The 461,373-nt window shown below is 44.8% G+C and carries 419 protein-coding genes, 27 tRNA genes, 9 rRNA genes, 1 other RNA gene, 7 pseudogenes, 1 riboswitch and 2 other annotated features (2 of these 466 only partly in view); of the genes and pseudogenes, 178 read left to right on the top strand and 285 right to left on the bottom strand.

What is annotated here, in order from left to right; translation table 11 throughout:
* From clpB to rluD, 3 genes and pseudogenes are all read right to left on the bottom strand, one after another.
* Positions 1-1,692: the 5' portion of an ATP-dependent chaperone ClpB gene (gene clpB, locus PK654_RS02835; RefSeq protein WP_271697562.1), read on the bottom strand. 882 nt of this gene lie to the left of the window's left edge; the window shows 1,692 of its 2,574 coding nt (coding positions 1-1,692); the start codon lies at positions 1,690-1,692; its stop codon lies beyond the left edge, outside the window.
* A 98-nt stretch (positions 1,693-1,790) separates the two neighbouring features.
* A pseudogene (gene pgeF, locus PK654_RS02830) lies at positions 1,791-2,518 on the bottom strand (peptidoglycan editing factor PgeF).
* Positions 2,518-3,493 (bottom strand): annotated as a pseudogene (rluD, locus tag PK654_RS02825) (23S rRNA pseudouridine(1911/1915/1917) synthase RluD). Before rluD ends, pgeF begins: the two co-directional pseudogenes overlap by 1 nt.
* Positions 3,494-3,631: 138 nt before the next feature.
* Between rluD and PK654_RS02820 the strand changes: the two are divergent.
* The 4 genes from PK654_RS02820 (at position 3,632) to yjjX (ending at position 7,128) form a co-directional block, all read left to right on the top strand.
* The gene (locus PK654_RS02820) at positions 3,632-4,357 is read left to right on the top strand and encodes an outer membrane protein assembly factor BamD (RefSeq protein WP_271697561.1); all 726 of its coding nucleotides are present in this window, start codon (positions 3,632-3,634) and stop codon (positions 4,355-4,357) included.
* 432 nt (positions 4,358-4,789) lie between these two features.
* A complete protein-coding gene (gene hpf, locus PK654_RS02815; RefSeq protein WP_271697560.1) occupies positions 4,790-5,122 on the top strand; it encodes a ribosome hibernation-promoting factor, HPF/YfiA family in 333 nt (110 codons plus the stop codon).
* A 156-nt stretch (positions 5,123-5,278) separates the two neighbouring features.
* Positions 5,279-5,400 (top strand) — a sequence feature (Phe leader region).
* Between the two features lie 22 nt (positions 5,401-5,422).
* Entirely contained in the window at positions 5,423-6,601 is a 1,179-nt protein-coding gene (pheA, locus tag PK654_RS02810; RefSeq protein ID WP_271697559.1) for a prephenate dehydratase, read from the top strand.
* Positions 6,601-7,128, top strand: a complete 528-nt coding sequence (yjjX, locus tag PK654_RS02805) for an inosine/xanthosine triphosphatase (protein ID WP_271697558.1) — start codon at positions 6,601-6,603, stop codon at positions 7,126-7,128. The genes pheA and yjjX overlap by 1 nt, the downstream gene beginning before the upstream one ends.
* A 59-nt stretch (positions 7,129-7,187) precedes the next feature.
* On the opposite strand, the gene trpR is transcribed toward yjjX, so the two are convergent.
* Both trpR and sltY read right to left on the bottom strand, forming a co-directional pair.
* Positions 7,188-7,502 (bottom strand): trp operon repressor, encoded by a 315-nt coding sequence (trpR, locus tag PK654_RS02800; RefSeq protein ID WP_271697557.1) that lies wholly within the window; start codon positions 7,500-7,502, stop codon positions 7,188-7,190.
* A 100-nt stretch (positions 7,503-7,602) separates the two neighbouring features.
* Positions 7,603-9,531 carry a murein transglycosylase gene (gene sltY, locus PK654_RS02795; protein ID WP_271697556.1) on the bottom strand — a complete coding sequence of 643 codons (1,929 nt, stop codon included), beginning with the start codon at positions 9,529-9,531 and terminating at the stop codon, positions 7,603-7,605.
* Between the two features lie 222 nt (positions 9,532-9,753).
* Here sltY and ettA point away from each other — a divergent pair, with 222 nt between their 5' ends.
* Positions 9,754-11,421, top strand: a complete 1,668-nt coding sequence (gene ettA / locus PK654_RS02790; protein WP_271697555.1) for an energy-dependent translational throttle protein EttA — start codon at positions 9,754-9,756, stop codon at positions 11,419-11,421.
* Positions 11,422-11,593: 172 nt separating this feature from the next.
* Positions 11,594-11,962: a PilZ domain-containing protein gene (locus PK654_RS02785; protein ID WP_271697554.1), complete on the top strand. Its 369-nt coding sequence runs from the start codon at positions 11,594-11,596 to the stop codon at positions 11,960-11,962.
* Positions 11,963-12,041: 79 nt separating this feature from the next.
* On the opposite strand, the gene PK654_RS02780 is transcribed toward PK654_RS02785, so the two are convergent.
* The 3 genes from PK654_RS02780 to erpA all read right to left on the bottom strand — a co-directional run bounded on the left by PK654_RS02780 (position 12,042) and on the right by erpA (position 16,769).
* Complete coding sequence (locus PK654_RS02780; protein WP_271697553.1) at positions 12,042-15,176, bottom strand: efflux RND transporter permease subunit; 3,135 nt, start codon at positions 15,174-15,176, stop codon at positions 12,042-12,044.
* 14 nt (positions 15,177-15,190) lie between these two features.
* A complete protein-coding gene (locus tag PK654_RS02775; RefSeq protein ID WP_271697552.1) occupies positions 15,191-16,288 on the bottom strand; it encodes an efflux RND transporter periplasmic adaptor subunit in 1,098 nt (365 codons plus the stop codon).
* Positions 16,289-16,427: 139 nt separating this feature from the next.
* Complete coding sequence (erpA, locus tag PK654_RS02770; RefSeq protein WP_271697551.1) at positions 16,428-16,769, bottom strand: iron-sulfur cluster insertion protein ErpA; 342 nt, start codon at positions 16,767-16,769, stop codon at positions 16,428-16,430.
* A gap of 253 nt (positions 16,770-17,022) precedes the next feature.
* Between erpA and hemL the strand changes: the two genes are divergently transcribed.
* The 3 genes from hemL to rsmC all read left to right on the top strand — a co-directional run bounded on the left by hemL (position 17,023) and on the right by rsmC (position 20,873).
* Positions 17,023-18,306 carry a glutamate-1-semialdehyde 2,1-aminomutase gene (gene hemL, locus PK654_RS02765; protein ID WP_271697550.1) on the top strand — a complete coding sequence of 428 codons (1,284 nt, stop codon included), beginning with the start codon at positions 17,023-17,025 and terminating at the stop codon, positions 18,304-18,306.
* Between the two features lie 378 nt (positions 18,307-18,684).
* Complete coding sequence (locus PK654_RS02760; protein WP_271697549.1) at positions 18,685-19,770, top strand: AI-2E family transporter; 1,086 nt, start codon at positions 18,685-18,687, stop codon at positions 19,768-19,770.
* Positions 19,771-19,850: 80 nt separating this feature from the next.
* Positions 19,851-20,873 (top strand): 16S rRNA (guanine(1207)-N(2))-methyltransferase RsmC, encoded by a 1,023-nt coding sequence (gene rsmC, locus PK654_RS02755; RefSeq protein ID WP_271697548.1) that lies wholly within the window; start codon positions 19,851-19,853, stop codon positions 20,871-20,873.
* On the opposite strand, the gene PK654_RS02750 is transcribed toward rsmC, so the two are convergent.
* From PK654_RS02750 to glnK, 5 genes are all read right to left on the bottom strand, one after another.
* Complete coding sequence (locus tag PK654_RS02750; RefSeq protein ID WP_271697547.1) at positions 20,851-21,891, bottom strand: ABC transporter ATP-binding protein; 1,041 nt, start codon at positions 21,889-21,891, stop codon at positions 20,851-20,853. The genes rsmC and PK654_RS02750 overlap by 23 nt on opposite strands.
* Positions 21,891-23,516, bottom strand: a complete 1,626-nt coding sequence (locus tag PK654_RS02745; RefSeq protein ID WP_271697546.1) for an ABC transporter permease — start codon at positions 23,514-23,516, stop codon at positions 21,891-21,893. Before PK654_RS02745 ends, PK654_RS02750 begins: the two co-directional genes overlap by 1 nt.
* A 52-nt stretch (positions 23,517-23,568) precedes the next feature.
* Positions 23,569-24,582: a Fe(3+) ABC transporter substrate-binding protein gene (locus tag PK654_RS02740; RefSeq protein WP_271697545.1), complete on the bottom strand. Its 1,014-nt coding sequence runs from the start codon at positions 24,580-24,582 to the stop codon at positions 23,569-23,571.
* A 144-nt stretch (positions 24,583-24,726) separates the two neighbouring features.
* Positions 24,727-25,956: an ammonium transporter gene (locus PK654_RS02735; RefSeq protein WP_271697544.1), complete on the bottom strand. Its 1,230-nt coding sequence runs from the start codon at positions 25,954-25,956 to the stop codon at positions 24,727-24,729.
* A gap of 18 nt (positions 25,957-25,974) precedes the next feature.
* Positions 25,975-26,313 (bottom strand): P-II family nitrogen regulator, encoded by a 339-nt coding sequence (gene glnK / locus PK654_RS02730; protein WP_271697543.1) that lies wholly within the window; start codon positions 26,311-26,313, stop codon positions 25,975-25,977.
* Positions 26,314-26,662: 349 nt separating this feature from the next.
* Here glnK and PK654_RS02725 point away from each other — a divergent pair, with 349 nt between their 5' ends.
* On the top strand, positions 26,663-27,502 hold the full coding sequence (locus PK654_RS02725) for an aldo/keto reductase (protein WP_271697542.1): 840 nt from the start codon (positions 26,663-26,665) through the stop codon (positions 27,500-27,502).
* Between the two features lie 95 nt (positions 27,503-27,597).
* Here the strand turns inward: PK654_RS02725 and PK654_RS02720 are convergent, their stop codons facing one another.
* The 7 genes from PK654_RS02720 to xerD form a co-directional block, all read right to left on the bottom strand.
* Positions 27,598-27,813, bottom strand: a complete 216-nt coding sequence (locus PK654_RS02720; RefSeq protein ID WP_271697541.1) for a hypothetical protein — start codon at positions 27,811-27,813, stop codon at positions 27,598-27,600.
* Positions 27,814-27,906: 93 nt separating this feature from the next.
* Positions 27,907-28,266 (bottom strand): YacL family protein, encoded by a 360-nt coding sequence (locus PK654_RS02715; protein ID WP_271697540.1) that lies wholly within the window; start codon positions 28,264-28,266, stop codon positions 27,907-27,909.
* Positions 28,267-28,346: 80 nt separating this feature from the next.
* Positions 28,347-29,867 carry a lysine--tRNA ligase gene (gene lysS / locus PK654_RS02710; protein WP_271697539.1) on the bottom strand — a complete coding sequence of 507 codons (1,521 nt, stop codon included), beginning with the start codon at positions 29,865-29,867 and terminating at the stop codon, positions 28,347-28,349.
* A gap of 24 nt (positions 29,868-29,891) precedes the next feature.
* A protein-coding gene (gene prfB / locus PK654_RS02705) for a peptide chain release factor 2 (protein ID WP_271697538.1) occupies positions 29,892-30,990 on the bottom strand; the annotation gives its coding sequence in 2 pieces (ribosomal slippage) (positions 29,892-30,914 and positions 30,916-30,990; 1,098 coding nt in all).
* Positions 30,991-31,143: 153 nt separating this feature from the next.
* Complete coding sequence (recJ, locus tag PK654_RS02700) at positions 31,144-32,883, bottom strand: single-stranded-DNA-specific exonuclease RecJ (protein ID WP_271697537.1); 1,740 nt, start codon at positions 32,881-32,883, stop codon at positions 31,144-31,146.
* 97 nt (positions 32,884-32,980) lie between these two features.
* Positions 32,981-33,784, bottom strand: coding sequence for a thioredoxin fold domain-containing protein (locus tag PK654_RS02695; RefSeq protein ID WP_271697536.1), 804 nt, complete (start codon positions 33,782-33,784; stop codon positions 32,981-32,983).
* A gap of 26 nt (positions 33,785-33,810) precedes the next feature.
* Positions 33,811-34,707, bottom strand: a complete 897-nt coding sequence (gene xerD / locus PK654_RS02690) for a site-specific tyrosine recombinase XerD (protein ID WP_271697535.1) — start codon at positions 34,705-34,707, stop codon at positions 33,811-33,813.
* Between the two features lie 95 nt (positions 34,708-34,802).
* On the opposite strand from xerD, the gene fldB reads away from it, so the two are divergent.
* The gene (gene fldB, locus PK654_RS02685) at positions 34,803-35,321 is read left to right on the top strand and encodes a flavodoxin FldB (RefSeq protein WP_271697534.1); all 519 of its coding nucleotides are present in this window, start codon (positions 34,803-34,805) and stop codon (positions 35,319-35,321) included.
* 70 nt (positions 35,322-35,391) lie between these two features.
* On the opposite strand, the gene brnQ is transcribed toward fldB, so the two are convergent.
* Complete coding sequence (brnQ, locus tag PK654_RS02680; RefSeq protein WP_271697533.1) at positions 35,392-36,705, bottom strand: branched-chain amino acid transport system II carrier protein; 1,314 nt, start codon at positions 36,703-36,705, stop codon at positions 35,392-35,394.
* Between the two features lie 292 nt (positions 36,706-36,997).
* Here brnQ and PK654_RS02675 point away from each other — a divergent pair, with 292 nt between their 5' ends.
* On the top strand, positions 36,998-37,717 hold the full coding sequence (locus PK654_RS02675; RefSeq protein ID WP_271697532.1) for a tRNA1(Val) (adenine(37)-N6)-methyltransferase: 720 nt from the start codon (positions 36,998-37,000) through the stop codon (positions 37,715-37,717).
* A 66-nt stretch (positions 37,718-37,783) separates the two neighbouring features.
* Positions 37,784-39,013, top strand: a complete 1,230-nt coding sequence (srmB, locus tag PK654_RS02670) for an ATP-dependent RNA helicase SrmB (protein ID WP_271697531.1) — start codon at positions 37,784-37,786, stop codon at positions 39,011-39,013.
* 80 nt (positions 39,014-39,093) lie between these two features.
* Here srmB and yaaA read toward each other — a convergent pair whose 3' ends face one another.
* Both yaaA and PK654_RS02660 read right to left on the bottom strand, forming a co-directional pair.
* On the bottom strand, positions 39,094-39,867 hold the full coding sequence (gene yaaA / locus PK654_RS02665; protein ID WP_271697530.1) for a peroxide stress protein YaaA: 774 nt from the start codon (positions 39,865-39,867) through the stop codon (positions 39,094-39,096).
* A 127-nt stretch (positions 39,868-39,994) separates the two neighbouring features.
* Positions 39,995-41,428, bottom strand: a complete 1,434-nt coding sequence (locus tag PK654_RS02660; RefSeq protein ID WP_271697529.1) for an alanine/glycine:cation symporter family protein — start codon at positions 41,426-41,428, stop codon at positions 39,995-39,997.
* Between the two features lie 751 nt (positions 41,429-42,179).
* Between PK654_RS02660 and PK654_RS02655 the strand changes: the two genes are divergently transcribed.
* Positions 42,180-42,365, top strand: a complete 186-nt coding sequence (locus PK654_RS02655; protein WP_271697528.1) for a DUF3545 family protein — start codon at positions 42,180-42,182, stop codon at positions 42,363-42,365.
* Positions 42,366-42,418: 53 nt separating this feature from the next.
* Here the strand turns inward: PK654_RS02655 and PK654_RS02650 are convergent, their stop codons facing one another.
* From PK654_RS02650 to nfo, 3 genes are all read right to left on the bottom strand, one after another.
* Entirely contained in the window at positions 42,419-42,970 is a 552-nt protein-coding gene (locus PK654_RS02650) for a hemerythrin domain-containing protein (RefSeq protein WP_271697527.1), read from the bottom strand.
* Between the two features lie 83 nt (positions 42,971-43,053).
* Positions 43,054-43,731 carry a uracil-DNA glycosylase gene (gene ung / locus PK654_RS02645; RefSeq protein WP_271697526.1) on the bottom strand — a complete coding sequence of 226 codons (678 nt, stop codon included), beginning with the start codon at positions 43,729-43,731 and terminating at the stop codon, positions 43,054-43,056.
* A gap of 327 nt (positions 43,732-44,058) precedes the next feature.
* Positions 44,059-44,925: a deoxyribonuclease IV gene (gene nfo, locus PK654_RS02640; protein ID WP_271698765.1), complete on the bottom strand. Its 867-nt coding sequence runs from the start codon at positions 44,923-44,925 to the stop codon at positions 44,059-44,061.
* 346 nt (positions 44,926-45,271) lie between these two features.
* Here nfo and grcA point away from each other — a divergent pair, with 346 nt between their 5' ends.
* Positions 45,272-45,649 (top strand): autonomous glycyl radical cofactor GrcA, encoded by a 378-nt coding sequence (gene grcA / locus PK654_RS02635; protein ID WP_271697525.1) that lies wholly within the window; start codon positions 45,272-45,274, stop codon positions 45,647-45,649.
* A 180-nt stretch (positions 45,650-45,829) separates the two neighbouring features.
* A complete protein-coding gene (locus PK654_RS02630; RefSeq protein WP_271697524.1) occupies positions 45,830-46,120 on the top strand; it encodes a hypothetical protein in 291 nt (96 codons plus the stop codon).
* A 32-nt stretch (positions 46,121-46,152) separates the two neighbouring features.
* On the opposite strand, the gene thrC is transcribed toward PK654_RS02630, so the two are convergent.
* From thrC to thrA, 3 genes are read right to left on the bottom strand one after another with little or no spacing between them, the layout of a single operon-like run.
* The gene (gene thrC / locus PK654_RS02625) at positions 46,153-47,436 is read right to left on the bottom strand and encodes a threonine synthase (protein WP_271697523.1); all 1,284 of its coding nucleotides are present in this window, start codon (positions 47,434-47,436) and stop codon (positions 46,153-46,155) included.
* A complete protein-coding gene (gene thrB, locus PK654_RS02620; RefSeq protein ID WP_271698764.1) occupies positions 47,433-48,389 on the bottom strand; it encodes a homoserine kinase in 957 nt (318 codons plus the stop codon). The genes thrC and thrB overlap by 4 nt, the downstream gene beginning before the upstream one ends.
* A gap of 16 nt (positions 48,390-48,405) precedes the next feature.
* Positions 48,406-50,865: a bifunctional aspartate kinase/homoserine dehydrogenase I gene (gene thrA, locus PK654_RS02615; RefSeq protein ID WP_271697522.1), complete on the bottom strand. Its 2,460-nt coding sequence runs from the start codon at positions 50,863-50,865 to the stop codon at positions 48,406-48,408.
* 26 nt (positions 50,866-50,891) lie between these two features.
* Positions 50,892-51,012 (bottom strand) — a sequence feature (Thr leader region).
* A 345-nt stretch (positions 51,013-51,357) separates the two neighbouring features.
* Here thrA and PK654_RS02610 point away from each other — a divergent pair.
* Positions 51,358-51,825 carry a ribonuclease regulator gene (locus PK654_RS02610; RefSeq protein WP_271697521.1) on the top strand — a complete coding sequence of 156 codons (468 nt, stop codon included), beginning with the start codon at positions 51,358-51,360 and terminating at the stop codon, positions 51,823-51,825.
* 10 nt (positions 51,826-51,835) lie between these two features.
* Here the strand turns inward: PK654_RS02610 and PK654_RS02605 are convergent, their stop codons facing one another.
* Together PK654_RS02605 and PK654_RS02600 are read right to left on the bottom strand one after the other, a co-directional pair.
* Entirely contained in the window at positions 51,836-52,318 is a 483-nt protein-coding gene (locus PK654_RS02605; protein ID WP_271697520.1) for a putative 4-hydroxy-4-methyl-2-oxoglutarate aldolase, read from the bottom strand.
* Positions 52,319-52,395: 77 nt separating this feature from the next.
* Positions 52,396-52,800 (bottom strand): DUF3293 domain-containing protein, encoded by a 405-nt coding sequence (locus tag PK654_RS02600; protein WP_271697519.1) that lies wholly within the window; start codon positions 52,798-52,800, stop codon positions 52,396-52,398.
* A 333-nt stretch (positions 52,801-53,133) separates the two neighbouring features.
* On the opposite strand from PK654_RS02600, the gene arcA (PK654_RS02595) reads away from it, so the two are divergent.
* Positions 53,134-53,850 carry a two-component system response regulator ArcA gene (gene arcA / locus PK654_RS02595; protein ID WP_271697518.1) on the top strand — a complete coding sequence of 239 codons (717 nt, stop codon included), beginning with the start codon at positions 53,134-53,136 and terminating at the stop codon, positions 53,848-53,850.
* Between the two features lie 88 nt (positions 53,851-53,938).
* On the opposite strand, the gene arcB is transcribed toward arcA (PK654_RS02595), so the two are convergent.
* From arcB to PK654_RS02580, 3 genes are all read right to left on the bottom strand, one after another.
* Positions 53,939-56,290 (bottom strand): aerobic respiration two-component sensor histidine kinase ArcB, encoded by a 2,352-nt coding sequence (gene arcB / locus PK654_RS02590; RefSeq protein ID WP_271697517.1) that lies wholly within the window; start codon positions 56,288-56,290, stop codon positions 53,939-53,941.
* 74 nt (positions 56,291-56,364) lie between these two features.
* Positions 56,365-58,107, bottom strand: a complete 1,743-nt coding sequence (locus PK654_RS02585) for a diguanylate cyclase domain-containing protein (protein ID WP_271697516.1) — start codon at positions 58,105-58,107, stop codon at positions 56,365-56,367.
* A gap of 81 nt (positions 58,108-58,188) precedes the next feature.
* Positions 58,189-59,142 (bottom strand): TIGR01212 family radical SAM protein, encoded by a 954-nt coding sequence (locus tag PK654_RS02580; RefSeq protein WP_271697515.1) that lies wholly within the window; start codon positions 59,140-59,142, stop codon positions 58,189-58,191.
* A gap of 521 nt (positions 59,143-59,663) precedes the next feature.
* On the opposite strand from PK654_RS02580, the gene gltB reads away from it, so the two are divergent.
* From gltB to PK654_RS02550, 6 genes are all read left to right on the top strand, one after another.
* Complete coding sequence (gltB, locus tag PK654_RS02575) at positions 59,664-64,211, top strand: glutamate synthase large subunit (RefSeq protein WP_271697514.1); 4,548 nt, start codon at positions 59,664-59,666, stop codon at positions 64,209-64,211.
* Entirely contained in the window at positions 64,211-65,683 is a 1,473-nt protein-coding gene (locus PK654_RS02570) for a glutamate synthase subunit beta (RefSeq protein ID WP_271697513.1), read from the top strand. The genes gltB and PK654_RS02570 overlap by 1 nt, the downstream gene beginning before the upstream one ends.
* A gap of 133 nt (positions 65,684-65,816) precedes the next feature.
* Positions 65,817-66,512: a 5'-methylthioadenosine/S-adenosylhomocysteine nucleosidase gene (gene mtnN / locus PK654_RS02565; protein WP_271697512.1), complete on the top strand. Its 696-nt coding sequence runs from the start codon at positions 65,817-65,819 to the stop codon at positions 66,510-66,512.
* A gap of 7 nt (positions 66,513-66,519) precedes the next feature.
* Positions 66,520-67,473, top strand: a complete 954-nt coding sequence (locus tag PK654_RS02560; protein WP_271697511.1) for a cobalamin biosynthesis family protein — start codon at positions 66,520-66,522, stop codon at positions 67,471-67,473.
* Between the two features lies 1 nt (position 67,474).
* Entirely contained in the window at positions 67,475-68,296 is an 822-nt protein-coding gene (gene btuF, locus PK654_RS02555) for a vitamin B12 ABC transporter substrate-binding protein BtuF (RefSeq protein ID WP_271697510.1), read from the top strand.
* 75 nt (positions 68,297-68,371) lie between these two features.
* Positions 68,372-68,992 carry a TRIC cation channel family protein gene (locus PK654_RS02550; protein WP_271697509.1) on the top strand — a complete coding sequence of 207 codons (621 nt, stop codon included), beginning with the start codon at positions 68,372-68,374 and terminating at the stop codon, positions 68,990-68,992.
* A 54-nt stretch (positions 68,993-69,046) separates the two neighbouring features.
* Here PK654_RS02550 and pncC read toward each other — a convergent pair whose 3' ends face one another.
* The gene (gene pncC, locus PK654_RS02545) at positions 69,047-69,535 is read right to left on the bottom strand and encodes a nicotinamide-nucleotide amidase (RefSeq protein WP_271697508.1); all 489 of its coding nucleotides are present in this window, start codon (positions 69,533-69,535) and stop codon (positions 69,047-69,049) included.
* A 94-nt stretch (positions 69,536-69,629) separates the two neighbouring features.
* Between pncC and mutS the strand changes: the two genes are divergently transcribed.
* A complete protein-coding gene (gene mutS / locus PK654_RS02540) occupies positions 69,630-72,191 on the top strand; it encodes a DNA mismatch repair protein MutS (protein WP_271697507.1) in 2,562 nt (853 codons plus the stop codon).
* A gap of 65 nt (positions 72,192-72,256) precedes the next feature.
* Here mutS and rpoS read toward each other — a convergent pair whose 3' ends face one another.
* The 13 genes from rpoS to rlmD form a co-directional block, all read right to left on the bottom strand.
* Positions 72,257-73,258, bottom strand: coding sequence for an RNA polymerase sigma factor RpoS (gene rpoS / locus PK654_RS02535; protein WP_443088721.1), 1,002 nt, complete (start codon positions 73,256-73,258; stop codon positions 72,257-72,259).
* 39 nt (positions 73,259-73,297) lie between these two features.
* Positions 73,298-74,242: a murein hydrolase activator NlpD gene (gene nlpD / locus PK654_RS02530; protein ID WP_271697505.1), complete on the bottom strand. Its 945-nt coding sequence runs from the start codon at positions 74,240-74,242 to the stop codon at positions 73,298-73,300.
* Position 74,243: 1 nt separating this feature from the next.
* Positions 74,244-74,870 carry a protein-L-isoaspartate(D-aspartate) O-methyltransferase gene (locus PK654_RS02525; RefSeq protein WP_271697504.1) on the bottom strand — a complete coding sequence of 209 codons (627 nt, stop codon included), beginning with the start codon at positions 74,868-74,870 and terminating at the stop codon, positions 74,244-74,246.
* The gene (gene surE / locus PK654_RS02520) at positions 74,867-75,616 is read right to left on the bottom strand and encodes a 5'/3'-nucleotidase SurE (RefSeq protein ID WP_271697503.1); all 750 of its coding nucleotides are present in this window, start codon (positions 75,614-75,616) and stop codon (positions 74,867-74,869) included. Before surE ends, PK654_RS02525 begins: the two co-directional genes overlap by 4 nt.
* 30 nt (positions 75,617-75,646) lie before the next feature.
* Complete coding sequence (truD, locus tag PK654_RS02515; protein WP_271697502.1) at positions 75,647-76,693, bottom strand: tRNA pseudouridine(13) synthase TruD; 1,047 nt, start codon at positions 76,691-76,693, stop codon at positions 75,647-75,649.
* Positions 76,694-76,696: 3 nt separating this feature from the next.
* The gene (ispF, locus tag PK654_RS02510; RefSeq protein ID WP_271697501.1) at positions 76,697-77,173 is read right to left on the bottom strand and encodes a 2-C-methyl-D-erythritol 2,4-cyclodiphosphate synthase; all 477 of its coding nucleotides are present in this window, start codon (positions 77,171-77,173) and stop codon (positions 76,697-76,699) included.
* Entirely contained in the window at positions 77,170-77,886 is a 717-nt protein-coding gene (gene ispD / locus PK654_RS02505; protein ID WP_271697500.1) for a 2-C-methyl-D-erythritol 4-phosphate cytidylyltransferase, read from the bottom strand. Before ispD ends, ispF begins: the two co-directional genes overlap by 4 nt.
* Before the next feature lie 30 nt (positions 77,887-77,916).
* Positions 77,917-78,198 (bottom strand): cell division protein FtsB, encoded by a 282-nt coding sequence (gene ftsB / locus PK654_RS02500; protein WP_271697499.1) that lies wholly within the window; start codon positions 78,196-78,198, stop codon positions 77,917-77,919.
* Positions 78,199-78,401: 203 nt separating this feature from the next.
* Positions 78,402-79,700 (bottom strand): phosphopyruvate hydratase, encoded by a 1,299-nt coding sequence (eno, locus tag PK654_RS02495; protein ID WP_271697498.1) that lies wholly within the window; start codon positions 79,698-79,700, stop codon positions 78,402-78,404.
* A 75-nt stretch (positions 79,701-79,775) separates the two neighbouring features.
* Positions 79,776-81,416 (bottom strand): CTP synthase, encoded by a 1,641-nt coding sequence (locus PK654_RS02490; RefSeq protein ID WP_271697497.1) that lies wholly within the window; start codon positions 81,414-81,416, stop codon positions 79,776-79,778.
* A 361-nt stretch (positions 81,417-81,777) separates the two neighbouring features.
* Complete coding sequence (gene mazG, locus PK654_RS02485) at positions 81,778-82,581, bottom strand: nucleoside triphosphate pyrophosphohydrolase (protein ID WP_271697496.1); 804 nt, start codon at positions 82,579-82,581, stop codon at positions 81,778-81,780.
* Positions 82,582-82,675: 94 nt separating this feature from the next.
* Positions 82,676-84,895 (bottom strand): GTP diphosphokinase, encoded by a 2,220-nt coding sequence (gene relA / locus PK654_RS02480; protein WP_271697495.1) that lies wholly within the window; start codon positions 84,893-84,895, stop codon positions 82,676-82,678.
* A 100-nt stretch (positions 84,896-84,995) separates the two neighbouring features.
* Complete coding sequence (rlmD, locus tag PK654_RS02475) at positions 84,996-86,312, bottom strand: 23S rRNA (uracil(1939)-C(5))-methyltransferase RlmD (RefSeq protein WP_271697494.1); 1,317 nt, start codon at positions 86,310-86,312, stop codon at positions 84,996-84,998.
* A 230-nt stretch (positions 86,313-86,542) separates the two neighbouring features.
* On the opposite strand from rlmD, the gene barA reads away from it, so the two are divergent.
* On the top strand, positions 86,543-89,329 hold the full coding sequence (gene barA, locus PK654_RS02470) for a two-component sensor histidine kinase BarA (protein WP_271697493.1): 2,787 nt from the start codon (positions 86,543-86,545) through the stop codon (positions 89,327-89,329).
* Positions 89,330-89,359: 30 nt separating this feature from the next.
* On the opposite strand, the gene acpS is transcribed toward barA, so the two are convergent.
* The 11 genes from acpS to rpoE all read right to left on the bottom strand — a co-directional run bounded on the left by acpS (position 89,360) and on the right by rpoE (position 98,646).
* Positions 89,360-89,740: a holo-ACP synthase gene (gene acpS, locus PK654_RS02465; protein ID WP_271697492.1), complete on the bottom strand. Its 381-nt coding sequence runs from the start codon at positions 89,738-89,740 to the stop codon at positions 89,360-89,362.
* 86 nt (positions 89,741-89,826) lie between these two features.
* Entirely contained in the window at positions 89,827-90,558 is a 732-nt protein-coding gene (gene pdxJ, locus PK654_RS02460; RefSeq protein ID WP_271697491.1) for a pyridoxine 5'-phosphate synthase, read from the bottom strand.
* A complete protein-coding gene (gene recO / locus PK654_RS02455; RefSeq protein ID WP_271697490.1) occupies positions 90,555-91,295 on the bottom strand; it encodes a DNA repair protein RecO in 741 nt (246 codons plus the stop codon). Before recO ends, pdxJ begins: the two co-directional genes overlap by 4 nt.
* A 92-nt stretch (positions 91,296-91,387) precedes the next feature.
* Complete coding sequence (gene era, locus PK654_RS02450; RefSeq protein WP_271697489.1) at positions 91,388-92,359, bottom strand: GTPase Era; 972 nt, start codon at positions 92,357-92,359, stop codon at positions 91,388-91,390.
* Positions 92,352-93,029 (bottom strand): ribonuclease III, encoded by a 678-nt coding sequence (gene rnc / locus PK654_RS02445; protein WP_271697488.1) that lies wholly within the window; start codon positions 93,027-93,029, stop codon positions 92,352-92,354. The genes era and rnc overlap by 8 nt, the downstream gene beginning before the upstream one ends.
* Positions 93,030-93,039: 10 nt before the next feature.
* Positions 93,040-93,933 carry a signal peptidase I gene (lepB, locus tag PK654_RS02440; protein WP_271697487.1) on the bottom strand — a complete coding sequence of 298 codons (894 nt, stop codon included), beginning with the start codon at positions 93,931-93,933 and terminating at the stop codon, positions 93,040-93,042.
* 118 nt (positions 93,934-94,051) lie between these two features.
* Positions 94,052-95,845: a translation elongation factor 4 gene (gene lepA / locus PK654_RS02435; protein ID WP_271697486.1), complete on the bottom strand. Its 1,794-nt coding sequence runs from the start codon at positions 95,843-95,845 to the stop codon at positions 94,052-94,054.
* Between the two features lie 128 nt (positions 95,846-95,973).
* Positions 95,974-96,456 carry a SoxR reducing system RseC family protein gene (locus PK654_RS02430; protein ID WP_271697485.1) on the bottom strand — a complete coding sequence of 161 codons (483 nt, stop codon included), beginning with the start codon at positions 96,454-96,456 and terminating at the stop codon, positions 95,974-95,976.
* Positions 96,453-97,436: a sigma-E factor regulatory protein RseB gene (rseB, locus tag PK654_RS02425; protein WP_271697484.1), complete on the bottom strand. Its 984-nt coding sequence runs from the start codon at positions 97,434-97,436 to the stop codon at positions 96,453-96,455. Before rseB ends, PK654_RS02430 begins: the two co-directional genes overlap by 4 nt.
* Positions 97,433-98,041 carry a sigma-E factor negative regulatory protein gene (locus PK654_RS02420; RefSeq protein WP_271697483.1) on the bottom strand — a complete coding sequence of 203 codons (609 nt, stop codon included), beginning with the start codon at positions 98,039-98,041 and terminating at the stop codon, positions 97,433-97,435. Before PK654_RS02420 ends, rseB begins: the two co-directional genes overlap by 4 nt.
* A gap of 26 nt (positions 98,042-98,067) precedes the next feature.
* Positions 98,068-98,646, bottom strand: a complete 579-nt coding sequence (gene rpoE / locus PK654_RS02415) for an RNA polymerase sigma factor RpoE (protein WP_271697482.1) — start codon at positions 98,644-98,646, stop codon at positions 98,068-98,070.
* 361 nt (positions 98,647-99,007) lie between these two features.
* Between rpoE and nadB the strand changes: the two genes are divergently transcribed.
* Positions 99,008-100,627: an L-aspartate oxidase gene (nadB, locus tag PK654_RS02410; protein WP_271697481.1), complete on the top strand. Its 1,620-nt coding sequence runs from the start codon at positions 99,008-99,010 to the stop codon at positions 100,625-100,627.
* Between the two features lie 10 nt (positions 100,628-100,637).
* On the opposite strand, the gene PK654_RS02405 is transcribed toward nadB, so the two are convergent.
* Positions 100,638-100,982 (bottom strand): hypothetical protein, encoded by a 345-nt coding sequence (locus PK654_RS02405; protein ID WP_271697480.1) that lies wholly within the window; start codon positions 100,980-100,982, stop codon positions 100,638-100,640.
* Positions 100,983-101,034: 52 nt separating this feature from the next.
* Positions 101,035-101,295, bottom strand: a complete 261-nt coding sequence (locus tag PK654_RS02400; protein ID WP_271697479.1) for an FAD assembly factor SdhE — start codon at positions 101,293-101,295, stop codon at positions 101,035-101,037.
* Between the two features lie 248 nt (positions 101,296-101,543).
* Here PK654_RS02400 and ygfZ point away from each other — a divergent pair, with 248 nt between their 5' ends.
* The 3 genes from ygfZ to PK654_RS02385 all read left to right on the top strand — a co-directional run bounded on the left by ygfZ (position 101,544) and on the right by PK654_RS02385 (position 103,833).
* Positions 101,544-102,530, top strand: coding sequence for a tRNA-modifying protein YgfZ (gene ygfZ / locus PK654_RS02395; protein WP_271697478.1), 987 nt, complete (start codon positions 101,544-101,546; stop codon positions 102,528-102,530).
* Positions 102,531-102,542: 12 nt separating this feature from the next.
* Positions 102,543-103,019 (top strand): aminoacyl-tRNA deacylase, encoded by a 477-nt coding sequence (locus tag PK654_RS02390; RefSeq protein ID WP_271697477.1) that lies wholly within the window; start codon positions 102,543-102,545, stop codon positions 103,017-103,019.
* Positions 103,020-103,626: 607 nt separating this feature from the next.
* Entirely contained in the window at positions 103,627-103,833 is a 207-nt protein-coding gene (locus tag PK654_RS02385; RefSeq protein ID WP_271697476.1) for a DUF1107 domain-containing protein, read from the top strand.
* A 126-nt stretch (positions 103,834-103,959) separates the two neighbouring features.
* Here PK654_RS02385 and PK654_RS02380 read toward each other — a convergent pair whose 3' ends face one another.
* Genes PK654_RS02380 through PK654_RS02370 form a run of 3 tightly spaced genes read right to left on the bottom strand, consistent with a single transcriptional unit; the run spans position 103,960 to position 106,951 of the window.
* A complete protein-coding gene (locus PK654_RS02380; protein WP_271697475.1) occupies positions 103,960-105,189 on the bottom strand; it encodes an FAD-dependent 2-octaprenylphenol hydroxylase in 1,230 nt (409 codons plus the stop codon).
* Positions 105,190-105,192: 3 nt separating this feature from the next.
* On the bottom strand, positions 105,193-106,365 hold the full coding sequence (ubiH, locus tag PK654_RS02375) for a 2-octaprenyl-6-methoxyphenyl hydroxylase (RefSeq protein ID WP_271697474.1): 1,173 nt from the start codon (positions 106,363-106,365) through the stop codon (positions 105,193-105,195).
* A gap of 13 nt (positions 106,366-106,378) precedes the next feature.
* Positions 106,379-106,951 carry a YecA/YgfB family protein gene (locus PK654_RS02370; protein WP_271697473.1) on the bottom strand — a complete coding sequence of 191 codons (573 nt, stop codon included), beginning with the start codon at positions 106,949-106,951 and terminating at the stop codon, positions 106,379-106,381.
* A gap of 168 nt (positions 106,952-107,119) precedes the next feature.
* Here PK654_RS02370 and zapA point away from each other — a divergent pair, with 168 nt between their 5' ends.
* The 5 genes from zapA (at position 107,120) to serA (ending at position 110,425) form a co-directional block, all read left to right on the top strand.
* On the top strand, positions 107,120-107,425 hold the full coding sequence (gene zapA / locus PK654_RS02365) for a cell division protein ZapA (protein WP_271697472.1): 306 nt from the start codon (positions 107,120-107,122) through the stop codon (positions 107,423-107,425).
* Between the two features lie 35 nt (positions 107,426-107,460).
* Positions 107,461-107,646, top strand: a non-coding RNA gene (gene ssrS / locus PK654_RS02360) — 6S RNA.
* 4 nt (positions 107,647-107,650) lie between these two features.
* The gene (locus PK654_RS02355; protein ID WP_271697471.1) at positions 107,651-108,247 is read left to right on the top strand and encodes a 5-formyltetrahydrofolate cyclo-ligase; all 597 of its coding nucleotides are present in this window, start codon (positions 107,651-107,653) and stop codon (positions 108,245-108,247) included.
* 54 nt (positions 108,248-108,301) lie between these two features.
* Positions 108,302-108,958, top strand: coding sequence for a ribose-5-phosphate isomerase RpiA (gene rpiA, locus PK654_RS02350; protein WP_271697470.1), 657 nt, complete (start codon positions 108,302-108,304; stop codon positions 108,956-108,958).
* Positions 108,959-109,195: 237 nt separating this feature from the next.
* Positions 109,196-110,425, top strand: coding sequence for a phosphoglycerate dehydrogenase (gene serA, locus PK654_RS02345; RefSeq protein WP_271697469.1), 1,230 nt, complete (start codon positions 109,196-109,198; stop codon positions 110,423-110,425).
* A 60-nt stretch (positions 110,426-110,485) separates the two neighbouring features.
* On the opposite strand, the gene PK654_RS02340 is transcribed toward serA, so the two are convergent.
* A complete protein-coding gene (locus PK654_RS02340) occupies positions 110,486-111,181 on the bottom strand; it encodes an oxidative stress defense protein (protein WP_271697468.1) in 696 nt (231 codons plus the stop codon).
* 119 nt (positions 111,182-111,300) lie between these two features.
* A complete protein-coding gene (locus PK654_RS02335; RefSeq protein ID WP_271697467.1) occupies positions 111,301-112,197 on the bottom strand; it encodes a LysR family transcriptional regulator ArgP in 897 nt (298 codons plus the stop codon).
* Between the two features lie 115 nt (positions 112,198-112,312).
* Here PK654_RS02335 and PK654_RS02330 point away from each other — a divergent pair, with 115 nt between their 5' ends.
* Complete coding sequence (locus PK654_RS02330) at positions 112,313-112,939, top strand: LysE/ArgO family amino acid transporter (protein ID WP_271697466.1); 627 nt, start codon at positions 112,313-112,315, stop codon at positions 112,937-112,939.
* Entirely contained in the window at positions 112,939-113,421 is a 483-nt protein-coding gene (locus PK654_RS02325) for a YbaK/EbsC family protein (RefSeq protein WP_271697465.1), read from the top strand. Before PK654_RS02330 ends, PK654_RS02325 begins: the two co-directional genes overlap by 1 nt.
* A 60-nt stretch (positions 113,422-113,481) precedes the next feature.
* On the opposite strand, the gene mscS is transcribed toward PK654_RS02325, so the two are convergent.
* From mscS to tkt, 5 genes are all read right to left on the bottom strand, one after another.
* Positions 113,482-114,345 carry a small-conductance mechanosensitive channel MscS gene (gene mscS, locus PK654_RS02320; protein ID WP_271697464.1) on the bottom strand — a complete coding sequence of 288 codons (864 nt, stop codon included), beginning with the start codon at positions 114,343-114,345 and terminating at the stop codon, positions 113,482-113,484.
* 303 nt (positions 114,346-114,648) lie between these two features.
* Positions 114,649-115,725 (bottom strand): class II fructose-bisphosphate aldolase, encoded by a 1,077-nt coding sequence (fbaA, locus tag PK654_RS02315; protein ID WP_271697463.1) that lies wholly within the window; start codon positions 115,723-115,725, stop codon positions 114,649-114,651.
* A gap of 145 nt (positions 115,726-115,870) precedes the next feature.
* Entirely contained in the window at positions 115,871-117,034 is a 1,164-nt protein-coding gene (locus PK654_RS02310) for a phosphoglycerate kinase (RefSeq protein ID WP_271697462.1), read from the bottom strand.
* Positions 117,035-117,171: 137 nt separating this feature from the next.
* A complete protein-coding gene (gene epd / locus PK654_RS02305; protein WP_271697461.1) occupies positions 117,172-118,197 on the bottom strand; it encodes an erythrose-4-phosphate dehydrogenase in 1,026 nt (341 codons plus the stop codon).
* 220 nt (positions 118,198-118,417) lie between these two features.
* A complete protein-coding gene (tkt, locus tag PK654_RS02300; protein WP_271697460.1) occupies positions 118,418-120,415 on the bottom strand; it encodes a transketolase in 1,998 nt (665 codons plus the stop codon).
* A gap of 346 nt (positions 120,416-120,761) precedes the next feature.
* Here tkt and metK point away from each other — a divergent pair, with 346 nt between their 5' ends.
* The 7 genes from metK (at position 120,762) to ruvX (ending at position 126,425) form a co-directional block, all read left to right on the top strand.
* A complete protein-coding gene (metK, locus tag PK654_RS02295) occupies positions 120,762-121,913 on the top strand; it encodes a methionine adenosyltransferase (protein WP_271697459.1) in 1,152 nt (383 codons plus the stop codon).
* Positions 121,914-122,133: 220 nt separating this feature from the next.
* Positions 122,134-122,931, top strand: coding sequence for a DUF2189 domain-containing protein (locus tag PK654_RS02290; protein WP_271697458.1), 798 nt, complete (start codon positions 122,134-122,136; stop codon positions 122,929-122,931).
* 67 nt (positions 122,932-122,998) lie between these two features.
* Entirely contained in the window at positions 122,999-123,499 is a 501-nt protein-coding gene (locus PK654_RS02285; protein ID WP_271697457.1) for a SprT family zinc-dependent metalloprotease, read from the top strand.
* Between the two features lie 136 nt (positions 123,500-123,635).
* Complete coding sequence (rsmE, locus tag PK654_RS02280; protein WP_271697456.1) at positions 123,636-124,367, top strand: 16S rRNA (uracil(1498)-N(3))-methyltransferase; 732 nt, start codon at positions 123,636-123,638, stop codon at positions 124,365-124,367.
* A gap of 12 nt (positions 124,368-124,379) precedes the next feature.
* Entirely contained in the window at positions 124,380-125,327 is a 948-nt protein-coding gene (gene gshB / locus PK654_RS02275) for a glutathione synthase (RefSeq protein WP_271697455.1), read from the top strand.
* Between the two features lie 58 nt (positions 125,328-125,385).
* Entirely contained in the window at positions 125,386-125,949 is a 564-nt protein-coding gene (locus PK654_RS02270; RefSeq protein WP_271697454.1) for a YqgE/AlgH family protein, read from the top strand.
* 50 nt (positions 125,950-125,999) lie between these two features.
* Positions 126,000-126,425, top strand: a complete 426-nt coding sequence (ruvX, locus tag PK654_RS02265) for a Holliday junction resolvase RuvX (RefSeq protein ID WP_271697453.1) — start codon at positions 126,000-126,002, stop codon at positions 126,423-126,425.
* Between the two features lie 21 nt (positions 126,426-126,446).
* Here the strand turns inward: ruvX and PK654_RS02260 are convergent, their stop codons facing one another.
* Together PK654_RS02260 and PK654_RS02255 are read right to left on the bottom strand one after the other, a co-directional pair.
* Positions 126,447-127,571, bottom strand: a complete 1,125-nt coding sequence (locus PK654_RS02260; protein WP_271697452.1) for a PilT/PilU family type 4a pilus ATPase — start codon at positions 127,569-127,571, stop codon at positions 126,447-126,449.
* A gap of 11 nt (positions 127,572-127,582) precedes the next feature.
* Positions 127,583-128,623 (bottom strand): type IV pilus twitching motility protein PilT, encoded by a 1,041-nt coding sequence (locus PK654_RS02255; protein WP_271697451.1) that lies wholly within the window; start codon positions 128,621-128,623, stop codon positions 127,583-127,585.
* 24 nt (positions 128,624-128,647) lie between these two features.
* On the opposite strand from PK654_RS02255, the gene PK654_RS02250 reads away from it, so the two are divergent.
* From PK654_RS02250 to hemW, 6 genes are read left to right on the top strand one after another with little or no spacing between them, the layout of a single operon-like run.
* Complete coding sequence (locus PK654_RS02250) at positions 128,648-129,358, top strand: YggS family pyridoxal phosphate-dependent enzyme (RefSeq protein ID WP_271697450.1); 711 nt, start codon at positions 128,648-128,650, stop codon at positions 129,356-129,358.
* A gap of 23 nt (positions 129,359-129,381) precedes the next feature.
* Positions 129,382-130,200, top strand: coding sequence for a pyrroline-5-carboxylate reductase (gene proC / locus PK654_RS02245; protein ID WP_271697449.1), 819 nt, complete (start codon positions 129,382-129,384; stop codon positions 130,198-130,200).
* Between the two features lie 36 nt (positions 130,201-130,236).
* Positions 130,237-130,794: a YggT family protein gene (locus PK654_RS02240; RefSeq protein WP_271697448.1), complete on the top strand. Its 558-nt coding sequence runs from the start codon at positions 130,237-130,239 to the stop codon at positions 130,792-130,794.
* The gene (gene yggU / locus PK654_RS02235; RefSeq protein ID WP_271697447.1) at positions 130,794-131,081 is read left to right on the top strand and encodes a DUF167 family protein YggU; all 288 of its coding nucleotides are present in this window, start codon (positions 130,794-130,796) and stop codon (positions 131,079-131,081) included. The genes PK654_RS02240 and yggU overlap by 1 nt, the downstream gene beginning before the upstream one ends.
* Positions 131,082-131,114: 33 nt before the next feature.
* Positions 131,115-131,711, top strand: coding sequence for an XTP/dITP diphosphatase (locus PK654_RS02230; protein ID WP_271697446.1), 597 nt, complete (start codon positions 131,115-131,117; stop codon positions 131,709-131,711).
* A 3-nt stretch (positions 131,712-131,714) separates the two neighbouring features.
* Positions 131,715-132,869, top strand: a complete 1,155-nt coding sequence (hemW, locus tag PK654_RS02225; protein WP_271697445.1) for a radical SAM family heme chaperone HemW — start codon at positions 131,715-131,717, stop codon at positions 132,867-132,869.
* A 2-nt stretch (positions 132,870-132,871) separates the two neighbouring features.
* On the opposite strand, the gene glsB is transcribed toward hemW, so the two are convergent.
* Entirely contained in the window at positions 132,872-133,792 is a 921-nt protein-coding gene (gene glsB, locus PK654_RS02220; protein WP_271697444.1) for a glutaminase B, read from the bottom strand.
* A 39-nt stretch (positions 133,793-133,831) separates the two neighbouring features.
* A complete protein-coding gene (gene trmB, locus PK654_RS02215; protein WP_271697443.1) occupies positions 133,832-134,551 on the bottom strand; it encodes a tRNA (guanosine(46)-N7)-methyltransferase TrmB in 720 nt (239 codons plus the stop codon).
* A gap of 166 nt (positions 134,552-134,717) precedes the next feature.
* Here trmB and mutY point away from each other — a divergent pair, with 166 nt between their 5' ends.
* From mutY to PK654_RS02155, 12 genes are all read left to right on the top strand, one after another.
* Positions 134,718-135,770, top strand: a complete 1,053-nt coding sequence (gene mutY / locus PK654_RS02210) for an A/G-specific adenine glycosylase (protein ID WP_271697442.1) — start codon at positions 134,718-134,720, stop codon at positions 135,768-135,770.
* A 9-nt stretch (positions 135,771-135,779) separates the two neighbouring features.
* The gene (locus PK654_RS02205; protein ID WP_271697441.1) at positions 135,780-136,052 is read left to right on the top strand and encodes an oxidative damage protection protein; all 273 of its coding nucleotides are present in this window, start codon (positions 135,780-135,782) and stop codon (positions 136,050-136,052) included.
* A gap of 49 nt (positions 136,053-136,101) precedes the next feature.
* The gene (mltC, locus tag PK654_RS02200; protein ID WP_271697440.1) at positions 136,102-137,241 is read left to right on the top strand and encodes a membrane-bound lytic murein transglycosylase MltC; all 1,140 of its coding nucleotides are present in this window, start codon (positions 136,102-136,104) and stop codon (positions 137,239-137,241) included.
* 117 nt (positions 137,242-137,358) lie between these two features.
* A tRNA-Phe gene (locus PK654_RS02195) sits at positions 137,359-137,434 on the top strand.
* A gap of 53 nt (positions 137,435-137,487) precedes the next feature.
* A tRNA-Thr gene (locus PK654_RS02190) sits at positions 137,488-137,563 on the top strand.
* Positions 137,564-137,570: 7 nt separating this feature from the next.
* Positions 137,571-137,646: transfer RNA gene (locus tag PK654_RS02185), tRNA-Phe, on the top strand.
* 33 nt (positions 137,647-137,679) lie between these two features.
* Positions 137,680-137,755: transfer RNA gene (locus PK654_RS02180), tRNA-Asn, on the top strand.
* Between the two features lie 362 nt (positions 137,756-138,117).
* Positions 138,118-138,193 (top strand) — tRNA-Phe (locus PK654_RS02175).
* A 49-nt stretch (positions 138,194-138,242) separates the two neighbouring features.
* Positions 138,243-138,318 (top strand) — tRNA-Thr (locus PK654_RS02170).
* Between the two features lie 24 nt (positions 138,319-138,342).
* Positions 138,343-138,418, top strand: a tRNA-Asn gene (locus tag PK654_RS02165).
* A gap of 35 nt (positions 138,419-138,453) precedes the next feature.
* Positions 138,454-138,529 (top strand) — tRNA-Thr (locus PK654_RS02160).
* A gap of 21 nt (positions 138,530-138,550) precedes the next feature.
* A tRNA-Asn gene (locus PK654_RS02155) sits at positions 138,551-138,626 on the top strand.
* Positions 138,627-138,897: 271 nt separating this feature from the next.
* On the opposite strand, the gene rihA is transcribed toward PK654_RS02155, so the two are convergent.
* Positions 138,898-139,836, bottom strand: coding sequence for a pyrimidine-specific ribonucleoside hydrolase RihA (gene rihA / locus PK654_RS02150; protein ID WP_271697439.1), 939 nt, complete (start codon positions 139,834-139,836; stop codon positions 138,898-138,900).
* A 273-nt stretch (positions 139,837-140,109) separates the two neighbouring features.
* On the opposite strand from rihA, the gene PK654_RS02145 reads away from it, so the two are divergent.
* On the top strand, positions 140,110-141,648 hold the full coding sequence (locus PK654_RS02145; protein WP_271697438.1) for a phospholipase D family protein: 1,539 nt from the start codon (positions 140,110-140,112) through the stop codon (positions 141,646-141,648).
* A 450-nt stretch (positions 141,649-142,098) separates the two neighbouring features.
* On the opposite strand, the gene PK654_RS02140 is transcribed toward PK654_RS02145, so the two are convergent.
* A complete protein-coding gene (locus PK654_RS02140) occupies positions 142,099-142,494 on the bottom strand; it encodes a VF530 family DNA-binding protein (protein ID WP_443088720.1) in 396 nt (131 codons plus the stop codon).
* Between the two features lie 643 nt (positions 142,495-143,137).
* Between PK654_RS02140 and PK654_RS02135 the strand changes: the two genes are divergently transcribed.
* On the top strand, positions 143,138-144,016 hold the full coding sequence (locus PK654_RS02135) for a P63C domain-containing protein (RefSeq protein ID WP_271697436.1): 879 nt from the start codon (positions 143,138-143,140) through the stop codon (positions 144,014-144,016).
* Here the strand turns inward: PK654_RS02135 and PK654_RS02130 are convergent.
* Together PK654_RS02130 and PK654_RS02125 are read right to left on the bottom strand one after the other, a co-directional pair.
* The gene (locus tag PK654_RS02130; RefSeq protein WP_271697435.1) at positions 144,013-144,975 is read right to left on the bottom strand and encodes a phage integrase; all 963 of its coding nucleotides are present in this window, start codon (positions 144,973-144,975) and stop codon (positions 144,013-144,015) included. The two genes, PK654_RS02135 and PK654_RS02130, sit on opposite strands and share 4 nt — an antisense overlap.
* On the bottom strand, positions 144,962-145,621 hold the full coding sequence (locus tag PK654_RS02125; RefSeq protein WP_271697434.1) for a LexA family transcriptional regulator: 660 nt from the start codon (positions 145,619-145,621) through the stop codon (positions 144,962-144,964). Before PK654_RS02125 ends, PK654_RS02130 begins: the two co-directional genes overlap by 14 nt.
* 143 nt (positions 145,622-145,764) lie before the next feature.
* Here PK654_RS02125 and PK654_RS02120 point away from each other — a divergent pair, with 143 nt between their 5' ends.
* From PK654_RS02120 to PK654_RS02030, 19 genes are all read left to right on the top strand, one after another.
* Positions 145,765-146,013 carry a hypothetical protein gene (locus PK654_RS02120; protein WP_271697433.1) on the top strand — a complete coding sequence of 83 codons (249 nt, stop codon included), beginning with the start codon at positions 145,765-145,767 and terminating at the stop codon, positions 146,011-146,013.
* Between the two features lie 3 nt (positions 146,014-146,016).
* Positions 146,017-146,199 carry a hypothetical protein gene (locus PK654_RS02115; RefSeq protein ID WP_271697432.1) on the top strand — a complete coding sequence of 61 codons (183 nt, stop codon included), beginning with the start codon at positions 146,017-146,019 and terminating at the stop codon, positions 146,197-146,199.
* On the top strand, positions 146,196-148,049 hold the full coding sequence (locus tag PK654_RS02110) for a replication endonuclease (RefSeq protein WP_271697431.1): 1,854 nt from the start codon (positions 146,196-146,198) through the stop codon (positions 148,047-148,049). Before PK654_RS02115 ends, PK654_RS02110 begins: the two co-directional genes overlap by 4 nt.
* 66 nt (positions 148,050-148,115) lie before the next feature.
* Positions 148,116-148,436: a hypothetical protein gene (locus tag PK654_RS02105; RefSeq protein ID WP_271697430.1), complete on the top strand. Its 321-nt coding sequence runs from the start codon at positions 148,116-148,118 to the stop codon at positions 148,434-148,436.
* Positions 148,429-148,944 (top strand): hypothetical protein, encoded by a 516-nt coding sequence (locus tag PK654_RS02100; protein ID WP_271697429.1) that lies wholly within the window; start codon positions 148,429-148,431, stop codon positions 148,942-148,944. Before PK654_RS02105 ends, PK654_RS02100 begins: the two co-directional genes overlap by 8 nt.
* Positions 148,928-149,422, top strand: coding sequence for a hypothetical protein (locus tag PK654_RS02095; RefSeq protein ID WP_271697428.1), 495 nt, complete (start codon positions 148,928-148,930; stop codon positions 149,420-149,422). Before PK654_RS02100 ends, PK654_RS02095 begins: the two co-directional genes overlap by 17 nt.
* On the top strand, positions 149,382-150,164 hold the full coding sequence (locus PK654_RS02090) for a hypothetical protein (protein WP_271697427.1): 783 nt from the start codon (positions 149,382-149,384) through the stop codon (positions 150,162-150,164). Before PK654_RS02095 ends, PK654_RS02090 begins: the two co-directional genes overlap by 41 nt.
* A gap of 117 nt (positions 150,165-150,281) precedes the next feature.
* Positions 150,282-150,458, top strand: coding sequence for a hypothetical protein (locus PK654_RS02085; protein ID WP_271697426.1), 177 nt, complete (start codon positions 150,282-150,284; stop codon positions 150,456-150,458).
* A gap of 44 nt (positions 150,459-150,502) precedes the next feature.
* A complete protein-coding gene (locus PK654_RS02080; protein WP_271697425.1) occupies positions 150,503-151,393 on the top strand; it encodes a major capsid protein P2 in 891 nt (296 codons plus the stop codon).
* An 11-nt stretch (positions 151,394-151,404) separates the two neighbouring features.
* Positions 151,405-151,695: a hypothetical protein gene (locus PK654_RS02075; RefSeq protein ID WP_271697424.1), complete on the top strand. Its 291-nt coding sequence runs from the start codon at positions 151,405-151,407 to the stop codon at positions 151,693-151,695.
* A gap of 9 nt (positions 151,696-151,704) precedes the next feature.
* Positions 151,705-151,896 (top strand): hypothetical protein, encoded by a 192-nt coding sequence (locus tag PK654_RS02070; protein ID WP_271697423.1) that lies wholly within the window; start codon positions 151,705-151,707, stop codon positions 151,894-151,896.
* The gene (locus PK654_RS02065) at positions 151,893-152,102 is read left to right on the top strand and encodes a hypothetical protein (RefSeq protein ID WP_271697422.1); all 210 of its coding nucleotides are present in this window, start codon (positions 151,893-151,895) and stop codon (positions 152,100-152,102) included. Before PK654_RS02070 ends, PK654_RS02065 begins: the two co-directional genes overlap by 4 nt.
* Complete coding sequence (locus PK654_RS02060; RefSeq protein WP_271697421.1) at positions 152,084-152,488, top strand: hypothetical protein; 405 nt, start codon at positions 152,084-152,086, stop codon at positions 152,486-152,488. Before PK654_RS02065 ends, PK654_RS02060 begins: the two co-directional genes overlap by 19 nt.
* Entirely contained in the window at positions 152,478-152,972 is a 495-nt protein-coding gene (locus tag PK654_RS02055; RefSeq protein ID WP_271697420.1) for a hypothetical protein, read from the top strand. The genes PK654_RS02060 and PK654_RS02055 overlap by 11 nt, the downstream gene beginning before the upstream one ends.
* 69 nt (positions 152,973-153,041) lie before the next feature.
* Positions 153,042-153,674: a hypothetical protein gene (locus tag PK654_RS02050; RefSeq protein ID WP_271697419.1), complete on the top strand. Its 633-nt coding sequence runs from the start codon at positions 153,042-153,044 to the stop codon at positions 153,672-153,674.
* Positions 153,674-154,261, top strand: a complete 588-nt coding sequence (locus tag PK654_RS02045; RefSeq protein WP_271697418.1) for a hypothetical protein — start codon at positions 153,674-153,676, stop codon at positions 154,259-154,261. Before PK654_RS02050 ends, PK654_RS02045 begins: the two co-directional genes overlap by 1 nt.
* A gap of 1 nt (position 154,262) precedes the next feature.
* Complete coding sequence (locus PK654_RS02040; protein WP_271697417.1) at positions 154,263-154,523, top strand: hypothetical protein; 261 nt, start codon at positions 154,263-154,265, stop codon at positions 154,521-154,523.
* Positions 154,524-154,585: 62 nt separating this feature from the next.
* Complete coding sequence (locus PK654_RS02035; RefSeq protein ID WP_271697416.1) at positions 154,586-154,996, top strand: structural protein P5; 411 nt, start codon at positions 154,586-154,588, stop codon at positions 154,994-154,996.
* The gene (locus PK654_RS02030; protein WP_271697415.1) at positions 154,993-155,397 is read left to right on the top strand and encodes a hypothetical protein; all 405 of its coding nucleotides are present in this window, start codon (positions 154,993-154,995) and stop codon (positions 155,395-155,397) included. The genes PK654_RS02035 and PK654_RS02030 overlap by 4 nt, the downstream gene beginning before the upstream one ends.
* A gap of 161 nt (positions 155,398-155,558) precedes the next feature.
* Here the strand turns inward: PK654_RS02030 and PK654_RS02025 are convergent, their stop codons facing one another.
* The 15 genes from PK654_RS02025 to PK654_RS01955 all read right to left on the bottom strand — a co-directional run bounded on the left by PK654_RS02025 (position 155,559) and on the right by PK654_RS01955 (position 170,179).
* Positions 155,559-155,909 (bottom strand): hypothetical protein, encoded by a 351-nt coding sequence (locus tag PK654_RS02025; protein ID WP_271697414.1) that lies wholly within the window; start codon positions 155,907-155,909, stop codon positions 155,559-155,561.
* 69 nt (positions 155,910-155,978) lie between these two features.
* Positions 155,979-156,055 (bottom strand) — tRNA-Trp (locus PK654_RS02020).
* Positions 156,056-156,090: 35 nt separating this feature from the next.
* A tRNA-Asp gene (locus PK654_RS02015) sits at positions 156,091-156,167 on the bottom strand.
* Positions 156,168-156,271: 104 nt separating this feature from the next.
* Positions 156,272-156,387: ribosomal RNA gene (gene rrf / locus PK654_RS02010) — 5S ribosomal RNA — on the bottom strand.
* Positions 156,388-156,515: 128 nt separating this feature from the next.
* A 23S ribosomal RNA gene (locus PK654_RS02005) occupies positions 156,516-159,403 on the bottom strand.
* A 320-nt stretch (positions 159,404-159,723) separates the two neighbouring features.
* A tRNA-Ala gene (locus PK654_RS02000) sits at positions 159,724-159,799 on the bottom strand.
* 101 nt (positions 159,800-159,900) lie between these two features.
* Positions 159,901-159,977 (bottom strand) — tRNA-Ile (locus tag PK654_RS01995).
* Positions 159,978-160,040: 63 nt separating this feature from the next.
* Positions 160,041-161,592 (bottom strand): 16S ribosomal RNA (locus PK654_RS01990).
* The 16S, 23S and 5S rRNA genes sit together here with 4 tRNA genes alongside, the layout of an rRNA operon.
* Positions 161,593-162,109: 517 nt before the next feature.
* Positions 162,110-163,363 (bottom strand): HD-GYP domain-containing protein, encoded by a 1,254-nt coding sequence (locus PK654_RS01985; protein ID WP_271697413.1) that lies wholly within the window; start codon positions 163,361-163,363, stop codon positions 162,110-162,112.
* Positions 163,364-163,498: 135 nt separating this feature from the next.
* Positions 163,499-165,061 carry a methyl-accepting chemotaxis protein gene (locus PK654_RS01980; protein ID WP_271697412.1) on the bottom strand — a complete coding sequence of 521 codons (1,563 nt, stop codon included), beginning with the start codon at positions 165,059-165,061 and terminating at the stop codon, positions 163,499-163,501.
* Positions 165,062-165,272: 211 nt separating this feature from the next.
* Entirely contained in the window at positions 165,273-166,547 is a 1,275-nt protein-coding gene (locus PK654_RS01975) for an NRAMP family divalent metal transporter (RefSeq protein ID WP_271697411.1), read from the bottom strand.
* A gap of 388 nt (positions 166,548-166,935) precedes the next feature.
* Positions 166,936-167,550: a LysE family translocator gene (locus tag PK654_RS01970; RefSeq protein ID WP_271697410.1), complete on the bottom strand. Its 615-nt coding sequence runs from the start codon at positions 167,548-167,550 to the stop codon at positions 166,936-166,938.
* Positions 167,551-167,668: 118 nt separating this feature from the next.
* Positions 167,669-168,592: a LysR family transcriptional regulator gene (locus tag PK654_RS01965; RefSeq protein ID WP_271697409.1), complete on the bottom strand. Its 924-nt coding sequence runs from the start codon at positions 168,590-168,592 to the stop codon at positions 167,669-167,671.
* A gap of 147 nt (positions 168,593-168,739) precedes the next feature.
* On the bottom strand, positions 168,740-168,898 hold the full coding sequence (locus tag PK654_RS01960; protein WP_271697408.1) for a hypothetical protein: 159 nt from the start codon (positions 168,896-168,898) through the stop codon (positions 168,740-168,742).
* Between the two features lie 279 nt (positions 168,899-169,177).
* A complete protein-coding gene (locus PK654_RS01955) occupies positions 169,178-170,179 on the bottom strand; it encodes an OmpA family protein (protein ID WP_271697407.1) in 1,002 nt (333 codons plus the stop codon).
* Positions 170,180-170,467: 288 nt separating this feature from the next.
* On the opposite strand from PK654_RS01955, the gene PK654_RS01950 reads away from it, so the two are divergent.
* Positions 170,468-170,989 (top strand): DUF2058 domain-containing protein, encoded by a 522-nt coding sequence (locus PK654_RS01950; RefSeq protein ID WP_271697406.1) that lies wholly within the window; start codon positions 170,468-170,470, stop codon positions 170,987-170,989.
* 85 nt (positions 170,990-171,074) lie between these two features.
* Here the strand turns inward: PK654_RS01950 and PK654_RS01945 are convergent, their stop codons facing one another.
* A complete protein-coding gene (locus PK654_RS01945) occupies positions 171,075-173,006 on the bottom strand; it encodes a methyl-accepting chemotaxis protein (RefSeq protein ID WP_271697405.1) in 1,932 nt (643 codons plus the stop codon).
* A 556-nt stretch (positions 173,007-173,562) separates the two neighbouring features.
* On the opposite strand from PK654_RS01945, the gene PK654_RS01940 reads away from it, so the two are divergent.
* The 3 genes from PK654_RS01940 to PK654_RS01930 all read left to right on the top strand — a co-directional run bounded on the left by PK654_RS01940 (position 173,563) and on the right by PK654_RS01930 (position 177,755).
* Positions 173,563-175,419, top strand: a complete 1,857-nt coding sequence (locus PK654_RS01940) for a methyl-accepting chemotaxis protein (protein WP_271697404.1) — start codon at positions 173,563-173,565, stop codon at positions 175,417-175,419.
* A 213-nt stretch (positions 175,420-175,632) separates the two neighbouring features.
* Complete coding sequence (locus tag PK654_RS01935) at positions 175,633-176,595, top strand: ornithine cyclodeaminase family protein (protein ID WP_271697403.1); 963 nt, start codon at positions 175,633-175,635, stop codon at positions 176,593-176,595.
* 35 nt (positions 176,596-176,630) lie between these two features.
* Positions 176,631-177,755, top strand: a complete 1,125-nt coding sequence (locus PK654_RS01930; RefSeq protein WP_271697402.1) for an aminotransferase — start codon at positions 176,631-176,633, stop codon at positions 177,753-177,755.
* Between the two features lie 74 nt (positions 177,756-177,829).
* Here the strand turns inward: PK654_RS01930 and PK654_RS01925 are convergent, their stop codons facing one another.
* The 8 genes from PK654_RS01925 to PK654_RS01890 form a co-directional block, all read right to left on the bottom strand.
* On the bottom strand, positions 177,830-178,471 hold the full coding sequence (locus PK654_RS01925; RefSeq protein WP_271697401.1) for a helix-turn-helix transcriptional regulator: 642 nt from the start codon (positions 178,469-178,471) through the stop codon (positions 177,830-177,832).
* A gap of 199 nt (positions 178,472-178,670) precedes the next feature.
* A complete protein-coding gene (locus tag PK654_RS01920) occupies positions 178,671-179,018 on the bottom strand; it encodes a RidA family protein (protein ID WP_271697400.1) in 348 nt (115 codons plus the stop codon).
* A 41-nt stretch (positions 179,019-179,059) separates the two neighbouring features.
* Positions 179,060-180,175 (bottom strand): NAD(P)/FAD-dependent oxidoreductase, encoded by a 1,116-nt coding sequence (locus PK654_RS01915; protein WP_271697399.1) that lies wholly within the window; start codon positions 180,173-180,175, stop codon positions 179,060-179,062.
* Positions 180,165-181,616, bottom strand: a complete 1,452-nt coding sequence (locus PK654_RS01910; protein ID WP_271697398.1) for an NAD(P)/FAD-dependent oxidoreductase — start codon at positions 181,614-181,616, stop codon at positions 180,165-180,167. The genes PK654_RS01915 and PK654_RS01910 overlap by 11 nt, the downstream gene beginning before the upstream one ends.
* The gene (locus PK654_RS01905; protein ID WP_271697397.1) at positions 181,603-181,911 is read right to left on the bottom strand and encodes a (2Fe-2S)-binding protein; all 309 of its coding nucleotides are present in this window, start codon (positions 181,909-181,911) and stop codon (positions 181,603-181,605) included. The genes PK654_RS01910 and PK654_RS01905 overlap by 14 nt, the downstream gene beginning before the upstream one ends.
* A 119-nt stretch (positions 181,912-182,030) precedes the next feature.
* Complete coding sequence (gene dctP, locus PK654_RS01900; RefSeq protein ID WP_271697395.1) at positions 182,031-183,035, bottom strand: TRAP transporter substrate-binding protein DctP; 1,005 nt, start codon at positions 183,033-183,035, stop codon at positions 182,031-182,033.
* A 107-nt stretch (positions 183,036-183,142) separates the two neighbouring features.
* Positions 183,143-184,441, bottom strand: a complete 1,299-nt coding sequence (locus PK654_RS01895) for a TRAP transporter large permease (RefSeq protein ID WP_271697393.1) — start codon at positions 184,439-184,441, stop codon at positions 183,143-183,145.
* Positions 184,442-184,443: 2 nt separating this feature from the next.
* The gene (locus PK654_RS01890) at positions 184,444-184,923 is read right to left on the bottom strand and encodes a TRAP transporter small permease (protein ID WP_271697391.1); all 480 of its coding nucleotides are present in this window, start codon (positions 184,921-184,923) and stop codon (positions 184,444-184,446) included.
* Positions 184,924-185,062: 139 nt separating this feature from the next.
* Between PK654_RS01890 and PK654_RS01885 the strand changes: the two genes are divergently transcribed.
* Complete coding sequence (locus PK654_RS01885) at positions 185,063-185,986, top strand: LysR family transcriptional regulator (protein ID WP_271697389.1); 924 nt, start codon at positions 185,063-185,065, stop codon at positions 185,984-185,986.
* Between the two features lie 69 nt (positions 185,987-186,055).
* Here PK654_RS01885 and PK654_RS01880 read toward each other — a convergent pair whose 3' ends face one another.
* Positions 186,056-187,657: an EAL domain-containing protein gene (locus PK654_RS01880; RefSeq protein ID WP_271697387.1), complete on the bottom strand. Its 1,602-nt coding sequence runs from the start codon at positions 187,655-187,657 to the stop codon at positions 186,056-186,058.
* Positions 187,658-188,487: 830 nt separating this feature from the next.
* On the opposite strand from PK654_RS01880, the gene PK654_RS01875 reads away from it, so the two are divergent.
* From PK654_RS01875 to PK654_RS01850, 6 genes are all read left to right on the top strand, one after another.
* The gene (locus tag PK654_RS01875) at positions 188,488-190,041 is read left to right on the top strand and encodes an alanine/glycine:cation symporter family protein (RefSeq protein WP_271697385.1); all 1,554 of its coding nucleotides are present in this window, start codon (positions 188,488-188,490) and stop codon (positions 190,039-190,041) included.
* Between the two features lie 154 nt (positions 190,042-190,195).
* The gene (locus tag PK654_RS01870) at positions 190,196-190,771 is read left to right on the top strand and encodes a TetR/AcrR family transcriptional regulator (RefSeq protein ID WP_271697383.1); all 576 of its coding nucleotides are present in this window, start codon (positions 190,196-190,198) and stop codon (positions 190,769-190,771) included.
* 438 nt (positions 190,772-191,209) lie between these two features.
* Positions 191,210-191,983: a formate dehydrogenase subunit gamma gene (locus PK654_RS01865; protein WP_271697381.1), complete on the top strand. Its 774-nt coding sequence runs from the start codon at positions 191,210-191,212 to the stop codon at positions 191,981-191,983.
* Between the two features lie 12 nt (positions 191,984-191,995).
* The gene (locus PK654_RS01860) at positions 191,996-192,709 is read left to right on the top strand and encodes a 4Fe-4S dicluster domain-containing protein (protein WP_271697379.1); all 714 of its coding nucleotides are present in this window, start codon (positions 191,996-191,998) and stop codon (positions 192,707-192,709) included.
* Positions 192,697-195,759 carry a tetrathionate reductase subunit A gene (locus tag PK654_RS01855; protein ID WP_271697378.1) on the top strand — a complete coding sequence of 1,021 codons (3,063 nt, stop codon included), beginning with the start codon at positions 192,697-192,699 and terminating at the stop codon, positions 195,757-195,759. The genes PK654_RS01860 and PK654_RS01855 overlap by 13 nt, the downstream gene beginning before the upstream one ends.
* A gap of 970 nt (positions 195,760-196,729) precedes the next feature.
* Positions 196,730-197,995: a RidA family protein gene (locus PK654_RS01850; RefSeq protein ID WP_271697377.1), complete on the top strand. Its 1,266-nt coding sequence runs from the start codon at positions 196,730-196,732 to the stop codon at positions 197,993-197,995.
* A gap of 137 nt (positions 197,996-198,132) precedes the next feature.
* Here the strand turns inward: PK654_RS01850 and PK654_RS01845 are convergent, their stop codons facing one another.
* Positions 198,133-198,441, bottom strand: coding sequence for a hypothetical protein (locus PK654_RS01845; protein WP_271697376.1), 309 nt, complete (start codon positions 198,439-198,441; stop codon positions 198,133-198,135).
* Positions 198,438-199,971, bottom strand: a pseudogene (locus PK654_RS01840) (IS3 family transposase). Before PK654_RS01840 ends, PK654_RS01845 begins: the two are co-directional and overlap by 4 nt.
* Before the next feature lie 793 nt (positions 199,972-200,764).
* Between PK654_RS01840 and PK654_RS01835 the strand changes: the two are divergent.
* The gene (locus PK654_RS01835) at positions 200,765-201,934 is read left to right on the top strand and encodes a site-specific integrase (protein ID WP_271697375.1); all 1,170 of its coding nucleotides are present in this window, start codon (positions 200,765-200,767) and stop codon (positions 201,932-201,934) included.
* 64 nt (positions 201,935-201,998) lie between these two features.
* On the opposite strand, the gene PK654_RS01830 is transcribed toward PK654_RS01835, so the two are convergent.
* Positions 201,999-202,739, bottom strand: coding sequence for a helix-turn-helix domain-containing protein (locus PK654_RS01830; protein WP_271697374.1), 741 nt, complete (start codon positions 202,737-202,739; stop codon positions 201,999-202,001).
* Positions 202,740-202,928: 189 nt separating this feature from the next.
* On the opposite strand from PK654_RS01830, the gene PK654_RS01825 reads away from it, so the two are divergent.
* Positions 202,929-204,653 (top strand): DNA methyltransferase, encoded by a 1,725-nt coding sequence (locus PK654_RS01825; RefSeq protein ID WP_271697372.1) that lies wholly within the window; start codon positions 202,929-202,931, stop codon positions 204,651-204,653.
* 86 nt (positions 204,654-204,739) lie between these two features.
* Here PK654_RS01825 and PK654_RS01820 read toward each other — a convergent pair whose 3' ends face one another.
* Positions 204,740-204,967, bottom strand: a complete 228-nt coding sequence (locus tag PK654_RS01820) for a hypothetical protein (protein ID WP_271697370.1) — start codon at positions 204,965-204,967, stop codon at positions 204,740-204,742.
* The gene (locus PK654_RS01815) at positions 204,942-205,952 is read right to left on the bottom strand and encodes a plasmid recombination protein (RefSeq protein WP_271697368.1); all 1,011 of its coding nucleotides are present in this window, start codon (positions 205,950-205,952) and stop codon (positions 204,942-204,944) included. The genes PK654_RS01820 and PK654_RS01815 overlap by 26 nt, the downstream gene beginning before the upstream one ends.
* A gap of 701 nt (positions 205,953-206,653) precedes the next feature.
* On the opposite strand from PK654_RS01815, the gene PK654_RS01810 reads away from it, so the two are divergent.
* Positions 206,654-207,460, top strand: a complete 807-nt coding sequence (locus PK654_RS01810) for a hypothetical protein (RefSeq protein WP_271697366.1) — start codon at positions 206,654-206,656, stop codon at positions 207,458-207,460.
* A gap of 64 nt (positions 207,461-207,524) precedes the next feature.
* Here the strand turns inward: PK654_RS01810 and PK654_RS01805 are convergent.
* Positions 207,525-207,609, bottom strand: a tRNA-Leu gene (locus tag PK654_RS01805).
* Between the two features lie 740 nt (positions 207,610-208,349).
* Between PK654_RS01805 and PK654_RS01800 the strand changes: the two genes are divergently transcribed.
* Positions 208,350-209,513: a S8 family serine peptidase gene (locus tag PK654_RS01800; protein ID WP_271697365.1), complete on the top strand. Its 1,164-nt coding sequence runs from the start codon at positions 208,350-208,352 to the stop codon at positions 209,511-209,513.
* A gap of 62 nt (positions 209,514-209,575) precedes the next feature.
* Here PK654_RS01800 and PK654_RS01795 read toward each other — a convergent pair whose 3' ends face one another.
* Positions 209,576-210,385 (bottom strand): substrate-binding periplasmic protein, encoded by an 810-nt coding sequence (locus PK654_RS01795; protein WP_271697364.1) that lies wholly within the window; start codon positions 210,383-210,385, stop codon positions 209,576-209,578.
* Between the two features lie 279 nt (positions 210,386-210,664).
* On the opposite strand from PK654_RS01795, the gene PK654_RS01790 reads away from it, so the two are divergent.
* Both PK654_RS01790 and PK654_RS01785 read left to right on the top strand, forming a co-directional pair.
* Positions 210,665-211,459: a substrate-binding periplasmic protein gene (locus tag PK654_RS01790; protein ID WP_271697362.1), complete on the top strand. Its 795-nt coding sequence runs from the start codon at positions 210,665-210,667 to the stop codon at positions 211,457-211,459.
* 128 nt (positions 211,460-211,587) lie between these two features.
* Positions 211,588-212,061: an RDD family protein gene (locus PK654_RS01785; protein ID WP_271697360.1), complete on the top strand. Its 474-nt coding sequence runs from the start codon at positions 211,588-211,590 to the stop codon at positions 212,059-212,061.
* A 67-nt stretch (positions 212,062-212,128) separates the two neighbouring features.
* Here PK654_RS01785 and lptG read toward each other — a convergent pair whose 3' ends face one another.
* Positions 212,129-213,199, bottom strand: a complete 1,071-nt coding sequence (gene lptG, locus PK654_RS01780) for an LPS export ABC transporter permease LptG (protein WP_271697358.1) — start codon at positions 213,197-213,199, stop codon at positions 212,129-212,131.
* Positions 213,192-214,301 carry an LPS export ABC transporter permease LptF gene (lptF, locus tag PK654_RS01775; RefSeq protein WP_271697356.1) on the bottom strand — a complete coding sequence of 370 codons (1,110 nt, stop codon included), beginning with the start codon at positions 214,299-214,301 and terminating at the stop codon, positions 213,192-213,194. Before lptF ends, lptG begins: the two co-directional genes overlap by 8 nt.
* A gap of 179 nt (positions 214,302-214,480) precedes the next feature.
* On the opposite strand from lptF, the gene pepA reads away from it, so the two are divergent.
* The 4 genes from pepA (at position 214,481) to PK654_RS01755 (ending at position 220,068) form a co-directional block, all read left to right on the top strand.
* Positions 214,481-215,989, top strand: a complete 1,509-nt coding sequence (gene pepA, locus PK654_RS01770) for a leucyl aminopeptidase (protein ID WP_271697354.1) — start codon at positions 214,481-214,483, stop codon at positions 215,987-215,989.
* A gap of 49 nt (positions 215,990-216,038) precedes the next feature.
* Positions 216,039-216,488, top strand: a complete 450-nt coding sequence (locus tag PK654_RS01765) for a DNA polymerase III subunit chi (protein ID WP_271697352.1) — start codon at positions 216,039-216,041, stop codon at positions 216,486-216,488.
* Between the two features lie 101 nt (positions 216,489-216,589).
* Positions 216,590-219,445 carry a valine--tRNA ligase gene (locus PK654_RS01760; RefSeq protein ID WP_271697350.1) on the top strand — a complete coding sequence of 952 codons (2,856 nt, stop codon included), beginning with the start codon at positions 216,590-216,592 and terminating at the stop codon, positions 219,443-219,445.
* A 137-nt stretch (positions 219,446-219,582) separates the two neighbouring features.
* Complete coding sequence (locus tag PK654_RS01755) at positions 219,583-220,068, top strand: GNAT family N-acetyltransferase (RefSeq protein ID WP_333909654.1); 486 nt, start codon at positions 219,583-219,585, stop codon at positions 220,066-220,068.
* A 14-nt stretch (positions 220,069-220,082) separates the two neighbouring features.
* Here the strand turns inward: PK654_RS01755 and PK654_RS01750 are convergent, their stop codons facing one another.
* Positions 220,083-220,871, bottom strand: coding sequence for a glycosyl hydrolase 2 galactose-binding domain-containing protein (locus tag PK654_RS01750; RefSeq protein ID WP_271697348.1), 789 nt, complete (start codon positions 220,869-220,871; stop codon positions 220,083-220,085).
* 177 nt (positions 220,872-221,048) lie between these two features.
* Between PK654_RS01750 and PK654_RS01745 the strand changes: the two genes are divergently transcribed.
* On the top strand, positions 221,049-222,371 hold the full coding sequence (locus PK654_RS01745; RefSeq protein WP_271696133.1) for an IS4 family transposase: 1,323 nt from the start codon (positions 221,049-221,051) through the stop codon (positions 222,369-222,371).
* A 51-nt stretch (positions 222,372-222,422) separates the two neighbouring features.
* Here the strand turns inward: PK654_RS01745 and PK654_RS01740 are convergent, their stop codons facing one another.
* Positions 222,423-224,429, bottom strand: coding sequence for a methyl-accepting chemotaxis protein (locus PK654_RS01740; protein WP_271697347.1), 2,007 nt, complete (start codon positions 224,427-224,429; stop codon positions 222,423-222,425).
* 211 nt (positions 224,430-224,640) lie between these two features.
* Complete coding sequence (rraB, locus tag PK654_RS01735) at positions 224,641-225,054, bottom strand: ribonuclease E inhibitor RraB (protein ID WP_271697345.1); 414 nt, start codon at positions 225,052-225,054, stop codon at positions 224,641-224,643.
* A gap of 529 nt (positions 225,055-225,583) precedes the next feature.
* On the opposite strand from rraB, the gene arcA (PK654_RS01730) reads away from it, so the two are divergent.
* The 9 genes from arcA (PK654_RS01730) (at position 225,584) to PK654_RS01690 (ending at position 236,417) form a co-directional block, all read left to right on the top strand.
* Positions 225,584-226,804 carry an arginine deiminase gene (gene arcA, locus PK654_RS01730; protein ID WP_271697343.1) on the top strand — a complete coding sequence of 407 codons (1,221 nt, stop codon included), beginning with the start codon at positions 225,584-225,586 and terminating at the stop codon, positions 226,802-226,804.
* 709 nt (positions 226,805-227,513) lie between these two features.
* On the top strand, positions 227,514-228,959 hold the full coding sequence (locus tag PK654_RS01725; RefSeq protein ID WP_271697341.1) for a YfcC family protein: 1,446 nt from the start codon (positions 227,514-227,516) through the stop codon (positions 228,957-228,959).
* An 825-nt stretch (positions 228,960-229,784) separates the two neighbouring features.
* Positions 229,785-231,005: an arginine deiminase gene (gene arcA / locus PK654_RS01720; RefSeq protein ID WP_271697339.1), complete on the top strand. Its 1,221-nt coding sequence runs from the start codon at positions 229,785-229,787 to the stop codon at positions 231,003-231,005.
* Between the two features lie 74 nt (positions 231,006-231,079).
* On the top strand, positions 231,080-231,991 hold the full coding sequence (arcC, locus tag PK654_RS01715) for a carbamate kinase (RefSeq protein ID WP_271697338.1): 912 nt from the start codon (positions 231,080-231,082) through the stop codon (positions 231,989-231,991).
* A 119-nt stretch (positions 231,992-232,110) separates the two neighbouring features.
* A complete protein-coding gene (locus PK654_RS01710; protein WP_271697336.1) occupies positions 232,111-233,121 on the top strand; it encodes an ornithine carbamoyltransferase in 1,011 nt (336 codons plus the stop codon).
* A gap of 382 nt (positions 233,122-233,503) precedes the next feature.
* Positions 233,504-234,433 (top strand): aspartate carbamoyltransferase, encoded by a 930-nt coding sequence (gene pyrB, locus PK654_RS01705; protein WP_271697334.1) that lies wholly within the window; start codon positions 233,504-233,506, stop codon positions 234,431-234,433.
* Positions 234,434-234,448: 15 nt separating this feature from the next.
* The gene (gene pyrI / locus PK654_RS01700; protein WP_271697332.1) at positions 234,449-234,913 is read left to right on the top strand and encodes an aspartate carbamoyltransferase regulatory subunit; all 465 of its coding nucleotides are present in this window, start codon (positions 234,449-234,451) and stop codon (positions 234,911-234,913) included.
* Positions 234,914-235,368: 455 nt separating this feature from the next.
* Positions 235,369-235,860, top strand: coding sequence for an arginine repressor (locus PK654_RS01695; RefSeq protein WP_271697330.1), 492 nt, complete (start codon positions 235,369-235,371; stop codon positions 235,858-235,860).
* Positions 235,861-236,024: 164 nt separating this feature from the next.
* Positions 236,025-236,417, top strand: coding sequence for a RidA family protein (locus PK654_RS01690; RefSeq protein ID WP_271697328.1), 393 nt, complete (start codon positions 236,025-236,027; stop codon positions 236,415-236,417).
* A gap of 77 nt (positions 236,418-236,494) precedes the next feature.
* On the opposite strand, the gene PK654_RS01685 is transcribed toward PK654_RS01690, so the two are convergent.
* Genes PK654_RS01685 through mlaF form a run of 8 tightly spaced genes read right to left on the bottom strand, consistent with a single transcriptional unit; the run spans position 236,495 to position 241,809 of the window.
* Positions 236,495-237,232 carry a 1-acylglycerol-3-phosphate O-acyltransferase gene (locus PK654_RS01685; RefSeq protein ID WP_271697326.1) on the bottom strand — a complete coding sequence of 246 codons (738 nt, stop codon included), beginning with the start codon at positions 237,230-237,232 and terminating at the stop codon, positions 236,495-236,497.
* A complete protein-coding gene (gene murA / locus PK654_RS01680) occupies positions 237,232-238,497 on the bottom strand; it encodes a UDP-N-acetylglucosamine 1-carboxyvinyltransferase (protein WP_271697325.1) in 1,266 nt (421 codons plus the stop codon). Before murA ends, PK654_RS01685 begins: the two co-directional genes overlap by 1 nt.
* Positions 238,498-238,505: 8 nt before the next feature.
* Positions 238,506-238,760, bottom strand: a complete 255-nt coding sequence (gene ibaG, locus PK654_RS01675; RefSeq protein WP_271697323.1) for a BolA family iron metabolism protein IbaG — start codon at positions 238,758-238,760, stop codon at positions 238,506-238,508.
* A 12-nt stretch (positions 238,761-238,772) separates the two neighbouring features.
* Positions 238,773-239,078 carry an STAS domain-containing protein gene (locus tag PK654_RS01670; protein WP_271697322.1) on the bottom strand — a complete coding sequence of 102 codons (306 nt, stop codon included), beginning with the start codon at positions 239,076-239,078 and terminating at the stop codon, positions 238,773-238,775.
* Positions 239,078-239,698: an ABC transporter substrate-binding protein gene (locus tag PK654_RS01665; protein WP_271698763.1), complete on the bottom strand. Its 621-nt coding sequence runs from the start codon at positions 239,696-239,698 to the stop codon at positions 239,078-239,080. The genes PK654_RS01670 and PK654_RS01665 overlap by 1 nt, the downstream gene beginning before the upstream one ends.
* Positions 239,699-239,738: 40 nt before the next feature.
* Complete coding sequence (gene mlaD / locus PK654_RS01660; protein ID WP_271697320.1) at positions 239,739-240,218, bottom strand: outer membrane lipid asymmetry maintenance protein MlaD; 480 nt, start codon at positions 240,216-240,218, stop codon at positions 239,739-239,741.
* A 3-nt stretch (positions 240,219-240,221) separates the two neighbouring features.
* Positions 240,222-241,013 carry a lipid asymmetry maintenance ABC transporter permease subunit MlaE gene (mlaE, locus tag PK654_RS01655; protein WP_271698762.1) on the bottom strand — a complete coding sequence of 264 codons (792 nt, stop codon included), beginning with the start codon at positions 241,011-241,013 and terminating at the stop codon, positions 240,222-240,224.
* Entirely contained in the window at positions 241,006-241,809 is an 804-nt protein-coding gene (mlaF, locus tag PK654_RS01650; protein ID WP_271697318.1) for a phospholipid ABC transporter ATP-binding protein MlaF, read from the bottom strand. The genes mlaE and mlaF overlap by 8 nt, the downstream gene beginning before the upstream one ends.
* A gap of 301 nt (positions 241,810-242,110) precedes the next feature.
* Between mlaF and PK654_RS01645 the strand changes: the two genes are divergently transcribed.
* The 12 genes from PK654_RS01645 (at position 242,111) to mgtE (ending at position 251,380) form a co-directional block, all read left to right on the top strand.
* The gene (locus tag PK654_RS01645; RefSeq protein ID WP_271697316.1) at positions 242,111-243,076 is read left to right on the top strand and encodes a calcium/sodium antiporter; all 966 of its coding nucleotides are present in this window, start codon (positions 242,111-242,113) and stop codon (positions 243,074-243,076) included.
* Positions 243,077-243,095: 19 nt separating this feature from the next.
* Entirely contained in the window at positions 243,096-244,064 is a 969-nt protein-coding gene (gene kdsD, locus PK654_RS01640) for an arabinose-5-phosphate isomerase KdsD (RefSeq protein ID WP_271697314.1), read from the top strand.
* The gene (kdsC, locus tag PK654_RS01635; protein WP_271697312.1) at positions 244,064-244,621 is read left to right on the top strand and encodes a 3-deoxy-manno-octulosonate-8-phosphatase KdsC; all 558 of its coding nucleotides are present in this window, start codon (positions 244,064-244,066) and stop codon (positions 244,619-244,621) included. Before kdsD ends, kdsC begins: the two co-directional genes overlap by 1 nt.
* Positions 244,618-245,181, top strand: coding sequence for an LPS export ABC transporter periplasmic protein LptC (lptC, locus tag PK654_RS01630; protein WP_271697310.1), 564 nt, complete (start codon positions 244,618-244,620; stop codon positions 245,179-245,181). Before kdsC ends, lptC begins: the two co-directional genes overlap by 4 nt.
* Positions 245,162-245,656 carry a lipopolysaccharide transport periplasmic protein LptA gene (gene lptA, locus PK654_RS01625; RefSeq protein WP_271697309.1) on the top strand — a complete coding sequence of 165 codons (495 nt, stop codon included), beginning with the start codon at positions 245,162-245,164 and terminating at the stop codon, positions 245,654-245,656. Before lptC ends, lptA begins: the two co-directional genes overlap by 20 nt.
* A gap of 1 nt (position 245,657) precedes the next feature.
* Positions 245,658-246,383 carry an LPS export ABC transporter ATP-binding protein gene (gene lptB, locus PK654_RS01620; protein WP_271697308.1) on the top strand — a complete coding sequence of 242 codons (726 nt, stop codon included), beginning with the start codon at positions 245,658-245,660 and terminating at the stop codon, positions 246,381-246,383.
* Positions 246,384-246,449: 66 nt separating this feature from the next.
* Complete coding sequence (locus tag PK654_RS01615; RefSeq protein ID WP_271697307.1) at positions 246,450-247,919, top strand: RNA polymerase factor sigma-54; 1,470 nt, start codon at positions 246,450-246,452, stop codon at positions 247,917-247,919.
* Positions 247,920-247,941: 22 nt separating this feature from the next.
* Positions 247,942-248,229, top strand: coding sequence for a ribosome hibernation promoting factor (hpf, locus tag PK654_RS01610; protein ID WP_271697306.1), 288 nt, complete (start codon positions 247,942-247,944; stop codon positions 248,227-248,229).
* Positions 248,230-248,231: 2 nt separating this feature from the next.
* The gene (gene ptsN / locus PK654_RS01605) at positions 248,232-248,678 is read left to right on the top strand and encodes a PTS IIA-like nitrogen regulatory protein PtsN (RefSeq protein WP_271697305.1); all 447 of its coding nucleotides are present in this window, start codon (positions 248,232-248,234) and stop codon (positions 248,676-248,678) included.
* 35 nt (positions 248,679-248,713) lie between these two features.
* Entirely contained in the window at positions 248,714-249,580 is an 867-nt protein-coding gene (gene rapZ, locus PK654_RS01600; RefSeq protein WP_271698761.1) for an RNase adapter RapZ, read from the top strand.
* Between the two features lie 12 nt (positions 249,581-249,592).
* Positions 249,593-249,868 (top strand): HPr family phosphocarrier protein, encoded by a 276-nt coding sequence (locus PK654_RS01595; RefSeq protein ID WP_271697304.1) that lies wholly within the window; start codon positions 249,593-249,595, stop codon positions 249,866-249,868.
* A 144-nt stretch (positions 249,869-250,012) separates the two neighbouring features.
* Positions 250,013-251,380: a magnesium transporter gene (gene mgtE, locus PK654_RS01590; RefSeq protein ID WP_271697302.1), complete on the top strand. Its 1,368-nt coding sequence runs from the start codon at positions 250,013-250,015 to the stop codon at positions 251,378-251,380.
* A gap of 78 nt (positions 251,381-251,458) precedes the next feature.
* Here the strand turns inward: mgtE and pmbA are convergent, their stop codons facing one another.
* Positions 251,459-252,802, bottom strand: a complete 1,344-nt coding sequence (pmbA, locus tag PK654_RS01585; RefSeq protein ID WP_271697300.1) for a metalloprotease PmbA — start codon at positions 252,800-252,802, stop codon at positions 251,459-251,461.
* Positions 252,803-252,919: 117 nt separating this feature from the next.
* On the opposite strand from pmbA, the gene yjgA reads away from it, so the two are divergent.
* Entirely contained in the window at positions 252,920-253,438 is a 519-nt protein-coding gene (gene yjgA / locus PK654_RS01580) for a ribosome biogenesis factor YjgA (protein WP_271697298.1), read from the top strand.
* Positions 253,439-253,520: 82 nt separating this feature from the next.
* Here the strand turns inward: yjgA and tldD are convergent, their stop codons facing one another.
* From tldD to PK654_RS01450, 26 genes are all read right to left on the bottom strand, one after another.
* A complete protein-coding gene (gene tldD, locus PK654_RS01575) occupies positions 253,521-254,966 on the bottom strand; it encodes a metalloprotease TldD (protein ID WP_271697296.1) in 1,446 nt (481 codons plus the stop codon).
* 11 nt (positions 254,967-254,977) lie between these two features.
* Positions 254,978-255,796 (bottom strand): carbon-nitrogen hydrolase family protein, encoded by an 819-nt coding sequence (locus tag PK654_RS01570; RefSeq protein WP_271697294.1) that lies wholly within the window; start codon positions 255,794-255,796, stop codon positions 254,978-254,980.
* 19 nt (positions 255,797-255,815) lie between these two features.
* The gene (locus PK654_RS01565; RefSeq protein ID WP_271697292.1) at positions 255,816-259,697 is read right to left on the bottom strand and encodes a YhdP family protein; all 3,882 of its coding nucleotides are present in this window, start codon (positions 259,695-259,697) and stop codon (positions 255,816-255,818) included.
* 10 nt (positions 259,698-259,707) lie between these two features.
* On the bottom strand, positions 259,708-261,177 hold the full coding sequence (rng, locus tag PK654_RS01560) for a ribonuclease G (protein WP_271697290.1): 1,470 nt from the start codon (positions 261,175-261,177) through the stop codon (positions 259,708-259,710).
* A gap of 18 nt (positions 261,178-261,195) precedes the next feature.
* A complete protein-coding gene (locus PK654_RS01555; protein WP_271697288.1) occupies positions 261,196-261,759 on the bottom strand; it encodes a Maf family protein in 564 nt (187 codons plus the stop codon).
* Between the two features lie 15 nt (positions 261,760-261,774).
* A complete protein-coding gene (mreD, locus tag PK654_RS01550) occupies positions 261,775-262,263 on the bottom strand; it encodes a rod shape-determining protein MreD (protein WP_271697286.1) in 489 nt (162 codons plus the stop codon).
* On the bottom strand, positions 262,253-263,146 hold the full coding sequence (mreC, locus tag PK654_RS01545; RefSeq protein ID WP_271697285.1) for a rod shape-determining protein MreC: 894 nt from the start codon (positions 263,144-263,146) through the stop codon (positions 262,253-262,255). Before mreC ends, mreD begins: the two co-directional genes overlap by 11 nt.
* A gap of 33 nt (positions 263,147-263,179) precedes the next feature.
* Positions 263,180-264,223 (bottom strand): rod shape-determining protein, encoded by a 1,044-nt coding sequence (locus tag PK654_RS01540; protein WP_271697284.1) that lies wholly within the window; start codon positions 264,221-264,223, stop codon positions 263,180-263,182.
* Positions 264,224-264,371: 148 nt separating this feature from the next.
* Positions 264,372-267,062, bottom strand: coding sequence for a DUF6701 domain-containing protein (locus tag PK654_RS01535; protein WP_271697282.1), 2,691 nt, complete (start codon positions 267,060-267,062; stop codon positions 264,372-264,374).
* 1 nt (position 267,063) lies between these two features.
* Entirely contained in the window at positions 267,064-267,516 is a 453-nt protein-coding gene (locus PK654_RS01530) for a hypothetical protein (RefSeq protein WP_271697280.1), read from the bottom strand.
* A complete protein-coding gene (locus tag PK654_RS01525) occupies positions 267,506-268,252 on the bottom strand; it encodes a PilW family protein (RefSeq protein WP_271697279.1) in 747 nt (248 codons plus the stop codon). The genes PK654_RS01530 and PK654_RS01525 overlap by 11 nt, the downstream gene beginning before the upstream one ends.
* A complete protein-coding gene (locus tag PK654_RS01520) occupies positions 268,252-268,815 on the bottom strand; it encodes a type II secretion system protein (RefSeq protein WP_271697277.1) in 564 nt (187 codons plus the stop codon). Before PK654_RS01520 ends, PK654_RS01525 begins: the two co-directional genes overlap by 1 nt.
* The gene (locus tag PK654_RS01515; protein ID WP_271697275.1) at positions 268,805-269,275 is read right to left on the bottom strand and encodes a type II secretion system protein; all 471 of its coding nucleotides are present in this window, start codon (positions 269,273-269,275) and stop codon (positions 268,805-268,807) included. The genes PK654_RS01520 and PK654_RS01515 overlap by 11 nt, the downstream gene beginning before the upstream one ends.
* Positions 269,276-269,381: 106 nt before the next feature.
* On the bottom strand, positions 269,382-269,888 hold the full coding sequence (locus tag PK654_RS01510; RefSeq protein ID WP_271697273.1) for a type II secretion system protein: 507 nt from the start codon (positions 269,886-269,888) through the stop codon (positions 269,382-269,384).
* A 136-nt stretch (positions 269,889-270,024) separates the two neighbouring features.
* Positions 270,025-270,552 (bottom strand): type II secretion system protein, encoded by a 528-nt coding sequence (locus tag PK654_RS01505; protein ID WP_271697271.1) that lies wholly within the window; start codon positions 270,550-270,552, stop codon positions 270,025-270,027.
* 73 nt (positions 270,553-270,625) lie between these two features.
* Entirely contained in the window at positions 270,626-271,084 is a 459-nt protein-coding gene (locus tag PK654_RS01500; protein WP_271697270.1) for a hypothetical protein, read from the bottom strand.
* A gap of 11 nt (positions 271,085-271,095) precedes the next feature.
* Complete coding sequence (locus PK654_RS01495) at positions 271,096-272,322, bottom strand: type II secretion system F family protein (protein ID WP_271697268.1); 1,227 nt, start codon at positions 272,320-272,322, stop codon at positions 271,096-271,098.
* Positions 272,323-274,059 (bottom strand): GspE/PulE family protein, encoded by a 1,737-nt coding sequence (locus PK654_RS01490; RefSeq protein WP_271697267.1) that lies wholly within the window; start codon positions 274,057-274,059, stop codon positions 272,323-272,325.
* Positions 274,049-275,137 (bottom strand): tetratricopeptide repeat protein, encoded by a 1,089-nt coding sequence (locus PK654_RS01485; RefSeq protein WP_271697265.1) that lies wholly within the window; start codon positions 275,135-275,137, stop codon positions 274,049-274,051. Before PK654_RS01485 ends, PK654_RS01490 begins: the two co-directional genes overlap by 11 nt.
* Positions 275,134-275,979 carry an ExeA family protein gene (locus PK654_RS01480; RefSeq protein WP_271697263.1) on the bottom strand — a complete coding sequence of 282 codons (846 nt, stop codon included), beginning with the start codon at positions 275,977-275,979 and terminating at the stop codon, positions 275,134-275,136. The genes PK654_RS01485 and PK654_RS01480 overlap by 4 nt, the downstream gene beginning before the upstream one ends.
* 17 nt (positions 275,980-275,996) lie before the next feature.
* On the bottom strand, positions 275,997-277,652 hold the full coding sequence (gene mshL / locus PK654_RS01475; protein WP_271697261.1) for a pilus (MSHA type) biogenesis protein MshL: 1,656 nt from the start codon (positions 277,650-277,652) through the stop codon (positions 275,997-275,999).
* 15 nt (positions 277,653-277,667) lie between these two features.
* Positions 277,668-277,997: an MSHA biogenesis protein MshK gene (locus PK654_RS01470; RefSeq protein ID WP_271697259.1), complete on the bottom strand. Its 330-nt coding sequence runs from the start codon at positions 277,995-277,997 to the stop codon at positions 277,668-277,670.
* A complete protein-coding gene (gene pilO, locus PK654_RS01465) occupies positions 277,990-278,631 on the bottom strand; it encodes a type 4a pilus biogenesis protein PilO (protein WP_271697257.1) in 642 nt (213 codons plus the stop codon). The genes PK654_RS01470 and pilO (PK654_RS01465) overlap by 8 nt, the downstream gene beginning before the upstream one ends.
* Before the next feature lies 1 nt (position 278,632).
* Positions 278,633-280,099 carry an MSHA biogenesis protein MshI gene (locus PK654_RS01460; RefSeq protein ID WP_271697255.1) on the bottom strand — a complete coding sequence of 489 codons (1,467 nt, stop codon included), beginning with the start codon at positions 280,097-280,099 and terminating at the stop codon, positions 278,633-278,635.
* Between the two features lie 15 nt (positions 280,100-280,114).
* Complete coding sequence (gene csrD / locus PK654_RS01455) at positions 280,115-282,106, bottom strand: RNase E specificity factor CsrD (protein ID WP_271697253.1); 1,992 nt, start codon at positions 282,104-282,106, stop codon at positions 280,115-280,117.
* A gap of 159 nt (positions 282,107-282,265) precedes the next feature.
* Positions 282,266-282,814, bottom strand: coding sequence for a single-stranded DNA-binding protein (locus PK654_RS01450; protein WP_271697251.1), 549 nt, complete (start codon positions 282,812-282,814; stop codon positions 282,266-282,268).
* Positions 282,815-283,485: 671 nt separating this feature from the next.
* On the opposite strand from PK654_RS01450, the gene PK654_RS01445 reads away from it, so the two are divergent.
* The 4 genes from PK654_RS01445 to PK654_RS01430 all read left to right on the top strand — a co-directional run bounded on the left by PK654_RS01445 (position 283,486) and on the right by PK654_RS01430 (position 289,691).
* Positions 283,486-283,863, top strand: a complete 378-nt coding sequence (locus PK654_RS01445) for a response regulator transcription factor (RefSeq protein WP_271697249.1) — start codon at positions 283,486-283,488, stop codon at positions 283,861-283,863.
* A 109-nt stretch (positions 283,864-283,972) separates the two neighbouring features.
* Positions 283,973-284,848: a UTP--glucose-1-phosphate uridylyltransferase GalU gene (gene galU / locus PK654_RS01440; protein ID WP_271697247.1), complete on the top strand. Its 876-nt coding sequence runs from the start codon at positions 283,973-283,975 to the stop codon at positions 284,846-284,848.
* Positions 284,849-285,030: 182 nt separating this feature from the next.
* Complete coding sequence (uvrA, locus tag PK654_RS01435) at positions 285,031-287,874, top strand: excinuclease ABC subunit UvrA (RefSeq protein WP_271697245.1); 2,844 nt, start codon at positions 285,031-285,033, stop codon at positions 287,872-287,874.
* Positions 287,875-287,936: 62 nt separating this feature from the next.
* On the top strand, positions 287,937-289,691 hold the full coding sequence (locus PK654_RS01430) for a PglL family O-oligosaccharyltransferase (RefSeq protein WP_271697244.1): 1,755 nt from the start codon (positions 287,937-287,939) through the stop codon (positions 289,689-289,691).
* A gap of 77 nt (positions 289,692-289,768) precedes the next feature.
* Here the strand turns inward: PK654_RS01430 and PK654_RS01425 are convergent, their stop codons facing one another.
* Entirely contained in the window at positions 289,769-290,887 is a 1,119-nt protein-coding gene (locus tag PK654_RS01425; RefSeq protein WP_271697242.1) for a pyridoxal-phosphate-dependent aminotransferase family protein, read from the bottom strand.
* 224 nt (positions 290,888-291,111) lie between these two features.
* Positions 291,112-291,288, top strand: a riboswitch (Lysine riboswitch).
* A 102-nt stretch (positions 291,289-291,390) separates the two neighbouring features.
* Between PK654_RS01425 and lysC the strand changes: the two genes are divergently transcribed.
* Positions 291,391-292,746: a lysine-sensitive aspartokinase 3 gene (lysC, locus tag PK654_RS01420; protein ID WP_271697240.1), complete on the top strand. Its 1,356-nt coding sequence runs from the start codon at positions 291,391-291,393 to the stop codon at positions 292,744-292,746.
* 69 nt (positions 292,747-292,815) lie between these two features.
* On the opposite strand, the gene metH is transcribed toward lysC, so the two are convergent.
* Positions 292,816-296,496, bottom strand: a complete 3,681-nt coding sequence (gene metH / locus PK654_RS01415) for a methionine synthase (protein ID WP_271697238.1) — start codon at positions 296,494-296,496, stop codon at positions 292,816-292,818.
* 188 nt (positions 296,497-296,684) lie between these two features.
* Here metH and PK654_RS01410 point away from each other — a divergent pair, with 188 nt between their 5' ends.
* Positions 296,685-297,956, top strand: a complete 1,272-nt coding sequence (locus PK654_RS01410) for a cation:proton antiporter (RefSeq protein WP_271697235.1) — start codon at positions 296,685-296,687, stop codon at positions 297,954-297,956.
* 33 nt (positions 297,957-297,989) lie between these two features.
* On the opposite strand, the gene metA is transcribed toward PK654_RS01410, so the two are convergent.
* The 19 genes from metA to dusA all read right to left on the bottom strand — a co-directional run bounded on the left by metA (position 297,990) and on the right by dusA (position 317,204).
* Positions 297,990-298,931 (bottom strand): homoserine O-acetyltransferase MetA, encoded by a 942-nt coding sequence (gene metA, locus PK654_RS01405; protein WP_271697233.1) that lies wholly within the window; start codon positions 298,929-298,931, stop codon positions 297,990-297,992.
* Between the two features lie 327 nt (positions 298,932-299,258).
* Positions 299,259-299,335, bottom strand: a tRNA-Asp gene (locus tag PK654_RS01400).
* A 29-nt stretch (positions 299,336-299,364) separates the two neighbouring features.
* Positions 299,365-299,480, bottom strand: a 5S ribosomal RNA gene (gene rrf, locus PK654_RS01395).
* 131 nt (positions 299,481-299,611) lie between these two features.
* Positions 299,612-302,499: ribosomal RNA gene (locus PK654_RS01390) — 23S ribosomal RNA — on the bottom strand.
* 350 nt (positions 302,500-302,849) lie between these two features.
* A tRNA-Val gene (locus PK654_RS01385) sits at positions 302,850-302,925 on the bottom strand.
* 31 nt (positions 302,926-302,956) lie between these two features.
* Positions 302,957-303,032, bottom strand: a tRNA-Lys gene (locus PK654_RS01380).
* A gap of 2 nt (positions 303,033-303,034) precedes the next feature.
* Positions 303,035-303,110 (bottom strand) — tRNA-Glu (locus PK654_RS01375).
* Between the two features lie 124 nt (positions 303,111-303,234).
* A 16S ribosomal RNA gene (locus PK654_RS01370) occupies positions 303,235-304,786 on the bottom strand.
* A gap of 316 nt (positions 304,787-305,102) precedes the next feature.
* Positions 305,103-305,218: ribosomal RNA gene (gene rrf, locus PK654_RS01365) — 5S ribosomal RNA — on the bottom strand.
* A 128-nt stretch (positions 305,219-305,346) separates the two neighbouring features.
* A 23S ribosomal RNA gene (locus tag PK654_RS01360) occupies positions 305,347-308,235 on the bottom strand.
* Between the two features lie 320 nt (positions 308,236-308,555).
* A tRNA-Ala gene (locus tag PK654_RS01355) sits at positions 308,556-308,631 on the bottom strand.
* A gap of 101 nt (positions 308,632-308,732) precedes the next feature.
* Positions 308,733-308,809 (bottom strand) — tRNA-Ile (locus PK654_RS01350).
* Positions 308,810-308,872: 63 nt separating this feature from the next.
* Positions 308,873-310,425: ribosomal RNA gene (locus PK654_RS01345) — 16S ribosomal RNA — on the bottom strand.
* Between the two features lie 540 nt (positions 310,426-310,965).
* Positions 310,966-311,745, bottom strand: coding sequence for a phosphoadenylyl-sulfate reductase (locus PK654_RS01340; protein ID WP_271697231.1), 780 nt, complete (start codon positions 311,743-311,745; stop codon positions 310,966-310,968).
* On the bottom strand, positions 311,738-313,471 hold the full coding sequence (gene cysI, locus PK654_RS01335; protein WP_271697229.1) for an assimilatory sulfite reductase (NADPH) hemoprotein subunit: 1,734 nt from the start codon (positions 313,469-313,471) through the stop codon (positions 311,738-311,740). Before cysI ends, PK654_RS01340 begins: the two co-directional genes overlap by 8 nt.
* Entirely contained in the window at positions 313,471-315,303 is a 1,833-nt protein-coding gene (locus PK654_RS01330; RefSeq protein WP_443088719.1) for an assimilatory sulfite reductase (NADPH) flavoprotein subunit, read from the bottom strand. Before PK654_RS01330 ends, cysI begins: the two co-directional genes overlap by 1 nt.
* Before the next feature lie 85 nt (positions 315,304-315,388).
* Positions 315,389-315,619: a hypothetical protein gene (locus tag PK654_RS01325; protein ID WP_271697225.1), complete on the bottom strand. Its 231-nt coding sequence runs from the start codon at positions 315,617-315,619 to the stop codon at positions 315,389-315,391.
* A 214-nt stretch (positions 315,620-315,833) separates the two neighbouring features.
* Positions 315,834-316,043 carry an envelope stress response protein PspG gene (pspG, locus tag PK654_RS01320; protein ID WP_271697223.1) on the bottom strand — a complete coding sequence of 70 codons (210 nt, stop codon included), beginning with the start codon at positions 316,041-316,043 and terminating at the stop codon, positions 315,834-315,836.
* A 156-nt stretch (positions 316,044-316,199) separates the two neighbouring features.
* Entirely contained in the window at positions 316,200-317,204 is a 1,005-nt protein-coding gene (dusA, locus tag PK654_RS01315) for a tRNA dihydrouridine(20/20a) synthase DusA (protein WP_271697222.1), read from the bottom strand.
* Between the two features lie 106 nt (positions 317,205-317,310).
* Here dusA and PK654_RS01310 point away from each other — a divergent pair, with 106 nt between their 5' ends.
* The 3 genes from PK654_RS01310 (at position 317,311) to PK654_RS01300 (ending at position 319,801) form a co-directional block, all read left to right on the top strand.
* Positions 317,311-318,372: a site-specific integrase gene (locus PK654_RS01310; RefSeq protein ID WP_271697220.1), complete on the top strand. Its 1,062-nt coding sequence runs from the start codon at positions 317,311-317,313 to the stop codon at positions 318,370-318,372.
* Positions 318,373-318,487: 115 nt separating this feature from the next.
* Positions 318,488-318,751 carry a hypothetical protein gene (locus tag PK654_RS01305; protein WP_271697218.1) on the top strand — a complete coding sequence of 88 codons (264 nt, stop codon included), beginning with the start codon at positions 318,488-318,490 and terminating at the stop codon, positions 318,749-318,751.
* A gap of 12 nt (positions 318,752-318,763) precedes the next feature.
* A complete protein-coding gene (locus PK654_RS01300; RefSeq protein ID WP_271697217.1) occupies positions 318,764-319,801 on the top strand; it encodes a hypothetical protein in 1,038 nt (345 codons plus the stop codon).
* Positions 319,802-319,849: 48 nt separating this feature from the next.
* Here PK654_RS01300 and PK654_RS01295 read toward each other — a convergent pair whose 3' ends face one another.
* From PK654_RS01295 to PK654_RS01195, 21 genes are all read right to left on the bottom strand, one after another.
* Positions 319,850-320,059, bottom strand: coding sequence for a hypothetical protein (locus tag PK654_RS01295; protein WP_271697216.1), 210 nt, complete (start codon positions 320,057-320,059; stop codon positions 319,850-319,852).
* A 203-nt stretch (positions 320,060-320,262) separates the two neighbouring features.
* Positions 320,263-320,661 (bottom strand): hypothetical protein, encoded by a 399-nt coding sequence (locus PK654_RS01290; protein ID WP_271697215.1) that lies wholly within the window; start codon positions 320,659-320,661, stop codon positions 320,263-320,265.
* Positions 320,661-321,089, bottom strand: a complete 429-nt coding sequence (locus tag PK654_RS01285) for a M15 family metallopeptidase (protein ID WP_271697213.1) — start codon at positions 321,087-321,089, stop codon at positions 320,661-320,663. Before PK654_RS01285 ends, PK654_RS01290 begins: the two co-directional genes overlap by 1 nt.
* 53 nt (positions 321,090-321,142) lie before the next feature.
* Positions 321,143-321,349, bottom strand: coding sequence for a hypothetical protein (locus tag PK654_RS01280; protein ID WP_271697212.1), 207 nt, complete (start codon positions 321,347-321,349; stop codon positions 321,143-321,145).
* A 51-nt stretch (positions 321,350-321,400) separates the two neighbouring features.
* Positions 321,401-321,943, bottom strand: coding sequence for a hypothetical protein (locus PK654_RS01275; RefSeq protein ID WP_271697211.1), 543 nt, complete (start codon positions 321,941-321,943; stop codon positions 321,401-321,403).
* Positions 321,940-322,632 (bottom strand): hypothetical protein, encoded by a 693-nt coding sequence (locus PK654_RS01270; RefSeq protein ID WP_271697210.1) that lies wholly within the window; start codon positions 322,630-322,632, stop codon positions 321,940-321,942. The genes PK654_RS01275 and PK654_RS01270 overlap by 4 nt, the downstream gene beginning before the upstream one ends.
* A 3-nt stretch (positions 322,633-322,635) precedes the next feature.
* The gene (locus tag PK654_RS01265) at positions 322,636-323,103 is read right to left on the bottom strand and encodes a hypothetical protein (RefSeq protein ID WP_271697209.1); all 468 of its coding nucleotides are present in this window, start codon (positions 323,101-323,103) and stop codon (positions 322,636-322,638) included.
* A 1-nt stretch (position 323,104) separates the two neighbouring features.
* Entirely contained in the window at positions 323,105-323,515 is a 411-nt protein-coding gene (locus PK654_RS01260) for a hypothetical protein (RefSeq protein WP_271697208.1), read from the bottom strand.
* Complete coding sequence (locus tag PK654_RS01255; protein WP_271697207.1) at positions 323,503-323,745, bottom strand: hypothetical protein; 243 nt, start codon at positions 323,743-323,745, stop codon at positions 323,503-323,505. Before PK654_RS01255 ends, PK654_RS01260 begins: the two co-directional genes overlap by 13 nt.
* Before the next feature lie 157 nt (positions 323,746-323,902).
* Positions 323,903-324,226, bottom strand: a complete 324-nt coding sequence (locus PK654_RS01250) for a hypothetical protein (protein ID WP_271697206.1) — start codon at positions 324,224-324,226, stop codon at positions 323,903-323,905.
* A 10-nt stretch (positions 324,227-324,236) separates the two neighbouring features.
* A complete protein-coding gene (locus tag PK654_RS01245) occupies positions 324,237-325,127 on the bottom strand; it encodes a major capsid protein P2 (RefSeq protein ID WP_271697204.1) in 891 nt (296 codons plus the stop codon).
* 49 nt (positions 325,128-325,176) lie between these two features.
* Entirely contained in the window at positions 325,177-325,308 is a 132-nt protein-coding gene (locus PK654_RS01240) for a hypothetical protein (protein WP_271697203.1), read from the bottom strand.
* A gap of 164 nt (positions 325,309-325,472) precedes the next feature.
* A complete protein-coding gene (locus PK654_RS01235) occupies positions 325,473-326,252 on the bottom strand; it encodes a hypothetical protein (protein ID WP_271697202.1) in 780 nt (259 codons plus the stop codon).
* Positions 326,215-326,685 (bottom strand): hypothetical protein, encoded by a 471-nt coding sequence (locus tag PK654_RS01230; RefSeq protein ID WP_271698760.1) that lies wholly within the window; start codon positions 326,683-326,685, stop codon positions 326,215-326,217. Before PK654_RS01230 ends, PK654_RS01235 begins: the two co-directional genes overlap by 38 nt.
* A complete protein-coding gene (locus tag PK654_RS01225) occupies positions 326,669-327,181 on the bottom strand; it encodes a hypothetical protein (RefSeq protein ID WP_271697201.1) in 513 nt (170 codons plus the stop codon). The genes PK654_RS01230 and PK654_RS01225 overlap by 17 nt, the downstream gene beginning before the upstream one ends.
* Positions 327,174-327,494, bottom strand: coding sequence for a hypothetical protein (locus PK654_RS01220; RefSeq protein ID WP_271697200.1), 321 nt, complete (start codon positions 327,492-327,494; stop codon positions 327,174-327,176). Before PK654_RS01220 ends, PK654_RS01225 begins: the two co-directional genes overlap by 8 nt.
* A 66-nt stretch (positions 327,495-327,560) precedes the next feature.
* The gene (locus PK654_RS01215; protein WP_271697198.1) at positions 327,561-327,881 is read right to left on the bottom strand and encodes a hypothetical protein; all 321 of its coding nucleotides are present in this window, start codon (positions 327,879-327,881) and stop codon (positions 327,561-327,563) included.
* A gap of 185 nt (positions 327,882-328,066) precedes the next feature.
* Positions 328,067-328,258, bottom strand: coding sequence for a replication endonuclease (locus PK654_RS01210; RefSeq protein ID WP_271698758.1), 192 nt, complete (start codon positions 328,256-328,258; stop codon positions 328,067-328,069).
* Positions 328,259-328,361: 103 nt separating this feature from the next.
* The gene (locus PK654_RS01205; RefSeq protein WP_271697196.1) at positions 328,362-328,547 is read right to left on the bottom strand and encodes a replication endonuclease; all 186 of its coding nucleotides are present in this window, start codon (positions 328,545-328,547) and stop codon (positions 328,362-328,364) included.
* Complete coding sequence (locus PK654_RS01200) at positions 328,537-328,884, bottom strand: replication endonuclease (RefSeq protein ID WP_271697195.1); 348 nt, start codon at positions 328,882-328,884, stop codon at positions 328,537-328,539. The genes PK654_RS01205 and PK654_RS01200 overlap by 11 nt, the downstream gene beginning before the upstream one ends.
* Before the next feature lie 13 nt (positions 328,885-328,897).
* Positions 328,898-329,242 carry a hypothetical protein gene (locus tag PK654_RS01195; protein ID WP_271697193.1) on the bottom strand — a complete coding sequence of 115 codons (345 nt, stop codon included), beginning with the start codon at positions 329,240-329,242 and terminating at the stop codon, positions 328,898-328,900.
* A 243-nt stretch (positions 329,243-329,485) separates the two neighbouring features.
* On the opposite strand from PK654_RS01195, the gene PK654_RS01190 reads away from it, so the two are divergent.
* A complete protein-coding gene (locus PK654_RS01190) occupies positions 329,486-329,872 on the top strand; it encodes a hypothetical protein (protein ID WP_271697191.1) in 387 nt (128 codons plus the stop codon).
* 98 nt (positions 329,873-329,970) lie between these two features.
* Here PK654_RS01190 and PK654_RS01185 read toward each other — a convergent pair whose 3' ends face one another.
* Both PK654_RS01185 and PK654_RS01180 read right to left on the bottom strand, forming a co-directional pair.
* Positions 329,971-330,159, bottom strand: coding sequence for a hypothetical protein (locus PK654_RS01185; protein ID WP_271697189.1), 189 nt, complete (start codon positions 330,157-330,159; stop codon positions 329,971-329,973).
* A gap of 7 nt (positions 330,160-330,166) precedes the next feature.
* On the bottom strand, positions 330,167-330,424 hold the full coding sequence (locus tag PK654_RS01180; protein WP_271697187.1) for a pyocin activator PrtN family protein: 258 nt from the start codon (positions 330,422-330,424) through the stop codon (positions 330,167-330,169).
* Between the two features lie 129 nt (positions 330,425-330,553).
* On the opposite strand from PK654_RS01180, the gene PK654_RS01175 reads away from it, so the two are divergent.
* From PK654_RS01175 to PK654_RS01160, 4 genes are all read left to right on the top strand, one after another.
* A complete protein-coding gene (locus tag PK654_RS01175; RefSeq protein ID WP_271697185.1) occupies positions 330,554-331,159 on the top strand; it encodes a LexA family transcriptional regulator in 606 nt (201 codons plus the stop codon).
* A complete protein-coding gene (locus tag PK654_RS01170) occupies positions 331,159-331,695 on the top strand; it encodes a hypothetical protein (RefSeq protein WP_271697183.1) in 537 nt (178 codons plus the stop codon). Before PK654_RS01175 ends, PK654_RS01170 begins: the two co-directional genes overlap by 1 nt.
* 405 nt (positions 331,696-332,100) lie before the next feature.
* Entirely contained in the window at positions 332,101-332,553 is a 453-nt protein-coding gene (zur, locus tag PK654_RS01165) for a zinc uptake transcriptional repressor Zur (protein WP_271698756.1), read from the top strand.
* Between the two features lie 15 nt (positions 332,554-332,568).
* Positions 332,569-333,030: a chemotaxis protein CheX gene (locus tag PK654_RS01160; protein WP_171754841.1), complete on the top strand. Its 462-nt coding sequence runs from the start codon at positions 332,569-332,571 to the stop codon at positions 333,028-333,030.
* A gap of 76 nt (positions 333,031-333,106) precedes the next feature.
* Here PK654_RS01160 and pgi read toward each other — a convergent pair whose 3' ends face one another.
* Positions 333,107-334,759 carry a glucose-6-phosphate isomerase gene (gene pgi / locus PK654_RS01155; protein WP_271697182.1) on the bottom strand — a complete coding sequence of 551 codons (1,653 nt, stop codon included), beginning with the start codon at positions 334,757-334,759 and terminating at the stop codon, positions 333,107-333,109.
* 277 nt (positions 334,760-335,036) lie between these two features.
* Between pgi and PK654_RS01150 the strand changes: the two genes are divergently transcribed.
* The gene (locus PK654_RS01150) at positions 335,037-335,456 is read left to right on the top strand and encodes a secondary thiamine-phosphate synthase enzyme YjbQ (protein WP_271697181.1); all 420 of its coding nucleotides are present in this window, start codon (positions 335,037-335,039) and stop codon (positions 335,454-335,456) included.
* A gap of 87 nt (positions 335,457-335,543) precedes the next feature.
* Here the strand turns inward: PK654_RS01150 and alr are convergent, their stop codons facing one another.
* The 9 genes from alr to PK654_RS01105 form a co-directional block, all read right to left on the bottom strand.
* On the bottom strand, positions 335,544-336,638 hold the full coding sequence (gene alr, locus PK654_RS01145; RefSeq protein ID WP_271697180.1) for an alanine racemase: 1,095 nt from the start codon (positions 336,636-336,638) through the stop codon (positions 335,544-335,546).
* Positions 336,639-336,647: 9 nt separating this feature from the next.
* Positions 336,648-338,042, bottom strand: coding sequence for a replicative DNA helicase (locus PK654_RS01140; RefSeq protein WP_271697179.1), 1,395 nt, complete (start codon positions 338,040-338,042; stop codon positions 336,648-336,650).
* Positions 338,043-338,262: 220 nt separating this feature from the next.
* The gene (gene rplI / locus PK654_RS01135; RefSeq protein WP_271697178.1) at positions 338,263-338,715 is read right to left on the bottom strand and encodes a 50S ribosomal protein L9; all 453 of its coding nucleotides are present in this window, start codon (positions 338,713-338,715) and stop codon (positions 338,263-338,265) included.
* 32 nt (positions 338,716-338,747) lie between these two features.
* The gene (gene rpsR, locus PK654_RS01130) at positions 338,748-338,975 is read right to left on the bottom strand and encodes a 30S ribosomal protein S18 (protein ID WP_000090471.1); all 228 of its coding nucleotides are present in this window, start codon (positions 338,973-338,975) and stop codon (positions 338,748-338,750) included.
* A gap of 68 nt (positions 338,976-339,043) precedes the next feature.
* Positions 339,044-339,442 (bottom strand): 30S ribosomal protein S6, encoded by a 399-nt coding sequence (rpsF, locus tag PK654_RS01125; protein ID WP_271697107.1) that lies wholly within the window; start codon positions 339,440-339,442, stop codon positions 339,044-339,046.
* Between the two features lie 216 nt (positions 339,443-339,658).
* A complete protein-coding gene (gene rlmB / locus PK654_RS01120; RefSeq protein ID WP_271697106.1) occupies positions 339,659-340,396 on the bottom strand; it encodes a 23S rRNA (guanosine(2251)-2'-O)-methyltransferase RlmB in 738 nt (245 codons plus the stop codon).
* Positions 340,397-340,405: 9 nt separating this feature from the next.
* Positions 340,406-342,883 carry a ribonuclease R gene (rnr, locus tag PK654_RS01115; RefSeq protein ID WP_271697105.1) on the bottom strand — a complete coding sequence of 826 codons (2,478 nt, stop codon included), beginning with the start codon at positions 342,881-342,883 and terminating at the stop codon, positions 340,406-340,408.
* A gap of 152 nt (positions 342,884-343,035) precedes the next feature.
* Positions 343,036-343,674, bottom strand: a complete 639-nt coding sequence (gene motX, locus PK654_RS01110) for a flagellar protein MotX (protein ID WP_271697103.1) — start codon at positions 343,672-343,674, stop codon at positions 343,036-343,038.
* A 173-nt stretch (positions 343,675-343,847) separates the two neighbouring features.
* Positions 343,848-345,146 (bottom strand): adenylosuccinate synthase, encoded by a 1,299-nt coding sequence (locus PK654_RS01105; protein WP_271697102.1) that lies wholly within the window; start codon positions 345,144-345,146, stop codon positions 343,848-343,850.
* Between the two features lie 193 nt (positions 345,147-345,339).
* Between PK654_RS01105 and PK654_RS01100 the strand changes: the two genes are divergently transcribed.
* On the top strand, positions 345,340-345,525 hold the full coding sequence (locus tag PK654_RS01100; RefSeq protein WP_271697101.1) for a DUF2065 domain-containing protein: 186 nt from the start codon (positions 345,340-345,342) through the stop codon (positions 345,523-345,525).
* A 73-nt stretch (positions 345,526-345,598) separates the two neighbouring features.
* Here PK654_RS01100 and hflC read toward each other — a convergent pair whose 3' ends face one another.
* From hflC to tsaE, 8 genes are all read right to left on the bottom strand, one after another.
* Positions 345,599-346,567: a protease modulator HflC gene (gene hflC / locus PK654_RS01095; RefSeq protein WP_271697100.1), complete on the bottom strand. Its 969-nt coding sequence runs from the start codon at positions 346,565-346,567 to the stop codon at positions 345,599-345,601.
* A gap of 2 nt (positions 346,568-346,569) precedes the next feature.
* Positions 346,570-347,769: an FtsH protease activity modulator HflK gene (hflK, locus tag PK654_RS01090; protein WP_271697099.1), complete on the bottom strand. Its 1,200-nt coding sequence runs from the start codon at positions 347,767-347,769 to the stop codon at positions 346,570-346,572.
* 45 nt (positions 347,770-347,814) lie between these two features.
* The gene (gene hflX, locus PK654_RS01085) at positions 347,815-349,104 is read right to left on the bottom strand and encodes a ribosome rescue GTPase HflX (protein ID WP_271697098.1); all 1,290 of its coding nucleotides are present in this window, start codon (positions 349,102-349,104) and stop codon (positions 347,815-347,817) included.
* 29 nt (positions 349,105-349,133) lie between these two features.
* The gene (hfq, locus tag PK654_RS01080) at positions 349,134-349,400 is read right to left on the bottom strand and encodes an RNA chaperone Hfq (protein ID WP_271697097.1); all 267 of its coding nucleotides are present in this window, start codon (positions 349,398-349,400) and stop codon (positions 349,134-349,136) included.
* A 171-nt stretch (positions 349,401-349,571) separates the two neighbouring features.
* Positions 349,572-350,504, bottom strand: coding sequence for a tRNA (adenosine(37)-N6)-dimethylallyltransferase MiaA (miaA, locus tag PK654_RS01075; RefSeq protein ID WP_271697096.1), 933 nt, complete (start codon positions 350,502-350,504; stop codon positions 349,572-349,574).
* An 8-nt stretch (positions 350,505-350,512) separates the two neighbouring features.
* Positions 350,513-352,477 carry a DNA mismatch repair endonuclease MutL gene (gene mutL, locus PK654_RS01070; protein WP_271697095.1) on the bottom strand — a complete coding sequence of 655 codons (1,965 nt, stop codon included), beginning with the start codon at positions 352,475-352,477 and terminating at the stop codon, positions 350,513-350,515.
* A complete protein-coding gene (locus PK654_RS01065) occupies positions 352,474-354,147 on the bottom strand; it encodes an N-acetylmuramoyl-L-alanine amidase (RefSeq protein WP_271698754.1) in 1,674 nt (557 codons plus the stop codon). Before PK654_RS01065 ends, mutL begins: the two co-directional genes overlap by 4 nt.
* A 38-nt stretch (positions 354,148-354,185) precedes the next feature.
* Positions 354,186-354,650, bottom strand: a complete 465-nt coding sequence (gene tsaE, locus PK654_RS01060) for a tRNA (adenosine(37)-N6)-threonylcarbamoyltransferase complex ATPase subunit type 1 TsaE (RefSeq protein WP_271697094.1) — start codon at positions 354,648-354,650, stop codon at positions 354,186-354,188.
* Positions 354,651-354,849: 199 nt separating this feature from the next.
* Here tsaE and queG point away from each other — a divergent pair, with 199 nt between their 5' ends.
* The gene (gene queG, locus PK654_RS01055) at positions 354,850-355,962 is read left to right on the top strand and encodes a tRNA epoxyqueuosine(34) reductase QueG (protein ID WP_271698753.1); all 1,113 of its coding nucleotides are present in this window, start codon (positions 354,850-354,852) and stop codon (positions 355,960-355,962) included.
* 694 nt (positions 355,963-356,656) lie between these two features.
* Here queG and PK654_RS01050 read toward each other — a convergent pair.
* The 8 genes from PK654_RS01050 to orn all read right to left on the bottom strand — a co-directional run bounded on the left by PK654_RS01050 (position 356,657) and on the right by orn (position 358,427).
* Positions 356,657-356,732, bottom strand: a tRNA-Gly gene (locus tag PK654_RS01050).
* A 126-nt stretch (positions 356,733-356,858) separates the two neighbouring features.
* Positions 356,859-356,935: transfer RNA gene (locus PK654_RS01045), tRNA-Met, on the bottom strand.
* Between the two features lie 59 nt (positions 356,936-356,994).
* Positions 356,995-357,070 (bottom strand) — tRNA-Gly (locus PK654_RS01040).
* A 125-nt stretch (positions 357,071-357,195) separates the two neighbouring features.
* Positions 357,196-357,272: transfer RNA gene (locus tag PK654_RS01035), tRNA-Met, on the bottom strand.
* Positions 357,273-357,332: 60 nt separating this feature from the next.
* Positions 357,333-357,408: transfer RNA gene (locus tag PK654_RS01030), tRNA-Gly, on the bottom strand.
* A gap of 126 nt (positions 357,409-357,534) precedes the next feature.
* A tRNA-Met gene (locus PK654_RS01025) sits at positions 357,535-357,611 on the bottom strand.
* A gap of 43 nt (positions 357,612-357,654) precedes the next feature.
* Positions 357,655-357,730, bottom strand: a tRNA-Gly gene (locus PK654_RS01020).
* 151 nt (positions 357,731-357,881) lie between these two features.
* Positions 357,882-358,427, bottom strand: a complete 546-nt coding sequence (gene orn, locus PK654_RS01015) for an oligoribonuclease (protein WP_271697093.1) — start codon at positions 358,425-358,427, stop codon at positions 357,882-357,884.
* A gap of 143 nt (positions 358,428-358,570) precedes the next feature.
* On the opposite strand from orn, the gene rsgA reads away from it, so the two are divergent.
* The 5 genes from rsgA to PK654_RS00990 all read left to right on the top strand — a co-directional run bounded on the left by rsgA (position 358,571) and on the right by PK654_RS00990 (position 364,058).
* Positions 358,571-359,626, top strand: a complete 1,056-nt coding sequence (gene rsgA, locus PK654_RS01010) for a small ribosomal subunit biogenesis GTPase RsgA (RefSeq protein ID WP_271697092.1) — start codon at positions 358,571-358,573, stop codon at positions 359,624-359,626.
* Positions 359,627-359,711: 85 nt separating this feature from the next.
* Positions 359,712-360,581 carry an archaetidylserine decarboxylase gene (gene asd / locus PK654_RS01005; protein ID WP_271697090.1) on the top strand — a complete coding sequence of 290 codons (870 nt, stop codon included), beginning with the start codon at positions 359,712-359,714 and terminating at the stop codon, positions 360,579-360,581.
* Between the two features lie 298 nt (positions 360,582-360,879).
* Positions 360,880-362,298: an SLC13 family permease gene (locus PK654_RS01000; protein ID WP_271697089.1), complete on the top strand. Its 1,419-nt coding sequence runs from the start codon at positions 360,880-360,882 to the stop codon at positions 362,296-362,298.
* 88 nt (positions 362,299-362,386) lie between these two features.
* Complete coding sequence (locus PK654_RS00995) at positions 362,387-363,097, top strand: glycerophosphodiester phosphodiesterase (protein ID WP_271697088.1); 711 nt, start codon at positions 362,387-362,389, stop codon at positions 363,095-363,097.
* A gap of 73 nt (positions 363,098-363,170) precedes the next feature.
* On the top strand, positions 363,171-364,058 hold the full coding sequence (locus PK654_RS00990) for a DMT family transporter (protein ID WP_271698751.1): 888 nt from the start codon (positions 363,171-363,173) through the stop codon (positions 364,056-364,058).
* A 50-nt stretch (positions 364,059-364,108) separates the two neighbouring features.
* Here PK654_RS00990 and epmA read toward each other — a convergent pair whose 3' ends face one another.
* Positions 364,109-365,083, bottom strand: coding sequence for an elongation factor P--(R)-beta-lysine ligase (gene epmA, locus PK654_RS00985; protein ID WP_271697087.1), 975 nt, complete (start codon positions 365,081-365,083; stop codon positions 364,109-364,111).
* Between the two features lie 277 nt (positions 365,084-365,360).
* Here epmA and frdA point away from each other — a divergent pair, with 277 nt between their 5' ends.
* The 4 genes from frdA to frdD are packed head-to-tail and all read left to right on the top strand — an operon-like array spanning position 365,361 to position 368,681.
* Positions 365,361-367,184, top strand: a complete 1,824-nt coding sequence (gene frdA / locus PK654_RS00980; RefSeq protein WP_271697085.1) for a fumarate reductase (quinol) flavoprotein subunit — start codon at positions 365,361-365,363, stop codon at positions 367,182-367,184.
* Entirely contained in the window at positions 367,181-367,918 is a 738-nt protein-coding gene (locus PK654_RS00975; RefSeq protein WP_271698750.1) for a succinate dehydrogenase/fumarate reductase iron-sulfur subunit, read from the top strand. The genes frdA and PK654_RS00975 overlap by 4 nt, the downstream gene beginning before the upstream one ends.
* Before the next feature lie 6 nt (positions 367,919-367,924).
* The gene (gene frdC, locus PK654_RS00970; protein WP_271697084.1) at positions 367,925-368,308 is read left to right on the top strand and encodes a fumarate reductase subunit FrdC; all 384 of its coding nucleotides are present in this window, start codon (positions 367,925-367,927) and stop codon (positions 368,306-368,308) included.
* Positions 368,309-368,315: 7 nt separating this feature from the next.
* Complete coding sequence (gene frdD / locus PK654_RS00965; RefSeq protein ID WP_271698747.1) at positions 368,316-368,681, top strand: fumarate reductase subunit FrdD; 366 nt, start codon at positions 368,316-368,318, stop codon at positions 368,679-368,681.
* A 67-nt stretch (positions 368,682-368,748) separates the two neighbouring features.
* On the opposite strand, the gene efp is transcribed toward frdD, so the two are convergent.
* A complete protein-coding gene (efp, locus tag PK654_RS00960) occupies positions 368,749-369,315 on the bottom strand; it encodes an elongation factor P (protein WP_271697083.1) in 567 nt (188 codons plus the stop codon).
* A 34-nt stretch (positions 369,316-369,349) separates the two neighbouring features.
* Here efp and epmB point away from each other — a divergent pair, with 34 nt between their 5' ends.
* A complete protein-coding gene (gene epmB, locus PK654_RS00955) occupies positions 369,350-370,390 on the top strand; it encodes an EF-P beta-lysylation protein EpmB (RefSeq protein ID WP_271697082.1) in 1,041 nt (346 codons plus the stop codon).
* Positions 370,391-370,440: 50 nt separating this feature from the next.
* Here the strand turns inward: epmB and PK654_RS00950 are convergent, their stop codons facing one another.
* The 17 genes from PK654_RS00950 to pilM form a co-directional block, all read right to left on the bottom strand.
* Positions 370,441-371,232 carry a DUF1338 domain-containing protein gene (locus tag PK654_RS00950; RefSeq protein WP_271697081.1) on the bottom strand — a complete coding sequence of 264 codons (792 nt, stop codon included), beginning with the start codon at positions 371,230-371,232 and terminating at the stop codon, positions 370,441-370,443.
* Positions 371,233-371,414: 182 nt separating this feature from the next.
* Positions 371,415-372,872, bottom strand: coding sequence for a succinylglutamate-semialdehyde dehydrogenase (gene astD / locus PK654_RS00945; protein ID WP_271697080.1), 1,458 nt, complete (start codon positions 372,870-372,872; stop codon positions 371,415-371,417).
* Between the two features lie 27 nt (positions 372,873-372,899).
* Positions 372,900-373,919: an arginine N-succinyltransferase gene (gene astA, locus PK654_RS00940; RefSeq protein WP_271697079.1), complete on the bottom strand. Its 1,020-nt coding sequence runs from the start codon at positions 373,917-373,919 to the stop codon at positions 372,900-372,902.
* Between the two features lie 94 nt (positions 373,920-374,013).
* Positions 374,014-375,219: an aspartate aminotransferase family protein gene (locus PK654_RS00935; RefSeq protein WP_271697078.1), complete on the bottom strand. Its 1,206-nt coding sequence runs from the start codon at positions 375,217-375,219 to the stop codon at positions 374,014-374,016.
* A gap of 372 nt (positions 375,220-375,591) precedes the next feature.
* Positions 375,592-376,170 (bottom strand): aminodeoxychorismate/anthranilate synthase component II, encoded by a 579-nt coding sequence (locus PK654_RS00930; RefSeq protein WP_271697077.1) that lies wholly within the window; start codon positions 376,168-376,170, stop codon positions 375,592-375,594.
* Between the two features lie 156 nt (positions 376,171-376,326).
* The gene (gene trpS, locus PK654_RS00925) at positions 376,327-377,331 is read right to left on the bottom strand and encodes a tryptophan--tRNA ligase (protein ID WP_271697076.1); all 1,005 of its coding nucleotides are present in this window, start codon (positions 377,329-377,331) and stop codon (positions 376,327-376,329) included.
* A 115-nt stretch (positions 377,332-377,446) separates the two neighbouring features.
* Complete coding sequence (locus PK654_RS00920) at positions 377,447-378,133, bottom strand: phosphoglycolate phosphatase (RefSeq protein ID WP_271697075.1); 687 nt, start codon at positions 378,131-378,133, stop codon at positions 377,447-377,449.
* 327 nt (positions 378,134-378,460) lie between these two features.
* Entirely contained in the window at positions 378,461-379,135 is a 675-nt protein-coding gene (gene rpe / locus PK654_RS00915) for a ribulose-phosphate 3-epimerase (protein ID WP_271697074.1), read from the bottom strand.
* A gap of 200 nt (positions 379,136-379,335) precedes the next feature.
* Positions 379,336-380,199: a Dam family site-specific DNA-(adenine-N6)-methyltransferase gene (locus PK654_RS00910; protein WP_271697073.1), complete on the bottom strand. Its 864-nt coding sequence runs from the start codon at positions 380,197-380,199 to the stop codon at positions 379,336-379,338.
* 68 nt (positions 380,200-380,267) lie between these two features.
* On the bottom strand, positions 380,268-381,860 hold the full coding sequence (locus PK654_RS00905) for an AAA family ATPase (protein ID WP_271697072.1): 1,593 nt from the start codon (positions 381,858-381,860) through the stop codon (positions 380,268-380,270).
* A 35-nt stretch (positions 381,861-381,895) separates the two neighbouring features.
* Positions 381,896-382,981, bottom strand: a complete 1,086-nt coding sequence (gene aroB, locus PK654_RS00900) for a 3-dehydroquinate synthase (RefSeq protein ID WP_271697070.1) — start codon at positions 382,979-382,981, stop codon at positions 381,896-381,898.
* Between the two features lie 33 nt (positions 382,982-383,014).
* A complete protein-coding gene (aroK, locus tag PK654_RS00895) occupies positions 383,015-383,533 on the bottom strand; it encodes a shikimate kinase AroK (protein ID WP_271697069.1) in 519 nt (172 codons plus the stop codon).
* Between the two features lie 226 nt (positions 383,534-383,759).
* A complete protein-coding gene (locus tag PK654_RS00890) occupies positions 383,760-385,100 on the bottom strand; it encodes a type IV pilus secretin PilQ (protein WP_271697067.1) in 1,341 nt (446 codons plus the stop codon).
* Positions 385,097-385,630 carry a pilus assembly protein PilP gene (locus tag PK654_RS00885; protein WP_271697066.1) on the bottom strand — a complete coding sequence of 178 codons (534 nt, stop codon included), beginning with the start codon at positions 385,628-385,630 and terminating at the stop codon, positions 385,097-385,099. Before PK654_RS00885 ends, PK654_RS00890 begins: the two co-directional genes overlap by 4 nt.
* Positions 385,627-386,211: a type 4a pilus biogenesis protein PilO gene (gene pilO, locus PK654_RS00880; protein WP_271697065.1), complete on the bottom strand. Its 585-nt coding sequence runs from the start codon at positions 386,209-386,211 to the stop codon at positions 385,627-385,629. Before pilO (PK654_RS00880) ends, PK654_RS00885 begins: the two co-directional genes overlap by 4 nt.
* The gene (locus PK654_RS00875) at positions 386,189-386,764 is read right to left on the bottom strand and encodes a PilN domain-containing protein (RefSeq protein WP_271697064.1); all 576 of its coding nucleotides are present in this window, start codon (positions 386,762-386,764) and stop codon (positions 386,189-386,191) included. The genes pilO (PK654_RS00880) and PK654_RS00875 overlap by 23 nt, the downstream gene beginning before the upstream one ends.
* Positions 386,754-387,371 (bottom strand): type IV pilus biogenesis protein PilM, encoded by a 618-nt coding sequence (pilM, locus tag PK654_RS00870; RefSeq protein WP_271697063.1) that lies wholly within the window; start codon positions 387,369-387,371, stop codon positions 386,754-386,756. The genes PK654_RS00875 and pilM overlap by 11 nt, the downstream gene beginning before the upstream one ends.
* Before the next feature lie 137 nt (positions 387,372-387,508).
* Between pilM and PK654_RS00865 the strand changes: the two genes are divergently transcribed.
* On the top strand, positions 387,509-390,127 hold the full coding sequence (locus PK654_RS00865) for a penicillin-binding protein 1A (protein WP_271697062.1): 2,619 nt from the start codon (positions 387,509-387,511) through the stop codon (positions 390,125-390,127).
* A 47-nt stretch (positions 390,128-390,174) separates the two neighbouring features.
* Here PK654_RS00865 and PK654_RS00860 read toward each other — a convergent pair whose 3' ends face one another.
* The gene (locus PK654_RS00860) at positions 390,175-391,548 is read right to left on the bottom strand and encodes an IS4 family transposase (protein WP_271695076.1); all 1,374 of its coding nucleotides are present in this window, start codon (positions 391,546-391,548) and stop codon (positions 390,175-390,177) included.
* Between the two features lie 159 nt (positions 391,549-391,707).
* Positions 391,708-392,595, bottom strand: coding sequence for a DNA-binding transcriptional regulator OxyR (gene oxyR, locus PK654_RS00855; protein ID WP_271697061.1), 888 nt, complete (start codon positions 392,593-392,595; stop codon positions 391,708-391,710).
* A gap of 187 nt (positions 392,596-392,782) precedes the next feature.
* Here oxyR and PK654_RS00850 point away from each other — a divergent pair, with 187 nt between their 5' ends.
* The 3 genes from PK654_RS00850 (at position 392,783) to PK654_RS00840 (ending at position 396,532) form a co-directional block, all read left to right on the top strand.
* On the top strand, positions 392,783-393,511 hold the full coding sequence (locus tag PK654_RS00850; protein ID WP_271697060.1) for a glutathione peroxidase: 729 nt from the start codon (positions 392,783-392,785) through the stop codon (positions 393,509-393,511).
* Positions 393,512-393,594: 83 nt separating this feature from the next.
* Positions 393,595-395,046, top strand: coding sequence for a dihydrolipoyl dehydrogenase (locus tag PK654_RS00845; RefSeq protein ID WP_271697059.1), 1,452 nt, complete (start codon positions 393,595-393,597; stop codon positions 395,044-395,046).
* A gap of 118 nt (positions 395,047-395,164) precedes the next feature.
* A complete protein-coding gene (locus PK654_RS00840; protein ID WP_271697058.1) occupies positions 395,165-396,532 on the top strand; it encodes an MATE family efflux transporter in 1,368 nt (455 codons plus the stop codon).
* Between the two features lie 131 nt (positions 396,533-396,663).
* Here the strand turns inward: PK654_RS00840 and cysE are convergent, their stop codons facing one another.
* From cysE to PK654_RS00820, 4 genes are all read right to left on the bottom strand, one after another.
* Positions 396,664-397,485, bottom strand: coding sequence for a serine O-acetyltransferase (gene cysE, locus PK654_RS00835; RefSeq protein ID WP_271697057.1), 822 nt, complete (start codon positions 397,483-397,485; stop codon positions 396,664-396,666).
* A gap of 43 nt (positions 397,486-397,528) precedes the next feature.
* On the bottom strand, positions 397,529-398,557 hold the full coding sequence (gene gpsA, locus PK654_RS00830) for an NAD(P)H-dependent glycerol-3-phosphate dehydrogenase (protein WP_271697056.1): 1,029 nt from the start codon (positions 398,555-398,557) through the stop codon (positions 397,529-397,531).
* 113 nt (positions 398,558-398,670) lie between these two features.
* Complete coding sequence (secB, locus tag PK654_RS00825; protein ID WP_271697055.1) at positions 398,671-399,135, bottom strand: protein-export chaperone SecB; 465 nt, start codon at positions 399,133-399,135, stop codon at positions 398,671-398,673.
* 110 nt (positions 399,136-399,245) lie between these two features.
* Positions 399,246-399,680 (bottom strand): rhodanese-like domain-containing protein, encoded by a 435-nt coding sequence (locus PK654_RS00820; protein ID WP_271697054.1) that lies wholly within the window; start codon positions 399,678-399,680, stop codon positions 399,246-399,248.
* A 372-nt stretch (positions 399,681-400,052) separates the two neighbouring features.
* On the opposite strand from PK654_RS00820, the gene gpmM reads away from it, so the two are divergent.
* Both gpmM and PK654_RS00810 read left to right on the top strand, forming a co-directional pair.
* The gene (gpmM, locus tag PK654_RS00815) at positions 400,053-401,585 is read left to right on the top strand and encodes a 2,3-bisphosphoglycerate-independent phosphoglycerate mutase (protein ID WP_271697053.1); all 1,533 of its coding nucleotides are present in this window, start codon (positions 400,053-400,055) and stop codon (positions 401,583-401,585) included.
* A 144-nt stretch (positions 401,586-401,729) separates the two neighbouring features.
* A complete protein-coding gene (locus PK654_RS00810) occupies positions 401,730-402,866 on the top strand; it encodes a murein hydrolase activator EnvC family protein (protein WP_271697052.1) in 1,137 nt (378 codons plus the stop codon).
* Positions 402,867-402,901: 35 nt separating this feature from the next.
* Here the strand turns inward: PK654_RS00810 and PK654_RS00805 are convergent, their stop codons facing one another.
* Both PK654_RS00805 and PK654_RS00800 read right to left on the bottom strand, forming a co-directional pair.
* On the bottom strand, positions 402,902-403,900 hold the full coding sequence (locus tag PK654_RS00805) for a DHH family phosphoesterase (RefSeq protein ID WP_271697051.1): 999 nt from the start codon (positions 403,898-403,900) through the stop codon (positions 402,902-402,904).
* Between the two features lie 24 nt (positions 403,901-403,924).
* Positions 403,925-404,563, bottom strand: coding sequence for a TetR/AcrR family transcriptional regulator (locus tag PK654_RS00800; protein WP_271697050.1), 639 nt, complete (start codon positions 404,561-404,563; stop codon positions 403,925-403,927).
* A 212-nt stretch (positions 404,564-404,775) separates the two neighbouring features.
* Between PK654_RS00800 and PK654_RS00795 the strand changes: the two genes are divergently transcribed.
* The 3 genes from PK654_RS00795 (at position 404,776) to PK654_RS00785 (ending at position 407,476) form a co-directional block, all read left to right on the top strand.
* Entirely contained in the window at positions 404,776-406,152 is a 1,377-nt protein-coding gene (locus PK654_RS00795; RefSeq protein ID WP_271697049.1) for a phosphomannomutase CpsG, read from the top strand.
* A gap of 107 nt (positions 406,153-406,259) precedes the next feature.
* Entirely contained in the window at positions 406,260-406,769 is a 510-nt protein-coding gene (locus PK654_RS00790) for a transposase (RefSeq protein WP_271697048.1), read from the top strand.
* Positions 406,682-407,476, top strand: coding sequence for an IS3 family transposase (locus PK654_RS00785; RefSeq protein WP_271697047.1), 795 nt, complete (start codon positions 406,682-406,684; stop codon positions 407,474-407,476). Before PK654_RS00790 ends, PK654_RS00785 begins: the two co-directional genes overlap by 88 nt.
* Before the next feature lie 73 nt (positions 407,477-407,549).
* On the opposite strand, the gene PK654_RS00780 is transcribed toward PK654_RS00785, so the two are convergent.
* From PK654_RS00780 to PK654_RS00770, 3 genes are read right to left on the bottom strand one after another with little or no spacing between them, the layout of a single operon-like run.
* Positions 407,550-408,716 carry a nucleotide sugar dehydrogenase gene (locus PK654_RS00780; RefSeq protein WP_271697046.1) on the bottom strand — a complete coding sequence of 389 codons (1,167 nt, stop codon included), beginning with the start codon at positions 408,714-408,716 and terminating at the stop codon, positions 407,550-407,552.
* Positions 408,717-408,758: 42 nt separating this feature from the next.
* Complete coding sequence (locus tag PK654_RS00775) at positions 408,759-409,307, bottom strand: sugar transferase (protein WP_271697045.1); 549 nt, start codon at positions 409,305-409,307, stop codon at positions 408,759-408,761.
* 34 nt (positions 409,308-409,341) lie between these two features.
* Positions 409,342-410,298 (bottom strand): UDP-glucose 4-epimerase family protein, encoded by a 957-nt coding sequence (locus PK654_RS00770; RefSeq protein WP_271697044.1) that lies wholly within the window; start codon positions 410,296-410,298, stop codon positions 409,342-409,344.
* A gap of 135 nt (positions 410,299-410,433) precedes the next feature.
* On the opposite strand from PK654_RS00770, the gene PK654_RS00765 reads away from it, so the two are divergent.
* The 6 genes and pseudogenes from PK654_RS00765 to PK654_RS00740 all read left to right on the top strand — a co-directional run bounded on the left by PK654_RS00765 (position 410,434) and on the right by PK654_RS00740 (position 417,108).
* Positions 410,434-412,314 carry a nucleoside-diphosphate sugar epimerase/dehydratase gene (locus tag PK654_RS00765; protein ID WP_271697043.1) on the top strand — a complete coding sequence of 627 codons (1,881 nt, stop codon included), beginning with the start codon at positions 410,434-410,436 and terminating at the stop codon, positions 412,312-412,314.
* Positions 412,315-413,356: 1,042 nt separating this feature from the next.
* Positions 413,357-414,175 carry an MBOAT family O-acyltransferase gene (locus PK654_RS00760; RefSeq protein WP_333909661.1) on the top strand — a complete coding sequence of 273 codons (819 nt, stop codon included), beginning with the start codon at positions 413,357-413,359 and terminating at the stop codon, positions 414,173-414,175.
* Positions 414,175-414,627: a hypothetical protein gene (locus tag PK654_RS00755; RefSeq protein WP_271697042.1), complete on the top strand. Its 453-nt coding sequence runs from the start codon at positions 414,175-414,177 to the stop codon at positions 414,625-414,627. Before PK654_RS00760 ends, PK654_RS00755 begins: the two co-directional genes overlap by 1 nt.
* 644 nt (positions 414,628-415,271) lie before the next feature.
* A pseudogene (locus PK654_RS00750) lies at positions 415,272-415,529 on the top strand (transposase); the annotation flags it as partial.
* A gap of 67 nt (positions 415,530-415,596) precedes the next feature.
* Entirely contained in the window at positions 415,597-416,757 is a 1,161-nt protein-coding gene (locus PK654_RS00745; protein WP_271698744.1) for an IS30 family transposase, read from the top strand.
* Positions 416,758-416,853: 96 nt separating this feature from the next.
* Positions 416,854-417,108 (top strand): IS3 family transposase, encoded by a 255-nt coding sequence (locus tag PK654_RS00740; protein WP_443088718.1) that lies wholly within the window; start codon positions 416,854-416,856, stop codon positions 417,106-417,108.
* Here the strand turns inward: PK654_RS00740 and PK654_RS00735 are convergent.
* Positions 417,078-418,612 (bottom strand): IS3 family transposase gene (locus tag PK654_RS00735; protein ID WP_443088717.1). Its coding sequence is split into 2 segments (ribosomal slippage): positions 417,078-418,159 and positions 418,159-418,612, totalling 1,536 coding nucleotides; the frame shifts between segments, so codons are not numbered across the junction. The two genes, PK654_RS00740 and PK654_RS00735, sit on opposite strands and share 31 nt — an antisense overlap.
* Positions 418,613-418,680: 68 nt before the next feature.
* Between PK654_RS00735 and PK654_RS00730 the strand changes: the two are divergent.
* Positions 418,681-419,307: pseudogene (locus PK654_RS00730) on the top strand (IS3 family transposase); the annotation flags it as partial.
* 5 nt (positions 419,308-419,312) lie between these two features.
* Positions 419,313-419,789, top strand: a pseudogene (locus tag PK654_RS00725) (IS1634 family transposase); the annotation flags it as partial.
* Here the strand turns inward: PK654_RS00725 and tnpA are convergent.
* The 20 genes and pseudogenes from tnpA to PK654_RS00630 all read right to left on the bottom strand — a co-directional run.
* Positions 419,780-419,953 (bottom strand): annotated as a pseudogene (gene tnpA, locus PK654_RS22985) (IS66 family insertion sequence element accessory protein TnpA); the annotation flags it as partial. The pseudogenes PK654_RS00725 and tnpA sit on opposite strands and share 10 nt — an antisense overlap.
* 72 nt (positions 419,954-420,025) lie before the next feature.
* Entirely contained in the window at positions 420,026-421,222 is a 1,197-nt protein-coding gene (locus PK654_RS00720) for a glycosyltransferase family 4 protein (RefSeq protein ID WP_271697040.1), read from the bottom strand.
* Entirely contained in the window at positions 421,212-422,096 is an 885-nt protein-coding gene (locus PK654_RS00715; protein WP_271697039.1) for a GDP-mannose 4,6-dehydratase, read from the bottom strand. The genes PK654_RS00720 and PK654_RS00715 overlap by 11 nt, the downstream gene beginning before the upstream one ends.
* A gap of 70 nt (positions 422,097-422,166) precedes the next feature.
* Positions 422,167-423,201, bottom strand: a complete 1,035-nt coding sequence (gene gmd, locus PK654_RS00710) for a GDP-mannose 4,6-dehydratase (RefSeq protein WP_271697038.1) — start codon at positions 423,199-423,201, stop codon at positions 422,167-422,169.
* A gap of 311 nt (positions 423,202-423,512) precedes the next feature.
* On the bottom strand, positions 423,513-424,730 hold the full coding sequence (locus tag PK654_RS00705; protein WP_271697037.1) for a glycosyltransferase: 1,218 nt from the start codon (positions 424,728-424,730) through the stop codon (positions 423,513-423,515).
* A gap of 10 nt (positions 424,731-424,740) precedes the next feature.
* The gene (locus PK654_RS00700) at positions 424,741-426,099 is read right to left on the bottom strand and encodes a glycosyltransferase (RefSeq protein WP_271697036.1); all 1,359 of its coding nucleotides are present in this window, start codon (positions 426,097-426,099) and stop codon (positions 424,741-424,743) included.
* Positions 426,099-427,532 carry an HAD family hydrolase gene (locus tag PK654_RS00695; RefSeq protein WP_271697035.1) on the bottom strand — a complete coding sequence of 478 codons (1,434 nt, stop codon included), beginning with the start codon at positions 427,530-427,532 and terminating at the stop codon, positions 426,099-426,101. The genes PK654_RS00700 and PK654_RS00695 overlap by 1 nt, the downstream gene beginning before the upstream one ends.
* On the bottom strand, positions 427,519-428,778 hold the full coding sequence (locus PK654_RS00690) for a hypothetical protein (RefSeq protein WP_271697034.1): 1,260 nt from the start codon (positions 428,776-428,778) through the stop codon (positions 427,519-427,521). The genes PK654_RS00695 and PK654_RS00690 overlap by 14 nt, the downstream gene beginning before the upstream one ends.
* Positions 428,775-430,163: an FkbM family methyltransferase gene (locus tag PK654_RS00685; RefSeq protein WP_271697033.1), complete on the bottom strand. Its 1,389-nt coding sequence runs from the start codon at positions 430,161-430,163 to the stop codon at positions 428,775-428,777. Before PK654_RS00685 ends, PK654_RS00690 begins: the two co-directional genes overlap by 4 nt.
* A gap of 1 nt (position 430,164) precedes the next feature.
* Positions 430,165-431,406, bottom strand: a complete 1,242-nt coding sequence (locus PK654_RS00680) for an ABC transporter ATP-binding protein (protein ID WP_271697032.1) — start codon at positions 431,404-431,406, stop codon at positions 430,165-430,167.
* A gap of 2 nt (positions 431,407-431,408) precedes the next feature.
* Complete coding sequence (locus PK654_RS00675; protein WP_271697031.1) at positions 431,409-432,236, bottom strand: ABC transporter permease; 828 nt, start codon at positions 432,234-432,236, stop codon at positions 431,409-431,411.
* Complete coding sequence (locus PK654_RS00670; RefSeq protein WP_271697030.1) at positions 432,223-432,936, bottom strand: 6-hydroxymethylpterin diphosphokinase MptE-like protein; 714 nt, start codon at positions 432,934-432,936, stop codon at positions 432,223-432,225. The genes PK654_RS00675 and PK654_RS00670 overlap by 14 nt, the downstream gene beginning before the upstream one ends.
* Before the next feature lie 268 nt (positions 432,937-433,204).
* Positions 433,205-433,870: an acylneuraminate cytidylyltransferase family protein gene (locus PK654_RS00665; RefSeq protein ID WP_271697029.1), complete on the bottom strand. Its 666-nt coding sequence runs from the start codon at positions 433,868-433,870 to the stop codon at positions 433,205-433,207.
* 62 nt (positions 433,871-433,932) lie between these two features.
* Positions 433,933-434,658, bottom strand: a complete 726-nt coding sequence (locus tag PK654_RS00660; RefSeq protein WP_271697028.1) for an inositol monophosphatase family protein — start codon at positions 434,656-434,658, stop codon at positions 433,933-433,935.
* Positions 434,655-435,155, bottom strand: coding sequence for a YhcH/YjgK/YiaL family protein (locus PK654_RS00655; RefSeq protein ID WP_271697027.1), 501 nt, complete (start codon positions 435,153-435,155; stop codon positions 434,655-434,657). Before PK654_RS00655 ends, PK654_RS00660 begins: the two co-directional genes overlap by 4 nt.
* Positions 435,156-435,159: 4 nt before the next feature.
* Entirely contained in the window at positions 435,160-436,119 is a 960-nt protein-coding gene (locus tag PK654_RS00650; protein WP_271697026.1) for a phosphoglycerate dehydrogenase, read from the bottom strand.
* Complete coding sequence (locus PK654_RS00645) at positions 436,088-437,098, bottom strand: Gfo/Idh/MocA family protein (RefSeq protein ID WP_271697025.1); 1,011 nt, start codon at positions 437,096-437,098, stop codon at positions 436,088-436,090. The genes PK654_RS00650 and PK654_RS00645 overlap by 32 nt, the downstream gene beginning before the upstream one ends.
* The gene (locus tag PK654_RS00640) at positions 437,095-437,670 is read right to left on the bottom strand and encodes an SIS domain-containing protein (protein ID WP_271697024.1); all 576 of its coding nucleotides are present in this window, start codon (positions 437,668-437,670) and stop codon (positions 437,095-437,097) included. Before PK654_RS00640 ends, PK654_RS00645 begins: the two co-directional genes overlap by 4 nt.
* A gap of 235 nt (positions 437,671-437,905) precedes the next feature.
* Positions 437,906-439,306 (bottom strand): mannose-1-phosphate guanylyltransferase/mannose-6-phosphate isomerase, encoded by a 1,401-nt coding sequence (locus tag PK654_RS00635; RefSeq protein WP_271697023.1) that lies wholly within the window; start codon positions 439,304-439,306, stop codon positions 437,906-437,908.
* A 33-nt stretch (positions 439,307-439,339) separates the two neighbouring features.
* A complete protein-coding gene (locus PK654_RS00630) occupies positions 439,340-440,455 on the bottom strand; it encodes a glycosyltransferase (RefSeq protein WP_271697022.1) in 1,116 nt (371 codons plus the stop codon).
* Between the two features lie 241 nt (positions 440,456-440,696).
* On the opposite strand from PK654_RS00630, the gene rfaD reads away from it, so the two are divergent.
* The 7 genes from rfaD to PK654_RS00595 all read left to right on the top strand — a co-directional run bounded on the left by rfaD (position 440,697) and on the right by PK654_RS00595 (position 447,991).
* Positions 440,697-441,638 (top strand): ADP-glyceromanno-heptose 6-epimerase, encoded by a 942-nt coding sequence (rfaD, locus tag PK654_RS00625; protein ID WP_271697020.1) that lies wholly within the window; start codon positions 440,697-440,699, stop codon positions 441,636-441,638.
* Positions 441,639-441,735: 97 nt separating this feature from the next.
* The gene (gene lpxM / locus PK654_RS00620; RefSeq protein ID WP_271697019.1) at positions 441,736-442,713 is read left to right on the top strand and encodes a lauroyl-Kdo(2)-lipid IV(A) myristoyltransferase; all 978 of its coding nucleotides are present in this window, start codon (positions 441,736-441,738) and stop codon (positions 442,711-442,713) included.
* A complete protein-coding gene (locus PK654_RS00615; protein ID WP_271697018.1) occupies positions 442,714-443,934 on the top strand; it encodes an O-antigen ligase family protein in 1,221 nt (406 codons plus the stop codon). It begins immediately after the preceding gene.
* Positions 443,931-444,977, top strand: a complete 1,047-nt coding sequence (gene waaF, locus PK654_RS00610) for a lipopolysaccharide heptosyltransferase II (RefSeq protein ID WP_271697017.1) — start codon at positions 443,931-443,933, stop codon at positions 444,975-444,977. The genes PK654_RS00615 and waaF overlap by 4 nt, the downstream gene beginning before the upstream one ends.
* A 2-nt stretch (positions 444,978-444,979) precedes the next feature.
* Positions 444,980-446,263 carry a lipid IV(A) 3-deoxy-D-manno-octulosonic acid transferase gene (waaA, locus tag PK654_RS00605; RefSeq protein ID WP_271697016.1) on the top strand — a complete coding sequence of 428 codons (1,284 nt, stop codon included), beginning with the start codon at positions 444,980-444,982 and terminating at the stop codon, positions 446,261-446,263.
* Positions 446,260-446,979, top strand: a complete 720-nt coding sequence (locus PK654_RS00600) for a CatB-related O-acetyltransferase (RefSeq protein ID WP_271697015.1) — start codon at positions 446,260-446,262, stop codon at positions 446,977-446,979. The genes waaA and PK654_RS00600 overlap by 4 nt, the downstream gene beginning before the upstream one ends.
* A 40-nt stretch (positions 446,980-447,019) precedes the next feature.
* Positions 447,020-447,991, top strand: coding sequence for a polysialyltransferase family glycosyltransferase (locus tag PK654_RS00595; RefSeq protein WP_271697014.1), 972 nt, complete (start codon positions 447,020-447,022; stop codon positions 447,989-447,991).
* Positions 447,992-447,997: 6 nt separating this feature from the next.
* On the opposite strand, the gene PK654_RS00590 is transcribed toward PK654_RS00595, so the two are convergent.
* The 13 genes from PK654_RS00590 to neuC form a co-directional block, all read right to left on the bottom strand.
* The gene (locus PK654_RS00590; protein ID WP_271697013.1) at positions 447,998-448,972 is read right to left on the bottom strand and encodes a polysaccharide deacetylase family protein; all 975 of its coding nucleotides are present in this window, start codon (positions 448,970-448,972) and stop codon (positions 447,998-448,000) included.
* Entirely contained in the window at positions 448,965-450,056 is a 1,092-nt protein-coding gene (locus tag PK654_RS00585; protein WP_271697012.1) for a hypothetical protein, read from the bottom strand. Before PK654_RS00585 ends, PK654_RS00590 begins: the two co-directional genes overlap by 8 nt.
* Positions 450,043-452,526 (bottom strand): LuxE/PaaK family acyltransferase, encoded by a 2,484-nt coding sequence (locus PK654_RS00580; protein ID WP_271697011.1) that lies wholly within the window; start codon positions 452,524-452,526, stop codon positions 450,043-450,045. The genes PK654_RS00585 and PK654_RS00580 overlap by 14 nt, the downstream gene beginning before the upstream one ends.
* Positions 452,517-453,644: an iron-containing alcohol dehydrogenase family protein gene (locus PK654_RS00575; protein WP_271697010.1), complete on the bottom strand. Its 1,128-nt coding sequence runs from the start codon at positions 453,642-453,644 to the stop codon at positions 452,517-452,519. The genes PK654_RS00580 and PK654_RS00575 overlap by 10 nt, the downstream gene beginning before the upstream one ends.
* 1 nt (position 453,645) lies before the next feature.
* Positions 453,646-455,085, bottom strand: a complete 1,440-nt coding sequence (locus PK654_RS00570) for an AMP-binding protein (protein WP_271697008.1) — start codon at positions 455,083-455,085, stop codon at positions 453,646-453,648.
* 7 nt (positions 455,086-455,092) lie between these two features.
* Complete coding sequence (locus PK654_RS00565) at positions 455,093-455,326, bottom strand: acyl carrier protein (protein WP_271697006.1); 234 nt, start codon at positions 455,324-455,326, stop codon at positions 455,093-455,095.
* Between the two features lie 136 nt (positions 455,327-455,462).
* Entirely contained in the window at positions 455,463-456,233 is a 771-nt protein-coding gene (locus tag PK654_RS00560) for an oxidoreductase (RefSeq protein WP_271697005.1), read from the bottom strand.
* Positions 456,230-456,919 carry an acylneuraminate cytidylyltransferase family protein gene (locus PK654_RS00555; protein ID WP_271697004.1) on the bottom strand — a complete coding sequence of 230 codons (690 nt, stop codon included), beginning with the start codon at positions 456,917-456,919 and terminating at the stop codon, positions 456,230-456,232. The genes PK654_RS00560 and PK654_RS00555 overlap by 4 nt, the downstream gene beginning before the upstream one ends.
* A gap of 2 nt (positions 456,920-456,921) precedes the next feature.
* Positions 456,922-457,902 (bottom strand): Gfo/Idh/MocA family protein, encoded by a 981-nt coding sequence (locus PK654_RS00550; protein ID WP_271698742.1) that lies wholly within the window; start codon positions 457,900-457,902, stop codon positions 456,922-456,924.
* Positions 457,902-458,960, bottom strand: a complete 1,059-nt coding sequence (locus PK654_RS00545; RefSeq protein ID WP_271697002.1) for a nucleotidyltransferase family protein — start codon at positions 458,958-458,960, stop codon at positions 457,902-457,904. Before PK654_RS00545 ends, PK654_RS00550 begins: the two co-directional genes overlap by 1 nt.
* A gap of 9 nt (positions 458,961-458,969) precedes the next feature.
* Positions 458,970-459,614, bottom strand: a complete 645-nt coding sequence (locus PK654_RS00540) for an acetyltransferase (protein ID WP_333909652.1) — start codon at positions 459,612-459,614, stop codon at positions 458,970-458,972.
* On the bottom strand, positions 459,607-460,677 hold the full coding sequence (neuB, locus tag PK654_RS00535; RefSeq protein ID WP_271697001.1) for an N-acetylneuraminate synthase: 1,071 nt from the start codon (positions 460,675-460,677) through the stop codon (positions 459,607-459,609). Before neuB ends, PK654_RS00540 begins: the two co-directional genes overlap by 8 nt.
* A 7-nt stretch (positions 460,678-460,684) precedes the next feature.
* A protein-coding gene (gene neuC / locus PK654_RS00530; protein ID WP_443088716.1) for a UDP-N-acetylglucosamine 2-epimerase crosses the window boundary here: on the bottom strand, positions 460,685-461,373 show its 3' portion. 466 nt of this gene lie beyond the right edge of the window; only the last 689 of its 1,155 coding nucleotides appear in the window; its start codon lies off the right edge, out of view — the gene reads right to left on this strand; it ends in the stop codon at positions 460,685-460,687.

Below are 461,373 nucleotides of genomic sequence, written 5' to 3'. Positions count from 1 at the left end.
CTCTTCCATACGCAAGAGCTTTTCTTTTTCGGCTTCCAGCATTTTTGAAACTGGAATACCCGTTTGTTTTGAAAGCACTTCCGCAATTTCGCTGTCAGTCACTTTATTCTTAAGCAGACTCATCTCCTGCATTTCTGCCTGAGTAGCCAGATCGAGTTGCTTCTCGAGTTCAGGAATACGTCCGTACTGAAGTTCAGACATGCGGTTAAGATCACCTGCCCGTCTGGCGAAATCCATGTCCATTCTTGCCTGTTCCAGTTCAGACTTTATATGCTGAGTTCCTGAAAGAGCGGCTTTCTCTGCATTCCAGATCTCTTCAAGCTCTGCATATTCCCGCTCTTTTTCACTCAGCTCCTGATTCAGAGATACCAGACGTTTACTACTGGCATCGTCACTCTCATTCACTAAAGCTTGCTGTTCAATCTTAAGCTGGATAATTCTTCGCTCAAGTTTATCCAGAGACTCTGGCTTAGAATCAATTTGCATGCGGATGCTGGATGCGGCTTCGTCGATCAAGTCGATCGCTTTATCTGGCAACTGTCTGTCAGATATATATCGGTGAGATAAGCTGGCGGCGGCAACAATAGCCGGATCAGTGATTTCAACATGATGATGAAGTTCATAACGCTCTTTCAGACCACGCAAAATAGCAACGGTATCTTCCACACTTGGCTCATCCACCAGCACTTTCTGAAAACGGCGTTCTAAGGCCGGATCTTTCTCAATGTACTGACGATATTCATCCAGTGTAGTTGCGCCTACACAGTGAAGCTCACCTCTGGCTAAAGCAGGCTTAAGCATATTGCCCGCGTCCATTGAGCCTTCACCTTTACCGGCGCCAACCATGGTATGCAACTCATCGATAAAGAGGATGATGTTTCCCTCTTCTTTAGAGAGCTCATTAAGGACAGATTTCAGTCTCTCTTCAAACTCACCACGATACTTGGCACCAGCCACTAATGCGCCCATATCCAGAGAAAGTACCCGGCGACCTCTTAACCCTTCAGGAACTTCATTATTGATAATGCGTTGCGCAAGCCCTTCGACAATAGCGGTTTTACCCACCCCGGGCTCACCAATAATAACAGGGTTGTTTTTTGTTCTGCGCTGAAGAACCTGTATGGTTCTGCGTATTTCATCATCCCGCCCAATCACAGGATCAAGTTTGCCCTGTTCTGCACGTACAGTCAGATCAATAGTGAACTTTTCCAGAGCCTGACGTTTCTCTTCCGCATTTGGGTCATCCACTTTTTGACCACCGCGTACTTGCTCTATGGCATTAGATAGTGATTCTTCAGTTAGCCCGAATTCTCTGAGAAGATCGCCAAGCGGGCCTTTATCTTCAATTGCCGCTAATAAAAATACTTCAGATGAGATATAAGAGTCCTGACGCTGCTGAGCAACTTTATCGCACAGGTTGAACAGTACGCCCATTCCGCCAGAGAGCTGAACATCGCCGCCTATACCACTTACCTTCGGCAGACGATCTAACATTTCCGATAATTTGGATCTTAATTGAACCACATCGACATTCAACATGGTTAACAGAGGGCGAATTGCGCTGCCATCCTGATTCAGTAATGAAACCATCAGGTGGACCGGCTCTATATATTGGTGGTCACGTCCTAATGCCAGTGACTGGGCATCAGAAATGGCAACCTGAAATTTGCTGGTAAATCTATCTAAGCGCATAGCAACCTCAATACAGATAAACTACTAATGCTAGAAAGATGGTAACTAGCGTGGTTAATTTCAAGGGAATCAGGTTGCTAAAACAAGATTTTGAGGTGTTAGTCTTCTATCCAGATAAATGTTGCTTGCCGCCCGGTTACCCCATCGCGCCGGTAAGAGTAGAACAACGAAGGATCATCATAGGTACACATATCACTACGGAATATCGAATCTACACCGACTGCGTTTAACCTCTGAGTGGCAAGCAAGTTCATATCGGCCAGATACTTACCGTCACTTTTTGCCGAAAAAGCCTCTTCGGCTGCGGCATCATACTTAGTAAAAGCATCAAACACATCGATACCGACTTCAAAAGCACTCTTTCCTATCGCTGGCCCCAGCCAGGCAATGACTGGTTTATCAAACTCTTTAACCGCATTCTCAAGTATACCGTCAGCCAAGCCTCTCCAGCCGGCATGAACAGCAGCGACTTTGCTTCCTTCAATGTCTGTCATTAAAACAGGCAGACAATCTGCCGTCATCACACAGCAAACCACTCCCTTACTTGAGGTAAAGCTGCCGTCAGCATCCGCAATTGGTTTAGTAGATTGTTGCAGGTGTACCACTTTTGTGGAGTGAGTCTGGTTCAGCCAGACAGGTTCGGCAGGCATGGATGAAAACTGCTTAAGCAGGGCCCGGTTTTGTAACACCAGTATATTGGGTCATCTTCTACATGAGCCCCGACATTTAACCCCTGATAGGCTCCTTTTGACAATCCGCCTAATCTTGTTGAACTAAACGCTTTTATATTGGCAGGAACTTGCCAGTCAGGGGTTATTAACTCCATTAAATGTCTTCTTCCTTGTTGATTTTTGCATCCACTCTAAGTGCTTCCGCCATCGCCACCATATCGTCAGGAACAGGAGCATGAAACTCCATCTCTTCACCACTTACCGGATGAGTAAACTTCAGCATCACAGCATGAAGAGCTTGTCTGTCGAACTGGCGGATCATATCAGTCAGCTCTTGTGAGGCTCCCTTAGGGATACGGGCACGACCGCCATAAGCGATATCACCCAACAGCGGATGCTGCAGATAAGACATATGAACGCGAATCTGGTGAGTTCTGCCCGTTTCCAGACGCAGGCGAATACGGGTATGTTCTCTGAAGTGCTCAGCAACCCGGTAATGGGTTACCGCAGGCTTACCAAGCTCATTTAACCGCCATCAGTGTTCTTTTGGTTGAATGCCGGCCGATTGGTTTCTCAACCATTCCGCCAGCTGTCATTTTACCAATGGCAATCGCTTCATACTCACGGGTAATATTTCGCTTCTGAAGTGCCCTGACCAGCCTTGTCTGAGCCGGAACTGTTTTAGCCACGACCATTAAGCCGGTGGTATCTTTATCCAGACGATGAACAATACCGGCACGCGGCACTTCAGCAATCGCCGGATAGTGGTGAAGCAGTGCATTCAGTACTGTACCGTCAGGAGTTCCAGCTCCCGGGTGAACGACAAAGTCGCGCGGCTTATTAATAACAATGATGTCCTCATCTTCATACACTATGTTCAGAGGAATATCCTGAGCTTCCCATCTCTCTTCATTTTCCAGTTCAGCAAGCACAGTAATGCTCTCGCCGCCCATCACCTTCACGCGTGGTTTGGTTGCAACGGCTCCGTCAACTGTGACCTTACCATCCAGTAACCACTCTTTTAGCCGTGAGCGGGAAAAATCTGAAAATAACTCTGCTATCGCCTGATCTAATCTTTGACCAAGTTGACTCTGTTTTACTGTTTCCGTTAACTCTATCTGCTGTGCCATATCGAACTTTTTAAAAAACTATGAGACTAATGCTCAGGACTATGAAAAAATGTACCATTGCTTTTTATTCTATCTGTTAACTGTAAGAAAGTAACGGAAGCATCAGATTTATTTACATCCAAGGAATCAAATCCGGACATGAAATACCGCACTTTATCGGGTTTACTTACCCTCACCCTGCTTTTTGGTTGCTCTAGCAGTGATGAAATTGTACCTGATATTCCAGCAGCCGAGCTCTACACAGAGGCGCAAACATCACTGAGAAATGGTAACTGGCAGACTGCAATCAGCAAGCTAGAAGCACTGGACTCTCGTTACCCGTTTGGCCCGTACTCAGAACAAGTACAGTTAGACCTCATTTATGCATACTACAAGAGCAATGACCTTCCGCTAGGTTTGGCGACCATAAAGAGATTTATCAGATTAAACCCGACACATGTAAAGATGGACTGGGTTCTCTATATGCGTGGCCTGTCCTATATGGCGCAAGACAGAAACTATATGCACGATCTTTTCAACCTTGATCGTTCAGACAGAGATCCTGAACCAGCCAAATCAGCCTTTGCAGATTTTAAACGTCTGCTACAGCGCTATCCGGACAGCCCTTACGCCGCGGATGCAGAAAAACGTCTGTTTGCATTGAAAAACCGCCTTGCTAATTATGATCTTGCCACAGCGGATTTTTATCTTCGCCGCGAAGCATGGATTGCAGCAATCAACCGCTGTCAGGAGTTACAAAAGACCTTCCCTGATACGGTTGCAGCAAGAAAGTCACTGCAAATTCAGCTGGAAGCTTATAAGCAACTTGGAATACAAGATGCTGTAGCCAGGACAGAAAAGCTGATAAAGCTAAACCCAATCTAAATTTTCAAAGCCGCTGACTAAAGCGGCTTTTCTTTAACCGCTATTTCTTTCTCTTGCTCAAAACAGATTAACTTTATCCGTTAGATAAGGTTCGTTAGATGATATGTTCAACGGCTCAGAAGTTGCGCCTAGATTAGGAGTGATCTTAATCACATTTTATTATTGATTAGAAAGTAGACAGTGAGGGAGTTTAAATCGAACAAAACCCCTAAAAAAGGAGTTATTTTTAGTACGCTACTGTCTCCCAATCTATAGAGATTCCATAGTACTACAAGCTTTTTTTGTTGGTTAATCTTAAAAGATTTGTATCAGATCACATTTAATAACCATAAGAAATCCCCTCGCCATTTGAGTGACTCAGATCACAATATTTAATCGTTGAAGCAGTAATCTGAAGTTAACCCATAAGGGATGCAACAGAGGAAAACATCTATGAAAATAAACATGACTGGTAAAAATCTTGAAATCACCTCTGCAATCCGTGCTCATATTGAAGCGAAGTTTAAGAAGCTAGAGAAGTGGCAAGTTGATATCATTGGTTGCCAGACTGCAATTAGTGAAGAGCCCGGTAAAAAAATGAAGTTCGAAGCGAGCATTTCGGTACCCAAAGGAAAACTTGTTGCTTCGTCAGTTAATGAAGACCTGTATAAGGCAATCACCGAAGTAGAGCAAAAACTAGAGCGTCAATTAAATAAACTAAGCCATAAGCCTGAAGCAAGACGCGCAACTCATGCTGATATACCTGAAGCCGATGAAGTTGACTAGCTCAGTCCGGTAATCCGAATTCTAAAATCAAGCGCCTTAGGGCGCTTTTTTTTGCTTGACGCATTGTTGCCCCTTGCTTATTGTGTATATCCGGTGACCAGATGACATGGTTTCATAAGGCACAACAGAGTTCAGTACAAGGTATATAGCAAATATGACAAACACTTCAGTGTTCTTTTTTGACTTCTTTTTTCTCTCTTAACCAGAGAGGCTGAGCTCGTTTTAGAAAAATAAGTCAAAAACGAACAGAAAGCCTCCCAAAGGGAGGCTTTTTTATTATAGGGATTGCAGGCGATTAACATGACAGAAGGTAATATTTCTCTTGATGAGATTCGACTTCGTTTAAACGATTTAGATGATCAACTTCTACAGCTGTTGTCTGAGCGCAGGGCGCTTAGTATTGAAGTAGCAAAAAGCAAAATTGAAACATCCAAACCGGTACGGGATGCTCAACGTGAACAACAACTACTGGTTAAGCTGATTGAAAATGGTGATAAAAAATACCAGTTAGATGCTCAGTATATTACTAAGCTGTTTCACACTATTATTGAAGACTCGGTTTTGCTTCAGCAATCCTACCTGCAAAATCTTGCTAATCCGGAACAAAGCCGTAAGCCCCTTGCCCGTGTTGCTTACCTTGGTGCAAAAGGCTCATACTCTCATCTTGCCAGCAGAGAGTACTTCAGCCGTAAAAATACCGAGCTAATCGAACTTAATTGCGACCACTTCAAGGAAGTGACTAAAACCGTTGAGTCCGGTCATGCTGATTATGGCGTGCTACCAATTGAGAACACCAGTTCCGGCTCGATCAATGAAGTGTACGACCTGCTGCAACACACCACCCTTTATATTGTCGGTGAAATTACCCTTCCTATTGAACACTGTATTCTCGCCACGAGCGGTATTCGTCTGGAGGAGATTAAGACTCTATATTCTCACCCTCAACCGCATCAGCAATGCAGCGAATTCCTTGGCCGCCTGAAAGGAGTCGAACTTGAATCTTGTGCCAGCACAGCTGACGCGATGCAAAAAGTAAAAGAGTTAAACAGCCCTACTTCTGCGGCAATCGGTCATGCTTCAAGCGGAAAACTGTATGGCCTGCAGGAAGTTCAGGGCAATATTGCTAATCAAACTGAAAACCATACCCGTTTTATTGTTGTCGCCAGAAAACCAGTTGAAGTATCGGCACAAATTCCGGCCAAGACAACATTGATTATGTCCACTTCTCAGCAAGCCGGTTCGTTAGTTAAAACCCTGTTGGTTCTGCAGAAGTACGATATCAATATGAGAAAGCTGGAAAACCGTCCTATTATCGGCAACCCATGGGAAGAGATGTTTTACGTTGATCTGGAAGCGCATCTGGAGTCAGAGCAGATGCAGCAAGCCATCAGTGAACTTACTCAACTTACCCGTCATCTAAAAGTGCTCGGTTGTTATCCGAGTGAAAACGTCAAGCCAACACAGGTGAAACTAAGCTGATGAAAAAAGTTATTGTAGCTTCACTAAACCCGGCCAAGATTAATGCTGTGAAAGGTGCTTTTGAAGATGTGTTTCCTGATGATAACTTCAGCTTTGAGGGAGTCAGTGTCGCAAGTGAAGTACCTGATCAGCCCATGTCAGATAGCGAAACTAAGCAAGGTGCACTTAACAGGGTAAGAAATGCCAAGCAAGAGATTGAAGATGCCGATTTTTATGTCGGGCTGGAAGCTGGCAATGAAGGTGACTTCACTTTTGCATGGATGATTATTGAATCGCACACTCAGCGGGGAGAGTCTCGTTCATCAAGCCTGATGCTACCGCCTGTGGTACTAGAGAAGCTGAAGTCAGGAATGGAGCTCGGCGATGTAATGGATGAGGTATTCTCTACTGAGAACATAAAACAGAAAGGTGGTGCTATCGGCCTGCTTACCCAACACCTTCTGACCCGCAGTTCCGTTTATCGTCAGGCTTTAATTCTGGCGCTTATCCCTTTTATAAATCGGGAATACTTTCCGGACAATCTTTAACCGGCTTCACCTTTAAGTCAGTCGTCTTTTATCAATGCCAGTGTCAGCTAAATACAATATCAGCTTTCTCTGGCATTTTTATTATCACTCAGCAGCTTGAACAGAGCGGCCTTCTCTTCCTTGGTATGAGATTTCAGTTCATTAGAGCCACGGGTAATAGTCGCAATACCCACTCCCAGCATCTGGCTGATCTGTCTCTGAGAGATATCGCCTTTTAGCAGTTCGTTAAAAATATTGACCCTTGCTACCAGAGCCTCTCTCTCATCCTGCGTAAGCAGCGACGTCAACAGCATTTCATGTTGGTCATTTTCGGCAGCACTTTTTACCAGCTTCAGCAGGTGTTGCCAGTCCGTAAACTCTGGGGTCAAAGACATAATTACACTCTTAGTGATTAATAGAAAATCAAGCCATAATAAGCAGCAAATCCCGACTTATTATAGCTTGAGTATATAGAGTTTTCTGTTTGATTTTAATTTAATATTTAGTCAGTAATTCATTTGGCCGAAGGAAATCTCCCTCTACTCCCATAAGATCACGGTAATAGGTTTCAAACATCAGAATGTTCTGAACGTACCCTCTGGTCTCTTTAAAAGGAATCGCTTCAATAAAGGCAAACACATCCAGACTCTCATTGCTTCTCTTACGCCATCTCTTCACTCTGTGCGGGCCGGCATTGTACGCAGCAAAAGCAAACACCCGGTTATCATCATACTGCTGTAATAAACTATTCAGATAACGGCTGCCGATCTCAATATTTTTACCAACATTGTACAGGTCACCCGCTCCTTTGTAGCTCAGCTTAAATCTCTTCGCGGTATAGCTGGCCGTGGTTGGCATAATCTGCATAATCCCGCGCGCCCCGACAGGAGAACGGGCCTGAACATCTAAAGCACTCTCTTGTCTGGCAACAGACATCAGGGTAATAGGATCAACCTTATGTTTGTCTCCGTAAAAGTTGAACCACCATTGATGGGCAATAGGGAACCTGAGGGCGGTATGATCCCACATTTTAGCTTCTATGGTGGCCTTCACGGTCAGGTGGTGCCAGTCTTTTTCGGCCGCATATACCGCCAGAGCCTGCTGTTCCTGCTTGTTCACCTGCCACAGTAACCAGTTCCACTCACGCTTAGCTGCAGTGATCTTATCCACTTCAATCAGTTCGTTAATGCGAATAAGACTTGTCTGGTAAGGTTGAAGGATATCAGTATCCATCTGAGTACGGATAACCTGATAAGTAACCGGTTTATCGAGCGATTTCGCGGCGGCAACACTGTAGAAGTTGCGCTTACCCAGTAGCTTTTGTAAGCGCGCTATTCCTTCATTGGTTTCGCCGAGGGCAAGTTCGCTGCGCCCCAGCCAATACTGCCAGCGCAGTGAATTCTGACTCTGTTGAGGAAGCCTTTTAACCCAGACAGAGATCATCGGCCAGTCGGCCTGACGTATGGCAAGGCGAATACGTCGTTCAAGGGCAGAAACATCTGAAGAGGTACTTAGCACCTGATCCCGCCATGCCGCCAAATACATTTTCTCGGTATCCAGTAACCGCACAGCGATATAGTCATTTAGCTTCTGAGCCTGCTCTCCCTCAATGTTCTGCGCAGCTATCACAATAGCGACAATCCTCTGCGCCAGCTCAGCATCTTTTCTTGCCAGTTTCTTTACTGCAATTTCAGACTTTTTACGATTATGATCTGTCGGCGGATACTTCTGAGCAAATTCAGTGACATATTCCGGGTTTCTTGCCAGATATTTAAGCTCTTTAGCCTGTAGCTTACTTCTTTCACTGGTGGTCATTTTGGCAAGATAGTTGAGCAGTGTATTACTGTTCCGCTCAAAACTGAGCAGCATACGCCTTAATATCAGGTCATCACTTCTTAAACCTGCCTTCTGCCACTCACTAAACAGCGGCTCGCAATTATCTGAAATACTGTGACCGCTCAGCCAGAGCTGTTCAGCCCCTTTAAAAGCTTTGCTCTCGTTGCCATTCTTCAACTGAGCATAAAAATAACTACAGCGATACTTCTCCATTCTCGGCTCAGTAGTCTGGTACTGGTAGAAAGTCTGCCAGTCACCACTTTTTATTAATGCGTCCAGATAGGCAGCACGAATACTGTTGGAAAAAGGGAACGACTGGTGCTGTTCAACAAACTGATTTACCTCTTCAGGCGTCCGCTTGCCGATATTAAGCAGAAAAGTACGGTAATCCACATAAGGCGTGAGAGGGTAATCCGCGATTTGATCGCGGATCTGCATATATTCGTCTACTTGTTTTTTGTCCAGATACTTCTGGGCTTTCTGGTAAATCACTCGCTGCTGGTCAAGAGACGCTGGTGAAGCAATAACACCAGAAGAGAGAGCCAATAAAGGCAACACAGCAGATACGAGTCGGTTTATCCTAAACATCCGATATCCAATTCCTGATAACTTAACTAATCGTTACATCGACCATTACCGCAAGTTTTCCTTCAACGTATCTCTAATGTTAGGAAACTAGTGGGCTATAAATCAAGCTAAAAAAGCAGAAATGTCGTCTATGATTCTGCTATCAATTTATGCCGTTCTCAGGCGTAGCAAATTGGTATAAAATGCTGCTTTAATTTTTTATCGAAATAGGATCAATCGGCGATGGCTGAATACGTCTATACCATGTCGCGGGTGAGCAAAATCGTGCCACCTAAGCGTCAAATTCTGAAAGACATTTCTTTAAGCTTTTTCCCCGGCGCTAAAATTGGTGTTTTAGGCCTCAACGGTGCTGGTAAATCTACGCTTCTGCGTATTATGGCGGGTATCGATACCGATATTGATGGTGAAGCACGTCCTCAACCGGGCCTGAACGTAGGTTATCTGCCTCAGGAACCTAAGCTTGATGAGTCTAAAACCGTTCGTGAAGTCGTTGAAGAAGCGGTTTCTGATGTAGCCGGTGCATTAAAACGTCTGGACGAAGTTTACGCCGCTTACGCTGAACCTGATGCTGATTTCGATGCTCTTGCCAAAGAGCAGGGTGAGCTTGAAGCACTTATTCAGGCCAAAGATGGTCATAATCTGGAAAACGCTCTTGAACGTGCAGCTGATGCACTTCGTCTGCCTGAGTGGGATGCGAAAATTTCGGTACTTTCCGGTGGTGAACGCCGCCGTGTTGCTATCTGCCGTCTTCTGCTGGAAAAACCAGATATGCTTCTGCTTGACGAACCAACCAACCACCTTGACGCTGAGTCTGTCGGCTGGCTGGAACGCTTCCTGGTTGATTACAACGGTACTGTTGTTGCCATTACCCACGACCGTTACTTCCTTGATAACGCTGCCGGCTGGATTCTGGAACTTGACCGTGGTGAAGGTATTCCTTGGCAGGGTAACTACACTTCCTGGCTGGAGCAGAAAGATGAGCGTCTGAAACAAGAAGCTTCTCAGGAAAAAGCCCGCCAGAAAACCATTGAGAAAGAGCTGGAGTGGGTACGTCAGAACCCTAAAGGCCGTCAGGCTAAATCTAAAGCACGTATGGCCCGCTTTGAAGAACTGAACAGCAGCGACCACCAGAAACGTAATGAAACTAACGAACTGTTTATCCCGCCGGGTGAACGTCTGGGTGACAAGGTTATTGAAGTAAACAACCTGACTAAGTCATTTGGTGATCGTGTACTGATTGATGATCTGTCATTTAGTGTGCCTAAGGGTGCGATCGTCGGCATTATCGGTGCAAACGGTGCCGGTAAATCAACACTATTTAAGATGTTGAGCGGTACAGAACAACCTGATTCAGGTACAGTTGAACTAGGTGATACCGTACATCTTGCTTCCGTTGATCAGTTCCGTGACAGCATGGACGACAGCAAAACCGTCTTCCAGGAGATTTCTGAAGGCGCTGATATCATTAAGATCAACAACTTTGAGATTCCGGCACGTGCATACTGTTCTCGCTTTAACTTTAAAGGCGTCGACCAGCAGAAAGTGATTGGTGAGTTGTCTGGTGGTGAACGCAACCGTGTCCATCTGGCCAAACTGCTTAAAGCGGGCGGTAACGTTCTGTTACTCGATGAACCAACCAACGACCTTGACGTAGAAACCCTACGTGCTCTGGAAGAAGCTCTGCTCGAGTTCCCGGGCTGTGCCATGGTTATCTCGCACGACCGTTGGTTCCTGGACCGTATTGCCACTCATATTCTTGACTACCGTGATGAAGGGCAGGTCAATTTCTATGAAGGCAACTATACTGAGTATAGTGAGTGGCTGAAGCAGACTCTTGGTGCTCAGGCGGCTGAACCTCATCGTATTAAGTACAAGCGTATTGCGAAATAAACTGATTTCACAATATCTAAGCCGCCTAAAATGGGCGGCTTTTTGTTATTCACATGTAAGATGAGAGCCCGTTGGCAAACTGTAACCTGTTTATTTAAGGTTACTTTTGTTGAAAAGAGATATGGTGTTAACCTTATCAATGCATTCAAATAAAAATAGAGAGAGAGGAAATATGAGCGAAAGAAGACGCTTTTCCCGGATTATTTATCAGGCGCCTGCTGAGATACATCAGGGACAGCTTAAGGTCAGTAGTTCAATCATGGATCTCTCTCTACACGGATTATTGCTGACCGCACCAGATGCAGAGCTTGATCAGACTCATCCGGTGGATATTTTCTTCCATATACCGGACAGTGATATTGTTATCTCCCTTCAGGCTCATATTGTTGAAGTAACGGATAAATTTATTAGAACCAGTATCGAACATATCGATATCGACAGCATCAGCCACCTGAAACGTTTAGTGGAGCTGAATGTCGGTGATGAAGAGCTGCTTCACCGTGAAATCGAACATCTTTCCGATCTTGGTGACCACCACTAAAGCAGATCACTACGAACAGTAAGCTTAAAAAAAATGCCAACATAACTTGTTGGCATTTTTTCTATTTCGGCTGTGAAACTTACTCTCTGGCAAGCTCTTCATTTATAGCTGACGAACTTTGCTGAGCCTCCTGCTTCGGCTTATGTTTACTCAACATAAGCAGACACGGCGTCAATACCAGAGTCAAGACAGTGGCAAAGGCCAGCCCGCCCGCTACCGCCGTGGCTAACTGAGACCACCATTGGGTACTCGGCGCACCAAACTCAATCTTCTGATTAATAAGGTCTATGTTCATCTCCAATACCATAGGCAACAAGCCAAGTATGGTGGTGACTGTTGTCAGCATTACCGGTCTTAAACGCTGTACACCGGTTCTGAGTACCGCTTCCCTTCTGGATAAGCCACGTTTAAGCAGTTGGTTATAGGTATCGATCAATACGATATTGTTGTTTACCACAATACCGGCAAGGGCAATCACCCCGATACCGGACATCACAATACCGAACGGCCGCTGGAAGATCAGCAAGCCGGCAAAGACACCCACGGTTGAGAAAAGCACCGCACTCAGGATCAGGAATGCCTGATAGAAGCTATTAAACTGAGTGATGAGAATAAGCGCCATTACTGCCAGAGCGACCACAAATGCAGACTCAAGGAAAGCAGACGATTTTTCCTGATCCTCATTCTGTCCGCGCAGTTTAAACTCAACAGTGTCAGGCAGGTTTAGCTTTTCAAGCTCTGCAGAAACCTTAGGAAGCTCAAGAGCCAGATTGTAGCCCTCTTTAAGATCCACCATTACCTGAATAACCCGCTGACCATCAATACGCTTTATGGTGTCCTGCTTTTTGCTGGGTTTGATTTCAGCAAAGTTAGTGATTGGCACCAATCCCGCAGGCGTTTTCACCCTAAGCTGATCAAAACGGCCAATGTCTCGCTGCTCCTGAGGAAAACGAACCAGAATATCCACCTCTTCACTGGCATCATCGGGCAGATAATCTCCAATCTTCAGACCATTAGTGACAAACTGAACCGTATTACCTACTAAGGTAGCATCCGCAGCAAAGCGGCCGGCATCGTCTCTCTGGATATCAATTTTCCAGTCGATACCCGGTTTGCTGGAGGAATCACTGATATTGGTAAAGGCAGCATAACCATCAGCCCAGTGACGGACTATTTTGGCATTTTCATCCAGAATACTGTTGTCACGGGAAGAGATTTCAATCACCAGATCGTGCTCACTCGGTGGCCCGGCATCGGGCTTTTTAAACTCGATTTCAACACCGGCATAACCAGACAGCTTCTGTTGCAGCTCTTCGATTATTTCACTAACCGGACGGCGGTACTGCCAGTCAACAGGGGTGATCTGAATCTGGCCAATAGAGTCATCCCCTCCGGTTTTGGTGTAAACACTTTCAAACTCTTTGCCGCCCAGTACTCTGGATTCAATATCCGACATAATGTGATCTTTTTCCTGAATGGAGAGATCACCGTATGAGCGAACCTTAATAGTAAACGAAGGAGGATCAACCTCAGGGAAAAACTCAGCCCCCAATCCAGCTTTAAAGTAGGAAAAGCCGATACCGACAGATAGCAAAATAGCGCTAAGCAAAATTTTCCACGGATGACTAACGGCAACAGACAGAGTCTGATAGTAGAGCTTGGTCAGTCCGGTCGCTTTTGAAAAATCACCGTTATGCAGCGCTACCATCTCACTGCGCACTGCCGGACGAATATACTGCTCTTTACCAATTAAACTGCCCAGCACAGGAACAAACAGCAGCGCCATAATCAGGGAGGCTGTCAGGGTGGCAATAAGTGTCATGGGCAAATACTTCATAAACTCGCCGGTCACTTCCGGCCAGAATAGTAACGGAGCAAAGGCGGCAAGGGTGGTGGCCGTAGATGCGATAATCGGCCAGGCCATGCGCTTAGCCGCATCACGATAGGCCTCTCCCCTTGGCATGCCTTCATGCATTCGCCGGTCGGCAAATTCAGTCACCACGATAGCGCCATCCACCAGCATACCTACCGCCATAATCAGGGAAAACAGCACTACGATATTGACCGTTAAACCAAATACGGAGAGTACCAACAAGCCTGTCAGGAAAGACCCGGGGATAGAAACGCCAACCAGAAATGCAGTACGGACACCAAGAATGGCGATAATAACAATAACCACCAGAATAATGGCCGACAGGATGTTATTTTGTAGATCACTCAGCATGATCTTCACATCCTTTGACTCATCCCAGGTGTATTTCACCATCAGGTTTGCCGGCCAGTCTTCCCTCTGCTGTGCCTTTGCCAGCAGAGTTTTAACCAGATCTACGGTTTCAATAATATTTTCGCCGGCTCGTTTTTTTACATCCAGAACAACGGCTGATTCTCCATCCAGACGGGCAAAACTTTCCGGGTCACGGAATGAGCGACGCACAGTAGCAATATCACCAAAGGTAATCACCTGCTTACCGTCCACTTTTACCGGCATCTCCAGTACATCTTTAAGGGACTCAAATACCGAAGGAACCTTGACGGAAAAACGGCCATGGCCGGAATCGACAAAGCCAGCGGCAACAACCCGGTTATTTAGTGAGATCAGGTTATAGATATCGCCCTGATCAAGGTTATAACTCTCCATCAGCAGCGGATCGACCACGATCTCGACAATATCTTCCCGGTCACCGGCAATATCCACTTCCAGAACCTGCTTATAGCCCTCCAGTCTGTCACGCAACTGACGGGCGATTTGTACAATGGTTCTTTCCGGTACTGTGCCATACAAAACGACCGAAAGAATGGGCTGATAGCTGGCCAGAGTCACTTCATTCACCGTAGGCTCATCACTGTCCGCAGGCAGCTTAGGCTTAGCCTGATCAACGGCATCACGCACATCCGCCATTGCCTTATCCAGATTCATACCCACATTAAACTCTAACGTAACAGAAGCGTGTCCTTCTGAAGCGTTAGAGCTCATCTCCTTCACCCCTTCTATAGAGCGAAGTTCCTGCTCTATCGGGCGAACCAGCAGGCGTTCAGCATCATCGGGCGAGATCCCCTGATGGCTGACACTGACATAGATAATAGGTATGGTAATGTCCGGGCTGGACTCTTTGGGAATGGTGATATAGGTAGCCACCCCGGCAAACAGGATCAGTATCAGCAGGGTGATCATAGTGCGCGAGCGGGAAAGCGCGGCGTCAATTATCGCAAACATGTCAGCCTCCGGATCTACTGCGCTGCAGACTGAGCTTCAACAGCAATCACTTCATCACCGTCACGAACAAACCCCTGCCCTACAGTGATGATCTTTGCTGTATCACCCAAGCCGGATAGCCATACACCATCCTGTTCAGCTTTAACAAGCTGGATAGGCACAAACTTAACCCGTTCATCCTGAAGAATTTTTACTCCGAGATCGCCATTTTCAGCCAGTGCCAGCATCGCTGGCGAAACTTTAATGGCTTTTTGCATATCCAGATCAAGATCCACTTCTGCGCTGATACCAGCCGGTACTTTCTGCTGCGGATTGGCAATTTCAATCTCAATAGGGAAGGTATTAGTTGCAGGTGAGGAGACTCTGGAAAGATACCGGAGCTGCCCTTCTACACGCTCACCATTTACCAGACGAATAGTGGCTTTCTGTCCCAGCTCAAGGCTTTGCACATGGCGCTCACTAACATCCGCTTCTATCACCAAAACTTTAAGATCGATAATGGTCGCCACCGGATCACCGATACCAACATAATCCCCGACTTCAATGGAGAGCTGCTCAACAATACCGTCAAAGGGCGCCGTCACCAGACTGTTTTTCAGTGATAGCTGAACCTTGCGTACATCGGTACGGGCTTTTACCAACGCCGCCTGAGCAGAGCTGTAAGCCACCTCCCCCTGAAGGCCTTTGCTTTTAAGGGACTTTGCCGCTTTAAACTCTTTCTCTTTTACATTCAGGTCCGCTTTTGCCTGCTCAAGCTGGATCTCAATATTATCTTTGTCAATCTGAGCTATCGCCTGTCCGTTTTTGACCAGATCACCCTTTTTCACTAATAAGGAGACAACTTTTCCCGCCACTTCAGCACCAAGCCTGGCCTGTTTATCCGGTGCGGTACGGCCATAGAGATCGACAGTTTTAGCAGTCAGCACTGCATCAAAGGTCTGATACTGAACTTTTGCCAGAGGCGCTTCAGATGCTTCGCTCTCAGTCGCGTCATCAGATGCCTGAGCGCCAAACATACCCAGCCCCAGCCAGAGAGAAATAGCGATTAATAGCAGAAAGGAAATTAACCAAGGTCGCTGCGAAAAAAACTGACCCATTTGACGTGCAGGCATAGTAAATCCTTTTTATTGTTTGAGTTCTTTCATAATTTCTTATGAAAATAAAAACCTTACGTAGTTTTATTCACGTAAGGTTTTAACAAATTCCGGATGAAAACTATACCAGTTTGGTAGATTTATTATGTGTTACAGATCAGACACTAAAAGATGCACCACAACCACAGGTAGTTGTTGCGTTAGGGTTGTTAACAAAAAAGCGTGAGCCTTCCAGCCCTTCAGTGTAATCCACTACACCGCCAATCAGGTATTGTAAACTCATTGGGTCAACCACAAGAGTAACACCGCTGTTTTCAATGGTTGTGTCACCATCATTTACACTTTCATCAAAAGTGAATCCATACTGGAACCCACTACAACCACCACCGGTAATATAAACCCTCAGTTTAAGCTCTGGATTCTCTTCTTCTTCAATCAGCGTTTTTACTTTAATGGCTGCGGCATCTGAAAATGACAATGGTACGGCTACTTCACTCACAACGACCTCTCTTCCTGTAATACAAGCGGAATTCTTTATTTTTATAGCAATATGCTGCTTATAATTTGAATATTTGACGATTATCTAATACCTGAGTAATTCATTCAAGTATTCTTGCTTTCTTTATAGCAGCTCATTATCTTGTCTTCTCTCACTATTTTGAAATTTTAATAAAAAAAGCTAAACCAAATCCTTCAGGAATCGTTACAATTCCAAGCTATTGGTCCAGATTATAAAGATTAAGGATAAGCCCATGACCAACTCATCAGAACTATATCAAAAGGCCCAGCAAACCATTCCGGGCGGCGTTAACTCTCCGGTAAGAGCATTTAACGGTGTTGGTGGCTCTCCCATCTTTGTCGAAAAAGCCAATGGCCCATTTATCTATGACGCAGACGGCAAAGAGTACATCGATTACGTCGGTTCATGGGGCCCTATGATTCTGGGGCATAACCACCCCGATATCCGCAACGCGGTAATTGAAGCAGCAGAACGAGGTTTGAGCTTTGGTGCACCTACTGAAGTCGAAGTAGAAATGGCTGAACTGGTTTCAAAAATCGTTCCGTCAATGGAGCAGCTGCGTATGGTGAACTCTGGTACCGAAGCGACCATGAGTGCTATCCGTCTTGCCCGTGGTTACACAGGCAGAGATAAAATCCTTAAGTTTGAAGGCTGCTATCACGGCCATGCCGACAGCCTTCTGGTAAAAGCAGGTTCTGGTGCACTGACTCTGGGTCAGCCAAGTTCACCAGGTGTACCGGCCGATTTTGCTAAGTACACTTTAACGGCAACCTTTAATGATCTTGATTCTGTTCAGGCTCTGTTTGACGCTAACAAAGGTGAAATCGCCTGTATTATCGTTGAACCAGTTGCCGGCAATATGAACTGTATCCCACCGGTAGCTGGCTTCCACGAAGGTCTGCGCGAGATCTGTGACAAAGAGGGCGCTCTGCTGATCTTTGATGAGGTAATGACAGGTTTCCGTGTCGCTCAGGGTTGTGCCCAGGCTTATTACAACATCAAGCCGGATCTGACTACCTTAGGTAAAGTACTTGGTGGTGGTATGCCAGTTGGTGCCTTTGGTGGCCGTAAAGAAGTAATGCAGCATATCGCGCCTACCGGGCCTGTATATCAGGCTGGTACTTTGTCTGGTAACCCTATTGCTATGGCTGCAGGCCTTGCCTCCCTTAAAGCACTAACAGCAGAAGGTAATGAAGAGAAACTGGCTTCAATTACTAACAAACTGGCTGACGGCTTTAAACAGATGGCTGACAAACACAAGATTCCTCTGCTGGTTTCTCAGGTAGGAGGTATGTTTGGTTTCTTCTTTACTGAGCAAGAATCAGTAACCTGCTATGAAGATGTTACTAAGTGCGATGTAGAGCGCTTTAAGAAGTTCTTCCACCTGATGCTGGAAGAGGGTGTTTACCTTGCTCCTTCGGCATTCGAAGCAAGCTTTACTTCTCTGACTCACGGCGAGAAAGAGATTCAGGCGACTCTGGAAGCGGCCGATCGCTGCTTTGCTAAGCTCGCTTAAAATATAAAACCCCGGTTACTATTAACCGGGGTTTCTTTCCTCTACCGTCCGTCCATTACTTCCAGTTAATCACCACCAGAATAAACAACACAAATAACACGATACGAAACCATGGTACTGGTTTGCGGTAGTTTTGTTGTTTAGAGCATGCTTTATCACTTCCGCAGCATCCCATTATACTCTCCCGTACTTATTTCATAACTCTCAAAGAGTTGTACACCGACCAATAACCTAAGTAAAAAACGAATTAACTCGCCCTTAACTTCAATATGTTAAACTGACCTGATAAACAGATATTTGCAGTGAAGTGTTCACTCCAAATTGACAAGCTTCTAGCTACAATACTCCACATGATAGCTAAGTCAAAAGGATTATCCCGTGTCGGAAAATAACAAAATATCCTCCAGTCACTATGTACTGATTGTTGCCCTGCTGACAGCCGCTTACGCCTGCTTTCTGATAGTGCAGCCTTATGTAAACTCAATCATTATGGCATTTATTATTTCACTGCTGATGTTTCCTGTTCACGAGTGGATTGAGAAAAAAGTTCAGGGAAAACCAAACCTTGCCTCCCTGCTCTCTTGTACCGTCTTAACCTTTATTATCGTTATCCCGCTTCTGGCTGTATTTGCTGCTATTGTTCAGCAAGGCTCTGTCGCCTCTCAGGGTATCTATCACTGGGTCACCAGTGGCGGTATTGAAGAGTTCTTCAAGCAGCCATGGATAGTGAAAGGCGTCAATCTGGCCAATGAATATCTGCCGTTTGATAAGATCGAACCACAGAAAATTGCTGAAAAACTCGGTCAGTTAGCCTCTTCCTTTGGCACTAACCTGGTCGCTATCAGTGCCAAAATCCTTGGTGATGCCACCAGCTTTGTCGCCAGTTTTTTGCTGATGCTGTTTGTACTTTTCTTCCTGCTAAGGGATCACGATAAAATTATCCGCTCACTGCGCCACATCCTTCCCCTGTCGCGCAGTCAGGAAGACAGGCTGCTTAGCGAAATTGAACAGGTATCCAAATCTGCAGTACTGGGGTCGTTTTTAACCGCTGTCGCTCAGGGTGTTGCCGGTGGTATCGGTATGTGGATTGTCGGTTTCCCTGCCTTATTCTGGGGCACCATGTTTGGTTTTGCTTCATTTATCCCGATTGTAGGAACGGCCTTAATCTGGATACCGGCAACGGCCTTCCTGTTAATGACAGGAGAAACCAACTGGGCTATTTTCCTGGCGATCTGGAGTATGGCAGTGGTAGGTTCCATTGATAATGTACTTCGCCCTCTGCTTATGCAGGGCAGTGCCGGAATGAACACCCTGATGATTTTCTTCTCTCTGCTGGGGGGCATTCAGCTATTCGGTTTAATCGGATTAATTTACGGCCCGCTGATCTTCGCCATTGCCATTGTGCTGTTTAACATCTACGAAGAAGAGTTTCACGGCTTCCTCAAGAGTCAGGACAAAAGCTAAATTTATTAAAAATACTTCATGAGGTGGGCAGATTATGCGAAAATCTGCCCACTTTTTTATCCGCTTTAGTCAGAGATTTTATGTCCTCCTACACCACTCCCAGTCAGATAGCCCAGCGTCAACTCGCCTTCTTTTCAGGTAAAAAGGTTCTTGTTGCCGGAGAAGCCGAAGACCTGTTTCCTGTGGAGCTTAAGCAGCACTGCGAGTCGGTCTCTGTTTTTACCACTAACTATGGTTACTATCGTCAGATCAGCAGAGATACAGAAATAAACTGCATTTTTGACTCCCGGCTAAACGAAGAAGTTGATGCTGATATGGTGCTTCTTTACTGGCCGAAAGCAAAAGCAGAAGCGGAGTACCTATTAGCCATGTTGCTGGCGAAGTTGGGTAAAGGTACTGAACTGGTTGTTGTCGGCGAAAACCGTTCCGGAGTGAAGAGCATTGAGAAGATGTTCAAACCTTACGGCAAAGTAGTGAAACACGATTCAGCACGACGCTGCTCTTTTTACTGGGGAGAGTGCGTTAACCAGCCTGACACTTTTAAACAGTCCGGTTGGTTTAAAACCTACACACTAAACGTGAACCAGCATACCGTTACGGTAAAAAGTCTGCCGGGGGTGTTTAGTCACGGTCAGTTTGACGTGGGAAGCCAACTGCTTATCGATAACCTTCCTCCCCTGAAAGGCAAAGTACTCGACTTTGGCTGCGGTGCCGGAGTAATAGGCTCTGTTCTTGGCATGCTTAATCCTGATATTGAGCTGAAGATGTGTGATATCAGCGCACTGGCTATTGAATCAAGCAGGAAAACTCTGGAGGTTAATGGTGTAACTGGCGAGGTCTTTGCCTCAGATGTCTACTCTGATACTCAGAAAGGCTACGACTTTATTATCAGTAATCCGCCATTCCATGCCGGACTGGATACCAGCTACAGTGCCACAGAGACTCTGCTGAAAGAGGCGCCAGAGCACCTGAATTCTGCTGGGCAGCTCTATATAGTGGCCAATAGCTTCTTAAAATACCCACCGATTATTGAAGCTCAGTTTGGCCACTGTAATACCGTCAGCAAGACCAATAAGTTTGCTATTTATCATGCGGGAAAATGATGGCGCCACTGCCATCAATTTTCACATCTACCCTGTCGCCTGTATTGAGACGTTCAACTGAGGTAGCTAGCACCTTGTTATCATCAAGTTCAATAACATAACGACAGTGGTCACCCATAAACTGCTGCTCAGTCACACAGGCTTTTCCGTCTGAAGATTTTGTCAGATGAACATGCTGAGGACGTAGTAGCAGTAACGCGCTCTCTCCGATGGCAATATCGTCATTTGCTTCAATATCTACAACTCCGAGTAAGGTATCAAATTCCGTAGCGCCATTACGTTTGGCATTCAGATAGCTGCCTCCGCCTAAGAAATCCGCCACAAAGCGACTGGAAGGCTGGTGATATAGGTCACTGGCACTGCCGAACTGCTCAATCACCCCCTTATTCATCACCGCCATTTTATCGGCAAAGGCAAAAGCTTCTTCACGGCTGTGAGTTACAAAAATCGCCGTCACACCCTGCTGCTTAAAGATTTTTCGGATTTGCAGAATTAACTCATGTCGTACCTGAGTATCTATATTGGAGAAAGGCTCATCCAGTAGTAGCAGATCCGGTTTGTAAGCCAGAGAACGGGCTATGGCAACCCTCTGTTGCTGGCCACCAGACAACTGATGAGGGTAGCGCTGACCGTAATCAGAGAGATGCACCATATTAAGCATCTCCTTTACCCGCTGTTCTTTTTCTTCCTTACTGAACTCCCTCAGTCCGAAAGCGATATTCTCTGCAACAGTCAGGTGCGGAAACAGCGCGTAATCCTGAAAAATCATACCTATATTTCGCTGCTCCGGAGCCAACCAGAACTTACCATCATCCAACAGAGCACCGTTCAGGCTCATGGTACCGCCACTCAGGGGTAACAAGCCGGCGATGGCTTTCAGCAGTGTGGTTTTACCGCAACCACTTGCTCCCAGCAGGCAGACAATCTCTCCCTGATCGACATTAAGGGAAAGAGACTCCAGTACCGTCTGATCCTCATAGCAGCAGATCAGATCTTTAATAAATAATTTGCTCGACATCAGTGGGCCTGCTCCAGAGAACGGTTAACAATAATTAATGGTATTAGTCCGACAACCACCAGCAGTAGTGCCGGCATTGCAGCTAACTCAAGCTGCTCATCAGAAGCGAAGTTATAAACATAGGTGGCCAGTGTTTCAAAGTTAAACGGGCGCAGTAATAAAGCTGCATTAAGCTCCTTCATGGACTCAATAAATACTAGCAAGCCAGCCACCAGCATACCTCTGCGTATCAGAGGAAAATGGATTCTTCTCAGCATTTCCGGAGTGTTGCAGCCCATGGTTTTACTGGCCATATCCAGCGAAGGCGACACCTTGTTCAGGCTGCTTTCCACCGCACCGATCGCGACAGCGGAAAAGCGAACCACCATGGCAAAAATAAGGGCAAACATTGAGCCTGACAGAATCAATCCCGGGCGTCCCCACTCCATATAGCGGGCTATATCATTAATGGCGTGATCCATATTTACCACGGTCGCCATAACGCCAATCGCCAATACCGTGCCCGGAACAGCATAACCAAGAGAGGCCATACGGCTAAACATCTGACTGGCTTTATCTGCCTGAACACGGCCATAAAAGTTAAGTAAAACAGCGATAGCCACTGCAATAACAGCAGCCGACAAGGAGACATACAAGCTGTTCATTGCATACTGCTGAAACTCGGCTGTCCAGCTCTGCTCAAAATAACCGTAAGCAAACAGCGCCAGTTGCATGACAGGGAAAATAAACGCAACGGCAACAAGCCCCCAGCACCAGAAAAGCGCCAGCCATTTCTTCCAGCCGCTTAGAACGTATCGCCCTTGTTCATGGCTGCTGAAAGAGCTCTGATAAAGCTTCTGCTTACGTCGGCTATAGCGCTCTGAACTGATCAGCAGCACTATTACCAGCAGCATAATGGCGGAAATCTTAGCGGCGGCATTCAAGTTAGAATAGCCCAGCCAGGTGTCATAAACCGCTGTAGTTAAAGTATTAACGGCAAAATAACTGACTGTACCGAAATCGCCGAGTGTTTCCATTGCAACCAGAGAAAGACCAACTGCCACAGATGGACGAACTAATGGAAGGGATATGCGTACAAAACTCTGCCACGGAGAGCACTTAAGCAGCCTTGCTGACTGTAGCAGTGAAACGCTTTGCTCCATAAAGGCAGCGCGGCACATCAGATAAACATAAGGGTATAAAACCAGAGAAAGGATGGTAATCGCACCGGGTAAGGTTCGCAGGTCAATAAACCAGTATTCTCCGCCTTTCCATCCGGTGATATCGCGCAGAAGAATCTGAATCGGCCCGGCAAAATCGAACCAGTCGGTATAGATGTAACCGATTATATAGCCCGGCATTGCCAGCGGCAGAACCAGAGCCCACTGCAATATTTTTTCACCGGGCAGACGGCACATGGCCATAAGCCACGCACTTGGAACACCTAAGAAAAAAGTAAGCACTAACACACCTAATACCAGAACCACGGTATTATAGGTATAAGTAGGCATCACAGTTGAAAGCAGATGACTGAACAAGTCGTCTGATTCACCCAGAGATAAATAGAAAATAGCCAGAATAGGCAAAACCAGCAGCAGAGCCAGAGCTCCGATGCTGGTTTTAAAATAAACAGTTTTTGCTTTCATTACCTTCGACAACAAGGTGTTAAAAGGGAGACCAAGTCTCCCTTTAAATTAGTTATAGATCAAACTTCACTTCGTCTACTAGCTTAACAGCTTTGCTGTGGTTTTCTGCGATCTCTTCCAGAGGAAGCTTATCTGCTGCAAAATCACCCCATGATGCAACCAGCTCAGAACGCTTAACGCCCTCTTTTACCGGGTACTCATAGTTCACTTCTGCATACATCTGCTGTGCTTTATCTGCAGTCAGGAACTCCATCAGTTTCTGAGCATTGGCTTTGTTAGGAGCGTATTTCGCCATCGCCATACCACTTACGTTTACGTGAGTGCCAGTGGTGTTTTGGTTAGGGAAGTTGATAAATACAGAATCAGCCCAGGCTTGTTGATCTTTGTTATTTACCATTTTGCCCAGGTAGTAGCTGTTACCCAGAGAAACGTCACAAAGGCCTTCTTTAATCGCTTTAACCTGAGCACGGTCGTTACCTTGTGGTTTACGTGCAAGGTTAGCTTTCACCCCTTCCAGCCATGTTTTAGTGGCTGCTTCGCCTTTATGGGCAATCATGGATGAAATCAGGGAAACATTGTAAGGGTGTTTACCGCTACGGGTACAGATTTTGCCTTTGTACTCTGGTTTAGCAAGGTCGGCATAATCAAACTCAGCGCCCAGCTTGCCAACACGGTCACGTGAAGAGTAAACATTACGGCTTCTTAATGTCAGTGCAAACCACTGATCATTGCTGTCACGGTACTGAGACGGGATGTTCTTCTCAATTGTATCACTCTCTACCGGCTGTACGACTTTCTTGTTTACCAGCTCAACCAAGCGGCTGATGTCAGTGGTCAATACTACGTCGGCAGGACTGTACTCACCTTCCTGAACCAGCTTTTCTGCCAAGCCTTTCTTAGCAAACTGAACATTCACTTTAATACCGGTTTCTTTTGTAAACTCTTTAAACATTGGTTCTACTAAGAATGGCTGACGGTAAGAGTAAACATTCACTTCCTCAGCAGAGAATGCCTGAGGTGCTGCTGTTGCTAGTGCGATAGCTGACAGGGTAAGTACTTTTTTCATTTCACTTCCTTTATAGATACAAATGATAATAATTATCGTTCGTCATTATATTTAAAAAGTACCTGAATGCAATGATTTTGATCAATAAAAATATAAAGCCCGCCATGACGACGGGCCCTACTGATAATATTGTGAACTGTAACGCTATTTCAGAGAAACAAACTCAGGATAAGCGCCAACACCGCAATCGTGCATGTCCATACCCTCAAGCTCTTCATCTTCAGAAACCCGGATACCCACTGTCGCTTTCAGCACTCCCCAAACCAGCAGGCTTGCGCAGAACACCCATGCAAAGATAACGGCAGCGCCAAACAGCTGAGCAGTAAAGCTGGCATCGCTATTACTTAGCGGCACAACCATTAAGCCAAACAGACCACAAACACCGTGTACCGATATCGCACCAACAGGGTCATCAATCTTGATACGGTCAAAGGCGACAATACTGAACACCACCAGTGCACCAGCGACAACACCAATAATCACTGCAGCAACCGGTGAAGGTGACAGCGGATCAGCTGTGATGGCAACCAGACCGGCAAGGGCACCGTTCAGTATCATAGTCAGATCGGCTTTACCCCATGTCGTTTTACACACCAACAGTGCTGCAATGGCACCCGCGGCTGCGGCTGCGTTTGTGTTAAGGAAAATCTGTCCCACAGCGGTTGCATTTTCGAAGTCTGAAACCATAAGCTGAGAACCGCCGTTGAAACCAAACCAGCCAAACCAAAGAATAAATGTACCTAATGTTGCCAGTGGCATATTTGAACCCGGAATCGGGTGTACTTCACCGTGTTTACCGTACTTACCTTTACGTGCGCCCAGCAACAGAACACCAGCTAGCGCTGCAGCAGCACCTGCCATATGTACGATACCTGAACCAGCGAAGTCACTGAATCCCGCTTCAGACAGGAAGCCTCCGCCCCATGTCCAGTAGCCTTCTACCGGATAAATCACGCCAGTTAGTACTACAGCAAAAATAAGGAAAGCCCATAACTTCATACGTTCAGCAACCGCGCCTGATACTACGGACATTGCCGTTGCAACAAACACTACCTGAAAGAAGAAATCAGATTCCAGCGAATGGTCTGCGCCTTCAGCCTGCGAGCCAATTAAAGCTCCGAAAGAAGGAAGAAAGCCGCCTTCGCTGTTATCGACATACATAATGTTGTACCCAACCAGAAGGAACATGGTGCAGGCAATGGCATAGAGTACAAAGTTCTTAGTCAGAATCTCTGTGGTGTTTTTTGAGCGAACCAGTCCCGCTTCCAGCATGGCAAAACCGGCCGCCATCCACATAACCAACGCACCCGAAATAAGGAAGAAAAAGGTATCCAGTGCGTAGCGTAGTTCCGTTACTGTTGTTATCAGTTCCATAATAAATTCTCCAATCCCTTAAAGTGCTTCTGTGTCCATTTCGCCGGTCCGGATACGAACCACCTGACTGAGGTCATAAACGAATATCTTTCCGTCACCGATTTTTCCCGTATGAGCCGCCTGACTGACAGCTTCAATCACACGGTCAACATTCTCTGCCTGTGTAGCAATTTCCAGTTTCACTTTTGGCAGAAAATCAACCTGATATTCTGCACCACGGTACAGTTCAGTATGTCCTTTCTGACGACCGAAGCCTTTCACCTCTGAAACCGTCATCCCTTCGATACCGACATCCGACAGTGCTTCCCTTACATCATCCAGCTTAAAGGGTTTGATAATGGCGTTAATCAGTTTCATTGCATCTCCTTTGCTCTGCTATTCATTTAACAGTTCAAAAGTAATCAAGAGCTGTGCCAAATATTTAACCGGTTGATAAATATAAATTTTATGTATTTTTGATTGGTTTAGTTTCCCAAGTACGCACCAATACAGTGCGTCTGTTTCACATAAATGAGGCGCTGCATCTCTCTGCTGCTACCCATCAAATCTGCATTATATTGTCTCGGAAATAGACATTTTCCGCTTATTCGTTATCCGATACTCTGTGTTGAACTACAGCCAAGTGCTCTCTAGCTGCCGCCCTTAATCTCAGTTGAGATCACTTGAGTGTAAAGGCGTATTAATCCCCCTTTATAAGGAACAACAGATGTCAGAAATCGTACTACCCAGCGGAAATAGCATGCCTAACTTTGGTTTAGGCACCTGGTATATGGGAGAACACAACCGCAGCAGAAAACAGGAAGTAGAAGCACTGCGCTTCGGCATTGAATATGGAGCAAAATTAATAGATTGTGCTGAGATGTACGGAGACGGAGGCGCTGAAGAAGTTGTCGGCGAAGCAATAAAAGGGGTAAGAGAGAACTTGTATCTGGTCAGCAAGGTCTATCCTCACAATGCCGGCAGAAAACAGATTATCCGCGCCTGTGAGAACAGCCTGAAAAGAATGAATACTGATGTTCTGGATCTCTATCTTCTTCACTGGTGTGGTTCTGTACCCTTTGAGGAAACCTTAGAAGGTTTTTATCAGCTTAAGCAGCAGAGCAAGATTCGCGATTACGGTGTCAGCAATCTGGATATAGATGATTTAGCGGAGTGGAAAGAGTGTGACAGTCAGGCTCTGACTGCCACCAATCAGGTGCTGTATAACCTGCAAAGGCGTGAAGCAGAGTGGTCGGTGCTGCCATTTTGCCGGCAGCACTCAATGTCTCTGATGGCCTATTGCCCTCTGGCACAAGGGGATCTTCTGTACGACACCACACTGATGCATATTGCAGAAAAGCATAACGCCACACCGGCGCAAGTTGCATTGGCCTGGTTACTGGCGCAACAGGGGGTTGTTGCAATACCTAAATCCAGCAGCCTGTTACGGGTCAAAGAGAATCTCGATGCTCAGAAATTGCAACTGGATGAAGAGGACATAAAATTACTCAACATCACCTTCCCTTCACCTTCCAGTGCCGGTGAAGCCCGCCTTGGAATAATTTAGTCAGAGAAGATGAGAGCTTTTTTGTCCTGATAATATTGCTTAACTACTGCCGCTCTTAATAGAGAGGGAATCATACCTGTTCCCTCACTATCGTGCTATTTCCACTTATCACTTACCCAGCCATCGACATGAGCATCAAAATGATGGCCGATAAATTCCTGCTTCATATTTCTTTCATTTTCATGCTGCGGATTTTCAGCCAGAATATGCCCTATCCGTCTTGCCATGGGATCATCACTCATGCAGCGTTCACGCTTTTCCACCGTCTCTTTTATCAGCTGTAAACGGTAACCTTTGCTGTTTCTTTTCATGAGATTTTCCTCCATGGCCGCTGGCTAAAATTTAACCATAGGCAGAGATCTGACAGGCGTCAATCTCAGATCAGAGAAGGCGATAAAATGGTTTTAGCGGATAAACTTCAGCCATGAAACAAGTAACTGCTCGAAGTCTTCTAAGCCGCATCCGGCGGTACTTTCACTGTTGTAAAAGTCAAACTCACTGTCATCCAACTCGTCGCTGCTGTGTAAGGCGTTCTCTTCAATTATCACATCGCCCTGTTGCAGCGAAACAGAGATCTCTTTACCGGTAAACAGAAACTCCTCACCGGCGCCGGCTTTAATCTGCTTTATTGCTTCCAGCAGCCTTTCAATCAGAACTTTATCGGTATAAACCTCCTGCTCCAGCCAGCGACCGACCACCTCATGATCCATACTGCACTTAACTTTGTACTCTCCGGTCAGTCCCCGGACGAACTGATATTCCATACTCTTAAATACCCCAAAACAGACAGGGCCAGATCTGTAAAAGATCTGACCCTGTATTTAGTCAAAACAGCGGTTACTGGTTAAGCCTGCGGACGCATTGCCGGGAACAGGATAACATCACGAATGGTGTGCGTGTTAGTAAACAGCATTGCCAGACGGTCAATACCAATACCCTGACCAGCTGTCGGTGGCAGACCGTGCTCTAGTGCAGTGATATAGTCAGCATCGTAGTACATGGCTTCATCATCACCGGCATCTTTCGCAGCAACCTGCGCCTTAAAGCGTGCATCCTGATCTTCAGCATCGTTCAGCTCGGAGAAGCCGTTAGCGACTTCACGTCCGCCGATAAAGAACTCAAAACGATCAGTAATAAACGGGTTGTTATCATTACGGCGCGCCAGCGGAGAGATATCTGCCGGATACTCAGTAATAAACGTTGGCTGAATCAGTTGAGGCTCGGCCGTTTCACCGAAGATCTCTTCAAGTAGCTGACCACAAGTCCAGAACTCTTCAACATCAACGTGTACAGACTTAGCAATAGAAACCATAAAGTCACGATCCTGAACTTTTTCATAAGTCAGTGACTGAATGTCTGCATGATCCGGGTTGTACTGCTTGATAGCTTCCAGCATGCTCAGGCGTGGGTAAGTGCCGCCAAACTCAACCATCTCATCACCGTAAGGCATAGCTGTAGAGCCAAGAACTTCCGTTGCAACTGTGCGAAGCATCTCTTCTGTCAGATCCATAAGATCATTGTAATCAGCATAGGCCATATAGAATTCCATCATGGTGAATTCCGGGTTATGACGCGGAGAAAGGCCTTCGTTACGGAAGTTACGGTTGATTTCGAATACACGATCAAAACCACCTACCGTCAGACGCTTAAGGTACAATTCAGGAGCAACACGCAGATACATATCAATATCCAGCGCATTGTGATGAGTGATAAACGGACGTGCTGTTGCACCACCCGGGATCACATGCATCATTGGTGTTTCAACTTCCATAAACCGCTTAGAAACCATGAAGTTACGAATTGCAGTTACCAACTTAGAACGGATAATAAACGCGGTACGGGAATCTTCATTCACAATCAGGTCAACGTAACGCTGACGGTAACGCATTTCCTGATCTGTCAGGCCGTGGAACTTCTCTGGCAGCGGACGCAGTGCTTTAGTCAGCAGTACGTACTCATCCATATTGACATATAGATCGCCTTTACCAGATTTATGCAGGGCACCTTTCACACCGACGATATCACCGATATCCAGACCCTGATATTTTTCTTTCAGTTCTTTCTGTACTGGTTTTGCAGCATAAGCCTGAATGCGGCCTGAAGTTTCCTGAATTACAAGAAAAGGACCACGTTTCGCCATTACACGACCGGCAATAGCAACAACCTTGTTTAGCTCTTCCAGCTCTTCTTTGCTTTTCTCACCAAACTCAGCCTGCAGATCACCTGCTAAGCTGTCACGACGAAAGTCATTCGGGTGGCCGTTTGCTTTACAGCTTTGACGGATATGCTCCAGTTTTGCACGACGCTCAGCAATCAGTTTGTTTTCTTCTTGCACATTTACTTCTGAGTGAACTTGTTCAGTCATTTTATAGTTACCTTATTAACGCGCTTACAGGCCTGATTTCAGGCTGGCTTCGATAAATTTATCTAAATCACCGTCCAATACCGCTTGCGTGTTGCGGTTTTCAATGCCGGTGCGTAAATCTTTGATACGAGAATCATCCAGTACATAAGAACGGATCTGGCTGCCCCAGCCAATATCTGATTTCGCATCTTCGTTCGCTTGTTTCTCTGCATTCTGCTTTTGCAGCTCAAGCTCAAACAGTTTTGCTTTCAACTGTTTCATCGCCTGATCTTTGTTTTTATGTTGCGAACGGTCGTTCTGACACTGCACCACGGTGTTGGTCGGCAAGTGAGTAATACGTACCGCTGATTCTGTGGTGTTTACGTGCTGACCACCGGCACCAGACGCACGATATACGTCGATACGGAGATCAGCCGGGTTAATGTCGATAGCAATATTGTCATCAATTTCCGGATAGATAAATGCAGAGGCAAAAGAAGTATGACGACGACCGCCTGAATCAAACGGAGACTTACGTACCAGACGGTGAACACCGGTTTCTGTGCGTAGCCAGCCATAAGCGTACTCGCCTGAAATACGAACCGTAGCCGACTTAAGACCAGCCACATCACCTTCAGATACTTCGATAACCTCAGCTTTAAAACCCTTGGCTTCTGCCCAGCGCAGATACATACGCAGTAACATTGAGGTCCAGTCCTGAGCTTCGGTACCACCGGAACCCGACTGCAGATCGATATAGCAATCTGAGCCATCATGGTCACCGGAGAACATACGGCGGAACTCCAGCTTCTCCAGCTTAGCTTCCAGCTCAGCCAGTTCAGGTTCGATCTCATCGAAGGTTTCCTGATCTTCAGCTTCAACAGCCAGTTCAAGAAGGCCCTCGACATCGTCAACACCCTGATCGAGAAGATCGATAGTTTCAACCACCGCTTCCAGTGAAGAACGCTCTTTACCCAAAGCTTGTGCGCGCTCCGGCTCGTTCCATACATCAGGTTGTTCTAGTTCTGCATTTACTTCTTCAAGACGCTCTTTTTTGGCGTCATAGTCAAAGATACCCCCTCAGGACATTTGTGCGTTCAGACACATCCTGCAGGCGGTTTTTGATTGGATTGATTTCAAACATGTTTGCTCAACAATAAGTGTAGATTTTAACCGCAGAATTCTACTGAAAATTGTGATGAAGATACAGGAAAATATTTGGCTCGCGCCTTATATAATCAAGTAACCTCAAGATACAAGATTCAGAACTATTTGATACTGAAAATAGTTACTCCGGTTAATCACCGGATAAATATTCAACCATCAGTTGCAGAGACTGATTTCCGCGAAATTCATTGATGTCTAACCGGTAAGCCATATGAACAGTTTTTGCTGCTGCATCCGGCCAGCGGCGCAGGTCAACATTAAAGGCAATAGCATCCAGTGTCAGATTAGTGGGATGACCTTTAAAAAGCGGCTCAACCATCAGCTTCAGATGCTTTTCGCCCACCAGTTTCTGATGAAGTATGCGGAACTCACCATCAAACACAGGTTCTGGGAAATTCTGCCCCCAAGGGCCACCTTCCCTAATCTGTTGGGCAACATGCATGGAAAACTCTTCAGGAAGCAACTCTCCGTCAGAAAGTACCACGCCCTGCAAGGCAGCCTCATCCAGCTCTTCCCGTACCGCCTTATCAAACAGCTGGCAGAAAACAGAATAGTTATCCTCTTTGATTGTCAGCCCTGCTGCCATAGCATGGCCGCCAAACTTAACAATAATTCCCGGGTTCTGGGTATCAATTCGATCCAGCGCGTCACGCATATGTAGGCCGGGAATAGAACGGCAGGAGCCCTTAATAAAACCATCACCTCCGTCTGCAAAAGCGATTACCGGGCGGTGGAACTTATCCTTAATACGGGAAGCAAGAATGCCAATAACACCCTGATGCCAGTCGCGCTGGAACAGAACCAAGCCATATGGAAGCTGCGAACTTTCATCAAACTGCAGCCGCTCACAGATGGCAACCGCTTCTTGCTTCATACCGTCTTCGATCTCTCTGCGAGTCTGGTTTAGTCCGTCAAGCTCACTGGCCATGCGTCTGGCAGCATGGATATTGTTGCTCATCAAGAGCTCCACACCGAAAGACATATCATCCAGACGACCGGCCGCATTGATTCTCGGCCCGAGGGCAAAACCAAAATCAGCAGAAACTAACCGGCGGGCATCCCGCTTAGAGACTTCAATCAGAGCCTGTATGCCCGGCCGCCCTTTTCCGGCACGGATACGTTGCAGTCCCTGATGCACCAGAATACGGTTATTCTCATCCAGCGATACCACGTCTGCTACCGTGCCCAAAGCAACCAGATCCAGAAACTCCGCCAGATTCGGTTCCTGCACCTGATTAGCAGCAAACCAGTTTTGCTCACGCATATGGACGCGCAAAGCCATCATTAAATAGAAGGCAACGCCAACCCCTGCCAATGATTTAGAAGGGAACGAACACTCCTGAAGGTTCGGATTTACCATGGCATCAGCAATAGGTAACTCTTCTGCCGGTAAGTGGTGATCCGTTACCACCACTGTCAGCCCTTTCTCTTTTGCATAACGGACACCATCAATAGAAGAGACGCCGTTATCCACTGTCATAATCAGTTCTGCACCATGAGCAATGGCCTGATCCACCACTTCCGGGCTCAGGCCATAACCATCTTCGAAACGGTTAGGCACCAGATAATCCACATTGCTGCTGCCCAGACTACGCAGCGCCAGCACTGATAAGGCCGAACTGGTTGCACCGTCAGCATCAAAATCACCAACCACAATAATGCGCTGGTTATTATTAATGGCTGAAAAAAGAAGCTCCACTGCACGCTGAATACCATACAGTTTCTGGTAATTATGCAGGCCTTTAGCCCCTTTATCTAGCTGGCTAAGTGAACGAATTCCTCTTGATAGATAGATTCTCCGCATCAGGGGAGAGATGCTGTCCGGCAGCAGTGACAACTCCTGCTCAGGGCGACGTTCGATTCTTGTCATGAGTTTGTATATCTCTTATTGGGCGGGTTCAGTAAACAGGAAAAGGACTAATAAGCAGAGTAACGCCGAAAAACCTCTTTTCCGGCGTAAGGTCTGGTTACTCACCAAGCTCGGCAGAAATTCTGGCGAATAGCGCTGCTGGCGGCATATAACCGGCAATTAACTTGCCGTTTGGCAGGAAGATAGCTGGTGTACCTGAGATGCCCAGATCACGGCCAAGCAGATATTGATCTTTTACTTTTTCTTGGCACTGCTCGACATTCTCTACCTGCTCAGAGAAATCACGTTCAATCTTGGCTTTATCCATAGCTTTGGCTGGCTCTTTAGCACACCAGATACGGGCCATTTCACCAGCGACCTGACCAACAGGCCCCTGACGAGGATAAGCAAGATAACGAACAGTAATACCAAGAGCATTGTAGCCACTCATCTGGTTATGAAGTTTAACGCAGTAACCACAAGTAATATCAGTAAATATAGTAATGGCGTACTTTTCATTGTCCGCCGGATAAACAATCATATCCTGTTCAAATGCGGCAATTTTCTTGGCATTTAACGGCGCCTTTCTCTCTTCAATTAAGTTAACGTACTTACCTTCATCATCAAGGGAGTACAGAGCCCCCGCGATAAAATGATCACCGGCATAATTAGAGAAAAACAGGCCGCTGTCAGTATCGACTTCCACCAGACCGGAAAAAGTAGCCGGAGCGATACTATTAACCACCACACCCATCTTCTCAAAACGCGCTTTTAACCTGGCTTCGTCATAGGCGACTTCGAGATTTTGTGTCGCTGCCTGAGGAGCTGCACTTTCTGTGGTTTCAGTTTTCACTTCTTCTGCATTACATGCAGTGACAAGTGCGGGTAGGGCCAGCAAAGTTAACCGGCGTAAAATGCTCATTATAAATTCCACCTTATTGTTTGAATTCATGCTCTGGGGTGATGTTGCTCATGAATCAGTTTTAATCTTTCCGTTGCTACGTGAGTATAAATTTGAGTTGTCGATAAGTCACTATGTCCCAGTAACATCTGCACCACCCTTAAGTCTGCACCATGATTGAGCAAATGGGTGGCAAAAGCGTGTCTTAATACGTGGGGAGATAACTTTTCGGTATCAATTCCGGCCATTACAGCATAGTGCTTTATACGGTGCCAGAATGTCTGTCTGGTCATCTGCTTTGCCCTTTTACTGGGGAAAACCACATCGGAACTCTTTTCTCCCAGTAATATTGGTCTGCCTTGTTCGATAAAAGTTTCAATCCAGTCAATAGCATTTTCACCCATAGGCACCAGACGCTCTTTGTCCCCCTTACCGATCACCCGGATAACCCCCTGCCGCAAACTGATGTTTTCCATGGTCAGGCTGACCAGCTCTGTCACCCTAAGCCCGGTCGCGTATAGCAGCTCCAGCATCGCTTTATCTCTTAACTCTATGGGATCATTAACATCAGGCGCTTCCAGCAGATCGTCTACCTGCTGTTCGGTCAGATCTTTAGGCAGCCTTTTTGGTAGTTTAGGTGCAATGAGCAAGGCACTGGGATCGTCTTCACGTATTTTTTCCCGGTACAGATACTGAAACAGCCTTTTAATCGCCGATAACATTCTGGCTCGGGAGGTCTGTTTATACTCTTTATCCACCAGAAAAGCCTGATAGTCCTGAAGGGCTTCAGTCGCTATAGTCATCACCTGATAACCGTTCTTTTCCATCCATTCGTTCAGACGCAGAAGATCATTCCGGTAAGAGGCTAATGTATTATCCGACAGCCCTTTCTCCATCCAGATCGCATCCAGGAACTGTTCAATGGTGGCCCATTCTTTACTCATAAAATTCAACAACAGAAGTCACTTCGGAACTTGAGTATACCTTTTTTACAGGTAGAATCAGCGCAACAACAAATAAAAAGTCACAGACCCTGCTTATGAAAATCGGACTATTTTACGGCTCTTCCACCTGCTATACCGAAATGGCAGCAGAAAAAATACGCGCTATCATCGGCGAAGATCTTATCGATATCCACAATGTAAAAAAGACACCTCTCAGCAAAATGAATGAGTATGATTTTCTGATACTCGGTATCTCTACCTGGGATTTTGGTGAACTTCAGGAAGACTGGAGTGAAGTCTGGCAGGATATCTCTTCGGTTTCCCTTAACAATAAGTGTGTCGCTCTGTTTGGCTTAGGCGATCAGGAAGGCTACGGCGAATGGTTTCTGGATGCCATGGGCTTGCTACACGATGAGCTAATCCCTACCGGCGCAGAATTTATTGGTTACTGGCCTAATGAAGGTTATGAGTTCGAAGCGTCAAAAGCACTAACAGAAGACGGCAAGCATTTTGTCGGTCTCGCACTGGATGAAGATTCTCAGTATGAAGAGAGTGACCAGCGAATTGCCACATGGTGTGAGCAGATACTGACTGAGTATCAGGAACGCCTTTAAGCTTTAAAAACTGATGCAAAAAGGCAAGGCAAATGCCTTCCCTTTTTAATATCTGAGCTAGTTTGCTGGCTTAGGCCGTCTCTTCTGTCAGAGTTTGCTCACTCTGACCACCGATAAACAGCATAGCAACTAAAGTAGCAGCGGTAGGCAGCAACCAACCCATTCCGTAGTCAAATAGCGGAATAAAGTTTAGTGCAGACACGTCCACGCCTGCCACTTTAACCGCATCGATCATCGCAAACAGCAGTGATACCAGAATTACCGTGCGGTATGCCAGTTGACGGTTAGCAACCTTGTTGCGGAAGAAAGTCAGTGCTACCAGAGCAATCGCTACCGGATACAGCAGGAACAGTACAGGTACAGACAAGCTAATTAGCTGTGCAAGGCCAATGTTGGCAACCAGAGTACAAGCCAGACCAACGATAATAACCCAGGCTTTGTATGGAACTTTGCATAGAGAGCTGAAGAAATCCGAACAGGCAGAGATAAGGCCGATAGCAGTAGTCAGACACGCCAGCAGAACAATGCTGGAAAGAACATACTGACCGGAAGCACCAAACAGAGACTGAACATAAGCACTCAGAATTACACCGCCGTTATCAGCATTTACCGTCACACCACCACTGGTTGCGCCAAGATAGAACAGAGAGATATAAATAAATGCCAGACCTGCCGCAGCCACCAGACCTGCAATAATCAGGTACTTAGTAATAGCGCTCTTTTCAGTAATGCCTTTACCACGTAGTGCATCCACAATCAGCATACCGAACATCAGAGAGGCGAAAGTATCCATGGTGTTGTAACCTTCAAGGAAACCTTTCACCAGCGGCTGAGAAACATAGTCACCCTGAGGTGCCATGATTTCACCCTGCGGGCTCATAAATACGCCGACAGCCAGAACCACCAGACAGATGAAAAGTGCAGGAGTAAGCAGCTTGCCGATAACATCAATCAGCTTTCCCTGAGACCAGGCAAAGAACATAGCAATTGCAAAGAAGACGATAGAGAAAATAGTCAGATCCGCCTGAGCAGCATCAATGATAAAAGGTTTAACCGCCATCTCATAAGCTACCAGACCAGTACGTGGAGCTGCGAAAGCCGGGCCGATAATAATAAACATCAGCAACGCCATAATTGTGGCAGCTCTTTTTGGCAGATCCTGAGTCAGTTTATCCCAGGTACCACCAGCAACAGCAATCGCAACAATAGTAATCAGGGGAAGACCTACCGCAGTAACCAGAAATCCGAACATTGCTGGCAGAGAGTTTTCTCCAGCTAACTGACCAGCGAGAGGAGGAAAAATAATGTTTCCCGCGCCCAAGAAAAATGCAAATAGCATAAAACCTACTGCTATTATGTCAGTTACTTTTAAGTTCTGATTCATAAATAAACCTTGTAATAATATGTTACTTTTTAAGCATTAGTTAGATTAATCAACTAATTTTAGGGGCGTGATGATGACGAAATAGAGCTTAGCGGTCAATAGATAGGCAAAAAACGAAATATTAAACCATTTAGCACCTATAACGGCAGTTTATGACACTGGTTATTGATAGTTATACAGATGATCATCAATGAACAGCATTGAAAAAACATTACAGAATAAAGAATATAAAACTATAACAAGATCTCAACATAGTGATTAATTCTTATCCATTTCACCAAATCAGAATAAAATGAATAGAGATAAAAAACGAACTAAAGACTTTAAATTCAAGAAGTTCGGGATATACGGAGGCTTCTCCGGCATGCCGGTAAGTACCGACAGTGTGCTACTGGGTGCATGGATTGATTTAGATCAAGCCGAAACCATTCTTGATATCGGCACGGGTACAGGGCTGCTCACTTTAATGTGTGCGCAACGTTCAGCAACAGCACAAATTACGGCTATCGAGCTGGAAAAGTCAGCCTGTAAAGCAGCTGAAATTAACTTTCAGAATAGCGACTGGGGGGAGAGAATCAGTCTGATTCAGAGTAATATCGTTAGCTGGCAGAACAGTCAGACTTTCGATACCATTGTCTGCAATCCTCCCTATTTTAACTCTGGAGAACAGTCACAATCCGCCCAGCGTGCTATTGCAAGGCATACACAAACATTGAATCACGCTTCTCTTCTACAACAGTGCAGCAAGCGACTTAGCCAATGCGGCAAAGCGAGTTTTGTGTTACCACTGACCGAGGGGGAGCGGTTTATACAACTGGCAAAAGCAGACAATTGGTTTGTTAGCAGACTGTGCAAAGTAAAACCAACACCCAGCAAACCTGTTAACCGGCTTTTAATAGAGTTAACCCGGACTCAGGTAAGCGGTGAGGAGAGCTCACTTACCATCTCGGATCAGCAGGGTTACAGCAAAGAATTTACTCAACTGACAAAAGAGTTTTATTTAAAGATGTAGAAATGATCTTTGATCATCTATAATGCGCGACCAAACTTTTAACTACCCGCTTGTGGAGATCCTATTGTGGTCAGAAAATTTTCCGAACTAGAGCTAGATCCTAATCTATTAGCCGCTATCGAAGAGGCCGGATATGAGCGGCCGACTCAGGTTCAGGCTGAGGCGATCCCTCACGCATTAGACGGTAGAGATATTCTGGCTTCGGCTCCTACAGGCACAGGTAAAACTGCTGCGTTTGTACTGCCAGCCCTACAGTACCTTCAAGATTTTCCGCGTAAAAAAGCAGGACCGGCAAGGGTTCTGATCCTGACTCCTACCCGCGAACTTGCTATGCAGGTTGCCGATCAGGCAAGGGCTCTGGCTAAAAATACTAACCTGAAGATCTTCACCATCACCGGCGGGGTTATGTATCAGGATCACGCCGATATTCTGGCAACGACTCAGGATATTGTTGTGGCCACACCTGGACGCCTTATGGAGTATATCGAAGCAGAACGCTTTGATTGCCGCGCCATTGAGTGGCTAATTCTGGACGAAGCAGACCGCATGCTGGATATGGGATTCGGCCCTGTAGTTGACCGTCTGTCCGGAGAGTGTCGCTGGAGAAAGCAGACGCTTCTGTTCTCTGCAACACTGGAAGGCCGTGGTGTTGAAGGCTTTACTGCCGATCTGCTTAACGAGCCGGCTGAAATTGATGCCCAGCCTTCACGCCGCGAACGCAAGAAGATTACTCAGTGGTACCACAGAGCGGATACATTGGAACATAAAGTAGAACTGCTGAAGCACATTATCAGCAATGAAGCTGAGCGTTCTATCGTGTTTATCAAAACCCGTGAGCGTCTGGGCGAGCTGCGTGCAATGCTGGAAAGTGCGCAAATCCCGTGTAGCTGGATACAGGGTGAAATGCCTCAGGACAGACGTAATAACGCCATCCGTCGTTTCCGTGACGGAGAAGTGAATGTACTGCTGGCAACAGACGTTGCTGCCCGCGGAATCGACTTGCCTGACGTCAGCCATGTCATTAACTACGATATGCCTAGAACGGCAGATGTTTATCTGCACCGTATCGGCCGTACCGCCCGTGCAGGTAAAAAAGGCAGTGCCGTATCACTGGTAGAAGCTCATGATCAGGCGATGCTTGAAAGAGTTGCCCGCTACACCAAAGAAGAGATCAAAGAGAGATTTGTCAAAGGTATGCGTCCGACTCATAAAAAGCCGGTTGTGAAAAAGAAGAAAAAGAGCAAAGACGCCAAAAAGAAAACGGCCACTAAAAAGAAGACCGCTAAAAAGAAGTAAGCTTTAGACAGCAGCGAAAAAGATGTAAAAAACGGGAACATTAGGTTCCCGTTTTTTTATCTTTGCAGATCCCGGCTCAGTTACTGCTCTTCGCGCTTAAATACCAACTCAGTAGCAGTAGACTCTTCTTCAGCAAAGTAATATCCGGCACTATCAAACTTAGTCAACCCTTCAATTGAATCTATTTGATTGTCGATAATATAGCGGGCCATCATACCGCGCGCTTTTTTGGCAAAGAAGCTGATCACCTTGTACTGACCATTTTTGCAGTCTTTAAACACAGGGGTAATTATGCTGCCGTCCAGCTCTTTCTTCTTAACAGCTTTAAAGTACTCATTAGACGCCAGATTAACCAGAACATTGTCGCCCTGCTCTGCCAAGGCCTGATTTAGCTTCTCGGTGATAATAGAGCCCCAGAACTGATATAGATTCGTTCCACGGCTGTTAGCCAGCTTAGTGCCCATTTCCAGACGGTACGGCTGCATCAGGTCAAGAGGCTTCAGCAGGCCATAAAGGCCGGATAACATTCTCAGGTGAGACTGAGCATAGTTGAAATCCTGCGCTGTCATGCTCTGTGCGTCCAGTCCGGTATAAACATCCCCTTTAAAGGCTAAGATAGCCTGTCTGGCGTTTTCAGTGGTAAAGGTTTCGCTCCATTGTTGAAAACGAGCGACATTAAGACCGGCAATCTTGTCGCTTACCGTCATCAGCTCAGAGATATCCTGAGGGGTGAGTTTACGGCACTCTTCAATCAACTCTTTCGAGTGCTGAGTAAGCTCCGGCAGAGTAAATTCCTCAGTAGCAAGGGGGGATTCATAGTCCAGCGTCTTGGCCGGTGAAACAACGATAAGCATAGGTAACTTCCTGACTGATTAGTTTTAGGTATTATTCGCTTTTGTTTGTCAGGATAGAATATAAAAAAAGCCATGCTTAGTCAGCATGGCTTTATCGATTTGTCTGATAGAAATTCTCAATTAACTACTATGAGTCTTTCTTTTCCTCGTACCAGATGCCTTCTTCAAGCTGAGATTTCAGCTCTGGGTAATCATTAGCATCAAAGGTAGGAACCTTGCCCTGAGACAACTGGCGGTTATAGTCTTTAGCCAGTTTAATCACGATACCAGACAGAAGCAGAATCGCCACAAGGTTAACAATCGCCATCAAGCCCATAGAAACATCGGCCATAGACCAGACGATTGGCAGCGAACCGATTGAGCCAAACATCACCATACCAAGAACAACAATACGGAACAGGCTCAGACCCGCTTTATGGTTGTGCTCAAGGAAGATAAGGTTGGTCTCCGCATAAGAGTAGTTAGCAATAATCGAAGTAAAGGCAAAGAAGAAAATCGCCACAGCAACGAAAATAGAACCCCAGTCACCAACCTGAGAACTTAGTGCACGCTGAGTCAGCTCGATACCAGTAACATCACCGTGAGGAACATATTCACCAGAAACAAGGATAATCGCTACAGTAGCCGTACAGATTACGATGGTATCGGTAAAAACACCCAGCATCTGTACATAACCCTGTGACGCAGGGTGTGGCGGATAAGGTGTTGCAGACGCTGCTGCGTTCGGCGCAGAACCCATACCGGCTTCGTTAGAGAACAGACCACGTTTAATACCGTTAATCATCGCCTGGGCAATGGCATAACCTAAACCACCGGCTGCGGCTTCCTGGAAGCCAAACGCACTCTTAAAGATCAGCGCAATGGCACCCGGAACTTTATCCATGTTCATAGCAACAACGAAGATCGCCAGAGCCAGATAGAACAGCGCCATTACAGGTACGATAAGCTCCGCTGTTTTCGCGATAGCACGAATACCACCAAAGATAACGACTGCCGAAATAGCAACGATACCGATCCCAACGTACATAGGATCCCAGCCAAAGGCGGTATTCATTGCACTAGTAATTGAGTTTGCCTGAACGGCATTGAAAACCAGACCAAACGCGATAATCAGGAAAATAGAGAACAGAACGCCCATCCAGCGCATTCCCAGACCTTTTTCCATATAGTAGGCTGGTCCGCCGCGATAGTTTCCGTCGTCATCTTTGGTCTTATATAGCTGCGCCAGAGTACTCTCGGCAAAAGAGGTTGCCATACCCAGCATGGCAATAAGCCACATCCAGAAAATAGCACCCGGGCCACCGGCAGTAAGGGCTACAGCTACACCGGCCATGTTACCGGTACCTACACGTGCAGCCAGACTGGTACACAGTGCCTGAAATGAAGAGATACCTGACTTGTCCGCTTTACGGCTGTTCTTCAGGACACTAAACATGTGTCCGAAATGACGAATCTGAATAAATCCTAGTCGGACAGTAAAGTAGATACCAACACCAACCAGCAGATAAACAAGGATAGATCCCCACAGGAGATCGTTCATTAAGTTAATTATGTCTGTCACAAGGGCCTCTTATTGAGTTAAGCGGCAATATTCCAGAATCAGAGTTATCTCTTGGTATCAGCATATTATTAGAAGTAGAAGGGGGATGCCCCATAGTATGGCTGCTGAAAAATCTGGTTCTGCACTTCAGTTTTCTACAGAGAACTAATGCAGTTGCATATTGCCGTATTGATTGACCGCAGGATAATGCAGCCGGGAAAAAGAAAAATCAATACTAATAAAGTTGCGCATAAATGGCTTTTTTCACCAGATAACAACCAAAATTCAACATTAATACCAATAGAATTTTTCAAAATCCCATACAAGTGCCGGATGATTGAGAATTCTGCTTAGCTCAAATTCTGTAGATGAAAATTGTAACTAAGAATTTTTGGCTAAGGCTTTAATCTAAAGGAGTGGCAGAAAATTTACCCGACTCTGTATTAGCAGTTAATTTTACCTGCTTCAGAATGACCCAATCTGAAATCAAACTGGCACACCAGAATTGCGCCACACAGATATTTAACATCTCAGATACGCGAAATTTTAATTTCCTGCCCCCTTCTGATTGCTTGTTTTTTAAGCAAATTAATTATTCAAATTGTGAATTCTGATAAATTTTCTAATAAAAACTTCATCAAAGAGAAACAAATGAGAAACACATCTCAGTTAATCTGACGCCCGATATGGTACTTAATTGGCCATAATCAAGAGAATCCTGATGGAAGCGATTTGATTATCGAACAATAAATGACAAGCAAGAGAGGTCAACATGGAAGGCTTTCTACTAGATGACATTACGGAAATGGGCAATCATCAGACCCGCGCCAGCAGGTCCAAACCAGCAAAAAGAAAGTGGCGTGAAATTGAAGCGATTAAGGATCGCCAGCGTCTGCAAAAAGAGCTGATGGATATGGATGTCTGCTTAGACTACAATCTGGACGACATCGATTTATAACGAATTTTAAAACAGGCACCGGATGGTGCCTGTTTTTGTTTTCGCTGCTGAAACTAAACGGCTTCCGTTTCTGTTTGCCGTACCCTTTGCGCCAGCTGTTTATACTGATCCGCAATGGTGTCCCCGAATACAGGATCTTCATCACTCTGCGTCCAGAGGCTCTCTACCTTCTGCCAGTCTTCCGTGGTAAATGCCTTTTTGATCAAAGGCAGTATTTCCCGCTCTTCCAGATCCAGATGTTGCTTCTGAGCCAGAATAAATTGCTCAAGCTGATCAGCAAAAACATCAAGCGGAACAACGGCATCCTGAAGAATCATATCTACGGTAAGCAAAAACTCTTTGGTTTTACGGGACAGAAGAATATGTTCCTGCTCCAGATTTTTCACCTGACCGCTGTCCGGGTACTGCTCAGAGAAATGACGATACAGAATATCCTCTTTCGGATGATGGACAGTTTCGGAATGACTGGAAAGGTAGTCTACAATCTCCCTGACCAGCGAGTAATTAATCGGTTCTTCCTCTTTTATGCAGTGCCATTTTTTTCTCAAAATGGCCAGAAGACGAACCATATAACCATGTTCCCGATGGATCTGCTCTAGCATCATAGCTTCCTTCTCCTATATATCCTTATTAACTATAAGTGTATATAAAGATAAGCAAGCGCGCCTGTTTCATATGGAATTTTTATTTAATCCAGCTTTGGCTGCCAGTCTATCGGCTGTAACCCTTTGTCAGACAATATATTATTCGTCTGAACAAAATGGCCGCAACCGAAGAAGCCGCGATGAGCAGACAAAGGAGACGGGTGTGGAGCCATCAAAACGTGATGCCGGCTTCTGTCTATAACCTTACCCTTCTTCTGCGCATGAGTGCCCCAGAGCAGAAAAATCACTCCGTCACAATGCGCATTCACCGCTTCTATTACCCTATCAGTAAATGTTTCCCAGCCGGTTTTAGAATGAGAATGAGCTTTACCCTGCTCCACGGTCAATACGGTGTTTAACATCAGCACACCCTGCTCAGCCCAGCTTTTAAGGTAACCGTGCTCAGGGATCTGAAAGCCCGGAATACTCTGAGCAAGCTCTTTATACATATTGACCAGTGATGGAGGCGTTCTCACCCCCGGCAATACAGAAAAGCAGAGACCGTGTGCCTGATTAGGCCCGTGATAGGGATCCTGCCCCAGTATCACTACCTTTACATCTTCAAGTTGGGTAAAACGAAAAGCATTAAAGACATCCTGAGCCGGCGGAAAAACTGTTTTACCCGCTTCTCTCTCACCATCTACAAATGCCATGGTCTGCTTAAAGTATTCCTGCTGCTTCTCCCGGCCAATAACATTGTGCCAGGTCAGTGGGTTGCTCATTGTAAAACTCCTTGCTGAATTTGCGGCTATTGTACCCCAAATCAGTCAGCAAGGTGTTTTTTCACAGCAAACCGGCCGGCATATGTGATGACGATTCAATCCCTTAGCACTGTATTACGCTACCTATTATTCTGTGGGGTACGGAAATGGCCTCTCCCCTGAATATGTCGGTTTGGTACAGGCATATGTTTTGATGAGACAGATGAGCAGTTAAATGATGTGATGTTCATAGTGGCATCCTCTTTGTTACTTTGACTTTCTCAGGTAACTAGTATGAAAGAAAGATGCCAACTCACAGGGTTAAAGCTTATGCTCTAGTGTAAGCAATTAAGATTCTGCTGTTTTTAGTTCCAGATGGCGAAGCGCCTGAATTTCTTCATGCCATATATCCGGGTCAATTGTTTCCAAAATCAGAGGGATAGAGTCAAATCGCGAATCCTGAGCAATATACTCAAAACAGTCCCAGCCAATTTCCCCCTGACCAAGGGAGTGGTGCCTGTCGACTCTGCTGGCAAATTCTACTTTAGAATCATTAAGGTGCATTGCACGAAGATATTGCATACCAACCACTCTGTCGAACTCTGCAAAGGTTTCCTCACACGCCTGACGAGTTCTCAGATCATAACCGGCGGTAAAGGTGTGGCAGGTATCGAGGCAAACTCCTACCCTGCTCTTATCTTCAACCTGTTCGATGATCTGGGCAAGATGTTCAAAACGCCAGCCAAGATTGGTTCCCTGCCCTGCGGTATTCTCAATAACAGCAATAACCTCAGGCACTGCCTGATGAGCGAGATTTATCGATTCAGCAATCAGGGCTAGACACTCTTGTTCCGATATCTTCTTCAGGTGGCTGCCGGGGTGAAAGTTCAGCAAGGTTAAACCCAGTTGATGGCAACGCTCCATTTCATCAATAAAAGCGGCACGGGATTTTTCCAGTTTCTCCTTTTCAGGCGCGCCCAGATTGATCAGGTAAGAGTCATGGGGAAGGATCTGGTCTGCACTAAAACCATATTTGGTGCAATTTGCCTTAAATTCTCCAATGCTCTCTTCTGTTAGCGGCTTTGCCACCCACTGCCTCTGATTTTTAGTAAAGAGCGCGAAAGCATTGGCACCGATTTCCTTTGCCCTGACTGGAGCATTTTCAACTCCGCCTGCTGCGGAAACATGAGCGCCGATAAATTTATTACTCAAAATTTCTGTTTTCCTTTGTTAAAACACTTTGTTTTATTAGCTGCTAGACGAATTAATCATATCACCAATTAAATAGTAAAATAATTGCTAACTAACTGCTAAAAAATAGCTAAATAATTGTTGTTAAATTACTACAAAATAAATCGTAAAATATTTTTTAATCGATCAAATATAGTTGAAGCCATTGAATTAAAAGAATTTTTGATTCAAATCAAATAATTTGCCATGAAAAAAATAAGGTTTTTAGTTGTATATTGACTTAAATCAATATTATTATAGCCACATAGCGATAAGCAACATGCTCAACAGATTAATAATTACATCACATTAAGTGAATTAGGAGAAAGTTATGATCCAAGGTATCCAAATAACAAAAGCAGCAAACGATGACCTTTTAAACTCTATCTGGCTTCTTGATAGTGACAAAAATGAAGCTCGTTGTGTTGCCGCCACCTCAGGATTTTCAGCCGATCAGGTTGTTGCAACTTCTGAACTTGGTGAGTTCGAAAGCCGTGAAGTGACTATCGAAACCGCACCTCGCGTTGAAGGTGGTCAGCACCTGAATGTAAACGTACTTAAGCGTGAAACTCTGGAAGATGCCGTTGCTCACCCAGAGAAATATCCTCAGCTGACTATCCGTGTTTCTGGTTACGCAGTGCGCTTTAACTCACTGACTCCTGAACAGCAGCGTGATGTTATTGCCCGTACTTTTACAGATTCACTATAATCTGAGAGAATTTCTGTTCAGTAAAAAGCGCCTCTCAGGCGCTTTTTTTATTTCTGTCATTCTCAGGCTCGCTCCCTCGTAATATTTCCTTATAAAAAATCAATTGCATAATAGTTATCTATTGATATGCTGACTATCACTTCACTCGTATAATCAAATAGTTATACAAAAGGGGGCTCTATGCCTAAGTATCAGTTTTTTACCTTTCCTTATAATCAGACAACGGATTTCACCTATCTTGAAATGGGTACAGACTCTTTTCTGGAAGAGAAGGAAAGCTTACTAGCACAAGATTTTGAAGTCGACGGCGAGCCTATTTACGCTAAAAACGCCAAAGAGGCGGTTAAAACATACCAGACCGGTTTTACCCGGGTAGTTGAAGATTACAATAAATCTCTGCCAGTCTACGCTCTGATCCACGGCTTAATTGAACTTTATCGCTCTGTACGCAAAAAAATAGGCGCTAATTAGCGCCCATTATCAATTGCAGAAAGAACTACTCTCTACTTTTGTACTTTTCTTAGTACCTGCTTAAGAGCATCGAAATCAGCATCTAACTCTTCAGAAAGGTTTTCCATCGCTGCGTGTTTTGCCAGCGGAGCAGGAACATCGATATCAGTACCGAGGATCTCATCAACCACTTCTTTAAACTTAGCCGGATGAGCGGTACAAAGGAACAGGCCTGTTTCATCTTCCTGTAGTTGCTGATCCAGACAACGGTAAGCTATCGCACCGTGAGGCTCACACAGATAACCAAGATCTTTCAGCTCTGTTACCGACTCTGCACTCTCTTTATCTGTCACAGCACCTTTACCCAGTTCATCAAGTCCCCAGCCTTTAATACGGCAAAGTTCTTCGATACGTGGCCAGTTATTTGGCTGGCTGACATCCATAGCGTTTGATGTTGTCGCGATAGTCGGCTTAGGCTGCCACTCACCTGTTTCAAGATAACGTGGAACCGTATCATTAACATTAGTCGCGGCAATAAAACGCTTAACAGGCAGGCCAAGGGCTTTAGCCAGTAAACCAGCGGTCAGGTTACCGAAGTTACCGCTAGGAACTGAAACCACCAGGTTTTCACGCTCTTGCTTAGTCATCTGAGAAGCGGCCTCAAAGTAGTAGCAGATCTGCGCCATCAGACGGCTGATATTGATTGAGTTTGCAGAGTTCAGACCTATCTCTTCACGCAGAGCCGGGTCATCGAAGGCTTGTTTTACCAGTGACTGACAAGCATCAAAATCGCTGTTGATCGCCACGGTATGGATATTCTTGCCAAGAGTACAGAACAACTTCTCCTGTAGCGGGCTTATCTTACCTTTAGGGTAAAGGATAACGACATTAATGTTTTCCATACCATAAAAAGCATGGGCTACCGCGGCACCAGTATCGCCGGAAGTGGCTGTCAGAATGGTAATCTTACCGCCATCGGAAACGGCAGCCAGAGACTGAGCCATAAAGCGACCGCCAAAGTCTTTAAATGCCAGAGTCGGACCGTGGAAAAGCTCTAAAGCGTAAACACCTTCTTTAACCTGACTGATTGGAGCCTGAAACTGAAATGCGTTAGAGACCAGTTCGTTTACCTTGTCAGCAGAAAGCTCATCACCAATCAGTGCAGAAAGTATCTTACTGCTACGGGAGATAAAATCTTCATCCAGCAGGGCATCAATATCGTCAAACTTAGGCAGTTCAGACGGGAAAAACAGCCCCTGATTGCGTCCTAAGCCCTGACGGACAGCCTGACCATAAGATACTTGTTCATCGTTTTCTTTTATGTTGTACAGCTTCATAGCTCACTTCCTGTTACTTTCGAACCCTGCTTGTCCAGACGACAAACGTGTACGAATCCTTCATCATTTTGTACATATTCTTGTTCAAGCCAGCGTGCAACACGCTCTGCAACTTGTTTATCTTTACAGATACTAAATAGTGTCGGGCCGGAACCCGAGATACCTGTGGCAAGAGCACCGGCTGAGGCAGCGTATTCTCTGGCTTTTTCAAATCCGGGCAGTAGTTTCGCACGATACGGCTCTGCAATCACGTCTTTGATCATTTTTGCCGCTAATTCAGGCTGACCAGAGTGGCAGGCATGGATAAAACCAGCCAGATGACGTCCGTGGGCAATGATATCCTGTCTGCGATATTGTGACGGCAGAATCTCACGCGCTTCAGCGGTAGAAACCTTTATTCCGGGATAAGCCATTACCCAGTACCAGTCATCAAAACAAGGCACTTCCTGGCTGATAATTCCCAGCTCTTCCAGCATAAGCTGTACACCACCCAGATAACATGGCGCAACGTTATCATAGTGAATACCACCGGAGATCTTACCTTCCATCTCGCCCATCAGAGCCAGGAGTTCCATTTCGTCCAGCGGCTGAGCGTGGAAACGGTTCAGTGCATCGAGTGCAGCAACAATAGAGCAGGCACTGGATCCCAGACCGGAACCAATAGGCATGTTCTTTTCCAGTGTCATCTGTAACGGCTTAAGCTCAACACCTTTTTTAGCCAGTTCACGGGAAAACCCCAGCCAGCAGTCGTAAACAATGTTCTCTTTCGCCTCTTTCGGCAGTTTAGAGACAAAATTACCCGCAGTTTTAAGTTCAAACTCTGAATCCGCACCTTTTACCAGTACTCTGTCTCCCAACAGAGTACCGTCAATTGGTGAAACCGCTGCACCAAGTACATCGAAGCCGACGCTTACGTTACCGATTGATGCAGGGGCATACACTACAACATCCATACCTGATGAACTCATTTTATACTCCCAGTTTCCAGCCTAATGTACGCATCACATCAGCAAACACACCCGCAGCCGTCACCTCAGTACCGGCACCATAACCACGCAGAACCAGTGGAATCGGCTGATAATAACGGCTATAGAATGCCAATGCGTTTTCACCATCTTTGATCTTAAACATAGGATCCTGCTCATCAACAGCAGCGATGCGAACCTTACAACTACCGTTATCGATCTCACCAACATAACGTAGCACCTTACCTTGAGCAGCGGCTTTTTCAGACTGCTCTAGGAAATAGGCATCCGCTTCAGGCAGGCGGGCCATAAAGTCCTCAACGGAACCTGAATCATCAAAGCCCGGCGGCAGAGCCTGCTCAACTTCTACATCATCCAGTTCCAGCTCCAGACCTGTTTCCCTTGCCAGAATAAGTAGTTTACGCGCAACATCCATTCCAGACAGATCATCACGTGGGTCCGGCTCAGTAAAGCCATTATCTTTGGCTATGGTTGTTGCCTGACTCAGGGTCATCCCTTCATCTAGCTTACCGAAGATATAAGAGAGTGAGCCTGACAATATGCCATTAAACTTCTCAAGTTCATCACCGGCAGAGATAAGGTTTTGCAGGTTTTCAATTACCGGCAGACCCGCACCAACGGTGGTTTCATACATAAGCTTACGGCGGGTACTCTGTGCCACGCGACGAAGCTGATGATAGTAAGCCATGCTAGCCGTATTGGCCTTCTTGTTCGGTGTCACCACATGGAAGCCAGCGGCTAGGAAATCGGCGTATTGCTGAGCAATACCTTCACTTGAGGTACAGTCCACCAGTACCGGGTTAATAATGTGGTTACGTTGCACCATAGCAATCAATCTGGACAGGCTAAACTCATCGCTTACGTTGTTCATGCGATCACGCCAGTTTTCCAGCGGCAGACCTTTGCTGTCCATTAATACGCCTTTACTGTTTGCCAGTGCACAAACACGCAAGACAATGCCTTTTTCAGCCAGTTTTGCCTGCTGCCTTTGCACCTGATCAACCAGCTCACCACCAACACCGCCAACACCAACAACAAACAGATCGAGGAAGTGTTTCGAGTTAAACAGATTTTCGTGACAAGCCTTCACCGCTTCTGATACACGGTCTTCAGGAATCACGGCAGAGATTGCCCGCTCAGAAGAGCCCTGCGCAATAGCAACGATATTGACGTTCACTTCTGCCAGAGAAGAGAAGAAACGCGATGCAACACCACGTGATGTACGCATACCGTCACCCACCAGAGTAACAATGGCAACGTCATCCATAAACTCAACCGGTTCAAGCAGGCCGTCTTTTAGTTCCAGTTCAAAGGCGTCACGAAGCACCTGCTCCGCTTTCGGCTTATCAGCTTCTTCAATACAGAAGCTGATGCTGTATTCAGAAGAGGACTGAGTAATAAGAACAATAGAAACACCGGCAGAAGACATAGCACCAAATACCCGGCTTGCCATACCAACCATACCCTTCATACCCGGGCCGGAGACGTTCACCATAGTCAGCTTATTCAGGGTAGTAATACCCTTAATTTCCAGATTATCTTCACCAGTATCCTGACCAATCAGAGTACCCGCTCCCTGAGGGTTAAAACTGTTTTTGATCAGACACGGAATATGGAACTGAGCAATCGGAGCGATGGTTTTCGGGTGCAGAACGGAAGCACCGAAGTAAGAGAGCTCCATCGCTTCCTGATAGCTAAGGGATTTAAGCAGGCGGGCATCATCTACCAGACGCGGGTCACAGTTGTAAACACCATCCACATCAGTCCAGATTTCACAGCAGTCAGCACGAAGACAGGCTGCAAGTACAGCGGCTGAATAGTCAGAGCCATTACGGCCAAGAGTAACCAGTTCACCCTCTTTATTACCGGCAGTGAAGCCCGGCATAATATTGACATGGCCTTGCGGCAGAGGATCTTTTTTAAAGTTCAGGGTTGAAGCGTCTACATCTACCATAGCTTCAAGGTGATCACCTGAAGCAAGCAGATACTTAACCGGATCGATTAGGCTGGCTTTCTGTCCTTTTGCCTGCAAAACAGCCTGCATCAGCTTAATGGAGATTCTCTCACCTTTACTGATGATTCTGGCGTTGGCATTACCCGGGCACATACCCAGCAGGGCGATACCGTGAACAAACTGGCGAAGCTGAGTCAGAGAGACTTTCACCTGCTCATCGAAAGCCACATTATCGAGATTTGGCAGAACCGCTTTAATATCAGCAAAAAGCTGTGCAAATGAGGATTCCAGCTCTGCAATCTGCAGATCGGCGTCTCCGTTCCGCAGCGCCCCTTCTATAACCGCAACCAGCTTATTGGTTGTCTTTCCCGGTGCTGAAAGAACAACAGCGACCTCTTCCTGTTGAGCATTGTTGGCGATGATATCGGCCGCCCTTAAAAAACGGTCCGCATCAGCTAATGATGAACCACCAAACTTGAGTACTCGCATCCCTACCTCCAGTATGTATAAAGCTATAAAAAAAGGCCTGTATCTTTCGGGGATACAGGCCTTTTTTTGAAATTCTTTTCGCTCAGCAGGCCGCCCCAACAATGGTCATGTCGGTAATAATAATGGTGGTGGTCATCATCATTTGGCTGTGTGCTGGCATTATTTAAATTCTATATTTTTTGCTAATGTGTGTTTGCTGATACATACGTTTACCGACTTTCACTCACATAGTCAAATAAAAGTTCAATATTTTTTTGCGCAACTTCAAAATTCTCTCTGTTTACTACAAATGAGACTGAATGCATAAAGTACTGTTTTAAAAAGCAATCGATTCCCTATGATTACTTCAAATAACTAATGGATCTATCTAAAGATCCAAAAGTAAGGATCCACAATGGTTTTTTTGTGTTTTAATTAACGAACAGGCAACAAAATCACACATTACTAATATATCGCCTGAACTAACAGTGGCACATAGATAAGGAGATCGATATGAGAAAAAGTTTGCTCTGCGCTCTCCTTGTGTTTGCCACAAATTCTCAGGCTGAAATTCTGCCTTCCCTGAACTCAGAAGGGGCAGACTCCCCACATAAACTGTTTGTCTCAAGCCAAAACAATATTCTGAATGAGTTCGACAGCTGGAAAATTGATAGCGGCTACGCCTATTCCGTGTTTGGCAATATCGATATATATGTAGGAACCCGGATTGATAACGTCTCTGAAGAATCCACAGAAAGAGGCTTTCTAAGCGGTGTTAGTTACAATATTGGTGAGGCATTTTCTTTGAAAAGCACCCTGCATACAAAGCAGGAACTTCAGGAAAATGGTGAACCGTTCAATACATTCGGTGCTGAAGTATCAAGCAGGGTAAAAATCTCTGATCATTTGGATCTGCACGCAACTCTGGATTATGAAGAGTTACAGCAGGGGTTTGAGTTGGGGCTAGGCTTTCGCTTCTAGCCCCGGTTGATTACCACTGAAGCACTTCACCTGAAACTAATGTTCCGTTCCAGTCGGCATAAATATAGTCGCCGGGATGAATCATCTGACGTTGAATAGTCAGGCAGACATTCACTTCACCAGCCCCTCTTTTTTCTGTTTTAAATGGGCAGGCAGCTAAGGCTTTCACACCAATATCCATTTCAGAAAGAGCTGCAACATCACGTACCGCCCCGTTAACAATGATCCCTTCCCAGCCATTCTCGATAGCAAGAATAGCAAGCTGATCACCCAATAGTGCTTTTTTACAGGAACCATTCCCGTCGACAAAAAGAACTTTACCTTTTCCGTCTTGTGCCAGCACCTCCCTGACTTTCGAATTGTCATGGAAGCAGCGCACTGTGACAATCTCTCCGCTGAAGGCATATCTCTGCCCGAAGCTCTGAAGAGGAAGATCCAGCAGTGTTACCTGATCTTCATATTTATCACAAATATCTGGAAGTATATCGTTCATTTTTTCCTCCTTGATGACTCATAGTTCTCCCCAAATTATCCAGAGATAAGCTATGAATGATTTTAAATTCTTTGTCCTCAACCTTGTTCTTGATAAACAACTTTTTCAGAGAAGCGCCCTAACAGTTTGGAATACTCGCTTCCCATACAGGAGACAAGATAAAGTTGCCCCTCTGATACATAATAGATGGCATTCTGTTGATATTTTTTTACCAGCTCAACAGCAGCGTTTTGGCTCAACTCTACAGCAAAGCTCTCTTCTATCCAGCTTTTTTTACTGTCTCCGACAGATAGAGTCTGGTAGCGATAAGCTGAAATATCCTGCTCCAGTAAGCGGTTGTTTCTTTTATTTTCCCTGTCATTTGTTGGCTGGCTTTGTGGGTTGCAGGCCGTAATAATGGCGAATTTATCCATAGTCAGCGGCTCGTTCAGGAAGAAGTAGCTCAGCTGGTATGCACGCCATAAATCTTTGTTAATTTCCATTGCCTTACCCTGATAGATTGCTTATTTAATATCTACATTTAGAAATTTTTGTCACTTGATGTAAATCAACAAAGTGAACAGAATTAACAAACTGTTATTGTTGCAATACGGTTAAGATAATAAAATCCAACGCATTAATGGCAAATATTTTTAGAGACCTGACAGGAGTGGAACAGTCTCGAAACAAGGTAAAACCCACGGAAGGCGTACCTATTTTAAGTGTTTATCAATGTTTTTTGTTACTTATCGTCGCAAACACTTTACCCATATGTTATTTTTTGCCTAGAATTCTTTTTAAATATTTACAATTTCGTAACAATTTAGGTAACGCCAATGCAAACCCCGCAGATTCTCATTGTTGAAGATGAGCAAGTAACCCGAAATACGCTGAAAAGCATATTTGAAGCAGAGGGCTACAACGTATTTGAAGCGAGTGATGGTGAAGAGATGCACGACGTGCTTTCTGACCATCAGGTTAATTTAGTTATCATGGATATCAATCTTCCTGGTAAAAATGGCCTGCTACTTGCTCGTGAGTTAAGAGAACAAGCTAACGTCGCACTGATGTTCTTAACCGGCCGTGACAATGAAGTCGATAAAATCCTGGGACTGGAAATTGGTGCGGATGACTACATCACTAAACCATTCAACCCTCGTGAACTGACCATTCGTGCACGTAACCTGCTAACCCGCTCAATGAGTGGCAGCGTTGCTCCGGAAGAGAAGCGTAGCGTTGAGAAATATGTGTTTAACGGTTGGGTGTTGGATATCAACAGCCGTTCTCTGGTTAGCCCTCTAGGTGAAGGTTATAAATTACCTCGCTCAGAGTTCCGTGCGCTTCTGCACTTCTGTGAAAACCCGGGCAAGATTCAAACCCGTGCCGATCTGCTTAAGAAGATGACAGGACGTGAGCTTAAGCCACATGACCGTACTGTAGACGTAACTATCCGTCGTATCCGTAAGCATTTTGAGTCTATTACAGATACTCCGGAAATTATCGCCACTATTCACGGTGAAGGTTATCGCTTCTGCGGTGATCTGGAAGAGTAACCACTCTTGCTAAATCAGTGAAAAAAGAAGCTCCTTACGGAGCTTCTTTTTTATCTGCCTTATTATAATTAGGGCGCTTGCCTGTAAATCAGGACTCTCTTTTCTCCAGCCACTGTTTCAGAACCGTAATATCGTGCTGGTACTCGTTTTTAATCTCTTCAACCCAATCTTCAATATTCTCCCACCACGCCGGCATTTGCGGTGACTGTGCTTTCTGCGCTACCCGCTGAATATGCTGCAAGCCGATGGAGCCTGCCGCGCCTTTAATCTTATGAGCTTCGGAAACAATGCCGTCCTGATCTTTGGCCGTCATATTAGAATCAAGTACCTCAATGTAGCCCGGCATCATATCTTCGAACATCTTAATGCTGTCCAGCACCGGCTGAGAGCCGACGATATCAACATAAGATTCCAGCATTTCCAGATCCAACAAAGTCGAGGCAATATCTTTCGCCGGCTTAACCGGCTCAACTACAGGTTTTTCCTCTGTCATATTCTGCTCCCGGTTCAGGCACTGTTTCTCTATCACTTTCTGAATTGCTTTTACGGAAAGGGGCTTACTCAGGGCGTCATCCATGCCTTTATTAATATAGTCCCCTTTGTCTTTCATAACATTCGCCGTCAGGGCAACCAGCGGGGGAAGGTTACTGTATTCATTGCGGTAATGAGCAGCAATATCAAAGCCGGTCATATCCGGTAGTTGAATATCCAGCAATACCAGATCATAGGCTTCAGGAGAGAACTTCTCGATCGCCTCTTCACCGTTCATTGCCACATCCACTGTATGCCCCAGACTCTCCAGCAAAGATCTGGCAACGGTAATATTGAGTTCAATATCCTCAACAATAAAGATTCTCTGACTTTTCTGTTGTTTAGGCTGCTTTTTAATCTCTTCTTCAGACGCTTCACAGACAGGCACACGGATATTAACGGTAAACACACTGCCAAAGCCTTCTTCACTGCTGACAGTAATATCGCCGTTCATCATCTTAATTAGTTGCTTAGAAACTGCCAGACCGATCCCCGTGCCCACTGCATGAAGATTATCTTTGCCTGATTTAACCTGATAATACATGGCAAAAATCTTATCCAGCTCATTTTCCGGAATACCGATACCGGAATCTTCAACCTCAAAGGTAATATCAGCCATACCATATTCAACGTCGGCACTGACACTCATTATCACACTGCCTTCCTTGGTAAACTTAGTGGCGTTACCAATCAGGTTCCACAGCACCTGCCGCAGTCTGGTTTCATCTACTTCTATCAGGGCAGGAAAATCTGTCAGTCTTTCCAGATCAAATCTCAGCCCTTTTTGCTGAGCCATCAGGCCGGAAATACTCTCCATCTCCAGCACAAAGTCTTCAAAGTTAACCGGCTTTGGCAGTAACTCCAGCTTTCTGCGATCAAACTTATCCATATCGATAATATCGTTAAAAATATTACCCAGTGTAATCGCACTCACATTGATAGTCTGAAGCTGCTGACGCTGCTCTTCATTCAGGCGGGTATCTAACAGCATCCGGCTTAAACCGACAATGCCGTTAAGGGGAGTTCTTAACTCATGGCTAATGGTAGAAACAAAAGTAGTCTTATCCCGGCTGGCTTTCTCCAGTGCATCCTGATACTTCTTACGCTCAGTAATATCACGGCCATAACCAACCAGACCAAGGTGGCGGCCCTCTTTGCTGTAGAAAGGCACTTTGCGCAGCTCGAAGTAAACTTTCTTTCCGTCGGGATATTCCAGCCACTGCTCATAGGTAAGTGCTTCGTTGTTTTTAAACACTTTCTGATCAGTTTCAACAATCTGAGTCGCAATCTCTTTGCTGTACACATCCCATGGCGTCAGACCAACCAACTCTGCCTCTGTCTTGCCCGTCAAATCTTCAATGGCTTTGTTACAGCCGGAAAACTGCCCCTCTTCATTACGGTAGTAGATCAAATCGGGAGATGCATCGATAAAGGATCGTAGCAGCGCAGTTCTTTCCGCCAGCTCTAACTGAGTACTTTCACGCTGATAGACCTCGTTTTCCAGATCTTTCATCGCCTCTTCACGGGCTTCTTCGGCCTTCTGCCTCTCCTCAATCTCCTGATTCAGCTTGATAATATTCTGTTGCAGCTGATTATTCAGCTCCTGATCCCTGTCACGCATATCCTTTAGTTTTGCCACCAGCTTTGAGAGACGCTGACGGGACTCCTCCAGTTGATCGACAACAACGGAGAGAAAATAAACAGCCCAGGGGGTGATCAACAAACCGAAGAAAACAGAACGGATAATATCAATATCATCAACAATCCCTCTGAGGCCGAGGGTAATTCCGACCTGAACAAATACCGCTAACGCCACTATCGCCAGCGCCAGTAAAATAGAGAATCGTAAGATGCCTAGTTTTACCAGCAGATCAACATAATACTGCGCTAAGCTTTTGATAGGTTTCATTTAATGCTCCATGCATAACAGGAAGGGACATTCTAATTGCTAGAAAGGCGTTTGTAAGCACTTTGAATCACAACTTACTGATAATAGTACTGGGTCTGGTTTCGTCCCTGTTTCTTCGCCGCATAAAGGGCATCGTCTGCATGAGACAACATCAGCTCCGGGCTCTCTTGTTTCTGAGGAGTAAATGAAGCGACACCAATACTGACCGTAACAAAATCACTAACCTGAGAAAACTCATGTGCGATGGCCAATTTCTTTACTGCCAGATGAATATTGCTGGCAATTATCTGTGCTCCGTTGTGATTGGTATTCGGCAGAATAAAGGCAAACTCTTCACCACCATAACGGGCCACACAGTCCGACGTTCTGGTCAGTGTTGCTTTAAATGCATTAGCTACATCAACTAAAGCCTGATCCCCCTTAAGGTGACCATAGTTATCATTAAACTCTTTAAAGAAGTCGATATCACACAAAATAACAGTAAGAGGGTTTTGCTCACGACGGTGCAGGTTCCAGACGAAATCTAGCTGTTCATCGAACCTTCTCCGGTTAGCTACCTGAGTTAGCCCGTCAACAAAACTTAACCGTGCAAGCTCCTGATTGGCTTCTTCCAGTTTCTGTTCTGTCAGATAACGCTCTGTCACATCCCTTGCCAGTAACAACACACCGGTAATCCCGGTCGAAGGATCCCGGTAAGGGGATTTCACAACATCGTACCATTTAGGTTTGCCCGACTTATCCATAATTTCGTCTATATAACGAAGGGTTTCACCTTGTTCCAGCACTTTTGCATCTGTCTCGATAAACCTCTGTTTCAGGTGAGCGGGCAGAATATCCTCTATCTTTTTGCCTATCAGTTGCTCAGGCTTCATATCGATATCCATTGAGTCAACATAGGCCTGATTACAAGCTTGGTAGACCCGCTCCTCATTAAACAACGCAATCACATCAGGAGAAGATTCCAGAATGGAAGTAAGAATAATCTCCCTTTGCGCCAGTGCCATCTCTGTGCCTTTACGCCGATCCATCTCCTCACGAAGATCCTGCTGCATCTTGAACCAGTCGGTAACATCATGGCTGATACCCAAAGCGCCCAACACATCACCGTCATTGGAAACCAGAGGCGTTTGTGATGTTTCCAGTAAACAGCTTCTGCCTGCAGTATCTGTTGTCCAGCGTCGCTGACTTTTCCGCCCCTGCATCACGCCTTGCATCAGAATATCGCTCTCTTCTTCCCTATCACGCCAGAAAGCATCGAAAGATCGATTGGAATCGATAATGTTACCGTTATTATCGCGTATATAAATCAGCTCACTGAGGGAGTCTAATGCTGTGCGGGTGATCTTTAGTGAGGTTCTCACTTCATCACTTTCAGGTTCCGCCTCCAGATGCTTAACCGCATAAAGTAACCAGACCCAGCGGGTGCCATAGCGCATTTTACGGCCGGTAAACTCAACGGTGAAAGAGTGATGTTCTGAGATTGTCCATGTAGAAAGGTAACTTTTAAAACTGGAACCATTTACCAGAAAAAATACTTCTTTTAACTGAGAACCAGTCATGGTCAGCGGCAGACAGTATTTCTTCCCCACCAGCCTGACCCCGAGTAACTGCATAGCAGGCCGGTTGGATAACAAAAGCTCTCCGGAAGATTCATCTATCGCCATTACAGCAAGGGGGGAGTCCTGAATAAACTTGCGGAACTTATTTTGATAATGTTGCTTAATCAGTATTACGGTAATAAGGGCAATAACGATAACAAGTAGCTCAATACCCAACAGATAGAACCACTCCAGAACCTGATAAAGCATATTGTCCATAGCTGTTCCTGCTACCTTATTAATATTACTGCTTGTTTGCTGTTAATTTCAGCATAGCCGCCTGAAAAAAGCGAGTTCGGCTTAAGCACTATTTGACGATTTCAGTTCTGGCTTTTGATAGACAAAAGGTTGGTCAATCAATGAGCCCTGCGGGCCAAGCCTGTCCAGCTCTCTGCCAATCTCTGTCATTGCCAGCCAGCGGTTTTCACACCACATAGGAGAGAGCAGAGTCGGACGTCTGGCGGCAGCAGACACCCGATGGTAAACAATATCAGGCGGTGTCATACGGATCAGCTCACCGGCCACACTGACATACTCTTCCAGCCCCGGAGCTTCTAACCTCCCGGCACGCCACGCTTTGGCCATGGTACTACCTTCTACTATATGAAGGGCGTGTAACTTAATGCCATCGGTTCCGACTTCAAGCACTTTATTCATTGTATCTATATAGTCTTGTCGATCTTCTTTAGGAAGGCCAACAATTAAGTGAGTACATACTTTTATCCCCAACGCTCTCGCTTTACGGGTGATCTCCGCATAGCACTCAAAATCATGCCCCCGGTTGATTCGCTTTAAGGTATCGTTGTTGGCGGTCTGAAGACCCAGCTCCAGCCAGATTTCATATCCCTGCTCAACATAACCAGACAACAGATCCAGTACCGCCTGAGGAACACAGTCCGGGCGGGTGCCGACACACAAGCCCACCATATCAGCCGCCTTTAGTGCTTCTTCATACATATTTTTCAGTGTCTGAACTTCAGCGTAGGTGCTGGTATAAGCCTGAAAATAGGCCAGGTAGCGTTTAGCCCGGTGAATCTCCCCTGCCCTGTCGGTCAGTTGCTCCTGAATACTCTGGCGCTGGGTCTCTTCATCTGAAAAAGAAGCCACATTACAGAAAGTGCAGCCGCCTCTGCCAATGGTTCCGTCTCTGTTTGGGCAACTGAAGCCACCATGCAATGTCAGTTTATGAACCTTCTCGCCATAACGACGTTGTAAATCCTGCCCTATGGTATTGACGAGTTCGTGTAGCTGCATATCTCTCTGTTACCTGCTGAGTGATGAAAATGAAAATTAATTACATCTATGAAAAATAGTATCGGCAGATTATACGGGAAGCGGTGGTCTGCAATGCTATTAAAAATCAATAAAGATGCGCAATAAATGACTCGAAAGGGCTAAATATGCCGGTTTTATCTACTTGTTATTCATACTTTTAATAAAAAAAACTTAATACACCTCAACTTTTCAATGGAATTAAGCTACACAAAATTGTAGGATACAAGAAGCTTCGCACTCTGACTCTTAATAAAATGGACAAGATAAAAGTGCGGATTTATCTGTGACAATCCGAACCCACCTATATAAACCACTATAAAGTGGCACAAGAATAACGGATTTCACTAGGGAAATGTTTTCTTCACATAAATTATTCCTGTGAAGAACAGAATGGAATCGAGCTCATCACACATGGTGAGCGTTGAATAAGCATAAATAAAAGACAGGAAACAATTGCCTTAGGCATGTTGCGCCTGAAATTTAATTGGAAGGATGTATCTATGGTAGATAGAGAGCAGAAGGCACAAGGTCTTTATACTCCTGAACTGGAGCATGACGCTTGTGGTATCGGTTTTGTTGCTCACTTAAAAAACCGTAAATCTCACGATGTGGTTACTCAGGCATTGGATATGCTTGCGCGAATGGAACATCGTGGCGGACAGGGTTGTGACCCATGCAGCGGTGACGGTGCTGGTATTTTATTACAGAAGCCACACGAGTTTTTACTTGAAGAGACTGTCAAACTGGGCATTAAAATACCGTCATTTGAGAAATACGGTGTTGGTGTAGTACTTTTCCCTAAAGACGAACATAAACGCCAGCAGTGTCGCGACATTTTAGAGCGCAATGCCCGTCGTCTGGATCTTGAAATTCTGGGTTATCGTGTATTACCGACCGACAACTCAATGATTGGTGTCGACCCGCTAAGTACTGAGCCTCAGTTTGAACATGTGTTTATCTCTGGTGGTCCGGGCACAACCCCTGACGAGCTGGAACGTAAGTTGTATGTTCTGCGTAACTACACAGTTCGTGTTTGTCTGGAAAGTGTGTCTAATATTGGTGATGATTTCTATATCAACTCAATGTCTTACAAAACACTGGTTTATAAAGGTCAGTTGACTACGGAACAAGTTCCGCAATATTTCCTCGACCTTCAGAACCCGACCATGGTAACCGCACTGGCACTGGTTCACTCTCGTTTCTCAACCAATACATTCCCTAAATGGCGTCTGGCGCAACCTTTCCGTTATATCGCCCACAATGGTGAAATCAACACAGTTCGCGGTAACCTGAACTGGATGAAAGCGCGTGAAGCGATCCTGAGTTCTGACCTGTTTACTCAGGCTGAAATTGATATGCTTCTGCCTATCTGTCAGGAAGGAAGCTCAGACTCGTCCAACTTTGATATGGCGCTGGAGCTGCTTATCCTTGCCGGCCGTAGCCTGCCTCATGCCCTGATGATGATGATTCCGGAAGCGTGGCAGGAAAACAAAAATATGGATCCTGAGCGCCGTGCATTCTACCAGTACCATGCTAACGTTATGGAACCGTGGGACGGCCCTGCATCTGTTTGTTTCACCGATGGTGTACAGGTGGGTGCCACACTAGACCGTAATGGCTTGCGTCCTTCCCGTTATACAGTAACTAAAGATGATTTTCTGGTGATGGCGTCTGAATCAGGTGTGGTAGAGATCGCTCCTGAAAACGTGGAATTCCACGGCCGCCTGCAGCCGGGCAGAATCTTTGTTGCCGATCTGGAAGAAGGCCGCATCATCTCTGATGAAGAAGTGAAAGACAGCATTGCCAGTGCACAGCCTTATAAGCAGTGGGTAAAAGAGAACCTGCTCAGCCTTAAGAAGCTGCCGGAAGCCGACAACATGCACCACCAGCCATCGGCTGAAAGATTGCTGCATAACCAACAGGCTTTTGGTATCACTTCTGAAGAGGTGAACGAAATTATTGTTCCTATGGCAAAAGATGCCAAGGAACCACTAGGTGCTATGGGTGCTGACTGGCCGCTGGCAGTACTTTCTCATCAGTCACAGCATCTGTCTAACTACTTTAAACAGCTATTTGCACAGGTAACCAACCCACCGATTGACCCAATCCGTGAGCGTATGGTGATGTCGCTGAATACTTATCTTGGTAAAGATCAAAACCTGCTGGCTGAGTCTCCTGAGCACTGTCAGAAAGTAGAACTGGAATCGCCTGTTCTGTCTAACTCAGAACTTGAAAAACTGCGTGCTATCGATAATGAGCACCTGCAGGCGAAAACACTGGATATCGTATTCCGCGCCAGCGAGGAAGAAGGCAAACTGGAACGCGCCCTTAAGCGTATCTGCCAGTATGCAGAAGATGCCGTTATCGACGGTTACTCAATCATCCTTCTGACGGACCGTGCCGTTAACTCAAACCACGCCGCCATTCCGGCCATGCTGGCTGTAGGTGCCGTTCACCACCACCTGATCCGCAAAGGGCTTCGTGCTAAGTGTGATATCGTCATTGAGACAGGTGATGCACGTGAAACACACCACTTTGCTACTCTTGTCGGCTACGGTGCTAACGCCGTTAACCCGTATCTGGTGCTTGAAACCATTGTCGACCTGCAGAAGAAAAACAAACTGGATCCGCAAACACCTTCAGAAGAGCTGTTTAACAACTACCGTAAAGGCGTTAACGGCGGCCTGCTGAAGATCTTCTCTAAGATGGGTATCTCTACCCTGCAGTCCTACCATGGTGCACAGATCTTTGAAGCCCTTGGTATCAGCAAGTCAGTAGTAGACAAGTACTTTACCGGTACGGTTACCCGTATTCAGGGTCTGAGTATCGACGATATTGCCAAAGAAGTACTGGTACGTCACCGCATCGGTTATCCGAGCCGTGAAATCCCTATCCAGATGCTGGATGTCGGCGGTGTTTATCAGTGGAAACAGCGTGGTGAAAAACACCTGTTTAACCCTGAAACTATTTCCCTGTTGCAACAGTCTACCCGTAATAAAGATTTTGCTCAGTTTAAACAATATGCTCAAACCGTTGATGCACAAGGCGACAACGCAGCGACACTTCGTAGCCAGTTAGAGTTTGTTAAGAACCCGGCGGGTGCCGTACCTCTGGCTGAAGTAGAGCCGATTGAAAGCATTCTTAAGCGATTCGCAACGGGTGCAATGAGCTTTGGTTCCATCTCTTACGAAGCACACTCAACACTGGCGGTAGCCATGAACCGGATTGGAGCAAAATCCAACTCAGGTGAAGGTGGTGAAGATCCGGCTCGTTTTGAGAAGAAAGAGAATGGTGACTGGGAACGCTCAGCAATCAAGCAGGTTGCCTCCGGCCGTTTCGGTGTAACTTCATACTACCTGACCAACTCTGATGAAATTCAGATCAAGATGGCTCAGGGTGCGAAACCGGGTGAAGGTGGTCAGCTACCGGGTGACAAAGTCGATGACTGGATCGGTGCAACCCGACACTCCACTCCGGGAGTTGGTCTGATTTCACCTCCGCCACACCACGATATCTACTCGATCGAGGATTTGGCTCAGCTTATCTACGATCTGAAAAACGCCAACCGTAACGGCCGTGTAAACGTCAAGCTGGTATCGGAAGCGGGCGTAGGTACTATCGCTTCAGGTGTAGCTAAGGCAAAAGCCGATGTTGTACTTATCGCCGGTTTCGATGGCGGTACAGGTGCATCACCAATTTCATCTATCCGCCATACTGGCCTTCCATGGGAGCTTGGTCTGGCTGAAACGCATCAGACACTACTGAAAAACGGTCTTCGTAACCGTATCGTAGTTCAGTCTGACGGCCAGATGAAGACACCTCGTGACCTTGCTGTTGCTACCCTTCTGGGTGCAGAAGAGTGGGGCGTGGCAACGGCTGCCCTTGTGGTTGAAGGTTGTATCATGATGCGTAAGTGTCATAAGAACACCTGTCCTGTGGGTATCGCAACACAAAACAAAACCCTGCGTGAACGCTTTGACGGTCGCGTAGAAGACGTGGTTACTTTCTTCCAGTATATGGCTGAAGGTCTGCGTGAAATCATGGCTGAACTGGGCTTCCGCACCATTGATGAAATGGTTGGTCAGTCTCAGAAGCTGAAAGTACGTGACGATATCCAGCACTGGAAATATAAGAACCTGGATCTTTCTCCTGTTCTTTATATCGAACCTGCCCGTGAATCTGACGGCGTTTACAACCAGATTGAGCAGAACCACCTGCTGGAAGAAGTACTCGACCGCAAACTGATCGATCTTGCTAAACCGGCCATTGAGAAGGGTGAAGCCGTTAGTGCGGAACTACCGATTATCAATACCGACCGTTCAACAGGCACCATGCTATCCAACGAGATCTCTAAGGTCTTCAAAGATCAGGGCCTGCCTAACACCATGAAGGTGAAGTTTAACGGTTCTGCTGGTCAATCTTTCGGAGCCTTCCTGTCTAAAGGCGTACAGTTCGAAGTAGAAGGCAACGCCAACGACTACTGGGGTAAAGGTTTATCCGGCGGTACTCTGGTACTTTATCCGGACACTAACTCTTCAATTGTTGCTGAAAACAACATTGTGGTTGGTAACGTCTGCTTCTACGGCGCGACTTCTGGTGAGTCTTATATCCGTGGTCTGGCTGGTGAGCGTTTCTGTGTACGTAACTCAGGTGCCAAGGTGGTTGTTGAAGGTGTGGGTGACCACGGCTGTGAATATATGACTGGCGGTACTGCGGTTATTCTTGGCTCAACAGGCCGTAACTTTGCTGCAGGTATGAGTGGTGGTACTGCTTATGTCTGGGATAAAGAAGGCGATTTTGAAACCAAGCTGAACCCGGAACTGGTTGACTTGGATCCAATCGAGCAGGAAGACAGAGCCTTACTGCAAGAGATGCTAAGCAAGCATATTGAGTTTACAGGAAGTGCTGTTGCTAAAGCGTTCCTTGAAGACTTCGAAGCAAACCTTAAGCAGATGGTTAAGGTAATGCCGCGTGACTACAAAGCGGTACTTCAGAAGCGCAAGGCACAACAGCAAGCAGAACACACGGAAGAGTTGGAGGCAGTATAATGGGTAAGCCTACTGGATTTTTAGAACATGGTCGTGAGCTGCCACAAAAGCTTGATCCAAGTGTTCGTATTCAAGACAACAAAGAGTTCGTCCTAAACGAAGAGTTTGGTGAGAAGATCAATCAACAGGCTTCTCGCTGTATGGACTGTGGTGTGCCGTTTTGTCATAGCGGCTGCCCGATAGGAAATATTATTCCTGAGTTTAACGATGCCGTTTATCGTGACAGCTGGGAAGAGGCATGGAACATTCTGAGCAGCACAAACAACTTTCCGGAGTTTACCGGTCGTGTTTGTCCTTCACCTTGTGAAACTGCTTGTGTTCTGGGCATTAACCAAGATCCTATTACCATCTGTAATATTGAAAAAACCATCGTTGAGAGAGCCTATAAAGAGGGCTACGCCAAGCCGAAAAAACCACGTATCCGTACTGGTAAAACCGTGGCAATTATCGGTTCAGGCCCTGCTGGTCTGGCGGCTGCCGAGCAGCTGAACAGTGCCGGCCACTGCGTTACGGTTTATGAGCGTGACGAAAAAGTGGGTGGTCTGCTTCGCTTTGGTATCCCCGACTTTAAGCTGGGTATGGATGTTATCGATCGCAAAGTGAGCCTGATGGAAGAAGCTGGCATTGTGTTTGAAACCGGTGCTCATATCGGTGTAGATGTGAATGCACTGCAGCTTCGTCAGGAGTATGACGTGGTTCTGCTTACCGTTGGTTCAACAGTGCCGAGAGATCTTCCTATCTCCGGCCGTGAGCTGAATGGCGTGCACTTTGCCATGGAGTTTCTCGGGCAAAACAACCGCCGCGCCAACAATATGGATCTGAAAACCAAAGAGATCCACGCCAAAGGCAAACATGTTGTGGTAATCGGTGGTGGTGATACAGGTTCAGACTGTGTCGGTACTTCAAACCGTCACGGTGCCGCCAGCATCACTCAGGTTGAGATCATGCCAATGCCACCGGAGAAAAGACCGGTAAATATGCCGTGGCCTCAATACCCTATGATTCTTCGTACCTCTACTTCACACGAAGAGGGTTGTGAACGTCACTGGAACATTCTGACCAAAGAGTTTATCGGTGATGACAAAGGCAATGTTACCGGCCTTCGTCTGGCTGATATTGTCTGGGAAGATGCTAAACCGGGCGAGCGTCCTAACTTCAAAGAAATTGAAGGCAGCGAGCGTGTTATTGCTTGTGATATGGCTTTCCTTGCAATGGGCTTCCTGCATCCGGAACCGGATGGGGTACTGGCTCAGCTTGATATCAAGCTGGATGACAGAGGCAATGTGGCAACAGAAGGCTTTATGACTAACCAGAAAGGTGTGTTTGCCGCTGGTGATATGCGTACCGGACAGTCTCTGGTGGTACGTTGTATCAACGAAGGTCGCGAATGCGCCCGTGCCGTTGATGATTACCTGATGGGTAACACTAACCTTGAAGCCAAATCAGATTCATTGATGCTTTCAAATGCATAATTTTTTGTAAAGTTTCCTTCCAAACTTTATTTTGGCCAGCTTTTACGCTGGCCTTTTTTATATCTGTGGCGGCTATCAGGCGATATGCTACAATTCTTAAAATTTTGATTCCGTTAATTAAAAGAGAATAGCTATGAAAATCGGTATTATTGGTGCGATGGAGCAAGAAGTGACCATCCTGAGAGAAGCAATCAGCAACTGCGAAGTGATGCAAAAAGGAGGCTGTACCTTCTATTCGGGCACACTAAACGGTGCTGATGTTGTACTGCTTCAGTCGGGTATTGGTAAAGTTTCCGTAGCGGTTGGTACCACCATACTGATCGATCACTTTGATCCGGATTTGATTATCAACACAGGTTCTGCCGGTGGTTTTGATTCAAGCCTGAACTTAGGTGATGTGGTTATCTCTACTGAAGTGCGTTACCACGACGCAGACGTAACAGCATTCGGCTATGAGATGGGCCAGATGGCCGGTCAGCCTGCAGCCTTTGCTGCCGATGAGAAGCTGATGGAAACGGCTGAGAAAGCGCTGGCTAAAATGAAAGACAAGCACGCGGTACGAGGCCTGATCTGTACCGGTGATACTTTTGTAAACTCAGAGCAACACAACCAGTTTATTCTTAAACACTTCCCTTCTGTTATTGCCGTTGAAATGGAAGCGGCAGCAGTAGGTCAGACGTGCCATCAGTTTGGTAAACCATTTGTTGTGGTTCGCGCCATTTCTGACGTGGCAGATAAAGAATCACCAATGACCTTTGATGAGTTTCTGCCTCTGGCAGCGAAAAGCTCTTCAGAGATGGTGATCAATATGATCGAGCTGCTTAAGTAAGCTATCTATGCAAGCTGCATTTGAGCAATTTTACAGTAATGGTGCCCTGTTAGTGTTATGGGGTGCCATTCTGTTTCATCTGATATTGCCTATTCCTGTATCTGCTCATCCCGCAACCTTATGGCGTGCTTTCGCCCGAATTCTGGCTGATAAAGTCAATACCAATGCAAGCTACTCCCAGAGCCTGATATCCGGCTCTCTGGCATGGCTGTTAATGGTGATACCTGCCTTAGCCGTATTAATGGCACTTAAACCTTTAGTCTGGCAGGAACAGCTGTTTGAACTGGCGTTGTTACTGCTAGCCATTGACTGGCGTAACAGTGAAAAACTGGCTACTCAGTTAACCAGCGCACTGGCCAAAGAAGATAAAAAGCTGGCCCGAAGCCTGCTGAAACCCATTCTGAACCGGGAAACCGGCTCACTATCTCCTCTGGGGTTAGGCAAGGCCGGGGCAGAAACCGTTCTGCTAGGATACGGCCGCAATGTAGTTGCTGTACTGTTCTGGTACGGCATTGCAGGTGGCATAGGTGCTTTCAGCTACCGGTTAATTCAGGAGCTGGCAAGGGCATGGTCTCCGAGTAATGAGAAATTTCTGCCGTTCGGTCTTCCCGCTATTCGTATGCTTGCCTGTATGGACTTTATACCCTTGCGGCTATTTAGCCTGATGATTGCTGTCGGTAAAAATGGCATGACCACCCTGAAGCAGATGTACAGTCAGGGTAAAAACTGGCCGACGCCGGGGCCGGCATGGTTACTCGCTGCAACCGGCAATAAGCTACAGCTGTCACTTGGCGGCCCGGCTATTTATCAGGACAAAAAATCAGTCCGGCCTAAACTGGGCGGAAGAGTGGCTCCATCGGCCATCCATATCGCACAGCTACAAACACTGCTGGCATGGCGGACATATGGCTGGATCATCTTACAAAGCATACTGATGTTCTTGCTTTATCAGGGAGTCTAGCTTGAGGCTTTTACTCACGGTTCTGCTGCTGATTTTCGCACCATTCAGCTTCGCTATAGAGCGCATTATCTCACTTGCCCCCTCCTCTACTGAGCTTGTCTATGCTGCGGGGCTGGCCGATAAGCTAATTGCTGTCAGTGACTTTAGTGACTATCCGGAGGAGGCAAAGCAGCTCGAACGGGTGGCCAGCTTCCAGAGTGTTAATGTTGAAAGGATCATTGCACTTAATCCCGATTTAATCGTCGCATGGCGCTCCGGCGGTGTGAGTAAATCATTAACCCAACTTGAGCAGCTTGGCTATAAGATTTACTACTCAGACACGGACAAACTGTCAGACATTGCTGTCAGATTAGAAGAGCTGAGTCAATACGCCAATAACCCCGATATTGGTATGCTGAATGCGCAGAAATTCAGAGACAAACTGGCGAAGCTTGATGAGAAATTCAGAGACAGAACAAAGGTCCGCTACTTTTACCAGTTAAGCAGCAAACCCATCTATACCATTGCCCAGAGTCACTGGCCCAGTGAAGTGTTTTCACTCTGTGGTGGTATCAATATTTTCAAACAGTCTCCTAACCCTTACCCTCAGGTTGGGTTAGAACAGGTATTAGTCCGGAAGCCTGAAGCCATTTTTACCTCGTCACATACCACCCAAAACCCTGAAATGTGGGATAAATGGCGAGCTCAGCTTCCGGCGGTACAGAACCACAATATCTGGTCACTAAACTCTGACTGGCTTAACCGCCCGACACCAAGGTCACTTATGGCCATAGAAGAAGTATGCAGCCGCTTCGATCAAGTGCGGGCAAAAAATCAGAAATAGCCTAATTTATGAGATTATTTTCTTAATAAATTAGCGTAGAATCGCCTTCAGTTTTTCTAGTCTGAAATTAGCACCATGGACTCTTCACTTCTCTATTTTATCGATCTATTCGGTACTGCTGTATTTGCCGTTTCCGGCGTTCTGCTTGCAGGCCGGTTAAAAATGGATCCGTTTGGCGTTATGGTACTGGCCAGTGTAACCGCCATTGGCGGCGGTTCTATCCGCGATGTACTGCTTGGCGCGACACCAGTATTCTGGGTAACCGATAATGCCTATATCTGGGTTATTTTACTCACCTGCCTGCTGACCATGGCCATTGTACGCCGCCCTAAACGGCTGCCGTGGTATGTACTACCAGTGTGTGATGCTATCGGACTGGCAGCCTTTGTCGGTATCGGTGTTGAAAAAGCCCTCAGCTATAACACCTCGTATCTGATCGCTATTATTATGGGCGTCTCCACCGGTTGTGGCGGTGGTATTATCCGCGATGTACTGGCGCGGGAAATTCCTATGATTTTACGAAGCGAGGTTTACGCTACGGCCTGTATTGTCGGTGGTTTCTTCCATGTTGCAGCTCTACATTTCGGGCTGGATAATCACTCCGCCTTCCTGCTGGGTGCTGTCTCAACACTGGCTATTCGCCTCGGGGCAATTAAATGGCACTTGTCTCTGCCAACCTTTGCCCTTAACCGCTGAATATAATAAAGGAGTGATCACTCACTCCTTTTAATAATTTTTTATTAAGGCAGTTTAAGGCTTGTTAATTAACTCAACCAGGGTTTGCAGGGCAAAGTAGCAAGCCTGCTGCCTGACTTCGCCTCTGTCGCCCTTAAACACTTTTACTTTCTGCACTTCAGTATCATCGGCCAGTTTCCAGCCAAACCAGACTGTCCCTACCGGTTTTTCGTCACTGCCGCCACCGGGACCGGCAATACCACTCACCGATATAGAGACATTGGCCATTGAGCTTTGAATCGCACCGGCTGCCATCTGCTGAACCACTTTCTGGCTCACTGCCCCCTCTTTTTGCAGGGTATAAGGGTCAACGCCTAACATATCCATTTTGGCTTCGTTGCTGTAGGTAATAAATGCCCGGTCAAACCATGCAGAACTGCCGGCAATATCAGTGACTGCACTGGCAATTCCCCCTCCGGTACAGGATTCTGCTGTTGTAAGAACCAGTTTTTCCTGCGCCAGCAACTGACCTAAAGTCGCACTTAGTTCTGTTAGTGTTCCCATGATCCAGAAATCCTCGAATTCATCTTGCCTGTCATTTCTATTCACGTATCCTAAGCCGCTGGAATAAGAAGTTAAAGTGGTAAATTAGGTCAAAATGGCAAAAGCGACTCCAACACATACTCCCATGATGCAGCAATATCTGAAACTCAAGGCCGAGAATCCGGATATCTTGCTGTTTTATCGTATGGGCGATTTTTACGAACTTTTTTATGATGATGCAAAAAAAGCGTCTCAGCTTCTTGAGATATCCCTGACCAAGCGGGGCGCCTCTGCCGGCGAACCAATTCCAATGGCAGGCGTCCCATTCCATGCCGTAGAAGGCTATCTGGCCAAGCTGGTTCAGATGGGTGAGTCAGTTGCTATCTGCGAACAGGTAGGCGATCCGGCCACCAGTAAAGGGCCGGTTGAACGTCAGGTTGTGCGTATAGTGACACCGGGAACCGTAACAGACGAAGCCCTGCTGTCCGAGCGGGTGGATAATATTATTGCCGCGATTTGTCACCGCAACGGCAAGTTTGGTTACGCCACATTAGATATCACTTCCGGACGCTTTCAGCTCTGTGAGCCGGAAACTGAAGAAGCTATGCTGGCGGAGCTTCAGCGTACCTCGCCAACAGAACTTCTGTTCCCTGAAGATTTTGAACCGGTACAACTTATGGAAGGACGAAACGGAAACCGTCGTCGTCCTGTCTGGGAGTTTGAACTGGAAACAGCGAAACAACAGCTCAATAAGCAGTTCGGAACCCGTGACCTGATAGGCTTCGGAGTAGAGCATGCTGAGCTGGGCCTTTCCGCTGCAGGCTGCCTGATTCAGTATGTAAAAGATACCCAGAGAACCGCCCTGCCCCATATCCGCTCCCTGACGCTAGACGCTCAGGATCACTCCGTGATTCTGGATGCTGCTACACGTCGTAATCTGGAACTGACCCAGAACCTTTCCGGTGGTACGGACAACACTCTTGCAGAAGTACTGGATAAAAGTGCCACTGCAATGGGCAGCCGCATGCTTAAGCGTTGGCTACATCAGCCAATGCGCTGCCGCGAGACACTTAACCTAAGGCTAAACGCCATTAGCGAACTGAAAGAGAGCAGTCTGTTTCTCGATCTTCAGCCAACGTTAAAGCAGATCGGCGATATTGAACGCATATTGGCGCGCCTTGCTATCAGAAGTGCCCGCCCACGGGATCTTTCCCGTTTGCGCCACGCGATGCAGCAACTGCCCGAACTTGAAGCTTCACTACAGGGTGTAAGCGACAGTTACCTGAGCAAACTGGCTCAGTTTGCAGCACCAATGGATGATGTCTGCCAGTTACTAGAGAGCGCCATTAAAGAGAACCCGCCTGTGGTTATCCGTGATGGCGGGGTTATCGCTTCAGGCTATAGCGCCGAGCTGGATGAGTGGCGTAATCTGGCAGATGGAGCCACAGAATATCTGGAGCAGCTGGAAGCCGATGAGCGGGAACGCCACGGTATCGATACACTAAAAGTCGGCTATAACAATGTGCATGGATTCTATATTCAGGTCAGCCGCGGGCAGAGTCATCTGGTTCCCCCGCACTATGTGCGCCGACAAACCCTGAAAAATGCAGAACGTTATATTATTCCGGAGCTGAAAGAGCACGAAGACAAGGTATTAAACTCAAAGTCTAAAGCGTTGGCTATTGAGAAAAAACTGTGGGAAGAGCTGTTTGATCTGCTGATGCCTAGTCTGGAGCGATTACAAAATCTGGCTTCTGCTGTTTCTCAACTGGATGTACTGCAGAATCTGGCTGAGCGGGCAGACAGCCTGAACTATGCCAGACCACAACTGACAGAAGATGTCGGCATTCATATCCAGAATGGTCGTCATCCTGTGGTAGAGCAGGTACTGGACGCCCCCTTTATCGCCAACCCAATTGAACTAAGCCCTCAGCGTAAAATGCTGATTATTACCGGGCCAAACATGGGTGGTAAGTCGACTTATATGCGCCAGACAGCGCTTATCGCTCTTCTGGCACATATTGGCTCATATGTACCAGCCGAAGCGGCAACAATAGGTATGATTGACCGTATCTTCACCCGTATTGGTGCCTCAGATGATCTTGCCTCCGGACGCTCAACCTTTATGGTCGAGATGACAGAGACAGCGAATATCCTGCATAACGCCACGCCTCATAGTCTGGTGCTGATGGATGAAATCGGCCGCGGAACCAGCACTTACGATGGCCTCTCCCTCGCCTGGGCAAGTGCCGAATGGCTGGCCAACCAAATTGGGGCAATGACGCTGTTTGCCACTCACTATTTTGAGCTGACTGAACTACCGAATATGTTAGATCACCTTGCCAACGTTCATCTGGATGCCGTCGAGCACGGTGATAGCATCGCCTTTATGCATGCCGTACAGGAAGGTGCTGCCAGTAAGTCTTATGGCTTAGCCGTTGCCGGCCTTGCGGGTGTGCCTAAAACAGTAATCAAAAATGCACGCGGAAAGCTGAACCAGCTTGAGCAGATAGGCAATCAGCCATCCGCTCCGGCTAACAATGTGGATATTGCTAACCAACTCAGTTTAATTCCTGAGCCAAGTGAAGTTGAAGAAGCACTGGCAGGTATTGACCCGGATGATCTGACACCAAGGCAGGCACTGGATGAGCTCTACCGCCTGAAAAAACTACTGTAATCTTTCAGAATTAAGGCATCAAAAAAGGGATCATTATGATCCCTTTTTTCTCTGTATGGATGTAGTTACATCTGCTCGATATCAAACAGGGATTCCATATTCAGCCCCTGCTTAAGCAGGATCTCTCTCAGGCGGCGCAGGCCTTCAACCTGAATCTGACGTACTCTTTCACGGGTCAGACTAATTTCACGGCCAACCTCTTCCAGCGTAGAAGGCTCATAACCCAGCAGACCAAAACGTCTTGCCAGCACCTCTTTCTGTTTAGGGTTCAGCTCGTCAAGCCAGTCAATCAAAGAGAGCTTGATATCATCATCCTGAGTAGATACTTCAGGATCAGAATGGTTGGTGTCAGGAATAATATCCAGCAGTGCTTTTTCACCATCGCCGCCAATTGGCGTGTCTACTGAGCTTACCCGCTCGTTCAGGCGCAGCATTTTGCTGACATCACTTACCGGCTTATCCAGCTTCTCTGCGATCTCTTCCGCGGTCGGTTCATGATCCAGCTTCTGAGAAAGCTCTCTGGCAGTACGCAGATAGATATTAAGCTCTTTCACCACATGGATTGGCAGACGAATAGTACGTGTCTGATTCATCAGCGCACGTTCAATGGTCTGACGGATCCACCATGTCGCGTAGGTGGAAAAACGGAATCCTCTCTCCGGATCAAACTTCTCTACCGCACGAATCAGACCAAGGTTACCCTCTTCAATCAGATCCAACAGTGCCAGACCACGATTGCTGTAACGGCGTGAGATTTTTACTACTAATCTGAGGTTACTTTCTATCATTCTTTTACGTGCCGCTTCATCACCACGCAGGGCGCGACGGGCATAAAGAACTTCTTCTTCTGCGGTTAATAGTGGAGAGAAACCGATTTCACCAAGGTACAGCTGTGTGGCGTCCAGGCTCTTCGCTGTAACTTCAAAATCTTCTTTTGTAGTTTCTTGTGTAGATTGGCTTCCTTGAGAATTGTCAAATGTAGTGACTACTTCTTCAATTTCAAACTCTTCGACTTTCGTTGCTGCATTGCTGATACTCATAGCGCCTCCCCTTGGCGAGTTTAGCAAGACATTACTACCCTTAATGTCGCTGAAATAAACTTAGAGTTAAGGCAAATACCGTTTTGGATTTACAGATTTACCTTGATACCGAATTTCAAAGTGCAGTCTTACGCTACTTGTTCCAGAGCTACCCATGGTGGCTATTTTCTGGCCTGCTTTTACACTTTGTCCTTCTTGTACTAGCAAACGGTCGTTGTGGGCATAAGCACTTAAATAGTTATCATTATGTTTCACGATAATTAAATTACCGTATCCACGTAGTGCGTTTCCCGAGTATACAACGGTACCACTTGCCGTAGAAACAACCGACTGACCTCGCCGTCCTGCAATGTCGATGCCTTTGTTTCCTTGGTCTCCAGCTGAAAAACTTTTAATTATCCTCCCTTTTGTTGGCCATAACCACTTCGATACTTTGCTGTATTGAGGTTTAGGTTTAATGACATTTTTGTTTACAATTTTTTTACTTGGACTTTCAACATACTCCTTTGATTTAGCAGGATCAAGCTTATTTGCCTGAGATTTTTGGCCATTATTTGAATTTTTTGAGCTGGCATTTGTTAAGTTAGCATTTGCTTTATTAGCTGATTTTGCAGCAGTTGAAGCAGATGCATTTACAATGCCAGAACTTATCGTACCAGCGCCTGCCGCAGATGAGGCGGAGGCTGAGGCAGAGCTGGACGAGCTCCTTCCATAAGCAGGCGCTTTATAAGCAGGTCGCCATAGTTTGATTTTTTGACCAGGATGAATGGTGTAAGGGGCAGGAAGATCATTGTAACGAATAAGATCTTTTACATTCTTATCTGTGACGTAGGCTATAAAATAAAGAGTATCTCCTTTTTGCACTTCATAAAAACTGCCGCGATAGCTTCCTCTTTCTATCGAGCTGTAATCCTTATGAATACTTGAAACGGGTGCCGGGGACGTAGCAGCGCAACCTACTAACAAGGCTGACAAAATACTCGTTGCAATCCATTTCAGTGAGACACTCATTCTATGCTAAATCACCTGCAATTAGCGGGACAAACCTGACAGCTTCAATCACGCTTGTGCTGTAAGAGTCACCGTGACGTACAATCTTCAACAGTTCCTGAGAATCATCACCAACGGGAATAATCAACCTTCCCTGATCCGCCAGTTGATCAAGCAAAGCTTCAGGGATCCTTGCTGCTGCTGCCGTTACGACTATGGCATCATAAGGGCCATTGCTTTGCCAACCCTGCCAGCCATCGGCATGTTTTGTTACCACATTATAGATATCAAGCTGCTTAAGGCGTCGTTTCGCTTCCCATTGCAGAGATTTAATTCTCTCCAGTGAGTAGACCTTATCCACCAATTGAGCCAGAACCGCGGTCTGGTAACCAGAACCGGTCCCTACTTCAAGCAGCCGGGTGGTCGGCGTCAACTCAAGCAACTCCGTCATCTTAGCGACAATATAGGGCTGCGAAATGGTTTGTCCATGGGCAATGGGTAAGGCATTGTTATCGTATGCCTGATGCATTAAAGCCTCAGAGACAAACCGTTCTCTGGGAACACGTTTAATCGCATCCAGTACCTTGTGATCCTGAATGCCATATTCAGACAGAAACACTACCAGTCTCTCAGCATGAGGGTTGATCATTTAAGGGCTCCTTGTAACCAGTTACCCATCGCGCCCAAGGATTCGTGAGCGGTTAAATCAACCTGCATCGGAGTGATGGAGACCATCCCCTGCTCAATAGCATAAAAGTCGGTCCCCTCTCCGGCATCCTGCTCTTTTCCCGGAGGGCCAAGCCAGTAGATATCATGTCCTCTGGGATCTTTCTGTTTGATCATGTTTTCAGCATGGTGTCTGGCACCTAAACGGGTAACAGACTCTCCCTTTAGTTTCTTATACGGAACATCCGGTACATTAACATTTAGCAGGCGGTTGGTCGGTATCGGCGAGTTAATATGCTGCTCGACTATCTGCCGTGCAATTTTAGCCGCTGTATCAAAATGATTATTGCCCACCAGAGAGAAAGCGATGGACTGAACCTGAAGAAAGTGCCCTTCCATTGCAGCAGCAACAGTACCTGAGTAGAGAACATCGTCGCCAAGATTGGCACCATGATTGATACCAGATAATACAAGATCCGGAAGATCATCTTTCATCAGTTCATTTAAGGCAAAATGAACACAGTCTGTTGGTGTTCCTTGTACCGAGTAAACATTCTCTTCCAGTTGAGTCACCCTGAGGGGAGTTTCAAGTGTCAGTGAGTTTGACGCACCGGAACGGTTCCTGTCAGGAGCCACCACCACAATTTCAGCAAGATCAGACAATTCATGCGCCAGTGCTTTTATTCCCTGCGCATGTACACCGTCGTCATTGCTAAGCAGAATCTTCATTTTTGTTCCTTTTTCTTCCGTCGCGATGAGTTAATCGTACTTCCGTTCAACGGCGATTTCATTGACTAACTCTCTGACAATCGAGGTAGCAAAGCTGCCTGAGCAGAGAGAAAACTTCAATGTCACTTCATCCTCACCTATGCTGTAACTCAAATCTTCAGGCTTAAGCAAAATATCCCGTCGGTCATGTCTCATCCGGTTACCGCGGATCAGAGCCATTAAATCCGGTTCGCTATCAAGTATCTGTTGTTCCAGCTCTTCTGCTTTCCGCTCTGTCGGCAGAGCATTATCACCGGCTAAAGCAGCAGTAATGGCAGCTTCGCCACTCTGCACAGATTCGTTCAGTGCGACCAAGTTTGACTCATTTACTGTCACTTGCTCTGCATTTAACTCAAGGATGTCACCGGTAACAGGCAGATAAAAACAACCAGACTCTATTCTTTTGCCCACTATCTGGTTAAAGATCCATGAACGGGCAGACGAAAGATACAAACTGCGTTTATTCTGGTTGCGGGTACGTACGTTTTCTCTTCCCCAGCGTCTTGCCTCTTCAACATTATGACCTTCCCGGCCAAATCGCTGCACGCCAAAGTAGTTAGGTACACCCGACTCTAGTACCAGTTCTAATCTGTTCTCCAGCGCCGCAATATCTGTAACCTCTGACAAAGTTAGCTCAAAGTAGTTTCCTTGCAGATCGCCCGGCCTTAGTTTTTTATTGTGTCTGCTGGTTTCCAGTACCTGAACCGACGGATACATGGCTTCAAACTGACTAAAGTCGGGTCCATCAGACTTAGGCAAGTGAATACTCAACCACTGCTCTGTCACTGCATGGCGATCTTTCAGACCTGCCCAGCCGATGTCTTTTGATTTAACACCACAAAAGCGGGCAAGTTCATTAGCGACAAAACTGGTATTTTCACCGCTCTTGCGGATCTTAACCATCAGATGTTCACCTTCACCGGCAAACTCAAACCCAAGATCTTCTTTTACAATAAAATGTTCAGGTTTAGCCTTTAGTTTTGCAGAAGCAACGGGGTTACCATATAGGTACGGCAAATTTTCAAGTATATCTTTCATAGGTTATTTCTTGGTTAACAGGACAACGGCTTCACAGGCAATACCTTCTTTTCGTCCGGTAAATCCGAGCTTTTCAGTCGTTGTCGCTTTAACATTTACATTTTCTAATTCTGTCTCAAGATCACTGGCAATAGCTTCTCTCATTGCCTGAATATAAGGCAACATTTTAGGTGCCTGAGCAATAATGGTGACATCGAGGTTTCCTATCTTATAACCTCTTTGCTGAACAAGGCGGTATACCTCTTTCATCAACTCCCGGCTGTCAGCACCTTTCCATTTATCATCGTTATCAGGAAAGTGAGTGCCAATATCCCCTTCAGCAATGGCCCCCAGCAGGGCATCAGTCAGTGCGTGCAGGGCAACATCGCCGTCAGAGTGGGCTATCAACCCTTGCTCATAAGGAACAGAAACTCCACCTATGATGACGGGACCTGCTCCTCCGAACTTATGTACATCAAAACCGTGTCCAATTCGAATCATAGTTGTTTCTCTCTTTCTCTGCGTAAGTAAAATTCGGCTAAAGCCAGATCTTCCGGCTGTGTAATCTTAAGGTTATCCATTTTGCCGGACACCAGTATCGGCTTTTCTCCCAGCCACTCCATTGCGGAAGCTTCATCGGTAATGAGTACGCCTTGTTGCTTTGCCTCAGTTAACGCCTTAGTCAACGGGGTCACAGCAAACATTTGCGGAGTGAGTGCATGCCAGAGGTTCGACCGGTCAACCGTGCTATCGATACTGTTACTGGCATCCGCTCTTTTCATAGTATCTCGTACCGGTGCCGCCAGAATGCCTCCGCGACCAGAAGCTTGCACCTCTTCTATCAGTTTACTGATATCGTCTGAGCAGACACAAGGTCTGGCAGCGTCATGTACAAGCACCCAACTTTGCGCAGCAAACTGCGACAAGTACTGCAGACCAGACAGTACTGAGTCGGCCCGCTCGTCACCACCATCAACTCTGACTACATCCGGGTTGTCAGCAATCGCTAGCTGAGGGTAATAGGGATCCGTCTTGCTGACAGCAACAATCACTTGTTTTATTGAAGAGTGGGCAAGTAGTTTTTCAACGGTGTGTTCAAGAATGGTTTTACCAAGTAACTGTAAATACTGCTTGGGAAGCCCGGCTTTCATACGCGACCCTACGCCGGCAGCCGGTACAATTGCATACAGTAATTGATCTTTATTATCTGCCATTTAGTAGTGCAACCTATCGGGATATACGATCTATTGGGACGGGTCGCCCACGATACGGTAGAAGGTTTCACCCTCTTTTACCATACCGAGTTCGTTTCGTGCTCTTTCTTCTATTGCATCAAGGCCCTGCTTAAGATCATCAATCTCAGCAAACATCTCATTGTTGCGGCGCTGTAAACCTTCATTAACTGACTTCTGTACCAGAATTTCACTATGGATACTGGCATTGTCGATCAGACCATTTTTACCCCAGACCAAGGTATAGATGAGTACAGAAAACAGTATCAATAAGCCGACAGTAAATAAGCGCAAAGCGAAGGTTTCTTATTCTGCAAATAGGAAGGCTATATATAGCACAGAAGGGCTGACGGTGCGAGTGCTCAGAGATTACAACCGCTTAGCTATCAAATTAAAATGCCCGTGTTTGTCTCTGTAAAACTTGCGGCGTATAAATAGAAAAAGCGCCCCGATTGAGGCGCTTTTTGCAGGAACTAAAGTCCAGTTAATCTAAAAGATTACTGACCTTTAACTTCTTTAAGACCGTTGAAAGGAGCACGCTCACCTAGTGCTTCTTCGATACGGATTAGCTGGTTGTACTTAGCAACACGGTCAGAACGGCTCATAGAACCAGTCTTGATTTGACCTGCAGCAGTACCAACAGCCAGGTCAGCAATAGTTGCATCTTCAGTTTCACCTGAACGGTGAGAGATAACTGCAGTGTAACCAGCGTCTTTAGCCATCTTGATTGCAGCTAGAGTCTCAGTCAGAGAACCGATTTGGTTGAACTTGATAAGGATAGAGTTAGCTACGCCTTTCTCGATACCTTCTGCAAGGATCTTAGTGTTAGTAACGAACAGGTCGTCACCTACTAGCTGAAGTTTGTCACCTAGTAGTTCAGTCTGGTGCTTGAAGCCATCCCAGTCAGACTCGTCCAGACCGTCTTCGATAGAAACGATTGGGAACTGGTTAGCCAGCTCAGCTAGGTAGTGGTTGAACTCTTCAGAAGAGAAAGTCTTACCTTCGCCTTTCATGTTGTAGATGCCAGCTTCTTTGTCGAAGAACTCAGATGCTGCACAGTCCATAGCAAGAGTAACGTCTTTACCTAGTTCGTAACCAGCAGCAGCAACCGCTTCTGCGATAACTTCTAGTGCTTCAGCGTTAGACTTAAGGTTAGGAGCGAAACCACCTTCGTCACCAACTGCAGTGCTGTAGCCTTTAGACTTAAGAACTTTAGCTAGGTTGTGGAATACTTCAGCACCGATACGCAGACCTTCTTTAAGAGTCTTAGCACCAACAGGCTGGATCATGAACTCTTGAATATCAACGTTGTTGTCAGCGTGCTCACCACCGTTGATGATGTTCATCATTGGCAGAGGCATAGAGAACTGACCAGCAGTACCGTTTAGCTCAGCGATATGCTCAAAAAGAGGCATGCCTTTCGCTGCTGCAGCTGCTTTTGCGTTAGCAAGAGACACTGCAAGAATAGCGTTTGCGCCGAACTTAGATTTGTTTTCAGTGCCGTCAAGGTCGATCATAACCTGGTCAACATCTGCTTGTGCTTTCGCATCCTTACCTACTAGTGCTTCAGCGATTGGGCCGTTTACAGCTTCAATTGCTTTAAGAACACCTTTTCCTAGGAAACGTGCTTTGTCACCATCACGTAGCTCAAGAGCTTCGCGAGAACCAGTAGATGCGCCAGACGGAGCTGCCGCCATACCTACGAAACCGCCTTCTAGGTGTACTTCAGCTTCTACAGTTGGGTTACCACGTGAGTCGATGATTTCACGACCTAGAACTTTAACGATCTTAGACATTAATGTTTCCTCTCGTTCAATTTAAATGTCAAAACTAAAAGGCAGCCGCTCAGCCAGAGCAACTGCCCGGATTCTTTACTTCTCTAACTCACCACGCTGAAACTCACCAGCTGCCTTTACAAAGCCGGCAAACAGTGGGTGCCCGTCACGTGGAGTTGAGGTAAATTCTGGGTGGAACTGAGCCGCAACAAACCATGGATGTTCCGGGTTCTCAATAACTTCTACCAGTTTCTTGTCCGAAGAGAGACCAGACACTTTCAGGCCAGCTTTCTCTAGTTGCGGACGAAGATTGTTGTTCACTTCATAACGGTGACGGTGACGTTCATGAATGGTTGCACTGCCATACAGCTCTCTTGCTTTTGTGCCTTTCTCAAGGTGACAAAGCTGAGAACCAAGACGCATTGTGCCGCCAAGGTCTGATTTCTCTGAACGTTCTTCTACTTTACCTTCACCATCGACCCATTCGGTAATAAGACCGACAACCGGGTATTTGGTTTCTTTATTAAATTCTGTTGAATGTGCGCCTTCAAGGCCAACCACATTTCGTGCGTACTCAATAAGCGCAACTTGCATACCTAAACAGATACCAAGGTAAGGTACTTTGTTTTCACGGGCATATTTAGCCGCAAGAATTTTACCTTCAATGCCCCGGTCACCAAATCCGCCAGGAACCAGAATCGCATCTAAACCTTGCAGGGCTTCTTCGCCTTTAGTTTCTACGTCTTGTGAATCAACGTACTTGATTTTAACGCTTAAACGGTTTTTCAGGCCAGCATGTTTTAGTGCTTCATTGACGGATTTATAAGCATCCGGCAGTTCAATATACTTACCAACCATGCCCACAACCACTTCATCGGTCGGGTTGGCTTCTTCATAGATAACCTGTTCCCACTCAGAAAGATCAGCTTCCGGCGCATCGATACCAAAACGAGTACAAACCAGATCATCCAGCCCCTGAGCCTTAACCAGCTGAGGAATCTTATAGATGGAATCAACATCTTTCATTGAGATAACGGCTTTTTCCTGCACATTACAGAACAGAGCGATCTTCTTACGCTCATTGGCAGGAATCATGCGGTCGCTGCGGCAAACAAGAATATCCGGCTGAATACCGATAGAGAGCAGCTCTTTTACAGAGTGCTGAGTTGGCTTAGTTTTCACTTCACCGGCAGCCGCCAGATAAGGAACCAGCGTCAGGTGCATAAACATAGCACGCTCACGGCCAAGCTCTACAGCCAGCTGACGAATTGCTTCCATAAACGGTAGTGATTCGATATCACCAACGGTTCCGCCTACTTCTACGATAGCAACATCATGCCCTTCAGAACCGGCGATTACGCGGTCTTTAATGGCATTAGTAATATGAGGAATAACCTGAATGGTTGCGCCTAGATAATCACCGCGACGCTCTTTTCTGAGTACGTCGGCGTAAACACGGCCGGCAGTAAAGTTATTTCGCTTAGTCATCTTGGTGCGTATAAAACGCTCATAGTGACCAAGGTCTAGATCGGTCTCTGCGCCGTCTTCCGTAACGAAAACTTCACCATGTTGCGTCGGGCTCATTGTGCCCGGGTCAACGTTAATGTAAGGGTCTAGTTTCATCATGGTTACTTTTAAACCACGAGCTTCTAGAATCGCTGCCAAAGAGGCCGCTGCAATACCTTTACCTAGTGAGGAAACAACCCCGCCAGTAACAAAAATATAATTTGTCGTCATGTTTAACCTGAAATTGGTTGAATGAGGGAAATGAGTACTTTCTGGACGGGACGTAAATATACCAGAACCCCTTTACCACCACAACGTGAAACTTATCACAGTTTAATTTTTTATTTTTTGCTTCAAATCAATTGAGCCATTTTTCTATGTATAGCAAACGTTAATACTAGTTTTATTAATATTTTGTTGCTAAAAAAACTCTGACTTAGACTCAACTGAAAAGCTAACTAAATAACTGCTCTCAATTGTGCTTCAGATTTTGTCATCAGGCAGATATCGAAAAGCAAACCCTCCGCGCCAAGGATGGGTTTACGCGTGTTTGTGTTCGATATCTGCCAAAGTGACGCATATTTAGCAACAGTTATTTAGCATCTTTTTCTTCATTTTTCACTTGATCCCAGAAGCTGTCTAACTGTTCAAGGGAGTAATCATCAAGCTTACCGCCCTGTTCAGCCACCTTAGCTTCTACCACCCTGAAACGTTTTTCAAACTTATTGTTGGCTTTACGCAGTGCCGCTTCAGGGTCTTTACCCAGATGACGAACAAGATTAACGGTGGCAAACAGCAGATCGCCCAGTTCCTCTTCTACTCTCTGAGCATTCACTGTTTCCTGCTGTACTTCATCAAGAACTTCCTGAATCTCCTCCTGCACCTTGTCAGCAACGGGCTCTATCTCTTTCCAGTCAAAGCCATGCTTTGCGCAACGTTTTTGCAGCTTCTCGGCGCGGGACAAAGCAGGAAGAGCAGTAGGTATAGAGTCTAGAATACTATTTTCGGTTTTTCCTGCCCGCTGTTTCTCTTTCTGTTTCTCTTTTTGCCAGTTAGCATTGATTTCATCTTCACTGGAAAAAGAAACATCCGAAAAAACATGTGGATGACGACGTGTCAGTTTTTCATTAACTGTCTCTACCACCTGCTCAAAATTAAACAGATCCTGCTCTTTGGCCAGTTGGCTATAAAAAATAACCTGAAACAGCAGATCCCCCAACTCTTCTTTCAGATTTGGCCAGTCCTGCTGATGTATGGCATCAACAACCTCATAGGTCTCTTCGATGGTATAAGGCACGATAGTGTCGAAGGTCTGCTTAAGATCCCATGGACAGCCGCTGTCAGGGTCTCTTAGCTGAGACATTATTGCTTCAAGTTGTTTAATCGGGTGGGACATATTCTGCTCTTTAATTAAAACAAAGGTCTGAAAACTAACTCAGACCTTTGTATATACTTTGTTGGTTTATAGGCTCACAAACAAATCTGGCTTGTTAGTTCAGCCTTTTCACTGACACCACATCTTTGATCTGTTCCAGTCTGGATACAATGCGGCTCAATAACTCGATATTTCTCACTTCAATATCGAAATCCATAATGGAGAGCTGACGTTTATAGTCATTACGGCTCTTCATTGTGGTGACTTTCAGTTTTTCGTTGGCCAGCAGAGTGGTGATATCTTTCAATAATCCACTACGCTCCAGCGCTTCGACACGAATAGTCAGAATATAAGTACCAACAAAGTCGCTACCCCAAACGGTTTCAATTATACGTTCCGGAGCATGCAGGCGAAGCTCGTTTAACTGCTCACAATCATTTCTGTGTACCGAGATTCCGCGCCCCTGAGTGATATAACCGGCAATAGTATCGCCCGGTATTGGCTGACAACATCTTGCCAGATGGGTCATCAGGTTATCGACCCCTTCAACCACAACGGCATCTTTATGTGGACGACTCTGCGCCGGCGCTTTACTTTCCGACTCCTGAAGCTTCTCCAGCGCCTGCTGATCTTCTTCTTCAGCCGTCGGCTTGTTCACCAAGGCATTAATATGATTGACGATCTGATTGATACGTAAATCGCCGCTGCCTACTCCGGCATACAGTTCGTCCGGCGTGTTCACATTAAAGCGTTTCAGCGCGTAGTCATCGGCATCTTTCAGGGTGGCGCCTATTTTCGCCAGTTCTGTCTCCAGAATCTCTTTGCCTGCTTCCAGATTCTTCTCACGGCTCTGTTTTCTGAACCAGGCGTTGATCTTAGCCCTTGCCCGCCCTGAGTGAACGAAACCAAGGCTTGGATTTAACCAGTCACGGGACGGATTAGGTTCTTTCTGGGTGATGATCTCAACTTGATCACCCATCTCCAGCTTATGGGTAAAGGGAACAATACGACCGGCAACTTTAGCGCCGATACATTTATGCCCTACCTCGGAGTGAATATGGTAAGCAAAGTCGAGTGGCGTTGCGCCCATTGGCAGGTCAACCACATCGCCCCTCGGGGTAAAGGCATAAACTCTGTCATCAAATACCTGACTTCTTAGTTCATCCAGCATTTCACCGGAGTCAGACATCTCCTCCTGCCAGTCAAGAAGTTTACGCAACCAGGTGATCTTCTCATCGTAACCACTTCTGCCGGAAGAGGAGCCTTCCTTATACTTCCAGTGAGCAGCGACACCAAGCTCAGAATCTTCATGCATCTGCTTAGTACGGATCTGAATCTCTATGGTTTTCCCTTCCGGGCCAAGTATGACGGTGTGAATGGATTGATAGCCATTAGGCTTCGGATTCGCTACATAATCATCAAACTCGCTGGGAAGGTGTTTGTATTTGGTATGAACAATACCCAGTGCCGCATAACAATCCTGCAGTTTATCTGCAATGATACGTACCGCCCGCACATCAAACAGTTCATCAAATGCCAGATTCTTCTTCTGCATTTTTCGCCAGATACTGTAAATATGCTTGGGTCTGCCACTTACCTCTGCGGAAATATTTGAAGCCTTCATCTCTGAACTCAGGTCAGTAACAAAATCCTCGATATACTGTTCACGGACAATACGGCGCTCGGAGATCTGTTTAGCGATCTGCTTGTAGATATCCGATTGCTGGTAACGGAAGGCGTAATCTTCAATTTCCCATTTCAACTGACCAATACCCAGACGGTTTGCCAGCGGAGCGTATATATTGGCACACTCCTTAGCGACGGTATGGCGGATATCATCCGGTTGATCTTTTACCTCTCTCAGACGACAAATCCTTTCCGCCAGCTTGATAATCACACAGCGGAAGTCATCCACCATCGCCAGCAACATGCGACGAACATTATCCACCTGACCAGAAGCCGCAGAGCCATCAAGGGTGACGTTAAGCTGGCCGATAGCCGCCATCTCTTCAACACCGTCAATTAATTTGATGATCTCTCTGCCGTACGTCTCTTCCAGTTGTTCACGCTCAAAGAAACCACTGGATACCACCGGGAACAGCTGGGCGGAAATCAGTGAGGCTCTGTCCATCGACAGAGTGATCAAGATTTCAATCATCTCCCTGCCGCGCCACAGTAATAGCTCCGCCTGCTCTCTTCCTTCCAACATGGCAGCACACTGCTGGTAAACCTGCGTCAGTTTCTGGCTGGTCTTTTTGTCCTGCCCTAAACTAGAGATCCAGCCTTCCAGTTCAAATTGTTCGTTCGTTAAGTGCGCACCGCGTACCGCAACCATGGTTCTTCCTAGCTATTAATTGAAATTCTGATGTTCAGATGGCGTTAAATCCTGTTATTAGAACCACCACCCGCTCAATTGTTCCGTTACTGATTACTTTCTATTTCTCAAACAACGCCATCGACTCTAAGTGGCTGGTATGAGGAAACATATCCAGCATAGCGAGTTTACTCAGCTTGTATCCCTGCTCAAGCAGGCTCTGACTGTCTCTGGCTAACGTTGCCGGATTACAGGAAACATATACTATACGTTTCGCCCCTGTCTGCGACAACTGTTCAACAACACCTGAAGCCCCTGCTCTGGCCGGATCGAGAATAATTTTATCAAACTTTTCTCCGAACCAAGGCTGAGCAGATAAATCCTCTGCCAGATTGGCCTGATAAAAGCGGCTATTATCTATTCCGTTAACATGGGCATTATTTTGCGCCATATCAACCATCTCCTGTACACCTTCAACGCCAACAACCTGATCCGCTTTTCTGGCAACAGGCAAGCTAAAGTTACCCAGCCCGCAGAACAGGTCTAAAACTCTGTCGGTAGAAGCTAGCTGCAACCATTCCATCGCCTGTTCAACCATCTTCTGGTTGATATGTTGGTTTACCTGAATAAAGTTGTTGGGCAAAAACGGGATTTTCGCTCCGGCTTCATCGTAATATGGCTGCTCTCCTGATAGCCGTTGCAATGGCTCATCTCCTGCATGCAGGTAGAAACTAAGCTGTTTTTCTTCGGCAAATGCGACTAACTTTTCTCTCTCTGCCGGCTTGATATCTTTAATCACCCTAAGCAGGACAACAGACTGTTCTTTTCCCTGAACCAGCTCAAGATGGCCCAGATTCGCCCGGTTCGACAGGCCGGTTAACAGCTGTTTTAGCGGTTCCAGCAGTGCCTCCAGCTCCGGCAACAGAGCTGCGCAGTGAGATATATTGACGATGGCATTGCTCTTTTTCTGCCTGAAACCAAATTGCAGTGTTCCGTTCTTTTTATCCTGCATCAGGCTGATTCGGGCTCTTCGTCTGTAGCCCATGCTTTCACCAGCTATCGGCTGTTCCAGCCGTCTCTCTTCACCGGAAAATTTTTTAATCAGTTGCTCAAGGGACTGCTGCTTATATTTAAGCTGTTCAGAGTGTTTCAGGTGCTGCAGGTTACAGCCACCACACTCTTTGTAGTAGGGACAAAATGGAGCCACCCGCTCTTTACTGGCAGATAAGTTTTTAATTAATTTTGCACGCGAGTATTTGCTTTTACTTTCAGTTAGCTGAATAAGGGCATTTTCCCCCGGTAAAGCGCCCTCTATAAATACCGGTTTTTTGTTCAGATACGCAATGCCTGCACCATGGTGATCAAGCCGCTCAACTCTGACCTGCTTATGCTTGCTGTCTGGTTGAGTTTTCTTTTTGGGATGATAAAAACGCGCCATATTGATTGCCTAATCATTAAAGGTTTTCCCCGCGGCTTCACTATTCTCGCCCGGGAAGATTGTCGAACTGTATCGGTTTAATTACTATACTGTTTTGATAAGCGTTGAAACGGTAATGCCATTTCTGCTGCTATTTTCCTTAAACCAAACATAGATGTCGCTCTGAATTGTGCCATGAGCTCTATCGGGCGTATTTTCCCATATTCAGAACGTATTGTAATTAAAGAAACATGACCAGATACGGCTTACGAGCACGCGTTATAACACTGACTCTGGCACCAACACTCGTTATCGGCTTGTTGTTGAGTGCTTTTTTTACCTCTAATCGTTATAACGATCTGGAAGCACAGCTTATTACCTCAGGAACCAGTATTCTTGAACCTCTGGCCATTGCCAGTGAGTATGGCATGGTAAAACAGAGCCATGAAGCAGTACGGCGCATTATCAGCCATGCCCACCGGAAAAACTCTAAAATTGTGCGCAGTATTGCTGTATTCGATGCTAACAATCAGCTGTTTGTAACCTCTAACTTCCACCCCAATTTTGAGATGCTCACTTTTCCGGCAGAGCAGCCGATTCCTCTGTTAACTGATATTGAGAGACAAGACGCCACCCTGATATTAAGAGCGCCGATAATAATAGAAACGCCCCTTTCAAAGACCGACGGAACCAATACAGAAATCAATCAGCCACTGGGCTATATCGCTATGGAGCTGGATATGTCTCCGTTGCGCCTGCAGCAGTATCAGGAGATATTTTCTGCCCTTATCGTGCTTGTTTTCGGCGTCGGTTTATCCGGTTTCTTTGCTTACCGCCTGATGCACGATGTTACTCAGCCTATTACCAATATGCAGAAAACCGTTGATCGCATCCGCCGAGGACATCTGGACTCAAGAATCGAAGAGAAGATGCATGGTGAACTGGATTCACTGAAAAACGGTATCAACGCCATGGCGAAATCTCTGTCTGAGTACCATGTGGAGATGCAGCAGAGTATCGATCAGGCAACGTCTGATTTAAGGGAAACATTAGAGCAGTTAGAAATTCAGAACGTAGAGCTGGATATCGCTAAAAAACGGGCTCAGGAAGCTGCCAGAGTAAAATCTGAGTTTCTTGCCAATATGTCTCATGAACTGAGAACACCGCTCAACGGGGTGATTGGTTTTACCCGTCAGATGCTGAAAACCAACCTGACCAACAGCCAAACAGATTATCTGCAAACCATTGAACGCTCGGCTAACAATCTGCTGACTATCATTAATGACATTCTCGACTTCTCCAAACTGGAGGCAGGTAAACTGCTGCTGGAAAATATTCCGTTCGAGTTTCAGGAGAGCTTGGAAGAGGTAGTCAGCCTTCAGGCAACCTCGGCTCATGAAAAAGGGCTGGAAATCACCCTTAAAGTCGATCCTAAAATCCCACCCGGCCTCGTGGGAGATCCGTTACGCATTCAGCAAGTACTTACTAACCTCGTCGGTAACTCGATTAAATTTACCGAGAGGGGCAATATTGATATCAGCGTAGAATTAAGATCGAAAAAGAGCGATATCGTTGAGCTGCAGTTTATGGTGCGCGATACGGGGATTGGTATCTCTGAAAGGCAGCAGGCGCAGCTGTTTCAGGCATTTAGTCAGGCAGACGCCAGTATCTCCCGCCGCTATGGCGGTACGGGTCTGGGGCTGGTTATTACCCAGAAACTTGTCGGACAGATGGGCGGTGAAATCAGCCTGACCAGCCGGCTGCATCAGGGATCAACTTTCTGGTTTACCCTGCAACTGGCCACCACAGATCTTCCTCAGTTACACCAGATAGAGAGCCAGTATCTGCAAAACCGCCATGTTCTTCTGATTGAACCTAATATGCAGGCGGCGTCAGTGATACAACAGCAACTGGGTCAGGAAGGACTGCAGGTTACCTATCAGACCAGCGTACCTGAAGAGTTCGAACCGCAAGATTGTGTTCTGCTCAACCTTTCTCCGAAAAAACTTAATGATCTGCAAGAAGTGAAGAGCTGGGTAGAGAAGACACAGCAGTACGCCCAGCAGGTCATCGTCGCCACCCCAAGCACAGAACTGGCACTGGCAGAGCAACTGACGGCAGAGTGTCAGGTTCAGTGTATGACCAAACCTCTGTCACGCAGAAAACTACTCTCTGTCCTTGCAAAGCACCAGCAACAGGCCGGTATACTGCCCAGCCAACCGGCGGTGCCTGTCTCTTCTATTGATGAAAAAATGGCCCTTAAAGTCATGGCGGTGGATGATAATCCAGCCAACCTGAAGTTGATAACCGCCCTACTGACTGAGCGGGTTGAACATGTGGTCTCCTGCTCCAGCGGACAGAAAGCGGTAGATGCGGCAAGAAAACAGAAGTTTGATATCGTCCTGATGGATATTCAGATGCCACATATGGATGGTGTTACCGCAGCGAAAAAGATACGTGAACTACCGATAAACAAACAGACACCGGTTATTGCGGTAACAGCACATGCCATGAGCGGAGAGCGAGACAGGCTGCTTAATGCTGGTATGGATGACTATCTCACTAAGCCGATTGAAGAACATATTCTGCAACAGGTATTAGTGCACTGGAATCCCAATACCAGCGAGCAGGAAGTGGATAAGTTAGAACTACCCGCTGAGGTTGCACAGGAACAGATCAGCAAAGAAAACCCGGATGTGATTGTTGACTGGCAAGCCGCACTTAAGCAGGCCGCTAATAAAGAAGATCTGGCCAAAGAGATGCTGGCCATGCTGATAGAGTTTATCGGTGAGGTTAACGAAGTGGTAGAAAATGCACTGGAAGACGACAACTACTCCAGCGAAGAGCTGACGCACTTTATCCATAAACTTCACGGTAGTTGCTCCTACAGCGGCGTACCTAAGCTAAAAGCGGTTTGTGCCCAGATTGAAAGCTCATTGCGCTCAGGAATGACTATTGCGGATATTGAACCTGAGCTGTTTGAACTGCAGGATGAGATGGAGAAAGTACTGGCCTCCGCAGAGCTCTATCTCAATTAACTCATCAGTGATGAGTGAGATGGAAAAGTATTACTTCTCCATCACTACCGTAGCAACAGCATAGTGCCTCTCGTCAGAGATTGAGAGGTGGATATGGTTAACCTGGAGGTTATCCGCTATCTCTTTTGCCTTAGCGGTTAAGGTAAGAACCGGCTTACCATTTTCATCATTACTGACCACAAAATCATGAAAGGTCACTCCGTGGGCAATACCGGTTCCCAGCGCTTTAGAAGCGGCTTCTTTGGCTGCAAACCGCTTGGCCAGAAAACGGGCCTGTTGTTTTATCTGAGCGTATTTCTGATATTCATCGTCAGCAAGAATCCGTCTGGCGAAGGCATCACCGCTGCGGTTCAATGCTTTTTCCACCCTGTCTATCTCTGCGATATCCGTACCCAGACCAACTATCGACATAAGTCATCCTCATTCGGTAGTTAAAAAAACAGAGCGAGATTAACCGCTCTGTTTTTATCAATCAAATACAAAAGAGAACAGAAAGTTTACTTTCTCGCTTCTGCCATTACCGCTTTCATATCCGCTACGGCTTTACTTAATCCGTCAAACACGGCACGGCCGATAATAGAGTGGCCAATGTTCAGCTCGTAAACTTCAGGCAATGCCGCAATAGGCGCAACATTGTGGTATGTCAGGCCGTGACCGGCATTTACAGTAATACCTAAGTCGTCTGCGTAGCTTGCTGCCGCAGCAATCTTTTTCAGCTCATTTTGCTGCTCAGTTTCTGTTTCGGCATCAGCATAGTGGCCAGTATGCAGCTCAATAAATGGCGCTCCGCACGCTTTGGCTGCATCAATCTGCTCACGATCAGCATCAATAAACAGAGAAACTTTGATTCCCGCTTCAGTCAGTTTCTCAGTCGCTGCTTTAATTTTTTCCAGCTGGCCTTTTACATCCAGTCCGCCTTCCGTTGTCAGCTCTTCGCGTTTCTCAGGAACAAGGCAGACAAATTCCGGCTTAGTATCTAATGCGATGTCCACCATCTCATCAGTCACTGCCATCTCCAGGTTCATACGAGTCTGGATGGTTTCACGTAAAATTCTGACATCACGATCCAGAATATGGCGGCGATCTTCACGCAGGTGAATAGTAATACCGTCAGCCCCTGCTCTTTCAGCCATTTCAGCCGCATGTACCGGATCCGGGTACTTTGTGCCGCGTGCATTTCGAAGAGTAGCGATATGGTCAATATTGACCCCTAACAGGATAGAGCTCATTTTTTATACTCCGTGCTCAGAGAAGAACGAATTCGGTTAGTGAATAGTTCCCGACTTTTTAATGGTTTACCGCCAAGATAAGGCTTTAAAGCTATGCGTGTAAAGCGTTTTGCCGCTTTTAACTGCTCTTTAGTGAGGAAGCGCCGCTCTGCAATAGCAATCAGCTCGTTTCCATAGAAGGTCAGGTTATCTTTTCTGATACTGGCGATAAATCCTTTCTGCTCCCGGTAACGGTAAGTCATCTCCGGCTCAACTAACTCTCCGGTTCCTGCACAGTGCATAAAGTCCACGCCGTAGCCAAGAGCAGATAAAAGAGCCAATTCAAATCGCCTCAGGGCCGGCTCAGGGTTTTCTGCCTGTGCCAGTTCAGTAAGGACGTGCAGGTAGTCGTGAAAAAGTGCCGGATACGGGGTTTCACTCTCAATAACTCTGCCCAGCAACTCATTGACGTACATAGCTGAGTAGAGATGAATACCACTTAAAGGCAGGCCAAGGCTGATGGGTTCAGCCTGCCGCAGAGTTTTCATTGAGCCATTACCTGACCATTTAATTAACAACGGGGTAAAAGGCTGTAAAGCACCTTTCAGATTAGAACGCTTACTTCTGGCCCCTTTAGACATAAGGGAAAGACGGCCATACTCTTCGGTAAACACATCCAGTATCAGGCTGGATTCACTATAGGGACGACGATGCAGAACAAAGCAACGATACAACTGCTGGCTGTTGGCTGCTGTCATGTTTTCTGCCCCTTATATGAAATTTCGCCTGCATTAAGCAGGCGAAAAGTAATTAATAGTAACCTTTGGCTATTCCGTAAAGACTCTGCTGATTATAGATCGTCTATATAGCCAAGTGAACGAAGTGCCCTTTCGTCATCCGCCCAGCCTGACTTCACCTTAACCCAGGTTTCAAGATAGACTTTGCGCTCAAACAGCGCTTCCATATCAAGACGGGCTTCACGGCCGATAGTCTTAATCTTCTCGCCGCCTTTACCGATTACCATCTTCTTCTGGCCGGAACGCTCTACCAGAATCAAAGCGTTTATATGGAATCCATCGGTTTCAGGATTATAGTCAAAACGCTCAATCTCAACCGTTACTGAGTATGGAAGCTCATCACCGGTAAAACGCATTAGCTTTTCACGCACAATTTCCGATGCCATAAAACGCTGAGAACGGTCAGTCACATACTCTTCAGGGAAATGGTGCTCAGCCTGAGGAAGGTGATCACGTACATGCTTGCGGATCACATCGGTATTTTTACCATGTTTTGCCGAAATAGGCACAACATCGACAAACTCCATCTTCTCCGACAACGCCTGCATATGCAGCATCACTTCGTTGCGGTCTTTCACGTTATCAACCTTGTTCACACAAAGCACAACAGGAAAGTTCGATTTCGCCAGCTTAGTCAGCACCATCTCATCGTCATTGGTCCAGTGAGTACCATCAACCAAAAACAGAACTAAATTCACATCACTAAGTGAGCTGTTTGCCGCACGGTTCATCAGACGGTTAATGGCTCGTTTCTCTTCAATGTGCAGCCCGGGAGTATCCACATAGATGGCCTGATAATCACCATCGGTATCAACGCCCATAATACGGTGTCTGGTGGTTTGAGGCTTACGTGAGGTAATAGAGATCTTCTGCCCCAGAATATGGTTCAGTAAGGTCGATTTACCTACGTTCGGCCGGCCGACAATCGCGATAAATCCGCAATGCTGATTCTCTGTATCCTGACTCTGCTCTCCGTGAGTAGCAAAGTAAGCATCCAGATCAAATTCGTTGTTATCATCAGACATTGTTCAATTTCTCCAAGGCAAGCTCTGCTGCAGCCTGTTCAGCTTTTCTGCGGCTGGTTCCCTTACCCACAACTGGTTCAGAAATACCCTCAATTCCGCAGGATACGGTGAACTCCTGATTGTGAGCCTCACCTTTAATATTAGTCACTGTATAGACAGGCAGCGGCTTTTTACGCCCCTGAAGGAACTCCTGCAAACGGGTTTTCGGATCTTTCTGAGAGACACCCGGCTGGATCGCATCAAGACGGGTTTTATACCAACTCAATACAATTTTACGCACCACTTCGATATCACTATCCAGATAGATAGCACCGATAATGGCTTCAACAGCATCAGCCAGAATAGAGTCTCGACGGAAACCGCCGCTCTTCAGTTCTCCTGGACCTAATTTTAAGTAATCTCCCAGAACAAACTCTCGGCCTAGTTCTGCAAGCGTATGGCCACGAACCAGAGTCGCCCTCATACGGCTCATATCCCCTTCATTGACTTTAGGGAATCGATGATACAAATCATCGGCAATAACAAAACTTAAAATTGAATCGCCCAAAAACTCAAGACGCTCATTATGTTTTCCGTTGGCACTGCGATGTGTCAGTGCCAGGTTGATCAGCTCGTTATCATTAAACTGATAGCCGAGCCTTTTTTCTAATTTAGATATAGGAGGATTCATGTTTTCTCAATTAATCAATACCACCGATACGACTGAAACGAACGCCGGTAGGAATCCAAGAAGGCAGTACACTGTCGGCACCACGTTCAAACTCAAAGCTCGTCCAGATAGCAACGGCTTTACCCACTAAGTTCGCTTCAGGAACAAAACCCCAGTAACGACTATCAGCACTGTTGTCACGGTTATCTCCCATCACAAAGTACTCACCCTGAGGAACAACCCACTCGTTCACTCCGTTACGGGGCTGATAAGCCGCTACGTTGTCCTGACGTAACGGATGGACCAAAATCTGATGCGCTACTTCACCTAGCTTTTCATCCATCTGAATCAGAGGAATGTTCTGTTGAACAAACTCACTCTCTACGACGTTTGAAAGCTTAACCGGCTTGCAGCTTGCTTCGCCTTTAGGCTGAATACAAACCTCTTTTTTACTGTAACGCACAGTATCACCCGGCATACCCACTACACGCTTGATATAATCAATGCTTGGGTTAGGCGGATACTTAAATACCACAATATCACCGCGCTCAGGTTTTCCTGTTTCAATCAGTTGTGTTCTGAATACAGGGTCTTTAATACCGTAAGCGTATTTTTCCACCAGAATAAAATCACCCACCAGCAAGGTCGGCATCATAGAACCTGACGGAATCTGAAATGGTTCGAAAATAAACGAGCGTAAAACCAGGACAAAAGCGATAACAGGGAAAATAGAGACACTATTTTCTACCCACCACGGCTGGGCTGCAACCTTAGCCTGAATTTCACTGCTCAACCCGCTGGTCTGAGCAGCAACTTCCGCCACTTTCTGCTCACGTTTCTTAGCCCAGAGCAGCTTCTCTAAAACCCATACCACCCCTGTTACCAAAGTAACGATTACCAGAATGAGTGAGAATGTATTCGCCATTGTTTTTCCTTTCCTAATTACTTGTGCACACTGGCCAGCCCAAAATACACAAGTCGCTTTACCAAAAAAGAAGAAAGGGTGTTAAAACCCTTTCTCTTCATTCCTATATGTTGGTTTATTAGTCCTTACCAACATGAAGAATGGCTAAGAAAGCTTCCTGAGGCAGCTCTACGTTACCTATCTGCTTCATTCGTTTCTTACCTTCTTTCTGTTTCTTCAACAGTTTTTTCTTACGGCTGACATCACCGCCATAACATTTAGCGATTACGTTCTTACGCAGCTGTTTCACTGTTGAACGGGCGATAATGTGGTTACCGATAGCAGCCTGAATAGCAATATCAAACATCTGACGAGGGATAAACTCCTTCATCTTATCTACCAGCAGACGACCACGTGACTGAGCCTGATCTTTATGGGTGATGATAGCCAGTGCATCCACTTTATCACCGTTAAGCAGCACGTCTACGCGAACCATGTTAGACGCTTCAAATCGCTGGAAGTTGTAGTCCAGAGAAGCGTAACCACGCGAGGTAGACTTAAGACGGTCGAAGAAGTCCAGAACCACTTCAGCCATCGGAATATCGTAAGTTACAGCAACCTGATTGCCGTGATAAACCATATCAACCTGCACACCACGTTTCTCAACGCAAAGGGTAATTACGTTACCCAGATAGTCAGAAGGAACCAGAATATTACAGCGGGCAATCGGCTCACGAATCTCTTCAAGATCATTAACTGCCGGCAGCTTAGCCGGGCTGTCTACATACAGCAGCTCGCCATCGGTTTTTTCAACTTCATAGACTACAGTTGGTGCTGTAGTGATCAGGTCAAGATCGTACTCACGCTCAAGACGTTCCTGAATGATCTCCATATGCAACATGCCTAGGAAACCACAACGGAAGCCAAATCCAAGTGCCGCCGAGTTTTCCGGCTCATAAAACAGCGAAGCATCGTTCAGGCTTAGTTTACCCAGAGCATCACGGAAGTTTTCATAGTCATCTGAAGAGACAGGGAACAGACCAGCATAAACTTGCGGTTTCACTTTCTTGAATCCCGGTAACGCCTCTTCACAGCCGTGTTTAGCAAGGGTCAGGGTATCACCTACCGGAGCACCCAGAATATCTTTAATACCGCAGACAACCCAGCCTACTTCGCCTGTTCTCAGCTCAGTGGTGTCAATCTGCTTAGGCGTAAAGATACCCAGACGGTCTACACCCCAAACCTGGTCAGTACTCATTACCTTGATCTTGTCGTTCTTTTTCAGAACCCCGTTCTTAATACGGACAAGGGAAACAACACCAAGATAGTTATCAAACCATGAGTCAATGATCAGTGCCTGCAGAGGCGCATCCGGATCACCTTCAGGTGCAGGAATAGCCGATACAATGTTTTCCAGAACATCATCAACACCCAGACCTGTTTTAGCGGAACACTGAGTCGCTTCCATAGCGTCAATGCCGACAATTTCTTCGATCTCTTCAGCCACACGCTCAGGATCGGCTGCAGGAAGGTCAATCTTATTAAGGATTGGCACAACTTCCAGATCCATCTCAATGGCTGTATAGCAGTTTGCAAGCGTCTGAGCTTCTACACCCTGACCAGCATCAACCACCAGCAGAGCCCCTTCACATGCCGCCAGTGAACGGGATACTTCGTAGGAGAAATCCACGTGTCCCGGAGTGTCGATAAAGTTCAGTTGATAGGTTTCGCCATCTTTAGCGGTATAGTCCAGTGTCACACTCTGTGCTTTGATTGTAATTCCACGCTCTCGTTCAAGATCCATTGAATCAAGGACTTGGGCGTCCATCTCACGTTCACTCAATCCTCCACAAACTTGGATTAAGCGGTCTGATAATGTCGACTTACCGTGGTCGATATGGGCGATAATCGAAAAGTTACGAATGTGCTTCATAGGTTGGTATGACTATACTCTTGCAAATAATAATGGAAAAAATACCTGTCTATTGATGGTATTTCGATCAAGTTGCGCGATTCTACCGAATTTCCGGCGCTGTCGCTATCTTCATTTACAAATGAAGCTTATTTAGCGGCGATATCAATAGTATCACCGAGCACCCGAAGCAGCTTTACCGACTGCTCCGTTTCACCTTTGAGTCTTGTGGCTAAGTACTTAGCAGCAATTACGCCCACTCCCATAAATAACACCGATAGAAGAATGGTTCCTCCTTCGCCGCCGTTTAGCAATGGTGCCAGTAGCAAATCACCTAGAACGGCACCGATAATCAGCATAATCAGCGGCAGTATGTAGACAATGGAGGCAAATTGAATCAGGCGCTTTTCCGGTAAACCGATTTCAACCGTCTTACCAGCCTTAATTTCATGCTCAGAATGTACAACCCAAAGGTGACTTTTGTTTCCTACCGCTTTGGAAATAATGCCTGTGCCGCAGCTTTTCTGCGAAGCACAGTGACTGCAGCTGGTCTGCTGATCACAGCTAAGCTCTATGTTATAGCCTGAGTCAGTCTTGTTAGCAGAAACAACTGTCGCCAGAGCCGTCATCATGGTGCGCTTACCTCACCCGCTGGATTCTCCGCTTTCGGCAGGAACACCACAGACTCAGCAACCTGAACAGCCGTTGACGGAGGTATATCTCCTACAACAGTGATCTCTCTGCTGCCCTTTACAACCGTATGCAGGGTTTTCCTGCCCTGACGAACCAGTTGATTTTTCAGAGAAAGATCATCTTGATCAGAAACATATACGGAAAAATTAAATAGACCATCACTATAGAGCTGGCTTTCTACTACTTTTTGCGTCATGGCTATTTTGTAGCGATTCAGGTTATGAGGTTTAAAGCCTGACGGAATCCAGTTCACTTTCCAGAAAGATTTGGTCGGCTGCTGTTCAGGAAGGTTAAGAACATCCGGAAGCCGGACATCTTTCAGACCACTTAGCATGGTCGCAATACGTTCGGAAACGGAATAAGAGATGGTGCGGTACTGTTCCAGTATTTCACCGTCCCGATCGACAAGATCCGCCCTTAGCGGCAGTTTGGATTTCTCATCTACCCAAAGCAGATACGAGTATCTCTGGCCATCTTTAGGCACGATACGGACAACCTGAGTTGCAACTCCGGCCTCTCTTGCCCGCCCCATCAGGATAAAGTCGTAATACTGGCTAAGTTTTGAGATATCACTATTGAGCAGAGGCATTAACGGGCCAACCATATGCTCTGATTCAATAGAAAAAGGTTCCGCTCCCGGCTCTATATAACTGACCTCATTACCGCGGCGGATAACTTCTCTTACCGGGCCGCTGAGATAGATGAGATGGGCGTAGTGTTTTGTCTCTGCATTGGCATGACGATACAGAAGGGGCTCTATACTGTTTTTCTTAATTAAAATATAAGAAAATTCATAACTTAGTTGCTGACTTGCCTGATTCATTTGAAGCAACAAAGCCTCAGCGGCATTCTCTTCCGCTGAGGCTTGGGTCTGCATCAAACTGAACAGTGCAAGGGCACTGATCAGAAATTTTTTCATTCAATTACCGGTTGTGGTTCTAACTTTTGCTCAACTGAGTTATCTGCAGTCAGCCTTAGTTGTAATTCGTGATCTTGTAGCATCGCGGTAATACGACGACGCTGCTCTTCTTTTTGCGCTTCATTTAGCGAAGGAGAAGGTGTTGAAACTGACTCGCGGGTCAGGGACACAGGTTCAACGCTACCAGCTAAAGGAACGGTTTGTAAAACGGGAAGCTGATCCGCCTGCGGGCTTGTTGTGTTGTCTCCGCCATATTGCTGCACACCAAAAATCACCGCCATAGAAACACAGGCAGCAATACCAACCTGACCAAACTGTGTCAGCCATGCAGGTAAATGACGCCTTGCCTGCTTAGGAGTAGGTTGCGCCTCAATCAGCGGAGTTGTCTCTTTCTTGTGTGATGGTTCATCATCAAGAGCAGCCATAACGCTACCAGCAATGTCCCAGTTTGCAGTTTCGGGGGCTTCCCCCCTCATCACATCACCCATCAGATGGTAATTCTGCCAGGTTTCCTGACTTTCCTGATTCTGTTCAAGCTCAGCGATCAAAGCCTTATCGACGGACTCTCCGTCCATAAGAGCTGAAAGCAGTTCTTTGTCAGCCATTTTCTCACCATTATTCATGTCTGGTATTAGCGTTGTAAAAGTGGTTGAATTTTTTTCTCAACCGCTTCCCTTGCACGGAAAATACGCGAACGTACTGTCCCGACAGGGCAATCCATTACCTCAGCGATCTCTTCGTAACTTAAACCATCTAGTTCACGTAATGTCACTGCGGTTTTCAAATCTTCCGGTAGCGCCTCAATTGCACTGAAAACGACGCTTTTCAGTTCCTTGGACAGCGTTAAGTTCTCAGGGTTCGAAATTTCTTTCAGTGCACTGCCCGTTTCGTAATATTCAGCCTCATCAGCATCCACATCTGTAGCGGGTGGTCTTCTGCCCTGCGCAACAATGTAGTTTTTCGCCGTATTAACAGCTATCCGGTATAGCCAGGTATAAAAGGCACTCTCGCCCCTGAAGTTTGGAATGGCACGATACGCTTTAATAAACGCTTCCTGAGCCACATCCTGAACATCACCTGAATTACCTATATAACGTGAGATAAGGTTACAAACTTTATTCTGATACTTAATCACTAACAGATTAAATGCCTGCTTATCTCCGTTTTGAACCCGCTCAATGAGTACCTGATCGGTCAACTGCTCGTTCATTCGAGCACATACTCCTATTGTTATCGCTCTTACCTTCTCAGATATGAGCATTAATTATGCAAAATGTAGTGTTGACACCACCACTGCCATGAGCACTATTGTGACTCTGATGCAGATAGAAAGTTCAACCCTTTCTATTATTTTTGGAATTTTATTACAAAGTGTGATGAGTTAATCATTTTTTCTCTGGAAACTAGGGAAATACTGGGGTCAGTTGATAGGAAAAGCAACTGTTTTACAAATCTCTGATGTGAAACAAATTTGCTGAGCTGTTAATTTAGCGACATAATCCACTGCGTTGGTAAGTTATTTGAAGCGCAATCTGGATTGCACTTGTTGAAATTGGGAAGTTGATTGTTTTATGAATACACACCAGGAACATCAATGTGATGTATTAGTCATCGGCAGCGGTGCTGCAGGACTTTCGCTGGCTCTCAGGGTAGCGAAACACGGTAAAGTTATCGTCTTAAGTAAAGGGCCGAGAAGTGAAGGGGCAACCTATTATGCTCAAGGCGGTATTGCTGCGGTATTCGACGAATCTGATAGCATTGAGTCTCACGTTCAGGACACTCAAGTCGCCGGAGCCGGTATCTGTGAAGAAGATACGGTAGAGTTTATCGCCAAGAATGCTAAAAAGTGCGTTCAGTGGCTGATTGACGGCGGTGTTCCTTTTGACCGGGAAGAAGATGACTCAGATGAGGCGCCACGCTATCACCTGACCCGTGAAGGCGGCCATAGCCACAGACGAATTCTCCATGCGGCAGACGCCACGGGTATGGCGATGCAAACCTCGCTGCAGGACAATGTTCACAACCACCCCAATATCACCATTCTTGAAAGACATAATGCGCTGGATTTGATCTCTGAAGATAAGGTTGGCGGCGACAAAAATAAAATTGTCGGTGCTTATGTCTGGAACAGAGAAATTGAACACGTTGAAACGGTCAGGGCTAAGTTTGTTGTTCTGGCTACCGGCGGCGCTTCAAAGGTATACCAATATACCTCTAACCCGGATGTCTCTTCCGGTGACGGTATTGCCATGGCCTGGCGTGCAGGTTGCCGCGTTGCTAACCTTGAATTTAACCAGTTTCATCCAACCTGCCTGTTCCATCCGGAAGCAAGAAACTTTCTGCTGACAGAAGCCCTTCGTGGTGAAGGTGCTTATCTGCGCAGACCGGACGGCACCCGCTTTATGCCTGACTTTGACGAAAGAGAAGAGCTTGCACCAAGGGATGTTGTGGCGAGAGCAATCGATTTTGAGATGAAGCGTCTCGGTGCTGATTGCATGTATCTGGACATCAGCCACAAGCCGGCTGAGTTTATAGAGAAGCATTTCCCGACCATACAAGTTCGTCTGATGGATCTTGGTATTGATATGACCAAAGAGCCGATCCCTATCGTACCTGCGGCGCACTATACCTGTGGTGGCGTTATTGTGAATAAGCAGGGGCATACAGATATGACAAACCTGTATGCTATCGGCGAAGTGAGCTATACCGGCTTGCACGGTGCAAACCGTATGGCGTCCAACTCCCTACTTGAGTGTGTGGTTTACGCCTGGTCTGCGGCAAAGGATATCTTAAAACAGTTAGACGACGCCGAGATGCCACCTGAGTTACCTGCATGGGATGAAAGTCAGGTTTGTAACTCCGATGAGGAAGTGATTATTCAGCATAACTGGCATGAACTCAGGCTGTTTATGTGGGACTACATGGGCATTGTCCGTACCGATAAGCGTCTTGAACGTGCTATGCGCAGAATTCAGATGCTTCAGCAGGAAACCCATGAGTATTACAGCAACTTCAGAGTATCGAATAACCTGCTTGAAATGAGAAACTTACTTCAGGTAGCAGAACTTATGGTGCGCTGTGCCATGCAGAGGAAGGAGAGTCGCGGGCTGCACTATACTCTTGATTATCCGGATCTGGCGGAAGAGAGTGGCGCGACTATTCTGGAACCTGAAAAATACCAGAACCGATAAGGTCGACAAATCAACTATTAAGCGACCGAAAATGGTCGCTTTTTTTATGCCTGTCAATCTGCTCAAGAAAGCACTTTAACTGGCGGTATTCAGCCTCATCACAACCATCTCTCCAGATAACAAAGCTTTCCCCTTGCTTAGTTTTCAACAGCAGAGCCAATGCGCTATAAAAGCGAATACAGTAGTCTACTTGTCCTTTGCTTTTTCCTGCACGAAATGAACCATCAGACTTGATACTTACTATTCCAGAGAAAATAAACCGTTCAGGGTAAATATAAGGGGAGAGGTAAACCAGTAACCACAAAGAGGCGATAAGGGGGAGAAAGGAAACCAAAACAGCCCAAACAACAATCAATAAACTAACAATATGAAAGCTAAGGGCTATTCCGGAAAATCTGACAGTAAGGTTAACGGACTTTACTGAGGTTGTGGGCAACAATTTTATCTACCATCGCGGCCAGCCTGTCATTGTCACTGCGGCCATGCTGCATCACCCAGGTAAACAGGTCAGGGTCATCACACTCCAACAGCGCAACAAAATCCTGCTGTTCCTGTTCAGTTAACTTCTCAAAACACTCCTCAAAGAAAGGCATGATGACAACATCAAGCTCCAACATTCCACGACGGCAGGCCCATTTTATTCTTGCTTTATCTTCAGCGCTATACATTGCGATTCCTCAATTCTGATATGACATGAGTGTATCAAGTCGTGCTCAGCTCAACCAGCCGAGAAATTCCGCTATGGTCACGATTTCTGAATTAACATACTTAATACACCCCTGCACTATTGCAGCCTGCTCAGCGGCAATTGCCGTTAATGAAAGAGAAGCCTTTCGCAAGACTTTTTCATGGATATAGAAAGTGACAGCGATTATAGTTAGCGGATATAAAAATAGTCAGCCAAGGTATCTAAATCATGAAATGGCAAGATAAATTCCTACCCCAGCCGCTCAATCAAGGGGAACAAGTTCCGGGCCTCTTTTGCGCTCACCTGACTTCGTGGAAGGCAATTCAGGCAACCGGAAATGATAGTAAAAGTTACCTGCAAGGTCAGCTCACCTGTGACATCGTCAAATTAGAAGCAGACAAGTCGACACTGGGCGCTCACTGTGATGCAAAAGGTAAAGTATGGAGTATTTTCCGTCTGTTTGCTCATAATCAAGGTTATGCCCTGCTGCAACACGCCTCTGCTGTTAATATCGCTTTGGCAGAGATAAAAAAGTATGCGGTATTTTCCAAGGTGGATATCAGCATAAGTGATGAAGTGGTGCTTGGTATCATGGGAGAGCAGGTACAGAGCTATATTAACACTATCTCAGAAGGTAGCGGTGATGTTCGTCAGCTTCAGAACGGCAAAGGCAGTTCAGTAAAAGTTGATGAATCGCGCTGGATATTGATTCTGGATCAGCAGAGTGCAGAAGAGCTGATTGCAGAGAATATAGCCACTGAAAACCATGCTTTCACTCTGACGGATGAAAGCATATGGGATAAATTTGATATTGAAAATGCCATTCCCAGAGTCACCTCTGACAATCAAAACGAGCATATTCCTCAGACATTCAACCTGCAAGCCCTTGACGGTATCAGCTTCAATAAAGGCTGCTATACCGGTCAGGAGACCGTAGCCAGAGCCAAGTACCGGGGTACAAACAAACGCGGTATGTTTATTGTTCAGAGTGAGCAGAGTATCCCAATGGCTGAGAAAATTATTCTGGAAAGAAGTGTCGGCGAGAACTGGCGCAATGCCGGACAACTTATCTGCCAGTATCAGTACGCTGACGGAAAATCCATCGGACTGATAATACTGCCAAACAATCTGGAAAGTGATGTCAAATTCAGGCAAGCGGATAACCCGGAAATTATCTGGTCACTTGTCGACACGCCCTACTCACTGGAAGACTAAGGCGAATATAGGGTGAGCGAGCTACAAACGCCTGTTACTGATTTATTAGCCCTCAGACAGGTGAGGTATCGTATTTTGCCTCACCGGACGCCGGCCGTCAGTGTTGAAGATGCTGCCCGGCAGAGAAGCATCTCTGCGCGGCAGATGGTTAAATCTATCCTGCTAAGAGATATGGGCGGCAACTTCGCCTTAGCCTGTGTGCCGGGAGATTGTGCTGCCGACCCGAAAAAAGTGAGGGCTCTGCTACAGTGCCGCAGAATGACCTGTGTATCTCTGTCTGACGTGGAGCAAGTGACCGGCTATCAACCGGGAACAGTAACTCCGCTTCAGTTGAAAACGGAGATGCCGGTGATATTCGATATGCAGTTTAAACCGATGCAACAGGTAACCATCAGCAGCGGAAGTAATATGGCCGGGCTGATGTTGGATCTGGACGACCTGATAGCCCTCTGTAATCCGGTTTTTGCCCATATCTGTAGGGACAAATGAAACCTAGTGCATGTATCATAGTCTAGAAAATCTTGTAATTCTCTCTCCATTACATAGATCTACTTCCCAAACCAGATAGCAACAAAAAGAATATTTATTCAATCAATAATGAATTTATATTCACACAACAGAAAATAGAGTATGCTCAGCGGTGCTTGCTTTACGGAAGCTTTGATCCTCTTTAATCAAAGAGTTCCGCAGGCAAGACCAAGGCTTAAGCAGACTAACTCTGAGCTTATAGCCTGTTGTGTAATGCATCTGTGACTATTAGCCCGCACAAAAACTGCGGGCATTTTTTTAATTTAGTTCTCCGCTGAAATTTACTTAGAACAAAACTGGTCTATTCTTAAACGGCAACCCTGCATAAGTGATTAAAATTTACTCAACAGCTAAATATGCACACAAATTATCGGAATATTCATATAAGCAACAACTAATTTTGAGGAGATGATCACGCTTAGATGGATAAAATACTTCTAATCTGATGATTTCAGCACAAATCACTAAGTTTGAGAGGTTAAAAGCAGTATTTCTCCGTTTTAGTCACAATTCCGTCATAGTCATTTTTGTATAATCTATGGCGCTTGATAAAAACAAAGGAAAAACTATGCGAATGTTTAAGCGCTATACGCCAAGTATGATAGCTAAACACATCAGTAGGCTCTTTAAGGGAAGAATATATATATACGGTATCGGAAAATTTGAGTTTGATAATGGCAAGTTAATCCTGCCTGAGCGGGCAGAGAAGCGTCACTTCAGAACCGTTAACGAGGTAAATCAGGAAATCATGAAACTACGCGGCTGCTACGCTTAAGTTTCACAGCAATTCAAAACCTGAATAATTAGTTAGAGACAAAAGGGTTGGCAAATGCCAACCCTTTTTCATTGTCGTTACCTATATAAAAGCCATCTATAAATCAGATGCAACGGACATAACAGCTTACTGAACTTTCTGTATACTACTCTGCTTGGCCAGCTCAGGTAGCTCTCCCTTCAGGCCCAGGGCGTGTTTCATGATTTCATCTTTCGCTCCTGGTAACTGACCGGCCAGTGTCATGCCGATTCCCCGAATCAGCTTTTTAGCAGGGTTACCGCCTTCAAACAGATCTTTAAAACCTTGCATTGCCGCTATCATCTTAGCCGCTTCCGCTTTTCTCCAGCGCTCATATCGGCGTAGATTATGCTTGCGGCCAATATCTTCGCCTGACTGCCATAAGCGGATAAGCTCTTGTGCCAGACTAGCGGCATCAAGCAGCCCCAGATTCACCCCCTGACCAGCTAACGGATGAATGGTATGAGCGGCATCTCCCACTAAGGCGATACGCTCCAAAGCAAAATCACGGGCATAGCGCATCTTCAGAGGATACACCTGCCGTTCTCCTACTACTGAGCAGAGACCAAGGCGCATATCAAACTCTGCACTCAGGCGTTTATTAAACTCCGCTTCCGGCATAGCCTGAAGCTGTTCAGCCCTGTTGGGATCCGTTGACCAGACAATGGAGCTCATATCCGGCTCGCTCATAGGCAGAAATGCCAAAGGCCCCATAGGAGTAAATGCTTGTCTGGCTGTCTTGCCGTGAGCATCAGAGGAACGAACATTGGCCACCAAAGCTGAATGGCCATAATCCCAATGGGTAAGAGGAATATCAGCTTGCTCCCTTACCCAGGAGTTCGCTCCGTCAGCACCAACCACCAGTTTCGCCGTTAAGGACTCACCGCTATCCAGAGTCAGCCAGGCCTCACTTTCACCTACTACCAGATTTTTACATCTGTCAGGCATAAACAGCTCAACGTTGCTCTGTTGCACTACCTGTTCAAGCAATGCCAGCTGAATCACTCTGTTTTCAACAATCTGACCAAGATTTGCCTGCCCCATATGCGTGGCATCAAACTCAATTCGGGCAAAGCTATCCTGCTCCCACACTTCCATAGCGGTATAAGGTGACATTCTGCGGTTTTCGATTCCCTGCCACGCGCCGACATTGCGGAGTATTCTCTCACTTGCCCTGCTTAGGGCTGATACACGTACATCAGGTAATTCTGTCAGTTCTTTTTTGGGTGTTACTCCCTCAATGACAGCGATACGCAGATCAGACTGCTTCAATGCGGAGGCGAGCGCCAGCCCGACCATACCACCACCAACAATTGCGATATCAAAACTTTGCATCATAATTTATCTTTCTACCAACCCCATTGTTCGTTTAAGTAGTGGCTCTTTTATAACCGGCACATTGTCCATAACGGACAGTGCCAGATTGCGGCCTGCACATAGCGGCAACCATTCATTTGAAAAAATACTGACCATTCCGGCAGTTAACCCTATTGTGTTTTTCCGGTCTTGGTATCGCCTGTTGCGATATGCCGATAAGCCCGAATACTGTCCGGGGTCTGCCTGACTGGCAACTTCTTCTACTAAAGAAGCGATATCCCTGATGCCCAGATTAAAGCCCTGCCCGGCTATAGGGTGAAGCAACTGACTTGCATTTCCTATTGCCGCAAACCTGTGATGAACCAACTTACGCTTCTTTTTAAGTACCAGAGGATAACTCGCCCTTTCACCGACTTTCTCTATGCAGCCAAGGCGCCAGCCAAATTCGGCCTGCAACTTAGACAAAAATGCTTTATCACTTAAAGCCAGGGTTGGCTCAACTTCAGGCGCAGCCTGACACCAGACCAGAGACATTCTGCCTTCAGACATAGGCAGTAGTGCCAGCGGACCATTGCGGGTAAAACGTTCATAGGCACGGTTTCGGTGCGCCTCACTAACTACAATATTGGCAATGATGGCCGTCTGCTGAAAATCATACTCTTGTTGCTCTATCTGCAACAAACGACAACATTCAGAATCAGCACCATCGGCAGCCACCAAAAGCTTGCCAGAGATCCATTCACCGGAACTAAGTCGTATTTTCTGAGCTGACGGCTCAGATTCAATCTCTTCAACTGAGTCAGGACAAAATAGGGTAATACCTTCTGTCTGCACTAATTTGTCAGTAAAAAGGCGTCCGACATCGGCCAGCTCAACCACATAACCTAAAGCAGCAACATCCCTCTCATGACAGCTAATCTCTGTCATTCCTGCATGTCCCTTGTCTGAGACATGGATATGCTCAATAGGCGTAGCAAGGTCCGAAAGCTCTTGCCATAGTTCAAACTGTTGCAGTAACTGCTGAGTGCCGTAAGAGAGCGCGATTGAACGAGCATCAAAGCCCGGATGGGCACTCTCCTGTACCGAATAGGGCTCAATAACGGCGATTCTGAGGCTGCTGTTTTTCTGCTTTAGTGCTAACGCCAATGTCGAACCTGCCATGGCTCCGCCGGCGATGATGATATCGAACTGTTTCATTGAATCCCTTAAATCAGTGAATCGTCGGGCTGCTCTCTTTGTTGTCCGGCTTCAAACCAAACTCAGCGTGAACCGTTAATACGCAGGCTTTTACATGTTCAATAACCTGCTCCAGCAAGTCGGCCTGCTCTTTCAGATCATCTTCTTCGTCGATGCCAAGTTTAGCAATCTCTTCAAGATCACCCAGAGCCTCTTTTACATCTTCCGCAGCGCCTTTAAGAGAAAGTCCCGCCAGCCCCAGTCCAGAGATAAAATGATTAACCCACTCACTGACAGAATCGGCAAACTCAATCAAATCACCTTCGCTATCGGCTAATAGCAGAGTCATATCCATTCCTGAGCCTGTCAACTCATCCACGGTAAACTCAAAGGTAGCATTGGCCAGTTGTAACGCTTTATCAGGCCAGCCCATACCATCGTTGGTATAGTCAAAAATCAGTGACTGCCAGCTCTTATCACTGACCGACACACCACCACTAATCATTCCTGCAATCAGGCCATGCATCTCAGAGGGGGTCAGGGAAATTGCGCTGGAATGAAGTTGAGCCAGAGTGATCTGATACTCAGGTAAAGTCTTTTTAGTCATTTTGCTATTATATCGGTTCAGGTTAGATGTTCTCTATACTAGCACTTCCTCTGTTCCGGCAAAATAATCAAACCGGATTAAAGCTTGAATCTTAGGGAGGCTTTTTCTATAGTGCACCCTCAATGGCACAACAGTCATTCTTAGTAGCGAGAAAAGAGTTCTGTCACCATGAGTAATCAAGCGGTTGAAGTTGAAATATTAGGTAAACTGACACGAGTTAACTGCCCTGCGGGTCAGGAAGCGTCGTTGCGTCAGGCTGCCAAAGATCTTGATCAACGATTGAAAGCCATGACGGAACGGACTAAAGTATCCAATACAGAAAAGCTACTAACCATTGCGGCTCTCAATGTCTGCTACGAGCTGCAACAGGCGCAGTTAGCAGAAAATGACAGCAAGCAGCAGATTGAAAAACGCATCGAACAATTAACTGCATCACTGGACGATGCATTAAGTAATGTAAACTCAGACAACTAACAGTTTGTCTGAAAGCAAGGATTGCGGCACCAAGTTTTACCCTGGGGTGTTTGTCAGCAGGATTCAAGTCCCTGAGCCGATAAGCAATACCTAAGGGTTAGTACTTGATAGCTATTGAGCAAGCTCGGCCCGTACCGAGAAGCCTACGGTTATCATTGCTGATCCGCCTTGAACCAGCTGGTTCAAGGGCCATTAATCCTCAACGGCACTCTGGGGTACTCATTTATGCAAGATTTACGTTCCACCATACGTAAACAAGTCCGTAGTAAACGTCAAAACCTCTCTTCCCTGAATCAAACCATCGCAGCTGAAGATGCACTGTCACAAGTTAAAAACTTCTCTTTACTGGCACAGGCAGAGAATATCGCCATTTACCTTTCCGCCGATGGCGAACTGGATACTCACCCTATTATTGAGTGGCTCTGGCAGGCAGGGAAAAAAGTCTATTTACCGGTACTGCACCCTTTTTCCAAAGGTCATCTTCTGTTTATCCGCTATGAAGCTGATACGCCCATGACAGAGAACCGCTTTAATATTCAAGAGCCGCAGCTTAACGTCTGCAAAGTCATCCCTCTGTCTGAACTGGACATTATTTTTACCCCTCTGGTGGCTTTCGATAACAGCGGGCAACGTATGGGAATGGGCGGAGGCTACTATGACCGCAGCCTTGAACGCTGGTATCAAACCGGGTTCGGTGCAGTTCCTGTCGGCTTAGGGCACGATTGCCAGCAGATAGATGAAGTGCCTTCTGAGGATTGGGATGTCCCTTTGCCCTATATCATTACCCCATCAAAAACATGGCAATGGGAAATTCCTCATTAAATCGCTATAATCCGCCTGTTTTGCAAACTTATTTAACCTGTTCTGGAGAATGAAATGACACAAGATGAAATGAAAAAGGAAGCCGGCTGGGCTGCACTAAAATACGTTGAGGCAGGAAGTATTGTCGGTGTAGGTACAGGCTCGACTGTAAAACACTTCATCGACGCACTTGGCACAATGAAAGATGACATTAAAGGTGCAGTGTCTAGTTCAGTAGACTCAACAGAGAAGCTAAAAGCCCTTGGCGTTGAAGTATTTGACTGTAACGAAGTCGATAAACTTGATGTTTATGTTGATGGTGCCGACGAAATTAACCCGGCCAGAGAGATGATCAAAGGCGGCGGTGCAGCATTGACACGTGAAAAGATTGTTGCGGCTATCTCTGACAAATTTATCTGTATCGTTGACGGAAGCAAAGCAGTAGACGTTTTAGGTGCATTCCCGCTTCCGGTAGAAGTTATCCCGATGGCCCGCTCATACGTTGGCCGTGAACTGGTTAAACTAGGTGGTGATCCTGCTTACCGTGAAGGCGTTGTCACTGACAACGGCAACATTATTATTGATGTTCACGGACTGGAAATCACTAACCCTAAAGAGCTGGAAGATAAAATCAATTCAATTGCTGGTGTTGTAACAGTCGGGCTATTTGCTCACCGTGGTGCCGATGCCGTTATTACCGGTACTCCTGAAGGTGCAAAAATAGAAGAGTAACTCTATCTTCGTTAACAAAAAATTACAAATACAGTAATCAAATTACGAATGGCACTAATAAGTGCCATTTTTTTATCTCTTATGCTGTAATTTTCTTACCCATAATGGTTTTTTTTTGATAGTTTATTAGGCAGACAAGTGCAGATGGTTGAATCGGTTTATAAGTCAGGTAAGGGCTTGAGGTAGACTTATAATCATTGCGCTGTGAAAAACATTCCATTTTAAGGACGAAGACAAATGGCCAAAGTATCACTGGAAAAAGACAAAATTAAAATACTGCTTTTAGAGGGACTTCACCCATCATCAGTTGAAGTTTTAGAAGCAGCAGGCTACACCAATATCGAATACCACAAGGGCTCACTTTCTGAACAAGAGTTGCTTGAAGCCGTAAAAGATGTCCACTTTATCGGTATTCGTTCCAGAACCCATTTGTCAGAAAAAGTATTTAGTGCAGCCAATAAACTGGCTGCTGTCGGTTGTTTCTGTATCGGAACCAATCAGGTTGACTTAAAGGCCGCCGCCAAGAAGGGCATCCCGGTATTTAATGCACCATTCTCAAACACCCGCAGTGTTGCAGAACTGGTTCTTGGCCAGATCCTGCTACTTCTGCGTGGTATTCCTGAAAAAAATGCCCTTGCTCACAGAGGCATCTGGAAAAAAAGTGCCGAAGGCTCTTTCGAGGCAAGAGGAAAGCGCCTCGGTATAATCGGTTACGGTCATATCGGTACTCAGTTGGGCATTATTGCTGAAAACCTCGGCATGAAAGTCTACTTCTACGATATTGAGAACAAACTTTCACTGGGTAACGCTACTCAGGTTCATACCATGGGTGAACTGCTCAGTAAATGTGACGTTATCTCCCTGCATGTCCCTGAAACGGCTGAAACCAAAAACATGATGGGTGCAGAAGAGTTTGCCCAGATGAAACCGGGAGCGGTATTTATCAACGCCGCCAGAGGCACAGTAGTGGATATTCCGCAACTATGCCATGCCCTTGAAGCCGGTCAGATTGGTGGTGCGGCTATTGACGTGTTCCCAGTAGAACCAAAAACCAATGCCGACCCTTTTGAGTCACCACTGACTAAGTTCGACAATGTAATCCTGACTCCACACGTAGGTGGTTCAACTCAGGAAGCACAGGAGAACATTGGTGTGGAAGTTGCCGGTAAACTGGCTAAGTACTCAGATAACGGTTCTACCCTGTCCAGTGTAAACTTCCCTGAAGTATCTCTGCCTTCTCATAAAGGAGCATCACGTTTGCTGCATATTCATGAGAACCGCCCCGGTATTTTGACTCAGATAAACACCATTTTTGCAGAAGATGGTATTAACATTGCCGGTCAGTACCTGCAAACTAATGCCAATATCGGTTATGTAGTGATTGATGTTGAAGCCAGCCGCTCAGAAGAAGCACTGGTAAAACTTAAGAACATTGACGGTACTATTCGTGCACGTCTACTGCACTAATTGGCTTTCAAGCTAAGAATTGAGTAGAGCCCCGCTTGCCGGGGCTTTTGTTATTCAGCGTTATTTAATCCTGTAGGTCACATTAACCGAGTCACGAATAACAATTTCCGCATCCTGATAAGTTGAAGCAGCGCCCATTTCACTGCTCATCGCCATCGCTTTATACATGGCAGGTCTCTCTTGTATCTGGTTATAACTCACCTTCCAGACACCATCTAACTGAGAGTTAAAACCCTTAGCCAGAGAAGCCGCTTTGGCGTTAGCATCCTTTATCGCCGCCTGACGCGCCTTCTCCTGATAACTTTCTCTCTCTTTCACTTTTAGTTGAATGTTATCTACCCGGTTGATTCCGTCTCCTAAAGCACCGTCAAGATAAGTATTCAGCTTTTCCAGATCCATTACAGTAACGGTGATACTTCTTGAAGCCCGGTAGCCCACCAGCTCAGATACACCCGATTTTGGGTAGTGGTACTGAGGGGAGAGATACAGGTTACTGCTGACAATATTCTCTTTCTTAACCCCTTCACTAGTAAGGCGCTGTACAAATGCGGCAATGACATCATCAACCCGCTTCTTTGCCTGCTCAGCCGTCAGCGTTAACTCTTCGATTTGAACGGTAAATTCAGCCATATCTGGTTTGGCGGTTACCTCCCCGTAGCCTGTGGTTTCAATATGGGGAAAGCTTGGATCGGCCGCAACTGAACTGACGGAAAACAAACAGAAAAACAGAGTAACTATTAGAGGAATTTGTTTCATTAAAGATGACCTTTTAGTTAACGGAACATTTTTACCTGTCTCTACATCTTAGACATTTTTTTGCTGTTAAGAAGTTTAAAAGCCTATGTTTGACACAACTTTAACCCGGAGTTGGACAACTACTGAGGCAAATAGTTTTTCGCGTAATCCACAATTGAGTCAGACAGCTCTTTTAGCAAGCCACTATCCAGTTGCCAGTGATGCCAGTAGATTTTATGAGGAATACTAAACTCCGGTGTGATATTCACCAACAGCCCGGATTCCAGCTCCTGCTCAATCTGAGGCCGGGGGATCAAGCAATATGCGGTTCCTAACAGTGCCAGCTTAACAAAGGCTTCTGAGCTTCTTACTGTATGCTTAACAACATTACTGACCGACAAACCAAAATGCTGCCGGATAAAGGTTTCATGCATATGATCATACTGGTTAAACACCACTGCCGGTGCTTTTAATAGGGCTTCCCTTGAGACCCCATCCGGAAAATAGCGCTGGTAAAACTCCGGGCTGGCAACACACAGATACTCCATAACCCCGAGGTATTCTGCACTACAACCGGGAATGGGTTTCGCATCAATACTGATTGCCCCGACAACCTCTCCGCTTCTTAGCTTTTCTAAGGTTCTGTTTTCATCATCAACAATCAGATTCAGCTCTATCTTACTGTTGTGTAAAAGTTCACTCACGCTGGGCAGCAGCCAGGTTGCCAGACTGTCTGCGTTGGTCGCGACTGATAAGGTCTGGGGAGACTCACTCTCATTAGGCTGAAGCTGAGGAATAAGATCCTGCTCCAGCAGGCAGACCCTACGATAGAGAGCCAATAATTTTTTACCTGACTCTGTCGCCTTTGGCGGCTGTTCCCGAATCAATACCGGCTGAGCAAGCCACTTTTCCAGTTGCTTAATTCTCTGTGATACTGCCGACTGAGAGATATACAACTCTTGCGCCGCTTTCTCAAAACTGCGCTGATTTATTACCGCATCAAGTGCTTCAACCCATCTGTAATCCAGGCCCCGCATCCTTATCTCCCACCATCATTAGAAGAACTTATAATACATTAAAATTATTAGTTTAATTTATACCATTTTTTTAACTATGCTAGCTGTCACTCCAGTCAGATAAATAAGGGAACACGTGAGTTTTTGGATTTTACTTCAGGGGTTTGGCCTGAATGCAGGGATGATTATTCCCATAGGCGCACAAAATGCCTATGTGCTTAATCAGGGCATTAACCGTCAACACCATATCACTACCGCAACACTATGCAGCATACTGGACATTATTCTGGTTTCAGCCGGCATTTTTGGTGGCGGAGCACTACTTTCTCAGAATGAAACCTTGTTAACCTCAGTAACCATAGGCGGTATCCTGTTTCTTGGCTATTACGGTTATCTGTCACTAAAAACGGCATTTAACAATAACTATCTCACTGAACAGGCAGGTGTGGCGACCAAAGGGCGTTTTTCCGTGGTTATCGGTGCATTGGCGGTAACCATACTCAACCCTCAGGTTTATCTGGATACAGTAGTGATACTCGGCTCTATCGGCGGACAGTTCGAAGGCAACGACAGAATAGCCTTTGCGCTGGGTACCGCACTGTCATCTATAGTTTGGTTCTATGGATTATCACTCGGTGCTGCTAAGCTGGCACCGACACTGTCCAAACCTAAAGTGAAAAGAGTTATCGATATAGTTGTTGCCGTCATTATGTTTATCGTCGCCGGTTCACTCGTTAATCTGCTGTGGAGTCAGTATTTGTAATGGAACGAATTAAAGAAATTTATCAGTTTAATAAAGAGCTACTTGAACAAAACGCCATTATTTATAAGCAGTGGCAGCATGAACCCATTCATGATTTTGAAACCGATGAGCGGGTTTCCAGAGAGTTAGGCATAACCGGTACCATGAGTAAGAGTCTGTTTCTGAAGCTCAAGGGCGGCGGCTTCGCCCTGCTACTGACAGAGAAAGATAAGAGACTGGATAAGCATGCCGTTAAAGCAACACTGGGAAAAAGAGTCTCTATCTGTTCACCGGAAGAGATGACTCAGGAGATAGGCTGCCTTCCCGGGGCGGTATGCCCGATAGGGCTTCCTGAGCATGTACAGATTCTTGTCGATAAAGAAATGTTCGACAAAGAAGAGATTCTTTACACTCCGGGTTACCCGGACAGAACTTTCTCCTTTTCAGGCAGCGACCTGCCAAAAGTACTGGATAAACTTCCTAATACCATTCACCTGATCTGAAAAAAGGGGCAAAGCCCCTTTTTAACAGTTTCTATTGCTAAACCAGAATGGCGTCTGGTTCTAACCTTCAACCTTATTCAGGTGAACATCCATTTGCGGGAATGGGATCTCAATGCCCTCTTTGTCCAGAGCCTCTTTAATCCCCTGAAGAGAATCAAAGTAGAGTGGCCAGTAATCGGACGTTTTACACCATGGACGGACAACAAAATTTACCGATGAATCAGCCAGCTCAGAAACACCAATCTGTATTCCCGGCTCCTTCAATACACGCTCATCAGCCTCAAGAACCGACAGAATAACCTGTTTGGTCTTTTGCAGATCGGCGGTATAGGATACACCGATTACATGGTCTATCCTGCGCGTTTCATGCTTAGAGTAGTTAGTGATAGCGCCACCAATAACCGAACCATTTGGTACCACAACCATCTTGTTATCAGGCGTTTTAAGAATGGTCTGGAATATTTGAATAGACTCTACCGAACCGGAAACACCACCGATCTCAACATAGTCTCCTGACTTAAACGGTCTGAAGGCAACGATTAACACGCCAGCAGCAAAGTTAGACAAAGAGCCTTGTAAAGCAAGACCGACTGCCAGACCTGCCGCACCAATGACAGCCACAACAGAAGCAGTCTGAACACCAATTCTTCCCAAAGCGGCGATTAATACAATAATAAACAGCAGGTAACGGACAAGGGCGTGAACAAAGTCAACTACCGCTTTATCCATTTGCTTTTTACTCAGTACGCCGGCAACACCATTGGCGATAGCTTTAACAATGATATTACCCACAAACAGGATCAGAATGGCGGAGATAATATTCACCCCATACTGAATCAATAGATCTGAGTTGCTATTCAGCCACTTTTCAGCAACAGATAGCCCCTCAGTGACCTCTTTTATAACGGTCGGTTCATTTGCCATTACTTTATCCTTATATTTATTTTCACTGCCGCGGCGAGAGAAGTTTTCCGCACAGAGTATTTTTTAATTTATGTTGAGCAGTAATATCAGCGCTTACAATTTTTCCTCTGAATCAACAGACTCCTAGTCTTCTGCAAGCAAAAAAGTATTACATTAGATTAAGATAAACTAACACACGCAATCAGTTCCAGATCAATCTCGAAAAAAACGCAAAAGTCCCGTTATTAACGCCAAAGTTCTGAACGATAGGCACAAAAAAGCCGCTACTCAGTAGCGGCTTTCAGCATTATCAGAAACGATAAATTACAGAACGTCGATAGCGTTCAGGTCAGCAAATGCTTTCTCAAGACGAGCAACCATTGAAGACTGACCAGCACGTAGCCATACGCGAGGATCGTAGTACTTCTTGTTAGGAGCGTCGTCACCAGTTGGGTTACCAATCTGGCCTTGCAGGAAGTCGTGGTTTTCAGCTTCGTAAGTACGGATACCGTCCCAAGTTGCCCACTGAGTATCAGTATCGATGTTCATCTTGATAACACCGTAACCGATAGATTCCTGAATTTCTTCTTCAGTAGAGCCTGAACCACCGTGGAATACAAAGTTAAGAGCATTTGGAGCAATACCAAATTTCTCTGCACAGTATGCCTGAGAGTCACGAAGAATAGTCGGAGTCAGAACAACGTTACCTGGCTTGTATACGCCGTGTACGTTACCGAAAGAAGCTGCGATAGTGAAACGCGGGCTTACTGCGTTCAGTTTCTCGTATGCGTACGCAACATCTTCAGGAGAAGTGTAAAGCTCAGAAGCGTCCATATCAGAGTTATCTACGCCATCTTCTTCACCACCAGTACAACCCAGTTCAATCTCAAGAGTCATGCCCATTTTCGCCATACGCTCAAGGTACTTAGCAGAAATTTCGATGTTCTCTTCCAGAGACTCTTCAGACAGGTCGATCATGTGAGAAGAGAAAAGAGGCTTACCAGTTTCAGCGAAGAACGCTTCACCAGCGTCTAGCAGGCCGTCGATCCAAGGAAGTAGTTTCTTAGCAGCGTGGTCAGTGTGAAGGATCACAGGTACACCGTAAGATTCAGCTACAGCGTGAACGTATTTAGCACCAGCTACAGCACCAAGGATTTGAGCACCCTGACCTTCTAGTTTAACGCCTTTACCAGCGAAGAAAGCAGCACCGCCGTTAGAGAACTGAACAATTACAGGAGCTTTTACTTTAGCTGCTGCTTCCAGTACACCGTTTACAGAATCTGTGTTTACACAGTTAACTGCAGGCAATGCAAAGTTGTTTTCTTTAGCAACTTCAAATACTTTTTGTACGTCATCACCAGAGATAACACCTGGTTTTACGAAATCGAAGATCTTAGACATGGAATGAGTCCTATTTTCTGTCGTTTTAAATTAATTCTTGCGAATCTTGCAAACGTTTGCTCCTTACGCAGGCCAAATTTTAGCAGTAAATCATCGACCCCAGCAAACGCAAAAGCGGGAATATTCATTCCCGCTTTATCAATAATTATGCTTTAGCACGCTCTTCAAGCATCGCTACTGCAGGAAGTACTTTACCTTCAACAAACTCAAGGAAAGCACCACCACCGGTAGAGATGTAAGAAACATCTGCTTTGATACCGAACTTGTCGATTGCAGCCAGCGTATCACCGCCACCAGCAACAGAGAAACCTTCAGAATCAGCAATCGCTTTAGAGATTGACTCTGTACCCGCTTCGAAGTTCTTAAACTCAAATACGCCTACAGGGCCGTTCCAAAGGATAGTTTTCGCATTCTTCAGAATTTCTGCCAGTTCAGCTGAGCTGTCAGGGCCAAGGTCGAAGATCATATCGTCATCTTGTACTTCAGAAACGTGTTTGATTTCTGCTTCAGCATTTTCATCAAACGCTTTTGCACAAGCAACGTCAGTAGCAACAGGAATTGCACACTCTTTCATTAGCTTCTTAGCAGTATCAACAAGGTCTGCTTCGTACAGTGATTTACCAACATTGTGGCCTGCAGCGGCAATAAAGGTGTTTGCGATACCACCACCAACAACCAGCTGGTCAGCAACTTTAGACAGAGACTCAAGTACAGTCAGCTTAGTAGATACTTTTGAACCACCAACGATAGCAACCATTGGACGTGCAGGCTTATCCATCGCTTTAGCAAGAGCTTCAAGCTCGTTTGCCAGAAGAGGACCAGCGCAAGCTACCGGAGCATTCATACCAACGCCGTGAGTTGACGCTTGTGCACGGTGAGCCGTACCGAATGCATCCATTACGAATACGTCACAAAGAGCGGCGTACTTCTTAGACAGCTCTTCGTCATTTTTCTTCTCGCCTTTGTTAAAGCGCACGTTTTCAAGAACAACCAGTTCACCAGTGTTCAGCTCAAGACCGTCAAGGTAGTCTTTTGCCAGCTTAACTTCGCAATCAAGAGCGTCATTAAGGTAGTTAACTACAGGTTGCAGAGAGAACTCTTCAGCATATTCACCTTCAGTCGGACGGCCAAGGTGAGAAGTAACCATTACTTTTGCACCAGCTTCTAAACAAAGCTTGATTGTTGGCAAAGAAGCCAGAATACGTGCATCAGAAGTTACTTTGCCTTCTTTTACAGGTACGTTTAGGTCAGCACGAATAAATACGCGTTTACCTGCCAGGTCCAGGTCAGTCATCTTGATTACAGACATGGTTTGTCCTCTCAATTAAATATAAAGTTTTTAAACAGCCCGGCCTCATGCCAGACATTAGAAATTCTTTAGCTGCTACCTAGGTGGGGATTGTGTAATTTAATTTCAAGACAAATTACACAATATTTCTAAACAACTTACTCACCAGGCATCATTACCAGTGCGGTATCCAGCATCCGGTTAGCGAAACCCCATTCGTTGTCGCACCAAACCAGCATTTTTACCAGATGACCGTTACTTACTCGGGTCTGCGTCCCATCAACAATTGCACTGTGTGGGTCGTGATTAAAATCAATCGAAACCAGAGGTAACTCAGTATAGTCAACAATGTCACGTAATGTACACTGAGATGCCTCTGTTATGGTTTGATTTACGTCATTAACTTTCACATTTGCCTTAATAGTGACGCTTAAATCGATAGCAGTGACGTTTACAGTGGGTACTCTAACGGAAATTGCTTCAAATTTGTTAGAAAATTTCGGAAATATTCTTTCAATTCCTTTATGCAACTTTGTATCGACAGGAATAATCGACTGACTGGCTGCCCGGGTTCGTCGTAAATCAGGGTGATAAGCATCGATCACCTGTTGATCGTTCATCGATGAATGAATAGTGGTAATAGACCCGGATTCAATACCAAAGGCTTCATCCAGCACCTTAATTACAGGAACAATACAGTTAGTAGTGCAAGAGCCGGCCGACACAATAGTATGTTCAGGCAGTAGGGTGTCATGATTAACACCGTAGATAATGGTGTTGTCGATATCATTGGCGCCGGGGTGGGAAAACAGCACTTTTTTAGCACCAGCGGCAATATGCATTAAACCATCTTCTCTGTTGCCGTATACACCGGTACAGTCGAAAACGATATCAACATCCAAATCGCGCCAAGGCAATAATTCAATTTCCGCCAGATGCAGAATGCGGATACTGTCGCACTCGCCGTTTTTATGATGAACAAACAGATGTTCCTGATCATTGGTAATTCGTTTTGAGAAACGGCCGTGGCTGGTATCGTATTGCAGCAGGTGTGCCATGGCATCTGGCTGAGCCAGTTCATTCACCGCCACAACCTGGATCTGGCTGCTTTTATCACTCTCATACAAGGCACGGAGTACATTTCTTCCTATCCGGCCAAAACCGTTAATTGCTATCTTGATCATCTGTTTACTTCACGTGTTACTTGCGGTTTCCGTGTCTGAACTAACGTTTCCGGAACTAAACCGCTTATTATTGATTGAAGGCCTACTTTATACCTATTGCCCAGAGTTGCAACTACACCATCAGAAACATCTGAAGATGCAGCCCTGCCAGCCTCAGAAACGGAAAAGGCCTGCCGGAGTTCACCGGCAGGCCTTTAAAGCGAATCAGTCAGGTGTAAGATTACGCCAGAACTTCTTTTGCTGTTTCTACTACGTTTTCAACGGTGAAGCCGAACATCTTGAACAGCTCGCCTGCCGGAGCAGATTCACCGAAGGTGCTCATACCGATTACACGGCCGTCGAAACCAACGTACTTGTACCAGTAGTCAGCAATACCCGCTTCTACCGCTACACGTGCAGTTACATCAGATGGCAGTACCGCTTCACGGTAAGCTGCGTCCTGCTTGTCAAACACGTCTGTTGCAGGCATAGAGACTACGCGTACCTTCTTACCTTCAGCTGTCAGTTGTGCCGCGGCTTCTGTTGCCAGTTCAACTTCTGAACCGGTAGCAATCAGGATTAGCTCAGGCTTGCCTTCACAATCTTTCAGTACGTAACCGCCTTTAGCGATATCAGCAACTTGTGCTGCGCTACGCTCTTGCTGTGCAAGGTTCTGACGAGAGAAAATCAGTGAGGTCGGACCGTCTTTACGCTCAATAGCAAACTTCCACGCTACCGCTGACTCTACCTGATCACACGGACGCCATGTGCTCATGTTCGGAGTCAGGCGAAGAGAAGAGACCTGCTCTACCGGCTGGTGAGTCGGGCCATCTTCACCCAGACCGATGGAGTCGTGAGTATAAACCTGAATGTTCTGAACCTTCATCAGAGCCGCCATACGCAGTGCGTTACGGGCATACTCCATAAACATCAGGAAGGTTGCACCGTAAGGTACAAAACCACCATGAAGGGCGATACCGTTCATGATAGCCGTCATACCGAACTCACGCACACCGTAGTGGATGTAGTTACCAGACGCATCTTCCGGAGTGATTGACTTAGAGCCAGACCACATGGTCAGGTTAGATGGTGCAAGGTCAGCAGAACCACCCATAAATTCTGGCAGCATCTTACCGAAGGCTTCCAGTGCGTTTTGCGACGCTTTACGTGAGGCAATGTTAGCCGGATTAGCCTGAAGGTCAGCGATGATTTGGTTCGCTTTCTCTTCCCACTCAGCCGGTAGGTCGCCGTTTACGCGACGTTTGAATTCTGCTGCAAGCTCTGGATATGCTGCTTCATAAGCTGCAAATTTCTCGTCCCACGCTGCTTCCTTAGCTGCGCCTGCTTCTTTCGCAGACCACTCTGCATAGATTTCCGCCGGAATTTCAAAAGGACCGTGCTCCCAACCTAACTCTTTACGTGTTGCTGCAATTTCTTCAGCGCCTAGTGGTGCACCGTGACAGTCGTGTGAACCGGACTTGTTCGGAGAACCAAAACCAATGATGGTCTTAGTACAGATTAGGGTTGGTTTGCCTGTCTCTGCTTTCGCTGCTTCAATCGCGGCGTTGATTGCTGCTGCATCGTGACCGTCTACTGCTGGGATTACGTGCCAGCCGTAAGCTTCAAAACGCTTAGGTGTGTCGTCAGAGAACCAGCCTTCCACTTCACCGTCGATTGAGATGCCGTTGTCATCCCAGAACGCGATTAGCTTGCCAAGACCAAGAGTACCCGCCAGAGAACACGCCTCGTGAGAGATACCTTCCATCAGACAGCCGTCACCCATAAACACGTAAGTGTTGTGGTCTACAATGTCATGGCCTTCTTTGTTGAACTGCTCAGCAAGGGATTTCTCAGCCAGCGCCATACCTACAGCGTTGGTGATACCCTGACCAAGAGGACCTGTAGTGGTCTCAACGCCAGGTGCATAACCGTACTCAGGGTGACCCGGAGTTTTAGAATGCAGCTGACGGAAGTTTTTCAGGTCATCAATAGATAGCTCATAACCAGTCAGGTGAAGCAGAGAGTAAATCAGCATTGAGCCGTGACCGTTAGACAGGATAAAGCGGTCGCGGTCAGCCCACTCAGGGTTTTGTGGGTTGTGGTTCATGTGGCCACGCCAAAGTACTTCAGCGATGTCCGCCATACCCATAGGGGCACCCGGGTGACCGGAGTTGGCTTGTTGTACACCATCCATGCTTAACGCGCGGATTGCATTAGCTAATTGTTTCTGAGACGACATGTCTGCTCCTGAATGAAATCGCAAATTCAAATTAAGGGAATTATGCTGAATGATTACCTGAATTTTCAGCGGCGCTATTCTCTCAGAGGAAAATTTCGACTGCAATCGATTTCCCCCTTTATTTTTAAGGCAGCCAAGCCTTCAGCAGTATTAGAAATGCGCCTGTTTATCTCTCCGCTACCCTAGAAACCCTCGCAAGATGTCATAAAAAAACTTGTAATTATCTGGTTAAAAACTAGAATAGACGTCTAGATGTAGAAACACCCAGCAGTGTGTTTCTGATTGATTAAATTTATAAAGAGATGCCAGAAGCATCTTTTTTACTTATAAATCCGGAGCTAACTTTATGGCTAAGCACCTGTTTACTTCTGAGTCTGTATCAGAAGGTCATCCAGACAAAATTGCAGACCAAATTTCTGATGCCGTTCTTGATGCCATCATTGCACAAGACCCTAAAGCTCGTGTTGCGTGTGAAACTTATGTAAAAACCGGCATGGTTATGGTCGGTGGTGAAATCACTACTTCTGCATGGGTTGATATCGAAGAGCTAACTCGTGAAACGGTTCGTGAAATCGGTTATGTACACTCTGACATGGGCTTTGATGCTGATTCATGTGCGGTACTGAATACCATTGGTAAGCAGTCTCCGGATATCAATCAGGGTGTAGACAGAGCAGACCCTAAAGAGCAGGGGGCTGGTGATCAGGGCATCATGTTTGGTTACGCGACAAACGAAACCGACGTACTAATGCCGGCGCCAATTACTTACTCTCACCTTCTGGTTCAGAAGCAGGCTGAAGTACGTAAAAACGGCACGCTTCCTTGGTTGCGCCCTGATGCAAAATCTCAGGTAACCTTCCAGTATGATCAGGGCAAAATTGTAGGTATCGACGCAGTGGTACTATCAACTCAGCACTGTGACTCAATCTCTACACCGGATCTTCGCGAAGCGGTAATGGAAGAGATCATCAAACCGGTACTACCTTCAGAGTGGCTGAACAAAGAGACTAACTTCTTTATCAACCCAACCGGTCGTTTCGTTATCGGTGGCCCAATGGGTGACTGTGGTCTGACTGGCCGTAAGATTATCGTAGACACCTACGGTGGCGCGGCACGTCACGGTGGTGGTGCTTTCTCTGGTAAAGATCCATCGAAAGTAGACCGTTCAGCAGCTTACGCAGCACGTTATGTTGCGAAAAACATTGTTGCTGCAGGTCTGGCTGATCGTTGTGAAATCCAGCTTTCTTACGCTATCGGTGTTGCCGATCCAACTTCTATCATGGTTGAAACGTTCGGTACTGAAAAAGTATCTCACGACATCATTATTGAAGCGGTACGTCAGTTCTTCGATCTGCGCCCATACGGTCTTCAGGAAATGCTTAACCTTCTTCAGCCTATCTACCAAAAGACAGCTGCATACGGCCACTTTGGTCGTGAAGAGTTCCCTTGGGAAGCAACAGATAAAGCCGCTCTGCTTAAAGAGTTCGCTGGTCTGTAACAGACAGTTCTTCAGAGCCTCCATCCGGAGGCTCTTTTATTTCCGCCTTATCTCTTCTCTATTTTTCTTTAGCTTTCATCAGCTTAAAAACTAAACTTTTCACCTTGTCAATTTGGCCTAAACTTAGCTGTAGATGTAAATAAAACTCAATTTTAAACTGGTAATCAGTTGCTACTGATAATTGAGTCATATTCGGGACGCTAAACACTCTGGAGGCCATATGCCTAATTCAACAACGCCAGACAAATTACATGGAAAGCACGATAAGCATCATCACCACAACGACTACGCACGAACCATCCCGTGCCACAAACTAGACACTATGGCGCCACTCAGGTGGGTCAGCATAGGTGTTAAAGATTTCTTCCAACTCCCTTCCATCACCCTCTTTTACGGTTTCTGTTTTATGATGGCAGCGGTTGCAGTGGTTCAGATAACCCAGTGGCAAGGCACTCACCTGATTGTGCTACCTAGTCTGGTGATATTTATGCTTCTGGGGCCTTTCCTTGCTCTTGGCCTGTACGATGCAAGCTGGCAGAGAGAGAAAGGTAACGACGCCAGCCTGCTTCATTCAATCAAAGCGATTAAGCGAAATACAACATCTCAGTGGGCCTTTGCTGTTCTCCTGACTGTGGCAATGATCTTCTGGATGCGCATAGCTGCTCTTCTGCACGTTCTGTATCCACAGGTAGAAGGAGCTCCGTTTGCAGATTTTGTACCCTTCCTGTTGATCAACGCAGCTATTGGTCTGGTGTTTGCTGTCGGCATATTCAGCTTGTCAGCTTTCTCCATTCCATTAATGATGGAAAGGCGTGTTGATATGATGACGGCTGTCTTTACCAGCTTTAATGCCGTTAAAGAAAATGTAGGGGCGATGATTATCTGGGGTCTTATCATCAGTGCCTGTACCCTGTTCGGATTTGTAACATACGGAGTCGGCATGCTATTTGTTATACCGGTTCTTGGTTACGCAACCTGGCACGGTTACAGGGAAACCATCTCCAGAAAAGATGTCTAGCTTGCTTTGAGAGCTGTCAGATTTATAATAAAGCCCCGAATTTCCGGGGCTTTTTTCAGGAGAGATAGTGGAAAACAGAGAGCTGGATTATCGTGCCCGCAAAGCACTCGCTGACTACATGTCCATTGCCAGATCCCATTTTAATCAGACCTTTCCCGTTCCCGCCCTTAACTACAAACTAAGAGGAAAGGCAGCCGGAAAAGCGTTGCTGCAACAGTGGGAAATCCGCCTGAACCCTGTGCTATTCAATGAAAACCCACAAGCTTTTCTTACGGAGGTTATTCCTCATGAGCTTGCCCACCTGATTACTTTTCAGCTATATGGCAGAGTGCGCCCGCACGGAACGGAATGGAAAAGCCTGATGCAGCAAGTATTTCAGTTGCCCGGAAATACAACCCACTCCCTGAATATTAGCTCTGTTCAGGGAAAAACCTTTGAATACCGTTGTGACTGTAGCAGCTACCCCCTGAGCATACGACGACATAATAAAGTTCAGTCCCGTCAGGCCAGCTACAGCTGCCGCAACTGTCAACAAACTCTCGCATTCACTGGCACCCAGCTAAGCTGAATAGAAGTAGTTGATCTTTTATATAAACAAAAGATCAACAGCAACTATCATTTTCCCGTTATATACCCTTGTTTTTTAGCCTGAAGGCATCCATGTTAGGGGAAGCTATAAACGCCTGATACAGGAATCCGTATTAATGCGAGTACCACGAATTTACCACCCTGATACCATTCAGGATGTTGGACTATTAACTCTCAGCGAAGACGCCAGCGGCCATGTTGGCAGAGTGCTGAGAATGAAGCCGGGACAAGAAGTTTTACTGTTTGATGGCAGCGGAGCAGAGTTCCCTGCGGTTATCAGTGAAGTGACAAAAAAGTCCGTGCAAGTCACTATCTCTGAGCGCATTGAAAGAAACAGCGAATCACCGCTGGATATTCATCTTGGTCAGGTTGTATCAAGGGGCGACAAAATGGAGTTCACCATTCAAAAGTCCGTTGAACTTGGTGTAAATACTATCACCCCTCTGATATCAGAGCGTTGCGGTGTAAAACTGGATGCCAAACGCTTTGAAAAGAAACTTCAGCAATGGCAGAAAATTGCGATTGCCGCCTGCGAACAGTGTGGCCGTAATATTGTTCCGCAGATCCGCCCGATTATGAAGCTGGAAGAGTGGTGTGGCGAACAAGACGATGCTCTGAAACTCAACCTTCACCCGAGAGCAAAATACTCAATTAACACCCTTCCTCAACCGATAAATAAAGTACGCCTGCTTATAGGCCCTGAAGGCGGCCTGTCTGTCGAAGAAATCACAATGACCGAAGAGTACCAGTTTGAAGAAACGCTGCTGGGGCCACGGGTATTAAGAACAGAAACAGCAGCACTTACCGCAATTACCGCATTACAAGTTCGCTTTGGCGATCTTGGCTAACAGGAGAAAAGAATGATCAAACTGGGCATTGTAATGGATCCTATTTCATCCATTAATATCAAAAAAGACTCTAGCTTTGCCATGATGCTTGAAGCACAAAAGCGTGGCTATGAAATCCACTATATGGAGATGAGCGATCTGCATCTGGATCAGGGTGAAGCCATTGCCGATACCAAAGTCGTGACCCTGAAAGAAGATCCTGCCGACTGGTATCAGTTCCAGTCCGAGCAAACTATTGCCCTGTCGGATCTGGATGTGGTGCTGATGAGAAAAGATCCTCCGTTTGATACAGAGTACATCTACGCCACTTATATTCTGGAAAGAGCAGAAGAGAAAGGCACACTAATCGTAAACAAACCTCAAAGCCTGAGAGACTGTAACGAGAAGCTATTTACCGCGTGGTTCCCTGAACTGACACCAACAACCATTGTGACCAGAAAAGCTGAAAAAATTAAAGCATTTCAGCAAGAGCATGGTGATGTGATCCTGAAGCCCCTTGACGGAATGGGCGGAGCATCTATTTTCAGGGTAAAACAGGGCGATCCTAACCTGTCTGTTATTATTGAAACGCTAACCAACCATGGCCAGAACTACGCTATGGCTCAAACCTTCGTGCCTGATATCAGCAACGGCGATAAGCGTATTTTAGTAGTAGACGGTGAACCTATGCCTTACTGCCTTGCCCGGATTCCGGCCAAAGGAGAAACCCGTGGCAATCTGGCAGCAGGCGGTACCGGTGAACCAAGGCCATTAAGTGCAACAGATATTCAGATAGCTGAGGCTGTAGCGCCTACACTTAAAGAAAAAGGGCTGATTTTCGTCGGACTGGATGTTATCGGCGATAAGTTAACTGAGATTAATGTCACCAGCCCGACCTGCATTCGTGAAATCGAAGCAGCTTTTGACGTATCCGTTACCGGTAAGCTGATGGATGCCATTGAACGTCGTTTAGAAAAATAATAACAGGCAGCCTTGCTGCCTTCGCCCCTCAGCAAAATGGCTGAGTAGAGGAGCTAACATGAATTTATCCAATCATTTTCTGGTAGCTATGCCCGGTATGAAAGATCCCTTTTTTCATCGCTCAGTGATTTATATCTGTGAGCACAACGAAGAAGGTGCTATGGGGCTGATTGTCAACGCTCCAATTGATATAACCGTTGGAGGCATGCTGGAGAGAGTCGATGTCGACTCTGTTCACCCTCAGATACATAAAGATAGCCTCGAGATGCCGGTACTGAATGGCGGTCCGGTATCAGAAGATCGCGGTTTTATTCTTCATGAACCCAAAGACAGTTATCAGTCCAGTATTCAGATGACGGATCAAATCAGTGTCACCACTTCTAAAGATATTCTCAGTGTACTGGGAACGGAAGCGGAACCGAGGAGCTATGTTGTCGCTTTAGGTTACTCCGGCTGGACAGCAGGACAACTGGAGAAAGAGCTGGCAGAAAACTCATGGTTAACCGTCGAAGCAGATCCGGAAGTTATCTTTGATACTCCGGTACAGGATCGCTGGCAGAAAGCAGTAAAAATGCTGGGTATAGATCCGGGTCAGCTTTCGGTGGATGCCGGTCACGGCTAGGCACAGGCCAGCAATTAAAATCACAAAACACTATTTTAGACAGGAGCTCCATGTCCAGAACGATAATGGCTTTCGATTACGGTACAAAAAGTATCGGCAGTGCTATAGGTCAGGAAGTAACGGGAACGGCATCGCCACTAAAAGCTTTTAAAGCTAATGATGGCATTCCCAACTGGGACGATATCGAAAAGCAGATTAAAGAGTGGCAACCAGAGTTACTGGTTGTCGGCTTACCGGCCGATCTACACGGTAATGCTCTGGAAACCATTACACCGAGAGCTAAGAAGTTCGCTAACCGCCTTCATGGCCGGTTTGGCCTTCAGGTTGAGCTGCATGATGAAAGGCTATCCACAACAGAAGCCCGCTCAGAGCTATTTGAGATGGGCGGTTATAAAGCACTGAGTAAAGGAAATGTGGACTGTCAGTCGGCGGTGGTTATTTTAGAGAGCTGGTTTGAACGTCAATGGGGAGAGTAACTCTCCCCTTTAATTTTTCCGTTAGCCCATATCAATGGTGACATCATCAAGAGAACCTGATGAAGAAAACGTACTTCCGTTACTTTTGATCATCAACTTAAGATCATTGGCTGAATCCGCACTGTGCAGCGCTTCGGCTTCGCTTATCTTGCCTTGTTGTACCAACTCAAACAGCGACTGATCAAAAGTGATCATCCCTGCCCCGGCCGATTTTGCCATAGTTGCTTTAAGCTCGTTTAACTCACCGCGACGGATAAGGTCAGAAACCCTTGGTGTATTTAGCAGAATTTCAAAAACACCATGACGCTGCTGTCCGTTTTTATCAACTACAAGTTGCTGAGCCACAATCCCTTTAAGGTTGCTGGCTAAATCAAACAGAAAAGCTTCTCTTTTATCTTTAGGCATCAGGTGCAGAATCCGCTCCAGCGCCTGATTAGCATTGTTCGCATGAAGCGTCGCCATACAGAGGTGGCCGGTCTCAGCGAAAGTCATGGCGTACTCCATGGTTTCCCTGCTGCGGATCTCACCGATAAGAATCATATCCGGTGCCTGTCTGAGAGAGTTCTTTAATGCGACTTCATAACTCTCTGTATCCAACCCGACTTCCCGCTGAGTCACTATGCATTTGTCGTGCTGATGAACAAACTCAATAGGATCTTCTACGGTAAGAATATGGCCTGATTTATGGCTATTCCGGTAGCCTGTCATTGCGGCCATAGAGGTCGATTTACCCGACCCCGTAGCACCAACCACCAGCACCAGACCGCGCTTTTCTGTGGCCAGCTGTTTCAGTACATCTGGCAAAGCAAGCTCAGAGAAAGTCGGAATCTGCGTTTCAATACGGCGGATAACGGCACCCGGCTGCTCACGCTGAAAAAAGGCACTAACCCGGTAGCGGGCACTGTTCTGCCCGTCTCCCGGCTGAACAATAGCAAAATTAGCTTCTTTACTCTCCCGGTAAAGCTGTTGTTGCTCGCTGTCCATAATAGTGTCCAGCAGAGAAGCAACCGTATTCTTGTCCAGCGTTTCTCCCACAGGCTGAAGCTGCCCGTTAACCCTTAGCTGACAGGGAGCATCGACCGTCAGGTACATATCCGATGCCTTCTGTTGCAACATTGCCTCCAGCAGACTGGTCATTTCTGTCATCTGTAACATTCCTAAAACAGCGAACTGGATTCCAGCTCAATTTTTTTACTGACTTCTTCTGAATCAACCACGCCCTGAGCAATCAGTTTTTTCGCACTCTGCTCCATTGTCACCATGCCTGATGCAGCGCCGGTCTGAATGATTGAGTACATCTGCGCCACCTTATCTTCCCGGATAAGGTTTCTGATCGCAGGGGTTGCCATCATAATCTCATGGCAGGCGACACGGCCGCCGCCAACCCGTTTAAGCAGACGCTGAGCAATCACCGCCCGCAATGACTCGGACAACATGGAACGTACCATGGCTTTATCATTACCGGGAAATACATCGATGATTCTGTCTATGGTTTTAGCGGCTGAACTGGTATGCAAGGTACCAAATACTAGATGACCAGTCTCAGCGGCAGTCAAGGCAAGACTAATGGTCTCCTGATCCCTTAACTCTCCCACCAGAATCACATCCGGGTCTTCACGCAGGGCAGAACGAAGCGCCGCCTTAAAGCTATGAGTATCCTTATGCACTTCCCTCTGGTTTATCAGGCATTTTTTATTGCTGTGCAGAAACTCAATGGGATCTTCGATAGTCAGGATATGCTTATTAAAGTTCTGGTTAACGTGATCAACCATAGCAGCAAGAGTGGTCGACTTACCTGAACCTGTCGGCCCCGTTACCAGAACCAGCCCTTTCTCCATCTCAGCAATGTCATTAAATATGGCGGGAGACTCAAGCTCCTGAAGAGTCGGAATATCAGTTGGAATGGTTCTGAAAACAGCTGAGCAGCCCCGGCTCTGATTAAATGCATTAACACGAAAACGGCCAATCTGGGGAAGTTCAAAAGAAAAGTCCACTTCTAGGTTACCTTCGAACTCACTCTTTTGCGCGTCGGTCATAATATCAAAAACCATACGATGCACATCTGAATGCTCTAAAGCGGGTACACCAAGCTTTCTAACATCGCCGTCAATACGTATCATAGGAGGAACACCTGCAGAAAGATGCAAATCTGATGCGTTATGCTTTACACTAAATTCCAGTAACTCTGAGATATCCATAAATATTCCTCAAAAAAGTCGATTATGCATAGTATTCAACAAAATATTGAACAGGTCACCCGCCTTATCCGAAATGCGGAGCAAAAATGCGGCCGGACAACAAACTCAGTACAGCTTCTGGCTGTCAGTAAAACCAAACCTATTCAGGCAATTGAACAAGCCATTTCCGCTGGTCAGTTAGCTTTCGGTGAAAACTATGTGCAGGAAGGCGTTGATAAGGTTAGCTATTTTTCTCAGCAGCATGAATCTGAAAACATCGAGTGGCACTTTATCGGCCCGATACAGTCCAATAAAACACGTCCGGTAGCAGAGCACTTTAACTGGGTTCACACCGTTGACAGGGCTAAAATCGCACAGCGATTAAATGATCAGCGCCCGCAACACTTGCCACCGATTCAGGTACTGATACAAGTAAACACCAGTGGCGAAGCCTCTAAGTCCGGCATTAACGATGATGAGATTTTTCAGCTGGCTGAGTTGATTTCTTCCCTGCCAAACCTTACGTTAAGAGGGTTGATGTCAATTCCTGCTAATGTCAGCGATCATGAAAGTCAATTGGCCGCATTCAACCAGCTGGCACACCTTAAAAACAAATTAGCAGAGAAGCACCCGGGGCTGGATACCCTCTCAATGGGAATGAGCGGGGATATGGAAGCCGCTGTAGAAGCAGGCAGCACAATGGTTCGCATCGGAACGGCGATCTTTGGCGCCAGAGACTACTCTAAAAAAGCATAATAAACATAAGGAAAGGTCAGACAATGGAAAACAGAAAAATCACCTTTATCGGATCAGGAAATATGAGTCGCTCAATCATCTCAGGCCTGACTAAGAGCGGATACGACTCAAGAAGTATCACATCTACCGATCCAAACAGAGAGCAGCGGGAGCTACTGACTTCTCTGTACGATATCCATACAGAGAAAGATAACCATCTTGCCGCTGAAAACGCCGACGTTATTGTTCTGGCGGTAAAGCCACAGATTATGGAGCTGGTATGCGGCGCCCTGACTGACATTGATTTTTCTGACAAACTGGTTATTTCCATCGCAGCAGGCATCTCCTGTCAGCGTCTGAATGAACTACTGGATTGCCAGCTTAACCTTGTGCGGGTCATGCCTAACACGCCAGCCCTAATCAGCAAAGGTATGAGCGGTTTATTCGCTTCGGAATCAGTCAGTGAGGCAGATAAAGAGTTTGCCGGTCAACTGATGCAGGCCGTTGGAGAGACATGCTGGGTAGAGCAAGAGTCTGAAATCAACAATGTTATTGCCGCAGCCGGTAGCGCCCCTGCCTATTTCTTCCTGTTTATGGAGGCGATGCAGAAAGAGGCGGTTGCTCAGGGCTTTGATCCTGATACGGCACGTCTTCTGGTTCAGCAGTCTGCCCTTGGAGCAGCGGAAATGGTCGTGGCAAACCCGCAACTTGAACTGTCAACGCTGCGCGAACAGGTAACCTCAAAAGGCGGCACCACAGCCGAAGCATTAAGTACTTTTAATGAACACCAATTAACAGATATTGTCGCGAAAGCTATGCAGGCGGCAGTATCAAGAGCCGAAGAGATGGAAAAACTCTTCTAATCAAACTAATAAAAAATACAGAGCCTAAGGTCTAAAATGAACGCAATGAACTTTCTGATCTCCACCCTATTTGATCTCTATATTATGGTGGTGCTATTGAGAATCTGGTTACAGGCAGCAAGAGCCGATTTCTATAACCCTTTCTCGCAATTTATAGTGAAAGCAACCCAACCTGTAGTTGCTCCACTGCGCCGGGTTATCCCTTCGCTGGGCAGCATAGATCTGGCAACCCTGTTGTTCGCTTATGTACTCTGTGTGGTTAAGTTTGTTGCCATTATTATGATCGCATCAAGTGGCAATGCGGTTCTTGACCCGACCTTCCTGCTTCTTGGGCTGCTCTCACTGGTGAAAGCTGCCGGCGGCCTGCTGTTCTGGGTGCTGTTACTCAGAGCTATTCTTAGCTGGGTAAGTCAGGGCAGAAGCCCGATCGAATATGTGTTCGTACAGCTTACTGAACCTATGCTTGCACCAATCAGAAGACTACTTCCTCCTATGGGTGGTTTCGACCTTAGTGTGCTGGTGCTGTTTATCGTGCTTCAGTTTGCCAACTTCCTGATGGGTGACTTTGTCGGTCCTGTGTGGTTCCAGCTATAATGACAGCAGCCCGGCTGGAGAATGACGCACTGACTCTCAGGCTCTATATTCAGCCTAAAGCAAGCCGGGATAAAATTGTCGGCTTGCACGGCGAAGAGCTAAAGGTGGCGATAACTGCCCCTCCTGTTGACGGAAAAGCCAATGCTCACTTAATCAAGTTCCTTTCCAAACAGTTTAAGGTTGCAAAAGGAAATATTGAAATAGAGAAAGGTGAACTGGGCAGACATAAACAGGTAAAAGTGCATGCTCCGGTACAAATACCAGACACTATTCAAGCTCTCATCTGAGAGCTTTTTATTTAACTTAACAGAACAGATACTATGAAAAAGATCGTATTAGCCACAGGTAACCAAGGCAAAGTGAAAGAGATGGCCAGTCTGCTGTCAGACTTTGGCTTTGATGTCAGGGCGCAAAGTGAGTTCAATGTTTCCGATGTGGCAGAAACAGGAACTACTTTTATTGAAAATGCCATTATCAAAGCACGCCATGCCGCCAAAGCAACCGGCTTACCAGCTATTGCCGATGACTCTGGCTTGGAAGTCGATTATCTGAAAGGCGCTCCCGGCATCTATTCAGCACGTTTCTCCGGTGAAGGTGCAACGGATAAGAAAAACATTCAAAAGCTGCTGACAGAGCTTGAAGGCGTGCCTGAAGAGCAACGAACAGCACGCTTCCACTGCGTATTGGTTCTGATGAAACATGAAAACGATCCAACCCCTGTTGTTTGTCACGGAAAGTGGGAGGGACGTATTCTGACTGAGGAACATGGTGAAAATGGCTTCGGCTATGATCCTGTCTTCTGGGTTCCGGAAAAATCGTGTGCCAGTGCAGAGCTTGAACCGACAGAGAAAAAACAACTTTCTCACCGCGGCAAGGCCCTTAAACAGCTTTTCACCACCTTAGCTGAAGAGCAGTAAAGAATGATCACGCCTCCTCCCCTGAGTCTGTATGTGCATATCCCGTGGTGTGTGCAGAAGTGTCCATACTGCGACTTTAACTCTCACGCCCTGAAGGCAGAGATTCCGCAGCAGATCTATATTGATGCGCTGATTGAAGACTTAGATCAGGATCTTCAGCGCTATCAGCTAAAAAAAGACATGCGGCCGTTACACTCTATTTTTATCGGCGGAGGAACCCCCAGCCTGATATCACCTGAGCAGATTGGCCGCTTAATCAGAGAGATAAACAAGCGTCTGAACTTTCAGCATGATATTGAGATCACCATGGAAGCCAACCCGGGTACCATAGAGGCAGAACGTTTTGAGCACTACCGGCAGGAAGGCGTTACCCGTATTTCTGTCGGAGTACAAAGCTTTGAGCAGGAAAAACTTAGCCGGCTTGGCAGAATTCACGGAGAAACAGAGGCGGTTAACGCAGCAAAACTGGCCCACTCTATCGGCTTAAAAAGCTTTAATCTGGATCTTATGCACGGCTTGCCGGATCAGAGTGTAGAGCAGGCGTTGGCTGATCTGGACAAAGCCATTGAATTAGCACCGCCTCATTTGTCTTGGTATCAGCTCACTATTGAGCCAAATACCCTGTTCTACTCAAAGCCACCTCAGTTGCCTGATGATGATCAACTGTGGGATATTTTTGAGCTTGGCGGAAAGAAGCTGGCGGATGCAGGTTATGTTCAATATGAGATTTCCGGCTACAGCAAACCCGGTTTTCAGTGTCAGCATAACCTGAACTACTGGCGCTTTGGAGATTACCTCGGTATTGGTTGCGGAGCCCACGGAAAAGTCAGTTTTGCTGACGGCAGAATTATCCGTACCAGTAAAGTTAAACATCCGAGGGGATATTTGAATATCGCTAAACCCTATCTGGACAGTGAAGCAGAAGTTGCGCCGGAAGACAGGCCATTTGAGTTCTTTATGAACCGCTTCCGCTTAATTGAAGCCTGCCCGAAACAGGAGTTTAGTGAGCAGACAGGTCTGGATTTATCCGTTATCCAGCCAGTAATACAGGAAGCACTCGATCGGGGCTATATACAGCAAACAGCACAACATTGGCAGGTGACGGAAAAGGGTAAGCTGTTTCTGAATGATCTATTGGAGATGTTTGTTGCTGATTAAAACTAGAAAATTGAACGGCCAAGCTTGGTAGTCAGTTTTTCCAGAGCTGCGGTACCGGCAAGGGAGTTGCCGGACTTATCCAGCTCAGGAGACCAGACTGCAATCGTCATTTCACCCGGGATCACGGCTACAATACCGCCTCCGACACCAGATTTACCTGGCATTCCGACACGATAAGCAAAATCACCAGCACCGTCATACAAGCCACAAGTCGCCAGCATGGCATTAAGTTGCTTACTCTGTTGTGCTGAGATAACCGCTTTTCCTGTCTGACAGGAGACCCCGCCACAAGCGAGATAACTAAAGGTTTTAACCAGTTCAACACAACTCATTTTTAGTGCACAGGCGTGAAAATAGGTGTTAAGAACCGGAATAACATCGTTATCAAAGTTACCAAAGGAGCGCATCAGGTAGGCGATGGCCGCATTTCTGTCACTGTGCATCATCTCTGAAGCTGCGACTATCTTGTCATAGACAATATGGCTTTCACCGGATAACTGCCGCACAAATTCCAGTAAACGCTGCTTAGGTGCAGACAGACGGCTAAATAGCATATCCGAAACAACAATAGCACCGGCGTTAATAAAGGGATTACGGGGAATTCCTTGCTCCAGCTCCAGCTGGATCAGGGAGTTAAATGCTTGTCCGGAAGGCTCTTTTCCGACTCTGGCCCAAATCTCTTCTGGCTGATACAGAATCATAGCCAGTGTCAGGCTGAGGGCTTTTGAAATGGACTGGATAGAGAAAGCTTCGTCAGCGTCTCCCGCCTTTATAAGCTCGCCATTAGCAAGGCAAACCGCAATACCCAGTTTATCCGCCGGCACTTTAGCCAGCGCAGGAATATAATCCGCAACCTTACCCTGCCCGAGTAAAGGCCGGACTTCATTTAAAATATCTTCAAGCATCGACTGGGTTGGCATCATTGGCACCCACCCAACCGATACTCAGCAAAGTTTGCTTGTTTAAGAAACACGCTGGTACTTAATATCCCAGACACCGTGTCCCAGTCTGTGACCACGGGCTTCAAACTTTGTCAGCGGGCGCTCTTCAGGACGAGGGATATAGTGACCTTCTTCAGCAATGTTTTTATAGCCCGGAGCGGCTTCCATTACTTCGATCATATGCTCAGCATAGTTTTCCCAGTCTGTTGCCATATGGAAAATACCTGAGCCAACAATCAACTTCTGGCGAACCATCTCAGCAAATTCCAGTTGCACAATACGTCGTTTATGGTGACGTTTCTTATGCCACGGATCAGGGAAAAACAGTTGTAGGATTGCCAGACTGCCGTCGGGAATCATATTGGCAAACACTTCTACAGCGTCATGACACATTACTCTCAGGTTAGTGACACCCGCTTCCTGAGCGGCACTCAGACAGGCACCAACACCGGGACTGTGAACTTCAATACCAATAAAGTTCTTCTCAGGTGCATTCTTTGCCATCTCGACCAGAGAAGCCCCCATACCAAAACCGATTTCCAGAACAACCGGGTTATCATTACCAAAGACTTCCTGCCAGTTAAGCAACTCTTCCTTGTAATCTATCCCCATTGTCGGCCAACACTCTTTTAAAGCATTCTCCTGACCTTTTGTTAAACGTCCTTCACGACGCACAAAGCTGCGTACCTTACGTACCAGTTTGCCATCTTCAGTATATTCGTTTGTGGTCACTTCACTCATCGATTTTGCCTGTTCATTGTTCAATCAAAGCGGGGATTATCCAAAGAAATACGTCTGGTGCAAGTATTTCTATCGTTTCTGTAATATCCACACAATTTATCGGTTTTACACGCCCTGTAAATTGTGGTGCAATTCGCCTCCAAATTAAACAAATGAAGTGATATCCGTGACCCCTTTTGCACAGGCGATTTTAAGCTGGTACGACAATTTTGGACGCAAAGAGTTGCCCTGGCAGCAAGAGAAGACGCTATATAAAGTATGGCTTTCCGAGATTATGCTGCAGCAGACACAAGTTACTACGGTCATCCCTTACTTTGAACGTTTTTTGCAGCGTTTTCCTACCATTAGCCACCTTGCTCAGGCACAGCAGGATGAAGTTTTACACCTCTGGACAGGGCTTGGTTACTATGCAAGGGCGAGAAACCTGCATAAAGCGGCTCAGATTGTCCACCAGCAATATCAAGGCGAGTTCCCTCAGAATATAGAAGAGGTAAACGCCCTTCCGGGAGTCGGGCGCTCTACGGCCGCAGCAGTGCTCTCTTCAGTATTAAAACAGCCTCATGCCATACTGGACGGAAATGTTAAGCGAACCCTTTCCCGTAGCTTTGCTGTTGAAGGTTGGCCCGGAAAGAAAGAGGTTGAAAATCGTCTGTGGCAAATAGCGGAACAACATACGCCTGATACCGATGTCGATAAATATAATCAGGCTATGATGGATATGGGCGCTCTGGTTTGCACCCGTAGTAAGCCCAAATGTACTCTTTGTCCGGTAGAGTCACTGTGTGAAGCAAAAAAACAGGATAAACAGCTCGACTACCCGGGAAAGAAGCCAAAGAAAGAAAAGCCAGTAAAACAGAGCTGGTTTATTATCCTCTATCACGACAATCAGGTCTGGCTGGAGCAGCGTCCGCAAGTCGGTATCTGGGGCGGCTTATACTGCTTCCCGCAAAATGAAAACTCTGCCATACAGCGACAGTTAGATAGTCGTTCTATTCGTAATAAGGATATTGAACAGCAGAGAACGTTAATCACCTTCCGGCACACATTCAGTCACTATCATCTGGATATTACCCCTGTGCTCATAAAACTGAACAAGCAACCAACTCTGGTTATGGAAGGTTCTCAAGGTCTCTGGTATAACATATCTCAACCAGAAGAGGTGGGTCTTGCAGCTCCGGTTAAACAGCTGATTGAGAGCCTACCCTCTGAAATTAATTAAGGAGAACATATGAGCCGTACTGTTTTTTGTGCTCGTCTGGAAAAAGAAGCTGAAGGGCTTGATTTTCAGCTGTATCCCGGTGAACTGGGCAAACGCATTTTTGATAATATTTCAAAGGAAGCCTGGGCTCAGTGGCAAAGTAAGCAAACTATGCTTATCAATGAGAAGAAACTAAACATGATGGATCCTGAGCATCGTAAACTTCTTGAAGGCGAAATGGTCAGGTTCCTGTTTGAAGGTGAAGATATCGTTATTGACGGTTATACCCCTCCAAGTGAGTAGTAGTAAATATTATAAGGATGGCTCAAGGCCATCCTTTATTATTCTGAATATGAAAAAAATCATCTTACTCCTTTTAGCCCTTAACCTTACAGGCTGTAGCCGGGAGTTTATCGAAGAGTACGTCTATGAAATAGACTATGAGCCGACTAACCGCTACGCCAAAAATCTGGCCCGCCTGCCGGGCCAGTTCCAGAAAGATACAGCTGCACTAGATGCTCTAATCAACAGCTTCTCCGGCAATATTCAAAAGCGCTGGGGTCAGGGTGAAGTTCGTATGGCCGGTAAGGTTAATTACGTAAAATATATCGATAATTACCTGAGCCGCACGGAAGTTAACTTTTCTAAAGGTGTCATACTAGTGGAAACCGTCTCTTCCACGGAACCTAAAAAACACCTGAAAAACGCCATTATTACCACCCTGCTGACACCTGACGATCCTGCTCATGTTGACCTGTTTTCCTCTTCGGATATCACTCTGGAAGGGCAGCCTTTTCTCTACCGGCAGGTGGTTGATCAGGATAAGCAACCCATTCAGTGGTCATGGCGGGCAAACCGTTTTGCCGACTACCTGATTGCTCATCAGTTAAAAACCAAAACGGTCGATTTTAAGAAATCTTACTACGTCGAAATCCCTATGGTGCAGGATCACTACGAGCTGCGCAGCTACAAGTATGCCGATATTGTTCAGCGTGCTTCCCGTCGTTATGGCATTCCGGAAGATCTGATCTACGCCATCATCAAGACAGAAAGTAGCTTTAATCCATACGCCGTAAGCTGGGCTAATGCCTATGGCCTTATGCAGGTAGTTCCTAAAACAGCTGGTGCCGACGTGTTTAAGCTGGTTAAAAAGCGCTCCGGACAACCGACTCCGGAATACTTGTTTGACCCTGAAAAAAATATTGATACCGGAACTGCTTACTTCTATATCCTGAAGAATCGTTATCTTAAGGATGTCAGAAACACTCTGTCTCTGGAATACAGCATGATTTCGGCTTATAACGGAGGTACTGGTGGTGTGCTAAATACCTTTGACCGAGGCAGCCGTTCAAGAGCAATGAGAAAGCTAAATTCTCTACAACCAAATCAGGTTTATTGGGCGTTAACTAAAAAACACGCCAGCAGTGAATCAAGAAAGTATCTGCAAAAAGTGACTAAATTTAAAAAAGATTTTAACTCGGGAAAAAGCTGATTTTTGGCTAAGCAAAAGCCAAATTGATGAAAATCACCGCAACCAATCACTTTTTTACTATTTTTTGCAAAAACAAGTTGACGTTAGGCCTGAAAATCCGTTTAATAGCGCTCCGTCGCCCGGATAGCTCAGTCGGTAGAGCAGAGGATTGAAAATCCTCGTGTCGGTGGTTCGATTCCGCCTCCGGGCACCACAATTTGATTGTTGGTGTCTAAGACATCAATAAGTTAGCAAAGAATAAAGTGTGCCGACTTAGCTCAGTAGGTAGAGCAACTGACTTGTAATCAGTAGGTCACCAGTTCGATTCCGGTAGTCGGCACCATTCTTTTGCCTCGATAGCTCAGTCGGTAGAGCAGAGGATTGAAAATCCTCGTGTCGGTGGTTCGATTCCGCCTCGAGGCACCATATTATGGTGTTTAGCTTGCTAAGCACGATAATTCCCCCTTAGTTCAGTTGGTAGAACGGCGGACTGTTAATCCGTATGTCGCAGGTTCGAGTCCCGCAGGGGGAGCCATTTTTCAAGAGGCCACATCGCAAGGTGTGGCCTTTTTCGTATCTGCTGTTCTGACAGAGAGAATGTCGCAGCAAATTCCTTTATGCTTTTAAGCTCAATGTTTGCGCTACAGTTACAACTCAATCCAAGTAAATCCATATTTGGCCGCTAGCACCTCTGTTTCTTATAGCTAACTCTGGCTCAATAACGGGAATATTCTGCTGATAACCGGATAATCCAGACTCAAGGATTGGCTATTTTTAGTGCGTTATTTGTAATGAAAAGGTAAAAACAACCCATTAAGTATAGAAAAGCAACAAACGCACGTTTTTTTGCATTTTTCTATTGACGTTAAAGCGTAAAAACCGTTTAATACAGCCCACGCCCGGATAGCTCAGTCGGTAGAGCAGAGGATTGAAAATCCTCGTGTCGGTGGTTCGATTCCGCCTCCGGGCACCACAATTTGATTGTTGGTGTCTTAGACATCAATAAATTAAGAATATAGTGTGCCGACTTAGCTCAGTAGGTAGAGCAACTGACTTGTAATCAGTAGGTCACCAGTTCGATTCCGGTAGTCGGCACCATTTATTCTTTTGAAAATAGATAATTCCCCCTTAGTTCAGTTGGTAGAACGGCGGACTGTTAATCCGTATGTCGCAGGTTCGAGTCCCGCAGGGGGAGCCATTTTTCAACATCAGAGTGAACACTGATGTTTCGGAGCCGACTTAGCTCAGTAGGTAGAGCAACTGACTTGTAATCAGTAGGTCACCAGTTCGATTCCGGTAGTCGGCACCATTTATTTTCTGAAAAGATAATTCCCCCTTAGTTCAGTTGGTAGAACGGCGGACTGTTAATCCGTATGTCGCAGGTTCGAGTCCCGCAGGGGGAGCCATATAAAAGAGAAAGCCGCAGCATTTGTTGCGGCTTTTTCGTATCTGACTGCGACCTTGCTTGTTCCAAGCAAATGTCTCCGGACTAGGCGTCCCCGTCCGAGTCCCGCAGGGGGAGCCATTTTCAAGAGGCCACATCGCAAGGTGTGGCCTTTTTCGTATCTGCTGTTCTGACAAACAGAATGTCGCAGCCGGAAGGCCGGCCCGTTCTAGTCCCGCAGGGGGAGCCATTTTAAGAAACAAGCCATCAGGCGAGAGATGGCTTTCAGAATCTTAGTTATACTCCTTTAGGCACTCGACTATCAGCTCAACAAAACCCTCGCGGTCTAAGTCAAACAGCACCTTGGCATTGGGCTTATTGTCCGTCAGATTATAGCGGTCAACGACCGTCATTCCCTGTGTATGCTCTCCTTTTGTCTCAATACCAACCCAGCACTCTTGCGTAATAAACAACTCAGGTTTAAGCAACCAGGCAATGGTACAAGGATCATGCAACGGAGCTCCTTTCAGCCCCCATTTAGGATCTCTGTGATAAATCATAAAAAAGTCCAGCAACTCGGCTACACATTGAGCGACCGGGTTATCAATCGCCCTGACCCGCTCAATATCTTGTTCCAGAATATAGGCTTCATGAGTGACATCCAGACCGCACATAACAATAGGAATACCTGATTTAAATACGATATCTGCGGCTTCAGGATCAACATAGATATTAAACTCAGCCGCGGGAGTCCAGTTTCCGGCAGCGGCAGCACCGCCCATCAATACAATACTGTCTATTTTGCTATGCAAATGAGGATAGTTAGCCAGCAGTAAAGCGATATTGGTTAACGGTCCGGTAGGATTCAGTATCACAGGCTGTTCGCTCTGTTCAAGCTTCTGAGCCATTAACTCAATAGCATTCATCTCTACAGGAGCAAAACCGGGATCAGGCAGCTCAGGGCCATCAAGACCTGATTCACCGTGTACGTTATCGGCAATAATCAGATCTCTTGCCAGAGGCTTTACTGCTCCACCACATACGGGAATATCTTTCCGTCCCAGCAGGGTAAGAATGCGCAGTGCATTGTTCAGGGTTTTATCTGGTGTCTGGTTACCGGCACTTGTCGTTACAGCTTGTACAGATAATGCTTTGCTGCTCAGAGCAAGAATAAGGGAAATGGCATCATCATGGCCGGGATCGCAATCGCATATAATTGGGCGGGTATTCATCTGGTACTCTCCTACTTATCAGTAGGGTTAACTTAACATGTCGACAGGGGTTTAATGTGAGTAAAGTAACAGTTCAATAAACTTATAACTCTTTGTTATTTATAGTTAATGGCTATTTAACAAACCTATGAAAAACCATATAACCTCAGTTCCCTAAGCGCTGTAACACAAAAACTCTAAACGAAACCAACTAACAAGTGACAATCTGGTTTTAGTTAATGTATGTTGCTATTCATGTACACCAATTAAATATTAGTCAGAAAGCACAATCCGATGAAAAAAATAATGCTGGTCAAAGCGACACTCTTCTTAATGCTTACTCTGCTTTTTGGCTGTAGCTCTGCACCTGACAGCGTTCCGCTCTCAAGTAAAAATCACTGTGAAGCACTTCAGTCTCAGCAGGTGAGCAAGTTATCTGACTACATTGCACCATTCCGGCATCAGCTGGCAAATAAGTCCGGAGTCTATGTATTAGAGCAAGGTGCAGAAGCTATGATGTCCAGAGCCTGGCTCTCTGAGCGGGCAGAGGAAAGCATCGATGTTCAATACTTTATCTTCTCCGTCGATAATATCGGACTTATTGCCACAGACTATTTAGTTCGCGCTGCTGAGCGGGGAGTAAAAGTGCGCGTTCTGGTAGACGATATTATGCTGGAAGCAAAGGGAGATGAACTGCTGATGTTGGCAGCTCATGAAAACATTCAGATAAAAATCTATAACCCCAATGCGAATATAGGCAAAAACATCGTTCAGAAACTGACTACATTAGTCACGGATTTCGATGGTTTGAATCAGCGCATGCATAACAAGGTCTTTATGGTGGACAACCAGTTAGCCATTACCGGAGGACGAAACATCGCTGACGAGTACTTTGGCTTTGACCACGACTATAACTTCAGAGATCGTGATGTGTTTCTTGCCGGAGAGGTGGTGAATAGCGTTTCGGCTTCGTTTGAAGAGTATTGGCAATATAGCCTCAGTATTCCGGTAGAAAAGCTGATTAAGGATAATCCATATTCAAAGAACCCTGACTTCTCCAGACTTCATTCCTATGCCTGTAACCCGGAAAACTTCCACCCTGACATAAGGGCTGAAATAGCAAAGGTTCCTGAAACATTTGAAACACTCCGGGAGCAAGGCAAGTTTTTGTTTGTTGATAAGGTTGAATACATAGCCGACAAACCGGGCAAGAACAGTCAGGATAGTTTTCTCGGAGGCGGCAGTATCACCCGAAGTAAGCTGATCGAACTGGCAGAGATGGCTTCGGAAAATATACTGATTCAGACGCCTTATCTTGTCACCACAAGGAGCGATCGTAAGTTTCTGAAACAACTGGTCGATAAAGGCATTGATATCAAGATTCTGACTAATAGCCTGGCTTCAAACGACAATCTTGAAGCTTTCAGCGGTTACCAGAGAAACAGAAAGGCACTATTAAAAACAGGTGTTGAGGTGTTTGAGTTCAGGCCTGATGCAAAAGTAAGGCAGAGGGTTATGACGGAGCATATGCACAAACGGCTACCGACAACGCCAATCTTCGGTTTGCACGCAAAGACAATGACCATAGATGATAAAATCACGCTAATAGGGACTTATAACTTTGACCCCCGCAGCGCCAACCTGAATACTGAAAGTTTCACCATCATACACTCTGCCGACATTACAAAAGAGGTTAACTCTTCTATGCACATAGAGATGGAACCCGAAAATGCCTGGAGAATATCGGAAGATTTCAACCCAGACCATCAGGTCAGCCTGTTTAAGCGCCTAGGTGTCAAAATAAGGCGGATTGTGCCTAAAAACATACTCTAAACGACAAATACAGAAAACCCGCTTAATAGCGGGTTATTTCTGCTAATAGATTAGTTCATTGTCATTAGCCATGAAGTGAATAATAGAAACTCATACCTAAGGCTGTTACTCCTAAAACAAGGCTAAATGACACCATTATAAGAGCAAGCCAGATCCAGATTCTCCAGCCTGTATATGACTTTCTCAGGCTCCATATACCCTTGAGCACCAATACTTCTAATATCACCTCTAATGCAAGCAGAGTGACGCTTAGGGGCATGCTCTCACTGTATTCCAGTACAGCATTAATAGGAATTACTGCAAAAAAGTAGAAACACCAGAACGTCACAGGCAGCCCAAACCCACCGTTAGCCAATTTTTTAAACATCAATTACCTCAATATCAATAAATAATAGAATTCCAGAGCAATGTGCTGCAAAACACAATCCGGAATTAAACATGTAATAGTCTCTATCGACGCGGGTTTCTGCCTCTTGCTTTTCTGGCTTTATATGTAGAAGCCGCTTTTGCCTGAGAATCCAGAATAGATTCTACGGTTAACTTCATCGGTTCACGGGGCTCGATGCCGTTAGCAAATGTACGCTGGCGTGGAGGTATGCCTCTCTCGGCTTCTGTCGGCCTTGGCATTCTCTTATAGCGGGACAGATAGAAAGCCTCAAGTTTTTCTCTTGCCCACTCGGTTTTACGTAGATATTTAAGGCTGCTGGCAATGGAGGGTTTGGTATGAAAGCAATTAAAGCGCATTGCTGTATCCAGGATATCCCAGCCATAATGGTCAACGAGCTCAGTTAGCAGCTCCTCTAGTTTAAGACCATGTAGCGGGTTGTTTTGCTGCTCTTGTGACATTAAATTCATTCCGGAAAGTTCTATACGACTATGCTCTATAGTCTGAATAGCTTTCTACAGATCTACAACCTTAATCTGGTTATATTTTACTGAGCAATGAAAATGAAAAAGGCCTCCGTCTTTCGACCGGGGCGCGCAGCCTAGAGCCATTAAATAATAGTAAGGGTGGAGAGATTCGAACTCCCAACACGCGCTGTTTTTGGTAAGTCGGGGAATCCGCTGCTCTGCTAATTGAAGACTTCAACATCAAAAAGCAAAAAGGCTCTAGTCTTTTGACTAGAGCCTTAAATAATGGCAGGGGTGGAGAGATTCGAACTCCCAACACGCGGATTTGGAAAACCTATCAACCACCTATAAAAACAATAAGTTAAAAAAAGGGGAAATTTCATATCTGATGTATGTGGGCGCATTGGGGCGTAAGCATTGTGTTTCGAGTAAAAAGTTCATACATCTGCTTCAAGAATAGGTCTGAATAAAAAGTCACTCTTAACTCAAAAAAGACCAAAAGACACCTCTAGAGCCCGACACACACTTAACATGTCCATTAAAAGCAAAAATAACACTAAAAATAAAAATTTATTGGACACAAGAAAATGGTCTGATATGATCATTTCAACTCATGATAGCTAGGAAGAGAAAGAGAATGACAACTGACACTCAAGAAAAAAAAGCGAATTATAAAGGCAGCTTAGACATAGGACCTATTAGTCTGAAATGTTTCGTCACTGAAGATGGCGAGAGATACATATCGGGTAGAAGCATGACAAGTGCTATTGGAATGAAAGGCCGTGGTACTGGTGTAAGCCGCTTGGTTAGCAACGTTAAACTGAGTCGATATATGAATAACTCTCTCATAATGGCTTTAGAGAATCCGGTGGTAATAACTGGAAAAACACCAAGGCCAGTACATGGTTTTCGTGGAGAGATATTAGCTGATTTGTGCGATGTAATACTTGAGGCCAGAAGAGACGGCGTATTAAGCACCGAGCAGGATATTAGGTATGCTGAATATGCGGAAAACCTAATCCGAGCTTTCGCGCGCGTAGGTATAGTTGCGCTGATAGATGAAGCAACTGGTTATCAAGAAGTTAGAGAAAAGAAAGCTCTTAGTGCGATTCTCGAAAAATACATTAAAGATGAACCTAGCAGGAAGTGGACTAAGACATTCCCAGATGAGTTTTGGTACAAGTTGGTAAAAGTTAAGGGCTATGACAGTTATATGGCATTGAAACGGCCTGCTTTTGTTGGCCATTGGGTAAATGATATCGTTTATGCTCGATTAGCTCCGGGAATCAAGAAAGCGCTTAGAGATAAAACCCCAAAAACTAATGCCGGTAATAATAAGAATAAATACCACCAACTATTAACGGAAGATTATGGCCTTCCCGAACTAAAAGAGCACCTTAACAAAGTCATGTTACTGATGGATGCTTCAAGTAATTCGAAAGAATTTGATAAGCTCTTGAACCGCGTACTACCCAAATATGGTGATACTTTAGAGCTACCACTTGAAGAACATTAATCCTTCTGTTGGTGTTGGTTTAAGGGGTTCAATTTAATAGCGTCCGTCAAATGACTGGGCGCTAAGTGAGAATAACGCATTGTCGTCGTTATTTCGCTATGCCCTAAAATATCTTTCAATACAACGATATTCCCACCCTGCATTACAAAATGACTGGCAAAGGTATGTCGAAGGACATGAGACATTTGCCCTCTTGGCAAGCTGATCTGTGCTTTTGCTACCGCTTTTCGAAATGCACTAAGGCTGGATAAAAACAACCTTTCATCACCCGATTTATCCAGCTCTTTTAATTCTTGATAAAGCTGTTCATTAACAGGAATGGAACGGTTTTTACCTGACTTGGTATTTAGGTAAGTGATTTTTCCGTTTGCTACTTGAGACATTTTCAGCGACTCTGCTTCACTCCACCGTGCACCGGTAGCCAGACATACTTTCACCACATAACTAAGGCTTTTATTACTGGATTGAGAGCACGATTCCAATAGCTTTCCTATTTCATCATGGGAAAGAAAACGCAGCTCCCCTTCCCTTTCTTTAAACTGACGTATCTTCGAAACAGGGTTTTCGTAATTGATAACACCGAGCCTCTGCAGTTCGTTAAACATAGCCCTTAGGTAAGCGTGCTCACGATTAGCCGTAGTAGTGCTAACCTCCTGCGTCCTTTTCTCCCTATATCGAGCAAAATGTTCATTAGTCAGTTCACTGGCTATCGGATTACCCAACTTTTCAGACATCCGGTAAAGCAACTTTCTCAACCGGATGTGATCGCGGAGTGTTTTACCATGCAGTCGATACCACACTGTTATCACTTCATCTAACTTGCGAAAATCCTTGTTTGGATTAAGTTCATCAGTACGCAGAGATATAGTGACTTCGTGATTCTTCGCATCCCGTTTTAGACTAAAAAAACGGTTTGGATCATGGGTGGTATAGAACCCCTGCTCATTAGACTGTATCATGCTGCTTAACCCGCTGTAGAACTCTTACTACCTGACCTATTACTCTGAAATCACCATCAAAATCTTTGCTCAGCTCAAAGCTCTTATACCTTGGGTTATCACTGGATATCTGAAAACTTTTATCTGAATAATCATACTGCACTCGCTTAACAAGAACATCACTATCAATACGAATAACACAAATACCATCCCGAGCTTCATCATGCCGAACCAGTATCAAGTCACCGTCATATAAGGTCGCTTCCATGCTATCGCCCATAACCTGAACAATAGATAGCTTTTTTCCTAACAACCCTTGTTGACGCAACCAGTCTTTACTGAACTTGAACTCCGCTATAGGGTTTTCAGATTCAATATAAGATCCATTACCAGCACTCACATGCAAATCATATTGGAACACAGATACCATATTATCGTCTGGTAATTCCCCTGTAGCCAACCACTCTAATGATTTTCCAGACGCTTCTGATATTGCTGCTAAACGGTCTAACGTTGGATAACTCTTTTCGTTTACATAATCGCGCAGAGTGGTAGCAGAAACTCCGCTAAGTTCAGAAAACGCTCTATAAGAATGCTCTCCCAAAGCTTCTTTCAGTCTTAAGTGAAAATTTTTTAATGTTTTTTTATTCTTATCTATCAGTGACATAAGCCAACCCCCTGAAGTATAACGCACGGATTTACGCGCAAAATATTGACTACAGCGAATATCCGATCTAAATTACCAACTGCGCGATTATCCGCTCAAAACCAAATGCGACCACATACGACTGATATTAAGGGGTTATATCTATGTCCGCAACCGTTCAAACAATTAACAAGTTTTGCGAAGAGACGGGAATTAGCCGAACCAAGGTTAAAGAACTAATTGCAGAGTCTGTCATTCCTACCGTTCCACAAGAGGAATCTGGTGGTTTGGTGCTTATCAATAAACTTGAATTCGACCGCAGAGTTGCTGCTAATCAAGTAACTCTGCCGATTCCTCCGCGTAGTCGCAAACGTATGGAAGAAATTAAGAACATAGAGACGGATAAAGAGTAAAGCATGGACATCGATTTCAATCCGGGCAAATCAATTGAAGAGCTGCCTATCACCTCACCTTGTCATGCTCCCTGCCCAGATATGGAAGGGATGAAAAATTTTGACGTCAGCCAGAACCAGCGTCGTTTGTTTTTGCTGGATAAGCTTCGTGAAAAGCACGGCCTGAAAAGGACAACTCAAGCATGAATTCATTCGCACGTTTCGGGGCGGTTAATGTCGCCCCATCGTTTTCTCAGTACATCACCAACATGACCGCGCATTTACCTAAAATCGTTAGGAAAGATATCGATTTTAAGGTAAGCGCACGGCTACGCAGAGCCGGAGCAACAGATCGCGGTTTGGCTCTTTTTGCCGGTGACGTAAAGCGATTTGCTGAAAAGCATACGCAATACATCATTGATAAGTATCCCTTCGCTCAAGTCTCCAATGATGCCATGCCGGATTATGACTTGAATCATGACATTCTGGTGAGTGATGAACGCTGCAAGGCGTTTGCTGAGTATCTGACAGGAGAGTTTGAGCGCATCATTAATGCGATTGAACCTGAAGAGTCAGAGGAGGGCGACCCGTGCGGGTTGGCTTACCTTAATACTCTTTGGGGCGCTTATTCTCAAATGGCAGAAAGACTACTTAGTAACTCTATTCAGCCACCGGTTACGCAGCTAACGCAAAAGACCGTTGAAGATAGAATTTATGTGTTAGAAGGCGCGGTTAAACGCTGCTTTGATGTCACTTACCTTATCCGAAAGCTAAAGCGTCTGCGCAAGCAGTACATTGAGTATTCACAAATCGTTGTGGGGAATGTTGGTAAGAAAAAGCATCAGCACATCTATGTGTCGGCTTACTCCTTTTCTGTGTTCAAACGTCAAATGCGTGAGGCTCAAGAGTTTCTGGAATCCATGAGCGTGGTGAACACTGAAACCCTGACCGAGTTTTGCCTTAAAGATGTGGCAGAGCGTACCACCGCTAACCCTGCTAACCGCCGTGTCGAACTGGTGGTTCGTACCCGTGGTGATGAGGAAAGAGCAATAGATATGGGCTTTGATGGTGTTTTCCTGACTTGGACACTGCCAAGTAAATATCATCGCCAGTCCAGAAAGTGGAATGGCTGCACAGTGAAAGAGGCTCACAGAAACCTTATGGAGCAATGGAAGCTGGCACGGGCGCATTTTAAAAAGCATGAGATCAAGTGGTTTGGGTTACGGGTGGCCGAGCCACATAAAGACGGCACACCTCATGCTCACATGTTCCTGTATGTGCTGCCTGAACATAAAGAAGCACTCATTAGAATCTGTGAGCAGATTGCCACTGCCGAAGATAAAGGCGAGCTGTACAACAAGCACGGCCAGTTAGATATCTCTCCGCGCTTTAAAGCCAAGCTTTGCGACCCTGCCAAAGGCGGCGCAACGGCTTACATCATCAAATACATTTCCAAGAACATTAACGGCGCCTACATGCCAGAGGCAAACGCCGATGATTTAGCGTTATCGGTTCGCGCTTGGGCGTCTATCTGGGGTATTAAGCAATTTTCCCAGTCAGGCTCACCAACCGTTGGCCTGTGGCGTCAGCTTCGCCGCGCTTCTGAGTTTGATGTGGCTTTTGATGAAGAGCTGGCGGAGCTTCGGAGCCATGCGGATAACTCCCGTTGGAAGGGTTTTTGTGAGTTGGCCGGTAAAGCAAAACTGGCCTATCAGGAAAAGCTGAACAAATACGATGAACAGACCAAAAAGGTTATTGGTATCCAATGGCTGGATAAGGTCATTGAAACCGCCGCTGAAACTTACGCTTTAGTGAAAAAATCGGAGGTGGGACGCTTTAAAGAGTCGCGGAGCGGCTCACCTTGGAGCACTGAAAATAAGTGTAACCAGACCCCAGAAATCAATATTTCCAGTTTGGAAAAGGCATTGATGGACGTGACCGGATGGAGCGTTAAAGGGGTTCAATGTCTGCTTGCACCACTACAACGAGGGGCGCGAGTCCCGATAGATAAATACACCACCATTAAGCTGTCCAATGGTCGGCTTATGGTGACCTAAACAACGCCAACGATGTGAATCAGGGGCAACCTATTAACTTCTAACGTCGAGAGACAGGGGAACACCATGCAACAATTTAATTTAGAACAATTACACCAAGACTTAGCCGCGCTGGATGCTGGCGACCAGTTAACCGCGAATGTAAGCACGCAAATTAAACGCTTAAAGGGCATGAGCAAGGGAGAGCTGATGAAGCTCGGCACAAGTGCTCTGATGGGCGGCAACATCTCTCTTGAGGCCATTGGCCTGCCAGCAAATACCTTTGAGCAACTTGAAACGCTAGACCGGATTAACAACGTTGCGCGTTCAAAGTATCGCGCCGTTGTGACTGCCCGTATTAACGAACTGGAAGCGATTGAAGATGCGCAGGTGGTGACTGATGAGTAAGAAATATCAGAACCCAGTCAAGGGTCATGTACCCTGTCCGGTTTGCCAGAGCGAATCCACCGTGCATCAAGTGGGTGAAGGTAAGCTCATTGCCACAGGTGAGCCGCCTAAAAACGCCCGTAACATCGGTTTAAAGTACTACCACTGCCCTAAGTGCGGTAACAGTCCAGCCAGTAAAAGCGTCACTGAATACATTGATAGCGCTATGAACCTTGAGGTTGTGGACGGCGGCGATCTTGTTACCGAAGAGGAAGCACTAACCGAGCTACTGGATTCGGTTACGGTAACCGAACAGCCTGAAACCGCTGAAGTCAATAACGGCGAGGTTTCCAGTACTGATGTAACCGAATCGAAAAAGGGTGAAGAAACGGAGAAAAAGCCGTTTAATCCGCTGTTTAAGCGCGTCCTGATTGGTTTGTTAGTGCTTCTCGCCCTGCTGTGGGCGTTTCGTAAACTGATGCCGAAACAGGTAGATGCTGAAGGGGGTGAAGATGTCGCAACCGCATGAGGCCGAACTACAGACCCTAGATAACGATTGGGGTGATTTTAGTATTGCTATCGGTCAGCTTGAATCGCAGGAAAAGCAGCAAGCTCAAACCGAAGCGCTAACCGAGTCGCACCACTCTGATACCGAACCCAAGCTTGATAACAGTGAAGCGGTTAACGGGCTGCTAACGGTGGTGTTTATGATTACCGAGAAAGCGACCTCAATCGTGTCCGGAGTGGATTTTGAGTTTGATGAGAAGGGCAAACAGGAAGTGATTAGCGCTGCTGTTCCAGTGCTTCAAAAGCATGACGGCGCGGTGGCGGGTTGGTTTGGTGACTACATCGAAGAGGCTACGCTGATACTGGCGGTTCTTGGGCTGGTGTATGCGGCGCGTCATAACATCAAAGTACTCAAGGCAGAGAAAGCCGAACTGGAAGAGCAAAAGCGGAGGGAGCAAGATGGCAAAAAAACCAAAGCCAGCACCGCTAAAGCTGCCTAACCCCATTAACTCAAATGCGTCTCTCAATGCTGAGCACACTATCTATCTGGCGGGTACAGGTGGGGGTAAAACCTCTGCTGTGTACCATATGGAACTAATCCCCAAAGGGGCGCAGGTAGTGATATTCGACCCGTATCAGGGCTATGCCAACAATATGCTAAAAGGGCAAAAGGTACTCGGCGTGAAATCCCGTGTTGCCTTCGTTAAAGCGTTAGTCATTGCCCGCCGTACTGGCAAGCCTTTTAAGCTGGCCTACATTCCGGCTATGGGCGCCTGTGAGGATGAACTTGAGTTCTTCAGTGCTGTGGTGTGGTCAGTCGGCAATGGTAAAGCGGCTAAGCTGCATACCGTGATTGAAGATCTGGCCTCTTGTGTTGAGGTGTCCGGCAAGCTTCGCGGTAAAGCCGGTGAACTGCTTCGCGGCGGTCGTCAGTTTGGTTTAGTCATCCATACCCTGTTCCAGAAAGCACAAGAAGTACCTAAGACCGTGACTGACCAATCAGACCGTTGGTGGGTAGGCAAGGTGAACTCTGGCCGTGATGCTAACTGGGTATCAAGAGAGCGTGAAATTCCACTAACTGACATCACCAGTCTGGTTAGTGCGAAAGAAAACAAAGAGCGCATAGGTAAACCCATTGCGGAATACCTGCTGATAACCACGTTCGGCAAGGCTGATAAAGGGGCGTTTAACTGCTCAACAGGGCAGCAAGTGCCCCTCAATTACGCCTCAAAATCTATGTGACGTACTTCACAATCCAACCTATAGGTTAAAAGTTTAACCTATAGGTTACTCCTTCTATCTTCGTTTCCCTTTTTTTTCTAACTTGAAAACTCATCAGCCAGCTATGGCGTTTTAACTATGTATGAAATTGCATTCAATTTATTTGTTACCAAAGGACTCGAAAATATGTTCGGAATTACCAAACCCCAGTGGAAAGTCGTCGGCGTTGCTGTCGTGGCGATGCTTGTCGTTATGTACGCACTTAAAAACGTGGACATGCTTGATAAGCCAGCAAAGGAAGTGGGCGTTAAATAACTCCCTCATCTCTTCATTTTAACCAGTTACAGGAGTAAGAAATTATGAAACTGGCACAAGTAGCAGCGGCCATCGGTGCAGTAAAAGGCTTATATGCGCCAACCCCAACTCAGCTAGACCCTTTCCGTAATACCAACCCTTACGGAAAACACGCCATTATCGACCTGTCCGATTTCGTGACGTATCAGTCGATTGAAATCAAATGCGATCTGCCTATCGAGCGTCTGGGACGTGTATCGATTGAGCGTGATACTCAGGAAATTGTGGGTATCGAAGCCTCTTTCTTTCATAAGCGTGACAGCTTTAAAAAGCTTCCGTTTGAGTCAAAAGGCGTTAACGGTGCAAGTCAGACCCGCCTCATTCTGCCATTCGCAGATGAAACCATGCGTACGCAAGTCGGTATCCGCCGCGGTGAATACGTTCATAAGCAAGGTGAGAAGCTCATGATTAAGATTCAGGTGTTGCCAAAAGAAAGTGGCGACCCTGATGTACCTAGCTTCGATGCCACGGCGCGAACTTCTGACGGTCAGGCAGAGCGTTACTTTCAGCAGCGCTGGACTGAAACGTCTATCACGCACTCTCAAAAGGGTGAACAAAAGCATGACTTCCCAATCATGGGTCAGAACGTGCGTTTGCGTTCAATGCTTCTTGAGTGTGAAAACGACGATATCGTCAAAATCCAAATCAAGCGCAACAAAGAAATCATCTGGGAAAAGACCGTAGAAGATTTGCGTTTTGAGCAAGCCCGATACGGTGACCGAAAGGTGCCGGCGAAAGGTGTCTGGATTGATTTCTGTCTTGAAGGTTGGGCGGCTGAGCAAGCCTTTACACCAATTGCCAGTGAATCTCTAAAGCTGGTCATTGATAAGCGTTCAACGGGCGAAATCAATATCTGTCATGACTACATCGAAATCGAGCGCCTGCCAAGCGTTTAAGGGGGTGCGAAATGGCTGAAGCAGCAGAAGAAACTTCCATCTGGGGAGCGTTCAAAGAGGGTTTGTCTGAAACGGCGGGTGATCTGTTCGGAGCGTATAACGACTACACAACCCAAAAGCAGGCCAATGCAGCGCAGCAGGCCAGCGAAAATGCGACAGCGGCAGAAGTGGCAAGACTGGAAAGAGCGCAAGTGAACGCCAATGCCGCCGCAGCCGCAAGGGAAGGCAAAAAGGAAATGATGACCTACGCCGTAGGCGCGTTAATCATCCTGATTGTTTTAGTGTTCGCGCTGAGAAGTTAAGGGGGGCTTATGATTTTCTTGGTTCCTTTAGCTCTGGCGGCGGGTTTGGGTGGCGGCTGGTACGCCACTCAGGCCACGGTGGAATCGGCGGCTGATATCGCCGGAAACTCAGTATCAGGCGGCAGCAAGGTTAACTGGACAATTGTCATTGTTGTTTTGGTTGTTCTGGTGCTGATCCGCTACAAAGGGTGGCCAAAATGATGCCCTCAATAGGCGGAGGCCTTAGCACTGGCGGAGGGGGTATCTCTGGAGGGACGCAAGCTTCCAGTACGGGTCCATTCTCCGCGAACGGAAACGGGGCGGGTGGTATCACCTTCAATAACGCTCCGGTCAACGATAACAAAAGCCTGTATGTAACTCTGGCTGTTTTTGCACTGGTGGTGATTGTATGGATAAAAAGCAAGTAAAGAAAATTACCTGGTCAAAGTCGGTTGAGTCCGCACTTACCCGTAATCAGTTTACGCCGGACATCATCAAAGAGCTTCGCATGTACTGCACAGAGCGAAACGCAGAGATTTTCACTGTGGATACGCTGACCATCATCACACGGCCGGAAGGCATCAGTGCAACCGAATGGGAGGTTGTCTGGATGGCCTCTTTTGGTGGCGGACTAAAAGAGCACTACAAAACCTTTGTCAAAGCGGCAAAACGTGCCGGTGCTAAGCATATCCGCTTTCACATCTCTGAAGAGAATGAATTGGGCGTCCTTCGCCTGATATCGGATGTAAAGCCGTATCGCGTACAAGAGGGCGTCTATCGGGTTGATTTAGCGGGGGTGCTGAATGGGTCGTAGTAGCAGCTCTAGTAGCTCATCGGTCGTTAATAACACCACCAACAACGTATTAGATGGCGGGGCGATTAAGTCCTCTTTTGACTTTGCCGAAGAGGTCTCCGGAGAGGCGTTTGATAATGCCAATTCAGCCATTGATTCTATTGAAAGCGTAGCCAAAGAGGCGATTTCCACTAACTCGGATGTCACAGAGAACGCACTTGATTACTCCAAGGTTGTCACCGGAGAGGCGTTTGATTCATTCAATAGATTGTCGTCATCGGCATTGGATGGATTAAGGGAACAAAGCAACGGAGCACTCAATACATTGTCAGGCATTCAAGGGGCGCAATCGGCTGCAAATGCAGAACTGCTCAAGGGTATTCAGTCCACTATTCGAGACGCCAATTCTGGCGGGGCTCAGGGAGTGCTGGAAACGCAAAAAGTAGCCATTGGAGCAATCGCATTGGTCATCATCATTTACCTGATTTTCGGGAGAAGAAAGTAAATGTATTTGGATTTTAACTTAAAGAGGGGCGGGGCTGCGAAAGCCCCTGCTAAAGGCACAAGTCTTTACTTGCGCAAAGGTAAGGAAATACAAGTTACCTGCAAGCCTTCAAATCATACTTACACCTTGCGTGAGCGTGACCAAATCACTGTACCTGTGGGCGTGGTGATAGAAGAGGTTCATGTACTGAACCTTGGCGAAGCGGGTGAGATTGAATTGGGCTGTATTGAGGGCAAGTTTCAACCCTCTATCGATGGCTCAAAGCTCAATATTGCCGCTGATCTTGAGGCCGATAATCTGGCGGTCACGTTTGAAGGTCGCCAGCCTGTTGAACTGCCAGCGAATCAGCAGGTTAAAGCAGAGTTAACTAATCTGCCGGAAACACTCTCTGTGCATGTAGAGAATCAACTGCAAGTGCCAGACGTTCAAAAGGTGCATGTGGTTAAAGAGACTCAGCCAAACACGCAGTTCATTGCTCATGAGACCATGACCAAAACCGGACGGATATCCGGCAACGTTAACCGTCAAATGGTCATCTTAAAGGCGGCTGACTCCAATCAGGAAACCATCTGGCTCGGCGGCTATCAAGGGCGCGGTTTTCCGTTGCCTCCTGCGTCTTGCGTGATGTGGGGTGTTACCGCTGAAATTGAAGCGTTAATTCTTGGCGCTAATGATGAACTGTTAGTGAGCGAGGTGGTGTGATGGGTGCTTATGGTGCATATATCCCGCCTCCGCTGGTTATCGAGTTTCCGGAGCAATTAGCACTATCGAACTCAATCGCTGGCACTCGGCGTACTGTGGCCGCTTCTGAGTACGCTCTGGGCGAAGTTAACAAGAAAGTAAACACCAACAAGACCGCCGTTGCTAAGGCCGTCTCTGATGCCACTGACGCACGTACAACACTTGAGCAAGAGCTGACAGCCAAAGTCAACCAAGTCTCAGCTAAAGCCGGTCAGGGCATATCAAAAGGCGATACCGCACAGGCAAAAGCGGATTCAGCTTATACGCTGGCTCAGGATGCAAAAAACACGGCAATCGCAGGTCAGAACAGTCGCACGTTTGGCGCGGTGGATACATACACAGTGGCGTATCACACCAACTACATCGTTAATGGGATGCGTCACGGTCAGACTATTGCAGGTTCAAATCTAAAAGTGGACAGAGCTGGCCAGAAGGTACTAGCAAGTGGTGAACACATCACACTTTCAGGCGTTTGGCGGCTGATGTCTATGGGTACAGGTTCGTCAAATAGCAGTCAAATGACAGGTTTATTTTTAAGGATTTCATAGCATGAAAAAAGAATATTACTTAAATCGCAACGAAAAGCGCACCGTTTTAGGTGTCACCGACATTCGTTATTCATCAGCAGACCAAACCACAATTGACTGTGAAATCGCCTTTGCTGAGTTCCAGTTTGAATCCCTGCCATACACGGCGGATAAGTTCGACTGTGAAGCAATGGGGCGTGAGCTGTTCAATGACCTGAATAACGGCGTTTACGGTGAGGTTTCACCCTATGTTGAGCCTGAGCCAGTAGAGCAATCGGAGTAGTCCGAATGAACACAAAGTATTTATTAATCATCGTCAGTTTGTTTTTAGTTTTTGGGGTATTTATGAGTAAAACATCTCGCGGGTTCCGCAATAAGAACCCATTGAATATTGAGTATAACAAGCACAATAAGTGGGACGGCCAGACAGGGGTTGAACCACAAGGCCGCTTTGCTCAGTTTTCTGAAATGAAATACGGCGTTCGCGCCGGTGCTAAGCTGCTTCAGACCTACATGGGTAAGTATGGCTTACGCACGGTTCACGGCATCATTAACCGATGGGCTCCGGCTCATGAAAATGACAGTCACGGCTATGCTGAGTTTGTTGCAAAAGGGGTAGGCGTTCATATTCATGATTTAGTATCAGTGGATGATATCCCAGATATCATTTACTTCATGGTTAAGATGGAATGTGGCTCTTATCTGGATATGGACACCATCGAAGAGGGCTGTCAGCTCGCAGGAGTACCAGTATGATAAGCGGAATTGTTGCGGGTATCTCTCTGGTTAAAACGTTCATTGGTATGAAAGCCGAAGAGCGAAAAGAGAAAGCCATTACCAAGCGTGAAGAGCTGCAAGCGAAGCGCGAAAGCAATCAGCAGCGTGAAGGTAATATCAGCAAGACTGAGGGCAATCTGGCTTCTCTGGATGCCATCACGCTCAAGCAAATCGGATGGCTGGATGATTTTGTTATTTGTTCAATATGGCTGGTTGTATGGTCGTGCTTTTTTCCTTCCCTGCAAGCTTACGCAATGCAAGGGATGAAAAATTTAGCTGCAATGCCTGTGTGGTTTCAGTATGCAGTAGGGGCGTCGATAATTTACACGTTAGGCTTTAAATCTCTGGTGTACAGATTGCTGATTAAGCGGGGTTTCTGATGGTTGAATTGCTTCAGTATCTAAATTCAATGGGGCTATCCCCTACCACCCTGTTTATTGTTGGTATGTTTGTACAGCACAACAACCGTTTAATAAGATTAGAAACAAAAGTCTTTTGAATTCCGATGATAAAGTTCACTAAAACTAGTGAACTTTATTGGTTAGAAAACACTATTTCCATTCGCAAGTGACATCCAAACAATCCAAATAGGAATAAGCATTACATGCAAGCGAATAAACAAAATTCCAGCATAAAATAGCTGGCTCAATAAAGAGTTGGAGTTTGGTGTTACATAGATAGCTTTCAAGTATTCATATGGTGCTCTAGTGCCATGAGCCATTTGAGTTGCCAAAAACAAATAGCAAATAACAAACAACCCCCACCCTAGCTGACCTCCTATCTTGTTGGCAAACACTACACTAGCTGAAGTTATTGCCGAGTTGGTTATTAACTTAAACCATATTTCACAAAGGCCGCTATCGTAAACATCTTTAAAGAAAGGTCTTGCCACTTTTCCTCCAATAGCAAAAAACCCGCTCAAAGAGCGGGTTTTCGTTTTGCATAGTTATGCAATAAATAATGGCAGGGGTGGAGAGATTCGAACTCCCAACACGCGGATTTGGAATCCGCTGCTCTGCCAATTGGAGCTACACCCCTGCAGTTCGTGTTTTATGAGACGACTCTCAAATAAGTGGCGGAGCGGACGGGACTCGAACCCGCGACCCCCGGCGTGACAGGCCGGTATTCTAACCAACTGAACTACCGCTCCACACTTTAAATTGTCACCAAACAAAGTCTTACTAACTGCTTTATTTAGTTTTGCCTTCAGACTTTCCTTTATAAAAAAGGGAAAAATCTGAAAACGTAATTAAAGCCTGGCGATGTCCTACTCTCACATGGGGAAGCCCCACACTACCATCGGCGCTATTGCGTTTCACTTCTGAGTTCGGCATGGAATCAGGTGGGTCCACAACGCTATGGTCGCCAAGCAAAATTCTGTTTTTGATTTCACTTTTTCTAAAAAAGTGAAAACCAACAAATCGGAAAGCTGTTTAAAAGTCTTATTTACACATTCAATGTTCTATTTGAGTCCAAAACAAAACCCCTTGGGTGTTGTATGGTTAAGCCTCACGGGCAATTAGTACAGGTTAGCTCAACGCCTCACAACGCTTACACACCCTGCCTATCAACGTCGTAGTCTACGACAACCCTTTAGGATACTTAAAGTATCAGGGAGAACTCATCTCAAGGCTCGCTTCCCGCTTAGATGCTTTCAGCGGTTATCGATTCCGAACTTAGCTACCGGGCAATGCGTCTGGCGACACAACCCGAACACCAGAGGTTCGTCCACTCCGGTCCTCTCGTACTAGGAGCAGCCCCTTTCAATTCTCCAACGCCCACGGCAGATAGGGACCGAACTGTCTCACGACGTTCTAAACCCAGCTCGCGTACCACTTTAAATGGCGAACAGCCATACCCTTGGGACCGACTTCAGCCCCAGGATGTGATGAGCCGACATCGAGGTGCCAAACACCGCCGTCGATATGAACTCTTGGGCGGTATCAGCCTGTTATCCCCGGAGTACCTTTTATCCGTTGAGCGATGGCCCTTCCATTCAGAACCACCGGATCACTATGACCTGCTTTCGCACCTGCTCGAATTGTCATTCTCGCAGTCAAGCGGGCTTATGCCATTGCACTAACCACACGATGTCCAACCGTGTTTAGCCCACCTTCGTGCTCCTCCGTTACTCTTTGGGAGGAGACCGCCCCAGTCAAACTACCCACCAGGCACTGTCCTCACCCCGGATAACGGGGCTAAGTTAGAACATCAAACATACAAGGGTGGTATTTCAAGGATGGCTCCACTGTATCTGGCGACACAGTTTCAAAGCCTCCCACCTATCCTACACATGTAGGCTCAATGTTCAGTGCCAAGCTGTAGTAAAGGTTCACGGGGTCTTTCCGTCTAGCCGCGGGTACACTGCATCTTCACAGCGATTTCAATTTCACTGAGTCTCGGGTGGAGACAGCGTGGCCATCATTACGCCATTCGTGCAGGTCGGAACTTACCCGACAAGGAATTTCGCTACCTTAGGACCGTTATAGTTACGGCCGCCGTTTACCGGGGCTTCGATCAAGAGCTTCGACCTAAGTCTAACCCCATCAATTAACCTTCCGGCACCGGGCAGGCGTCACACCGTATACGTCATCTTACGATTTTGCACAGTGCTGTGTTTTTAATAAACAGTTGCAGCCACCTGGTATCTGCGACTTCCGATAGCTCCATCCGCAAGGGACTTCACCGTCAGAAGCGTACCTTCTCCCGAAGTTACGGTACCATTTTGCCTAGTTCCTTCACCCGAGTTCTCTCAAGCGCCTTGGTATTCTCTACCCGACCACCTGTGTCGGTTTGGGGTACGATTCCTTACAATCTGAAGCTTAGAGGCTTTTCCTGGAAGCATGGCATCAATGACTTCACGCCCTTGGGCGCTCGACATCGTGTCTCGGCCTTAAGATTTCCCGGATTTACCTAAGAAATCAGCCTACGCACTTGAACCTGGACAACCGTCGCCAGGCCACCTAGCCTTCTCCGTCCCCCCATCGCAATTGTAAGAAGTACGGGAATATTAACCCGTTTCCCATCGACTACGCCTTTCGGCCTCGCCTTAGGGGTCGACTTACCCTGCCCCGATTAACGTTGGACAGGAACCCTTGGTCTTCCGGCGAGGGGGTTTTTCACCCCCTTTATCGTTACTCATGTCAGCATTCGCACTTCTGATACCTCCAGCAAACCTTACAGTTCACCTTCAACGGCTTACAGAACGCTCCCCTACCCAATATCTAAAAGATATTGCCGCAGCTTCGGTGTATAGCTTAGCCCCGTTACATCTTCCGCGCAGGCCGACTCGACCAGTGAGCTATTACGCTTTCTTTAAATGATGGCTGCTTCTAAGCCAACATCCTGGCTGTCTGAGCCTTCCCACATCGTTTCCCACTTAGCTATACTTTGGGACCTTAGCTGGCGGTCTGGGTTGTTTCCCTCTCCACGACGGACGTTAGCACCCGCCGTGTGTCTCCCGGATAGTACTTACTGGTATTCGGAGTTTGCAAAGGGTTGGTAAGTCGGGATGACCCCCTAGCCTTAACAGTGCTCTACCCCCAGTAGTATTCGTCCGAGGCGCTACCTAAATAGCTTTCGGGGAGAACCAGCTATCTCCAGGTTTGATTGGCCTTTCACCCCTAGCCACAAGTCATCCGCTAATTTTTCAACATTAGTCGGTTCGGTCCTCCAGTTGATGTTACTCAACCTTCAACCTGCCCATGGCTAGATCACCTGGTTTCGGGTCTATACCTAGCAACTCGACGCCCAGTTAAGACTCGGTTTCCCTACGGCTCCCCTAATCGGTTAACCTTGCTACTAAATATAAGTCGCTGACCCATTATACAAAAGGTACGCAGTCACACCACGAAGGTGCTCCTACTGCTTGTACGTACACGGTTTCAGGTTCTATTTCACTCCCCTCACAGGGGTTCTTTTCGCCTTTCCCTCACGGTACTGGTTCACTATCGGTCAGTCAGTAGTATTTAGCCTTGGAGGATGGTCCCCCCATATTCAGACAGGATATCACGTGTCCCGCCTTACTCGATTTCACTAATAATGACGTGTCGGTTACGGGGCTATCACCCTGTATCGCTGGACTTTCCAGACCATTCACCTGCATCATTAAAAGCTTAAGGGCTAATCCAATTTCGCTCGCCGCTACTTTCGGAATCTCGGTTGATTTCTACTCCTCCGGGTACTTAGATGTTTCAGTTCCCCGGGTTTGCCCTGTTAACCTATGTATTCAGTTAACAGTAACTGCTTATGCAGTTGGGTTTCCCCATTCGGAAATCGTAGACTCAAGTGGCTTTTACTGCCTAATCTACGCTTATCGCAAGTTAATACGTCCTTCATCGCCTCTGACTGCCAAGGCATCCACCGTGTACGCTTAGTCACTTAACCATACAACCCCAAGAGGTTTCTATGTATGGCAAACAACCAAGGTTTGTGTCTCTCATTATTTGAATGAGCGAGAGACATTTCGATTTTGCCGGACTCAAATATAAGCATCATTACTCAGTAATGTTGCTTCCAAGAACACTTGAATGTGTGTTGGTACCTAAATCTAAAAAAGACTTAGGATTTGAGAACTTTTAATTAGATAACAATCAATCAAATTGTTATCTGTCAGCTTTCCAAATTGTTAAAGAGCAAAGATTCTTTACTTACAAAGAAGTATCGAAACCATTTTTAAATATTCTCAAAGAGAAAACACTTAAAGATGGTGGAGCTAAGCAGGATCGAACTGCTGACCTCCTGCGTGCAAGGCAGGCGCTCTCCCAGCTGAGCTATAGCCCCATCAGTATGGTGTAACTTTTAAATCGTTTGAGAACAAGGCAGATTGTAAGGACGTGTACTTAAGTACACGACGAGCAATCTAACGCCGTTATCAGAAGATTTGGTGGGTCTGAGTGGACTTGAACCACCGACCTCTCGCTTATCAGGCGAACGCTCTAACCACCTGAGCTACAGACCCATATCTTTACTTTTCTAAACCTAATCAATCTGTGTGAACACTCATCAATGCACAATCTATCGTTAAGGAGGTGATCCAGCCCCAGGTTCCCCTAGGGCTACCTTGTTACGACTTCACCCCAGTCATGAACCACAAAGTGGTAAGCGTCCCCCCGAAGGTTAAACTACCTACTTCTTTTGCAGCCCACTCCCATGGTGTGACGGGCGGTGTGTACAAGGCCCGGGAACGTATTCACCGTGGCATTCTGATCCACGATTACTAGCGATTCCGACTTCATGGAGTCGAGTTGCAGACTCCAATCCGGACTACGACGCACTTTTTGGGATTCGCTTACTCTCGCGAGTTCGCCGCCCTCTGTATACGCCATTGTAGCACGTGTGTAGCCCTACTCGTAAGGGCCATGATGACTTGACGTCGTCCCCACCTTCCTCCGGTTTATCACCGGCAGTCTCCCTGAAGTTCCCACCCGAAGTGCTGGCAATCAAGGATAAGGGTTGCGCTCGTTGCGGGACTTAACCCAACATTTCACAACACGAGCTGACGACAGCCATGCAGCACCTGTCTCAGAGTTCCCGAAGGCACTAATCCATCTCTGGAAAATTCTCTGGATGTCAAGAGTAGGTAAGGTTCTTCGCGTTGCATCGAATTAAACCACATGCTCCACCGCTTGTGCGGGCCCCCGTCAATTCATTTGAGTTTTAATCTTGCGACCGTACTCCCCAGGCGGTCTACTTAACGCGTTAGCTCCGAAAGCCACTCCTCAAGGGAACAACCTCCAAGTAGACATCGTTTACGGCGTGGACTACCAGGGTATCTAATCCTGTTTGCTCCCCACGCTTTCGCATCTGAGTGTCAGTATCTGTCCAGGGGGCCGCCTTCGCCACCGGTATTCCTTCAGATCTCTACGCATTTCACCGCTACACCTGAAATTCTACCCCCCTCTACAGTACTCTAGCTTGCCAGTTTCAAATGACCTTCCCGGGTTGAGCCCAGGGCTTTCACATCTGACTTAACAAACCACCTGCATGCGCTTTACGCCCAGTAATTCCGATTAACGCTCGCACCCTCCGTATTACCGCGGCTGCTGGCACGGAGTTAGCCGGTGCTTCTTCTGCAGCTAACGTCAAATGATAGTGCTATTAACACTACCACCTTCCTCACTGCTGAAAGTGCTTTACAACCCGAAGGCCTTCTTCACACACGCGGCATGGCTGCATCAGGCTTGCGCCCATTGTGCAATATTCCCCACTGCTGCCTCCCGTAGGAGTCTGGACCGTGTCTCAGTTCCAGTGTGGCTGATCATCCTCTCAGACCAGCTAGAGATCGTCGCCTTGGTGAGCCATTACCTCACCAACTAGCTAATCTCACTTAGGCTTATCCAATCGCAGAAGGCCCGAAGGTCCCCTCTTTTCCCCCGTAGGGCGTATGCGGTATTAGCTATCGTTTCCAATAGTTATCCCCCTCGACTGGGCAAATTCCTAAGCATTACTCACCCGTCCGCCGCTCGACGTCCAACAAATCATCCGAAGAGTCAATGTTGCCGTTTCCGCTCGACTTGCATGTGTTAGGCCTGCCGCCAGCGTTCAATCTGAGCCATGATCAAACTCTTCAATTTAAGTTTTTGTGGCTCAATGAATACTGAACATTACATAAGTAATGTTTGAATTGACTGTGCCAAGTCCCCTAATGTTTCCAAAAGAAGTCTTGAATTGGTCACTCAGTTCATTGATACCGAATGTTTCCGAAGAAACTATTTGATTATCATCAACGAGTGCCCACACAGATTGATAGGTTTAAATTGTTAAAGAGCTTTGCTTTAAGCGGCCATTTGGTCTCTCAAAGCGGACGGCCATTTTAGCGAGATAACCTTCTGTGTCAAACACTTTTTGCAATTTTATTTCACTTTAATTTAAGTGGATAAAACCGACCCGGTTATTGCCTTTCAGCCTTGTTATCAGTAGCGCTTCTCAGTGAAGTTTGCCGTGACAACGGAGGCGCATTATAGGGAGAGATTTTCCCTTGGCAACCTCTTTTTTAAAAAAAACTGAGTTTTTTTCTATTTAAATTGATATACAGACTTTCACACTGAACAAGCACAACTTATCCACTTCGCCCTGTGGATAAGTACGTTTTTACTCGTCGCTGTCAAAGAAATAAGAGATTCGTGAACGCGGATTCAGATATTCACGTACCTGATCGGGAAGTTTACTAGGCAAAATAGCAGAAACAATACGGATATCTTTATCAGCCAAGTCAACAATCGGAGCCTGAGTACGTGGCACATTCACATCATATAGCAGTACATTCGGGAACAGGATGTTGCTGCCGTTAACAGAGATAACCATGCCGATCATGCTATTTGATAGCTGTACAACGGTGCCCGGAGGGTAAACCCCCATAAACTTGATCAGGATATTAAGGTTATCCTGATTATAAAGATGCTTCTGATTCTTATATAAGAATGACAGCGCTTTATAAGGAATCTTCTGTTCGCTGACTATGTTGCTATGGCACAAGTTGTCATAGGCGTTTGCTAGAGCGACGATTTGTGCCATCTCATCTATAGCCTCCCCTTTCAGTCCATCCGGGTGACCAGAACCATCCAGTAGTTCATGATGCTGATAGATAATATTCTTAGCACTCTCCGGAAAGCCATTTATTGCCTGAGCCATATCTAAGCCATACTTAGGGTGGAGGTTAAGATAATTCTTCTCTGGTTCAGTCAGCGGGGTCTGCTTTCTTAAAATTGCCGTCGGAATTTTGATTTTTCCGATATCATGGAATAAGGCACCGAAAGCGATCTCTTTTATTGCCTGAGGGCTAAGCCCTTTACTCTTAGCAATCATCATCGCCAGAATGGAAACATTCAATGAATGGAAGTAGATATCTTCAAACTCGCTTTTTCCATTCATCAGGTGCAAAGTCACGTTGTCATCAGAAAGTAGCTTTTCGACTATATCATCAACCATCAAGGTCGCTTCATCGACCGCAGACTCCGGACGGTTACGTATCTTAGACATTACAGAGCGGAGCTGAGACAGAGAGCGCTCAAATTCCTTTTCACAATTAATCACTCTGCGCCGGTATGAGTTGAGCTTATCGATACGAGACTGCTTCTCTTCCCACATCTTTTTCGCTTCAAGATCTATTTGCTCGTTTACCTCTGTGCTCTCAGGTTGGCTTTCGACTGCGGGAAGAGGGGCTGAATCACTTTGACTTGGATCGATATAGACATGCTTAATACCAAGATGCTTTATCATATTGATCTGATCTTGGTTCTTTAGCTTAAAACTGTTGAACAGGAATGGATGTTCATTCCATTTTACCGGCAGTCGCACATATAAGCCCGGCTTAATTCTATCAACGGTAATCTTGATGCTTGCCACTATCTGAACTTATCCTTGCTACTCTACTGAACATAATTCTATATAACAGAACCAATAAAATCATCACAGAAAAGGACAACTGATCTGCTCTTTTATTAAAAAGCAGCTCAATTGCAACTATATAAGAAAAGAAATCTACGACTGGAACTGCTTAATTAGCCTTTGTAACGCTTCCAGATTATTGACCAACAGGCTGGTGCGGGAAACAGAGGATTTAGACACCTCCAGAGTTTCATCTGCCAACGACTTAATATTGACTACATTACGGTTAACCTCTTGGGTTACTCCGGCCTGTTGATCCACTGCCACCGCTATCTGATGGCTATTATCGGTTACCACAGTTAATAGGCGGGTAATATTGGTAAGGACTTCCCCGGTCTCATTTGCCCTGCCGGTACACTCATTTGATAGTTCACCACCTCGGCTCATAATTGCAACTGCATCTTTTGCTGTCGTCTGTAGCTGAGCAATCATGGTATGGATTTCGTCCGTCGAAGAGCGGGTTTTGGTCGCCAGAGATCTCACTTCATCAGCTACTACAGCAAACCCCCTTCCCGCTTCACCAGCTCTGGCAGCTTCAATTGCCGCATTTAGCGCCAACAGGTTGGTCTGCTCAGAAATATTACCGATCACTTCAAGAATGCTTTCAATCTTCTCGCTGTTCTGCGCCAGATTATCGATCACTTCCCTTGAGCTCTCTAATTCAGCTGCCAGTTGCTCAATAACACCTATAGTAGTGGCGATACTTTCCAGACCTTTTTGAGACTCTCTGTTTGCTTCTTCTGTCACTTCTGAAGCTGCCGTTGCGCTACTGGCCACATCCTGAATAGAGTGGGTTAATTCTTCTACCGCAGTGGCAACTTGCTCTGTCTCACTGAACTGCTGGCTCAGGCTCTGTTCTATGGACTGCAGTGTGGCAAACTCATCTTCAGCATCGACCAGAATTTTTCCTGCTGTTTCTGCGGTTCTGCCTGAAACCGCCCTGAGTTCTGCCTTTCTCATCATCAAGGCAAGCTCGACCTGAGAGCAGTCATCAAAATAGCCTGTGTACGGTTTTTCCATTAAAGGGTTATGGTAAGAGTCGTTCGCCAGTTGCTTAATGGTGTTAAATCTCTTCTTCTGGTAAAGAGTTGATGCTATCAACGCTACGGCAATAACAGCCGTCAGGGATGCCACATAAATTGGGCTAACTCCGGCGAGCATTAACAATGAACAGGCCAGAACAAGCAGTGCCATCACGATATTAATAGAAAACAGTGGCAGGCGCTTCTGGCTGATCTTTTTCCCGGCATTGATATTCTTATACAGTTCAGCAGCACGGTTAATCTGCTCATCGGTAGGTTTTGAGCGTACTGACTGGTACTCCGTTACTTCGCCTTTTTCGTTCTTAATTGGGGTAACAAATGCTGATACCCAGTAATGCTCATCACCATTGCACTGGTTCTTTACCAGCCCCATCCAGCTCTGGCCAGCCTGAATATACTGCCAAAGCTGAGCAAATGCCGCTTTCGGCATATCTTTATGTCTGACGATATTATGTGGTTGATCAACCAGCTCTTGTTCCTCATACCCGGCAACCTCGCAAAAAACGCTATTGGCATAGGTAATATGGCTTGACGGGTCTGTGGTGGAAATAAGGTTGGATTCTTTCGGATAGTTTTTGTTCAGCGGATCGCTGGCAGCGCTATTTCCAGACATAGACACTCTCTACTTATTGGCTTGACGGAGAAAGTGATCTTTAGCACAGATTAGCTATTGATTAGATTGATAATTATCAACTTAGTGTCGATAAATCGCTCAATATTGAAATTGAATCACATTAATTACGAGATATCGGTTCAAAAAATGCATTTTTTTACATATTGGTAACAGCAGGCCGCAGCCTGCTGTTTTGTTATATCTTCCCCGGTTACATCAACCATTTCCACCAAATAAACACAAATAAGAACCCGAACAGATAGGCGAGCCCCAGCCAACACAATGCCTTCATTCTGTTTGACAAAGCAAGTTTCCCTTTCAACTGAGAGCTTGCTATTAAGCGGTAATTAAGAAGAGCGAATACAGGGGTGGTCATAAATGCAAGAATCATGGCAAAGTTCAGCATGGTCATCAGAGCTGATGTAAAGAACATCAGAATAGCCATAGCTACCGCGCTCACGACTAACATCCAGCTATTATGGAATTTTCTCTGCTCAAGTTCTTTACCTTGAATAAGCAGTTGTGCTTCGGCGAGAGAGCGGGCATAGCCATCAATAACGGTAATAGTACTGCCGAAAATACAGAAGAAAGCAACAATAGCAATAAGGTATCTGGACCATTCACCGATAGTTAGCGCATACATACTTACCAACTGATGCGAAAATCCGATTCCCGATGTTTTTAGTTCCTGACCATTGCCGTGAAGCACTAAAGCACCCAAAGCAAGAAATACTACCGCCAGAATAGCGGTTCCAATATAGCCGACATTAAAATCACACAGTGCAGACTCTGCTGTTACTGTCTGCTGTTTTCTCTGGCTCTTTAGCCAAAGTGAAGTCAGGCAGGAGATCTCTATCGGGGCTGGCATCCAGCCCATCATAATAACAATAAAGCCGATAGCGGCGATATTCCATGCAGAAGGAGACTGATAATCAGCCGGCGCAACAGCACCATTTGAAGAGGCAATAACTACGGCACCAACTGTTGCTACAACAAGTACTGCCATAATGGTCTTAGATAACTTATCCAGCGCTTTATAGTGCCCGGCCAGCAATATTGCCAGACAAACTACAGCGATAATGGCTGCATTTGCGGTTAAAGAGAGCTCAAGAGGAGAAAAATAACCAAAAAGGCTGGCACTAAATAGCAGTAACGCAGCTGTATTAACCACCGCTGAAATTGCAGCCAGAGCGGTAAACATCCATAGGTAGCCCCGCCCCATCTCACGATAGCCTTCAATCAGGCTTTTTCCCGTTCCCATGGTGTACTGCACACCGGCACGGAAGAAGGGATATTTAAACAGGTTTACCAGCAATATAACTACAGCGAGTTGCCAGCCATAGATAGCCCCGGCTTTAGTTGATGCCACCAAGTGAGAACCGCCGACGGCTGCTGTTGCCATCATTATTCCCGGTCCTAAAGAGCGTAATAGTTGCTTTATACCTTGCCTGTTATCGACACTGTCTACAGCAGCTGAATTTTGCATGATTCGATCCTTGTAATCACTGCTTTTTCAAAATTTCAATAGCTTAACTAAATTCCAAAAAAGCCACTATTTTCTGGTTGTGCCGGCTATTCTTCCTCTAAAACCTAACTATATCAACCATCACAAAACCAGCTAACAGAGTAATCATCTAATATTTAAAAGATCAGTAACATATTAAGTAAATACATTACTCCAATTACAGATCGAAAATAGTGTAAATAGTCTAAAAAAAGCCATAAAAAATATTCCACTATTTGTATAACTGGTTTTACAGAGAGCAACTAACGGGGAGTAATAAGGTTACAGAATCAGAGCTGCCTCTCAAACTAAAAAGCGGCATACGACAAAGCTGCCGCACACCGCTTTATAAAATTCTTGTCGTTCTCTGTCAGGCAGTGATCACAACCCGGACAGCCAGAGCAATCAGAACCAGCCCGGATAATCTGTCTATTATCCTTGCGTTATTTCTTAACCTTTCCAGAAGAAGCGACGAAGAGAGCATAAATGTGATTAAGGTATACCAGAGGCCATCAACCAAAAATGGCGTCGCGACAACAATTGCCCTGCTGGAAATATCAGAACCTACCGCAACAAACTGACTAAATAGCGCGATAAAAAACAGCATGATTTTCGGACTGGTAAGGGAAACAAGAAATCCTTCCCGAGCGGACTGCCAGACACTCATTTTCTCACCAGATTCCAGTTTAGCGGCAATCCCCCCCTTTGAACGCAACGCATTCAAACCGAGATAAGCCAGATACGCTGCACCGGTAAGGCTTAGGATTTTGAACAAAAGCGGAGACTGATGCAGCAGTGCTGCCAGACCAACAATAGTAATTAATGCATAGATTGCAATACCTAACGCATGTGCCCATGCAGTCGCGATACCATTTACACGACCACCAGCAAGGCTGTGTTTAGCAATAATAGCGAGGCTTGGCCCGGGAGACATAGCGCCCAGCAGGCAGATGGTGAATAAAGAAAGCCAAATAGTAAATGTCATTACTACTCCTTGATGTTCAATAAAGTTGCTACAGAAAAACGAGCGCTATTTTCAGCTCAGGAGAGCCTAACAACCCTTATTCATAATTAGAAATCATTTTTGGTTATCAGGGTCATGACTATAAGTTATAACCTATAGAGTATTCCGATTTTATAAGAGCCTTAAACACCCTATCTCTCAACCACTGATGAGCAGGATCAGTATCGTATTTAGGATGCCAGACCAGCCAATACTTCTGCACCGGAAGCGATAAAGGCAGCTCTCTGTAAACGATAGACATATCCCGCGACAAACTTTTTGCAATATGCTCAGGTATCACCAAAAGGTGCTCACTTCTGCTAAGGGTGTTCAGGGCTGAAGAGAAAAATGGCAGCTTAAGAGCAACATTTCTTGATAAACCAAGGGATGAAAGTGCTTTATCGAAATAGATATCTTTGTCACTGCCTCCGGTAACCACGATATGGGCAAAAGCGAGAACATCCTCTAAGCTCAAATCTTCTTTGTTACTTAAGGGATGAGTCTCTTTCATTACAATAACCGGGCTGTCCTGGCCTAAAAACCGGCTGGATAATCCATCCGGCGCCTCAGGTAGAATAGCGGAAGCGAGGTGAACTTTACTGTTGGCCAACTCCGAAATCCATTCTGATTGCCACATTACATATTCCAACTGTCCTGCCGGTGCCAAAGAAGTGATGTTTTCCGCAAGCTCAGGAAAAATATACTCCGCCACATAATCACTGGATGCAAAAGTCAGTTTCCCTCTCCAGTACCGTGGCTCAAATTTATCGTCTTCCAGCAAGGAGTCGAATTCTGCAAACAGACGGCTCAGCTTCTCCTTCAATTCAATGGCCTTAGGAGTCGGGTAAAGATGATTTCCATCCCTGACCAGCAGAGGATCAGAAAAAAGCTCTCTTAGCTGGGCAAGTTGCCGGCTCACCGCAGACTGAGAGATATTCATACGATGAGCAGCCTGAGAGACATGGCATTCATCTAACAATATATAAAGAGAGCGCAGTAAATTGAGATTGATTTTATCCAGCATAACAGAGAACAAGTCGTAGAACGGATTCCCCGAAAGTAGACTATTTTACTAAGCCGATACAAGTTATTTGTTTTTCGAAACAGAAGTTTGCAGCGGCAGATATAAAAAAACCCCGTTGCGGGGCTTCAGAGAATATGTTGTAAGCTGCTATTTTTGCTCACTATTCCACTCTTCAGACAGATAGTGTCTCGCTTCACAGCAAGGGCAGTACGGCAGTGTTTTGTTATCATCATCAATATCTACAGCCAGTCTGCATTTCTCACAAATATAGGCGCCTTTTCCCGGCTTATCTCCTGTAGAAAACATTCATACCTCCTTTGTAGAATATTTACTGGAACCATTATCACTGCAACTTCTACTCCATCAGAATTACAGCGTTTGCTAATATTAACCTTGCACCCGCAGGATCAAAAATAATCTAGATCAAAAGCGAAATAAAACAGTTGCATATCCAACACAAAATTATGAAAATAATCGAAAAAATATCCGCCGACCCTCATTAAGAGTGCATTTTTATCTTTGTTCACCATAAAAAATGAGAACCCGTAGGTTCTCATTTATAGCTAGCTCAGAACAGAGTTACCTCTACTCCTGATATTCAAACTCATCAATAATCACTTCTACACGACGGTTAGCCATACGGCCCTCCGGAGTGTCATTTGATGCCTTAGGATTGTTTTCACCCTCACCTTTAACTGTGATTCGTGAGGACTCAATACCCTGAGAGTATAGATAATCAGCTACTGACTGAGCACGTCTTTCAGACAGTGACTGGTTGTACTCCGCAGAACCCCGTGAATCCGTATGGCCAATGATTTCTGCATTTGCCTGAGGATACTTTTTCATGATTCCCACTAACCAATCAAAATACTGCTCACTGTTCGCAGCCAGTTTGGCGCTATCAGTATCAAACAGCTCAACACCGTACTCTTTAAACATCTTGGTCGATTTAACTGGTGCAGGTTTAGCTGGTTCCGGTTCTGCAACCGGCTCTGGTTTCGGCTCTTCTTTCACAACAGGAGCGGGAGCAACAGGCATTGGCTCCGGTGAGCTGGCTCCGAAGGTATATGTCAGCCCGAGAAAGACAGAATTAACATCAAGACTCTGGATAAATGCATCAGTAATATTATTAATACGCTGATACTCCAGACGAACAGACCACTCAGGTGTATAGTCATACTCAACACCTACTGCCGCAAGTAACGCTTCATCGTCATAGCTATCGTAATCAACAAACGCCAAACCCAGCTTACCGTAAACATCCACTATCCCTGCAGGCAGTGTTAATTTAGGAGCAAGAGTAAACGCTTTCAGGTTATCATCGACAACATAGTTTGTTCCTACATGGGTAAAATTAGACTTAAAATCACCCAGCACATCATAACCAGCTTCAATTCCGAGCATCTCTGTGAAGTTATAACCAGCGTAAACACCTCCGCCGATCGCATCATCATCACACGAACTGCTTACTGAGCAGGAATCATCCAGCCATGACTGACCAAGCTTACCACCCAGATACATCTCTGCTGAAACCACTGCGGGTAGTGCGACTATAAGGCCGGATGCAAGCACTGCTAACTTTTTCATACTTTGTCCTTTTTTATGAGTTATTGTTTTTAATGAATCCGTGAAAATTGTCTATAGGCTACTGATATTAGATAGGTTAGGCCACCTCCCGGGATAACAGTTAGTCACTATTTCCTGCTTTTCTAACTTTTGAGGCAACAAACTCCGCCAGCAGACAAACAGAAAAATAGTGCCTGAAATCAATAAACTTTAAAAAACAGAATCCACTTACACTATTGTAGGTTAGCATATAGGCTATTCCGTGAGACGCTGATCAAAAATCGATTAGAGAATTTAGGTTAATCAACAATGGCAAAACTAACTTTACAAGAGCAGATGCTAAAAGCAGGGCTCGTTAACGCGAAAAAACTCAAAAAAGCGAAAAAGGGTTCCAAGAAATCCCGGGTTCAGGCAAGAGAAGCCAAAGAAGCTGTAGAGCAAAAAAAGGCAGAGCAACGTGAACGCGATATCGAACTGAATAAGCAGAGAGCAGCTGAGCAGCTGAGCAAGGAGCTAAAAGCTCAAATCAAGCAGCTGATTCAGATGAATAAAATCGACACTAAAGACGGCGAGATAAAGTACAACTTTACCGACGGCACTCTGGTTAAGTCCCTCTATGTGACCGAAGAGATCAGGCAGCAGCTCATTAAAGGTAACCTCTCAATCGCCAAATCTGAAGAGAGCTACGTAATTATCCCGTCGTCGGCCGCAAAGAAAATTGCTGAACGCGATGAAGAATCTATTATTGAAAATAAAGCTTCTTCTGAAGAGCAGCTTGATGAAGATGATCCATACGCTGACTTCGTAGTTCCAGACGACCTGATGTGGTAATAGCCTGTTGCAGCAGAACGCTGATATAGAAAAACAGCCCTATACCTCTGGTACAGGGCTGTTTTTTATCGTATTTCAGAAAAGCTTACTGTTTCTGGCTAATAGCATACAGGCGGTGCGCCTGCTCCATTGACTCATGGCTTACCGAGTTAAATACACCGGCATCTTCCACATTCTGGTTAGAAATAGTACGGATACGTTCGGCCAGTTCATCGACACTTTCCGTTACTTTTGCCTGCTCTTCCGTTGCCGCAGCGATGCTGGTTGCCCTGTCTTTAATATCGTTAAATGCATTAACAATATCTTCATACTGGGCACGGGTCTCATCAGAGCGATGATTCACTGTTTCTGACAGCTCACGACAACCATCAATAACACCTACCCCTTCTTTTGCCGCATCCTGCAGCTTCTTAATCATACTCTCAATCTCAACTGCTGACTTCTGAGTACGACTGGCCAGAGTTCTCACCTCATCGGCGACCACAGCAAACCCTCGCCCGGACTCACCGGCACGGGCAGCTTCGATAGCAGCGTTAAGTGCCAGCAAATTGGTCTGCTCAGAAATATTCATAATAACATCAAGGACAGAGCCGACTTCCTGAGAGTCCTGAGACAATCTTTCAACGGCTTCAGAAGCTTCATTTAAGTTATTAAACAACTGATTAATAGACTCAGCACTTCCCTCAATAAGCTCGAAGCCACTGTTCACCATTTCAGAAGACTGTTCGGTAATATTGGCGACAGAAACGACATTCTGCGATACATCGGCTGCCGTCGCAGACATCTGATTAATTGCCGTGGCCAGTGTGTGGTTTTCATCCATCAGCAGATTGGCTCTCTCTGTGGCTGAGCTACTAAGCTGATTGATGGATTCAGCATTATTCTTAACCTTTTCAGCCTCATTCTGTATCTGAAGCAGCAGCTCAACCAGATTATCACCATAGTCATTAATCGCTGCGCACAAGGCGCCCATCTCATCCTCTCTTTTCACTTCCAGCTTGTTATCAATATTCCCTTCCACCAAGGCTTTAACTTGTTGAGTGGTAGATTTTATCTGGCCAATCAAACGATTACCGGCCAGCAATAAGATAGCAACAAAGACAACAATCAGAGTTACCAGAGAGATATAGAGAGCTTTTGTCAGGGTATATACTGACTCCATTGCAACGGAAGCAGGCAGAATAATACCTGTACGCCACCCTTGTTCCGCCAGGGTATAGGTGACGAGAATAGATTCATCATCAGCTATCACTCCTTCACCCAGCTCTACAGGTTTACCGTCACGGCGCTCCAGAGCTTCAACAAACGGGGCAAGAGTTTTGTCCGACTTAGCGATATCCTGCAGAGTCTGCATAGAGAGGTTGTCAGAGCGTAACATTGGCAGTGAGATCATTTGGTTAGCCTGATCAACCACAAACCCATACGCGTTCGAAGATGCGTTTTCAGCCAGAATCAAGTCATCCAGACCTGCCAACTCAACATCAATAGTAGCCACACCCCAAAACTGACCATTTCGTTCTATCTCTACCGAGCAGGTCACCATCTGGATATTTGAAACAGGATCCGTATAAACAGCAGACCAGACACACTGACCGGGAGCTGTACCTTTAGCATCCTGATACCAGCTTTCAGCCTGATACGGGCTACTGGAAGCAGCATTATAGTCATCAAGTAACTCGAATTTACCCGGTCCGGTCTTAGCCCAGAAAAGCGAAGCCTTCTCCTGACCGGCAATAAGTTTGTTCGGCTCAGGCCAGATACCTCCTCCCGCAACGCCTGTTCCGCTGGCGATAAGTGGCTCTAGCTGACTAATAAACTGAGCAGGCTCCAATGGCAATACTTCAACTAAAGAAGCAAGGTTTCTGGTGAGTACTGCTGTTTTAGCCAGCTCTTTTGCAACGGTTTCTCCCGTTGTCTGGGCCTGAAGTTCAGCATTCTCAATAGACTGTTGACGAATAACAGGTGTGGCAAAGTATTGAATAACAATAAACAACACCAGCAATGCAGCAAGTAACAAAGAGATACTCCCTGCGAGTAATTTATGGCGAATTAACACGTACCTAGTCCTCTGATTAATATAAGTTAAAATGGCTTTTAGCTTTTCAGATCAGCTTGTGTAAATATCCGCTACCCTGCAGCAAAGTCAGAGCAGTTAAGCCAAGTAGGTGTGATTCGCATAAAGTTCTTGCCAAATAATCACTCCAACAAATTTGATTATGGATACAACAATCCTTTTTGTTGATAAATTGGCTTATAGATATTAAGGGTATTTATAATATCTTGTAATAAAAAACAAAAACTTGATGGGCACCTCTATTTACCAGCTTAAGCAACTTAATTAACAGCAACGATACTTTGTTTAAAAAAACACTTATTAAAATCACATCTTGACGGCAGAGCTTTCAACTACTTTTTCCTGTTAAATCGTTATATCGAACTAATTTTATATAACGAAAAAAGACTACAAACCACTCCTAATGAAAGCTAAAATATTCCTTATTATACAAATCTTTATCAACAAATTTCTCAATAAGAACTCTAATAATTAGTCAATAACTAAAGGCTTTAGCACAATGTCCATCAAACAAATGCTGTACGCGATACTGGCAATAATCATAGCCGGGCTCGTCACTCTTATGATTAGTGCCAATACTCTGGTGTCAAAAATTGAAGCTTCTATAGAAGCGTCTGTGTATGTCAGTGAAGTAAAAGCAGACATGCTTACTTTACGTAAAAATGAAAAAGATTTTCTGTCCCGCAAAGAGCTAAAATATAGCGAACAATTCAATAATAACTTTCAGGTTCTGCTGGAAAGCCTGAATAAACTGCAAGATAAATTAGACAGTACGAATATTGAATTTAAAAACCTTACTCAACTGACTTCAGCCTTTAACGAATACAATCAGGGATTTGAGCAGTTAGTTAACATTCAGCAGCAAATAGGGCTGGATGAAGAGAGTGGTGCATACGGAACATTACGAAAAGCTGCGCACAATATTCAATCCATGACTCAAAGCCTGAATAATCTGGCTCTGGAAAAACAGCTATTATTGCTGCGTCATTATGAGAAAGATTTTATGTTGCGTTTTGAAAAGAAATACGCACAAAAATTTGATCAGCAGCTCAGTGAAATGCGACTCGCTGTTGAAAATGACCAGTATGCCAGCCAGCAACTTTCTTCTCTGCTACAAGAGTACCAGACTTCTTTCCAACAGTTCGTCAACTTATCAGAGCAGAAAGGGCTCAGCGCTCAACAAGGCATTATAGGTAATCTGCGAAGTGCCATTAAAGCCACTGAATCTATGTTGGCAGAAGAGGCCGGATTACTTGAAAGTAAAATTGCCGCCGTGCGTGAAGAGACCAAATACATACTGACCACGTTAAGTCTCGGGCTGGCCATCACTATCGCATTGATTGTGATTGTAATTTCTAGAACCATATCCAACCGCCTGAGTAAGGTCATCGTCACTATGGATGATATCGCTCAGGGAGAAGGTGATCTCAGAGTCCGGCTGGATGAAAAAGGCAAAGACGAAATCGCAACGCTAGGCCGTTCGTTTAATATCTTTGTCGGAAAAATTCACAATACTGTCTCCACAGTCGCGACAGCAACAGAGCAGTTAGCTTCAACCACAGAAGAGATGTCTGCCGTGATGCAGCAGACTCAGGAGGGAGCCAATAAGCAGCACAATGATATCAGCCAGATAACCGCTTCTATCGAAGAAATGAATGTTACCGTTCAGGACATCACCAAAAACTCAACTCAGGCAGAAGAAGCCGCTATCACTGCCAGACACGAAGTTCATCAGGGCTGCACCGTTTCTGAGTCGAGCATAAACAATGTCACTCTGCTCGCCAACGATGTCAGCAGCACGACCAATGTGATAGAAAAACTGGTCACTCATAGTCAGGACATCAGTGGTGTTCTGCAGGTTATTGAGGAGATTGCCGCTCAAACCAACTTACTGGCACTCAATGCAGCAATTGAAGCGGCAAGAGCTGGTGAATCAGGCAGAGGATTTGCCGTGGTCGCTGATGAAGTACGCACTCTGGCAATGAGAACACAGGAAGCGACGCAGGAAATACTCTCTATTACTGACGGCATACAAGCCGATGCGGAAACGGCTACCAAGGTGATGGCAAATAACCAGAAGCAGGCGCACGATACGGTTGCTCAGGCAAGGCTGGCCAATGAGGCATTACTTAATATCACCAACTCAGTTGAAACAGTCAGTGATATGAACAACCAGATTGCAGTGGCGACAGAGCAACAAAGCCAGACCAGCGATGAAATAAGCCGCCATATGGCCGATATCAGCCAGATCTGTCACAACTCAGTTGCAGGGATAAACCAACTATCTGTCGCTAACAAAGAGTTGGTGCAAATGACCCTTAACTTAAAACAGATGGTCAATGAGTTTAAGCTCTGATTACCCTTTCTTTTAACTTGAAAAGCTAGCTAGTTAATAGCTAAACGCCGGCCGGTAGCAGATACTCTGTTACCGGTCGGTCTGTTTTTATCTCTCCTGAAAATCTCTGAAACTCACTCCGCCTGAAAAGATCCTGAAAACATGTTGTACTTCACAGTATATTTTATACTTAAAAGTATTATTTAGACTATCAAGTATAAAGAGTAGACAGAGATGAACCAGAAAACCGCAAAACCAATCGTATTAGACCAACAGGAAGTGGAACAACTTCTGCCTCAGTTAGACGTTAAAGCTTTAATGAAAGGGCTGTTTCTCGCTCTGTCGCAAGGTAAAGCCGTTCAACCGGAACAGACATTAACCCTGTTTCCGGAAGGAAAAGGCGACAACATTACCTACCTTGGTGTACTGGCAGAAGAAGCCGTATACGGAGCAAAACTCTCTCCTTATATTGTTACTGAGCAGGCTCCTGTTATTACCGCATGGACAAATCTGATGTCGATGAAAACAGGTCTGCCACTGCTTCTGTGCGATTCAGGGCAACTAACCATTGAACGCACAGCGGGAACAACGGCTCTGGCCGTTGACTGCCTTGCTAAAAAACAAGCCAGCCAGCTAGCGATAATCGGTGCGGGTAATGTAGCCCTTGCGCACCTGCGCCATGTTCTCTCTTTAAGGGAGTGGAGCAGCATTAAAGTATTTGCACCGGAGCTTAAAGAGAGCCCGGCACTTCAGGATAAAGTATGTAGTCTGGATCCTCGTGTACAAGTTGCCGACAGCTCTGAGCTGGCAACAGAAAGTGCAGATGTAGTCATGCTTTGTACCTCTTCTGCCGGCCCGGTAATTACAGAACAGCAGATCAAATCAGATGCACTTATTACCTCGATCAGCACCAATGCGGTTAATGCCCATGAAATTCCGCCGCAACTTCTTGGCAAAGCAGACGTATACTGTGATTACAAGCAGACAACACCTGCAAGTGCCGGAGAAATGTGTTTAGCTAAAGAGCAGTTTGGCTGGCAAAGCTCATCGATCAAAGGTGATCTTGCCGATCTGGTGAGTGAACAGTGTGATCTTCCTGACTATGACAAGCCTGTTTTCTTCCGTTCTATCGGCTTAGGACTTGAAGATGTCGCCATAGCAAACGGCATCTGGAAGCTCGTTAATAACGGCAATTAACCCTATTTTAATCAGTTATAAGCAAGGTAAACAAAATGAAAATTAAAGAGTTCGGTGTTGAGATCTGGATGAATGAGTATGAGAACACATGTCTCTATAATCTGGCAGAAACCTGCGTTGAATCCCTTACGGTTGAACAACTGCTTGATATGGCAGGAAAGCGTGAAACCATTATTGACGAACTACTGCCGATGAAGCTGACTTACGGAGCAATCGAAGGCTCCGACAGGCTAAGAAACAATATCACTCAGATCTATAAAAACCAGAAACGTGACAATATTCTGATCACTCATGGTGCCATTGGCGCTAACGCCCTGATCCATGAAACTCTGGTTGAACCGGGAGACAGAGTGGTTTCCGTTCTGCCTACCTACCAGCAGCACTACTCTATCCCGGAAAGCTATGGCGCTGATGTGCAGATTGTTATGCTTAAGGAAGAGAATAACTTTCTGCCTGACCTGAACGAACTAAAGTCTCTGGCAACAGAAAAAACCAAACTGATCACCATTAACAACCCGAACAACCCAACAGGTGCGCTAATGGATGAGGACTTCCTTAAACAAGTAGTTGAAATTGCCCGCTCTTGTGATGCCTATCTGCTATGTGATGAAGTTTACCGCGGAACAGACGCTGACGGCGACGGATTTACCGCTTCTGTAGCGGATCTGTATGAAAAAGGCATCAGTACAGCAAGTATGTCTAAGAGCTTCTCACTTGCCGGTCTGCGTCTGGGCTGGATCGCAGCACCGGAAGATGTCATCCATGCTGTCACTATCCACCGCGACTACAATACTATTAGCGTCGGTATGCTGGATGACCATTTTGCCTGTATCGCTCTTGAGTGCCGCGATCAAATTCTGCAACGCAGCAGAGAGATTTGCCAGACAAACCGGGAAGTACTGGATGCATGGATTGCGAAAGAGCCGTTAATCAGCTACGTAAAACCAAAGTCAGGCACCATTGCACTACTTAAGTACGATCTGGATATGAGCAGTCGTGATTTCTGCGTCAAACTACTGGAATCTAAAGGCGTTATGTTTACTCCGGGCAGTGTGCTTGAAATGGAAGGCTATGTACGAATCGGTTATGCCAATAACCCTCAGGTACTAAAAGATGGTCTGGAGAAGGTGTCAGAGTTTCTGGCTGAAATAACCCAGTAACTGTTACTTTCTCAGCGACAAAACAGAAGAAGTCAGGCTCAGGCCTGACTTCTTTTATTACCCCGTATTACTTTTTAACCTGACTGCTTAATCTCTCTCAGATAGTTAAATACGGTCGCCCTTCCCATGCTAAGCACATTGGCAATATAGTCAGCAGAGCTTTTTCCGTTAAAGGCACCTTGTTGATACAGTGCCGCCACCAGCTCTCTTTTCTCCTGTCTTGAGAGTGAAGAAATGGTCAAGCTTCTTTCTGTAAGCCAACTATGAACATAGCTATTTACTTTATCCTGCCAGTCATCGTGGAACAGTTTTTCCGGCTGAGGAATAAGGTTCTTAATCGGCAGAAGAAGCGACAAAGCTTCCTGAGCAGCCTGAACCGGAGCGGTATTCATATTGATACAGAGCATACCAATCGGACTGCCCTGTTCATCTCTTAATACAGTACTGGTTGAGCAGATCTTCTTACCGTCCCAGTTGAGCTTTTCATAAGGGCCGATTACCGTTTCTGTCTGCTCGAAATTGACATCATCCAGTGAAGAGGGATCACCTATTTTCCGCTTAGAGATATTATTAGCGATATGCACCACACTCTGACTCTCAAGATCATGAATAATGACCTCTACATAATCAGAGAACAACAACGCAATACCATCTGCCACCGAAGCATAGCGTTGTAGCAGTATTTCAGCGTTTGAGGCGTTATTTTCCTGAGGCATATCTGTTACTCATCCGGTTATTACAACATCTGAGCTGAATACTACCTAGGGGAAAAGTGCTTGTATAGCGGGATATTAAGTCCGGTTTCTCATAATCAGAATTAGCTGCCATATATAGAAAAGGTCTGACGTTAATGCCAGACCTTGTTAACTTTTTGCGCTAAGAAAAGCAGCTTACTACTCTAAAACTTTCTTGATATTACTGCGCAGCAATTACCGACAGTTCAACCAGAATTGAGTCGCGCGCCATTCTTGCTTCTACACAGGCTCTTGCCGGCTTTTCACCCTCGGCTACCCATGCATCCCACACCTTATTCATAGCGGCGAAATCTTTCATATCACGGATATAGATGGTTACAGACAAAATCTTATCTCTATGGCTGCCCGCCTGTTCCAGTAGTACGTCTACCTTATCCAGACAACGCTGAGTCTGCTCTGCAATATCCCACGCTTCATCACCGGCCGTCTGTCCACAAAGGTAGATAGTGTTGGCATGTTTAACAATACGGCTCATACGTTCTGTAGAATCAATTCGTTCAATACTCATTTATTTGGTTCTCTTTACTCTATTATTTATAAAATATTGCTTTATAAGACTTTTCGTTCAAAACGGTCGATACGGAAAGCCTGAAGATCAAAGCTTGTTTTACCTGTTAATATCAGGTCGCTCATTACCTGCCCCACTACCGGCCCCATCTGGAAGCCGTGAGCAGAAAATCCGAAGGCGTGATAGGCATTGGCACTTCTGACACTCTTACCTATCACCGGCAGGTTATCCGGCATATAGGCTTCTAATCCTGCCCACATACGGTTAACGGAAGCGGTTTTCATAATGGGGAAAAACTCGATGGCGTTTTTAGCTCCTACTGCCAGCTTGCTGTAGTCAAGACGTGTCTTATTGTTATCACGATCAGCAAAGCCTTTTGCTCCCCCGCCAATCAGTACGGTTCCGTTTTCAAACTGTTTAAAGGAGAGAGGACGGCTTACCGCACCAACCACAGGCCCGGCGAAATGCGGCATTCTGCCGGTGATCATCAGCATAGGTGCACTGTATGACATAGGTGCATTATCACCAATCATTACCGCCACCTTGTCAGCCCATGCTCCGGCACAGTTGACCAGTTGCCCCGCTTCGAACTGCTTAGTATCGCTGTTCACCAGCCACGAGTAGCCCACTTTTCTGATCTTCTGAATACAGTGGCCTTCATAAAACTGCGCACCAAAACGAAGGGCGGCGTTTTTAAAAGCAAAGGTAGATTTATAAGGGATGGCGTAACCATCATTCTCTGAAACCACACCGCCGACACAAACAGGATTTACATGAGGCAGACGCTCCCTTAACTCTTTTTGATCCAGAATCTTTTCGTGGCTGTAGCCCTTCTCTTTCAACATCTTCTGGCGTTCATTCAAAGTGTTCACATCCGCTTCGTCAGCAGCGATATTGATCAATGAGCGCCGCCTGAATCCGGTATCGCCCTCCAGCTCTTCATCTAGTGTCTGCCAGCGCTGCATGGAAGCAAGGCTCAGCTCTATCTCAGCCGGATGACGGCCAAGTACCCGTACACCACCGGCGTTAACACCAGAGGCGTGTCTGGACACATGATCTTTTTCAATAACTGCCACTTTTACCCCTTGCCGGGCAAGGTGGTAGGCCGTTGAGCAGCCCTGAATACCACCACCAATCACAATCACATCAAGCTTCATGGTCTGCCTCCTGACTAAGGGGTTGAGAGTTTGGTTCTTTGTGCTGAAAATGGCTTAGCTCTTCCAGCGTCAGCAGGCGCATAGGAGAACGAAGACGGTAGTAACCAATTTCTGCCACCGGTTTGTTCTGCCACTTTGCCAGCAACTCGCTGACGGTGTGACCGCACTGCCTACCCTGACATGGTCCCATTCCGCAGCGGGTAATGCCTTTCAGGGCATTGGGTTCAACTGCACCTTGCTGGAAACCAATTTTCAGATCCGCAACGGTTCTCTCTTCGCAGCGACAGACAACAATATCGTCGGCCTGCGGCACTCTATGCTGCTCTGATGGCCGGTAAAGCTCATCAATAAAGCGGCGAAAACGATTTAACTTTTCAAGGGTGCGGCGGGGTTCGCCTGCCATTGAATCTCGGGATGATTTGGAAATTTTGCCTAACCTGTGTAGCAGGTTAGCCGCGGTGACAATACCGCTATACTCTGCACCGTCAGCACCGACAATTGCGCTGCCGTCTCCGGCAACAGAAATATTGGACACAGAGCTCTGCCCCCACTTATCCAGAACCGGATGCCAGCATAGCTGCTGCTCACACCACTTATGCTCCAGCCCTAATGCACGGGTAAGGTTGAGGTTCGGGATAACCCCCTGATGCAAAAACAGGTGTTCACACTCTATCTCATGCTGTTTTTGTCCCTGACGGAAGCTTATCGATTCTGCCTTTTCTTTACCCCTGATCTGAAGATCTTCGGCAAAGCGATAAAAAGGGATGCCGGAACGCCGGATTTCGTTCAGTAGGGTAAGCCCTTTTGCCACCATGGCTGGCTGGGCAAAACTGTCTGCAGCTTTAGTCGCCGCTTTCAGATAACTGGCTTTCTCTGTGGTATCCACTACAGCTTTTACTTTTACGCTTAAGCGAAGGTACTGAGCCACAATCACATACAGAAGTGGTCCGCTGCCGACAAAAACAGCATCGTCTTTTACCAGCCCGTCACTCTTTAACATCACCTGAGCACTACCGGCGGACATAACTCCGGGCAGATGCCAGCCCTTAACGGGAAACGGCCTCTCCATTGCTCCGGTCGCAGCAATAATCTCTTTGGCTTGCAAAGATTGCGTCTGGTTATCAACGGAGTAAAGAACCTCTCCGTCATCTCCGACATGCCATACACTGGCGTTAAAAATCACCTCAGCATCACAGCGGTTAAACTCATCTACCAGCGATTCACCTTTGCTGTAATCTTTACCCAGGACAGCAATATCAGGCAAAGGGCTGTTGCTGACATTGCGGTATATCTGCCCGCCGGCGGCAGGCTTATCATGAATGACAACCACAGAGGCACCATTTGCAGAAGCGGTAATTGCAGCCTGCATTCCGGCTGGCCCTGCACCAACAATGGCAATATCGTAACTCTTCATCTGTCTGGCCTTTTTATTCTGGTACATCACTGACCGTTGCTTCGGTAATCTGCTGTCTGCAAATCACCATTCCTGATACAACCGTCTTCATACAGGCTTGCTGATTTGGCATTCCGTCAATTTCCACTAGACACTCAAAACAGACACCCATTGCACAGTAAGCTGAACGCTTCTGCTCTGTTACCGGGGCTAACCGCGTTATGGTCTGATCATGCAGAGCCAGTGCCGTCCAGACAGAAATCCCTTGTGGCACCTGATAATCAGTACCGTTAATTGTTATTGGGATATAGTCTGATTTTGCTGTTGAGAGAACCCGAAACATCTCATACTCCAAGCTGAATTTGGCTTAAAAAGCGCGTGCTTAACCGGCAGATAGCAAGTAGGGACTATCTGCTGGCAGCACAACGCAAAGTTAACAGTGAAAATTATTGGTGAGCGGAATTACTTCTCGATCTGGTTCAGGATGTTCTGACCCCACTCCGCACCAACATCATTAAGGATTTGAGGCCATACATCTGTACGTACCTTCTTAGCAACATCAGACAGCTGAGCATCAGTCAGTTTCACGATAGAGGCACCGTAGTCAGCCAACTTCTGCTCGTAATCAGCCTGATCCGCTTCAGCTTTGCCCCAGCGTTTCTGCTCAAACTTAACCGCTTGTTCCTCAAGGGCTTTACTCTCAGCATCATCCAGATCCGCCAGCGTTTCGCTGTTGACAATCATGTACCACACTTCAAAGTGCGTGTTCACAGGGATATAAGTCTTAGTTACATCACGGAAAGAGGCGTAGTAACCCTCTGCACCAGAACCAATCACACCATCTACCACACCAGTCTGAACCGCAGTAAAGGCTTCAGAGAACGGGATTGGAGAACTGATATAGCCAAGGGCGTCACTGGTCAGCTGGAAGCTCTTGATACCCGGTACACGAACTTTGATACCTTTAGAAACCGATGGATCACCCGGTGAAACGGCATCACGGTTTAGTGCCACGCCACCAAAGTAAACCGGGTACGCTGCCAGCATAGTAATGTCCTGCTTGCTATACAGCTCCTTCATTGCATTGTAGATAGCACCACCCGGTCCGTAGATCTTACGAGCCTGTTCCCAGTTTTCCGCTACATAAGGGAAAGCACTGATCTGCATCTGACGTGAAGCGGCTGTCGCGGCAGGCTGAACCGCCATATCAATAGCGCCTACTGAGATACGCTCCTGTACGGTTGTGTAGTCACCCAGCGCACTGGCTGCAAAGATCTTGATCTTAAGATCGCCATCTGTCTCTTTTGCTACATCACTGGCAAACTCTTTCAGTTCCAGATCAATAATCGCACCTTGTGGACGGATATGGCTGATCTTTAATGTTTTTGCCTGAGCAATTCCGCTCAGCCCCATAGCACCTGCTAACAGGCTTGCGATAATCGCTTTTTTAACTGTTACACCTTGCATAAGGTTCTCCTTGCGTTACTTGTGTTTCACGTTTCGGCTGCAATCCTGCTGCCATTATTGTTATCGGTTAGAGTATTAATTTTTCCTGTGTTACTTAGTCCGGTCTGTTAATAACCAAAGAAAGCAGGCAGGAATAGTGATAAGTCTGACCAGAACGACGTCAGGAATACCACTGGCAGATAACCCGTTACTATCAGTAGCAATGCAGGCTTAATCACTTTAGTGACTTCCACATTACCGACACGGGCACCTAAATAGAGAATGGATGCGTATGGCGGAGTCACTCCTCCCATCGCGGTGTTTACCCCCATGATTGCCGCAAACTGAATCGGGCTGATACCGATCGCCTGCATAAGAGGCAGAAGTAGTGGTGCAATCAAAATAATCGCTGTTACGTCATTGACGACCATGCCGACAAAGAACAGCAGGAAGTTAATCAGAATCAGCAGAACAACTTTGTTATCTGTAATTGAGAAGATGGCTTCCACCAGCTCCTGAGGAACACTCTCTAAAACAAACATCTGCGACAGAATCATACTGAACAGAATCATCAGCATAATGGCACCTACCGAAGTAGAGGCTTCTTTACCTGCACCCAGGAATGTTTTGATATCCAGTCCCTTATAGATAAGGAAACCGACAGGTATGGCGTAGATAACCGCAACAGCAGCAGCTTCAGTCGGTGTCATTACACCGCCGTAGATTCCACCCAGAATAATCACCGGCATCAGTAGTGCTGGTGTCGCCTTCAGACCACGGTTACTGACCTCAGCAACAAACTCTGCACCTTTTGGTCTGTCTTCAAGTACCAGCGGGAACTTACGTGCCTGCCAGATATTCACAACTGAGAAGTTAGCCATAATCAGCAGACCCGGGCCCAGAGTGGCAAGGAAACAAGCCAGAATAGAAGTATCTGTTACCCAGCCATAAACAATCATTGTCACACTTGGCGGGATAAGCAGGCCAAGCAGTGACGAGTTGGCAATCAATGCTGTCGCATACGCTCTCGGATAACCTTGCTTCTCCATCTCAGGGATCAGCAGCGGACCGATAGCCGCAACACCAGTTAGGCCGGAGCCGGAGATAGCACCGATAAGTGCACAACTCACGGTTGCAACCACACCCAGACCACCACGTAAATGGCCGACAAAAATGTTAACAAAGCGGAGCAAACTGGCGGCTATCCCGCTGACGCTCATTATGGTACCGGCCAGTACAAACAGCGGGATTGCGAGCAGTACAGGGTTTCCGAGCTGTTGAAAGCCCCACAGCATATTTCCCTTCATGGTGACATCACCAAGGAAATACATGACAGCTAGTCCACCACCGAAGCAGTAAGGCAACGGAATACCCAGCGTTAATAAAATGACCAGAACAGCCACGGCTAATAATGCTATTTCAACCATTGTTATAAATCCTTAGATACTTCCGGAGTAGATAAACTACGTATGTGATTAACCAGATGGATGGCGGTATAAACCATCATCAGAATAAGTCCGACAAAGAGGGCAACGTCTACATAGAAGGTTGGGATATAAAGTGTTGGGCTCTCTTTCCAGACCCGAAGTGAATATTTTGTAAAATCCCAGGCCCAGTAAATTAACCATGATCCAATGATCAGGCTGATGGTTTCACCAATAATGGCAAGTATGGTTTTCTGCTTTTCACTGTGCAGAAAGATATCCAGAACGTTGGCTCTGATATGGGAGTTTTCACGCGAAGCATTCGCAGCCCCCAATACATATAGCCATAAGGTTGGATAGAGTAGAGTTTCATCCAGCCCCATCACCGGAATTTCCAGCACGTAGCGTGTTATTACCTGTACAAACTGCCCTAAAGCGACCAAGCAAATTAGTCCAGTGAGCAACAGGCTCACAAATCGATTCATTCTCTTTCATTGCCCTTTTGTTATTTTATTGTTAACAGTGTTACAATTCGAAAATATAAAATCAAAACAATAAAAATAATAATTCTATAAATAAAATTTATAGGTTCGATAAGAACTCTGTTTAACCCTAGGAAATGTAATGAATTTAAGTATCCGACAGCTGCAAGCCTTTCGTGAAGTGATGAGAACCGGTTCCATTTCTGATGCTGCCCGCACTTTAAACCGCACCCAACCGGCCGTGAGCGCAATGATTTCAAGCCTTGAAGAGGAATTAGGCCTGGCTCTTTTCGAGCGTCAGAGGGGCAGATTGACCCGTACTCCTGAAGCTTCTTACTTTCTGGTTGAAACAGAAGCTATTTTAGAGCGTTTAGTGCGCACATCCCGCACCATGCAAGAGCTGAGCAACTTACAAGAAGGTCAGTTAAGAATTGCCTGTATGCCAGCTTCGTCACAATTTTTGATTCCCAGACTGGTTGCGGACTTTGTTAAGGAAAAACCCAAGGTGAAAGTCTCAATAATGATGAGAGCTTCGTCAGTTATTGAAGAGTGGGTAGCATCGCAGCAGTATGATTTAGGCTTGGCGGAACTGCCGGCACCAAACAGTGCTATTTCAAGCATTCCCATAGATATGCGATGTGTCTGCGCCATGCGTGTCGATGATCCGCTGGCAAAGAAAAAGCAAATTACCCCTAAAGATCTCTGCGGAAAGCCGCTGGCGACCCTTCAGGAAGAGCACCCTAACCTGCTTGCTACCCGTAAGGCATTTGCAAAACATAAAGCCAAATTTAACGCCCGCTTCGAGCTGAGAAACTTCCAGCCGGCACTAAAACTGGTTGAAGAAGGGCTCTGTTACTCAATCTGTGATCCCATGACCGCTGATAGCTACTTTGAATATAAGATGCAGAACCCGGAGCTGACTTTCCGTCCATTTACGCCCAAAATAAATCTTTCGGTCGGGATACTGACCCCGTCTCACCGCCCAGCCTCATTGTTGACCACAGCATTTATCGACATACTTCATCAACACCTTCTGGAAATTGATCGCAGATTTAACGCATCCTAAACCCGACAAAACGGCAACTCTCTATAAAGGCGTTGCCGATTTATCCGTATAGCCGTCACTTTGAAAAAATCACTCCTGAAAAAGGGGCAGATTTTCAGAAATTTCGCTTATAACACCATTGTTTCCAAGAAGATAAGGCAAGATGTCATCTTCTGCTAATGGTCTGGAAAAGTAGAAGCCCTGAATATACTGGAAGCCTATTGAACGGAGTATTTTCAATTGAGACTCCTCTTCTACCCCCTCAACAATGACACTCATACCAAGGTTGTTTGCAATCATCAGCATAGATTCGAGCAAGGGGATCACGTTGGAATCGTCATACAGGCTCTTAATAAACACCTTATCGATTTTCACAACGCTGAAAGGGTACTGACGGATAAAATTAAGACCTGAATAACCGGTACCGAAATCATCTACTGCTATCTTTATTCCGTATGAAGAGAGTGTGGTCAGGTTACGTTTCAACACAACCAACTCTTCTCTGGAGAAGTTATTATCTTCCGTTATCTCAAAAACAAGCTGAGGCAGACACTGCGGAACCGACTCAAGATAAGCCAGTAATTTATCCATAAAGGATTGTTTCAGAATCACACTACGGCTGATATTGACGCTGATATAGCGACTGTTTAACAGCTCTTCATGCTGTTGCATAAATTGGCAGGTCTTAACAATTACCAGATGCGTTAGTTGCTCAATAATGCCGACTTTTTCTGCCAGGGGAATAAAAATGGCCGGAGAGATACTCCCGCGGATAGGGTCATTCCAGCGCAAAAGTGCTTCACATCCGATGCACTTGCCACTATCTGACTCAACGATAGGCTGATAGTTAAGCTGAAAGTAGTCGTTCTCAATAGCCTGTTCCAGAGAGTGCTCGAGACTGTAGGTAGAAACTTCACTCTGCCGGCGATATAAAAACCATGCAGACAGCAGGCTGGCCAGCACTATCGCTTTCCAGAAATGAGCAAGGAAGTAATCCAGATAGTAGTCAGCATCGGTTTTCACTTCTATCTCTAACGGGTAAATAGCAGACTTCTGTTGAAATATGTCAAGAACCGTTTTATCACTCTCCATCATCAGGCTTCTAGAGATCACTTTAATATCAAAGCGTAATACATCACTTTTTATTGCAGAACGTACGATATCAATGATGTATCTTGGCGGAATAACAATACTGGCGCCTTTCTCAGCCGGGCCGGTAAACAGCAACATAACACTCTTCTCTTTACTGAACTTTGTCCGGGTGTAAGAGAGCGTAATTGAATGCTCATCCAGCCTTTCAAGAATGGTCTTATACAGCTGAAAAGAGACCGCACTGCTATTGCTGGCACAGTACATCCTTCCCTGTCTGTCAAACAGACCAATCTCTTTTATGGTATCAGAATGAAAAACGTTTCTTCTTAGCTCAGTAAGAATATCAGCACAGCTTAGCCCTGCATTATCTGGCTGCAAAAGATAAGCGAGCTCACTGCGGATGTTATCAAAATGAGCTTCAACACTTGAAAGGGCACGCTGGCTGGCGGTAAATGCCTGACGTTTAGCCATATAAAAAGAGCTTATACCCGCCAGCAGTACAATAAACAGAAAGATGATAACAAGCTGAAAATCAACCCTTCTCTTCAGGTTGGAAAAGAAACGGCCGGACTCAGACCTGCTGTAGGAATTGTTAGTCATTTATATAATGGCAACCTGTCACTGACATTGTTTTGTTATTTATAGTTCTATCTTTCAAACTCAAACTAGTCACAAATCCAAAGCAAGTCAATCTTCCCCTTTAGACAACAAGTAACAATTTGATGTAGCTATCTTTTTTTCTTATCCGCTATGAAACAGAGCGAACAAACCTCTGCTCTAATCTACTGTCGCGATACTAGTGGACAACTTTTCTTTACCGGGGAATATTTTATTAAACGAAACGGAAAATCTGTTTAAAAATCCGCTTTTTAATTTTCAAAGCCGCCAGCCTGAAAAGCGTTATTTATTAACGAACATAAACATTTGAGAAAAACACAAATCAAACATAGAAAAAACTAACACTTAAAACCATTTCAGATAATTAAGTATAAAAATATCCATATAGCAGCACAAAAAATAGATATAAATTAATAATACAATCATTTCAGCTTCATATAACCAAATAGGATTCCTTATATAGATTATTGTTTAATTAACTTAATATTAGTGAAATATCCCCTAACAAAATCCACTATAAGAAAAAATCATATACTATTGTTTTTTATATATTTATATAGCATTTAGCATTTCAATATATCCACCTAGACACTTTAGTAAACACTAATTAAGTAGCTAATACCTAACAAAAAGGCACTTCACAAGCCAAACCCACTCCAAAGCAGTAAAAAAGTTACATAATTTTAACATTATGCGCTCCAGATCACGCAAAAAACATTAAATTGACACTTTTTATTAACATTCGCATTACAAAGCGAATAACATGCAGTTTACAAATTCACCATGTCATTCATTCAAACAGGGAAATAATCATGCAATCGATAGTTGATTTTTTGAATGGGATTATCTGGAGCCCGGTATTAATTTACCTATGTCTGGGCGCTGGTCTTTTCTACTCCATCATTACTCGCTTTGTGCAAATCCGTCACTTCTTCGAAATGTGGCGACTACTGCTCAACGGTAAAAGCTCCAACAAAGGCATCTCATCTTTTCAGGCACTAGCCGTTTCACTTTCTGGCCGAGTTGGTACTGGTAACATTGCCGGTGTTGCTGCTGCTATCGGTTTCGGTGGCCCGGGTGCAGTATTCTGGATGTGGGTTGTTGCCTTCTTTGGTGCAGCAACAGCCTACGCTGAATCTACTCTTGCTCAGATCTATAAAGAAGAGGATGAAGGCGAATTTCGTGGCGGTCCGGCTTACTACATAGAAAAAGCTATGGGGCAAAAATGGTATGCGTGGATCTTTGCTATCGCAACTATCTTTGCTTGTGGTGTACTTCTGCCGGGTGTTCAGTCAAACAGTATCGGTAACGCTGTTGAAGCTGCATTTGGTTCGGGCGCAATGATTGAAACTGCTATCGGAACCTTCAGCTTTGCTAAGATCTTCACTGGTACTGTTGTAGCTATCATCCTTGGCTTCATCATCTTTGGTGGTGTTAAACGTATCGCGAACTTCACTCAAATTGTTGTTCCGTTTATGGCACTGGCCTACATCATCACTGCTTTCGTTATTATCCTGCTAAACATCGGTGAAGTTCCTCGTATCTTCGCTATGATCATCGGCGATGCATTTACTCCTATGGCTGGCTTTGGTGCTGCTATCGGCTGGGGTGTTAAGCGTGGTGTTTACTCGAACGAAGCTGGTCAGGGTACAGGTCCTCACGCGGCGGCAGCTGCAAGTGTTGATCACCCGGCTCAACAAGGTCTGGTTCAGTCTTTCTCTATCTACATCGATACTCTGCTGGTTTGTTCAGCAACAGCGTTTATGATCCTGATTACCGGCGCATACAACGTACACGGCGGTGCAGAAGGTGCATTCCTTGTACAGAACCTTGCTGCTGATATTGGCGCAAACGGCCCAGTATTTACCCAGCTTGCGATTGAAAGTGCCCTACCGGGTGTTGGTAAACCGTTTATTGCTGTTGCGCTGTTCTTCTTCGCATTCACCACTATTCTGGCTTACTACTATATTGCTGAAACAAACATCGCTTACATCCGCCGCACCTTCAAAATTGACGGCCTGATGTTTGCTCTTAAAGTTGTGCTGATGACAGCCGTATTCTACGGCACCGTTAAGACAGCAAACCTTGCATGGGCAATGGGTGATGTTGGTGTAGGTCTGATGGCCTGGCTGAACATCGGTGGTATTCTGATTATCTTCTTTATGTCTAAACCTGCTATCAAGGCACTGAAAGACTATGAAGAGCAGCAGAAGAAAGGAGTAAAAGAGTATCTGTTTAACCCTGTTAAACTTGGCATCAAAGGCGCAGACTACTGGGAAGAGAAGTATAAGCGCAGAACTGGCAAAGCTCCGACAGCAGACAGCGATGAAGAAGTCTCTGTTGTAGAACAGCCGGCAAATTCATAAAAACCATTACTCTGAGAGGGCTCGTATTAACGAGCCCTTTTTATTTTCTGCCTCTTTCAAAACAGCACCTTAGTCTCTTGTATCGTCAGATAGCGAAACGTATACTTCCCTCAGTACAATCACGCCAGACTTTAATGATTATTCGGGTCCTCTTATGCCAAAGCGAATGTTAAAAAATGAAAGAAGAGAACAGCTCCTTTCTGTTGCTGTTTCCATTATCAGGGAACGTGGAACTGACGCTTTAACACTAGCCAGAGTGGCAGAAGAAGCCGGGGTCACTAAACCTATCGCCTATAATCATTTTGAAAGTAAAGAGAACCTGCTCAGACAAATTTATCAAAATATAGATATCCGGCTGATTGAATCTATTCGCTTAGCACAAGAGACAAAAAGCAACTCAGTTCAGGACACTATCGCTATTCTGTGTGAGTCATATATCAACTGTATGATGAAAAATGGCGAAATATACGAGTTAACCGTGGCAGCACTAAAAGGCTACCCGCATAATTCAACACTCTCTAAAGATATTCAGCAGTTTTTCACCAACGCCTACTCGGATCTCTTCCAGTTGCCACTCTCTGAACAAAACGATCTAAACAGGATAAAACTTGTTGCTGTGTATGGCTTGATAGAGTCGGTGGGAAGTGCCGTGCTATCTGAACAAATCTCTAAGGATTCTGCCCTTTCGTTTCTGAACAGAGAAATTTATCGTCTGATTTCAAGTCAATAAAACGCGATTATTCTGTTTATACCTGAAGCATCTTTGAGCACTTTGCTCATTCTGCTCAGAACCTTTTAACGCCTCCCTTTCAGTCGTTCTATATTTTTCAAGTTCTTTTTCCGCCTGTCTCTTATGACATAAATCAATAAAATCTTATTAATTACTGCCAAAACTATCAGTTTTCTGTTCCAGCAAATAAAACACAATCGATATCACAAACCAAACAAGTTACCAATGGTAACATCCGCAAACACAATAAGTTACCAATAGTAATTTATAAAGATTAAAAATTACTCCGGTCAGAAAAAATATCATAAAAACCCACTTACCATTGGTAACTTAAATTTAACAAGATTCCAAACCCAGGGTGCAGAATATAGAGATAAGGAGGATGTAACTGTCTGTATCGTTTGTATTTATTTCACACTGTAAGCATAGGTTTATTTTATGAATCAATCATCTATATGGTTGGATATATTGTCCAGCCAACCTACTATCCCGTGGCTGCTGGTCGCCAGCGTCGCCGGAGTCATTGTTTTGATGGCTCTGTTTGTCCTGATTAACGGCACTTCTAAGCTCGATAAAGGGTTTAGCGGTAAACAGATCCAGCGCTGGTCTCTGCCAAGTGTTGTGGCTCACTGGCTAGGTGCTATACCTTGTCTGATACTGATCGGTTCCGGCATTGTTATCGGAGCGGGAAAAGTACTGTTCGAACCGGGAAGCTCCGCCTGGGCAGGCGCAGTCAAAACCGCCTCAACGCTTCATGAGCTGGCGGTTTTTCCGTTTATTGCCGGAACCATCATCATGATCAGTATGTGGTGGCGAAAACAGCTATTCAAAAAATATGATATCGATTGGTTTAAAAAAGCCGGCGGCTATATCAATTCAGCGCATAAACAGCACCCTGATGCGGGCTTTGCTAATGGCGGTGAAAAACTCTGGTTCTGGGTATTTGCCATTAACTTTGTATTACTCTCTGTTACCGGCCTGATGCTGTTCTTTCCACAACTTGCACCTTCGTATAGCAGTGCGCCAATGGTTATCAGCATCCACCTGATTTCAGCAATGATCGTTGGTGCTTTTGCTGTTGTGCATATCTTTATGGCAACGGTGATTTCCGAAGGCGGCCTGAGCAATATGCTCAGCGGAAAATGCGATGAGAACTGGGCAAAACAGCACCATAACCTCTGGTACAACTCTCTCAAGAAAGATCAACAATAAGACGGAAAACAGATGGATAGACGTAAAGCGATTAAGCTTCTCGCTGGCGGAACAAGTGTCTCATTAGTTTCCGCTTCTCCTGTCATTGCGGGTGTAATGGCCGGCAGTTCAGAGCAAAAAAACAAACAACTGGCCATGGTGGTTGACCTCAGGCGATGCAACGGCTGCAAAGCCTGTGTTACGGCCTGCAGTCTGGAAAACGGAAATACACCGGATGAGCACAGAACTCAGGTACTTCAGGGCAGTACTAAGGTAGACGGTAAAGAGCTGGTTCTCAATCTGCCACTACTCTGCAACCAATGCGAAAACCCGGTATGCACCAAAACCTGTCCGACAGGGGCAACCTTTAAACGCAAAGAAGATGGCATTGTTGTGGTAGACAGTACCGGCTGTATCGATTGCAACTTCTGTGTTTATTCCTGCCCTTATGAAGGTGTGCGCTTCACCAACAGTAAAACAGGCACAGTAGATAAGTGTAACTTCTGCATTCAGCGAACCTCACAGGGTTTTCTCCCGGCTTGTGTTGAAACCTGCACCGGCGGAGCCCGTGTGTTCGGGGATCTAAAAGATCCTGACAGTGAGATCTCTAAATTGCTGCAAAGCAACGAGGCTTTTGTTCTTCAGTCAGATAAGAACACCAAACCGAATGTTTTCTACATAGGTTTAAGCCGCGAAGAGAGCAACACTCCCTATAACCTTAATTCAGAACTTACATGGCAGCGCTAATTATGGATCGCAGACAATTTCTTAAAACGGGTGTCGCCACCGCCATTACCGGTGGCATTGCTGGTAGCCCGGAAACAAAAGCAGCAGAAAACCAGCAAAAAATCAGTCACTACGCTCCCCTGAGTGCACAACCTGAGTTTGTTCTGGGAGCAGACAATAAGCTGACCAACAACCCTGATCAACGCTTTGCATTCACCAAGTGTTTTGGTTGCTACAACGTATGCGGCGCCCGTATCCGGGTCGACAATAACACCGATCAAATCCTGCGCGTATGCGGTAACCCTTACGCACTCTCTACTCAATCAGGTGATCCGATCGCCATGGAGGTTTCACCTCAGGAAGCCATGCTTCGCCTGAGCGGAGATCAGGGTAACCAGAATAGATCAACCTTATGCGGACGAGGCAACGCCGTTCCGGATGCCGTCACGGATTCCCGACGGGTGACTCAATGCCTTAAACGGGTAGGTAAACGTGGCGAAAATCAGTGGAAAACCATTCCGTACGAGCAACTTATAAAAGAAGTCGTTGAAGGGGGAGATCTGTTCGGCGAAGGCCATGTAGACGGTCTGAAACAACTGCATGATGACCACAACCTTGCTAATCCGGCCTATCCCGATTTTGGCCAGAAAAAGAACCAGCTTTTAATGACAGGTTGTTCGGAAGATCCTGCCCGCTGGGATTTCTATAAGCGCTTTTCAGAAGCAAGCTGGGGAACACCAAACCTTGGTAACAAAGACTCCTATTGCGGCCACCAGCAAGTTGCCGGTTGTGCATTAGGCGTTGAAGACGGAGCCAATAGCGGAGCGCTTCCTACAACAGATTTTGAGCACTGTGAATTTGCTATTTTTATCGGCACTAACCCCGGCCTGAGCGGCATCAGCCTTAACTCTGCCTCAAAGCGTCTGGCAGATGCCCGCACAGAAAACCCGGACTTCAAATATGTGGTTATCGATCCTATCCTGCGCTCACTCAGCAGCTCTTCAACTCCCGACAGAGCTGAGTGGGTGCCAATCCGCTCCGGTGGTGATACCGCATTAATGCACGCCATGATGCAATACATCATTAACAACAAGCGTTACAACAAAACCTATCTCTCTTCATGCAGTCAGGAGGGGGCAAACAAAGCCGGTGAGATTAACTACACCAACGCCCCGTACCTTGTGGTTACCGATAGCAGTCATCCGCTCTACCGTAAGTTCCTCACAGCAGAAGCATGTGGAGTGGGCAGTGCTGAAACAAAAATGGTGATAGATGCTCAGAGCAAACAGCTTGTTAGTGCTGAAAGTAGTGAGCCTTGTGATATTGACTACCAAGGCCGGATCACAACTAAAGATGGTCAGAGTATTCAGGTAGCCAGTGCGTTCTCGCTACTGAAACAGCGGGTGAATCAGCACAGCATGGCTGAGTACTCCGAAGAGTGTCAGATCCCGGTAGAAAAGATCAATCAACTGGCGCATGAGTTCAGCTCTCATGGCCGTAAGGTTTCTATAGAAACCAATACCGGCTGTAACGCAAGTGATGGCGGGCAGTTTGCCTTTGCCATGATTATGCTGGCAACGCTGGTTGCTGCCCATAACGCCAAGGGTGGCATGTTGCATACCGGTAGTATGGGCTATGAGAACAGCTCTCCCCTGTACGATATGATGGCGTTCGAACATTCACACCTGAGCGGATTTAATGCGGAACGCTCGGGAGATTACCGTCAGAGTAACGAGTATAAAGAGAAGCTGGCCAAAGGCGTTGAACCATTCCCGTCCGATCAGCCATGGAACGAAACCTTTATTCAGGATAATGCCGGTGAACTGCTGGTCGCACATGCCAATGGCAACCCGTTCCACTTTAAGGCTTGGATTGCATGGGCTAATAACCCGCTTTATGCCTGCTCTGGTTTAGCGGATCAGGTAGTTGAATCTATTAAAGACCCGAAAAAACTCGGGCTGATGATTGCAACGGATCCTTACTTTAGCGAAACCAATATCTATGCCGATTACTTCGTTCCGGATCTGGCTCAGTACGAACAGTGGGGGGCTTCACGCCAATGGGGTAGTGAGCTGATGGGAGACGTGGTTTCATTTCCTGTCATCACTCCAAGAACACCGCTCAATAAAGAGGGCAACCGTATCTGCATGGAACAGTTGTTAATTGATATTGCCAAAGGTGTTCAGTTGAACGGCTTCGGTGATCACGCCTTTAAAGACGCTGCCGGACAACCTAAAGCAATCCATACCCCTGAAGATTACTATATCCCTGTATTGGCTAACCTTGCCCACAGTGACGGAGCACTACCTGTCCCGACAGAAGAGGATATCCGCTTTACCAGCGTGGATCGAATCACACCGCTTCTTAAACAAAAACTTAAACCTGAAGAGGTTGGCCCGACTCAGTTCTTGTTTACCCGTGGCGGCAGGTATTACCCAGTCGAAAGCCGTTATGAGGGGGAGTTCTTCAACGAAATGATGCGCTGGGATGCTGAGTTCCAGATTTATAACGAAGGACTGGCGCATATCACCAACTTCCATACCGGAGAGTACCTGGACGGTTTACCTGTGTTCGATAAACAGAGATTCTGGGACGGAACAGCTATCCGTGACCTATGGAAAGAAGAGGAATACCCATTCTATTTCTCTACTTTTAAACATCAGCTACGCAGCCCCTACTCCGTCACGCTGGATCGAATCACGGCTCTGGGTCAGTCGAACTTTATCCAGATCAACCAGAAAGAGGCGCGTAAATATCAACTAAAAACCGGTGATACCGCAAGGGTTATCTCACCGAAAGGGACCTTTATTGAAGGGACAGTTCAGGCTGACGACACTGTCGCTATGGGCTGTATCGTTGTTCCGCTGGGATTCGGACACACAGCATTCGGTGCCAGTGATATCACTATAGACGGTAAAACCCAGAAAGGCATCGCCAGAAGAGGCGGTGGTATGGCGGTCAATGCCTTTAATGCTGTTGACCCCACCCGAAAAGGTGCCAGCTTGTACCGGGACGTGACCTTTGGTTCAACAGCACGTCACGGCACGCCGGTAAGAATCGAGAAGGTATAAACTTAACCCTTCTCTTCAGCGCCACCTTAGTGTGGCGCTATTTTTATCAGTATTCTGCTTAATTATTTCCTGCAGTTTCTCTATGACAGACTCTCACAAGGACTCCACCAGCAGGGTTAAAGAGTAAATAGATGCAGCGAAACGGGACAATTGGTTGCTTATAGCCACAAATTTTTGATCCGCACTGCAAAATCTGCAAATACTTCTACCACTGGGTAAAAAGCTGTTTTCCCACCTTCCTGAGTGACCAAAATCCGTGATGAAATCCCTAAATTAGCCGCTAAAACTAAGCAAAACTTTTACTACGCCCGTTGGCCGTTTTTGGGCAGTAAATGCCCGATTATTCAGCTCTCTTGTTACTCAAACTGGTAACAATATCTACGATTTTGAATCAATATCCGCACAATATTCACAAGGGAGGATTTTTACTTATAAGAATTAAGATTTAATGCAAAATTTAGCCAAAATACTAATTCCACCTGAATGACAATCTGAAAGCTTAGAATAAAATCACAAAAAATATCCGCAAAATATATACAAACATTTAACACCCCAGTTTATATAATAATTAGAATTGATTAATTATTCTGGGATCAAAACCGCTTATCGAATAGCAGAAGTCTAACTGACATATTTTTTTGATCAGCCGCCAAGTTATATAAAAAATAGTAAATCAGAATCCGATACTTAGTTCTAGTCATTCTATAAACAAGCAGAAAAACCGTTAACCAAAAATGTGAAACACCTTTAAAATCAAATATTTAAACGTTAACAATTTAGCATAAAAGCATTAAGCCACATTAACATAAGCATTATTTGTCTTATTTTAAAAACCTGTTTATATTTGTGACCCTCTTAGATTATTTAATATTGGCCTGCCGGATTATATTAATTACGTCAGCTAATACTTCTTCAGTAATAAAATTATATAACTGCGTGAAACACTACACCAAACAGGAGAGCTATCGTTATGAGTAGCGATATCATTAAAGTATCAAGAAATACCGAAGATGCACCAATTTGCCCTGCTTCAACTCAGACAGTGGCTTTTTCTCACTATAACAACATTTCAGCTCAGCTACCGGTTGACGCAAGAAGCGGCCAGTTAGTTGAAGGTGGTGTGAAAGAGCAGGCAGCACAGTGTCTGGAAAACATCAAAGCTATCGTTGAGAGCATCGGCCACGGCATGTACGACGTTGTACGTGTAAATGTTTACCTGAAAAACATCATGGACATCGACGCTGTCGATCAGGTTTATGCTGGTTTCTTCCAGAGCTATCAGCCAACCCGCACTACACTGGCGGTTGCAGCCCTTCCTCTGGATGGTGCACTGGTTCAGATGGACGCAGTTATCTCTAACGGCGAAGGTACCCCTTCTCAGGATCCATGTGATCTGGTTAAGCTGGTTCGAAACACTGACGCAGCACCACAGAGCAAGCTGTCTACTCAAACTGTTGCTTTCTCTCACTACAACCATATCTCAGCTCAGCTACCTGTTGATCCGAAAACTGGTAGCGTAGTAGTTGGCGGCGTTAAAGAGCAAACGGCTCAGTGCCTGAAAAACATCAAATCCATCATGGAAGGCGTTGACGTTCCGTTTGATGACATCGTTAAAATCAACATCCACGTTCGTGACCTTGCTGATGTTGATGCAGTAAACGAAGCTTACACCACTTTCTTCCCTGACTCTTCAATTGCAAGAACTGTTGGCTATATGCCGGCTCGCTCTGTGGTTGTTGCTGAAGGCCTGCCAATGGATGCACGTGTACAAATCGATGCCACTGTTTCTCACGGCGACGGCACACCACCACAAGCTGTTGAAGACAGACATAACATCGTAATCCGTCCTAACAACACAGATAAAGCACCTGTAAGCAAACTATCTACTCAGACAGTGGCTTTCTCTCACTACAACAACATCTCTGCACAGCTTCCTGTGGATGTTAAGTCTGGTGAAGTGGTATCTGGCGGCGTTAAAGAGCAGGCAAAACAGTGCCTTGAGAACATCAAAGCCATCGTTGAAAGCGTAAGCCACGTTATGGACGATATTGTTAAGGTAAACATCCAGCTTAAAGATGTGGCTGACCTTGATGCGGTAAACGAAGTGTATAAGAGCTTCTTCGAAGGTGACCTGCCGGCAAGAACTGTTATCGGTGTTTCTGTTATCCCAATGGATGCAGCAGTACAGATGGATGCGATTGTATCTAACGGTGAAGGTACTCTTCCTCAGCACTAATCAACACCAGTAGATAAATAGCAAACAGCTTCAGTTAACTCTACCTATCCGGTTGGCTGAAGCTGTTTTTTTGTTTAAGTTTTGTAAGGTAAATCGCGAGTTGGCAACCATCCCACCAAAAGAGAAAGAAGATGAACTTAAACTTTACTATCCTCTTTATCTCCCTCTGATTTCTTTTTAATGATTTCTTCTGGTGATTTCGTTTCAATACTGCACTTTTTAATAATGGCATTATCGTGTAAAGCCTTGTACTCACCTTTTAACTGAGCATATTCAGAAGCTTCCGGGCCATCACCACCTTCTAAAAAGAAAAGTGTTGGCCATAGCAATACCAGACCAACACCCATTTGCCAGCTATCCTTTGAATGCTCACTATCAAGCTTTTGATATAGCTTAGCAGTCCCGGCGTTTTTCAAGATAGTTGTCACTATTTGCTTAGTTTTCAAGCAACTTCTTTTTCTGGGTTCAGATGAACTTCTCCGATCGGTTCACAGTTCCTGATATTCCGTGACCAGCGTTCTGGCTTTTGCCTTCGGTGTTCCATCAACACTCTTTCACGATGCTTCAAGATTTCCATATCTTTACCGTTGTGACGCTCCGATGGGGTCACATAGTTTAATCGGCTGTGCTTATGTTCCGTGTTGTACCAGTTAGCGAAGGTCTCTACCCACACACGGCTTGCTTCAAGACTATTAAAACCGCCAGACGGCCAGCTTGGCACATACTTAAGCGTACGGAACAGCGATTCCACATAAGGATTATCATCACTGACTCTTGGACGGCTATAAGAAGGTGTGATCCCCAGCTCTTCCATTTTCGCTTTTAACGTAAACGACTTCATCGGTCCACCGTTATCTGAGTGCAGAACCAGAGGCTGGTTGAAGCACTGTTCACGCATCAGCGTACGTTGTAATAACTGCGAAGCCAGCTCTCCGCATTCACGTTCATGCACCTCGTAACCTACGATTTTTCTGCTGTAGATGTCTTCTATCACATACAGATAATAATATTGCCCGCGGACACCTGACGGGAGATAGGTAATATCCCAAGTAAAAACCTGATTAGGAGCTGTTGCGGTGTAGCTCGTTGGCCTAGATGCCTTTTGTCGACTACGCTGGCGTCCTCTGCGGTTAAGTTGTCCTGCTGCTTTCAGTACGCGATAGAAGCTCGACTCTGAAGCTATATAGTCACCTTTGTCCAGTAACGTTGGTACAATCTGAGTCGGTGGCAGACTTGCGTACTCTGCGTTGTTGCTCACATCGATGATGGCTTGTCGTTCTAGCTCTGTGAGCTTGTTAACTGGCACTGGTCGCGGAGCTATCGGCCGTTGATCTTCCTGAACCTCTCCATCTTGATACCAGCGGCGGTAAGTTCGGAGATCTATCTCAACTTCGTGACATGCGTTTTCCAACCTACAGCCGCTTTGGCGAGCCTCGTGTATAAGTGTGATCAGGCTTTGCCTTTCATAGGTCGAGGTTAATCGTCCTCTGGTTCTTCCCCGTAAAAGGCTCTCAGCTTTTTTCTCAGCACCAGCAAGGCGGCAGTTTCAGCTAAGGCTTTTTCTTATGGCGGAGTTCTTTCTTTAACTCTTTGATTTCTCTTTTATCTTCTTTGGCTTGTTTCTTCGCTTGGGCTTCTCGTTCCTTACTGGACATGAAGCCTTGCATACACTCACCGCGCCACTCTTTAATCTGCTCGGGATAAAGTCCTTTCTCACGACAGTACTGGCTTAGTTCGTTCTCTGTCATGGAATAAGTTTCTGCCACAACGGCCAATTTAGTTTGAGCTGACCACTGCTCGGAAGAAGTATTACTGTTTGGCACAACGGTTCCTGATTCTCTGAGTTGTTTTCGCCAATTGTACAGGGTTGCTTCATGAATTCCTTCTTCGAGCGCCACTTCTGCCACTGACCGGGAGTACGGAGGTAACAACTTCTTCAGTACTGCTTCTCTTCTTTCTTGGGAATAACGAGCCATTCTTTACTCTGTTACCGCCCCTAACTGGTTAAATTTTAACAGTGACAACTATCCTGCCAGAGGGGGGTCCTCTGGCCAACATAGTCCATTTCTAAGGCTAGTTGTTCGCAATCATAATCGCGATATTTAAGAGGAGAGACGTAGGCTGCATCTATATCATCAGGGTCGCTCGCACAAGCTGTAATAACACTAATAAGAGCAATTAGGAAAATTTTTCTGTTCATCTGACTAACCATATAGATCATAAAGTAAAATTTATAAAAATCTTATAGTTAGATTGAACTCAGTCTCTACACTGATTTTTCATATTCGTGAAATCATCCAAAAATCAACTATTTAGGTACAAATAAATATCCTCAGGTATAGTCTAATACCTTTCATGTGTACCTATCAGTTCCTCCTGCTGCTTTCTACTCGCTCCCTTGTATATACTTTCTATAAAGCTAACTAATTAGTTACTGTAACTAAGAAAGGTGCATCAATTTAATTATGGGCTGCCACTTGCTAAAGCTGAGAATTCAGAAACAGCACCTAAACTTTATTGAGCACTATAAATACCAGTGGACGGAATGATTTGACAGGCACCCCTGTCGCCCCCCCGAAGGCAACGTGTATTACCCCTAAAACGACGAAAGGCCGCTATAAAGCGACCTTTCTATGTATGGTACCGGTGGGCGGACTTGAACCGCCACGCCCGAAGGCAACGGATTTTGAATTCATCGAGCTTGAAAAATTTCATTATTATACATAAACTTACCACCAAAAATCACAAGCTATAAAGGAAACTATAAAAATGGCTTATGAATATCACAAGCTTGGTGATGGTTTAGCTATCTACAAACAGAAAGCATCCAAGAACTATTACGTATATCTAAATGTCAAAGGTGGTGACTTTAGAAAGTCTCTCAAAACTTCAGATTTACCAGAGGCGACTAAGAAAGCTTGGGGTTATTACTTCTCTTATGAGCAAAACATTGATCCAACTATTTTCCAGCCTTCTACTAAAGATTTGATTAAAACACTCTGTAAAGATCTCTCCGCTTTTTTTGAGGACAAGCATGCAGCAACAGGCAAAAAGTCTTCAAAATATCATGATCATGCCAGAATTTTATCTGACGAAATTTCTCCATTACTCGGTCATTTGAAGATTAAACAACTTGAACTCAAGCATATTGATGAGGTTTTAACAAAAGCTAAATCCAGAACTCAACTGAATGTTCGCAGAGGAGCTTTTAAGCAACTCTTTAGTTATGCACAAAGACAGTCACTTATATGCAGTTATGAGCTTCCTGAAATTCCTAGTGATGTGGAAGTCAACCGTCAAGAGGCCAGAAGAGCATTCAAACCCAGTCACCTTGCAGTTCTCTTTGAAGACTACGAGCAGTTCATACTAAAACCTTCCAAGCAAATATCTAAACGTTATCGGGAACTTATGTATTATGGCATGAAGTTCATGCTTGAGACGGGCATACGAACGGGAGAAGAACTATTTAATCTTAAGTTTTCAGACTTGATGAAAGATCGCTCAAAGACTCAGGTTTTCTATCATATTGCAGTAACCGCAGGGAAAGTGCACAGCACGTCAATTACATCTCAGAGAAGAGTTCCATTGTCCTCTGAAGCGACCAGCATCATCTTGACGATCGCAAATAAGTATTATCTCAAGAATGAAGTGTCATCTCTTAAACGAATAAAACTAGATTCATATATCTTTAGAGATCCCGTCGACCACGAAAAAACTTTCGATGACAAGACTTTCAAGCAACTATGTGTCTTTAAAAAAATTGACGCTACCAAAGAGTTTTACACACTCTATAGCTGTCGTCACACGTACATTACTAGAAAGCTAAGAGAAGGTGTTAATATTCACCTTCTCGCACGCAATTGCGGAACTAGTGTCGAAATGATCCAGAAGTATTACGACGATATGGAAACAATTGATAGATCAGATGAGCTAATTTAGTAAATACTGCTCAATCTTTAGGTAAGGCTTGAATTAGTACACTTGATGATTCAAGCCCAAAAAACTATAAGAAGCGCGTAATATCTGAGAATAACAAATCCCCATTCATAGGTTGCTGATACACCAACTTCCCGTGTTCACGAACATACTTCAAAGGGATCTTAGGGTTGTTAATGTCCTTACCACCTTCCGCATACCACTTTGTCGTCCATTTATCATAGTAGAACTCTAATTCACGAGGGGTAAGTAACCAAATTTCTTGAAGTTCAATGTCTCTATAGACCGCAAATACCCAGCTTACTTTTCGATACTTCTCAATTATCTGGGGATTCATATGATGATGAGTGGAAAAACCTTTCACTAGGTTGACATTTAGTGATTTCAATTCGTACTCATTGCCATAACAGTCTATAGCATCGTTTCCTTCTCTTCCTGGTAAGTCTTTTAATCCCGTGACCAAAAGAACTTGGAGTAACTTACCTCCATTATCCTGAAAGATATCCTTGATCCCTTCCTCTTTCGCCAAATGTTCCATAGCTCTTATATTTGGAAAAATGTGATTTAGCCACTCTATCTTTGTTTGAAAAAATAACTTTTCGTATAACTTACTAGGAGCAAGGCCAAATACATAAGCGAGAGCACAAAGGAGATCGAGACTAGTTTCGTTAGAAGCATTTTCAATTCGACTGATTTGGCGAACATGAATATTAGCTCTTTCTGCTAACTCCTCTTGAGTCCAACCTTGTTTCTCTCTCAAACACCTAACATTATTAGCCAACTGCCACATTAGTTCATTTTTGTTCATTTCTATCTCATGCCTTTTGCAAATTCAGCAATCAAACTATTTGCATAAGCACTGCGATAACACGACAAACATGTCTGGTATGACCAGTCAATCGTGTCTTATTGGGATTCACCTCACTCTAGTTAAAGCACCACCATTGTCGTATACTCAGAAGCTTATATTTTTTGCCAATGAGAAAATTCAAAGACTATGCAAGATATCTTGAAAGTAGGCCGTTCAGATTCAATCTATAACGGACATAGTTACCTAACAAAAGTGCCTGTTATGGCTATCGTCCCATTCATAGAGGAATACACCCAACCAGGTGACATGGTTGTAGATATCTTTGCGGGTTCTGGCATGACAGCGGTAGCTGCCAAAATGACTGGTAGAAACGCTGTAGTCAGTGATATATCACGTTTAGGAAAGCATATAGGCACAGGTTACCTTAGTGATGTCTCCCCTCATGAATTTGAAGCTGAAGCTCTTAGAATACTGAATGAAAGTAAAGCAGCCGTAGGCCATTATTACAATACGATCCGAGGAGAAGACGACTCAAAAATAACATTCGGCAAAACCATTTGGTCTTTTGTCTATGAATGTGGACATTGTAAAAATGAGATTAACTACTACAACGCGCTTCGTGATTGTAACTGGGACTCCAAGAAGCTCAAGTGCCCTTCATGTGATGAGACATTTGTTAAAAAGGGAGCGAAGTTTTTAAGAGACGAGCCTGTAGTCGTGTCAATGAAAGGGACTGCTGGAAAGCAAATTGAACAGCCTCTTTCCAAGTTTGACTATGAGAAAATAGCGAAAGCTGAGCAGTCAGATATCTTTGAGTACTTTCCGAGTGTAGAGATACCTGAAGACCGAGAGATGTATAAACGTTCTGCACTAAAAAAGTGGAACTTAACATCAACGCACAAGTTTTTCTCACATCGGAACGCCATCGTATTGCATGACCTTTGGCAGCGCTTTGAACTGATTAACGATGCACAGCTAAAGCAAAAATTAAAGTTTGCGTTTACTGCAATTCTTCCAAGGGCATCTAAACGTTATCAGTGGAGCAAGAAAGCACCACTTAATGCGGCAATCCAAAACTACTATATTGCTCCAGTGTTCTACGAGTGGAATGTATATGAGTTGATCGAGCGAAAAATCAACGCTCTGATAAAGGCAGATCGCCAAATAACTGATTATCAAAGAAGTAACTCACCTGAAGTACAACAAGAGTACGTTACAGCTTCAGCAGACAACCTGACTCACCTTCGTGACAACTCTGTTGACCTTGTGTTTACTGATCCCCCTTTTGGGTCAAACATTTTTTACGCTGATATGAACCTATTTCACGAAGCTTGGCTAGGTGAATATACCGACAACACCTCTGAAGCAGTAATGCGTACTACAGGCAAAGAAAAGGCGAAAAGCAAAGAGCATTATCAAAGCATTCTAACTGGTGCTTTTAAGGAGGCTCGTCGAGTCCTAAAAAATAAAGGGCATTTATCAGTAGTATTTGGAAACAGCCAAGGCTCTATTTGGGCAGTAGTTCAACAAGCTCTTCGCGATGCTGGATTTACAGATAAACCTGTAGACATAACCATTCTGGATAAAGGGCAACGTAGTGTTAAAGGTCTAAATTCTGGAACAGAAAAAGTAGTCACACTTGATCTTATTGTTACCGTTCAGAAGTGCGATGACAGCTTGCCAATAGACTATGAACTTCGGAATGAAAGCATAGAAATTATCAAGAAAACGATGCAGAATATTTCTTTCAATGAAGAGCTGACCGCCAGCCATATATACTTAGATATTTTGCGTACAGCCATGTATGAGGGTGTCACTATTGCCGAAATTGACTTAAGCGATATCACCCAGATAATACATGAGAAAGGCTACAGCATTGATCCTGATACAGGCAAACTAACCAAAGAATAATGTTGTTCGCCAGACTCACCACCACTTGCAGTGGTGAATAAACGATACCTGACCCTGCTTACAGCAGGGTCAACTTTTTAGTAACTCTAAAGTAAGCGGCTGTTCTCACACTGTCGTTCTGTATCCTGTTCTATTGGATACTTCTGATTGAGCAAATCAACGTACTCACGAATGTCCATTAAAATTGAATTTTGCTCTTCTCTACCCTTAAGAGACTGAATAGCGGTATGTTCAACAATAGCCCAGATAAGGGTTATGTACTCGCGTTGGTTGACGGGTGCTAGTTTTTTAACAGCCGTAATGACTTGTTGCATATGTAGAATTTGTTTTTTCATAGTTATTATCTCTACGTTGTTGTTTTAATTTGAGAATATATTCATCTTTGAGTAACAGCTTGTGCGCCATCGCCTCAAATCTTCGTTGATAACTTTTGTTATCTTTTCTTATCGTCTTCAACTCTTGTACAAAGCTTGAATTTTTGGCCTCCAAGCTGTCTGTATGTTGATCACTCTTCGCTAGCAACTCTTCCGCTTGAGCAAGACGTTTTCTTAAATAAGCGTTCTTCCGTTTATCTTTATTCTGAAAGAAAGAGGTTTTCTCGATAACTGTTAGCTCAGTTTCTCGTTGCTTGATTCGACGCTCACTTGCCTCAACCGATTTTTTAGCTTGATTGTATTTTCTCTGCTGAGTTCTTAGTTTTGAAAGCTCGACAGAAAGAGCTTCTGCTTGAGCCTGCTGAGCTTTCCATTCTTTGCGGGTCAACCGTTGTATTTTGGGGCCAAGCCTTGTCATACCAATTTTAGAGCCAACTTGTGTGTAAAAGTCATCTTGAAATTGCCTCATAGCTTTCTTGTAAGCGTTAGCTTTCTTTGAATAGCTTTGATCTTTGCACTCATTCCTCGCTTTAATTCCTGAATGAATTTCAGCCATTGAGAAACGGTCATTAATCACTGAGGGGATCGCGTAATAGTGTAAATGAGGGTGTACTTCGTCAAGGTGTAGAATTACGGATTCCAAGTTTTTACCATACGTGCGTTTAAGGTATGTCAATGACAAAGAGAGAAATTTTTTAAAATCAACATCCGAGTCAGTTGGCACACTAATGACCCCACTTAACAAAAGCGGTGCGTCACTTCTTATGCTGCGCCCTAGCTGATCTTTAGTTTTTGATGCACGTTCCAACGCTAAAGCTGGTAATTGGCGAGGATCAAGACCATATAAGATCTCAGGCGTTTTAGGTCGAAAAACATGGCGACAATAACCTTCAACTCTCATTGCTTCATTAACAATGCTTTGCATCGAAGGTTTACCATTTTTGGTAGAAACTTTAGCGTAAGTTTCTATATGTATAAATTGATATCCAGACATAGTGCTTATAATTTAACTTAATTAATTATAACACCATGATTTAAAAGAAAAATAGTTTAAATTTAAATTATTATTTATTATACAAGAAAATTTTTATCTAACGCATTGAAAATGCGTGTGAAAAATTTGTCAGGGGACAGGGGATGAAGTCCCCGCCGACGCTTATCATACGAGGTACGAGGAGATAAGCATAGTCGGTTACTATGCATAAGAAATCTAATTCGGTTTAGAATCTGACAAATATTTATTTTTAATTATACTTTAAAAAACAACAAGTTAATAAAAATAAAGCTTGACAAAAACCATAAACAACACTAACTTATTACTTATACATATAGGTAAAATAGTCTTCTATTATCTCTAATACCTCATCTCTTACCCTTCATTTCATAGGATGATAGGTTCCACAAGCCACCCCAGATACACATCGCTTTCTTCAGCTTGCTCCGCAAGCTGGTAAGTGTGTTGCTTTCTACGAAAGCAACACACTAAAGTTATAAAAATTAACCTTATTTAGTTTAATTCAAAAAAGATCCATGAAATACACAAAATATCCATTTCTTTGTATGGTAAATAGTCAATATTTTCAATTAACATAATTGCAAGTCAACAATAATTAGTAGAGACAAGCAATGAAAATATTCAACGAAAATAGTGCGTTAACTCAAACATTGGCAATGGAAACAAAATTCCAAGACTTGCTAACAGCAAAGCAATGGCTAGATAAATTCAAACGATATCCTGCTTTAGCAGAAATCGGTATCAAATTAAAAGGGAGGAAAGGGCTGTTTTTCACGTATGATCAAACATTGAAAGTGTGTTCTGAATCCGCAGTCCACCCATACCCCGATGTAAAGCCCATTCCCCTACTCCGAAGAGGGAAACGTTACTATTATCATGATCAATGTGAAATCAAGTTGACGTATCATCAATGGCACAAGAAAGGCAGACAAGTCCGTCCTAATTCTGTTCCTTGCGAAGTTCGCAAAGGCTTTTGCCATCAAACTAAACAGAAAATCAATATCTCCTACTTCTTGAAATCAGATACTTACACAATAGAACCTAACCTTATTGACTCGGATACTAGTGCTCAAGAGCAGTATCTCAAAGATTTTGGCACTCAAGGATTCAGAGCAGGCTACTTATTCAAACCAACCCATACAGAGATACATTATGTGAAAAAAGGGGCGACTGGAGACATGAGGCGTAGGTATCATCAGAACTTTACACTATATACATACGAAGCGCTGGTCGGCTTCAACCTAGAGTTAATAAAGGTAAAGATCGAAGAGGTAGTCTCCAAGAAGAAGCCCTCTCAATATGATTACGAATGGACGCCTGTAGTTGTAGATGTTGCCACCAATACATACTTCAGGTATTTCGATCAACAATGGGATAGCGTACCAAACAAGGTCGTTCGCCATTGGCGTGAAAAATAGAAAAAGATGATTAAACACATTGATACAAAAAAGCCCACTCTTTCGAGTGGGCTTTTTTTGAATATGGTACCTGCGGGCGGACTTGAACCGCCACTCCCGAAGGAAAGGGATTTTGAATCCCTCATGTCTACCAATTCCATCACGCAGGCATTTTTAAACTATAAAACACTATAAAAGAATATTCAATGTTTTTTAGTTTAAATTTTGCTTTATTTACAATGGGTTATGGTAAAAATCAGGTTAAACACGTTGAGTTTTGAATCCGTCGTGTATACCAATTTCACCACACCGGCATCTTGGGCTAAACCCTTAATGTGAGAAGCATTATACGTATGATGTTAAGGCGCGCAAGCGATAAATCCTTAGATGTGAGTTGGTTGTTGATAAAATCACCATACCAGGCAGTTTAAATATCCGGCCAAAACTCAAACCAAGTAAAAAAGGCGATACCCATTCCGGTATCGCCTTTTCTATTGGGTGCTGCATTGCCCTATAAGCATTCAAAAAAGAGTATCCCCATACGCAAAATTGAAAACAAGGTTAAGGCAATACAGCAAAACGGTTTCAGTTTCTATCTTTGACTGAGGTAAACAAGAATAGTTCCTCAAATAACCAAATAAAACACATTAAAATTAGTTGGTTAGCTTCAGGAGTATCACATGGATTTATTAAAATTTAAACCCTGCATGCTAAAAAAGTTGTATATGCCGTTATAAAATGCCGAGCTAAGCGACGTAATAACTCACACATAACAAAAACGGTATATATTGCAACCATACCTTTTCTTCTTTCAGGATATCTCCCTTTACCCTCCTTATTTACACTATACTCAATAAGTGTATACGGAATAATTCACAGACTCATCATTTCACCTACGGAAGGATTTGTTATGAGGTACTCTCTCTTATCTACACTGCTTGCCTGCAGCCCTCTTATTGCGGTTTACTCTACTCAGGCATCAAACTCTGAACATCAGCAGAGCAAGCTTCTGTTTGATATCCAGAATACCTGTATTGTCCGGTTTGATGATTCAATATCTAAGTTCGATGTTGAGGGAAGAGCAAGGGGCCTGGCAACAGCAGCCGACGCTAAAGCCAAACACATTTTCAAACACTCTATTAAAGGCTTTGCAGTAAACATACCCTGTAATCAAGCGAAAGATAAGTTCGCCTCAGAACAGGACATTGTCAGCTTTGAGCCTGACTCTATGATGGTTCTGTTTCCCGGCCCACCTCCGGGAAGAGGCGGTGGCGGTGATAAAGAAGATCCACCAGCAGCACAAACTACCCCTTGGGGAATCGATCGAGTTGGCGGAATGGAAGACTTTAGTAGCCGAAGTACTAAAGCCTGGGTAATTGATACTGGTATAGATATGGATCATCAGGATCTTAACGTTGACCCTCAACTTGGCTTTAGCGCATTTACCGGTAAGGACAGTTCATTTGATGATGGTCATGGCCATGGTACTCATGTAGCCGGAACCATTGCGGCTATAAACAATGATATCGATGTTGTCGGCGTCGCTGCCGGAGCTACGGTTGTGCCGGTTAAAGTACTTAACCGGAGAGGCTCAGGCAGTACCTCTGGCGTAATTGCCGGAATTGATTACGTGGCAGCCAATGCACTTCACGGAGACTGTGCCAATATGAGTCTGGGTGGCAGCTATAGCAAAGCACTTAACGATGCTGTCATAGCGTTGGCGAATGTTCCAGATAAAGACATCTATGTCTCTCTGGCTGCCGGTAATGAATCACAACATGCAAGCAATGTCTCTCCGGCCAGTGCTGAGGGCACAAATATCTGGACTATTGCTGCAACGGCAAGCGATGATTCATTCGCCACTTTCTCTAACTATGGTATGCCTCCGGTCGATTACGCTGCCCCGGGAGTAAATATTCTTTCCCTGAGAAAGGGGGGCGGTACAACCAGCAAGAACGGTACTTCTATGGCGGCACCGCACGCTTGCGGAGTATTAATGGTTACTGATGGCTCTCCACAAAGTAGTGGCACTTCACCCTATAAGGGAGAAAACTACTCCATCATATCCAAATAGTTCAGTAGACAGAAAGGTTGTTACTGCCAGTCTTTGCGGCAGTGGCAGCCTTTTACATAAGATTATTCCCGGCTCTCTGCTCCGGTATAACGGTTTACAATTGCATCATAATCGCCGTTATCCTTCATCTGTTTGATTGCTAAGTTAAACTGAGTGACGAAGTTATTTTTATAAGGATAGTTATCTTCATTTACATTACTAAACGCCAGATAGCCGTGCTCTTCAGAAATGGTAAAGCCATTATCCAGATTATCGACCAGCTTTTTGTATCTGGGTTGCAGGCTCAGCATTAATTCTTCCGTCTTTACCGCTAACTCATCATTGATATAGCAGTCGATCCGGCCTGTAGCGACCATAAGCAGGTTTTGCCCGGTACGGAGTGATTCAGACACTTTCATTTTTCCCAGCTTAACCGCTTCAATAAACTTATTACCCCCCATCAGATAGCCACTACTCTGGCCTATGGTCAATCCGTAAAAATCTTCCGGCCAACGCTTGCGGTTTTCTGTAAATATGCCTTTGCGGCAAACTAATATGGTCTTCTCTCTGAAAATAGGCTCTGAATAGGGTGAGATATACGGACGGTGAGTTGGAAGATAATAAGGAGGAAACAGGGCAAAAGCTTCGCCTTTCTCCAGCATATGCAGCCCCCTTTCCCAGGGAACCGCTTTCAGCTTCACATGGTAGCCTTCCATTTTTTTAAAAGCCTGTTTGAGAATATCGACATAAATACCTTTTAACTGACCATTTTCTACCCATGTATAAGGGCGGTAATTCTCTTCAGCATAGATAGTCACTTCCTGTTTTGACGTAGCATTAACAGAAAATTGAATAGAGAGTAAAAATAAACAAAACAGTAACTTATCTCGCACTACCAACAGCCAGTAAACCAAAGTAAATACTCGACTTAGTATACATTCATAATCAACATCAATAATTGTGCTACAACACATTAATGTCTATTTATCTGTTTGTATTCATATCACTTGCTTTTATGTCAAACCATTTCCGTTCAGTTCCTGAGCTGAATCTTGCTTTCAACACAATCAGAGATATGCAAATAAACCCATGTCTAGTTAATCTGTTTTAGGGCTGTACAGGCGACACTTTTTTGCTATCTTTACAGCAGATTATGAAACACAGAATCAAGAATGCGAACAATATTTCTATCTAGTATCTGGGCGATTTTACTCCTATTCTGCAGCATATCCTATGCAGAAGAGGCAAATAACAAACAGGAAATTCTGGTAGTAAAGGGAGATGGCTCATGGGCACCTCTGGAAATTTATAAGAATGGTAAGTTCCATGGTTTTCATATCGATCTGGTTAAAGCCGTTGCGAAACGATTAGACGTCACTGTTAAGTTCAAAAGCTACCCATGGAAAAGAGCCGTTGAGATGGTCAGACGCGGAAAGGCTGATGCCATCACTTTTATGTCCTATACAGACGAGAGAGCCGAATTTGGCCTCTTTTACCCATCAAATATACTGTCTCACTCCCATATTGGCCTGTTTACCCTGAAAGAGAACGCGGAAAAGTACTCATTTAACGGTGACTTAAAGCAACTCGAAGGCATTAAGATAGGAACAATTAAAGGCTTTGTTTATGAGAAGAGCTTTGATCAAGCTGAATTTCTGACTAAAGATCGCTCATCAACCCATGAAACTCAGCTTATCTTGAAAATCATCCACAAGCGCCTTCCTATGGGGATTGGCAATATTGAAGACATCAAATATGTTGCCCGGCAAATCAGTGTGCTAGATCAGCTTGAGTTTATTACTCCGCTGATTATCTCTGATCAGGAAAACTATATTGTATTCAGTAAAAAACGCGACAAAGGTTTTGCTCAGCAGTTTGCCAGTGAGATGGCCGCTTTTAAGAAAACAGCTGATTACCAGAAGTTGTGCGAGCTCTACACCAGCATCAGAACCTGTGTTGCCAATTAGCTTTGTTCTGAATTAGCCGTAAATCACTCTGGTATTTTTTTAGTTTTATACTCAAATTTCCCTGAACATGGCTTTTCAGATAGCAAACAAAGCTATATTCTGTCACAAATTGATAACCTCAGGCCGCTATGAACACACATAACAACTACCCTCCTGCCAGTCTGCTGAGAAGACTTTCTGCACTTTTGTATGACGGATTAATTATTCTTGCTATAGAAATGATGGCGGGCGGTTTAGTGATCGCCATACTAGAAGCTCTGGTATCGGCCGGCCTGATATCGTACGCCCCTTATCAGGACGTCAGCGACCTGCTTGGCAGGCACCCGGTCTGGAGTTATGTCTACACCGCATTTTTAGGAGCGGTCTGGATATGGTTCCTAGTCTTTTTCTGGACCAGAGGCGGACAGACTGTCGGAATGAGAGCATGGAAACTCAGGCTGCAGAATGCTGATGGACGGCTAATCACAACCAAGCAGGCACTTATCAGAATCGGTACCTCGGTTTTCGGCCTTGCTAACCTGCTTGTTCCTTTTCATCCTGATAAGAAAGGCTTTCATGACCTTTGGGCGAAAACAGAAGTGGTTGTCCTACCCAAGGTTTAATCAACAGACATGAAAAAGGAGGCTATTTCAGCCTCCTTTGATTTATCTTGCTTTATCAGCCCTGAAGCTACAACTTCCTCTGCAACAACATAACGGCAATAACTAAGAAAAGTAAGCTTGGCGCAACCGCCCCGACAATAGCCGGCAGTTGATAAACGATACTTAACGGCCCGAAGAACTCACTGGAAATATAGAAGGTAAACCCGGCCACAATACCGGATATGATCCTTGCCCCCATCGTCACACTTCTGAGCGGCCCGAAGACAAAAGAGAGAGCCAACAGCATCATTACCGCAATGGAAACCGGCTGAGTCAGCTTGCGCCAGAATGCTAGTTCATAGCGGGAAGCTTCCTGTTCAGAGGCTTTGAGGTAGCTGACATAATCGTAAATTCCGCTCAGGGAAAGCTCTTCAGGCTTTACGGTTACAATAGCCAGCTTGTCCGGTTCCAGCGTGGTTTTCCAGTTATAGATGGAAAGCTCCTCTTTAGAAAGCTGAACATCACCATCCATATGGGTCAGTATGACATCATTCATTTGCCACACTTGATCACCGATATAATTAGCGTCGGCAGCATAAACAATGGTTTGCAGCTTGTTCTCCGGATCAAACCGCCAGATGTTCACACCGTTCAGGTCTTCATCATCAATACGGGCGATAAATATGTAATCATTCACATCCCGTGCCCACACCCCGCTTCTGACAGAAACAATATTACCGCCGGAGAGGGCGAACGAACGTAGCTCCCTCGCCATTTTTACCGTTTGAGGTGATCCCCACTCCCCCAGTGCCATTACCACCAGCATCAAAGGGAAAGCGGTTTTTAATACCGATAAACCGACATCAAGCTTGGAAAAACCGGCCGCCTGCATAACCGTAAGCTCGGAGCTGGATGCCAGCATACCCAGCGCGATAAGAGAACCAAGCAAGGTCGCCATAGGGAAAAACATCTCTATGTCGCGGGGAATTCCCAGCAGAACAAAGTAGAAGGCTTCCATCATGTCGTAGCTGCCTTTACCGACTTTGCGTAACTGCTCCACATACTTAATAATGGCTGACAAGCCGACAACCGTTGCCAGAGTTAACGATGTTGTGGCAATAATGGTTCTGCCAATATAGAGATCAAGGATCTTAAACACGCTTCGCTAACCTTTTTTGTCTGAATTTATCTTTAAGTTTTCTTACCGGAATGCTGTCCATATAGTTGAGCCCCAGCCCTGCCATGAGCATAGCAATATTGACCGGCCACATACCGACAACCACAGGCAGAGTCCCTTCTTCAATCGCTGACTTGCTGGCACTAATTGCAAGGAAATAAGCCATATAGATCAACAAAGCTGGACCAATCTTAGCAAAACGTCCCTGCCTCGGGTTTACCGCCGAAAGTGGAATTACAATTAACGTCAGCAAAGGTATAGAGGCTATCAGGGAGAGTCGCCATTGTAGCTCAGCTTGTGCTGAGCGATTTGAAGACTGCAAAAGCGTCAGGGTCGGCATATCCTCCCAGTCCCGGCCACCTTTCTTCACTTCCCGCTGACCAATCAGAGCATCGTACTGCTTGTACTTTGTGATCATATAGTCCAGACGAGTAGGAACGCCTTCATAACGGGTTCCTTCTGACAGAGTAAGGATCTGTCTGCCGTCGTCCAGCTCGTTAACCACACCCGTTTTAGCGATCATCACACTCGGTAACAGAGCATCTTTTGGTACTATCTGCGCGACAAATACATCACTCAGTACTTTATTTTCCAGATCATCGATAAATACCACGGCAGTGCCGTCCGGTGTTTTCTGGAACTGTCCGGTCTGTAATAGTTCAACGCTGGTGTCTGATTCAAGTTGCTCCATAATTTCGGCGCGCTTATCCAGAGCCCAGGGGGTCAGCCAGAGAGAGTTAAATGCCGCGGCTCCGGCTGTGATCAGCGCAAGATAGAAGGCGGCCTGAATCAGAAACTTATTGCCGATTCCGGTGGCATTCATCACTGTGATTTCACTTTCAGCGTACAAGCGGCCAAAGGTGATTAATATCCCGACATAAATACTTAACGGCAGCATCATAGCGCCCATTGCCGGCATATTTAACCCGACAAAAGTCAGGATAAACCCGGCAGGAATATCACCGTCAGAAGCCTTTGCCAGAATACTGATGAATTTCTGACTTAAAAACACCAGAAACAGGATAAAAAAGACGGCTAGCTGGCTTTTGATTGTCTCGCGGATCAAATATCTAACAATAATCACGCTAAAAGTACCTATACAAAACTTGTTTTTTTGCTCTAATCACTATAATTTCTCGTTAAACCTTTTATTTTTTAAATTTTCGACTAAATGCTTATATCTAATCTTAGTTCGGTTTGAGCATACTAAGTTCCGATTATCCAACATTTAGTTTGATTTGTCTTTAACATGTAGGAGTTTGCATGGAGTTCAGTGTAAAAAGTGGCAGCCCGGAGAAACAACGCAGTGCATGCATCGTTGTGGGCGTATTCGAACCTCGCCGACTTTCTCCAGTGGCAGAACAGCTTGATAAGATCAGCGACGGCTATATCAGTTCTCTTTTGCGCCGTGGTGATTTAGAAGGTAAACCGGGTCAGATGTTACTTTTGCATCAGGTACCGGGTGTTCTTTCAGAGCGGGTCCTGCTTGTAGGTTGCGGTAAAGAGCGTGAGCTCGGCGAGCGCCAGTATAAAGAGATTATTCAGAAAACCATCAGCACTCTTAATGAGACTGGCTCGATGGAAGCGGTCTGTTTTCTGACAGAACTGCACGTTAAAGGTCGTGATACATACTGGAAAGTACGTCAGGCAGTAGAGTCGACAAAAGATGGCCTTTACACCTTTGATCAGTTTAAGAGCAATAAACCAGAAACTCGTCGCCCGCTACGTAAACTTGTGTTTAACGTACCAACCCGACGCGAGCTGAACCTTGGCGAAAAAGCCATTGCCCACGGTCTTGCTGTTGCATCCGGTGTTAAAGCCTCTAAAGATCTGGGTAATATGCCGCCAAACGTAGCTAACCCTGCTTATCTTGCTTCTCAGGCACGCCGTCTTGCTGATGACTATGAGTCCATTTCCACCAAGATCATTGGTGAAGAGGAGATGGAAAAACTCGGCATGACCTCTTACCTTGCCGTTGGCCGTGGTTCTCATAACGAATCTATGATGTCGGTAATGGAGTACAAGGGTAACCCTGATCCTGAAGCCAAACCGATTGTGATTATCGGTAAAGGTCTGACGTTCGATTCAGGTGGTATTTCTCTTAAGCCGGGCGAAGCCATGGATGAGATGAAGTACGACATGTGTGGTGCGGCATCGGTGTTTGGCACCATGAAAGCACTGGCGAAACTGGAACTGCCTATCAACGTCGTTATGATTCTGGCCGGTTGTGAAAACATGCCGGGCAGCAATGCCTATCGTCCGGGTGATATTCTGACCACTATGTCTGGCCAGACAGTGGAAGTACTAAACACAGATGCTGAAGGTCGTCTGGTACTGTGTGACGCCCTGACTTATGTTGAGCGTTATGAACCAGAGTGTGTTATCGATGTCGCCACATTAACCGGTGCGTGTGTTATCGCCCTTGGCCACCATATCAGTGGTCTGGTTTCTAACCACAACCCTCTTGCCCATGAACTGGTTAACGCTTCTGAGCAGGCGGGCGACCGTGCGTGGCGCATGCCGATGGCTGATGAATACCAAGAGCAGCTAACCAGCCCGTTTGCAGATATGGCAAACATTGGTGGCCGTCCGGGCGGTACAATTACTGCAGGTTGCTTCCTTTCCCGCTTCGCTAAGAAGTATAACTGGGCTCATATTGATATTGCCGGAACGGCATGGAAGTCTGGTAAAGCAAAAGGCTCAACAGGCCGGCCGGTATCAATGCTTGTCCAATTCCTGCTCAACCGAAGCGGCCAGGAAATTGAAGAGTAACATTCAGTTTTAAAAAAGGGCCGAAAGGCCCTTTTATTTTGTCGGTGATATGAATACAGCAACCTTCTACATTATCCAGCCGGATTCAGAACAGAGCAAACAAACGGGGTTTGAAGCTTATGTGCTGTTTCTGGTGCGCCACTTCTGTCAACAGGGTGCCAAGGTCTACCTTAACGCCTCAGACAGAGAACAGGCGGAACAGTGGGATGAGTTAATGTGGCAGCAAGAAGCAGATCAGTTTCTGCCTCATAACTTAGTTGGAGAAGGGCCTAAAAACGGCACAGCTGTTGAAATTGGTTTCACAAGCCAAAAAGCGAGCTGGAATCGTCAAATCGTTATAAATGTGGCGAATGATGCGACAAACTTTGCGGGAACCTTTGCACAAGTGGTAGACTTCGTTCCCTGCGATGAAAATGCTAAGCAGCTTGCCCGGGAAAGATATAAACTCTACCGTCAGGCTGGCTATCAGTTGCAAACCATCGACATAAATTATCCATAGCCAATCCTTATAGGTAACCTCCTTCTTGTCTGAGGAATATTACCTATAAGGTTTGGCAACTTTCATTCAAGAATTAACTTAAAGTATCCATTAAGAACGCTATGGAAAAGACATACAACCCAACATCGATTGAACAGTCTCTATACCAGACATGGGAAGAGAAAGGCTATTTTAAACCACATGGCGATACGTCAAAAGAAGCGTACAGCATCATGATCCCGCCACCGAACGTCACAGGTAGCCTGCATATGGGCCATGCGTTCCAGGACACCATCATGGATACGCTCATCCGTTGCGAACGAATGAAAGGAAAGAATACCTTGTGGCAGGTCGGTACTGACCACGCAGGTATCGCAACTCAGATGGTGGTTGAGCGTAAGATCGCCGCTGAGGAAGGCAAAACTAAAAACGATTACGGTCGTGAAGCCTTTATCGACAAGATTTGGGAATGGAAAGGCCAGTCTGGCGGAACCATCACTAAGCAGCTTCGCCGTCTGGGCGCCTCTGTAGACTGGGATCGTGAACGCTTTACTATGGACGACGGCCTTTCGGATGCCGTTAAAGAAGTGTTTGTCCGCCTTTATCAGGAAGATTTAATCTATCGCGGTAAGCGTCTGGTTAACTGGGATCCTAAGCTGCACACAGCTATCTCCGATCTTGAAGTTGAAAACAAAGACAAAAAAGGCCACATGTGGCACTTCCGCTACCCTCTTGCTGACGGTGCAAAAACCGCTGAAGGTAAAGAGTATATCGTGGTTGCGACTACCCGTCCTGAAACCATGCTGGGTGATACCGGTGTTGCAGTAAACCCGGAAGATCCACGTTATAAAGATCTGATTGGTAAAGAGATCATCCTACCAATCGTTGACCGTCGTATCCCTATTGTTGGCGATGAACACGCTGATATGGAAAAAGGCACAGGTTGTGTAAAGATCACCCCTGCTCACGACTTTAACGACTACGAAGTTGGTAAGCGCCACAGCCTGCCGATGATCAACATTCTGACATTCAACGGTGATATCCGTGATGCTGCTGAAGTATTTAACAACAACGGTGAAGCTTGTGACGTGTACGGCACTGAACTTCCGCAGAAATACCACGGTATGGAGCGTTTCGCAGCCCGTAAAGAAGTAGTTGCTGAATTTGAACAGCTTGGTTTGCTGGACGAAATCAAAGATCACGACCTGACCGTTCCTTACGGTGACCGTGGTGGTGTAGTAATCGAACCAATGCTGACTGACCAGTGGTATGTTCGCGCAGCTCCGCTGGCAGAAACCGCCACTAAAGCGGTAGAAGACGGCGAAATCCAATTTGTGCCTAAACAGTACGAAAACATGTACTTCTCATGGATGCGTGACATTCAGGACTGGTGTATCTCCCGTCAGCTATGGTGGGGACACCGTATCCCTGCATGGTATGACAACGACGGTAATGTGTACGTAGGCCGTACAGAAGAAGAAGTACGTGAAAAGCACAACCTTGCACCAGTTGTGGTTCTTAAGCAGGACGATGACGTACTGGATACCTGGTTCTCATCTGCGCTATGGACCTTCAGCACACAAGGCTGGCCTGCAGATACTGAAGATATGAAGGTATTCCACCCGTCAGATGTACTGGTAACCGGATTCGATATTATCTTCTTCTGGGTTGCCCGAATGATCATGATGACCATGCACTTCATTAAAGATGAAAACGGCAAACCTCAGGTACCATTTAAAACGGTTTACGTTACCGGCCTTATCCGTGACGAAAACGGCGACAAGATGTCTAAATCAAAAGGTAACGTACTGGATCCAATCGACATGATTGATGGTATCGACCTTGAATCACTGGTTGAGAAGCGCACTGGTAACATGATGCAGCCTCAGCTTGCGAAGAAGATTGAGAAGAATACCCGTAAGACCTTCGCTGAAGGTATCGAACCATATGGTACCGATGCCCTGCGCTTCACTCTTGCGGCTATGGCATCCACCGGCCGTGATATCAACTGGGATATGAAGCGTCTGGAAGGTTACCGTAACTTCTGTAACAAGCTTTGGAATGCAAGCCGTTATGTTCTGATGAACACCGAAGATAAAGACTGCGGTTTTGCTGAAGGCGAAATGGAGTTCTCACTGGCGGACAAGTGGATCGAATCTCAGTTCCAACTGGCAGCAAAAGACTTCAATGCTCATATTGAAAACTACCGTCTGGATATGGCTGCGAACACCATTTATGAGTTTATCTGGAACCAGTTCTGTGACTGGTACTTAGAGCTGACTAAACCAGTACTATGGAAAGGCACTGAAGCACAACAACGCGCCACCCGCCATACTCTGATTACAGTGTTGGAAAAAACGCTGCGTCTGGCACATCCGGTTATCCCGTATATCACTGAATCTATCTGGCAGAGCGTTAAGCCTCTGGCTCAGGTTGAAGGCGAGACCATTATGACTCAGGCACTTCCTCAGTTTGAAGAAGCTAAGTTTGATGAGTCTGCGATTGCCGACATTGAGTGGGTTAAAGCCTTTATCACCAGCATCCGTAACCTGCGTGCAGAATACGATATTGCACCGAGCAAGCCACTGGATGTCATGCTGAAAGCGGCTGATGCTGCCGATGCATCCCGTCTTGAAGCAAGCCTGACGGTGATTCAGTCTCTGGCGAAGCTGGACAGCATCAAAGTGTTGGCGGAAGGTGAAGAGACTCCGGCTTGTGCAACAGCGCTGGTAGGTAAATCTGAGCTAATGATTCCAATGGCTGGTTTGATCGACAAAGATGCTGAACTTGCCCGTCTGAGCGGTGAAGTGAAGAAAACTCAGGGCGAAATTAAACGTATCGAAGGTAAGCTAAACAATCAGGGCTTTGTTGCAAAAGCACCGGAAGCGGTTGTTGCCAAAGAGCGTGAAAAGCTGGAAGGTTATAAAGAGACTCTGGTTAAGCTGGAAGAGCAACAGGCAACCATTGCCGCTCTGTAATCCTTTTTTCATTTCCTGAAACAGAAGCCGGTCCGATATTTCGGGCCGGCTTTTTTATTGCGCCTTCATCTACTTGACTAAGCCCGCCTCTATTACTAACTTAGGATGCTACTGATTAAAAAGGAACCAGCTCCTGTATGTCTTTTTATGTTATCCGAAAACTAAAACCCTCTGACAATGCGGCCATTGCAAAAGTCATCCGGGAAGTCTCAGCTGAGTACGGCCTTACTGAAGATAAAGGCTTTAGTGTTGCCGACCCGACTCTTGACAGCCTTTATCAGGTCTATCAGGCAAAGAGCAGCTGCTATTGGGTTATAGAAAAAAGCGGAGAAGTATTAGGTGGTGCCGGAATTGCTCCGCTACAAGGTGAACAGGGTATCTGTGAACTACAGAAAATGTACTTTCTGCCAAGTGTAAGAGGAAAAGGGCTGGCCAAAAGGCTGACACAGCTCTGTTTCGATTTTGCCACCCAGCAGGGGTTTACAGGGTGCTATCTGGAAACCACTGACAACCTGAAAGAGGCTATTTCTCTCTATCAGAAACTGGGATTCAGGCAGTTAACCCATGCGATGGGCAATACCGGCCATTGCGATTGTGAAGTGCGGATGCTGAAACAGCTATAACATCAGGCAATCACTCAGACAGGAAAGTGCTCTGCATTGCGGTTAGGGTTTAATGCAATCTGATGGGTCTGTCTCTGACCATCCAGTTCAACCTCAAGCAAATAGTATTCAGGATTCCCCTCAGCGGTTATTTTAGGAGCTTCGACCTGAAACAACGCACTTGTCTGCCCGCTGCGGGTATCCAGCGGCATCTGATAACGGGTTCCGTTAAACTTAACCGTGGCAGAAACAAGCCCCGGATAGTAAAGTTGATAAAACAGATCCACTTTAAACTCGCACCCTCCGCCGTGATGCCAGATCTGCTCAGTAGAGATATAGTCCAGACTGACATGGCGGACAAACTGAAGTACCGGCAATTCCCAGATCCCCAGCCTTGTCTCTCTTTTTCGCGGTAACTTGTCCGTCAGCAGGCATAGATCCTCCTCTCCCCCGAGCAGGTCATCTTCGTCCTGTTCCAGAAACAGTATTTCCAGCCGGTTTCTGCCCGGATTCAGATAACGCTTAACCTCTTTACGATAAGAGATTTCACTACCATCACAGTCCAGAACGGCTTCACCATTTATACGGATCTCGGCAAAGTAATCCACCCCGCCGACAATAAGATTAATCACAGGATACTGCAGCTGTGCTTCCGTTAGTTCGATATCATGCATCAGATGCCACTCCTGAGCGGCAATTTCCGCTTCAGAAAGGTAATCAGGAAGGATATCACTCAGGGGGGCGGGAAACTCAATATCACCCTGCGGCACAAAGAGGTCGGTTAACGGAGATAACTGCCAGAGACCGGCGATTGGTTGCTGCATAGATTTCTTGATTCAGATCAATTTTCGTTATTATAGGCAAGTTACACCGGCTTGATCCAGTTAAAAAAATACCCGGTCAGACCGTAATGCTGATCAGTTAAGAAATTTAATAGATCAGTTGAACGATCCTTAAAAGGCTTCAAAATCCGGTATCAAGTAATTGATGCCGGATTTTTTATGTCTATTCAGTCCCTCCTTGATACAACTATTTCCTCTGTAAAAGAGCTCACTTCATTAGACAAGTTGAACTCACTACTCTCTCCTGAGTTGCTTGCACAAGCATTTGAAAAAGCGGGGGTTGCAACTGTACGCAAACGTCGCTTGCCATTGGAGGCTGTGGTTTGGTCAGTTGTAGGAATGGGTTTATTCCGACAAGAATCCGTCTGGGATATAGCCAGTAAACTTGATGTATCTTTGCCTGGAAAACGTCATTTAGTTGCACCAAGCGCATTAGTTCAAGCCCGGCAGAGGCTAGGTGTGGAAGCCATGCAGGAAACATTTCAGGCTCTGGCTGCTCATCACTTTAATAAGCAAAAGTTTGAAGTGTGGCGTGGACTTAACCTGCTTGCAGTGGACGGTGTCGTTTTTCGTACCCATGACAATGCCGAAAACCGGGACTTCTTCGGCTCCGATAGCAATAAACAAGGGGAAAACAGTTACCCTCAGGTGCGCATGTGCTGCTTGATGGAGCTATCAAGTCATCTGCTTTTGGACAGTGCCTTCGATGCCAGAAAGATTGGCGAAATGACTCTTGCCGAAAGGCTGATTGAACACGCACCTGATTACTCACTAACCCTATTTGACAGAGGTTACTATTCACTTGGCCTGTTAAATAGCTGGTCTCAGGCGGGAACAGAAAGGCACTGGATGATACCGGCTAAAAAGGACCTTGTTTACACTGAAGTGCATAAACTCGGAAAAAGAGACAGGCTGGTATCAATCAAAACATCTCCTCAGGCACGAAAAAAGTTCTCTGACTTAAATGAAGAATTAATCGTAAGATTAACAAGTTATACCATTGATGGTCAGGAGTATCGTGTTTTAAGCTCGCTGACAGATCCGCTGAAATATCAATATAACGAGCTGGTAGAGCTTTACCAACAGCGTTGGGAAATTGAGCTTGGCTATCGAGAAATAAAACAAACCCTTTTATTGTCTGCCCACACACTAAGAAGTCGAAAGCCAGACATGGTTCGGCAAGAGCTATGGGGAGTACTTGTTGCCTACAATTTGGTTCGTATAGCGATGATCGAAGCTGCTTCAGGCATGGATGATGTTAATCCAAATAGGTTAAGTTTCTCTCACTGCGCGAGACATGTAATGGTTTATCTAACTACTATACCGATCAGTAGTCCGGGTAACCTTCCGAAGCACTATGCTACGCTTCTGGAAACGTTAAGAATGTTTGAATTGCCAGACAAGGTACCAGATAGAAAGTATCCTCGAGTGATGAGGAAAAAACCTAAAAAGTACCCTTACAAAAAATGCCAGTCAGCTTAACTGACTGGCATTACGGTCAGACCGGGTATTCAGTTCTCGTATCTCTATTGCTTACTTATCAATCTTAAACTGGGATATCAGCTCACTCTGCTCTTCAGACAACTGACTCAGTGATTCACTGTTTCTGGCGGCCTCTTCGGCGTCATTAGCAATATTCAGCGTCATATCGGAAATGCCGACAATATTCTCCGCCACCTCTTTTGCAACTGCACTCTGCTCTTCTGATGCCGTCGCGATAGAACGACTCATATCATTAATATGAGTCAGACTCGCTACCATGGACTCCAGAGAGTCATTGGTGTCGTTAGTCTGCTTCACTGACTGCTCAGCATGTTCAAGGTTATTACCGACAATATCCACCGCCTGTTCCGCTTTACTCTGCAGGCTGCCTATCATCTCACCAATTTCGTTGGCAGATTGCTGAGTCCGGGTTGCCAGCGAGCGGACTTCATCCGCCACGACGGCAAACCCTCTGCCGTGCTCCCCTGCCCTTGCAGCTTCAATAGCGGCATTAAGTGCCAGCAGGTTGGTCTGTTCGGAAATAGACTGGATAACGGTCAATATCTCACCGATCTGATTGGACTCTTCAGACAACTGGGTAATCACCTGTGTGGCTTCATCCAAAGACTCCTGAAGCCTTCTTACAAAGCGCAGGTTCTTCTGCATATTCTGCATATTTGACTGAGCCAATCCGGCGACTCTATCCACTTCATGACTCGTTTCTGAGGCATGAGCCGCCACTTCATTCACCGCATGCTCCATTTCGGTCACCGCAGTGGCGATAGAATCCGTCTGTGAGCGCTGCTGATGCACCTCATTATTGGTTTTACAGCTCATATCCATACTGGTACTGGCCACATGACTAACCGTCTGGGCAGAGCTCTGAATACGGGAGATAAGATCACTTAGCTTATCACTCAGGTTATTAATATTTTCAGCGATTAACGCCAGTTCAGAGTGGAAGTTAACATCGATACGATGAGTTAAATCACCATTTGCCAGACGATCAATAGCGCGCACTATGGTATTTAAAGGAGTGCGGATTGAACGAACCACTGTCACCGTAACCACCAGCGCAACCAAAACCGATACCAGAGCCAAAACAAGATTAATCATCAAAGCCCTGCCCGACTCTTCTTCAGCATGAGTAAGTGCCTGTTCAGAGAGCTTTCTTATCTCGCTGATAATGTTATCGGATTCTGCAATCACCTGATCAACTTCAGTGGCAATATCAGCCAGCAGACGGGTACTCTGTTCATTGAGGGCAATATACTTCAGATGCTGCTGAAGAAGGCCGTTTTCATTGGCAATAGCCTGAGTCAGCATACCGAGATAGAAGTTGATATTCTCTTCACTGTAACTGACCTCTTTCACTACGCGGTCAGCTTTTTCTTTAAAGCGACTCAGATAGGAGGCCAGTTCAGATTTCAGAGCCGTTACTTCCTCTTCCTTAACAACCGCCAGTACTTTTTGCAAGTAGCCTTCAGCCCCTTTACCCTGATTAAGAATATACTCGAAGTCCCACGCAGCCTGTTGCAGCCCGTCACTGTTTGCGTCTGCGACCAGATCGCTCAGGTCCTGCTGGAAAAAGATCCACTCACCATCGAACTTACCCAGCTCGGCAGTAGAGAGCGCCCGTGCCGCAATGCGCTGGTCATGAATATCAAGATGGGAGACAGCACTGTCCAGCAAGTGAACGGCTTTGGCATCAAGTTGAGCTAGCTGCTGCTGCAATTTAGGATATGCGGTTAGCTCTTTATCAAATACAGAAACCGTATCAGAGTAAGCATTTTTCGCCTGAGAAAAGGCTTCTCTCAGCTCATTACGCCGTGATTCCTGCTCACTATTGGCATGAACCAACATAGCACGGTTAACATTCTGCAGGTGTTTACTGAGGGTGTTTGAACGGTCCAGCAGTCCGGTTAGTGTGGAGGCAGTAAGCTCAAGCTGAGAAGACATTTTCACTTGAGACATATAGGAGGATGTACTGATGGCCAGCACAAAGAGCGTTACTACTGCAAACCCAAGAACAATACGTTGAATGAGCGATAATTGCATTACAAACCTCTGTACATTAGATGAATGTGACTTCTGATTTCTGTATATCGGCCTAGCATAATGATAGTTTAGTCAATATAGATCAACTTTTAATCATTTTTGATATCAATGATCTGAAACTATGCTACTTAAGTATTGTGTCCGACAGCTACAAAAATTAGATAGGTTTGTTATGCAATTATCAATTTTTAATACTCCTTAATCAGAAGTATTACTCTTCTTCCTGCTCTTCTTCATCGTAAATAGCATCTTCACCTTCATAAAAAGTGCCCCAGCCGTCATAGATGATGTCGTATTTCTCAGCCAGATTGACCAGCTTTTCTACTTGCTGATCAATAAGTTCAGCATCCAGAGCTGACTCCATAGTGGCGTCACAGCAGAGCAGGCGGTTGCCGTCCTCGTCTTCTGTCTCTTCCGCTTCCAGAACTTCAAAGCCTAGTTTAAACGCTTCTACTACCGCTTTTTCAAGCTTATCGAAATCTTCTGCAAACAGGTGGTGCTCAATTTCGTATAGTGAGTCCGGCTCACTTCCGTCCTCTAGCAGGGCTGAAATAATCGCTCTGGTCTCTTCTTTCTGAATCGCCAGTAGTTCTTCAACTGAAAGATACTCATCTTCGTGAGACATATGTACTCCGGATAACAATTAGGATAATTAGATCGCCGTGAATATGGCATGCTTTGTGCGGAATTTCTACCGGCAAAATCAGTTGTTCTTCAATTGGGCAAAAAATTTTCGGTTTTTCGCTGGTGTGATTCAGAACAAAATCGTGTGGTAGCTGCGGTTTTACCATTCAATAAAACTGCGTTAATAACGCTTTGTCCCTCTCAGCCTCCGCCGCCCCCGGAGAGATTCAACCAATAAAACCTTTAATAACAATAACTAAAGCCATTTTCTGAATTAATTTCTGTTTTGCTAAACGCATAACAAAGCAGTTCGCAATCAAGCAAACACAAATACAAAAAACTTAAAAATACATTAAAAGCCAACAATTAAAGAATCTATAACTATTAATGTAAAAATAGCAGCATATTAATCCAACTTATCAATTTGCATATTTTTAACAAGCTTGTCATATATAGATACAACACCCAGAAACAGTACAAACTCTTTCTGGCATGGAGAATTAAGTTAAACCATCAGGTAAGGAAACATAATGAGTCGTTTATATGTGGGTTCTGAAGTCGGGCAGTTACGCCGGGTTTTGTTAAATCGTCCGGAAAGGGCGCTTACTCATCTCACCCCTTCAAACTGTCAGGAACTGCTGTTTGATGATGTTCTGGCGGTAGAGGCTGCCGGTGAAGAACACGATGTTTTTGCCCAGACACTCAGGGAGCAGGATGTAGAGGTGCTGTTGCTGCACGATCTGCTGGTAGAAACTCTGGCGGTCGATGATGCTAAAGAGTGGCTGTTAACTAACCAGATATCCGACTTCCGCTACGGTCCAACTTTTGCCGGCGATTTACGCAGTTATCTTTCTCAGATGGATAACGAACATCTGGCCACTATTCTTCTTGGCGGGTTGGCCTATTCCGAGTTGCCGATAAAATCGGGCTCCATGCTGCCTAAAATGCATCGTCCGCTGGATTTTGTTATTGAGCCACTGCCTAACCACCTGTTTACCCGTGACACCTCCTGCTGGGTATATGGCGGCGTTTCCCTTAACCCTATGATGAAACCGGCACGCCAGAGAGAGACAAACCATCTGCGCGCCATTTACCGCTGGCACCCAACCTTCGCAGGTCAGGACTTTATTAAGTACTTCGGCGATGAAGATCTGCATTACGACAATGCCAATATTGAAGGCGGTGATGTACTGGTGATTGGTAAAGGGGCTGTGCTTATCGGCATGTCAGAAAGAACCACTCCACAGGGTGTAGAGAATTTTGCTGCCAGCCTGTTCCGTTCAGGTCAGGCATCTGAAGTTATCGCCTTAAACCTGCCAAAACATCGCTCTTGTATGCATCTGGATACGGTGATGACCCATATGGATATTGATACTTTCTCTGTCTATCCGGAAATAATGAGCCGAAACCTTGAAACATGGAGCCTAACTCCGAAAGGCAACGGAGAAATGAAGGCTGAGCAGAAAGAGAATTATATATCTGCGGTTGAAAGTGCCCTTGGCATCGACCAACTGAAACTCATCACTACCGGCGGGAATAATTATGAAGCTGAACGTGAACAGTGGAATGATGCCAACAATGTGCTGACGGTTAAGCCCGGTGTTGTTATCGGCTATGAGCGTAATGTCTACACCAACGAGAAGTATGATAAAGCGGGTATTGAAGTACTCAGTATTCCGGGCAATGAACTTGGCCGCGGACGAGGCGGCGCACGCTGTATGAGCTGCCCGATAGAAAGAGACGCCATTTAACTGGGTCTCAGATCACACCAGCAAGCCGCGGTTTATGTCGAATCGCGGCTTTTTGCCAGTCAATTATTTTGACACAAGTCAAATATCCGTTATTTAGTTAATCCTTCCGTCTGTATAAATTAAAGTGAATAAACTTGCGATTTATTCAGTACTATTTAGCAAGTACTTTGATCGTCCAGCAAAAGAAATCGCATAAAATAGAAAAGTGTATTGAGTAAAAACGGATGATTTAGGGCTAAAAGTGCAAAAATCGCTGAAAATAGTGCATAAAGCCTATGTGAACAAACATGTAACAAAAACATATTAACCCACATTATTTTGAGTATTACCCACAAACAACTGCATATGGATTTATTTGAGAAACTTTACACCACATAAAATGTGAAGAACCACAAAGTTCACTAACTCAGATAGTCCTAATATCTCCTCATCAAGTTATTTAGCCAGACACTGGTTTTAAGCTTTGAGCATAAAATTAAAATCATTCTTCGATTTAAGAGATACGCTCATGAATATTCTGATTGCTCAGATAAGTGCCCGACATTTACGCCTTACAAGCGGGCCATCAAAGCGCTACAGGCGCTGACAAATTAAATAGTTACCCATTTTTCTAAGCTTCTGCTTAGAGTCCTCTTTTGCGCTGATGAAATATTTGGCGTGCTATTTCACACCCAAATTTGATATTTAGTTTGGGTGTAAGGAGATAACCATGACAACTGAAACAGTAAAACAAGAAGGAAAAAACGGCTTCTTTGCCAATTTTAAATTCCCTTCGGCTTACACCATTTTATTTGCACTTATTGCCATCGTAGCTTTATTTACCTGGATCGTTCCGGCTGGTCAGTATGACCGTGCTATGAACGATGAACTGGGTCGTGAAGTTCCTGTTGCCGGTACTTATAAAGCAGTAGAAAGTAACCCTCAGGGCGTTGTTGATGTTCTGCTGGCACCAATCGATGGTTTCTACGACCACAACTCTTATGAAGCTGCTGCTATCGACGTATCACTATTTATCCTGATCATCGGTGGTTTCCTTGGTCTGGTTACTAAAACAGGCGCAATTGACGCAGGTATTGAGAGAGTAACTCACCGTCTTGAAGGGCGGGAAGAGTTAATGATTCCGATACTGATGGCTCTGTTTGCTGCCGGTGGTACAGTTTACGGTATGGCTGAAGAGTCTCTGCCATTCTATACGCTACTTGTTCCTGTCATGATGGCTGCTCGCTTCGACCCTGTTGTTGCTGCTGCAACCGTACTACTGGGTGCTGGTATCGGTACTCTGGGCTCAACTATCAACCCTTTTGCAACGGTTATCGCTGCTAACGCTGCAGGCATCCCATTCACAACAGGTATGGCTCTGCGTATCGCGATTCTGGTTATCGGCTGGGTTCTGTGTGTCGGCTATGTTATGCGCTATGCGAAAATGGTTCGCGCAGACCAGAGCAAGTCTATTGTTTTTGACAAGTACGAAGAGAACAAAGCTCACTTCCTTGGCGAAAATGCCGGCGAATCTTTAGAGTTCACTGGTACTCGTAAACTAATCCTATGCCTGTTTGGTGCTGCGTTCGGTATTATGATTTATGGTGTGGCTGTTGCCGGCTGGTGGATGGCTGAAATCTCTGCCATGTTCCTTGGTGCGACTATCATCATCGGTCTTGTTGCCCGCATGAGTGAAGAAGAGTTTGTGACCAGCTTTATCGATGGTGCACGTGACCTGTTGGGTGTTGCCCTGATTATCGGTATCGCCCGTGGTATCGTAGTAATCATGGACCGCGGTATGATCACTGATACTATCCTGAACTCTGCTGAGCATATTGTAACTGGTCTCTCTTCAATCATGTTTATCAACGTGATGTACTGGCTGGAAATTCTGCTGTCATTCCTGGTTCCTTCATCATCAGGTCTGGCGGTACTGACTATGCCTATCATGGCTCCTCTTGCTGACTTTGCAGGTGTTGGTCGTGAGCTGGTTGTTACTGCTTACCAGTCTGCATCAGGTATTGTAAACCTGCTGACTCCGACTTCCGCTGTTGTTATGGGTGGTCTGGCAATCGCACGTGTACCTTATGTTCGCTGGGTTAAGTGGGTAATGCCTCTACTGGGTATGTTGACTGTACTTATCATGGGTCTGCTAAGTATCGGCGCAATGATGTAATAGTCTGCAATTAAAAACCTGACTGAAAAAGGCCGCTTATAGCGGCCTTTTTTATTTCACCAAGCAGACAGCTTTATTCATCAATTCTATAAATTAGTTCAGACACCCATATTATTCTCAGAGCAGAGAAAATGCTGCCAGACGAATGCCAACCTTCCTCTGTTTATTTTAATTGTCTTTTTAGTGCCCACACCTTTAATACTCTCTTTTATAGTTTCGTAAATAAGGCTATCTACAAATAAACACCAGCAAAAACCAACAAAAATAGAAATTGAATACTTTTGCATAAAAACCAACTAATAATGAAGAGAAAGTCGCTAAGGGAAGAATTAAAAATAAGCTTTAACACTATATTAACCGCTCTAAAAATCAGCCAAATAAATATGACAACCATCACATATCAAAAAGAATTAACTCGTTAATAAAGCCGTTATTCAATAGATATTCATATAGACAAACATTATTAGTGAATATTTTTGTTAGTCTCTCTATCAACAAGACTATCAGGCAGCGAATAACATTCCATAAATAGATATCCAACCATTACAAATCAACAACTTACAAACAAACCCAAGCAGAGAAAGTGCATATTTAACTTAGATACATTCATGTTACATACGAATAATTACCCCATATTTATCAAAGTATCCAGAAGGGGTTAACTTTAATTTATATGTGATCAAAGTCTAGGTTTAATATCCTCCAATTCGTAATATTAAATTCAACGAGAAACAGAAGAATATTAATAAACAACATTTAATACCTACTGTTAAATTGATTAAAAAAGCCTAATTAATATTAGCATTGATATAGAGAGATAGAATCATGAGTAATTTCTACGTTGGCTCTGAAATAGGTCAATTACGTCGCGTTCTTCTTCACCGTCCTGAGCGTGCACTTACGCACCTGACTCCATCTAACTGTCACGACCTATTGTTCGATGACGTGTTGGCTGTTGAGCAAGCGGGTAAAGAGCACGACGTGTTTGCTAATACACTACGCGATCAGGGTGTTGAAGTTCTGCTTCTTCATGATCTACTGACTGAAACTCTGGCAGTTCCTGAAGCAAAAGAGTGGTTGCTGTCTACTCAGGTATCTAACTATCGCTTTGGTGAGCGCTTCGCAAATGACGTGCGCTGCTTCCTGAGCGACCAGACTAACTCAGAACTTGCTTCTATCCTGCTTGGCGGCCTGAGCTATGGTGAGATGCCACTGCCTTCATCTTCTATGATGCGCGGTATGCACGCTGATAACGACTTTATTATCAAGCCGCTGCCAAACCACCTGTTTACCCGTGATACATCTTGCTGGGTATACGGCGGTGTTTCTATCAACCCAATGGCTAAGCAGGCTCGTCAGCGTGAAACGAACCATCTTCGTGCAATCTACCGCTGGCACCCAACCTTCGCTGGTCAGGACTTTATTAAGTACTTCGGCGACGAAGAGAAGAACTACGACTACTCAACGATTGAAGGTGGTGATGTTCTGGTTATCGGTCGCGGTAGCGTACTTATCGGTATGTCCGAGCGTACAACACCACAAGGTGTTGAGCAGTTAGCTTCAGGCCTGTTCAAGCATGGTCAGGCTAAGCAAGTTATCGCAATGGAGCTTCCTAAGCACCGCTCTTGCATGCACTTAGATACTGTAATGACTCACATGCGTGAAGATACTTTCTCTATCTACCCTGAAGTTGTACGTAAAGACGTTAAGTGCTGGAGCCTGACAGGTGACGAGTCCGGTAAAGTAGACGTGAAAGAAGAAGGCTACTTTGTAACTGCCATTGAAAAAGCGCTGGGTGTTGGTCAGCTTAACCTTATCACTACTGGTGGTGACAGCTTTGAAGCTGAGCGTGAGCAGTGGAACGATGCGAACAACGTTCTGACGGTTAAGCCAGGCGTGGTTGTTGGTTACGAACGTAACGTATACACCAACGAAAAATACGACAAAGCCGGTATCACTGTACTGCCGATTCCGGGTGACGAACTGGGCCGTGGCCGTGGCGGCGCACGCTGCATGAGCTGCCCAATCGAACGTGACGGAATCTAAGCTCAGATAACGTACCTGACTGCTGGCAACTGAGGTTGCCAGCCTTTGTTAAAGAATTTCAGAGAGACAAAAAGATGACTAAGCAAACTGTCGTAGTAGCACTTGGTGGTAACGCTCTTCTTCGCCGTGGCGAGCCATTAGAAGCTGATTTGCAGCGCCAGAACATCGCTACCGCTGCAAAAACCATTGCCGCGATTGCCGAAGAGTACAATGTAGTACTGGTTCATGGTAACGGTCCGCAAGTAGGTTTACTTGCCCTGCAAGGCCTTGAGTACAAAAAAGTTAACCCATATCCGCTGGATGTTCTGGGCAGTGAAACACAAGGTATGATCGGCTACATGCTTATGCAGGAGCTGAAAAACATCCTTCCTGAAAAAGACGTAACTTGCATGCTTACGCAAATGACGGTTGATCCAAAAGACCCTGCATTTGCTGATCCAACTAAGCCAATCGGCCCAATCTACGAAGAAGCAGAAGCCCGTGAAATGGCTGAGAAATATCAGTGGACCATTAAGCCTGACGGCCAGCATTTCCGTCGCGTAGTACCTAGCCCGCTTCCGACAGGTATTGTTGAAGACGACGCGATTGCTGCATTAATCGAGCGTGACCATCTGGTTATCTGTACTGGTGGTGGCGGTATCCCGGTTAAGATTGAACAAGGCAAACTGATCGGTGTTGAAGCCGTTATCGATAAAGATATGTCTGCAGCATTCCTTGCTAAACAGCTTGAAGCTGATGCGCTACTTATCCTGACTGATGCTGACGCAGTATACCTTGACTGGGGTAAACCAACTCAGCATGCGCTAAGCAAAACAACTCCGGCTGAGCTGTCTAAGTTTGAGTTCGATGCTGGTTCAATGGGACCAAAAATCGACGCATCTTGTGAGTTTGTTAAACAAGGCGGAAAACTGGTGGGGATCGGCTCACTGGAAGACGGTCTTCGCATCCTGAAAGGCGAAGCTGGCACAAATATTATTGCAGAATAACAGAATATTTATTCACATTTATTCGATTTTACGTTACATATTAGACGAGACATTTGATGACCACTCTAAACCAGTAGCTGGTCATCAGACTAAACCAAATTCAAACAGAGGATACAAACATGGCTTTTAACCTTCGTAACCGTAACTTCCTTAAACTACTTGATTTCACTCCGCGCGAAATCCAACACATGCTTGATCTGTCTGCTGAGCTTAAAAAAGCCAAATACAATGGTTACGAGCAACCACGTCTGACAGGCAAAAACATCGCACTTATCTTTGAAAAGTCTTCTACCCGTACTCGCTGTGCGTTTGAAGTAGCGGCTTTTGATCAGGGTGCTAAAGTAACTTACTTAGGCCCGTCTGGTTCTCAGATTGGTCACAAAGAGTCAATGAAAGATACAGCTCGTGTACTAGGCCGCATGTATGACGGTATCGAGTACCGTGGCTTTGGTCAGGAAATCGTTGAAGAGCTAGGCAAATACGCTGGTGTTCCTGTATGGAACGGCCTGACTGACGAATTCCACCCAACTCAAATCCTTGCTGACTTCCTGACTATGATGGAACACGGCCGCGGCAAGCAACTGCATGAAATGACGTTTGCTTACCTTGGCGATGCCCGCAACAACATGGGTAACTCTCTGATGGTTGGTGCTGCGAAAATGGGTATGGACATTCGTCTTGTTGCTCCTAAAGCGTTCTGGCCTGAGCAAGAGTTGGTTGAGCAGTGCCTTGCTATCGCAGAAGAGACTGGCGCTAAGATCACTATGACTGAAGACGTGAAAGCAGGCGTTGAAGGCTGTGACTTCCTATACACTGACGTATGGGTATCTATGGGTGAAGCGAAAGAAGCTTGGGCTGAGCGTATCAACCAAATGCTTCCATACCAGGTTAACATGGATATGATCAAAGCAACTGGCAACCCACATGTGAAATTCATGCACTGCCTGCCAGCATTCCACGGTGAAGATACTACTGTTGGTAAAGAACTTGCTCAGGAATACCCAATGCTGAAAGACGGTATCGAAGTCACTGACGAAGTGGTTGAGTCTAAGCACTCTATCGTATTCGACGAAGCTGAAAACCGTATGCACACTATCAAAGCAGTGATGGTTGCAACTCTGGGTCAATAATATTCCCTAAGTCCGTATGATTAAACGCCGGTGTCTGTGAGTTAACTGACAGCGGCGTTTTTTTATCTGTCTGATTTATCTTCTGACTCAGTAAGTTGGATCTGTCGCCAACATATGCAACTTAACTTACATTAATTTCAGACAAAAAAGCCAAGGTAAACGCTTGCGTTCACAAAAATTGCGCGTATAATCCTCCGCAATTTGTCTAGAGAGAGATAGAAAATGACCCTTTCCGTTGTTCAGAAAGTGATAAGATGCCGCACAAAGCCGGCATTGGTATTTTTTTCTATTTCTCCTGTTTTTATAAAAGCCTCCTAATTAGGGGGCTTTTTTTTGTCCGGAATTTGTACCTAAGTACATCATCAGAAGAGGGAAGATAGCCATGGCGATTTCGCTGTTTAATAAGCACATAATTTCTATTCCAGAACTTGATCGTGAAGAACTCGAACTCATCGTAAAAACGGCAGGGACACTGAAAGCCACTCCAAACCCGGAACTACTGAAAAACAAAGTGGTTGCCAGTTGCTTTTTTGAACCTTCAACCCGAACCAGACTGTCATTTGAAACGGCAGTACAGAGACTTGGCGGCACGGTTATCGGCTTCGATAACGGTGGTAACACCTCTCTGGCTAAAAAAGGCGAATCGCTGGCTGACTCAGTGCAGGTTATCTCATCTTATGTAGATGCCTTTGTGATGCGCCACCCTCAGGAAGGTGCCGCCAGACTGGCGTCAGAGTTCTCCAACGGAGCTCCGGTTATCAACGGCGGTGACGGAGCCAACCAGCATCCGACTCAGACTCTGCTGGATCTGTTCTCCATTTACGAAACTCAGGGCCGGCTGGATAACCTTAATATCGCCCTTGTCGGTGACCTTAAATACGGACGCACCGTTCACTCACTGACTCAGGCACTGGCGAAATTCGACAACAACCGCTTTTTCTTTATCGCACCAGATGCGCTGGCAATGCCTGACTATATCTGCGAAGAGCTAGACGAAGCCTCTATCCCTTACAGCCTGCATCAGGATATGTCTTCTGTTATCCCTGAACTGGACATCTTATACATGACCCGGGTACAGAAGGAGCGTTTTGATGAGTCAGAATACGCCCACATAAAATCAGCCTTTATTTTATCCGCTGAGCAACTGACAGAAGCAAAAGAAAACCTGAAAATCCTTCACCCTCTGCCACGGGTTGATGAGATTACAACCGATGTCGATAAGACCAAGCACGCCTATTACTTCCAGCAGGCAGAAAATGGTGTGTATGCGCGGGAAGCACTGCTGGCACTTGTACTAAACGAACAACTTTAAGGGAGGATGACAGAGATGGTAAATAAAACACAACTTCAGGTAGAAGCAATTAAAAATGGCTCAGTGATCGACCATATCCCGGCTAATGTCGGCATTAAGGTGCTTAAGCTGTTCAAAATGCATAAGAGCAACCAACGTATCACTATGGGGTTGAACCTGCCCTCTTCTGCGCTGGGTGCTAAAGATCTTATCAAGATTGAAAATGTCTACATCACTGAAGAGCAAGCCAGCCAATTGGCACTGTATGCTCCGAAATCTACGGTAAATCAGATAGAAAACTATGAGGTAACCAAGAAACTGGCACTGACTCTGCCGGAGAAAATCGAGGCAGTATTTGAGTGTCCGAATTCAAACTGTATCTCCCACGGAGAACCGGTAGACAGCAGTTTCAATGTCATAAAGAAAAAGGATGATGTTCAGTTGAAGTGTAAATATTGCGAGAAAGTGTTCTCCCGCGAAGTGGTCACTGAACGAAAGTAATTCATTCCTTATTAACAGACAAAACCGCTATTATTTAGCGGTTTTTTGATCTGAAAAAAAGGGCATATTTTCCATATAAGGCATAACCATACGTATAGGCGATTAAGGCTATCTTCCCTAACCCATTGCAACTATTATCATTAGCCCCATAAAGCTCTTTTTCAACTGGGTAAAGCCACTATTTAATTGCATAAAAATCGCATTTTTATACCACTTTTTATGCAAATATCAGTTTTTTATTTGGTGATAGAGGTCAAAAAATCCCATCTCTCTTGCTGATAATATGCGTGCAGATTCTGAGTAAAAATCACGATATAACAGAGAGATAGCTTTACTCATATTTATGATTTTAAAGCATTAACGACAGCCACAATCTTCATGAATACTTCGTTAATGACAGGATTAAAACAAAGGGACATTGAGTTTTATTACTTCAAGAACTTAAGGAGTTCACTGTGAATGATTTCAGTAACTCAAGCACGCTCGACATCTCACAGGATGAAAACATCACCGCGGCTTGCAAACGTCTGTTGCAACAACGTAGTTTCACCACTCAGGACGACCTGAGAAAGGCGCTTATTGCCCTTGGTTTCCTTGACGTCAGCCAGTCTACGGTTTCACGGATACTGACCCGTTTAGGCGTGGCGAAAGTGCCTAACGCTTATGGTAAGAAGGTCTACTGCTTAACCGTCGAGAATGAGGGGGTTCAGGTAGATTCTGCTATCTCGTCTCAGATTGAATTTATTACTCACAATCAGTTATTGGTTGTTGTCAGAACTCACCCCGGATGTGCTCAGTTGGTTGCCCGGATTATAGATATGCAGCCGCATCAGGAGATCCTTGGTACCGTTGGTGGTAATGATACAGTAATGGTGGCACCGAAGGATATTACCCGGATTGACCAGTGTGAAGATATTGTCAGACAGCGCTTAGGAGTGTCGGCCTAAGAGCCAGTTTGTTCAGACTATTGACCATCCCCCCATTGAGTTGCAAACTGATAACCAGAAAGTGTGTCCACTTTCTGGTTTTCTTTTCCGGGCAGCACTGTCTAGATGCTGCCCCATCAGAAAGTAAACATATTCACAATTCATCGTACTATTAAGGATAGAAAATGACTAAAGTTCTTCATACGGAAAAAGCACCAGCCGCTATTGGCCCTTATGTTCAGGGCGTCGATCTGGGCAATATGGTAATGACATCAGGGCAGATCCCTGTTATTCCTGAAACTGGTGAGATTGTTTCTGAAGAAGTGACTAAGCAGGCAAGGCAGTCTCTGGACAATGTAAAAGCCGTGGTTGAGTCATCAGGGCTAGCGGTTAAAGATATTGTGAAAATGACCGTATTTGTAAAAGATCTTAATGACTTTGCAGCCGTCAATGAAGTGTACGGTGCATTTTTCGATGAGCATAAGGTAGAAAACTATCCTGCACGCTCCTGTGTTGAGGTAGCCCGTTTACCAAAAGATGTAAAAATTGAGATTGAAGCGATCGCTGTCCGTAGCTAAGTCTGATTAGCCACTAATAATCGCTTATCAGCAGCATAAAAAAAGCGCCATTGCGGCGCTTTTTCGTTATCTTCGCTCTATTTTTTCTTGCTGAGTTTCCGCTGGTCTACTTCCGCGTCTAACTCTTCCAGCTTAGCTTTCATCTGCTCACGGCACACTTCAGCCAGCTTTCTCACATCCGATTTATCGTACCCTTCAGTGCTGATCGGCGGAAGCATCTCAATAATAACGTGGCCATTATCCCAGCTATTTAAGCTTAACTTACCTTGTGTGGTACTACAGACGATAGGAATAATCGGCACACCCGCACCAATTGCAGCGTGAAAAGCACCGGTTTTAAAAGGTAGTAATCCTCTGCCACGTGAACGGGTTCCTTCAGGGAACATCCACACAGAGACATCACTATTTTTCATACTGTCAACAACCTGATCAATGGTTCCTTTCGCTTTTGAACGATTGAAACGATCAATAAGGATGTTACCTGTCAGCCAGTAAAGCTGACCAAACAGCGGTATCCAGACCAGACTTTTTTTACCGACAGTCACTACCTTTGGTGTCACTGCTGCAGAAACGGTAAACAGATCCCATGTATTTTGATGGTTTGCAATATAAAGGTTCTGACCCCTTTCATACACATCATCAGGTAATCTTAGTTCTAGTTTGTAACCGAAGATCTTTGCCATGCGGCTAAACTGTCGTCCGATAATAAACACCAGTTTAGGGTTTCTGGGAGTCAGCAGACTGTAACCGCAGCCAAAAACAAACATAAAGACAGCAAAGATAGCTACCGCCACAATTCTTAAAAAAGCGATCATTACTCAGACTCTCTGAATCTTTCGATATTGGCACCAAGCTGAGACAGCTTGTTCTCAATTTTTTCGTAGCCGCGGTCAATGTGGTAAATACGATCAACAATGGTTTCGCCTTTGGCAATACAGCCGGCAATAACCAGACTGGCCGAGGCGCGAAGATCCGTTGCCATCACCTGAGCCGCACTCAGGCCTTCCACATCACCACAGATAACACTGTTGCCTTCTACTTCTGCTTTTGCGCCCATTCTCTGTAGCTCAGGCACATGCATAAAGCGGTTTTCAAAGATGGTTTCGGTGATCAGGCCGCCACCTTTTGCCATCATATTCAGCAAGGTAAACTGAGCCTGCATATCGGTAGGGAAACCCGGATGAGGAGCCGTTCTTACCGTAACCGCTTTCAGTTCGCGATCCGTCATATCCAGACTGATCCAATCCTCACCACTGTCGATCTTCGCTCCGGCTTCTTCCAGCTTAGCCAGTACCGCTTCCAGCAGGTGAGACTGGGTGTTTTTACAAACAATCTTACCGCCCGATACTGCTGCTGCAACAAGGAAAGTACCGGTTTCGATACGGTCAGCAACAACCGTATGTTTGCCTCCGCCTAACCGCTCAACCCCTTCAATAGTAATTGTGCTGCTGCCGGCACCAGATACCTTGGCACCTAATGCATTAAGGAAGTTTGCGGTATCTTCAATTTCAGGTTCACGGGCTGCGTTATCCAGCACAGTTGTACCTTCAGCCAGAGTCGCAGCACACATAATGGTGATAGTGGCACCAACGCTCACTTTGTCCATAACAATATGAGCACCCTTCAGACGACCTTCTACTTCGGCTTTGACATAGCCTTCATCAAGGGTAATGGTTGCGCCAAGCAGCTCCAGACCATGAATATGCAAATCTACCGGTCTGGCGCCAATGGCACATCCGCCCGGCAATGAAACCTGACCTTTACCAAAACGGGCAACCAATGGACCCAGAGCCCAGATTGACGCTCTCATGGTTTTTACAAGGTCATAAGGGGCACAGAACTCAGAAATTGAACTGCCGTCAACATGAACGGAGCCATTACGTGAAACCTTAGCACCAAGGCGCTTTAACAGCTCCATGGTGGTGTCAATATCTTTGAGCTTTGGTACGTTTAATACTTCGACCGGCTCTTCCGCCAAAATAGCGGCAAATAAAATAGGCAGTGCTGCATTCTTTGCACCGCCTATGGTTACCTCTCCGCTAAGGGGAGAATCGGAACCTATAACTCTAAACTTTTCCATTAAAAACCTTATAACGACATCAGTTTTTTATCGCGAGCCCACTCTTCCGGGGTAAACGCTTTAATCGATACTGCATGAATATCATTTCTTTGAATGTATTCCATCAGGGGAGCGTAAATTAACTGTTGTTTTTTCACCCGGTTCATTTCTGCAAAGCAAGGATCTATCGCCATAATTTCGAACTGGCTGCCTTCACCTTTCACATGAATTTCCTGAAGTTCCAATGCGTTATCTAAAATTTGTTTTATTTCTACACTTTCCACAGTCACGCCTGCCTAAGTTTTAATATGATCAACCATCATGTTTTCAATGTTACTGAGCTGAAACAACATTTTCAGTTGATCAGGCACGAAGCAGAGCATTATATGACAGCCAGAAATTTTTGCATGTTGTATTAGGTGGATTAACATCACCATTCCGGCAGAATCTATACGCTGAGTATTCTGCAGCGAGAGTTCCATTTGTTCTGTCTCAGGTTTCCACTGTTTCAGTTCTTTCCAGATAGCAGGAACAACATCCCGGGTTAATACCCCCTCAATAGACATTATGTTGTTTTCAATTGCCCACTCTGCTGATGCCATTACTTGCTTCCTTCAAACCGGATTGACTGTTTAGAAAGCCTTACAAGCTCTTGTGTTACAAAGGGAATGCCCTCTTTTCTTATCTTTCCGTTCCACTCAGACTGTTTACTCGACAGCAAGCTAACGCCTTCAGCAATCATGTCATAGGCAAGCCACTCACCGCTTTTCTTATCTTTTCGCAGCTTAAATTCGATTTTGATTTTCGGCCGCGATGAGTCAATCACATCCACTTTAATCCCAATAATGCGTTTCTTTGCATCGATGGGCATTTCAGGCCCGAACTCAACCACCTGATCAGAATACAAGGTCAGCACCTGCGCATAAGAGGTCACCAGGTAACCATGAAACGCCTCGATAAACTGGCTGACATCTTCCTTTTTGGTCTTTTTACTTCTCAGGTTTGAACCCAACAGTTTTAAAGCCGCATAACGGTAGTTAACATAAGGCATCAGCTCCTCTTCAACCACAACTTTCAGGTGGTTAGGCGTTTCTCTGATTTGCTCTTTTTCTGCCTTAAGGCGGTTAAACAGGTTATCGGATACCTGCTCCATCATGGCATAAGGCTTGGTTTTATCGACCACCTCAGCAGAAGCTCCCACAGAGATAAACATCAGGCCCATAATCGCCAGATGAAATAGTGTTTTTAAGTAAGTCATCAAATTACTCCTCATCCGAGCCATTTACGCTATAGAGTACCTGACCGATCAGATCTTCCAGTACCAGCGCCGACTTAGTATCTTCAATAATGTCGCCGTTTTTCAACAGCTCCACGTCCTCATCCATAAAGCCCGGTACCAAACCGATATACTGCTCACCAATCAAGCCTGAAGTCAGAATAGTCGCACTGGAGGTTTCAGGGAAATAACCAAACTGCTCATCAATATCCAGTGTAACCACAGGAATAAAGTTCTCTTTGTCCAGAGAAATATCACTCACCCGGCCAACCACAACACCACCAATTTTTACCGGAGAACGGACTTTCAGGCTGCCGATATTGTCAAAATAAGCATTCAGACTATACGAACTGCCCGTGCCCATCCCCGTTACATTGGCAACTTTAAGTATCATGATCAAAATAGCGACAACACCTGTTACTACAAAAGTGCCAACCCATAATTCTAATTTTCGTGTTTGTTGCATGTTTTAATTCCCGAACATCAGAGCAGTCAGAACAAAATCAAGCCCTAAAACTGCTAAAGAAGAGTGTACTACCGTGCGAGTTGTCGCTTTACTGATTCCTTCCGAAGTCGGAATCGCATCATAACCGTTAAATAACGCAATCCAGGTAACCGTGATGGCAAAGACGATACACTTGATAAAGCTGTTGCCTATATCGCGTCCTAATTCCACCGAAGATTGCATTGCTGACCAGAAACTACCGTGATCGATTCCTTTCCAGTCAACACCAACCAACTGCCCACCCCAGATACCGACAGCCATAAAAATCATCGCCAGCAATGGCATAGAGATAAGCCCCGCCCATAAACGTGGTGCGATAACCCGTTTCAGGGGATCTACGGCCATCATTTCGAGGCTGGATAGCTGTTCTGTTGCTTTCATTAAACCTATTTCAGCTGTCAGTGCAGAGCCTGCCCGTCCTGCAAACAGTAGTGCAGTAACAACCGGCCCCAGTTCCCTGAGCAATGAAAGGGCAACCATCTGACCCAAACTACCTTCCGCACCGTAATCGATAAGAACGACAAAGCCCTGCAGGCTCAATACCATGCCGATAAACAGGCCTGACACGATAATGATAGCCAAAGATTGCACGCCGATACTATAAAGCTGTTTTACCAACAGCGGAAAGTTCTTAACCGGCTGGGGTTTATTGAGCAGCGCACCGACTAACATCAGGCTGGCTCTACCCCATGAGCGACAAACAGATAAGGTTCTGCTGCCTATATTTTGCAACTGATTAGAGACGGAGTTAAGCATAGCCGTTAAGATCCTCTTCAATAGGAGACGCCGGAAAACGGAATGGTACCGGTCCATCGGCATGTCCCTGCAAAAATTGCTGTACCATAGGGTCGTTGTTTTCTCTTAACTCATCAGGAGAGCCCGATGCGATAACCCGGCCATCAGCAAGCAGATAGACATGATCGGCAATACTCATCACTTCAGGAACATCATGAGAGACAACAATGGACGTCAGACCAAGGGCGTGATTCAGGTTACGAATCAGCTCGACCAGCACCCCCATAGTGATAGGATCCTGGCCCACGAACGGCTCATCATACATAATCAATTCAGGATCAAGGGCAATAGCCCGTGCTAACGCCGCTCTTCTTGCCATACCACCGGACAACTCACTCGGCATCAACTCACCGGCGCCCCGCAGTCCTACCGCTTCAAGCTTGAGCTTTACTAAGGTACTAATCAGCTCTTCCGACAGACCCGTGTGCTCGCGTAGCGGAAAGGCAACATTGTCAAACACCGTTAAATCGGTAAACAAGGCTCCGGACTGGAACAGCATGCTCATCTTTTTTCGCGCTTTATAAAGAGAGTGACGATTAAGTGTCGGTATGTTCTCACCATCAAACCAGATCTCACCAGACTCCGGATATATCTGCCCGCCTATCAGGCGTAACATGGTGGTTTTACCTATCCCTGAAGGCCCCATAATAGCGGTCACTTTCCCTTTAGGCACACGAATACTGACACCGTCAAATATGACGCGTTCGCCTCTGGAAAAGCTTAAGTTGTTAACTGTGACTAAATCCTTAATCGACATATTCTCACTTAAATGATTTATTTAGTGGCTCTTAAAAATTAATAAATAGACTGACAATTATGCCAAAAGTTTAAACAGATTCATAAGATTAAGATTCTACCCCTATTTCGACTAGAATTAGTACTCTTTCTCAGAGTATAATCCACCGGATAAGCGAGGGAGTGTCCTAAACTTTCCTTAACAAGAAAGGCGGGAAACATTCCCTATGTGACTTTCTTCAAAGTTAAACTTCCTTTTTATAATACGCTGAATTTACAATTCACGGTCACCTGTTTAATAAAGTAATTTTGTAGGAATCATCATGCTTACAGCCGTTGTGACGCTCATCATAGGCTTAATTCTTCTTGTATGGAGTGCTGACAGACTGGTATTCGGCGCTGCTGCATTAGCCCGTAATGTTGGTGTCTCCCCCCTAGTTATAGGTATGACCATTCTGGCGATGGGTTCATCTGCTCCGGAAATGATGGTTTCAGCCACTGCTGCATTAGGCGGAAAAACCGATACCGCTATCGGTAACGTCCTTGGTTCAAATATTGCCAATATTGCCCTTATTCTGGGTATCACCGCCATTATTAAGCCGCTTTCTATCAGTTCAGCAGTAATAAGGCGTGAACTCCCGCTAATGATTGTGGTCACTTTATTGGCAGGACTGATTCTGTGGGACAGCCATCTTGGCTTTTATGAAGGTGTACTGCTGTTTGTGCTTTTTGCTGCCTTTATTCTGGCTATGTTGCGCATCAGCCAAATTGAGAAGAGTAAAGGCGATGCCTTTCTGGAAGAGCAGGAATCTGAAGTTCCGGAAGGTGTCAGCAATGGTAAGGCTGCATTCTGGGTAGTAGTAGGCTTAATTGTTCTGCCTCTTGCAGCTGATAAGCTGGTTGAAAGTGCCGTTGTGATTGCAAAATACTTTGGTATGAGTGACCTGATTATCGGCCTGACCATTATCGCTATCGGTACCAGCCTTCCTGAACTGGCTGCCTCTCTGGCGGGTGTTCTGAAAGGCGAAGATGATATGGCAGTCGGTAACATTATCGGCTCAAACGTGTTTAATATCCTGGCAGTAATGGGCATTCCAGGCATTCTGAACCCTTCTGTAATTAGCTCTATGGCGATGGGCAGAGATTTTTGGGTTATGCTGGCTCTTTCACTATTGCTGGTTATTTTTGCTCTGGGGAAATCCAGAAGTATCAACCGCATCGAAGGGGTAATTTTCACCCTCTGTTTTGTCAGTTATCAGTTCTATCTATTTTCTAACTTAACAGCATAAACTAAGGAATAAGAAGTCAATGTCCGGGTTCGATTATCAAAAAGCCGCTAACGAAGTGTTAAACATTGAAATCAATGGATTAAAGCAGCTGACTCAGTACTTTAATCAAGACTTCAATAACGCTTGCGACCGTATTCTGCACAATCAGGGTAAAGTGGTTGTGATGGGAATGGGAAAATCCGGCCACATTGGCAATAAAATTGCCGCTACACTTGCCAGCACTGGCACATCAGCCTTTTTTGTTCATCCCGGCGAAGCGGCCCACGGTGACTTAGGTATGATAGAGCAAGGCGATATTGTTATCGCAATTTCAAACTCAGGTGAATCATCTGAAATACTCTCCCTTTTTACCGTACTGAAGCGACTGAATATCACCATTATCAGCATGACCGGCAAGCCACAATCTACCATGGCAAAGCTGGCTGATATTCACCTTCAGATTACCGTGCCGGAAGAAGCCTGCCCGCTGGGACTTGCACCCACCAGCAGTACGACGGCTACTTTGGTGATGGGTGATGCTATGGCGGTCGCCCTTCTTCGTGCCCGAGGTTTTACAGCAGAAGACTTTGCTCTTTCCCATCCGGGCGGAGCTCTGGGCAGAAAACTGCTGCTGAAACTTGCTGATATTATGCGTTCGGGGTCAGAGCTTCCTGTCGTCTCTCCAGACGCCCTAATCAGAGATGCCCTGATTGTTATTTCCGAAAAAGGACTAGGCATGACCGCTATTGTCGACCATCAGGACAAAGTAGTGGGTATCTTTACTGACGGCGACTTAAGACGAATTCTGGATAAACAGATCGATGTGCATACCACCAAAATTGGTGAGGTAATGACACAAAATCCGACCGTAGCCACACCAAACATGCTAGCGGTAGATGGTGTAAATCTGATGCAGGAAAAAAGAATAACCGGACTGCTGCTCTGTGAAGAGGGCAAACTGGTTGGTGCCCTGAATATGCACGATCTGCTCAAAGCGGGAGTAATGTAATGTCTGAACTGGTTCAAACCCTTTACGGCTCTGTATCAAAAGAGATTTATGCCACGGCAAAGCAGATTAAACTGTTGATCTGTGATGTAGACGGTGTGTTTTCTGATGGTCTGGTTTACATGGGCAATAACGGTGAAGAGCTAAAGACTTTCCACACCCGTGACGGCCACGGAGTGAAATCTCTGATGAGCGCAGGGGTAGAGATTGCCATTATTACCGGCAGGCAGTCTCAGATTGTAGAAGACAGAATGAAAGGGCTGGGAATCTCACTTATCTATCAGGGGCAAAGCGATAAGATTCAGGCATATCAGGATATCTGCTCTAAACTCAATATAGAGCCACAGCATACCGCTTACATCGGCGATGACCTTATCGACTGGCCGGTAATGGAAAAAGTGGCTTTGCGGGTATGCGTTGCTGACGGGCACCCTCTTTTAATTAAAAAAGCAAACTATGTCACTAAAATTAAAGGCGGTTATGGCGCAGTACGTGAGGTTTGTGATCTTATTTTGCAGGCAAGAGATGAACTTGAATTGCATAAAGGCTTAAGTATATGACTTTGTCCCGTATTATCTATGCAATTTTGCTGATGATAACGGTTTATTCTGCGTATTACCTGTATGGTACATCCAGAATAACAGCGATACAGGTGACTCCGGATTTAGAGTTGCCGGCCCTAAGCGGACAGTTTGTCGATAACACCAGTTTTGACGAAAAAGGGATTCGCAGCTATCGGGTTACCTCTCAATATCTGGATCACTATGCAAAAAGTGGTGATACTGTTTTCGAATACCCTGTACTCTATATTTACCGGGATGGTGAAACAGAAGAGTGGGAAGTGACCGCAGATCGTGGCATTCTGACCAAAGATCAAGTTCTGACACTTTATGATAATGTGTTAGCAAAAAATTTATTACCCGATGCCGGTTTTGATACTATGGCAACCCAAAAGCTATTTATTAAGTTAGATAACCGGGATTTTTGGGCAGATACAGCCGTTATGCTGCTAGGCCCGACATTTGAAACGAAAGGAAATGCGATGGAAGGTAATTTTGCCGATAATGTCGCAACTCTGTATAACAAAGTACAAGGTAGATATGAAACTCTTACACCTTAGTCTTATTGCCTGCCTGTTTGCAGCATCAAGTGCTTATGCACTGACATCAGATTCAGAACAGCCAATCTATATTGATTCTGATAAACAAAACCTGGATATGAAAAGCAACAAGGTTACCTTTAGTGGTGACGTAAAGCTTAAGCAAGGCAGTATCAGCATTAATGCTGATAAGCTGATTGTGATCCGTAATCAGAAAGATGACTCTCTGAAAGAGATCGAGGCTTATGGTGCTCCCGCTACCTTTTCCCAGCTTACCGATGAGGGTAAAACTCTTCGCGGGGAAGCAAAAGAGCTCTACTATAAAGTGGCGACAGATCAGTTAACCATGATTGCCGATGCGGTTCTGTCACAGGATGAAAGTACCATTCGCGGCCAGAAAATCACCTATAAGATTTCATCACAGAAGCTGACAGCCGATGGCGGCAAGAACGAGCGGGTGAAAACGGTTCTTCAACCTCAGGTTACCAACCAATAATATGGCAGTACTTAAAGCAGAGCATTTAGCGAAAAGCTACAAAAACAGAAAAGTGGTTGCCGATGTCAGCCTGACAGTGGAATCCGGTCAGATTGTCGGCCTGCTGGGCCCTAACGGTGCAGGTAAAACAACCTCTTTTTATATGATTGTTGGTCTGGTTGCCCGCGACGAAGGCAGAATCATGATCGATGACAATGATATTAGTGTCCTTCCCATGCACAGTCGCTCCCGTTTAGGTATTGGTTACCTGCCGCAGGAAGCGTCTATCTTCCGTAAACTCTCTGTTGAAGACAATATTATGGCGGTATTACAAACCCGCAAAGAGTTAAGCAGAGAGGACCGTCAGGATAAGGTAGAAGACCTTCTTGATGAATTTAATATTCAACATATACGCAAAAGCGCCGGTATGGCATTGTCTGGTGGTGAGCGTCGCCGGGTAGAGATCGCCCGGGCACTGGCAGCCAACCCAGAGTTTATTCTGCTGGATGAGCCTTTTGCCGGTGTTGATCCGATTTCAGTTATCGATATTAAGAAAATTATTGAGCACCTTCGTGACAGAGGACTCGGAGTACTTATCACCGACCACAATGTGCGTGAAACTCTGGATGTGTGTGAAAAAGCCTACATTGTAAGTCAGGGACATTTAATTGCAGAAGGGACGCCAGATCAAGTTCTGAATAATGAACAGGTAAAACAGGTTTATCTCGGCGAACAATTCCGACTATGATTACTGTATGGCAGGTAAAAGATCATATTTGTTGATTAACAAGAATAACAAGGCAGCAATCACTGAATGAAACCCTCATTACAACTCAAACTCGGTCAACAATTAGCAATGACACCTCAGTTGCAACAAGCCATTCGCTTATTGCAGCTGTCAACACTGGATCTTCAGCAGGAGATTCAGGAAGCTCTGGAATCAAATCCCCTGCTGGATGTCGATGAAGGGCAAGAAGAAAGCACCAGTGAAGAAGCCGTAAAAGAGAAAGAGGAAATCACCGCCGAACCTGCTGCTGAAGCAAGCTCAGAACCTGAATCTCCTGACAGTTCTGATGTTATTGAAAAGTCAGAAATTTCTGATGACTTAGAAATAGATGCCTCATGGGATGATGTCTACAGTGCCAATACCGGCAACACAGGCATCGCTCTGGATGACGATATGCCGGTTTATCAGGGTGAAACAACCCAAAGCCTGCAAGACTACCTTCACTGGCAACTGGATCTTACTCCTTTTTCTGATACCGACCATGCCATTGCAACCGCCATTATTGATGCCGTTGACAATTACGGCTACCTGACCGTTTCCACAGAAGATATTCTTGAAAGTGTTGACCATGAAGAGGTTGAGCTGGACGAAGTTGAAGCGGTTCTTAAACGTATTCAGCAATTTGACCCTTTAGGTGTTGCCTCACGTAACCTGCAAGAGTGCCTGTTACTGCAACTAGCCACCTTCCCTCAGGATACCCCGTGGCTTGAACAGACCAAAATGGTACTGGAAAATCATATCGATCAGTTGGGTAACCGCGATTACAAGCTAATTAGCAAAGAGAGCAAACTAAAAGAAGCAGAGTTACGGGAAGTAATGATGCTTATCCAGCAGTTAGATCCTCGCCCGGGCAGTTCAATTACACCGGATGAGACCGAGTATGTTGTTCCTGATGTGTCTGTATTTAAGGACAAAGGAAAATGGACTGTTGCTATCAACCCGGACAGTGTTCCAAGACTGAAAGTAAACCAGCATTATGCTGCACTGGGTAAAGGTAATAGTGCCGACAGCCAGTTTATCCGCAGTAATCTTCAGGAAGCAAAATGGCTGATTAAGAGCCTTGAGAGCCGTAATGAAACCCTGCTTAAAGTTGCCCGCTGTATTGTTGAGCATCAACAGGATTTCTTTGAGTATGGCGAAGAGGCAATGAAGCCAATGGTACTCAACGATATCGCTCTTGCTGTCGATATGCACGAGTCGACCATTTCAAGGGTAACAACCCAGAAATTTATGCACACCCCCAGAGGGATATTTGAACTTAAGTATTTCTTCTCTAGCCATGTAAGTACGGATAATGGCGGAGAGTGTTCATCAACAGCAATTCGAGCACTAATCAAGAAGCTGGTTGCCGCAGAGAACACTGCTAAACCACTCAGCGATAGTAAAATTGCTGCACTATTAGCTGACCAGGGGATTCAGGTTGCCCGGCGAACCATCGCCAAATACCGCGAGTCTCTGGGGATCGCCCCGTCGAGTCAGCGTAAACGCCTACTCTAGGCCGCAATAAAAAGGAAAGTCTATGCAAATCAATATTAAAGGGCATCACGTTGATCTTACCGATTCAATGCAAGACTACGTTCACCAGAAGTTTCAGAAACTAGAACGGTTTTTTGAACATATAAATAATGTTCATGTGGTATTACGTGTAGAAAAAGTGTTACATGTTGCAGAAGCAACTTTGCATGTAAATCAAGGAGATATACACGCAGCCGCTGATGAGGAAAACATGTACGCTGCAATAGACTCTTTAGTTGACAAACTTGTACGTCAGTTAAACAAACATAAAGAAAAACTCAGTAATCATTAACCATGCAAATTAGCGAAGTACTTTCACTGGACTGCACAAAAAGTGCAGTCCAGTGCACAAGTAAAAAAAGAGCTCTGGAGCTGATCAGTCAGATCGCTGCCGCTCACACAGGTCAGGATTCAAACGAACTGTTTGAATGTATGTTAAACCGGGAAAAAATGGGAAGTACAGGCATAGGCAATGGTATCGCCATTCCACATGCACGTATGTATTCCTGTGACGAGGCGGTTGCCATATTACTTCAGTGCGAAGAAGCTATCGAATTCGATGCCATAGATAATCGACCGGTTGATCTCCTTTTTGCCCTGCTTGTTCCTGATGCTCAATGTAAAGAGCACCTGAAGACCCTCTCCTCTATGGCTGAGCGTCTCAATGACAAGCAGGTCCTTAAACAGTTAAGAAATGCTCAGAGCGACCAAGAGCTTTACGACATAATGACGAATCAGTAATCATGAATGAGCAGGTTGTACAGACAAAAAATGACATGCAGCTGGTCATTATCAGCGGCTTATCCGGCGCCGGTAAAAGTGTCGCGCTGAGAGTTCTGGAGGATCTTGGTTATTACTGCGTTGATAACCTTCCCGTAAACCTGCTCAATCAATTTGTCCGTACCGTTGGTGACAGAAATCAAAACGTGGCTGTCAGTGTCGATATCCGCAACCTCCCCAACGATCCTGAGTTAGTAACCAATGCTCTTGCTCAGTTAAGGGCGGAAATCAATCTTACCCTGTTTTTCTTCGACGCCAGTCAGGAAACCCTGCTGAAACGGTATAGTGAAACCCGACGAATTCATCCACTCTCCCTGAATGAAGATAAGTTATCTCTGGATCAGGCGATAATGGAAGAGAAGAGTCAGATTGACTATCTGAAAGAGCTGTCTGATCTTGTGATCGATAGTAGCGGCCAGTCCATTCATGACCTGAGCGAGTTGATCCGCATGCGGGTGCTTGGCCGGGAGAGACAAGAGCTGGTGATGGTATTTGAATCATTCGGATTCAAATACGGTATCCCCACTGATGCCGACTATGTGTTTGATGTCCGTTTTCTGCCTAACCCGCACTGGGAACCAAGCCTGAGGCCGTTTACCGGACTGGATAAGCCGGTAATAGATTATCTGGAGGCACAACCCAGCGTGGTTGAGTTAAAAGCCGATATTCAAGCTTATATTGAAAAATGGTTACCAATGCTGGAGAAAAATAACCGCAGTTATCTGACCGTCGCCATTGGTTGCACCGGAGGAAAGCATCGCTCTGTCTATCTGACTCACGCCTTAGGTGAACTGTTCAAACAGAGCGGCAAACAAGTTCAAATCCGTCACACCAGTCTGGAAAAAATTGCTAACCCGTTATAGAAGAAAAAACCTATGCAGTGTAGTAAAAGAGTATTGATACAAAACCGGCTCGGCCTGCATGCAAGAGCTGCCGTAAAACTAGTCGAACTGGCTCAGAGTTATAAAGCTTCAATTACCGTTTCCAATGAAGAAAATAAAGCCATGAGCGCAGATAGCGTTATGGGTTTGATTATGCTGGAATCCTCTCAGGGAGAGTACGTCACTATCTCCTGTGAAGGCGAAGAGGCAGAACAGGCTCTTGGTGCTGTCTGTGAACTGATCGAAGCCAGATTTGAAGAAGACGAATAATCCATACTTTACTGTCTAAAATTCCTTCAGTCAGTTAAGCATCATCATCAAATTATTTTCTTTCCGTCATAAGATCTTATTAAATAAGGCTTAAAATTAAGTTAGTATTCAGGCAGTAATAACCTTTCATAACCGGAGGAGAGAATGGCAGAGCCGCAATTAGAACTCGATCAAGCTCAACAGACTCATCAGACCCTCCAGGAAGTGAGTGATGCTCTGGAACAAGGGCGGTTTGTCCATGTGCGACGTCAGTTGCAGGACATGGAACCGGAAGATATCGCTCACCTTCTAGAAGCTTCCCCGCGTAAATCCCGTGATGTCCTTTGGCAACTCACCGATCCTGAAGATTACGGTGAAATCCTTGACGAACTGAATGAGGACGTAAAAGACGGCCTTGTTAGTCAGATGGCACCGGAGACGCTGGCAGAAGCAACGGAAGGCATGGACACCGATGACCTTGCTTACGTACTGCGAAGCCTGCCGGACGATGTTTCCCGTGAAATTTTGGCACAAATGGATATTGCCGACCGGCTGAGAGTCGAAACAGCCCTTTCTTATCCGGAAGATACTGCCGGCAGTATCATGAATACCGACGTAACCACCATTCGTGGTGACGTAGATGTAGACGTAGTTCTTCGTTATCTGCGTATGAAAGGTGAACTGCCGGACGTCACCGATGCCCTGTATGTTATTGACGAGGAGAGCCGGCTGATTGGCCACTTGTCCCTGACTACCCTGATTACCACTCAGCCTGATGTACAGGTCAGTGAGGTTATGGATGATGCGGATGAAGCCATTCCCGTTGAAACCAGTGATTCCGATGTTGCCAGCCTGTTTGAGCGACGGGACTGGGTATCAGCACCTGTGGTAGATGAAAATCATCACCTTGTCGGCCGTATCACCATCGATGACGTAGTCGATATTATCCGTGAAGATGCCGAGCACTCAATGATGAGTCTGGCCGGTATGGACGATGATGAAGATACCTTTGCACCTGTTGTGAAATCGGCCCGAAGACGAAGTGTCTGGCTTGGCGCCAATGTGTTAGCCGCTCTGGCTGCCGCTTCTGTTTCCAATATGTTTGAAGCCACACTAGACCAGATGGCCGCTATTGCGGTTCTGATGACCATTGTTCCTTCAATGGGTGGTGTAGCGGGTAATCAGACCGTGGCACTGGTGATCCGCGGGCTGGCTGTCGGCCATATCGGTGACAGTAACAAGCGTGAACTGTTACTGAAAGAAGCCGCCATCGGACTGCTGAACGGTATTCTCTGGGCTTGTATTATCGGTGGTATCGTCGTTGTCTGGAAAGGCAACTGGCTACTTGGCGGAATCATATCCGCAGCTATGCTAACCAACCTACTGGTGGCCGGTATCGCAGGGGTAACCATCCCTATCATGCTTAAGAAGATGAATATCGACCCGGCCCTTGCCGGCGGTATGGCACTAACCACCATTACTGATGTAATTGGTCTTTCCGTTTTCTTAGGTCTGGCAACCATATTTATCTGAACAGGAATACCCGATATAACGAAGGCCAGCCCTTATTTTTGTATAGGCTGGCCTTTCTGATCCATAAAGCAGACGGAATTAACAGCCGGCAATCTTCATCGATTCAATCAGAATAGAACCGGTCTGAACCTGAGAACGGGTCTCAGTATCCGCACCAACAGCAACAATAGTGTTAAACATATCCTTAAGGTTACCGGCAATAGTCACTTCAGATACCGGGAACTGAATTTCACCATTCTCCACCCAGAATCCGGCAGCACCACGTGAATAGTCACCAGTCACCACATTCACACCCTGCCCCATAAGCTCTGTCACCAAAAAGCCCGTATTCAGCTCTTTCAGCATAGCATCAAAGCTCTGTCCGGTAGATGAGACATACCAGTTATGAATACCACCAGCATGGCCTGTCGGCGTCATATTCAGCTTTCTGGCTGAATAACTGGTTAACAGATAAGTAGCCAGTGTGCCGTCGCTGATAATCGACCTGTCCTGAGTATATACACCTTCACTATCAAACGGGCTGGATGCCAGCCCTCTTAACACATGAGGTTTCTCTTCAATGGAGAACCAGTCAGGGAAGATCTTATTGCCCAGTTGATCCAGCAGGAAAGATGATTTGCGATACAAATTACCGCCACTGATAGCCATAACCAGATGCCCGATTAACCCTGTTGCGACATCGGCTGCAAACATTACCGGGAACTTACCCGTTTGCAGTTTTTGCGCATCCAGCCTAGAAACGGTTTTTTCTGCCGCTTTCAGGCCGACTTGCTCTGGTGTCCATAGATCGCTGGTTTGACGGGAAATAGTATAGCTATAATCTCTCTCCATCACACCATTGTCACCCTCACCAATGCTAACGCAGCTCAGGCTGTGACGGCTTGAAGGGTAACTGGCCAGTAGGCCATGGCTGTTACCGTAGACTTTAACCCCATAGTGGCTGTCGTAACTGGCACCATCACTCTGCTTAATTTTGTCGCTGTAGTTCAGGGACGCTTCTTCAGCCGCGATAGCCAGCTTAGCAGCATTATCCGGCTCTGGCTCATCAGGGTGGAACAGATCCAAATCAGGGATCTCTTTAACCATAAGCTCTGCCGGTGCGGGGCCGGCGTATGGATCTTCGGAAGTATACTTAGCAATATCAAGAGCGGCCTCTACCGTCTGCTGAATCGCTTTTTCACTTAGATCTGAGGTAGATGCACTACCTTTTCTCTGTCCCCGGTAAACCGTAATACCAAGGGCACCATCGCTATTAAATTCAACATTCTCAACTTCGCACATCCGGGTAGAAACACTTAAGCCTGTTGATTTGGTGATGGCTACTTCTGCTGCATCTGCAGTTCCCGTTGCCAGTTTTAAAGCCTTGTCGACAGCTGCTTCAAGTTCAGCTCTCTGTTGTGCAATTTGTTGTTTTACGTCCATAGCCGCTTCTGAAAAGTGAAATATATTTACTTAGAATAACAAGGTTTTCGCATTCTCCCCATTATTCTTGCTAAAATAGTGCAAAATCTCTCTAGATAATCATGAGAAGCAGATCAAATGGCAAGAAAAAACCAAAAAGCTCCCTGGGAAGAGGAAGAAGAGATCATCTGGGTTAGTAAAACCGAGATGAAACAGGATATGGAAGCACTGCAAAAACTTGGCGAAGAGCTGGTTGCAGTTAAACCGGCTACACTGGAAAAGTTTCCCCTTCCTGATGACCTCAGAATAGCCGTGGCGGATGCCCAACGCTTTAAAAATGAAGCTAAGCGCCGTCAGTTGCAGTATATCGGTAAAGTTATGCGTAATATCGATCCGGAGCCGATTCAGGCTGCCCTGGATAAATACCGCAACAAGCACTCACAAGCGACAGCAGAGCTGCACAAACTGGAACAGCTCAGAGATCGTATCGTCGAAGAAGGTGACAGTGCCGTTGCAGAGGTAATGGAAAAATACCCTCAGGCTGACCGCCAGCGTTTCCGCCAGCTCTATCTTCAGGCGAGACGTGAAAAGAAAGCCAATAAACCGCCTAAGGCTTATCGCGAAATTTTTCAGCTACTAAAAGAGCTGGAAGAGTAAAATCGTTTGGTTTCGACAATCGCCGAATGGCAAAAGGGCTAGATTTATCTAGCCCTTAGTTTATCTGTTTCTATTGAAACTGTTATTCAGTTCCGCCGACCGTAAGCGAGTCCAGTTTCAATGTTGGCTGTCCGACACCGACCGGAACACTTTGCCCCGCTTTACCACAGACACCAACACCTCTGTCCAGCGATAAGTCATCCCCGACCATAGAGACCTGCTGCATCGCTTCAATACCGGAGCCAATCAAGGTTGCTCCCTTAACAGGGCGGGTAATTTTACCCTCTTCAATCAGATACGCTTCCGAGGTAGAGAAAACAAACTTACCGGAAGTGATATCAACCTGACCACCACCGAAGTTTGGTGCATACAAGCCTTTCTTAACGGTAGAAATGATCTCTTCCGCGCTATGCTCACCCGGCAGCATGTAAGTGTTGGTCATTCTCGGCATAGGCAGATGAGCATAAGATTCCCTGCGACCGTTTCCTGTCGGCGCAACCCCCATCAGGCGGGCATTCAGTTTATCTTGCATATAGCCCTTAAGAACACCATCTTCAATCAGAGTGTTGTACTGGCCTTTCACACCTTCATCATCAATGTTTAGTGAGCCACGGCGATCAGCCATGGTGCCGTCATCAACAATAGTACATAGCGGAGAAGTTACCTGTTCGCCAACTTTACCGGAGAAAACTGAAGAGCCTTTACGGTTAAAGTCCCCTTCAAGGCCATGCCCTACAGCTTCATGCAGAAGTACGCCCGGCCAGCCGGCACCAAGTACCACAGGCATAGCTCCGGCAGGAGCCGCATCGGCCTCAAGGTTGACCAGAGCCTGACGTATCGCTTCATCAGCAAAGTAATAAGCGGCCTTACGGCCATTATCTTCATTAAGGAACATATCGTAGCCATAGCGGCCGCCGCCACCTGAACTGCCTCTCTCCCTGCGATCACCTTTCTGAGCCAGCACGCTGACAGACAGGCGAACCAGCGGCCTGATATCCGCCTCATAAGTTCCGTCTGTTGCCGCGACTAGTACCTGTTCATAAACGCCACTCAGGCTGACAGACACTTCTGTCACCAGTGGTTCTTTAGTACGGATATAAGCATCCAGTTCTTTTAATAAATCAATTTTTTGCTGTTTATGCAGGCTCTCCAGAGGGTTAGTCGCCTGATAAACACTGTTATGACCAAGTGACGAGAACGCTTTCACCTGCCCATTCTGTCCCTGCTGAGCAATTCCCCGCGCAGCATTAGCACTCTGCATCAGGCTCTCTTTCTGGATCTGGTCTGAATAGGCAAAGCCGGTTTTCTCGCCGGTAACCGCCCTGACACCCACACCACGATCAATATTAAAAGAACCGTCTTTGATAATACTGTCTTCAAGCACCAGAGACTCATGCCAACTGGACTGAAAATAGATATCGGCGTAATCGATCTGTCTGGTAGCGATACAGGCCAGAGTATCAGCAACATCCTGACGGGTAAGGCCTGTAGGCGAAAATAGCTCGTTCTCTACACGATTAATGGTCATTGTGAACCTTTTTACTGTTTAAATTTTGACTGGAAGCGGGCATGAGACTGCATAGGCATATTCAAACGCACTGAATTCAGAATACCTTCTTCTATCATCCCTTTAATTGTACCCGCTTCACCATTGATTTGTTGAATAATCCTTCCCCAGGGATTAACTATCATCGAATGCCCCCAGGTTTCTCTGCCACACGGATGTTTACCGGTTTGAGCCGCAGCCAGAATCCAGCACTGAGTTTCTATCGCCCGGGCACGTAATAACACTTCCCAGTGTGCTTCTCCTGTGGTTGCAGTAAAAGCAGCAGGAACTGAAATTATCTGAGCGCCTTTCTTCCTGAGTTCTGAAAAAAGATGAGGAAAGCGGAGATCATAACAAATAGTAAGTCCTAACTTACCGACTGGGGTATCGACAACAGCTACCCGTTCTCCCGCTGAAAATGTCTCAGACTCTCTGTAGCTGCCGTGTTGATCATCCACATCAACATCGAACAGATGCAGCTTATCGTAATGGGCGACTATTTCGCCCTCACTGTTATACACCAGTGAGGTGGTTGTGATTTTTTCTTCATGACGAATGGGCAGGCTGCCGATAACCAGCCAGAGTTTATATTTTCGGGCTAAGTCCGCCAGAGTTGACTGAATAAGTCCGCTACCAAGCTCTTCTGCATGCAGTCGGTAGTCAGATTTACTGCCAAATACAATACAGTTCTCAGGAGTAAGTACTAACTTAACACCACTTTCTGATAGTCTCTTCAGTTGTTGCTCAATAAAAGCTAAATTCTTCAGCGGTTCTGGTCCAGAGGTCATCTGAACGATGCCGACATTATCCATATCCATTCCCTTGCTCTACTTACTGTCCTTTGCGCTGGGCATCCGGAAGTTTGTATTCTCCCCTGCTGCGCGAGAGCTCCTTAACCTCAGGTGCATCCAGAGATCCCTGTACCCGGTAGCGGATCTTGGTAAATACGTCCACAACCGGCGAAATTACTTTAGAGATAGCAAATACCACTACCGCTGTCTGCGGAGTTACAGCAAACGCGGTCAACACAGGAATACCTGATGTCAGATCCGGAGTAAACTCTACCTCAGCATCAACCAGATTATTGTTTAGATCGGCCATTCCCTTAAGGTTCATATCTCCGGCAACAGAGTCCATCACAATATCATTGGTAACAAATACCCCTTTTTCAATCTTTCCGGATCCGCTAATGCTGTCAAACGCCAGTCCTTTATCAAATATATCACTAAAATCGAGCTGCATTTTACGAATAATCGAATCAAGGCTGAACATGCCCAATAGTTTAGCAGCACCACTGACATCAGAAATCACCCCTTTCCCAAACTCGACTTTTAAGTCCCCTTTTAGCGTATCAATCTGCATTGACCATGGCGCACCCTGCCACTGCATATCAGAGCTCACTTCAAAAGGCGCTTTCTGAATACCCGAGCTGATACCGAACCTGTCCATCAGTTCAGTGTTATCGTCACCTTTAACGAACAGCTCTATATCCGAAACACTGTTATCTCCTGAGAGTAACCAGCTACCACTCGCCTGTATGGTATTATTACCGCTACTAAACTCGATATTGCGCCAGCTCAGGTAGTCATCTTTACGCTCCATATCGATATTGACCTTACCGACCTTATAGCCTTGCAGCCAAAAGTCTCTGATATTCAGGGTCAGGCTTGGCATCAAGCGGTGAAACTCTCTGTCGAATTCACTGATCAGAGGCTGATCTTGTTCAGCCTGAAATACGACAGTCTGCTCCGTCTCTTTATCTAACTGAGGTATAAAGAGTTGTAACCGATCCAGCGAGACACTCAGATCATAAGGTTCAAGGTAGTTAGCATCCCCTTTAACCTCTGCGCTGTCGACCTTCATCGCCCATGAATAACCTTTTTTACGGGCTGAAAAGTTAACATCATGCCAATCCAAAGTTGCAAATCTGAGCAGTTCTGTATCAAGCTGAACCCTTTGTGGTAAAGGTATTTCCGGTGTCGCCATCTGACTCAGCTTGGAAACACTTTTGCTCTGCTCTTTCTCAGAGGCAACTTCAATCCATTCATCCAGATTAAACTCAGGCGCCCTGACCGTCATATGATGGCCGACAATCGGGCTGGCTTTAAAGCTCCCTTTACCAAGCAACAAATTGGTTGCCGTAAGTTCAGGCTTTTCACCCCTGATATCAATCTCTGCCTGATATTTAGCCCCCGGCAACTGAATCCGGCTGGAGATGCTTTCCTGATTTCCGGAAGCCTGCATCTGCAGTAATTTTTTCTCGCCCAGCGCCTTATCCAGCGGTGCCGGATACTGGCTGGAGACAAAATCAAGGTTAGCCTTTGAATCTATCTGATAGGTAAAACCGATATCATTAAGCTGTAAATCAATGTCCATCTGCCACGGGGCATGGCCCTGAAACCGTTTTACCCATTTTGAACCTATATAAGGAGCAAGTGGTGCCACTTCCCAGTCACCAAGCAAGTTAATATTCACAGCATAGCTTGATGCCAGCCCCTCGCCCTTAAAATCAACGGAAACAGGCTGAGAAAGAAGATTGGCTTTCAGCCCTGAGGCTTTAACCACATCATTATCAAAGACCACTCTGCCACGCGCATTCTTCAGCTCAATAGGTGGCGACTGAACATTAATGGTATTACCCGGCAGATCGGCATATCCCCACGCTCTGGTATCCTTTCCTTCATCAAACGGGATATTAAGCCGGAACTCTGATTTAACATTTCCGGCCACCTGCACCTCAGTTAATGCCGCACCAACAGAGTCCACCAGAGGGGTGGCCATCATATAGTCACGAACCATAGGCCCTTTTGCCGTGGCTTTAGCCCAGATATCCAGTTCACCACCGGGGCCCAGATAAGCAATTTCTCCGGTCACTCTTTCTGCTTCTACATCCATCAGGCGGGCAGATTTTGAATCCAGATACATGGAAGCATTTTCAAACAGCAGATCCAGCTGCATATCTGTAATCGCCGGCCACTGAGTGTCAAAGCTAAACCGGGTGTCATTCAGGGCAACCTTGGCCTGAAAAACACCATTGTTATTTTGATAAGGGAACTCACCTAACTCTCCGAACCACATAACCTGAGCCGTTTTGGCATTTCCCCCTTGTATGGCAGGGGACAGATAATCCGTCAGCTCCTGGCCCAAAGCCAGAGTAGGCAGGTAACGCCATGTTTCACCGGCATTAAATACATCGGTCTCGGCATAGAATGACAAGAAAGATGAGCCGACATCAGGAAAATCAAGTAAGAACTCACCAATCACCTGCATATCTGGTGTGGCAACAGAAACTTTATCTGACCAGAGCTTCCAGCCTCTCTCATCCGACTGCCAGACAATATCGACATTACCCTGCTTAATTCGTAGTGGAGCCTGAAAAACATCACCATAGGGCAGGCGGTCATCAATTAGCGAAGCCGATGCTACCAGCGTAGTATTATTTCCCGAGATGTCAGCAGTTAAGTCATGAACTTCTGGCAAAAGATACCACTGCTTCATACCTGCAGAGCTTAGGCTGGCCGAGTAATTTAAATCGCCGTTGTCACGGTTAAATGAGAAGCGTAAATCTTCTGCTAAACCACTGGGCTGCAAAGTATCAACCCACTTTGCCGCTTCTGAAGATTGAGGCATCAAATGAACTAAAGGCCTTAAAGAAGCGATGTCCAGCTGTGAAATATTTACTGTCCACGAGTCGTTTAACCATTCAAAGGCAATATCGAGCTCGGGCCAGTCAATCTCATCGGTTCTGGCTGTAATCGAATGGCCACTGACTTTCCACTCGCCACTCTCCGCTCCGGGTACCAGCTTAAAGGTTCCTTTTTCAAGGATCAGTGAATGAGCCGTGTCCTGATGCCAGCTTAGTTCAGAAGGCCGTAACTCAACAAAAGCATCCACCGGTTTGCTTCTGTCAAAACTAAACCAGCTATTAAAGCTGACCTGCCCGCTATCAATACCCGTTTCATCTTCCAGATATTTTGTCAGCCATGGCGTCACTCTTATATCTTCTGCCTGAGCGTAAAAGTCACCTGAAACGTCCAGTATTGAGCCGTGATCTTTAAAGTTAGCCTTAACGGCCAGACTGTTTAAACCACCATTTTCCAGACTGACATAGCCTTCCAGCTTGTGCTGCTTACCCCGGTTGCGCCACTTTAATTGTTTAAAGCCCAATGAACGGACATTGCCCTGAAAGGTTTGGTAACGGACACTGGCATCCTGCAGACTAAAGTCAGCCAGCTGCCTTAACAGCAGTGACTCAAGACGGGAAAGAAATTTATCTGAAGAGCGACTTTCTGCTTGCTGGTCTCCCTTATCCTGATCGCCTTTACCAATCAGCTTTATCTGGCTGATATCAAGATTCAGGCCGTTAACATTAAGTGAGGCAATTTTAGGAGAAAGGGTCAGAGCCGATTGCAGAAGATCAAGCTGAAGCTGAACTTCATCAACGGTAAAGGTGACATTTTTTTCGCTGATACCCTCCACTTCAAGGTCTCGAAGTGAAATGGAAGGGCGGGTGTTGCGCCAGTAGCCTTCCACACTACCTATGCTAAAGGGCAGACCGGTAGAGTTAACTACCCAGCTAGATATTTCCTGTTGATAACTATCCAGCCGGGGTAAAGATATACGTAATGCGGTAACAGCAAGGGCCAGAAATACCATTACTGTTACCAGAATCCATAAAACAAAACGCCCTAAGCGAGCGAACAGTGAACTCACACCTGCTCCATTACATCATGACCACATCGAACTGCTCTTGAATGTATAGCGGTTCAACTTGAATTTTAACCTGTTTGCCGATAAAGACTTCCAGCTCAGCCAGCGCATGAGATTCGTCTCCCTCAAGGGTCTCTGCAACAGCCGGAGAAGCATAAACAACAAACTTATCGGCATCATAAGCACGGTTAACACGGGTAATCTCCCTGAGTACTTCATAACAAACCGTCTCAACGGTTTTCACTGAACCACGTCCTTCACAAGTTGGACACTCAGAACAGAGTACATGTTCAATACTTTCCCGGGTTCTTTTACGGGTCATCTCCACTAAGCCCAACTGGGTAAAACCATTAATATTGGTTTTAACCCTGTCTACAGACAGTGCCGCTTCAAGAGAATTTATTACCCTCTCTCTATGCTCTTCAGACAGCATATCGATAAAGTCGATAATAATAATGCCGCCAAGGTTTCTCAGCCTTAGCTGCCGGGCAATGGCCTGAGTCGCCTCGACATTGGTATTAAAGATAGTCTCTTCCAGATTACGCCGGCCGACAAAAGCACCAGTATTGATATCGACTGTTGTCATCGCTTCGGTCTGATCGATAATCAGATAGCCACCGGATTTAAGCTCTACTTTCCGGTCAAGGGAGCGCTGAATTTCATTCTCGGCATCAAACATATCAAAGATGGGTTTATCGCCTTCATATAGCTCAAGTTTGTCTGTCAGCTCAGGAACAAACTCGGTAGTGAACTCTTTTAATGTTTCAAATACTAAGCGGGAATCCACCTGAATACGGGTTAGCTCTGTACCGACAAAGTCACGCAAAATTCTCTGCGCCAGCCCAAGCTCACCATAAAGGGTCGATCGGGTTTTATAACGGGAACGACGTTCACCCACTTTTTTCCACAACCGCTTAAGGAAAATAGCATCCTGAGAAAGCTCTTTATCATCAGCACCTTCTGCTGCTGTACGGATAATAAATCCGCCATCTTCGTCGCAATATTCTGCCACGATATTTTTCAGGCGGTTTCTCTCTTCTTCGCTTTCTATGCGCTGGGAAACCCCCACATGACTGGCACCGGGCATAAAGACAAGGTAACGGGACGGCAGAGTAATATCGGTTGTCAGGCGCGCTCCCTTGGTACCAAGAGGATCTTTTACCACCTGAACAACAATATCCTGCCCCTGACGAACCAGCTCAGATATATCTCTTACCTGAAACTGCTTCTTTTCATTTTCAGCGACGCATTCTGTATGGGGAACAATATCTGAAGCGTGCAGGAAGGCTGCTTTTTCCAGACCTATATCGACAAAGGCAGCCTGCATTCCCGGCAGTACTCGGGAGACGCGACCTTTATAGATATTTCCGACGATTCCGCGGCGGGCTTCCCGTTCAATATGAACTTCCTGAAGGACACCGCCCTCGATCATTGCTACACGTGTTTCACTTGGGGTGACATTAATTAATAACTCTGCACTCATGAGAGCACCTCATTAATTTTATAAGAATTCTTTTAGTAGCTGGTCAGTTTCATACAGAGGTAAGCCCACTACAGCGTGATAACTCCCCTCAATACGTGAAACAAAACGGCCTCCTATTCCCTGAATGCCATAACTACCTGCTTTATCGCACGGTTCACCTGATTGCCAGTACTGGCTTATTTCTTCATTATTCAGTGGTTTGAACCATACGTCTGTAATCACTAACTCCGAAGCGTGTTTATCACCACTCACTACCGTTACCGCCGTCATCACCTGATGCTTTCTACCGGACAGGCGGGATAACATGGCAAGAGAATCTTCGAAGTTATCTGGTTTTTCTAATACATCATTGTCCAGCACCACCACGGTATCAGAACCAAGCACCACATCTGCGGCCTGAACCATTAACTGTCCGGCTTTGGCCTTCTCATATGAAAGCCGCAGAACGTAGTCTGCGGCAGTTTCATCACACTGACGAACTTCTTCTACATCTGGTTTAACAATAGTAAAAGGATAGCCAAGTTGCTGTAATAACTCTTTTCTTCTGGGAGAACCTGATGCAAGGCACAGTTTTTTTTCCATCACTTTTCTCCTCAGTTATCTGACATGCCAATGTCGTCTGACTCGACGTAGCAGAAGGAACATCCACGGCCACAAAATGCAGTTAACCAATCCTGACCAGAGGCTCATTGGGTTAAAGCTGACATCCTGAATCAGAAACTCTCCGGAAAACTCAACAAACTTAGCCAGAATAGTCAGCGCTGCAATAAACATTGCTTGCTGCCAGAGAGCCATATTCCTCAGAACCAGAAAGTTTGCCGCGACCAGATAGATGGTTACCGACATCACTATGCCGCGAATACCAAGGGTTGACCCTAACAATAAGTCCCATAACAAACCAAGAATCAGAGCCGTTCCTACATTGACACGATGAGGAAGAGCCAGAACCCAGTAACAGGTTACCAATACCAGCCATGAAGGACGGAAAAGCTCCAGATCACCCGGCCATGGGATGGTTTGTAATATCAGGGCAACAAGAAAGGATGCCCAGATAACGCCTTTGCCGCGAAAAATACTATTTGCCATCTTGAGTATCTCCCGCTTCAGCTTCCATATCTTCCGATGAGGACAGTACGGCTTTTTGTCTGTCTTCGTTTGGCCAGATCAGCAGCAGATAACGCAGACGGTCAAACTCAACTACAGGTTCTGCTTTTATCTGAGCAAACTGGCGGCTATTGTCATTGTCAACCTCTGACACATAAGCAACAGGGTAGCCTTCGGGATAAATGTTCCCCAGACCGGAAGTGACCAGTAAATCGCCTTGCTGAATATCAGTACTCAGGGAAATATGTTCCAGATAGATGCTGTCCAGCTCTCCTTTACCCGATGCAATCACCCGGATATCATTCCGAACCACCTGAACCGGGATTGAATTATTTGAGTCCACCAGCAAGAGCACGCGGGCATTGTGCGCGGCAACAAAAGTTACCTGACCAACAATGCCTTTTTCATTAATCACCGGCTGACCGACATAAACACCATCGGTGTGCCCTTTATCGATCACCACCTGATGGCGATACGGTGATGAATCTACAGCCATTACTTCAGTAACGACTTTTTTCTCATCACGGACAAAGGGAGAGCCGAGAAGCTTACGTAACCTCTGGTTCTCTTCCTGATACTGCTCCAGCAATCCGACTTCACTCTTAAGATAGAGAATTTCCCGCTTCAGCGAGGCATTACTGTCCATAAGCTGCTGTCGCGTATTCAGCCGCTCATACATTCCATCAAACATGGTTCTCGGAAGATTAGCCGCATACTGGATAGGTGCAACCATACTGTTAAGTATGTAGCGCACGCCGGAGAAGGCATCAAGACGACTATCAGCCAGCATCAAGCTGGCTGATATGGATACCGCTATAAACAAACGGAGTTGCAGAGAGGGGCCTCTGCCAAATATAGGTTTCATTCCAATCCACCCTTGTTCCGTGGATAAATGGAATTATTCTTCACTGAACAGATCGCCACCATGCATGTCGATCATTTCTAACGCTTTACCGCCACCACGGGCAACACAAGTCAGAGGGTCCTCAGCAATAACAACCGGAATACCTGTCTCTTCCATCAGAAGACGGTCAAGATCTCTCAGCAGTGCACCACCACCTGTCAGAACCATACCGTTCTCAGAGATATCAGCAGCCAGTTCCGGCGGACACTGTTCAAGAGCAACCATTACCGCAGAAACGATACCTGTCAGCGGCTCCTGCAACGCTTCAAGGATCTCATTCGAGTTCAGGGTAAAGCTACGCGGCACACCTTCAGCAAGGTTACGGCCACGAACTTCAATTTCATCAACATCGTCACCCGGGTAAGCCGAGCCGATAACGTGTTTGATCTTCTCTGCTGTTGCTTCACCAATCAAGCTGCCATAGTTGCGGCGGACATAGTTGATAATGGCCTCATCAAAACGGTCACCACCGATACGAACTGACGAAGAGTAAACCACGTCATTCAGGGAAATCACCGCAACTTCGGTAGTACCACCACCGATATCGATCACCATAGAACCCGTAGGCTCAGACACTCTCAGACCTGCACCAATTGCTGCTGCCATCGGCTCGTCGATCAGGTAAACCTCACGGGCTCCCGCACCAAGAGCAGACTCACGAATCGCACGACGCTCTACCTGAGTAGAACCACACGGAACACAAACCAGTACACGCGGGCTTGGTTTAAGAATGCTATTGTCATGTACCTGCTTAATAAAATGCTGCAGCATTTTTTCAGTTACATAGAAGTCGGCAATAACGCCATCTTTCATCGGGCGGATTGCAGAAATTGAGCCCGGAGTACGTCCAAGCATCTGTTTCGCCTCATGACCAACAGCTGCAACACTTTTTGCACTGCCTGCACGTTTTTGGCTGATTGCAACTACTGAAGGCTCATCAAGAACAATGCCTTGTCCTTTTACATAAATTAGTGTGTTAGCGGTACCTAAATCAATTGATAGGTCATTTGAAAACATACCACGAAGTTTCTTAAACATATTCTTCGCTCATCGGATAATATTAGAAGACAAAATTGCACTAAATGTACCAATGCATTGCCTTTACAGCAAGGCATTGACGCATAAACATGGGGTTAATCTCTATTTTTCTTACATTTAGACTTTAAATAAGAATTTTCCAACTTATTTAATCTCCGCTCAGGCGTGGTTCACCGCGGAAAATAACCCTGTCATTACCACGGTAAACGCCAAAAGTAATCACAGCAGAAGGATCTTCATCCCCTAACCCACGCCAGTTATATCTTAGCCACGGCTGGTTAATCACTGTACCTGAACTGAAACAGCGGCTGGCTTCAACACCACTTGGCAGAGAAGCTTGCTGTCGCAGCCATAATCTTACCTGTTCTCTGCTTTCAGTATGCTGAGCTGACAAAGTGTCAGACTGACCATCTACAACCTCTGTTCCGCTACTGCTGAAACTGGCATCGGAGCTGCCGGAACCGTCACGCCAAATCTGTTCACGACAATAGTAAGCAGGATTAAAATCACTGCCATCATCGTAGCTATTGGTAACAAAGTTGCTGCCATCCCAGTATTCCGTCTTTAACGGCACTGACAAAGCAATATCCTGATTACCACCTACGTCCTGAAGGGTCATCCGTCCATACCGGAACAATGGCTGACTATCAAACTTTTTACCCTGATGTGTGGTATGTGCCGCCAGTTCGCTACCGAAGTCCAGAGTGGAAAAATCGACTTCGGCAGTTGTTTTATCAAGTACCTTTAATCCAAACAGTGATTTCTTAGTGGTGGTGTCCGAGTATGGGCCATCTGCTTCTGACGTGTAGTTAGCCGCTGAGCTATCTTGCTTTTTCTCGAATTCAAAACCGGCAATAGCTACGGATAGTTGGGCACTCTCTATCCCCAAGGTTTTGCCCCAATGGCTGCCGTCCCAGCGATAAGTATCGCCGCTTTTGATCCTCTGCTCAGCGCCACTACTGTCAATATCACTCCAGACGGTTCCGCTGCCTGTCTGGGCGATAGCCATATAATCCAGTGTTTCAATTTGATCGTCAGAAAATAGCCCGTAGTTTTGGGTTGCTGTTCCCGTTGCGGAGTTCGCCTGAACAATAAAGTTATGGATAATTGGCTGGCCCATATAAGCAAAATTGTTGTAACCGGATGGGTATTGCCAGATAGTTTTCTGGTTTTGTATAAAGAGATCGGTACTGTTTAATATACTAAGATTCGCCGGATAGAAACGTCCTACATTCCGGTAGCCTGTATTAATGGTCATTCCAAGATAATTCGCACTGCCAATATCAGCAGTTACTTTCAGGCTACCTACCTCATCCCAGCGAAGATCGCTAAAGCTGTAGTAGTTCTCACCGGAGACTTTTTCGTAATGACGTTTACTGTCCCCACCCGATGAAAGGAAGTTTGAGCCAGAACCGATTCGGCCAGATGACGGCGTTGCAAGGGCACCTTTCAGATATACCGTTGCCAGCGGGCCATTAGTGACATAAAAATTATTGGTTACACTGGCGGAGCAGTAACTTGCTACATCGACTTCACCGGACAGAGCGCCACCACTTTGATAGACAATGGGCTTAACATTCAGGTTAAACAGACTACCTGCGGATTTATATTTTGTTCCCGATGAAGAGGTACCATCCATAACTGCATCGTCAGGATCGCAGATAGCAAATGTCCACGGGCGGGAGTTGATATTAACGATAGCCTGCAAACCATTCCACGCTTCATCATCTTCTGCTTTACAATCAAAGCCTGACGGGCAGGTAAATGCGGGGTCTGTTATTTTAAAACTGATACTGCCTGACTCGGTGTAGTTAATGCTTCCGGATGCTGAACCTGAGCTGAAATCAAGACTCAAATTTGGATTGGCCGACGTTCCTGACTGATTACTTACCGTCAGAACCCCCCAACTCGCCCCTTCAGCAAGGGTAGGGTCTTGCAGGGTCTTATCGGAGATTAGCAGGTTTTTGCTCCCCTGATAGCCGGAAACGACCGTTGCTGAGCCGTTATTGCAAGCCAGTGCATTTAAAGTAAAAACCGTCTCTCTTGCGGCAATAGCATTAACAGTATTTACACCGAACTTATAAGGTGCCACATATAACTGGCTACTGTCTGTTTCACCGCTATCCAGTTCACCAGATACGGTAAATTGACCCAACTGACTGCTGCTTAATGCCAGAATCAGTACTCCGTTATTGGTCGTGTAATTACTTCCGCTGATCCCCCCCTGTACAACACTCTGTACTGTTACACCGCTAGGTAAGGTGACGGAGATAGTACCACTGTAATCTGTCACAACATTTCCGGTGTTGCTGTCTTTAACGGTAAAGGTAAATTGAGGGTTTTCGCATTGCAGTGCAAAGTCATTAACCGGAGTAACTTCCAGTTGGTAACTTACTGGAGGAGTAAGATCGGGAATATAGTCAGAACAGCTGGTTAAATCGATTGAACCATCATTGGAGTCAGCTCTTAGAATACCATTTTTGAAGTTATAAAATGCTGTTGAGATTGCAGCAGGCCACCCAGTAGTACCTGCCAATCTTCTATAGTAATTAACCTCTGAACCTCCATCAGAAGTAATCAGCACCTGATAGTTAACCGGAGTTGCTGAATATAGGGCAGAGTCAACAAACAGAGCACCAGAGGCCGCTACAGTTGAGTAAACAATAACATCAGGACTGTTTCCGGTTTGATCCACAATTATTTGCTGGGACTGTTGTGCTGAAGTGATATCAAATTGCAGATGGAAGTTCTTGTTACCGTGAAATCCTGTACAAGTCGATGTTGCGGACCAGCCCTGAAACGAAACCACAATTAGTAAAATAGCAACTAAAAACCGCATATCAGCCACCTATCGCCTTAACCCAGACCTGCTGTTCACGCTGAACCTGAAACTGAGTACCAGAACTACAGATAGCACTGGTGCTAACCTGAAAATATTTTAAATCATCGGGGATTGATGCTGCAGGTTTACTGCACTGTATAGTTGGAGCGCTACAGGAAAGACCGTTAACTAAAGCCACAGCTGCCGTGGATGACGAACTATTTACCGTATCGCAGTTTGTATCAAGCTGTGTCGGCGTTCCTGCCTGCCCGATAGGAAATAGTGTTGCCAGTGCCCACTCATTTGCTGAATGAGCCACAAACCAGGCCTGAGTACCCAAAACTTCCCGGGAAAGGGTATCCTGATTTGACCAGCTAATCCGGGTTAAGTTAACGGCAAGTAAGCCCATTACCACAACGATAAAGATGGCGATAATAACGATATTTCCCTGTTGCACTTTTTTACGGAACATTTAATACCTGCACATCATGTCTGTAGAAACTCTGTTCATCCTGATTGGTAAACAGAAAGTCCAGATGAACCAAACCGCCGCGTTGCAGAGTAGCCTGAAGGTACTCAAAGCGGCTCTGAGTAAAGTTAACCTCTTCAGCAACAATAACAGTGTTACGGGTTAAATTGCCGCTACTACTGATACAGTAACTAACCTCACCGTTATAAGTATAATAGCGGTTAGCAACAGAATGGCTGTTAAAGTCATCGTCAATGGAATAAACATACACTCCGCTGGCCGGTTGCGACTCTGTACAACTGCTATCGGCGCTATCCCTGCACCCAGAAAGACTTTTAAACTGCTTACCGCTAGTCAGATCAGCGTTTCGACTTGGATTTATCACCAGAGATTCACTAACCGGTGACGGTAATTGGACACCCTGATTAGTCACCACAAAATCCACCTTGCCGCTAGTCTGATTACGGGAATAAAATCCAGAACGCACAATAGGATAAAAGTTAATACATTTAGCGGAAGTGCTGCTGGTGGTGGCAAAGCTATTTGGCACAGCATGACGGATTTCCCGCGACATCTTCTCTATTACGAAACGGGCCTGATTCTGTACTTTCTGCCGGTCAACACTGTCGATATAACCTTTGGTACCCGTTTCAAGGATACCGGTAAAACCGAGAAAAATAACACCCAGCACAATAATGGTGATCACCATTTCAACCAGAGTGAAGCCTTTACTTCTCATCAGTAGTTCCCTCTGTAGGCTGAAAACTGGTACTCACCGTACGAGCCGGCCGTCACTGTCACAGTAACTTTCTTAAACTGGCTATTACCGGCAATTGTTGCAGAAACAACATCTATATCGGCTGCAAAGTTGGGATATTCGCTACTGATGGCATCACCGAATACATCATCCAGGTTTCCCGCCACCGTTGAGCAGTATGCGTTGCTGGCGGTATTGGTAGTCCAGCAGCCTATATAGTCATCCACATCATCAAAGCTGGCAGGATCAGATTCTGTGCCATCCGGGCCAAAAGCACTTTGCAAAGTACATGGATCACCTTCACCACAACGAACCACTTCTCCGTCAGGGTTACTGTTTTCATCGTAGCGGCGCGCCATTACTTCAGTCAGCAAACTGTTAGCTAACGCAGCGGCACGAACTTCATACTGTGGTTTAGCTGAGTCCTGAAACTGAGGAAAAAGCAGTGAGGTCAGGGTAACCATGGCTACCCCCATCACCACAATGGCCACAATACTTTCGATAAGGGTAAAGCCTTTCTGCCTGTAGGTTAGCTTAGCAGCCATAAACGTACCCCTGAGAGTTAATACAGACACTGGCAGTAGCACCGCTATCAGAAATATCGATTTTAAAATTTGCCGGACAGGTTCCCGTTACACAAGAGGGGTTGCCCAAAAGATCAAAGCCCACCGTCATTGACTGAGCAAAACTAACATCCTGAGGAAGAACCAACCGGTTACTGCGGGAGTTACTGGTGGTTGTGCAGCTTGAAACCGATCCAAGACAATCTGAAGAGACCCTAAGCTGATAGTCTGTGGAAACTGTTCCGCTAACATTAGATTGCATCCGGCTTAACTGGATCTGACGGATAATAGAAATAGCCTGTTCCTGAGCGGCAAAAGCAGAGAAGCTTGAAGTACCGGAATAACGGCTGGCAGCATAGACAGAGATAATGCTTAGCAGAAGAATAATTACCACTAGCTCAATTAGGGTAAAACCAGACCGGCGATAATTAGCGAAAGGCATGTTCCCTGTTTCCTTAAACCAACAAGTCTTTAGAGTATATAGGAAAATATAAATATACTGATAAAAATAAGGCCTGCAATGCAGGCCTTACTCAATCTCTTTTTATTTAGCAACCAGAACTATCAGTTATTGCTACCGCAGCAGGGACAGTACCTGATGTCGCTTCCGTATAAGTAATATAACATTTGGTTGCTTTAACTGCCGCAGCATCAGCTAATGCTGTACTTGCCTGAAAAGTAATTACATAGGTATTGGTAGTCCCATCAGTAAATCTTGCCCAGTCAGTGGCACTCTGAAGACCCACAACTGCATTGCCTATACCACCATCCGCCGCGGTCGGATAACCATATGAGGTAAGCACAGTTGAACCACTTGCATCAACTGAAGGAGCCGGAGAAGCACCTTTAGCTTTAGACTCTTCACCTTCAATAGCAGACTTGCCATACACCATACCTGATGCGCCCTGAATCGCACCACGCATTCCTTCAAGAGAAGCAACTCTCGCATCTTTCTGCAAATTTAAAAATCTAGGTGCGGCTGTTACGGCAAGAATACCCAAAATTACAATAACAACAACCAATTCAATCAGGGTAAAACCAGCTTGTCTTTTCATACTCAAATCTCTCTTACTTCTTGGCATCTCGTGGCTATTTTTATTATCTGACCACAAAACTAAAACAATACGACCAACGGTAAACGCCTTTTCTCTATGTTATATAGAAAAACCTGCCATTTGTCATTTATCTGTTCTAATTGACTAAATTAACTGTGACACGCCCGGCTGATACTTTATAGACAAAGTTATGCTTGGTACTGCCTTCCTGCTGCTCATAGCGACACTCATCATTGGCCGGAGCTGAGGCAATATACTTAGGTGAACCGGTATCGCTGGTCTCTACCGATGGCGGATTCTGTAATAACTGCTCCATCAGGGCTTTACAGGCAGCCGCATTAACCGTGGTTGCATCACTGCCGCTATATACGGCAATCGGGTAGCCGTCTCTGTAACCACTGGTTGCAGAGCTGGTTAGCAGAAAATCGGTACCGTCATAATTAACCACATTGCGGCTGCTGGTTTGAGGGCGGCCTTCTGCCTCCCACTGTGCCCGCGCCGATAACACTGCCGTAGCATAACCGCCAGCAACGCCTTCAATACTCGCTTTTTTCGCCTCGTCAGTAATATCTAAAAACCGGGGCAGTGCCGCTACGGCCAACAACCCTAAAATAACAATGACAATCACCAGTTCCATCAAAGAAAAACCAGTCTGTTTCTTCATATTACCTTCCACCTGTAAATGCGGCGTATTTAAAATTTAGCATATCAATAGACTCTGCCAGCTATTTGCTGCGCTATAAGGCAGAATCTTCTAATTTTACTGTAAATTGGTTGTTACTCAGTTGGATCACAACACTCTTTTCCGGATAATTATAGCGGCACATATATCCATCATCCATATGAATAGAATAACTATTTTCCGGTTTTGAACCAAATATCTCTCCGGCCGGATAGAGAGTGGTCAGCCAGTAATGACAATTTACCTGATTAGCGTAAAGGGGCAGCAGCCAGCCATGATCACTAAACTGGTAGTCCTGATCGTCCAGACTCAGTGTCTGTGGCCGTTTATGTACCAGCCAGCTCTGTTTAAATGCGTTCGCCCGATCCAGAATCGCCAGTGTCGCAAGATCATAAGCAGTCTCTGTGGTATCCGGCTCCATCTTTTTCCACGACCATACTAATGCTGCCATAAGAAGTGTAATCAACACTCCCCACAGGGCTGAAGCCGGTTTAAAGCGGCTGATATTTTCCATAACCGCTCCGCTTATCGTCCCTGAATCGCATCCAGCATGCCCCACATAGGCAGAAAAATACCCAGAGCCAGCACCAGCACAATAGCCGCCACAATAACCAGCAGAATAGGCTCAATACGGGCAGTCAGAGTCTTGAGATCGTACTCCACTTCCCGGTCATAGAAGTCAGCGACTTCCATCAGCAACTCATCAATACGACCCGTTTCCTCACCCACGGCGATCATCTGGATCACCAAAGGGGTAAAAATACCGCTGTTTATTGCGGTATTTGATATGGTTCCCCCCGCCTCAATGGAAGATTTCATCTCCATCAGGCGCACTTCGAGAAAGCGGTTTCCCATCGATTCCGCAGCCAGTGCAATCGACTGGTTAAGTGGTACACCGGCCTTCAACATTAAGGAGAAGGTTCTGGAAAAACGTGCCATCTGTGCCCGGTTAACGATACTACCGACAATAGGCAGTTTTAGCCGTATTCCGTCCCAGATTTCCCGTCCGGCCGCCCCGGAGATCCACAGTTTAAAGCCAAAGCCGGCAGCAAATATGGCTGCCAGCATCCACACCCAGTAGTTAACAAAGAAACCCGATGTAGCAATCAATATCTGAGTAGGCAGTGGCAGATCAACACCAAAGCGGGAGAACATACTGGAGAACTGAGGAATCACCCAGATGTTAAGTACAAACATGGCCACCACCACAAAGCCAATAACAAAGCTCGGGTAACGCATGGCGGTTTTTATCCGCTTTCTGGTTTCCAGTTCCTGTTCGTAGTAACCACTCAACTGGAGCAGTACTTCATCCAGCCGGCCGGTGTTTTCCCCGACATTAACCATTGAAACAAAAAGCGGACTAAATACATTGCTATGCAGGCGCATAGAAGCTGAAAGGCTACGGCCGTTGGTCAGCTCAGTCCCTACCTGTTCCAAAGCTGTTTTTAACTGCTTATTATGAGCATTGCCGGAAAGCCCCTTGATAGCTCTGAGCAATGGTACGCCAGCTTTAGTCAGGCTGTACATCTGACGGCAGAAGATCACCAATATTTCCAGCGGAACGGCCGGAACAAGCAAGTCGCTCAGATCGATAGAGAGGCCTTTGCCGGCACTTTTTCCCATCACAACTGAAGTAGGAATAATGCCACGGTTGATCAGGGAATCGATCGCCAGCTCTTCCGTCGGCGCTTCAACATCACCGCTGATCTGCTTCCCCTCTGCATTTCTGCCCTGATACCTGAAGTTAGCCATTTAGCTCTCCCCGATATAAATCGGGTCAATGTTTCCTGAAGAGTCACCTTCACCCAGATGCATCACTTCATCCAGGCTCACTATGCCCTTCAGCGCCAGCTCCATTGCCGATGCCAGCAGAGGCTTGTATCCGGCGGCATTTCGTGCCTTTTCAGCAAACAGTACCGCATCATTCGCCCTCAGGGCATCCATCATCTCTTCCTGCAGTTCTAAGAACTCAAACACACCAATCCGGCCACGATAACCGGTCACATTACAGTTCTGACAACCTCTTCCTTTAGTAAACACTGCATTGGTTTGATTAGGGAAACGGCTCTCCAGCCAGCTCTTTTTCGACTCGTCCGGTATTTCAGTCGTCGCACAGTCAGGGCACACTTTACGTACCAGCCTTTGTGCCAGTACCGCACGCACAGAACTTGCCACCAGATACCCCGGTGCGCCCATATCCATCATTCTTAATGCACTGTCGACGGCATCGTTAGTGTGCAGGGTACTTAAAACTAAGTGACCAGTCAGGGCTGCCCTTAACCCAATCTCAACCGTCTCCTGATCCCGCATCTCACCAACCAGAATAATATCGGGATCCTGACGCAGGAAGGTTCGCAGAACCGTTGAAAAGTCGAGGTCTATTTTCGGGTTTACCTGAACCTGATTAACCCTTGGCAGGCGATATTCCACCGGATCTTCAGCGGTAATGATCTTTTTGGACGGTTCATTCAGCTCTGACAAAGCACCATACAGGGTGGTGGTTTTACCCGAACCTGTCGGGCCTGTGACCAGAATCATTCCATGCGGCCTTCTCAGCTGCTTTCTGAAGCGTTGCAGCAGCTCTTCAGGTAAACCGGACTCATCCAGAGGGCGGACACCTGCAGTCTGATTAAGCAGACGCATTACCACAGACTCACCATGCTGAACCGGCATGGTCGACATACGAATATCGATAGATTGCCCCTTGCTACGGACATTAAAGCGTCCGTCCTGAGGTAAACGCTTCTCGGAAATATCCAGATTGGCCATTAACTTAAGGCGCAATACCAGAGCGGAGGCAATATTAACTTCGTTTAACAGGGTTTCATGCAGAACGCCGTCAACCCGCTGACGTAACCTGAGCACACTGGCATCGGGTTCAATATGAATATCCGAGGCGCCAACCTGTATGGCATCCTCAAACAGGGAGTTAATCAGTTTTACTACTGTAACCTCTTCACTGTCATCATCGGCAGCCAGACCGAAATCAAAACTGTCCGCAGTCTGGTGTTCCGCCTGAAGCTGCTCGGCAAAGGTAGCTATCTCTTTGGTTCTTCGGTAGTAGCGATCAAACCCCTCAACCAACTGCTTTTCAGAAGCGATAACAAAATCAAGTTCGTATTGAGTAAGCCTCTCAAACAGTGACTCCTGAGCAGAGAGGTCTGCAGGGTCACTCATGGCAACTCTAAGGCTATTACCCGAACGCCCAATGATCAGGGCACGTATACGTCTGGCATGCACCTCAGGCAGAAGCTGAACCGCATCTATATCCACATCAGCACGGGAAAGATCTATAAGTGGCAACGATAACTGCCGGGAAAGGAACTCCAGCATCTGGGTTTCGGTCAGAAAGCCAAGCTGTATCAGGGTATCTCCCAGCTTTCGTCCGGTCTGCTTCTGAGTGGCAAGTGCCTGCCCTACCTGCTGATCATTAACGATGCCCTCTTCAACCAGCAAGTCACCCAATCTTTTTCTTAACTTAATCTGCACTTTTTTCTCCCTGCAAACTCTCCAGCAATTTCAGTCTGTCGCGGATAAAGGCCTGTGTCTGTTTCGATACGCCAACTTTACTGATCGCCTGCTGATAAGAGCTAAATGCCGATTTAAACTGTGAGTTTCTCTCCTGCTGAATGGCCAGACCAAGCCACCAGCGCGCATTGTCCGGAGCTCTTTCAGTCAGTATCTGATAAGTTTCGGCGGCTACCGGATTATTTTTTACCTGCTGAGCCAGAGCCGCTCTCAGTTCCAGATAGCTGTTTTTGGCATTGTCGGGCAGATAAAGTAACGGGCTCAGGGCGGCTTCCGGCTGGTTTTCTCTTATCAGAAGTTTCGCCAGAGCTATCCTGAGCTCTTGTCCTGATTCGTTAAGACGCATTCCCTGCTGAAGAACTTCAATAGCATTACGTACATCTTCTTTGCCATAGTAAAGCGCAGCAAGACGCTTACGGGTATCGTCATCATCAGGCTGGTAGCGCAGCGCTGCTTCAAACTCCTGAATTGCCGTTTTTAGGTCATTGGCGTCCAGCGCCTTTTTACCTCTCTCAATCGCGGTATCGGAAAGCTGCTCAGGGGTAAGTTCTACTTGTTTGACAGCTAAACGTCCTTTGTTCACTTCTGGCTGTTTATTGTTCACCTGAGTTTCCACTTTATCTGCTTTGGCCAGCAAAATGGGCTGTTTTGGTGAAGTTACAGAAGGAGTGGTCGCTTTTTCAGCTTTCTTTTTAATTACACCTTTGGGCTCAGCATTTTTCTGATAAATTTCTACTTCTGATGATGCAGCCACCTTTGCAGTAGGAGAGGTCTGATTTTTTTCTTCTGCAGGAATAATTTGTTCCGGCACAATATTTACTACTGTGACAGGTTCTTCGCTAATAGCGACCGGCATAGTCGTTGGTTGCTGAACCGAAACTGCCCAGCCACCAATAGCAAGGCTTAAGCAAAATCCGCCAACAGCCCATGCCAGCTTGTTGCCGGTTTTAACCTGAGCAAATTCTGCTTTCTCTATTTTTTGTTTACCCTGTGAATTCTTGTTTGCTATATCCGTAAGGGCGTTATTAATCACGCTCATGATGACTCTCTCTCCCACAAATACAGCGTTTTATACTTAGGTTTACGGGCATCATAGGTATCCTGAACTGCCTCATAAATATGCTTATTCTGAATGGTTTTCTGTTGCATGCTAAACGCCAGTATCAATGCCTTATGGCAAATCTGATTTATCAGCCGTGGTATTCCTCGGCTCGCTTTCCAGATGGATTTCTTCTGAGCCATTGTAAACAAGGGCAAGTGACAACCACTGCTTTCAACTCTATGTTGTATATAGGCACACCCTTCAGAAATCGTCAGAGTTCTCAGAGTAGCGTTAAAGGTTATCCGCTGCCTGAACTGCCTAAGATGTTCCGCTTCCAACCTGCTATCCAGTTCAGGCTGACCCAGCAGGACAATATGGAGTAATTTACGTTGTTCTGTCTCCAGGTTGCCAAACAGGCGAAGTACCTCCAAAGCTTCATCACTCAACGCCTGAGCTTCATCAATAATCGCAACGACTTGTTTGCCTTGCTTACATATTTCCAGCAGTTTAGTGTGAATCTGTTCTATCAACTCATTGCTGTCAGCAGCTTCTACTTCCAGCTCATGAGCTATGGCTCTGCGAAGACTCTCTCCGGACTGCAAAGGGTTAGGAACATAGACAAGACGAACCTGTTCTCCTAACTGATTAATCAGCATCCGGCAGACCATGGTTTTACCCGTGCCAACCTCACCAGTCACCTTTATTATCCCCTCTCCCATCTCAATCGAAGACAGAACGGTATTAATAGCCTCATAATGAGGAGGCAAAGCATAAAACAGAGCGGTATTGGGGGTTAATGCAAAAGGCTCACTACTGAAGCCAAAAAACGCCTGATACATAGTCTCTTCGCAACTCTCTATTCTGAATCAGGGAACCACTCCTGCAATAAGTTCCTTGACCGTTCCAGCTCCTGCTGCCATGTATTGATGCCTACAACCGTTGGCTTAAGCAGAATAACCAACTCGGTTTTTTCCGTCAGCTTAGTCGTATTACGGAATAAATTACCTACAGCCGGAATATCACCAAGGAAGGGCACTTTTGAAACCTTATCTACCGAGCTGGACTTCATTAGCCCGCCGATTACAACCACATCACCATCCCGGGCACGTATTACGGAGTCCGATTCACGTATAGAACTGCGGGCTATAGGTGCATTATTCAGAAATTCCAGTTTCTTTTCTTCTACTTCAATAACGGCTGGATGCACATGGAGTAGTACATTACCTTTATCATCTATCTGAGGAGTAACATCCAGTGAGATACCAGAGAAAAATGGTGTCAGCTCATATTCGGTCTGCGGTGTGCTCTGTCCGTTAACATCAACCAAATTAACCTCAACGCCGGTAACAAAATACTCGTCGATACCAACTTTAATCACTGCCTTCTGATTATTTGCTGCGGTTACCCTAGGGCTGGATAACACATTAAGGTCACCCTGTGTCCCCATAAAACTGAGTACCGCCTGAAAGTTACCATCAGAGATAGTGAGATTAGTTTGTCCTCCCAGCAGAGTTCCTATGGCATCTTGTCCAGGTAACACTGTTGAAGCTGCCGTACGGGCAATACTGACTGAGCCACTGCCTATAGTCGAGCTAATGTTGGACCAGTTAATTCCCTGCTGATAGCCATCACTTAATGTCACTTCAAGAATCTTAGCTTCCAGAACCACTTGACGCTGCAGCCTGTCCTGAGAGATGGCCAGAAACTGTTTAACCTCGCGGATTTCATCAGGAGTTGCCCGCAGTGTGATAACACCGGCAATCGGATTTACTATGACGCTACGGCCATCCTTCTTGCCAATCAGGGTGCTTACGGCTTCTTCTAACTGCTTCCAGAAGTCACTTTCACTTCTGGTATCTATAGTGGTACCACCGGAAACAGTACTGCCAGAGTCATTATTGTTCTGGTTATTATTGTTATTATTACTGTTATTAGAGTTGCTATTTGAAGAGCCGGAGTTGTTATTGCTACCTGAATTACCATTGTTGTTATCTTTATTGGTAATGGTACTGGTTGTAATAGAGGTCAGTGAGCGGCCAATTCTCTGAAAGTGCAGATAGTCTACCGGTATGGTTTCGGTCCTCATACTGGCAGGATAAACCTGAATAACTTTTCCTTTTCTCGAAAGGTCAAAACCATACATATCCTGAGCGACATCAAGTACCTCATCCAGAGTCACGTCTGACAGATTCATAGTGATCTTGCCAGTCACGGCAGGATGAATCACAGCACTGTAACCAGTATCTTTTATCAAACTGGTAAAAAATGTTTTGGCATCAACAGCGTTAGCCTGCACCTGAAAACGCTTTAGTGAAGCAAACTGAGCTGACGGTTTTTCTGTTAGCTCAGGCATTAAATCAGCCTGCACAGACGCCGGCAACTCATCCAGACTATTGCTGTTGGAGTTATTGATGGCTTCATTCAGAGCTTGTTTTGCTTCAACGGGATCCCTGTGCCCCAATGTGCACCCCATTAATGATGCTATCACCACTGCTACAACCAATTTGCGCATATTCGTTTTGAAACCCTATTTTTTTATATTTAATGCAAAAAGTGCCAGATGCCACTGCTTGCTACCTTTAGCAATTGTGACCTGTTCAGATGTAATTTTTTCCACCTTGTATCCGGCAATACTCTGTCCCGACTCAACGATTTTATTATCCAGAATGGCGTAACAAGCGCTATTCCCACGGCAAACAATACTCTGTAACTGGGGAAGCTTACTTTTTACATGCTTCTGGCTTTTTACCTGCGCTTTAGGCTGCACCCAACCCAGAGGTGCAGTAGGATCATCTGCTGCAAAGGCATTTACAGTAATAAGCAAGGATAAATATGCAAAAAGCTGTTTTTTAGCCACCGATAAACTCCTGCCTTGTACCAAGTGTATAGACAACCAACTCTAACTTGGCTACAGGATACGATTCAACCTGATAATGAAAATCCCGCCAAAAATAGCCTACATCCATTGATTCCAGCTTAGTTAAATATTCTTGTATATCAAAATATTTACCCGTCAACTCAATCCGGACAGGATGAATATAGTAACCCGCATTGTGACTTTCTCCGGTAATGATCGGTTCAGCAGGAAGTGATTCCAGCTTCTCCAATGTCAGGTTTTTACTACTGATTAACACCTGCTCCAGTAATCCGGCCATATCAGACGGAGAGCTCAGCCTGCCGACAAATTCTGATAATTTTAAAGACAACTTCTGACTCTGTTCTGACAGGGATTTTAGCTGCTCCGTTATCTCTTTATCGGGATCTTTACTGAGGTTGTCCTGCGCAGAAGCAATCTCGGATTTCAGTCGTTTATTCTGTGAAGCCTGCAGCTCTACCTGCTGCTTCTGTACTTTAAGTCCGGACTCAGCCGGGTCGATAAACAAAGTCAGCATAATAAAGAACAGTCCAATCAGGCCGGATAACAGTATTAGCCACTTTTCCCTGCTAGACAGTGCAATGTACTTTTTATTCCAGTTTTGCCAAAACTGCATACTACTGCCCCCCTTCCTTCGTGGCTGATTCGCCGGTTACACTGGTAGCCAGTTCGAATGTCACCAGATCATCTTCAGTGCGATCCATTGTTAGCTTGTCAAAAGAACGACCTATCAGGTTAAGCTCTGTTTTAAACTGCTTTACCCAAGCAGGAACACTGTCTGGTGTTCTGGCGAGCCCTTTCAGGCTTAACTGATCCTGAGTCAGGCGGATATCAGACAGGGAAATATCACTATTTGCCAGCCGGGATAATGACTGCATGACTCCTGAATACCCCTGCATTAAAGAGTCATCAAACTGTCCGACAGCAGTTAAGGTGGCTTTTTTTGCCTCTATATCGGCTTTAATCCGTTCAATGGCCGCCATTTTTTCTAATGAAGGTTTATGATTGATCAATCGGGCTTGCAACTGTTGCAACTCCTGAGTCAGAACACTATTTTCTGACTTAATATCAGCGACCTGCTTCTCTGCCAGCCCGGCCTGATATCGCAGATAGCCATAAACACTAAACATCGCAATAATAACCAGCGCCCAGCCTGCCGCCACATTGGTCAGGCTTAATAGCTCTTTTTTAGGCTTAAGGTGCTCTTGATACAGATTGATGCCAGTCGAAGGCAGCAGAGGCATGCTCTTTATCAGAATATGACCACAGTGCTCATCAGTGTTTTCTGAAACAGAAACCACCTTCACGCTTAACCTTTCTGATAAAGCCTGTTGCAGTTGCTCTATTGCCTCCTCATCACAGCAAACAAGCAGGTGATTAATGGAAGCCCCCCGAATCTGAGAAGAGAGATAATCAATAGAGCGCTGCAACTCAAGAGCCAGACTATCAAACTGTAATTCGCTGGAAGCATTATCTGTTAACGGCGCTACAACGCCACGAATACTTCTCTGGAAGCGATTTCTATTCTCGATATAAGCGCCAATTTTAAAGTCGCTGCCAATACCGCGATGTAGCAGCATAAAATTTTGTATATCATTCTGAACATGTCCCCACACCTCTTCTTCGGGCAATACCCGGTTAAGGCGGACTCCGGCCTGATTCAAAACTTCTGTCAGAGTAAACAGCAACCTTTTGCTAAAAACATAAGCCTGAATTTTTCGGCTTTCGGGCAACAAAAAAGCATCCGCAACAATATCGCTGACCCGCTCGCTGATAAGATCTTTTAACAGAAACGGCAAAGCGGACGGCCATTCACTTTGCGGAATTTCCGGCTTATCTATCTGATAAATCTGGTAGTGTTTTGGATTGAAGGTAACTACTGCGCTGTAACCCGAGTAGTTGCCAGAAGTAAGTGCTGACTCCAGTGCCTGCTCCCAATGCCCTTCAACAGGGAACTCAAGAGGCTTATTGTTTTCTGAGTTTGCACTTGGCGATAGATAGATAGCATTGGGCCGAACAGCAATACAGAGCTGGCCCCGGCCAGAGCTCTTTGTAAACTTAGATAATATTGCTTTAAGATTCATTATATTACTGATACCTCAATATTTTTTCCGCCAGCGGTTTCTCCGGCCAATCTGAACCTTGGCAACTTCCGGTTTCGGAATCAATTGTGTTTCTGCCTGAAACATCCTGCCCTGACCACCATCAACACCTAGCTCAAGTAACGTCGTCCACTCTCTGCCTGTCTCGACCCCTACCGCAAGGACGCGGGTTTTTGTCCCCTCACAAGCGCCGATAAGGCTACGGATAAACAGTTGGTTTTCCTGTCGCTGATCAATCTTTTTAATCAGGCTTCTGTGCAATTTCAGGTAATCGACACCGAGATCTTTAATATAGTGCGTGCTTGTTATGGTTCTTCCCGCCTGCCCTACAATCACATCACAGCCGAGGCCGGAGATAATCCGGACCACAGGACGCATAAAATCAAGGTGTTTTACCAAAGCGCCTTCGACAAATTCAAAACTAAGCCGGTTTCTAGTGCAGGAAGGCAGTTGGAGAAGTTCATCCCTTAACCAGCGAACATGGCTCCGCTCCTGAAAAGGCAACACATGTAAGTTTATAGAGTAGCACGTACTTAAGCTCGACTCCTTCAGAAAGCGGATAATAGTAGCAAAAACAACCTTATCCATCTTTGCTTCATAGCCAATTTGCTCAATAGCAGAGACAAATCTGGACGCTTTCAGGATACCTACGCCATCATCATTAATGCGGGAAAAGAGTTCGCTATGTAGCAGGGTGGTCTTATTACTGTCAGGCTCAGCAAGGTAACAGGCCTGTTCGTAAATTAGAACGTTGTCATTCTGGAATGATTTATCAAACAGAGTCCTCCAGCGGACACTGCCCCTTGAATTGCTGACCTGCTCTTTTTTCTGAAAGCGACTCCAGTTATTGTTGTTCTGTAACTGAGCACTTCTTAGTGCTGTATCGACTTCACTGAGAATGTGTCCGCGCCTTTCTCCTTCTGAGTACATAGTGATGCCCATATGACACCAGTTCTCTTCCTGCATCCCTTCCAGCAAAGCAATTCTCTCAAGTTGCCGGATGCACTGTGTAGCCAGAATAGCGATATCTTTACTGTTTTGGTGTGGAACCAGAACAGCAAAATCAGAGGTGTAATAACGGGCAAATACCACATCAGGAAAGCGCTGAACTATGTTTGAAAGAATGCTGCCGACCTCAACGATAAACTCGTCCCGGTTCTGCTTTGGGTTCTGTTCGCTAAGGGCTTCCCAGTCATTAATTCGCAAAAGAAGAACACCACCGGAAGCTCCGCTCTCCTGAAGGGCAGACTCCAGCTTACTGTCAAACAATACCCTGTTTGCTGCTCCGGTTAACTGATCTAAAAAGGTGTGAGTACGAATAAAGGTATCAAAGCGGCTTCTCTCCTGACGGGCATCCTGTAGCTCTTCGATTAAACGATCCAGAGCTTGACTGGCCGTATAGGGCCACTCTTCCGGATTGCCTTTCGAATGTTCAGCAACCCTGCCGCCTAATATCATCCGCCCCCGCTCTTCCAGCAATTCAGAACCTTTTAATTGAACTTTAAGCCAGCGTAACCCCTGAATCAGACAAAAAACCACCAGTGCAATGGCCAGTGAAATGGAAGATAGTGCGCTAAAGGAATAGGCTTGCTCAGAGTATGGAGGAAGCGCCTTAAAGTGAATGGTATAGCTCTGGCTACTTTCTAACGCATAACTTTTCTGAACCAGACGGCTTTTATCATATAAACGGGATGTATCGACGAAATGGTAGGCATTACCTGCAGGAGAACTGATTTCCATCTCCACGACATGACTGGCTTTCAATAATTTGGGGATCCAACGCTGGATATCGGACAGATCATTTGCACTGCCCAGTTCTTCATCAACAACAGTAACGATACCTTCCAGATACCGGTTCAGGTACTCATGCCCCATATTGCGAAACGAAAGGGTTCCGCCAATAAACAGAATAAACATAGCACTAACGACTATGATTGTGACAAAGGCAGTCAGGCGGGCACTAAGTTTTAGCGTTGGGGTGTATCGCATGAATAATAAAGTCCTTTTTAACCCAAGCTGTTTATTGTGAATATTATTAGCTAATTATCATGCGATTCACTGTTTTTGTGAATGAGAATCACTGGATATTTGACTGCCGGAGTCCCAAATATGAAAAAAGCTACACGAATGTAGCTTTTTTTAACTGATTTAGAACGGAATATCGTCGTCAAAATCCATTGGCGGCTCATTGTACTGCTGCTGAGGTTGCGGCTTAGGAGCAGCATGTTGAGGTGCAGCTGGCTGGTGAGCAGGTTGTTGTACTGGCTGCTGAGGTTGTCCCCATCCGCCTTGCTGTTGCTGCTGAGGCTGACCGCCCATAGGTGCGCCCTGACCTTGACCCTGACCACGACCGCCCAGTAACTGCATCTGCCCGGTAGGCCATTGAACAACCACTTCTGTAGTGTAACGATCCTGACCGGATTGATCCTGCCATTTACGAGTCTGCAACTGGCCTTCTACATATACCTGAGAGCCTTTTCTCAGATACTCACCAGCAATCTCTGCAGTTTTACCAAACAGTGCAACACGGTGCCATTCGGTTTTTTCTCTCTGCTCGCCACTGGCTTTATCGCGCCAGGTTTCTGATGTTGCAATGGTAATATTCGCAATTGCATTACCGTTTGCTGCATAGCGAACCTCAGGATCAGCGCCCAGGTTGCCCATTAAAATTACTTTGTTAACTCCACGGCTTGCCATGATGCGCTCCGTAAAAACTGTGAAAAAAATTGGGGAGCAAGAATAGCATGATTAAAGCTCATCTCAAACTCAAATCCCCACCGGTAATTATATACTCAGAAAAGAGCAGAGCCGTGATTTCTACCGGATGAACAGGTGACTCGGTTGCCAGACTCTGCACTATTTCCGGACTCTAAAGCACGATGATGTCACTGAGAACTGTTTTGCCACTTTACCCGCTAGCTTTTCATGATCGTTCGCAAATTCTTGCAACCTATACGTTATCTACAGCACTTGTAACTGAAATCAGACGCATTTCAGATGAAGAACACTAGAAAAGTAAGCTCAGCCATAGGCAGTATTCGGCAAAGGTATACTTCACTCTGGTCTAAAGGCAACTTTCGCAGAGTTTCTAACTACTATGTAAGAGAGGCAATATGGGAAAAAACCATAACTTACTTATAGCAGAACCTTTCCCAGCCCGGTCGTCCTATCTGTTAAAAAAAGTGGCAGGTTCAGTTTTTACAGTTGAATCTGTTTCGTGGGAACAAGTTCACAAAAAAGTCAGTGATAACAAGCCCTATATTCTGTCGGTCAACTCTTCGCTAAACCAAGAGCAGCGAAAAAACCTGAGCAAATTAAGACTGAATAACAAAAATTGTTATATAGCTGTCTTTAATGCTTCCCTGAAAATGACGACTGCAGAATTGTTAAGTTATGGAAATCTGAGAGGCATTTTTCCATCAAACATTGCAGAACAAGCGTTAAGTAAAGCTTTATTTAAACTGGCTCACGAGCACTACTCACTGCCGGAAGATATTTCCGAGCAGCTTCTTCAGCATTACCAGTCTTGTATTGTTCGTTTCGGTGATCCTACTATCTGCAACCTCACTTTCCGGGAAAAAGAGCTACTGAGGCATCTCCGGCAGGGTATGTCCAACAATCAACTGGCAGATAAACTGTTTATCAGCGAGCATACGGTGAAGTCTCATCTGTATAAGATCTTCAAAAAAATAAAGGTTAAAAACCGTAATAGTGCTGTTGCGTGGGCGTATAAGTACCTCTCCTAACCGGATGTATTGCCCATATCACAACAATGGGCCGGAGAATTACTTGCTCACAGAACAGAGCGTGATATGGTTAGCGCGTCAAAAGAATATCTACAAAAGGGCTTAATCCATGATCAAAAAATGTCTTTTCCCGGCAGCTGGCTATGGCACCCGTTTTTTACCGGCAACCAAGTCGATGCCGAAAGAGATGATGCCGGTGGTCAACAAACCTCTGATCGAATACGGAGTTGAAGAGGCTATTGAAGCTGGTATGAACGGCATGTGCATTGTAACCGGCCGTGGTAAGAACTCACTGTTCGACCATTTTGATAAAAACTACGAACTGGAACATCAGATCAGTGGCACCAATAAGGAAGATCTTCTGGTTGATATCCGTCGGGTAATGGATTCAGCTAACTTTACCTATATCCGGCAGAGAGAGATGAAAGGGTTAGGCCACGCTATTCTCACAGGTCGTGAGCTGGTAGGTGAAGAACCTTTTGCTGTCGTACTGGCCGACGACCTCTGTATCAATCAGGAAGGTGATGGTGTACTGGCACAGATGGCCGCACTTTATAAGCAGTTCCGCTGCTCAATCGTAGCAGTACAGGAAGTTCCGGCAGAAGATATACATAAATACGGTGTTATCGCCGGAGAGATGATTAAAGATGATATCTACCGTGTAGACGATATGGTTGAGAAGCCTGAGCCGGGGACTGAACCAAGTAATCTTGCCATTATCGGCCGCTATATCCTGACTCCTGATATTTTTGAGTTAATTGAGAATACTGAACCGGGCAAAGGCGGTGAAATTCAGATTACTGATGCCCTGCTAAAACAGGCTCAGTCTGGTTGCGTTCTCGCTTATAAATTTAAAGGTAAGCGTTTCGACTGCGGCAGCGTTGACGGTTATATTGAAGCGACTAACTTCTGTTACCAGAACCTGTATAAAAAAGATAAACAGAAAGTTGAGCTGGACCAATTCTCGACAGAAAAATCTGAGTAACTCCTGCTTCACTTCTGCAAAGAAAAAGCTGTTATCTGACAGCTTTTTCTCGTTTCAGAACCTGAGATTTCTATTCGGAAGCAGCTAATACAAATCAATAACTGTTTTTTTATACAGTACTTATTGCAGATTATTTCTACTATGCGATACTTGCAGAATTCGATATTCAGCGAGCATTAGCAATGGATCAAATAGAAGTACGTGGAGCCCGGACTCACAACCTGAAAAATATCAACCTGACTATCCCGAGGGATAAGCTTACGGTTATCACCGGACTCTCAGGCTCCGGTAAGTCCTCACTCGCCTTTGACACCCTTTATGCAGAAGGACAACGCCGATATGTTGAATCTCTGTCTGCTTATGCCCGTCAGTTTCTCTCCCTGATGGAAAAGCCGGATGTAGATCATATTGAAGGGCTTTCCCCCGCTATCTCTATTGAACAAAAATCAACCTCTCATAACCCCCGTTCAACAGTGGGAACCATCACTGAAGTTTACGATTATCTGCGACTACTCTATGCCCGGGTGGGCGAGCCCCGCTGTCCGGATCATAATACTCCGCTTGCTGCCCAGACCATCAGTCAGATGGTCGATAAAGTTCTGGAGCTGCCTGAGGGCTCTAAGCTGATGCTGCTGGCACCTATTGTTAAAGAGCGTAAAGGTGAGCATGTAAAAACCCTTGAAAATCTTTCCGCACAAGGCTTTATCCGGGCAAGAATAGACGGGGAAACTTGTGATCTTTCCGATCCACCAGCTCTGGAACTACACAAAAAGCACACTATAGAGGTGGTCGTAGACAGATTTAAGGTGCGCAAAGATCTTCAACAAAGGCTGGCAGAGTCGTTCGAAACAACCCTTGAGCTGTCCGGTGGCATCGCCGCCATTAGCTGGATGGATGAACCAGAAAAAGAAGACCTTATTTTCTCCGCTAACTTTGCCTGTTCTCATTGTGGCTACAGTATGCAGGAGCTAGAACCAAGGCTTTTCTCATTTAATAACCCGGCCGGCGCCTGCCCTACCTGTGACGGTTTAGGTGTACAGCAGTATTTTGATCCTGATCGGGTGATTGTTGATGAAGATCTCTCAATAGCAGATGGTGCCATTAAAGGCTGGGATCAGAAAAACTATTACTACTTTCAGATGCTTTCATCGCTGGCGGAACACTATGGCTTTGATCTGTATAAGCCTTATAAGTCACTCAGCAAAAAGATCACTGACGTTATACTTAAAGGCTCAGGCCGGACGGAAGTAGAGTTTAAATACATTAATGACCGGGGTGATATCCGGGTTAAGCGCCACCCATTTGAAGGTATTCTGAATACACTGGAGCGCAGATACCGGGATACTGAATCAAACGCTGTCCGGGAAGATCTGGCCAAGTATATCTCTACCAAATCCTGTTCATCCTGCGACGGTACCCGGCTCAGATTAGAAGCCAGAAATGTGTTTATTGATGAAACACCTCTGCCACAAATCGTTGAGATGAGCATCAGCGAAGCCATGGACTTTTTCAGCCAGCTTCAACTGACCGGACAGAGAGCTCAGATCGCTGAAAAAGTAATGAAAGAGATTAACGACAGGCTACACTTTTTAGTCAATGTCGGACTGAACTACCTTAACCTTTCCCGTAGCGCAGAAACCCTTTCAGGCGGTGAAGCGCAGCGTATACGACTAGCCAGTCAGATTGGTGCCGGTCTGGTTGGGGTTATGTATGTACTTGATGAGCCTTCTATCGGTTTGCATCAGAGAGATAATGAAAGATTACTTAAAACCCTGACTCACCTACGGGATCTAGGTAATACGGTTCTGGTGGTAGAGCATGATGAAGATGCTATCCGCACAGCCGATCACGTTATCGATATTGGCCCGGGAGCAGGTGTTCACGGCGGAAGCGTAGTTGCCGAAGGTACTATGCAGGAGATTATTCAGTCGCCTCACTCTCTGACAGGTCAATACCTGAGTGGAGAGAAATCAATAGAGATTCCGCAACAGAGAACACCAAGGAACAGTAAAAAAACCGTTGAGCTGATCGGTGCTACGGGTAATAACCTGAAAAATGTAACTCTTTCTCTGCCTGTCGGGTTATTTAGCTGTATTACCGGTGTATCAGGTTCAGGTAAATCAACCCTGATCAACGATACCTTCTATAAAATTGCCCATACTCAGCTTAACGGTGCGACAACTACGGAGCCTTCACCGTATAAAAAAATAAAAGGCTTGGAGCATTTCGATAAAGTTATCGATATTGATCAGAGCCCAATAGGCAGAACACCACGTTCAAATCCGGCCACTTATACCGGTATTTTTACCCCAATCCGCGAACTGTTTGCCGGAACTCAGGAGTCACGTTCACGCGGTTACAAACCGGGTCGTTTCAGTTTCAATGTCAGGGGCGGCCGTTGTGAAGCCTGCCAGGGCGATGGTGTTATCAAAGTCGAAATGCACTTTTTGCCAGACGTTTATGTTCCTTGTGATGTCTGTAAAGGTAAGCGATATAACCGTGAAACCCTTGAGGTCAGATACAAGGGTAAAAGTATCGATGAAGTTCTGCAGATGACGGTTGAAGATGCAAGGGAGTTTTTTGACCCGGTGCCTGTTATTGCAAGAAAATTGCAGACTCTTATGGATGTCGGCCTGTCATATATCCGCCTTGGTCAAGCCGCGACTACCCTTTCAGGTGGGGAAGCTCAGCGGGTGAAACTGGCCAGAGAGCTTTCTAAGCGGGATACAGGTAAAACGCTCTATATTCTGGATGAACCAACAACTGGTCTGCATTTCCACGATATCCAGCAGTTACTGACGGTATTACATCGTTTAAGGGATCATGGTAATACAGTGGTTGTTATAGAACACAATCTGGATGTGATAAAAACCGCAGACTGGATTGTTGATTTAGGCCCTGAAGGCGGACAAGGTGGTGGCGAGATAATTGCTGAAGGAACACCGGAAGAAGTGATCAAAGTCGAAGGTTCACATACCGCACGCTTCTTAAAACCTATGTTAGATGAACAAAAAAAGGTAAAGTAAGCCAAATCTAACATCATTTAGCTAAAGCGAGCATCTGCTCGCTTTTTAACAGGAAAGTAAGCATGGCTATTCTGCACCTTGGCGGGACGCGATTAGCTCCGGTAAAAGCGAAAGCCCCACTAAACCGTAGATTTATGTACGCCATTGGATTTATCTATCTTCTGGCCATGCATTTTTACATTCCTAATAATGGCCAGTCCGGCTTATCTCTTCCTTTTAATATCGCCATCTGGATGGGACTAAGCTGGGTCTTTTTTATCGGTTTACGGCAGATAGTTGTCAACAGGCAAGTCCGTTACTCTAAACTGACCATAGGGCTGCTAATCAGTTGCCTGATTATGTCGATTCCTTTTGTTTACTCAGTTCCCGTGGCAATAACCGGTACGGTTAACAAGCTGACGGGACTCTGGCTGGGCTGGCTTCTTTTTCTGCTCCTTCAGCAGTTTTCATTAAGTAATGCTCATAAGCAACGGTTACTGTGGTTTATTGTTCTGGCCGCTTTAATTGAGGCTCTGCTGGCCTATATACAGTATTTCTTTCTCGGTCAGGGTAATCTAATCGGCTACGATCAAACATCCAATCAGCCTTATGGTATTTTTCAGAACATTAATACTATGAGCACCTTTCTGGCCTCAGGTTTAGTGCTTTCCGGTTACCTGCTGTCCCGCCAGCAAAGAAAGTATGGCGAGAAAATTTCCAGAACCACTCTGCTCTATCTTGCTCCTCTGATTCTGACTCCGGTGATCATCCTGCTGGCCTCCAGAACAAGCTGGCTAATCACATTAATCTCCGTGACATTATTACTGCCCTACCTGTTTAAGTTTTCTACCAGAAAGCGTTTTCTTGGCTGGATTGGCTCTCTGCTTGCAGGAATCGCCATCGGACTTATCATCGCCTTCTCTTCCGGCAACAGCGGCTATGTTGCCGGAGAAGTAGAGCTAGAGAGTGCCAGAAAAACAGTTCTGCCTCAGGCGGCGGATATGTTTATCGAAAAGCCGTTTACCGGTTACGGACAGGGTAGATTTGAAGCTGAGTATATCCTTTACACCGCACGGCAACATCAGCTCAATCCGGGCTACCCTGCCGCAGTAGAAAATATCCGGCATCCGTTTAATGAAGTTCTCTACTGGGGAATAGAAGGTGGGCTATTACCTGTGCTGGGTATCTCACTGGCGGCCTTTTTGGTGCTGATGAGAATCAGCTCTACCCGTAAAGGAACCCGGCTGGCGATCTTCGCCCTGTTAATGCCTATCGCCCTGCATGCTCAGATAGAGAATCCTTTTAACCTGTCCGCTATTCACTGGGTAACCTTTGTTATCCTGCTGTACTGGGTCGATCAGAGAACGGCCAAATACAAACGGTACGCTACACATAAATACATAAACAGTGGCGTGAGAATGTTCGCTTTATTGCTTCCTTTAGCGTTATGCAGCTATATGGCTCTGACTTTTCAGGCCAGCTATCAGCTAACGCAATTTGCTAAAAGCTACCCGAAACAGGAAAAGGTGTTAGAAGAAATTATTGCCCCACTCTCATTTCAGAATCAGGTAGAGTGGCTGAAGCATAGCAGCCGTTTCCGCTCCGGCCTTGTCGCGCAAGATTTAGCAAGCACACAAGAGTTTATTTTGTGGGCCCGTCAGGCTATTAAAAAGCAACCGACCAGACTTCTGTACCGGAATCTGATTCTGGCCTATTTTGCTACAGGAGAAGTGAGCAAGGCTGAGCAGATAAGAGATGAGGCAGGTTACCTGTTTCCGGATAGCGACTTTTCTATGCTCTATCTTGAACCGATAGTAAAAACCGAAAAACAGAATTAAACCGGGCAGCGATAACCTAGTCAATTGATGTTAAAGGCGGAGAGTAATCTCCGCCTTACTCTTTAATACAGAGTTTTTTAGTTCAATGTCTCTTCAAGGGCTTTCAGGCATAAAGCCACATTTTCAGATCGTGCCGCATAGCCCATTAAACCAATACGCCATGTTTTACCCGCCAGTTTGCCCAATCCTGCACCTATCTCCAGATTGTATTCATTTAACAGCCTCTGTCTGACTTCTGCATCGTCGACACCCTCAGGTATATTAACGGCATTAAGCTGAGGTAAACGGCAGCTTTCATCAACAGCAAAAGAGATCCCCATTGCCTCCAGACCGGCTTTAAGCTTTTCGTGCATTATCTGATGCCGTTTCCACGCATTTTCAAGGCCTTCATTCTTCAGTATCAACAGAGCCTCGTGCAGGGCGTACAGGCTGTTTACCGGTGCAGTATGGTGGTAACTCCTTTTACCCTCTCCACTCCAGTAACCCAATACTAAGCTTTGATCGAGAAACCAGCTCTGTACAGGATGCTGACGCTGGCGAATCTTATCAACGGCTTTTTGTGAGAATGTCAGTGGAGCTAAACCCGGCACACAGGAGAGGCACTTCTGACTTCCCGAATAAACAGCATCTAACTGCCACTCATCCACCAGCAGAGGAACACCGCCAAGAGAAGTTACTGCATCAACAATGGTTAGTGCTCCTCTCTCTCTGGCCAGCTCGCTCAGAGCTTTTGCATCACTAACTACGCCTGTAGAAGTCTCAGCGTGAACAAAAGCCAGAGCCTTGGCATCAGGATGTTCATCCAGAGCGGCTTTTACTTTTTCAAGGCTGATCGGTTGACCCCATTCATCATCAACCAAAATAGCTTCACCACCACAGCGGACGACATTTTCACGCATCCGCTCACCAAACACGCCATTACGGCAGACAATGACCTTATCGCCGGGTTCTACCAGATTAACAAAACAGGCTTCCATCCCGGCACTTCCCGGTGCTGAGACAGCAATAGTAAACTCATTTTCAGTCTGAAAAGCATATTTCAGCAGTTGTTTTAGCTCATCCATCATAGCGATAAACAGAGGATCTAAATGTCCGACTGTAGGGCGGCTTAGTGCCTGAAGTACCTGAGGAGAGATATCTGATGGCCCTGGCCCCATCAGGGTACGCTTAGGTGGAATAAAGCTCTGTATTGTCATAATTTTTCCCTTTGAACATCAACTTTGTTCTTTGTTTATCGAAACTACCTTATGATTTGTGCTCGGTAATATTGAAAGCAATGACTTAGATTAGAACATTTCAGCAGACTCAACAATTCGACTCAAGTCTAGAGGTCAAACCAGATATACAGGCAATGAATAAAGTTTGACTAAAAATTCATTTAGCCATTGACATTCCTGCTGCAAAAACGTTCAATGAACATCATTACAGAAGAGGAGCATTGCCCAGGCAAGTGTTTTGTGGAGCCTCAACTCCAATACACTACACTGAGGGGGAGCAATGCCGAGATGAGTATTTAGTGAGCGTAATTACTTGTCGGTTGAGCAGGCTGAATCCTGCTGACTGTCACCGGAACATCTGGTGGGGAGCTTCTGAGGTTATACTCATTTCTGATGTTTTTCCTCCGCTCCCGAATACTCTTCTCTTTGATAACAATTAAGTTTTCAGCAATTTTATGGATGAATAAAAAGGGAGAATTAGTGTGAGCACATTTAATGTCGCTAAGTTTGGCGGAACTAGCGTTGCGGACTTTACCGCTATGAGTCGTTGTGCAGCCATTATCGAAAACAATCCAGACACTAAACTGGTGGTAAGCAGTGCCTGTTCAGGGGTGACTAATCTGTTAGTTGAACTGGCCAGTGGCGTCAACTCTGAACGTCAGAAAGAGCTGTTACGTCAGTTAACTGAGTTGCACAATTCCGTTATTGATCAGTTAGCCGATCCTCTGGAGACGGAAAATAACGTTCACCAAGTGCTGAAACAGGTCGCCATGGTTGCAGAGCAAGCCGAACAGCAACCAAGCGACAAGCTTACCGATCAGCTTGTTGCCAGCGGCGAACTGATGTCGACCTACATTCTTACCCAACTAATGAAAGAGCGTGGCATAGACGCCGTCCGCTTTGATATCCGTGAAGTAATGAGGACATCGGCGGCATACGGGAAAGCAGAACCGGAACTGGAAGAAATTTCCCGGCTGGCTCAGGAAAAGCTGGTCCCCCTTTGTCAGAAACATGTCGTTATCACGCAAGGCTTTATCGGATCAGACTCTGAAGGCAATACAACCACACTTGGGCGCGGTGGCAGCGACTATAGTGCCGCCCTTATCGCTGAAGCCGTTGAAGCCAAAGGCCTTGAAATCTGGACCGATGTTCCGGGTATTTATACAACTGACCCCCGTATCGCCCCTAAAGCTTCACCAATTCCTGAAATCAGTTTTAGTGAAGCATCAGAGATGGCTAACTTTGGTGCCAAAATTCTGCACCCTTCAACGCTTCTGCCAGCCCTGAGACATCAAATCCCGGTTTTTGTCGGCTCTTCTAAAGCGCCAGAGAAAGGCGGAACCTGGATCAAGCAAGAAGTGAAAAGTGCCCCGCTGTTCCGTGCTATCGCACTGCGCTGCAACCAGACCATGGTAACCCTGCACAGCCCTAATATGTTCCATGCTTATGGTTTCCTGGCTGAAGTATTTAAGATTCTGGCGCGTTATAAGATCTCCGTTGATTTGATTACTACATCAGAGGTGAGCGTCTCCCTGACGTTAGATCAAACCAACACTGCCGGTGGCTCACCCGAACTGCCTGCCGAAGCGCAAAAAGAGCTGGAACAACTTTGTAGTGTTGAGATAGAACAAGATCTCTGTCTGGTTGCCCTGATAGGTAACAATATGAGCGAGTGTAAAGGTTACGCCAAAAAAGTGTTTGGTACGCTGGAAGATATTAACCTGAGAATGATCTGTTACGGAGCCAGCCAGCATAATCTCTGCTTCCTTGTCCGTTCAGCTGATTCAAGACGTTCCGTTCAGATGCTGCATCAGGAGCTATTTGAATTAAGAGAATAGTCACTGCATATACAGAAAAGGTCGGCAAATTGCCGACCTTTTATTTTTAACATCAAAGAGTAAAGCAACTTAATCGATATTTGGCGCCAGCCAACGTTCAGCCTGTTCTGCATCCCAGCCTTTTCTCTCGGCATAATCATCTAGCTGATCCTTTTGAATCTTTGCCACAGCAAAGTATCTTGAATCAGGGTGAGAGAAATACCAGCCTGATACCGATGCGCCCGGCAACATGGCATAGCTGGAAGTCAGCTGCATACCAATTTTTTCTTCCACTTGTAACAGATCCCATATCTGCTGCTTTTCACTGTGTTCAGGACAAGCCGGATAACCCGGTGCAGGACGAATTCCCTGATACTTCTCCCGGACGAGTTCTTCATTAGTAAGATTTTCATCCGCCGCATAACCCCATAGCTCTTTTCGGACCTTTTCATGAAGATATTCAGAGAAAGCTTCAGCCAGCCGGTCAGCAACGGCCTGAATCATAATAGAGTTATAGTCGTCTCCCTGAGCTTTAAACTGATCAGCCAGTTCACGCTCCCCGATTCCACCGGTAACAGCAAACATACCAACCCAGTCTGGTTTTGAGCTCTGCTTAGGAGCTATATAGTCAGACAAACAGTAGTTAAAGCCCTTCGGTTTCTCTGTCTGTTGACGCAGGTTATGCAGTTTACTGGCGAGCTGATTGCGTTTGTCGTCAGTATAAATCTCGATATCATCACCAACAGAGTTGGCAGGAAACAGTCCGCAAATACCTTTAACCTTAAGCAGCCCTTCTTTTTCAACTTTATCCAGCCAGAGATTAGCGTCACGATAAAGGCGTTTCGCTTCTTCACCTACTTCTTCATGTTCAAATATCGTCGGGTATTTACCCATCAATGACCAGGTCATAAAGAATGGAGTCCAGTCAATATAGTTGCGCAGCTCTTTCAGGCTCTCCGGTTCAAATACATGCACACCAGCTTTAACAGGCACAGGAGGAGTATATTCTGCCCAGTTAATATCAACCTTGTTCTCACGTGCTTGCTCGAGAGTGATCGGCTTAGTTCTTGGCGTTTTTCTGTTGTGCTGATCTCTTACTCTGTCATATTCCTTATCCAGCCTCTCAACAAACTGAGGCCTGAGTTCATCAGAAAGCAGAGAAGTACAGACACCCACCGCTCTGGAAGCGTTGTTTACATAAACCACAGGGTGAGAGTAGTTCTGTTCGATCTTAACGGCGGTATGTGCTTTTGAGGTTGTTGCACCACCAATCATAAGAGGAAGATCAAAGCCTTGACGCTCCATCTCTTTCGCCACATGTACCATCTCATCAAGAGAAGGCGTGATCAGGCCTGAAAGACCGATAATATCAACATTCTCTTCTTTAGCGACTTTAAGTATCTGTTCACAAGGCACCATCACCCCGAGATCGATAATCTCGTAGTTATTACATTGCAGTACCACACCAACAATGTTCTTACCGATATCGTGAACATCGCCTTTTACTGTAGCCAGCAAGATCTTACCGTTAGAGCTGCCAGCCTGTTTAGCCGCATTAATAAATGGTTCCAGATGCGCAACCGCCTGCTTCATTACCCGAGCAGATTTTACTACCTGTGGCAGGAACATCTTACCTTCACCAAACAGATCGCCGACAACGTTCATACCGTCCATCAGAGGCCCTTCAATCACCTCCAGAGGCTTCTCAGCATTAAGGCGTGCTTCTTCTGTATCTTCAACAATAAATTCGGTAATTCCTTTCACCAAAGCATGCTCAAGGCGTTTTTCTACCGGCCAGCCGCGCCACTCTTGTGCTGATGCATCTTCTTCTTTACCGACACCGTTTTCACGATACTCATTGGCAATATCCAGCAGCAGTTCTGTAGCATCTTCACGACGGTTTAGTACCACATCTTCAACCGCATCACGCAGCTTTAACGGTACATTGTCGTAGATTTCAAGTTGTCCGGCATTAACAATACCCATATCCATACCGTGTTTAAAACAGTGGTACAGGAACACAGCATGAATAGCTTCACGCACATAGTTATTACCACGGAAAGAGAACGAAACATTGGAAACACCACCAGAGATCATGGCGTAAGGGAGATCCCGCTTAATATCCGCGACGGCATTAATAAAATCTACCGCATAGTTATTGTGTTCATCTATCCCTGTCGCGATAGCAAAGATGTTCGGATCAAAGATAATATCTTCCGGCGGAAAGCCGACTTCATCCACCAAGATGCGGTAAGCATTGGTACAGATCTCCAGTTTTCTCTCACGGGTATCAGCCTGACCAACCTCATCAAAGGCCATTACTATCACAGCCGCACCATAGCGACGGATCAACTTAGCCTGCTCGATAAATTTCTCTTTGCCCTCTTTAAGGGAGATTGAGTTAACAATGCTTTTGCCCTGAATACATTTCAGGCCAGCTTCAATTACCTCCCACTTAGAGGAGTCAACCATAATAGGCACTTTAGAAATTTCAGGCTCTGAAGCACATAGGTTAAGGAACCGAACCATACAGGCTTCGGCATCCAGCATACCCTCATCCATATTAATATCGATGATCTGCGCGCCGTTCTCTACCTGTTGGCGGGCAACTTCTAACGCCTCATCATAAAGCTCTTCTTTGATCAGACGCTTAAATCGTGCAGAACCGGTCACATTGGTTCTTTCACCAACGTTTACAAACAGGGTGTCTTTATCAATAGTCAGCGGTTCAAGACCCGATAAACGACAGGCACGCGGAATATCAGGCAGGGCTCTAGGCTTAATACCTTCAACCACCTTGGCCATTTGACGGATATGTTCAGGTGTTGTGCCGCAGCAACCACCAACAAGGTTCAGGAAGCCACTTTTTGCCCACTCCTCAACATGCTCTGCCATATCTTCCGGTGACAGATCATACTCACCAAAGGCGTTTGGCAAACCTGCGTTAGGGTGAACAGAGACAAAGCTTTCGGAGATCCTCGACATCTCTACTACATACTGTCTTAACTCATCCGGCCCTAATGCACAGTTAAGCCCGAAAGAGATCGGATTTACATGTCGTAATGCGTTGTAGAATGCCTCTGTAGTCTGTCCTGACAGGGTTCTTCCCGATGCATCAGTGATGGTTCCGGAGATCATTACAGGAAGTTCCGTTCCCAGTTCTTCAAAAACTGATTCAACGGCAAACGCACACGCTTTAGCATTCAGGGTATCGAAAATAGTTTCAATCAGGATAAGATCTGAGCCACCTTCAATTAAAGCGCGGGTAGACTCACTATAAGCTTCAACCAACTCATCAAAGCTGACATTCCTGAATCCCGGATCATTTACATCTGGGGAAATAGAACAAGTACGGTTGGTCGGACCCAGTACACCAGCAACGAATCTTGGTTTTTCAGGCGTCTTTGCTGTCCATTCATCAGCAACTTCACGGGCAAGACGTGCAGCTTCGAAGTTTATCTCTGCACTAAGGCTCTCCATATCATAGTCAGCCATAGCAATGGTTGTAGCGTTGAAACTGTTGGTTTCTAATATATCTGCGCCGGCTTCCAGATACTTTGAATGGATCTCTTTGATTATCTGCGGCTGGGTAAGAACAAGGAGATCATTGTTGCCTTTCAGATCAGATGGCCAGGAGGCAAAGCGTTCTCCGCGATACTCTTTCTCTTCCAGTTTATAGCCCTGAATCATGGTCCCCATACCACCATCAATCAGTAAAATCCGCTGTTTAAGTATCTCTTCTATTTGCTCTCTAATCTTGCTTCCAGTCACAGTACAACCTCAATCCATTACTTATATCGCTACATCCTATCACAGCCAATATAGAAATCTAGACGTCTAAAATTAAAAATACTCTCTGTCAGAATAAACATCTGAATTAACATTTATTTTTCATATGACAATTGATAATTAAACAATTCAGGAGGAGAATTCACACTTTCTCATCAACCGGATTAACCATGACTGTCTACTACACTCTCTGTTTCCTTGCAGCTGCAGCAATGGCGATTGCATTTATCAACAGCAAAATAGGAAAAATGCAAACCACCATTGCCATCACCGCCGGCTCAATGATGCTTTCACTTCTAATCATAGTTGCCGGACATAACGATTGGTTTAATCTGATAGAAATTGCATCTACCACCATAGCTGAAATTAATTTTGAAGCTTTCCTGTTAAAGGGAATACTTGGCTTTCTGCTGTTTGCCGGCGGACTGGGAATTAAACTTCCTAACCTGAAAGATCAGAAGTGGGAGATCACGGTGCTGGCTCTGTTTGCAACTCTGTTCTCTACCTTCTTTATTGGTCTGGTACTGTTTGCCATTGTCAGTCTGCTAGGTATTAAACTAGGCTTTATTTACTGCTTACTATTCGGCGCACTTATTTCACCAACGGATCCTATTGCTGTTCTCGCCATTGTAAAAAAGCTGGACGCTCCAAAACGGATATCGACTCAGATAGAGGGCGAATCGCTGTTTAATGACGGCTTTGGTCTGGTACTGTTTGTCACCCTGTTTGCTATTGCTTTTGGTAGTGAAGCACCAACGGTCGGCAGTGTAAGCCTACTGTTTCTGCATGAAGCGGTCGGAGGAATTCTCTACGGCTTTGTTTTAGGTTTGGTTTTTCACTATCTGATTAGCGCAACCAATGATCACTCCATGGAGCTGTTACTTACCATTGGTATCCCGACAGCAGGTTACGTTTTCGCTGATATTATTCACGTCTCCGGTCCTCTGGCCATGGTGGTATCAGGCATCATGATTGGTAACTGGACACGCTTTGTCGGTTTCTCTAAAGAGAGCGAAGAGCATCTAGACCATTTCTGGGAACTGGTAGATGAGTTCCTCAACGGCGTTCTGTTTCTGCTTATCGGCCTTTCAATGCTTCTTTTTGAATTCCATAAAGAAGACTGGATTTTGATGGTACTGGCTATTCCTCTTGTTCTGCTAAGCCGTTATCTGAGTGTATTTATCTCTTACCTCGGCTTCCGCCGATTCCGCACATATAACCCTTGGTCAGTGAAGATTTTGACCTGGGGTGGCTTAAGGGGTGGTCTTGCGATAGCGATGGCACTGGCCATTCCTGCCGGTGTTATGGTTATCCCGGAGAAAGGAATAGATGTCAGGGAAATTATCCTGGTGATGACCTACTCTGTGGTTGTGTTCTCAATACTGGTTCAGGGAGCGACCATTACTCCCCTGATTAACAAAGCCAAATCTGCAGAAGAGTAGATACGATAAAGGGTAGCTGAGCTACCCTTTTTATTAATCATCTCTTGTAAAGTTGTCTTCTGAGAAGTGTTCCAAATCGTAAGGTGTCTGCTGGTATACACAGTAGTTTAACCAGTTCGAAAACAACAAGTGTCCATGACTACGCCAGCTGGCTATCGGCTGGTTATCCGGATTATCGTTAGGGTAATAGTTTACCGGTATAGCCGGATCCATCCCCTCACCAAGATCCCTTACGTATTCGTTGTGTAAGGTGTGACATTCATACTCAGGATGTCCGGTGACAAAGACATTCCGCTTATCTTTAGTTGCTGCCAGATAAACCCCTGCTACGTCAGACGTGGCCAGAATATCCAGATCCGTATGCTCTAACAAAAACTCAGAAGTAAAGTCTGCATACCTTGAGTGTGGCGCGAGAAAGTTATCGTCAAACCCTCTTAAAATCGGGTGGTAGATATCATGAATCTTATGGGTATAAACACCCGATAACTTCTCTTTGCGCGTTTTTTTCGGGAGGTCATAAAGTAATTTCAGACCAGCCTGAGCAGCCCAGCAAACAAATAGTGTTGAAGTCACATGATCTTTGGCCCAGTTCATGATGCTTTCAAGATGCTCCCAGTAAATCACATCTTCAAACTGTACTAACCCCAATGGTGCGCCGGTAATTATTAAACCATCAAAATTGCGTTGCCTGACGGTTTCAAACTGACGATAAAAGGTATCTAAGTGTTCTGTTGGGGTATTTTTGCTCGGCCGGTTATCAATACGCAGCAGTTCTACATCTATCTGTAGCGGGCTGTTCGACAGCAACCTGAGAAACTGAGTTTCGGTCTCAATTTTCTTCGGCATCAAATTTAAAATCAGTACCTTTAACGGACGAATTTCCTGTGTTGATGCCCGTGACATAGGCATAACAAAAATATTCTCGTTTTTGAGTACATCGGAGGCAGGAAGTCTGTCAGGGATCCTAATTGGCACGGCTCTCTCCATAAGCTATCTAGACGTCTATATAGCCAGATTAGCTTATGGAGCAGGAGAAGTCGAGTTTTTGAACAGAAGAGAAGAAGAAAATTTATCTATAGAGCTTTTATTTCCCTTAAACGCCAAAAAGCCCCAGCATTTCTGTGCGGACGGCCAGTCGCGGACGGCCAGTCTAAGGCTTAATATAAGTGGCGGACGGCGGGGACGCCTAGTCCGGGGTTGCGGTCTACGGGCAAACCTTTTGCGGGACTCGTTGGCCGAAGGCCAAAAGTAATACGCCAGATACGAAAAAACCCCAGTATTTCTACTGAGGTTTCAAATAAGTGGCGGAGCGGACGGGACTCGAACCCGCGACCCCCGGCGTGACAGGCCGGTATTCTAACCAACTGAACTACCGCTCCGCTGCGTGTCTGGTTAGACAAATTTAAAAGCCTGGCGATGTCCTACTCTCACATGGGGAAGCCCCACACTACCATCGGCGCTATTGCGTTTCACTTCTGAGTTCGGCATGGAGTCAGGTGGGTCCACAACGCTATGGTCGCCAAGCAAAATTCTGTTTTTGATTTCACTTTTTCTAAAAAAGTGAAAACCAACAAATCGGAAAGCTGTTTAAAAGTTCGTGTCTCTACACATTCAATGTTCTATTTGAGTCCAAAACAAAACCCCTTGGGTGTTGTACGGTTAAGCCTCACGGGCAATTAGTACAGGTTAGCTCAACGCCTCACAACGCTTACACACCCTGCCTATCAACGTCGTAGTCTACGACAACCCTTTAGGATACTTAAAGTATCAGGGAGAACTCATCTCAAGGCTCGCTTCCCGCTTAGATGCTTTCAGCGGTTATCGATTCCGAACTTAGCTACCGGGCAATGCGTCTGGCGACACAACCCGAACACCAGAGGTTCGTCCACTCCGGTCCTCTCGTACTAGGAGCAGCCCCTTTCAATTCTCCAACGCCCACGGCAGATAGGGACCGAACTGTCTCACGACGTTCTAAACCCAGCTCGCGTACCACTTTAAATGGCGAACAGCCATACCCTTGGGACCGACTTCAGCCCCAGGATGTGATGAGCCGACATCGAGGTGCCAAACACCGCCGTCGATATGAACTCTTGGGCGGTATCAGCCTGTTATCCCCGGAGTACCTTTTATCCGTTGAGCGATGGCCCTTCCATTCAGAACCACCGGATCACTATGACCTGCTTTCGCACCTGCTCGAATTGTCATTCTCGCAGTCAAGCGGGCTTATGCCATTGCACTAACCACACGATGTCCAACCGTGTTTAGCCCACCTTCGTGCTCCTCCGTTACTCTTTGGGAGGAGACCGCCCCAGTCAAACTACCCACCAGGCACTGTCCTCACCCCGGATAACGGGGCTAAGTTAGAACATCAAACATACAAGGGTGGTATTTCAAGGATGGCTCCACTGTATCTGGCGACACAGTTTCAAAGCCTCCCACCTATCCTACACATGTAGGCTCAATGTTCAGTGCCAAGCTGTAGTAAAGGTTCACGGGGTCTTTCCGTCTAGCCGCGGGTACACTGCATCTTCACAGCGATTTCAATTTCACTGAGTCTCGGGTGGAGACAGCGTGGCCATCATTACGCCATTCGTGCAGGTCGGAACTTACCCGACAAGGAATTTCGCTACCTTAGGACCGTTATAGTTACGGCCGCCGTTTACCGGGGCTTCGATCAAGAGCTTCGACCTAAGTCTAACCCCATCAATTAACCTTCCGGCACCGGGCAGGCGTCACACCGTATACGTCATCTTACGATTTTGCACAGTGCTGTGTTTTTAATAAACAGTTGCAGCCACCTGGTATCTGCGACTTCCGATAGCTCCATCCGCAAGGGACTTCACCGTCAGAAGCGTACCTTCTCCCGAAGTTACGGTACCATTTTGCCTAGTTCCTTCACCCGAGTTCTCTCAAGCGCCTTGGTATTCTCTACCCGACCACCTGTGTCGGTTTGGGGTACGATTCCTTACAATCTGAAGCTTAGAGGCTTTTCCTGGAAGCATGGCATCAATGACTTCACGCCCTTGGGCGCTCGACATCGTGTCTCGGCCTTAAGATTTCCCGGATTTACCTAAGAAATCAGCCTACGCACTTGAACCTGGACAACCGTCGCCAGGCCACCTAGCCTTCTCCGTCCCCCCATCGCAATTGTAAGAAGTACGGGAATATTAACCCGTTTCCCATCGACTACGCCTTTCGGCCTCGCCTTAGGGGTCGACTTACCCTGCCCCGATTAACGTTGGACAGGAACCCTTGGTCTTCCGGCGAGGGGGTTTTTCACCCCCTTTATCGTTACTCATGTCAGCATTCGCACTTCTGATACCTCCAGCAAACCTTACAGTTCACCTTCAACGGCTTACAGAACGCTCCCCTACCCAATATCTAAAAGATATTGCCGCAGCTTCGGTGTATAGCTTAGCCCCGTTACATCTTCCGCGCAGGCCGACTCGACCAGTGAGCTATTACGCTTTCTTTAAATGATGGCTGCTTCTAAGCCAACATCCTGGCTGTCTGAGCCTTCCCACATCGTTTCCCACTTAGCTATACTTTGGGACCTTAGCTGGCGGTCTGGGTTGTTTCCCTCTCCACGACGGACGTTAGCACCCGCCGTGTGTCTCCCGGATAGTACTTACTGGTATTCGGAGTTTGCAAAGGGTTGGTAAGTCGGGATGACCCCCTAGCCTTAACAGTGCTCTACCCCCAGTAGTATTCGTCCGAGGCGCTACCTAAATAGCTTTCGGGGAGAACCAGCTATCTCCAGGTTTGATTGGCCTTTCACCCCTAGCCACAAGTCATCCGCTAATTTTTCAACATTAGTCGGTTCGGTCCTCCAGTTGATGTTACTCAACCTTCAACCTGCCCATGGCTAGATCACCTGGTTTCGGGTCTATACCTAGCAACTCGACGCCCAGTTAAGACTCGGTTTCCCTACGGCTCCCCTAATCGGTTAACCTTGCTACTAAATATAAGTCGCTGACCCATTATACAAAAGGTACGCAGTCACACCACGAAGGTGCTCCTACTGCTTGTACGTACACGGTTTCAGGTTCTATTTCACTCCCCTCACAGGGGTTCTTTTCGCCTTTCCCTCACGGTACTGGTTCACTATCGGTCAGTCAGTAGTATTTAGCCTTGGAGGATGGTCCCCCCATATTCAGACAGGATATCACGTGTCCCGCCTTACTCGATTTCACTAATAATGACGTGTCGGTTACGGGGCTATCACCCTGTATCGCTGGACTTTCCAGACCATTCACCTGCATCATTAAAAGCTTAAGGGCTAATCCAATTTCGCTCGCCGCTACTTTCGGAATCTCGGTTGATTTCTACTCCTCCGGGTACTTAGATGTTTCAGTTCCCCGGGTTTGCCCTGTTAACCTATGTATTCAGTTAACAGTAACTGCTTATGCAGTTGGGTTTCCCCATTCGGAAATCGTAGACTCAAGTGGCTTTTACTGCCTAATCTACGCTTATCGCAAGTTAATACGTCCTTCATCGCCTCTGACTGCCAAGGCATCCACCGTGTACGCTTAGTCACTTAACCATACAACCCCAAGAGGTTTCTATGTATGGCAAACAACCAAGGTTTGTGTCTCTCATTATTTGAATGAGCGAGAGACATTTCGATTTTGCCGGACTCAAATATAAGCATCATTACTCAGTAATGTTGCTTCCAAGAACACTTGAATGTGTGTTGGTACCTAAATCTAAAAAAGACTTAGGATTTGAGAACTTTTAATTAGATAACAATCAATCAAATTGTTATCTGTCAGCTTTCCAAATTGTTAAAGAGCAATATCTGTAATAGACATTTTCTAAAGATTCTCAGCGACGAAAAACAAACCAACAATTAACAACCATTGGTTTGGAGTCTATCCAAAAACATTTAGAGAATGGTGGGCGATACCGGGCTCGAACCAGTGACCCCCTCCTTGTAAGGGAGGTGCTCTCCCAACTGAGCTAATCGCCCACTGTAGTTTTAATTCTTCGTGGAGGAAGAATGGTGGGTCGTGCAGGATTCGAACCTGCGACCAATTGATTAAAAGTCAACTGCTCTACCAACTGAGCTAACGACCCAATGGTATCCCGTAGGGGAGTCGAACCCCTGTTACCGCCGTGAAAGGGCGGTGTCCTAGGCCTCTAGACGAACGGGACATAGGTTTGTAAAAGTGTTGGGCACTTTCACAACAATACCCGCTATCAAGCAGGTATCTTTACTCTCTTTACTTTCTAAACCTAATCAATCTGTGTGAACACTCATCAATGCACAATCATCGTTTAAGGAGGTGATCCAGCCCCAGGTTCCCCTAGGGCTACCTTGTTACGACTTCACCCCAGTCATGAACCACAAAGTGGTAAGCGTCCCCCCGAAGGTTAAACTACCTACTTCTTTTGCAGCCCACTCCCATGGTGTGACGGGCGGTGTGTACAAGGCCCGGGAACGTATTCACCGTGGCATTCTGATCCACGATTACTAGCGATTCCGACTTCATGGAGTCGAGTTGCAGACTCCAATCCGGACTACGACGCACTTTTTGGGATTCGCTTACTCTCGCGAGTTCGCCGCCCTCTGTATACGCCATTGTAGCACGTGTGTAGCCCTACTCGTAAGGGCCATGATGACTTGACGTCGTCCCCACCTTCCTCCGGTTTATCACCGGCAGTCTCCCTGAAGTTCCCACCCGAAGTGCTGGCAATCAAGGATAAGGGTTGCGCTCGTTGCGGGACTTAACCCAACATTTCACAACACGAGCTGACGACAGCCATGCAGCACCTGTCTCAGAGTTCCCGAAGGCACTAATCCATCTCTGGAAAATTCTCTGGATGTCAAGAGTAGGTAAGGTTCTTCGCGTTGCATCGAATTAAACCACATGCTCCACCGCTTGTGCGGGCCCCCGTCAATTCATTTGAGTTTTAATCTTGCGACCGTACTCCCCAGGCGGTCTACTTAACGCGTTAGCTCCGAAAGCCACTCCTCAAGGGAACAACCTCCAAGTAGACATCGTTTACGGCGTGGACTACCAGGGTATCTAATCCTGTTTGCTCCCCACGCTTTCGCATCTGAGTGTCAGTATCTGTCCAGGGGGCCGCCTTCGCCACCGGTATTCCTTCAGATCTCTACGCATTTCACCGCTACACCTGAAATTCTACCCCCCTCTACAGTACTCTAGCTTGCCAGTTTCAAATGACCTTCCCGGGTTGAGCCCAGGGCTTTCACATCTGACTTAACAAACCACCTGCATGCGCTTTACGCCCAGTAATTCCGATTAACGCTCGCACCCTCCGTATTACCGCGGCTGCTGGCACGGAGTTAGCCGGTGCTTCTTCTGCAGCTAACGTCAAATGATAGTGCTATTAACACTACCACCTTCCTCACTGCTGAAAGTGCTTTACAACCCGAAGGCCTTCTTCACACACGCGGCATGGCTGCATCAGGCTTGCGCCCATTGTGCAATATTCCCCACTGCTGCCTCCCGTAGGAGTCTGGACCGTGTCTCAGTTCCAGTGTGGCTGATCATCCTCTCAGACCAGCTAGAGATCGTCGCCTTGGTGAGCCATTACCTCACCAACTAGCTAATCTCACTTAGGCTTATCCAATCGCAGAAGGCCCGAAGGTCCCCTCTTTTCCCCCGTAGGGCGTATGCGGTATTAGCTATCGTTTCCAATAGTTATCCCCCTCGACTGGGCAAATTCCTAAGCATTACTCACCCGTCCGCCGCTCGACGTCCAACAAATCATCCGAAGAGTCAATGTTGCCGTTTCCGCTCGACTTGCATGTGTTAGGCCTGCCGCCAGCGTTCAATCTGAGCCATGATCAAACTCTTCAATTTAAGTTTTTGTGGCTCAATGAATACTGAACATTACATAAGTAATGTTTGAATTGACTGTGCTGAGTCTTTCGACTCGTTGGTCACTTCGTATCATTGAAACCGAATTGAAACCGAAGTTTCTAATTTGATTATCATCAACGAGTGCCCACACAGATTGATAGGTTTAAATTGTTAAAGAGCTTTGCTTTATATGCCTAAGCATTTCAGCAGGAGGCGTATAATACGCGTTCTACTTATAAAGTCAACATAATATTTTCATTTAATTCAATAAAAACATTATGGTAACTCACCTCATAGAGGCAAGTAGAAATTAAAAGCCTGGCGATGTCCTACTCTCACATGGGGAAGCCCCACACTACCATCGGCGCTATTGCGTTTCACTTCTGAGTTCGGCATGGAATCAGGTGGGTCCACAACGCTATGGTCGCCAAGCAAAATTCTGTTTTTGATTTCACTTTTTCTAAAAAAGTGAAAACCAACAAATCGGAAAGCTGTTTAAAAGTCTTATTTACACATTCAATGTTCTATTTGAGTCCAAAACAAAACCCCTTGGGTGTTGTATGGTTAAGCCTCACGGGCAATTAGTACAGGTTAGCTCAACGCCTCACAACGCTTACACACCCTGCCTATCAACGTCGTAGTCTACGACAACCCTTTAGGATACTTAAAGTATCAGGGAGAACTCATCTCAAGGCTCGCTTCCCGCTTAGATGCTTTCAGCGGTTATCGATTCCGAACTTAGCTACCGGGCAATGCGTCTGGCGACACAACCCGAACACCAGAGGTTCGTCCACTCCGGTCCTCTCGTACTAGGAGCAGCCCCTTTCAATTCTCCAACGCCCACGGCAGATAGGGACCGAACTGTCTCACGACGTTCTAAACCCAGCTCGCGTACCACTTTAAATGGCGAACAGCCATACCCTTGGGACCGACTTCAGCCCCAGGATGTGATGAGCCGACATCGAGGTGCCAAACACCGCCGTCGATATGAACTCTTGGGCGGTATCAGCCTGTTATCCCCGGAGTACCTTTTATCCGTTGAGCGATGGCCCTTCCATTCAGAACCACCGGATCACTATGACCTGCTTTCGCACCTGCTCGAATTGTCATTCTCGCAGTCAAGCGGGCTTATGCCATTGCACTAACCACACGATGTCCAACCGTGTTTAGCCCACCTTCGTGCTCCTCCGTTACTCTTTGGGAGGAGACCGCCCCAGTCAAACTACCCACCAGGCACTGTCCTCACCCCGGATAACGGGGCTAAGTTAGAACATCAAACATACAAGGGTGGTATTTCAAGGATGGCTCCACTGTATCTGGCGACACAGTTTCAAAGCCTCCCACCTATCCTACACATGTAGGCTCAATGTTCAGTGCCAAGCTGTAGTAAAGGTTCACGGGGTCTTTCCGTCTAGCCGCGGGTACACTGCATCTTCACAGCGATTTCAATTTCACTGAGTCTCGGGTGGAGACAGCGTGGCCATCATTACGCCATTCGTGCAGGTCGGAACTTACCCGACAAGGAATTTCGCTACCTTAGGACCGTTATAGTTACGGCCGCCGTTTACCGGGGCTTCGATCAAGAGCTTCGACCTAAGTCTAACCCCATCAATTAACCTTCCGGCACCGGGCAGGCGTCACACCGTATACGTCATCTTACGATTTTGCACAGTGCTGTGTTTTTAATAAACAGTTGCAGCCACCTGGTATCTGCGACTTCCGATAGCTCCATCCGCAAGGGACTTCACCGTCAGAAGCGTACCTTCTCCCGAAGTTACGGTACCATTTTGCCTAGTTCCTTCACCCGAGTTCTCTCAAGCGCCTTGGTATTCTCTACCCGACCACCTGTGTCGGTTTGGGGTACGATTCCTTACAATCTGAAGCTTAGAGGCTTTTCCTGGAAGCATGGCATCAATGACTTCACGCCCTTGGGCGCTCGACATCGTGTCTCGGCCTTAAGATTTCCCGGATTTACCTAAGAAATCAGCCTACGCACTTGAACCTGGACAACCGTCGCCAGGCCCACCTAGCCTTCTCCGTCCCCCCATCGCAATTGTAAGAAGTACGGGAATATTAACCCGTTTCCCATCGACTACGCCTTTCGGCCTCGCCTTAGGGGTCGACTTACCCTGCCCCGATTAACGTTGGACAGGAACCCTTGGTCTTCCGGCGAGGGGGTTTTTCACCCCCTTTATCGTTACTCATGTCAGCATTCGCACTTCTGATACCTCCAGCAAACCTTACAGTTCACCTTCAACGGCTTACAGAACGCTCCCCTACCCAATATCTAAAAGATATTGCCGCAGCTTCGGTGTATAGCTTAGCCCCGTTACATCTTCCGCGCAGGCCGACTCGACCAGTGAGCTATTACGCTTTCTTTAAATGATGGCTGCTTCTAAGCCAACATCCTGGCTGTCTGAGCCTTCCCACATCGTTTCCCACTTAGCTATACTTTGGGACCTTAGCTGGCGGTCTGGGTTGTTTCCCTCTCCACGACGGACGTTAGCACCCGCCGTGTGTCTCCCGGATAGTACTTACTGGTATTCGGAGTTTGCAAAGGGTTGGTAAGTCGGGATGACCCCCTAGCCTTAACAGTGCTCTACCCCCAGTAGTATTCGTCCGAGGCGCTACCTAAATAGCTTTCGGGGAGAACCAGCTATCTCCAGGTTTGATTGGCCTTTCACCCCTAGCCACAAGTCATCCGCTAATTTTTCAACATTAGTCGGTTCGGTCCTCCAGTTGATGTTACTCAACCTTCAACCTGCCCATGGCTAGATCACCTGGTTTCGGGTCTATACCTAGCAACTCGACGCCCAGTTAAGACTCGGTTTCCCTACGGCTCCCCTAATCGGTTAACCTTGCTACTAAATATAAGTCGCTGACCCATTATACAAAAGGTACGCAGTCACACCACGAAGGTGCTCCTACTGCTTGTACGTACACGGTTTCAGGTTCTATTTCACTCCCCTCACAGGGGTTCTTTTCGCCTTTCCCTCACGGTACTGGTTCACTATCGGTCAGTCAGTAGTATTTAGCCTTGGAGGATGGTCCCCCCATATTCAGACAGGATATCACGTGTCCCGCCTTACTCGATTTCACTAATAATGACGTGTCGGTTACGGGGCTATCACCCTGTATCGCTGGACTTTCCAGACCATTCACCTGCATCATTAAAAGCTTAAGGGCTAATCCAATTTCGCTCGCCGCTACTTTCGGAATCTCGGTTGATTTCTACTCCTCCGGGTACTTAGATGTTTCAGTTCCCCGGGTTTGCCCTGTTAACCTATGTATTCAGTTAACAGTAACTGCTTATGCAGTTGGGTTTCCCCATTCGGAAATCGTAGACTCAAGTGGCTTTTACTGCCTAATCTACGCTTATCGCAAGTTAATACGTCCTTCATCGCCTCTGACTGCCAAGGCATCCACCGTGTACGCTTAGTCACTTAACCATACAACCCCAAGAGGTTTCTATGTATGGCAAACAACCAAGGTTTGTGTCTCTCATTATTTGAATGAGCGAGAGACATTTCGATTTTGCCGGACTCAAATATAAGCATCATTACTCAGTAATGTTGCTTCCAAGAACACTTGAATGTGTGTTGGTACCTAAATCTAAAAAAGACTTAGGATTTGAGAACTTTTAATTAGATAACAATCAATCAAATTGTTATCTGTCAGCTTTCCAAATTGTTAAAGAGCAAAGATTCTTTACTTACAAAGAAGTATCGAAACCATTTTTAAATATTCTCAAAGAGAAAACACTTAAAGATGGTGGAGCTAAGCAGGATCGAACTGCTGACCTCCTGCGTGCAAGGCAGGCGCTCTCCCAGCTGAGCTATAGCCCCATCAGTATGGTGTAACTTTTAAATCGTTTGAGAACAAGGCAGATTGTAAGGACGTGTACTTAAGTACACGACGAGCAATCTAACGCCGTTATCAGAAGATTTGGTGGGTCTGAGTGGACTTGAACCACCGACCTCTCGCTTATCAGGCGAACGCTCTAACCACCTGAGCTACAGACCCATATCTTTACTTTTCTAAACCTAATCAATCTGTGTGAACACTCATCAATGCACAATCTATCGTTAAGGAGGTGATCCAGCCCCAGGTTCCCCTAGGGCTACCTTGTTACGACTTCACCCCAGTCATGAACCACAAAGTGGTAAGCGTCCCCCCGAAGGTTAAACTACCTACTTCTTTTGCAGCCCACTCCCATGGTGTGACGGGCGGTGTGTACAAGGCCCGGGAACGTATTCACCGTGGCATTCTGATCCACGATTACTAGCGATTCCGACTTCATGGAGTCGAGTTGCAGACTCCAATCCGGACTACGACGCACTTTTTGGGATTCGCTTACTCTCGCGAGTTCGCCGCCCTCTGTATACGCCATTGTAGCACGTGTGTAGCCCTACTCGTAAGGGCCATGATGACTTGACGTCGTCCCCACCTTCCTCCGGTTTATCACCGGCAGTCTCCCTGAAGTTCCCACCCGAAGTGCTGGCAATCAAGGATAAGGGTTGCGCTCGTTGCGGGACTTAACCCAACATTTCACAACACGAGCTGACGACAGCCATGCAGCACCTGTCTCAGAGTTCCCGAAGGCACCAAAGCATCTCTGCTAAGGTTCTCTGGATGTCAAGAGTAGGTAAGGTTCTTCGCGTTGCATCGAATTAAACCACATGCTCCACCGCTTGTGCGGGCCCCCGTCAATTCATTTGAGTTTTAATCTTGCGACCGTACTCCCCAGGCGGTCTACTTAACGCGTTAGCTCCGAAAGCCACTCCTCAAGGGAACAACCTCCAAGTAGACATCGTTTACGGCGTGGACTACCAGGGTATCTAATCCTGTTTGCTCCCCACGCTTTCGCATCTGAGTGTCAGTATCTGTCCAGGGGGCCGCCTTCGCCACCGGTATTCCTTCAGATCTCTACGCATTTCACCGCTACACCTGAAATTCTACCCCCCTCTACAGTACTCTAGCTTGCCAGTTTCAAATGACCTTCCCGGGTTGAGCCCAGGGCTTTCACATCTGACTTAACAAACCACCTGCATGCGCTTTACGCCCAGTAATTCCGATTAACGCTCGCACCCTCCGTATTACCGCGGCTGCTGGCACGGAGTTAGCCGGTGCTTCTTCTGCAGCTAACGTCAAATAATAATGCTATTAACATTACTACCTTCCTCACTGCTGAAAGTGCTTTACAACCCGAAGGCCTTCTTCACACACGCGGCATGGCTGCATCAGGCTTGCGCCCATTGTGCAATATTCCCCACTGCTGCCTCCCGTAGGAGTCTGGACCGTGTCTCAGTTCCAGTGTGGCTGATCATCCTCTCAGACCAGCTAGAGATCGTCGCCTTGGTGAGCCATTACCTCACCAACTAGCTAATCTCACTTAGGCTTATCCAATCGCAGAAGGCCCGAAGGTCCCCTCTTTTCCCCCGTAGGGCGTATGCGGTATTAGCTATCGTTTCCAATAGTTATCCCCCTCGACTGGGCAAATTCCTAAGCATTACTCACCCGTCCGCCGCTCGACGTCCAACAAATCATCCGAAGAATCAATGTTGCCGTTTCCGCTCGACTTGCATGTGTTAGGCCTGCCGCCAGCGTTCAATCTGAGCCATGATCAAACTCTTCAATTTAAGTTTTTGTTGGCTCAATGAATACTGAACATTACATAAGTAATGTTTGAATTGACTGTGCTGAGTCTTTCGACTCGTTGGTCACTTCGTATCATTGAAACCGAATTGAAACCGAAGTTTCTAATTTGATTATCATCAACGAGTGCCCACACAGATTGATAGGTTTAAATTGTTAAAGAGCTTTGCTTCTTGGTTTCCGTTAAGGTCTTCCCTGAAGCGAGGCGGCCATTCTAGCGATTTAATGTGAAGTGTCAAACACTTTTTTACTTTTTTTATCTTCGCTTTAAAAGCGTAAGAAAAAGTCACATTGCCAGGCTGCTGCCTTAACTGATTTGGCTGACTAACCCTTGTGGTGTCTGCCGTGTCAGTGAGGGCGCATTATAGAGATCGAAATCACATTGGCAACCCCTTTTTCACTCTTTTTTGTAAAAACTTAGCTGTTCGGACAGAAAACAAACAAAAGCCTTATTTTTATAACTTTACTCAAGTTATAAACACAAGTTATCCACAGAATTATTCATTTCTGCCCGTTTTTTGCCTTTATATACCTAGCCCGTCCTGTTGCAGATCATCATCTTCATGTAAGCCACACTCTCTTTTAAGGCCAAAGAATCTTGTTTCTTCCTGATTCATACCTTCTTCTTGTTTACGGGTAGTGTGGTGATCACCTAGAGAGGTGTAGCCACTCTCTTTTAACGGATGATAAGGAAGATTGTTTTGCTCCAGATAATCTGCAACCTGCTCTTCACTCCAATCAACAATAGGTAAGAACTTAAAAACGCCATTCTGTACAGAGAGAACCGGCAGGTTACTACGTGATTCTGATTGCTCTCTTCTCAGGCCGGAAAACCAAACTGAAGCATCCAGCTCTTTCAGTGCCCTTCTCATAGGTTCAACTTTATTAAGCTGGTTGTATTTTTTGATTCCTTCAACACCTTGTAGCCACAACTGACCAAAACGCGCTTCCTGCCATGCAGGGCTTAGCTCTGATCGATATGTTTTGATATTAAGGCTAAGTTGCTCTGTGAGAGTATCTATAAACTGATAGGTCTCCGGGAACAGATATCCGGTATCGGTCAAAATTACCGGCACCTCTGGTTGCTGCTTAGTAACAAGCGACAGCATTACTGCCGCTTGAATTCCGAAACTTGAAGATACTACCTGCTGACCGGGCAGGTGCTCCTGTGCCCATTTGATCCTTTGCTCTGCACTGAGCTTTTCTAACTCCACATTAAGCTCTGCCAGATATAGGCTTTGCATCGCTTTGTTTTGCTGAAGCAGATCCGCCAGATGGTATTGTTTCTCTAATGAACTATGCATAGAAGTCCCTCTTGGATACGATGACTTCGTCAACAATGCCTGCTCTTATGACATAGTCACCAAAGGCTTCGTGCTCATTACGCTCTTTTGACCAGCGGGCAACTAGTTCATCAATCTCTTGTAAGATCTGCTTATCGGTAATGTTCTCTTTATACATCTTAGGAACACGAGTACCGGCTTTGTTACCACCAAGGTGGAGGTTATAGCGTCCCGGCGCTTTTCCTACTAAGCCAATTTCCGCCAGCATTGCCCGGCCACAGCCATTCGGACAGCCTGTTACTCTTAAGATAATGCTCTCTTCTTCAGGTAAGCCGTGTTTTTGCAAGATCTGCTCAACATCAGTAACAAATGAAGGAAGGAAGCGTTCAGCTTCAGCCATAGCCAGAGGACAAGTCGGAAATGCCACACATGCCATAGAGTTTTTACGCTGTTCCGTTGTTCCATCATTAATTAAGCCATGCTGACGGGCAATCTCTTCAATAACTCCAACTTGATCTTGTTCCACTCCGACAACAATCAGGTTCTGGTTAGCCGTCATACGGAAATCACCTTTATGGATTTTGGCGATTTCAGCTACTCCGGATTTAAGAGGCTTATCAGGGAAATCCAACAGACGACCATTCTCGATGAACAGCGTCAGGTGATGCTTGTTATCAATGCCTTTTATCCAGCCGATGCGATCCCCTCTTTCACTAAAGCTATATGCCCGTGACTCAGAGAAGCTAACACCCGCTCTTTTCTCAACTTCCGCTTTAAATACATCAATACCTACTCTGTCGAGTGTGTACTTGGTTTTGGCATTTTTACGGTTAGATCGGTTACCCCAATCGCGCTGAGTAGTAACGACAGCAGCAGCAACATCCAAGGTTTTATCCAGCGGTATAAAGCCAAAGTCATCGGCTTTTCTCGGATAAGTGGCAGTATCACCGTGAGTCATAGCCAGTCCGCCACCCACTAGTACATTAAAGCCCACCAGCTTGCCATCTTCTGCAATAGCGACAAAGTTCAGGTCATTGGCATGCACGTCCACATCATTTTGCGGTGGAATAACTACCGTAGTTTTAAATTTACGTGGCAGATAGTTGCTGCCTAGTATCGGCTCTTCATCGGTGGTTTCGACTTTTTCTCCATCCAGCCAGATCTCCGCATAGGCTCTGGTTTTAGGTAAAAGATGTTCACTGATCTTTTTCGCCCACTCATAAGCTTGTTGATGGAGTTCTGACTCAACCGGGTTACTGGTGCACAATACATTACGGTTTACGTCACCCGCTGTAGCAATGGAATCTATACCAATGCTGTTCAGCGTCTGATGCATAAGCTTAATTTGTGGTTTCAGAACACCATGAAACTGGAATGTCTGACGTGTTGTCAGGCGAATACTTCCGTAGCTGGTATGCTCATCGGCAAACTTATCAATGGCAAGCCACTGTTTAGGAGTAATAATCCCTCCCGGCATACGGGCACGCAACATAACGTTGTGCAATGGTTCCAACTTCTGTTTTGCGCGCTCATTACGAATGTCGCGGTCATCTTGCTGGTACATGCCATGGAAACGAATCAGTTGAAAGTTATCTGCGGTAAAGCCACCGGTAATACCGTCCTGAAGATCTTCTGTAATGGTTCCGCGTAGAAAGTTGCTCTCTCTTTTCAGACGTTCGTTATCTGACAGGGGACCAAGCACTTCATTTAGTACAACCTGTTCTGAATTCTGATTTTGCTTGCTCATTAGTACACGTCCCTCTGATAACGTTTTTCTTTTCGTAGTCCATTAATAAATGACTCTGCCTGTTCTGCTTCCAGCCCACCTTGGGTTTTGGCTATTTCAATAAGAGCGCTGTTGACATCTTTAGCCATATGACCGGCATCACCACAAACATAGATATGAGCACCCTGCTCTATCCACTGCCATACTTCTGCAGCGTTCTCTAATAACCGATCCTGCACATAGATCTTCTCTTTTTGATCGCGGCTAAAGGCAACATCCATACGGCTAAGAACGCCATCTTTAAGATATTTCTGCCACTCCACCTGATAGAGGAAGTCCTGAGTAAATGTACGATCTCCGAAGAATAGCCAGCTCTTTCCACTTGCGTCGCGGTTTTCCCGCTCCTGAATAAAGCTGCGGAAAGGTGCCACTCCGGTTCCCGGACCAATCATGATCACTGGGGTGTTATCGTCTTCCGGCAATTTGAAGTTGTTATTGTGTTCAACAAATACTTTTACCGGTTGATCTTCTTCTAGTCGCTGAGCCAAAAATCCTGATGCACCACCAAGGCGTGTAGACGAACCGTTCTGATACTCAACCAGTCCGACAGTCAGGTGAACTTCATCTTCCACTTCTGCCTGACTGGAAGCGATTGAATAGAGACGTGGTGTAAGGCGACGCAACAAACCAGTCAACTCAGCAACAGAAAGTTTCACCTTCTTCTCTGCCAGTACATCGGCTATCTGAGTCTTCCCTGCATAGGCACGAAGCTTTTCGTTGTCATCCACCAGCTTAAGTAGCTTTTTACTTCCGGAAAGTTCGGCGATTTTTTTAACTAACTGAGGATTAGCTGAGGTAATTTCGTATTTGGAGATCAGGGCATCACGAAGAGTAATGGTCTGTTCATCCAGTTCAATCTCTTCACTGCCTGACAGTCCTGTCTTGTTAAGGATCTCGTCTGCCAGCTCTGGGCTGTTCTCATACCAGACACCCAAGGTATCACCCGGCTGATAAGTAATACCGGAATCATCCAGATCAATTTCGATATGACGGATATCTTTACCTGAGTCTCTGCCTGTGATCTTCTGGTTAGTTAACAGTGTCGCGCTGTAAGGGTTGCTCTTCGAGTACTGACTCTGGGCAGAGTTCGCCACTGGTAACTGAACGACTTCAGCTTCAGGTGCACTTGTCAGAGCCTCTTCTACGATACTAAGGGCGCTATCAGACCACTCTTGTGCAGCCGTTTCATAATCAACATCGCAGTCGACACGTGGTAAAAAGGATTTTGCACCAAGCTTCGACAGGTATTGATCAAAGTCCTTACCTGTCTGACAGAAAAACTCATAGCTTGAATCTCCAAGAGCAATCACGCCGTATTGCAGCTTGTCCAGCTTAGGCGCTTTCTTTGATTGCAGAAATTCATGAAGTTCAATGGCATTATCCGGAGCTTCACCTTCACCGTTTGTCGAAGCGACAATAATGACATGGCTCTCTTTTGCCAGATTCTTACCTTTATAATCACTGGCATCATAAAGTTCTGTTTCGATACCTCTGGCTACTGCGCCTTGCTTTAGTTTCTCAGCAACGCCTTTGGCATTTCCTGTCTGAGAAGCGTAAATAATCGATAGTTTTCCTGCCGGTGCAGGTTGAGAAGCTACAGATACTTGAGGTGCAGCAGTAAACCCTGCCGGCTGATGTTGGCTTATTCCCCAGAAATATCCGCTCACCCATGCTAACTGCTGAGGTGAGAGTTCAGATATTGCCTGCTTGAGTTGTTCTGTTTGCTGGTCGTTTAATGGACTAGCCAGCGAAGAGAGTTCCTTTAATAACATAGTCACGACATTCCTATTCATTGCGTAACGATAGATTAACCACTCCTTTTAATAACAAGAAAGAATAGAAGTTTATGTTTTATAACTTTTGGAGATATAACTTGGGTTACCTCTCTTCAATCCTTACCTGATGAAAGCCTACAGCCATTGCTGATTTTGATGCTACATCCAGATCTACGTACTGACACTCTTCTCCCTGAGCGTCGGTTAATAACACAAAGCCTCCCCGGGCATGCCTGAATTCAACCACCCAGCTCCCATCCTGAATAGATGGCTCGATGATAGCCTCGACCAATTGATTATCCCGATATAAAGCCTTTAATTCCGTAAGAGTCATAGCCGGTATCCTTACTTGTCCACTAACTAAATCCGAGTTTCCTCCATAATAAGCATGGACTATTACTAATAATTTACTAACTAATTCACAAACGATATAAGCATTAGTTATATTGAAAGTCAGATTTAAAGCTATTTGGTAAGAAGCGGAGAGCGGCTCAGAAGACTAGCAACCGGCCAAAATGCCGGTTGCCAAATCAGTTTCGATAGGAGTATTAGCGCGCTGATATAAAATAGTTCTTATAGAACCAGACACCGAATGCGATAGCTATCAGCCATGGAAGCAGTTTAAGGGCAAAGCCAAGCATGCCTAAGACAAACATAATGACAAACGAGGCAACTATTGCCAGAAATACCGTCATCATGGTTACCCCTGTAAACACCAGCACAGCCAAAAAAACAAATAAAAACAGTAGTTCAAACATAATCATTCTCCTCTTTAACTGATAACAGCAGGATTCAGGCCAACTTGCTCAGTAAAGAAAAACTTATACAGATCATGCAATTAAAAAAAGAGAGCAACTTAGTTACTCTCTCTTTAATATTTAGACTGGTTAAATTTGCCAACTTATTGGTGAATCTTACACACCAAGTTCTGCAGGAATCTTGGCTAACGCCGTTTCGACGACTTCTATTCCTGCTCCTTTTTTATGAGCATTCTCACTGATATAGCGTCGCCACTGGCGTGCTCCCGGCATATTCTGAAACAGCCCAAGCATATGTCTGGTGATATGACCCAGATAAGCCCCTTCAGAGAGTTGCTTCTCTATATATGGGTACATCTCTTCAACAACCTGACTGCGCTTCTTCACCGGAGTGTCTGCACCAAAGATAACCCGATCAACTTCTGATAACAGATAAGGGCTCTGATATGCCTCACGCCCGACCATTACGCCATCAAGGTACTGCAAATGTTCCAGAGACTCTGCCAATGTTTTGATACCACCGTTAACACTCACATTCAGGTGCGGGAAATCTTTCTTGATCTGGTAAGCACGGGGATAATCCAGCGGTGGGATCTCTCTGTTCTCTTTCGGGCTTAAACCACTCAGCCAGGCTTTTCGGGCATGGATAGTAAAATCGTCACAACCACCATTTTCATGCACTGTAGAAATAAAGCGGGTCAGAAACTCATAAGAGTCCTGCTCATCAATACCGATACGGGTTTTTACTGTAACAGGAATACTCACCACATCTTTCATTGCTTTAATGCAGTCAGCAACCAGATCCGGTTCGGCCATCAGGCATGCACCAAAGCGTCCGTTCTGCACCCGGTCTGAAGGGCAGCCTACGTTCAGGTTTATCTCATCATAACCACGCTGCTCCGCCAATTTTGCACACTTGGCCAGATCAGAAACATTCGAACCACCAAGCTGAAGTGCTACCGGATGCTCTTCCTCGTTATAAGCGAGAAAATCGCCTTTACCATGGATAATCGCTCCCGTTGTTACCATTTCCGTATAAAGCAGAGACTCTTTAGTCAGTAGTCTGTGAAAATAGCGACAATGCCTGTCAGTCCAATCGAGCATGGGTGCAATAGAAAAGCGGGAACTGTTGAAATCACTGGCCGAATTAGTAGTGGTCATGTTTTATCTCATTTACCGATACTGTATAAATGTACAGTAATTAGCTAGAATTGCGCTCAATATCTTCAACCAGTACGCATTTAGTACGTATGGCGAGAGTAGGACAATGGCATCATTCAGCATTAAAAAACGTAAACTAGCCAGCGGCGAATTACGCTTCACCGTAGACATAGTCGTTAAAAAGAATTCGGCGATTATACACAGAGAATCGAAAACTTTTAAAAAGAAAGATCATGCTCGCTCTTATGGCATGAAAAGAGTTAACGATTTAGAAAATCCGGACACGAACCGGCTTAAATCCGTACCACTATCCGTACTATTTGATTTGTATATGGATACACGCGAACTATGGGACAAAACCGGACGAACCAAGCAGTATGTTATTCGTATGCTCCGCGATTGTGATATTGCGAAGATAGATAGTAATGAACTACTAACTAGTGACTTAATTGAGCATTGTAAGAACCGAAAAGGTGCAGGAGCAAAGCCCGTTACTATTTATCACGACATTGCTTATTTGCGTTCTGTTATGAAAAAAGCAAAGCCAGTATTCAACATCGCAGCCAATTACCAGATTTTTGAAGAAGCAGTACCTGTTCTGACCGATATGAACCTTGTCGGAAAAAGTAACAAAAGAACCCGCCGCCCAACTTCTGAAGAGTTGGTATTGCTGAGAGAAGGTTTAGTTGCACGCCAAGATTTCAGATCAAACGGTAAAACCAGAATACCATTTACTGACATACTGGATTTCAGCATTCTAACCTGTATGCGTATCGGTGAAGTCTGCAAGCTTCGCTGGGAAGATCTCAACGAAGAACATAAAACTGTTCTGGTACGGGACAGGAAAGATCCACGTAAAAAGGCAGGTAATCATATGATTGTACCGTTGTTGGGTGAATCTTTTGATATTGCTATGCGTCAGCCTAATAAGAATGAGCTTATTTTTCCCTACAACCCCCGCAGTGTAACCGCAGGCTTTCAGCGAGTCAGAAATAGTCTTGGTATTGAGGATTTACGCTATCACGATTTAAGACGGGAAGGTGCAAGCCGGTTGTTTGAGAAAGGTTATTCTATTGAAGAAGTTGCGCAGGTTACCGGGCATAGAAATCTGAATATACTTTGGCAAGTTTATACTCAACTGTTTCCACATAAGCTTCACGAGAGATAGATACGAAGTCATTTTTTACATGTATATACACCCAGTTGATATGAACAAGGTGTTAGTGATAACTTGGCTTAACAAAAATCTATATTTCAATACCTTAATCAAAATAGGAGTTTATGTGATGGGAGTACTAGGAGATCAACCTGTCAGGACACAGTATCGTGTTCGAGAAGATGATTTGGAGATGTTTTTAAGTAGAGCACAAGAATTAGCTGACACATACTCCACGTCTATAGAAGCAGTCATTGAGGCAAAAAAAGCCCTTGAATTAGAAAGAAAAAATAACATTCAAGTAGAGTCAGGGGATTACTCAGATGAGCACATGGGAGGACTTGGCGAAATACTGAGTCGAATTGCAAATGCACTTGAAGATAGAAAATAGGCAACGATACTTATGACAGTTGGTAGCGAAGAAATATATGCAGAAACAAAAGATTCATTAGAAAGAATTCAACAATTCGATGCGACATCTTTAGCCAGAGAGAGTGAACTAGGAAGCACCCTTAATTTTTCGGAAGCGATAGCACCTGCACAATTGTTGATAGATCTTTACAAAAGATTATCAATATCTGCTTTACAAGATTTTCCAGATAGCGTTTTATCATCAATACGAAATTATGCAAATGATCATTACAAGGTCTTTAACCAAATACTTCAATTTGATGTAAGTTCCCACCAAAACCCTACAAGTGTTCGAAACACTTACATTCAAAATATAATTAACGCCTATGAGCCAGCTTTCCAAGGCTTACATGAGTATATATCTTATTCCTTACATCGTTCAGCAGACTTCCAACGGCTAGACTCTGACGCACGTGCAACACTTCAATCGATAGAAGACAAATCAGAAAAGATATCTGCATCTCTAGCTACTCATGAAAAAGACGCTAAAACAGTATTAGAAGAAATTAGACGAGTGGCTGCGGAAGAAGGTGTAACCAAACAAGCTGCACACTTTAACTCTGAATATGAATTTCATACAAACGAAGCAGAAACTTGGAAATCAAATGCGATCAAATTGGCCTTTGCGTTAGGTGTCTTTGCTGTCCTATCTCTTTTCTTACACAAAATACCGTGGCTAAAGCCTGAAACAACATATGATGCGATTCAATTGGCGTTAAGTAAATTCTTAATATTTTTTGTTATGGCTTATATGTTATTTCTTGCCTCTAAGAATTTTTTAAATCATAAACACAATGCCATCGTTAACAAACATCGACAAAATGCACTTATGACACATACTGCATTGGTTGAAGCATCAGGTGACGAAGGGGTTAGAGACGCAGTTTTACTACAAGCTTCAAGTTGTATTTTCTCCCCTCAACCTACTGGATATACCTCTGCATCAAATGACGACATATCTAATCAAAAATCAGTTGTCGAAATATTGTCTAAACCTGTTGCTCAGGCAGTAAGAGAGATGAGTAAATAAGCTAATATGGAATACAAGAGCCAGTTTACATGGCTCTTGTGTTCTAAGTTACTCTAAGCGATTTTTCTTTTTAGCTATTGCTGCCTCTAGCTCTCCATGCTGTAAGCGGGCTTTCCCCAACTTTTGTTTCTCCTGCTTTCCAATTTCTATTAGAGCATCACGATTTTCTTGAGTCTGTCTTTTACCTGCTTTTCTAAGGTGTCGGTTCAGCTCATGTTCTTGACCAAAGTTTACTAGTGAGTGATCTACATCTGCCATATTTCCTCCATAGCTATGAATTAGGCAATAAGCACTATATGGCATATACCTGATCAATTTAGTGATACAGGTTGGAGTTGATTAAAAGACTTTGGTCTCCAGACGAATCAATCGATTATTCTGCTTCCAAAACAAACCGATGATAATAATGGTAGAAGGGGGCATACCCATTGATGTTAAGTACTGCATTAGCTCTATCATAGTTACCCCCACTTCCTTTTAGCGAAAGCTTCCCACATAGGAAGAATAAAGCGCCTGAATCCAAGTGAATGAATTACTACGGACGCTACAAGATACTTAAACCACTCAGGCATGGTTTCCAGTACTGCAAAACCTTCACGGACGTAGCTAACTAAATCCGGAAAGAAGCACATGATCACCGGAATGAAGGTGACGATTAATAGAAACTCATCTTTCCAGCCCACCTGCTTAATGCTGAGAGCATCTAACTCACTCGCGCTCAAGTTGCCTTGCTGAGTATGCTCAAGGCGCTTAGATTGCTCTTCAGCTTTGATTTCCCGCTCTTTTGCTTTCTCTTCACGCTTGCCTTTGATGCTGTCGGTAACCATACCAAGCATTGAACTCACGATAATTCCGAGCATTAGGCATACTCCTTTTTATCCAGTTCAACATGTGGACCATCTTTAAAGCTTGTCCAGTCGCCGCCCCAGACAATCGGGATATTGAGTTCACGAGAGGCTTGTTTGAACGCCCAGCTTACTTGCTCGTAGTAACTAAAGCCCCATGTACCTTTACCATCTTCGTCGTAAACCATGAAATCGACAGCGTGACCGGATTGGTGCCGGCTCTTTTTGCTGTACCCGTCAAGCTGGCTTGCTCCACGTTTAAAGAGTGCGTTTTGCTCTTCCTTTGTGCGCTTGCCGGACGTGATACCAAAATCAAACGGGCTAAGCTCTAACGCACGTTTAACTACTTTTTTAAGATCAGGGTGAACGCCTATCATGTTGGCTTCACTGCGGGCTGATAGCACCCAGCCCCCGACCGTTTTATCTATTTTTTTCTTATTCATCAGATAAATTCCTATTAAAAACAAAGGCAGAAAGTAAATAGCTTTCATTCGGATCACTCCGATTCTTCAGACTCTGGAGCTACATACGGCGCAACCTCACCATAAACGCCGTTATTCAGGTCATTGAACAGCTCGCGCCCCATTGCTTCACAGTCGAACTTATCCGCCGTGTATGGCAGAGATTCAAACTGGAATTCAGCAAAGGCGATCTCACAGTCAATCGTGGTTTGGTCTGCTGATGAATAACGAATGTTTGTCACACCTAGAACAGTGCGCTTTTCGTTGCGATTTAAGAAATATTCTCTTTTCATTTATGAAATCCTTAGGAACAGGCCTGTCATGTCTCTGTTGCTGTAATTTGTGCCCATTGAAACCAACTTCCACACTCCGGACAGCGAAATATCTTCACCATAGGGCTGCTCCCACTGCCCAGCCCTGCGCACTTTAAGATTGCCCCCTGAGATGTTTTGTCCGCACTTTAATCCGTTAACAATGTAATTGGTGTGCTGAGCCACGGTGTACGTATCCACTGCGCCAAACGTGCGACTGTTCTGACCTGCGATTGCAGTGTTTTTGGCATCCTGAGCCAGCGCATAAGCCGAATCCGCTTTTGCCTGTGCGCTATCGCCTTTTGATACACCGCTATTAGCTGTTTGCTTTGCACTCTCTACATCAAGGGAAACTTGCTCTATAGAGCCGGTGAGCTCAGAAGCTTTATTGCTCAGTGCCGAGGACACCAGCCCCACAGACTTCTCACTGGCAGCCACATCAGAGCGGCTGCCATCGGTTTTATCCGACAGTGCCACTTGTTCAGGAAACTCAATCTTTGCCGGTGCCGGAATGACATAACTCATGCGGTCACCTCCGATACGTAAAGCTTGCAGTCGGTTGGAATGAGCACATCCATTTCAGCGCCGTTGGTGAGTACGAACGCTTCACCTGCTCGCAGCTCATAACCGCGCTCAGCATAGCCGCCCAACCAAAGAGACTGGCTGTTTCCGTCTGCTGCTTTAATGATGAGTTCAGCGCGGCTGGCATTACCGGTTATTGTCCCGGACTTAGTCATGGTGTCTTTGGGAATAAAACGCAGGTTTGATTTGTCCTCCCCGACTACATGCACCTTTTGAACTTCTGGTGTCTGTGGCATGTTGACCACATTCACCTTCTGCTCGTTTGGCCAGTTGGTCACTTCCGTTTTTACCTTCTGCTCAGGGTCAAGCTCTACCGGCTGACGGTGACCACCAAAGTGCACCTCAAAATCTTCAATGGATAAATCCGCATTGATATTAAGCTTTGAACCATCCACGCCAGCGGTAAACGGCACATCAGAGCAAAGCAGCTCAATGTTGCCGTCCACGCCGTTTTGAGTGATAACCAGCTCTGTGAACTCGCTTTCAACATCAAAGGTAAAGCCGCGATAGATATCCATTGTCCGGCCGTTCGCTATCACCTGAACTTCTTCGCCTTTTGACAGATGGATGTAGCGGCCTGTAATCGAGACCGGTACGGTTTTACCTGTTGTTAAATATTGCTCGTATTTCATTTGCTACTTACCTTTTCTAAACGCCAGCCATGCCACGATGACAATCACTACCGCAATCACAATCAGTGAGATTTTCTGGTTCTCCAACACATCGGACGCGCCGCCCGTATTAGTGGACTTAATCGTTGATTGAATGCCTTTTAAAAGCTGCGCATTACTTGAGTTCTGGCTGTTCTGCAGAGCCGCTAAGGTATCCAGAGAGCCGTTACTCACGTCTGCAAACTTATCGAGTGCCATATCAGAAATATTCGCCACGGTGTTTAATGCCGCTTTTGATACTTCCACATTGCCGTCTATGGCTTTGACACTGGCATTGCCCGCCGTTTTTACCGCTTCATTAACCGACTCAAACCCCTCTTCGGCCATGTTCTCAGCAAAATCAAAACTTGCTTTGATAGCGCCGCCGTCAAGAACGTTGTTGGTTGTGGTGTTATTAGTAACGCTACTCTGGGAGCTTTTACTTTTACTCATCTCAGCCCCCCAGTTTTACGCGGTACACACCCATATCAGCGTCATTGGTCTGCCATTCGATTTTGAACGGCTTCCAGCTCTTAATGAGTTTAAGCAGCAGCTTTTCCCGCTTATCGCTCTCATCTACATGAAAACGGATATACGTTGCGCCAGCCCGCGCCGCCGCATCATAAAAACGCTGTGCCCACTTTTTCAGGCCGCGACCAAGAGAAGCCACCCAGACCACCTCATGGCCTCCACTTGGCAGCGCATCCACACGGCTGATAATGATGAGCTCACCTGCTTGATAGATTTCACCGCGACCCATCGCGCAATCGCGTTTTATCTCTTCGATGATGTGAGGCAGAAACCCTTCAGCCTGTAGCCGTGCCTGAAGCTCTAATGACCAGCCGATTTTGTTTACTTTTTCCATAGCATCACCACCAAAAGAAACACCAAACCAAACATGAGATATTTTTGTATCTGGCCGCCTGAGGTTTGAGGTACGGACGTACCGTTATAAAACGTGACGTTACCCGTACCACCACCCTGAAAATCACCGTTGGTAGCGGATGAAGAAGAGGAGGGACTTATACCGCCCGCACCACCAGAAATACCACCTGATAATCCAAACATCAGAGATACCCCTTTTTCTTTGCCCATAGGTATCCAGCGACTAACAGCACCAGATACACAACCGGAGGAATGCGCCCAGTTTTACCGCCTGTTACGGCTTCAACCGTTTCAGTGGTTCCCCACCACCCAGTCAATAAGCCGCCACCAAAAACCACGGGGATTAATAACAAAGGCATACTTCCCCCTATTTCCCTTTAAACAACAATGCCAAGATAATCAGCACCAGTACGATGCCGCCGCCTACCATCATCAGCTTGCGGTTTTCTGCGTCTTTCTCACGCTGGTAGTTAAGCTGGTCGGTTTGCAGTTGGACACGCGCTTGCTCGGTGCGGGTAGCGTTCTCATTGGTGACGCGCTCAACGTCCGCCTGTTTATTAGCGGTCACGTTGTCATAAACGCCTTTACTAAAGTCCAGCGCATCACCAAAAAAACCACCTACGCTGTCAGTGATACCTTCGTACCAAGGCGTATTGGATGCCGTCTCCCCTGTTGCAGGATTACTAGCCATTAGCGCCCCCTTAGCTTACTTGCGCTTCGACTTCCAACAGCTCAACATAAAACTCAACTTCACCGGTTGTAGCTTTATCAAGCTCCAGTTTCAGCGAGTTCAGCGCCGCCGGAATGAATGCCGTATCATTCGCCCAGCCAAGCTCAACGAAATCAATCCAGAAACCTTTTGCCGGTGGCTTCTTATCGCCATAGCGTTGCTGGTTGTAGATGAGATCTTCCACTGAGATTTCACGCTCTACCGCTGTATCACGGCGAATGGCGATTTTCTTAATATCGTCATTCTCAGTCGTTACGAACATACGGCGAATGCGGTTGTTCATACCGGCAAATGGGAAGTCATGCTTTTGCAGGCCAACCAGTGAGTGTGTTACTGAGGTGTGCAAAAACTTGATTTGGTCAAAACGAACCGCCTGAGCGGTACTCACCCGCGCCGTTGCGGAGAAGCTTGGGATTTCAGGGTCGCCAGAAGCGCGTGGATTGACTTTGATTTTCAGCGTTAAACGCTCACCATCAAGCATCACCAGCTCACCACGGCGAATACCAAGCAGGGTTTTCAGGTTTTCATCGGCAAAGTCGATGGTCAGGCGGGTTTCTGTTGCGCCATCTACGCCTTTGATTTGCGTATCATTCTTCAGGTACTCATCACGCTCACGGAAGAAATCTGCTGGTACACCGAACACTTCACGGCCATTACGCTCTAGGGAGACGCGGCCAAGACGTTTAAGGGGTAAATCGAACTTAACGCAGATAGATGAGTAGGTATAAAGGTCAGTAATATCAAGCACCGCCTCTTTACCGTACGGGTTACCATTACGAAACGGCGGTAAGTCCACCTGACGGACGTCATAAACGCCTTTTGCCTGAACGCGTGCCGCTTGTTCTTGTTGTGCTGAAGCCATTTTTTTCTCTCTTATTTAGATTAAAACCAATAGAAACAAGGTTTAGACGCTAGTCGTCCAAACCCACTTTTTCAGCGACATCATTCAATGCAGACACGTTGTGAATCGCGTACATCACCAGCAGCATCACCACCACGGCAACCGCTACCACTTTCCACTGAGATTTTGTAATTCCGAACATATTTTCGAATCCTTTACTAACAAATAAATTGAATGCAATTTTGTACATGCTTAACCGCCATAACTGGCTGAGGAGTTTTCAAGGTAGGGAAAAAGGGAAATCGAAGATAGAAGGAGTAACCTATAGGTTAAACTTTTAACCTATAGGTTGGATTGTGATGTATATCACTTAGATTTTGAGGCGTAATTGAGAGGAACGTGCTGTCCGGTTGAACAGTTAAATGCCCCTTTATCAGCCTTGCCGAACGTGGTTATCAGCAAGTATTCAGCAATGGGTTTGCCTATTCGCTCGTTGTTCTCTTTTGCACTGACCAGGCTAGTGATATCAGTAAGTGGAATTTCACGTTCTCTCGCTACCCAATTAGCATCTCGGCCGGAATTCACTTTGCCAACCCACCAACGGTCTGATTGATCAGTAACGGTTTTAGGCACTTCCTGTGCTTTCTGGAACAAGGTATGAATGACTAAGCCAAACTGACGGCCGCCGCGAAGTAGTTCACCGGCTTTGCCTCGAAGTTTGCCGGACGCTTCCACACAAGAAGCCAGCTCTTCAATGACGGTGTGCAGCTCCGCCGCCTTACCATTACCAACCGACCACACCACCGCACTGAAGAACTCAAGTTCATCCTCACAAGCGCCCATAGCTGGTATGTAGGCCAGCTTAAACGGCTTACCGGTACGCCTTGCAATAACCAAGGCTTTGACAAAGGCGACACGGGTTTTCACCCCGTGCACCTTCTGACCTTTAAGCATCTTGTTGGCGTAACCCTGATATGGGTCGAATATCACCACCTGCGCCCCTTTGGGGATTAAATCCATATGGTACACAGCAGAGGTTTTACCCCCGCCGGTACCAGCCAGATAAATCGTATGTTTTGCGTTAAGCGAGGCGTTAGAGTTAACCGGATTAGGCAGCTTTAGCGGCGCGGGCTTTTTCTTTGCCATCTTGCTCCCTCCGCTCTTTTTCCAGCTTCTCAGCCTTTAAGGTTTTAAGGCTATTGCGTGAGACATACACCAAACCAAGCACTGCAAGGATTAGCGTTGCCTCTTCGACATAATCCCCCATCCAACCGGCCACAACGCCGCCGTGTTTATTAAGCACCGGTAAAGCCGCGCCTATCACTTCCTGTTTGCCTTTCTCATCAAACTCAAAATCTACGCCAGACACGATTGAGGTCGCCTTTTCGGAGATCATAAATACGACACCCAAAAGGGCACTTAATGACTCCGTGTTATCGGGTTTCGGTTCGGTTGCGCTCTGGTTGGATTCGGTTAACGCTTCGGTTTTCTCTTCCTGCTCAAGCTGAGAAATGACGGCGCCAAAATCGCCCCAATCATCTTGCGCGGTTTCCAACTCGGAATCATGCGGTTGCGACATCATCACCCCCACGCTCTTCTGACTTTTTCGGCAACAGGCGGCGAGCTGCCCAAATCAATGCAAGCAGTATGACCAACCCGATAAAGACACGTTTAACCAGCGGAGAGAGTCCCGTTCTAGCCGGTTTATCCTCTTTTTGGCTTTCGGTTGGTTCAACGCTTCCAACCTTGTCAGCACTGGCTTCATGCTCAATCACAGTTTCGGTTAACGCAGCACTTTCAACCGAACCTTCTAACGCTTCGCTAACGGTTGGATTTTCATCTTCAACCGAGATTTCAACGTTAAGGGCGGTTTCAATGTACTGATTAACGCTTTTGCTGATGGAGCTGTTACCGCAGTCTGGACAGCGGTAATAAAGCAAACCAAGGTTGCGCCCGTTTTTTAGGGGCTCACCTTCAGCGATAAGCTTACCTTCACCGACCTGATGAACCGTGGCGGTTTTAGTGCAAACAGGACAAGGCACTTGCCCCCGAACGGGGTTAGTGTACTTAGACATTTTCCACCACCTCGGCTTCTTCGATGCTTTCCAGCTCATGAATGCGGGCATTCACCGTTGCGCGGTATTTACTGCGGGCTACGTTGTTTATTTTGGTGAGAGTTTCAAGCTGCTCAAACAGGTTGGTTGGCAGGCCAAAGGCTTCCAGCGACAGGTTACCGCTCATTGCAGCCCCCATCGCCTTTTGCATCAGCTTGCCTTTATCCATTCCTTTTAAGCTCTCAATCTGACTTAACACGCTGTTGGTGAGCTCGTCGCCCGCGTCCATTGCTGCTAAATCGTGTTTAAGTTCATCAATATTAAATTGTTGCATGGTGTTCCCCTGTCTCTCGACGTTAGAAGTTAATAGGTTGCCCCTGATTCACATCGTTGGCGTTGTTTAGGTCACCAAAAGCCGACCATTGGACAGCTTAATGGTGGTGTATTTATCTATCGGGACTCGCGCCCCTCGTTGTAGTGGTGCAAGCAGACATTGAACCCCTTTAACGCTCCATCCGGTCACGTCCATCAATGCTTTTTCCAAACTGGAAATATTGATTTCTGGGGTCTGGTTACACTTATTTTCAGTGCTCCAAGGTGAGCCGCTCCGCGACTCTTTAAAGCGCCCCACCTCTGATTTCTTCACTAAAGCGTAAGTTTCAGCGGCGGTTTCAATGACCTTATCCAGCCATTGGATACCAATAACCTTTTTGGTCTTCATCGTATTTGTTCAGCTTTTCCTGATAGGCCAGTTTTGCTTTACCGGCCAACTCACAAAAACCCTTCCAACGGGAGTTATCCGCATGGCTCCGAAGCTCGCCAGCTCTTCATCAAAAGCCACATCAAACTCAGAAGCGCGGCGAAGCTGACGCCACCCTACGGTTGGTGAGCCTGACTGAAAATTGCTTAACCCCAGATAGACGCCCAAGCGCGAACCGATAACGCTAAATCATCGGCGTTTGCCTCTGGCATGTAGGCGCCGTTAATGTTCTTGGAAATGTATTTGATGATGTAAGCCGTTGCGCCGCCTTTGGCAGGGTCGCAAAGCTTGGCTTTAAAGCGCGGAGAGATATCTAACTGGCCGTGCTTGTTGTACAGCTCGCCTTTATCTTCGGCAGTGGCAATCTGCTCACAGATTCTAATGAGTGCTTCTTTTGTTCAGGCAGCACATACAGGAACATGTGAGCATGAGGTGCCGTCTTTATGTGGCTCGGCCACCGTAACCCAAACCACTTGATCTCATGCTTTTTAAATGCGCCCGTGCCAGCTTCCATTGCTCCATAAGGTTTCTGTGAGCCTCTTTCACTGTGCAGCCATTCCACTTTCTGGACTGGCGATGATATTTACTTGGCAGTGTCCAAGTCAGGAAAACACCATCAAAGCCCATATCTATGCTCTTTCCTCATCACCACGGGTACGAACCACCATTCGACACGGCGGTTAGCAGGGTTAGCGGTGGTACGCTCGGCCACATCTTTAAGGCAAAATTCAGTCAGGGTTTCAGTGTTCACCACGCTCATGGATTCAAGGAACTCTTGAGCCTCACGCATTTGACGTTTAAACACAGAAAAAGAGTAAGCAGAGACATAGATGTGCTGATGCTTTTTCTTACCAACATTCCCCACAACGATTTGTGAATACTCAATGTATTGCTTGCGCAGACGCTTTAGCTTTCGGATAAGATAAGTGACATCAAAGCAGCGTTTAACCGCGCCTTCTAACACATAAATTCTATCTTCAACGGTCTTTTGCGTTAAATTGCATAACCGGCGGCTGAATAGAGTTACTGAGTAGTCTCTCAGCCATTTGAGAATAAGCATCCCATAAGGTATTTAGGTAAGCCAACCCGCACGGGTCGCCCTCAACTGACTCTTCAGGTTCAATCGCATTAATGATGCGCTCAAACTCTCCTGTCAGATATTCAGCAAACGCCTTGCAGCGTTCATCACTAACCAGAATGTCATGGTTCAAGTCATAATCTGGCATAGCATCATTCGAGACTTGAGCGAAGGGATACTTATCAATGATGTATTGGGTATGCTTTTCAGCAAATCGCTTTACGTCACCGGCAAACAGAGCCAAACCGCGCTCTGTTGCTCCGGCTCTGCGTAGCCGTGCGCTTACCTTAAAATCGATATCCCTTCCTAACGATTTTAGGTAAATGCGCGGTCATGTTGGTGATGTACTGAGAAAACGATGGGCTAACTTCAGTTTTACTAAAACGTGCAAAAGAACTCATAATGTCACCTCCATTTCTCTTACATTATTTAACACTTCTGATACTCTGTTAGTCTTTGTTTTATAGTTGGTTAGGGAGCATAAATAGTGAAATCGAAAAAACATAAACTCCACGGTAAAGAGCCACAACAAGATTGGCAGATTGAAGAATACATACAACAACAGCCACCCTCTCCAAGGTTGGGAAAGGTAATGACCGTTGCAATTCTTCCAGTTGGTGATATTGAAGAACAGATTGCTAAATTTAAACCTTATCGAACATTCAAAACCATTGGTCTGAATGAGTTCGTTAATCTCTGTGAGTACCTCGAAGAGATTGACTTCGATTGTTACAACAAAGAGTCTGAGGCTATCAACGGGTACGATGCTGTTTTTCATGTTCCTGAATACGAATTAAAGTATTACGATGAAGAATATATGGCTGAAAAAACACGTGAAATAAGAAGCATGTTTAAGAAGCCCAGTTCTGATTAAGTTCTTTTCTTAATTCTTCTACTGTTCCTGACTTCAGGAACTTGCAAACATACATTTTCATATATGGGTAAGCTCTTATTATCGAACGGGTAACGGGCTTATTCATGATTAGTTCCTTTTTTTAGTCCATGCTTTTCACGTAGCTTATCCAGCAAATACAAACGACGCTGGTTTTGGCTGGCATCGAAATTTTTCATGCCTTCCATATCTGGACACGGAGCGTGACAAGGTGAAGTGATAGGCAAATCTTCAATTGATATACCCGGATTGAAATCAACATCCATCATTTCCCCCTCAATGAACATTCACGCTTTCCCACTCTTCACGGGCTTCTTGGTACTGCTTATCGATATAAGCGCCTAAGTCTTCTAGCTTCACTAACGTAGGGCTACGCTCGGAATCACGAAGCTTGAAAGTAGGAAAAGGCAGATCACAGGCTTTCGCTTTCTGCTCTGCTGTTTTTGGAGTTATGCCAAGAAATTCTTGGCTGATTTGCTTTAGCTCTACTGTAGAGCTTTCAAATCGTGCAACTAGTGCGAATGTTGTATTCATGGGTCACCTATGCGATTCTGAACAATTAAAAGAGGTTCAAGTGTGTCTCAACTGATTTTGACCCACTATAGAACCACTTACATTCAAATGCAACACAAATGACCCACTTTGACCCATAGGTGAACCTCTATGTCTGAAGTAAATGATAAAATTGAAGAGTTAAAAAAAATAACTAAAACCAGCAAAAACACAGAGTTAGCCAGAGTTTTAGGCATATCACCTTCAACTATTCAAACTTGGAAAAAAAGAGACAAAATTCCAAATGATATTTTTCTGAAAGCAAAAGAGATCGCAGAGACTGGCTCTGTCTTGCCTCGCGGATACTTAGAGTTGAAATTTTTTGATATCGAAGTAAGCGCAGGTAATGGAGCATTGGTGGAGAAAGAAGAAGAATCACAAGCAATGGTTTTTAGTGAAAAGTTTCTTCGCCAAGATTTAGGTTATAACCCAAATAATATTTTTTTGATGCCAGTAAGAGGCGACAGCATGACGCCTACTCTAAAAAATCAAAGTATTGTAATGGTTAATCGAGTTGATGGTTTCTCTACCGACGGAGTCTATGTCTTTAGGTACGATGGTCGTTTAATGGTTAAACGCCTCCAATTTCTGCCAAATGGAATCAAAGTTGTTAGTGATAATGACGCTTATGAACCATGGGAGCTAAGCAAGAATGATGTGCAAAGCGCAGACTTCGAGATTATTGGAGAGGTTGTTTGGTCAGGGCAGAGAATGTAATGAAATTAAGCCATTCAGCATTAAAAAGAAGCAATCTAGCCGCACAAATTTACTTCTATTTATCTACTGGATTTATAATCGCAGTTTGTATCTACTTTATTTATCTTTTTAATAATTCTGAAAAAAAGCTAGATTTCTCTTTCATATTTAGCTTAATGAGTCTCTCCGTAGCTTCTATTGCGCTTATCACATCTAGCTTCTTCCAAGTCAACAAAAGCAAAGCTGAGGTAGCACATACATTTAGCAAAAATGCAGATCAGTCTGTTAGTTTGATAATCCACAATACTTCCCAGCAAGATTTAAATATTCACACTATCTACTTTCATCAATGGTTTCTACATGAATCCATAAGAGAATTAGTGACGATTAAATCGAATGAATACATCGAAATAGCTTTAACCAAGCACCAAGCAAGTAATTACAAAATTAGCCACAACCTAGTCTTAACCACAACTATAAAAAAAATCAACAGCAAGTACTTTAAACAAGAGTTAGGTTCGGGAGGAGAAGAAATTGCTAAAATATTAAATCAATAACATCAGTAGCGAGAATGTAAAATTTAAAGTAGTACTCACATAGTACGGATGACTCACACGTACACCTAGTTATAGCTTAAAAGTGAGTCCAATCGAGCATGGGTGCTATGGAAAATCGGGAGGATGGGTGCATAAGTGATAACCTTGATATAAAACAGTATTAAACCGACCTTTCTGCTTCGGAAACAGGATCCCGGCAGCTTTACAGGCGCGCATTGTAATCGATCTTGTTGCTATCAGGTAGAAAAGTTGCCTGCCCGGTAGAGAAATCATTTAGCAAAATGAGATAAATTGCATGATTAACTTGATCAGATATAGAGTTTTATCTTAGGGTTATGTATCACATCAAGCTATAATGTTTGGTTATAAATAGTGTATTATTAAGTTAGTCCATGTATTCGGGGGATCGATTTGGATCAGGCTCTACTTGAACATGTCTCAGGTATTTGTGAATCTCGGGGAGTGAGGTTTACTCCTCAACGTAAACGAGTTTTCGAACTTATCTGCGGCAACAAAGGTGCATCCAGTGCCTACGATCTGCTTGAGCAACTTAAAGAGAGTGAACCTCAGGCAAAGCCCCCTACGATTTATCGTGCTCTGGATTTTCTGCTAGAACAAGGATTCATCCATAAGGTTGAATCAAATAACAGTTTTATCTCTTGCTGCCTGTGCGGGCAAAACAAGCACTACTCGCAACTGCTTATTTGTGACCAGTGCGGTTCCGTCATTGAGCAACAAGATGATAGTCTGATGGCTTTGCTGGCTAGTAATGCTGAACAGCACGGTTTTCATATAACAGATCATGTCATTGAAACGCACGGAACCTGTAAGTCCTGCCTTTCAAGCATGAAGAATTAAGATAGAAAGAGTGTTATGCGCGCGGAATTTGTAAACCCGTTTTTAGCTTCGTTAATGAATGTTCTAAAAACTATGGCTTCTCTAGAACTGAAGCCTCAAAAGCCAAGAGTTAAAAAAGATGAAATTGCTCGCGGTGATGTATCCGGATTGATTGGTATGGTTGGCGATCAATCTAAAGGCTCTATGTCTATCACCTTTGATGAAGGTCTCGCACTAGAGATTATGCAGAACATGCTGGGTGAGCGACCAAACGGCATTAACGAAGAAGTGACCGATATGGTTGGTGAAATCACCAATATGGTTACCGGTGGTGCTAAGCGTATTTTGTCTGACAGCGGCTTTGAGTTTGATATGGCAACACCAATTGTTGTATCCGGTAAAGGCCACACCATTCGCCACAAGTGTGAAGGTGCCATTATTATCATGCCATTTACCTCTGAGTGGGGTAACGCCTTTATTGAAATCTGCTTCGAGTGATTTTTCACTCCCGCAAAGACTAAAAAAGCTGATGTTTCCATCAGCTTTTTTCATTTCTGGTTTAGTTAAAAACCAATTACGCTTTGAACGCTTTAAATGCGTTGATCAAACCATTTGTTGAGCTGTCGTGAGTGTCTACCGGAGACTCATCAGCCAGTTCAGGCAGGATTTGGTTCGCAAGTTGCTTACCAAGCTCTACACCCCACTGATCAAAACTGAAGATGTTCCAGATAATGCCCTGAACAAAGATCTTATGCTCATACATTGCAACCAGGTTACCAAGTACTCTCGGAGTAACCTTCTTAACCAGAATTGAGTTAGTCGGGCGGTTACCTTCAAACACTTTAAACGCCACCAGATCTTTTACTTCTTCAGCGCTCTTACCTGCCGCAGCAAATTCAGCTTCTACCTGCTCTTTTGTCTTACCAAAGGCCAGAGCTTCAGTCTGGGCAAAGAAGTTAGACATCAGTTTCTGATGGTGGTCACCTGCCGGGTTATGGCTAAGTGCCGGAGCAATAAAGTCACAAGGGATCAACTTAGTTCCCTGATGGATCAATTGGTAGAAAGCGTGCTGACCATTGGTTCCCGGCTCACCCCAGATGATAGGGCCAGTCTGGTAAGAAACCTCTTCACCGTTGCGATCCACATACTTACCATTTGATTCCATGTTGCCTTGCTGGAAGTAAGCCGCAAAACGGTGCATGTACTGGTCATAAGGAAGAATCGCTTCAGACTCAGCACCGTGGAAGTTGTTATACCAAAGGCCGATCAATGCAAGAATGACCGGAATATTTTCTTCAAACGGAGTCTCCACAAAGTGGTTATCCATATCGTGAGCACCGGCTAGCAGCTCAATATAGTTGTCATAACCTACGCATAGAGCGATAGACAGACCGATAGCAGACCATAGAGAGTAACGGCCGCCAACCCAGTCCCAAAACTCAAACATGTTATCAGTGTCGATGCCGAACTCAGAAACAGACTTAGCATTGGTAGAAAGGGCAGCAAAGTGCTTAGCAACATGAGCTTCATCACCAGCCTGAGCAAGGAACCAGTCACGTGCTGAGTGGGCGTTGGTCATGGTCTCTTGTGTGGTGAAGGTTTTTGAAGCGATCAGGAACAGAGTAGTTTCAGGATCCACTTTCTTCAGTGTTTCTACAATGTGAGTACCATCAACGTTAGAAACGAAATGCATGTTCAGATGGTTTTTATATGGTGCTAATGCTTCTGTCACCATGTATGGGCCAAGATCCGAACCACCGATGCCGATATTCACCACATCTGTGATGGCTTTACCTGTGTAGCCTTTCCAGTCACCTGAGATAACACGATCAGTGAAAGACTTCATCTTTTCCAGTACCGCATTAACTGCCGGCATCACATCTTGTCCGTCTACCATTACCGGCTTGTTGCTACGGTTACGAAGAGCAGTATGAAGAACGGCACGTCCCTCAGTCTTGTTGATCGCTTCACCGCTGAACATAGCGTCGATAGCAGCTTTTAGTTCAGTCTCTTCAGCCAGAGCAAAAAGCTTGGTCATGGTCTCTTGATCAACTAAGTTCTTTGAATAGTCGACTAAAATGTCTGAGCCGAACTGAGTTGAGAAGTTGTCAAAACGTGCTTCATCTTTAGCAAACAGCGTTTTAAGATCCATATCCTGAGCTGACTCAAAATGAGCCGTCAGTGCTTTCCAAGCCTGTGTATGTGTTGGATTGATGTTTTTCAACATGGTGATTATCCCGATGTTAAGTAGGTTTTATTCAACTAAGCCTAGGTTATTTTTGACTTAGTGAACCCCCGATTTAGCAAAATAGCGTGATTTAACTCATTATTATCACAATAGAACAATGGCAAATCGTTGTTATAAATTTTCAGTCTGAGATTATGGCTTAACTCAGAATAGTTATTATTGAGTTATATCAGGTAAGCTCTGAATCAACGATAACGATTGGTAAACAATACTATCTAATAGACTTAAAGCCAAATTAATCGAGAGAAACATCATTATGTGGACGCAAAAAATAATTCAGCTAAAGCCAAGAGAACGGGGCTTTCATTTGATTTCTGATGAAATTGAACAACATATTCCGGAAATAACTAACCTTTCTATCGGCACCGTCCATCTGTTTATACAACACACTTCTGCCAGCTTAACCTTAAATGAAAATGCCGATCCTACCGTGCGCAATGATATGGAGAGTCATTTCAATCGCTTTGTGCCTGAGAACGCCCCCTACTACCTGCACACCTACGAAGGACAGGATGATATGCCGGCACATATAAAAGCCTCTATTCTGGGTAGCAGTGTGACCATTCCAATTTCAGCAGGAAGGCTGGCATTAGGAACATGGCAGGGTATTTATCTGGGAGAGCACAGAAACCACGGTGGTTCACGAAGAGTTGTCGCCACAATTAATGGTAAATAAACTGCGTAATGGTAAGTATACTGCACAGCACTTTTTCTATTTGGCCGAAAACAGAACAGGAACCCAACTGGGTTCCTGTTTTTTGTTTTAGCTCTTATGGGAGAGATATTTCATTTCCACTCTGGATGTCAGCTTAGTTACCAGTTCATAACCAATTGTGCCTATATGGCTGGCGACGACTTCTGCCGGTAGCTCCTTACCCCACAGAATAGCCTCATCTCCGACTTTATCTGTAGCATCAATACCGAGATCAACTGTCAACATATCCATGGAAACACGGCCGGACAGTGGCACTATTCTGCCATTTACCCAGACCGGCGTACCATTCGGCGCCATTCTCGGGTAACCATCGCCATAACCGACAGCAATCACACCAACTTTGGTATCTTTTTCACAAGTCCAGACACCGCCATATCCGACCTTTTCACCGGCTTTCACTTCCCTTACCGCGATCAGGCAAGATTTAAGGGTCATCACAGCAGAGTAGCCCAGTTCTTTGGCCGGCTTATCATTAAACGGAGATACACCATAAAGGATAATTCCCGGGCGGTTCCACTCTAATCGGCTTTCCGGCCAGGCAAGAATACCGGCCGAGGCAGCTAGTGAGCGCTCACCTTCACACTCTTTCGTCAGGGATAAAAACAGTTCGATCTGATCGGGAGTCACCGGATTATCTAAGTCATCAGCACAGGCGAAGTGACTCATCACATTGACAGGTTTAATCACGTTTTTACATTGATTTAGTCGCTGCAAAAACATCTGGTACTCTTCCGGCTTGATACCAAGGCGGTGCATTCCGGTATCCACCTTCAGCCATACCTTAACAGGTGAATCCAGCTCGGCTTTTTCCAGTGCTTCCAGCTGTTCAATATTGTGCACTGTGGTATGCAGGTTATTAGCCGACAATATGTGCAGGTCTTCAGCAAAGTAGAAACCTTCCAGCAGGATAACAGGCTTTACTATTCCGGCCGCTTTTAATTGCAACGCCTCTTCAATACGCGCAACACCAAAGGCATCAGCAGATTTGATGCTGTTAGCTATATTTAGTATGCCGTGCCCGTATGCATTAGCCTTAATAATGGCAATCAGCTTACTGTCAGGCGCCTGCGCGGCAATTTTATGAAAGTTAGACTTAAGTGCATCGAGATCGATACAGGCTGTTGCTGCTTTAATATTGCTCATCGAATATCCTTATTCGTCGTCAAATGCAGGTCCCGCATAGTTATCGAAACGGGAGAACTGCCCCTGGAAGGTTAAGCGAACTGAACCGATCGGGCCGTTACGCTGTTTACCTATAATGATTTCTGCAATTCCTTTTAGCGTGCTATCCGGGTGATAAACCTCATCACGATAAATAAACATAATAAGGTCGGCATCCTGCTCGATCGATCCCGATTCACGCAAATCTGAGTTAACTGGTCGTTTATCTGCCCGTTGCTCCAATGAACGGTTAAGCTGAGAAAGTGCCACTACCGGAACATTCAACTCTTTAGCCAGAGCTTTAAGGGAGCGGGATATCTCGGCAATTTCCAGCGTACGGTTATCAGACAGCGACGGAACCCTCATTAGCTGAAGGTAGTCGACCATGATCATGCTGATACCACCGTGTTCACGGGCCACACGTCTTGCCCTTGAGCGCAATTCTGTCGGAGTAAGGCCGGAACTGTCGTCTATCATCATGTTCTTCTTCTCCATGAGAATACCCATGGTAGAAGAGATTCGGGCCCAGTCTTCATCATCCAGCTGACCGGTACGGATCTTGGTTTGATCAACCCGCGACAAGGATGCCAGCATACGCATCATCAGCTGTTCCGAGGGCATCTCAAGTGAGAAAATAAGCACCGGCTTATCCTGCGCCATGGCAGCATTTTCACACAAGTTCATGGCAAAGGTGGTTTTACCCATGGAAGGACGGGCAGCAACAATAACCAGATCCGAGCCTTGCAAACCGGCCGTCTTCTTATTCAGATCAGAGAAGCCTGTATCCAGTCCTGTTACACCATCCTGAGGCGACTTATACAGGATTTCAATCCGCTCAAGGGTTTTCTCCAGAATCGAATCAACACTTTGCGGGCCTTCATTTTCACTGGTTCGCTCTTCAGCAATGGCAAAAACTTTTGTTTCTGCCAGATCAAGAAGATCTTCCGAGGTTCTGCCCTGAGGATCATAACCGGCATCAGCAATTTCATTTGCAACGCCAATCAGGTTGCGGACCAGTGCCCGCTCTGCAACAATTTCAGCATAAGCGTTAATGTTGGCAGCCGTTGGTGTGTTCTTAGCTAAATCCGCCAGATAAGCAAAGCCACCAACATCTTCAAGCTGTTCTCTTTGCTCGAGAAACTCTGACAGAGTAATCAAATCCAGCGGTTCACTGTTCTCCAGAATGGATTTTACCGCTTCAAAAATATGGCGGTGAGGCCGGCTGTAAAAGTCTTTGGCGACCACCTTTTCAGCAACCGTATCCCAGCGCTCGTTGTCCAATAACAAACCACCAATAACTGACTGCTCCGCTTCCAGTGAATGCGGAGGAACCTTGATAGCATCAATCTGAGCATCATTTTTTGATTTGTTTTGCACTTCGGCCATGGGACTACTCTGTTACTCGTTATAGCCGGACATTATAACGGCATTCGCTTCAATTAAAACAGAACCATAGCGAAACATTAGAGGAGAAAAAATAAAAAGTAAGATCTGAAAAAAGGCTAGAGACGGAATATCAGTGATATGGATTCAAAAGCGGATAATCGGGCAGATAAAAAAACACCAGCCAAGCGGCTGGTGTTTTTAATTTCGTTCTGATACTGAATTACTCAGCAGCAACAACTTCTAGTTTGATAGTAGCAAATACTTCAGAGTGAAGCTGGATGCTGATTTCAAACTCACCAGTGTTACGTAGAGCACCTTCAGGCAGGCGAACTTCGCTCTTAGCAACTTCAACGCCAGCAGCAGTTACTGCGTCAGCGATGTCACGAGTACCGATAGAACCGAATAGTTTACCTTCGTCACCAGCTTTAGAAGCGATAACGATAGCTTCAAGAGCTTCAACTTTCTCTGCACGAGCTTGTGCAGCAGACAGTTGCTCAGCAACTTTAGCTTCTAGTTCAGCACGACGAGCTTCGAACATTTCAACGTTAGCTTTAGTAGCCATTACTGCCTTATTCTGAGGGATAAGGAAGTTACGAGCGTAACCAGATTTAACGTTTACAGTGTCACCAAGACCACCCAGGTTACCGATTTTATCAAGTAGAATAACTTGCATTGTTTAATCCTCTCTCTTAATAAAACGTGCGATTACTGATGCTTATCAGTGTAAGGCAGTAGTGCTAGGTAACGAGCACGCTTGATAGCGCGAGCTAGTTGACGCTGATATTTAGCGCTTGTACCAGTGATACGGCTAGGTACGATTTTACCAGCTTCTGTGATGTAGTTTTTAAGAGTTGCTACGTCTTTGTAATCAATCTCTTGTACGCCTTCTGCAGTGAAACGGCAGAATTTACGACGACGGAAGAAACGAGCCATGGGCTATCTCCTAATCTTCAAATTTGAGTTAAGTTGGTGAGTCGTTTAAATGACAAAAGTCAGATAAATTACTCAGCTGCTTCTGGCTTAGCTTCAGGCTTAGCTTCTGAACGCTCTTCACGACGAGGAGCACGCTCTGCACGCTCTTCTTTCTGCTTAAGCATAATAGATTGTTCAGTTACAGCAGTTTTAGTACGCATGATCATGTTACGAAGAACTGCATCGTTAAAACGGAAAGCAGTCTCTAGCTCATCAATCACAGCTTGGTCAGCTTCAACGTTCATAAGAACGTAGTGTGCTTTGTGAAGCTTGTTGATTGGGTAAGCCATTTGACGACGACCCCAGTCTTCCAGACGGTGTACAGTACCGCCAGCTTCTGTGATAGAACCAGTGTAACGCTCGATCATGCCAGCAACTTGCTCGCTTTGATCAGGGTGCACCATGAATACGATTTCGTAATGACGCATTGTTTGCTCCTTACGGATTAGTAGCTTCCACGAATGGCTCGGTCGTCCAGGGGAAGCAAGGAACTAAAGTAAATGACCGAGAATTAAGGACGGCAAATAGTATAGAAATTCAGCGCTGGTAGCAAGCGATTTTTGCCTGATTCAGACAGATAAAACCGCAGACAAACTCTGCCCTTACGGGCAGAGTGAATTAAGAAGAGAAATCAGGGATAGCGCTTACAGGTTACGTTGACGAACGGCCTCAAACAGACAGATGCCACTGGCTACTGAAACGTTCAGGCTGGAGACACTTCCTGCCATAGGAATCTTAATCAGATCATCACAGGTTTCACGGGTAAGACGGCGCATGCCGTCCCCTTCAGCACCCATCACAATAGCCAATGAGCCCTTCAGTTTAGCCTGATAGATATCGTGAGTTGCCTCACCGGCAGTACCCACAATCCATACTCCCTGCTCCTGCATCATACGCATAGTACGAGCCAGATTGGTCACACGAATTAGCGGCACGGTTTCCGCTGCACCGCAGGCAACTTTGCTCACTGTCGCACTAAGTGGAGCCGACTTATCTTTCGGTACAATAACGGCTGCAACACCTGCTGCATCGGCATTTCGCAGACAGGCACCAAGGTTATGAGGGTCCGTTACACCATCCAGTATCAGAAACAGCGGTTGCTCGCTCTGAGTCAGAATGGTATCCAGATCATTTTCATTTAAGGTTTTAGCCGGTTTTACTTTGGCAATAATGCCCTGATGATTGGCGCCTCTGGCTTTATCATCCAGTGCCTTTCGACCCATCTGCTGGATAGAAACCCCAAAATTCTGCAATTGATTCAGCAGAGGCATCAGACGATCGTCCTGACGGCCTTTCAGCACAAAAGCTTCTATAAAACGGGCCGGATCTTTTTCAAGTACAGCTTTTACTGCGTGTATTCCGTAAATAAATTCGTTACTCATTATTCAACTCTATTTAGATGCTTTTTTCTTTCCATGAGCTTTACTCTTTTTCGCTCTGGACTTTTTCTTACGGGCTTTCTCTGCCTTGGTTTTCTTACGGGTTCGTTTCCCTTCCTGCTCATCAGATGTCCCGTCAGGCCTTTTAGTCGGCTCAACCAGAGCTTTAGCAGGGCGACCCGCTCTTTGCGATTTCGCAGCGGCTTTCTTTTTCGACATCGCTTTTTTCTCAGCAGATGCAGCTCGCTTCTTCGCCGTTTTTCCTTTGCCGCGTAGCTTACGACTTGTTTCGATAATTTCAAAGTCAATTTGCCGATCATCGAGGTTAACGGAGAGTACTTTCACTTTTACACAGTCGCCAAGGCGGTAGATCTGACCGGAACTTTCACCAATCAGCTTTTGGCCGATGGCATCATACTGGTAATAGTCATTAGCCAGTGTTGAGATATGCACCAGACCATCAATATGAAGCTCCGACAAACGGACAAAGAAGCCAAAACCAGTAACATTGGCAATAACACCTTCAAGCTCTTCGCCGACATGATCCTGCATATATTCGCACTTCAGCCAGTCTGACACTTCGCGGGTTGCATCGTCGGCGCGGCGCTCTGTCATCGAGCACTGCTCACCATAGAAATCCATATCATCAAAGGCGTAGTGATAACCACCGGTTGGTGTCCAGCGATCTTTGTTACGACCTTCATTTTTAGCGATCAGATATTTGATTGCCCGGTGAAGAAGTAAGTCAGGATAACGGCGTATAGGCGAAGTAAAGTGAGCATATCTCTTTAACGCCAGACCGAAGTGACCGGCATTATCGGCATTGTAAACCGCCTGCTTCATTGAGCGCAGCAGCATGGTCTGGATAAGCTCTTTATCGGGGCGTTCACTGATCATTTTCATCAGGTCAGCATAATCCGTCGGTGACGGTTCCAGCCCGCCTTGCAAGCTTAAGCCCAGTTCACTCAGGAAGTCTTTAAAGCCGGTAAGTCTCTCTTCTCCCGGCGATTCATGGATACGGAACAGAGCCGGTTCTTTCAGCTTTTCAACTAGTGAAGCAGACGCGATATTAGCCAGAATCATACACTCTTCAATCAGCTTATGAGCATCATTCCTGATCACAGGTTCAATACGGTCGATCTTACGATCTGCGTTGAAAATAAACTTAGTCTCTACCGTCTCAAACTCAATGGCACCGCGGTGGTCTCTGGCCTTTTTCAACACTTTATACATGTTGTGCAGCTCTTCCACGTGAGGAACAATGGCAGAATAACGCTCTCTCAGCTCCTCATCGCCATTTAGCATTGCATCAACCTTGGTATAGGTTAAACGGGCATGAGAGTTCATCACCGCTTCGTAATGTTTGTAACCTGATAGTTTGCCAGTGGCAGAGACCGTCATCTCACACACCATACACAAACGATCAACCTGCGGGTTAAGTGAGCAGAGACCATTAGAAAGCACTTCCGGCAGCATAGGTACAACCTGAGACGGGAAATAAACCGAGTTACCACGGTTAATGGCCTCTTTATCCAGTGCGGTATCCGGACGAACGTAGTAGCTCACATCGGCAATCGCCACCCACAGACGCCAGCCGCCGCTGCTTTTCTTCTCACAATAGACAGCATCGTCAAAATCGCGGGCATCTTCTCCGTCAATAGTGACTAACGGAAGATCTCTTAAATCCACTCTTCCTTCTTTTGCTTGTTCAGGAACCTCATCTCCGAGGTTTTTAATCTGTTCTTCTACCTCTGGCGGCCACTCATTTGGGATCTGGTGAGTACGGATTGCAATTTGCGTTTCCATACCGGGAGCCATGTTCTCTCCCAGCACTTCAACCACTTTACCTGTCATTCCACGGGCACGGCTGCCGCGATCGGTAATCTCAATCACCACCACGTTGCCCATACGGGCACCCAGCTTCTCGTTTTCAGGAATCAATATATCCTGACTGATGCGGGAGTCGTCTGGTACTACATAGGCATAACCCTGATCCATAAAGAAACGGCCGACAATCTGGGTTTTTCGCTCTTCCAGAACCCTGACCAGCCTGCCCTCTTTACGGCCCCGCTTATCTTTTCCGGTCGGTTGAACTAATACGTAGTCACCATGAATAATTGTTCGCATCTGGTGATGAGGAAGCAGGACATCTTTATCTTTACCGACACTGCCTTCCGGACGAACCCAGCCGTGACCATCTTTGTGACCGATAATATAGCCTTTAATCATCTCAAGCTTATCGGGTAAGGCGTAGCACTGGCGACGGGTAAATACCAGTTGTCCGTCCCGCTCCATGGCTCTTAACCGGCGGCGCAGTCCTTCATACTGATCTTCACCTGACAGCCCTAATACGGCAAACAGATCGTTGCGGTTCATTGGCACATTCGCTTCCGCCAGATAATCCAGAATAAATTCTCTGCTCGGAATCGGATTTTCATAGTTATCAGCTTCACGTGCGGCAAATTGATCTACGGGTGTTTTTTCTGACATAAGCAAACCTGCTTTAAAGGGAGGGTTATAGTAATAAGTATATAGAAGATTCTGTATAAGCTACAGAAATGCTTAATAATTCTCTCTGAAACTAAAACGCCCTGAAATCATTCAGGGCGCATCGGCTATGAAGTCAGAGATTAATTCATTTTTTACCAGAACACATCGCGACGTTTCGCTCTGGCAATAATGTTCTCCGGCATTCTGGTCGCAAGGCCGTCGCGCAGCACAGCAATACGCTTATGAACACGTTTATCTGAAGTTACAGAGTTGTATAGCCAGCGATAAGCATCTTCATAATCCAGCGGGCTGCCGTAATCTCTCAGTAACAGCTCTGCAAGGTGAATACGCGCCTTTACATTACCCATAGCTGCGGCTTCACGAAGGTATGGAATGGCTCTCTCTTTATCCTGCTGTACCAGCGTACCACGGGAGTAATAGCGGCCTAGCTGCTCAAGAGCGGATGGCAAACCTTGTTGTGCGGCATTTTCGATGTAATACAGGCCAAGTTCTACATCCTGCTCAACACACACGCCCCATGAAAGCATGTCACCATAAAGAAATTCATACGCAGGCAGGCTGATACGTGTTGCGCGGGCAACAATATCTTCGACTAACTGACACTTGTCCGCTTTTACGCGTTCAAGGTGCTTATTATCTTCAATTAACTTAATCAGCTCAGCTTCTGTGTATATTGGCACCGGCGCCCCGATATCTGCGGTCTCAGCTTTTGCTTTAGACAGGGGGGACAAGGCCAATAAGAGAGAAGCGGCTATGATCCTTAGCTTCATACCTGCGCTCTTTCTGCATACCGTGCTTCTTTATCGGCAATGTTTCGCCTTACTTTAATGTATTGCTGACATTGCTCGGCAAAATTTTGCCAGATTGCTTCAATAACGTACAGTATACCGCAGAAAAACAAAAACCGACCACATGGGTCGGTTTTCACAATAAATCAAATCAATTAAGAGTTGAAAGGGTGAACCTTAATAATGGTTTCATTACGGTCAGGGCCAGTTGAAACGATATCAACCGGTACGCCTGTCAGCTCTTCAATTCTCTTAATATAATCCAGGGCAGCCTGAGGCAGTGCGTCCAGTGACTTGGCACCAAACGTATTTTCTGTCCAGCCCGGCATAGTCTCGTAGATTGGTGTCGCTTGTTCAAAAGCTTCTGCCGCCATTGGAGAAACTTCCAGCACTGAGCCGTCTTCCATCTTGTAACCAGTACAAATTTTCAGCTCTTCAAGGCCATCCAGAACATCAAGCTTAGTCAGGCAGAAACCAGAAATAGAGTTGATTTGAATCGCACGGCGCATTGCAACGGCATCAAACCAGCCACAACGACGCTTACGGCCAGTTGTCGCACCAAATTCATGGCCTTTAGTACCTAAGTGGTTGCCAACTTCATCATCCAGCTCTGTCGGGAACGGACCTGCACCAACACGGGTACAGTAAGCTTTAGCAATACCAAGAATATAACCGATATGACGAGGGCCGAAACCAGAACCGGCAGCAACACCACCAGCAGTGGTATTTGAAGAGGTTACGTAAGGATAAGTACCGTGGTCGATATCAAGAAGCGTACCCTGAGCACCTTCAAACATAATCTTGTCACCGCGCTGACGGGCTTTATCCAGCTCATCAGTTACGTCGATAACCATAGAAGTCAGAAGATCAGCATATCCCATCGCCTGCTCCAGCACTTCTTCGTAGCTGACAGGATCCGCTTTATAGAAATGCTTAAGCTGGAAGTTATGGAAATCCATGACTTCTTTTAGCTTCTCTGCAAAAGCTTCTTTATCAAACAAATCGCCAACGCGAAGACCACGACGAGCAACTTTATCTTCATAAGCCGGACCAATACCACGGCCGGTTGTGCCGATTGCTTTCTTGCCACGAGCCGCTTCACGCGCCTGATCAAGAGCAATATGGTATGGAAGAATCAGAGGACATGCTTCAGAAATGAAAAGACGCTCACGAACAGGAATACCACGCTCTTCAAGAGGTTTCATTTCTTTAAGTAGAGCATCAGGAGAGAGTACAACGCCATTACCAATAACGCATTTTACGTTATCGCGAAGAATACCTGATGGAATTAAGTGGAGAACGGTTTTTTCACCGTTGATGACTAGAGTATGACCTGCATTATGACCGCCTTGATAGCGAACAGTATATTTTGCATCTTCCGTTAAAAGGTCTACGATTTTTCCTTTACCTTCGTCACCCCATTGGGTGCCCAGAACGACTACGTTATTTCCCATCTTTTCAGTTCTGCCTTCTAGTTAAAAATGGATTCTAGCACCTAACTTGACAGCTTGCAGGTATTTTTTGCGCAAAAAATGTCATAATTTAGTAACTTGTTAATTTTATTAGAAATGTGACATCAAGCAAGTTTGAAAAAATGGCACTCGTTTGCCTTTCGACTGAGATCACACAAAGCTGAGAGCATTATAAATGACTAATTCGATTTGGCTGGCGATAGGACTACTACTTATTGCTGAAGGTATAGGGCCTTTGATTGCCCCTGACGGATGGCGAAAAATGGTGGCAGAGATGAGCAGGCACCCCAATAATCAGTTACGAAGAATAGGCGGTTGTCTGGTGGTGGCAGGTGCCGTTATAACCTTTATGGTTTCCTGACTCAGCAAGTTCAGGCAAAAAAAGAGGCTCCTTCAGGAGCCTCTGTGATCTTATCGTCTGCTAATAGGGCAAGTTAGTTTGCTACCGCACCTTTAGCATCATTCATGTATTTGAAGAAATCACTCTTAGGATCAAGAACAAGGATATCGCTCTTCTCACTAAAGGATTTCTCATACGCTCTTAGTGAACGTAAGAAGCTGAAGAATTCAGGATCTTTGTTATAAGCATTAGAGTAAATGCCTGCCGCTTTCGCGTCAGCCTCACCTCGTGTTACACGGGCTGTTTTATCGGCTTCTGCAAGCACAGTTGCCACTTCCAGCTCTGCCTGAGCGCGGATAACTTCCGCTTTCTCACGACCCTGAGAACGGTGCTTACGGGCAACCGTCTCACGCTCAGCACGCATACGCTTATAGATAGATTCACTGATCTCATCCGGCAGGTTGATCTTCTTCATTCTGAAGTCGACTACCTGAACACCAAGGTCATTCATAGCACTTTCGCGGGTACCGCTCAGTACTTCAGACATGATGACATCACGCTCGCCTTCAATCTCCAGAACCTCTTTAGATACCTCAGAAACACCAGCATCTTCGAGTACGATAGCACCGGTTCTAGGTCCGGAAACGATCTGCTTGATCTCGCGGGAACCGATTTCAGAACGAAGCACATCTGTTACTTTTCTTTCCAGCAGTGCCTGAGCCGTCAGTGTGTCACCGCCACCAGTAGCAAGGTAATACTGACCAAAGTCTTCAATACGCCATTTCACATACGAATCGATAATAACGTCTTTTTTCTCAGAGGTTACGAATCGGTCAGCACGTCCGTCCATTGTCTGAATCAGCGCATTAAGCGTTTTTACACGGTCAAATAGCGGCACTTTGAAATGCAGACCCGGCTCATAAATGCGGGACATTTCATTAGTATCTTTTAAAACCCGGCCAAAGCGGATAACAATACCGCGCTCGCCCTCAGGAATCACAAACACAGACATCAGCATGATTGCCAGCGCAGCAAAAATTACAGGGATGGTTAACCTACGCATTATTAGTATCTCCCTTGACGTGTGCTGTTAGTACGTGATGGTGTCGTTGTCTGAGTATCGGTTCTCTGAGACTCAAGCTCGATATCATCATAAGCCGATGTCGACTGAGCTTTACGCTTAGTAGCCGTTTCACCTGAAGACTGACCTAACTTGTCAATCGGAAGGTAAAGCAGGTTACCGCTGGACTCAGAATCAATCAGTACTTTGGATGTCGCAGTGTAAACTTCCTGCATAGTATCCAGATACAGACGGTCACGTGTTACTTCAGGTGCAGCCTGATATTCAGGAAGTAGCTTTTCAAACTGAGCTACCTGACCTAACGCTTCGTTTACGATACGTTCAGTATAACCCTGTGCTTCCTTCTTCAGACGCTCTGCACGACCTGTCGCCTTAGGCAGAATTTCATTCTTATAAGCTTCCGCTTCACGAATAAAACGCTCCTCATCCTCTCGGGCAGCGATAGCATCATCGAATGCATCTTTAACCTGCTCCGGCGGACGCGCAGACTGGAAGTTTACGTCGACAATAATCAGACCCATATCGTAGTTATCGATAATACGGTTAAGGGTTTCCTGAGTACTTTGACGAATTTGCTGACGACCACTTGTCAGGATGCTATCCATCAAAGAGTCACCAATTACCGCACGTAACGCTGAGTCTGTAGCCTGACGCAGGCTGTCATCGGCATTGGTTACACGGTACAGATATTTGTATGGGTCAGAAACACGGTACTGAACGCCCATTTCAACGGTTACTACGTTCTCATCTTTGGTCAGCATGGTGCCGGACGCACGTAATGCACGGATTGCCTGTACATTGACCGGAGTAACATCATCGATGAAATAAGGGCGCCAGTTCAGACCAGGATCAACGATACGATCGTACTTACCCAGACGTAAAACTACCCCTCTTTCTGCTTCACCTATGGTATAGAAACCCGCAAAAATCCAGAAAGCTACAGCTACGATAGCAATCAGACCAAAGCCGATTGCACCACCACCGCCACCTACGGAAGGCATACCACCTTTCTTACCAAACTTGCCACCCAGCTTTTGACTTAGTTTATTAAACACTTCGTCCAAGTCTGGCGGTCCTTGATCTCGGCCACCGGAATTCCGGTTACCGCGATCGTTATTACCCCAAGGGTCATTATCGCGGCCATTTTTATCGCCGTTATTGTTACCAGGCTCATTCCACGCCATTAGAAAGCTCCATCATTTGATATGACGTTATACTTCAGCAGTTCTTCAGTGAACAATAAAGTCACCCAGAACTGCCCCTTCTCTTTTTTCAAGTCTAGACCAATCTACCTGTTGCATTCGGATATCGATCAATAAGTTACCATCTGATTCATATTCTTCCTTTTGAATACTTTTCATTTTGAAGAATGTACTACGTAAACGTCCCTGATATTGTGGCGGTATACGTAGCTGATATTGAACCATCTGGCTGGCCAGACGCTCTGTCAGCGCCTGAAACAACAAATCGATGCCTTTACCTTCCATTGCAGAAACCCAAACCGTCTGAGGAACACCTTCTTCGTCTCTCTCAATACGCGGATTCTGACCGTCCAGATTATCAATTTTGTTCATTACCACCAGTGAAGGGATTTCATTTGCATCAATCTCTTCCAGTACTTCATGAACAGCATGAATATTTTCCCGGAACCTGTCATCGCTGGCGTCAACAACATGAAGCAGAATATCCGCCTCCTGTGTTTCCTGTAGCGTTGCTTTAAAGGCTGCAACTAGATCATGGGGGAGATGTCGGATAAAACCAACCGTATCAGCTAAAATAGCTGGCCCAACATCGTTCAATTCTATTTTTCGAAGCGTTGGATCTAAGGTTGCAAACAGCTGATCTGCTGCATAGACGCCCGCTTCGGTAATTCTGTTGAACAACGTAGACTTTCCTGCGTTGGTGTACCCTACCAATGAAATCGTCGGAATTTCAGCACGACTTCTGGCTCGTCTTCCCTGCTCTCGCTGTTTCGCAACCTTCTCTAAACGACGCAAAATCGCTTTGATACGGTCACGCAATAGTCGTCTATCGGTTTCCAGCTGTGTTTCACCCGGCCCTCTTAAGCCTATACCACCTTTTTGTCTCTCTAAGTGAGTCCAGCCACGAATAAGTCGTGTTGAAAGGTGGCGAAGCTGTGCCAGTTCTACCTGCAGCTTTCCTTCATGTGTTCGTGCTCGTTGAGCAAAGATATCGAGTATCAGTCCGGTCCGGTCCAACACTCTGCACTTACACAAATGCTCCAGATTTCGCTCTTGGGCAGGAGAGAGGGCGTGATTAAATATCACAATTTCAGCACCAGTTAACTGGACAGCCTGCGCTATCTCCTGAGCTTTACCCTCTCCAACATAGTACTTCGGGTGGGGAGCCTGTCGGCTGCCGGTAATTACCTGCAGCGTATTGACTCCGGCTGAAGAGACCAGCATTTCGCATTCGCTGAGATCTTCCCACTCTCCGTCTTGTGTGAAGTTAATATGAACAAGAACAGCCTGTTCACCGGCTTCATAACGGTCAAACAAGCAATCAACCCCTATTTACTTTATAACTATTAATCTTCAGTTTTCTCTTGATGGCGTTCTCCGTGAGGACGCTCTGTGTTGCTGTGATGAGTTACTGCACGGGCAGGAACTACTGTGGAAATCGCATGCTTATAAACCATTTGGTTTACGGTATTTTTCAGCAGGATTACAAACTGATCGAAAGACTCGATCTGTCCTTGAAGTTTAATACCATTCACTAGATAGATTGAAACTGGCACACGTTCGCGACGTAGCGCGTTTAAGAACGGGTCTTGTAAAGATTGCCCCTTAGCCATTTTATTTTCCTTATTTGTTTGTAGTTGTAATTATTTAGCTTAAGTTGCTCGGCAATATGATTGTGCTGCTTTTGCATTCGAGCTAAATGAATCAAATCAGCCTTAGTTATAATCTATAGATCATTAACTTAAGACTTTCACGCAAAAACGATCACATTATACACAGCAAAATCAATTTGATGCTATTGCATCGGACATGATCTTCAACGACTGCTCAATGTTTTCGCTATCTAACCAAGTTAAATTATCCCAACTGCGTAACCAGGTAATTTGTCGCTTGGCCAATTGACGGGTTGCACAAATTCCACGAAATTTCGCTTCCTCTAAACTGCACTTCCCATCTAAATAATCCCACATCTGCCGGTAACCAACGCAACGGATAGAAGGTAAGTCTGGATGAAGCTCTTTACGAGAATAGAGTGCTTTCATCTCATCTTCAAATCCGGCATCGATCATTTTATCGAACCTTAGTTCGATCCTGCGATGCAGTTCCGCCCTTTCCTTAGGCGCTATTGCAAACTGTTTAACCCGGTATGGTAGTGCATCACCTTTTACCTGAGTTAACTCAGTCAATGTTTTACCTGAAATTCGATAAACTTCCAATGCCCGAGACAATCTTTGAGGATCATTTGGATGAATTCTCTGTGCAGAGACGGGATCAAGATCTCTTAATTGATCGTGTAACGCTTCCCAACCGTACTGCTCAGCTTCAGATTCAATCTGTTTTCTTACTTCAGGATCTGCCGCAGGAAGTGGCGACAGTCCTTCTAATAGAGCTTTGTAATAGAGCATAGTTCCCCCGACTAACAGAGGAATCTTGCCATTAGCAACAATATCATCCATCTCTTTCAGGGCATCAGCCCTGAAATCAGCCGCCGAATAGGCCTCTGAAGGATCGAGAATATCAATCAGCCTATGAGGAGCTAATGCTAGCTCTTCTGCATCAGGCTTAGCGGTACCAATATCCATGCCCTTATAGATCAATGCCGAGTCAACACTGATCACTTCTACCGGGTATTTTTTTGTTAGTTCAATCGCCAATGCTGTTTTTCCTGAAGCGGTCGGCCCCATTAAAAACAGCGCAAGCGGTAATTCATTCTTCATTGTTTAGCTTAGCCAATATTGAATTTGGCAATTGTTGAATCAAAGTTGACAGCCTGAACAAACAGACCATCGGATAAAGGCAACACTCCCTGCCATAACTGCTCCAGCTCGGTCACAATCTGAATGCCTTCAGACAAAGTGTAGCTACTTTTCACTCTGGTGATCTCAGTCGCCAACCAGTTAGCCAGCATTATTTCACTGATTTCACCTGTCTGTGAAGTCAGATAAGTAATAAGTTCCGGGATAAATTGCTGCAAATTATACTGACGAAGAGGCTGAGGAACTCCCATCACCATTATGCCAGCGGTGTTTTTAGGCTTTATTCCGATAGCAAATTTTTCCAGCAAAGCAGAATAAGGCTCAAGCTCCTTGACGGTTTCACGCTCTAACTTAATCGACAAAGGAACCAGCAAGGGCTGCATGGTCAGAGGCTGAGTCTTGGTTTGCAACTGGCCCAATACTCTGTACCACTCTGCTCTTTCCAGCGAAACAAGAACCACACCATCACCGGACTGCATCAGCAAATACTTATCTGCAACGACTGCCAAAGATTTACCCAGCTTAGTGATCACCGCTTCTTGATGCTCTGGTTCTGCAGCAATGTCAGGAGCTCGCTGATACTCATCCAGAGAGAGCCCTTCAGGCGTAGATAGTAGCTGCTTATAGGCCTTTAGCTCTTGCTTAGCTGGTGCGCTGACAGGTCTGTCATTACGGTTCTTTTGACTACTGGCTGGCGCTTTTTGTGACTGCCAGTCACTGGTTCTGTGGCTTGTGTCATCTGCCTGTGTGCTGTACGGCTTAGCTGGCTCAGATACATAATCACTTCTTCCCGGATAGGCAGGAATGCTGGCGATTGCTTTTTCCTCCCGCTCTGAAGCGGTAGCAATAAACTGGTTTTGCGGCTGAAGAGGCGAAGATGGTTGTACACTCTCACTACTGAATGCAGATTCTGTCTTTTGTGGCGAATCAATATAGTGACTCTGTGCTAGTGCGTCAGCCAAGGCTTGATAGATAAAGTCATGTACCAGACGAGACTGATGAAAACGAACTTCATGTTTTGCCGGGTGAACATTCACATCAACCTGATGTGGATCCAGCTCAATAAACAGCACGTAGGCGGCAAACTGTTCCGGTTTCAGACTCGTTTCATAACTTTGGCGGATAGCATGATTAATCAGCTTATCGCGCATCATCCGGCCGTTGACATAGCAGTATTGCAGATCACTCTGCTGGCGAGCTCCCTGAGGAGAAGTAATCCAGCCATGTAATTTCAGCCCGTTATGCTCCAGACTGATCACCAGCATATTTTTAACGAATGCTGGCCCACACACGGCTGCCAGCCTTTTTTCTACCTGATGCTGATTTTTAGCCGCCCGGTACTGGCGTATCGCTTTTCCGTTGTGACGCAGATTAATGGTGACATCAAATCGGCTCAGGGCAATACGTTTCAGCAACTCATCAATATGAGTAAACTCGGTTTTCTCTGTGCGCAGAAATTTGCGGCGGGCCGGAGTATTAAAAAACAGATCCAGAACTTCAACGGTAGTACCAACAGGATGGGCGGAAGGCTTTAACTGCACTTCCATCTCTCTTCCTTCACTGTAAGCTGCCCACGCCTGTTCCTGAGTGGTTGTGCGCGAAGTCATGGTAAGGCGGGATACAGAACTAATACTGGCTAACGCTTCTCCCCTGAAGCCGAGGCTCATAATGGCTTCAAGATCATCTAAAGTATGTATTTTAGAGGTCGCATGGCGGCTCAGAGCCAGCGGAAGTTCCTCTTTGACGATTCCCTTTCCATTATCCCGCACGCGAATAAGCTTGCTACCGCCCTTTTCGATATCAATATCTATCCGGGTAGCACCAGAGTCGAGACTATTTTCGACCAGCTCTTTCACCACTGAAGCCGGCCTTTCTACTACTTCACCAGCCGCTATCTGGTTTGCCAGCCTTGCCGGCAGTATTTTAATTGTCATCGGTTTGGAATTATCAGGATTTGCCCGACCGCCAGTTGATCTGAACGTAGCTTATTAGCAACACGAATGCCGTTTACGGTAACACCATACTTACCGGCAATCTTGCTGAGAAACTCCCCTTTACGCACTTTATGCCTGCGGATAGGAAGATCCTTTAGCTTTACAGTAATCTTAAGCTTCTGGCCGACCCATAGAGTTTCTCGTTTAAGCTTGTTCTGCGCTTTAATGCTGGCCACAGTTACTTTGTATTTGCTGGCAATCTTACCTAGATACTCTCCGGCAGACACCACATGAGTAATTACCTTGGTCTCAACAGGGTTCTTTGCTTTGGTAACAACAATAGGTGCCCGGTTAGCAGGAATTACCAAAATCTGACCAATGGCTAAGCTACTGCTTTTCAGCTTGTTGACACTGGTCAGCGATTGAGTCGATACACCATATCTCTTGGCAATAACCGACAGAGACTCACCACGCTGCACTTTATGCTTTTTAGCATTTCTGCGCTGGGCAAACAGAGTACCGTCAGGCGGGTTGGCTTCAAAATACTGAACAATGGCCTTGGTTAGTGCTCTGGCTAGCTTATCCTGATGAGAACGCTGAAACAGTAATTTCTCTTCGGTCGGATTTGAAAGGAACCCCGTTTCAACCAGTACAGATGGAATATCCGGAGACTTTAGCACCGCCAGACTGGCATGAACCGGATCTTTTTTATGTAGCCGGGTGACTTTGCCCATCTCTTTTAAAATCTGGGTTGCCACCTTATAGCCCTCTTTCTGAGAGTGGCTAAACTGCAGGTCAAGTAAGGTCTGGCTAACATTTTTATCGGCATTTGTTTTAGACAACACCTCACCGGCTCCGCCTAACAGCTCAGATTGTGCTTCCTGTTTTTCCACCCAGCGGGCAATTTCAGAGTTCGCCCTTCGCATATTGAGTACAAAAACTGAGCCACCCCGGGGCTGAGGAGAGCGGAAGCTGTCTGCATGAACTGACATTAACAGGTGAGCTTTGTTTTTCCGGGCAATAGAAGAGCGCTTGTTCAGATTAACAAAGTAGTCCCCCCTGCGGGTCATCACTGCTTTCATTCCCGGGATACTGTTGATCTGTTGAGCAATTTTCTGAGAAATACTCAGGGTTGCGTGCTTCTCATATTTACGGGTAGGGCCGATAGAGCCGGGATCCTCACCACCATGTCCGGCATCAATCGCAACAATAATATCTGCAGTACCGGACAACTGTGAAGCATCCTTACTGACAACAGGCTTGGAACTTGTCGCGGGCTTTTTAGCAGGCTGAGCAACGGCGCCATGAGGTATATCGATCACCAGACGATGACCATACTCTCCTCCCGGTGTCGGCTTTAGTTTAAACAGCTTAGGAGTGGCTTTGTTTTTCATTTCAAACACAAGCCGGTAAGTACCTTTTTCCGGAGGTGAGCTTTTGCGGACTTTACTCAGAACTTTGCTGTTTTTTACCAGAATAGGCAATTTAGTATGTAGCGTGGTTTTCTTAAGATCGACCACCAGACGATACGGGCTGGACAGCGTGAAATAGCTGTATTCAACCTCAGACTTCAGATCGATAACAACCCGGGTCTCATCGGGTGAAGGCCATACCCTCAGGCTCTCCAGGGTATTAGCAAATACACCGGAGAACGGAACAAAAATCAGGATTAAAAAGAGTACGCTAAATGCTCTAAATTGCCTGTAAATCAAGATAACTCCATTTTTTCCAGCAAATTACAGCCGTAGTCATTATTGGCAGTGATACAGGCAATACGCTGATCATTATCGTATTTCAGCTCTATATCAAAGTCAGACTCTGGCAGTAAACCTTCCCCTTTCTCCGGCCATTCAACCAGACAAATAGCATCATCGGTAAAATAATCTCTGATACCCATAAACTCCAGCTCTTCCGGATCAGCCAGACGATACAAATCAAAGTGATACACTTGCCAGTCAGCCAGTTGATACGGTTCAACCAATGTGTAAGTCGGGCTTTTGACGTTTCCGTTATGACCTAGTGCACGGATAAAACCTCTGCTGAACGTCGTCTTACCTGCGCCTAAATCACCATGCAGATATATAGTCGTCTGCTTTGAGCACAATGCCGCAATGCGTGAACCAAGAGCGATAGTTTCCTGCTCGTCTTTTAGAGTAATTTGCTGTGTCTTCATTTTTCTAACTGTTTTCTCTACTGGCTGACTATATAAAAATCAAAAGAGTGAGAATAGTAAACCTTAATAGATTTGAGAGACAAGACCCTATTGAATAAGTTTCCTTCTTTAATCGACCTTCAAAGCTATATCTTTGTTCGATCCAGCCCGTTAAATCAGATAAAATTAACAGCCTATCTCTGAGATGAAACAAACCATGATGAACTACCAACAACTTGCTGAAAAAATAAAACTCTGGGGAACAGAACTTGGTTTCCAGCAGGTAGGGATTTGTGATGTCGACCTTTCAGAATATGAACCCGCGCTGCAGGAGTGGCTTGATAACGGCTTCCATGGTGAGATGGAATGGATGGCGCGGCACGGCACAATGCGTTCAAGGCCGGCAGAATTACTACCGGGAACGCTGAGGGTTATCAGTGTCCGCTTAGATTATCTTCCTCCGGAGGCTCAGTTTTCCTCAAATCTAAGTGACACAAACCAAGCCTACATCAGCCGGTATGCCTTAGGCCGGGATTATCATAAGCTGCTAAGAAATCAGCTTAAAAAGTTGGGGCAAAAGATCGAACAAGAATGTGGTCAGTTAGGTTACCGGCCGTTTGTCGATTCCGCTCCAATTCTTGAAAGACCTCTGGCTCAGGAAGCCGGACTTGGCTGGATCGGCAAACATTCTTTGATCATAAATAGAAATGCCGGTTCCTGGTTTTTTCTGGGCGAGCTACTGGTTGATATTCCGCTTCCGGTGGATCAACCGACAGCAAATGAGTGTGGAAAATGCAGCGCCTGCATCACCTCCTGCCCGACTAACGCCATTGTTTCAGAAGGCGTTGTCGATGCAAGAAAGTGTATCTCCTACCTGACAATTGAGTTTGATGGCGTTATTCCTACGGAATACAGAAAAGCGATAGGAAACAGAATATATGGTTGCGACGATTGTCAGCTTGTATGTCCATGGAACCGTTACTCTGAGCTGACGACACAAACAGACTTTCATAGAAAAAAAGTATTTAGCACAACAGAATTAATAGATTTATTCAGTTGGACTGAAGATGAGTTCCTGAAAAAACTAGAAGGCTCTGCCATCCGCAGAATCGGCCATATTCAGTGGCTGAGAAATATAGCTATTACAATGGGCAACGCACCTTTTTCTCACAAAATAATTGAAGCTCTGGAAGACAAGCTAGGTGTTAACGATATACTGGATGAACACCTTGTCTGGGCTCTGGAGCAACAAAAGAAGCAGACTCCTTTTAGCAACAATAAAACTCAACGCCTGATCCGTTTAGTGCAGAAGGGCCTGCCAAGAGACGCATAAACATACGGATTACTAGCCTGTAACTTTATCATTCAAAGTTTCTTTTTATTTGACACTCTCCGCAAAATAAAAAATGTGGAAAAACTTCAAGCCAATTAATAAAAGCCTTAATTTGAAAAAAGTTAAACACAAATACAACAAATGACAAAGATCAATAAACAAGCTGCTTTTGATCTTCCATTTTTTGTGTGAGCAGTAAGTAAAATCACAAAATACCCATTAAAATCATAGAATTAAGAAAATAACTTCTGATTTAATAACCAATGGATCTAATAAAGGATCTTTTAGGAAGAAGAAGGAATTTGTAGCAATACTCTTTTATTCACCACTTTATCCACAGATAAGAATTTGTGGATAAGTCTGTTGGTTAAATGAATTATGATCAGCTGGAAACACCGGAATGCCTATAGCGCTACGGTGGAAAAGCTAGCCTGACTAGCGGCTATTTATTCTGAAATTTTGGGGATAATGCTTCACAGCATTAAAAAGAGCGGCATTACTTAATCAAGTAATCTTGGAGGCTAATATCAGCCTGAAATTTTTCCATTATCTTATTAACGAAAAAGAAAATGGAGCGACACACGAGGTTCCCTTCTCTTGAACAAAAAGCGTGACCTCAACCTTGGCAAGGTTGCGCTCAATTTATTGAGCAGATATCGCATAATCATCTAAAAGTAACTAAATGATTAAAATTTGGAGCGACACACGAGGTTCGAACTCGTGACCTCAACCTTGGCAAGGTTGCGCTCTACCAACTGAGCTAGTGTCGCATAATCATCTGATGTTGAATCAAACAATTTGAATTTGGTTGCGGGGGCCTGTTTGAAACGATGACCTTCGCTAGGTTTTATGAATGGCTGAGCCCGACGAGCTAGCGAATCACAACACCTTAAAATTGGTTGCGGGGGCCGGATTTGAACCGACGACCTTCGGGTTATGAGCCCGACGAGCTACCAAGCTGCTCCACCCCGCGTCCGAGTTGTGTCACCGTTAAGTACCGTGAGAACTGTTTATCTTAGGAAAGATAAAATTTGGAGCGACACACGAGGTTCGAACTCGTGACCTCAACCTTGGCAAGGTTGCGCTCTACCAACTGAGCTAGTGTCGCATGATCATCTGATATTGAATCAAACAATCTGAATTTGGTTGCGGGGCCTGTTTGAAACGATGACCTTCGCTAGGTTTTATGAATGGCTGAGCCCGACGAGCTAGCGAATCACAACACCTTAAAATTGGTTGCGGGGGCCGGATTTGAACCGACGACCTTCGGGTTATGAGCCCGACGAGCTACCAAGCTGCTCCACCCCGCGTCCGAATTGTGTCACCGTTAAGTACCGTGAGAACTGTTTATCTTAGGATAAGATAAAATTTGGAGCGACACACGAGGTTCGAACTCGTGACCTCAACCTTGGCAAGGTTGCGCTCTACCAACTGAGCTAGTGTCGCATAATCATCTGATGTTGAATCAAACAATCTGAGTTTGGTTGCGAGGCTAGTTTTGAACTGATGACCTTCGCTAGGTTTTATGAATGGCTGAGCCCGACGAGCTAGCGAATCACAACACCTTGAAATTGGTTGCGGGGGCCGGATTTGAACCGACGACCTTCGGGTTATGAGCCCGACGAGCTACCAAGCTGCTCCACCCCGCGTCCGAATTGTGTCACCGTTAAGTACCGTGAGAACTATAAAATCTGGAGCGACACACGAGGTTCGAACTCGTGACCTCAACCTTGGCAAGGTTGCGCTCTACCAACTGAGCTAGTGTCGCAATCTAAAACGTCTTTCGTCGTTTAGGGCTGCGAATTATAAGAGCATTTTTTTGTGATGCAAGTCCTTCTTGCAAAAAATTAGCATTTTTTTGTCACCTGATGAAAAAAGAATCAAAATCTATTTACATCAGGACGACAAGGCTGCCCGCTCTAAATTGAAATGATATTTTCACGGTAATACTGAAGTTCAGCGATAGACTCCCGGATATCATCAAGAGCCAAATGGCTACCTGATTTCTTAAACCCTTTCAGGACTTCCGGCTTCCAGCGACGAGTCAGTTCTTTAAGAGTACTGACATCGATGTAGCGATAGTGAAAGTACTCTTCAAGTTCAGGCATATGCTTATACAGAAAACGGCGATCCTGACCAATACTGTTTCCGCAAATCGGAGAAGCGCCTTTAGGCACCCATTGCTCCAGAAACTTAATGGTCTGCTCAATAGCTTGTTGTTCACTGATTTTGCTTTCGCGAACCCGCTTAACCAAACCACTACCTGTATGAGTGGTTGTGCACCATTCATCCATTTTATCTAACTCTTGCTCAGGCTGATGAATTGCAATAGTCGGCCCTTCGGCAAGAATATTCAGCTCACTGTCCGTCACAATCGTAGCAATTTCAATGATCTTGTGTTCTTCAGGGTCTAACCCTGTCATCTCAAGATCGACCCAAATTAAGTTTTGATCACTGAATGACATCGATGAATTGCCTATTTTGTCTTTAAAACAGGTATGATACCTGCCCTAACAGGAAACAACCATAGGTTGCGTTAACGTTTCATGATTTTCCCTGAAATGTTGGCTAGACTATAAATCCGCCCCAGACAAGGCAAACAGATACAGTGGCAAAAAAGAAAAAGTTAACCAAAGGTCAGGTACGCAGAGTCCGCAGAAATCAGAGTAAGCGACTACAACAGGAAGACACTCTTCAGTGGGAAGAAGAGATGCTGGGCAGCAGTAAAAATGGTCTGGTGATCACCCGCTTTGGCCAACATGCAGATGTTGAAGACATAGAGACCGGCATCATACACCGCTGCAATCTACGCCGGGGCATTGAGAGTCTGGTATCCGGAGACAGGGTTATCTGGCGTGCCGGGCTTGAGTCCATGGCAGGTATTTCAGGTGTTGTCGAAGCCGTAGAACCAAGAGTCTCAGTATTAACACGACCTGATTATTATGATGGTCTGAAGCCTGTTGCCGCTAATGTTGAGCAGATGGTTATTGTTTCTTCAGTACTACCTGAGTTGTCACTGAATATCATCGATCGCTACCTGATTGCTTCAGAAACACTGCAAATTGCTCCATTAATCGTACTGAATAAGATCGATCTACTGGATGAAACACAACAGGCTGAATACAAACAACAACTTTCAATCTATGAAGCTATTGGCTACAAGGTATTGTTTGTTAGTAAAGAGTCCGGAGAAGGCGTTGAAGCCCTCGAGGCAGAGCTAAAAGATAAAGTAAATATCTTTGTTGGCCAGTCCGGCGTAGGAAAATCCAGCTTAGTTAATGCTCTTCTTCCTGAAGTTGACGCAGAAGAAGGCGCCGTGTCTGAGAATTCGGGATTAGGTCAGCATACGACGACTGCCGCCCGTTTATATCACTTCTCAACCGGGGGAGACTTAATTGATTCACCGGGGATCCGTGAGTTTGGCTTGTGGCATCTTGAGCAAGATGAAGTCACTGAAGCCTTTGTTGAGTTCCGTAATCATCTCGGTGGTTGCAAATTCAGGGACTGCAAACATTTAGATGACCCGGGCTGCGTCCTGCGTGAAGCCGTAGAAAATGGGGAAATTTCTGCCACCCGTTTTCACAGTTATCACCGCATCATCGAAAGCATGAACGAGAACAAAGCAAACAGGCAATATTCCAGAAATAAGAAGGCTGATCTTTAACTTGTTCAGTCACAACTAAACATACTGACATCAGGAGCGGGATTAAGTACTATCACGCCACTTGAAAAGAATAAACATTATTACTATGAAGTTATCCGATAAAATTAAAGTCTGGTTTCAGATTTGGGCACCTAAACATGCCATCACCCGTTTGGTAGGTCTGCTTGCCGAAGCCAAGCTTGGTAGTTTTACTACCGCTATCATTCGTCTGTTTATAAAACAATACAAAATCAATATGGATGAGGCACTGCACTCTGATCCTGCGCACTTTAAAACCTTTAACGACTTTTTTGTCCGTGAATTGAAAGAGGGTGCGAGATCTATTTCAGGTGATGCATCGGTAATTACTCACCCTGCAGACGCATGTGTAAGCCAGTTCGGCAAAATTGAAAACGGCCAGTTGATTCAGGCTAAAGGCCATACTTACTCTGCTCAGGAACTGCTAGGTGGTGATGCAGAACTGTATCAAGAGTTTGCAGAAGGCGACTTTGCCACTCTGTATCTGTCACCAAGTGATTACCATCGTGTACATATGCCGTGTGACGGAACCCTTCGTCAGATGATCTATGTTCCGGGTGAACTTTATTCAGTAAATCCACTGACCGCTGACAATATCCCTAACTTATTTGCCAGCAACGAAAGGGTTGTCTGTATTTTCGATACTGAGTTTGGCCCAATGGCGCAAGTTCTGGTCGGTGCGACTATTGTGGGCAGTATTGAGCTGACATGGGCAGGAACCGTCACTCCGCCAAGAGGCAGCAGCGTATACAGCTGGGATTATCCAGCTGAAGGCGACCGTGCAGTGGTGTTCAAAAAAGGGGATGAAATGGGCCGCTTTAAGTTAGGCTCCACAGTAATTAACCTGTTTGCAAAAGATAAAATCCGTTTCGACTCTTCTATGGCTCTTAACCAGAAGACAGAGTTAGGTACCGCATACGCTCATATTGCTGACTAATCATTATCGTATTCATTACCGGGCAGTCGGAACATCCGTCTGCCCTTTTTTCTTCCCCTGTCCCGCACTTGCTATTCTATTCAACTGGTTTGCTATTTTTTGACCAATCACAAAGAGTGGCAAAAAAAACAACCTACTTCTTCAAAACACCAAGCTGATCTTGGTAAGCAAAATATGCTTACTTTATGCTAGGTTACAGCTAATTTTTAAACTTAATCCATAGCAGTCTGTGTGGCATATCAGGGATGAACCGGATGCCCGTGCTGTTATATGGTCTCTATATCGAGGTTTGCGTACGATGAAGAAGAAGATCGATCCGGGAACGCTGATAAAACTCCTTATTTGCTTCGCTATCCCCTCCCTTGTATTAATGATGCCCATCGACAGCATCCCAATTGATAACCTGACCCTTATTCAACACCGACTGCTGGCAATCTTCCTTCTGGCAGCACTTTTGTGGGTACTTGAACCCGTACCGGTTTTTGCCACCTCGATTCTGATTATTGCCCTTGAGTTGGTGATGATCTCTAACAAAGGCCTGCACCTGTTCAGAACGCCCCCTTCAGGCCATGATCTCGGTGAGCTGATGAACTATAAAGATATCTTCAGCGCCTTCTCTTCTCCCATTATTATTCTGTTTATGGGCGGTTTTGCCCTGGCGATCGCGGCTTCTAAATATGAGCTCGACAACAACCTGGCCAGAGTGCTGTTAAAGCCATTTGGTAAACAACCCAAATTTATTATGCTGGGGCTGATGCTGATTACCGCGGTGTTCTCAATGTTTATGTCCAACACAGCCACAACAGTAATGATGCTGGCACTGCTGGGGCCTATCGTGGCTTCTGCCCCAAAAGGGGATTTAGGGATAAAAGCCCTAGTGCTCTGTATTCCTATTGCCGCTAACACTGGTGGTATTGCAACCCCTATTGGTACTCCGCCAAACGCCATCGCTCTACAATATCTGACCGGTGAAAATAGTATCGACTTTCTGACATGGATGATGATGGGGCTGCCATTTGTCATTATTCAGTTAACGCTGGCCTGGTTTCTGCTGCAGAAACTATTCCCTTCTTCTCAGGATGAGATGGTGCTGAAACTGGAAGGTTCTTTCCGTAAAAGCTGGAGGGCCATTGTGGTTTACGCCACTTTTGCCGGCACCATTCTGCTATGGATGACCACCAAACTGCATGGAATGAATACCTATGTGGTATCCATCATCCCGTTGGCGGTGTTTACTCTAACCGGCATTATGGGCAAAGAAGAACTTAAGCAGATCAACTGGGATGTTTTATGGCTGGTTGCTGGTGGTATCGCCATTGGTATCGGACTTGATAAAACCGGGCTGGCAAAAGCGTTGGCGCATGCAATAGATTATGAGTCTCTGTCACCGTTTGCCGTAGTTATCACCTTATCTCTGGTCTGCTGGCTAATGGCTAACTTTATGTCTAACACTGCAACGGCTAACCTTTTGATGCCGATAGCCGCAGCCATTGGTGCATCAATGGAAACCCTGTCCAGCATTGGCGGAATACAAGGCTTGCTAGTGGTCGTCGCATTCTCGGCTTCCCTTGGTATGATTCTACCGGTTTCCACACCACCAAACTCTCTGGCCTACTCAACAGGCTTAATCGAGAGTAAAGATATGGCAAAAACCGGGATAATTATTGGTGTAGTCGGGCTATTAATTGTCTATGCAACTACCCTGATTATCACTTAAGATATGCCGTCAGGAAGTTATAAAAATAAGCCTCCGGAATGGAGGCTTTTAGCTATGGTTTGTTGCTCTTAAATCGAAAGGATATTTTATGTTAATTATCGCTCACCGCGGTGCCCGCTCTACACACCCTGAGAATACTCTGGCCGCTTTTCAGGCTGCCCTTGATTGTGGCAGCAAAGCCATTGAGCTGGATATTCAGGAACATGATGGTGAACTCTGGGTAATACACGATCGCTGGCTACAGAGAACAACCAATGGCAAAGGCCTGCTAAGAGCACATAGCCGTTCTGCCCTCAATGAGCTGGATGCCGGATGCGGGGAAAAAATACCGACCCTCAGGCAAGTACTGGATCTCGTATCAGGACAGTGCGCATTAAATATCGAGATTAAAGGTATCGACAATATTGAGCTGCTGATGGAGCACCTTAGCTACGCAGAACAGCAATGTAACTTCACCAATGAGCAGATCATTGTCTCCTCTTTTAATCACTTGTGGCTAAAACAAGCTAAAGCACTAAAACCAGAACTGTTACTAGGCGCGTTAACCTCTTCTATTGAGCTGGAGCTGGCGGCCTTTGCAGAAAAACTGAATGCCACCAGTATCAACCTCTACCTTGATATGGTGACAGAAGAGTACGTTCAGGATGCCAAAGCCCGCGGCCTGAAAGTTTACGTATATACGGTAAATGAGCCACAAGACTGGGAATGGATGGAGTCCATTGGTGTTGACGGTATTTTCTGTGACTGCCCTAAACAAGCTATCGAGACCTACCCACAACCAAATAATTTTGTCTGGTAGCGCATAAAACAATACGCATTTTAAGCACTTTAAGGCATAGTAAACAGATTGTTAAATGATAATCACTTTTACTATGTCTTATGAGTGGCTTGCCCTTGCAGCAGCCTTTTTGTGGGCGATCTCCAGCCTGATATCCGTTACACCTGCCCGCCACCTTGGCACCTTTGCTTACAGTAGATGGCGAATGGGCTGTACAGCTATTATGCTGACCAGCATGGCGTTTATATCCGGTGGCTGGCTTAGTGTTTCCGGTGATCATATTGCGCCAATGATGCTATCCGGCCTTATCGGTATCTTTATCGGTGATACCGCCCTGTTTGCCTGTATGAACAGAATGGGACCAAGACAGGCAGGGCTGCTATTTTCCTGCCATGCCGTATTCTCAGCAGTTCTGGGATACTTCCTGTTTAGCGAAACCATGCAAGGGCAAGAGCTGGCGGGCGCAGTTCTGGTCTTCTCCGGCGTCCTCGCCGCAATCTTTTTCGCTAACAAAAAACAGAACAACCACGACTGGGAAACACTGCGTGGCAATATCTGGATTGGAATCGGATTAGGGCTTACCGCGGCTTTGTGTCAGGCTCTTGGCGGCATCATCGCTAAACCTGTTATGCAGACTTCAGTTGACCCGATTGCAGCATCCGCAATCAGAATGATCACCGCCTTTCTGGCTCACGGCACTTTCAGGTTAAGCGGAAACAGGCTGGCGAAACCCGTTAAACCTATTACATTACGCATTCTTTCTATTACCGCCCTAAACGGTTTTCTTGCTATGGCGGTAGGCATGACCTTAATACTCTACGCATTAAGGGACGGCAATGTCGGTATGGTTGCCCTGCTCTCTTCGACAACGCCTATTATGGTACTTCCGATATTATGGTTTTATACCAAGCAGCGGCCGGATAAGTTTGCATGGATAGGCGCATTGCTTGCCGTGATAGGGACAGGCCTAATTGTCAGTTAAGAATCTAAACCGGATTTATAAAGGGGGGGGGAGAGCCCCCCTCTCTCATATCATGCTCTGGGGAAAGGAAACGCAGTTACCTGATCAATATGGTTACAATCCAGAGCCAGCATAACCAGCCTGTCGATACCTAAGGCTACACCAGCGCAGGCAGGTAAACCCGCTTTCAAAGCCTCAATCAGATTGTAATCAATAGGCTGCATCTCCAGCCCCATTTTCAATCTATGTTGATTGTCTTCAACGAAACGCGCCAGTTGTTCATCAGCGTCATCCAGCTCATGAAATCCGTTCGCCAGTTCAATGCCTTTAAAATACACCTCAAACCGATCTGCAACGCGGGAATCGTTATGATTAATTTTCGCAAGTGCCGCCTGTGATGCAGGGAAGTCGTAGACAAATGCCGGTGACTGTTGCCCTATCCGGGGCTCGACTCCGACGCTGAAAAGCAACTGTAGCAGGGTATCTCTGTCCTGCTCTTTATTCGCGATATCAGACAGCCCTAGTTTGCCGGCAACGTGCTTAAGCTCTTCCATTGACGCTTCAAGAGGGCAAACTTCCAGTACACTTAAAAAGGCTTGCTGATAAGTTGTGCGAACGGCTTTCCCGCTCTCCAGAATAAGCTGTAACAGCTCATCCATCTCGTCCATCAGATCATGATGATCAAAGTCGGTTCTGTACCACTCCAGCATTGAAAACTCAGGATTATGATGACGTCCGTTCTCTTCATTGCGAAACGCCTTACCGATCTGATAAATAGAACCGCTACCTGCAGCAAGTAGCCTTTTCATATGAAATTCAGGGCTTGTCATCATATAAAGGGGCTGCCCGTCGGAAAAACCCGGGCCAACAAAATGGGTCTGAAAAGTATGCAGATGAACATCGGTTACGGTCGCGTGACTCATCGCCGGAGTTTCAACTTCTAAAACCCCTTTTTCTTCAAAAAAGCGACGTATTTTCGCCAGAAGTTCAGCACGCTGTTTAAGCTGCTGAATCGAGGCACTGGGCTGCCAATTTTCTATTGTCATATTGATTCAAATTAATGGTAAATATCTATATTTATAACGGTTTAAGTTCACTAAACACTACTCAGTGATACTTGTCACACATTAAACAAATCCTGACTAGCGGGCTACATTTCTACGGCAAAAATCCATCAATATCAATTTTTTCCTGACCCTCGTACCGTACACTAATCTGATGTGTGCAATTTTAATAATAACAACCTAATGCAATTCATGCAGGGATGTGCTTAAGACATTGAGCCCATCCCGCATTGAATTGCTCCTACAACTGGAGAATGCTGTGAAAACCATAACCACAGATATCGCAGTCATCGGTGCCGGCGGTGCCGGTCTACGGACTGCAATCGCCGCGGCAGAAGCCAACCCTGAGTTGGAAGTTGCCCTGATTTCCAAAGTCTACCCGATGCGCTCCCACACCGTGGCCGCTGAAGGCGGGTCGGCGGCGATCATCAAAGAAGAAGACAGTCTGGATAACCACTTTAACGACACCGTTGGTGGCGGCGACTGGCTGTGTGAGCAGAACGTCGTGGAGTACTTCGTTGAAAATGCCACCCGCGAAATGATTCAGATGGAGCAGTGGGGCTGCCCGTGGAGCCGTAAAGAGAACGGCGATGTGAACGTACGTCGCTTCGGCGGTATGAAGGTCGAGCGTACCTGGTTTGCTGCTGATAAGACCGGCTTCCATATGCTGCATACTTTGTTCCAGACGTCGATTAAGTATGAGCAAATCAAACGCTTTGACGAGTACTTTGTTGTTGACCTGCTGGTGGACGAAGGCGAAGTACAGGGTCTGGTGGCCATTCATATGTCGGAAGGCGAGCTGGTGACCATCAAAGCTAAGTCTGTGGTACTGGCAACCGGTGGTGCAGGCCGTGTGTATAACACCAACACCAACGGCGGTATCGTGACCGGTGATGGTATGGCGATGGCTTATCGTCACGGCGTGGCGCTGCGTGATATGGAGTTTGTTCAGTATCACCCGACGGGTCTGCCGGGTACCGGTATCCTGATGACCGAAGGCTGTCGTGGTGAAGGCGGTATCATCGTCAACAAAGACGGCTACCGTTACCTGCAGGATTACGGCATGGGACCGGAAACCCCGGTTGGCCAGCCAAAGAACAAATACATGGAGCTGGGTCCACGGGACAAAGTGTCTCAGGCGTTCTGGCATGAGCAGCAAAAAGGCAACACCATCAAACACCCATTAGGGGATGTGGTGCACCTTGACCTGACTCACTTAGGCGAAGAGTACTTACAGGAGCGTCTGCCGTTTATCTGTGAGCTGGCGAAAGCCTATGTGAACGTTGACCCGGCCAAAGAGCCAATCCCAATCCGCCCGACGGTGCACTACACCATGGGGGGCATTGAGACCGACCCGAACTGTGAAACCACCATTAAAGGCCTGTTTGCCGTGGGTGAGTGTGCTTCGTCTGGTCTGCATGGGGCAAACCGCTTAGGCTCTAACTCACTGGCAGAATTTGTGGTGTTTGGCCGCGTAGCGGGTGAGCATGCCGTGAAACGCGCCGCTGAGTTTAAGGGCTGGAACGATGAGTCTATCGCTACACAAGTGGAAGCCGTCGAAGCGCGTATCCAATCGCTAATGAACCAGCAAGGTGATGAAAACTGGGCCACCATCCGCACGGAAATGGGCGCCACCATGGAATCGGGTTGTGGTATCTACCGACGTGAAGATTTGCTGGAAGAGACCATTGCCAAGCTGACAGAGCTAAAAGCCCGTTATAAAAACATCAGCATCAAAGACAAAGGCAAGGTGTTTAACACAGACCTGCTGTACGCCATTGAAGTGGGCTACGGTCTGGAAGTGGCGGAAGCCATGGCACACTCGGCTATCCTTCGCCGTGAATCCCGTGGTGCGCACCAGCGTTTAGACGAAGGCTGCACAGAGCGTGATGATGTCAACTACCTGAAACACTCACAAGCCTTCTTCCGGCAAGATGCCTCTCCTGTGATTGACTACAGCGATGTGACCATCACTAAGTCTCAGCCGAAAGCGCGTCTGTACGGTGCGGCGGCGGAAGAGGCAGCAGCGAAAGAAGAAGCGGAAGCTAAGGCAAAAGCCGCACAGCAAGAGGAGCAGAAATAATGTCTACAAGAATTCAGAAAATCGACATTCTGCGTTACGACCCGGCCAAAGATGCCGAGCCGTACAAACAGACTTTTGAGGTGCCGTTTGATGACACCATGTCTCTGTTAGATGCGTTAGGTTACATCAAAGACCATCTGGATAAAGACCTGACTTACCGCTGGTCTTGCCGTATGGCCATCTGTGGCTCGTGCGGCATGATGGTAAACAACTATCCGAAGCTGGCGTGTAAGACTTTCCTTCGCGACTATCCGGACGGCATGCTGATTGAGCCGCTGGCCAACTTCCCGATTGAGAAAGACCTGATTGTGGACATGACGCCGTTTATCGAACGTCTGGAAGCACTTAAGCCTTACATCCTTGGCAACGACCGTAAACCAGAAGACGGCCCGAACCAGCAGACGCCTGAGCAGCTTGCCAAGTACAAGCAGTTTGCCGCCTGCATCAACTGTGGTTTGTGCTACGCCGCCTGTCCTCAGTTTGGTTTGAATCCGGAATTCTTAGGGCCTGCGGCCATCACCTTAGCGCACCGTTACAATCTGGACAGCCGTGATAACGGGAAAGATGAGCGTATGGAGCTTCTGAACGGCGAAAACGGCGTATGGGGTTGTACCTTCGTTGGCTTCTGCTCAGAAGTGTGTCCGAAGAACGTAGACCCGGCTGCCGCTGTCAATCAGGGCAAAATCGAATCGTCGAAAGACTTTATGATAGCCATGCTAACCCCACAGGAGTAGAGAAGGATGAGTAATCGAAAACCGTATGTTCGCACCATGAAGGCGACCTGGTGGCAGAAAAGCAGTTTCTACCGCCTGTATATGATAAGAGAAGCGACAGTACTGCCGCTGATACTGTTCACCCTGTTTCTGACTATCGGTCTGGGCAGTCTGGTGAAGGGACCGGAGAGTTGGCAGAGCTGGCTTGAGTTTATGGCCAACCCTATTGTGGTGGCGATAAACATCGTGGCGCTGCTGGGCAGTCTTTTCCATGCCCACACCTTCTTTGGCATGATGCCGCAAGTGGTACCGGTTCGCCTTAAGGGCAAACTGGTGGATAAGAAAGTCATCGTGCTGAGCCAGTGGGCGGCAGTAGCGGCGATTTCACTAATCGTACTCATCATTGTATAAGGAGCTTATTGTGGTAGATAAACATCCAAAACGTTCAGACGAGCCGGTATGGTGGGGTCTGTTTGGTGCCGGCGGCAGCTGGTTTGCCATGATAACGCCGGTGACGGTACTGGTGCTGGGTATCCTTGCACCTTTAGGTATTATTGATGCGGAAGCGATGAGCTATGAGCGCGTTTCAGAGTTCGCCACCAGCTTTATCGGTGCCTTATTTATTATCGGCACGCTGGCACTGCCTATGTGGCATGCTATGCACCGTGTTCATCACGGTATGCATGACCTTAAGATCCATGCAGGTGTGGTTGGTAAGATTGCCTGTTATTTCAGTGCTGCTTTAGTATCGGCTTTATCGATCATTTTTATTATTATGATCTGAAGTTAGAACGATAAAAAAACGGGGCAGATTCTTATCTGCCCCGTTTCTGTATCTGAACGAGATTAAGTTATTTTACGCGACCAACATATTCAGCTGAACGGGTATCAACCTTAATCACTTCACCAATCTGAATAAACAGAGGTACACGAACAACAGCACCAGTCGTCAGAGTTGCCGGCTTACCACCTGTACCCTGAGTATCACCTTTAAGGCCAGGATCTGTCTCAGTCACTTCAAGCTCAACAAAGTTTGGCGGAGTTACTGTAATAGGGTTGCCATTCCAAAGGGTAATCATACAAGTGTTGTTTTCTACCAGCCACTTAGCATTGTCACCGACTGCTTTTGCATCTGCAGCAATTTGTTCGAATGTTTCTGAGTTCATAAAGTGGTAGAATTCGCCGTCTGAGTATAGATAATCTAGATCGATATCCATAACGTCTGCAACTTCGCACGTTTCACCAGACTTAAATGTTTTCTCTAGCACTTTACCAGAAAGTAGTTTACGAATTTTTACGCGGTTAAATGCCTGACCTTTACCCGGCTTAACGTATTCGTTTTCAAGAATTACGCACGGCTCATTATCAAGCATCAATTTCAGGCCGCCTTTGAATTCATTAGTGCTAACTGTAGCCATTTTGTCCTCTTACTATTATTCGAGTTAAATTTTAATGCCGCATATCATAACCCGAAAAGCCGCCTCTGTTGAGCAAAACTGGATCAATGAATTAGCGAATGGGATCAGTGATCCTGAAAAATTGCTGAATACTCTGAAAATCCCTCCGGCTCAGTGGCCAAAAGACAAAAACGGACTCTGCACCTTTAACGCCAGAAAGCAGTTTGCTCAGCGGGTTCCTGCCAGTTTTATCAGCCGGATGGAACTAGGGAACATTAATGACCCGCTACTCAGACAAGTGCTTCCTCTTGATGAAGAGCTGGAGTTCCAGCCCGGATTCAGCTCCGATCCATTGGAAGAGCAAGGCTCAGATCAGCCCGGACTACTGCACAAATATAAAAACCGTGCCCTGTTAATTCTGAAAAGTGGCTGTGCCGTTAACTGCCGCTACTGTTTTCGTCGTCACTATCCTTACAGCGAAAGCAAAGGAAATAAACAGGCGTGGCAGCAGAGTATTGATTATATTGCAGAACATACAGAGCTCAATGAGGTGATTCTATCCGGAGGCGATCCTTTGATGGCCAAAGATCATGAGATGGAGTGGTTGCTGGAGCAAATAGGCAATATCCCCCATATTAAAAGGCTGAGAATACACTCCCGGTTGCCGGTAGTAATACCATCGAGGATAACTGATGAACTATGCATGGTTCTGAAAAATAGTCCGCTGAAGGTGATACTCGTATCCCATATTAATCATGTAAATGAAATTGACCATTCACTGGCGGATGCATTTGCTAAATTGAAGCAGGCCGGAGTGACCTTACTTAACCAGTCAGTGCTGTTAAAAGGGGTTAATGATTCTGTAGAGGCACAAATAGCCCTGAACGAAACCCTGTTTGATTGCGGTGTTCAGCCATATTACCTGCATGTACTGGATAAGGTGCAAGGTGCGGCTCATTTTTATGTCAGTGATAAAAAGGCAAAGCAGATAATTACAGAGATGATGACTAGGGTATCCGGATATATGGTGCCTAAGCTCACCCGTGAAATTGGTGGCCGGCCAAGTAAAACCCCGCTGGATCTAGGTCTGGAATAATAGAAACGCCTTCAGAAAAATTTCTGAAGGCATTCATTTAAATAACGTTTTTAGTTGTCGGTACTTTCAAAGATTTTATCTGCTGAAGCAGCAACAAAACCCTGATAGAGGTCACCATCGGCCATTGGGTATCGAAGGGCAAACTCGTAAAACCCACCCGGTACAACTTGTTGTTCTCCGGCAAAGTTAACCTCAACCCGGTCAGCCATGGTTGAAGACTGCTCTAACAGCACCTCTGCAGAACCTTTTACCTCTCCGCCCGATTCATTGATAGAGAAACCCGCTTCCCTTAAGTGATCATTAACTGATTTCACTGATTCGAACTTATCCAGTTGATTGACACTTACGGTAAAGTGGTTAGCACCGTAGCCGTGGGCAGAAAGCCATGCGGCGTACTCACTCTCTTCAGACAAGGTCAGATAATCCTGATAGCTGATATCCCATAGCCTGCCGCCGTGAAGGAAGTCACTTGATGAGAGTTTATCCGCATCAACCTGTTCAACCAGTTTTGCTACGATAGATTGTAGCTCTGGCGAACAAAGCCCCACTTCAAGCTGACTGATAAACACCTTAGGCTGATTCGGATCAGCATGCTCATAGTGCTTAGCCGTTAGTTTCTTACTCTCAAACAGGTAATCACCACACTCTTTATAACCAAGCTCAATAAAAGGCTTAGCCAGAGTATCGATTCCCAGCGGAGCAAGAGAAAACGTCCTTAAAGCAATATGATCATTAATTAAGGGCTCGCCCTCTTCAAGTAGCTGATGTACCCGTTCAGCTTCAGGGCACAAACGTTGAATATAGTCGTTCCACAGTTTTTGAAACAGAAGTGTCGGAGACATAGTCATTCCTTTAACTTGTATTTGATGACAGGTTTATTGCCGGACTGTATCTGCATTAGCTTCAGCTATCGTGGTTACAATCCGGAAATATGGTACGACTTAATCCAAACCTGAATGTGTATGCCCGAGTAACACCTTGATGCAGCTCTGAATCTGCATCTGGAGATCACCCAGACATAGCTTTACAGCTTAACGCCCGGGCTTAATGATGCAGGAAGCAGAGTTTCACTCCCTTCCATTGATGCCATAGGGTAAGCGCAGTAATCGGCTGCATAGTAAGCACTTGGTCGCAGGTTACCGGAAGCTCCCGGTCCGCCAAATGGTGCATCTCCGCTTGCGCCGGTTAACTGGCGATTACGGTTTACAATGCCCGCACGAATATGATCAACGAAGTAATCCCATTCGTTATCATCAGTGGAAACCAGCCCGGCCGACAGACCAAAACGAGTATCATTTGCCAGCTCAACTGCTTGCTCCAGTCCTGTGTAACGGACAACCTGCAGCAGAGGCCCGAAGTACTCTTCATCCGGCAGCTCGCTGATAGCAGTTACGTCAATAATACCCGGCGTAACAAAAGCAGCCTTGGAATTAACCGCTTCCAGCAGAGATTTACCGCCTAATGACTGCAAGTTCGCTTGCGCATCAATGATAAACTTAGCGGCTTGTTCTGAGATCTGAGGTCCCATAAACGGTTGTGGCTCAGCAAAAGGCTGATCAACAACAATCTTACCTGTCGCTTCTGCCAACTTAGCAAGCAGTGCATCACCTTTCTCGCCTTCAGGCACGTACAGGCGTCTGGCACAGGTACAGCGCTGACCGGCACTGATAAAGGCAGACTGAATAATGGTATACACAGTTGCATCCAGGTCACCAAACTGCTCAGAAATAACCATAGGGTTGTTTCCGCCCATCTCAAGAGCCAGCATTTTGTCAGGCTGTCCGGCAAACTGCTTATGCAGGATATGGCCAGTATTGGCACTGCCGGTAAACAGCAGGCCATCGATACCTTTTGACTCAGCCAAAGCGACACCGGTTTCCCTTGCACCCTGAACCAGATTGATCACGCCGTTTGGCAAACCAACTTTCTGCCACAGCTTCATAATTAACTCTGATGTTGCCGGAGTTTGTTCTGAAGGCTTAAGCACAACCGTATTACCCGCCAGAAGAGCTGGTACTATATGACCGTTTGGCAGATGAGCCGGGAAGTTATATGGCCCGAAAACGGCCATTACACCCAGAGGACGATGTCTTAACACGATCTGATTACCGGCAGCTTCACGCTGGTTTTGTCCTGTTCTGTCGTGATAAGCACGAATAGAGATAGCAATTTTGCCCGCTACCGCACCGGCTTCAGTACGGGTTTCCCAGATAGGTTTGCCCGTTTCTTTAGCGATAATCTGTGCGATCTCTTCACTGTTGGCTTTTACCTCTTCGGCAAAGGCCAGTACAAACTTTTCACGCTGTTCAAAGCTCAGTTTTTTCCACTGAACAAAGGCACTGCGTGCCGCCTTTACTGCCTGTTCAACCTGCGCCGGAGTAGCACTGTCGCCCTGCCAGATCACTTCTCCATTGTACGGGCTCGAAGAGGCCATCGCCTCACCCTGTCCGGCAACCCACTGACCAGAAATCCACTGAGTCATAATTCTGTCCTTATTAATAATAGAGAGTTACTGATTGAGCATACGAACATAGTCGCCGTCACCGACTTCCAGTGCCGCTGCAACATCTTCCGCCAGAATCACAGTTTCTGTCTCAGCATCATAAGCACCTTTCGCCGCGACTCCACGGAAGTTCTCGAAAGAGGTGTTGATCATCAGATAGTCATGAGAGCTGGAGTGCTCAGATACTTTTACCTTAGCTCTGAAAGAGTGGCGTACTGACTCAATATTGCGCATATCACATTCAACTGTCGGGCCCGCATCGAAAATATCAACGTAATCGCGGCATACAAAACCTTCATTTTCCAGAAGTTTCAACGCCGGAACCGTATTCTCATGCACCTTACCAATCACTTCCTGAGCTTCTTTGCTCAATAGGTTGATATAGATTGGCAGACGCGGCATTAAGTCAGCAACAAAGCCTTTTTTACCAATACCGACCAGATAATCAGCCAGAGTAAAATCAATAGAGAAGAAATGTTCCTGTAGCCACTGCCAGAACGGAGAGTTACCGTTCTCATCGGAAACACCACGCATCTCAGCAAAGATGGTCTTTGAGAAACGCTCAGGATGTTCTGCCATCATCAGGAAACGACACTTAGACATCAACCGGCCGTTAAGACCGCCACGGAATGAAGGTCTCAGGAACAGAGTACAAACCTCTGAACAGCCCGTGTAGTTGTTGCCAAAGGTCAGCAGTTTTACCACATTGTTGACGCCAAGCTTAGGCGAGGAGTGTACGATTTTACTGATATGGTAAGTATAGAAAGGCGCATCCCAGCCAATTGAAGCTTCAATCGCCGTGGTACCACCAATTTCACCGGTTTCTGAGTCAACACCCACCATCAGGTAGCCTTCATCAGTCGGTTCGGTAACATTTTGTTTTGCGAAACTGGCAACAGAGTTGTCGATTCGGTTAGTCAGAAGCTCTTCATTCACCGGCAGAGAGGTAAAACCATGTCCTGATTCCTCTGCACATACCCTAAGGGCTTCATAATCTGTTTTTTTAATAGGTCTAACAACCAGCATTTTAAACTCCTTTTGCTGTCGGTAGATAATAGGGGACGAGTCTTGCAGATAAGCAGGCCAGAAGCTCCGTCTGGCCTGACTTATTCACTGATCGTTATAGCAGCCCCGCGATTGCTTTATCGAGTCTGGAAAGGCCTTCCAGCAGCTCTTCTTCACTAATAACCAGAGATGGGGTGAAACGGACAATGCTTGCTCCGGCAACCAGAACCATTAATCCTTCTTTACCTGCAGCAACAAGAACATCACGTGCCCTGCCCTGCCACTCTTCATTCAGTACCGCACCAACCAGCAGACCTTTTCCGCGAATCTCACTGAAGATGCCGTACTTATCATTAATTTTAGCTAGACCATCACGGATGATAGCTTCACGCTTCTTCACACCTTCAAGGGTTTCCGGCTTGCTGACAATATCCACAACGGCTTCAGCCACAGCACAGGCAAGAGGGTTGCCACCATAGGTAGAACCGTGGGTTCCGATCTTAAGATGCGGGGCAAACTCGTCAGTGGTTAGCATTGCGCCAATCGGAATACCGCCACCCAGAGATTTAGCCGTGCTCAGAATATCAGGAGTAACACCCAGATCTTCATAGGCATAGAAGCTACCGGTACGACCATTACCCGTCTGTACTTCATCAAAAATAAGTAGCGCGTTATGCTTATCACACAGTTCACGAACAGTCTGAACAAACTCAAGAGTCGGGGAAACAATGCCGCCCTCACCCTGAAGGGGCTCCATCATTACCGCACAAGTTTTATCTGAGATATGTTGTTTCAGCATCTCAACATTGTTGTATTCCAGATGGGTAACGTCGCCCGGTTTCGGACCGAAGCCATCTGAATAAGCAGCCTGACCACCAACGGTAACGGTAAAGAAAGTACGACCATGGAAGCCTTGTTTAAAGGCGATAATTTCTGACTTCTCATCACCAAAGCGATCAGCAGCAACACGACGAGCCAGTTTTAACGCAGCTTCGTTAGCTTCTGCTCCTGAGTTTGCGAAAAACACTTTGTCAGCAAACGAAATATCCGTCAGTTTTTTAGCCAGACGAAGTGCCGGTTCGTTGGTCATCACATTACTCAGATGCCAGAGTTTATTTGCCTGTTCAGTAATGGCATTCACCATTGCCGGATGGCAGTGACCAAGGCAACTCACAGCGATACCGCCGGCAAAGTCAATATACTCTTTGCCTTCCTGATCCCAGACACGCGAACCTTCACCCTTTACCGGAATTAACTCCATCGGGTTATAACAAGGCACCATTACATCATCAAACCAGCTACGGTCGACCTTCTTTTCCATATCTTTCTTACTCCATTCCTTCATCAGATCAGAATGTTAAATTCTGCAATTCAGTTGATCTGTCGGTATTTTATTCTACCACGGCATTGTATTAACAATTTATTAACCATTTCAATAGCTGAACCGTGTTTTTTTACCATACTGCTACAGTAACAAACCCTCATTATTGACCATTTATTCACACATTTGTCACTGTTATTTACTCTTATGCCGTAATATTTTCTGCATAGAAGTGCTAATTCAGCAATTTACTGGCTTTTGTTAATATGTAAATGAATTGATTGCGCATAAATTTTCATAGTGAAAATTTATAGCAAAAATGTGAACGTAAAGGGATTTCGAATGGATTTATAAGGAAAGTTCAGTAAAAATTTAGCGCTTAAGGAAGTTCGCCAGTAACTCATGCCCCTGCTGAGTCTTAATAGATTCAGGATGAAACTGTACCGCATCAATAGCAAGAGTCCGGTGCTGATAGCCCATAATCTCATCCATTGAACCATCCTGATGAGTTGTCCATGCGGTGATTTCAAACTGCTCAGGCAGAGTCTCGTTTTTTACCACCAGTGAGTGATATCGGGTAACGGTAAGCGGATTAGCAAGTCCCTGAAAAACACTTTTACCGTTATGTTTGATCGGCGATGTTTTACCGTGCATCACCTTTCTGGCCCGCACAACCTCTCCGCCAAACGCCTGCGCAATGGCCTGATGACCTAAACAGACTCCCAGCAAAGGTTTCTTTCCGGCAAAATGCTCGATCACCGCCAGTGAAATTCCTGCCTCATTTGGTGTGCAAGGGCCGGGGGAGATAACAATATGACTGGGATTAAGAGCCTCTATACCCTCAATATCAATTTCATCATTACGCACAACCTTTACCTCTGCACCCAATTCACAAAAGTACTGGTAGAGGTTATAGGTGAACGAATCATAATTATCGATAATAAGCAGCATAGCTCTCAACAACGTCAATATAAGAGTGCGGTATTGTGCAATAGAGAAAATGAAAGGCAAGAAAAAAGTAAAGCCGGCTTTCGCAACTTCTGAAATATTAAAAACCCGTTAAGCAGATACTTAACGGGTTTTTATTTGATTTAGATTCGTTCAGAACTATACGCGAGGAACAAAACCTACGGCTTTGTACACCTTCTCAAGAGTAACGGCGGCTCTTGCTGACGCTTTCTCTGCTCCGGTTTTCATTACTGAATCAAGGAAAGCTCTGTCACTACGGATACGTTTGTACTCAGCCTGAACAGGTTCCAGCATTGCGACTACGGCTTCTGCCACGTCTACCTTCAGGTGTCCGTACATTTTGCCCTGATACTCAGCTTCGATATCGGCAAATGTCTTACCCGTTGCAGCAGACATTAATCCCATCAGGTTGGCAATACCCGGTTTGTTTTCAATATCATAAGCAACACGTGGTGGATCTTCAGGGTCAGTCACCGCACTTTTAATCTTCTTGGTGATAGATTTAGGATCTTCAAGAAGAGTAATCACGTTCTTGCGATTATCATCTGATTTAGACATCTTCTTGGTTGCATCCTGAAGACTCATTACTCTGGCACCTACCGTCGGAATATAAGGTTCAGGAACCACAAAGGTTTCACCATAAAGATTATTAAAGCGGGTAGCGATATCACGAGCCAGCTCAAGGTGCTGCTTCTGATCACTGCCTACCGGTACCTGCTCCGCCTGATAGGCCAGAATATCTGCAGCCATTAATACAGGGTAATCATACAAACCGACGTTAATATCATTGGCATAGCGCTGTGCTTTGTCTTTGAACTGAGTCATACGGTTCAGTTCACCCATTTGGGTGTAACAGTTCAGAACCCAGCCTAACTGAGCATGCTCAGGTACATGAGACTGAACAAAAAGCGTGCTCTTTTCTGGTGTCAGTCCTACTGCTAAGCAGATAGAAAGAGCATCCAGTGTTGCTTCATAAAGGGCTTTTGGATCCTGACGAACGGTAATTGCGTGCAGATCAACAACACAGTACTGGCAATCATAATCGTCCTGCATCTGTTGCCACTGACGCAGAGCACCTAAGTAGTTACCAATACTTAGTTCACCTGATGGTTGAACACCACTCAATACAATAGGTTTGCTCATGATTATGATTCCTTAATTACTTCTGATTTTATTTAATAATTTCTGCTTTTCAGCAAGTCTACCAGTGTACTTATTAACAAGTATTTTTCCAGAGCTTATAAGAGCTTTAACTGAATTACTTGCCCACTGACAGCAGAGTTAATATCTCAGCAAGCTCATCAGCTATAATATCTGGCTGAGAATCTGAAATTGGCTCGCCATGGTTGTAGCCGTAGGTTAATGCAAATGAAGGACAACCGGCATTCTTTGCTGCCTGAATATCATTTTTTGAATCCCCTACCATCAGCATTTCATCACTGCTAAGGCCGTACTTCTCCAGTAACCAGTTAAGGGCGATAGGATCGGGTTTACGCTTTGGAAAATCTTCACCGCCAATCACATCATCAAACAGGTGTGCTATCTGTTGCTGCTCAAGGATCTCAGGAACAAACTCAGAAGGTTTATTGGTGACTAAGGCCAGCTTGTAACCTGCTTTCACTAACTGCTGAAGAGAATCTTCTACCGTCGGATAGAGATGGCTAAGCTTATGACCGCTATTGGCATAAGCCTGATTGAAAACATCTCTGCCTTTTTGCAGCTCTTGCGGGTCTAAATTTTGTTTAACTTCTATGTTTCTGCTGATAGCACGGGATAGAAGCACTTCAACGCCATTGCCGACCCAGTGGCTTACTTGCTCTTCCGTGATCGATGGATAACCAAGCGCCTGTACCGCTGCATCGACACCTAAAGTAAGATCAGGGACACTGTTAAGCAGTGTTCCGTCTAAATCAAACGCGATTAGCTTTATTTTTTCTGCCTGCACTTCTTTCTCCTTAAGAAGTTGTATACCCAAGTAACCTCAAGATGCTTTTTCAGCGAGAATATATTGGCTTCTGATTAAGGCACTGATTTGAAGCCATAGTCATTCTACGGTAAGAATCAGTAACACAGAGCAGGAGCCAATATAACTCGCCCTTCGGGAGCGCATCAAGGCATCCATTTCTGTGTCAGATAACTTTGAAAGGGAGTGCCATTCCTACAGTTATCTTCCTTGAACTGAACACCTTGATGCAGCTCTGAACCCTGCATCTTGAGGTCACTTGGGTATAGGTATAAGGGCGATACCCGCCCTTTATCGTTAACTTTCTGACTACTTATTTACTTTAGCCAGCTCTTCTCTCATCTGGTCAATGACCGCTTTGTAATCTGGCTGACCAAAGATTGCTGAACCTGCAACAAACATATCGGCACCAGCTTCGGCTATTTCACGGATATTATCCACTTTTACGCCGCCATCAATCTCCAGACGAATGTCACGGCCGGATGCCTCAATACGCTTTTTGATATCACGCAGCTTATCCAGAGATGAAGGAATAAACGACTGACCACCAAAGCCCGGATTAACGGACATAAGCAGAATCATATCCAGCTTATCCATGACATAATCCAGATAATGCAGAGGTGTCGCCGGGTTAAGTACCAAGCCAGCCTGACAGCCACACTCTTTAATTAGTTGAAGGCTGCGATCCAGATGATCGGTAGCTTCTGCATGGATGGTAATCATGGTTGCGCCAGCTTTAGCAAAATCAGGAATGATTCTGTCTACAGGCTTCACCATTAGATGAACATCAATCGGCGCAGTAATGCCGTAGTCACGCAGAGCCTTACAGATTGGAGCACCAAAGGAGAGGTTAGGAACAAAGTGGTTGTCCATTACATCAAAGTGAACAACATCGGCTCCGGCAGTAATTACGCGCTCAACATCTTCACCAAGGCGGGCAAAATCTGCAGATAAAATGGAAGGCGCTATCAAAAAGTCTTTCATATCAGGTCTCTTATGGTGACGGGCAAAATATGTGCGCAATTCTACCGAATGAGCCTCAGAGATCCTAGGGGCTGTTGACCTTTCCCGGCTATTTTTTCAACGACTATTTTTTAACGGCTATTATTTTTACCGGATCTGATTGGGGGAGACCTTTTAGTAAAAAGGTGACTCAAAGAATTGGTTAAGTAAACTTAGGTTAGTTACACCAGACTCATTTTAATCCGGTCTGGTTCTACTCTGTTTTCTTCTTCTGCGCTAAACAGGGCAAACAGTTCATCCACTTTATTTCGCCCTGAGCCATTACGGCTTATGGTGCGTTTAACCTGAATGGTGTCCAGGCTGGCACCTTTATACAGGCGGCGGGTATGGGCAGTATCATGATTGGAAATCAGCACAGGTATTCCGCGTGATTTTGCCGTCTTTTCAGAAATCTCAGCCAGAGTCGCCTGATCATCCAGAGTAAAGCCGCCACCAGCGTAAGAGGTAAAGTTTGCCGTATTGGAAAGAGGTGCATATGGCGGATCACAATAGATCACGCTGCCTTTTCTGGCTCGGGAAAATGTCTCTGTATATGACTCGCAGACAAAAGTGGCTTTCTGTGCTTTCTCGGCAAAGAAAAGCATCTCTTTTTCAGGAAAGTAAGGCTTCTTATAAGAACCAAAAGGGACATTAAAGCCACCTTTTTTGTTGTAGCGGCACAAACCGTTAAAACCAAAACGGTTCATATAGAGGAAGGCGACGGAACGGAACCAGACATCTTCGCTACTGTTGAACTGAGCACGAATATCCAGATAAAACTCTTTTCTGTTGCACTCAGGCTGAAACAGCCTTTTTGATTCGCTGATCAGTTTTTCCGGCTCTTTTTTCAGCAGGTTATACAGGTTGATCAGATCTTTATTGATATCCGCCAGCAGATACTCGTCATAATCGGTATTCAGAAATACCGAACCAGCACCGACAAAGGGTTCTATCAGTTTTCTTGCAGGTGGCAGATGGCGCTGTATATCGTCTACCAGACCATATTTGCCACCAGCCCATTTTAGAAAGGCACGCTGCTTTTTCATCTACAACTCAAACCACCGACAGAAAAAAGAGGTGCGGAATGTAACATATTTTTACGCGAAGCTCAGCGTTAATTTGCACGCTCTATCTCCCTGTGCACCTGCAACATGGATTTTGCCCAAGGATCAAGCTGCTGCACAGATTCAGGAAGCTCTTCCCTTGCATTACGGGCAGCCTGAATAGTCGAGAAATCTTTATAGGTCACAATGTACCACTGAGTATTGTTACGCAGTGTCGGGTAAATGCGCACTCTGTCCTGCAAGCTGTGAGTATTGATAAAGCTCTGCACCTCTTCAAGAGATAACAAAGCAGCCAGTTGCAGAGTATAGTTACGGTCAGAGATAGCCAACAGCTCTTGCTTAGCAAATGAGAATGTCACCAACGGAGGAGCTGCTTCTGAGCGTTCAACCTCCGGCTCACCGTCAGTCAACGGCTCCTGTTCAATTGTCGGGGCAACCGGCTCAATATTATCGGCATTAGCCGTTTCGGCAACAGAAGTAGCAGGCTCGTTCTCTTCGGCTAGAGCTTTCTGTGTGGCATCTTCAATTGCGCTGTCAATAATTTGTGTATCAGCCTGCTTTCCTTCCAGCAGAGCATCAACCACGGTGGAAGGTACCACTACGCGCTGTCCGTCGTCGGACTGACCAACTGAGGCCATATTATCTGGTATTTCCGGAGGTAAGCCGCTGTTATCCACCAAGCTATCCTGCCCGCCTTGTGGCGCTGAAGAGCTGGTTGTTGACGCTTGTTGGTCAGCGCCAGATTCTGCTGCAACAGTTTCTTCCGTCGTGGTTGCAGGAATGACAGTCTGCTCAGGTGAAGCACTCTCTTGTTGAGTGCTATCTTGTGAAGAAGTAATCAAATCCTGACGCTCAGGGCCCGGCTGTGAAAATAGCCAGAGATAACCGCCGGCAATCAATAAAAGCAGAGCCAGCGCAAGTATGGCAATCTTAACGGGTGAACCAATAATAGAGCGAATGATAATTCTCTTTTCCACTTTTTGTTCTCCTAAAGCCATTAGCGCTCCCGGTAACGGTGGTGCCTTTAATGCCTGATTACGTACTCTTTTACGGGCATCTTCCGGCAGATACTTCACCACCAGAAGTTCAACAAACATCTCAACTTCTTTCTCAGAAAGCGCTTCGATTTCCAGTGCCAGAGGCTTGGTTTCCTGCCCGTAACTTAAACGGGAAAGAATCGGGTCTAGTCTGTCACCCTGTGTGAAAAGCACTACATTGATATTCCATGCGGGATTACTCTGCGCTTCCAGCACCAGACTCCAGAGTTCAGCCAGTAAGCTTTCACTCAGCAACTGAGCGTCATCAATAACAATCACTATATCGCAGGGCTGATCCTCGATAAGACGATTGAAACTGTTAACAATGGTGTCTTGTTCATTAAACAGAGGGCTTGAAACAAGCTGCTTAAGAATGGTTGCTCGTCTCTGCTCATCGGTCTGGCTGGGGTGGCACATAAGCAGGGACTGATTTTTGTCCTGAGACCAGGCTTCCAGATATCGCTGGGCTATCCACGATTTTCCAGAGCCTTTTATACCGGAAATATTGGTCAGGTTAGACCCGAAGCGGGTCAGTAACCTTAACCGATCCAGAAGATCAATTTGAGACTCTAAATCCAGTACTCGCAGCTCATGAGCCAGACTCATCAGAAAATCCTATACTTTAATTTGACCAGCAACGACTAGTTTCGGTAACAATCAATTGCTTGTCTGATAATATCTTGTGGTACGTCAGCCACCACACTGGCACTACCAATACTGGTCGGCAATACCAGACGAAGCTGTCCTGACAACACTTTTTTATCCCGCATCATATGTTTCATAAAATCATCAAATGACATGGAATCGGGAGTATGAACAGGTAACTTAGCCTGTTTTAGTATAGCGATGATACGTTCAAGTTGTTGTTCTGTGAGCAATCCCTGAAGTTGTGCCGTTTTTGCCGCCATTACCGTGCCGGCAGACACCGCCTCACCATGTAACCAATTTCCGTAACCCAGTTCTGCCTCGATAGCATGACCGAATGTATGCCCCAGATTAAGCAGGGCACGAATACCCGACTCTTTCTCATCCTGTTCAACCACTTCAGCTTTGATCTGACAGCAACGCGCTATAGCGTAAGTAAGTGCCTGCTCATCCAGCTGGTAAAGAGCATCGAGGTTATCTTCAAGCCAGTCAAAAAAGTCTGCATCATAAATAATGCCGTACTTAATGACCTCTGCAATACCGGCTGCAAACTCTCTTTCAGGAAGAGTAGCTAGGCAACTGGTATCAATAATAACGGACTGGGGCTGATAAAACGCACCAATCATATTTTTGCCCAACGGATGGTTAACCGCTGTTTTTCCGCCAACAGAAGAGTCCACCTGTGATAACAAGGTTGTAGGCAGTTGCACAAACTCCACACCTCGCTGATAGCAGGAAGCAGCAAAACCAACCAGATCGCCGATCACTCCTCCGCCTAAAGCAACCAATACAACATCACGGGCATAGTTACCTTGCAGAAGGAAACTCATTACCGTTTCAAATGTTTCCAGGCTTTTGTATTTCTCGCCATCAGGCAGCTCTAATACAGAGGTTTCACAACCTTGTTGCTCTAGGCGCTGTACAATTTTATCTGCATAAAGAGGTGCGACAGTCACATTACTGATAATGACGACTTTCTTTTTTCCGTTCAGAAAAGAAAAGTACGCCGAGTCATTAAATAACCCGGCGCCAATTGAAATAGGGTAGCTACGTTCACCAAGATCGACAGTGATCTGTTCCATGGTCTTGCTCTCCGATAAATGAAAGAGAGTGTACTATCTCTCTTCCAGCATTTTTATGATTTGATTCGCGACTACTTTTGCACTCTGATCATCAGTGCGGATGGTGTAATCAGCAACTTCTTCATACAGAGAGTTACGTTCACCTGCTAATGACTCCAGAACTTCTCTTGGATCATCTGTTTGCAGAAGAGGACGTTTTTTATCTCTGTTAGTACGTGCCAATTGTTTTTCAATAGTTGTTTCAAGATAAACAACAATGCCACGAGCAGACAGACGATTTCGGTTATCTTTACTTTTTACCGAACCGCCTCCGGTGGCAAGAACAATACCTTGTTGTTCTGTCAGGTCATTAATTACGGTCTCTTCGCGTTTGCGGAAACCGTCTTCACCTTCAACATCAAATACCCACGCAATATCTGCTCCGGTACGCTCTTCGATTACAGTATCAGAATCTAAGAACTCCATGTGCAGTTGCTGCGCCAGATGTCTACCAATTGTACTTTTGCCGGCACCCATAGGACCAACAAGAAAAATATTTCGTTTCTCGGCCATGTTAAGCAGTAATTTACAACGTTAATTCAATGACATCGCCACAAAGATAGTTGCTATCAAACAGCATGAACTATTCAAGTGACGCCTTTTCCTCACAGTTAAGTCGTGATAAGACCCGAAATTATCTAGATATGATGCCATTAATGCAACTTTATTTTGAATTGAATTACAGTAACCTGACTAAAGGAAAGAAGATGCCACCACTAACAGATTGATAAGAAAAAGATTATTCAACATTGCCACCAGATATAATCACCTTTGGCGTAACAAATATCAGTAGCTCTCTCTTTGTTATTTTTTCGTATTTTGTTTTAAATAAATGACCTATTGCGGGAATATCCCCTAACAAGGGTACTTTATCTGTCTGTCTTATATTGCTGTAATGCAGCACTCCTCCAAGCACTAAGGTTTGTTCATTGTTCAACCTGACTTGTGTTTTTACTCTCTGGGTATCAATGGCAACGGCCTCTCCTGTGCCGCTCTTTACTACCTCTCCCGGCCTGTCCTGCGAGATTAAAAGATCCAATATTAGCTGATTATTTTCGATAATTTGTGGCGTGACTTCCAAACTCAATACCGCTTTTTTGAAGGATATTGACGTTGCATCGTTAGCTCCAGGCTCCAGATAAGGGATCTCTGTACCTTGTTCTATATAAGCTGGTGTTTTGTTAGTGGTAATCAGCCGCGGGCTGGAAATTATCTCGGCTTTGGATTCAGCCTGCAGTGCCGACAACTCTAGATCCAGCAAAACACCCTGCCCTAAAGTAGCAAGCTGAAATGCTGCACTGGCCGCTTTAACGGATGTTGCCGCAAAGCTGACATTTAGCCTGTCTGACAAGTCAGCATCCTCTAAACTAACTCCTTCTATGGTTCCGCCAGCTTTGATATCGCCTCTGTCAGAGCTAACCCCCCAGCGCACACCCAACTCATCAAGTTGTCCCTCATTCATTGAAACAATTCGCGCTTCAATCTGCACCTGCTTTACCGGCCTGTCTAAGGTTTTAATCATTTTTTGGATAGCGGCAATATTTTCAGCAATATCTTTTATCAGCAAAGTATTGGTTCTGCTGTCTACCGTTACGCTCCCTCTCGAAGAGAGCAATGAAACCCCTTTCTCTCCATCAATAACACTTGCAAGATTTTCTGCACTAGTATGCTTGATAGTAAAACTGTCCATAGTCAGCGGTTCCAGCAAGATAGCCTGCTCCAGTGACTCTAGCCTGAGCTTCTCCTGAGCACGTAGTTCATTTTCCGGCGCCACCAGCAAAATATCTCCCTGCTTTTCAGCCTGCAGAGCTTTCAGGCTGAGGATAGCGTCAAACGCCTGTTGCCAGGGAACGTCTTGTAGCTTAACGGACACATGCCCACTGACACTATCAGAGATAACCAGATTGGTACTGTTCAACAGTGCCAATTGTTGCAGGGCTTCTGTTACAGGCACATCCTGAAAATACATTGAAATTCGCTTATCAGGCTCTGAAAGTTGTGCACCTTGCTCTGCTTTAACAGCAAAGCTCAAAATCAGCAGAACCATTAAAACTAAACGCTGACAGATATTAGCCCTCATTGGCTTCTCCCCGGTTTCAAATCCAGTGTTACCACCACAGAATGAACACAATTAAAATTATCAGACACCTCACCTTGCAATAGCAGGCTCTGTCCTTTTATTTCCTTCAGAAGATACTTTTCTCCCTCAAGCTGAGCCCCTTGTTTTATCCGATAATAGTTTCCATGTTGCGGCTCAATTAATGCCCAGAGGCCTTGTTCCCCCGATAAGTAACCACGGTAGTGAAGTGAGGCAGTAAGTCTCTCAGACTCCAGCTGTACAAAGTTTGGATTGTTATTGGTTTTACATGTCCGGTCGTTATTATCCGAAGCCTTTTGTGGTTTTGGAGAAGAAAAGAACAGCCGGACGGATTCAGAGCTATTAAAGGGAATAACAGGAGGAGTGGCCGTTCTGTTCTCGGCAGCAAGTTCAGTTTCAGGATTCGTACTTTTTATAAGCACGTTATCCTGATACCACTGCTCAAGAGACCCCTGATTTGCCTGACAACCGGCGAGCAAAGCAGCAGTGAATATATTGCTGGCGATTTTCATGGTGAATCCTGCATCTGGCTAAAATAGCCATAACCTTCGGCATGAAAACTCAGTAAACCTTCGGTTTCACCACTTATCGTCCACTCTGTTTTATAGAGATTAACTAACGGAGAATTACGGCTAAGTTGTTCAGAGAAGTAGCCGATACTCTGATAGCTGCCGGTTAACTTAAGTTTTAACGGTATAAAAACGAAAGGCTGACCGGCTTGTTTCTCTTGCCAGTAGAGTTTATTCACCTTAAGGCGATTTTGCGTCGCTAGCTGATTGACTGAGGTAAGAACAGTGGCAAGCTCTGTATCAGCTAGTAATAAATCCCTGTGATTGACCAGCCACTGGTTTACCTTTTCTTGCTCAACGGAATTTTTTTGGCTGAGTACAGTGGCAGCCTGATAAAGAATGCGCTCTTTACTCTTTTTTTCCTGAGCTTTCAGCTTTCCCAGCTCTGCGTATTTAGGTAAAAGCAATAAATAACCACCAACAAGCAAACCTAACACTCCGGCAATCAATGCACTGATACATCGGTTGCTAGCTGAGCAGGCAAGCTTGTTATCGAGAAAATCAATCTGTTGGCTTTGCCACATAACTCCCTCCATTCAAAGCAGGAAACTGCAGAGACAAGGAAATAACAAACTGTTGAGACGTTTCTGAAGCAGACTCTATGGAGTGAACTGAGATACCTTCAGCATGCTCAGATAAGCGGAGCTGATTCACCATATGCTCTATCTGCAAGCTATTGGCGGCTAGGCCGGTTATCTCAACCCTGTTCATATTTCTCGACACTTTTGTCAGGCGGACACCTTGAGGTAGCCATTCAGTTAATAAATTCATAAGAAAAGTGGTGGCGTTTCGTTCCGCCAGCTTAGCTTGCAGAAATAACTGCTGTTTTCTACCCTCCTGAAACCGGTTGTTTGCTTGCTCTGCTAACTCCATCTTGTTCTGCTGAAGAGAAATATAACCGTCCAACTGAGTTAACCTGGATAGCTGTATCTCAATCTGGCCGGATAGGTAACGCCCGATAACAAGTAATATCAGAAGAGAGAGTAAAAGAGACAAAACCACCAAGGTAAGTAAGCGCTTCCTTCTCTCAAGTAGCAAGTTAGCTCTCCAAGACATCAGGTTAATACTAGATAACATACTTTTCCTGCCTCCATCTGGCAGCCTGACAAGCAAGACTGATGGCCGGCTCAAATGCCTTGTCCGTATTTATCCCGCTATCAGATTCTCCGGTAACTTCTGATATCTCGCAGCGGTTCAGATAAACCAGTTTTAACCCTGCTGATTTCATTAACTGGCGGCGTACTTCTAGTTCATTTTTGCGCACGGCAAAAACTAACACTTTGCCGGATAAGGCCTTTATTCCCTCTTCTGGCTCAATTTTTACATAATCGATGCTAAGCTCATCTATAGGAAGTGGTGAGTTCAGGGAAAACTGATACATAATTACTGGCTCCTCTTCCAGCCGAGTGAGACCAGAGTCAACCTCTATCAGCTGTCGAATAACCAAGTTATCAGCAATACTCATTGCTACTTGCCTTGCCATAACAGGTAACTGCTTTTTCAATGACTGAAGAGCGGATGAAATTTCCGGCAGATTGACTCTGTTATCGCAGGATATCAGAGGCAGGGAGCTATTCACCTGGTAACAGTGCAGCAAAACAGTTTCTCTTTTACGGTAATAAATCACTGCTGCACGAATGGAATCGCGTCCGATATCAATTCCTGTCATCAGGGATCTAAACATCTGCGGGCTCCTGTCGTTAATTAAGATGATATTCAGAGTAAAAGTTATACAGACGAAAAATGACGCAATATGTTAATATTGCACGTTAATGTATAGAGTTCGCAGTCAGACGACCTCAGGCAATCAGGGATTATCCGGTGAAGTTCATAAAGCATTTGGCATTACTATCATTGATTTGCATCATTCTTGGAGTGGGCACAATTATTGGCTTTTATTACTACCTAAAGCCTCAGCTTCCAGATGTTGCAACATTAAAAGATGTACAACTCCAAACACCAATGCAGGTGTATAGCCGTGATGGCAAGTTAATTTCTCAGTTTGGTGAAAAGCGCCGGGTACCGGTCACCTTTGACGAAATCCCTCAGGATCTGATTGATGCACTAATTGCTACAGAAGACAGCCGTTACTACGACCACTACGGAATCGACCCTATCGGTATCGCTCGTGCTGTGGCGGTAGTCGCTATGTCCGGTTCAGCTAAGCAAGGTGCCAGTACCATTACTCAGCAGTTGGCGAGAAACTTCTTTTTATCTAATGAAAAGAAGATTATGCGAAAGATCAAAGAGATGTTTATCGCCATTCATATCGAGCAGTTGCTGACAAAACAAGAGATCATGGAACTGTACGTCAACAAGATCTTCCTTGGCTACCGCTCATATGGCTTTGGTGCAGCGGCTCAGGTCTATTTTGGTAAAGAGCTGAATGAACTTTCCCTTAGTGAACTGGCAACACTGGCAGGCATGCCGAAAGCGCCGTCAACAATGAACCCTATCTACTCTATTGAGCGTGCAACTAACCGCCGTAATGTTGTTCTTGGCAGGATGCTGGCGGAAGAGTACATCACTCAGGAAGAGTATGAGCTGGCAAAAAGTGAACAACTGACCGGCAACTACTATGGTGCAGAAATTGAACTGAATGCCCCTTATGTTGCTGAAATCGCGCGGGCATGGATGTTAGAGCGCTATGGCGAAGAAGCTTATACCTCCGGTATGCGTATTGTAACTACGCTGGATTCTAAGCTACAGAAAGCAGCTAATGAAGCGGCTATTAACAACCTGCTGGCCTACGATGAAAGACACGGCTACCGCGGAGCAGAAGCCGAAGTATGGAAAGAGGGAGAGCCTGTTCTGGCTGAAGCAGGACTGAAAAAACATCTTCGTCAGCAACCAACATATGGAAAGCTGCGTCCGGCCATTGTGACCAGAATCAAAGAGAAGGCAGCACAGGTCTATATTAAAGGCCGTGGTTATGCTGAACTGACATGGGACGGAATGAAATGGGCAAGAAAGTTTATTACTGACGATAAACAGGGCCCGGCACCACAAGCAGCAAGTGATATCTTAACTCCGGGAGAGCAGATCTGGGTTCGTCCCCTGACTATCACACAACTAGAAGACAATGCCGAAGGTGAGCCACAGTTTGAATACAGCTGGAAGCTGAGTCAGGTACCGAATGCGAATACCGCTTTTGTCGCCCTGAATCCGGAAAATGGGGCCGTGTTGTCCTTGGTGGGCGGCTTTAACTTTGTCCACAATAAGTTTAACCGCGCGACTCAGTCCCTGAGACAAGTAGGCTCAGGCATTAAGCCCTTTATCTACTCTGCAGCAATCGATAAAGGAATGACGCTCGCCAGTTTAGTGAACGATGCTCCTATCAACCAGTGGGATGAAGCCGGCGGCACTGCATGGAGACCGAAAAACTCGCCACCAACTTATGTCGGCCCTGCCAGACTACGTCTTGGATTGGCTCAGTCTAAAAACGTAATGGCAGTTCGGGTGCTTCGTGAAGTCGGCCTTGATGACACCCGCGATTATCTGACCCGATTTGGTTTTGAAAAAGATAAACTGCCGCGCTCTGAAACCATTGCCCTTGGCGCGGGAAGCCTGACACCAGTGAAAATGGCGCAAGGCTACTCGGTGTTTGCCAACGGTGGTTACTACGTAGAACCTTTCTATATTGAGCGGGTAGAAGGCCCATACGGTGATCTTGAATATCAGGCAGAGCCAAAAGTTGTCTGTAATTCAGATTGCGGAGAGAAACTACCGGCACTGATTTCACAGGCAACACCAGCAGAAGAACAAGCAACAGACGAACAACCGGAAGAGGTCAGCTTCCAGAGCGAAGTGGCGGCTTTGACTGAAGTGGATGTTGAAGAAGAGAGCCAGTATGCCCCTCAGGTTATATCTGAGCAGAATGCCTTTTTAGTCCGTGAAATGCTGTACAGCAACGTATGGGGGGGCGGAAACTGGCGTGCCGGAACAGGCTGGAACGGTACCGGCTGGAGAGCGCAGAAACTAAAACGCCGCGATATCGGCGGTAAAACAGGTACCACCAATGACTCTAAAGATGCGTGGTATAACGGCTATGGGCCGGGTATTGTTGCCACCGCATGGGTCGGGTTTGACAGCCATGACCGTAAACTGGGCAGAACCAGCAAAAACAGCAACCTGAGCAATGACGAGCAATCTGTAGGCGGAGAAGCAGGCGCCAAAACCGCTCAGCCGGCATGGGTAGACTTTATGAAAGTAGCAATGGAAGGTGTGCCGCAACAGAGTAAAGCACTGCCACCGGAAATTGTCAGGGTGCGTATCGATCGGGAATCCGGTTTGCTGACCCGTAAATCAGATGCAACCTCGATGTTCGAATACTTTGTTCAGGGAACTCAGCCGACAGAGTTTAGTGAAGAGGTGACTAAAGGCGAACTTGACCTGTTCTCATCTGATGGTGAGGAAGGCAGTGAAGAGTCACTATTCTGATAAGCTGACATCTACTATCACCACCGCCATAGGCGGCTGTCTCTTGATCACAAGTCCTGCTCAAGAGACAGAGCGAGTTCGTAGCCTTCAAGGATGGCTTGTAGTTTGAGCCATCCTTCCCAGAGCGTCTTAACTGACGCTCTTCCATTTCTTTTGCTGTCTTTCCAACCGCCAAGTCTTGCGAGGTGTTCATAAGCCCATTTTGCTGTTGGAACCTCCTTTGGAAGTGGTGTCTTTACTCTTTTCAGCCAAAGCAACTTCCATGCTCTTGAGGACAAGATTTTCTCACAACTAACGTCTTCGATTTGCTCATTGGCAAATTTCAATTGGAAAATTCTTACTGCTAAAAACGCATAAATTGTTGCTAACCTATCTAAGTTATCTTTACTTTGTAACCGAAGCTCTTCAACTCCTGTCCCTTCAGTTTTCCAGACCTTGTGATACTCCTCAATCAACCAGCGTTTTTCGTAGTAACCAATAATTTTTAATGCATCTTCTGCACTATTAACTGGCTCATTAGTTAAAATATGCCAATTGAGCCTCTTTTCTCCATCACCGATTTCGGAGCAGCCAACATAGTTGAGAGAAATAGGAGCTCCTTTTTTGTTTGAGGGTGTTTTTAAAGTCACTGCTGCATATTTTACATCCAGAGTGACTTCACGAGCTTTCCGGCCACCCCTTTGAGCTATTTGGATTTGACGTTGCTTCACACTTTGAAGTTCTGATGCAAAGTGATAAAGCTTGTCTGAGCCTTCTTCTATATGACGGCTCATCATCGACCGCACAACAAAACGTTGCTGATTCGCCATTTTATAAATGAGGTAATCGTAGATATCGGCCTCGCGATCGCAAACTGATATTACGTTAACCATCGAGGTACCTAAACGGGCTGCCATATTGCGTGATGCTCTTTCCCATTTATAACCTTCTTTTTCTTCATAAGGTCGTTTCAACCCCTTACGACGGATACCTCGAGTCTTGATATCTCTCGTCCATCGTTGTTGTTCAACTAACCCAATAACGTCGAGAGTTTCAGGAGCAAACAGCAAAATACTATGGGCAAACAACCCCCTATAACGATTACCTTGGTTTACATGTCCTAAGTCCGCTCTAATAGAGCGATGTTTGTAGCTTAAGGTAGTTGTATCTTCTAACGCGAGAAGGAGAGGGTAACGATGAACTTGATCTGCAGTTGCTTTAAAGCCTGCTTCGGCAATATCGTCTGATGAGACATTGTCGTTCCGAATAAATCGGTAAGCGCCCTCCATACTTGCTGGAGAATGAGATGATTTCACTACCGATTTACCTGGATGCTGAGCTAAGTCTGATGCCATTTTTACAAGTCTAGCCGTTCTTCTTGGGTCTCCAAGTTTAGCATGACCAAATTGCTCTTCAGCCCAATCACTATTGCTTTTAATCATCTCAAAACCCTCAACTAAGTCCGTTAAAGATCTGATCGTAAACCAAGAATTAAGTTCAAAAAAAATCCCTCACATTATGCGAGGGACTTCTGTATAAAAGACAGCCGCCATAGGCGGTGGTATAACGTTCTGAATTGAAATGGTGCGAGGCACCATTTTTTATTGCTGAAGATAACCAGATATTGCTTCAGATAGCTTCTCAAAACGTCTCTTCAGCGGTGAGCCGGGACGGTAAGCCAGAATGATATTTCGCGAGGGAACAGGTTTCTTCGCTTTAATATATCTCACTCCGTCTAAAATCTTTTTATCCGGTACAGAGAGTTCAGGCAGAAGGGTAATTCCTCCTTTGGCGGCAACCATATTACGTAAGGTTTCCAGACTGGTCGCTTTAAACCTTTCATCATCTTTTGCCCCTGCAGCAAAACAGAAACCCAGAGCCTGATCTCTCAGGCAGTGGCCATCCCCCAGCGCTAAGATGGTCTGACCGTTCAGTTGCTCCATCTCGATTTCATCACTGTCCGCCCACTCATGGCCACAGGGTACGGCAACATAAAGGGGCTCATCATAGAGGTCTAACTCAATAAAAGGTTCTGTCTCCTTTACCTGAGCCAGAACAAGACAATCCAGTCGCCCCTCTTCTAACTGCTTCACCAACTGATGAGTTTGTGCTTCATAGAGGAAGAGATCCAGATTTGGAAAATCCTCTTTTAGTTTAGAAACAATCTTAGGTAACAAATAAGGCCCGACGGTAGGAATAAAGCCGATATGCAGAGGCCCGCTCATCTCTTTTCCCTGCAGGCTGGCCATATCAGTAAAAGTCTTTACTTCAGAAAGAATCACTTTTGCTTGTTCGACTAACTGCAGTCCGGCTTCTGTAAACAGTACCCGACGGCTGCTTCGTTCCAGCAGTGCCGTTCCCAGCTCGTCTTCCAGTTTTCGGATCTGACCACTTAGAGTTGGCTGGCTGACAAAGCAGGCTTCAGCCGCTTTCCGGAAATGTTTATGTTCCGCAAGAGAGACCAGATATTCAAAATCGCGAATATTCATACTGTATCACATAAATAGTTAAAACCTATCATTACTATAGTATTAAACGATTAGAGCTATCAATCGTTTTTATTAATAATAGCGACATCGAAACAGAACAGCGTCCGGCACTAAGCGTTACGGCGCGGCAGTTCGAAATACGCAAATTTGATTTGGCAGTAGCCTCTAAATAATTAAGGAAAACACTATGTTTACATCAAAAGAAGGTCAGGCAGTTCCACAAGTTACTTTTCCGACTCGTCAGGGAGATGCATGGGTAAATGTCACCACAGACGAACTGTTTAAAGATAAAACCGTGATTGTGTTCAGCCTGCCGGGTGCGTTCACTCCGACATGTTCTTCAAGCCACCTTCCACGCTATAACGAGCTGCATTCAGTATTTCAGCAGCACGGCGTTGACGACATTGTTTGTGTATCCGTCAATGACACCTTTGTTATGAATGCATGGAAAGAAGATCAGGAAGCCGAAAACATCACCTTCATCCCTGACGGGAACGGCGAGTTTACTGACGGTATGGGCCTTCTGGTTGATAAAAAAGAGCTAGGTTTTGGTAAGCGTTCATGGCGCTACAGCATGCTGGTTAAAAATGGCGTAGTAGAAAAAATGTTTATTGAGCCAAACGAGCCGGGCGACCCGTTCAAAGTTTCTGATGCAGACACCATGCTGAAGCACATTGCACCAGACTACAAATCTCAGGAGTCGGTCACTCTGTTTACCAAGCCGGGCTGCCCTTTCTGTGCCAAGGCGAAACAAAATCTGACTCAACACGGTCTTCAGTATGAAGAGGTTGTTCTTGGTAAAGATGCTACTACCGTCAGCCTGCGTGCAATTACAGGCAGAACAACAGTACCGCAAGTCTTTATCGGCGGAAAACATATCGGCGGAAGTGAAGAGCTGGAAGCTTTTCTAGGCTAAAGCCAGAACAATAAATACCGGGAACTTATCCGCTACAAAACTGAACCGGATAAGCTCCCGTAATATAACAAGCGAGTAGAGTCATGAAAGAATTACAAGTAGATATAGCCGTTATCGGAGGCGGAACTGCCGGACTGGGAGCATACCGCGCAGCAAAAGCACACAGTGACAAAGTAGTTATGATTGAAGGCGGCCCTTACGGCACCACTTGTGCACGGGTAGGTTGTATGCCATCTAAACTGCTGATTGCCGCTGCTGAAAGCGTACATCAGATTGAGAAGGCACCCGGCTTCGGCATTCATCCTCAGGGCGAAATCGAAATCAACGGCCGTGAAGTAATGCAGCGGGTGAAAAGCGAACGGGATCGTTTTGTAGGCTTCGTATTAGAGGGGGTTGACGAAATTCCAGCTGAAGACAAAATCTCCGGCTACGCTACTTTTATTGATAACCAGACTCTGCTTGTTGATGACCATACCCGTATTGAAGCTAAAAGAGTGGTTATCGCCACAGGTTCAAGGCCTGCTTACCCTGCAGTATGGAATGAGCTTGGCGATAAGCTGATTATTAACGATGACGTGTTTGACTGGGATGATCTTCCTGAATCGGTTGCCGTATTCGGCCCCGGCGTTATCGGGCTGGAGCTGGGTCAGGCTCTGCATCGTCTTGGCGTTAAGGTCAAACTATTTGGTCTTGGTGGTCAGGTAGGTCCTCTGACAGACCCGGAAATCATGGCATACGCCAATAAAACTTTTAGTGACGAGTTCTATCTGGACGCCGATGTAAAAATCGAAAGCATGAAGCGTAAAGAGGACAAAGTAGAAATCTTGTTTATCAATAAACAGGGCGAACTTGAAACCTTTATGACTGATTATGTGCTTGCAGCGACCGGACGACGCCCTAACGTTGACAAGCTGAACATTGAAAACACCGATGTAAAACTGGATGAAAGAGGTGTACCTGTCGCGGATCACTTCACTCTGCAGACTTCCGTTGACTCAATTTTTATTGCCGGAGATGCCAGCAACCAGATTCCGTTACTGCATGAAGCGGCGGATCAGGGCAGAATCGCCGGAGACAATGCAGGCCGTTATCCTGATATTCGTGCCGGACTGCGCCGCTCATCAATATCTGCCGTTTTCTCTGACCCTCAGATTGCTATGGTGGGAGAAACTTACAAACAGATCACTGATCGATTAGGTAATTGTGGCTGCTTTGAAACGGGTGAAGTCTCGTTCGAAGGGCAAGGGCGCTCACGGGTTATGCTACGCAATAAAGGCCTGCTTCATGTATACGGTGAACAAGGAACGGGGCGTTTCCTTGGTGCAGAGATGATAGGCCCGAATGCAGAACATCTTGCTCACCTGCTGGCATGGGCACATCAAAACCAGATGACCATTTCAGATATGCTGGATATGCCTTTCTATCATCCGGTGATTGAAGAAGGTGTACGTACCGCACTAAGGGATCTGAATGCCAAACTGCATCTGGGACCAGAAATGATTAAGCATTGTCTGGACTGCGGTCCGGGCTGTTAAGAAAAGCAGACACTCCGTTTACTACTGCTTTGAAAGAGGACTCAATTGAGTCCTCTTTGTTCTATACACTGCAAAAATCGGGTATTCTAAGCCACCAGATAATAAAGACATAAGCTAAATGCAAGATAAGCACGGTCTGCTCACCGGCCATATACCACAAGTACTGCGCACTATGACTATTCCAATGGTATTTGGAATGGTGGCCATTCTTATGTTTAATCTTGTTGATACTTTCTTTGTTTCCCTGCTTGGTACCGATGCCCTTGCCGCCATCAGTTTTACCTTTCCTGTTACCTATGCCGTTAACTGCATTACCATGGGTATAGGAATCGGCCTCTCTACCTGTCTTGCCAGGCTGTTAGGCAAGGGAGAAACACAGCACGCTAAGCATTTTACCACTCACGGCCTGATGCTGGCCGTTGCCCTTATCACCATAGCTTCGGCTATCGGGCTAATCAGTATCGATCCCCTGTTTCAGTTTCTTGGTGCTGAGCCTGTACTGCTTCCGCTGATTAATGACTATATGATCATCTGGTATCTCACCATTCCGTTACTGGTGATTCCTATGGCCGGTAACAGTGCTATCCGGGCAACCGGTGATACCAAAACACCAGCGAAAATAATGATGTTTGCCGGAGTGATCAACGGAGCACTGGATCCGCTGCTGATATTCGGCCTTGGCCCCTTCCCCGAGCTGGGTATTCAGGGCGCCGCCATTGCCAGCGGAATAAGCTGGCTGGGTGCTCTTGTCTGGTCTCTCAATCGATTAATTAACCGAGAAAAGCTTATCGGCAAACCCGATTCTTCTTCTCTTTTTTCTGACTGGAAACAGATTCTGAAGATTGGTACTCCGGCAGGCTTCTCTAATGCCATGAACCCGCTTTCGGGAGCGGTTCTTATGATGATTCTCGCTTCCCACGGTACCGCGGCAGTAGCAGCATTTGGCGCTGCACAGAGAATTGAGTCCCTATTGTTATTGGTGGTGATGTCCCTGACTTCAGCACTAACGCCGTTTATGGCTCAGAACTTAGGGGCAGAGAATCCTCAGCGCAGTTTCCGCGCACTGTTTCTCTCTATGCGCTTCTCCGTTATCTTCCAGTTACTGATTTTCGCCATGATGGTGCCTCTCAGCATCCCAATCGCCGCCCTCTTTGGGCAGGAGCAGCCGGTAAATGATTTGATATGGCTCTATCTGGTGATTGTTCCTTTCAGCTACGGCTTTCAGGGCATTATTATGTTACTGGTCAGCAGTCTGAATGCCATGCATAAACCCTTGGTAGCTTTCTACTGGAACTTTATGAGGCTGTTTATTTTCACCCTTCCGGTAGCGTGGCTGGGAAGTTGGTTCTACGGTATTGAAGGGCTGTTTGCAGGAATAACCATAGGCAATATTGCCGGTGGTGTACTTGGTTACCTTTACGCACTGAAACTAAGAAAAGAAGCGTTAGAAGGTGTCAGCCCTCAAACGGGAACTGACACCATTTAACTGAATACTAAATAACTGATCTTAATTGTGCTTCAGATTTTGTCATCAGGCAGATATCGATAAGCAAACCCTCCGCTCCAAAGATGGGTTTATGCGTGTTTGTGTTCAGTATTTGCCAAAATAACGCCTATTTAGATACCGCCACCATCCATATAGCTATTAGATTTACCATTAAAGGCCTGATCCATATCTTCAGCTGGTTTATCTGTTTTAGGCACACCGACAATTTTGGCAGGAACACCGGCAACCGTTGTATGCTCTGGTACCGCCTGAAGCACGACAGAACCTGAACCAATTTTAGCCCCGGTGCCCACTTCGATATTACCCAGGATCTTAGCACCGGCACCGATCATCACCCCTTCACGGATTTTCGGGTGACGATCCCCCCCCTCTTTACCTGTACCACCAAGGGTTACGTTTTGCAGAATAGAAACATCATCTTCAACAACCGCGGTTTCACCGATAACAATACCGGTGGCATGGTCAAGCATAATACCGCGGCCGATTTTTGCTGCCGGGTGAGCATCAACCTGACAAGCCACAGAAATCTGATTTTGTAGGTAGGTAGCTAATGCATAGCGCCCTTTCTTCCACAAATAGTTAGCCACGCGATAACCCTGCAGGGCATGAAAGCCTTTCAGATAAAGCAGAGGAATAGAGTACATAGACACCGCAGGGTCACGATTTACCGTCGCACAGATATCTGAAGCCGCTGACTGGGTGATTTCCGGATCAGAGTCAAATGCCTCTTCCACCACTTCGCGAACGGCCATTGCCGGCATTGAGGCCGTTTTCAGTTTATTGGCCAGAATATAGCTAAGGGAAGCGCCAAGGCTGTCATGATTGATAATGGTGGCGTGATAAAAACTGGCCAGCATCGGCTCTTGCTCCGACAACTCCCTTGCTTCTTGAACAATGGATTGCCAGACATTTGACGGTTTACAGTGTTTCATTGAATCAAAATCCTATCTGATTTTCCGGAAAAGCTTTGTCAGCTTAGCCTTCCGCTTTTTTGTCCCTTGCCAACAGATCTTGTGCGGCAAGACGAGCATCTTTTTCCTGATACAGTACCTGATAGATTTGGTCGACTATCGGCATTTCAACCCCCATTCTGCGGGCCAGCATCCACACCTCTTTGGTATTGCGGTAGCCTTCAACCACCTGACCTATCTCATCCTGTGCCGTATCGACATCTTTACCCTGCCCCAGCGCCAGTCCGAAGCGTCGGTTACGTGACTGGTTGTCGGTACAAGTTAATACTAGATCACCTAAGCCCGCCATACCCATAAAAGTCTCCTGCTGAGCCCCGAGTGCGGCACCAAGCCGGCTCATTTCCGCCAGCCCTCTGGTAATTAAAGCGGTTCTTGCATTAGCACCAAAGCCAATACCATCAGACATACCGGCACCAATAGCAATCACGTTCTTAACTGCACCGCCAAGCTGCATACCGGTAAAATCACTGTTGGCGTATACCCTGAAGGTCTTACTACAGTGAATTTTTTCCTGAAGATCTTCTACAAACTCAGCATCCGGCGAAGCAACAGAAATCGCTGTCGGCATACCACTGGCAAGCTCTTTGGCAAAGGTAGGCCCCGATATCACAGCAAGGGGATAAGCATCACCAATAACGTCATGGGCAACCTCTTTAAGCAGCCTTCCGGTCTCTGGCTCCAGTCCTTTAGTTGCCCAGCAGATACGGGTATCCGCTCTCAGATGCGGTTTTAAGCTCTCCAGAACCAAGCCAAATACATGGCTGGGTACAACAACTAAAAGGTCACGACAAGCACCGACTGCCTTTGCTAAATCGCTCTCGACAATCAGGCTTTCAGGAAATCCGACACCGGGCAGAAACTCTTCATTACAACGATCCGCCTGCAATCTCTGCATATGGTCTTCTTCATGTCCCCAGAGAACCACGTTAGATCCGTTGCGGGACAGAGCTATTGCTAAAGAAGTTCCATAAGATCCTGCACCGATAACGGTCATCGCAATCTCTTTGCCATATGCATTTTGCTTGCTAGTCATATTCATTTCCGATAAATAAAAAAAGTGCACATTACTTTTCGCTCTGTGCACTTTATCAATAGTTTTAACTTTCTCATAGCTTCTGATTATAAGAAGCTATCTACAACAACCTATTAAGCGTCAGACTGCTCTTCCTGAGCCTGATTTTGCAGGTAGTTCATAAACAATGCATCAAAGTTAACCGGTGCAAGGTTCAGCTGAGGGAAAGTACCTTTAACAACCAGGCTTGAGATTGTTTCACGAGCATACGGGAACAGAATGTTCGGGCAGAATGCGCCCAGACAATGTGCAAGCTGACCTGCTTCCATCTGCTCAGCAGTGAAAATACCGCCTTGCTGAACTTCACACAGGAATGCTGTTTCTTCTGCATTCTTAACTGTCACAGTAAGACGAAGAACAACCTCGTATACGCCTTCACCAAGCTCGCGGCTTTGAGTGTCCAGATCCAGTTTCACATCCGGGTTCCACTCTTTCTGGAACATATCCGGAGAATTAGGAGCTTCAAAAGAAACATCCTTCAGGAAAATACGCTGGATAGAGAAGTTTTGTTGGTTTTCTTGAGGTGCTGCTTCAGCCATTTTAGTGTCCTTAATCTTTAAATCTGTATCTTGATCACTACGTCGCTTATTAAAGATGAAGCTAAACTCAGGGCTTCACTTCATGATAAATCGGCAACGCAGGTGAAATATTATTTCTTACCACGTACCAGTGGCATTTTCGCTTCAGTCCAGGAAACCAGACCGCCTCTCAGAACATAAACCTGTTCAAAGCCCGCTTTAGCTAGCAGGTTAGCGTTCTCCTGAGCGGTAGTCCCTGTTTTACATACTACTGTAATTGGGCTGCTCTTATATTTTTCAAGGCTTGGTACTGAACCTGATTTAATGTCAGACGGTAAAATGTGAACTGAACCGGTAATATGACCCTGCTTAAACTCATCTTTGGTACGGATATCGATCGCCACACCTTCATCTTTGTTGATGAACTGAGTCAGTTCAGCCGGAGAAATCTCTTTATAAGCCGCGGTTGCTGACTTAATAAAGCTCATAACAATAGCAATAACCAGACCCACCCAAACCAGAGATAAGATCATGTTATTCTGAATAAAATCTATATATTCCTGCATTTCTTGCACTCTTGCACTTAGTCAAAGCGATAAAAATTAAAGCGTGAGTATAACCCTGTGATTGAGAAAATTCGACAACAGCACAAGAAATAACGTGCTCAAGCCCCAGAAATTCTACTTGTGTCATCTATGCAGGAAATTGTCGCACCCATTTTGTCTGATTAGTAAGACCAATTTTAATAATAGCCACCAGCAATTTTACCAATTGCGAATAATTCGCAATAATGACGTTAGTAGCAAAAAGCCGGTGAAAATTTGTAACGACGAATTAGCGGTTTTATTTGATCTAAGGCTACAGTTTTTAAGCAAAAGTGTAGTAAAGTTACGTTAATTTCATTTTTAAATTACTTTCAGTTTAATGAGGTCATGACTATGTCTGCTAAGAAGCCAATGGCTCTGGTGATCCTTGATGGTTGGGGATACCGTGAAGACAACGCAAGCAACGCAATCAACAATGCAAAAACACCTGTTATGGATGCGCTTTTTGCAAATCAGCCAAACACTCTGATTTCAGCATCCGGACTAGACGTTGGTCTGCCTGACGGCCAGATGGGTAACTCAGAAGTTGGTCACACAAACATTGGTGCAGGACGAGTTGTATATCAGGACCTTACCCGCATTACTAAATCTATCGCTGACGGCGACTTCTCTGAGAACGAGACTCTGGTTGCGGCAATGGATAAAGCTATTAAAGCAGGTAAAGCCGTTCACCTTATGGGCCTAATGTCTCCGGGTGGTGTTCACAGCCACGAAGACCATATCTATGCAGCAGTTAAAATGGCCGCTGAGCGTGGTGCTGAGAAGATCTACCTGCACTGCTTCCTTGACGGACGTGATACTCCGCCACGCAGCGCTGAAGGTTCTCTTAAGCGTTTTGATGCGCTGTTTGCTGAGCTAGGCAAGGGCCGCATTGCTTCACTGGTTGGCCGTTACTACGCAATGGACCGTGACAACAACTGGGATCGTGTAGAGAAAGCTTATGACTTACTGACTCAGGCAAAAGGCGAGTTTAGCTTTGACTCTGCTGTATCTGCTCTGGAAGCGGCATACGCACGTGACGAAAACGATGAGTTTGTAAAACCAACTGAAATTAAAGCAGAAGGTGAAACTTCAGCCGCTATCGAAGATGGCGATGCAGTTATCTTTATGAACTACCGTGCTGACCGCGCCCGTGAAATCACCCGTGCATTTGTTCCGGCATTTGAAGGCTTTGAGCGTTCAGTGTTCCCGGCAGTAGAGTTTGTTATGCTGACTCAGTATGCGGCCGATATTCCTCTTTCATGCGCTTTCCCACCAGCATCACTGGAAAACACCTATGGTGAGTGGCTGGCAAAAGCAGGCAAAACTCAGCTACGTATCTCTGAAACTGAGAAGTACGCACACGTTACTTTCTTCTTTAACGGCGGTGTAGAAACAGAATTTGAAGGTGAAGAGCGTAGCCTTGTTGCTTCTCCTAAAGTAGCTACTTATGACCTTCAGCCTGAAATGAGCTCTGGCGAGCTGACAGAAAAACTGGTTGCGGCTATCAAATCTGGCAAGTATGACACCATTATCTGTAACTACCCTAACCCGGATATGGTTGGTCACACTGGTGTTTATGAAGCCGCTGAACAAGCTATTGAAGCCGTTGACAGCTGTGTAGGTCAGGTTGTTGAAGCCATTAAAGAAGCTGAGGGTCAGCTACTGATCACCGCCGACCATGGTAACGCTGAAATGATGGTTGATCCGGAAACAGGCGGCACTCATACTGCCCACACTAACCTTCCGGTACCACTGATCTACGTTGGTGACAAAGAGCTTGAGTTTAAGTCTGGCGGTAAGCTTTCTGACCTTGCTCCGACTATGCTGAGCCTGACTGGTATGGAAATCCCGGCTGAAATGTCCGGTGAAGTACTGACTAAGTAATTAATACCGTCAACTTCAGACTTTTAAATGGGGTCAGCGCCAAATAATATTGGTTCTGACCCCATTTTGTATTTAAATACTTTTGGGTCTGAGCTTTTCTTATTGTAATCTAGACACTTTCTAACCCGGCAAGCCCTATCTGAGATGATCCTGCATATCTGTGTAAAATCTGTCAGCCAATCAGTAACCTATGCGCTAATCAGTGCATTTTTGCTGTTTTCTCTGCCGGGTGTTGCCAGTCAGGATGAACTTAAAGGGGTTAAAAGCGAGATATCCCGCCAGCAGAGCTCTGTTACCAAGCAACAGAAAGAGCTGAATAGCCTGCAACAGTCCCTTAAAAAGCAAGAACTCTCTATTTCCTCGCTTAGCAGAGAGATTAAGCAGACACAAAGCAAGCTAAATCAGGCCAACAAAAACCTGTCGCAGTTCCACAAACAAAAAGCCCAGTTAGAGAAGAGAAAAGAGCAGCAGGAACTCACCCTTTCCGAATTAATAAAAACCTATTACATCATTAAGCAAAACAGTGAACTGAATGGCCTTTCGATTAAAGAGCAAACGGAAGAACAGGCCAGAATCAGCAAGTACTTTCAGCACCTTACCAATGCACGGGCGAAAGCGATTAAAGAGCTGAACAACACCGCCGGACAGCTGGAAGAGAAAAACCGGCAGTTAATCCAGAAACAGAAGCAGATAAAAAGTCTGTTAGCACAGCAGACATCAAAACGGGATCAACTGGCCAGTTCGCAGAAACAGCGTAAGAGAACCGTCAATAAAATTAAATCCAATATCTCTAACGATAAAAACTACCTAGCCGAACTGCAGCGCAACGAAACTCGCCTGAAATCAGAAATTGCCAAAGCCGCTAAGCGAAACACCATTCCTATGGATGGCCTTGCAAGGCAGAAAGGTAAACTGCCATGGCCTGTTCACGGCAGAATCCTGAATAACTACGGCAGCAGGCAAAACGGGCAGGTGAACTGGAAAGGCATGGTGATTGATGTTGACTACGAGCAACCTGTTAAAGCCGTCTATTCCGGTACTGTGGTATTTGCCGATTATCTTCGCGGTTACGGACTGGTGGTATTGCTGGACCACGGCAAAGGCGATATGACCCTTTATGGCTTTAACCAGACTCTGCTGAAAGTGGAAGGCGACAAAGTTGCAGCCGGCGAAACTATCGCCCTTGCCGGAGACACAGGAGGCCAGCCTCAGGCCTCACTCTACTTTGAGATTCGCCGCAACAGTAAAACCCAGAACCCTAAGAGCTGGCTGACCAGATAGTTAAGCTGAGATCGGGTTGCTTATCCTTCTGCTTTTCAGTTTCCCCAGCGCTGTTCAATGGCATTGATTAATGCCTCAACGCTCTCCTCAGCTAAAAGGTTAATACCACCAGCTGCTTCTCTGCCGCCACCGGTTTCAAAGCGACTGCACACCTCTCCTGCTCCCTTCTTATTGTTCAGAGGCGCCCGGATTGATACCACATAAGCGTCACTACCCGGAATCTGGGTCAGTACAGCATGGGCTGAATCGGGCTTCTGATAGACCAGCTCATTACCAAACACACCACTCACTCTGCGGGAAGCAAGGCCCGGTTTAAGCTTATAGAGGCGCAGGCAGGAGCTCTGATAGTCTGGTTCCGGCTGACTACCAGTATCAGTAGCTTCACTATCATTATTCACAAAAGCTTGTTGAAGATCTTGCTGATAGCATTTTTTCAGAACATGGTAAGGAGAATTCGGGTCAGAGATAACATCAAAGGGGCAAGGGTACTGCTTTAGTTTTTTAAACAGCTCTGCCGGATGGTAATGCAGCTCTTCTATACTAGCCCCATAGCCATTGTAATTAATTAATGTCCCCAGCTCCTTTAACTGCTGTTTCTGCTGCTCTGATAGTCCGGCCGCGTCTGCCAGTTGATTGGCCTTGTCGATCAGATTATCGCCATAAGCGGCGGTAATTGCCCAGTTGTGGTAACGGCCAGCCAGCAGTTTGTCCACTATCAAAGCCGTACAAGTGTTGGCATCCAGATCGATATGCGCTTCCAGAGCTTCTGACTGAGGAATATCGCCCGCTCTGTGGTGATCGATATAAACCGCACTGGCGCCTTGGCTAAGAACAGATAGCAGCGCCTGCTTGTTCTTTTCCATGGAAATATCCAGAATCGTCAACGTATCCCTTGGTCCAGCATTCACCTGCTTAACCAGTTCGATATCCCGCTTAATACCGGTAATCAAAGTAGACTTTATAGGAAAGGCCAGACGAAGCTGAAGAAGGGCGATGATGCCGTCGGCATCACCGTTAAAAATATCGTAATGCATAATGTCCTTATTACTGCGTTACTGTCAGGCGTTCATCGCCTTGATGCCATCCTCAAGCAACTCAATCTGTTCTCTGCCAAGATCTGTGGTGTGAGGCTTAACGATGGTAATCATCTGCAACACACCCTGATGGATAATTCTTTCAGTAATATCCGTCTTAACCGACATGGCTGACTGATAACCCAACCAGCTGGAGGCAATCAGGTGCAGACAAGTTACCAGAGGCTGAACCTCTTCTTGTTTAATATCCAGCAATTTAAGCTCAATAAACGAACTAAAAATACGATTCAGGTTGGCTTGTAGCTTTGCCTGCACCGCCAGATAACGGTCATGCAGCACTTCATCACGCTGAAGGATTTCCGGCAGGTTGGCGTAGAAGAAGCGATACTTCCACATCAAAGTAAAAATGGAGTCTAAGTAGCGTCTTAGTAAAACCAGACTCTCTTCATTGTTGGCTTCAACAGGTGCAAAGCGCTCCAGCAGCTCTTTTGAATAGCAATCAAAGATGTCTCTTACAATTTCCTGCTTATTGCGGAAGTGGTAGTAAAGGTTCCCGGGGCTGATCTCTATGTGAGCCGCGATATGGTTGGTGGTGATATTTCGCTCACCCTCTTCATTAAATAGCTCAAGGGCAGCAAAAACTATTCTTTCTCTGGTTTTCATTATTTTTATTCCATGACATCTGTTACTGGAAGTATAAGCGCAAAATATTGATTCTTAAAGAAGCGTTGCCATGCTTACCTGCCATTTTGATATAAGTTAATTATTCAATAAAAAATACGTTTTAACTACGCCAACCTCTCGTAATTTCCAACCAGCTTAAGTAAGATTCACAAAATCGTTTTTGTTTAATCTTATTTGTATTGGGTCCTTCTGTGAACAAACTTACATGCTTTAAATCTTATGATATTCGTGGTGAGCTTGGCAGCGAACTAAACAGCGATATCGCTTACCGTATCGGCCGGGCTTTCGGGCAGCAACTTAGTCCGGAAAGTGTTGTTGTCGGCGGGGATATCCGACTGACCTCAGAAGAACTTAAACTAGCACTGGCTGATGGCCTGATGGATGCCGGCGTGGATGTTATCGATATCGGAATGACAGGCACAGAAGAGATCTACTACGCAACTAAGTTTCTTGGCGTAGATGGTGGTGTAGAAGTAACAGCCAGCCACAACCCGAAAAATTACAACGGGATGAAGTTAGTTCGTGAGGACGCTAAACCTATCAGCGGCGATAGCGGCCTGAAAGATATTCAGTTACTGGCAGAGAAAAATCAGTTTGCTGAAGTAACTAAGCGCGGTAGTTACACCAAGCAATCCAACTTAGCTGCCTACGTAGATCACCTGATGGGCTACATCAAGCCAGAAAATATCAAACCGTTAAAACTGGTAGTTAATGCTGGTAATGGTGCAGCCGGCCATGTGGTGGATGAAATCGAATCACGCTTTGCTGCTCTTGGTTTACCGGTTGAGTTTGTAAAAGTGCACCATAATCCGGACGGTAACTTCCCTAACGGAATTCCAAACCCGCTGCTACCTGAGTGTCGTAAAGATACTTCAGATGCCGTTATTGAATCCGGCGCGGATATGGGCATTGCATGGGATGGTGACTTTGACCGCTGCTTCCTGTTTGATGAGAAGGGCGAGTTTATCGAGGGTTACTATATCGTAGGCCTGCTTGCAGAAGCCTTCTTACAAAAAAATACCGGAGCGAAAGTAATTCATGATCCACGTTTAAGCTGGAACACCATTGATATCGTCAATGAAAATGGCGGAGAAGCCATTATGTCGAAAACCGGTCATGCCTTTATTAAAGAGCGCATGCGCAAAGAAGATGCCGTTTATGGTGGCGAAATGAGTGCCCACCACTACTTCCGCGATTTCGCCTACTGCGACTCAGGAATGATTCCATGGCTACTGGTAGCAGAGCTACTTTCTGTTAAGAGAATTAAGCTTTCAGAAGCAGTACAAGAGCGTATTATCGCCTACCCATCATCAGGCGAAATAAACTCAAAGTTGGAAAACCCGGCAGAAGCGATCAAACGTGTAAGGGAAAAGTATCAACCTCTTGCTTCTGGTATAGATGAGACTGATGGTATTAGCCTCGAGTTTAGAACTGAGCAAGGCGAGTGGCGCTTTAACCTCCGCTCTTCCAATACTGAACCAGTAGTTCGTTTGAATGTAGAGTCCCGCGGTAACGTCGTTCTTATGCAGGAGAAAACGGCGGATATTCTTAAGGTTCTAAGAGGGTAATATAGCACCTAAATACCGTCCGGTAGACGTTATCTAGCCGGATATATAAAAGGCGGTAACGTGAACTGACCCCCAATAGTTGGACACCAATTATTGGGGGTCTTTTTATGTCCAAATACAGCCGAGCATTGAAATGCTCAATTGCTAAACAATATCTACAATGCGATAGTTCATGTCAGGAACTTTCTCGCCTTCACTCCATACCGCCACGTCAAATACATTACTGGGCACAAGTATTCGATATTCATGGCTTTCAGGCATTTACCCCTCATGGTTTTGCAAAGAATGCACACACTAAACTGCAAGCTTTGAAGCATATGTGGACGAATGGTTGGTCTATCAGTCACACTAGTGCGGTTTTAAACTTTTCTTCCTCTGGCACACTCGCTGTTTGGCTCAAACAGTACGAAAGAGATGGCTTCCAGGGGCTTGAACGTAGCAGAGGACGACCCGCAATGAGCAAGAACCCTTTTATTCAAGACAAGCACGATGATGAGAAAACACTGGAAGAGCTCAAAGAGGAGTTAGCGTGCTTGCGAGCAGAGAATGCTGTCCTAAAAAAGTTAGAGGAGCTGGAACAGGAGAAGCATCGTCGAACAAAGAAAAAACGAAAGTAGTTCTAGCTCTTAAAAATCAATACCTACAACAACATCTCTTGCACGCCCTTCAGTTAGCAAGAAATAGCTTCTATTATCATGCGCAGTCGAACAACATCGCCGATAACTATCAAGATGAGAAGCTGTTGATTGAGAAAATATACCATGACCATAAAGGAAGATATGGCTATCGTCGCATTCACTTGGAATTAAGGAAACAGGACGTCATGCTTAACCATAAGACAGTTCAACGCCTGATGGGGTTACTTGGCTTGAAATCAACGGTCAGCCCCAAGCGTTACAGCTCTTACAAAGGAGAAGCAGGAACAACCGCACCAAATGTACTTAAACGGGACTTCAATGCAACGAAGCCGGATGAAAAATGGGTAACAGAGGCAGTTGCGGCCTTAGCCAATGACGCTAAGCCAATCGTCCATAGCGACCAAGGGTGGCAATATAGGCATAGGAAATATCAGGAAACTCTCGCTAATAGTGGACTAACTCAAAGTATGTCGCGAAAAGGAAACTGCTTAGATAACGCAGTAGCGGAGAACTTCTTTGCCTTGCTGAAAACAGAGATGTACCATAATCAGCACTTTGAAGATGCGGATGACTTAATCGCACATATTGACGAATACATCGAGTACTACAATACGAAACGCATCAAGGTGAAACTAAAAGGCCTGACTCCGATGGAATATCGAAATCAGGCCTTACAAGCAGCTTAACAGAAATGTCCAACTTTATGGGGTCACTTCAACGTTACCGCCTTTTAAGGTGGGATACTAAGTAAATTATAAATTAATCAGAACCAAAAAGATCCCGTGTATAAACCTTACTTTCTACATCACGGATTTCATCCACCATTCGGTTAGAAACAATCACATCTGACAAAGCCTTAAACTCTTCCAAATCAGCAATCACTTTCGAGTGGAAGAAGTGCTCTTCTTTCAGTACCGGCTCATAAACAACAACTTCGATACCTTTCGCTTTCAATCGTTTCATAATACCCTGAATCGAAGATGCCCTGAAATTATCCGAACCTGCTTTCATTATCAAACGGTAAATTCCAACCACCTTTGGCTGACGTTTGATGATCGAATCAGCAATAAAGTCTTTACGGGTACGGTTAGCATCAACGATAGCTCCGATAATATTGTTCGGCACTTCCTGATAGTTAGCTAAAAGCTGTTTGGTATCTTTCGGCAGACAGTAACCGCCATAACCAAATGAGGGGTTATTGTAGTGGCTACCAATACGGGGATCTAAGCCAACTCCTTCAATAATCTGACGGGAGTCTAGACCATGCGCTTCAGCGTAAGAGTCCAGCTCATTGAAGTAAGCAACACGCATAGCCAAGTATGTATTGGAGAACAACTTAACTGCTTCCGCTTCTGTTGAGTCAGTAAACAGTACTTCAATATCTTCTTTTTCTGCGCCTTCTACAAGCAAATCAGCAAAAACCTTTGCCCGTTCACTCAGTTCACCAATGATAATCCGAGACGGATAAAGATTGTCGTACAGTGCCCGCCCTTCACGTAAGAATTCCGGAGAGAAAATAAGATTGTCGCAGCTTAACTCTTGCCTAACGCGTTCTGTATACCCCACAGGAACTGTTGATTTAATCACCATCACTGCATCAGGGTTGATTTCCACAACATCTTTAATTACCGCTTCAACAGAAGAGGTATTAAAGTAGTTAGTCACAGGGTCATAGTCTGTAGGCGTTGCAATCACTACATATTCGGCACCTTGATATGCCAGCTTTTTATCCAATGTAGCAGTAAAGTTAAGCTCTTTTTCAGCTAAGAACAATTCTATCTCGGCATCTAAAATAGGTGACTTTTTGCTATTTAGTAATTCTACTTTTTCAGCAATGATATCAACGGCGACCACTTCGTGGTTCTGCGCCAACAACATTGCATTAGACAGCCCTACATAACCCGTACCCGCAATCGCGATTTTCATTTTTTTAACCTTATTAAACTCTTCAATACGAATAATACTAAACTAACGGACACGATCACCAGAACCTTTGCCGGTAACTGTTGCAATAATATAAGAAAAATAATTTTTGACAGTGAGCGTTTGGATCATTTTCTGGTCCCATTTAGCAAGCTTAGCTGGTGTAGACATATCTATTTCATTAACCTGAGCTAACCCCGTAATACCAGGCGGAACATCAAACACGCCTCTTTGTTGACGTTCTTTGATTAACTCTACTTGATTGTAAAGACAAGGACGTGGACCAACCAAACTCATCTCACCCTTAACTACATTAATCAACTGAGGCAATTCATCCAACTTAGTTTTACGAAGAAACGCCCCCATCCTAGTCACAGAAGATAAGCTAACTAAATGAGTAGCGACTGATTTTGTTTCGACAGGCATGGTTCGAAATTTAATAAGCGTAAATGGCTTTTGATACCGCCCCACGCGAGTCTGCATGAATACTGGTGAACCCGTGTCAAAATACCCAATAATCCAAACAACCATCAGCACTGGCCACAAAAAAACGAGCCCCAAAAATGCAAAGAAAAAATCAAATACTCGAATCACAAATGGTTACCAACTTTATATAAATTTAAAACAACTACTTACTAGGCAAAAAAGCATTTACTGTTCTTCTGATCCCTTCTTCCATGGATATTGGAGGCTCCCATTCCAAAACCTCACGTGTATGTGAAATACTTAGTTGCAGGTCACCATAAACTCTTTGATATATTTCGGGCTTGCCAATAGCCTTAGTCAGCAGCTCTATTAACCGATTTGGGACTGGAAACAAAAGAGCATTTTTATGCATTGCTTCTGCTATCAGTCTAATTAATTGGGTAGTTGAAATATCCTCTCCATCTGAAACTAAGAAGGTTTGCCCTTTTGCTTTCTCACTATGGCAACACAACAAAATCAAATCAATTAAGTTATCCCGAAATACTATACTACGTTTGTTGTTTATCGCCCCAAGCGGCAACGGTAAACCTTTATGAGCCAAGTTCATCAAACTCAAAAAGTTGGCTTTCACCCCTTCACCATAAACCAATGGAGGCCTGATAATAACCACCTCTAATCCTGTTTCTTCTGCTATTTTATGAAGCCCTATTTCAGCCTCATACTTACTCAATGCATAGGGCTCGGTTGGTACATTACCAATAGTATTAGAAAAAGGTTTCATTGGCTTTGAATACTCACCATTTACTTTTATAGTACTAAGAAAAACAAATCGTTTGACACCTTTCTGAGCTGCCTGAGAGGCCAGATTAAGTGTTCCAAGAGCATTAACCTCTTTATATTTCTCGAATTGGTTTTGTTCGTTCATCTGATGAACTTTTGCTGCACAATGCACAATTGTATCAACCCCTTGCAAAGCAACTGTCCAGTCTGTTATCCCCGATATATCACCAACAGAACATGTTACATATCGTGACTCGTGTTTCATTGCAGAGTTGGTTGATGTACGCACAACGCCTTTACATTCAATCCCTTTCTCACAAGCTATTGCCACTAATCTTTGCCCTACAAAGCCAGAACTTCCTGTGATCAGTATTGCCACTCTTACCTCTATAAATAGCTAAATTATGTTAGAACGCATTTTACCCGAAACTTTCCGGCTTTATCTGGTATGTTAATCTCAAGAATACTACAATACTGCCGATAATTATTAATCACTAAATTAATCAGGCTTTAAATGATACCTCCTCTTCAATGGCTACTAAATACTTCAAGAAGTAATAAACGTCTAATAAGCATTATTTATGACGTTTTTGCCATTATCTTGTCCCTTTATCTTGCTATAGCCATCAGGTTAAATACACATACCTTCGATGTAAGTTACAACGAAATGTTAAGTCTAGTACTTACTGTTTCAATCACAATCCTTTGTTTTATTCGATTGGGGATGTATCGTGCAATCTTAAGATATATGACATTTCCTGCCTTAGGGCACATCTTTCTTTCGGTTTTGATATCTACACTCACGCTTGCTTTAAGTGGTTTTTTCTTTCACTCATTTATTCCAAGAAGTGTTCCGTTTATTTATGCTGGCCTGGCGGTTATTACTTTGGGAGGACCAAGGGTTGCAGTACGTAGCATTTATTATCACTACTATAAAAAACAGAAGCCGAACGTTTTTATATATGGAGCCGGATCAACGGGTCGAGAGTTGACCTATGCATTGATGCAAGGAAATGAATATCACCCGGTCGCAATACTGGATGATGATATCAAAAAATCCGGAGAGATCTTATTCGGTATAAACGTCCATCACAGTGACAGCTTCGAAAAACTTCAATCTTTATACTCTCCAGTAAAATTGCTACTTGCTATTAATAATATTCCAAAAGAAGCCCGTTTAAGACTAGTAGAGAAAATTTCATCATGGCCTATTGAAGTGCAATCGGTGCCATCAGTTGAAGACATCGCAACTGGTAAAGCCGAAGTATCAGAAATCCGGGATCTGGACATAGCCGATTTGCTCGGCAGAGCACCAGTAGAACCAAATAAAGAACTTTTATCCAAAAATATAACTCAAAAAAACGTTATGGTAACAGGTGCTGGCGGTTCTATCGGCTCTGAATTATGCAGACAAATCTTGGTACAAAACCCAAAGCACTTAGTTTTGTTTGAGCTCAATGAGTTCAATTTATACAAAATTGATCAAGAACTTAACAAAATAAAAAACAATTTAGAACTAAACACAACTATTGTAGCTGCATTAGGCTCCGTACAGCGGCAAAACCGCGTACAAAAACTCATGGAAGCTTATCAGGTGCAAACTGTATACCACGCTGCGGCCTACAAGCATGTCCCTTTAGTGGAAAGTAACATTATTGAAGGGATTCGTAATAACGTATTTGGTACATTGGCTACTGCACAAGCTGCTATAGAAGCAGGGGTGAGTGATTTCACACTAATATCGACAGATAAAGCCGTACGCCCTACTAACATTATGGGGGCTAGCAAAAGAATGGCAGAGCTTGTCTTGCAAGCTCTTGCTGGTAACAATACTCAAACCACTTTTACTATGGTGCGATTTGGAAACGTATTAGGTTCTTCCGGTTCAGTGGTACCATTATTCAAACAACAGATTAAGGACGGTGGCCCAGTTACTGTCACACATCCAGATATCACCCGTTATTTTATGCTCATTCCTGAAGCTGCTCAGTTAGTGATTCAGGCGGGTGCTATGGGAAATAATGGGCAAGTATGTGTATTAGATATGGGAGATCCTGTAAAAATTCTTGATCTGGCAAAGCGAATGATTAACTTGATGGGTCTAAGAAGCGTAGAAGAAGAAAGCGGAATAATGGAAAGCGAAGCTAATATTGAAATACAGTTTATCGGCCTACGTCCCGGCGAAAAACTCTATGAAGAGCTACTGATTGGCGAAAATGTAGAAGGAACAGATCACAAAAAGATCATGACAGCTAATGAAGAAAGACTAAACTGGGAAGAGATGACACCGATATTAGAGCAGTTAGATATTTGCTGTCATGATTTTGATGTTGAATGCATTAAAGAAATCCTACTAGAAGCCCCCACAGGATATAACGCAGAAGAAGCAATTTAAATATATTCCTTGAATCGGTCAGCCTCTCGTAGACCCGTGACTAGTTGTAAATGGGTAAGAATTCACCTGCACCCAGAAAAAGAAGTTGCTTAAGAATTAAGCAAGTAGTGACAAATATCATCAACTTTAGCGCCAACTTCGCGGCGTTTGATAGCTTTAATTATTTGTTCTCCCGTGTAACGTTTTTTCATTTTGAGGCCTCCATTTTACCAGTGTATTAGAAATATCACCTTTGTTATCGTTTTAATTTTTGGGAAGAGGTCACTGAAGGGGTGAAATGCACAATGAATTAGACCGAAACTTCTTGCCGTCGGGTTAAAAAGCCACAATTTGGCTTGGTGAAAAATATCTTATAGAATATAATTTCAATTCTGTTACAATGGCTTAAACCTAAGTACTAGTTGAACACTGGATACCAACTTGAAGATAAAGCAATGATATTTAGTTCTTTTGAATTTATATTTATTTTTCTACCTATCGCTTTCTTTGGATATTATTTTGTGAATGTTTTTTTGGAAGTGGATTTTAAAAATATTATATTATAATATCTTCTTTGTATTTTTACTCTGCTTGGAACGTTTCCTTGCTTCCTATTTTACTTATATCTATAGTTTTTAACTTCTTTTTTAGTGTTTTTATAAACAAATTACATCAAATGAGGAAGGTGTTAACTTATATCGCAGTTATTTTTAATTTGCTATTGTTGTTTTACTTTAAATATTTTGGTTTTATTAGAATTGAGTTTGGCTTTGAAGCTCAAGGGATAGTTCTTCCTCTAGCTATTAGCTTTTTTACATTCCAACAGATAGCATTTATTGTTGATACATACAAGTACGGCTCGAGGTATAGTCTAACTGATTATACCTTGTTTGTGGTTTTTTTTCACAACTGATTGCAGGCCCTATTGTACATCATCATGAAATGATGCCACAGTTCAAGAAAACAAGACTGAGTTACTCTAATATATATAAAGGGATTTTACTTTTTTCTTTAGAACTATTTAAAAAGGTAGTTATTGCAGATACATTAGCTATATATGTAGATTCCGGATTTAGCGAAGCCAATAAGTTATTATTTTTGGGATGCTTGGGGAGCTGCTTTATCTTACACATTCCAACTATATTATGACTTTTCAGGCTATGCAACTATGGCTATTGGTTTGGGGTTATTGTTTAACATTAAGCTACCAACAAACTTCAATAACCCGTATCGAGCATGCAATATCCAAGATTTTTGGCGTAGATGGCATATTACACTCTCCAACTGGCTTAAGTCTTATATATATATTCCCCTTGGAGGAAATAGAAAAGGGTTAATAATGACTCTTGTAAATGTATTCATTACTGCATTTGTTAGTGGAGTCTGGCATGGTGCTAACTGGACTTTCATACTGTGGGGGGCTTTACATGGAATAGCTATGATTACTCATAGAGTTTGGTCTCTAACAAATATAAAACTTCCGATTTTAGTTTCTTGGTTTTTAACATTTATTTTTATTGTAATAACATGGGTGATATTTCGTTCTGAAAATGTGACTGATGCTACTAATATCGTATGCTCTATGTTTGGTATAAATCGAGGCTTTACACCATCTAAAGAATGGGTTGATATTATAAATTCAACTATTGGCGTATACAAAGAATTCTCTTATGGGAATAATGAATTTATATACCCTAACATTCTGCTATTTATGTTTTTCCTTTTATTTTTTCCTATTTTAAAACGTAAAAGTATGCAGACTATTACTATAGAAAAGGAAGTAACCCTCTTACTACCTTGCACAGTATTTTTTGTTTTATCAATCGTGTTTCAGTTTGGTTACGATAATGTGGAGAGTACATTTTTGTACTTTGATTTCTAATGAAATATAAAGTATTAATATTTGTTTTTTTGTCAATAATAACAGCACAATTTTTTAGCTATTTTCATTTTGTGCAAGAGTCTATTGGCTCAAGAGAATATGGTGTGAATGAATATGATGCCTACAATATGAAGCTTAAGTTTTCTAGAGCCTCTAAGCTAACAAATGAAAACAAAAGAAGAATAATAATAAACTCAGGTTCAAATTCTAATTTCGGTTTAAACAGTGAACTCCTAGAAAGGCTTACTGGATATAGTGTTATTAATTTCGGTAATAATGCGGCCAATCGATTAGATTACTTGTATTATGGAATTTTACAAACTGCAAAAAAAGGCGATATCATTATAATGCCTTTAGAGTTCAGATATTATGAGAAGAATGGAGATTATACGGATTATCATATAAAAACACTTCTAAGAGGTAACGATAGCTATTTTTTAGCCATTCTTTAATCGACAGAATTAAGATAATATCAAACATTCCGATTAAACAGTTTGCATATAAAAACAGAGGAGCTAAAATTAATAGAGAAATTGAAGTTTCTGAATTAGAAAAGAACATAAAAGGTAAGTGGTTGGGATATACATATAAATCACTGACCAAGACCTATGATATGGATGTAGGCATAGGTACTACCAATAAAATACTAAACACATATAAATACGCGAATTATAAAGTTCCTAACATTAGTAATTACTTTTTTGAAACTACCAATAACTTTATAAAAAAATGGAGGAAAAGAAAATAAATGTATTTTTCACATTTCCTTCTACAATTCACAGTAATAGAAGCACCTATAATACACAAGAAAAACTTAAATATACAATGTTAAAGAATGGGTTGAATTTTATCTGTGAACCAAAAGACTTTGCTTATAAAGTAAATTATTTTTTCAATTCCAATTACCACTTAAACAAAGAAGGGGCTCAGAAACGAACTAAAGATATGGCTAGATGTTTAAAAAATGAAGATGTAATTTAGAGTTTGGTTAATGGATTAAGTGTTTACTTTACCCTGACTGGCCAGCAGTGTACTGGTCTAATGGAGCTGGACACTGAATTGAGAGACAATACTCGTCAGATCAATGAGGTGAATAATGACTCAGAAAAGAGCTTACAAGCGCTACCCCAAAGAATTTAAAGAAGAGGCCGTGGCTTTGGTTCGAGAGCAGGGCTATACAGTCGCTCAAGCTGCTGAGGCGGTTGGCGTTACAACAACGGTTTTATATAAGTGGAAAGATAAGCTTGAATCTCAGTTAGAAGGCACAGAGCTTTCTGATGATGAACGTGACGAACTCAAACGACTTCGAAAGGAAGTCAAAGAGTTACGCATGGAGAAGGAGATTTTAAAAAAGGCGTCTGTAGATTCAATTGGTCATCGCAACAGTTTTACTAAAATACTGATTTGCATGGACACCAATGATGAAACGAGCAAAACGTACGTTTACTCAAGAAGAGAAAGATCTCGTATTTAATTTATGGAAACAAGGTACTGGATATAGCGATATTGGCCGAATATTAAACGCAGCACCAGGTACTGTATTTACAGCATTACGTGAAACTGGGGGCATCAAACCCAATACACGAAAAAGGAACAAGCAACACTTAACTCTGGAAGAACGAGAGGAAATCAGAGTTGCTCTATCTGCCAAAATGTCGCTACGAGCTATTGCTCGCATGCTAAACCGCTCTCCTTCAACAATTTCGAGAGAGGTTGCACGCAACCGAGGTCGTCGTTATTACAAAGCTGTTAATGCAGACAACCGAGCAAAACGTATGGCTAAACGTCCAAAGCTTGGAGCTTTAGAACGCAACACTGAACTCAGAGGGATTGTCGTATCAAAACTTGAACTGAAGTGGTCTCCCGAACAAATATCAGGTTGGTTGAGAGTTCAATATCCACGTAGAAAAAGCATGCAGATATCACATGAAACCATTTATAAATCAATGTATATCCGAGCCAAAAGTATTATTCATCACTCCTTCACTCAGCATCTACGCAGAGGTAGGCCGATGCGTCACAGCCGACATCATCGACGAAGCGGTGATAGAAGTTTCACGAGCATTGTGAACGGTGTGTCCATACATGAACGTTCCAAGAACATTGAGAATCGTAAGTCAGTAGGTCACTGGGAAGGTGATCTTGTATCAGGTTCAAAGAATACACATATCGCCACTCTTGTAGATAGAAAATCTCGCTTCACAATCATCCTCAAACTTGCAGGAAAAGACGCCGAGTCAGTCCATACAGCGTTATTAACTGTATTTAAAAAAATGCCTGCTGAATATCGAAAGTCATTAACTTGGGATAGAGGGATGGAACTAGCTAAACACGCTGATCTGACAAAGGAAATAGGTATCCCCGTTTATTTTTGTGACCCTCAATGCCCATGGCAAAGAGGAACGAATGAGAATACTAATAGCCTGATTAGACAGTACTTCCCTAAAAAAACTAATTTATCGCTGCACTCGCAGGAAACCCTTAATAAGGTGGCATGTCAATTAAATGAACGCCCGCGGAAAACATTGAAATTTAAAACACCATCGCACATGATTGAAAAAGGTGTTGCTATGATCCCTTGAATCTACATCGGCCTTCTTCGCGAAAGAAATGAAGTAAAGTTTAACTTCATTCGAGCCGAGTCATCTCGATACCCGACTACCCAGCTCTGCAAGGTAATGAAAGTAAGCCGTTCAGCCTATTATGATTGGCTCCAGCGGCCAGCAAGGCTGATTACAGCGGAAACCTTAAACCTTTATCGCCGAGTCAAAGAGCTCTTCGGGAAAAGCCGAGCGAGCCTTGGAAGTCGAGAAATGACGAAGAAGCTTCGTGCAGAAGGCTTTATCGTTGGGCGCCACCGTGTCGGCGTTTTTCAAGATAGTTGTCACTATTTGCTTAGTTTTCAAGCAACTTCTTTTTCTGGGTTCAGATGAACTTCTCCGATCGGTTCACAGTTCCTGATATTCCGTGACCAGCGTTCTGGCTTTTGCCTTCGGTGTTCCATCAACACTCTTTCACGATGCTTCAAGATTTCCATATCTTTACCGTTGTGACGCTCCGATGGGGTCACATAGTTTAATCGGCTGTGCTTATGTTCCGTGTTGTACCAGTTAGCGAAGGTCTCTACCCACACACGGCTTGCTTCAAGACTATTAAAACCGCCAGACGGCCAGCTTGGCACATACTTAAGCGTACGGAACAGCGATTCCACATAAGGATTATCATCACTGACTCTTGGACGGCTATAAGAAGGTGTGATCCCCAGCTCTTCCATTTTCGCTTTTAACGTAAACGACTTCATCGGTCCACCGTTATCTGAGTGCAGAACCAGAGGCTGGTTGAAGCACTGTTCACGCATCAGCGTACGTTGTAATAACTGCGAAGCCAGCTCTCCGCATTCACGTTCATGCACCTCGTAACCTACGATTTTTCTGCTGTAGATGTCTTCTATCACATACAGATAATAATATTGCCCGCGGACACCTGACGGGAGATAGGTAATATCCCAAGTAAAAACCTGATTAGGAGCTGTTGCGGTGTAGCTCGTTGGCCTAGATGCCTTTTGTCGACTACGCTGGCGTCCTCTGCGGTTAAGTTGTCCTGCTGCTTTCAGTACGCGATAGAAGCTCGACTCTGAAGCTATATAGTCACCTTTGTCCAGTAACGTTGGTACAATCTGAGTCGGTGGCAGACTTGCGTACTCTGCGTTGTTGCTCACATCGATGATGGCTTGTCGTTCTAGCTCTGTGAGCTTGTTAACTGGCACTGGTCGCGGAGCTATCGGCCGTTGATCTTCCTGAACCTCTCCATCTTGATACCAGCGGCGGTAAGTTCGGAGATCTATCTCAACTTCGTGACATGCGTTTTCCAACCTACAGCCGCTTTGGCGAGCCTCGTGTATAAGTGTGATCAGGCTTTGCCTTTCATAGGTCGAGGTTAATCGTCCTCTGGTTCTTCCCCGTAAAAGGCTCTCAGCTTTTTTCTCAGCACCAGCAAGGCGGCAGTTTCAGCTAAGGCTTTTTCTTTATGGCGGAGTTCTTTCTTTAACTCTTTGATTTCTCTTTTATCTTCTTTGGCTTGTTTCTTCGCTTGGGCTTCTCGTTCCTTACTGGACATGAAGCCTTGCATACACTCACCGCGCCACTCTTTAATCTGCTCGGGATAAAGTCCTTTCTCACGACAGTACTGGCTTAGTTCGTTCTCTGTCATGGAATAAGTTTCTGCCACAACGGCCAATTTAGTTTGAGCTGACCACTGCTCGGAAGAAGTATTACTGTTTGGCACAACGGTTCCTGATTCTCTGAGTTGTTTTCGCCAATTGTACAGGGTTGCTTCATGAATTCCTTCTTCGAGCGCCACTTCTGCCACTGACCGGGAGTACGGAGGTAACAACTTCTTCAGTACTGCTTCTCTTCTTTCTTGGGAATAACGAGCCATTCTTTACTCTGTTACCGCCCCTAACTGGTTAAATTTTAACAGTGACAACTATCCTGCCAGAGGGGGGTGTCCGCTCAATAATGAGTAAGCTTGGTTTGAAAGTTACTCAGCGAGTGGCATATAAGGTTACAACGAAGCGCAAGCATAATGATAGCGTCGCCGACAATTTGTTGAACCAAAACTTTAACCCTGTTGCTCCCAACCAAGTTTGGGCTGGTGATGTGACCTACCTTAAGACTGGAGAAGGTTAGATGTACTTGGCCATCGTCATGGATTTGTACTCTCGACGAATAGTTGGCTGGCATATTGATAGACGTATGACGACGGACTTGGTCGGTAAGGCTCTGATGAAGGCCTATAACTTAAGGCAACCAGACAAGGGACTCGTGTTTCACAGTGACAGAGGCTCGCAATATACGAGCAAGAAATACCGACATCTACTACAAGGGTACGGTATACGAGCCAGCATGGGTGATGTTGGAGCGTGTTGGGATAATGCCGTAGTTGAACGATTCTTCGGGAGTCTTAAGCATGATTGGCTGTTTAAAGTTCATCAGCCAACTCGAGAGAATATGAAGAAAGATGTTTCAGCCTACATGAGGTACTACAACCTCGAAAGGCTACATTCGGCGAACAATGATATGTCGCCAGTTAACTATGAAAATTCTCTAAAGAAAGTGTCCGGTTGGAGTTGACCAGAACAGACCTTGATAAGGTAGCCCTGGCTAAACTTAAAGTTGGTATGTTCATACTGGCTACGAATGATGTTGAAAGCAGTGATTTAGATATGACCTCATTGCTTGCCCATTACAAGTCGCAGCAGAAAGTAGAACGAGGGTTCCGTTTTCTGAAAAGTCCGGAGTTTCTGACTTCTTCTATATTTCTAAAAAAACCGGAGCGTATTGAATCCTTGCTGATGATTATGACGTTGAGCCTTCTTGTCTACGCCAGTCTTGAGCATAAAATTCGTCAGGAATTAGCGGATGTTCCGGAATTCTTCCCAAGCATGGTGAAGAATAAAACGACGGCAAGACCGACAGCTCGCTGGGTATTTCTGAAGTTTGAAGGCATTGATACTCTGGAGTTTGGAGGGCAGAAATACATAACCGGAATACAAGAGTACCAAACCAGGTTGCTGAGTTTATTTGGGAAACTATACGAAGCAATTTATTCCTGAATTAGGTGCGGAAACTCGGGTACAAATCCGCTTTGCTGATTACCTTTGGTCAGTTTCAGCGACCGCCGTTTTGAAAAGAAGGTTGAAGGGCTAAGTTGATTCTGCCGGCAGAACTCACGTTGGTTAAGAGAGCTGTCTTCGTACTGCTGAAATATTTCCAACCATTCCTGATTGCTGCGTTACAAAGGATGTCTATGAATCACACAATTTCCAGGGTCTTACAGATCCGTTTTCGATTACCGTTGACATTGGCCAAATCGCTCAATCGTCTGGAGTAAATTATCAGCGGTGTTTTTCCAGGTAAACTGAGCAACTCTTATATTGCCCTTGTCAACAAGCTGTTCTCGTAGCAAAGGGTTTTCTATTAACTTAAGCAGTCCAGAACTGATTGCCTCTATAGATGTAGGATCTACCAACAATGCGCCATCACTGGCTACCTCTTTGGTTGCCCCGCAGTTGGATGTAAGCACTGGAGTCCCAGAAGCCATAGCTTCGACAACTGGTAGCCCAAAACCTTCGTATAGAGAGGGATAGGCGAAAACCATTGCTGACGCATACAGTTGCTTTAACTCTCCGTCAGATACATACCCTGTAAACTTGATTTGTCCCGAAGCAACAAGTGATCTTGCCGAATCAAGCATTGCCTCATTTTTCCAACCGCTATCCCCAACTAAAACCAAAGGCGATTGTTCTCGAATAAGAGCAGGCAGCGATTTGTAGGCTTCAATTAATCTCGTCAAGTTCTTTCTCGGCTCTAACGTACAAACACTGAGAATATAGGTTTTGTTTTGAAGATTTAGTTTATCTAACAACGATGAAGAGCCCTCAGTGTTCTGAGGTCCAAACCCTTCATCAACACCAAGGTATAATGAAGATGTCTTGCCAATACTCTCGGCGTAATGTTGGTTGAGTTCGTCTAAAATAAAATCTGAGTCAACAACGAGGAGATCGGACTGAGCGATAGTGCTCGATAAACTACTCTGTAAGTACTCAACCCTACTACTAGGATGAAACTCCGGGTGAGTAACAAATGACAAATCGTGTATTGTAGTCACCGTTTTCCCAGCATACTCAAAAGGTATGAAGCTGGGTTCAAAATAGACGTACTGACTCTCAGCTAACATCTTTAATTTTGGCCGTAACTTGATAGTGAGCAATAGTTTCTTCAACTGATAACTGCCCGGAATTCCCCGGACAATGTTCACCAATTTACGCTTTAATCCACTACCGCTCTTAGCGTTCACTAAACCTGCTAATTCGAAGTCTTGAATAAATTTTACAGTTTGTTCTGAGTTAAGATAACGCCCATCGTGAATTGACACTATATCAACTGACCTATTCAAAAGCTCCTTAACAATATTGAGTGTATAGTAACCAATACCTGTTAGCGGTCGTTTGATCGGAGATAGATTAATAAGAACTTTAGTCTGCATGATACATATCAGCCAGAGTCTTCTCGATCTCAATCGAAGGCGCTTTGCCGGTTAATGACATTAATTTCGTATTATTACCACCTAGCACTTTTATTTCGTTGGTTCGAACAAAATCAGGGTTAACTCGTACATCAATTTTATAGCCAGCGATTTCTTCCATCATAGAGATAATCGCCTGCAATGACGTCACCTGCCCGGAACACAAATTAACTATCTCAGACTGAGCATCAGAATCTAATAGGTTTGCGTAGGCCAAAGCGATATCACGAACATCGCTAAAGTCTCGAGACACATCAGTGTTACCTAACTCAATTTCAGTAGCATTTCTCTTAAAATGAGAAACGATTTTAGGGATCAAGAAATGTTCCGCTTGACCGGGACCAGTATAGTTAAATGGCCGAGTGATGATCATCGGATACTCGCTAAACCACAGTTTCGCCATATGCTCCATAGCTAACTTACTCATGGCATAATGATTGACAGGCGAGGGCGAGACAGCCTCCGAGATAAATTCTACATCTTCAGGATTCCCATAAATATTTGCACTGCTAGCAAAAACGACTTTTTCGAATTGAAGCCTAAGTTCTTTTGCTGCTTCAAGAAGGTTCAAGGCTCCGAACACATTGACATCATAAAACGCTTTTTGATCAGCGTGACCAACAAAGGACAGCGCAGCTAGGTGGATTATATAGTTGGGTTGCACTTGTTCCAAACACGCTATCACCGCCTCACGATCCGTGAGGTCACAAGCCACTTGGTCTTGATTGGCATTTCGATAAACAAGCCCGACGACAGAATAACCTCTTGAGATTAATTCCTGTTCTACATACTTGCCCGTAAAACCATCCACACCCGTCAACAAAACTTTCTTCATATCCATCATCCCCAAAAAAAATGGCAACAGATAAACTGCTGCCATCAATCTTATAAACTAACAACTAAAATTAGAACGAGAACCCTTGCTCGTTGCGTCGAAGGTCAGCTTCAACCATCATCGCACAGAGTTCTTCAAGTGTGGTAGTCGGCTCCCAACCAAGCTCTCTCTTCGCTTTTTCTGGATTACCAATCAACAGATCGACCTCTGCTGGACGGTAGAATTTGGGATTAACCTTAACAACTACTTTACCTGTAGCCTTATCAGTAGCGGTCTCATTTTCTTCCAAACCACTCCACTCTAACTCGATACCTGCTGCTTTGAATGCCATAGTAACAAAATCACGAACCGTTTCTGTACGGTTTGTTGCAAGTACGTATGTATCAGGTTTGTCAGCTTGAAGCATACGCCACATGCCTTCAACATAATCTTTAGCAAAGCCCCAGTCGCGCTTAGCATCCATATTACCTAGCTCAAGTACGTCTAACTTTCCGAGTTTAATTTTCGCTACAGTGTCTGTAATTTTACGGGTAACAAATTCTTGACCACGAAGCGGAGATTCATGGTTAAACAAAATGCCGCTTGCCGCAAAAATATCGTAAGACTCTCGATAATTGACCACCATCCAATGGGCATATAGTTTAGCCACTCCATAAGGACTACGTGGGTAGAAAGGTGTAGACTCACGCTGCGGAATCTCTTGAACCTTTCCGAACATCTCGGAAGTGGATGCTTGATAGAAGCGAATTTTCGGATTAACTATGCGAATTGCTTCAAGCAGGTTAACAGGACCGAGACCTGTGATTTCTGCTGTTGTTAATGGCTGGTCAAATGATACGCCTACAAAGCTTTGAGCCGCTAGGTTATAAACTTCATCCGCACCGCTTTCTTGAAGAAGTCGAATGCTTCCTGACAAATCTGTCAAGTCACATTCTACTAAATTTAAATTAGGATGATTTTTGAGACCTAACTCTTCAATTCTCCAAAAATTTACGGAACTCGTACGACGATAGGTGCCACATACCTCATAACCAAGTTCTAGAAGAAGCTCTGCAAGGTAAGCTGCATCTTGACCAGTAATTCCTGTTATAACTGCTTTTTTCATGTAAATTCTACTCTACTTAAATACACCCCATGTTGTTCGGCCAGACATGTAAATTTATAATCATTAAACCTAACAAATGGCAATAACGTGCGCCGAAACAGGCTGAGGGATCAAACAATGCTCACTAATGGTGCGCTTCATCTACACATAACTCTAATAACACTCAAAACTAACAATAAGATCACTAAAAAGTACATAACTTAGATAGAAGAGTCCGACATTGTGATATCTTTTTGTTGAAATCTGGAATATTAGTTCTTGGTTACAATCTGTAATCAACATCAAAAGCGCACCATTTAGCTTAATCAAAGTTACAGAAGACTCTTAAATACCTCTTTTCCAGTAAATCTACTTTTAGAAAGATCTACAGCACAATCATGTAAACGCTCCCAAAGGTGTTTATCGTTCATCAACCTAAGTATCTTTTGACCAAAATCCAACCAGTCATTTGCAATTAAAAACGCTTGATTATTATATTCTTGCAATCCATCCACACCTTCTTCAAAAGTGACCATCGGTAAACCAACACACATTGACTCGACAGATTTAATCTTAAGGCCAGTTCCTAAAAAGGCCGGATTGATAGTTATAGAAGCTTGTGCCATTAGGTTGTTTAATTCAGAGTTTTCGACTCTTCCCTTAAATTCAACATTTAAATAGTCGCCTTTGAAGTGGTCACATATTGTACCACAAACAATCATTCTAATCTCATTGTCCAAGTGGTATATCGATGGCCACACTCTACTTAAAAACTGCTCAAAGCCCAACTTGTTCAAGTTATTTCCACTTGCAGCGATAAAGATAACTTTATTATTAAAATTAGCTTTACTAACAATATTATCTTGGAAAAAATCGAATGCGTTGTACTCACATAAAACAGTGTTTTTTACTCCGATTCCTTCAAAGTAATCGAATTCACTTTGTGATATTGCAAGAACCTTATCCGCATAGTTCAAACAGTTCGCTTCTATTGATGGACTACAAGCTCGATAAGAGGTATCAATATCGTACTCATAAGCTTGATAATCAATAGTTGACAACGCGTCATGTGTGACAACGATAGACTTAGCTTCGCCGCAAGCCTCTTTCAGCTCTTTGACAACCCTTAACGTATAAATATAATTACAAACTATATATTCATAATCATTATCTTCAAGCAATTTTTTAGATTGCAAAACCATATCATCACTAATGTATTCGAAAGGATGAAAATGATTTGCCGCGTAAAATATCTCTCGCCTAATATCCTCGTTATATCCCTGAAAATATTTAGCATTTAGAAGTTTCTTTATTTCTTGTCTATTTTGGTATTTTTCTTTTGAGGGATAGTCTTTAGGTTTAACATTATATACTTTAACTTTATCTCCAAAATGGTCATCTACCATTCTTCGGTCGTAACCGGTTTGAAAAAGCGCATCAACTTGGAAACCCTGAGAGACGAAGTAATCCATAATACTTAAAGTATAGACTCTGTTGCCTTGATCGTTCGGAAAAGGTGGAACTATAGTAAGAAACAGTATTTTTTTCATATTTTAAAGCTCAACCTTTTATTTTATGATAGATTTTAGTTAATTTCCGATACGCGTTCTCCGGCAATAACGTTTTTAGTATTGCTTTAAACACTTTGAAAAGAAATGATAGTAAATCAAGATCACCAGATTTGAACTTTTGGTATTCATTTCTAAGTAAAACATATTGCTTTTCACCTAAAATATTTTTACATTTTTCTTTTAGTGCTGTGGATGTTTCGACCACATGTCTCGGGGCAACCTTAATAGAGGATGTATCATTAAGCTCTTTTGGAAGTGGTAATGTAGAAACTTTACGAATTACACGATCTATATTTCCAACCATTGAGTCAAACGATGCGATCTCTGAAATATCACTATGATAATCCTGTTCTTCTCTTTCTAAAGCTACAGCTATTTCACGTTTGAATTTGGACCAATCACCTAATTTAACCATATCAATTCTGGGCGATGTTTCCTCTATTACCGGAATTCTAAACGCTACACACGCTGTATTAAGATATTGTGCTTCGATTGGAGGGTAGCCAAAACCTTCGAAAAAAGACGGAAAAAGTACCAACTTAGCCCGCTTTATCTCGATGAACTTATTTTTGTCATCCAGCGTACGTTTATACTCAACATTTATACCAAACTCTTGTGCCTTGTTTTCTATCTCTGACTTGATGTCTGAAGGCACATCACCTGAACCCAAAATCAAAATGAATGAATGTCCCCTCATTTCCTCGCAAAATAGATCGGGAATATTGTAACTTCCCTTGTGATCCGACAAAGTAAATCGAGCTGTCATTATAATTCTTTTTTCTTTTTTTATTTCATCATCAAAGTAAACTTGATCAGCAACTTGAGAATTAATAGATGGATAACAGAATTCAAAAACCGATGACTGTGGTATATTCTTATAAAATAGTTTCGCGTATTTCATTCCTTCTTTACTACTAGACAAGATACAAGAGCTATACCTAGACATCATTACCCAATTATCCCAGAGAGATTCATTTCTTTGGATTACTGAATATTTGTTAAACCAATTTGGAGACTCAAAATTAATAAGTACTAAATGAGCCTTTTTTTTACTGGCGAATTTAATTGTGTTCTTATAAAAAGTATTATCTGCATCCATACCAGGAATGAAAAATACTATATCAATATCTTCTTCGCATCGTAAGTCGTAAAATTGATCATCTATAATTCGCAAATCTACATTCTTATGGTCTTTATAAGTGACAAAATCATTAGCGAATATAGGTTTTGCATTAGAAAAATATATAAGCTTATGGTTCTTAGCTATGGCCTCAGCTAAAATCCATGCATGATACCTACCACCGGAATATGAACCTTCTGGGTTCCTACCTACAACTACAATGTTCATTACGATCCTTTCAACTTTCTATATAAAACTTGTGGTAACTTAACGAAAAATTTCGCGGAGTTTCGATATCCCCCCAAGTCTCTGGTAATACTTCTTTGTAATAGCCAGCATAATATAAGTGCGAATTGCACTGTAAATAATTCTTCAATAGCAACCAGTTTTGAAACCAACAAAACCAACATTAAAATTATAAAGACCAACATTCTATGATTTTGCCTTTTAAATATTTTTGTATTGCCACCAAAACGGTAAATATGATAGTTCGTTGTTTGTCTCATCACCTGAGAAAAAAGAAGTACAAGACCAATTGGGTTCAATTTAAAAAATAAAGTATAGCTGAAAGTTTTAAATAGTTGTAAAAAAGGAAATATGTATATTCTATTTATGGGCTTTATGGAATTAAAAATTCTGAACGTAAAGAACAGCGCAATTAAAGTAATCAACCATTGGACGTAGTTTGTTATGAAACTTTCAGTTAAAAAATAAACACCTATAGCTGACGTTGAAAGCGCCCAGAGAATTCCATATTTATAAATAGGATAATTTATATACTCTTTTTGCTTACCTGATAGTGAAGGTTTATCTTCATTCTCGCTTGCCTTAAAATCATTTTCGTAATATCCCATCTCATAAACAATAAAAAACGATATAAACAAGAAAACTACAGAAAGAATATCTAATGGCATGAATAAACCATACGCTAAAATAAGAACAACTAGATCTTCGCCTATGTGCTGATTCCACAGTATATTCTTAACAACATATTTACATTTTGCAGTGTACTTAAACGGAATATACACATTATGAAAGTTAACAGGAGACTGTTTCCTCCAAATCAAGAGAAATGAACGTTCAAAATAATCTAATAACTCTGAGTCATCTTTAGAATCCGTAACAAATAGACAATTTTCTTTATCCCCTTCCTCTAGAAACGGTTCTATGTAATAGAGTTTACCTCTCCTTCGGATATTTTTCGGATTAAGCAAAATTTTAGAACAAATGAGTTCATAATCTATTCCCATGTGTTTTAATAGAGGCTCGATAATTTCTTTATGTCCGAAAGAAATTATTATGTATTTCCGATTTTCTTTTGATTCATTTAATAAAAGCTCTTCATTCAATAATTCTCTTGCAAAGTATTTTGCTGTTCGATACTTCCATCTAAAATAGGAAAGAGGGAATAGGTAAATTCCGATTACGGTTTTTATGTAATCTTCCCAGATGAAACGATCAATTTTAAACCTATCAAAAACAATGTTAAGAAAATAGAATATCAAACATACTAACCACCGAGGCCTAATAGAGTTGAAATACAAATTGGTAGAATTATCTAAGAAAAGAGTATTATCAAAATCATAAATTACCTTTTTGGTGCTTCCAGAATGTTCTTCTAAAAAACTCTTTAGCTCATCCGGATTTTCAGAATACTGCATTTAATAACCTCTTTAAAAAGTTTCTTTTATCATGGATGTTATTGCTTATAAATTCATGTGCGCTAAACAGTTCTTTTCCTGATAAAGTAATCATATATTCTTTCATCATATAACCAACAAAGTAATATAAGTTATCAAGCTTTTCATTAAAATACCGCATATTATATGCACTTATTACGCAAGTTTCGATATCTTCTGGTCGTATCGCTTCGTATGCGATTCCTTTTCCGTATATGATATCTACTGATAGAGATATTAAAGGTTTTTTGTTTGCCAACGCAATCAATCCTAAGCCACTACCACTAGAAGCAACAATATCTGAATACTCAATAAGGTATTTATAGTCATAGTCAATGACAAAAATATTTTCAATATCTTCTAGATCATAGCTCCAACCAATAAATGAGGGATGCGGCTTAAATATCACTATAGCATTACTTTGCTTAGCTATCATTTTGGCAGCATCAAAGCTATTCCTATAATTGGGCAGTGTTTTCTTTCTATCTTCGTGCTCGCATGGGAAAAATCCAATAGTGCCGTCATCTGGTGGAAACATAACAACAATAGGCTTATCCGCTTGCTTCGCTAGATCTTTTAATACCTGAAGTTGTAAAAAAGTTTCTTCACTCTTATTCTGTGCATACTTCTCATTGTCGCCGAACTGTAGGTTTTGTATGAAGTCTTTACCAATATCAAAATGTGATTGTGTTAAACCTAACTCATCAAAAGTCTTGTTAGCTATAACAGAATGTCCAAGCAACCCGCCTTTCTCTAAATACCATGTATTAGGGAAATTCCCCCTCTCGATTAGAAAGGTTTCTATCCCCTTTGAGTTGCACATGTCATTGAGAATTCCGCTATGAGGACATAAATTGTTCCAGCTAAAGAAAACGTCAATATTCATGTTCAAAAGTATGTAGTAGCTATTGTACACGACAACATCATATAGAAATTCTATATCAGAATTAGTTTGCTTCACCAACTTTTGCATTCTCGGTAACCATTTAGCTTTGTCTACCAGTTTATGCGCATCTTCCTTTTGTGAGTTGCTTAGTTTCTCCCCAAATCGTTCCCACTGGGCTATATCCCAACTCATTTGTATGTAGTTTTTAAACTCTCGTTTATAGATACATGACCAGAAATGGACTTTAAATCCTCTTGAGTTAAGTGCTTTTTCAACTTCCTTAAAAAAAGTAAGATCATTATCATTTATCGGTGCTAGATTACTTACAATTGCATTTTTCATTTTGTAACTACTTTGTTCTTACAGAAAATTGATGCACTATAAAGGTAGCCTTTATCATTCAAATATTTCATAGGTCTATATTTCGTGCCTCTACTGTAACTGTAAGACTTCGTCACATTCACGTCAAACCCAGCGTCTTCGAGTATCGTTATAATCCGACCGAGTCTAGGATCATCAATTAAGTGATGATACTCGCAGAAAAGATAATTTACATTGCCGAGTAAATGTTTAGATTCTTCTAATACCTCTAACTCCGCGCCTTCAATATCAAGTTTCAAGAAATCAACTTTATTTTCTAAATAGGTGCTAAGTCGCTTACAAGTCACTTTTTCTTCGTTCATAGTCCCATCTGGTACCTTTCGGCGGTCTGTCAGCGAACCAGCCATAGAGTCATCGTTCGGAACTTGGAACGTCATTTCAGTATCCTCTTTCCATAACGCATAAGGTTCCAAAGTTACGTTACTCCAGTTGTTACTGTCGATGTTATTTTGTAGCACATTTCTCATTGAAGATAACGGCTCAAATGAAATTATTCTTGAGTTTGGATACATCTTTTTATAGTAGAACAAAGATAATCCAAAGTTACTACCACAATCTATTATAAGTGGATTATCACTTTCTGACTCGAAAAAGTAATCTTCCGTAATCAATAATTCGTTCATTAATATCATAAGAGAATTTGGATCATACAACCTTAACTTATTATCACCTAGCTTTACACATCCATCGCTATAAAAGAACTGTTCCAATACATCGAAACTTCTATTTTCGGCACGTCTTACTTCATCAAAATGCTGATTTTCTGAATAGTCATTACATAATAAACTCTTATATTCTAACGCACTAGAAAACAAAGAGACCATGTCATTTAGATTAACCACGCTACCATTAGAGATAAAGACTTTCTTCTCTGTATCATTTAGTAACTTTGTTAATGCCTTCTTATTACTAAATAATGCCCAACTAAGAAAAACAACGCTTTGTCTATTAACTACTATTTTGTCCGAGAATTCTACAATATCACTACCAACAATTTGGTGATTAGTTAATAGGCAGCTATTATCAAACTTGACGAACCCTTTCTCAGCTGAGTTAATTTTGGTCTTGTCTAGCAATATGTATTCTTGATTATCGACTCGCTCTTCATTAACCTTCCAGTAGTTTGATAATAGTATAGCATCATCAAATATCACGGTGTCTTTGCTGACGGATTCAACTCTCGATTTTCTTAGTAAAAGATACTCCTTCGTGTCTACAACACTTGAGTTATTTTTACCGTTATCGAAAACAACAACCTTTTTATTAAACTTTGACAATACTATGTTAATCAGGGAAAAAATGCCGTGAGTCGACCTAGAGAGTACTTTAGCAAAAATGTTTCTCATTTTAGATTTCCTGATATTCATGATTTAGTGTGACAACTCCCCAATGCATCATTTCACTATGCTTAGTCACCAAGAATTCCTTAACTACATTTCTGTACAGATATCCATGTCCTTCATGAATTGGCATTACGATCACATACTCATTTGGATTAAGCGACAAGTTGTCAATTCGTAATTTACAGTGAACTTTTCCATCGTTAACATGTTTGATTATATCTCCATTAAGGGTAGATATAGTTGTCATAAGTAACCCATCTTTTCGGTAGAAGTTAATAGAAACATTTAGATCTTCAACTTTTTGACTCAATTCAAAGCTGTACTCTAGAAAGATTGTATCGTTTGTTCTACACGTACTAAGTTCATTGCCAGACTCATCTAATATCTTAAATTTGAAGTTGCTAATCTTATCAAAATCAGGGTAGATAGAGCCATATAGCATAGGCGAATCGTTCTTTTTAGGAGAAGACCTTTCAAGTTTCTTGACAGCTAATTCATCCATGTGATTTAGATATTTAGTCACCACTTCTTTGGACTTTCCGTATTCTATGATATTGCCTTTATCCATCCACACGGCGACATCACACAGTTGCGTAACTTGTGTGTGACTGTGGGAAACTAAGATTATGGACATCCCTTCCTTCTTCAGTTGATGCATCTTCATAAAACACTTGTTTTGAAATGCGTAATCGCCTACAGAGAGAATTTCATCTACAAGTAAGAGGTCAGGCTTTAGGTGAATAGCAACAGAAAAACCTAGTCTCGCATACATACCCGAACTATATGTTTCTACCGGACTATCAATAAACTCCTCTATTTCAGAAAACTCAATTATTTCATCAATAATCTTCTGCGTTTCGTGATAATTCAATCCTATTAACGAAGCGGAGTTATAGATATTTTCTCTACCAGAAAGCTTGTTTTCAAACCCTGCGCCCAAGGCTATTAAAGCTTGGACTTTGCCGTCTATCGTAATCCGGCCCCTTGTAGGTTTTATTAGACCGGCTATCATTTTTAACAAGGTCGTTTTACCACAACCGTTTCTACCAATAAGAGCAATGCTTTGCCCTTTCTCTAATGAGAAACTAACGTTATTAACAGCATAAAATTCATCTTTTCTCAGAGAAGTACTCTGGTTTAGACCTTTAAGCTCTGTAAACAGGTCCTTGATACCATAGTCTAGATGGGAGCTCGAGTTCTTAGAATACTTCTTTATTATGTTTTCAACTTTTACAATTGATGCCATGCCTATACTCTCTCAACCAAAAGTTTTAATGTTAAATGAAAGATGTACCAGGCCACAAAAAGAAGCAAAAAAATAGCAATTATGACAGATAAAAAACCTGCCAGATGTACTTCATAGCCTAGGCCGACATACCGCATATTTTCAAATAGGTGGACGAGTGGGTTATATGTTCCGATAACGCTTAGAATACCTTCTTTCGGTAACGGAAATAACACAGCACTTGTAAAAAATAAAGCTCGGAGCAATATTTTAACAAAACTTCCAACATCACTATTCAACGTATTGAATGGTGTCAGAATCAAGCCCATGGCTAGACCTGCCAGAATTATCAATGGGAATAGAAAAAGAAACTTAAGCATACCGACCAAATCAAAGGTTGAGGTAATTGCGGAAAAAATTGCTATAGCACATATTACAAATATAGCATTAAAACTCATTCGAAATATTATTGACATAACGAGTGCTTCTGCAGAAACATTAATTTGTGACAAAAGAGTTTTTGAACGATTAACTATATCGATAGATTGTAGCAATGTGTCATTAAAGATCTGCCACATCAAAAGACCATAAATAACGAATATTGAATAACTCATCGTTAAATCATCTGTATTTATGAACTTTGAACGGTGAAGAAAAATAAAAACCGTAGCCAAAGAAACCGGTTCTAAGAAATCCCATATAAGACCTATATAGGACTTAGAGTACTTGCTTTTAATGTCCTTCTTGGCAAGTCTATATGCAATATAACGATCTCCAATAACATTCCTTGTCATGTTTTTGATATTGTCGACAAAACCAACTCTAACCGACTTTGAATCATAAACAATCATTTAAATTCATCCTCTCTATATTATCTAGCTTCGTTCTTCTAGAGCAGTTAACAATATAACCATCTCGTTCTCTTAAATATTTATCACATGCCTTGAAAGCCAATTCAATATTTTCACTAACTGGAGGATGCCACTTTCTTCCACTTCTATAGTCCTTAATAAAGTGGTTACTACCACCTTTTACCATTCCATCATTGCTTTTAATATCATGTTTGAAATTATGATCCACTCCATAAAGATATATCTTCTTCATACCCATAAAATAAGCCATTTGAATGGCTGCGATGACGGATGAGTCTCCTGTGGAGATTCTATTAAAAGGCGTTTTTTGAAACAGAAATGGTATTCTATTCTTTATGTAAAATGATATATACTCACCCTCTAAAGCGTTCCTATTGTTCATCCCAAAAAACACTGTTGCATCGTTTCTGTTATCAATAATGTCTTGACCAAAGTCTTTAATCATTTGAGGGTCGATCGACATAATAAAGTCGGGACGGAAAAATTCCAATTCTAGCTGTTCGTAAGCTAGATAAAAACGATTAAAGGTAAATATTACCTTACCTGAATTTTGTATTAACTTTAAGTCATTAACCTCTACACTAGGTCCATTACCCACAATTATACATTCGGAATCACCATACATATTCCTAAATGAGTTTAAGGCAAGTAAATTCCTTAACTCTCTTATAATTCTCATATCCGTTCTCACAAAAACATTTACTACAATATAAAAGGCCACTTATGCTTTCAATTTTACAATGGATATTATGTTGATCTAATAAGTAGTGGAACGAGCTTATATATAAATATACCAACCCCTAAACCTTAGCTTAAATAAAACGCAGAGCAACTCGCAACCAAACCAAACATTATTAAGGACTATAACCATCAGTCTCAGAGAGAGTAATTATAGTCCGCACCTAGTTTTAGTAATGAGATATACGATTCGAATATACTCCAGTTCATCACTTCACTGTTAAATCATATAAAGCCTCAGCTATATCAAGATCTTCTTGGGTCTTGATGATATGGCCTGCAAGTCTATCAATAGGAAAATACGCAACATTTCCACTATATGTTGCACATTTTTTACTGTCATAAGCTTCGATATAACTATTTCTTTTCCAACCAGTGATACTCCATGTAATTCTTTGAACTGGTTTGAGGTCTTGAGAATTTGTTTTAGCGTCATATGAAAAATTTACTGGAGAATTTTCATACGCACATTCTATTTGAACATTATCAACACTCAGCAGTGCGTCTGCGCTTCCTTTTTCTAATTCTGACACAAAATTTTGCGTGTCAACAACACTGAGAAGTGGAGCAATACTATGTAACTGTACAACGTAATCACACTGGTGCTCCTTTAAGAATTGGTAAACAAAGTCTTCACTTGTAGCATTATTATCTGCAAGTTCCTTGGGACGTTTGTGAAAGTTGACACCCTCTTGTTCAGCAATATCGGCAAATACTTCGGCCTCACTGTTAACCCATATTTCATCAAATACGCCACTAATCTTTGCTTTTCTTATAGCATGAACAATTAGAGGAACCCCTTTAAAAGGTTGTAGATTTTTATGTTTAAGCCTTTGGCTACCCAATCTAGCAGGTATCATCGCTATAATCTTCATATATAAAACCAACGTTAATTAAATATCAAACTTATCTAAGACTAGTATAAAATATTTTTAGTTTAGCTTGTTTCTACTAATGTATTAGTACTGTAATCTTGTAAATACATAATGTTCACCTTGTTGTTGAGAGCTTTATTTATTGCAATCCCAGCAGCAACGTCCCACAATTTTATGTTATTTTCAATATATGAATCAAACCTTCCACTCGCAACATAAGCTAAAGAAAGAGCAGCTGAGCCCATCATTCTGATTTTCTTGTATTCTTGTATATTAGAAATAAAGCTCTTTAAAGTCTCTTCATCATCGTTCATATAAGTAGGGAAACCTGTAGCTAAAATCGATTGTGATTTCTCCTTTTTGTTTTTAGGTTCGAGTTTTGTATCATTCAACCAAGCCCCACTACCTATATACCCACTAAAGAGCTCCTCTCTGTTAAAATCATATATAACACCGAATATTGGCTCCTTCTCTACCCATAAAGCAATGGAGATACAACATAAAGGATTATCTCGACTAAAATTTAAAGTGCCATCAATAGGATCTATAACCCAATACTCTTCATTAGGCTTATTCTTTCTTGTTAAGCCTATTTCTTCACTTAATATTGGGTTATCGAACTCAAGAGAAATAGCATCGATAATCATCTCTTCTGCAATTCTGTCCAGTTCGAGTTTGATATCTTTTCCAACTTCTGAGTCTATTCTTTTATGAACCTGATTATTCAAAAAGATACCAACATCTATAGCTACTCTTTTTGCTAACTCAAATTCTCTTAAATATTTCATCGATACAATTCCATTGGAAGCTTGATCACAGTTTTATAAACCAATTCGGGGTGATCTACTTTAGGTAACCCTATGTGAGCGTCATCAGGGAAGAAAATGGCGATATCATGTTCTTGAAGCAAGAACTTTGAAGTAATATCAGTCATCTTATATGTAATAAGATCTTTTACTTCATCATAATGGCAGTCTATTTCAAGCTTATCAATATCAATATATTCCATTTGTTCATTACCTCGAACAATCAGCTGAAAATCTATATATTTTCGATGAGATTCAATAAAGCACTTCTCTCGCTCTTTAGTATAGTAAACTTGTTCAAGTGCGAATATTTCGTCTGTAATCTTAACCTTTTCAAACGCCCCTAAAGGTCGTTCTAGAATTCGCGAATAAACGTCGCTTTTTCTATCAAGAGCTTGCCTAAAATATTCGAATACTGCATCAAGATTTTTATCGCTTAAAAACTCTTCGATCTTGTATAGGTTTCCTATAATTGCCATAGCATTAGTCCTTTTGGCAGTAGGCTACGATATTATCTATCGCGGCCAATCCCATAGCTTGAACCGCTTCATTTGCATTACCACCGATGTGGGGTGTAGTAATGAGATTAGGTAATGAAATGAGCTCGCTATCTGTTGGTGGTTCAACCTCATAAGCATCAATCGCAGCTCCTGCAATAATATTATTTTTCAGGGCCCATTTAAGGTCATCCTGATTAATCAAGCCCCCCCTTGCTGTATTTATAACAATAGCCCTTTTTTTCATGAGAGACAGCGAGTCTTTGTTAATGAAATACTTAAGTTCTTCTGTCAACGGTGTATGAATGCTAATAATGTCAGCATTTTTGAATATTTCTTCTTTCGTAGCTTCGACGAGCCCATTTTCTTTGTAATAACTTTGTTGATCAATTATATCATTAACGAGAATTTCACAACCAAATGGTTTGAGTAGTTCGATAATATCCTTCCCTATATGCCCTACACCAATGATACCGACTTTCTTTCCAGTTACTTGCATCCCACCTTGCTTGTTCCAGTCACCCGCTTTCAATTCATTGGAAGTAACATATATTCTTCGGCTAAGACTTAGCATACATCCTAGGGCTAGCTCCGAAACTGATCTTTTATTAACGCCCTGAGTATGTAAAACTTTAACATTATGTCTATGACAAGCTTCAAAGTCTATATTGTCAAGACCAACTCCATACTTTGATATTGCTTTTAATTTTGGTACTCTGGATAAAACTTCGTCGTTTATCTTATCTAGCCCCACAATAGCAATGTCACACTTAGCCAAAAATTCAATTAGCTCGTCTTGCGTGAAACGTCTTTGAGGTTGATTGATTAATACCTTTTTAAATCCCTGATTATGAATGGTATTTACAAGATCCTTATCCTTCGAGAAAGCAACCGTTGTTATACCAATGGTAAGATCATTTATCACTGTAGAATCCTGAATTCTCATATATTCTCTCTACTAGTCTCAGTGTTTCGTAAGCATCTTGGCTAGTTCCATTCTTAATGCTTCGTTTATCCAAAATCGCTCCAACGAATTCTTCGACCTCTAACTTCCAAGAATCATCATATTCAAATGTTGTAATAGTTTCCTGAGGTTTACCCATTGCAAATTTGAGTTCTTCATGTTCTCTTCTTGCAACGATAAGTTTTTCTGGTGCGTAACTTCTTGTTCCAGAAAGAATGCCATCTAGGTTTATTGAGCCTTTTTCAAAACACATTTCTAACAAAAACTTATGTTTCCATTGCGTGGCACTTGAATGAAGCATTGCCGTAACTTTGTCACCCGATTGCATAATTGCAAAAGCATTGTCTTCCGCTTCAATATCCCAGAATGATGTCGTAATAAAACTATTGATATGTTCAAACTTCTGGTTTGAAAAATATCTCATCAGATCTAACATATGGATACCTTGATCAATGAGGATTCCGCCACCTGAATATTTTTGATAGTTCCGCCAGTTCTTGTGATAATCAATGCTACCAGCTTTGCCATATACACCACGTAGCCAAAGCAGTTTACCCATCACTCCTGAGTCAATTATTTTTTTTGCTTCCATAACTGAATAGTGATATCTGTGATTAAATCCATACTTTAAAACTAAATCACTCTGCTCTTCAGTTTCCATAACCGATTTAAGTTCTGTGCTAGTTCGTGCTGGTGGCTTTTCACAGAAAACATGTTTGCCAGCGCTAAGCGCTTGACTTGTATAATCTGCCAAAACATTATTAAATGCACAAACAAAAACCGCATCAATATCTTCTGCTAGTAGCTCTTCAAATGACTCACAAAACCTAATATCTTTATTTAGATTCTCAGGTTTTTTAATATCATATATTGCTACAAGCTTTGTATTCTCATTTTTCTCTAGTTCTTTAGCTCGAACTTGCCCTATATTTCCAAAACCGGCAATTGCTACTTTTATCATTTACTTGCCTTTTGAATATAATATGAATAGATAATGTGATCTAGAATCATATGAATATCTTCCACAAGCCCATATTCATCTTTTTCCGTATCTACATGAAATTCAATATCTGATAGTTGTTTTAGTTTACCTCCATCAAATCCAGATGCTCCAATCACGGTTGAGCCAATCTGTTTAGCATATTCAACTGCTGTTACAATGTTAGGAGAATTGCCACTACAAGAGATAGCAAGAATTACATCTTCAGGTTTCAATACATCTTTTAATTGCATATAAAAGATATTTTCATATCCAATATCATTTGCAATTGCAGATGTAACTGCAGCATTATCACCTAAACTGACCATATCGATGGCTAAAATGCCTCTTCTCTTTAGTCCAATTGCAAAATCATTAGCCCAATGAGATGCAGTTGCAGAACTACCACCGTTACCTATTACATAGAAGGTAGAACCAGTTTTAGATACCTTTTCAATTTCGTCGACAATTTGAGCTACAACTTCAGTGTCAATGGCGTCAAGATGTGCCTTCAAGTCATTAACATACTTTAACGTAAAGTCTTTAATTTCCATTTTTGTTCCCCTAATGTCTCTTTTACCATGTTAAATTCAAATAATCTGGCTGCAAAATAATTCATCCGTTTAACTTAAATCAATAACTATTAAGTATCGTGTAATTTGAATATCCCTTTCTTAAGCTGTCTAGAATAATCCTTGCCTTTTCCTTCAATAGAGCTACATTGTAGTGCTCAACGAAAATTGGCCATGAAATGAATATCGTAAGCTTTAAAGCATGTTAGCTTAGTCATTATTTGCTTTCCTCTAAACGTACGACATCATCTTCGTTTAGGTATGAACCTGATTGAATTTCGATTAGTTCTAATGGCATTTGGCCAGGGTTTTCCACCATGTGGCTTACTCCAACCGGGATATAGAGCGATTGGTTTTCTGTGATAATTTGCTCCTGGCCATTACTACTCACCTTCGCCGTACCAGAAACGACAACCCAATGTTCTGCACGATGATAGTGCATTTGAAGGGACTGCTTTTTACCAGGATGAACTGTAATTCGATTTACTTTATAACGCTCACCACCATCAATAGCGTCGGACTTACCCCATGGGCGATACACTTCACGATGCTCACGATACTCTGCGCGGTTTTCTGCTTTCAGATGCTCTACGATCTTCTTGACCTTTTGAACGTTATCCTTATGAGCAACTAATACGGCATCTTTTGTTTCTACTACTACAATGTCTTTAACACCCACCGAAGCAACCAATTTATTCGGTGCATAAATATAACAGCCCTCAGTATCTTTTATTATCGCATCACCGTGAATTACATTTCCTGCGTTATCTTTTTCTGATACTTCCCATAATGCAGACCAAGAACCTACATCACTCCATCCTGCATCCATTGGTACAACTACTGCTTTTTCAGTATGTTCCATAACCGCATAGTCCACTGAATCATCTGGACACTTCAAAAACTCACTTTTGTCTATTCGAATAAAATCTATATCCGTTGTGATATTTTTGCTTGCTCTTTGGCAACTATCATATACATCCTTCGAATGTATCTTTAACTCTTCAAGAAACACACTTGCTTTGAACATAAAGCAACCGCTATTCCAGTAGTAACCACCACTCTTTACATACTCCTCCGCTATCTTTAACTGTGGTTTTTCTACAAACTTAGCAACTTTGTAGCTTCCTTTTTCAGTTACTTCTCCTCGTTGGATGTAGCCATAGCCTGTCTCTGGACCTGTTGGCACAATTCCAAAAGTGACCAAGTTTCCATTCAAAGCCTCATCAAGAGCCTTATTTACTGATGACTGAAAAGCCGTTTTATCTAAAACGATATGATCTGCAGCCAATACAAGTAAAACAGGATCTTCTCCGTGTTCAATAGCCTGAAATGCAGCAAGAGCTATAGCAGGAGCTGTATTTCTACCTGCTGGCTCTAAAATGATTCGAGCTTTCTGACCAAAACTTCTCACTTGTTCAGCAACAACAAAACGGTGATCTTCATTTGAAATTATAATAGGCTCTGACATTGCCATCCCTTCAACCCTATCTAGAGTTGACTGAAGCATAGTCAAAGAGTTATGGTTATCTAGTGCAAGAAACTGCTTTGGGAAAGCAGAGCGAGACAAGGGCCACAGTCTAGAACCAGACCCTCCAGCCATTATTACTGGTACAAACATATTTTCAGATACTTTTCAATTGGTTATTAACCATCAATTCGATGTCTTGCCACTTAGCAAGTCTCGATACAGCTCTCTATAACTTTCAGCGTAGCGGGATATTGTAAACTTCTGTTCAAAACGCATTCTTGCATTTCTAGCAAATTCTGATCTTAACTTTTCATCTTTTTCTAAGCGTATCATTGCAGCAGCTAAACTAGCTGCATTTGCCGCTTCTACAGTAAAACCAGTGGTATTGTTATCATTAACATAAGATGACCCAGTCCCAATGTCACAGCTGATTATAGGGCGACCATACATTAACGCCTCAACAATAGATATGCCAAATGCTTCCGAACGCAAGTGAGATGGAAAAACAAAAGCTTTAGATAAGAAATGTAATGCAGATTTATCCTCTTCGTTAATAAATCCTATCATTTTAACATTTACTAGTTTAAACTTCTTAATATAGTACTCTAAATTACTTTTTTCGGGCCCTTCTCCTGCTATAACAACGGGCAGATTTGATAACCTTGCAGCCTCTAATAAGTACTGGAGTCCCTTATAATACCGAAGAACACCAACAAACAAGAAGAACCCCTCACCAACCTTATCTCTCCAGTAAGAAACTTGAGAACTACATGGTTCGGGATAACTAGCTTCATCAATAGCTAAAGGAATAATATCGACCTTATCTTTGAATCTATTCAAGTTTTTGCTACTTTTAGCATATTGAGGAGAACTTGCAACGATTCGATCCACTTGTGAAAGAAAAAGGTATTCTAACGGCCAATAAACCAGTTTTAGCACCTTTTGCTTTACTATGTCAGATTGATAACTTACTAAACTAGGACGCTTTCTCGCGAAGAAGCTTAAGAAATCACCTGTAGGCCAAGGGTATTGATAATGAACTAGATCATGTTCATTACTCAATCTCAGAAACTTCATAATGAGTCGAAAAGAGAAGCTATTTGAAGACACTTCAAAATCTTTCTTCAGAACAATAATTCTAGTTCCTTCAAAATAATAATCCTTATCCTTTTCTCCAAGAGTCAATATAGTACTTTCAACCCCCAACTCACTGCACCCTTTACAAATATAGCGAATAGCCTGTTCCAATCCCCCTTCCGTTTCCGGATAACATGTTCTATAAACGTGCAATACTTTCATAAATATATGCTACCGCCCTTGGGTAACACTCCCACAAGCAACTATCAAAGAGTTTTAACCGATGGAGTCTACCGTAGATACTTCACATAATCCAGTGCCACTCAATTAATAGCACAAATATCAGCAGCGCATCATATTCTATAACTTTTAGCTTGAATTTTCTGAAACACACCAACTGTTGTATCTCATTCAGTATTGTTATACTACGCCTTATCTTTAAGAGATCACTCAGGACTAAACGATGATTATAATTACCGGCGGTGCTGGCATGATTGGCAGCAACATTGTTAAAGCATTAAATGAGAAAGGGTACTCGGATATCCTTGTCGTTGACCATTTAAAAAACGGAAAAAAGTTCAAAAACCTTGTAGACCTCGATATAGCCGACTATATGGATCGGGAAGACTTTTTGATGCAGGTAATGGCTGGAGAAGACTTTGGTCCAATTGAGGCAGTTTTTCATGAAGGTGCTTGCTCAGCTACTACCGAATGGGATGGCAAGTATATGATGCTCAATAACTATGAATACTCTAAAGAGCTACTTCACTATTGCCTTGAGCGAGAGATACCTTTTTTATATGCATCATCAGCAGCTACTTACGGCGATACGGATACCTTCATTGAAGAAAAAAAGTATGAAGGTGCGCTTAACGTTTATGGCTACTCGAAGCAGCAATTTGATAACTATGTGCGACGGTTATGGCAAGACGCTGAGGCTCATGGAGAAAAGCTGTCTCAAGTTACTGGCTTTCGATATTTCAACGTTTATGGTCCCCGAGAAGAACACAAAGGCTCTATGGCTTCAGTTGCGTTCCACTTAAACAATCAAATGAATGCTAATGAAAACCCGAAACTATTTGAAGGTAGCGAGAATTTCCGTCGTGACTTCGTATATGTTGGTGACGTAGCAGATGTAAATCTATGGTTCTTACAGAATGGTCACTCCGGCGTTTTCAACCTAGGAACAGGAAATGCAGAATCATTCGAAGAAGTGGCTAAAGCAGTCATTAAGCATCATGGAAAAGGGGAAGTCGAGTCTATCCCATTTCCCGACCATCTGAAGGGAGCTTATCAAGAGTATACACAGGCGGATTTAACCAAACTCAGGGCTACTGGCTGCGATGTTCAGTTTAAATCAGTCGCTGAAGGTGTTGCTGAGTACTTATCAATCATCAATGATTAGATGAAGCTCAAAAGGGTTGAGTAGTAGGCTCTACTCAACCCAATTATTTGTGTTATCCTTCTAGGTATTAGTATTTACTCTTTTATGAGCTCCCTGAGTGCAAAATTCAAGAAACGATTTTGATCCAAAAGCCTATAACCCAACTTTTAAATGGAAGTTTCTTTTACCATCAAATTGGGGAACGTGGTTACTTATATTTATTACTATTCCAATTGCACTGCTCCCCAATTCGGTTCGCTGTTGGTTGGCTCGATTAGCTGCTCTCTTAATGCTAAAAAAAACAAGTACAGCTTGCAAAAGAGCTTGGGTAAATCTATCAGTATGTTTCCCTACAAAAAATAGATATGAGAAAGTATCTATTATCAGGAATGGGCTTACAACTGGCGGCGCATATTTATTAGGATTTGCCTCTTTAACTATACGAAGCAGGCACTGGCTTGAAAAGAAGTGTATTGTGCAAGGAATAGAGAACCTAACAAAACACACTGATAAAAATGAAAATGTCATTCTTCTCGTACCGCATACTTGGACAATTGATGTCCCAGCGATACTATTTGCCTCAAAAGGGCTACCTGTTGTTGGTTTTGTCAAACAGCAAAAAAATGAGCTCGGTGATTGGTTAATGCATAAACAGAGAATCCAGTATGGGGGTAGGATTTATGAAAGAAGTAGTGGCATTAAACCGTTCATCAAATCAATTAAGCAAGGGTATCTTGGTTACTATTTACCAGATCAAGATCATGGCCCCGATAATAGCGTTTTTGTGGACTTCTTTTCAGCCATTAAAGCGACCCTACCAGGATTAGGTAAACTTGCTAAAATTAGCAACGCCAAAGTCGTACCAATTTTTTCTTCTTATAATGTGGATAGTGGACAATACCAAATAGACATTTATCCAGCCTTAAAGAACTTCCCTACTGGAAGCGATGAAGGTGACGCAAAAGCTACAAATGATTATATCGAATCGGTTGTTAGTAGAAATTTAGAACAATACATGTGGAATCTATCATTACTAAAGACCCAAGCTGATGGTAGTAATCTATATAAATCCTACTTATCAAAGGATCCACTATAAATGAAACTAGACTATCGAAGCATTAATACGTTCCTTTGCTGCCTTTTTTTTATAGCTTTGCTCGTCACACCTAAATCATATATATGGGGTCCTATAGGTTTAGTTTTGCTTTCATTACTAAGTATCAAAACAGCCTGGAGAAATATAAAAGTACCAGAGATAAAAATCATTTGTTTAAGCTTAGTTCCATACTTTATTTTAGTTGTCATCTCATTTTTTCTTTACGGTGGAAATACAAGCCAGCTAGATATGCCTAGTAGAACTCTGTTAGCAAGTTTAGTTCTACTTCATTTATATCAGTTCCCTCCTAAAAAGTTATTTGTTTTTTATAGCATACCCATAGGCGGTATAATTACGGGCATGCTCGCACTATTTCATGTGCTTGAATTGAGTCCTAGAGCGTTCATGGTTAATGACTATATGGTAATTCAAGCCGCTGGGATGTGTGCAACATTAGGGGTTTTATCATTAGTTACATACTTTTACGCTAAAATAACAAACAAGAAGGTTCTCTACGTTTTATCTATAGTGGGTGCAACGTCGGCCTTGTTGGCTTGCTTATTGACAGGAGCAAGAGGAGCTTGGGTACTGACTCCTGTCGTTATCTTAACACTTATATGGAATCAACGTTTTTTAATAAGCAAAACCTCCGGTGTTGTAAGTATAATTGTTGCAGCAATTTGCTTAATTTTTGCTTCCCCCCAAATAACTGCCAGACTGAGTGATGTTGCGTCTGACGCAGCTATGTATACTGAAGGAAAGACGGTTACATCCACGGGTATTAGGATAGAGCTATGGAAGTCTTCAATATATAGCTTCCTAGACAAACCATTATTCGGACAGGGATTCGATGGAACTATGGAAGCTAAGAAAAAACAATTTTCAGAAGGAAAAGTAACAGAAGCAGCATTGGGCTCCAGAAGAGCCCATAACCAGTTCTTTGAAGATATGCAGACCAAAGGCTCACTAGGCATTATAGTATTGATTTCTATGTTTTATTTCCCATACAGAGTCTTTAAGAAGATATATAAAGGCTCAACAACTTCTATTGAGTCTCGATATTTTGCGTTAATGGGAATATGCCACATTGCTTTAGTCATAGGTTACTCAATGACCCAACATTATCTAAACCATCATTCAGGCATAATACTTTATACCATGGGTACAGTTATATTAGCTTCACTATGCCTGCCAGAGAAGAAGACTGAAAACGACATATGAAAATTCTTATAGTAGGTCCGTCATGGATTGGAGATATGGTAATGTCTCAATCCTTATACAAAACATTGAAATCACAACACCCATCATCGACTATTGATGTATTAGCGCCGAACTGGTGCAAACCTATCTTGGACAGAATGCCCGAAGTAAATAAGGCTATCTCAATGCCACTGGGGCATGGTGAAGTTGATCTATATAGAAGATTTCAAATTGGTAAAGCGTTAAGAGAAGAACAATATAATAAAGCTTACATTCTACCTAACTCGATGAAATCAGCACTTATTCCATGGTTTGCAAATATTCAATCACGTACTGGTTGGAAAGGCGAAATGCGATATGGACTGCTTAATGACTTAAGAAGCAATAAAAAATCGTTTCAATATATGCTAGAAAGATATGTCGCTTTAGCTTATCCAAAGCATGAAATGATAAACTCCAGTTCATTAGGTGGTATTGAAATACTTCCATACCCAATATTAACGGTTGATACACAATCACAAGCTAATTGTTTAAAAAAGTTCTCCCTCAAATTAGAAAAACCAGTGGTTGGTCTTTGCCCTGGGGCGGAATTTGGACCAGCTAAGCAATGGCCACCGGAGCACTATGCCAAGATAGCTGAAGATATGATCAGACTTGGTTATCAAGTTTGGCTTTTTGGCTCAGGGAAAGATAAAGATACAACAAACAAAATAGTATCAGTGACCTCTGAAAAGTGTAAAAAAGAACTGTTCAACCTAGCTGGTAACACAAGCTTAGTGGAGGCTATCGATCTTCTCTCCGCATGCTCAACCGTTGTAAGTAATGATTCTGGTTTAATGCACATCGCTGCTGCAGTCGGCTGTAACGTTGTTGCTGTTTATGGCTCAACATCTCCAGAGTACACACCTCCATTGGCAAAGAACGTAGAAGTAGTTCATACCGATATTGAATGTCGTCCCTGCTTTAAGCGAGAATGCCAATACAAGCACTTAAAGTGTCTAAAAGAGCTATTCCCTAGGCAAGTTTTACAAAGTATCAAAAAATTAGAGTCTATCGAGTTATAGCTATGATTACTCGTTTGTTATATACAGTTTTACTTATCATTGCTTCACCACTCTTATTGTTTGGCCTCTACAGAAGCAAACCAAATAAACCTCACTTTGGTTGGAGGTGGAAAGAGCATTTTGGCCTTGCTCCAAAGTTGGAAACTACAGAACCACCGATATGGATCCATGCAGTTTCTGTCGGAGAGTGCATTGCTGCAAAACCATTAATCAAAGCACTAAAGAAGCAAAATCCCGAGCAGCCAATACTCATTACTACAACTACTAGTACAGGTGCAAAAGAGATAGAAAAGCTTGGTGATATCATTGCTCATAGATATATGCCGTTGGACTTCTCATTTGCTATAAGGTTTTTTCTCAAAAAGATTAACCCATGCCAACTGTTAATCATTGAAACTGAGCTTTGGCCAAACACTCTGAATGAGGTACATAGATTTGACATACCAATTACTATTGTAAATGCTCGGTTATCAGAAAAATCTTATCAAAATTACGCTAAAATTCAGTTTTTATTTAATGAAATTCACCCAAAGATATCCAAAATACTATGCCAAACTCAGGTTGACGCAGATAGGTTTGAAAGGCTGGGAGTCCCTTCAGAAAAAATAGAAATTACAGGCTCGATCAAGTTTGATATAGAAGTATCAGACAATAATATTAAATCCGGTTTAAAACTTCGCGAAAAAATTGGTATCAACCGTCCGGTATGGATTGCTGCAAGCACACACAAGGGAGAGGATGAAATAATATTAAATGCTCACAAGCTAATATTGAAGACTTATCCCAGTACCCTTTTGATTTTAGTACCAAGACATCCTGAGCGATTTGCCACCATACACAACCTATGCACAAAAAATGGTTATAAAACCACTCAACGTACAGACAATGAAATAATAACTAAAGATCACAGTGTATACATTGGAAATACAATGGGCGAAATGTTAACACTGATAAGTTCATCGGATGTTTGCTTCATGGGAGGGAGCCTTATTGGCAATACCGTGGGTGGACATAACCTTTTAGAGCCAGCCGCTCTCGGAAAACCTATGCTTATTGGTCCAAGCTACTTTAATTTTAAAGATATTACTGAGCAACTACTAAAAGTAAAGTCTGTCGACATCGTTTCAAATGCTTCAGAAATATCTAAAGAAATAATAAGTAAGTTCGATGATAAAGAACTATTAGCGTTGACTGGCGATGCCGCAAAAGAAGTAGTAAAAAAAAATCAAGGTGCCATCAGGAACACTTTAATCGCATTAGATTTAAAAATGGAACTATCTCAATGAAGGCTAACTACAACCTGACTAAAAAAGAAATATCGTTACTAGACAAGTATGGTTATTTATTGTCTGACAGAAAAAAAGGTAGACGCACTATAAATCCGTGGCATGTGCTTGTATTAAATTATATGAAGAAAAATCTATGCCGAGATCAATATGGAAAGTTTAAAGAAGGTTATAGATATATTTCAGAAAAACTATACGGTTTTACAGTAGGGAAATACTCAACTGGGTATGAACAGTTTTGGCATCAAAGTTTATTGATCGAATCAATAGGAGCTTTTTGTAATATATCAGCTGACAATGTTACTCTCGCGGGTAATCACCCAACCTCAACCGTCTCAACGAATACTTTCACTTATAGTAAAAAAATCGGTTTTGTTAATGAAAACAAAGATATTTCTACTATAACAAATAATGAAAAAATTATAATTGGCAATGATGTCTGGATAGGTTCAAACGTAATTTTACTCCCAGGAATAAATATTGGTGATGGTGCTATTATTGCTGCCGGTGCAGTGGTAACCAAAGATGTTCCCCCATACGCTATCGTTGGAGGAGTCCCAGCAAAGATTATAAAGCATAGGTTTGATAGCGATACGGTTGAAAGACTTCTAAGCATAAAATGGTGGAACTGGAGTGATGATAAAATTAAGTTATTCATCCCATACATGACCAATACAGAATCATTTATAAATGCAGTTGAAAATGCATCAGCTTAGAGTTTGAGTTGGATCAATCAATTAAAGTAGAACACAATACATGAACTTATTTTTAGTAACCTCACCATTTCAATATATATGCGCAGTTGAAGCCAGAGAACAATACAATACAAGAAACAATATTCTCGTGCTAGTAGAACAAGACAATGAAGCTGGAAAGCGACATATGGATCAACTATTTAATGATGAACCTTGGGATGTTGTTATTAAAGTAAAACGTAGCAATCGAACTTTTATTACTCCTAGACTAATAAAGTCTATTCAACATATGGCGAAGCGTAAGCCATTAGAGTATTTTTTCTTTGCTGAATATAAGTCATGGCGAACCCGTATGTTCCTTAGAAACATTACAGCAGAAAAGCTTGTGTTGATAGATGATGGGATGGCCAATCTTTATGAATACTACCAATATATAGAGCCGAAAAAAACTTTCAAACGAACCCGGTGGTTACAAGACTTTCTGGTACAGCTTCAAGGGTGTAAAAAAATTGGAGTTATGCCGTATGATGAAAAACTAGAGATGTTTTCAATATTTAACATATCCAATACAGTATGTGTTCTAAAATTAAATAAGCTTGAATCATTAAGAAAAACTATCGGAGCATCAAAATGTTTTGATGCTAATGCAGAAATAGCATTTATTGGAGAAGGAGCTATTGGTGATAAAAATCAACCTGATATTGAAAGCTATGTTTCTAGATTGGAAAACTTGGCTAAAAATAGCTCATCAGATATTCTATATTTTCCTCATCGCACTGAATCAGAAAAAGTAACCAAAGCGATAAAATCCCTACCCTATATTATATATCACAATAGTGAATTCCCAATTGAACTAGAAATTGCTAACAAAAATATTAAACTATCTAAAATATACGGTGTTACTTCCACAGCTTTATATACTCTTTCTCTCCTATATAAAGAAATTCCCATATCTGCACATACATATGATAGTCACGTAGGAAACAAAATGATAGCATTTCTTAAAGAGCACTTTGCTAAACGACAACTCTAAATTTGGCTATACCTTCTGATGCCATTCATTTGGCTTAGAACTGCTACTCTTAGGAAGATCGTTAGTATCTAATCTTGGAATTAACAGAGGTTCTATACAGTTTAAATTAGCAATATCAACTTCTGTGGTGAAAGCCAACTTGCATCCCTTGTCCCTTAGCTTCATCACAACCTGTTCACTATATGAACCATAGGGGTAGCATGCTGTCCAATTTTCAGTATCTACTCCTAATGAAGACAAAAACTGAATTGATCTATCAATTTCAGACGATAGTTGTTCATTATCAAGTTTATTCCACCAGTAATGATCATATCCATGACTTCCTATATGCATTCCGTCATTAACAAGTTGTTCAAGTTGATATTTGTTCATATACAACTCTCGACTAAAAGCTTCTTCGGATACTCCAACATGCTGCTCAAATAGATTATCCGAAATGATATTTCTTAAACGTTCTGGCAAAGCATGCTGTAGCACCCTCTTGATAAAAATTGTATTTTTATTATCAAATCTATTCTCTACTGCATACTTTTTATAGTAAAAATCAAATGAACTAAGAGCAAATTCCTCACGATATTTATCAATTTCAACTCTAATATGATTAATTATTTTTAATGTGTTATTTTCATTTGAAAGAATAAAATGAATTTTATTAACATCCAGTACTTTATGTTCTTGAACCGTTTTTGCAGGAACATAAAATGCTCCTTTCATTTTCATTTTCTTCAAAATAGGATATACAAAATTAAAATGTTCAGCATATGCATCATCAAAAGTCAAAAGAACTGCTTTATCAGGAAGTACTTCTTGATGATATTTGCTAGCTAATACATCTTCCATTCCTATAATATTATAGTGTTTATTTAAATATTTTAACTGTTCAACAAACTGGCTTAGCTCTAAGCCTTTTATATTAGGATAACGCGAATTTTTTATGTCTCTTACATAGTGATACATAACAACTGTTAGTTTATTACTCATCAGTTTCTCCTAGCAGTATATTCGGCCTATCCTGATCCGCATCTCCTCTGAATAAAACAAAGGACTCTTCACTTAGATCTCTCCTTGCATAATAAATCTCAATATTTTCCTTAACAAAAGGCTCAAAATAATTAGGCACAACACTACTAGATGACTTATCAATTTTCATAAAGCCTGAGTCAAGAAAAACACTTTCATCTATACCTTCTTGCATTATATCGACAAATTCATATCCATTTTCAAGAACATATTCATATAAGTAGCCAGAACATTTACGGAACAGTGTATAGTCTCCTTGCGCATCAACAATTCTCAGTGCTTTTCTTCCATCATGTTCAACGACTCTTGCAACAGCGAACATCTTTAATTCATTATCATGATAGAAACCTAAAAATTCATAGCTATATACAGGATGATTTATAAATCGACCTATAAAATAATCTGAATTTTTTTTTGTTTGTGATGCGTAAAGATCATTCGCTAAAAGACCTTTCTTTATTTCATGAGGGTTAATCACTGTCATTTTATGATGTAAAGCCTTATTAAGCCGAGAATGTTCTAATGAAAAATTGCATTCTATTATTTTGTAATCACTCAACTTATCATTAATCAGTGCAAACTGTGATAGTTTCCCGACTTTATACCCTAACGCTTGATACATTGGAAAAACAATCTGGCTAATACCAATGGAGCATATTTTTTTAAATCCAAATGTTAACTTCAAGTAATTAAGTAACCCTAGCCCTAAACCTATATATTTTGACCCTTCGTTCACTTTCCATATAGCTAGCCACACTTCTTCTTCTTGAGCGAGACTATCTGAAAAATGAGATGTAGGAATAAACCCAAGGACACCGCAAATACTTTCATCGGCATTATCCCTAACCATAATAAAATTATAGTAAGTTCCACAATGACTTTTATGTTGCCAGTCTAACAATTCTCTAGATTTAACTAAAATATGATTCTTAGACCAATTATTATCAATATATTCAACAAGCTCTTCTACTTGCTCTGTTTTGCATATTTCAAAAGAAAATTTTGACATCATATTGCCTATTATAAAAATATTATCTTGGACCACCAAGTGAGACCCAACGCACAAGCCTATCGGCAACAAATAGGCCATCCCATGGTGAATCGAAATGAGTCATATAGCCAATATCCGGACATCTTACTGCCCCTTGAAAAGTAATTTTTTCCGCAAAGCGCAAACGCTTTTCACCATGCATTGCTAATCCGACAGTCTGAATATCACTAGTAACATTAGGTATCACATTGAACACGTCATCAACTGCTTTAACTGTAATCACTCTATGATATGTCGGCTCTACAAGACTATCCCCTTCATCATATAGGACAGTCCACCTCAAGTGTCTATCGTTCCAAGACTCACCAATAAACTTATATTCGGCAATCTTTGAGCGTATTTTGTTTGTCTGCCCAATATCAGGAACTTGAGTTGGTAAACGAATTAAAGCTTTATCCATCGCTAAAGCCAGTTTTTCAGCGAACTCTAACGGAGTGATCTTCGCTCCTTTCTCCACAAAAATGGTATGAGGGGAAGCACAAGCATATTGATCGAATACACTAGAATCTGTAGCTGCTCTTCGTACAAGTTTTCGTATCTGTTTTTCAGTTGATAAAGCTTCACAGCCTATCACCATCATAGATAACTTAGGTCCAAATAAAACATCTTGACAATTATACTTCTTAGGTAGTTGACTCACAGCTTCGACAGCTTCACGTCCGCCCCACGCAATTCTGACATCGGCATGCCCAGAAAAACACTCAGCAGTTTTTATTTGATGACGGTCGAAATACACAACAGCTATTGATTCAAGGAGATCATTGCCAAAAATAGTATAGCCACCAGGAGACGTATAGCTTATATCTTTAAAAGTCTTAAGGAGAGCTGGTAACGCTTGAGACTCATCAGCAGAAACTTTAAGAATATTAGTGTTCTTGCACACAATGCTTTGTATAAGCGCAAACATGCCCAGTAGAGGAACATTTCCCGATAACCAGTGTGCAACTGTACCTCTTGGTAATGCTTTAAGGGAGCTACTGCTAATATCTTTTCTAGGCAAAAAAGAATCTAAATGCCCACGACGCCCATGTAATGAACTATCTAACAACGCTTTCAGTCGAGAAGGCTCACTCCACTCTATTAAGAAGTTTAATCCATTGCTTCGAAAGCTATCCAATGCAGTGTCATCAGCCCAACGCTCCCTTGCAGTGTCAATTAGCCCTATTAAGGCTTCTAATGGCTGCTCCGACAGCCAGTTCTTTTTCTGTTCTAGAGCCGCAAAAATTTGCTTCAGTTGTTCCGTAGGATGCAAGCTATAATCAACATCAATGGGCGAATGATAAATTATCATACTCTCAGTTTCACTCAGCTTGCGTTTATTGCTAACTGAACTAACTTTTTCCGACATTACATCACCACAACCACGGACTTCAGCTTTTTTAGCTCGCCCAATGACTTTAAAGCGCTTTCCTTTTCTACCGCAGTTGCATTGACCTTCTTCAATTACGCCTAAATCATCTGTAAGAACAACGTTACCAGGGTAGGAGTGTTGCAATGGACTAATAAACTCTAACAGTCCACTCTGACCATTAGGACAGACACTGAGATCGCTTTCATCTCGAATAATTACATCTGAATAAGCATGAACATGCTTCCAGCCAGCTTTACAATCTGGGTAATTAAGCCCCATCTGTTCAGTAAAGCCATAAATATCAATAACATTTTCCGCTGGAATACCAAGTACCCCGGCAATATCACTATTAAAAATTTCTTTACTGACTTTTTCAGACTCTAGTTTTTTCCATCCTCCTATATGGATAACTTGAGAACCAATAGGAAGCTGAAAACTTATATTCCGCTCTTTTAGTACTTTGAAAACTGAATGGTACAAAACAAAAGTAAAGCCAAATATAACCACTGGCTCATCTGACTTTAGATTTTCCAAATACTCTATGAATTTTTGCTGCAAAAACTCTAATGGAGCCGTTGGGCTATTAGCATCTATAAAATAGTCAGAGGATGAGGCAAAATTTAAGTAACCTTTCACTGCCGCAATTCTAGCGCCTAAATTAACCGCATTAGGGCTTGCTGGATCTATATCCATGACACAAAACGGGCGACGTTTTGACCCTAATACTTCTTGCAGCACTCTCGCCATAGCTTTAATTTGTCGCCGAGATGTAATCTTGTCTAAAAGAACGGTACTAGGGACTCCACTCGTTGCAGAAGACTGTAATGTAGTTTTGATTAACTCAGGGCTAACCGAAGATAACTTGTGTCCTAAAGCTTTAAATATATGTACAGGGATAGCAGGAATATCAGTAAGTTCACCAGAAAAGGTAGCCGGTTCAAATAGATGTTTCTTGCAGAATTTTCTATATAACTCATTATTTTTATAATGATGATTTAACTCTTTAAGTAAGTTAGACTTAAACAACTTTGACTTTTGCTTATCAGATAGTTGATATGGACGAGCATCCAAAACCGATAATAGTTCTTGCTCTGAATCACTTTTTATAGGCATTTGATAACAATCTCTTTGACATCTATTTCACTAAATGTAACAGGATTAGACTTTGCAGCAGGGTCAAGCAGTGCTCCAGTTGCAATACGTTCTAAATCTGCCTCACTTAAGCATTTAGAATCATACTGCCCCTTAGTTAACTTCTTAAAAATATCTCTAAGCTGAGATACGTTTTCTATAGATGCTTTACTACACAATTTTTGGTATTTCTTGGCTGTTTCTTTATCTTTTCCAGCATTGAAGCTAATAACTTCAGGCATTAACAAACCGTTAGCTAAGCCATGCCCAATTTCCAAGCTTCCAAGTTGATGAGCAATCGCGTGAGATAAGCCTACTATTTTGTGGTTTTGTACCCACCCAGCCAGCATAGATGCATATTGCAAGTCTGCAATCATAGCTAAATCCCATGACTCATCATCAAAGCAGTCAATATAACTGGCTACAATTTCGACTGCTTTTTCAGCAAAGCTATCCATCAATGGGTGATTTATTTGTGAGACATAACCCTCTACTGCATGAGAGAGAGCATCTGCAACTGTAGTTTTTAATATGTTGTGAGAGACTTCCTGTACTAGTTCCGGATCCAAAATGACTAAGTCTGGAATAAACTCATGCGTTACTACTGCTTTTTTACTGGAAGAGCTTGTATCTAACATAACCGCCGCCGAAGAAACTTCTGAACCAGCCCCAACGGTCGTAGGAATTGCAGCAAACTTTGCTTTGCCTCTCAGAGATGGCAAAGAGAACGGTCTAAATAACTGTTCGTTGCTCAATGTTGGATGTTCATACAATAGCCACGCTAGTTTTGCACCATCAATTACGGAACCGCCACCTAATGCTAATATATAGTCTGGTTGGAACTTTTCCAGCTTACATAGCACGCCAGATAAGCTTTCAACCGAAGGTTCTCCATCCCATGATTTTTCAATCAATAAAACGCTATCGGCATTAATCAATCTTTCCAGTTGTTCACAATAACTAGAACGCTTAAAAGCAGAACTAACAATGAGAGCGACTCTATTCGCGACCAACCCTTTAAGTGCCATTCTTGCATTTTGACCATTCACTATCTCTTTTGCACTTCGAAATACAGGCAATGGAAACCTAAGCTTTAACATTTCAGTAAACCTCTTTAGTCAATAGCTTTAATCGCTGGATTTTTCCCGATGAAGTTTTGGGCAGATTAGCTACTGGCTGATATTTTTGTGGACGCATATGCACAGGTAAAAGCTCTGCAACAAGCTCTTTTAGAGATTCTATAGCTTGCTCTATTGAACTTTCTGCGGTGCTATCTAAAACTATGAATGCCTGTACAACTTCTCCCATAAGTAAGTCAGGCAGAGCAACACATGCACATTCTTTAACATAAGGGCTCTTAAGTAGAGTCTCTTCCACTTGATAAGGGCTGACTTTTTTCCCTCCGACATTAATAATCTCTTTTAATCGACCTTCGAGAAATAAATACTCACCTTTTAATCGCCCTAAGTCTCCTGTCCGAAAATAGCCATCAACAAAGCTACTATTAGTTAAGCTATTATTTTGGTAATAAGCAGACATCATCCAGGTGGACTTAAGTACTATCTCGCCTACCTCACCCTCTTTAGCAAACCGCCCATTCTCAGATAATACTTTTACATCAGCCCCGCGAGATAAGCGGCCAATAGATTCAAGGTTATCTGTATGGAAGTGAATAAAAAGAGCTCTAGAAACTTCTGTAAGTCCATAATGCATTACAATATGGGTCTTCGGGAACCAATCAGTAAGTAATCTTTTGTTTTCTATAGATAAGTAAGCACTCCCAAACTCAATATATCTAATCTGGTCAGCAAACTTGGTAATTAAGTTTTTAGATACACTGGTAATGAAAGACCAGGCAGAGGGGACCAGCCCCAACCCTGTTACATGGTAGCGTTCTATAGCTTGAAAGACCCTTTTTAACCTCTGCAACGGGTAACCAATAACTAATGTACTACCAACATATAGAACACTTCTTAGTCGTCCCATTCCAAAAGAATGACTTAGAGGCATTAATAGAAGTTCAACATCTTCACTGGTATTTTTAACCTGCTCTACAATATGTCGTGTTGCCTTCTCAATTTGTCCGTTGGTTAGCGATACACCTTTAGGCTCTCCCGTGGTTCCACTAGTAAATACTAACTCCGCAACATCCGAGTCATCTACCTCTAGTTCTATTTGCTCATCTATGCTAACAGTGGTTGAGACCTCTTCCAGAAACTCTTTGCAACTATCTATCTGAATAATAGGTTGAGACTTATCACGGACATATTGCTTATGCTCAGCACTTACATCTTGTGCCAAATTTACAAATATTGCTTCAACAGAGCTTACAGCGAAGTAAGTAACTACAAATGCATAGTCATTACTAGAAGTAACTAAAACACGATCCCTGGGCTGAACGTTTAACTCTTTTAATTTTAAAGCAGTTTTTCCTATATCCTCAACTAACCGAGAATAAGAATACTCATCTCCATTATCGATCACAGCGGTTTTTTGGCCTTGGATCTTTGAGTGGAAAACTAGTTTCGTAAATATTGACATAATAAGCCTATGATTCAGTACTCATTACTGCATCAACAATATCTTCAACATCTTCAATTTCTAATGTTTGCTCAATATCCAAAACCACACCTAACTCAGACTCTAACGCTGCAATAATTCTCATATGTGCTAAAGAATCCCATTCTGGTATATCACCAATCGCAAGTTCATCATCAATTTTTTCAACAGATACTTTCAAAATATCAGCAATTAGTGCTTTAACCGCAGCTTTTGTTTTCATATAGTTATCTCCACTAAACTCTAGTTCGTATCTTAAGTGTTACTAACATTAAGTACTATTCAATCATCACGAAAGGCAAGGAATATACCAGATCACGGCCACTCAATAAAAAAAAGTTAACCAATAAAACCGTTCCTCACAAGCTAAACCCATCATCCACAATGATGTTTTGACCAGTGACATATTTAGATTGCTCTGAGAGAAGAAAGAGTACTGAGCCAATAACCTCTTCTACATCCAGCATACCCTCGCCATGGGTATTCTTTTTATAGGCCTTCAGGAAGTCATCTGGCTGAAAATCGAATATCCCACCGGGGCTAACACAATTCACCCTAAACCGGCTATCGTTTACGTAGGCTGCTGCGTACTTGTTTAAATGAATAATGGCAGATTTTATGGCTGCATATTCAACCGGCATTGTCATTGGAGTGTTATCATAAATATCAAATTTCGGTGCTACCACACCATATATTGAAGATATGTTTACCAGGGAAAAAGGTGATGGTGTCTGTTTAAAACTCGCTGCACACTGCTGAGTAAACAGAAAAGCACTTCCCAGATGTAACGATAAGTTTTCATTAAAACTCTCTAGCGTCACATCAAAAAAATGGGCGCCGTACTTCTTATTTCTTGGGTAAGTTGCATTAACAGCCCCATCTAAGCTGTCATGTTTAGTAAAGAACTGCTTTACGCTCTCTTCACTTGTTACATCAAGCTCTTCAATGACAAGTTGATTGTCACTCAAATCAACACCTAACGCCTTCAGCCGTTCTTGCATCAATGTAGGGTTAATATCCGCGGCTATAACCGTTGCTTTTTGCTTAAGAGCAGCAGAAACCAAACGAGCTCCAAGCAGCCCTCCAGCTCCGGCTATTACAATTTTTTTATCCTCTAATAAATCTTTCATCGGGCATCCTGAAGTAATACTTCTGCAAACTTAAAATCGTAGATATCATCTATATCTACTGCTCTGTGTTTAGGTACCTCAACACTGGTTACTTTGCCGGAAAAAATACCATAATTGTTCATCACGAAGTCGGGTGTTGTCGCATAGACTACGGTAGTAATATCAAAGACTTCAGGAGCATCCTGCCGTCGCGTCACATCAGTTTTAGGAGAGTTAACCAGCACTATAAAACCATTCTGATCATATTTAACCATGTTGAAATACGGGCTTCGGCTGGCTGGTGTTACAGAGATACAGATATCAGCACCTTGTTCTCTTCGCTTTAACAAAGCACTTTCTACATCTTCAACGCTACGTAAAGGACTGGTTGCCGGTAAGCTTACAAATCCTTCAAATGCTCCATATTTCTCTGTCACCCATTCAGTAGCATGCCGCCAGGATAACCATTCCGGACTAGTATCGCTTGCCAGCTCCTGAGGGCGATGGATAACAATGGCTCCGTACTTTAGGGCTACTTCAGCAATTTCTGTATCATCAGTAGAAACAAACACCTCATCAACTGATGGACAAGAGGTAGCAGTTTCAATCGAATAAGCCAAAAGCGGCTTTCCGGCAAGAGGTTTAATGTTTTTACCCGGCAGCCCTTTTGAGCCTCCCCGTGCAAAAATAAAGGCAAAGTTTTTCATATTTAGTATTTATCCGTTTTAGGAAACTTCTGCTTAACTTGTTCAATCAAAGCAACCGTTTCAGCAGCATCATCTATCAACACACACTGATTGTCTTCTCCCCGGATTAAACGTAAAAAGTCCTTAATCATCTCCAGGTACATCTGGTTTTTATCCCATTCGGGATCGCTATATAAGATCTTTTCTTCCCCACCAGCGACATAGGCAACTTCATTCCGAATCAAATCCCATTCTAAACAGCCTTGGCTACCGATAAATCGACAATGTCGGTTAGCTGTTCTCTGCATAAAATCCAGATGAAGCTGAACAACAGAGCCGTCTTCTGCTGTAAGGGTTATATCAGCCATATCTTCTACATCAAGGGCAAGTTCGGCACTAGACCTAAGTAATGCATGCTGCAAATTGAGGGTGCCTAATAACCAGCGGGAGTAGTCCACCTCATGACTTAACTCTAACAGAGCTCCTCCTCCTAGTTCAGCATTCGCTGATACACTACTCCGGTAGTCTTTGGATGGTCTCCAATCAGGCAGATACTGCCCGATATGTACGAAAGAGTTATATAAACAACCCAGCTTATTTTCGTCCAATACAGACTTAACAACTTTCGCTGAAGGTAAATATCTGAGGCAGTAACCTATCGCAACAGGCGTAGAGTGTTTACTGACCGTATCAGACAGGATTTTCGAATCTTTATTATCTGCAGTAACAGGCTTCTCAATTAACGTCGGAATACCTGCCTCTATCAAAGGAACCGCATGTCTGGCATGAAAGGTTGCCGGAGAGGCGACGATAACCAGTTCAACTTCTTTATCAATCAGCTCTTCAATACTTGTTGCTACAATATCGCAGTTCTCAACTGTCTCATTTGGCACTCTGCCACTTGCTGACATAGCAAACAATGTTGCCTCTGGAAACAGTTGCTTCAGGTTCCGCCTGTGTCGGGTTGCAATATTACCAAGCCCGATAACCGCAACTTTCTTCATCAAATCAACTCCAGTGTATGAATATCAGTCTGAGCACGATTAAAGTCATCCATTCTGCCAATATCCAACCAGTACTCATGTATAGGGAACATCAGTACTTTCTCTCGTTTTTCCATATGTTGTTCAAGTAAGGTAGGCATATCGATAGCGTGATTTCTTGGTACTGATTGAATAACTTCCGGAGAAACTACATAGATGCCTGCATTGACAAAAAAGCGCTGAATAGGCTTCTCCACCATACTGGTAATTTTATTGCCTTCGCCATTAATGACACCGTAAGGAATCTGATAGTCATACTCCCTTACACACATTGTAGCATCAGCATCATTGTCAAGGTGGAACTCAAGTAAGCGTTTAAAATCGACTTTAGTAAGAATATCGCCATTCATCATGATTAGAGGCAAGCCCTCCGGAAGATCATCAGGCAATAATCCTAATGCACCACCTGTGCCCAAAGGCGTGTCTTCATAAACATAGCTAATACTAACCTCTAAAGAAGAACCATCACCAAAGTAATCCTGAATTTGCTCAGGCATATAGTGTGTAGAGATATAGAAGTTGCTAAACCCAGCTTTAATAAAGCTACGAATGACTGTCTCCAGCATAGGTTTCCCGCCAATCTTCAGCATCGGCTTAGGGCATGTATCCGTCAGAGGTCGCAAGCGTGTTCCAAACCCTCCAGCCATAATAAAGACTGGGTTTTTATATTTTGTCTTGCTACCTATACCGTGTAATGTTTCTAATCCGACAACCTTTTTCTCTTTTAAGATAGGAACGGATAATATTCCATTACTTTCCATCAATTCCACGAGCTCTTCCCGGGAATAGGTTGTCTCTGCCGTTACGGGAGTAGGGTTCATTACCAATGTAATTTCAGAACCCAATGTCAGGTTATTAAGTAACCCACGCCGGATATCTCCGTCAGTGACAACCCCCATTAACTCTTCTTGTTCATTGACTACCATAGCGAGACGCAATGCTTCATTGTTAATGATTTCCAGAGCATCCCGTATAGTATCTTCGGGCTTAATTAGTATATTGTTCCAACAATGACTCATGAGATACCTTTATTTAATTAAACTACGCTCTGAATAACAGACTTTGCCCGCAGCAAGATCTTGAGTTAATGCAGCGCCGGCCCCCACAATGCTCTGATTTTCCAGAGTAAGACCCTGAACAACCGTCGCTCCGGCACCTACAAATACGTCTTGTTGACAGCATACTTGTCCACATAAAGTCGCATTTGGTGCAATGTGACTGTACTCGCCAACAACAGAATCATGTTCTATTACTGCATTGGTATTTATAATACTGTTGGTGCCAACCACTGCTCCGGTCTGAACAACTGCACCTGAGAATACCTGTGCACCCTCATGAACTAAGGCAAAAGGCGACACTATTGCGTCATCAGCTATCACTGTTTCAAACCGGTAACCTAAGCTGAGGAAATGCTCACTTACCTTTCTTCTTACACCAGATCCGGGCAGCACTCCGATACCATTTACCAACAGAACCTCATCAGAGGCAAACTCTGAAATATCCTGATCATCTTTCAAATGCCTGATACCAGAAAACACTGGGCGCTCCTGAACAGATTCAGGACTAATAATCGCTAAAATCTGACGGTTCTGTCTAAGCAAAACATCAACCAACACACTTGCATGGCCGCCGCCACCGATAATAACCAGAGGCTTTTCCATTTGACTATTCAAGGATCAAATCTCCCGACTGATAGTCGCTTTTCGCCGTTCTGCCCAACAGTTTCCAGTAAAGATGTGGAGACATACCGCTACCAGGTCTTTTTATCGTTAAGTTGTCTTCACTGAACTCTTCGCCTGCCCTGATAGCCTTGTTTGCAACTAAGCTTTTACGTGCCACCAGTTTATTCTTAATTTCTGACACTGTTGGTGTCTTTACGCTAGAACCCAGGGCCACCTCCACCTGCCTGATAGCACTAACCATAGCACTAAGCTCATGGGGTTCCAGAGAAGCTTTGTGGTCAGGTCCTTCCATATTTTTATCAAGTGTGAAATGTTTTTCGATCAGCTTAGCCCCTCTTGCAACCGCTGCAATAGGTATAGTGATTCCTTCACTATGATCTGAATAACCCGCCGTCAGTTCAAATGCATTTCCAAGGGTATCCATTGCCCGAAGGTTAATCTCTTCCATAGGGGCAGGATACTCAGTAGTACAATGCAAGATAGTAACTTTTTGTTTAAGAAGCCTCTGACCTTCCGCTGAAGCATATGCAGTTTGGAAAGCTTCCGTTGTAGGCTCTTCACTACTTCCTAAATAGCCAAAAGCAATAATAGACAATGCCATTTCTATTTCTGCCAGAGTAGCCATACCCGTAGAGACAATTAAATCGCATCCTGTTTTAGCATGCTCAAGAACCAGCGGCGCATTAGTCAGCTCTCCGGAAGGCAGTTTAAGCCTCTTCAGAGCCAACTCTTCAACCAAAAACTCAAGGCTTTCAAAGTCAAATGCTGTAGATAAAAACTCTATCCCTAAGGACTGACATCGTTCAATCATCTTATGGTGAGCATCATATGAGAGTTCAAGCCGCTGTAACATAGCTAACTGCGATTCTTGCTTGTTTGTGTTTGCGACCTGATAGTCAGCTTGTTTGGCTTCCTCTGTTACTAAGTTTTTTGCTTTAAAAGTCTGAAACTTAACAATATCAGCTCCAGCCTGATGAGCCGCGTCAATCAAGTCAAAAGCGAGCTTTTCATCACCATTATGGTTTACACCCGCTTCCGCAATTATAAGAGTCATATCTTTCTCACTTTAAATCATAGAATGACTTACAGGTTCCGGTTACCGTTGACTTCATCGCGTCAATCACCTGAGAACTCGTGTCGCCAGCCCCATACGGGTTAAAAATAGGTTGTTTATCTCTTCGGTAAAGTCCCTTAACGGCGCAGTTAATCGCCTCTTTAATCGAATGAAAATCTGCTTCAGAATCAATAACACTCTTTGCAGCCAGCCTTCCTTTTTGTCGCACACCAATGTTAACCGTTGGAACATCAAATGAAGGCACCTCGATAATACCACTGGATGAATTACCGATAACTGCGGCAGCATATTTAACTGCGCTCAGATATCTAACCTGCCCTAACGAAGGAATCGCAAGCACACGAGAAGGATTATCCTGAGCATACTTCTCTAGCAGGGGAATAATCTGCCGTCCACCATCATCAGCATTTGGATAGGTCAAAATTACCTGATGATCAGAAAACTCATCCAGTGCGGATAAAAGAGCCTGAAAACTTTCTACAGGAGGCTCTTCGCCTAGAGTGACGGGATGATAAGTAACAACAAAATAAGGTTTTTCAAGAGAGAAACTTAAAGAGTCTGAAAGAGCTTCGAGAGACATAAACTGTGCTCGTTTCAAATGATCCAGTCCAATAGCACCAACATTCTTTACTCTTTCAGGAGACTCTCCGAGCTGAATAACCCGCTTTCGGTACT

This window comes from Vibrio sp. SCSIO 43137 (genome assembly GCF_028201475.1).
Classification (GTDB): domain Bacteria; phylum Pseudomonadota; class Gammaproteobacteria; order Enterobacterales; family Vibrionaceae; genus Vibrio.
This window is presented reverse-complemented; position numbering and strand designations above follow the sequence as displayed.

Coding starts and splice junctions, on each gene's coding strand:
- PK654_RS02820 (WP_271697561.1), top strand. CDS start 3,632: ATGAAATACCGCACTTTATCGGGTTTACTTACCCTCACCCTGCTTTTT.
- hpf (WP_271697560.1), top strand. CDS start 4,790: ATGAAAATAAACATGACTGGTAAAAATCTTGAAATCACCTCTGCAATC.
- pheA (WP_271697559.1), top strand. CDS start 5,423: ATGACAGAAGGTAATATTTCTCTTGATGAGATTCGACTTCGTTTAAAC.
- yjjX (WP_271697558.1), top strand. CDS start 6,601: ATGAAAAAAGTTATTGTAGCTTCACTAAACCCGGCCAAGATTAATGCT.
- trpR (WP_271697557.1), bottom strand. CDS start 7,502: ATGTCTTTGACCCCAGAGTTTACGGACTGGCAACACCTGCTGAAGCTG.
- sltY (WP_271697556.1), bottom strand. CDS start 9,531: ATGTTTAGGATAAACCGACTCGTATCTGCTGTGTTGCCTTTATTGGCT.
- ettA (WP_271697555.1), top strand. CDS start 9,754: ATGGCTGAATACGTCTATACCATGTCGCGGGTGAGCAAAATCGTGCCA.
- PK654_RS02785 (WP_271697554.1), top strand. CDS start 11,594: ATGAGCGAAAGAAGACGCTTTTCCCGGATTATTTATCAGGCGCCTGCT.
- PK654_RS02780 (WP_271697553.1), bottom strand. CDS start 15,176: ATGTTTGCGATAATTGACGCCGCGCTTTCCCGCTCGCGCACTATGATC.
- PK654_RS02775 (WP_271697552.1), bottom strand. CDS start 16,288: ATGCCTGCACGTCAAATGGGTCAGTTTTTTTCGCAGCGACCTTGGTTA.
- hemL (WP_271697550.1), top strand. CDS start 17,023: ATGACCAACTCATCAGAACTATATCAAAAGGCCCAGCAAACCATTCCG.
- rsmC (WP_271697548.1), top strand. CDS start 19,851: ATGTCCTCCTACACCACTCCCAGTCAGATAGCCCAGCGTCAACTCGCC.
- PK654_RS02750 (WP_271697547.1), bottom strand. CDS start 21,891: ATGTCGAGCAAATTATTTATTAAAGATCTGATCTGCTGCTATGAGGAT.
- PK654_RS02745 (WP_271697546.1), bottom strand. CDS start 23,516: ATGAAAGCAAAAACTGTTTATTTTAAAACCAGCATCGGAGCTCTGGCT.
- PK654_RS02740 (WP_271697545.1), bottom strand. CDS start 24,582: ATGAAAAAAGTACTTACCCTGTCAGCTATCGCACTAGCAACAGCAGCA.
- PK654_RS02735 (WP_271697544.1), bottom strand. CDS start 25,956: ATGGAACTGATAACAACAGTAACGGAACTACGCTACGCACTGGATACC.
- glnK (WP_271697543.1), bottom strand. CDS start 26,313: ATGAAACTGATTAACGCCATTATCAAACCCTTTAAGCTGGATGATGTA.
- PK654_RS02725 (WP_271697542.1), top strand. CDS start 26,663: ATGTCAGAAATCGTACTACCCAGCGGAAATAGCATGCCTAACTTTGGT.
- PK654_RS02720 (WP_271697541.1), bottom strand. CDS start 27,813: ATGAAAAGAAACAGCAAAGGTTACCGTTTACAGCTGATAAAAGAGACG.
- PK654_RS02715 (WP_271697540.1), bottom strand. CDS start 28,266: ATGGAATATCAGTTCGTCCGGGGACTGACCGGAGAGTACAAAGTTAAG.
- lysS (WP_271697539.1), bottom strand. CDS start 29,867: ATGACTGAACAAGTTCACTCAGAAGTAAATGTGCAAGAAGAAAACAAA.
- recJ (WP_271697537.1), bottom strand. CDS start 32,883: ATGACAAGAATCGAACGTCGCCCTGAGCAGGAGTTGTCACTGCTGCCG.
- PK654_RS02695 (WP_271697536.1), bottom strand. CDS start 33,784: ATGAGCATTTTACGCCGGTTAACTTTGCTGGCCCTACCCGCACTTGTC.
- xerD (WP_271697535.1), bottom strand. CDS start 34,707: ATGAGTAAAGAATGGGCCACCATTGAACAGTTCCTGGATGCGATCTGG.
- fldB (WP_271697534.1), top strand. CDS start 34,803: ATGAAAATCGGACTATTTTACGGCTCTTCCACCTGCTATACCGAAATG.
- brnQ (WP_271697533.1), bottom strand. CDS start 36,705: ATGAATCAGAACTTAAAAGTAACTGACATAATAGCAGTAGGTTTTATG.
- PK654_RS02675 (WP_271697532.1), top strand. CDS start 36,998: ATGAATAGAGATAAAAAACGAACTAAAGACTTTAAATTCAAGAAGTTC.
- yaaA (WP_271697530.1), bottom strand. CDS start 39,867: ATGCTTATCGTTGTTTCACCGGCCAAGACGCTGGACTATGAATCCCCC.
- PK654_RS02655 (WP_271697528.1), top strand. CDS start 42,180: ATGGAAGGCTTTCTACTAGATGACATTACGGAAATGGGCAATCATCAG.
- PK654_RS02650 (WP_271697527.1), bottom strand. CDS start 42,970: ATGATGCTAGAGCAGATCCATCGGGAACATGGTTATATGGTTCGTCTT.
- ung (WP_271697526.1), bottom strand. CDS start 43,731: ATGAGCAACCCACTGACCTGGCACAATGTTATTGGCCGGGAGAAGCAG.
- grcA (WP_271697525.1), top strand. CDS start 45,272: ATGATCCAAGGTATCCAAATAACAAAAGCAGCAAACGATGACCTTTTA.
- PK654_RS02630 (WP_271697524.1), top strand. CDS start 45,830: ATGCCTAAGTATCAGTTTTTTACCTTTCCTTATAATCAGACAACGGAT.
- thrC (WP_271697523.1), bottom strand. CDS start 47,436: ATGAAGCTGTACAACATAAAAGAAAACGATGAACAAGTATCTTATGGT.
- thrB (WP_271698764.1), bottom strand. CDS start 48,389: ATGGATGTTGTAGTGTATGCCCCTGCATCAATCGGTAACGTAAGCGTC.
- thrA (WP_271697522.1), bottom strand. CDS start 50,865: ATGCGAGTACTCAAGTTTGGTGGTTCATCATTAGCTGATGCGGACCGT.
- PK654_RS02610 (WP_271697521.1), top strand. CDS start 51,358: ATGAGAAAAAGTTTGCTCTGCGCTCTCCTTGTGTTTGCCACAAATTCT.
- PK654_RS02605 (WP_271697520.1), bottom strand. CDS start 52,318: ATGAACGATATACTTCCAGATATTTGTGATAAATATGAAGATCAGGTA.
- PK654_RS02600 (WP_271697519.1), bottom strand. CDS start 52,800: ATGGAAATTAACAAAGATTTATGGCGTGCATACCAGCTGAGCTACTTC.
- arcA (WP_271697518.1), top strand. CDS start 53,134: ATGCAAACCCCGCAGATTCTCATTGTTGAAGATGAGCAAGTAACCCGA.
- arcB (WP_271697517.1), bottom strand. CDS start 56,290: ATGAAACCTATCAAAAGCTTAGCGCAGTATTATGTTGATCTGCTGGTA.
- PK654_RS02585 (WP_271697516.1), bottom strand. CDS start 58,107: ATGGACAATATGCTTTATCAGGTTCTGGAGTGGTTCTATCTGTTGGGT.
- PK654_RS02580 (WP_271697515.1), bottom strand. CDS start 59,142: ATGCAGCTACACGAACTCGTCAATACCATAGGGCAGGATTTACAACGT.
- gltB (WP_271697514.1), top strand. CDS start 59,664: ATGGTAGATAGAGAGCAGAAGGCACAAGGTCTTTATACTCCTGAACTG.
- PK654_RS02570 (WP_271697513.1), top strand. CDS start 64,211: ATGGGTAAGCCTACTGGATTTTTAGAACATGGTCGTGAGCTGCCACAA.
- mtnN (WP_271697512.1), top strand. CDS start 65,817: ATGAAAATCGGTATTATTGGTGCGATGGAGCAAGAAGTGACCATCCTG.
- PK654_RS02560 (WP_271697511.1), top strand. CDS start 66,520: ATGCAAGCTGCATTTGAGCAATTTTACAGTAATGGTGCCCTGTTAGTG.
- PK654_RS02550 (WP_271697509.1), top strand. CDS start 68,372: ATGGACTCTTCACTTCTCTATTTTATCGATCTATTCGGTACTGCTGTA.
- pncC (WP_271697508.1), bottom strand. CDS start 69,535: ATGGGAACACTAACAGAACTAAGTGCGACTTTAGGTCAGTTGCTGGCG.
- mutS (WP_271697507.1), top strand. CDS start 69,630: ATGGCAAAAGCGACTCCAACACATACTCCCATGATGCAGCAATATCTG.
- nlpD (WP_271697505.1), bottom strand. CDS start 74,242: ATGAGTGTCTCACTGAAATGGATTGCAACGAGTATTTTGTCAGCCTTG.
- PK654_RS02525 (WP_271697504.1), bottom strand. CDS start 74,870: ATGATCAACCCTCATGCTGAGAGACTGGTAGTGTTTCTGTCTGAATAT.
- surE (WP_271697503.1), bottom strand. CDS start 75,616: ATGAAGATTCTGCTTAGCAATGACGACGGTGTACATGCGCAGGGAATA.
- truD (WP_271697502.1), bottom strand. CDS start 76,693: ATGAAAGATATACTTGAAAATTTGCCGTACCTATATGGTAACCCCGTT.
- ispF (WP_271697501.1), bottom strand. CDS start 77,173: ATGATTCGAATTGGACACGGTTTTGATGTACATAAGTTCGGAGGAGCA.
- ispD (WP_271697500.1), bottom strand. CDS start 77,886: ATGGCAGATAATAAAGATCAATTACTGTATGCAATTGTACCGGCTGCC.
- eno (WP_271697498.1), bottom strand. CDS start 79,700: ATGTCTAAGATCGTTAAAGTTCTAGGTCGTGAAATCATCGACTCACGT.
- PK654_RS02490 (WP_271697497.1), bottom strand. CDS start 81,416: ATGACGACAAATTATATTTTTGTTACTGGCGGGGTTGTTTCCTCACTA.
- mazG (WP_271697496.1), bottom strand. CDS start 82,581: ATGTCCCACCCGATTAAACAACTTGAAGCAATAATGTCTCAGCTAAGA.
- relA (WP_271697495.1), bottom strand. CDS start 84,895: ATGGTTGCGGTACGCGGTGCGCACTTAACGAACGAACAATTTGAACTG.
- rlmD (WP_271697494.1), bottom strand. CDS start 86,312: ATGGCGCGTTTTTATCATCCCAAAAAGAAAACTCAACCAGACAGCAAG.
- barA (WP_271697493.1), top strand. CDS start 86,543: ATGACCAGATACGGCTTACGAGCACGCGTTATAACACTGACTCTGGCA.
- acpS (WP_271697492.1), bottom strand. CDS start 89,740: ATGTCGATAGTTGGTCTGGGTACGGATATCGCAGAGATAGACAGGGTG.
- pdxJ (WP_271697491.1), bottom strand. CDS start 90,558: ATGAGCTCTATCCTGTTAGGGGTCAATATTGACCATATCGCTACTCTT.
- recO (WP_271697490.1), bottom strand. CDS start 91,295: ATGACAGCAGCCAACAGCCAGCAGTTGTATCGTTGCTTTGTTCTGCAT.
- era (WP_271697489.1), bottom strand. CDS start 92,359: ATGTCTGATGATAACAACGAATTTGATCTGGATGCTTACTTTGCTACT.
- rnc (WP_271697488.1), bottom strand. CDS start 93,029: ATGAATCCTCCTATATCTAAATTAGAAAAAAGGCTCGGCTATCAGTTT.
- lepB (WP_271697487.1), bottom strand. CDS start 93,933: ATGGCGAATACATTCTCACTCATTCTGGTAATCGTTACTTTGGTAACA.
- lepA (WP_271697486.1), bottom strand. CDS start 95,845: ATGAAGCACATTCGTAACTTTTCGATTATCGCCCATATCGACCACGGT.
- PK654_RS02430 (WP_271697485.1), bottom strand. CDS start 96,456: ATGATGACGGCTCTGGCGACAGTTGTTTCTGCTAACAAGACTGACTCA.
- rseB (WP_271697484.1), bottom strand. CDS start 97,436: ATGAAAAAATTTCTGATCAGTGCCCTTGCACTGTTCAGTTTGATGCAG.
- PK654_RS02420 (WP_271697483.1), bottom strand. CDS start 98,041: ATGGCTGACAAAGAACTGCTTTCAGCTCTTATGGACGGAGAGTCCGTC.
- rpoE (WP_271697482.1), bottom strand. CDS start 98,646: ATGAACGAGCAGTTGACCGATCAGGTACTCATTGAGCGGGTTCAAAAC.
- nadB (WP_271697481.1), top strand. CDS start 99,008: ATGAATACACACCAGGAACATCAATGTGATGTATTAGTCATCGGCAGC.
- PK654_RS02400 (WP_271697479.1), bottom strand. CDS start 101,295: ATGTATAGCGCTGAAGATAAAGCAAGAATAAAATGGGCCTGCCGTCGT.
- ygfZ (WP_271697478.1), top strand. CDS start 101,544: ATGAAATGGCAAGATAAATTCCTACCCCAGCCGCTCAATCAAGGGGAA.
- PK654_RS02385 (WP_271697476.1), top strand. CDS start 103,627: ATGCGAATGTTTAAGCGCTATACGCCAAGTATGATAGCTAAACACATC.
- PK654_RS02380 (WP_271697475.1), bottom strand. CDS start 105,189: ATGATGCAAAGTTTTGATATCGCAATTGTTGGTGGTGGTATGGTCGGG.
- ubiH (WP_271697474.1), bottom strand. CDS start 106,365: ATGAAACAGTTCGATATCATCATCGCCGGCGGAGCCATGGCAGGTTCG.
- PK654_RS02370 (WP_271697473.1), bottom strand. CDS start 106,951: ATGACTAAAAAGACTTTACCTGAGTATCAGATCACTCTGGCTCAACTT.
- zapA (WP_271697472.1), top strand. CDS start 107,120: ATGAGTAATCAAGCGGTTGAAGTTGAAATATTAGGTAAACTGACACGA.
- PK654_RS02355 (WP_271697471.1), top strand. CDS start 107,651: ATGCAAGATTTACGTTCCACCATACGTAAACAAGTCCGTAGTAAACGT.
- rpiA (WP_271697470.1), top strand. CDS start 108,302: ATGACACAAGATGAAATGAAAAAGGAAGCCGGCTGGGCTGCACTAAAA.
- serA (WP_271697469.1), top strand. CDS start 109,196: ATGGCCAAAGTATCACTGGAAAAAGACAAAATTAAAATACTGCTTTTA.
- PK654_RS02340 (WP_271697468.1), bottom strand. CDS start 111,181: ATGAAACAAATTCCTCTAATAGTTACTCTGTTTTTCTGTTTGTTTTCC.
- PK654_RS02335 (WP_271697467.1), bottom strand. CDS start 112,197: ATGCGGGGCCTGGATTACAGATGGGTTGAAGCACTTGATGCGGTAATA.
- PK654_RS02325 (WP_271697465.1), top strand. CDS start 112,939: ATGGAACGAATTAAAGAAATTTATCAGTTTAATAAAGAGCTACTTGAA.
- mscS (WP_271697464.1), bottom strand. CDS start 114,345: ATGGCAAATGAACCGACCGTTATAAAAGAGGTCACTGAGGGGCTATCT.
- fbaA (WP_271697463.1), bottom strand. CDS start 115,725: ATGTCTAAGATCTTCGATTTCGTAAAACCAGGTGTTATCTCTGGTGAT.
- PK654_RS02310 (WP_271697462.1), bottom strand. CDS start 117,034: ATGTCTGTAATCAAGATGACTGACCTGGACCTGGCAGGTAAACGCGTA.
- epd (WP_271697461.1), bottom strand. CDS start 118,197: ATGATCAAGATAGCAATTAACGGTTTTGGCCGGATAGGAAGAAATGTA.
- tkt (WP_271697460.1), bottom strand. CDS start 120,415: ATGTCGTCTCAGAAACAATTAGCTAATGCAATCCGCGCGTTAAGCATG.
- metK (WP_271697459.1), top strand. CDS start 120,762: ATGGCTAAGCACCTGTTTACTTCTGAGTCTGTATCAGAAGGTCATCCA.
- PK654_RS02290 (WP_271697458.1), top strand. CDS start 122,134: ATGCCTAATTCAACAACGCCAGACAAATTACATGGAAAGCACGATAAG.
- rsmE (WP_271697456.1), top strand. CDS start 123,636: ATGCGAGTACCACGAATTTACCACCCTGATACCATTCAGGATGTTGGA.
- gshB (WP_271697455.1), top strand. CDS start 124,380: ATGATCAAACTGGGCATTGTAATGGATCCTATTTCATCCATTAATATC.
- PK654_RS02270 (WP_271697454.1), top strand. CDS start 125,386: ATGAATTTATCCAATCATTTTCTGGTAGCTATGCCCGGTATGAAAGAT.
- ruvX (WP_271697453.1), top strand. CDS start 126,000: ATGTCCAGAACGATAATGGCTTTCGATTACGGTACAAAAAGTATCGGC.
- PK654_RS02260 (WP_271697452.1), bottom strand. CDS start 127,571: ATGACAGAAATGACCAGTCTGCTGGAGGCAATGTTGCAACAGAAGGCA.
- PK654_RS02255 (WP_271697451.1), bottom strand. CDS start 128,623: ATGGATATCTCAGAGTTACTGGAATTTAGTGTAAAGCATAACGCATCA.
- PK654_RS02250 (WP_271697450.1), top strand. CDS start 128,648: ATGCATAGTATTCAACAAAATATTGAACAGGTCACCCGCCTTATCCGA.
- proC (WP_271697449.1), top strand. CDS start 129,382: ATGGAAAACAGAAAAATCACCTTTATCGGATCAGGAAATATGAGTCGC.
- PK654_RS02240 (WP_271697448.1), top strand. CDS start 130,237: ATGAACGCAATGAACTTTCTGATCTCCACCCTATTTGATCTCTATATT.
- yggU (WP_271697447.1), top strand. CDS start 130,794: ATGACAGCAGCCCGGCTGGAGAATGACGCACTGACTCTCAGGCTCTAT.
- PK654_RS02230 (WP_271697446.1), top strand. CDS start 131,115: ATGAAAAAGATCGTATTAGCCACAGGTAACCAAGGCAAAGTGAAAGAG.
- hemW (WP_271697445.1), top strand. CDS start 131,715: ATGATCACGCCTCCTCCCCTGAGTCTGTATGTGCATATCCCGTGGTGT.
- glsB (WP_271697444.1), bottom strand. CDS start 133,792: ATGATGCCAACCCAGTCGATGCTTGAAGATATTTTAAATGAAGTCCGG.
- trmB (WP_271697443.1), bottom strand. CDS start 134,551: ATGAGTGAAGTGACCACAAACGAATATACTGAAGATGGCAAACTGGTA.
- PK654_RS02205 (WP_271697441.1), top strand. CDS start 135,780: ATGAGCCGTACTGTTTTTTGTGCTCGTCTGGAAAAAGAAGCTGAAGGG.
- mltC (WP_271697440.1), top strand. CDS start 136,102: ATGAAAAAAATCATCTTACTCCTTTTAGCCCTTAACCTTACAGGCTGT.
- rihA (WP_271697439.1), bottom strand. CDS start 139,836: ATGAATACCCGCCCAATTATATGCGATTGCGATCCCGGCCATGATGAT.
- PK654_RS02145 (WP_271697438.1), top strand. CDS start 140,110: ATGAAAAAAATAATGCTGGTCAAAGCGACACTCTTCTTAATGCTTACT.
- PK654_RS02140 (WP_443088720.1), bottom strand. CDS start 142,494: ATGTCACAAGAGCAGCAAAACAACCCGCTACATGGTCTTAAACTAGAG.
- PK654_RS02135 (WP_271697436.1), top strand. CDS start 143,138: ATGACAACTGACACTCAAGAAAAAAAAGCGAATTATAAAGGCAGCTTA.
- PK654_RS02130 (WP_271697435.1), bottom strand. CDS start 144,975: ATGATACAGTCTAATGAGCAGGGGTTCTATACCACCCATGATCCAAAC.
- PK654_RS02125 (WP_271697434.1), bottom strand. CDS start 145,621: ATGTCACTGATAGATAAGAATAAAAAAACATTAAAAAATTTTCACTTA.
- PK654_RS02120 (WP_271697433.1), top strand. CDS start 145,765: ATGTCCGCAACCGTTCAAACAATTAACAAGTTTTGCGAAGAGACGGGA.
- PK654_RS02115 (WP_271697432.1), top strand. CDS start 146,017: ATGGACATCGATTTCAATCCGGGCAAATCAATTGAAGAGCTGCCTATC.
- PK654_RS02110 (WP_271697431.1), top strand. CDS start 146,196: ATGAATTCATTCGCACGTTTCGGGGCGGTTAATGTCGCCCCATCGTTT.
- PK654_RS02105 (WP_271697430.1), top strand. CDS start 148,116: ATGCAACAATTTAATTTAGAACAATTACACCAAGACTTAGCCGCGCTG.
- PK654_RS02100 (WP_271697429.1), top strand. CDS start 148,429: ATGAGTAAGAAATATCAGAACCCAGTCAAGGGTCATGTACCCTGTCCG.
- PK654_RS02095 (WP_271697428.1), top strand. CDS start 148,928: ATGTCGCAACCGCATGAGGCCGAACTACAGACCCTAGATAACGATTGG.
- PK654_RS02090 (WP_271697427.1), top strand. CDS start 149,382: ATGGCAAAAAAACCAAAGCCAGCACCGCTAAAGCTGCCTAACCCCATT.
- PK654_RS02085 (WP_271697426.1), top strand. CDS start 150,282: ATGTATGAAATTGCATTCAATTTATTTGTTACCAAAGGACTCGAAAAT.
- PK654_RS02080 (WP_271697425.1), top strand. CDS start 150,503: ATGAAACTGGCACAAGTAGCAGCGGCCATCGGTGCAGTAAAAGGCTTA.
- PK654_RS02075 (WP_271697424.1), top strand. CDS start 151,405: ATGGCTGAAGCAGCAGAAGAAACTTCCATCTGGGGAGCGTTCAAAGAG.
- PK654_RS02070 (WP_271697423.1), top strand. CDS start 151,705: ATGATTTTCTTGGTTCCTTTAGCTCTGGCGGCGGGTTTGGGTGGCGGC.
- PK654_RS02065 (WP_271697422.1), top strand. CDS start 151,893: ATGATGCCCTCAATAGGCGGAGGCCTTAGCACTGGCGGAGGGGGTATC.
- PK654_RS02060 (WP_271697421.1), top strand. CDS start 152,084: ATGGATAAAAAGCAAGTAAAGAAAATTACCTGGTCAAAGTCGGTTGAG.
- PK654_RS02055 (WP_271697420.1), top strand. CDS start 152,478: ATGGGTCGTAGTAGCAGCTCTAGTAGCTCATCGGTCGTTAATAACACC.
- PK654_RS02045 (WP_271697418.1), top strand. CDS start 153,674: ATGGGTGCTTATGGTGCATATATCCCGCCTCCGCTGGTTATCGAGTTT.
- PK654_RS02040 (WP_271697417.1), top strand. CDS start 154,263: ATGAAAAAAGAATATTACTTAAATCGCAACGAAAAGCGCACCGTTTTA.
- PK654_RS02035 (WP_271697416.1), top strand. CDS start 154,586: ATGAGTAAAACATCTCGCGGGTTCCGCAATAAGAACCCATTGAATATT.
- PK654_RS02030 (WP_271697415.1), top strand. CDS start 154,993: ATGATAAGCGGAATTGTTGCGGGTATCTCTCTGGTTAAAACGTTCATT.
- PK654_RS01980 (WP_271697412.1), bottom strand. CDS start 165,061: ATGTCTGGAAATAGCGCTGCCAGCGATCCGCTGAACAAAAACTATCCG.
- PK654_RS01975 (WP_271697411.1), bottom strand. CDS start 166,547: ATGCAAAATTCAGCTGCTGTAGACAGTGTCGATAACAGGCAAGGTATA.
- PK654_RS01970 (WP_271697410.1), bottom strand. CDS start 167,550: ATGACATTTACTATTTGGCTTTCTTTATTCACCATCTGCCTGCTGGGC.
- PK654_RS01965 (WP_271697409.1), bottom strand. CDS start 168,592: ATGCTGGATAAAATCAATCTCAATTTACTGCGCTCTCTTTATATATTG.
- PK654_RS01960 (WP_271697408.1), bottom strand. CDS start 168,898: ATGTTTTCTACAGGAGATAAGCCGGGAAAAGGCGCCTATATTTGTGAG.
- PK654_RS01955 (WP_271697407.1), bottom strand. CDS start 170,179: ATGAAAAAGTTAGCAGTGCTTGCATCCGGCCTTATAGTCGCACTACCC.
- PK654_RS01950 (WP_271697406.1), top strand. CDS start 170,468: ATGGCAAAACTAACTTTACAAGAGCAGATGCTAAAAGCAGGGCTCGTT.
- PK654_RS01940 (WP_271697404.1), top strand. CDS start 173,563: ATGTCCATCAAACAAATGCTGTACGCGATACTGGCAATAATCATAGCC.
- PK654_RS01935 (WP_271697403.1), top strand. CDS start 175,633: ATGAACCAGAAAACCGCAAAACCAATCGTATTAGACCAACAGGAAGTG.
- PK654_RS01930 (WP_271697402.1), top strand. CDS start 176,631: ATGAAAATTAAAGAGTTCGGTGTTGAGATCTGGATGAATGAGTATGAG.
- PK654_RS01925 (WP_271697401.1), bottom strand. CDS start 178,471: ATGCCTCAGGAAAATAACGCCTCAAACGCTGAAATACTGCTACAACGC.
- PK654_RS01920 (WP_271697400.1), bottom strand. CDS start 179,018: ATGAGTATTGAACGAATTGATTCTACAGAACGTATGAGCCGTATTGTT.
- PK654_RS01915 (WP_271697399.1), bottom strand. CDS start 180,175: ATGAAGCTTGATGTGATTGTGATTGGTGGTGGTATTCAGGGCTGCTCA.
- PK654_RS01910 (WP_271697398.1), bottom strand. CDS start 181,616: ATGTACCAGAATAAAAAGGCCAGACAGATGAAGAGTTACGATATTGCC.
- PK654_RS01905 (WP_271697397.1), bottom strand. CDS start 181,911: ATGTTTCGGGTTCTCTCAACAGCAAAATCAGACTATATCCCAATAACA.
- dctP (WP_271697395.1), bottom strand. CDS start 183,035: ATGCAAGGTGTAACAGTTAAAAAAGCGATTATCGCAAGCCTGTTAGCA.
- PK654_RS01895 (WP_271697393.1), bottom strand. CDS start 184,441: ATGGTTGAAATAGCATTATTAGCCGTGGCTGTTCTGGTCATTTTATTA.
- PK654_RS01890 (WP_271697391.1), bottom strand. CDS start 184,923: ATGAATCGATTTGTGAGCCTGTTGCTCACTGGACTAATTTGCTTGGTC.
- PK654_RS01885 (WP_271697389.1), top strand. CDS start 185,063: ATGAATTTAAGTATCCGACAGCTGCAAGCCTTTCGTGAAGTGATGAGA.
- PK654_RS01880 (WP_271697387.1), bottom strand. CDS start 187,657: ATGACTAACAATTCCTACAGCAGGTCTGAGTCCGGCCGTTTCTTTTCC.
- PK654_RS01875 (WP_271697385.1), top strand. CDS start 188,488: ATGCAATCGATAGTTGATTTTTTGAATGGGATTATCTGGAGCCCGGTA.
- PK654_RS01870 (WP_271697383.1), top strand. CDS start 190,196: ATGCCAAAGCGAATGTTAAAAAATGAAAGAAGAGAACAGCTCCTTTCT.
- PK654_RS01865 (WP_271697381.1), top strand. CDS start 191,210: ATGAATCAATCATCTATATGGTTGGATATATTGTCCAGCCAACCTACT.
- PK654_RS01860 (WP_271697379.1), top strand. CDS start 191,996: ATGGATAGACGTAAAGCGATTAAGCTTCTCGCTGGCGGAACAAGTGTC.
- PK654_RS01855 (WP_271697378.1), top strand. CDS start 192,697: ATGGCAGCGCTAATTATGGATCGCAGACAATTTCTTAAAACGGGTGTC.
- PK654_RS01850 (WP_271697377.1), top strand. CDS start 196,730: ATGAGTAGCGATATCATTAAAGTATCAAGAAATACCGAAGATGCACCA.
- PK654_RS01835 (WP_271697375.1), top strand. CDS start 200,765: ATGGCTTATGAATATCACAAGCTTGGTGATGGTTTAGCTATCTACAAA.
- PK654_RS01830 (WP_271697374.1), bottom strand. CDS start 202,739: ATGAACAAAAATGAACTAATGTGGCAGTTGGCTAATAATGTTAGGTGT.
- PK654_RS01825 (WP_271697372.1), top strand. CDS start 202,929: ATGCAAGATATCTTGAAAGTAGGCCGTTCAGATTCAATCTATAACGGA.
- PK654_RS01820 (WP_271697370.1), bottom strand. CDS start 204,967: ATGCAACAAGTCATTACGGCTGTTAAAAAACTAGCACCCGTCAACCAA.
- PK654_RS01815 (WP_271697368.1), bottom strand. CDS start 205,952: ATGCAAAGCATTGTTAATGAAGCAATGAGAGTTGAAGGTTATTGTCGC.
- PK654_RS01810 (WP_271697366.1), top strand. CDS start 206,654: ATGAAAATATTCAACGAAAATAGTGCGTTAACTCAAACATTGGCAATG.
- PK654_RS01800 (WP_271697365.1), top strand. CDS start 208,350: ATGAGGTACTCTCTCTTATCTACACTGCTTGCCTGCAGCCCTCTTATT.
- PK654_RS01790 (WP_271697362.1), top strand. CDS start 210,665: ATGCGAACAATATTTCTATCTAGTATCTGGGCGATTTTACTCCTATTC.
- PK654_RS01785 (WP_271697360.1), top strand. CDS start 211,588: ATGAACACACATAACAACTACCCTCCTGCCAGTCTGCTGAGAAGACTT.
- pepA (WP_271697354.1), top strand. CDS start 214,481: ATGGAGTTCAGTGTAAAAAGTGGCAGCCCGGAGAAACAACGCAGTGCA.
- PK654_RS01765 (WP_271697352.1), top strand. CDS start 216,039: ATGAATACAGCAACCTTCTACATTATCCAGCCGGATTCAGAACAGAGC.
- PK654_RS01760 (WP_271697350.1), top strand. CDS start 216,590: ATGGAAAAGACATACAACCCAACATCGATTGAACAGTCTCTATACCAG.
- PK654_RS01755 (WP_333909654.1), top strand. CDS start 219,583: ATGTCTTTTTATGTTATCCGAAAACTAAAACCCTCTGACAATGCGGCC.
- PK654_RS01750 (WP_271697348.1), bottom strand. CDS start 220,871: ATGCAGCAACCAATCGCCGGTCTCTGGCAGTTATCTCCGTTAACCGAC.
- PK654_RS01745 (WP_271696133.1), top strand. CDS start 221,049: ATGTCTATTCAGTCCCTCCTTGATACAACTATTTCCTCTGTAAAAGAG.
- PK654_RS01740 (WP_271697347.1), bottom strand. CDS start 224,429: ATGCAATTATCGCTCATTCAACGTATTGTTCTTGGGTTTGCAGTAGTA.
- rraB (WP_271697345.1), bottom strand. CDS start 225,054: ATGTCTCACGAAGATGAGTATCTTTCAGTTGAAGAACTACTGGCGATT.
- arcA (WP_271697343.1), top strand. CDS start 225,584: ATGAGTCGTTTATATGTGGGTTCTGAAGTCGGGCAGTTACGCCGGGTT.
- PK654_RS01725 (WP_271697341.1), top strand. CDS start 227,514: ATGACAACTGAAACAGTAAAACAAGAAGGAAAAAACGGCTTCTTTGCC.
- arcA (WP_271697339.1), top strand. CDS start 229,785: ATGAGTAATTTCTACGTTGGCTCTGAAATAGGTCAATTACGTCGCGTT.
- arcC (WP_271697338.1), top strand. CDS start 231,080: ATGACTAAGCAAACTGTCGTAGTAGCACTTGGTGGTAACGCTCTTCTT.
- PK654_RS01710 (WP_271697336.1), top strand. CDS start 232,111: ATGGCTTTTAACCTTCGTAACCGTAACTTCCTTAAACTACTTGATTTC.
- pyrB (WP_271697334.1), top strand. CDS start 233,504: ATGGCGATTTCGCTGTTTAATAAGCACATAATTTCTATTCCAGAACTT.
- pyrI (WP_271697332.1), top strand. CDS start 234,449: ATGGTAAATAAAACACAACTTCAGGTAGAAGCAATTAAAAATGGCTCA.
- PK654_RS01690 (WP_271697328.1), top strand. CDS start 236,025: ATGACTAAAGTTCTTCATACGGAAAAAGCACCAGCCGCTATTGGCCCT.
- PK654_RS01685 (WP_271697326.1), bottom strand. CDS start 237,232: ATGATCGCTTTTTTAAGAATTGTGGCGGTAGCTATCTTTGCTGTCTTT.
- murA (WP_271697325.1), bottom strand. CDS start 238,497: ATGGAAAAGTTTAGAGTTATAGGTTCCGATTCTCCCCTTAGCGGAGAG.
- PK654_RS01670 (WP_271697322.1), bottom strand. CDS start 239,078: ATGGCATCAGCAGAGTGGGCAATTGAAAACAACATAATGTCTATTGAG.
- PK654_RS01665 (WP_271698763.1), bottom strand. CDS start 239,698: ATGGGCCTGATGTTTATCTCTGTGGGAGCTTCTGCTGAGGTGGTCGAT.
- mlaD (WP_271697320.1), bottom strand. CDS start 240,218: ATGCAACAAACACGAAAATTAGAATTATGGGTTGGCACTTTTGTAGTA.
- mlaE (WP_271698762.1), bottom strand. CDS start 241,013: ATGCTTAACTCCGTCTCTAATCAGTTGCAAAATATAGGCAGCAGAACC.
- mlaF (WP_271697318.1), bottom strand. CDS start 241,809: ATGTCGATTAAGGATTTAGTCACAGTTAACAACTTAAGCTTTTCCAGA.
- PK654_RS01645 (WP_271697316.1), top strand. CDS start 242,111: ATGCTTACAGCCGTTGTGACGCTCATCATAGGCTTAATTCTTCTTGTA.
- kdsD (WP_271697314.1), top strand. CDS start 243,096: ATGTCCGGGTTCGATTATCAAAAAGCCGCTAACGAAGTGTTAAACATT.
- kdsC (WP_271697312.1), top strand. CDS start 244,064: ATGTCTGAACTGGTTCAAACCCTTTACGGCTCTGTATCAAAAGAGATT.
- lptC (WP_271697310.1), top strand. CDS start 244,618: ATGACTTTGTCCCGTATTATCTATGCAATTTTGCTGATGATAACGGTT.
- lptA (WP_271697309.1), top strand. CDS start 245,162: ATGAAACTCTTACACCTTAGTCTTATTGCCTGCCTGTTTGCAGCATCA.
- lptB (WP_271697308.1), top strand. CDS start 245,658: ATGGCAGTACTTAAAGCAGAGCATTTAGCGAAAAGCTACAAAAACAGA.
- PK654_RS01615 (WP_271697307.1), top strand. CDS start 246,450: ATGAAACCCTCATTACAACTCAAACTCGGTCAACAATTAGCAATGACA.
- hpf (WP_271697306.1), top strand. CDS start 247,942: ATGCAAATCAATATTAAAGGGCATCACGTTGATCTTACCGATTCAATG.
- ptsN (WP_271697305.1), top strand. CDS start 248,232: ATGCAAATTAGCGAAGTACTTTCACTGGACTGCACAAAAAGTGCAGTC.
- rapZ (WP_271698761.1), top strand. CDS start 248,714: ATGCAGCTGGTCATTATCAGCGGCTTATCCGGCGCCGGTAAAAGTGTC.
- PK654_RS01595 (WP_271697304.1), top strand. CDS start 249,593: ATGCAGTGTAGTAAAAGAGTATTGATACAAAACCGGCTCGGCCTGCAT.
- mgtE (WP_271697302.1), top strand. CDS start 250,013: ATGGCAGAGCCGCAATTAGAACTCGATCAAGCTCAACAGACTCATCAG.
- pmbA (WP_271697300.1), bottom strand. CDS start 252,802: ATGGACGTAAAACAACAAATTGCACAACAGAGAGCTGAACTTGAAGCA.
- yjgA (WP_271697298.1), top strand. CDS start 252,920: ATGGCAAGAAAAAACCAAAAAGCTCCCTGGGAAGAGGAAGAAGAGATC.
- tldD (WP_271697296.1), bottom strand. CDS start 254,966: ATGACCATTAATCGTGTAGAGAACGAGCTATTTTCGCCTACAGGCCTT.
- PK654_RS01570 (WP_271697294.1), bottom strand. CDS start 255,796: ATGGATAATGTCGGCATCGTTCAGATGACCTCTGGACCAGAACCGCTG.
- rng (WP_271697290.1), bottom strand. CDS start 261,177: ATGAGTGCAGAGTTATTAATTAATGTCACCCCAAGTGAAACACGTGTA.
- PK654_RS01555 (WP_271697288.1), bottom strand. CDS start 261,759: ATGGAAAAAAAACTGTGCCTTGCATCAGGTTCTCCCAGAAGAAAAGAG.
- mreD (WP_271697286.1), bottom strand. CDS start 262,263: ATGGCAAATAGTATTTTTCGCGGCAAAGGCGTTATCTGGGCATCCTTT.
- mreC (WP_271697285.1), bottom strand. CDS start 263,146: ATGAAACCTATATTTGGCAGAGGCCCCTCTCTGCAACTCCGTTTGTTT.
- PK654_RS01540 (WP_271697284.1), bottom strand. CDS start 264,223: ATGTTTAAGAAACTTCGTGGTATGTTTTCAAATGACCTATCAATTGAT.
- PK654_RS01535 (WP_271697282.1), bottom strand. CDS start 267,062: ATGCGGTTTTTAGTTGCTATTTTACTAATTGTGGTTTCGTTTCAGGGC.
- PK654_RS01530 (WP_271697280.1), bottom strand. CDS start 267,516: ATGTTCCGTAAAAAAGTGCAACAGGGAAATATCGTTATTATCGCCATC.
- PK654_RS01525 (WP_271697279.1), bottom strand. CDS start 268,252: ATGAGAAGTAAAGGCTTCACTCTGGTTGAAATGGTGATCACCATTATT.
- PK654_RS01520 (WP_271697277.1), bottom strand. CDS start 268,815: ATGGCTGCTAAGCTAACCTACAGGCAGAAAGGCTTTACCCTTATCGAA.
- PK654_RS01515 (WP_271697275.1), bottom strand. CDS start 269,275: ATGCCTTTCGCTAATTATCGCCGGTCTGGTTTTACCCTAATTGAGCTA.
- PK654_RS01510 (WP_271697273.1), bottom strand. CDS start 269,888: ATGAAAAGACAAGCTGGTTTTACCCTGATTGAATTGGTTGTTGTTATT.
- PK654_RS01505 (WP_271697271.1), bottom strand. CDS start 270,552: ATGAAGAAACAGACTGGTTTTTCTTTGATGGAACTGGTGATTGTCATT.
- PK654_RS01500 (WP_271697270.1), bottom strand. CDS start 271,084: ATGGAAAATATCAGCCGCTTTAAACCGGCTTCAGCCCTGTGGGGAGTG.
- PK654_RS01495 (WP_271697268.1), bottom strand. CDS start 272,322: ATGGCTAACTTCAGGTATCAGGGCAGAAATGCAGAGGGGAAGCAGATC.
- PK654_RS01485 (WP_271697265.1), bottom strand. CDS start 275,137: ATGAGCGTGATTAATAACGCCCTTACGGATATAGCAAACAAGAATTCA.
- PK654_RS01480 (WP_271697263.1), bottom strand. CDS start 275,979: ATGTATCAGGCGTTTTTTGGCTTCAGTAGTGAGCCTTTTGCATTAACC.
- mshL (WP_271697261.1), bottom strand. CDS start 277,652: ATGCGCAAATTGGTTGTAGCAGTGGTGATAGCATCATTAATGGGGTGC.
- pilO (WP_271697257.1), bottom strand. CDS start 278,631: ATGCAGTTTTGGCAAAACTGGAATAAAAAGTACATTGCACTGTCTAGC.
- PK654_RS01460 (WP_271697255.1), bottom strand. CDS start 280,099: ATGAATCTTAAAGCAATATTATCTAAGTTTACAAAGAGCTCTGGCCGG.
- csrD (WP_271697253.1), bottom strand. CDS start 282,106: ATGCGATACACCCCAACGCTAAAACTTAGTGCCCGCCTGACTGCCTTT.
- PK654_RS01450 (WP_271697251.1), bottom strand. CDS start 282,814: ATGGCAAGCCGTGGAGTTAACAAAGTAATTTTAATGGGCAACCTGGGC.
- PK654_RS01445 (WP_271697249.1), top strand. CDS start 283,486: ATGACGACTGCAGAATTGTTAAGTTATGGAAATCTGAGAGGCATTTTT.
- galU (WP_271697247.1), top strand. CDS start 283,973: ATGATCAAAAAATGTCTTTTCCCGGCAGCTGGCTATGGCACCCGTTTT.
- uvrA (WP_271697245.1), top strand. CDS start 285,031: ATGGATCAAATAGAAGTACGTGGAGCCCGGACTCACAACCTGAAAAAT.
- PK654_RS01430 (WP_271697244.1), top strand. CDS start 287,937: ATGGCTATTCTGCACCTTGGCGGGACGCGATTAGCTCCGGTAAAAGCG.
- PK654_RS01425 (WP_271697242.1), bottom strand. CDS start 290,887: ATGACAATACAGAGCTTTATTCCACCTAAGCGTACCCTGATGGGGCCA.
- PK654_RS01410 (WP_271697235.1), top strand. CDS start 296,685: ATGACTGTCTACTACACTCTCTGTTTCCTTGCAGCTGCAGCAATGGCG.
- PK654_RS01340 (WP_271697231.1), bottom strand. CDS start 311,745: ATGCATAGTTCATTAGAGAAACAATACCATCTGGCGGATCTGCTTCAG.
- cysI (WP_271697229.1), bottom strand. CDS start 313,471: ATGAGCAAGCAAAATCAGAATTCAGAACAGGTTGTACTAAATGAAGTG.
- PK654_RS01330 (WP_443088719.1), bottom strand. CDS start 315,303: ATGAATAGGAATGTCGTGACTATGTTATTAAAGGAACTCTCTTCGCTG.
- PK654_RS01325 (WP_271697225.1), bottom strand. CDS start 315,619: ATGACTCTTACGGAATTAAAGGCTTTATATCGGGATAATCAATTGGTC.
- pspG (WP_271697223.1), bottom strand. CDS start 316,043: ATGTTTGAACTACTGTTTTTATTTGTTTTTTTGGCTGTGCTGGTGTTT.
- dusA (WP_271697222.1), bottom strand. CDS start 317,204: ATGACCACTACTAATTCGGCCAGTGATTTCAACAGTTCCCGCTTTTCT.
- PK654_RS01310 (WP_271697220.1), top strand. CDS start 317,311: ATGGCATCATTCAGCATTAAAAAACGTAAACTAGCCAGCGGCGAATTA.
- PK654_RS01300 (WP_271697217.1), top strand. CDS start 318,764: ATGACAGTTGGTAGCGAAGAAATATATGCAGAAACAAAAGATTCATTA.
- PK654_RS01295 (WP_271697216.1), bottom strand. CDS start 320,059: ATGGCAGATGTAGATCACTCACTAGTAAACTTTGGTCAAGAACATGAG.
- PK654_RS01290 (WP_271697215.1), bottom strand. CDS start 320,661: ATGCTCGGAATTATCGTGAGTTCAATGCTTGGTATGGTTACCGACAGC.
- PK654_RS01285 (WP_271697213.1), bottom strand. CDS start 321,089: ATGAATAAGAAAAAAATAGATAAAACGGTCGGGGGCTGGGTGCTATCA.
- PK654_RS01275 (WP_271697211.1), bottom strand. CDS start 321,943: ATGAGTTATGTCATTCCGGCACCGGCAAAGATTGAGTTTCCTGAACAA.
- PK654_RS01270 (WP_271697210.1), bottom strand. CDS start 322,632: ATGAAATACGAGCAATATTTAACAACAGGTAAAACCGTACCGGTCTCG.
- PK654_RS01265 (WP_271697209.1), bottom strand. CDS start 323,103: ATGAGTAAAAGTAAAAGCTCCCAGAGTAGCGTTACTAATAACACCACA.
- PK654_RS01260 (WP_271697208.1), bottom strand. CDS start 323,515: ATGGAAAAAGTAAACAAAATCGGCTGGTCATTAGAGCTTCAGGCACGG.
- PK654_RS01255 (WP_271697207.1), bottom strand. CDS start 323,745: ATGGGCAAAGAAAAAGGGGTATCTCTGATGTTTGGATTATCAGGTGGT.
- PK654_RS01250 (WP_271697206.1), bottom strand. CDS start 324,226: ATGGCTAGTAATCCTGCAACAGGGGAGACGGCATCCAATACGCCTTGG.
- PK654_RS01245 (WP_271697204.1), bottom strand. CDS start 325,127: ATGGCTTCAGCACAACAAGAACAAGCGGCACGCGTTCAGGCAAAAGGC.
- PK654_RS01240 (WP_271697203.1), bottom strand. CDS start 325,308: ATGTTCGGAATTACAAAATCTCAGTGGAAAGTGGTAGCGGTTGCCGTG.
- PK654_RS01235 (WP_271697202.1), bottom strand. CDS start 326,252: ATGGCAAAGAAAAAGCCCGCGCCGCTAAAGCTGCCTAATCCGGTTAAC.
- PK654_RS01230 (WP_271698760.1), bottom strand. CDS start 326,685: ATGTCGCAACCGCATGATTCCGAGTTGGAAACCGCGCAAGATGATTGG.
- PK654_RS01225 (WP_271697201.1), bottom strand. CDS start 327,181: ATGTCTAAGTACACTAACCCCGTTCGGGGGCAAGTGCCTTGTCCTGTT.
- PK654_RS01220 (WP_271697200.1), bottom strand. CDS start 327,494: ATGCAACAATTTAATATTGATGAACTTAAACACGATTTAGCAGCAATG.
- PK654_RS01215 (WP_271697198.1), bottom strand. CDS start 327,881: ATGAAGACCAAAAAGGTTATTGGTATCCAATGGCTGGATAAGGTCATT.
- PK654_RS01205 (WP_271697196.1), bottom strand. CDS start 328,547: ATGGGCTTTGATGGTGTTTTCCTGACTTGGACACTGCCAAGTAAATAT.
- PK654_RS01185 (WP_271697189.1), bottom strand. CDS start 330,159: ATGATGGATGTTGATTTCAATCCGGGTATATCAATTGAAGATTTGCCT.
- PK654_RS01180 (WP_271697187.1), bottom strand. CDS start 330,424: ATGAATACAACATTCGCACTAGTTGCACGATTTGAAAGCTCTACAGTA.
- PK654_RS01175 (WP_271697185.1), top strand. CDS start 330,554: ATGTCTGAAGTAAATGATAAAATTGAAGAGTTAAAAAAAATAACTAAA.
- PK654_RS01170 (WP_271697183.1), top strand. CDS start 331,159: ATGAAATTAAGCCATTCAGCATTAAAAAGAAGCAATCTAGCCGCACAA.
- PK654_RS01160 (WP_171754841.1), top strand. CDS start 332,569: ATGCGCGCGGAATTTGTAAACCCGTTTTTAGCTTCGTTAATGAATGTT.
- pgi (WP_271697182.1), bottom strand. CDS start 334,759: ATGTTGAAAAACATCAATCCAACACATACACAGGCTTGGAAAGCACTG.
- PK654_RS01150 (WP_271697181.1), top strand. CDS start 335,037: ATGTGGACGCAAAAAATAATTCAGCTAAAGCCAAGAGAACGGGGCTTT.
- alr (WP_271697180.1), bottom strand. CDS start 336,638: ATGAGCAATATTAAAGCAGCAACAGCCTGTATCGATCTCGATGCACTT.
- PK654_RS01140 (WP_271697179.1), bottom strand. CDS start 338,042: ATGGCCGAAGTGCAAAACAAATCAAAAAATGATGCTCAGATTGATGCT.
- rplI (WP_271697178.1), bottom strand. CDS start 338,715: ATGCAAGTTATTCTACTTGATAAAATCGGTAACCTGGGTGGTCTTGGT.
- rpsR (WP_000090471.1), bottom strand. CDS start 338,975: ATGGCTCGTTTCTTCCGTCGTCGTAAATTCTGCCGTTTCACTGCAGAA.
- rpsF (WP_271697107.1), bottom strand. CDS start 339,442: ATGCGTCATTACGAAATCGTATTCATGGTGCACCCTGATCAAAGCGAG.
- rlmB (WP_271697106.1), bottom strand. CDS start 340,396: ATGAGTAACGAATTTATTTACGGAATACACGCAGTAAAAGCTGTACTT.
- rnr (WP_271697105.1), bottom strand. CDS start 342,883: ATGTCAGAAAAAACACCCGTAGATCAATTTGCCGCACGTGAAGCTGAT.
- motX (WP_271697103.1), bottom strand. CDS start 343,674: ATGAAGCTAAGGATCATAGCCGCTTCTCTCTTATTGGCCTTGTCCCCC.
- PK654_RS01105 (WP_271697102.1), bottom strand. CDS start 345,146: ATGGGAAATAACGTAGTCGTTCTGGGCACCCAATGGGGTGACGAAGGT.
- PK654_RS01100 (WP_271697101.1), top strand. CDS start 345,340: ATGACTAATTCGATTTGGCTGGCGATAGGACTACTACTTATTGCTGAA.
- hflC (WP_271697100.1), bottom strand. CDS start 346,567: ATGCGTAGGTTAACCATCCCTGTAATTTTTGCTGCGCTGGCAATCATG.
- hflK (WP_271697099.1), bottom strand. CDS start 347,769: ATGGCGTGGAATGAGCCTGGTAACAATAACGGCGATAAAAATGGCCGC.
- hfq (WP_271697097.1), bottom strand. CDS start 349,400: ATGGCTAAGGGGCAATCTTTACAAGACCCGTTCTTAAACGCGCTACGT.
- miaA (WP_271697096.1), bottom strand. CDS start 350,504: ATGAAGAATGAATTACCGCTTGCGCTGTTTTTAATGGGGCCGACCGCT.
- mutL (WP_271697095.1), bottom strand. CDS start 352,477: ATGACAATTAAAATACTGCCGGCAAGGCTGGCAAACCAGATAGCGGCT.
- tsaE (WP_271697094.1), bottom strand. CDS start 354,650: ATGAAGACACAGCAAATTACTCTAAAAGACGAGCAGGAAACTATCGCT.
- queG (WP_271698753.1), top strand. CDS start 354,850: ATGAACTACCAACAACTTGCTGAAAAAATAAAACTCTGGGGAACAGAA.
- orn (WP_271697093.1), bottom strand. CDS start 358,427: ATGTCATTCAGTGATCAAAACTTAATTTGGGTCGATCTTGAGATGACA.
- asd (WP_271697090.1), top strand. CDS start 359,712: ATGAAGTTATCCGATAAAATTAAAGTCTGGTTTCAGATTTGGGCACCT.
- PK654_RS01000 (WP_271697089.1), top strand. CDS start 360,880: ATGAAGAAGAAGATCGATCCGGGAACGCTGATAAAACTCCTTATTTGC.
- PK654_RS00995 (WP_271697088.1), top strand. CDS start 362,387: ATGTTAATTATCGCTCACCGCGGTGCCCGCTCTACACACCCTGAGAAT.
- PK654_RS00990 (WP_271698751.1), top strand. CDS start 363,171: ATGTCTTATGAGTGGCTTGCCCTTGCAGCAGCCTTTTTGTGGGCGATC.
- epmA (WP_271697087.1), bottom strand. CDS start 365,083: ATGACAATAGAAAATTGGCAGCCCAGTGCCTCGATTCAGCAGCTTAAA.
- frdC (WP_271697084.1), top strand. CDS start 367,925: ATGAGTAATCGAAAACCGTATGTTCGCACCATGAAGGCGACCTGGTGG.
- efp (WP_271697083.1), bottom strand. CDS start 369,315: ATGGCTACAGTTAGCACTAATGAATTCAAAGGCGGCCTGAAATTGATG.
- epmB (WP_271697082.1), top strand. CDS start 369,350: ATGCCGCATATCATAACCCGAAAAGCCGCCTCTGTTGAGCAAAACTGG.
- PK654_RS00950 (WP_271697081.1), bottom strand. CDS start 371,232: ATGTCTCCGACACTTCTGTTTCAAAAACTGTGGAACGACTATATTCAA.
- astD (WP_271697080.1), bottom strand. CDS start 372,872: ATGACTCAGTGGATTTCTGGTCAGTGGGTTGCCGGACAGGGTGAGGCG.
- astA (WP_271697079.1), bottom strand. CDS start 373,919: ATGCTGGTTGTTAGACCTATTAAAAAAACAGATTATGAAGCCCTTAGG.
- PK654_RS00935 (WP_271697078.1), bottom strand. CDS start 375,219: ATGGAAAAGAAGGTCGACCGTAGCTGGTTTGATGATGTAATGGTGCCT.
- PK654_RS00930 (WP_271697077.1), bottom strand. CDS start 376,170: ATGCTGCTTATTATCGATAATTATGATTCGTTCACCTATAACCTCTAC.
- trpS (WP_271697076.1), bottom strand. CDS start 377,331: ATGAGCAAACCTATTGTATTGAGTGGTGTTCAACCATCAGGTGAACTA.
- rpe (WP_271697074.1), bottom strand. CDS start 379,135: ATGAAAGACTTTTTGATAGCGCCTTCCATTTTATCTGCAGATTTTGCC.
- PK654_RS00910 (WP_271697073.1), bottom strand. CDS start 380,199: ATGAAAAAGCAGCGTGCCTTTCTAAAATGGGCTGGTGGCAAATATGGT.
- PK654_RS00905 (WP_271697072.1), bottom strand. CDS start 381,860: ATGAGTCTGGCTCATGAGCTGCGAGTACTGGATTTAGAGTCTCAAATT.
- aroB (WP_271697070.1), bottom strand. CDS start 382,981: ATGGAACAGATCACTGTCGATCTTGGTGAACGTAGCTACCCTATTTCA.
- aroK (WP_271697069.1), bottom strand. CDS start 383,533: ATGGCCGAGAAACGAAATATTTTTCTTGTTGGTCCTATGGGTGCCGGC.
- PK654_RS00890 (WP_271697067.1), bottom strand. CDS start 385,100: ATGAGGGCTAATATCTGTCAGCGTTTAGTTTTAATGGTTCTGCTGATT.
- PK654_RS00885 (WP_271697066.1), bottom strand. CDS start 385,630: ATGAAAATCGCCAGCAATATATTCACTGCTGCTTTGCTCGCCGGTTGT.
- pilO (WP_271697065.1), bottom strand. CDS start 386,211: ATGTGGCAAAGCCAACAGATTGATTTTCTCGATAACAAGCTTGCCTGC.
- PK654_RS00875 (WP_271697064.1), bottom strand. CDS start 386,764: ATGTTATCTAGTATTAACCTGATGTCTTGGAGAGCTAACTTGCTACTT.
- pilM (WP_271697063.1), bottom strand. CDS start 387,371: ATGTTTAGATCCCTGATGACAGGAATTGATATCGGACGCGATTCCATT.
- PK654_RS00860 (WP_271695076.1), bottom strand. CDS start 391,548: ATGATTAAAAGCAATAGTGATTGGGCTGAAGAGCAATTTGGTCATGCT.
- oxyR (WP_271697061.1), bottom strand. CDS start 392,595: ATGAATATTCGCGATTTTGAATATCTGGTCTCTCTTGCGGAACATAAA.
- PK654_RS00850 (WP_271697060.1), top strand. CDS start 392,783: ATGTTTACATCAAAAGAAGGTCAGGCAGTTCCACAAGTTACTTTTCCG.
- PK654_RS00845 (WP_271697059.1), top strand. CDS start 393,595: ATGAAAGAATTACAAGTAGATATAGCCGTTATCGGAGGCGGAACTGCC.
- PK654_RS00840 (WP_271697058.1), top strand. CDS start 395,165: ATGCAAGATAAGCACGGTCTGCTCACCGGCCATATACCACAAGTACTG.
- cysE (WP_271697057.1), bottom strand. CDS start 397,485: ATGAAACACTGTAAACCGTCAAATGTCTGGCAATCCATTGTTCAAGAA.
- gpsA (WP_271697056.1), bottom strand. CDS start 398,557: ATGACTAGCAAGCAAAATGCATATGGCAAAGAGATTGCGATGACCGTT.
- secB (WP_271697055.1), bottom strand. CDS start 399,135: ATGGCTGAAGCAGCACCTCAAGAAAACCAACAAAACTTCTCTATCCAG.
- PK654_RS00820 (WP_271697054.1), bottom strand. CDS start 399,680: ATGCAGGAATATATAGATTTTATTCAGAATAACATGATCTTATCTCTG.
- gpmM (WP_271697053.1), top strand. CDS start 400,053: ATGTCTGCTAAGAAGCCAATGGCTCTGGTGATCCTTGATGGTTGGGGA.
- PK654_RS00810 (WP_271697052.1), top strand. CDS start 401,730: ATGATCCTGCATATCTGTGTAAAATCTGTCAGCCAATCAGTAACCTAT.
- PK654_RS00805 (WP_271697051.1), bottom strand. CDS start 403,900: ATGCATTACGATATTTTTAACGGTGATGCCGACGGCATCATCGCCCTT.
- PK654_RS00800 (WP_271697050.1), bottom strand. CDS start 404,563: ATGAAAACCAGAGAAAGAATAGTTTTTGCTGCCCTTGAGCTATTTAAT.
- PK654_RS00790 (WP_271697048.1), top strand. CDS start 406,260: ATGTCCAAATACAGCCGAGCATTGAAATGCTCAATTGCTAAACAATAT.
- PK654_RS00780 (WP_271697046.1), bottom strand. CDS start 408,716: ATGAAAATCGCGATTGCGGGTACGGGTTATGTAGGGCTGTCTAATGCA.
- PK654_RS00765 (WP_271697043.1), top strand. CDS start 410,434: ATGATACCTCCTCTTCAATGGCTACTAAATACTTCAAGAAGTAATAAA.
- PK654_RS00755 (WP_271697042.1), top strand. CDS start 414,175: ATGAAATATAAAGTATTAATATTTGTTTTTTTGTCAATAATAACAGCA.
- PK654_RS00745 (WP_271698744.1), top strand. CDS start 415,597: ATGAAACGAGCAAAACGTACGTTTACTCAAGAAGAGAAAGATCTCGTA.
- PK654_RS00740 (WP_443088718.1), top strand. CDS start 416,854: ATGAAAGTAAGCCGTTCAGCCTATTATGATTGGCTCCAGCGGCCAGCA.
- PK654_RS00720 (WP_271697040.1), bottom strand. CDS start 421,222: ATGCAGACTAAAGTTCTTATTAATCTATCTCCGATCAAACGACCGCTA.
- PK654_RS00715 (WP_271697039.1), bottom strand. CDS start 422,096: ATGAAGAAAGTTTTGTTGACGGGTGTGGATGGTTTTACGGGCAAGTAT.
- gmd (WP_271697038.1), bottom strand. CDS start 423,201: ATGAAAAAAGCAGTTATAACAGGAATTACTGGTCAAGATGCAGCTTAC.
- PK654_RS00705 (WP_271697037.1), bottom strand. CDS start 424,730: ATGAAAAAAATACTGTTTCTTACTATAGTTCCACCTTTTCCGAACGAT.
- PK654_RS00700 (WP_271697036.1), bottom strand. CDS start 426,099: ATGAACATTGTAGTTGTAGGTAGGAACCCAGAAGGTTCATATTCCGGT.
- PK654_RS00695 (WP_271697035.1), bottom strand. CDS start 427,532: ATGCAGTATTCTGAAAATCCGGATGAGCTAAAGAGTTTTTTAGAAGAA.
- PK654_RS00690 (WP_271697034.1), bottom strand. CDS start 428,778: ATGAAAAATGCAATTGTAAGTAATCTAGCACCGATAAATGATAATGAT.
- PK654_RS00685 (WP_271697033.1), bottom strand. CDS start 430,163: ATGAGAAACATTTTTGCTAAAGTACTCTCTAGGTCGACTCACGGCATT.
- PK654_RS00680 (WP_271697032.1), bottom strand. CDS start 431,406: ATGGCATCAATTGTAAAAGTTGAAAACATAATAAAGAAGTATTCTAAG.
- PK654_RS00675 (WP_271697031.1), bottom strand. CDS start 432,236: ATGATTGTTTATGATTCAAAGTCGGTTAGAGTTGGTTTTGTCGACAAT.
- PK654_RS00670 (WP_271697030.1), bottom strand. CDS start 432,936: ATGAGAATTATAAGAGAGTTAAGGAATTTACTTGCCTTAAACTCATTT.
- PK654_RS00665 (WP_271697029.1), bottom strand. CDS start 433,870: ATGAAGATTATAGCGATGATACCTGCTAGATTGGGTAGCCAAAGGCTT.
- PK654_RS00660 (WP_271697028.1), bottom strand. CDS start 434,658: ATGAAATATTTAAGAGAATTTGAGTTAGCAAAAAGAGTAGCTATAGAT.
- PK654_RS00655 (WP_271697027.1), bottom strand. CDS start 435,155: ATGGCAATTATAGGAAACCTATACAAGATCGAAGAGTTTTTAAGCGAT.
- PK654_RS00650 (WP_271697026.1), bottom strand. CDS start 436,119: ATGAGAATTCAGGATTCTACAGTGATAAATGATCTTACCATTGGTATA.
- PK654_RS00645 (WP_271697025.1), bottom strand. CDS start 437,098: ATGATAAAAGTAGCAATTGCCGGTTTTGGAAATATAGGGCAAGTTCGA.
- PK654_RS00640 (WP_271697024.1), bottom strand. CDS start 437,670: ATGGAAATTAAAGACTTTACGTTAAAGTATGTTAATGACTTGAAGGCA.
- PK654_RS00635 (WP_271697023.1), bottom strand. CDS start 439,306: ATGTTTGTACCAGTAATAATGGCTGGAGGGTCTGGTTCTAGACTGTGG.
- PK654_RS00630 (WP_271697022.1), bottom strand. CDS start 440,455: ATGAAAGTATTGCACGTTTATAGAACATGTTATCCGGAAACGGAAGGG.
- rfaD (WP_271697020.1), top strand. CDS start 440,697: ATGATTATAATTACCGGCGGTGCTGGCATGATTGGCAGCAACATTGTT.
- PK654_RS00615 (WP_271697018.1), top strand. CDS start 442,714: ATGAAACTAGACTATCGAAGCATTAATACGTTCCTTTGCTGCCTTTTT.
- waaF (WP_271697017.1), top strand. CDS start 443,931: ATGAAAATTCTTATAGTAGGTCCGTCATGGATTGGAGATATGGTAATG.
- waaA (WP_271697016.1), top strand. CDS start 444,980: ATGATTACTCGTTTGTTATATACAGTTTTACTTATCATTGCTTCACCA.
- PK654_RS00600 (WP_271697015.1), top strand. CDS start 446,260: ATGAAGGCTAACTACAACCTGACTAAAAAAGAAATATCGTTACTAGAC.
- PK654_RS00595 (WP_271697014.1), top strand. CDS start 447,020: ATGAACTTATTTTTAGTAACCTCACCATTTCAATATATATGCGCAGTT.
- PK654_RS00590 (WP_271697013.1), bottom strand. CDS start 448,972: ATGAGTAATAAACTAACAGTTGTTATGTATCACTATGTAAGAGACATA.
- PK654_RS00580 (WP_271697011.1), bottom strand. CDS start 452,526: ATGCCTATAAAAAGTGATTCAGAGCAAGAACTATTATCGGTTTTGGAT.
- PK654_RS00575 (WP_271697010.1), bottom strand. CDS start 453,644: ATGTTAAAGCTTAGGTTTCCATTGCCTGTATTTCGAAGTGCAAAAGAG.
- PK654_RS00570 (WP_271697008.1), bottom strand. CDS start 455,085: ATGTCAATATTTACGAAACTAGTTTTCCACTCAAAGATCCAAGGCCAA.
- PK654_RS00565 (WP_271697006.1), bottom strand. CDS start 455,326: ATGAAAACAAAAGCTGCGGTTAAAGCACTAATTGCTGATATTTTGAAA.
- PK654_RS00560 (WP_271697005.1), bottom strand. CDS start 456,233: ATGAAAGATTTATTAGAGGATAAAAAAATTGTAATAGCCGGAGCTGGA.
- PK654_RS00555 (WP_271697004.1), bottom strand. CDS start 456,919: ATGAAAAACTTTGCCTTTATTTTTGCACGGGGAGGCTCAAAAGGGCTG.
- PK654_RS00550 (WP_271698742.1), bottom strand. CDS start 457,902: ATGAAGAAAGTTGCGGTTATCGGGCTTGGTAATATTGCAACCCGACAC.
- PK654_RS00545 (WP_271697002.1), bottom strand. CDS start 458,960: ATGAGTCATTGTTGGAACAATATACTAATTAAGCCCGAAGATACTATA.
- neuB (WP_271697001.1), bottom strand. CDS start 460,677: ATGACTCTTATAATTGCGGAAGCGGGTGTAAACCATAATGGTGATGAA.